Genomic DNA, 461,373 nt, shown 5'->3' with positions numbered 1-461,373 from the left:
CCGCACCCTGATCCTCGAGAACAAGGAGGGTCTGCACGCGCTGCCGGAGCTGCCGGCGACGGTGGCGGTGCACGGCGGGGGCTACGCGGTGCACGAACTGGCGGACGTGCCGTGGCTCGCCGCCTCCGACGTCGTGTACTGGGGCGACCTGGACACGCATGGCTTCGCGATCCTCGACCGGCTCCGCGGCCACCTCCCGCACGTGCGCAGCCTGCTCATGGACCGCGGCACTGTCGAGCGGTGGCGTGACCTCGCCGTGCCCGAGGCATCCCCCGCTCCGCACGTGCCCGCGCACCTGACCGGGCCGGAACGCGACGCCCTCGACGCGGTGCGCACGGAAGGGCTTCGGCTCGAGCAGGAGCGGATCCCGTGGCCGTACGTCGTCGCGCATCTCGCGGCACTGTAGCCGCGGACGTCGAGCCTGTCGCACGCCGGTGTTAGAGTCCCCGCGTCGATTCGTAGGGGGGACGAATGGTGGGGGAACTGCGCGCCGATGTGGCGCGTCTCGAGGAGTTGAGCGGACGACTGCACGGCCTGGCCGCGGAGGCGTCGCGGCTGCGCGTGGGTCCGGCGGCGGGACCGTATGCGCCGGCCCTGGACGCGCTCATGCCGTCGGTACTGGAGGCGGCTCGCCTCTCGCAGGAAATCGTCGACAGTGCCCTGATTCCCGCGCTCGCGGAGCGTCTCGGCGAGACCGGTGACGTCATGCGCGCCACCGCGCGCGAGTACCGCGACCAGGACGACACGTCGGCGACGCGACTGGTCTCGGCCTATCTCTCGGCCACCGGCGACTGGCGCGTCGACGAGGATCCGGCATGACCCTGACCAAGGGGCAGGTTCGGGAATGGAATCCGAGACAACTCGACGACATCGGTCGCGCGTGGCGCGACGCCGGGGGCCGGATCGAGGAGCTGTTCGATCGATACGTCGCCGCCGTCACCGACGTCGGCGGCACGTACTGGGAGGGACGTACCGCGGAGGCCGCGCAGGAACGCGCCGCGGCCGACAGACGGACCGTCGTCGCCCTGGTCGATCGGCTCGACACGCTCGCTCGTCGGCTCGAACAGGGATTTCACGAGGTCGACGCGCCACTCCAGCGCGCCCGGGCGACGATCCTCGACGCCGAGGCCCAAGGGTTCGTCGTCGGCGAGGACCTGACGGTGCGCGATCCGGCGCCGGACCCGGACCGGGAAGCGGCCCGAGCCGGCCTGCAGGCGTACCTGGCCGAGGCGGTGTCGACCGTCGAGAACGCCGACCGGGCGCTGCAGCAGGAACTGAGCGCCGCGCGGGCTCTGCTGCGAGCCGACTTCACCTCGGTGGCTGCGCTCGGCACGGACCAGGGGCACGCGGACGGCGCGCGGCTGGTCGACGGATCGGTGACGCCGGAGGCGCTGCGGCGCCTACTCGAAGCCGGTGCGCTGACACCGGAACAGGTCGACGCCCTGCGCGCGGGCGCGGCGGCGACCATTCCGTCGTCGCACATGGAGTACCTGGTGGCCCTCAGCCGGTCCCTGGACGGCAGGACGCCCCGGGAGATCGCCGACCTCATGGCCGGACTGCCGGCCGGGGCTCGCAGCGCGCTGGCCAACGCGCTGCAGATCGTCTCCACCGAGAACGTCGTTGTCGCCGTCGCCGACGGTGACATCGCCCCGCGTGGCGGGGCGGACCTGCTACCGGACGGGATCCGGGCGGCACTCGACCGCGACGATTTGGTTGTTCACGGCTTCCGGACGATCGGCGGCACGACCTACACGAGCACCGAACTGAACGGCGTCGCCGACAACCAGGCCGTCGCCGGGATCGTGGCCGAGGGCGATGCGGTGTACCGGTCCGGCAGCACGCTCGACCGGGATCTCCTGGATGTCGGTCGCCGATATCTCGACGCCCAGGTCGCGTTCGCGCAGGACCCCAACCGCAGTTTCGAGTTCTTCACCGTCGACGGACGCGGCACGGGCGACGGTGCGTTGACGGCCGGAATCCTCACCGCGGTGGCGGACGACCGCATCGCGGTCGAACAGGCCGTCACCGACCCTGAGCACGGCACCGATTTCGTGCAGAACGTACTGGTGCACGACTGGTCGGACGACGGTGCGGCGGTGTCGTCGCTGTTCCGCGCCGACGTGAAGGACGGAGTGGTCGACGATCCTCACAACGCCGCCGACGTCGCCGCAGCGACCCGTCACGGCGCGATCATGGCCGCCGTCGCGGGCGCGATGAGTTCCGGAGAGGCGTGGAAGACGTTGTCCGCCATCCCGGAAACCGACGGGCAGTCGGTGGGTCAGCTGAATCCTGATCTGCTGCGAACGGTTTCGCACGGCCTGAGCCCCTACATTCCCGACCTGGCGGGATCCCCACAGGCGGATCGGCCCGGATTCGACGTCGGCGACTGGGCGGATCCGAAGGACAACAGCAGCTATCGCGGCTCGGCGAACGTCTTCGCCGCGATGAACACCGATCCCGAGGCCGGCACGCATTTCACCGGCAGTGCATTCGCGTCCGTTGTGGCGGCCGAGACCCGGTACGCGCAGAACCCGTACACCTCGGGCACGACGGCGGAGCTCTCGACGGCCGGTCGCATCCTGGGGCTGACCGACCGGGGGCTGATGCTGTCGACCCAGGACGATTTCCACGACGAGACCGAGCGGCAGCAGGCGATCTACGACCGCAAGTCCGCCGCCTACGACGCAGTCCTTGCCCTCGGCGCGTTCGGCCTGGAGAAGTTCCCCGGCGGTGAGTACATCGCGACGCTCTACGAAGCAGGCGGTGATCCGTTGAAGGAGTTGCACATCGGCCCGGAGCCCGGCACGGAGGAATCAGCCGAGCTCACGGGCCCGAACCTGGTGCGGCAGTACTACAACGTGCTTGCGGCCGCGCCGGAGGTGCCGGTACCGATCCGTGCCCACCATCGGAACCTGTTCGACGAGGCGGGTCGGCTCGAGCCGTACGACGAAATCGTCGGTTCGGAATCGGACAAGGAGGTGCGACATGCCATGTTGCGTGAGGCGTTCAACGAGTACGGCAACCCGACCGACGGGCACGAGACGGCCATGCAGGAGGCCTACGACACGGTGGTGCGCACGAATGGCTGAGACACGGCTGTCGGCCCTGGGATGCGTCGCATTGCTCGCCTTCACCGCCGGGTGCGGGGACCGCGCGCCGGAGGATCCACGTCCGGTTCCCGTTCCCGAGCCGCCGGTCGCGTACACGCACGTGTGGTCCGCGGACCCCGACATCGACCTGTCCAGCCGCGGCGCCGAGCTGGTCCGCGCCGCAGTCGAAGCCGGACTTCGCACGTTCAACTACGGTACGAAGTTCACATTCCCCGGATACCTCGACGCCATCGGGGCACCGTACGATTTCGACCACGCCGAGGTCTGGGATCATCTGGTACGCCCCGGTCCCGTCGATCCACCACAGTGGCGAGCCACGTACTTCATGCATCTCACGGCACTGTCGGCGACGGCCACGGAAGTCACTGGAGCCGTGTGCGAGTACGGCGTCGGCACAGAACCGGGAGAAGAGTACTCGGTCTATCCCCTGAGAATGGTCCGGGCGGTGACCTTGCGCAACACTGCCGAGACACCCGGCGCGGCCAGTATCCCCGACACCGACCCGGAAGGACACGATCCCCGCGCCGCCATCGCCCCCGACTGGAACGTCTTCGGCACCTGGAAGATCGTCCAGCTCCGCACCGGGGGACCGAACTGGGTCATACCGGACACGTGTACGGCGTGGTGGCACGAACGCTTCCCCACCTTCGAACTCCACGACGGTCTGCTCTCGCCACCCCCAGGCTTCCAACCACCCACCATGCCCGTCGCCCAGCAATACCCCGAATGGATCGGACCGGCGAATGCCGGTTGAACCCATAACGCGGCACCGCCGCACCGCCAGCGAACAGCGAAGGGCCCCGATGAACGCACCGCGCCGGCGGCGCGTCATTGCCGTCGTCACCACTGCCCTACTCGCAGTCACCGGCTGCGGCACCGACAGCCCAACCGATCCACGTCCGGTTCCCGTTCCCGAGCCGCCGGTCGCGTACACGCACGTGTGGTCCGCGGACCCCGACATCGACCTTTTCGGTCGCGGCGCCGAACTGGTCCGCGCCGCAGTCGAATCCGGACTTCGCACGTTCAACTACGGTACGAAGTTCACATTCCCCGGATACTTCGACGCCATCGGCGCACCGTACGATTTCGACCACGGCGAGGTGTGGGCTCATCTGGTACGTCCCAGTCGCGTCGATCCACCACCGTGGCGAGCCACGTACTTTCACCATCTCACGATGCTGTCTGCCGGCAACTCGGAGATCACGGCAGCAGTATGCGAATACCGAGTCAAAACCGAACCCGGGCTCAACCTCTCCTTCGATCCCATGAAGTGGGTGTGGGCCGTGACCCTGCGCAACACTGTCGACACACCCGGCGCGGCCGGTATCCCCGACACCGACCCGGAAGGACACGATCCCCGCGCCGCCATCGCCCCCGACTGGAACGTCTTCGGCACCTGGAAGATCGTCCAGCTCCGCACCGGGGGACCGAACTGGGTCATACCGGACACGTGTACGGCGTGGTGGCACGAACGCTTCCCCACCTTCGAACTCCACGACGGCCTGCTCTCGCCACCCCCCGGCTTCGAACCACCCACCATGCCCGTCGCCCAGCAATACCCCGAATGGATCGGACCGGCGAGTGCCGGCTGAGTCGCCACGAACGCCGCAGTCCCGAAACTGGACCCCGCACAGGCCACCGATTCCGGAGACGCCTCACCACCCGCGCCTTCACGATGTGCCTGAAGTTGCAATAGTGAACTAGAATCGAACTTCTCGTTCCCGGGTTCTCGCCCGGGAAATTCCCTTCACAGGAAAGGAGCACTCCGACGCACACGCCAGCCCCCCACACCGTTCATCTCGTCTCCCTGCCCCACAGCGTCGGAGATGCTCCCCCGCTCGCCTCGGAGCGGCCCCGACTGCACGGCCACCCGCACATCGTGTGGTTCCGGGACCGCTACGCGATCCCCATCTCGACGACCACGCCGCGCCAGGCGATGCTCGAGGATCTGCAGTTCGTGCGCCGGGTCCTCGACGACGCCGGCATCGACTATCTACTGGTCCGCGGCGACGGCACCCGCCCGGTCCTGGCGGTGGACTGGGCCGACCGCAAGGAGCTGCGTGCCGCGCTGGTCGGCGCCTGCACCGACGAGCCGTTCTACTCCAAGACCGTGGGTGCGAAACGGCACCGTCCCGTGCTCGTCGCGGACGGCCGGCTTTCCCGCAGTTCCAAGGCCCGGATCTTCCGCCTGTTCCGGCCGCGGGTGGAACTCACCAGCGGCCTGCGGTACGGGGCGTCGAACGGGGTGCAGATCGAGTTGTGGTCGCACACCGACGACGAGATCCTCCTGCCGAGGGAGAACGCGCTGACCCGGCGCAGCGTGTTGCGCGACGAGGTCACGCGCGGCACCGTGGAGCGCTACGGACAGACGTGGCCGACCATCGAGGGGATGTTCGCGGCGCACCCGTCGGACGTCCCGTTCGAGATCGACCTGGTGTTCTCGTGGGTGGACGGCTCGTCGAAGGAGTGGCAGGCCGAGCGCGCCAAACGCCTGCAGAACTACGTGGTGGGCGAGGGCGACGACTCCCCCGCCCGCTACCGGCAGATCAACGAGCTCAAGTACGCGCTGCGCTCCGTGCACATGTATGCGCCGTGGATCCGGCGGATCTTCGTCGCGACCGACTCCGACCGGCCGGACTGGCTGGCCGACGACGGGCAGGTCACGTTCGTGCGCAGCGAGGAGTTCTTCGCCGACCGGTCGGTGCTGCCCACCCACAATTCGCAGGCCGTCGAGTGCCAGCTGCACCACATCCCGGGTCTGTCCGAGCACTTCCTGTACTCGAACGACGACATGTTCTTCGGTCGCCCGGTGGATCCGCAGATGTTCTTCTCCGCCGGTGGGGTCACGAAGTTCATCGAGGCGGACACCCGCATCGGATTGGGCCGGAACCACAAGAAGCGCAGCGGTTTCGAGAACGCGGCCCGCGTCAATCGCCGGCTGCTCGAGGAGCGGTTCGGGGTGACGATCACCCGGCACCTCGAACACACGCCGGTGCCGCTGCGCAAGAGCATCATGGCGGAGATGGAGCGGGAGTTCGCGGACGAGTTCGCGGCCACGGCGGCGAGCACGTTCCGGGCCGCGGAGAACATCTCGGTGACGAACTCCTTCTACCACTACTACGCGCTGATGACCGGCCGGGCGGTGCAGCAGACCGCGGCGCGGGTGAAGTACGTCGACACGACGGTGAGGTCGGGGCTACGGGAACTGGACACGCTGCTGGCGAAGCGGACGACCGACCTGTTCTGCCTCAACGACGGCAGCACACCGGAGGTCGACCTCGAGCTGCGCACCGCGAAGGTCACCCAATTCCTGGAGCGGTACTACCCGATCCCGGCGCCGTGGGAGACGGACTACCCGGGACGGTCGTGACCCGCACCGCGTAGCCCCTCGATCCGGCCGCCCCGCTTTCCGCGGGGCGGCCGGGTGGAACGCGAATCCGGTCACCGCCCGTTCGACAGGGTGGGAAATGTCCAGCTTCCGTCGAGGACTTCCGGGCGCGGGCGGTACAGGCGCACGAGATAGTTCCACCCCTCCGTGACGGGAAGGTAATTGGCACGGTCCGCATCGCCGCCGCCCCCGAATCGGACGGTGATCGAACCGTCCGCGTTCGGCACGCCCGTGATGTTGTTGACGCTGTAGGCATTCTGTGCGTTCGGTTCGAAGAAGCCCTGCGCGTTGTAGACCGAGACGGACCAGAACCCGTCGACGGGCACATCGCGGACGGTCAGCTCGTACTCGCCGACCGGCAGTCCCGGATCGACGCCGATGTAGGCGGCCTCCGTGGTCGGCAGGCCACCCCAGCCGGCGGCGGTGCCGATCAGGTGCCGGACCGGGTCGATCTCACCTCGGGCGCCGAACATCCGGTCGAAACCCGTCAGTCCTCGCGCCAGCGCCAGCAGCGCCTCCCGCGTCGCGTCGAAGCTCGGCCGGTCGTAGTCGGGCGCCGTGAACGGTGTCGACGACCCGGCGTCGAGACGGAACCGGTCCTGGAGCGAGGCCACGGCCTGCACGTCGTCCGGATCGGAAGGATCGACGAGAATCCGCACCGCGACGGCGACGTACGGTGTCGGGAACTCGTCGGCGGTGAGCCTGTGCTCTCCCGGGTCGTGCAGGATCCGATCGACGTGGTGGTCCTGGTCGACCACCATCACGGACAGGTACCGTCGACCGCCGTCGGGGATGGTGAGGGTCGCGCCCTCCGAGGTGTCGACGATCGCGAGGCTGTAGAGGGTGTCGCGGTTCATCCGGATCACCGTCTGCTGCTCGACCGAGGCGGGCTCCCGGTTGTGCCGGAGCACATTGATGCCCCCGGCGTCCCGCTGAAGATCGAGAAACATCCGATCCGTCTCCGCGCGAACGAAATTGTCCACATTCACCGATGTCATGCGCGGCAGCCTAGACGACGCACGCTCCGCGCGCTGTCCGATTCGTCCGCCTCCGCGACGGACCGGAATTCCCCAGCGGGGACTGCCGGGCCGGCCGCCGGGCACATGCGGCCCGTCTCATTCCGGCTCCGCCATCCGCGCGCGGCGCGCGAGGGTGGCGGCGACCCCGGCTGCGGCCGCGCGCACCGACGTGGTGTGCCGCTCGGGATGGAACCGGGCCACGGGACCGGTGACACTGAGGGCCGCGATCGGCCGGTCGTCCGTGTCGAGCACCGGCGCAGCGACGCAGGTGATGCCCATCGCGGATTCCTCGCGTTCGTACGAGACCCCCTCGTCGAGGATGCGTTCGAGCTGTGCGCGCAGCAGTCCGGGCCCGGACAGCGTCTTCGGGGTGCGCCGTTCGAGTGGCTCGGCGAGCACCCTGTCGATGATCTCCGGATCGGAGTGCGCGAGGAGCGCCTTTCCGATGGCCGTGCAGTGCAGCGGCATTCGGCCGCCGAGACGGGACGGGGAGCGGGCCTGCCGGTGTCCGCCGATCTTGGCGATGTAGACGACCTCGGTGCCCTCGAGGATGCCCAGGTGCACCGTCTCGTGCGTCCGCTCGTACAGGTCCTCCAGGAACGGGGTGGCGACCTCGATCAGGCTGCGCTCGGTGGACGCCCGCATGCCGAGTTCGAACAGTTGCCCGCTCAGCCGGTAGCCGGCCCGGGTGCGGTCGAGGAGGCGCACCTTGACGAGGTCCGAGAGCAGCCGGTGCAGGGTGCCCTTGGGGATGCCGGTGCGTCGGCCGAGTTCCGCGAGGCTGAGCCCGTGGTCGTCCACGGTGAACGCATACAGCACGGTGACGACCTTGCCGAGCACGGTGTTCGGGTCGATCTGCGCGTCGCCGGGAGCGCCCACCGCATTCCCCTTTCGTCCGGTGACCTGGCAGTTCGGGTCATCCGCCACTGTACGTTCCACTGAGTCGAACGCCACGCTGGCCGGGCGCCGGGCCGCCCGGTGACAGTGGACAGGTCCATTCCCTTCGACCTTCCGGGACCGCCATGACCCCCTCCCCAGGAACCGACCGCATGCCGGCTCCGCCCTCCGCCGCGACGGACGATCCGGCTGTCGATGCGGCGTTCGTCCGACTCGACCACGCGGTACAGACCCGCACGCCCTGCACGCCGGTGCGTGACCTCATCGGCAGCACCGATATCGAGCGTGCCTACGCGGTCCAGACGAAACTGAACGCCGCACGCACGGCCGCCGGGGCTCGTGTGGTCGGTCGCAAGATCGGGCTCACGTCACCGGCGGTCCAGCGGCAACTCGGCGTGGACCGCCCCGACTTCGGTGTCCTGTTCGACGACATGCAGTACACCGAGGACGAACCCGTGCCCTTCCAGCGCCTGCTGCAACCGAAGGTCGAGGCGGAGATCGCCTTCGTGCTCGGGCAGGACCTCACCGACGGCCCGCTCGACGACCGGCGTATCCGCGACAGCGTCGACTACGCCGTCGCCGCCCTCGAGATCGTCGACAGCCGGATCGCAGTGTGGGACATCACTTTCGGGGACACGGTCGCCGACAACGCCTCGTCCGGGCTGTTCGTCCTCGGCACCCGGCGCCGCCGGCTCGACGAGTTCGAACCGATCGACACCGAGATGCAGATGCGTGTCGACGGCGCGGCGGCGTCCACCGGGAACGGCGCGGCCTGCCTGGGCGACCCGCTGCGGGCCCTGGCGTGGCTCGCCGACACCGCCCGCCGGTTCGGCGAACCGCTCCGCGCCGGGCAGATCGTCCTGTCCGGGGCCCTCGGGCCGATGGCGCCCGTCCACCCCGGCTCCACCGTCACCGCGGACATCACCGGACTCGGCTCGGTGACCGCGACCTTCACCCAGGAGGACAACGCATGAGCACCCCTAGAACACAGGTGGCCGTCATCGGCTCCGGCAACATCGGCACCGACCTGATGATCAAGGTGATCCGGAACTCGACCAACCTCGAGATGGGCGCCATGGTCGGCATCGACCCCGACTCGGACGGCCTGGCCCGCGCCCGCCGGCTGGGTGTCCCCACCACCGCCGACGGCGTGGCGGGCCTGATCGGCCTGCCGAACTTCGACGAGGTCGGCTTCGTGTTCGACGCGACGTCGGCGCAGGCGCACCGGGCCAACGCCCGGGCGCTCGAACCCTACGGCAAGCGGCTGATCGACCTCACCCCCGCAGCGATCGGCCCCTTCGTCGTTCCGGCCGTGAACCTCGACGCCCACCGGAACGCCCCGAACGTCAACATGGTCACCTGCGGTGGGCAGGCAACCATTCCCGTCGTGGCGGCGGTCTCGCGCGTCACGCCCGTCGCCTACGCCGAGATCGTCGCGTCCATCGCGTCGAAGTCCGCCGGACCCGGCACCCGCGCGAACATCGACGAGTTCACCGAGACGACGGCGCACGCGATCGAGTCGGTCGGCGGGGCGGCCCGGGGCAAGGCGGTGATCGTCCTGAACCCGGCCGAGCCGCCGCTGATCATGCGGGACACCGTGTTCTGCCTGATCTCCGAGCCGAGCGCAGTCGTGCACGACGCCGTCCGGGAGTCGATCGAGCGGATGGTCGCCGACGTCGCCGCCTACGTGCCGGGCTACCGGCTCAAGCAGCAGGTGCAGATCACCCCGGTCCCGCAGGGGCAACCGGTGCATACCCTGCTCGCCGACGGCGCCCCGGCCACCCCCACCCACCAGGTGTCGGTGTTCCTCGAGGTCGAGGGTGCCGCCCATTACCTGCCCGCGTACGCGGGCAATCTCGACATCATGACCTCGGCGGCCCTGCGGTTCGCGGAGGCCGCCGCCGAGACGGACACCGCACGCGCGGCAGAACTGGAGGCCACCCGATGACGACCGAACTGTTCATCCAGGACGTCACGCTGCGGGACGGGATGCACGCCGTTCGGCACCGCATCACCCCGGAGGACGTGGGCCGTATCGTGGCCGCGCTGGACGCGGCCGGTGTCGACGCCATCGAGGTCGCCCACGGCGACGGCCTGGCCGGGGGGAGCCTCAACTACGGACCGGGCAGCCACACCGACTGGGAGTGGATCGAGGCCGCGGCCGCGAACGTGTCCCGGGCGCGCCTGACCACCCTGCTGCTGCCCGGGATCGGCACGATCCGCGAGCTCGAGCACGCCTACCGGCTCGGGGTCCGCTCGGTGCGCGTGGCCACGCACTGCACCGAGGCGGACGTCTCGGCCCAGCACATCGCGACGGCCCGCGAGCTGGGCATGGACGTCTCCGGGTTCCTCATGATGAGCCACATGGCACCGCCCGCGGAGCTGGCGCGGCAGGCGAAACTGATGGAGTCGTACGGCGCGCACTGCGTCTACGTCACCGACTCCGGCGGTCGGCTGACCATGGACGGGGTACGCGAGCGGGTGCGCGCCTACCGGGACGTGCTCGATCCGGGCACCGATCTCGGGATCCACGCCCACGAGAATCTGTCGTTGTCGGTGGCGAACTCCGTGGTCGCCGTCGAGGAAGGGGTCACCCGCGTCGACGCCTCCCTGGCCGGGCACGGCGCCGGCGCCGGCAACTGCCCGCTCGAGGCGTTCGTCGCCGTCGCCGACCTGCAGGGCTGGACCCACGGCAGCGACCTGTTCGCGCTGCAGGACGCGGCCGACGACCTGGTCCGGCCGCTTCAGGACCGGCCCGTGCGGGTGGACCGGGAGACCCTCACCCTCGGCTACGCCGGCGTGTACTCCTCGTTCCTCCGGCACGCGGAGGCCGCGTCCGAGCGCTACGGCATCGACGTGCGCACCCTCCTGCTCGAGGTCGGGCGGCGCGCGCTCGTCGGCGGGCAGGAGGACATGATCGTCGACATCGCGCTCGACCTGTCGGGGGAACGTGCGGCGCGCACCTAGACGCGGACGGTGACGTCCGGGTTCTCGGGGATGCGGATTCCGGCCTCGGCGAGACGCTGGGCCGCGTCCTCCGCGGTGGACGGCCGGCCGGTGGTGATGTAGCTGCCGGTCGGCACCACGGAGTGGACGATGGTGTCCGGGTAGACGTGCACGAGGTTGAAGCCCTGGGCACCGTCGTGGCCGCGCTGGCACCCGGCCGGAACGTTGAGGTCCTGGGTGTAGCACGTCGAGGAGGCCACGGAGACGGGGATGTCGGCGAAGGTCGCGGTCGTGGTGTAGTGCAGGTGCCCGGCGAGGATGGTGCGCACGTCGGTGCCGCGCAGCACCTCGGCGAGGCCGGCCTGGTCGCGCAGCTCGACGAGCACGGCCTGGTCGAACACGCTGGGCACCGGCGGGTGGTGCATGGCGAGGATGGTGCCGAAGCGCGCCGACGTCTCGAGTTCCTGCGCCAGCCAGTTCAGCTGTTCCTGCGAGATCTCGCCGTGGTGGAAGCCGGGCACCGAGGTGTCGAGGGTGATGATGCGCAGGCCGTTGACGTCGTATACGCGGTCGATCGGGCCGGTGGACGGCGCCTGATCCAGCAGCAGTTCGCGGAAGGTGGCGCGGTCGTCGTGGTTGCCCATGGCCCACACGATCTGCGCGCCGAGTGCCTGCGCGACAGGCTCGACGAGGCCGCGCAGCTTCGAGTAGGCGTCGGGCTGGCCGCGGTCGGCGAGGTCGCCGGTGAACACGAGCGCGTCCGGCTGTACCTGGGACGCGCGGATATCGGCGAGAATCTGCCGCACCCGGGCGTCGGCGTCGACTGTCCCGTAGAGCAGTTCGTCTCCGCCGACCAGGTGGGTGTCGGTGATGTGCAGCAGGGTGTGCGAGGGCCTCGGGTATTCGGCTATTCGCTCGGCCCCACGAGGGCTGCCCATGATCTCTCACTTCCGTTCGCCGACGTGCTCAGGGGCACACGTCGAGTATGACCATAGTCGAACGGGTTCGGGTTGCCCTTGGGCACCCCGGAGTCGACGCGACGGCGAACAGGGCGGAAACCTCGGGTGCCGTCAGGCGAGATGCGCCCCCAACGGCGTGGATTCCGGCTGGTCGAGGCGCCAGAACATGCCGCCGTCGCACGATTCGACGTCACCGCTGAGGTAGCTGGCGACGGCGACGGCGGCGGTGGTCGGATCGGGAAACCGTCGGCCCTCCATCGGACCGGCCGTGATCTCGAGGACGCCGGTGGCGGGGTCGAACCGCCCCTTCACCCGGTAGCCGTCCCAGTCGGCGAGCACCGGCAGCCGCGGGTCCTCGGCGACCTCGGGCTCGGCCGCCCCGCGCGCCTTGCCCGAGGCGCTCGCCTTGCGCGCGCGGTTGCGGGCGAGCCGCTCCTGCTCGGCCTCGGCCGCGTCGTCGTCGGTGTAGCGGGTGGTGTCCTTGGCCGGCGTCAGGCCGAGCAGGTCCCAGCGGTCCTTGCCGTGGGCGACGCTGCTGAGCGGGATGGCATGGCTTCCGGTGCGGGTCCGGCCGCGCGCATCGGCCATCCAGATGTCGACCTCGGCGGCGATCCCCGCCGCGACCTCGTCGGACGGCAGCACGAAGTACGTCACCGGGGTGCTCCCCAGGTCCACGAAGACCCAGAACTGCGAGCCCGTGTCGTCGGCGTCCGGCAGGGCGTCCTGCCGTCGCGCCTGCCAGTCCCCGTCGATCTTGGCGCGGACGCGCACGATGCAGCTGTTCCCGTCGACGCCCCACACCTGGACCGGGTTGCGCGGCAGGTGCTCGAGCCGCTCGGCGCGGCCCCCGCGCTGGATGACCTCGGAAATGAAGGCTTGGATGCCTCGACCGGCCGTATCTTGCACTCGACTGCGTCCATTTCTGTGCTGCGCCCCGTACGCATCGGTGAGCTGTGTTGCGACGGGTCCAACGCGGCACGACTCGAGTTTCTGTACTCCAGAGTACGGGCAGGGGTTCGGCGGTGGCCGGACGAGTCGGCCTTCGGTGGGTCGGCCCGGGTGCCGCGACGATGTCCGCCCCGCGCCGACGAGGGGTAATTTTGCTGCCATGAGCACGTCCTGGCAGGACCCGAAGGCTGTGAACCTGATGCTCGACGACTGCGACACCTGGGCGGTGGTCGGGCTGTCCGGCAATCCCGGCCGGACCGCGTACCGGATCGCGCGCCTGTTGCAGGAGCGCGGCAAGCGGATTGTCCCCATTCATCCGAACGCGCCGACGGTGCTCGGCGAGCAGGGCTACGCGTCCCTCGCCGACGTCCCGTTCCCGGTCGAGGTGGTCGACGTGTTCCGCCGGTCGGAGTCGGCGGGCGAGTTCGCCGACCAGGCCGTCGCGATCGGCGCGAAGGGCGTGTGGTTCCAGCTCGGCGTGATCGACGAGGACGCGTTCCGGCGCACCACCGAGCAGGGCGTGGCGATGGTGATGGACGCGTGCCCGGCGATCGAGTGGGGCAGGCGGCGCGGCTGAGCCCGCTGCTGCGCCGCGGCGTCGCCCTCGCAGACCGGCCGACCCGCCGGCGACGGCCCGCGGGCGTGCCGATCGAGCGGAGGGGTCAGGACGCCAGGATCCGGGCCTTCTCGGCCTCGAACTCGGCCTCGGTGAGCACGCCTTGTGTTTTCAGCTCGGCGAGGTCCTTCAATGCGGCGATCCGGTCCGTCCCTCCCGGGGCCGCCGGGGCGGTCGGCGCCGGGGCAGGTTCGGGCGGGTACTGCGCATCGCGGTCGTATGAAGCCTGCTCCTGCGCCGCCCACCGCTGGCCCTGCCGCCGGGACACCCGGTTGGACACGGCGGTGGCGGTTCCGGCCACCACGGCGGTACGGGCGACTCCGCGAAGCAGTCCGGGCATGGTGCACTCCTCGGGTACTCGAATGGTATGTCGATTCGAATTGCTCTGTTCTACTTCAGCTTTCAGATCCAAGAGCGTCCAGAGACGACAGGATGCTCTGCACCGGGATGCGGCCCGACGCGACGAGCTGGGCGCCGTTGCGACGCAGTGCCCGCGCGAAGGGCGCGGCCCAGGTGTTCTCGTAGACCAGGACGGCTGCCGAGCAGCCCGGCTCGAGCGCGGCTCCGGCTTCCTCGAAGTCGGTGTCGTCGAGCAGACCCGAGGCGGCCTCCGCGAACAGGGTCACGTCGATCTCGCCCTCGAGCCCGACCTCGGCGATGTCGATGCCGGCGACGGAGCCGTCGGGGTCCTTGCGGACGAACGCCAGGTCCAGCACGCGGATGATGCCGCGCTCGACGAGGTCGCGCAGGAGCGGTAGCGCCGACCCGTCGGGAGGGCGATCGGCAGGAAACTCGATGACGAGATAGTCGACCGGACCCATCTCGTCGATGTCGGAATCGGTCACCAGGAGCCTCGTTTCAGCGACGGAACCAGTGTTCGGCGGGCGCACCACCCCACCACCTGTTCGACGATAGTCCGCGCGCGGCAACCCGCATCAGTTTTTGCACATGTGGCATCGGGACACCGACCCGCCCCCGGCGCATGCCGATCCCCGGACGGAGATTCCTCCCGCGGACACGCCCTGGGACGGCAGTCGGGTCCTGTACCTGATGCATCCGTCCGACCCGATCGTCTGGTGGAGCCCGAATCTGATCCTCGGCGAACCGGACTGGATCGGTCAGCCACCCGGACAGGATGTGCTCGAGGAGATGTTCTGGATGCCGTTCGTGACGTTCTGGCAGGTCACCGCGGACCTGCCGTTCTCCACCGGTGTCCCGGGCGGCCACGGCCACAAATACACCTCCGGGTACGTCGACGGATGGAACGCGGTCATGCAACCGACGGGGATCACCCCCGAGCAACTCACCACCCTCCGGACGATCATCGAAGCCGGCGAGTAGGACAGGAGGGGCGTTCCGGTGGCGATGATTCGAGTGATGTTCCGGCACCGAATCTTCCGAGACCCGGGGAACCACCTGCTCGTCGACGTCGACGACAGTCCGACCAGGGCGTGGCGGTAGTGATGGACGCGCGCCCGGCCGTCGGGTGCGGCAGGCGGCGCGGCTGACGGCCCTACCGAGCGGCCGGCGAGCGGGCGACGCACCCGGGCACGGCCTCCCGGGGTGCCGCGAGCCGGTAACTGCCGGCGTGGAACAGCAGCGGCTCGTCCTCTCCCCGTTCGTACTCCCGCACCCGGCCGACGAAGATGGTGTGATCGCCCTCCACGTAAGCATTTTCGCGGGTGCACACGAACCGGGCGAGGCATCCGCCGAGCAGCGGCACCCCGCCGGGCCCCTCGTCGACCGGCAGCCCGGCGAACTTGTCCTCGGCGGGCCGGGAGAACCGCTGCGACAGCCCCTGCTGCTCGACCCCCAGCACGTGGACTGCGAAATACTCGGCGGTGCAGAACGTTTCATAGCTGGGCGCCCGGTTGGCGAGGCAGAACAGCAGCAGGGGCGGATCGAGCGACAGGGAGGTCAGCGAGTTCGCGGTGATGCCGGCCCGCCGGGCGCCGGCACCGCGCGCGGTGATGACGGTGACGCCGGTGGCGAACTGACCGAAGGCGTTGCGCAGGTCGCGGGGGTCGAGTCCGTGGGTGGTCATGGCGTCACTCCTGTCCGGCGAGTTCGGCCATGAGCTGATCGGCCCGTTCGGGGCCCATGGCGGTGTAACCGCCGTCGACGGCGTAGTCGGCTCCGGTGACGAACGACGCCTCGGGCGAGAGCAGGAACCGCACCACGGCAGCCACCTCCGCCGGGTCGCCGGTGCGGCCGAGCAGGTGCAGCGGCGCGGCCACCCGGTCGGCCTTGACGCGGTCCCCGCCGGAGAGCTGGTCGATGGCGTTGGACCAGGTCCAGCCGGGCGAGACGGAGTTGACGCGGATGCCGTCGGCGGCGAGGTCGAGGGCCATGTTGCGGGTCAGCTGGACCATGGCGGCCTTGCTGACGGGGTACGTCCAGCGCCCGGCCTGCGCGACGCGCGCGGAGGTGGAGGTGAAGTTGACGACGGCGGCCCGGTCGGAGCGGCGCAGCCACGGCAGCGCGAGCCCGGTGAGGACGGCGGCGCTGACGACGTTGACGTCGAGGGTGGCGAGCCAGTCGGAGCGGGTGGAGGCGGGCCCGTTGTCGCGGTAGACGCAGGCGAGGTTGACGAGGTGGTCGATGCCGCCGTGACGGTCGGCGATCGCGGCGACGGTGCCGGCGAGGGCTTCGTCGTCGGTGAGGTCGGTGCGGTGGAAGCTCGCCTGCTCGCCCAGCCGGTCGGCGACGGCTCCGCCGGCGGGATCGACGTCGACGATCGCGACGGACCAGCCGTCCTTGGCGAGGGCTTCGGCGACGGCCGCGCCGATCATGGTGGCGCCGCCGGTGACGACGGCAGTGGGGGCGGTGGTGGTCATGGCTGCTCCGGGGTCGTGGGGTGCGGTCCGTCGTCGGCGGGTTCGCCGGTGAGGGCGGCGCGGGTGAGCTCGAGCCGGGATCGGATCCCGAGCTTGCGGTAGGTGGTCTTGAGGTACTGCTTGACGGTGTAGCGGCTGAGGAAGAGCTTCTCGGCGATCTGCTGGTCCTGCAGGCCCGCGACGGCGAGGGCGGCGATCTCGCGTTCGCGGGCGGAGAGCTGCGAGGCGAGGTGGTCGGGTAGCGCGGCGACGCCCGGTGCGGCGGGCAACAGCTCGAGCAGTGCCACGACGCGGCGGGCGCCGCCCCGGTCGGTGACGCAGCTCTGCACCTGCAGGTGCCGGGACACCCCGTCGAGGCGCACGTCCAGGACGAACGTCTGCCGCATGCCGGCGTCGGCGTCGCGGCCGGGCCCGCCGGCTTCGATGAGCCCGGTCAGCCAGAGCGTGGGCTCGCTGATGCCGACCCGGCCGAGCAGGGTCCGCGCGGCGGCGTTGACCTGGCGTTGCCCGGTGGTGAGATCGAGGATGACCGTGGCCTCGCTCGACAGGTCGAGCGCGGCCCACAGGTCGTCCTGCACGGCGCGGGCCGCCTCCCGCCGAGCCACCTCGGTGACCGCGACACCCACGAGCCGGCCCAGGGCGCCGGCGACGGCGATCTCCGCGGGCGACGCCAGCGCGAGCCGGTCGTTGTCGGCGAAGTTGAGGGTGCCGACGACGTGGCCGCGTTCGATGATGGGCGCCTCGAGCACCATCCGCATGTCGTGCAGGCGGGCCACGTCGCGGAAGAACGGGGACTCGGTCCACGTGTTCTCGCTCATCAGCCGGCTGCTGTGGGTGGGGCGGCGGCGTTGCTCGAGCGTGCGCAGCACGGGGTCCTGGTGACGGCCGAGTTCCTCGTACAGCGTCAGGAAGCGTTCGCTGACGCCCTCCGCGGCGGCCAGCGGGGTGCGGCCGGGCGAGTCGCCGAACAGGTAGATGCCGAAGGCACGGGACGGCAGCACCCGCGGGACGAGGTCCATGCACAGGTCCTGGATCGCCTCGACCGTGTCGACGGCGAGGAGGGACTCGGCGACGTCGGCGAGATCGGTCGCGACGGTGCGATCGTCGTCGTCACCGTCGAACGGGAACTCGATGTCCATGGCCCCCTGCACCTCCTCGGCCGCCCGTGCGGCGGCCTCCACCCTCGTATCGGCAACCCGCCCGGCGTTCAGGACGCCGCCGGCCGGTAGCGGAGGACGAACGACCCGCGGTCGTCGACCTCGACGGCGAACTCGTCGGGCACCACGACGCTGCTGGTGCCCAGTTCGATGATCGCCGGCCCCTCCAAGTGTGCGCCCACGCCGAGGCCGTGCCCGTCGTACACCGCGGCCTCGACCATCGTCCGGTGCAGCACCGACCAGATCGGGCGGGTGCCGATCCGCCCGGTGCCGTCGCCGGTGGGCACGACGGCGCTGTCGAGGCGCGGCTTGGGGGTGGTGCCGACGACGCTGAGCCGGATGTTGAGCACGTCGATCGGCATGTCCGGGGAGCGGTAGCCGAACAGGGTGTCGTGCATGGCGTGGAACCGCTCGGCGACGTCGGCGAGGTCGACGCCGTCGAGGGACGACGGGTCGAGCGGCACGTTGATCTCGTACCACTGGCCGCGGTAGCGCATGTCCAGCGAGGGTTGCAGGGTCACCTCGGTGTCGGCGACGCCTTCCTCGGCGAGGATCTTGCGGCCGCGCATGGCCATGTCGTGCCAGATCCCGAGGAGTTCTCCGGTGTCGAGGGCGGCGAGTTCGGCCTTGTGGCTCTGCACGAAGTCGTGCTGGAAGTCGCACACGAGCATGCCGGCGGCGCAGAAGATCGACGACTCGCGCGGGGTGACGAGCACGGGGATCTCGAGTTCGCGGGCGATGGCGGCGGCGTGGACGGGCCCGGCTCCCCCGGCGACGACGATCGGGAAGTCGCGGGCGTCGAGACCGCGGCGGACGGTGATCTCCCGGACACCGGCGGCCATGCCGACGTTGACGACGTCGTAGATGCCGGCGGCGGCCTCCTCGACGGAGATGCCGAGGGGTTCGGCGACGTCGCGGCGGATCGCCTCGATCGAGGCCTCCCGGTCGAGGGGGATGTCGCCGCCGAGGAAGCTCGCGGGGTCGACGTAGCCGAGGACGACGTCGGCGTCGGTGACGGTGGCGCGGGTGCCGCCGCGGCCGTAGCAGGCGGGTCCGGGGACGGCGCCGGCGCTCTCGGGGCCGACGCGCAGCAGGCCGCCCTCGTCGACGTAGGCGATGCTGCCGCCGCCGGCGCCGATGGTGTGGATGTCGACCATGGGCAGGGCGATGCGGCCGCGGTCGATCTGCCCGTCGGTCATCACGAGCGGCCGGCCGTCGTTGACGACGGCGGCGTCGAAGCTGGTGCCGCCCATGTCGACGGTCAGGCAGCGGTCCCAGCCGTGCGGGGCGACCTCGAGCAGGCCGGCGGTGGGCCCGGACGCCGGGCCGGACAGCAGCGACAGGGCGGCACGGCGGGCCAGCTCGTCGGGGGTGGCGACGCCGCCGTTGGACTGCATGAGCAGCAGGATGCCGGTGAATCCCGCCGCGTCGAGCGCCTCGGTGAGCACCCGAAGGTAGCGCGTGATGATCGGTCCCGCATAGGAATTGAGCACGGCGGTGCTGGTGCGGTCGTAGTAGCGCACCTGCGGCAGCAGCTCGCTCGAGCGGGTCAGGTACACGCCGGGCAGCTCGGCGGCGAGGATGTCGGCGGCCTGTCGTTCGTGCTCGTCGCCGGCGTGCGAGTGCATGAACGACACCGCCACGGCCTCGACGCCCTCGCGCCGGAACAGTTCGGCGGCGGCACGCACGTCGTCGGTGGCGAGCGGGGTGACCTCGGTGCCCTCGTGGTCGAGGCGGCCGCCGACGGGCCGGCGCAGCGCCCGGGGCACGAGCGGCGCCGGCGGCGTGAGCCGGTTGTCGTAGGCGTCCTCGCGGGTGCCGTCGCGCATCTGCAGCACGTCGCGGAAGCCCTCGGTGGTGAGCAGGCCGGTCTTGGCGCCGGTGCGGGTGAGCAGGGCGTTGGTGGTGACGGTGGTGCCGTGCACGATGGTGTGGACCTGTGCGAGCAGGCCGGTGAGGGTCTCCCCGCGCCGCTCGGCGATCTCGGTCAGGCCCTTGACGACCGCGGTGGACGGGTCGGAGGGGATGGAGCTGGTCTTGTGCACGAGCCGGGTGCCGTCCTCGTGGACGACGAGGAAGTCGGTGAAGGTGCCACCGACGTCGACTCCGATGCGGATGCTGGGTGTTGCCGACATGGTCACTGTCCGCCTTTCCGGGTGTTGCGCAGCTGAGCGGTTGCCTCGGCGTCGAGGGTGCGGGTGGCGGCGTCGACGACGACGCCGTAGCGGATGCGGGCCTGTTCCGCGGAGAGCAGTTCGTTGCGGACCTCGTCGGCGACGAGGTCGGCGGGCCGCAGCAGCGGGTCGCCGTAGCCGGCGCCGCCGCCGCTGACGGAGCGGACCACCGAGCCGGACGGGAGCTCGACGAGTTCCTTCGACCCCCACTCGTGGGTGGTGCCGTCAGGGTATTCGACGGTCATGCGGTTCATGCCGGAGGGGCCGCCGCCGAACAGGCCGGCTCCGGGGGCGCCGCCCTCAGATTCGACGGATTCGCCGATGGTGACGCCGATTTCGGAGTCGCCGTAGCAGCGCCACGCCGAGCGGGTGCCGAGGCCGCCGCGCCACTGGCCGGCGCCGGCCGAATCCGGTAGGTACTCGTGATATTCGAGGAAGTGCGGGCTCGACAGCTCGAACATCTCCGGGTCCGGGGAGCGCATCTGCCCGGCGGTGCCGGTGAAGCCGAGCGCGTCCCACCCGTCGGTGCCCTTCATGGCGCCGGGGCCGTTGCGCTGGAACACGGTGAGGGTCACGAACGGCTGTTCGGTGCGTGGGTCGGTGCCGTTGAGGGCGGTGCAGATGAATTTGTTCCACCCTGCGGTGACGCGGTCCGGCAGGGCGTCGGCGAGGGCCGACATGATGGCGTCGACGACCTCGTCGCACATCTGGTTGCCGAAGATGGTCGCGGCCGGGAAGTGCGGGTTGAGCAGCGAGCCGGGCCGGAACACGGTGTGCACGGGCCGAAACAGGCCGTCGTTGGTGGGGATGTTGATGCCGCCGGCGGCGACGAGCATGAGGAACGCGATGCGCACGGCGCCCATCGCGGAGGCGGGCGGCATGTTGGTGATGCCGGGGGCCTGGTCGTCGGTGCGGGAGAAGTCGAAGGTGACCTCGTCGCCGGAGACGGTGATGTCGCAGGCGACCTTGTAGCGGCGAGTGGGGTCGAGGCCGTCGGAGATCATCCAGCTCTCGCCGTGGTACACCCCGTCGGGCCAGCGGCCGATCTCGGCACGGACCTGCTTCTCGGAGCTGTCGAGGATGTAGTCCATGTGGGCGTCGAAGGTGCCGCGGCCGTAGCGGCCGAGCAGTTCGACGAGGCGGCGCGAGCCCACGGTGCACGCGCCGACCATGGACTTGATGTCCTCCATGACGAAGTCGATGCGGATGTTGGCGCCGACGAAGTCCCACACGTCCTTGCGCAGCACTCCCCCGGCCATGATCTTCACGGGCGGGATGCGCAGGGCCTCCTGCCAGATCTCGGTGGCGCTGGGGTTGTAGCCGCCGATGGTCATGCCGCCGATGTCGGCCATGTGGCCCTTGGCGGCGGCCCAGCCGACGAGTTCGCCCTCGTGGAAGATGGGCAGGTAGACGCCGGTGTCGGCGTTCTGGTTGCCGCCGGTGTAGACGTCGTTGTGGAGGATGACGTCGCCCTCGGCGATGTCGTCGCCGAAGTAGTCGATGATGTATTCGAGTGGCGGCTGGGCGCCGAAGGCGATGATGGCGGCGAACTCGGCCTGGGCGAGGGTGCGGCCGTGCTTGTCGAACAGCACCGTCACCAGGTCGCCGATCTCGTTGAAGATCGGCGAGCGGGACGAGCGCATCAGCATCGTCGCCATCTCCTTGGCGATGGCGTCGACGCGCCGCTGCAGCACCGACGCGAGGATCGGGTCGATGGCGGTGCCGCCCGCCGTGCCGGCGGTGGGGCGTTCCAGGGTGGTCATGATTGCTCTACCTCTCTCAGACCCGGTACAGCTCGGTCGGAAACTTGGACAGGGTGCGGGTGCGCCCGGCCTCGACGACGCAGGTGTCGGCCATGTAGCCCATGGCGCCGGAGTCGGCGTCCCACAGCATGGGGTGCAGGGCGATCACCATGCCCTCGGCGGTGACGGTGACGGCCTCGTGGTTCTCGTTGTCCTGCACCATCTCCAGGCCCACCCACGGCTCCTCGAGCACGTCGAGGCCGAGGCCGTGGCCGGACCAGTAGGACGACCTGACCCCGTGCTGCTCGATCGCGGCGATGACGTCGCGCTGCACACCGGACATCGTGGTGCCGGGGCGCAGGGCGGCGCTTCCGGCGGCCAGGCCGGAGCACACCGCGTCGGCGAGGCGCTGCACCTCCGGCGTGGGCGGGGCGAAGGTGACCATGCGGGACAGTTCCATCCAGTAGCCGGCGGGCCCGACGAGTTCGTAGCTGAAGGTGAACACGTCGTGGGCGGTGAGTTCCCGGCCGCCGGGGGCCCCGAACGTCGGGCACGGGCCGGTCGGCTCGTCGTCGGCGTACATGGTGAGGAACAGCGGGTCCTCGGCGCCGAGCGAGTAGGCGACGCGGTACATCTCGGCGGCGACGGCGCGTTCGGTCGTGCCGGGGCGGGCGATCTCGAGCAGCCGTTCGAAGCAGCGGTCGGCGATGTACGCGGACTCCTCGGCGCCACGGATCTCGGCGGCCGTCTTGACGGCGCGGACCTGCTCGAACATCGCGCTCGCGTCCTCGAAGACGGTGCCGGGCAGCTCCTCGGTGAGGTGCAGGTAGTCCTCGACCTTCATGACCTGCCCCATGCCGACGATGCCGACGCGGGCCGGTGCCGCACCCCGGGTGAGGGTCTTGACGAGCGCCTCGGAGAGTTTCTCGGCGTAGACGTAGTCGTCGATCCAGCCGGTGCGGGGCCGGCGGCCGCCCTCGAGGTTCTTCGGCAGCACGAGGGTGGGCGCGGCGTCGGGATGCAGGACGGCGTAGCCGTAGCGGTGCGAGAGGTTGTAGTCGGCGAGGTAGCGCAGGGCGCCCTTGTGGCCGCGGTAGTCGGCGGCGGCGAACAGCAGCGCGTCGTAACCGTCGCGCTCCATCCGCTCGTGCAGCAGCCGCCAGCGCCGGTCGCGCTCGGCGAGGGTGGCGATCACGCGCTCACCGCCCGCGGGAAGTGGCTGCCGGACAACTTGTTCCGGACCTGCCCGGCGAGGATCTTCGCGGTGCCGGCGGCGACGACCGCGCCGGGGCGGCGACCGGTGTGCTCGCCGATCCACCGGTCGGCGGCCGCGCGCTCGGTGAGCCACGGGAAGGCGGTGGGAGGCGCGTCGAAGACCTGCGCGAAGCGGGTGGCGAGGCGCTGGTCGGCGAAGCACGCGGTGAGCACCCGCTGCGGTGTCTTGCCGAGCGGTTCGAGGAGCAGGTTGGTGAACCGGTAGGTGCCGGCGATGTGCTCCTCGTAGACGCCTTCGAAGGTGCGGGTGATCCATTCGGCGTCGAAGGGTCCGTCGGCGCGGGCGAGGAGGGCGTCGAAGTAGTGCCCGGCCTGCCGGATGCCGGAGCCGGCGCCCTGACCGGCGACGGGGTCGTAGGCGACGGACGTGTCGCCGAGGCTCATCATCGGCCGGCCGCCCGGGGTGGTGCCCAGCCCGGAACGCACGGACGGGGTGACCCGGCCCTTGAGCCACGAGTGCGGGTCGTCGAGCATCGGCTCCATGTTCCGCATCGACGGCCAGTCCCACGGGGTGTAGTCGCGGGCCAGGCGCGAGGCGGTCGCGAAGGCCTGCTCGACGGTGGTGACGTCGGCCCAGCAGTCGAACGGGCCGCCAGGCTTGGCCTCGAACACCAGGCACCAGACGTTCTCGCCGGACTTGTGCAGGAACGGCACCCAGAAGATCTCCCCGGCGTCGCCGAAGAGGTTGAAGCACACGCCCGTCGAGCCCTCGACACGGTTGGGGAAGGCGGTGCCGTCGGTGGGGATGCCGCGCACGAGCACCATGGCGAGGTTGCGCTGCGGGGTGTCGTAGACGCTGCGCCGCGCGTCGCGGGCGAACAGCGACGACAATCCGTACTTGCCGGTGGAGACGACGGTCAGGTCGCTGCCGGCGGCGATGTCGTCGAGGTCGTCGGGCTGCACCGATGTCACGACGATGTTGCCGCCGAGTTCGGCCAGGCGCACCATCCGGTCGTACGACTTGCGGCGCACGTCCACGGCACCGCCGGCGGCGTCGCCGAGCGCGGAGCCGAAGTGCACCAGCTCCTGCCCGATCTTCGGACTGAAGCACACGTGCAGGGCGTCCATCGGCACGCCCTTGTCGTCGTAGCCGGGGCAGCCGAGCCGCAGCTCGGTGGCGACCGAGCGGTGGAACAGGGCCGCGGTGCCGGTCGGGGAGGTCTCGTGCAGGATCTCCTCGGCGGTCTTGTCTGTGTAGAGGTCTACTTGGAAGCCGTTGGCCTGCAGGGCCATCGACAGGAGGGTTCCGGCCTGGCCGGCCCCGATCACGGAGATTCTTCTCATGGCGGTCATCCCTTGTGCCGGTGGGTGGAGCGGTGGTCAGAAGAGTTCGAAGTACTCGCGGTGTTCCCACTCGGTGACGGTCTCGGCGTAGCCCTGCGGGTCGGGCTGCTCGGCCAGGTGCGCTTCGTAGCGCGAGACCTCGCTGGACTTCATGGTGACGAGGTAGTCGACGAAACGGTCGCCGAACGCCTCCCGGTAGAACCGGCTCGCCCCCAGGGCCGCGAGCCCTTCCTTCAGGCTCGTGGGCAGGTGCGGAACGTCGGCGGCGTACGGATCCACCGACGGGGCACCCGGCTCGGTCTTGTTCTTGATGCCGTCGAGCCCCGCGGCGGCCTGCGCCGCGATGTACAGGTACGGGTTGGCGGCGGGCTCGCCGACGCGGTTCTCGACATGTGAGGCCTTGTCACCGGGGGCGCTGATGACGCGCATCATCGCGGCCCGGTTGTCCAGGCCCCACGTCAGCCGGTCCGGGGCCAGGGAGTACGGGCGACGACGGCGGTACCCGTTGATCGTGGGCGTCATGAACGGCGACGCGGCGGCGGCGTGGGCCAGGGTGCCGCCGACGTAGTGCCGGCCGATGTCGGACAGCAGCTCCCCCTCCCCCGGCACCATGACGTTCTCGCCGGTGACGGTGTCGACCAGGGAGGTGTGCAGGTGCCAGCCGCTGGCGTAGAAGCCGGGGATGCCCGGGGTGGACATGAAGGAGGCGAGGTAGCCACCGCGGCGGCAGATCTGCTTGACGGCGGAGCGGAACAGCAGCATCGAATCCGCGGCGGCCATACCCTCGAGCACGTCGAAGGTGGTCTCGACCTGGCTCGGCGCCCACTCGTCGTCGATCGAGCGCAGCGGCAGCCCGAGCGCGGTGACGGCCTGTCGCACCGGGCGCAGCACGTCGTCGATCTCGTCGAGATGCGATTCGAGGAGGTAGTTGTAGCCGCGGGCGACGGCCGCGACCTCCGGCGGGTCGGCGGGCATCCCGGGGGCACCGAGGGAGCCGGTGACGAGCTTGTCGTCGAGGACGCGGGTGAGATACCACTCGACCTCGAGGCCGGTGATCAGGTGGTAGCCGGCGCTTTCGAGCTGGGCGAGGGTGTTGCGCAGGATGCTGCGGGGGGAGAACGGGAAGGGGCTGCCGTCGCGGAAGTACAGGTCGCACAGCACCCAGCCGGTGTCCGGCGCCCACGGCAGCACCCGGAAGGTGGTGGGGTCCGGAACCATGGTGAGGTTCGGGCTGCCGGACAGCTCGGGCATGTCGAACCCGCCGCCGGGGCTGAACGGGTTGAAGACGATGGCGTTGGCGGTGTCGAAGAAGAACGGCGCCATGGTGATCTCGGTGCCGGACCCGAGCGCCGCCAGGTAGCTGTCGACGGTCATCGTCTTGCCGCGGATCAGGCCGTGCTGATCCGGCCAGGCCAGGCGGACCATCTCGATGCCCTTCTCCGCGAGAAGGTTCCGGGCGCGGTCGGCGGCCTCCTGCTGCGCGGCGTCGTACAGGGCGTGGCGGGCGACGAACTTGGCTGAAGTGGACATGCGGTCCTCCGTGAGGGGTGGGTTCGTGGGGTCAGTCGCGTGCCGCGACGAGCGGGGTGTCGACCCCGATCGGGCCGGTGTGCACCGCCCCGCCCGGGGAGCCGAGCGGGACGTCGCGCCCGGGCAGCACCGAACTGAAGAAGACGGCGTTGTCCTCGAGATGGATGCGGGTGGTCTCGTCCACCCGGCGGTCGTTCGAGATGGCCTCCATCGGGCAGACCGATTGGCAGGCACCGCAGTCGACGCATTCGAACGGGTGGATGTAGAGCTTGCGGGCGCCCTCGTAGATGGCGTCGACGGGGCATTCCTCCATGCACGACTTGTCCATGACGTCGGTGCAGGGTTCTCCGATGAAGTACGGCACGGTTCCTCCTGGGGGGTGCGTCAGCTCGGGACGGGGCCGGCGTCGGTGGAGTGGCCGGGGAACAGCGGCGCATCGTCGTCGATGCGGTGCGCGATGTGGTTGACGGCGGTCGCGGCCTCACCGAAGCCGACGGACATCAGCCGCACCTTGCCGGGGTACTCGGCGATGTCGCCGGCGGCGTAGACGCCGGGGACGTTGGTGGCCATGTCGCGGCCGACCACGATGTGCTGACCGTGGAGTTCGAGGCCCCAGGTGCGCAACGGCCCGAGCTGGGCGGTGAAGCCGAGCGCGGCGATCAGCTTCTGCGCCGGCAGCCGCACGGTGTCGCCGTGCTCGTGGCGCAGGACCTCGACGAGTTCGAGACTGTCGGTGCCGTGTGCGGCGGTGACCTCGGCGTTGGTGTGGATGGTCGCGCCGCGGCGGCGCAGTTCGTCCACCGACGCGGCGTGCGCGCGGAAGCGGTCGCGGCGGTGCACGAGGGTGACGGACCCGGCGATCGGATGGAGGGCGAGCGCCCAGTCGAGGGCCGAGTCCCCGCCGCCGACGACCACGACGTCGCGGTCGCGGTAGTCGCCGAGGTCGGTGACGAAGTACGCGGCGCCGCGCCCGGCGTACCTGTCGGCGGCGTCGAGGGGCCGGGGCCGGAAGGACCCGATGCCGCCGGCGACGAGGACGGCGCGGGTGCGGATGCGCTCGTCGTCGTCGGTGCGGACGGTGAGCACGTCGCCGTCGCGATCGAGGTCCACGGCCTGCCGGCCGAGGAAGTACTCGACGTCGTCGCCGGCCTGCTCGACGAGCTGCCGGACGAGGTCCTTGCCCTTCACCGCGGGCAGGCCGGCGACGTCGTAGATCTCCTTCTCCGGGTAGAGCGCGGCGACCTGGCCGCCGAGCTCGGGCAGCGCGTCGACGACGACGGTGCGCAGGCCGCGGATGCGGGCGTAGTAGGCGGCGTACAGGCCGGTGGGGCCGGCACCGAGGATGAGCAGGTCGGTGTCAGTGTCCATGACCGTCTCCGGGGCTCGGGCACAGCGCCGGGGCGAGCAGGTGCTCGACGAGGGCGGCGAGGTGATCGCGGGAGGGATCGGCGAACTCCGGTGCCTTGTCCCGGATTTCGTCGGGGTCGGCGCCGGCGGCGCGGACCTTGTCCGGCTCGCCGGCCATGAGCCCGGCGATGCCGTCGACGGAGCTCTCGGGGTGGTACTGCACCCCGATGGCGGAGCGGAACGCGAAGGCCTGCACGAAGTCCCGGGACCGGGCCAGGACGGTCACGTCGGGCGGCAGCTGGAAGGTGTCCCAGTGGAAGGAGAACCGGGTGCCGGTGAAATCGACGGGGTGATCCACCCCCGCCCCGCAGGCGGTGACGTCGACGAAGCCGACCTCGGCACGGTCGCTGCCGCGCACCGCCGTGCCGCCGAGCGCGAGGGCGAGCAGTTGGGAGCCGAGGCAGATCCCGAGCGTGGGCACGTCGCCGGCCGCGGCGGTGCGCAGGAAGTCCCGTTCGCGCAGCAGGTAGTCGTGCGGGTCGTCGGCGGACTCCTTACCACCCAGGCAGATCACCGCGGCGGCCTCGTCCGGCGCGGGCAGCACGTCGCCGCGGAAGGGGCGGACGATCCGGATCGGGACGCCGTGATCGCGCACGACGTCGCTGAGGACGGTCAGGTCGGGGTCGTCGACGTGGGCGACGACGAGCAGGGGTTTCATACGGCACCTCGGGGTTCCAGAGTGTGTGTCCACGGTCGCCAGTGGTCGGTGGCGGCGAGGGCGCGCAGCAGGGCGACGGCGTCGGCGCGGTCGACGGCGATCCAGCTGCCGTCCGGGACGAGTTCGTAGGGGGTGAAGTCCCAGAACTGCGCGCGCCGGATCGCGTCGGCGACCTGCCGGTGGGCGGCGAGCTCGCGGTCGAGGCGGTCGACGCGCCGCGTGAGCCGGTCCACCTCGGCGCGCAGGCGGTCGAGTTCGGTGTTGTCGGTCATGGCGGGCCCGTCAGAGGACGAGGGTCAGGTTCTCGTGGCCGTGTTCGCAGTCGACGAGGTTGACCTGCCTGACCGCGATCCGCCACTGCTCGTCCCGGCGGACGAGTTCGTGCCCGCACCAGCCGGCGTACGTCTTGGTCGTGCCCGCCCGGAACTCGGTGATCAGGAAGTTCGATCGCACGAGCCGGCGGTCGGGTGCGTCGAGGACCTCGACGTTGGTGACGAGCCGCCGGGTGCGCGACGACGGGATCTGGCAGAACGCGAGTCCGGTGCGCAGCCAGTAGATCCGGTCCATCAGCCGGCGACGGTCGTCGAAGGCGTGGGACACCTCGCGCCGGGGGTCGCCGCCGCCGGGGGTGGTGGGCACCCAGTAGAGGCATTCGTCGGTGAACAGCTCCACCCAGTCGTTGAAGCGGCCGTCGTCGATCAGGCGCGCCTCCCGGTAGAGCAGGTTCTCGACCTCGGAGCGCACCCGCGGATCGGGTTCGCTCCAGTCCTCCTGCCAGGCCCCCATCAGCTCGGCCAGGTGGTCGTAGTAGGCGGAGTCCAGGTAGTACGAGTACCGGGAAGTGTCGTGGCGTTCGTTGCTCTGCACGGTCATCTGTCGTGTCCCTTCACCGGCTCATCAGCCGGAGCCATTCCTGGTAGTAGCCGCGCATGTGCAGCTCGTCGGTCACCGGCCCGGTCACGACGCCGTCGGCGTCGACCTTCTGCCGGCCCTCCACACCGAATCCGCGGTTCATCTGCACCCATGCGACCTCCGGGATGCTCAGGCCGCGCTGGGCCTCCTCGAAGTTGGCCTGGTCGTCGGGTTCGCCGAAGGCCGGGAAGTCCTCCTGGGTGCGCATGCGCAGGACGTTGACCTCGTCCGGGACACCGCCGACGGTGGTGGCGTACCAGGTGAGCTGGGTACGGTCCACGGCGAGCGGCTCGATCACCTGCACCTGGTTCCCGATGATGAGCAGGTTCGGGAAGATGTTGAGGTTGATCTGGGCGCCGACGGTCAGGTCGAGGTAGCGCAGCGCGTCGTCGGGGTACTCGCTGCGGATCAGCTCCTCGAACACCTCCCGCCCGGGTTGCGGGCGCTGGTTGGCCCAGAACGCGCCGGGGCCGTCGTAGCTGGGGCGCTGGTCGATGAAGGTATGTCCGTTGCCGAGGTACTGCGCGTACATGGGGCCGCGGTCGGGGGTGCGGCCGAAGTACGTCATGTCCTTGGACTCGCCGAGCCGTTCGGCCATCTGCAGCAGGGAGCGGTGCGAGAACGCCGGATGGTATCCGTCGCCGGCGTTGTCGTACGCCAGCTTCCAGTTGCCGCGGTAGACCATGCGGTGCGCGGAGTTGCGGAGGAACACCTCACCACCCGGGGCGCGGTCGATCCAGTAGTCGAGGGGTTCGCGGACCGGGCCGAGATGCTCGGCGAGCGGCGGCGCATCGGCGTTGAGGGTGCCGAAGACGAAGCCGCGGTAGCTCTCCACCCTCGGCACCACGCCGAGGTTCAGGTCGGTGCGCTCGAAGTCCGGTCCGTACGCGTCGGGCCACGGCACCCCCACGAGCTGCCCGGTGTTCTTGAAAGTCCATCCGTGATACGGGCATTGGAAGTTCTTGGCGGTGCCGCTCTCGTCACGGCAGACGGTGGCGGCCCGGTGGGTGCAGCGGTTGAACAGGGCGTGCAGCTCGCCGGCCCGGTCTCGGGTGACGATGATGGGGCGCAGACCCAGGTAGCCGGTGCGGTAGCTGTTGGGAGTGGGGACCTGGCTCTCGTGCGCGAGGTACACCCAGGTGCGGCCGAAGACGCGGCGCATCTCGTCGTCGAAGATCGACGGGTCGGTGTACAGCGTGCGGTGCACCCGGTCGTGCTGCACCAGCTCGTCGTACGAGTGGGTGGAACTCACGGTCATGGCTTTTGCCCTTTCGCCGAGGCGTCACGTGGCGGGATCGTTCGTCGTCGCCCGAGGTTCGGGCGGTTTCCGATCGCGTCGGATTGCATTCGCGTCGGGTTAATCCTGGCCGGGCCGCACGGGGCTCGGTATCCCTCCCAGGAGGGGTATTCACCGGCCCGCAAGGGTCGAACGACACCAGAAATCCCGTGTGTAACAAGAGATTTACAGAACGGACCCATGACGGGTCGCGGCACGACGGCCGATTACGGCGGGGTTACGACACCCGCCGGACGTGGGCATGATTGTGCCCCAGGTCACAGTCGCTGTCAACGCGCGGTGGCGCACCGGGCACGGCCGCCCTCGAGGCGGCGGGCGGGAACCCCCGGCCGGCGGCTATCGCGGTTCGGCGGCGAGCGCCGTGGCGACGGCACCGCCGAGCGCGACATTGCCCCGATAGACCTCGACATTGACGTCGAGGCTGCGGCCGCCGGTCGCGCGGTGGAAGTGGTCGAGCAGGAACGGCGTGGTGTCCTTCCCGACCACTCCGGCCGCCGCGGCCCGCTCCTCGGCCTCGTGCAGCACCCGCGCATGCAGCGCGGGGTCGAGCTGGGCGTCTTCCGATACCGGATTCGCAAGCAGGACACCGGCTTTCAGGCCGAGTGCGTCCCGGGCACGGACAAGGGCGGCGACCTCGGCCGGCGACCCGACGGAATGTTCGAGCGGGCAGCCGCTGTCGCGGATGTAGAAGCCGGGGAAGCTGGTCGTGCGGTAGCCGACGACCGGAATGCTCAGGGTCTCGAGCCGCTCCAGCGTGGCCGGGATGTCGAGGATCGACTTGACGCCGGCGCTGACGACGAGGATCGGCACGGTGGACAGGGCGACCAGGTCGGCGGACTCGTCGAAGGTGCTCTGCGCGCCGCGGTGCACGCCGCCCAGCCTGCCCGTCGCGAAGACCTCGACCCCGCCGCGGTGTGCGAGCAGCGCCGTGGCGGCAACGGTGGTGCCGCCGGACAGTCGTCGCGCCACGGCGATCGGCAGGTCGCGCACACTCAGCTTCGTCACCGTCTCCGCCGTCGCGAGGTCGGTGATCTCGTCGGTGGACAGCCCGACGGTCGGGACGCCGCGAAGCACGCCGACGGTGGCGGGGACGACGTCCGCCTCCCGCAACCGCGCCTCCGCCTCGAGCGCCACCTCGAGGTTGCGGGGGCGCGGCAGGCCGTGGGTGAAGATCGTCGATTCCAGGGCCACCACCGGCCGGCGGGCTGCGACGGCGTCGCGCACCTCGTCCGATATCCGAATCACCGGGTCCATGCGGCTCCTCTCGTTGCGTGCAGGGTAGCGGCGGAGGGCGAGCGTCGCCGATCATCTCGGAAATTCAGAGCAGCTCACGGATTCCGCACAGCGGCAGATGGATCCACCCCTCCCGGACCGCGACGGCGCGCTGCGCCGCATCGGGCCGGACGGTTCTTCCGAGCGCTGCCGCTCGGGCGACGAGGCCGGCGACCACCGCATCGAACGCGTCGTCGGAGGCCACACAGAGGTCCCGGAAGCCGCCGAGCCTCAGTCCCGGAAGGGCGCGTTCCAGTGCGGCCACCGATGCGGCCCGCGCCTCGCGGTTCTTCGCGCTCTTGTATCCCTTGAACGGCAGGCCCCAGCCCTGCAGCGCAGCAGCGGGATACACCTCGACCACCGTTCCGTCGACGCGGTCGACATCCACCCCGACGGCATCGAGTTCCGCGAGCAGACCCGCACACCGCAGCGCCACATGGGCGATGAGATCCGCAGACACGCTCAACGGGACTATTCCCGTCCCGGCATGCACCACGCGGTCGGTCAACCGCCGCACCAGCGGGAGCCGTCCGGCTCGGCTGCTCAGGGCGCGCTCGCGCGAGTACTTGAGGCGATGGTGCGCGCCGACGAAGTCCACGAACGCGTCGGGCCACCCGAACGGCGCGTCGATGCCGGTCCGGTCCGCGGCGGCCACCGCGTTGACGACGTCCGGGTCGGTCGCGCCGAGCCGTAGCTCCTGCACCGTCGCGGTGCCGTGCTCCCAGGCGACGGTGGCGACCGCCGTCTTCGCCGGCTCCGCCGCGAGGTCGACCCCTACCGTCTTCACGGACGTCACGGTATCCGCTGCCCGGCCCCGGAGCCTGCACTCGTACTGTGCACCGTGCACCCCGGTCCCGCCACAACGGGGGCAGGCACGCCCTGGAGGGAGCAAGCCGCCGGCACGCACACGATCGGCGGGCACGCAATCGTGGACTACGTTCCGCATCCGTGCCACGGTGGAGGCGGATATTTCTTCCAGGAGGTGCAACACCATGGAGCACACCCAGCAGAACAGCGCCGCACAGGAATGCCCGGACTGCCATGCCCTCGCCGCGGACCTCGCGGCTCATAAGCAATGGCACTCCAGGGTCGTCCACGACCTCGCCGTCGCCGTCGAGAAGGAAGTGGATCGACGGACACGGACACCCTGACCGGCGCCGCTCCGCGATCCGGTTGCGCCGTCAGCGGAAGGCGTCGCCCTTCGTCGTGAGTGCCTTGACCCGCTCGACGATCCTGTCCTGCAACTTCTTCGGCGTGCGCCAGCGCATGGCGAGGCGGTCGTAGTCCATCGCGTGCTCGGCGACGATGTCCTTGAGCTGCTCGACGTCCAGCGGCGCCAGCTTCGCGCGCAGGCCGGCCTCGCCGCCGTCGCGGAACGCGGCGAACGGGTCGAACGGCCCCGGGGCGCGTGTGCCGCGCCGAGCGGCGGGGGCCTTCCGCGGTGCCGGGGCGGGCGACGGCGCCTCTCCCGGCGCGGTGAGTGCCGAGGCGAGGGCGTGCGCGAACCGCGGGGTGCGGGCGGCCTTGTCGGCGATCACCTGCACCAGCCGCACCAGGGCGGTCGCGGCGGCGGGGCTCGATCCCTGCAGCCGCATCAGCGCGGCGCTCGCCTCCCCGATCTGCACTCGGAGGCGGGCCTCGTCGCGGTCGACGGCGCCGGTCACAGCAGCACCTGCGCGTTCATCAGGACGTCCTCGGTCAGCATGCGCAGGGCGTCGAACTGCCCGGAGTTGCCGTACTTGCGCTTGAGGGTGCCGTACGGGACGAACTCCGCGGACTGCGCGATCTGGTTGGCCTCGGGGATCCACGCCGGCACGACGTTCGCGATCCGCTCGTCGCGCTGCAGCTGTTCGATGATGCTGCGGTGCAGGTTCGACGCACTCCGGTACTTGGTGATGACGAGGCCGACCTCGCGGATGGGATGTCCCGTCCGCTCGGCGAACGCCCGCACCCGGGTCTGCAGCTGGGGAATGCCGTAGGTCGAGAGGATGTCGGGGATGGTCGGAATGAGGTAGCCGTTCGCCAGCCGCAGGCCGTTCTGGGTGAGCATGCCGAGGTTGGGCGGGCAGTCGACGAGGATGTAGTCGTACCGGTCGGCGATCGGGGTGATCGCGTGCAGCAGCACCTCGAGGGGGCGGGTGGACTTCGGGTCGGCGTACTGCTGGTGGCTCAGTCCCTCCTGGATGTCCATCAGATCCAGCGACGAGGCGAGCAGGTCGACGTTCTCGACGACGCGCACGGGTGAGACGTCGCGCTGGAGGGCCTTCTCGATGTCGAAGGCGGGGGCGTCGGGATCGACGGCGCCGCGGAACAGCGTGGCGAGGGTGCGGTCGAGCTGGTTGAGCTCCTGCCAGCGCTCCTCCCCGATCATCATCGTGGTGAGGTTGGTCTGCGGGTCCAGGTCGATCAGCAGCACCCGCTGCCCGAATTCGGCGGCCATGAACTCCGCGAGGGCGGCCGTCGTCGTGGTCTTGCCGACGCCGCCCTTCAGATTGATCGTCGCGATCACCCGCGCCACACCACACCCCCAGCACACTCGCTACTCGTTCGCTCAGCAAAGTACACCGGGACCCGGACGAATCCGGCGCCGGGCACCGGCGCACCCCCTAGATTCGAGGCAGTCGGCGACGGGAGCCCGCGAGTGCGAGAGGGACGGTGGAGGCGCTGGTGGCCGCTCGCGGCCACCGCGGCGCTCGTCGTGCTGCTCGCCGCGACGAACGCGGTCCCGACCTGGCCGGGGCTCATCCACCTGGTGGCGCTGCCGCCGCTGGATCAGTTCACCGACCTGCGGATCCTGCTGTCGCGGGCGTCGTCGTGGCCGGCGTTCCTGGTGTTGCTCGCCGGGGTGGCCGCAGCCCGGGTGGCGCTCATGGCGTGGCTCCTGGGCGGCCTCGACGCCCGCCGCCTGCGCTTCGCGGCCCTGTTCTACACGGTCGCGTTCGGGCCGGTGCTGCTGGCGGCGTTCGCCGACGCCACCGCCTACGCGGTCCTGTACTCCCGGCTGTTCTGGCCCGCCGTCGCCCTGATCGGGGTGCTGGTGCTCACGCTCGGCCCGGTGCCGTGGCAGGGCGGATCCCGGTTGCGCGCGGCCGTCGCGCTGACCTGGCGGCGGGGGCTGCGGGTCGAGGTGATGCTGCCGTACTGCGCGGTGATCCTGGCGCTGGGTGCCGTGGCCGAACGGGTCCCGGTCCTGACCGTGCCGCTCGTCCCGGTCTCGGCCGTCGCGACCGGCCTGGCGATCCGGGCGATGGGCCGCCCGGCGCTGCGCCGGCCGGGGGCGGTCCTGACCGCGCTCGTCGCGGTGCTCGCCGCCGCGTCGCTCGTGTTCGTCGCGACCCGCGGGTACGAGGAGCCGGAACCCGGACCGCCGCAGCCGGGTTCGCTGTTGATCCTGTCGGGGATCAACTCGGCGTCGGGGCGGGGCGCGATCCACGCGACGGACGTGCACCGCCTCGGTTACCGCTGCGAGCAGGTGTACTACTTCTCGTATGCCGGACCGGGCGACGGGCAGCCGCAGCGGGACGCGACCTGCCCGATCCGCACGGGTGCCCCCTACGGGCCGAGCGACACCCAGCGTCCGTTCCACGAGCAGGTCGATCTGTTCGTCGAGCAGGCGTCCGCGCTGCCTCGTCCGCTGGTGGTGGCCGCGCATTCGCACGCCGTGTGGGTGGTGTGGGAGGCCGTCGCCACCGGACGGGTCGACGTCGATGCGCTACTGCTGGTCGGCCCGTTCCCGAGCACCCCGACCGGCTATCCCCCACCGCACGTGAACGCGCCCGGCCGCGTCTTCGGCGACCTGCTGCGTGCCGCCGCTCCGGCCACCGACCTGGTCCGGTTCCACTTCGACCCGGACACCCCCGCCGCGCGGGAACTGCTCGGCACGGCGGGAGCCGCGGAATCCATCCTCGCTCAGCCACTTCCCGCAACGGTACGAGCAACGAGCCTCCCCGCGGCCACCGATCTGCCCCTGATGCCGGACGACTGGCGGCTCGACGTCGAGCGAAACGGGTGCCCGGCCCGCGTAGCCCACCCGTACCTGCCCAAATCGGCGGCATTCGAGGACGCGGCGATCCGCTTCCTGAACGGGCGTCCGCCCCCACCGTGCCCGCCGTGGCGGGACTGGGGGGCCGTACTCGTGCGGCCGTTCGGGGTGCCGGCCGGGCAGGCTCTGCGATGATCCCGAATTCCCCGGCGACGATCGCCGCCGAGGGGGATATTCGGAGGAGGCCACCACTGGTAACGAACGCGGCATCGCCGGAAGCAGCGCGGTGCTCACGACCCACGACTGCCACGACTGCCACGACCCAACGACTGCGGAGTACCCATGACACTGCTTCCCCGCCCCGGTCTGTCGACGATCGTGACGGTTGCCGCCGCTGCACTCCTGTCCGTGTCGATGCCGCCGAACGCGCTGGCCTTCGCGCCCGACATCCACGGCGCGATCCTGCGTGCAGCGCTGCCCCCGGCCACCCTCGACGGGGGTGTCGACGACCCGGCGCTCGCCGAGATCACCGGAAGCCTCCTCACCGGCACCGGCAACGAAGGCAGCGACCTGTTCCAGGGCGACGCCTTCCGGCACTTCGACAACGCCGCGCGACCGGCGGACGTCTGCGACCGTGCCCGGGACGCGTGGAACTTCTTCGTGCCCGCCGTGATCGCCGGTGCGCAACCCACCGGCCCGCCGGAGTTCCGCACCTCCGCGAACGGCTTCGCGGCCCGCAGCGCCGTCGGCGGCCTGACCCACGCACTCGCCGACTTCTACTCCCATTCGAACTGGGTCGAGCTGGCCGTCGGCACGGATCGGGCACCGGGGCTCGCCCCGCTCTTCCCGACGTGCGATCCCGCCGCTCTTCCGGCCGGACTCCACACCGGGTTCTTCGAGCTGACCCCGGCGAACGGTCTCGACGGCTGCCCGAGCGGTCCACCCGCCCCCCCGGCCGGGTCGTCCGTCCCACCGGCCGAGGGCCCGCCCGCCCCGCCCGCCCCGTTCGAGGAGTGTCACCTGACTCTGAACAAGGACGATCCGGGCACGCTCCGCGGTCGTGAGCCGGTCCCCGGATATCCCGGCACGACGTATCACCAGCTCGCGGTGCAGCTCGCCGTCGAACACACCACCGCGCTGTATCGGGAGGTCCGCGGTCTCGTCGCCGGTTCCGTCCCCGCCGGTGTCGACGGAGAGTGCGTCGCCGACAACCTGTTCCGGGCCGCGCAATTCGCACCCTGCGCGGTCCCGGCTCCCACTCCCGTTCTTCCCAAACGTGTTTCGGGTCAGCCGGTCGGCGTTGCGCCGAGTCCCCCGGCATAGGGGCGAGACCGGCTGCACCGGGGCAGGGCCCCGGCATCCACCTCTCTCACCTCATCGCTGCCACCGCGGCCGGGGTGAGACTGTCCAGGCCGGGCAGCACGAGTCCTGCGAGGGCGAGCGCATCCGGGTCGGGTGGGTACCGGGGATGGGGAATCGCGATCACCCGCATGCCGGCCGATGCCGCCGACCGCAGCCCGTTGCTGGAATCCTCCACCGCCGCACACCGAGCCGGGTCCATCCCGAGTCGCTCGGCCACCGTCAGGTAGATGTCGGGTGCCGGCTTCCCACGCGCCACACCTTCGGTGGACAGCGCCACGGTGAACACGTCTCCCAGCGCTGCGGCGTCGAGCACGCCGTCGATCAGAGCCTGCGGGGACGAGCTGGCCAGCCCGAGCGGCCACCGCGCCGCCATCGCGCGCACCGCCTCGACCGCACCCGGAATCAGCGGCAGCCGGTCGGCGTAGCGGGCGCCCATGCGATCGATGACCAGCGCTGCCACGTTGTCGGGTGGCAGGTCGACACCGAGACCGTCGCTGAGATACCTCGACCACTCCGGGGTACTCATGCCCATCAATCGGCTCTGCGCGTCGGCAGTCCACCGACCCCCGTGCTCGGCCACGACCTGCCGGCGCACCTGCTCCCACAGCGGTTCGGAGTCGACCAGCACACCGTCCAGGTCGAACACCACCGCTTCCACACCGCCGATATCGGACACAGGCCCAGTCTCGGCCACACTCGTCCGCAGGCACGACACCGACACGCAACCGATCGGCGGACGGATCCGGCGCCTCGGCCGGATGCCCGTGAGCGCTGCCGACGGGGCGAGGATGTGCTCGTCGCGCCCCTCGTCCGCCTCCTGCGGATCACGCATTCGGCGCCGCACCGGCGCGTATCGTTCTCCGATGTACGCACGTGCTCGTCGTGAGGGGGACGACCGTGAGCGAAACCGTAGGTCTGGTGGTATCCGGCGCGGGCGCCCGGGGCGCGTACGAGGCCGGAGCTATCGCATCGCTGCTGCCGCACCTGCCGAGGTCGGAGCACCCCCCGATTCTGGTGGGAACCAGCGCCGGCGCACTGAACGTCGTCGCGTTGGCCGCCTTCGCCGGGGACGGGTACAAGGCCGCAACCCACAGGATCGTGAGCCTGTGGTCGACGGTGGGACTGGACGACGTCTTCGGCCCCGTGGGGACGCTGGTCGGCACGGGCCTGCGCTACCTCGGTCAGGCCGCCGGTCTGGACGTCACGCTGCCGAGCCTTCTCGACACCGAGCGCATGCGCGACCTGCTGACATCTCTCATCTGCTGGGAGGACCTGCACGCCAACATCCGCAGCGGGGCCATCGGGGCGGTCGCGGTGACGGCGACCTCCGTCGCCACCCGCGGCACCGTGGTCTTCGTCGAGAAACACCCGTCGGTGCCGCTGCCCGACTACGACGAACAACGCAACATCACCTACGTCGAGACGGAACTGTCCGTCGAGCACGTACTGGCCTCGGCGGCGGTGCCGGTGCTGTTCCGGCCCGTCCGGGTCACCGAACCGGCGGCGTGGGCGGGCTGGTACGTCGACGGTGGTCTGCAGCTCAACACCCCGCTGAAGCCGGCCCTCGCCCTCGGCGCGGACACCCTCGGAGTCGTCGCGACCCAGCCGCGGCACTGGATCGAACAGCCTGCCGCCGATCTCGCGCCCGGCGACGACGAGCCACCCGACGTGTTCGGTGCCGCCGCACTCGTCCTGCGCGCCGTCCTCTCGGACCGCATGATCGAAGACCTGCACCAGCTCGAGGTCCGCAACGACCGGCTGATGCGCATCCGCGCAGCCGGAGTGGACAGCGCGGACGTGACCTCGGATCGGGAGATCGAGGTGCGGTTCGCGGGCCCGTCGCTCGAGCAGGCATACGACCTCGGCCGGCTCGCCTACGACATCTACAGCGAGAAGGGCGCGGGGGTGGGCGGCCTGCGCCACCCCTGGCTGTCGGTGCTGGGCCGCCTCGTGGGAGGGACCCGCGAGGACCACGGCGACCTGCTGAGCTTCCTGCTCTTCGACCCGGACTTCACCTCCGCCGCAGCCGAACTCGGACTCGCGGCGTTGCACCGGTTGGCATCCCGCGAACAAGCACCTCGGACGTCGTCGTAGGTGGGACCCTACGTCTTCAAGCGCCGAATCGGCGGTCGAGCACATACGCCTCTCCCGCCCGCACGAACACCAGTTGCAGTGCGCCCACCCGTTCCCCAGCGGCTCGGGTAAGCAGCTCCGCGTACAGGGTGAGCTGGGTCCAGTACGCTTCGAGCGTCTCATGCGTCACGGCAACGTCGGTCTTGTAGTCGACGATCACCAGAGTTCCGTCGTCCTCGCGATAGACGAGGTCCGCGATGCCTTCGACGACGGTGTCCGAATCGGCTGGCACGCCCGCGAGCGGCAGTTCGCGCCAGTGTTCGCGGGTGGCGGCTCGTCGCACAGGCGCACAGGTCAGGGCCGCCCGAACGAGGGCAACGAACCGGTCCAGGTCCCGCACGCCGGTTGCCACCGCAACCGCGGCGGCACTCGCATCCGATTCGTCCGTCGGGGCACGCAGGTCGACGGATTCGAGCGCGGCATGCAGAGCGATGCCGAGATCCGTGCCGCTCTCGAGCACTCCGGTGGCCGGTGGGACGACCTCCGGGCCGACGGGCGGTGGGACCAGGGCACGACAGGCGGCGGCGAGCGTGGCGACCGGCTCGGGTGGGTCGTGCGCGAGGCGAGTGGCGGAGACGGATGCCGGTAGCCCCGACGTCGCCTCCACCTGGTCGCTCTCGTCCTCCCACTGCTGCCAGCTGACACCGTGGTCGGCTGCGGTGGCGCCGTCGTGCTGTTCGGCGACGGGCTCGATCAGCTCGGGTGTCCGATCGGGGTGTCCCTCGATCCCAGCGGCGAGCAGAGCGCCCCAGCCGTCCCGGGCAGACCGGTATCCGGAGACGGCGAGCAGGCTCTCGGCGCGAGTGCATGCGACGTACAGCAACCGGATGCGCTCGGCGCGGATGTGCCGGCGTTCGACGTCGGCCAGCTCCTGGTAGCCGGGCGCGCAAACTGCCTTGGAAAGCCGCAGGCGCACACGACCGTGCTCGTCCCACAGGGCGGCCTCGTCGACCGCGCGGAATCCGCTGCTCATCCCTGCCACGACGACCATCGGGAACTGCAGCCCCTTGGCGGCGTGCATGGTCATGATGCGTACGGCGTTGACCCCGACCTCCGGCAGGACCGCTTCGGTGACGCGAGCGTCCTCCTCCTGTTGCGTTGCAGCCCACGCCAAGTAGCCGCGCAGGTCACCGCGCTCGGCGTCGTACCAGGCGTAGGCCTGGTCGATGACGAAGCGCAGCCGCCGCCACACATCCCGGTGCCGCGGCGAACCCATGGAGACCTCGAACACACGCCGCTCGTCGGCGAGGCGGGCGAGCAGGCTTCCCGGATCGGTGTGGGACAGATCCCGGCGCACCGTCCGCAGATACCTCAGCGCCTCGGCGACCGGCGAGTCCTCCTGCCCCAGCGGTGGTTCCGCGCCGAGGTACCACTGACCGCCGGCCTTCTTCCAGCGCAACAGGTCGTCGTCGCCGCAACCGAACAGCGGAGTACGCAGTGTGGCCACGAGTACGGCCTCGTCCGCGGTATGGGTAAGCGCGCGGGCGGTGAGCAGCAGGTCGTGGACATCCTGGGTCGAGTACACCAGTGAGGACGCCTCGGCGCGGAACTCGATCCCTGCGCGGTCGAGCGCGTCTTCCAGGAACGGCAGACAGGTTCGGGCCGGGATGAGGACGCAGATGTCGCTCTCCCGGACCGGCTCGTGACAATAGTCGCCGTGGCGGCCGGTCTCCTTGCACCAGCCGCGCCTGAGAGCGGTGGCGACGACGCGGGCGACATCGCGGGCCTCGGCCCCGCGTACTGTATCGGCGGTCGGTTTCTCGTCGAGGTCTTCGGTCGCAAACACGAACGGCAAGGGGCCCTGTGAGGTGTCCCACTCCGCTCGACCCGGCGCCGGGTCGAGCGGGGTGTACCCGGGCTGGAGGTGTCCGTCCGACACGATCAGGCGTCCGAAGACGTCGTTGACCCAGTCGAGGACCGGGCGGGTGGAGCGGAAGTTGGTGGTCAGTGACACCACCTGGTCGGCCTCGTCGCGGGCGGCCATATAGGTGGCGATATCGGCGCGCCGGAAGCGATAGATGGACTGCTTGGGATCCCCGACGGTGAACAGCCGGCCCGTTCGGTCGGGGCCGGCGACGATGCGCCGGGCGATGTCGAGTTGCAGTGGATCGGTGTCCTGGAACTCGTCGAGCAGGATCCGCTGGTAGTTCTCGTGCAGCGCCGCCTGCACGCCTGGATCCTCGAGAATGTCCCGCGCATGGATCAGCAGATCGTGGAACTCGAGCTCACCGCTGCGGCGACGAGCACGGGCCTCGTCGAGGACGATGCGGATGATCTCGCCGCCGACGATCTCGAGGGCGGCCGCGTGGAAGCGCTCGCACTCCTCACGTGCGACCGTACCCAGCTGCTTCAGTTCCTCCCTGAGTTCCCGGACCCGGTTCGTGCCCCCCAGCCAGTTCTTTCCCGCCCCGCCGGTCCCGACCCCGGGGCATCCGGCCGCTACGGCCGCCCACTCGTCGTCGCGAGCCGCGGCGAGACACGACCGCCACTCGCGGACCTTGTCGAGTTGTGCGGCGAACCTGTCGGTGCGGTCGGTGCAGTCGGCGAGAGCGTCGAGGAGCACGTCGGCGCGTCGCAGGATCAAGTCGATATCGGGGACCGGCAACGCGACGGGCGGGTCGACGGGCGTGAGCCGGTCCCAGTGCCGGTCGAGGCGGTCTGCGAGGTCGCGGAACCGGTCGAACGTGACGTCGGCGGCGACGAGGACTCGGGTGGCCTGCCCCACCTGATTCTCCTGTACCGGGAACAGCGCGGCGCGGATGCGTTGCCACCGTCGCTCGAACGCCAGGTGGGAGCCCATCGCGTCGACGACCCGGACGCGCAGGGGCACGCCCGCGTCGAGCGGATGCTCCGCGACGAGGCGTGCCGCGAACGAATGCAGGGTGCCGATCGCAGCGGTGTCGACCTGAGCGAGCGCCGCCTTCTGCCGCTCCGATTCGGGACTCTCCGCCAGGCGCGCCCGCACGCGCTCCCGCAGCTCGGCAGCGGCCTTTTCCGTGAAAGTGATCGCGGCGATGCGGTCGAGTTCGGCCCCGTCGTGCAGGACGAGGTGACAGATGCGTCCGACGAGGGCGTACGTCTTGCCGCTCCCGGCACCCGCCTCGACAAAGAGATTCGCTTCGGTGTCGTTCTCGATGCGTTCGCGCTCGCATCGGTCACGAAGGTCCTCGCCTACTGCCGTCACATTGCCTCGCTCTCGTCGGCGTGGACGGCGGCGAACTCCGCGAGCTGCGGGTCGTCACGCAGAACTTGCCACCAACGCTGCATACCGAGCCGTCCGATCACATTCGTTGTGTAGCAGTACCGCTTGCCGGGACGGGGTGGGAACTGACCGGCCGAAATCGCACGGTGCACGAATGCGAGGTCGTCTCGCACCGTAGCGAACACGTCGCCGGTCATCGTGTAGCCGATAGCCGCGAAACGGTAGCGCTCGGTGATGAACCAGTAGCGGACCTCGACCGGGTCGTCGACGTCGGCCGTCGCCCGCGCAAACACGCCGTAGACCGGAAGCTGGTAGCGGGTGCGCCCGGCGGTGGGGGCGTCAGCCGTCAGGGACTCGTAGTCGCCCGTGCCGCCGGTCTTGTAGTCGGTGACCCGAAGGCGCCCCTGCCGGTGCCGGTCGATGCGGTCCACCGTCCCTCTGAACATCAGCGTTGCGGCACCGATGTCGAACTCGACAGGTCGGTCCGCTCCGCCGAACTCGATCTCCGTGCCGATGGGCGCCCAACCGTCGGCTCGGTCCTCGGCGTCGTGGTCGTGCCACGATTCCAAATCGTGCCGGATGGCCGCGCTGTCGCGTTCCCACAACTGCGGCAGCCAGCCGGGTGCGGCGGCACGGGCCTTGCACAGCTCATGCTCCGCGATCTCGCGCAACCGCGTGCGTCCGCCGTCGGATCCCGAGATACGCTCGGCCACATATCTGTTCAGGATCTCGTGGATGAGGCTGCCGCGGGTGAGCGGGTCGATTCCGATCACCTCGTCCGGATCTTCGAGATGTTCGGCGTGCAGGATCTTCCGGATGAAGAACACGTACGGGCTCGTCACCCACGCCTCCAGGCTGGTCGGCGCGATCGGCTCGTCGAACACGCCGAGAAGGTCGGCAGCGGACGCCAGGTTGCCGTTGAACCGAGTGAACCTGCCCCACAGCCGGTCGCTGCGCATCTGCATTCCACGCTCGACGACGGCGTCGTCGAGCAGACCGGAGCGACGGGATGCCGGGACCGCGGCGAGGGCGCGCAGCCGCCATTCGGTTGCCGACGCTGCGCCGGTGCCGATCCGGGGGTCGGAGTTCTGTGTCGCGGCGTCGAACGACGGCACGATCACGACGTGGTCACACCTGTCCGTGTCCTTCGCCCAGCTCGTGGTGCCGACCCGGATACCCGTGAGGGCGTCCAGGGTAGGCAGCACCCAGCGCGAGGGCACCCGCTCTCCCCCGCCGCGCAGGCTGCCGCGAGGAAAGGTGAGCACGCGGTGGTGGCGTCCCGCTGCGACGGTCCGGAGGAACTGTCGATACTGCACCTCGAGCCGGTCGGACTGCCCGAACCCGGTGACCGCATCGGGCAACAGCGGGTCGTCGCGGCGGACGAACGGCAGTAGTCCTTCGGCTCCGCCGACGACGATGCTCACATCGAGGCTGCGTCCGCTGCCGATGGGAATCGGACCCACCGTGACTCCCGCCCCGCCCGTGCCCACAGTTCGGCGGTGTGCCTGCACCCGCACGGCGACCGCGCCGACGATGCGTTCCGGGGAGGGCGGCGGGGCGATGCTGTCGAGATCGCCCAGGCCGGTTGCGATGTGGTGGAGGACTGCCAGGTCGTCAGGGTCTCCGGCGGTCGGTCGGAAGTAGCGTCCGAGCAGGCCGGTGAGCCCCGTCGCCACATCTGACCACGTGTCCGCGCCAACTACGGCAGCGAGGTCTCCGCGCAACGCATCGATCAGCCCCCGCAACTGCTCCGCGGTCCGAAACAGGGGGCTCGCCGATTCGACGGTGGTCAGCTTGTGCCAGTCGTCGCCGGCGACGATCGGCATCTCATGGCACGTGAGCAGTTCGGCGAGACGGACGCCGAGGACGCCACCCCTGTCGTCGCGCCAGTACACGGCCTGCTCGGCGAGGATGGCGAGCAGTGCTCGACGCGGCATGGCGTCGAGGTCGAGTTGCAGCAACCGCAGCAGACTGCGCGCGGCCGCCCGATCACCGACGGACCGGTGCTCGGGGCCGTGGAACCCGATGCCGGCCCGTCCGAAATGCTCGTGCAGTAGGACCAGGTACGGATCCTCGGCCGCATAGAACACGCCGATGCGGTGCCCCGGAACACCGTTCGAAAGATGCCGCCGGACGAGCCGGGTGACCGCTCGGATTTCGTCGTCGGAGTCGGACGCATGAACGACCAGGGTGCCGGGCGGGGCAGCTTCATCCTCGACGTCGACGGTGACGGTGCGGTCCCGCAGGTGTTCGAGGAACAGCCGCGCCGCCGGGTCCTCCTCACACGGCAGGAAGACAACGATCGCGCCGGCCTCGCCGAGACGCTCGCGCGCAGCCGTGTATGCCTCGTGCTGCACGTGGAACCGGTGAGCGTGGGCGGCGATGCAGCGCCGGTGGATGCGGAACACCCCGTCTACCAGCGGGTTCGCGTCCTCCGGGCACGGAACGTCGAGGGCGCACAACTGCCACGACGCGTGCGCGAGCGATTCCGCGGTCGCGGACTGGTCGGCGACATCGGCGAACACTCCGGGATCGTCCAGAAGCGCTTTCTGCACGGCGGCCTCGAGCAGCGGATAGCGCAACGGCGCGCGTGGGGCGAGTGCCGGCCGGGCCAGGTGCTCGACGAACTGCTCCAGCGTGCGCACGTGGGTGTTGGCGAGCCCGCCGGTGCGCGCGAGATGGGCGGTGACGTCGCGGCCGACGCCGTGCCCGGGGACGACAACCGTCACCGGCGCGAGTGGCCGCCCCGCCTTGGCGTCGGCGACGGCGGCCGAGAGCCGGTCGTACGCGTCGATGATCACGATCCCATCATGACCGCCCCGTGGGACACGGGGCGTCCGAATCGGTCGACGCACTCTGGGGAAGATGGAACCCGGCAGGATATCCACTACCCCTCGGCTGTCCCGTCGGGGAAACCGCCCCATGCCGAGAGGGCGGTATCTCCCTCCTTCCGGCGGACGGCCGTCGGTTTTCAGACGTTCGACCCATCGACCGGGATGCGACCGTTGCTCGGTCGAGACGAGTACGGATCCGGTTGCTGGACGGCCATTTCGATGTCGCATGCACCGAGACCGACGTCGTATGTCGTCGCCGTGCCGTCCACCGGTCCGGGTTGCCACGGCCACCATGCGCGCAGGCGGCCGTTGGACCCGGCGAGTGGCACACGTAGTCGGGTGCTTCCGTCCTCCCACTCGGACAGAGTCTCCACGTCGCCGCGCGCCAGAGCCTCGAAATCCGGCACGATCTCGATATCGTCGACGACGATCAAAGCGGTGGAAGGTGTTCGGTCGGAGATCCGCAGTTCGACCGTAGCCGGCTCCGCGTCGCCCGTGCCGACGACATGGACGGCCCACCGTTCACTCCCTTTGACCGCCTCGAGTTGGTGCCCCGCGAACCCGCTGACATCTGTGACCCGGTATCCATCAGCCTCGAGGAATCGGCTCGCGGCTTCGAGTGCATGACCCTGTATCGCGGCGCGATACTGCGGGATCAAGTCCCGGACGACGGAGCGCTTCCGGAGTACCTTCGATGCACCCGAAGTCAGAGTCGCGAGCTCAGGCAACCGGGGAAGAACTCCCAGCAGTGGAGTCGGGAACCACGCTATCGCATAAGGACGTGGCTTCCTGATCTCGCGTTTCTTGTTCTTCATGAATGGGACAGCGAGCGGGCCTTGTGAATCGTCCGAGCTCTCCGACTCTTGGACGGCGAGGACGGTCTTGCTCGCGCGGCGTACGTCGGCAAGGGTCACCGGCTCGGGAAGTTCCCTTTGCCAGGACAACGGAACGAACAATCGGCTGCGACTGATGTCGAGTGATTCGGCCTCGGAGTCACCGGGCTCCGGCCTCGGGGTGATGGACTCGGCGTCATCATTCGTCGCGGTGTAATACAGGGCAGGGTGGTCGACCACCACAGACCACCCCCAGATGCCGGACGGGGCGTCGTCGCCGCACCACCAGTGCAACACCACGTCGCCGGGCAGCATGCGCTGGGCAAGCGCTGCGGAGGCGCACACCTTCCCCTCCTCCTCGAAGTAGGGAACGTCGATGGTCTCACCGAGGGTGTCCCATTCGTGGTCGGTTGTCTCCATCCACACCACCGGACCCGAGGACAGCGGAGTAGAGGGCCGACCGGGTTCCAGCGGTCCAGGTGTCTGGGGTTCTCGTCGCACGGTATGGCCCTGCACGTCGGACCGCGCTCCGTCTGCAGTAATGACCGAGTGCCGGACGTACGGACCCCACGCGGAGTCGACGAGTTCGGCGCGGTACTCGCCGATCACGAGTTCGTCGTCCCCCGCCGGCTCTCGTGGAAGGGTGCGGGCGCGGACCCGCTCCCGGGGACGGGGTCGGCGACGGGCCGAGAGCAGACCACCGTCCCCGGCAACTGGGCCGCCGTCCTCGGACCAGAGGAACCCGCACTGGGCGCACGAGTATTCGGGCATCCCGGTGCCCACAGAGATCACGCAGCCCATGGCCGCCACACCGGGAGGCGGCGGTCCCGGTGGCATTCCCCAAAGACACAGATCTGTGCGCCGGGCTCGACAAGCCGGGCAGCGCGGGCGGCGGGAGTACATCAGATCCTCGACGGACGGACCGAACGGCTGATGCAAAGTACTGTGGCAGCTTTCGCACACCCATGCTGCCTGCGCAGCTCGACCGAGTGGCTCGGCTCTTGTAGAAGTCCAGGCATCGACGCCATCCCGACCGGGGTCGTACCAGTGGAGTTCGAAACCATCGGGTCCGCTCCCGCCACTGGTGTCGCCAGCCATTTCACCGCAGCACAGGCATTCGCCGGGGTGGCCGTAGGCGCTGTCGGATTGCTGTGGCGCCTGCGCGCAGCCGGTCGTGTCGGTGACCTGCCAGGGTGTCGGCTCGTGCCGCTCTCGATCGATAGCTTCGAGCAGGCGCTGGGCATATCCGTCGCCCAGGGTCACCGGAGGCGCGGGGAACGGTTCCCGCATCCGGAGTTCGAGGGCCCGGACCGAGATCCCATCTGTAAAGGGAAAGTCGTAGGTCTCCGTGCCGATGAAGTCGTCCTCCGATCCGGTCGTGAGGACCTCGACGTTGAGTATTGCGAGTTCCCGCGCGGATACCACGACCACGAGTGTGTCGTCAGCGGAATACTTGTCAGGCATGCCCCAGTGCAGATCCCTGATGTCCGCGTCGTCGTCGGGCCCATAGCAAGCCAGAGCCTGCCTCCATGGGGTCAACAGACACAGGTGCGTTCTGGGTCCTGGTTCGCTGTGCGGCATGCAGCACAGAGTTCCCGAAGTGCGTGAACCGAAACCTGCGTCCTCACTCCACGTGGGATGCGATCGTATGCAGCATCTTCCGCCCCATGACGAACGTGATCGGTTCCATCAGCGTCGGGCCGAACGCGAGCCGGCTCCCGAGCGACGAACCGTAGCGTCCCCGGCCGTGTTCGAGGAGGCGGGTGCCCCCGCCCGGGGCCGGACGCAGGTGGAACGACCACAGGAATGCGTCGCCGGTCTGCTCCGTCGCGCCGTGCAGGACGAGATCGCGGTTCGGCTCGAGCACCGCGACGGTGAGCGGTGGGGCCTTGGGGTGCTGGCGGATCGGGTCGCCGACGGCGAGGTGCTGCAGGTCGGGGCGGATCGCGGTGGCATTGGTGATGCGGCAGCCGATGAGGTTCTCGAGGCCCTCGTAGCTGTAGAAGCCGCCGCGGCCCTGACCGATCTGCACGATCCACGGCCACACCCGCTCCGGCGGCGCGTCGACCGTGACGGCGCGGGTGAAGCCCCAGTCCGGGGCGGGGACCACGTCGTCGCCCGGATACTGCGCGGCCAGTTCCCCGGCGGTAGCGCCCCAGGTGGTGCGCCACCGCCGCAGGATCCGGGTGGTGAGCAGGTGGAACGCGATGAGCAGGGCACCGCCCACCGACTCGGACAGCGAGCGCAGCCGCCCCATCAGTCTCCCGGCTTCGCCGTCAGCAGCACCTTGAGCGCACCGGTCTCGGCGGCCCGGCCGAACACGTCGTAGGCCTCCTCGAACTCGTCGAGGGAGAACCGGTGGGTGATCATCGGCGAGGTGTCGAGCTTGCCGCTGCGGACCAGGCCGATCAGCGTCGGGGTCGAGTGCGTGTCGACGAGCCCGGTGGTGATGGTGAGGTCCTTGATCCAGATGCTCTCGAGGTGCAGCGTGGCCGGCGCACCGTGGACGCCGATGTTGGCGACGTGGCCGCCCGGTCGCACCAGCTCGACGGCCTGTTCGAACGTCGCGGGCACGCCGACGGCCTCCATGGTGACGTCCGCGCCGAGACCGTCGGTCAGGTCGCGGACGACGGCGGCGACGTCGTCGCGGCCGGGGTTGAGTACCAGGTCCGCGCCGAGTTCCCGGGCCGCCTCGAGCCGACTGTCGGCGAGGTCGACCGCGACGACGTGGCTCGGGCTCAGCAGCCGGGTGGCGAGAATCGCGGCGAGACCGATGGGGCCGGCACCGACGATCACGACGACGTCGGCGGGGCGCACGCATCCGTTGAGCACGCCGACCTCGTAGGAGGTGGGCAGGATGTCCGCGAGCATGAGCATCTGCTCGTCACTCACCCCCTCGGGCACGCGGTGGGTGGAGTTGTCCGCGAACGGAACTCGCACGAGTTCGGCCTGGGTGCCGTCGATGAGGTGGCCGAGGATCCAGCCACCGCCGCCGAGGCACTGGCCGTAGCGACCCTCGCGGCAGAAGCGGCAGCGGCCGCACGAGGTGATGCACGAGACGAGGACTCGGTCGCCGGGTGCGAGGTTCTGCACGCTCGGCCCGACCTCGACGACGGTGCCGACGGCCTCGTGCCCGAGGATGCGCCCGTCGGTGACCTCAGGGACGTCGCCGCCGAGGATGTGCAGGTCGGTGCCGCAGATGGTGACCGCGTCGACGCGGACGATCGCGTCGGTGGGGTCCGTGATTCGGGGGTCGGGGACGTCCTCCCAGGAGCGTTTGCCCGGACCGTGGAACACCAGTGCCTTCATTGGTTCGGCCCTTTCGCCGATCGGTGGGTGCCGGGTCCAGCGTCTCACCCGCAGCGCCGTCGGAAAATGGCCATTGGGCCTCGAATCGGGCGGGTGGAGGTCCCACCGGGGCGGATCAGTGGCCGGCGACGATCGCGAGCCGGTCGGTGCCCGGGTTCGCCTCGACCAGGGCCTCGGGGGTGCCGTACCCGTCGACCTCGACGACGGGCGCGCGGTCGACGGTGGCGCGCACGACGGCGCCGTCGGACATGAAGACGATCAGACCCTGACCCGTGGTCTGCGGGAGGTTTTCCCACACGGTGCCGGTCAGGCCGAGGTCCCGGTTGATCGAGCTCATCAGCAGGGGCATCGAGAAGCGGTACATGCGGTCCCACGACCCCGGCGGCAGCCCGGCCCCCTCGGCGACGGAGGACAGGGAGCGGGGCTCACCGCTGAGCAACACCGTGTCGAACTCCGCTTCGAGGATCGGGTCGTCCTGCACCCGGACCGTGTCACCCGATCCGCCGCATCCGGCGAGCACGAGCACGGCAGCCGGCAGCACCGCCGTCACCAGGCCCTTCGCCATCGGCATCGTGTGCAGCACCCGGTCACCCCCCAGTCGCTTCGCTCGAGAACGCGTGAAAGCTACAGCACCGGGCGCTCGCGGAGCAGGGGCGTCGGGCCACGTCGGAACCGTCGACGAGAAGGTCTGTGACCGCTGACAATCCGGCGGTTCTACTCCCGCGCGGTGAGCTCCGCGATGTCGCCGTGCAGCTCCGACCGGAGCGAGCCCATCAGCTCCGCGGCGATCCCGAACTGATCGCCGACGAAGTGGGTGTTGTCGGCCGAGAGCTCCCGCGCTCCCGAGCGGCCGATGAGGGAGTCGATCCGCTCGTCGAGGCTGGCGGTGCGGGCCTCGACCTCGGCGGTGCGCAACTGCATCTCGGCGACGGTGAGCAGCTCGCCGATGCGTGCCAGGGCCGCCACCCGGTCCAGGAGCTGATCCCACACCGGTTCGAGGGCGGCGATGCGCGCATCGACGGCCGCACGAGCGGACGGGGCCGCGCGGCGGGCGTCGGCGAGTTCGGCGAGCAGGCCGCGCAGCGTGACGGTGTCGACGGCGATCTGGGTCAGCTCGTCGGCGAGATCGAGCTGGGACCGCTGCACCGCGAGGTGCTCGGACCGCCACGCGGTGGAACCTTCGATGCGGTCGTAGAGGGTGCCGGCGAGGAACAGCAGGGTGTCGTACCGGTCGACGAAGTGGTCGTCGTCGGGCACCTGCCGGCCGAGGGCGTCGGCGGCGCGACGTCCCGCGGCGGCCGCCGCGGTGCCGTCCGACCAGCGCGTCACGCGGTCGACGGCCACGCCGAGCACCGCACCGCGCACCTGATCGGCCATCTTCTCGGGGACGGGCGCGGGCGTGTGCTGCAACGCCGCGAACAGGGCGTCGCGCTGGTGCGGGTCGAGGTGCACGCCGTCGCGTCGTTCCCGCCGCACGGCCCGCACGCCCTGCGCGTAGTGCCGGCCGGAGACGGTGAGCGTGTAGTGGGCGTTGCGCAGCCGCTTGGCCAGTTCCCCCGCCCGGTACTCGAACACCAGCCGGGCGGCGCCGGGGCGCAGGTCGGCAGCCCGCACCGTGAGACGGGCGTGCTCGTCCGTGAGGTGCCGCAACGCACCGAAACCGCCGAGGGTCGGCAGCCCGCGCCCGATCCGGCGGCGCCGGGCCAGGATGTCGCGGGTCTCGTCGTCGAGACGGCCGGCGGCCAGGCACAGGGCGGCGGCGTCCGACAGCGGGGCGTGCCGGCCGTCGAGCCGGTGCTGCTCGCACCAGCGGCGCACCTGCGCGGCCATCCGCTCGCGGCGCTGCTCGGCCGGTTCGAACCCGACCGGGAACTGTGGGGCGTCGGACATCGGGACCTCCTCGTGGCGTCCGGACCTCTCCACTGTTCCAGAAATCCCGGTGCCGCGGCGGGGGCGCCGGTCAGGCGAGGAATTCGGCGACGGCGTCGACGGCGGCGCGCTGGGCCCGGCCCTGCCCGGCCGGGGTGCCGCCGAAGGCGATGCCGCCGGTCCACTGGGCGTCGCCGGGGAACATGCCGAGACGGATGAGGTGGCCGGCGTCGTCGACGGACAGGTGCCGGTCGCGGCCGTCGCCGCGGCGGGCGAGCAGTGCGCCCGCCATGTCGGTGGACGGCCACAGCTGGTCGTCGGTGCCGGTGATGCACAGGATCGGGGCGTCGACCTTCTCGGCCCGCAGGTGGGCGGGGCCGGGTGCGTCGCGCAGTCCCGCGCGGTAGGCGTCGGCCAGGCGCAGCAGCGACGGCCGGTGCCGGGCGACGTCGCGGCCGGCCCGCCAGGCGTTGCGGATCATCTGCGGCATCAGCGCGGAGCTCGGCAGCGGCGCCCAGGGCTGGGCCTCGCCACCGAGGGTCCACGAGGGGGTGTCCGGGATCTCACCGTCCGGGCCGAGCCCCTGCCACGCGACGGAGCTGGGACTGATCAGCACCAGCGCCCGCAGCGGCGTGCCGTCGGCGGCGACGGCGGCGAGGAGCCCCTCGGCTCCCCGGGAGATGCCCACGGCGGCGATGCTGCCGATCTCGGGGCGGCCGGCGAGGTGGCGCAGCGCGCCGGTGAAACGCTCGAGCGGCACGTCGGCGACCTCGGAGTTCTCGTCGAGCCACGAGTAGGCGAGGGCGACGTGGCCGTGCGAGGCGAGGACGGCGATGGTGGCGCGCTGGGAGTCGACGCCGCCCTCGGAGCCGCCGACGCACAGCACCGCCGGCCACCCGCGGGGCGGCGTCGGGCCGTCCGGGCGGGCGAGCAGGCCGGGGCGGCCGTCGATGTCGAGGTCCTCGACGGTCACCCCCGGTGCGGCGTCGGCGCGGATCACCGTGCGTCGCGCGGTGTGGGGGCCGTCGGTGACGGTGAGCGTGACCGGCCACCGGCCGGGCGGGGGGACGAACAGGTCGGGCACGCGGTCGGGTTCGTCGAACCGCATGTCCCACAACGGTTCGTCGACGACGTCGACACTGCCGTCGTAGGTGCGGCAGGACCGCCAGCGGGCGCCGAACATGTCGGTGCCCTCCGCGGTGACGGTGATCGTCGCGTCGGGCCGCGATCCGGCGACGGTGAGCCGGAACGGTTCGTCGTGCCGGGACTGCCGCGGTGCGACGAGGTGGACGCGGGCGGAGTCGAGGTCCGGCGGTGGTGCGGCCGGGGATTCGGGTTCGGGGTGCGGGTTCGCGGTGGCGGCGAGCGCGGAGTTCGTGTCGAACCATTTGGGGAACAGGGCCGAGGCCAGCCCGGCCGCGCCCAGGACGACGAACGGGACGACCCAGTAGCCGACGACGGACAGCGCGTCGGTCTCGTCGCGGACGGTGGCGTCTCCGTCGACGATCGGTGGGATCAGCGAGGACACGGTCATCACGGCGAAGGCGGCGGCCCACATCCACGTCATCGCGGTGGTGACGTACCGGAATCCGCCGGCGGCCGCGGTCGCGGGATCGACTGTCTCGACGGCGTATTCGCGTACGAAGGGCCGTCCGGCGAGGATGCCGCCGAGGACGACGAGCAGCAGTCCGAGGTTGCCGATCGGTTGCAGCCAGCGTTCGAGGACGGCGTCGTCGAGGGTGAGTGCGGCGACGAGCAGCAGCGCGAAGACCACGACGGTGCCGACGTCGAGGGAGCGCCACGGCTTTCCGCGCATGCGCTGCACGAGCGGGCCGGCGGCGGCGAGGACGAGGGCTGCAGCCACGGCGGTGACGAACCCGGTGTTGCCGACGAGGATCCAGTACAGGATCCACGGCGCGAATCCGACGACGAGGGACATTCGCGGATTGTCTCCCGCCGCCGGGACGCGTGGGAGCTCTTCCGCGATACGCCTCAGGTCTTCACGGGTACGTAGATCACCGTGCGGATCTCCTCCGCGGGAGTGCCCGGCGGGCTCCAGTACTCCTCCCACGCGGTGCTCAGGTCGAGATCGTGGCCCTCCCGGGCGGCCCAGGCGGCGAGGGCCTCGTAGGTGTGCTCGAGCGTGTCGTAGGGACCGAGGTGGGTCTCGGTCGCGACGTCACCGGCGGGCAGGTCGACCGGGACCACGTGGCCGTCGCCGTCGACGGGGTCGGCGACCTCGAAGCCGGCGGCGCCGTCGAAGCCGTCCTCGGTGAAGTTGCGGTAGTAGGCGAAGGCCGGGCCGGACGGCGGCGTGCCCGCGCCCGCCAGGTATCGCTCGACGGCGCCGTACGCCTCGCCGATGTGTTCACCGATGTGGGCCAAGTCGGTGTGGAATTCCACGGCGGCCAGGTGCCTGGCCGGTGCGTGCACGATCTCGGGCATGCGTCCTCCCCTGTCGAAGCCTGTGGCCACGATAGGCGACCCACGGCACCGGTTCGTGAACTTTCGGTGGGCCGAATGTGACATCCGGTCGATGTGATCGAACCGGTGTGACATTCGGCCGAACCCGCGAGCGGTGACCGTGACAATCGTCACAGCGGAACACGGCCCGTTCACATCTCCCCCGCGACGGTGCGACGGGACCACCGGCCGCCGGCGGATGCCCGTTTCCTCCCGTTCGCGGCGTGGATGCCGGTCCGATACTGGGCAATTCGCATAGGCGGGAGCGCTCGCAGACCCGGCGGCCCGCCGCCCGAAAGATCAACTGCCCTAATGTTACTGCCCGGTGTTACCGGGCGGTATTCGCGAGTGCGACGGGACCGGAGCGGCGTCACGTCCGAATACCGACCCGTAATTCGCTGTCCGCCAACATCTTCCGATGAACAACGCCGCAGGAACCACCGAACTCGGCCTGCGAGGCCACAAAACGTGACAAACCCTCATGTTTCCTTCATGCTGTTAGCGGAAGGATCGTCCCCACCGGGGGGCACTCGGCCGTCGACGACGACGGTCCGCGGGACGAGGCCGACCGCCTGTCCGCCGACTCCCAGGCACCCGCCGGGACAGTCGGCGCACACGTCCGCACGCATACGCCGACACGAGGAGCCGACCGATACATGTTCTTGCTCGCGTTATCAACCCGTGACGCGGGCCTCGGCATCGGTTAACTTTCTTCACTCACTGGCGAGAAGCTTCGACGAGCGTCGCACGAGCGCGCACAAACCTGGAGAACGGTGGCAACGAGTATGTTCAAACGGATCGCGGTGGTCAACCGAGGTGAGGCGGCGGTACGCCTCATCAGAGCAGTCCGGGAGCTCAACTCCGAGCACGACTACGACATCAAGACGATCGCCCTGCACACGGAGGCCGAGCGGCGGGCGATGTTCGTCCGCCAGGCCGACGAGGACGTCACCCTGCGGCCGTCCACCACGGCCGCCACCCCCTACCTCGACCACGCCGAGCTCGAGCGCGCCCTCGTCGAGGCCAAGGCCGACGCCGTGTGGGTCGGCTGGGGCTTCGTCGCCGAGGATCCCGCCTTCGCCGAGGTCTGCGCCCGCCTGAACATCACCTTCATCGGCCCGTCGGCCGAGGCCATGCGCCTGCTCGGCGACAAGGTCGAGGCCAAGCTGCTCGCCGAGAAGGTCGGCGTGCCGGTCGCCCCGTGGTCGGGTGGACCGGTCGAGACCCGCGCCGACGCCCGCCGGCACGCGCAGGCCATCGGCTACCCGCTGATCATCAAGGCCCGCTCCGGCGGCGGCGGCCGCGGCATCCGCAAGGTGTACTCCGAGGACGAGCTCGAGCTCGCCCTCGAGCGCACCCAGGGTGAAGCCGAGCGCTCGTTCGGCGACCCCGTGGTGTTCATCGAGCGTCTCGTCACCGACGCCCGCCACGTCGAGGTCCAGGTCATCGCCGACGCGCACGGCAACGTGTGGGCGCCGGGTGTGCGCGACTGCTCCATCCAGCGCAAGAACCAGAAGGTCATCGAGGAGTCGGCCTCGCCGCTGCTGACCAAGGAGCAGGCCGACCACCTGCGCTCGGTCTCCGCCGACCTCGTGCGCGCCGCCGGGTACTGCGGCGCCGGCACCGTCGAGTACCTCTACCAGCCCGACCTGAAGATCTTCACCTTCCTCGAGGTCAACACCCGCCTGCAGGTCGAGCACCCCATCACCGAGGCCACCACCGGCATCGACCTGGTCAAGCTGCAGATCCTCGTGGCGTCCGGCGAGAAGCTGCCCGGCGACTGCCCGCCCGAGTTCGGCCACGCCGTCGAGGCGCGGCTCAACGCCGAGGACGCCGACAACGGCTTCGCCCCCGCCCCCGGCTCCGTGCAGCTGCTCAAGTTCCCGCTCGGCTCCGGCCTGCGCGTCGACACCGGCATCGCCCAGGGCGACGTCATCCCGCCGGACTACGACTCGATGGTCGCCAAGATCATCGCGTGGGGCCGCGACCGCGACGAGGCCCTGGCCCGTCTGCGCACCGCCCTGCGCGAGACCACCGTCGTCCTCGAGGGCGGCACCACCACCAAGTCGTTCCTGCTCGACCTGCTCGAGCGCGACGAGGTGATCTCCGCCTCCGCCGACACCGGCTGGCTCGACCGCACCGGCGCCGGCACCGCCACCGGTCCGTCGCGGGTCGCCGACATCGCGCTGATCGCCACGGCCGTCGACGTCTACGACGCCGAGGAGACCCACGAGCGCGCCGCGTTCCTCACCTCCGCCCGCGGCGGCCGCCCCCGCGCCGGGCACTCCGTCGGCCGCCAGGTCGAGCTGAGCTACCAGGGCCAGGCGTACGAGCTGCTCGTCGGGCAGGTCGGCCCGCACCGCTACCGCGTCGACGCCGGCAACGGCGAACTCGAGGTGGACGTCGACCGGCTCGGGCAGTTCGAGTCCCGGCTCGTCCTGGCCGGCCGCCGCCACCACGTCGTCTCGATCGCCGGCGCCACCGGCTACCTCGTCGAGGTCGACGGCATCAGCCACCAGATCAGCCAGGACGAGGCCGGCGTCGTGCGCACCCCCGCGCCCGCCGTCGTCGTCGCCGTGCCGGTCGCGCCCGGCGACGAGGTCGAGGCCGGCCAGACGCTGGTGGTGCTCGAGTCCATGAAGATGGAGACCGCGGTGCGTGCGCCGTTCGCCGGCCGTGTCCGCGAGGTCCTCGCTGTGGTCAACTCGCAGGTCGACGCGGGCACGCCGCTGCTGCGGGTGGATCAGATCGCCGAGGAGACCGTCACCGAGACCGTCGAGCGCGTGCAGTTCCCCGCGCCCGCCGCTGTCGTCACCGGCGACGCCGCGGCCGACGCGCTGGCCCGGCTCGACGCCCTCGAAGCGCTCGTCACCGGCTACGACGTCTCCGGCAAGCGCACCGCGACGCTGCTCGCCGAGTACGACCGGCTGCGCGGCGAGACCACCGAGAACTGCGACCTGGTGCGCGCCGAGCTGGCCCTGCTCACCACGTTCGCCGACGTGTGCGAGCTCTCGCGCAACCGCCCGACGCAGGACGAGGAGACCGGTGACGAGCGGGTGCACAGCCCCCGCGAGCACTTCCACGGCTACCTACAGTCCCTCGACGTCGAGGTCGGCGGCCTGCCCGAGAGCTTCCGGGCCCGGCTGGCGCAGGCGCTGCGGCACTACGACGTCACCGAACTGGACCGCACCCCCGAGCTCGAGGAGGCCGTCTACCGGCTGTTCCTCGCGCAGCAGCGCATCGAGACGCAGGTGCCGGTGGTCTCGGCGCTGCTCGAGCGCTGGCTCGAGGAGACCGAGGGACCGGCCGGCATCTCGCAGGAACTCAACGAGGTCCTCGACCGGCTCATCGTCGCCACCCAGGTGCGGTTCCCGGTGATCGGCGACGCCGCCCGCAACCTGCGTTACCGCCTGTTCGAGGAGCCGGTGATCCGCAAGGTCCGCGAGCAGGTGTACGACGGGGTCCGCGGCAGCCTCGCCCACCTCGCCGACAACCCCGGCGCCGCCGACCACGCGCAGCGGGTCGAGGCCCTCGTGGCCACGCCCGAGCCGCTGATCGACCTGCTCGCGCAGCAGATCGCCCGGCCGGAGACCGTGCCGGGGCCGCTGCTCGAGGTCATCACCCGTCGCGCCTACAAGATCCGCACGCTCGAGCAGGTGCAGTCCGACGTGCGCGGGGGCCGGCAGTTCGTCACCGGCAACTTCGACCTGCGCGGCACCCGCCTGTACCTGATCTCCACCGAGGCCCGGCACGCCGAGCTCGGGGCGGCACTGGACATCGTCGAGGAGTCGGCGGGCACCCTGCCCGGCACCGAGAACCTGGTGATCGACCTGTACCTCGCCTGGGACGACGCGCCCGCCGACGCCGACGCGCAGGCCGAGTCGCTCCGCGCGGTGCTGTCCGAGCGCGCGGTGACCGCCTCCGCCCGCCGCGTCACGGTGACGGTGTGCCACACCGACCGGGCCGAGGAGCACGTCTTCACGTTCCGGCCGTTCGAGACCGGGTACGCGGAGGAAGCCAACATCCGCGACATGCACCCGCTCACCGGTCAGCGTCTGGACCTGTGGCGGCTGAAGAACTTCGTCGGTACCCGCCTGCCGGCGAACCCGGACTCGTACCTGTATCACATTGCGGCGAACGAGAATCCGTCCGACGAGCGGCTCATCGCCCTCGCCGAGGTGCGGGACCTGACCCCGCAGCGCGACGAGACCGGCACGATCGTGGGGCTGCCCGCGTTCGAGCGCGCCCTGTCGAGCTGCCTCGACGCCATCCGCCGGTCGCAGGCCGGCCGCGGCAAGCGCCGCCTCGACGCGAACCGCGTGGTGCTGTTCGTGTGGCCCGAGGTGGACCTGAGCATCGACGACCTCAAGCGCGTCAGCCGTGGGGCGGCCCCGCTCACGGTCGGCGCCGGGCTCGAGGAGATCACCGTCATCGGCTGGTGGCGGGAGACCGCCGACGCCGAGGCCCGTGAGGTGGCCCTGCGGTTCTCGTACCGCTCCGGCGCCGGCGTGGTGGTGCGCGTGACCGATCCGCCGAAGGAGCCGCTGCAGCCGCTCGACGAGTACACCCAGAAGGTGCAGCGCTCGCGGGCCCGCGGCACCGTGTACCCGTACGAGCTGATCCCGCTGCTCACCGGCAGGAACGGCAGCTTCGTCGAGTACGACCTCGACGAGTCCGGTGCCGTGGTGCCGGTGCAGCGCCCGTACGGGCGGAACACGGCCGGACTCGTCGTCGGGCTGGTCACCACCCCGACGCCGCGGTACCCGGAGGGCATGACCCGCGTGGCGCTGTTCGGTGATCCGACGAAGGCGCTCGGCACCGTCGCGGAGGCCGAGTGCGCACGGGTCGTCGCCGCGATCGACCTCGCCGAGCAGCTCGGCGTCCCCGTCGAGTGGTTCGCGCTGTCCTCCGGCGCCACGATCTCCATGGAGTCCGGCACCGAGAACATGGACTGGGTCTCGCGGGCCCTGCGCCGCATCATCACCTTCACCCAGGGCGGCGGCGAGATCAACGTCGTGGTCACCGGCATCAACGTCGGCGCCCAGCCGTACTGGAACGCCGAGGCGACGATGCTCATGCACACCAAGGGCATCCTGGTGATGACCCCGGACAGCGCGATGGTGCTGACCGGCAAGCAGTCCCTCGACTACTCCGGTGGCGTCTCGGCCGAGGACAACTTCGGCATCGGCGGCTACGACCGCGTCATGGGCCCCAACGGTCAGGCGCAGTACTGGGCCCCGAACCTGTCGGCGGCGGTGGAGGTGCTCTTCGGGCACTACGAGCACGCCTACCTCGCCCCGGGCGAGCGGTTCCCCCGCAAGGCCGAGACCGTCGACCCGGTCGACCGCGACGTGCGGGTGTACCCGCACGTGCATCCGTCGAGCGACTTCACGACGGTGGGCGACATCTTCTCCGCGGAGACCAACCCGGACCGCAAGAAGCCGTTCGACATCCGCACGGTGATGCGTGCGGTGGTCGACCAGGACCACCCGGTGCTCGAGCGGTGGGCGGACATGGCCGACGCCGACACGTCGGTGGTGTTCGACGCGCACCTCGGTGGCAACGCGGTGACGGTGATCGGCATCGAGTCCCGCGCGATCTCCCGCAAGGGCTGGTTCCCCACCGACGGACCGGACCAGTGGACCTCGGGCACGCTGTTCCCGAAGTCGTCGAAGAAGACCGCGCGGGCGATCAACGCGGCGAGCGGCAACCGGCCCGTGGTGGTGCTGGCGAACCTGTCCGGGTTCGACGGCTCCCCCGAGTCGCTGCGCAACCTGCAGCTCGAGAACGGCGCCGAGATCGGCCGGGCGATCGTCAATTTCGACGGTCCGATCGTCTTCGTCGTGGTCTCCCGCTACCACGGTGGTGCCTTCGTGGTGTTCTCCGGTGCGTTGAACGAGAACATGGAGGTGCTCGCGGTGGAGGGCTCGTTCGCCTCCGTCCTCGGCGGCGCCCCCGCCGCGGCGGTGGTGTTCACCCGCGACGTCAATGCGCGCACCGCGGCGGATCCCCGGATCACCGAACTCGAGGCGCAGCTCGCTGCGGCCGAGGACGGGGAGAAGGCCCGCCTGCGGGTCGAGCTGGCGACGCAGCGCACCGCGGTGCGGTCGGAGAAGCTCGGTGAGGTGGCTGCGGAGTTCGAGGCCATCCACAACATCCAGCGCGCCCAGCAGGTCGGCTCCGTGCATTCGATCATCCCTGCGGCGGGTCTGCGGCCGGAGATCGTCGCCGCCGTCGAGCGCGGCATGGCGAAGGTGCTCGCGCAGTAGCAGCACGACCCTGAAAGGGCCCCGCACCGATTCTTCGGTGCGGGGCCCTTTCTCGTGCCCCGAGGAGCCCGTCAGCGCCTCGTGCCGGCCGTCCCGGTACCTTCTCCGCCCGGGGCGGCTGTGCGACGCCCTGGGGGTATCCGGTCCAGTCGATCCGCTCGCCCATGCCCCCCCCCCGGATGAGGGTGGTCCAGCCCGGGAAAATTCGAGACAGTGAGCAAGCTCACAGGTTTGGGAACACGGGTGCGCGGGTACCGGTTTTCACCGCACACGAGCCCGGGCCGGGCCGCTACATGCACCTTGTTGGCACTCGGTGCTACCGAGCGGATGCCGCCACCACCGACGCGGTCTCCACGCACGTCGTGTCGAATATCGTTGTCATGCAGTACATTTGGAATCTACCTGATCGAATCGTCGACAAACCGGCTGCATGTACGCCTCTGTCCTGACCACCGGGTAGTATCGCGCGCCATTTCGAACCACCCTCCGGCCGTGGCATTTTGTGGCAAAGGTCCCGGAACGGACATGCAGTCGGCCGGTACGCGGGCAAACGTCACGATGTGCGTGTAATAGATTGTAAGACAACACTATTCAATGTAATTAGCATAAGTCATTGCACGGCACAACATCTTTGTCGTAGGACATGACATGCGCGGCGCAATGCTGCATCATTGATGTCGACAGGGGAGAACGAGCGGAGCATCTACGTGAATTCGGTTGGCAGGGGCGAATATCGCGGAGCGTGCAGGGACGCTCACATCAGCAACTCGCGGTAGCAGCCACGCCGACCGGAATCCGGGCACCGCCGCTCGGGACACCGGTATCACCGGCTCGACACATCTGTACTCGACGGCATCCGTCGAGCTCGCCGCATTCGAGGGAGAACCGACATGACCAGCACCATCGAACCGTCGTCCCGTACCACCGCCGCCGGCACCAAGCTGCGCGGCCGCGTCGCATTCGTGACCGGTGGAACGCGCGGCATCGGCGCGGCCATCAGCCGCAGCCTCGCCGCCCAGGGCGCCACGGTGGCTGCCGGATACGGCCGCAACACCGCCCAGGCCGACCAGTTCCTCGCGGGCATGCAGGCCCACGGCCAGGACGGCGTCGAGTACAGCGTGCACAAGGGCGACGTCGCGAACGCCGACGACTGCCGTCGCACCATCGACGAGGTCATCGAGCGCCACGGCCGTCTGGACATCCTGATCAACAACGCCGGCATCACCATCGACCGCACGGTGCTGAAGATGGAGGACGACGACTGGAACAACGTCATCGCCACCAACCTCTCCGGCACCTTCTTCCTGGCCCAGGCGGCGCTGCGGCACATGCTCGAGCGCGGCACGGGACGCATCGTCAACATCTCCTCGGTCATCGGCGAGACCGGCAACATCGGCCAGGCCAACTACGCGGCGTCCAAGGCCGGCATGTTCGGCCTGACCAAGACCCTCGCCAAGGAGGCCGCGTTCGCGCTGGCCCGCTCCGGCAAGCTCACCCCGGACAGCATCGGCGTCACCGTCAACGCCGTCACCCCCGGCTTCGTCGCGACCGAGATGGTCGAGACCATCCCGGACAAGGTCCTCGACCGCATCAAGAGCACCATCCCGGTCAACCGCCTCGCCGACCCCGAGGAGATCGCCCGCGTCGTGCACTTCCTCGCCGCCGACGCCTCGTCCTACATCACGGGTCAGGTGTGGGGCGTCAACGGCGGACTGGACATGTGATCCTGCCTTCCCGGCTCCACGAACTCACCCTCGACTGAACGGCCCGGCACATGCAGCCCTTCGAAACGAACCGCCACGGGCGGATCGTCTTCCCTTCCAACTTCTTTCCCGACATCGACTTCTCGACCGTCACCGACGTCGAGCAGCTCGACTCCGTGATCCGCCGCGACTTCGACACCAAGGCGCCGACGGCCTCGGAGATCCTCGCCCGCCACACGCGGGGCGACTACCGCAACAAGGTCGAACTCCTGCGCGATGTCGCACTGAATGCGTACTGGGCCAACCGTTTCGCGCTCACCATGTTCGACAAGCGGCCGACCCGCTGGGCCGACGTGCCGCGCACCCGCGACGACCTGTACATGCCGGTCCTCACGCCGTGGCCCGATCAGGAGAGCAAGGTCGCCGAGGTGGAAGCCGCCTTCCGGCAGCTGCCCGCCGGCTGGGACGACGCCGCCGAGGACTGCATCTTCGAGACCGTCTTCGACGTCTTCGCCGCCCGCAAGCACGTCGCCGGCGCCCTGCCGACGGTCAAGCCGACCGTCGCGCAGCTCACCGCCGATCCGAAGAACATGACGCTGCGGCTCGGCAGCTACGACCCGAACTTCCGGGTCTACAGCTACGACGAGATCCTCGACTGCCATGAGGACGTCCCCGCGCTCGAGGCGCTGCGGCGCTGGTCCATGGTGCTGCACAACCAGCAGCCCTGGGACCGCAAGCAGGTCGAACTCGTCGAGGTCGGCCAGCTCCGCGACGACGACTACGTCGTGGTGTTCCACCCCCGGGACCGGCACGTGCAGCGGTTCATCTCGCGGGTCACCTCGGGCCGGACCGCGCCGGCGCCCCAGCGCGCCGCGGTCGAGCCCGTCCCGCCGGCCACGCCGTACCCGACGATCGACGTGCGCCGCGACTTCGCGGTGCAGCCGCGCATCGAGGCGCTCGCCGTCGCGCACGGTGACGTGGTGTGCACCAACGAGGACCTGATCCGCAACTCGGCGTACAACTGGTCGGCCATGACCGCCGACGAGGTGACCGCCAAGACCGGGATCGAGCAGCGCCGCTACACGTCGGGCTCGTTCTCCGAGCTCGCCCTGCAGGCGGCCCGCGCGGCCGTCGAGAAGGCCCAGGTCGGCCCGGCCGACATCGGGGCGGTGCTGGTGTGCACCTGCACCAGCGACCGGCTCATCCCCTCGCTCGCGACGTACCTGTCGGGCGAACTGGGCATCGCCCAGACGCATGCGTCGTTCGACCTGGTCGCGGCGTGCGCGGGACTGCCGTACGGGCTGGCCGAGGCGACCCGGATCCTGCAGCAGATCCGCCGTCCCGTCCTCGTGGTCTGCGTGGAGAAGTTCTCCGACAAGATCGGCAGTGTCCGTCCGTCCCGGATGATCTTCGGTGACGGTGCGGCCGCGCTCGTCGTCGGCGTCGCCCCCGAGGGTGCCGAACCCGACATCGAGTACCTGCAGACCTACGCGAGCGGACCCACCAGCGAGGTCAATTCGATCATCTGGCCCAACCCGGACTTCGACAACGCGATCACGGTGTACGGGCCGGAGGTCAAGAGCCTCGCGGGCCGCTACCTGGCGCAGATGCTCGACGAGGTCCGCGCCCTGCCCGGCCTCGACAAGGGCGAGTCGCTGCTCGACGACATCGACCTGGTCGTCCCGCATCAGGCGAACAAGACGATGATCATCGACCTGGCGGCCAAGGCCGGACTCGCGGCGGACCGGCTGTACTTCAACATCGAGAAGGTCGGCAACGCGTCGTCGGCGAGCATCCCGCTCGCGATCCACGACGCGGTGCGCGACGGCGTCATCACGGAGCCCGTGCGGATCTTCGCACCCGGCTTCGGCGCCGGGGCCGTCGCCGGCTACTCGGTGATGCGGATCGACCCGTCGGTCGTGGCGATCGCACAGTAGCCGACCCGGCTACCCGCTCGGCCCCCAGTCGTCCGCTGCTGCAATTGCAGTGGCGGACGACTGGGGGCCGAGCGGCTGTGCTCTGTCACGGCAACGTGCCGGCCCAGCCGACGAGCGCGTCCGCGACCTCGTGCGGAACCTCGGGGATCAGGGCATGTCCCGCGCCGGGAATCAGCACGACGGCGACCCGGTCGGCGCCGAACTCCTCCGTGAGCTCGGCCCGCGTCGATGCCGGGCGGAACACGTCGTCGCCGGCCTGCAGGTCCAGCAGCGGCGACGGGGCGAACGGCCACCAGGATTCCTTGTCGGTGATGGCCATCGCGCGGCGCTGCGCGACGATCGCCTCGGGCCACCAGCCGTCGAGCCACACCGACGGGTCGTGCCCGTCGGCGAAGAACACCGCCCGCAGGTGCTCGAGCCGCTCGGAGTCCGGCAGGGTCAGGTCGGAGCACTTGGCGACGCGCTCGGTGAGCGACTCCGGGAACCGGCGGGCACCCGCGGCGAGGATCGCGACCCCGCGCACCAGGTCCGGCCGATCCGTCGCGAGGACCCGCGCGACGTAGTGGCCGAAGGCGTGCCCCGCGAGGACGGCCGGGCCCGCCCCGAGCCGCTCGATCACCTCGGCGACGTCGCGGGCGAGGTCGTGCAGATCGAGGTCGTCGAGCGGACCGCGGCTCGTGCCCACGCCGCGGGGCTGGGGGCGGATCGCGCGGAAGCCCGCGGCGGCGAGATCGGTTGCGATCGGATCGAACTCGTAGGAGTCGCGGCCGAGCGACGGCAGCAACACCACGGCCGGACCGGTTCCGTCGACGAGCACCTCGATCTCCACGTCGCCGAATGCGACGGTGTGTGTTTCGCTCATGCCGACATCCTTCCAGCGCCGACGTGTTGCACCCGGTTCCGGTGCGTGCAGGGTGGTAGCCGATCGTCAGGCCCACGTCCCGCATCCGCGGCCGAGCAGATCATGCCCCGCGCCGAGGTCCGGCGGACCCCGATCGCCGTGATCTTCTCGATCAGGTACCGGCCGGCCCTACAGGTCTTCGCCGGCTCTCCCGGAATGTCGGATGCGGATCCCCGATCGATCCCCGCCGCGTCTCTTCCTCCGCACCACATACCGCGCGATCAGGGCTGCAACAAGACCTGCCAGAGTCACCAGGTGGACCTCGTCGACGGACAGCCCGTCGATGTTCGGCTGCAGCTCCTCCTCTGTCGCCCAGCCGAACCAGACTTCACTGACCGCAATTCCCGCAACGAAATACGCGATCGCCGAGACGAGCCACAGCCGTCTCGTCACACCTCTCCCCACGATCAGGTGCGCGATCAGTCCGAACCCCAGCGACATGGCAGCGAGCAGTCCCACACCCTCGATCCCCAGATCCCAGCGCACGACCAGCGCCTCCTCGCACACCGCGCCTTCTTGCGGGTCAGTCTCCTCGGCGGGGCGCAGGGAAGGTAGAGGCCGAGGCCCCGGGTCCACTGCCTTCGCGTCGCAACAGGATCACCGTGGACGGAATCCGGACGACGGGCCTACGGTGAACCCATGGGGGCGGCAGTCGAGGTGCGGGGACTACGCAAGCAGTACGGGCGCACGGTCGCCGTGGCCGACGTGTCCTTCCGAGTCGAGCAGGGGGAGATCTTCGGACTGCTCGGCCCCAACGGCTCGGGCAAGACCACCACCGTGGAATGTGTGCAGGGGCTGCGGCGTCCGACCGCCGGCAGTGTCGAGGTCTTCGGGTACGACGCCGTCACCGAACCGATGCGCGTGCGGCGCATCGTCGGCAGCCAGCTCCAGGATTCGGCGTTACCGGACCGCTTGCGCGTAGGCGAGGCGCTGCAGTTGTTCTCCACGATCAATCCGGGCGGGCCACCGTGGCAGCACCTGCTCGAGGAGTGGGGCCTGGCGGAGCGGCGTAAGGCCGCATTCGGTGAGCTGTCCGGCGGCCAGAAACAGCGTCTGTTCGTCGCCCTGGCACTGATCGCCGATCCGAAGCTGGTGATCCTCGACGAGATGACCACCGGTCTGGACCCGGCCGCGCGTCGGATCGCGTGGGATCTCGTCGCTGCCGTCCGGGACCGCGGCTCGACCGTGATCCTGGTGACTCACTTCATGGACGAGGCAGAGCGGCTCTGTGACCGTCTGGCCGTGCTCGTCGACGGCCGCGTGATCGCCGGCGGCACGCCGGCCGACCTCGTCGCCGCGTACCAGCCCGTCAAGCAGGTGCACTTCACCGCTCCCCCGGACACCGATCTCGACTTCGTCGGCACCGTGTCCGGCGTCGCGGCCGTGGACCGTGGACCCGACGGCACGGTCCGGGTCAGCGGCACGGGGCCGCTGCTCGCCCGCGTCGCCCATGCGCTCGTCGCGCGGGGCATCGAACCCGACGACCTGCGGCCCGAGCTGTCCACACTCGAGGATGCCTACCTCGCGTTGACGGCCGACCACGGTGCGGGTTCCGGGAGCGGCGGATGAAGACGTTCGCCGCGATGGCCTGGGTGGAGATCAAGCTCTTCGCTCGGGAACCGCTGACGGTGCTGTTCGTCCTCGTGCTGCCGGTGGTGATCCTGTACGTGCTCAACGGTGCCTTCAGCAGCCAGCGGGCCGATCCGACGGTCTGGGAGGGGCTGCGCGCCATCGACTTCTACACGCCCTCCTACGTGGCGCTGGTGGCGGCGACGGCGGGGGTGCTGTCGTTGTCGGTACACCTTGCGGGTTACCGGGAGCAGGGGGTACTACGACGCTTCCGGGCCTCGGCGATCGCGCCCGCGACACTGGTCGCCGCGCACATGGCGGTGACCGCCGCCATCGCCACGGCCGGGGTGATCCTGCTGACGGCCGCATCCATACTCGGCTACGACGCCCCGTTCCCGCGAAACCCACTCGGATTCGCCGCCGCCTACACACTCGTCACCGCGGCTTTCGCCGCACTCGGCGCGCTGCTCGGAATCCTCATGCCCACCGCACGCGCCGCCCAGGGCCTCGGGGTGCTGCTGTTCTTCACCTTCATGATGCTCGGCGGCGCCGGCCCGCCGCGCGAGATCCTGCCCACCACGATGGGCCGGCTCGGCGACGGCATCCCCCTCACCTACGCCGCGCGACTGCTGCGCGGACCCTGGCTGGATCGAGGCTGGGATCTCGGTGCGGCTGCCGTCATGGCCGGGTTCCTGGTCGTCAGCGTCGCTGCGATCGCGTGGCGGTTGCACGCCGAGGACACGCGCTGAGCGTCGGGGGCCTGCGACCGTCTCCGGTCGCAGGCCCCCGTTGCCGTATGCGGTGGTCAGAGCCAGCGCGGTGGTTTCTCCTCTGCGCCGGCGGTGAGGCCGACGGCGCCACGCCCGGCGGCCCAGCGCACCACGGCGGCGAGCGGGCCGCTCACCTTCGCGGTCGTGCCGGGCTCGTCGCGGACCGCGATCGGGGCGCGGCCCTGCACCTCGAGCACGAGACCGGCGCCGAGGTCCTTCTTGCGCCACATGCCCACGATGTCGTCGAGCAGCGAGTCGAGGACGACGGGCGGGAAGTCGCCGAAGCGCGCGCCGTTGCCCAGGTCCACCGCGTGGATCCACACCTCGCGGGTGCGCATCCACGCGGTCTCCTCGGCCGGCACCATCCGGCCCTGTGCGGTGCGGACCTGTGCCTGCCACGCCGATTCCGGCAGGTGCCGCCACTTCTCGTCGAGCCGGGCCACGGTGTGGGCGAACAGGTTCCGCAGCGCCGCGGCGTTCAGGGTGGCGCCTTCGGCGATCTCCTGGGCGCGCTGCTCGGTGGAGGCGTACATGGGTGTCTCGACGCCCGTGGCCGCCCAGTCCATGAGCCGGCACAACGCCGCGGCGTTGTAGCCGACGTGCGCGACGAGGTGCTTGCGGGTCCATCCCTCGAGCGCGGTCGGGGTGTCCAGCTCGTCGTCGGTGAGTTCGGCGAGCCGCTGGGAGAAGTACGCGGTGCCGCGCCGGGCGATCAGCAGCCGCTCGGACAGGTCGAGATCGTTGAACCCCACAGGCATGCTCCTACTTGACGACGGTCTTGTTGCGCACCGTACCGAGGCCCTCGATGCTGACCTCGACCGTCTCCCCGTCGCCGATGTAGCGGGCGGGCTTGCGGGCGTGCCCCACCCCGCCGGTGGTGCCGGTGATGATGACGTCGCCGGGCTGCAGGGTGACGATGTGGGAGATGTAGTCCACCAGCTTGGCCGGGGTGAACACCAGGTCGTCGGTGGTGGCCGACTGCATGACCTCACCCTCGAGCCGGGTCTCGATGCGGCTGCCGAGGGTGTAGTCGGTGCTCAGGAACGGACCGAAGCCGCTGGTCTTCTCGAAGGTCTTGCCCTGGTCCCACTGCAGCGTGCGGTACTGGTAGTCGCGCATCGTGTAGTCGTTGATCACCGAGTAGCCGGCGATGTACTGCTCGGCGTCGGCCTCGGACACCTGGTACGCCTGCTTGCCGATCACGACGGCCAGCTCGGCCTCCCAGTCGAGCTGACCGGCGGCGTACTCGGGGACGATCACGTCGTCGTAGGGGCCGGTGAGGGCCTCCTTGAACTTCGAGAACAGCGTCGGATACTCGGGCAGGTCGCGGCCCATCTCCTTGATGTGGGTGGCGTAGTTCAGGCCGACGCAGACGATCTTGCCGGGGTTGGGCACGACCGGCGCGTAGTCGGCGTCCGTCAGGTCGACGGTGCGGCCGGCGGCCTGCTCGGCGACGGTCTTCCAGGTCGGGTCGGCCAGCAGTGCGGACAGGTCGGCGTAGCCGTCGACGACGGTGGCGGTGGTGTCGGAATCGACGCGCACGGCGGCGGTGGTGCCGTCGAGGCGGAGGGTGGCGAGTCGCATGTCGGGTCAGGCTCCTTCGGAGATGTAGGTGCGGTTGAAGTGCAGGCGTTCGACGATGGGGGCGTCGGAGAAGGCGAACAGGTCGACGCCGCCGTCGGTCTCGAGCGACCATTCCACCCAGGACGGCACGACGATCATGTCGCCCTTGGTGACGTCGTGGTCGGTGCCGCCGAGGTGGAACCGGCCTTCGCCCTCGAAGACCTGGAACACGGTCGAGCCGACGTCGCGCCGGGTGCGGGTGTGGGCGCCGGCCCGCAGCCGGTGGAACTCGGCGCGGATGGTGGGCATGACGTCGCCGCCGGTGGTCGGGTTGGTGTACCGGATCGCGGCATGGCCCGGTTCGGGGGTGGCGGCGTAGCCCTCGTCCTCGAGGGCGAGCTGCTCGTTCAGCGCGGCGTCGGTGTACTTCCAGCGGTAGCACGCGATCGGCGAGCTGGCCTTGGCGTCGAGACCGACCAGCGGGCGCAGGCCCGGGTGCACCCACAGCCGCTCGGACCGGGAGACGTCGGGGGTGGACTCGTCGGTCACGCCGTCGGATCCGAACTCGAAGAACCCGGTGTCGGTGTAGTTGACGAACGGGATGTCGAGGCCGTCGATCCACGCCATCGGGTGGTCGGTCTCGTTGTGGTGCCCGTGGAAGTTCCAGCCGGGGGTGAGCAGGAAGTCGCCGCGGCACATGGCCACCGGATCGCCGTTGACCACGGTCCACACGCCTTCACCCTCGACGACGAACCGGAAGGCGTTCTGCGAGTGCCGGTGCTCGGGCGCGGTCTCCTTGGGTCCGAGGTACTGGATCGCCGCCCACAGCGTGGGGGTGACGTAGGGGACGCCGCCGAGTCCGGGGTTGGCCAGGGCGATGGCACGCCGCTCACCGCCGCGGCCCACAGGGACGAGGTCACCGGCCCGCTGAGCGAGCGGGTACAGGGTCGACCACTTCCACACGAACGGCACGGCCTTCGACGTCGGCACCATCGGCATCAGGTCGCCGAGCTGGGTCCACAGCGGGTTGAGGTGCTCGGCCTCGAAGTCCGTGTAGAGCTGCTGCAGCTCGGGATCGGTGTTCTCGGTTGCGGTCATGACCTCTCCTCGTGAAGCGGGACACCTGCGGCGTTGCTCTCAACGTAGGTCGCCCGGTCCCGCGCCGCCCATGCAATTCTGCTATACGGAATTCGAGGCCCGATCCGTGCCGCATCGCCCCGCGTCACTCGATGTGCGCTACCTCGACCTCGATCCCCCGGATCGCGGTCCGCATCCGGGAGACGAGAGAGCCGTCGAGGTGCTGGCGGTAGCGCGTGATCGGCACCGCCGCCGTGAGCGCCGCGATCGCCCGCCCGTGCCCGTTGCGGACGGCGACGCCGAACGCGGCGACCCCCTCCTCCGTCTGCTCGACGTTGACGGCGAACCCCACCTTGCGGGCCGCCTCGAGCTCGGTGAGGAACACCTCGAACTCGCCGGGGGCGAGCCGGCGGTCCACCCCGTAGCCCACCGTCGGGCGCGGATCGACGTGCGGCTCCTCGGGCGGTCGCAGGTAGAGCTGCTCCAGCGTCTGTCTCGGCAACTCCGCCAACAGGATTCGACCACCGGCGGTGAGCTCCGCGGGAAGCACCTGGCCCTGCCGGTCGCCGACCCGCAGCATCGACTCGGATTCCGCGGAGTAGAGGAACCGGGCCTGCGACCCCACCCGGACGACGAGGTTGATCGTCTCGCCGGTCAGGATCGCCAGCGCCTCCATGTGCGGCCTGCTGAGGTCGGCGAGCTCGCGCGTCCAGCCCTGCTGTGCGGGCCCCACCCCCATCGCCGGCCCGGGATGGTAGCGGCGCTTCTCGTCCTGCACGGCGAACCCGCGGTAGACCAGCATCGAGAGCAGACGGTGGGCCGTCGACGGCGCCGTCCCGAGTTCCTCCGCGGCGTCCTTGAGCCGCAGCGCGCCGACGTCGCGGAGCATCTGCAGCAGCCGCAGCGCGTTGTCCACCGACTCGAGCGCGTACGACGGCCGGGTGATGGTCTTGGACGCCCTCTTCGGCGCCGACGGTTTTTTCTGCACAACAGAACTTTATTGCAGCGGCGGAGTGGGGCGCATCACGGTAGAAGCATGCACAGTTCCCCCGACGCCGTCGCCACCGGCGACCGCACGATCGTCCTGCATCGCGGGACAGCGCTCGCCGTGATCGTCTGCTGGCTGTTCGTCGTCTTCGACGGCTACGACCTCATCGTCTACGGCAACGTCATCTCGAGCCTCCAGGACGAGTGGGGCATCAGCGCCGCGACCGCCGGCACCCTCGGCAGCCTCGCCTTCCTCGGCATGATGATCGGCGCGGTGCTCGCCGGGCGCCTGTCCGACGCGATCGGCCGCAAGCAGGCCGTCATCGGCTGCGTCGTGGTGCTGTCGGTGTTCACCACGCTCTGCGCCGTCGCCACCGGCCCCATCATGTTCGGGGCGATGCGGCTGATCGCCGGCCTGGGCCTCGGCGGCCTGGTCCCCACGTCGAACGCGCTGGCCGCCGAACTGGTCCCGCCGCGATGGCGTGCGGCCGTCGCGACGATGATGATGTCGGGCGTGCCGATCGGCGGGTCCGTCGCGGCCCTGCTCGGCATCCCCGTCATTCCCCACTGGGGCTGGCGCCCGATGTTCCTGTTCGCCCTAGTGCCCCTGTTCGTCCTGGTGCCGTTGGCGCTGAAGTACCTGCCCGACACGCATTCCAAGACGGACGCCCCCACCGGCGGCGGCTTCCGCGAGCTGCTCGGGTCGCGGTTCCGGACCATCAGCGTCATGTTCGCTCTCGTCACCGTGGTGACGCTGCTCGCCTGGTACGGCCTGGGCACCTGGCTGCCGAAGCTCATGCAGAACACCGGCACCGACCTCGGCAGCGCCCTGACCTTCGCGCTCGCGCTGAACCTCGGCGCGGTGGCCGGCTCGTTCATCACCGCGTGGGGCGGCGTGCGGTTCGGCACCGTGCCCACGAGCATCGTCGCCGCGTTCGTCGCCGGTGTCGCGCTGCTCGCCCTGCTGCTCTCCCCGCCCACCGCGATCGTGTACGCGATCTTCGTGCTCGCCGGCGTCGGCACCCACGGAACGCAGTGCCTGATCATCGCGGCGGTGGCCTCCTACTACCCCGACCACCTGCGCGGCACCGCGCTCGGCTGGGCTCTGGGTGTCGGCCGGATCGGCGCCGTCGCGGCCCCGCAGATCGGCGGCTGGCTGCTCGCCGCCGGGCTGGGCGCGAACTCCAACTTCATCCTCTTCGCCGTGAGCGCACTGATCGCCTCGCTGCTGCTGACCGTCGTGTGGAAGCGATTCCCCGTCAGCGACGACGCGCCGCGCGGCCCGATCCTCGCCCACTGATCCACCCCTCATCCCGATACCGATCACAAGGAGTGTCATGTCCGATCTGAAGGACGCCCGGGTTCTCGTCGCCGGCGGCGGCATCGGCGGCGTCGCCAACGCCCTCGCCCTCGCCCTCCGGGGTGCCGAGGTCACGCTGTTCGAGCGCGCGTCGGAATTCGGCGAGGTGGGCGCCGGACTGCAGATCGGCCCGCACGGCTCCCGCATCCTCCAGGCGCTCGGCGTCTACGACGAGGTCATCTCCAAGGGGGTCCTGCCGAAGAACCTCGTCTTCCGCGACGCCGTCACCGCCGAGATCCTCACCAAGGTCGACCTCGGCCACGACTACCAGCAGCACTACGGCGGGGTGTACTTCGTCGTGCACCGTTCCGATCTGCACTCGGTGCTCGTCGAGGCCGCCCGCCGGGCCGGCGCCGACCTGCGCACCGACGCCGCCGTGCACGACGTCGTCACCGAGGGCGACAAGGTCCGCGTCATCCTCGAGAGCGGCGAGGAGCACGTCGGCGACATCGCCCTCGGCATGGACGGCCTGCACTCGCGGCTGCGCCCGAAGCTGTCCGACGACAAGCCGGTCGGCTCCGGGTACGTCGCCTTCCGCGGCACGTTCCCGATGGACGAGGTCCCCCTCGAGGAGGAGATCGAGGACGTCGTCGGCTACATCGGCCCGCGCTGCCACTTCATCCAGTACCCGCTGCGCCAGGGCGAGATGCTCAACCAGGTGGCCGTCTTCCAGTCGCCCGCCTTCCTGCGCGGCGAGGAGAAGTGGGGCAGCCCCGAGGAACTCGCGCACGCCTACGACCACTGCCACGAGAGCGTGCAGACCGCGCTGAAGTACCTGTGGACCGACCGGTGGTGGCCGATGTTCGACCGCGACCCGATCGACAACTGGGTCGACGGCCGCATGATCCTGCTCGGCGATGCCGCCCATCCCCCGCTGCAGTACCTCGCCTCCGGCGCCGTGATGGCCCTCGAGGACGCCAAGTGCCTGGCCGACTACGCCGCCGAGGACTACCGGGGCGACAACGCCAACTGGCCGCAGATCCTGCGTGACGTCAACGCCGAACGCGCCCCGCGCTGCAACCGCATCCTCACCACCGGCCGCATGTGGGGCGACCTGTGGCACCTCGACGGCGCCGGCCGCGAGGCCCGCAACGAACTGTTCCGCACCCGCGACACGTCGAGCTACAAGTACACCGACTGGCTCTGGGGCTACAGCTCCGACCGCCACCGCTGACTCCCACCGTCGCCGGTCCGATCGCCCGAATGCGCGGGCCGAATGTCACACCGGTTCGATTGAATCGAACCGGTGTGACATTCGGCCACGGGCTCGTAGGCTGGCGCGCATGGGGTCACTGCGGGCTGCCGTCGTGGGTGGGGGGATCATCGGGGCCGCCACCGCGCGCGAGCTGGCGACGCACGGCGCCGACGTCACGCTGTTCGAGAAGGAGCCCCGGCTCGCCGCGCACCAGACCGGTCACAACAGCGGCGTCGTGCACGCCGGGCTGTACTACCCGCCCGGCAGCCTCAAGGCGCGCCTGTGCCGGCGCGGGGTGCACCTGCTCGCCGAGTTCACCGCCGCCCGCGCCCTGCCGTACGACGAGTGCGGCAAGATCGTCGTCGCACTCGACGCGAGCGAGCTCGACCGGCTCGACGCCATCCACGAACGCGCCGTCGCCAACGGCGTGCCCGGGATCCGCCGCATCGGGCCGGAGGAGATCACCGACATCGAGCCGCACGCGCGCGGCATCGCCGCGCTGCACTCCCCGCACACCGCGATCGTCGACTACGTCGCGGTGACCACCGCCCTCGCCGACGACGTCACGGCGTCGGGCGGCACCGTCCGCCTGGCCACACCCGTCACGGCGATCCGCCCCCGCGGCGACGAGGTGCTCGTCGGCACCGGCACCGGCACGGACGGCTTCGACCTGGTGATCACGTGCGCGGGCCTGCAGTCGGACCGGCTCGCCCACGACGCCGGGGACCCCGCGACGCCCGCGATCGTGCCGTTCCTCGGCGACTACCACCTGCTGCGGCCCGACGTGGCCGGGCGGGTGCGCGGACTGATCTATCCGGTGCCCGATCCGCGGTACCCGTTCCTCGGGGTCCACCTGACCAAACGGATCGACGGGGCGATCATGCTGGGGCCCAACGCATTCCTGGCGCCGGGACGCGAAGCGTACGACGGCCGGTCGAGGTCGCTGCGGGACCTGCGCGACGCCGTGCTCTTCCCCGGCTTCCGCAGGTTCGCCGCACGCAACGTCCCGGCCGCGATGCGCGAGCTGCGCACGGCGGTCAGCATCCGGCGGTTCGTCGCCGAGGCCGCGAAGTACGTGCCCGGACTGACCGTCGCCGACGTGCTGCCGGGCCCGCGGGGGATCCGCGCGCAGGCAATGGACGCCGACGGCTCGCTCGTCGACGACTTCGTCATCACCGGGCACGGGCGGGTGGTGCACCTGCGCAATGCGCCCTCCCCCGGCGCGACGTCGTCGATGGCGATCGCCGAGTACCTCGTGGACGCGGCCCTCGAACGGGCGGGCCTGCGGACCTGACGCCCCGGTGTCACCGTCGCCAGAACAGGTGGTGGATCACGCCGCTCGGGCTGGGCACGACCTCGAGGTGGAACCGATCGAGCAGCTCGTCGGGCGACTCCCACAGGCGCACCCCGGCTCCGAGCTGCACCGCCGGTACGACCGCCACGTGCATGGTGTCGACGAGGTCCGCGTCGAGGAATTCCCGGATGGTGGTGGCCCCGCCCCCGAGCCGGACGTCCTTGCCCTGCGCCGCCTCCCGCGCCTGCGTGAGGACCGTGGCCGGGTCGCCGTCGACGAAGTGGAACGTCGTGTCGGACAGCGTGAACGACGGTCGCGGATGGTGGGTCAGCACGAACACCGGGGTGTGGAAGGGCGGTTCGCCGCCCCACCAGCCGCGCCAGTCGTGGTCCTGCCACGGCCCCCGTTGCGGACCGAACTTGTTCCGGCCCATGATCTCGGCACCGATGTTGCGGGCGAAGTCCCGCGTGAAGTAGTCGTCGAGGCCCCGGCTCCCGCCCGGATCGGTACGGTTGGGCCAGCTCGCGGTCGCGCCGGCCCACGCGAACATCGAACCGGGGTCCGCGTGCCCGAACGGCCGCTCGAGGCTCTGGCCTTCCCCGGCTCCGAAACCGTCCCCCGAGACGGCGAAGTTCTGAACCCTCACCAGCTGATCCACCGGGCACCTCCTGCACTGTCGACAGCATTGCACAGGTTCGGACTCCGCGAGGCGGGCAAACTCATCGGCGCACGAGGGATCCGTCCGTTCACACGACGTACGTCTCGAGCCACCGCTTCATCACGGCGGTGGCGTGCGCGAGCGTCTCGGGCTGCACCGACCGCAGGTCGGCGGCGACGGCGTCGGCCGCCCCGGCCCCGAGGGTCGCCTCCAGCGACGCCCGGTACTCGTCGATCGCGAGCCAGTCGGCCAGCTGGTCGGCATCGGCCTCGAGATGGAACTGCACCCCGTAGCTGCTCCTGTGCCGGAACACCTGGTTCGGGTAGGCCCGCGACGAGGCGAGCAGGGTGGCGCCCGGCGGCAGGTCGAAGGTGTCGGCGTGCCACTGCAGCACCGGGAAGGTGGACGGCAGCTCGCCCCACACCGGGTCGGCGGCCGAGGCGTGCGCGAGTTCCACCTCGCCCACGCCGACCTCCGGGACGGGGCCGGTGTGGACGTCGGCGCCGAGGGCCGCGGCGAGCAGCTGGGCGCCGAGGCACACCCCCCACACCGGAATGCCGGCGGCCACGGCCGCCCGCAGGTAGGCGATCTCCTCGCCGAGCCACGGCACCGTCGCGGCGTCGGCGACGCCCATCGGGCCACCCATGACCACGACGGCGGCGTAGTCGAGCGCGGCGGGCACCGGGTCGCGCCAGAGCCGCACGGTGTGGACCTGCACGTACTGCTCGAGCACCGGCAGATACGCGGCCGGTCCCTCGCAGTCGAGGTGGCGCAGTTCCAGGACGACAGGGTTCATCGCCTCAGCATGCCCGCTGCACGTTGCCCCGCGGGTGCCCGGAGCGTGAACGTTCGGTGAGCGAACGTCGCCGTCGGTGCTCCCCCACCGACGACCGTCGCCGTGGTGCGATGGGGGAAGGCGGCCCGACGGGCGGGCCCGCGACGGAAGGATTCGACATGGCACGGATCGTGATCATCGGCGGCCACGGGAAGGTGGCCCTGCACCTCGAGCGGCTGCTCGCCGACGCCGGCGACGAGGTGACCGCGGTGATCCGCAACCCCGACCACGCCGACGACGTGCGCGCCGCAGGTGCGACGCCGGTCGTGGCCGACGTCGAGCACCTCGGCGTCGACGACCTCGTGCCGCTGCTCGAGGGGCACGACGCGGTGGTGTGGTCGGCGGGCGCGGGCGGCGGCAACCCGCAGCGCACGTACGCCGTGGACCGCGACGCGGCGATCGGGTCCATGACCGCGGCCGAGCGTGCGGGGGTCCGCCGCTACGTGATGGTGTCGTACTTCGGGGCCGGCCCGGACCACGGCGTTCCCGAGGACAACGGCTTCTACGCGTATGCCGAGGCGAAGGCGGCCGCGGACGCGCACCTGCGCGGCACGGACCTGGACTGGACGATTCTGGGCCCGAGCGCGCTGACCCTCGATCCGCCGACCGGCCGGATCGAGACCGGCCCGGACGCCGGCAAGGGACAGGTCTCGCGGGCGGATGTGGCGGCGGTCGCGGCCGCGGTACTGCACCGGCCCGCGACGGTGCGACGCACGATCGAGTTCAACAACGGGGACACCCCGATCGGGGACGTCCTCGACGCGCTCGGCTGAGCCGCCCTTGACGGACGCCGCGGGCGAGGCCGATCGTGGACACCGTCGGCAGTATCGCGGCTCGACGACAGGGGCACCACCATGAAGGTTCTCGTTGCGTACGCCAGCCGGCACGGCGCCACCGCCGGGATCGCGGAGCGGATCGCCGAGGTGATCCGGGCGGAGGGGCACACGGCGGACACGGTGCAGCTCCCGGCTGCGACCTCGGTGGACGACTACGACGCGTGCGTCGTCGGCAGTTCCGCGTACCTGGGGCACTGGGAGAAGGCGGCGAGCGCATTCGTCCGCGAGCACCGCGACGGGCTCGTCGCCCGCCCGGTCTGGCTGTTCACCAGCGGACCGCTCGGCACCGAGGAGGTCGACGAGCAGGGACAGAACGTGCGGGAGAGCGCGGCCCCGCGGGAACTGCCGGAGCTGACCGATGCGATCGCACCCCGGGAGCATCACGTCTTCTTCGGCGCGCTGGACCCGAAGACGCTCGGGGTCGGGGCGCGGGTGATGCGCAAGCTTCCTGCCGGCCGGAAGCTGCTGCCCGAAGGAGATTTCCGGGACTGGCAGGAGATCGAGGACTGGGCGCGGAGCATCGTCCGGGCGCTGGCGTGATCGCAACACAGGAGGGCGCCTGGGACTCGGGCATGCCCTACCTGTGCGCCGGGACGGGCCCGCCCCTGCTGTTCATGCCCGGATTGTCGACTCACCACCGGCTGCCCCGCGGCTTCGACCGGCGCACCCAGCTCGCGCAGATCGCGCCCTGGACGACGATGCGGCGGGTGTGGTGGGTGAACCGCCGGCCGGGCCTGCCGCCGGGGACCACCATGGCCGATCTCGCCCGCGACTACGCGGTGGCGATGCCCGGCCGCTTCCCCGGTCCGGTCGATGCGCTCGGCATCTCGACCGGCGGCAGCGTCGCGCTCCAGTTGGCTCTCGACCATCCGGAGCTGGTGCGCCGGCTGGTGCTCGTGGCCTCGGCGGCCCACCTCGGCCCGGGCCGCGACGTGCAGCGTCGGGCCGCGGCGGCCGTGCGGGCGGGGCACCCGCGGCGGGCGATGGCGGAACTCGCGGCGACGACGGGGGCGCGGCGATGGTCGCGCGCGCTGCTGTGGGTGCTGGGATGGCTGCTCGAGCCGTCGGGGGCCCGGCACGGGTACGACGATTTCCTCGTCGTGGTCGACGCCGAGGACCGGTTCGACGTGACCGCCCGGCTCGCCGAGGTGACGTGTCCGGTGCTGGTGCTCGGCGGTGACCGGGACGGGTTCTACGGCGCCGACCTGTTCCGGGAGGTGGCGGCCGCCGTGCCGCGGGGACGAGCCGTCGTCCGGCCCGGGGTGGGCCATCTGGGCGTGATGACCGGCGACCGGTGGGTGCGGGACGCGTCGAGCTTCCTCGACACGCCCGACGCGCCGGGCTTCCCCGAGACGTGGCAGCCACCCTCCGTCGCGGCCGGATAATCGGCACGTCCGGCGTGGCCGGATGATCATCGGGACAGGCCGGCGGAGGGAGCGCACGTGAAGGTACTGGTCGCGTACACGACGGCGTACGGGGCGACGCGCGGCGTGGCGGAACGGATCGCGCAGCGGCTCACCGAGGCCGGGCACGAGGCGGACCTGCACGATCTCGCCGAGCCGGTCGATCCGTCGGCCCATGCCGCCGTCGTGCTCGGCAGCTCGGTGCACAACGGGCAGTGGCTCGCTCCCGCCGCCCGATTCGCGGATCTGCATCGCGCGCACCTCGCGGGCAAGCCCGCGTGGTTGTTCTCGGTGCAGACCATCGGTGCGACGAGCGCGATGATCTCCGGGCGGCTCGCCGGCTGGGTGCGGCCGAAGATGAAGGAACCGAAGGTGGCGGCGGCGCTGCGGGCGACGGCGACGGTGCGCGAATACCGGGCCTTCGCGGGCGCGATCGAGCCGGAGCAGTGGCCGGGGATCGTGGGCCGGGTGGTGTTCCGCCTCGCCGGCGGCCGATACGGCGATCACCGGGACTGGGCCGACATCGATGCCTTCGCCGCCCGGATCATCCGGAATATCGACCGGCCGTAGCCGAAAATCACGTTTCCGGTCGACCTCGTATTTCACGCGAAAGGCACATTTCGGCTATTTTCCGGCGCATCTTCGCGCGGGTCCGGCAGAAATTGTATTTCACCGGCGGAACGCCCTGAACAGCGACGATATACGACGATCGCCAAAACAGGTTGATCGGTATCTTCGTACGCCTGCGACACGCCCGCGCCCCGTGTTACACATGGAGCGGACACCCGCACATCGAACGGAAGGACTCGCATGTCAGCGCAAATTCTGGAATTGCTCGGCTCCCTCGACCTCGGGGAAATCCTGAAGCGCCTGCTCGACAGTCTCGGTAGTTGATCATCGGAGAAGCGAGGGTCCGCACACGCCCCGTGCGGACCCTCTCCCGTCGCAGCATCGAAGATCCGGGACCCGCCGACCCTCGAAGGTGACTCACATGCGCCGTGCGCGATCGTCCCGCTCGCGAACGACCGCGGCGCTGGCGGCCGTCCTGACCGGGGCCGCCCTCGTCGTCGGTGCACCCGCGGCCGCCCAACCCGATCCCGGCGGCTCGTACATCCAGCGGGTCGAGGAGCACGACGCCCGGCAGCGCACCCTGTTCGTGTATTCGGCGTCGATGCAGCGCGTGATCCCGGTGGCCGTGCTGACGCCGCGGAACACCGGCGCCCCACGCCCGGTGCTCTACCTGCTCGCCGGCGCGGGCGGCGGCGACGGCGGCACCCTCACCTGGCTCGACCGCACCGACGTGGCCGACTTCTTCGCCGACAAGGACGTCAACGTCGTGCTGCCGCTCGACGGCGCGTTCAGCTACTACACCGACTGGAAGCAGGACGACCCCGTCCTCGGCCGGAACAAGTGGACGACCTTCCTGACCCGCGAGCTGCCGCCGATCGTCGACACGGCTCTCGGCACCACGGGGGCCAATGCCATTGCGGGACTGTCGATGTCGGGAACGTCGGTCCTGAGCCTCGTGCAGTCCGCACCGGGGCTGTACCGCGGGGTCGGCGCGTTCAGCGGCTGCGCCCAGACCAGCACCCGTCCCGGCCGGACCTACGTCGAGCTCGTCGTCGAGGTGCGCGGCGGAGGCGACACCGACAACATGTGGGGACCCGAGGGCGATCCCGCGTGGGTGGCGAACGACCCGTACGTCAACGCCGAGAAGCTACGCGGAACACAGATCTACCTGTCCAACGGCACCGGGCTGCCCGGTCCGTACGACCGGCTCGATCACCCGAACGTCGGCGGCGACCCGGCGAACCTCGCCGAACAGGTCGTCGTGGGAGGCATCATCGAGGCCGCCACCAACGAGTGCACACACCAGCTGGCCCGCCGCCTCGCCGAGCTCGGCATCCCGGCCACCGTCGACTTCCGGCCCGTGGGTACCCATTCGTGGGGCTACTGGCAGGAGGACCTGCACCGCGCGTGGCCCATGCTCGGTGCCTCGGTGGGTGCCTGAGAGACACGACGGCGCCGACGCCCGGGATCGCCGGGCGCCGGCGCCGTCGCCGGCCGGAATCAGGCCTGTGGCGCCAGTTCCCGGGTGGACACCGGCGACGTGTCGGTCGCCGCTGCGATGGCTTCTTCGAACTCGCGGTGACCGGCCTGCGACCCGAGCTGCAGCGCGAGCCGCACCAAAAATCCTTCCCGGTCGGACGGATCGACCTGGTCGAGCGCGTCGGACAGGCCGAGCCAGACGTTCTCACGACGCTGCTCGTCCTCGGTGAGGATCTGTGCCGGGCGCGCGGGGACCGCCGGCCCCTCGGGGGCCGTGCCGGCGCGGAGTGCGGCGGCGACACCGGACAGGGCGCCGACCGGCACCCGGCACAGCAGCAGCCCGTCGGGCCGGATCACGAAGGCCTCGCCCGGGGTGGCGCCCAGCGCCTCGGCCAGGTCGGGCGCGTCGAGCACCGTGACATCATCGGAACCGTCGGCACCGGAACTATCGGCACCGACGACGACGGCACGCACGCTCTCCGGCGCCAGCGCGGCGGCGAGGTCGGCCGTGGCCGCCGCGAGCGCGGCGCTGCCGGCGGCGTCGAGACCGAAGCCCACGACGGCGAAGCCGTTGCCGCGCACCGCGTTGAGCGACGACTCGGTGCCGCCGGCGGTGGCGACCCGCACGCGGCGGTCCTCGACGGGGTCGCCGGGCAGGACCCCGGTCAGGCCTTCCGCGACCGGCCAGGTCAGCGGCGACAGGCGGGCGTGGGTGGCGCTGGACTGGCGCGGGTTGATCAGTTCCCCGAATTCGGGGCGGTTCACGGCGAGCGCGAGCACGGCATCGCGGGTGGTGCGGTAGCCGTGGGTGCCCGGGGACATGATGAGCGTGGACTTACCGGCGTTGGCGACGTTCTGCTCCCACGCGTCGTGTCGTTCGATCGAGTACGCCTGCAGCAGCGCGCGGTCGGCGTTGCCGTGGACGACGGCGGCGAGCTGCCAGGCCAGGGTCTCGGCGTCCTCCATGCCGGAGTTCAGGCCGCGCACGCCGAAGATCGGCACGAGGTGCGCGGCGTCGCCGGCGAAGAGGAGGCGGTCGTGGGTGAACTCGCGCAGCGCGAGGGCGCGGGCGCTGTAGAACCCGTGCCACTCGAGCGTCCAGGGCAGGTCGTTCTGCAGCCAGTCCAGGTGCTCGGTGATGCGGGCCCGGATGGCGTCCTCGCGGGTCTCGATCTCCGCGTCCTCGGACGGATCGAGCTGGTAGTCGATGCGCCAGATGTTCTTCGGCTGCTTGTGCATGATGATCGTCGAGCCGGGGTTGCTGGGCGGATCGAACCAGACCATCCGCTCGGCGGGCAGCTCCGACTCCCAGTGGATGTCGGCGATGACGTAGCGGCCCTCGTAGTTGGTGCCCTCGAGTCGCAGACCGGCGAGCTCACGCATGCGGCTGCGGCCGCCGTCGGCGGCGACGACCCATGCGGCCCGCAGGTGGCGCTTGCCGAAGGCGGTGTCGACCTCCAGGGTCACCTGGTCGTCGTCGCGCAGGATGCCGGCGATGCTCGCCTGCCAGTGCAGGGTGATCAGCGGGTTCTGCTCGATGGTGTCGACGACGATCTGCTCGTACTCGGACTGCGAGACATTGATCATCGGCGGTCGCACGTCGAAGTCGCGCTGCGGCATCCGGAAGTGCAGCACCTGCTGGTCACGGTAGAAGCTGCGGCCGCCGACCCAGGGCAGGACGATCTTCTCCAGCTCGGCGCCGAAGCCGAGACGTGCGGCGGCCTCGAGGCTGTGCCGGGAGATGCAGATGGCACGGCTGCCGAAGGAGACCTGGTCTGCCGCCTCGAGGATCGTCACGGGGATGCCGCGCTGGGCGAGGCCGAGGGCGACGGCCATGCCGACGGGTCCGGCTCCGACGACGACCACGGGCAGCGCCTCGGCGTCGGGTTGCATCGACGCGAAGTCGGAGGCGGGGTACTTGCGGGGCTGGTAGTAGGTCGACATGTCTCAGGCCACTTCCTGCTCGGACCGACGGGACTGCGCCACCGCGACCGCCGGGTCGTGCGGGTGACGGAGAAGGAGGATGCTGACCAGGCTGACGAGCGCGATCAGCACGAAGTACGCGGTGACGGCGAGCGAGGTGCCGAAGGCCGCGAAGAGGGAGGTCGCCACGATGGGGGCGAGGCCGCCGCCGAGGATCGCCCCGATCTGGTAGCCGAGCGACGCGCCGCTGTACCGGATGTGGGCGGGGAACAACTCGGCGAACAGGGCGGACTGGGGTCCGGCGCAGGCACCGAGGACGAAGCCGAGGGCGACCATCGCGACGAGCATCACGGGCAGCATCGCGGTGTCCATCAGCGGGAAGAACAGGGCCGCGACGATCACGAGGGCGCTCGAGCTGATGATGTAGACCCGGCGCCGGCCGATGATGTCGGACTTGTAGGCGCTGATCGCCATGCCGGCCATCCAGAACGGGCACGAGGCGATGAGCAGGAACAGCATCGTCGACTTGCCGAAGCCCAGCTCCGCTTCGCCGTACTTGAGGACGTAGACCATGTAGGCGTAGGCGATGCCGTTGGTGGCGACGAAGGTGCCGCCGGCGAGCAGCACGGTCTTCCAGTGCTTGACGAGGACCTCGGCGAGCGGGAGCTTGACCTCACCGGCCGCGTCGCGGCTGGCCTCGAAGTCGGCGCTCTCCTCGAGCCCGAGCCGGATCCACAGGGCGACGACGACGAGGACGGCGCTGAGCAGGAACGGCACGCGCCAGCCCCAGGCCGCGAAGGCGGCGTCGTCGAGGACGGCCGTCAGCGGCAGGAAGACGAGATTGGCGAGGAGGACGCCCGCGGGGACGCCGATCTGGGGGGCGGCGCCGTAGAGGCCGCGCTTGCCGCGCGGGGCGTTCTCGGTGGCGACGAGGACCGCGCCGCCCCATTCGCCGCCGACGCCGAGGCCCTGAACGAAGCGCAGGGCCACCAGCAGGATCGGGGCGGCGACGCCGATGGCGGCGTAGTTGGGCAGCAGGCCGATCGCGACGGTCGCGAAGCCCATCAGCAGCAGCGAGGTGACGAGCATCGACTTGCGGCCGACGCGATCGCCGAAGTGACCCATGACGATGCCGCCGATGGGCCGGGCCACGAAGCCGACGGCGAGGGTCGCGAAGGCGGCGAGGGTGCCGGCCAGTTCGGAGGTTCCGGGGAAGAACTGCGGCCCGAGCACGAGGGCCGCGGCGGTGCCGTAGATGAAGAAGTCGTACCACTCGATCGCGGTGCCGACGAAGCTGCCGAGCGCGGCCTTGCGGGCCTTGCGCTGCAGTACCTCCGGCGAGGGTGCCGGTGCGGTGATCGTCATGGATGCTTGCCTTTCACGATGCGGCCCGCGTCACGGCGGACCCGGCAAGCATGACCCCCATCACAAGCCGTTGAAAAGCTCAACTATTCGCGCTGGTTCCCCGGAAAATCCGTGGTACTCCGGGTCGGCGCAGGTCAGGACCTCGCGGACGGTGCCCCGCCGGTGGACGCGAAGTGAATGAAGGCTCGTGTCACCCGGCTGAGCATCGAGTCCTGATGCCACGCGACGACCACGTCGACCGAATCCGGAACCGGGTCGACGAGCGGCCGGACGACGAGCGGAAGATTCTCGTACGTCACGTCGAGCGGGGGCCGCTGCAGCAGCAGGGTCCACCCGAGACCACGGCCGACGAAGGCTCGCGCCGTCTCGTAGTTGGAGGTGCGGTAGGCGACGCGCGGCGCGAACCCCGCGCCCCGGCACACTTCCATCGCGTGGTTGCTGCTGGGCGGCGCGTCGAGCAGCACCATCGGGTCGTCGCGCAGATCGGCCAGCCGCACCGGACCGTCCCCGCCGGCGAGACGGTGGTCGGAGCCGAGCAGCACCGTCGGCTCGCGCGTCATCAGGGTCGCCTTGCGCCATTCCGCGGACAGTTCGAGGTCGTAGACGATCGCGAGGTCGAGTTCGCCGTTGTCGAGCTGGGTGCGCAACCGGTTCTGGGTGTCCTCCCGGAACTCGACCCGCGCCCGCGGGAAGCGCTGGGTGAATCCGGCGAGCAGCGCGGGCAGCACCGTCGGTCCGAGGGCGGGATAACACCCGATGGCGACGGGTCCGGCCACACCGCCGCCCGCGCCCACCGCGTCCGCCTGCAGTTCGCCCGCCTGGTGCAGCAGCACGCGGGCGCGGGCGAGCACCGCCTCCCCCATCGCCGTCAGCTGCACGCCCCGCGCCCGCCGTCGCACGGCCAGCTGCGTCTGGAGCGACTTCTCGAGGTCGGTGAGCGCCGCGGACAGCGCGGACTGCGACAGGTGCAGCCGCTCGGCGGCGCCGCTGATCGTTCCCGTCTCGGCGACGGCGACGAACGCCGCCAGCTGACGCATGGTGAAGGTGGGAACCGCGTCGGGCCGGGTCATGCAGGCAACGGTATCGAGCGGGAGCCTTCCGTCCCCAGCGGGAGGTTGTCGCCGGTGCCACTCGACGGATGGCGCAGCGACCGCCCGGTGGTCGCGGCAACCTCCCGCTCCCCGGGTCCGCGCCGGTCCGGCGGGTGCGCAGCAGCAGCGCGACATCCCGATCTCGACTACGCGCGGCGGGACCGGGCACCGGTGCGGTGCCCGGCCCCGGGTGACGCGGATCAGGCGCTCAGGTCGACGTCCTTGCTCTCCTTGACGAACAGGGCCAGGACCACGGCGCTGAGGGCGCACCCGGCGACCAGATAGACGATCACGCTGCCGATGGAGCCGGAACCGGCGTACAGCGCGGCGACGATGACCGGGGTGAAGCCGGCGCCGAGCAGGCTGCCGATCTGGTAGCCGAGCGACGCGCCGGTGTAGCGGGCGCGGGTGCCGAACTGCTCGGCGAGGAACGCCGGCATGGGACCGAACGTCAGCGACTGCAGGACCGAGCAGGCGATCACGAAGGCCAGCACGACCAGCAGGAAGTTGCCGGACGAGGCGAGCTGGAACAGCGGCCACGCCAGGACGACCATGCCGACGAAGCCGGTCATCATGACGGGCTTGCGCCCGTGGGTGTCCGACAGCCGGGCGGCGCCGAGGATGCCGAAGATCGCGACGAACTGGCAGATCGCGAAGGCGTTGAGGCCGGCCGAGCGCGACACGCCGTTCTCGGCGGCGTAGCTGATCACGAACGTCGAGAACAATGCCTGGATCACGAACGGCGCGGTGCACACCAGTCCCGCGAGGATCAGGGTGCGGGGGGCCCGCACGATCGTCAGCAGCGGGATGGGTTCCTTGGTGTGGGACTTCTTCTCCTCGGCGGCGCGCAGGGCCTCCTCGAAGACCGGGCTTTCGGCGATCCGGGCCCGGACGAACAAGCCGACAGCGAGCAGGACCGCGGAGAACAGGAACGGGATGCGCCAGCCCCACGAGAGGAAGTCGTCCTCCGGCAGCTGGGCGGCGAGCGAGAGGGCGACCGTGCCGAGCACGGCGCCGGTGGGTCCGCCGGCGTTGGTGAACGCCGCCGCGAAACCGCGGTTGCGGCCCTTGACGTGTTCGAGCGACATCAGCGCCGCCCCGCCCCACTCGCCGCCGATCGCGATGCCCTGCACGGCGCGCAGCAGGATCAGCATCACCGCGCCCCAGGTGGGGATCGCCGGGACGAGGCCGATGAGGAACGAGGCGACGCCCATGATCGTCATCGACAGCATGAGCATCTTCTTGCGGCCGACGCGGTCGCCGAAGTGGCCGAAGACGATGCCGCCGAGCGGACGGGACAGGTAGCCGATGGCGAACGTCGCATACGAGGCGATCAGCGCGAGGCCGGGGCTCAGGTTCGCGAAGAACACCGGACCGAACACGAGCGCGGAGGCGGTCGCGTAGAGGATGAAGTCGTAGAACTCGACGGTGCTCCCGAGGTAGCTCGAGAAGACGACGCGACGGATGTCCTTGTTCCGCTCCGCCGGTGCGGCGACGGCCGTGCGTTCTGGGTCAGCGAGGGTCATGGTGGGTCCTTACTTTGCGAGGACGATGCTAGATCCGGTCGGCGGTGCCGCTCAGAAGGGGTAAGCGGGCACGTCGCGGCTGACGGTGATCCAGCGCGACTCGGTGAACGCTTCGATGCTGTTGGCGGCACCGCCGAAGCGGGCGCCGTTGCCGGAGGCGCCGAGACCGCCGAACGGGATGTTGGCCTCGTCGCCGACGGTCTGGTCGTTGATGTGGGCGATGCCGGTGGGGATCCGGTCCGCGAGCGCGAGACCCTTGCCGACGTCGCGGGTGAAGATGCCGAGCGAGAGCCCGTAGTCGGTGTCGGTGGCCAGCGCCACCGCCTCGTCGAGGGTCGAGAACTTCACGACCGGAGCGACGGGCCCGAACACCTCTTGGGCGTAGGCGGGCGCACCGGCCGGGACGTCGGCGAGGACGGTGGGCCGGTAGAACAGGCCCTCGTAGGTGCCGCCGGCGACGAGCCGGGCGCCGGCATCGACCGACGCGGTGACCAGGGCATGAATCTTCTCGAGCTGACCCTGGTCGATGATCGGCCCGAGCGCGACCTGCTCGGTGACGGGGTCGCCGACGGGCAGTGCCTCGGCCTTGGCGGCGAGCTGGGCGACGTACTCGTCGTAGACGGACTCGTGCACGATGTGCCGGCCGGTGGTCATGCACACCTGGCCCTGGTGCAGGAAGGATCCGGCGGCACCGGCCGAGACGGTGGCGGCGAGGTCGGCGTCGTCGAGCACGACGATCGCGGAGTTGCCGCCGAGTTCGGGGTGGACCTTCTTGAGGTTGCGGGAGGCGGCGGCACCGACGGCCCGGCCGGCCGGGGTGGAACCGGTGAAGGAGATCACCGGCACCCGCGGGTCGTCGACGAGCGCGGCGCCGACGTCGGCGCCGGCGGGCAGCACGGACAGCACCCCGGCCGGCAGGCCCGCCTGCTCGAAGATGCGGGCGAGCGCCACGCCGCCGCAGACCGCGGTACGCGGGTCGGGCTTGAGGATCACGGCGTTGCCGAGGGCCAGCGCCGGCGCGACGGAACGGATCGCGAGGATCAACGGGAAGTTGAACGGCGCGATGACACCGACGACCCCGACGGGGACCCGCTTCGACATGCTCAGACGCGGTGCCTCGCTGGGCAGGATCTCGCCGAGCGCATGGGAGGGCAGGGCCGCACCCTCGTAGCACTCCTGCGCCGCGACGTGCGTCTCGAGCTGCGCCTTGGGACGCAGGGAGCCGGACTCGCGCATGATCCAGCGCTCGATCTCGTCGGCGTGCTGCTGCCACAGGACGCCGGCCCGGCGCATGACCGCGGCACGCTCGGTGTGCGGGCGGGCCGCCCAGTCGCCCTGGGCCGCGACGGCACGGTCGACCGCGCGCTCGAGGTCCCCCTCGTCGGCGAGGCCGGCGCTGCCGAGCGTCGCGCCGGTCGCCGGTTCGACGACCTTGATCTCACCGCCCCCGCCGGGGGTCCAGTCCCCGGTGAAGATTTTTCCCTGCCAGATGGATTCGTCGAGAAGGGCCATCACGAACTCCTTGTGTACGGGTGCCGGACCGGCCGGCGGGCGACGCGGGACGCGGCGGGCGCGATTGCGGGTGAAGGGACGGCCGAGACGGCCGGACAGTGCGGGCCGCACGGTGCGGGCTGGGCGCTCGCTCGGTGGAGCGAGCTCTCCGTTCGGCCCCTGAAGTATGGGTCACGTCACATTGACGTGAAAAGCAGAATTAGCCGGTGATATTCCCCAGGTCTGCTCAACAACGGCGACATGCGGGACCGCGGGCGGCACCGGAGCCGGTCGCCGCCCGCGGATCGGCCGAGTAGGCAGGTCAGGAACTCGGCACGGCCGGGTCGAGAACGCCCCAGGTGCGCAGGATCTCATCCGGATCGTCCTGCCCGGGCACGGGCGGGGCCGTGGGCCGGCCCGCCGGTGTACGCGAGAAGCGGGGCGCGGGCGCAGGTTCGGGGTGACCGTCCCGGTACAGGAAGGTGCCCCGGGCGGTGAGGTGTGCGTCCGCGGGCGCCTCGGTCATCGAGAGGATCGGCGCGACACACGCATCGGTGTCCCGGAAGATCGCCGCCCACTCGTCGCGGGGGCGGGTGGCGAACACGCCGGCGATCCGCGCGCGCAGCTCCGGCCAGCGCCGGCGGTCCCACTGCCCCGGCAGCGCACCGTCCGCGTCGAGGCCGAGGCCCGCGAGAAGCCGCGCGTAGAACGGCGGTTCGAGGGCCGCGACCGCGACGTGCCGCCCGTCGGAGGTCTCGTACACGTCGACGAACGGTGCCCCGGAGTCGATGAGATTGGTGCCGCGCTCGTCGTTCCATGCGCCGCCGGCGAGCATCGAGTACGGGTTGGCCATCAGGTGTGCGACGCCGTCGACGATCGCGGCATCGACGACCTGACCGCGCCCGGAGCGCTGCACCTCCCACAGGGCGGCGAGAATGCCGGACACGAGATACATTGCGCCGCCGCCGAAATCGCCGACCAGACTGAGGGGCAGCTGTGGCGGTCCCCCGGCCCGGCCGATCGCGTGCAGCGATCCGACCAGGGCCTGATAGGTGGGGTCGTGCCCGGCACGCTGCGCGAGGGGCCCGTCCTGCCCCCAGCCGGTCATCCGGCCGTAGACCAGTTTCGGGTTGCGCGCCCAGCAGTCCTCGGGGCCCAGACCCAGGCGCTCGGTGACGCCGGGCCGGTAGCCCTCGATCAGCACGTCGGCCTTCTCGGCCAGCGCGAGCACGGTGGCGAGCCCGTCGGGGTCCTTCAGGTCGGCGGCGATCATCCGTTTGCCGCGTTGGAGAGTGTCCAGCCGCGGGTCGATGGGCATGGTGAACCCGGCGCCGGTGCGTTCGACGCGCACGACGTCGGCGCCCTGGTCGGCGAGGAACATCGCGGCGAACGGCGCGGGACCGAGTCCCGCCAGTTCCACGACCTTCAGTCCGGCCAGCGGGCCCTGCCGAGATTCGGTCATCGTGATCTACTCCTGCAGGTGAGGGTGCGGCCGGCGGCACACGACACGGCCGCCGGCCAGGGGTTCGTTACCGTCTAGACTCCGACGAGTTCGCCGACGGTGACGGTCTGCTTGCCCTCGGTGATGTGGGTGGCGATGAACTCCTCGTTGAGTTCGATCCCGAAGCCCGGCCCCTCGTTCGGGTAGAGCTTGCCGTCGGAGAAGACCGGGACGTTCAGGGCGATGTCCTGCGTGATCGTCTGCTCGGCGTTCTCCCACTGGTTGTTGATGATCAGCGGACCGAGATTCTCGTGGGTGAACTGCGAGGCCCAGTTGTTGGCGATCATCAGGTGCGCCGAGGGACTGGCCTCGAGGCCCGAGCCGATCATGCACCCGCTCATGACGGCCATGTCGGCGAGGCGGGCCATCGTCAGCCAGCGCTGCGCCTTGAGCAGGCCGCCGGCCTTCTGCATCTTGATGAACAACCCGTCGGCCGCGCGACGTTCGATGATCTCCCGGATGTTGTGCAGCTCCTGCGCGGACTCGTCGGCGAAGATCGGCGTGTCGATGCGGGTGCGCAGGCGCGCCATGCCCTCGATGTCCCAGTGCGGGACGGGCTGCTCGATGCACTCCATGCCGTACCGGTCGAGCCGGCGCATCGTCTTCAGGGCCTGATCGTAGTTCCAGAAGCCGTTGGCGTCGACCACGATCCGCGCCGAGTCACCGAGTGCGGCCCGGACCTCGCGGACGTTGTCCACGTCGTGGTCGGAGTTGCCGTCGGACTTGAGCTTGATCAGGCAGAAGCCGTTCTCGTGGGCCTGGACGGCCTCGGCGACCACCTGGTCGACCGGTCCGGCGGACGCGACCCAGCCCTGCACGGAAGCCTCGGCGTTCTTGCCGCCGAGCAGCTGGTACACCGGTACGCCCAGCGCCTTGCCCTTGAGGTCGTGCAGCGCGAAGTCGACGAGCGCCTTGGCCTGGTTGTTGTCGCGGACGAACGTGTCCATCTGCCCGACGATCTTCTCGATGTTGAGCGGATCCTGGCCGATCAGGAATGCCGGGGCGATGTGGTTGGCGATCATCGCCGTCATCGACTCCTGGGTCTCCCCCCGGTACCAGGTGGAGGTGTCGCCGCTGTCGCCGTAGCCGACGATTCCCTCGTCGGTGTGCAGCTTCAGCACGACGGAATGGATGTGGGTGATCCGGGTTCCCGGCATGATGAACGGCTTGACGAGCGGGGTGGAGACCGGGATCAGTTCGACCTTGGTGATGATCATGCGACGTGCTCCTGAGCAGACGAAGGAATGACGGTGGCGCCGGCGTCGGCCAGAGCCGTGAGTTCTGCGGTGTCGAGGCCGGCCTCGCGGAGGATCTCGACGGTGTGCTCGCCGACGAGCGGAGCGCGGCGCTCGATCGTGCCCGGGGTGTGGGAGAGCTTGGCAGGGATGCCGGGGACGGTGACCGCGCGGCCGTCGTGCGGGTGCGTGACGGTCGGCAGCATGTCGCGGGCCCGGAAGTGGGGGTCCGCGAAGATGTCCGCGGCGTCGAGGATCGGGCCGAGCGGCACCTTGCCGCCGAGCAACTCGACGAGTTCGGCGACGGTGTGGGTGCGGGTCCAGGCGTTGACCACCTCGTAGACGGCGTCGCGGTTGAGCCACCGGTCGTGGTCCGTGGCGAACCGGGGGTCGTCGACGAGTTCCGGCTGACCCATGACGGCGGCGAGCTTGGCCCACTGCGGATTGTGCGGGGCGCCGAGCGCGACGACGCCGTCCTTCGCCTGCACCGTGTCGAACGGCGCGAATCCCTGCAGCTGGTTGCCGAGCGGCCCGGGGACCTGACCGGTGTGGCCGTAGGTGTTGACCACGACCTCGGAGATCGCGAGCACGGCGTCGGCCATGGCGACGTCGACGTACTGGCCCTGCCCGGTGCGCTCGGCGTCCCGCAGCGCGGCGAGGATGCCGAACGCGGCGAACAATCCCGGAACGGTATCTCCCACACCGGATCCCACCCGGACGGGGTGCGCGGCGTCGGTCCCGGTGATGGACATCAGACCGCCCATGGCCTGCGCGACGATGTCGAAGGCCGGCCAGTCCCGGTAGGGGCTGTGCCCGCCCGTCTTGTCGCCGAAGCCGCGGATCGAGGCGTAGACCAGGCGGGGATTGCGGGCCGCGAGGGTGTCGTAGTCGAGACCGAAGCGGTCCATGACGCCGGCGGTGAAGTTCTCGACGACGATGTCGGCGTCGTCGATCAGGCGCAGCAGCACGTCGCGGGCCTCGGGCTTCTTCAGGTCCAGCACGAGCGACCGCTTGTTGCGATTGGCCGACTGGAACACCCCGCCGTAGTCGCGGGGTTCGTCGTCGGAGGCGAACGGGCCGGCGTAGCGGAGGAAGTCGCCGCGCGGCGGTTCCACCTTGATCACGTCGGCGCCCTGGTCGGCGAGCAGCGACGTGCAGAACGGCCCGGCGAGGGCCTGGGTGAGGTCGACGACCCGCACCCCGTCGAGGGCGCGGCGGGCAGTGGTGTTCATGCGGTGGCCTCCCGCCCGAGCAGCGCGCGGCCGATGACGACCTTCTGGATCTGCGGGGTGCCCTCGCCGATCTCGAGGCCGGAGACGTCGCGCAGCATGGCCTGCAGCGGCAGTTCCTCGGCGAAGCCGCTGTGGCCGTGGGCGACGATGCAGTCCCGGATGGTCTGCAGCGAGACCTCGGTGGCGTAGAGCTTGGTCATCGCGGCCTCCTTGGTGAAGGGCTTGCCGGCGTCGGCGAGGGAGAGGGCGCGGTAGGTGAGCCAGCGGGCCGCCTCGAGCTTGGTGGCGTTCTCGGCGATCGGGAAGGACACCCCCTGGAACGAGGAGACCGGCCTACCGAATGCCTTGCGGGACTTGACGTAGTCGATGGTGATGTCGAGGGCCTTGCGGGCGACGCCGGTCGACATCAGGCCGATGACCGAGCGGGTGTAGTCGAATTCGCTCATGACGAGCCGGAATCCGTTGCCGACACCACCGATGACGTACTCGTCCGGGACGAACACGTCGTCGAGGAACACCCCGGCCCGGCCGAGCGGCTTCCAGCCGGCGTCCGGGAACTTCTGCATGCTCACACCCTCGGCGTCGAGGGGCACGAGGAAGGCGGTGACGCCGGATTCCTCCGGGGTGGCGCCGCGGGCCTTGACGAACGTGATCATCGCCTTGGCGTGCGGAGCGAAGGTGATGGACGTCTTCTCGCCGTTGAGCTTCCAGCCGCCGTCGACCTTCTCTGCCTTGGCGCGCATGGCCATCGCGTCCGAGCCGCTGCCCGGCTCGGTCAGGCCGAGGGCGACGACGTGGCGGCCCTCGACGATGCCGCGCACCCAGTCCTTCGCGACCTCGGGGGCGAGGAAGCGCTCGAGCAGCGGGCCGGTGAGGTTGTTCGTGTAGGCGAGCTGGGTGAGATAGAAGTTCGAGTAGGCCAGTTCCTCGTGGGCGATGCCGAGGTGGGTCTTGGTGAGCACCTCGCCGATGCGGCCCTGGCCGCCGTTCTCCTCGGAGACGCCGAGCCCGAGAAGGCCCTGCGCGGCCATCTTCTCGGCGAGATCCCACGGGAACTCCTCGCGGTGGGCGCGTTCGAGGTAGCTCTCGGCGTGCGGTGCCGCGAACTCTCGGACCCACTGGGCGAACTCCTCGTATTCCGGCGCGAAGAGAACCGGCGGGTGCAGGGCGTCCGTGGCAGACATGATCGATCTCCTCGAAGTGGTTGTGAATCAGCGCTTGTCGTCGGCGCCGGGAAGAACACCCGGGCCGCGCGCTGCCGATCAGCGCGTCGGAACCCAGTATGTCCGCAGTCACAACCCCAGAAAAGAACAAGAATGTGTTGATGATTATGAGTAAATGTGTGGTGTGTCTTTCGGGCGGCCCTGGCAGCCCAAAGGAGACACCGCCTACAACTGTGGCACCCGGACCGTGGCGAAGGAGATGAACTCGCGCACCACACGGCTCAGGATCACGTCGGGGCGCCACGCGATGACCAGCCGCACCGGATCGAGCGCCGGTACGTCGATCGGCAGCAACACGATCTTCAGGCCCCCGTAGGTGCGGTTGACCTGCGGCTGGTGCAGCATGATCGTCCAGCCCAGGCCCCGGCCGACGTACGCCCGCACGGTCTCGTAGTTCGCCGACCGGTACTCGATCCGGGGCGTGAACCCGGCCCGTGCGCACACCTGCAGCGCGTGGGTCGATGCCGGGGCCGCGTCGAGCAGCACCATCGGTTCGTCCCGCACCGCCGCCAGCTCCACCGGGCCGGGCGTCGCCGCCAGCCGGTGGCCCGCCGCGACGACCAGGGCCGGGCGTCTCGTCATCAGCGTGGCGGTACGCCAGGTCGGCGGCAGCTCGAGGTCGTAGGTGATCACCGCGTCCAGCGCCCCGCCTTCGAGGCGCTCGGCCAGCTCGTCGGCCATCGCCTCCCGGAACTCGAGCGACACCCGCGGATGCAGGTCGGTGAACTCGGACAGCATCGGCGGCAGGATCGTCGGCCCGACCGTCGTGTAGCACCCGATGGCGAGACGGCCGGCGAGCTCGCCGCCCGAACCGAGCATCTCGTCCTCGATCTCGCTCGCCTGCTGCAGGAGCGTCCGCGCCCGGGCCAGGAGCGACTCCCCGGCCGGCGTGAGCTGCACGCCGTGGGCGCGGCGGCGCACGCACAGCTGCGTCGAGAGGGCCTTCTCGAGTTCGGTGACCGCCAGCGACACGGCCGACTGCGAGACCAGCAACCGTTCGGCCGCCGCGCTGATCGTGCCGGTCTCGGCGACGGCGACGAAGGCGACCAGTTGCCGCATCGTGAAGGCCGGCGCCCGATCGCTGCTCATGAATCGATCATATGGGCGGTCCGCCCCGGGGCCGTCAGGCGTCGGGAGCGGTCGTCAGCGGCACGTCGCCGTCCGGCCGCCGGCGGGGCTCGGCGACCCGGTGCAGCCCCCGGCCCAGCTTGCCGACCCCGGTGGTGCCCGCCCCGACCGCCCGGCCGCCCAGGGTGCGGGCGCTGTCGCCCAGCGTGCGGGCACTGTCGCCCAGCGTGCGGGCACTCTCGCCGAGGGCACCGCCCGCGGCCCGGACCGGCTTGCCCAGCTCCACCAGGTTCTCGGCCACCGCCGGGTCCTCGGCCTCGAGAGCACGCTGCGCGGCGCTGCCGAACGCCGCGGCGACGTCGTCCAGGTCCGTGCGGAACCGGGCGATGTCCCGCTTCACCCGGGCGGACGACAGCCACCGCACCAGTTCGAACGGCGTGAGGCCCGCGTAGCTCGCGAGCCGCGCGCGGGCGCGCAGCAGCAGCGCGACGTCCCGCTCGACGCGCCCGGCCAGCGACGTGCCGATCGTCGCGCGTTCGTGCTCGAGCCGGTCCGGTTCGGTGGTACGCACCTGCTCGAGCCGCAGCCGCTGCCACAGGTTCAGCGAGTCCTCGACGAGCACGAGCAGCTGCAGCGTCTCCCCGAGCCGGTCGGTCGCCACGGCCTGCTGCAGGCAGGCCACCCGGTCCTGCGCGGGTGCGTCGACGGCGAGCCCGTCGAGCAGCCGTCCGGCGTGGGCGTGGAGCCGCTCGGCTCGATCGGCGAGGACGTCGCCGAGCCCGCGCACCGATTCCCAGTCGGCGGCGCGCAGCCGGCCGGTGCCGTCCAGGATCCCCGCCACCCGGGTCAGCGCGTTGTGATGGTCGACGGCGTCCCCACCGTCGGGGGCACCGACCAGCTCGAGGATCTCCGCGGAGAGCTCGTGCACCCGCGCGACGGCCGCCTCCACCGAGACGATCGCGGCCCGCAGGGCGCGGGCGACGGCGTCGTCGGCGGGACCCGGTTCCTCGAGGTGCACGTCGTCGGTCATGGCTCCATGGTGCTACGTGCGCGCGACGGACGCAGCAGGATCCTTCGCGGCGAGCAGGTGGCGGATGCCGTAGCCGGTGACGAGGGCGGTCACGAACGCCATCAGCAGGCCGCCGAGCACCCCGATCGCCGCGACGAGCCACCACGGCTGACCGGGTTGCCACAGCGGGGTGCACACCAGGAGGAACACGGTGAGGCCGGCCAGCCACGCGGCTGCGGTCCACACGATCCAGCGCCCGGCACGGGCGACGTGCCGGCGCAGCTCGAGCCACTGCGCGAATCCGATGGACGCCAGCAACGCCACGCCGAAGACGACTCCGAGCGCGATCGGGAGCGCCATCGGCCATGCGGACCACGTCTCGTGGAACGTCGAGGGCGACATCCCGAGCAGGTAGGCGCACGCCGCGGCGACGCCCGTGCCCAGCACCCAGCGCCGCACCGACATCGCCGGCAGCCGGCGTCGCAGCACCCGCGCCTGCGACCAGCCCAGCACCGACCCCTCGACGACACCGGCGGCCATCAGCGCCGGTAATGCCGCGGCACTGTCGAACAGCACGGCACCGACGACGGCGGGAACGAGGAATCCGGCGAACTCCCCCGCCGTCGCCGACACGGTCCAGTCCCGCAGCAGACTCATCGGCCGAGCCCCAGCCGGGCCGCCAGTTCCGGCCCGCCGACCTGCCGGACGAAGTCCGGGTCCCCGCACACCACCAGCTGGTCGCGGGCCCGGGACAGCCCGACGTACAGCCGCTCGCGGGAACGCTCCTGCGGCTGTGTCTCGTTCACCGCGAGCACCACCGCCCGGCGCTCGAGTCCCTTGAAGCCGAGGACGTGCCCGTAGAAGACCTGTTCGGTGTCCCAGAAGCTGTCCCAGTACGCCGCGTTGCCCTCGGCCTGCCGCGCCACCTGCTCCGGGTGCCGGCTGCCCGTCGCGAGCAGCGCGACGTCGCCGGGCCGCCAGCCCTCGTCGAGCAGGGCGTCGATCCGGTCGTCGGCCACGGCGAGCGCCTCGTCGCCGCGGCACGCGACGAACTGCACGTCGGGTCCCTCACCGCCGAGCAGCCGCATGCGCTGCCCGACGAGCGGACCGAAGGTCCCGGCGATCTGCCGGGTGTTGCGCAGGTTGTGGTCGAGCACCAGCGGGACCAGTGGCACCGGGGGCCGGCCCTCCCGGTCGAACACCCGCTGCGCTTCGTCGGTGAACACGTAGATCCCGCTGGTCTCCTCGTCGCGCAGGGCGGCCATGATCGGATCCCACCAGGCGTCGGCGAAGTCCTGCGCCTCGTCGACGACGACCGCGTCGAAGCGCTGTCCCTCCGGCAGGGACCGGGCCAGTTCCGTCATCTGGGCGGGCAGGTCGTGTTCCCAGAAGCGCACGGTGTCGGCGGTCCGCAGCGCCTCGTCGGGGCCTTCGGCCGCCCCCCACAGCCGGCCGAGGGCGTGGAACTCGCCGACGTAGGCGGGCCGCTTCTTCCGGTTCCACGTCGCGGTGATCCGCTGCAGGTAGGACGCGAGACCGTGCGAATAGCAGATCAACGCGACGCGCTGGTGCTGCTCGGCGAGGCGCCGGGCCTGCTCGAGCGCGAGGAACGTCTTCCCCGTGCCGGCGCCGCCGCGCACCTCGACACGGGTCAGCAGGCGGGTCGCGTCGAGGATGACGGCCTGCTGCTCGGTGAGCCGGTCCGCGGCGTCCTCGTTGGCGACGGCGCGCGAGACCACGTCGCGCTGCGGCAGGCCCCGGCCCGCGAGGACCTCGGCGAACCGGTCGACGCCGTCGGCGGTGAGGGCCGGCCGGTCGAGCTCCTGCTTGTCGAGCACCGCCCGCAGTCGTTCGGCGATGCTGCCGAGGTCGTTGCGATCGATCACCTTCCACCGCGGACACTCGGGCAGGGCGAAGTCGGCGCGGATCTCGGTGTGGGGCAGGACGACGAAGTGGTCCCAGCGCAGCCGGCCCTGCGTCCAGCGAGGATCGGCCTCGACGTAGCGCCGCAACGCGTAGCAGGACTGGAGCACCTGCCGGACCGGATCGATCGACCGGTCCTTGCCCTGCCGGGCCTGCACCCACTGGAAGCCGTCGTGCCACACCTGACCACCCTTGACCTCGAGGCACACGATGCCGTGGCCCTCGAGCGCGACGACGAAGTCGATCTCGTGGTCCTTGAGGTGGTCGGTGACCCGCAGGCCCGCCGCGACGAGATCCCCGTCGCCGAGCTGCCGGACGAGTGCCTCCCAGACGAGGCGTTCGGCGTCGTTCGCCAGCAGTGGGCGCTCGGGTCTGCGGATCGGCATGCGCTCAGCTTGGCACGCGCACCCACGCCTGCTCGAGCAATGCGGTCACTTCGGCCTCGTGCCGGGCCCGGTAGGCACTGAGCACCCGGCGCGGGCGGGTCTCGTCGCCCAGACCGACGGCGGCCGCGAAGGCCGGCGCGACGCCCTCCTCCGGCACGATCTCCGGGGCCGAGTGGCCGATGAGGGCGAGTGCCTTGCGCAGCGGTTCGGCGTTGTCGGCGACGGTGCGCAGCGGGAGCACGTCGAACCGTCCGCCGGGGTGGAACTCGAGGAACATCTCGTTGCCCTCGTCCACTCCGAGATCCTCGAGGAACCGTCGCACGCTGCCGAGATGCGGGGACGCACCCGTCCAGCGCACGACCTGGGTGCCCAGCCGGGACGACAGGGCGACCTCGCGTCCCGGGGCGCAGCCGATGACGCCCGCGACCGCGGACGGCACCGGGAAATCGGCGCCGCGCAGGTGGTCCCGCGTGGCGGTGACCCGCAGCCGCCACACGTCGCCGAGGCGGTAGAGCCGGCGGGTGCGGTGCGGGGGCTTGACGCTCACGTGGGTGCGACGGCGCCGGCGCACCCGGCCGTCGACGATCTCGAAGTCGCCGCTGCCGGCGAAGATCCGGGCGCTGGTCGGCGACACCCCGAAGCGTTCGACCAGACGGTCGACGACACGGTCGAGGTCGGCGGAGCCGCCGTCGGCGTCGACGATCCGGGCGATGCGGCCGCGCACCGCGCCCGCCTCGTCGGTCTCCCATTCGGTGAGCGACCACCGGCCGTTCTCGGCGAGCGAGAACCGCTCGTCGGCGCCCATCGCGTCGATCACGGCGGCGGGACCGGCGGGGGTGCCCATGCGGTCGACGAGCTCCGCGGCCGTGAGCGGATCCCCGATCACCTCGAGCACCGCGGCGGCGTGATCGGCGAACGCGGACTGCCGGGTCAGAGCACGGCCCTCGAACATCGGGACGCCGCACCGGTGCAGCCACGCGGCGAATTCCGCGGCGGGCAGGTTCCACACGACGGCGACGGCTGCGGGTTCGACGACCCCGTTCGGGGATTCGAACTCGGCGAGCAGCGCGTGGGTGTGGCGCTCGGCTTCGGGGAGGCCCGGGACCGCGACCCACCCGTCGGCCACCTCGAAGCGATCGTCGAGGCGCGCGAGCGCCCGCCACAGCGGCACGTCGAGTCCCGGGACGGGCTGGGCCAGCTCCGGTCGCAACCCCAGGATCCGCTCGAGGGCGGCGACGGGGCGGACATCGACGCGCAGCGCCGCGAGCAGATCGCCGACGGCGGTGCCGAACGCGAAGGTCGACGGAGCGTCCGGGTCCGGTGGCTCGTCGCCGAGCACCCGGCGGCGGATCGCGTCACGCTCGGGTGCGGACAGCCCGGCGACGTACGCGGCGAGCTCGTCGAGGGCCCGCTGCGGCGCGGGCACCGGCAGGTCGCGGGCGGTCAGGGCGGCGATGCGCGCGGCGACCTGCTGGATCTCCTCGGGGGTGCCGTCCTCGAGTTCGACCCGCACCAGCGGCCGGTCCGGGTCGGCGCGCAGCGCGCGCCACCGTGCGAGCGCGACGAGGTCGTCGAGCAGCAGCGACAACGCGGGCGGGAGCGTGGGGGCGTCGGTCGCCACTCGCAGCGACGCCGGATCCCGCAGGATGGCGAGGACGAGGACGGCCTGCACGATCTGGTGCACGGTCTCCGGGCCCGCGCCGCGCACGGAGAACAACGCGGCGGGCGTGTAGCCGAGCAGACCGGCGGTGGTCGCGGCGCGGGGCAGCCGCGCGACGGTGGCGGCGGCCCGGGTGCCGAGACCGAGCGCGGCGACGGGGACGTCGACGGTGTCGGCGATGCCCGCGGAGAACACCAGATCGGGATGCTCGGTGACGTAGATGCGGGCCAGTTCCCCACAGATCGCCACGACGTCGGCGGAGGCGGCGGTCTCCGCCGGGGACCGGCGTTCCCACCAGCGCTCGTCGGGTGCGAGGGCGGCCAGTTGCGCGTTGCGGGCCGAGCCGTACCGGTCGAGCCACGGCATCAGGTCGATCCAGACGTACTCGCTGAGCATCCCGGGGGACAGTGCAGTCGACCACAGCGACACGACCCGGTGCTCCTCTTCGATGCGCGACTGGCGACCGCGGTCTCGTGCGGGACGCCCGCCGGGGACTCTACCGGCCGGCGGTCCGGCCGATGCACGACGACCGGATCAGCCGAGTTCGTCGGCGCGCCGGACCAGCATGTCCCGCAGCCGGGCCGTGTCCCGCTCACCGAACCCGATCTCGGGGAGACGGTCGAGGCCCCCGGCGATCCCGCGCCGGATCCCGTCGAGCATCCGGGTGACGGCGCGTTCGGGCACCCCGAGCCGGCCGCCGGACTCGACGAAGTGGCGGCGGGTGAGCTTGTTGCCCTTGCCGTACAGGTCGAGGGCCATCGGGTCGCGCCAACCGAGGTAGGGCTGGGTGCACAGGAGGTCGTAGGCCGGGGTGACGGCCCACAGCCCGGCCTCGGTGAGGCGGATCGAGAAGTTCTTCCCGTGCAGGTCGCCGTTGCCGACGGCGTACGAGTACGCCACCAGCCGCAGCAGTTCGAGGGTCGCGACGCGGGCCGATCCGCCGCCGCGCTCGCACGCGGCGGCCAGCGCCTCGACGACGCGTTCGGTCTTCAGCCGGTACTTGGCCGCCGGGTAGACACCGAGGACCTGGCAGGCGTCCTCCTGCGCGGTGCGGTGGACGGTGTGGCCGGGACCGATCCATCGGTCGAAGCGGGCGACGAGCAGTCCCGCGTTGCCCCTGCGGTCGTAGACCAGCTGGTGTCCGGCGACGGCGAGGCCGCAGGCGGTCGCGAGACCCATGAAGAAGTGCTCGTTCTCGACCAGGCGGGGGTAGCCGCGGGGCGGTGCGAGTTTGAGGATGGCGGGGCCCTGCACCGTCGCGACGGGGGCGGAGTACATCTGGGCCGACACCTTCGCCTGCACTCCCGGCAGGGAGGTCGGGTCGAGGACGACGGACTCGTGGCCGGAGATCCGGTCGAACAGCTCGTGCAGGTCCTCACGCCGGACGGCCTCCGGGTCCAGCAGGAGCGTCGACGTCGGGGGCCGGGCGCCGGCGGGGAGCACCCGCACATCGCCGATGGTGTCCGCGCCGACCGCCATGAGAATGGTGAGGTGGTCGTCTTCGGAGGTCTTGGTGGCGGCGACGGCGCCGCGGAGCCGGATGCCTTCGGGCAGCAGGCCGGCGAAGAACGGGGGCACGCTGCCGCCGCCGGCGCGGACCTCCTCCGCGGTCTTCGGCACCGTCCACGCGAGGGCGGGGGCGGCCGGATCGTCGAGGTAGTCCTGCGCGTACCGGAACACGACATCGTGGCCGTCCCGGGCGAGGTGCCCGGCCAGCCGGTCGCCCTTGTACACGTCGGCGCTGTCGACGGCGACGAGGCGTTCGACCACCCGGCTCACCCGGCCCGGTCGCCGCGCGTGGTGAGGGTCAGGTCGCAGCCCAGCGCGTCGGCGATGGCCACGACGAGATCGAGTTGCACGGTGGCGCGGCCGGACTCGAGCGACTGCACGCTCGAACGCGACACACCGGCGAGGTCGGCCAGTTCGGACTGGGTGAGGCCGAGCCGGTGCCGACGGTCGACGAAGTAGTCACCGAGACCGCCGCGTCCCGTGCGGGCGCGACGACGGGGCGTGGCCACGGCCTCTCCTCTCTGTGCTTGCGACGGCAGGCATTGATGCGAGTGTGCCCCCACTGCGCGCGATTGTCCAGGGTTGTGCCTGCCATGACAGGCTCAAGGAGGAGAGGGTGCGTCTGCCGACGCGCGTCCGCTGCTTCGGCCTGCCCTCGCAAGCCCAGCGTGCGGGCGGTCAGGGTGTGACGCGCTCCGGTTCGACCTCGAGCTGGGCCGCGGGCCGGAGCCGCAGCAGCACCAGACCCGCGACGGACGCCACGATCAGTGACCCGACGGCGCCGTGCACATGCAGCGCGTTGACGGCGACCCCGGCGCCGACCAGCCCCACCAGCAGCGCACACCACAGAACGACTTTCGCGACCACCATGACCCAAGCACCTTCCCGAGGCCCCCTGCCCGAGAGGAAGAATAGTGCGCCAGGTCACACGAGCGCGGGAGGGTCGCGGCGTGTCCACCACGGGGAACGCATCGCACCCGCTGCGGCGCAGCACAGGGCACACCGCTGCGGCGCAGCACAGGGCACACTGTTGCCCATGAACTCGGAGGAGATCCTGCGCCCTCTCGAAGGCATCCGCGTCCTCGAACTCGGCAACTACATCGCCGCGCCCACCGCGGGCCGGCTGCTCGCCGACTTCGGCGCGGAGGTCATCAAGGTCGAACGGCCCCGCACCGGCGACGAACTGCGCAACTGGCGCCTGTACGCCGGGGACACGTCGATGCTGTACCGCACGGTGAACCGCAACAAGAAGTCCATCGTGGTGGACCTGCGCACCGAGGCGGGCCGGGCCGTGATCCTCGATCTGGTGCGTCACTGCGACGTGCTGCTCGAGAACTTCCGGCCCGGCACCCTGGAGAGGTGGGGAATGGGCCCCGAGGTGCTCGCGCAGATCAAACCGGACCTGGTGATCACCCGGATCTCCGCGTTCGGCCAGACCGGCCCGCTCGCGGAGCGTCCCGGATTCGCGGCCGTGGCCGAGGCCGTGGGCGGGTTCCGGGAACTCGTCGGGGACCCGGACCGGCCGCCGGTGCGGGTGGGGGTGTCGATCGGCGACTCCATCGCCGGGCTGTACGCGGCCTTCGGCTCGGTCACGGCGCTGCTGCAGCGGCAGCTGATCGGGTCGCTGCCGCCGGCGAACCGGGTCGTCGACGTCGCCCTGAACGAGTCGATGCTGTCGATGATGGAGTCGCTGATTCCCGACTACCTCGCCTACGGGGTCCGGCGGGAACGGGTGGGCGGCCGCATGGAGGGCATCGCCCCGTCCAACGCCTATCCCTGCTCGGACGGCACCTCCGTGATCATCGCCGGGAACGCGGACGCAATCTTCCAGCGCTACATGCGCACCATCGAGCGACCCGACCTCGCCGACGATCCCGACCTCGCCACCAACGCCGGTCGCTGGGCCCGCCGGGAGGAACTCGACGCCGCGATCGCCGACTGGACCCGTCGTCGGCCGCGCGACGAGGTGCTCGGGATCCTCGACGCCGCGGGGGTGCCGAGCGGGCCGATCTACACGGCGGCCGACATCGTCGACGACGAGCAGTACCGGGCGCGGAACATGATCCAGCACTTCGCCGTCGACGTCGGCGAGGACGAGCCGAAGCAGGTCGGGTTCCCGGGCATCGTCCCCGTGCTCGGCGGCCGGTCGCTGCCCATCCGCCACGTCGGACCGGATCTGGGCGAACACACCCGCGAGGTGCTCGGGGGTCTGCTCGGCCGGACCGAGGCCGAGATCGACGAGCTCCTGGAGGTGGTGTCGTGAGTGGCGGTGTGGTGCGCGGTGGTGTGATGAGCGGTGGTGTCGTGAGTGCCGGGGCACCGCAGCTGCGCGACGTGACCCTGCGCGACGGGCTGCAACTGACCGGCAAGGTGCTGCCCACCGAGCGGAAGGCGCAGATCGTCCGCGCCCTGCTGGCCGCCGGCGTGCCGCAGCTAGAGATCGGCTCGATGGCCCGGCCCGACCTGGTCCCGCCGATGGCCGGCACGGTCGAGCTGATCGGGATGCTCACCCCCGAGGAACTCGACCGCTGCTACATCTGGGTGGCCACGCCGCGGCACGTGGAGAAGGCGGCCGCCGCCGGCGCCCGGCACTTCCAGTACTGCCTGTCGGTGTCGGACGCCCACAACCGCGCCAACATCGGACGGGACACCGACGCGAGCCTCGCCGCGATGCCCGCCGCGGTGGAACACACCCGCGCCGCCGGCGGCACCATCCAGCTCTGCCTCGCCACTGCATTCACGTGCCCGTTCGACGGGCCCGTCGACCCCGACCGGGTGCTCGAGATCGCGTGCGACCCGCGCGCCGACGGCGCCGCCGACATCGTCCTCGCCGATACCCTCGGTCAGGCCGTGCCCGCGCAGGTCGCGGCGCTGGTGTCCCGGGTACGTGCGGACTCTCCCGCCCGCCGCATCGTCTTCCACGGCCACGACACCTGGGGCCTGGGCGTCGCCAACAGCCTCGCCGCGATCGAGGCGGGCGCTGCGGTGGTGGACGGCTCGCTCGGCGGACTCGGTGGTTGCCCCTTCGCACCCGGCGCGAGCGGCAACACCGCGAGCGAGGACCTGCTGTTCGCCACCCGGCCCGCGTGGCTGACCCCGCCGGTGTTCGCCGACCTGGTCCGGCTGGGCGAGTCCGTCGTCACCGAGCTGGGCGAGCCGAACCGCTCGCGCGCCGCGCAGGGTGCCCGATCCGAGGCCGCGGCGTTCGAATGGGTGGTGCAGCGGTGAAGGTGCTGATCGCCCCGGACAGTTTCAAGGGCACGTACCGCGCCGCCGAGGTGGCCGCCGCCGTGGCGGCGGGCGCGGAATCGGCCGGGCTCGAGACGATCCGGATGCCGGTCGCCGACGGCGGTGACGGCACCCTCGAGGTGCTCACCGGCCCGCTCGGTCTCGAGCTGATCGAGATCGACTCCGTCAATCCGTGGCGCGCCCCGTGTTCGGGTTCGTTCGGGCTCGGCGAGGACGGCACCGCGGTCGTCGAGCTCGCCACCTTCAGCGGAATCACCACACCGCACAAGGGCTTCCGCGATCCGATGACGGCGGACACCTACGGCACCGGGCTGGCGATGGCCGAGGCCGTGCGGCGCGGCGCCACGCACGTCGTCGTCGCGGCGGGAGGATCGGCCACGACCGACGGCGGGCTCGGTGCGATCGCCGCCGTCATGGACGCCGGCGGCCTGGGTACCGCCACCGTCACGGTGCTGACGGACGTGACGACCCGCTACGCCGATGCCGCCCGGGTGTTCGGCCCGCAGAAGGGCGCGGACGCGACGACCGTGGAGCGGCTCACCCGCCGCCTCGAGGACGCAGCCGTGACGTTGCCGCGTGATCCGCGGGAGGTCGACGGCACCGGCGCGGCCGGGGGTTTCGCCGGCGGCATGTGGGCGCAGTTCGGCGCGGACCTGCGCTCGGGAGCCGACTTCGTGCTCGACGCTGTCGGTTTCGACACCGCACTCGCCGGCGCCGACCTCGTTGTCGTCGGCGAAGGACGCCTCGACGGGCAGTCCCGCTCGGGAAAGATCGTCTCGGCGATCCTCGCCCGGGTGCACGCGGCGCCGGTTGTGGCGGTGGTGGGATCCGTGGGCGACGATCTCGGCGACTACCGGGACCGGTTCGCGGAGATCATGGTCGCCACCGATCTCGACGCCCTGCGCGCGGCCGGTACCCGGCTCGCATCCCGCGCCTGAATCGAACGGCATTCCGGGGGAACGTCATTCGCACGGCGGGGCGGCGACGGTCGACGGCGGCGCGGGGGCGGGACGGGGGCCGAGATCGGGGTCGGACGCCCGCACCGACCAGCCCGCGGGACGGACCTGCGGAGTGTCGTCCCCTTGACACGGAACCGCGGTCGGCACCCCGGTGTCCGGGCCAGGACCGGCCGAGGGGGCGGGCACGGACCGGGCGGCGTCGGCCGGGCGCGGCGGCTCGGACGGTCCGGTCCCACCGATGGCGACGGCCAGCCCGCCGCCGAGCAGGACGGCCAGCGCGACGACGACCGCCACCAGCAGCGCGACTCGCCGTGACGACGGCGACGAGGGCGCCGGTAGCGGTTCGGTGCGTGCGGCCACGAGTGCGGCGCCGGTGGCCCGGTGCCACGGCCCGCCGTGCGGGGTCACGAACGGCACACCGACCGCCGCCGCCAGTGCACGGGCGGCGGCGACGTCGCCGGGGCGCAGGTCCGGGAACACCAGCGCCTCCGGTGCGACACCGGCGAGCGCCACAGCCTCGTCGGCGGCCTCCGGTAGTGCGGGCACGATCCGGCCGAAGTCGTCCTCCGCCGCGGCAACCGACGCGAGCACCGCTCCCGAGCGGAGGTCGGCGACCGACACGCGCACGGTGGCATCGTCGCGGCCGATCAGCACCACCGTCCGCACCCCGTCGAGTTCCGGGACCGCGGCGAGGAAGGCCAGCCGGGCCTCGTCGATCCCCACGGTCCGCACCTCGGTCGTCCCGGAGTCCGGGACGACCGTCGCGGGTGCCACCAGTCCGGCTCGGGTGAAGTGCACCTCCGCCCGCGCGGCACGCTCGGTCATCGCCGTGAACGCCCGGCTCACCGCCTCAGCTTCGGCACGGTCCCCCACGGGCCAGCGTTGCGTGTCGAACGGGCCGAGGACCGGAACGTCGGCGTCCACGAGCACCGCACAGACCTCACCGGCATCGATCGCGACGCCGAGCACCGCACGCATCACTGCCCTTTCGCCGACGGGACGAGGCTCGAGCCTAACGCACGGCGAGGTGGGGACACCGCGAGCGAGAAGGGACACGCCGCGGTCGAGCAACCGCGCGGGCGGTGCCGGACGAGCCCGGACTACGGCGGCTCGGGGTAACACCCCACCGTCAGCCCCACCGTCGCGGCGAGATAGCTGCCGAACGCGATGACGGAACCATCCGCGGCGAACATCCGGATCTCGAGCCCCGTCCCGACCGGTATGGACCGGGAGCCGTGGAATCCGCTGCCCGCCAACGATTCCTCGAACACCCGTGCCGCCCGCTCCAGCTGCCCGGCCGGCACGGGCCGATCGGAGAGCAGCGCGGGGAGGAACACCGTGGTGCCCGCCGAGCCGTCGGGCAGTTCGCAGTAACCCGTCGTCCCCCGGGTCGACTGCCGGAACTGCATCTCCGGGAATGCGCGTGACAGGGCGGCGGTCGCGTCGTGCCGGACCCGGGTGTAGTACTCGACGGCACCGGCGCGGTCCGCGGCCACCGGCTCGGGCACGGCGACGGGGAACGGTCCACCCGCGCACCCGGCGACCACCAGCGCCAGCATCGGCACACCGAGCCGCACCCCCCTCATCGCACCACTCGATCCGTGAGCCCGCCGGCGACCGCGGCGACGTTGTACAGGCTCATCGTGCCGTCGTTCAGGTACTCGCTGTGCCCGGTCGAGCCGAGACGCGGCCGGCCGGACGCGTCCGGCCCGGCGTCGCTCGACAGCTGGGTCACCCCGTCGAGGAAACTCGGATCGCCGTCGAACGTGCCGAGGTCCCCGACCGGGTCGCGGTCGGCCTCGACGAGGTACGCCGCGCCCGGTGGCACCCCCAGTTCGGCGACGTCGTCGGTGCCGATGCCCGGGGCGCCGAGGAACACGGCGGCATCCACACCGACGCCCTGCTGCAGCGCCAGCCCGGTGGCGAGAGCGCCGTAGGAGTGACCGACTGCGGTCACGTGCGGATCCCGCTCGGCGCGCAGGCCGTCGAGGAATCCGGCGAGCCGCGGGGCGGCGCGGACCGCGGCGAGGTCGGAGACCGGGCTCGACTCGGTGCGGGCGAGGCCCCAGCCCCATTGCGGCACCTGATAGTTCAGCCAGGTCACGGCGGCGACCGACTCGGCGCCGCGGCCCGCCGCCTGCAGTTGGCGCTCGGTCTCGTCCTTCAGCGCCGCCATCCGGCTGTCGTATCCGGCGAGATGGCCCTGCACGGTGGACCCGGCGCCCGGGGTGAAGACGGTGACGTGGTCGGCGGTGTCGACATCTCCGACCGCCACGGCGGCCATCGCTTCGCGGCCCGAGAGGTCGAGAGTCAGCAACTGCCGTGCCGGCCGGGACAGCGCCACCTCGACGGCGTCGAGCGCGGCGATCTTGTTGCGGGTCTGGGCGAGCCCGGCGTCGGCGTTGCTCGTCAGTCCGCCGAACGGAGCGGCGTCGAGCTGGGCCTGCAAGCGGGCGGCGACCGCCTCGAGCCGGTGCCGTTCGGCCGCCAGCTGCGCGCGGTTGGCCAGGTCCCGCACCGCGGCGGGCACCCCGTCGAGGTTGCCGATCCGCTCGGGCGCCGAGGCGGCGAGCCACGTGCGCTCGCCGTCGTCGAGTCCGGCCCACCATGCCGCCACCTCGGCCGCGGCCGTCCCGGCTGGCGGCACCACGGCGGTGGGTGCGGGTGCAGCGCGCACGGCACCGAAACCGAGCGGACGGGACGCCGGTTCGTGCACCGTCCCGGCGAGATCGGCCGCGGCCCACCGATCGAGCGCCTCGGCCCGGTCGAGGACCGCCCGGATGCGGGCCTCGGCCTCGTGCCGGTGCGAGTCCGCGTCCGGTCCCGGGCCGGCCGTGACGGTTCCGTCGTCCCGCACCGTCAAGGCCCGGTCCCGGGCCCAGCGGGTGGCGTCGTCGAGTTCCGCGCGCAGCGCCCGCAGCCGCGGTGCGCACGATGTCGCGCAGCGGCTCACCTCGCGATACGCGTCGGACCGCCGCGCGATCTGCTCGGCGACGTCACCGATCCGCCGCTCGGCGGCGGCGTGGGCGATGCCCGACCACTGTCCGCCGAACCGTCCGGTGATCTGCGTCCCGATCCGCTCGAGTTCCCCCGCGTGCCGGTCCAGCACCGTGCCGAGACCGTCCAGTGCATCCGGGTCCCACTGCTGCAACTGCCGAAGATCCATCGATCCACCCCCTGGCGCGGCAGCCTAACCGGCCGCGCGCCCGCCGCGGCGCGATGCGACCCTGCGGCGGGCGAACTGTGGAGAAACGAGCCGGGTGTGGACAACTCGCGACCGGCACGGGCGGCCGGACGCGGTCCGCCCCCGGTGCGTGGCACCGGGGGCGGACGACGAGGACTGCGGCGTCAGATGTCGGAGATCGCCTCGAGCGGCGGGGTGCGCGCGGCGCGCACACCCGGCCACAGGGCGGCGAGCACCCCGACGACGGCCGAGCCGACGAGCATGCCGAGCACCTGTCCCCACGGGACGGCGATTTGGTCGAGGCCCTGATCGGCCAGGGTCCGGACGAAGCCCCAGCCGAACGCCAGACCCAGCACCAGACCGACGACCGCCCCGAACACCGCGATGAGCATCGACTCGAGGTAGATGGTGCGGCGGACCTGGACCCGCTGCATGCCTACCGCGCGGAGCATGCCGATCTCCCGGCGGCGTTCCACGACGGACAGCGCGAGGGTGTTGACGATGCCCAGGATCGCGATGACCACCGCCAGCGCGAGAAGCCCGTAGAGCACGGCGAGCAGGGTGTCGATCTGGGCGGCCTGCTGGCCCTTGAACTGCTCCCGGTCGAGCACCTGCACCACGACGAACTGTTTGGTGGCGTCCTCGAGGGCCACGCGGATCGCATCCGGGTCGCTGCCGGCCGCGGTGTCGACGAACACCACGAAGTCCGCGCGGGAGGCGGGGGCGGTGAACTCCTGGTAGACCTCCTCGGAGACGACCCACGAGCCGAGCAGCTGGTTGTCGGCGAAGATGCCGCTCACCGTCGTGGCGACGTCCTCGCCGTCGCGGCTGGTGAGGGTGACCACATCGCCGACCCGCCAGCCCTTCTCCGCGGCCGTGGTCTGCGACACCAGCAGGTCGGTGCCGGCGACGTCCTCCCGTCCCTCGACGACGTCGACCTCGAGCACGTCGCCGAGCGGCCCGGACAGCGCGACGCCGAACGTGTCCTCGTCGCCGATGCGCGCCGGGACGCCGTGCATCGCGACGGTCTCCTCCACGCCGTCGGCGCGGGCGGCCGCCGCGGCCGCCCCCACGGGCACCCCGATCATCTGCGGTCCGGTGAGCATGAAGTCGGACTTGACGCCGGTGTCGACGAGCGAGTTGACGCTCGCCTTGGCGGACGCGCCGAACACCCCGATCACGGACACCAGCATCAGGCCCAGGGTCAGGGCGAACGCGGTGGCGGCGGTGCGGCGGGGATTGCGCACCGCGTTGGTGCGCGCGAGCCGGCCCACCGCTCCGAACGGGCGGGCGACGACCGCGCCGAGCCCCGCCACGAACGGCCGCGACAGCGCAGGCGCCGCGAGCAGGACCGCGATGATCAGGGCGAACGCCCCGATGCCGACGGTGGAGGCCGCGCCCCCGCCGGTGCCCTGGGCGCCGACGACGACGACGGCGGCACCGACCACGGCGGCGACGGCCCCGACGACGGTGCGCATCCGCAGCGACTCGACGGTCGCGGTGGACTCCTCCCGCATGGCCGCGACCGGCGCAACCTTGCTCGCGCGACGGGCCGGGGCGTAGGCGCTGACGACGGTGACGACGATGCCGATGAGCAGGGCCACGAGCACGGTCCGCGGTGCGAGCTGCAGGGGACCCGAGGGCAGGCCGACGTCGAACGCGTTGAGCGCGGCGCGCAGCCCGTACGCCAGGGCCACGCCGCCGACGATGCCGAGGGCGCTGCCCACGACCCCGACGACCAGCGCCTCGAGGGTCACCGACCGGCCCACCTGGCTGCGGCTCGCCCCGATCGCCCGGAGCAGGGCGAGCTCCCGCAGGCGTTGCGCGACGATCATCGAGAAGGTGTTGTAGATGATGAAGGTGCCCACCAGCAGCGCGATCGCGCCGAACGCGAGCAGGAAGTAGTTCAGGAAGCTCAGGGCCTCCTCGATCTCGGTCTTGATCTCCTCGCTCACCTCGGCGCCGGTCTGGACCTTCTGGTCGGGCACGGCGGCGGCGATCCGGTCCCGCAGCTCGTCGGCGGGCACTCCGTCCCCGGCGACGTCGATGTACTGCACGTGGGTGCCGTCGGTGAACAGGGCACGGGCCTGGTTCTCGGTGAACATCGCCCCGACGTAACCGCCGGTGTCGGTCTCGACGTCGTAGATGCCGCTGACCGTGACCGGAACGATCCCGGCCGACGCGGCGAGGATCTTCGTCGGGTCACCGACGGACAGACCGGCGCGTTCGGCGGCGCTCGAGTTGAGCGCGATCTGGCTGTCCGCGGCGGGCGGCCGGCCGGCGACGAACTCGGTGGGATCACCGAGCTGCTGGTCGGGCGGCAGATAGGCGGTCCCCTCGCTGGGGGCACCGCCGGTCTGGATGGCCGCCCCCTCGGAGTCGAGGACGATGACCGGCCCCTCGAACGCCGGCACCACGGTTCGCACACCGGGGACCGCGGAGACGACCGCGACGTCGGAGTCGGGGACGCCGCTCGAGCCCTGCTGTTCGCTGCTGACGCGGACGTCGACGCCCTTGGCGGCGTCGGCGAAGAGGTCGTCGAACGTGCGCTGCAGCGTGTCGGTGAAGACGAAGGAGCCGGTGACGAACGCCGTGCCGAGCACCACGGACAGAACGGTCAGCAGCAGCCGCACCTTGTGGGCGGCGAGGTTGCGCAGGGCAACCCTGCGGATGGGATTCGCGCTCATGGTCGGCTCGCCCCTACTTCGCCGTGGGCACGACGACGGCGTCGAACTGCTTCATCCGGTCGAGGACCGACTCGGCGGTCGGGTCGCGCATCTCGTCGACGATGCGCCCGTCCGCGAGGAACACCACGCGGTCCGCGTAGCTGGCCGCCCGGGGGTCGTGCGTGACGATCACGACGGTCTGCCCGAACTCGTCGACCGCGGCCCGCAGGATCGACATCACCTCACCCGAGGAGCGGGAGTCGAGGTTACCGGTGGGCTCGTCACCGAAGATGATGTCGGGCCGGCCGGCGAGCGCGCGAGCGCACGCCACCCGCTGCTGCTGACCGCCGGACAGCTCCCCCGGCCGGTGATCGAGCCGGTCGCCGAGCCCGAGACGGGTCACGACGGTGTCCAGCCATTCCCGGTCGACCTTGCGACCGGCGATGTCGACGGGCAGCGTGATGTTCTCGAGGGCAGTGAGCGTGGGCACCAGGTTGAACGCCTGGAAGACGAAGCCGATGCGGTCGCGGCGCAACTGGGTCATCTGCTTGTCGGACAGGTCGGTCAGATCGGTGTCCCCGAGGACCACCGCACCGGACGTGGCGGTGTCGAGGCCGGCGAGGCAGTGCATCAGCGTCGACTTCCCCGAACCCGAGGGGCCCATGATGGCGGTGAACTCCCCCGCCGCGAACTCCGCGTTCACCCCGTCGAGGGCGTGGACAGCGGTCTCACCGGTTCCGTAGATCTTGATCAGGTCGATAGCGCGCGCGGCGGTGGCGGTGTGGGCTGGCATGTCCACCATCTTCCTGACTTTTCCGACGAGGCACCATCGGGGACGTCCCGGATTCCTCGGGGCCGGATCTCGGGGTGACGCGCGGCGGGGTGCTGTGGCGGCGCCGCCGGGCGCTACCGTCGAGATCATGCGGATAGGAGCACACGTCCGGCAGGACGACGATCCGATCGGCTGCGGCGAACGATACGGCGCAGACCTGGTGCAACTGTTCCTCGGCGAGCCCCAGGGGTGGACGAAGCCGGGCACGCATCCCCGGCAGGAGCAGATCCGTGCGTCGGATGTCGCGGTGGTGGTGCACGCCCCCTACGTGATCAACGTCGCCAGCACGAACAACCGGTTGCGGATGCCGTCGCGCAAGGCCGTGGCCGAGCACGCGGAGGCGGCCGCCCGGATCGGCGCCTTCGGCCTGGTGGTGCACGGCGGCCACGTCCGGTCCGGGGAGGAGATCGCGGCGGGGGTGGAGAACTGGCGCAAGTTGTTCGAGCGGCAGGAGGACAAGGGCGGGTTCGCGGTACCCGTCCTGATCGAGAACACCGCGGGCGGCGACTTCGCGATGGCGCGGCACGTGGATGCCATCGCCCGGTTGTGGGACGCCGTCGGCGACTACGACGTCGGCTTCTGCCTCGACACCTGCCACGCCTGGGCGGGCGGCGAGGACCTCGTCGACGTCGTGGAACGGGTCCGGGCCGCGACCGGCCGGATCGACCTGGTCCACCTGAACAATTCCCGCGACGGCTTCGGTTCCGGCCGGGACCGCCACGCCGGCATCACCTCCGGCACGATCGATCCCGACCTGTTGGTGGCCGTGTGCCGGGCGGCGGACGCCCCGGTCGTCCTCGAAACCCCGGCGGAGGGAATTGCCGAGGACATCGCCTACCTGCGCGAACTCCTGGAGTGAGGCCCGCTTCCCGGAAACCGCTCCGTCACAGCCGTAACATCTTCCCCATGAAGCACGCCCGGATCGCCGTCGTCGCCCTCGCCCTGGTCCTCGCGGGCTGCTCGGACGCCGACAGCCCTGCGCCGTCCGCGTCGGCGAGCACCGCCACCTCGTCCGTCCCGTCCGGGTCCTCGTCGGGGTCGACGGACTCGTCGCGTGAGGAGCCCGCCCCCACCGACGCGGCGGACAAGACGTCACCCGCCTCGGCGGACGCGAAGCTGACCGTCACCGAGATCCGCACCGGCCGGCACGAGAACTTCGACCGGGTCGTGTACGAGATGGGCGGGACCGGCACCCCGGGATGGCGCGTCGGCTACGTCGACCGGGCGGTGCAGGACGGCAGCGGCAACGACGTGACCGTCGCGGGCGGCGCGATCCTGCAGGTGCTCATCGACGGGTCCGCGTACCCGTTCGACAGCGGTGTCGAGCCCTACTCCGGCCCGAACCCGGTGCTCGCGCAGCCGGGCGGCTCGGTCGTCGAGGTCAACGGCTCCGGGGTGTTCGAGGGCGTGACCCAGTCGTTCATCGGCGTCGCCGAGCCGAACACCCCGTTCGACGTGTACACGCTGACGAACCCGACCCGGCTGGTCGTCGACGTCGCGCGCTGATCCCGCGGTTCAGACCCGGCCGGGCGGGAAGCCGCCCGTCGCCACGGGACCCCAGTCGTCGACGGTGATGCGGATCAGGGACTTGCCCTGCGTGCGCATGGCCTCCCGGTACTCGTCCCAGTCGGGGTGCTCCCCGGCGACGGCGCGGAAGTACTCGACCAGCGGCTCGACCGAATCCGGCAGGTCGATCACCTCGGCGGTGCCGTCGATCTGGACGTACGGGCCGTTCCAGTCGTCGGAGTGGATCATGATCGACACGGCCGGGCGGCGGCGGATGTTCACGACCTTGGCGCGTTCCGGGTAGGTCGCGATCACGATGCGGCCGGCGTCGTCGAGCCCGCACGTGACCGGGGACATCTGCAGCCGGCCGTCGGACCGGGTGGTGACCAGCGTGCCGCGGTGACGCGGGCGGACGAACTCGAGCAACCGGTCACGGTCCACGCGGTCTGCGGTTGCGATCTTCGGTGCCATGTTCCCGACCCTACGTCCGCGGCCGCGACGACGACGAGCCTTCCTATCGGAGTGGCCGGGCAGAATTCCCCCGGCGGGACGCGACCGCGCCGACGGATCCGGTGGTGACGACACGGTCGCGTGGCGCCGCGCGACCTACCCTTGACCTCGAGTCCACTCGAGGTTCTACGGTCGGGCGACCGACTTCAGGAGGCTCCCCACATGAGCATGGAAGTGACCGCGTGGAACGCGATGTACAACGCGATGCACGCGCAGAGCGACCGGCGCCCGTTCTCGCGCGCCAGCCTGCGCCGGATCGCCGAGTTCGCCCGCCCCCACCGCCGCAACATCGGCATGTACCTGCTGCTGAGCGTCGTGATCGCCGCGCTCGGAGTGGCCACCCCCGTGTTGGCCGGCCGAGTGATCGATGCGATCGTCGACCGCGCCGACCTCTCGGTGATCACGTGGCTGGCGGTGCTGATCGCCGCGATCGCGCTCGTCGAGGCCGGCCTGGGGATCCTGAACCGCTGGCTGTCCGCGAGCATCGGCGAGGACCTGATCCTCGACCTGCGCACCACCGTGTTCGACCATGTGCAGCGCATGCCCGTCGCGTTCTTCACCCGCACCCGCACCGGCGCCCTCGTCAGCCGGCTCAACAGCGACGTGATCGGTGCCCAGCGGGCCTTCAGCGACACCCTCTCCGGGGTGGTCGGCAACCTCGTCACCCTCGCGATCACGCTGGTGGTGATGATCGGCATCTCGTGGCAGATCACGCTGCTCGCGCTGCTGCTGCTGCCGATCTTCGTGGTGCCCGCCCGGCACATGGGCGTACGACTCGCCCGACTGAATCGTGAAGCAGCCAACCACAATTCGATGATGAGCACCCAGATGACGGAGCGGTTCTCCGCGCCCGGGGCGACGCTGGTGAAGCTGTTCGGACGCCCGTCGCAGGAATCGTCGGAGTTCGCCGTCCGGGCCCGCCGGGTGCGTGACATCGGGGTGAAGACGGCGATGCTGCAGTCGGTGTTCGTCACCGCTCTGACGCTCGTGTCCGCCCTCGCGCTGGCCCTGGTCTACGGCCTCGGCGGCTTCTACGCGCTGCGCGGACAACTCGAGCCGGGCGCCGTCGTGGCGATGGCGATGCTGCTCACGCGGCTGTACTCGCCGCTGACCGCGCTCGCGAGCGCCCGCGTCGACGTGATGAGCGCGATGGTGAGCTTCGAGCGGGTCTTCGAGGTGCTCGACCTGCGGCCGCTGATCGAGGAGGCGCCCGACGCCCGCCCCGTCCCCGACGGTCCGGTCGCCGTCGAGTTCCGGCACGTGGACTTCGCGTACCCCTCCGCCGACAAGGTCTCGCTGGCCTCGCTGGAGGAGGTGGCCACCCTCGACACCCGCGGCGGCGCACCGGTCCTGCACGACGTGAGCTTCCGGGCCGCGCCCGGGCAGATGGTGGCCCTGGTGGGTTCCTCCGGCGCCGGCAAGTCCACCATCGCGCAGCTGGTGCCGCGGCTCTACGACACCGACGCCGGATCCGTGCTGCTCGGCGACGTCGACGTGCGCCGGCTGACGACCGCCTCGATCCGCGGCGCCGTCGGCATGGTGACCCAGGACGGGCACCTGTTCCACGACACCGTGCGGGCGAACCTGCTCCTGGCTCGCCCGGAGGCGACCGAGGACGAGTTGTGGGACGTACTGCGCCGGGCCCGGCTCACCGAGCTGATCCGCTCCCTTCCCGACGGCCTGGACACCGTCGTCGGCGAACGCGGGTACCGGCTCTCCGGGGGTGAACGCCAGCGGCTGACCATCGCGCGCCTGCTGCTCGCCCATCCGCGGGTGGTGATCCTCGACGAGGCCACCGCGCACCTGGACTCGACCTCGGAGGCCGCCGTGCAGGAGGCGCTCACGGAGGCGCTGGCCGGCCGGACGGCGGTGGTGATCGCGCACCGGTTGTCCACGGTCCGCGCGGCGGACCTCATCCTCGTGGTCGAGGACGGCCGCATCGTCGAGCGCGGCACCCACGCCGAACTGCTTGCCGCCGACGGCCGCTACGGCGAGCTGTACCGCACCCAGTTCGCCGATTCAGGACCGAAGATGTCCGCAATGGCCCCGACACTGGGCACATGACGACGAACGAGACCGACCTGCTGCTCCTCCTGCTCGACACTCAGCGCACCGCGTTCCGCAATGCGCTGTCCGGCCTGACCGAGGACCAGGCCCGCAGTGCACCCAGCGCCTCGGCGATGAGCCTGGCCTCACTGCTGAACCATGTGATCGACGGCGAGGTCGCGGCCGCCGACCGCATCTCCGGAACCGAGTCCCGCGACCCCGACCCCGTCGCGGCCTGGACGGCCGGGTGGGAGGTGCGCGACGACGAGACCGTCGCGGGTCAGCTCGCCCGGCTCGACACCGTCGCAGCTCGCTTCGCCGACGTGCTGCGGGCGGAGCCGGACCTCGGCCGGGTGGTGGACCTGCCGGAGAGCATCGCCCGCTGGCTGGACCAGGGCGTGCCGCTGAGTGTCCGCTTCCTGGTCCTGCACCAGATCGAGGAATGGGCCCGGCACGCCGGCCACGCCGACATCATCCGCGAATCCGTCGACGGGGCCACCGCCGACGTCCTGGCGGGCCGGGTCCGGTAGCCGGCACCGGCGAACCCGGACGGCGCCCCGCAGCCGCGATAGGCTGCCCGTAGGCACCACTGCCCGGGCGCCCCGGCGCCGTCGCCGCGAGATCCTGGAGGCCTGTCGCGTGACCGGACAACAGACCAGCACGGGCGCTGCGGGCGCCGCTCAGCACCCGATGTTCGAGAAGGTGGCGCGGGCCGGACAGGCCGCGAGCGGGGTGGTGCACCTGCTGATCGCGTACGTCGTGATCCAGGTTGCATTCGGCGATCCGGCCAGCGCCGATCAGTCCGGCGCGCTCCGCCAGCTCGCCGCCCAGCCCGGCGGCAGGATCGTCCTGTGGGTCCTGGCCGTGACGCTCACCGCCCTGGCGGTGTGGCGCCTGGTCGAAGCCGCGGTGGGCAAACGCTCGGACCTCGAGAAGCCCTCGGCCCTGGACCGGGTCAAGACCCTCGGGGTCGCGGTGGCCTACCTGGCGCTGGCGCTGACCGCGTTCCAGTTCGCGCGGGGCAGCGGCAAGTCGAGCAGTGAGCAGAACGCCGGATTGAGCGCCCGGTTGATGCAGTCCGGCGGCGGCAAGGTCCTGCTCGTCGCGGCCGGTCTGGTGATCATCGGCATCGGCGCCTACCACGTCTACAAGGGCGCGGCGAAGAAGTTCCTCGACGACCTGCACCGCGGGCGGCTGCCCCGGTACGCCGAGCCGCTCGGTGTCGTCGGGTACGTCGCGAAGGGCCTGGCGATCGCCGGTGCCGGCGTCCTGGTCCTCGTCGCGACGTTCACCGCCGACCCGTCCAAGGCGACGGGACTGGACGGTGCCCTCAAGACGCTGGGCACCGCCCCGTTCGGTCAGATCCTGCTCGTCGCGGCCGGTCTCGGCATCGCCGCGTACGGCGTGTACTGCTTCGTCCTGGCGCGGTACGGGAAGATGTGAGTCTCGCGGGCGCGCTCAGGTGCGCCCGCGATCACCACCGGTGCCCTCAGTCGCGCCCGCGATAGCCGCCGGTGCCGTGTCCACCGGACTGCCCGCGCTCGCCCGAGCGTTCCCGGAAGCCACGGTGCGGCTTGTCGCCGCGCCCGCCGAAGTCCTTGCCGCGGCCGCCGCGATCGCCCCAGTCCTTCTTGCCGCCGTACTCCCTGCGCTCACCCTGGCGGCGCTCCCCGCGGTCGTCGCGCGGACGGTAGGACGACGGGCGGCCCGACGGGGCCCCGCTGTCGGGCTGCAGCTGGATCAGCACACCCGAGATGCGGGTGCCCCGCAACGCCTCGAGCGTCTCCGGCGACAGGTCCTTCGGCAGCTCGACGAGGCTGTGATCCGGGCGGATGCTGATGTGCCCGAAGTCGCTGCGGCGCAGGCCGCCCTCGTTGGCGATGGCGCCGACGATCGCGCCGGGCACCACCCGGTGGCGCTTGCCCACGGCGATGCGGTAGGTGACCAGTTCCTGCCCGTCCCGCCCGACACGGGACGCACCGTCGTCGTCGAACCGGCGCGGCGGCCGCTCCCGCGGCTCGCGTTCGCGCCGCGGCGGTGCCACGGGCTCGGGTTCGGCCTCCATGAGGAACGACTCCCCGTCGCGGGAGAGCACCGCGAGCGCCGCCGCGATGTCGGCGAGAGGCACGTCGTGCTCGCGCTCGTAGTCCTCGACGAATCGCCGGAACAACGCCAGATGGTCGGAGGTGAGCGCCTCGGTGATGGAGTCGTTGAACTTCTCGACGCGCTGGGCGTTGACATCCTCCACCGACGGCAGCTGGATCTCGGTGAGCGGCTGCCGGGTGGCCCGCTCGATCGCCTTGAGCAGGTGCCGCTCGCGGGGGGCGACGAACAGGAGCGCGTCACCGCTGCGGCCGGCCCGGCCGGTGCGGCCGATGCGGTGCACGTAGGACTCGGTGTCGTGCGGGATGTCGTAGTTCACGACGTGGCTGATGCGGTCGACGTCCAGGCCGCGGGCCGCGACGTCCGTCGCGACGAGGATGTCCAGCGCGCCGCTCTTGAGCTGCCCGATGGTGCGTTCGCGCTGGGCCTGGACGATGTCGCCGTTGATCGCGGCGGCCGAGAAGCCCCGGGCCCGCAGCCGCTCCGCGAGGTCCTCGGTGGCCTGCTTCGTCCGGACGAAGATGATCATCGCCTCGAACTGCTCGACCTCGAGAATCCGGGTCAGGGCGTCGAGCTTGCGCTGGTGCGACACGAGCACCCAGCGCTGGGAGATGTTCGCCGACGTCGTCGTCTTCGACTTGACCGTGATCTCGACCGGGTCGTGCAGATACTGCTTGGACAACCGGCGGATGGCGCCCGGCATGGTCGCCGAGAACAGCGCGACCTGCTTGCTCTCGGGGGTGTCGGCGAGGATCCGCTCGACGTCCTCCTGGAAGCCCATGGTGAGCATCTCGTCGGCCTCGTCGAGCACGAGGAACTCGAGCTCGGAGATGTCGAGGGTGCCCTTGGCGAGGTGATCGATCACACGTCCGGGCGTGCCCACGATGACCTGCGCGCCCCGGCGCAGCCCGGACAGCTGCACGCCGTAGCTCTGGCCGCCGTAGATGGGCAGCACGTGCAGACCCGGGATGTGCGCCGAATACTTGCCGAAAGCCTCGGCGACCTGCAGGGCGAGCTCGCGGGTGGGCGCCAGGATCAGCGCCTGGGGCCGTTTCACCGCGGTGTCGATCCGCGACAGGATCGGCACCGCGAACGCGGCGGTCTTGCCGGTACCGGTCTGCGCGAGACCGACGACGTCGCGCCCCTCCAGCAGCGGCGGGATGGTGGCCGCCTGGATCGGCGACGGGTTCTCGTAGCCCACATCCGAAAGCGCCTGCAGCACACGGGCGTCGATGTCGAGATCGGCGAACGTGGGGGTGGCGGTGTCGGCTTCGGGGTCTTGCACAGTATCACTCATTTGACCTGCAGTTTATCGGATGGACGGCCATGACCCCTCCACAGCGCCCGGACGGGGGTCCCCGACCACCCTATCCGCCCGCCGAACCCGGCGCCGTCGCCGCCAGATGGCGGGCCCACAGCCGCAGCGCCGGCCGCACCGGCGGGTACTCGAGTCCGTGCCGGCGGGCGAGGGCGGCGGCGGACGCCGTCGGGTAGGTGTCGGCGCTGAGAAAGCTCAGGGTCTCCTTCTCCGCACCGGTCACGCGGGACGGCAGCGCCCGCAGCACCGCCACGGGTATCCGCCGGCGTGGTGCGGGGACGCCGAGTTCGTCGGCGAGCAGGGCGACGAGTTCGGGCAGCGGAGGGGTGGCCTCGTCGAGGACCCAGTAGGCCTGCCCCACCGTCTCCGGATCGCGCGGCACCAGCGCCAGGAACCGGGCCAGATGGTCGACGGTGACGACGGGCAGCACGGTGCGCCGGGAGCCGGGCACGGCGCGCAGCTGCCCGCGGGCGAGTTGCACGACCAGCTCCGCGAGACCGAGGTACTGATCGGCCGCCCCGGTGCGGGAGTCGCCGATCACCGTCCCGGGATTGACGACCGTGAGGGGAACCCCGAGTTCGGCGGCGAGTGCACGCACCACAGCGTCGGCTTCGATCTTCGACGCCTCGTACGCGCCGAACCTGCGGTAGGTGCGCCGCCGGTGCCGCCGGGGCCACGGCGCCGGCACGGCCGGGTACGCCGCGACCCGGTAGCCGCTGACGTGCACGAGCCGGCGCGCGCCCGCCACCGCCGCGAATCGGGTGATCTTCGCCGCCAGAACGACGTTCACCTCCCGCGCCGCGTGCGCGGTCATCCCGAAGGCGAACGCGGCGGCCAGGTTGTAGACGTCACGCACGTCCGCCGGCGCGGGATCGAGGGCGAGCTCGGCGGCGTCCGGGTCGAACACGTGGACCGAGAGCCGGTCGAGCGGCACCCCGTCGGCGGCGAGCCGGTCGCGCAGGCGTGCCCCGGACTCCGCCGAACGCACCGCGGCGACGACGAGGACGTCCCCGTCGGGGCCGGTGAGCAGGTCCCGCAGCAGTCCGCGGCCGAGGAACCCCGTCGCCCCGAAGACCACCGCGGCGCTCATCGTCCGGCTCCGACGAGGTCGAGTGCGACCGCGCGGGCGTCCGCGAGGGGGGCCACGTCGTGCCGGGCACGGGCGACGGTGGTGGCGCCCTCGACGAGGCTGACGATCACCCCGGCGAGCCGGGCGGCATCGGGTACCCCGTCGCGGGCGAGCACGCGCTCGAGGATCACGCGCCACGATTCGTAGACGCGGGCGCAGCTCTGCTGCAGCACAGGGTTGTCGGCGGCGGCGTCGACGGCGACGGCGACCACGGCGCAGCCGGCCGCGAACCCGGCCCCCTCGAGCCGGGCCGCGAGGTCGTCGAACACCGCGGCGACGATCTCGGCGGCGGTCCGCCCCTCGGCCAGCAGCTCCTCGAGTAGGCCGGTGAACTCGGCGCCCACCCGGTCCAGGGCCGCCACGACGAGTTCGTCCTTGCCGCCGGGGAAGTGGAAGTACACCGAGCCGCGCGGCGCCCCGGAGGCGTCGGTGATGCGGCCCAGCCCGGTGCCGTGGTAGCCGCGGGACTGGATCAGATCCAGCGTGGTGTCGATCATGCGCGCCTTCGTGCGCGCTCCCTTGGTGGTCACCCCTAAACAATAGACCGGTCTACATATTTCTGTCGATGCCGACGGACCTGGCGCGGCAGCCCGCATGCGACGGAAGGCACACTGAACCCGTTCCACTCTCGTAAGACGAAAGGACCGTCCGGTGTCGGAGCCCGTCAGCATTCCCACCCACTGGTACAACATCGCGGGAGATCTGCCCGACGCCCCGCCGCCGCACCTGCATCCCGGCACGAGGGAGCCGGTCACGGCCGCCGATCTCGAACCGCTGTTCGCCGCGGGGCTGATCGAGCAGGAGCTCTCCACCGAGACCGACATCGCGATCCCCGAGCCCGTCCGGGAGGCGTACGCGACCTACCGCACCACGCCGCTGCTGCGGGCCCGGTCCTTCGAGCGGGCGCTCGGCACCGCCGCCCGCATCTACGTCAAGTACGAGGGCGTGAGCCCGGTGGGCAGCCACAAGACGAATTCGGCTCTCGCGCAGGCGTACTACAACTCCGTCGACGGCGTGAAGAAGCTCACCACCGAGACCGGCGCCGGCCAGTGGGGCAGCGCCCTGTCGTTCGCATGCGCCAAGTTCGGCATCGACCTCGAGGTGTGGCAGGTGCGCGCCTCGTACGAGTCCAAGCCGTACCGCAGGCACCTCATCGAGGTGTACGGCGGCACCGTGCACTCGAGCCCGTCGGACCTCACCGCGTCCGGCCGCAAGGTCCTCGACGAGCAGCCGGACACCCCCGGCTCGCTGGGCATCGCCGTGTCCGAGGCTGTCGAGGTCGCCGCCGGCGATCCCGCCGCCCGGTATGCGCTCGGCAGCGTGCTCAACCACGTCGTGCTGCACCAGACCGTGATCGGCCTCGAGGCCGTCGAGCAACTGCGTGCCGCCGGCGAGGAGCAGGCCGACGTCGTGTTCGGGTGCGCCGGCGGCGGCTCCAACCTCGCGGGTCTGTCGTTCCCGTTCCTGCGCGAGGTGCTGCACGGCCGTGCCACCACCCGGGTGGTGGCGGCCGAGCCCGCCGCGTGCCCGTCCATCACGCGCGGCGAGTACCGCTACGACCACGGCGACATCGTGGGCCTGACCCCGCTGCTCAAGATGCACACCCTCGGTCAGGATTTCATTCCCGATCCCATCCACGCCGGTGGGCTGCGCTATCACGGCATGGCGCCACTGCTGAGTCACACCGTCGAACTGGGATACGTGCAGGGCACAGCCGTGGCGCAGACCGACGCCTTCGGTGCGGCGGTCGAGTTCGCCCGCACCGAGGGCATCGTGCCGGCCCCCGAGTCGGCCCACGCGATCGCGGCGGCCGCCGAGTACGCGCGGACCGTGACCGAACCCGAGGTGATCGTGATCGGGCTGTCGGGGCACGGGCAGCTCGACCTGCCGGCCTACGCCGCCTACCTGCACGGCGAGCTCGGATAGCAGCTCGGATAGCGCTGCCGGCGTGTCTTCCCCCTGTGATCGGGGGGAAGACACGCCGAAGAACGCTGTGATGCAACACACTGCCGGTCATCGGCGATACACCTGTGGAACCGCTTCATCGCGCGATGTCACCACCGGGAGGCCCTGATGCCCGACGCAGCCGACAACCTGGCCCTGCGCCTGCTCGACGCAGTGCACCGCACCCGAGGGATAGACCCTGGGATCGTCACCGATCGCTACCGGGCCTACCGGGCGGCGCAGGGCGCGGACGCCGGCCACGACGGGATCCGCGCGCTTCTGCGTACCTTCGAGGAGACCGGCGGCAGCGCCCAGTGGGCCGGCAAGGTCGGGCACTACCGTCGTCGCTACAGCCCCGAGGACGCGCCCATCGCCGCCGACACCGTCGAACTGGCCGCCGATGTCCTGCACCGGCACGGCGTCGACTCGGTGGACGACCTCGCCGGCACGGACGACACGACCCTCGCCGACGAGTGGCAGCGGGCCGGGGGCGACCCCGCCGTCTGGCAGCCGCTCCTCGACGCCCTGCGCCCGGCCCGGGCCCTGTCCGGCGTCGCCTGACCGACCCCCGCGGGCCGCGGCAAACCCGCCCGGCCACCCGTCGGCCGGGCGCATACTCGACGCATGCGTTATTCCGGCCGTCCGGAGGCCGGGCGGCGGCTGGCCCGCTCGGTTGCCCACCTGCGCGACGCGAACCCTGTGATCCTGGCGCTCCCCCGCGGCGGGATCCCCGTCGCACGGGAGGTGGCACACGCGCTCGACGCCCCGCTCGACGTACTCGTCGTCCGCAAACTGGGGGTGCCGTGGCAACCGGAACTGGCGATGGGCGCCATCGCCGAGGGCGGCTTCCGCGTGCTCAACGAGGACGTCATCCGTATCGGCCGGGTGGCCGAGGACTCGATCGAACGGATCGAGGCCCGCGAACGCACCGAACTCGACCGTCGCGCCCGGCTGCTGCGCGGCGGCAAGGAGCGCACGTCGCTGTCGGGACGCACGGTCGTCCTCGTCGACGACGGCATGGCCACCGGCGCGACCGCCGCCGTCGCCTGCCTGGCCGCGCGGGAGTCCGGGGCCGAGCGGGTGGTGCTGGCGGTTCCCGTGGCCTCCCCGGAGGCGGCGCGACGCGTCCGAGCGGTGGCCGACGAGGTGGTGTGCCCGTTCACGCCTGCCGACCTGGGCAGCGTCGGGGCCGCGTACGACGACTTCCATCAGCTCTCCGACGACGAGGCCGCCCGCCTGCTCGAATCCGCCTGAGCACCTGCCGCGCCGACCGGTATCCGTGTCCAGAATTCACAGGTATATCTACAGGTCAGCGCGAAAAGGCTACAAATCGGGCACCCCCGCTGCTGCATTTTCCAGCCTCGTGTGATGCAATGCACATCCACAAGTGGAAAATTGATGGAGGGGTCACCGTGAAAGAGTTTGCCGTGCCACAGTCGTTCTCGATCCCCGAGGACGCATCGATGGCGGAGGCCGTCTTCCGGCACGAAAAGGAGTCGCCGACCTGGGTGCCGTTCGAGCGCCGGATCGACGGCCGGTGGGTCAGCGTCACCGCCGCCGAGTTCGCCGCCCAGGTCCGCGGGGTGGCCAAGGGCCTGATGGCGTCCGGGATCGAGCTCGGTGACCGGGTCGCGATCCTGTCGAGCACGCGCTACGAGTGGGTCCTGATCGACTACGCGATCTGGGCTGCCGGTGGCTGCACCGTCGCCATCTACGAGACCTCCTCGGCCGACCAGGCCCAGTGGATCCTCGAGGATTCGGGGACCTCGCTGCTCGTCGTCGAGAACGACGGCCACGCCCGAACGGTTGCGACGGTGGCCGAGGCCGCGCCGGCCCTGCGCGAGGTCCTGCAGATCGAGGGCGCACCGGGCGCCAAGAGCGCCGTCGACGAGCTGATCGCCCGGGGTGCGGCGATCACCGACGCACAGCTCGAGGAGCGGCGCCACCAGGTGCGGGCCGAGTCCCCCGCCACACTGATCTACACCTCGGGCACCACCGGCCGCCCCAAGGGCGTGCAGCTGACCCACAGCAACCTGTGGGCCGAGGCCGCCGCCGTCAAGCTCGCCCTCCCAAACTCCATGGTGAGCGGCAAGCGGACCCTGCTGTTCCTGCCCCTCGCCCACGTGTTCGCCCGCGAGATCTCGTTCGGCGCCTTCGAGCACGGCGTGACCGTCGCGCACACCTCCGACCTGACCACGCTGCTCGACCAGCTCGGCGAGTTCAAGCCGAACTTCATCCTGTCGGTCCCGCGCGTGTTCGAGAAGGTCTACAACTCGGCCAAGCAGAAGGCGTACGACGGCGGCAAGGGCAAGATCTTCGAGAAGGCCTCCGACACCGCCATCGCGTACAGCGAGGCGCTGGACAAGGGCGGGGCCGGCCTCGGCCTGAAGATCAAGCACTTCGTCTTCGACAAGCTGGTGTACAGCAAGCTGCGCGCGGCCCTCGGCGGCGAGTGCGAGCAGGCGGTCTCCGGCGGCGCCGCCCTCGGCGCGCGCCTGGGCCACTTCTTCCGCGGCGTCGGCATTCCCATCTACGAGGGCTACGGCCTGACCGAGACCACGGGTGGCGTCACCCTCAACACCCCCGAGCACCAGCGGGTGGGCAGCGTCGGCCGGCCGGTCAACGGGCACGCCGCACGCATCGCCGAGGACGGCGAGCTGCTGCTCAAGGGCCCCGCGGTGTTCGGCGGCTACTGGAAGAACGAGAAGGCCACCGCCGAAGCGATCGTCGACGGCTGGTTCCACACCGGTGACATCGGCAGGATCGACGAGGACGGGTTCGTCCACATCACCGGCCGCAAGAAGGAGCTCATCGTCACCGCCGGCGGCAAGAACGTCGCCCCGGCCGTGCTCGAGGACGCGCTCCGGGCACACCCGCTGATCAGCCAGGTCATCGTCGTCGGCGACGCGAAGCCGTTCATCGGCGCGCTGATCACCCTCGATCCCGAGGCCCTGCCCGGCTGGAAGGAACGCCACGGCATCGCCGCCGACGCTCCGGTCTCCGAGCTGCTCGGGCATCCCGACCTGATCGCGGAGATCGACGCCGCGGTCGCCGAGGGCAACAAGAAGGTCTCCAACCCCGAGCAGATCAAGAAGTACCGGATCCTCGAGGTGGACTTCACCATCGAGACCGGCGAGCTGACCCCGACGCTCAAGCTCAAGCGCAACGTCATCCACGAGGCGCACGGCACGGCGATCGAGGCCATCTACTCGTAGGGCCATCTACTCGTAGGGCCATCTACTCGTAGGGCCATGCCCCGGCTGAGCGAATGCATCCTCCACCTCCGCGGCGAGGGATGCATTCGCTCACTCGCGTCGGTGGGCCGGCACGTCGGTCACGGCCAGGACGAACTCGGCGACGTCGCGGGTCACCGTGCGGTGCACCGGCTCGTGCAGCAGGTCGTGGCCTGCGTCCGGGTACTCGCGCAGCTCCAACGCCGGGATCGTCCGGGACCAGGCCCGGACGGGCTCGATCGGGGCCAGCCGGTCGTCGACGCCGTGCACCGCGAGCAGCGGTATGCGCGCCTGCGCGAGGATCTCGGCCGTCGCGGGCACGGCCGCCGATCGAGGCGTCCCGCACAGCACGGCGCCGCGGAATCGGCCGGCGTCGGTGCGCAGCACCGTGAGGGCGGTTCCCGCGCCGAGCGAGTGCCCCATCACCACCAACGGCATCCCCGGCTCCGCGCGCTCGGCCAGCTCGGCGACGCACAGCAGGTCGGCCGCCAGGTCGTCGACGGCGCCCGGTTCACCGGGGTTGCCCTCGGACAGGCCGTGCCCGGCGAGATCGAGGCCCCACACCGCGATGCCGTGCGGCGCCAGACCCGCGGCGAAGCGATGGTAGTGACCGGTGTGCTGACGCATCCCGTGGGCGAAGACGACGGCGGCCGTCGCGCCGTCGACGGACCAGTGCCGGTAGTGGACGCGGCCGGTGCTGCCGTCGAAAAAGGGCATGCGGCCATTGTGCGCCGGTGCACAATCGCGGGATTACACCGACCACCGCCGTCGAGCGCAGCCGAGCCGAGGGGCGCGCCGCCCGCACCCGCATGCCCCGCAGTGCGCACGGCGAAATTCGTTGTCCCGAACGGGATCCGGTCGCGATCTTCGAACAGCAGAACCGCACCCGACTGCCGGAACTGGTGCCGATCCGGTACGAACGGATGACGGAGTCGCCGTTCGCCTACTACCGCGGCAGCGCCGCCGCGATGGCGGGGGACCTGTCCACCGAGCCGGTGACGGGGCCCCACGTGGTGGCGTCGGGCGATGCACATCTGGCGAATTTCGGCCTGTACGCCTCGCCGGAGCGCCGAGTCCTGTTCGACCTCAACGACTTCGACGAAGCGTATCCGGCGCCGTGGGAATGGGACGTCAAACGGCTGGCCGCGTCGGTGTGGTTGGCCGGCCGTCAGGCCGGGCGCACCGAGCAGCAGTGCCGGGACGCGACCCTCACGACGGTGCGCTCGTACCGCGAGACGATCCGCTTCCTGTCCGACCTGACGGCCACCGAGCGGTTCTACTTCCAGGTCGACGCGGACGAGATCGAGCAGGCGTCGCGGAATCCGGAGGCGATACGCGCCGTCGTGCAGAAGGCACGGGGCCGCACCTCCGAACAGGTCCTGAGGAAGCTGACGGTTACCACGGCCGACGGCGCACCGCGCATCGTCGACCAACCCCCGATCGTCCGGCACCTCGACATCGGGTCGCTCGAAGCCATCGAGGGGATCGTCGCGTCCTACCGGGCGACGGTGCGGGCGGACGTCCTGCTGCTGCTCTCCCAGTACCGCGTCGTGGATTTCGCGATGCGGATCGTGGGAGTGGGCAGTGTGGGCACCCGGTGCTTCGTCGTCCTGCTGCTCGGGCCGGCCGACGAGCCGCTGTTCCTCCAGGTCAAGGAGGCCGGACAGTCGGTGCTGGAGACGCACGGCGGGATCCGCGAGACTCCCCACCGCGTCGCGTCCGAACTCATCACGCACGGCCAGGGCGCCCGGGTCGTGGGTGCGCAGCGAATCCTGCAGGCCCACTCGGATCCGCTCCTCGGCTGGATCACCGGCGTGCCCGGTCCGGACGGCGTGCGACGGGACTTCTACGTCCGGCAGTTCCGTGACATGAAGGGATCGGTGCAGTGGGATCGGTTGAGTGCCGCACAGTCGGAGCGGTACGGCCGGTTGTGCGGGGCGCTGCTCGCCCGTGCCCACAGCCAGAGCCCGGTCGGCGCGTTCGTCGCCGGGTACCTCGGCCGCGGGACGGTCTTCGACGAGGCGGTCGCGCGGTGGTCGGCCGCCTACGCCGATCGCACGGAGCAGGACTGGCGGGCGCTGTGCGACAAGGGGCCGTAGGTCACCAGCAGCGCCCCTCGCCGCGGTAGGTGGGGACGGTGGTGCGGGTGCCGTCGGCGTCGACGAGGTGCAGTTCCGCGAACCGCTCGCACAGCTCCCCCGCCTTGGCGTGCCGCAACCATACGCGCCCGCCGACGGGCAGATCCGCCGCGGCACGGCCGGTGACGGGGGTCTGCACCTCACCGGCCCCCTCGGCGCGCAGCAGCCGCAGGCCGGCGGGACGGACCGGACGCGGCACCCGCGAGGGACCCGCCGGGCCGGAGGCGATGTAGCCGCCCCCGAAGAGGGTGGCGACGGTGGGGCCGGGCCTGCGCACCGTGGGCAGTGCGAAATACAGCGCAGGGCGCGGGGTGAAGGCCCGGTAGCGATCGAACAGCGTGGGCACGTACAGACCGGAGCCGGCGGTGACCTCGGTGACGACCGGGTCGGCGGAGCTGACCTCGAGCGAGCCGGTGCCGCCGCTGTTGACGATCTCGAGGTCGCCGACGACAGCACGGACGGCCCCGGCGACGGCGCCGCGCCGAGTGGACAGCTCGGCGGCCGAGCGGCGTTTGACCCACCGGACCGCCGGCGAGGTGTCGGGCAGACCGGCGATCTGCGCCTCGTAGAACATCACGCCGACGACGGCGAAACCGGCGGTCGTCGCGCAGCGCGCAAGCTGCGCCACCTCGTCGGGGGTGCGCAGCGGCGAGCGCCGCACACCGAGATGCACCGGCCCGAGCCGCAGTGACGCGTCCACGTCGAGGCACACGCGGGGACGCACGCGGGCGGTGCCGAGGGCGTCGCGGACGATGCCGAGCTGGGCGGCGGAGTCGACCATGAGGGTGACGGCGTCGAGCGCCTGCGGCCGGCCGGCCAGTTCGGCGAGCGCGGCTCGGTCGACGGTCGGATAGCCGAGAAGCACGTCGCGGGCGCCGCGCTCGACCAGCCAGAGCGCTTCGCGCAGCGAGTACGCCATGATCCCACGGAATCCGGCCCTGGCGGTGAGGCCGGTGCCGAGCACCTCCTCGAGGACGGCGCGGCACCGGACGGACTTGCTCGCCACTCGCACGGGGGTACCCCCGGCGCGGCGGACGAGGTCGGCGGCGTTGCTCCGGAGCGTGGGGAGATCGACGGCCGCGAGCGGGGGGTCCAGGTCGGCCGTCGCGTCGTGGAGCCGGTCGAGGGGGTGGGTCACGGCGGGGTCCAATCCACGGCAGGTCGGGGGTCGCGGCCAGTCAAGCACCGAGTTGGACCTGTGTCCAGGTTCAGGTCGTTTCCACGGCCCGTCCGGCGACGATCGCGGCGATGTCGTCGAGTTCGGTGACGATGGCGTCGCCGTCCCGATCGACCAGCCATCGCAGGACCAGTCCGTCGAGCATGGCCAGCGCGAGCCGGGCGACGGTCGAGACGGGCTCGATCCACTCGGTGCCGGTGCGGGCGGCGCACTCCTCGAGGAACGTCCGTGCCTCGACGTCCATGATGCGGTACTGATCGGTGGCGATGTTGCCGCCGAGGGGCTCGCCGGCATCGCGGTGACGCAGCGAGTACGCCGTGATCTCGTAGGTGAGCAGCTGCCGGTCGGGCGTCTTCTCGATCGTCGGCCACATCGCGTTGATCCCCACGTAGAGCAGCTGCCGCAAGCCGCGCAGGCCCTGCGGGTCGGGTCCGTCCTGCGGGAGGGTGAAGGCGGTGCGCAGCGCCTGGCTGAGCTGGAGCACCAGCGCCTCCCCCATCGCGGCGACGAGGGCCTCCTTGCTCTCGAAGCAGTAGTGCACCACCCCGAGGGAGACGCCGGCGTGCTCGGCGACCGCCCGCACGGTGACGGCCCCGAGACCCCCGCCCTCTGCCAGCGCGAGAGCGGATTCGACGAGTTGGGCTCGACGTTGGTCCGCCGGCAACCGGTTCAGCATGCCTCCGATCGTAGATCCCGGCCCGGATCCGTCGGCATCTATTGACCTGGACGGTCGTCCAAGTCGATGATGGGCGCATGGCCACCGACCGCCCCGTCGCCACCTGGCACAACTGGGCCCACACCGAATCCGCGACGCCGCACGCGTACGAGACCCCGGAAACCCTGGAGGAGATCGTCGCCGTCGTCGCACACGCATCCGGACGCGGGCTGCGCGTCAAGGCGGTCGGGGCCGGCCACTCCTTCACCGGCGTCGCCGTCACCGACGGCGTGCTCGTCTCCCTCGACCGGTTCACCGGCATCGAGGAGGTCCGTCCCACCCCTGCGGGTGCGTTCGTCACGGTGCGGGCCGGCACCCGGCTGCGGGATCTCAACCGGCTCCTGTGGGAGCACGGTCTGGCGGTGCCGAACCTCGGGGACATCGACGTGCAGTCGCTCGCCGGCGCGATGTCCACCGGCACCCACGGCACCGGCGCCCGGTTCGGGGGCCTGGCCACCGTCGCGCGCGCGGCCACCCTCGTCCTTGCGGACGGCTCGGTCGTGCGCTGCTCCCCCGAGGCCGAGCCGGAACTCTTCGAGGCCGCCCGGCTCGGCCTCGGCGCCGTCGGCATCCTCGCCACGATCACCCTGGAGTGTGTGCCCGCGTTCGCACTGCATGCGGCGGAAGCACCCGGGACGCTCGACGACACCCTGGCCGTGCTCGAGCGCGACCGGCTCGGCGTCGACCACTTCGAGTTCTACTGGTTTCCGCACACCGACCGGGTACTCACCAAGCGCAACACCCGGCTGCCCGACGACGCACCGGGCGCCCCGGTGGGACGGCTGCGCGGCTTCCTCGACGACGAGGTGCTCGCCAACGGCATGTTCGAGGTCGTCCAGCGCCTCGCAACCCGCGCGCCGGCCCTCGTCCCCAAGCTCAACGGGTTCGCCGCGCGGACCCTGTCCCCCCGGGAGTTCGTCGATCGCAGCTACCGCGTCTTCGCCTCCCCGCGCCGGGTCCGGTTCCGGGAGATGGAGTACGCCGTCCCCGTCGAATCCGCGACCGAGGTGCTCACCGAGATCGATACGTGGCTCTCCCGCAGCGACTTCCACGTCGCATTTCCGGTGGAGGTACGCTTCGCCGCCGCCGACGACGTGTGGCTGTCGACGGCCCACGGCCGCGACAGTGCCTATCTCGCGGTGCACCAGTACCACCGTCGCGAACACCGGCCGTACTTCGATGCGGTCGAGGCGATCGCCCGCGCCGTGGACGGCCGGCCGCACTGGGGCAAGATGCACGGCCGCACCGCGGCCGACCTGCGCGCGACGTATCCGCGATTCGACGACTTCCTCGCCGTCCGCGACCGCGTCGACCCGCAGCGCACGTTCGCCAACCCGTACCTGGACCGCGTGCTCGGCCCGTAGCTCGCGCCCGGACCGCACGTCCTATCCGAACGATGCCGTGATCGAATTGCGCGCCAACGTCTCCCGCTGCTCGTCGGTGAGCCCGAGCCGGTCGCGCAGCGCCGCGAACGTGTCGTCGACGTACCCGCCGAAGTACGCCGGATCGTCGGAGTTCACGGTCACCAGCAAACCCGCCTCGAGCATGCGCGGCAGCGGATGCTGCTCGATCGAATCCACCACGCGCAGGCGGACATTCGACAAAGGACAGACGGTGAGCGGAATCTGCTCGTCGACGAGGCGCGCGACGAGAAGCGGGTCCTCGAGGGAGCGGATTCCGTGGTCGATGCGTTCGGCCCCGAGCAGATCCAGTGCCTGCCAGACGTATTCGGGCGGCCCCTCCTCCCCCGCATGGGCGACCGCGTGCAGGCCCTCGGCGCGGGCGCGGGCGAAGACGTCCTCGAACAGCGACGGCGGATAACCCACCTCCGCGGAGTCCAGGCCCAGCCCGCTGATCGGAGCCGACAGGCGCAGCAGTTCCCCGAACACCTCCTCGGCCTCGTGCACGGGCCGGTCCCGCACGACGGACGCGATCATCGCCGCGTCGACGCCGAACTCCCGCCGGCCCGCCGCGACGGCGGCGGCGAGGCCCTCGACCACCTCGGCCAGCGGCACGCCGCGGCTCGTGTGCGCCTGCGGGTCGAAGAAGAACTCGGCCCGCGTCACCCCGGCCTGCGCCGCCCGGCGCAGGTACGCCGTCGCGAGATCGGTGAAGTCCTCGGCGGTCCTCAGCACCTGCATGTTCGCGTAGTACAGGTCGAGGAACGACTGCAGGTCGGTGAACTCGTACCGGCCGCGCAGCTCGTCGAGGTCGGCATACGGGAGCGAGACGCGGTTGCGCTCGGCGAGAGCGAAGATCAGCTCCGGTTCGAGGGTGCCCTCGATGTGGACGTGCAGTTCGGCGAGCACGATCGATCTCCTTCGTCGGCGCGGGTCGTCAGCGGCCCTTCCAGACCGGCGGACGCTTCTGCGCGAACGCCGTCGCACCCTCGCGGGCGTCCTCGGACACGAACACCGGGCCGACGATCTCGCGCTGGCGGTCGAAGGCCTCGTCCGCCGGCCAGTCGGCGGCCTTGGCGATGACCTCCTTGGTGGCCGCCACGGCGAGCGGGCCGTTGGCCGTGATCCGTTCGGCGAGAGCCAGGGCGCCCGCCAGCGCACCGCCCGGCTCGGTGAGAACGTTGACGAAACCGTAGCCGTGGGCCTCCTCGGCGGTGAACGCGTCGCCGGTGAGCGCCAGTTCCATCGCCTTCTGATACGGAATCCGGGTGGGCAGGCGCAGCAGGCCACCACCCGCGGCGACGAGTCCGCGCTTGACCTCCGGGATGCCGAACTTCGCGTCCGTGGCGGCGACCACGAGGTCGGTGGCGAGGACGAGTTCGGTGCCGCCGGCGAGCGCGAAGCCCTCGACGGCGGCGATGATCGGCTTGCGCGGCGGCGCCTCGGTGAAGCCGAGACCCTTGCCCGGCACCGCGATGTTCTCCCCGGCGACGAACGCCTTGAGATCCATACCGGCGCAGAAGGTGCCGCCGGCACCGGTGAGCACGCCCACGGACAGGTCGGGGTCGGCGTCGAGTTCGTCGACGGCGGCCGCGAGGCCGTGGCTGACGGCCGCGTCGACGGCGTTGCGGGCCTCGGGACGGTTGATGGTGATCACCAGAATTCGACCGCGACGCTCGAGCAGGACCTCGTCGGACATGCGCACACCTTTCACGGGGTTCGGTTGCCGATCGCGCGTGCCGCGGTCCGTTCGCTTGTACCGCACTCGAACCCGACGGCAGCGGACCGCCGTGTCACGACACGCGGACGGCGACGGGCGTGACGAAACCGTCCGCGTCGATGTGCACCTGGTCGCCGGTGCGGAACCAGCCGTCGTCGAAGGTCTCGGCGGTCGCCTCCGGGTCGTTCCAGTAGCGGCGAGCGACACTGGGGCCGCGGCACAGCAGTTCGCCTTCACCTCGATCGGCCGCCGGACCGAGGAGGGCGACCTCCATCCCGCCGAACGGAACCCCCACGCTGCGCGGGTGTGCGGCCCGCTGATCGGTGGGCAGCAGCAATCCGATGCCGCCGGTCTCGGCCACCCCCCAGCCGCGCACGCATCTCGCCGCGGGGAACGACGCACGCAGGTGCCGCCACGGCACGCGCACCCCCCGCGCCCCGGCGGCGACGACGGTGCCGCCGGCCGCCAGGGTCGGCAGCAGTTGCACGGCGCTGCCCGCCGCCGTGGACAGCGGTGCGGTGAGCACCGTGCGCGCGCCCTCCGCGGTCAGGTCCATGGCGTGCACCACGGCCTCGATCGTGGAGAGGATGTTCTCGTTGGTGAGCTCGACCCCGTGCAGTCCCCCGCCGCGTTTGCGCACGTAGTACAACACCGCGAGCTCGTCCGGCGCGGCGCCCTCGTCCAGGAACGCCACCCCGTCGGGCAGCTCTCCGTCGAGGGTCAGGACGGCGCCGCTGTCCTCGGCGATCCACTCGAGTTCCGGTTCGCTGCACGTCGGATCCGGCAGCACCGGCACGCCACCGGCGAGGACCACCCCGAGGAACGCGTACAGCCAGCGGAATCCGTTCGGGCAGTGGACGACGACGCGGTCGGCCGGGCCCACGCCCTGATCGAGCAGGCCGCCGGCCACCCGGGCCGCCGACGACCACATCTGCCCGTATGTGAGGGCGTTGCCGGCCCGGTCCACGGCGGCGACGCGGGCGGAATGCCGCAGCGCGCTGCGGTCGAGCAGCTCGGCCAGGCACGGCTCGAGGTCCTCGTACCGCAGGACACCGTCCAAGCGGCGACTGACGCGTTCGTCACGGAACCACCCGGCTGCACACGAAACCCGGACCAGCGCCACCGACATCGTCACCTCCGCCTCGTCGTGTGCCTGCACTATATGGCGCGGGTCACAGCTGGGGGCTGGATCGGCTCACCTTCCCGTGTACGACGCCTTCCCCGGCCCGACGGAGAGGAAGCTCCGCACCGCACCTTTCAGGTCGTCGGTGCCGAACAGCGCACCGGAGACCTCCGGGGTCTCCGAGTCGGCGTGGGCGACGCCACCGGACCGCCACGCGCCGATGATGCGCTTGGTGGCGTCGTGGGCGCGGGTGGGACCGTCGGCGAGCCGGTCCGTGAGGGCGCGCGCCGCGGCGTCGACGTCGTCGTGCACCGCGTTGACCACTCCCCACGACCGCAGCGTCTCGGCGTCGTAGAGATCGCCGGTCATCACCAGCTCGCGCGCACGGCCGGAGCCGGCGCGCTCCGCCAGCCGCTGCGGCCCGCCCATCGACGGAGTCAGACCGACGACGGTCTCCACCAGCCCGAACTTCGCGCCCGGCGCCGCGAGGACGATGTCGCAGGCGAGCGAGATCTCGAATGCCGCGGTGAGGGTGAGCCCGTGCGCGGCGAACACGACGGGGCACGGCAGGGCCTCGAGCGGATGGATGATCCGAGCGAACAGGTCCTGCCACAGCTGGGCGCCCTGGCCGGCGTCGAGGCCCTCGAACAGGTGGACGTCCACACCGCCGGAGACGACCTTGCCCTCCGCGCGGATCAGGACCGCGCGCGGCGGTGCCGCCCCGAGCGCGGCGACGTCGGCGATCACGGCGTCGAACAGGGCTCGGTCGAACAGGTTCAGCGTGCCGTGCGCGACGGTCAGCACGGCGACCTCGGCACCGGCCGCGGTGGTGTGGCGCTCGAGGCGGGTGGGGTGGGTGGTCTGCGTCATGCGCGCCACACTAGGCGAGTGTGCTGCGCTCCTCGAGGGACAGGCTCGGCACCGGCTCGGCCCGGCCGGGCCGACCGAAGAACAGCGCCGCGGCGAAGCCGACGAGCAGGACCGCGGCGGGCAGCAGCGTCGACTCGGCCATGGCGGCGGCGAAGGGCGCGCGCACCGGCTCCGGCAGGGCCGTCGTCCCGCCCTCGGCCGCGTCGGCCGTCCCGCCGCCGGTGAGCCCGTGCACGGCGAGGCGCGAGGTGATGAGCGCCCCCACGGCGGCGCTGCCCAGGACGGCACCGACCTGACGGGTGGTGTTGTAGACACCCGACCCGGCCCCCGCCTGATGGGGCGGCAGGCCGTGCGTCGCGGTGGCGGCGAGCGGCGACCAGATGCCGGCCATCGCGGCACCCATGAGGGCGATCGGCAGCAGCAGCTGCCACACCGGCGAGTCGGGTGTCATCAGTGCCGCCAGCCACGCCAGCGCCACCGCGAGCAGCGCGAAGCCGGTGCCGGCGATGTAGCGCGGATGGGTCCGGTCCACGAGCCGGCCGACCATCGGGGCGAGCACGCCGGTCAGGACCGCCATCGGGGCCATCAGCAGCGCCGACTCCGTGGGTGTCCAGCCGCGCACGCCCTGGGCGTAGAACATCAACGGCAGGACCATCGCGGTGACCGAGAAGCCCATCGCGGCGATGCCGATGTTGGCCAGCGAGAAGTTGCGGTCGCGGAACAAGCCGAGCGGGACGAGCGGCTCTCCGCGCCCGCGGGACTGGTACCACACGAACACCGCCAGCAGCGCCACTCCGGCGGCGATCAGCACCCACACGGGCGTGGACCAGTCGTAGGAGTTGCCCTCCTGGATACCGAACACGAGGCAGAACATGCCCGCGCCGCTGAGCAGCACGCCGAGGAGGTCGAACCGGTGCGGATGGGTGGGCAGCGCCGGGACCAGGCGCGCCGCCAGGACGAACCCGACGATCCCGACCGGCACGTTGACGAAGAAGATCCACTCCCAGCCGAGGTGGTCGACGAGGACACCGCCGGCCAGCGGACCCACGAGGGTGGCCACACCGGCCACCGCGCCCCACAGTCCCATGGCGGTGCCCCGCCGGTCCGGCGGGAAGGTGCGGGTGATGATCGCCATGGTCTGGGGGGTCATCAGCGCCGCGCCGAGGCCCTGGAAGACCCGGGCGACGACGAGGGCGGCGACGGTGCCGGACAACCCGCACCACAGCGACGCCGCGGTGAACACCACCAGCCCCGCCAGGTAGACCCGCTTCGGGCCGAACCGGTCCCCGAGGCGGCCGGTGACCAACAGCGGCACCGCGTACGCCAGCAGGTAGGCGCTGGTGACCCACACGACGTTGTTGATGTCGGTGTCGAGCGCCCGCATGATCGCCGGGTTGGCGACCGCCACGATGGTGCTGTCCACCAGGATCATGAAGAACCCGAGGCACAGCGCCCACAGCGCCGGCCACGGACTTGTCTCGGTCTCCACCCGCACGCCCTCCGCTCGTAGGCGTCTACGGTAGCGCCGTGGACGGACATCTCCTGGACATCGTGCGGCTGGCCTGGTGCCGCGAACTCGGGCTCGACGACGCAGCGCTCGCCACCCCGGGCCGGGTGACGCGGGTGGACGACGCATCCGCCCTGGTCCGGGTGCTACGACTCGGCGACGTCAGCGCGGTGGTGGGCCCGGGCTGGGTGGTCGACGCCGTCGCGACGGTGCCCGACGCGGAGCTGGACGCGTCGGCGCTGCTCGACCTGACGCGCGGGCACGCGGTGCGCAGCCACGCGCTGAGCTACTGCGCCGACTGGGTCGACGCGACACGGGTCCGCGATCCGCTGATCTCCCACGAGGTCGACGACCTGGCGGAGCTGTTGCGGCGCTGCCCACCCGACGACGCGACCGAGGCGGGCCTCGAGAACGTGACCGAGGCGGGCCTCGAGATAGTGACCGAGGCGGGCCTCGAGATAGTGACCGAGGCGGGCCTCGAGAACGTGACCGAGGCGGGGCTCGAGAACGTGACCGAGGAGGCGTCGTCGTTCGTGCTGCTCGACGACGACCACCGGCCGCTGTCGGGTGCGGTGTACACCGAAGTGCAGTCGATCCTGGCGGACGTGACGGCGCTGACCGTGCCGGAGCACCGGCGGATCGGCCTGGCGGCGACCGTCGCGACCCTGGCGACGCACGATGCGCTCGACGCCGGACTCGTCCCCCAGTGGCGGGCCCGGCGCGACAACACCGCGGGCCGTGGCCTGGCCGCGGTGTTGGGGTACACCGAACTGGGAACCCACATCTCGGTGGCAGTACCGGCCGCCGCAGGAACGTAACGAGCCGCAGGAACGTAACGAGTGAGGGGAGCCCAGTGAACGAGCACTCGGGAGGCGACGGGGACGGGTACGTCACGCCCGGCGCCGAGTACAGCCGTGACACGCACTACATCACCACGCGCATCACAGCCGACGGGCGCGACGGGTACCCGGTGGAGGCCGGCCGGTACCGGCTGATCGCGGCCCGCGCCTGCCCGTGGGCGAACCGCGCGCTCATCGTGCGGCGGCTGCTGGGGCTCGAGGACGCGCTGTCGCTGGGGTTGTGCGGCCCCACGCACGACGAGCGCAGCTGGACGTTCGATCTGGACCCGGGCGGGGTCGATCCGGTGCTGCAGATCCCGCGGTTGCAGGACGCGTACTTCGCGCGGGACCCCGAGTACTCCCGGGGGATCACGGTGCCCGCCGTCGTCGACGTGCCTACCGGCCGCGTGGTCACCAACGACTACCCGCAGATCACCCTGGACTTCGCCACGGAGTGGACGGCACTGCACCGCGACGGCGCCCCCGACCTCTACCCGGAACCGCTGCGCGACGAGATCGACGAGGTCGCCGAGCTCGTCTACCAGGACGTCAACAACGGCGTGTACCGGTGCGGGTTCGCCGGGTCCCAGCGCGCGTACGACCGTGCCTTCGACCGGCTGTTCGCGCGGCTGGACTGGCTCGAGGAACGGCTCGGCTCCCGTCGGTACCTGGTGGGCGAGACGATCACCGAGGCGGACGTGCGGCTGTTCACCACGCTGGCCCGCTTCGACGCCGTCTACCACGGGCATTTCAAGTGCAACCGGAATCTGCTGGCGTCCATGCCGGCGTTGTGGGGGTACGCCCGGGACCTGTTCCAGACGCCCGGTTTCGGCGACACCATCGACTTCGGGCAGATCAAGCAGCACTACTACATCGTGCACACCGACATCAATCCGACGCAGATCGTGCCGAAGGGCCCCGACCCGAGCGGATGGCTGACCCCGCACGGCCGGGAAGAGCTGGGCGGCACGCCGTTCGGGGACGGCACGCCGCCGCCCCCGCCGCGGGCGCAGGAGGCGGTGCCGGCCTGAGTCCGACTCACGCGCCCGCGTACGTTCCGAAACTCCAGTACACCCCCTGCGGGTCCCGGCACGTGAAGTCGTGCGATCCGTAGTCGGTGTCGTGCAGGCCGAGGACGACCGTGGCACCGGCGGCCACAGCGCGGGCGTGCAGCGCGTCGACCGCGGGGGCGTCGGGGAGGACGAGGTAGATGCAGCCGGTGCCGGCGGGTATCTCGATCGGGCCGCCCCGGCCGGCCGAGCCGAGCATGACGCCGCCGCCGTGCGGCCAGCGCAGCTCGGCGTGGTCGACGCGCCCGCCGTCGCCGTAGACGGCGTTCTCGGTGAAGCCGAACGCGTCGACGAGGAAGCGGATCGCCGCCCGGGCATCGGTGTAGGAGAGGCAGGGCCACACGGGTGTGGTGAGTGCTGTCGTAGTCATGGTTGCCAGTGTTCGTCTGCAGCCGGGTCGCCGTCTTGGACGATTGGGAACTGCTCGTCGCGCAGCCAGTGCGACGGCGGAACCCCGGCGATCGCGCGCCATTCCCGTGCGAGGTGGGCCTGATCGTAGAACCCGGACCGGGCGGCCACGTCGGCGAGCACGTGCGGTCCGGGCCGGCGCAGCAGCCGACGGGACCGGTCGAACCGGACCACCCGCGCCGCCTCCTTGGGCCCCACCCCGAACTCGGCGGTGAATCGTGCGTTCAGATACCTTCGACTCCAACCGATCTCGTCGGCCAGGTCGGCGATCCGCACACCGGGGGTGCGGGGATCCTGCAGCCTGCGCCACACGTGACGCAGGTGTGGATCGATCTCGCCGTGCTCGGCGGCGAGCCGCCGGGCGAGCACCTCGTCGAGGACCCGGAATCGGCTTTCCCACCCCGCAGCGGCGGCGATCCGCTCGCCGAGTTCCCGGGCGGCGGCGCCGAGCACGTCCTCGAGATCGACGACCCACGCGCCGAGTGCACCGGCGGGCACCCCCAGCAACACCCGGGCTCCCGCCGGGGTGAGCGCGAGCTGGATTCCGTGCTGGTTGCCGTCGTGGGCGATGGTGACGGCGGTGGTGGCCAGGCCGCTCGCGAGCGCACCGAACCGGCCGGGGCCCTGACCCGGTGCCGCGGCCCGCGCGAGTTCGACAGGGGCACCGATCGTGAGCACGACGGTCAGGTCCGGGGACGGCAGACCGAGGTGGGTACCGGGGGCGAATCCCGTCAGCCGGTACCCGTCGTAACTGCGCACGTAGGGGCACAGCGGCGGGGCGGGCCGCCGCCGGGCACCGTCCGAGATGCCGGTCACGGTCCCAGGGTAAACACGGATAGACGCCACGCCCACGGGGTACACAGGGTGAGCAGCCGTGGAACTCACGGCGGTGTATGCAGGCCCGGGAGGGCCGGGAGGATCGAGGACGGAACGATGAGCGACAGGGTAGGACGCGTGGAGAAGTATCTCGTCACGCTCCTGGACAACGGCAGCAGGCTGCAAGCGCCCGCGGTGGCACGCTACGTCGACCTGACGCGGCGTGCCCATCCCGACGAGACTCCCGAGCAGATCATCAGGCGGTTGGAGAAGACCTTCCTCAACGGAGTCACCGGGAGCGGCACGGCGGCCGGCGCCGCGGCGACCGTGCCCGGGATCGGCACACTCGCGTCGATCGCCGCGGTCGGCGCCGAGACCGCGTTCTTCCTCGAGGCCGCCGCGTTGCTGACCCTGGCGGTGGCATCGGTGCACGGGATCGAACCGCACCAGCACGAGCAGCGCCGCGCCCTCGTGCTCGCCGTGGCACTGGGCGAAGCCGGCATGGAGATCGTCGAGCGCGCCACCGGCACGACCGCGAAGACGTGGACGTCGGCGCTCACCGGCAAGATCCCCGGTGCCCAGCTGAAGTCCGTGAACAAATCGCTCGTGCGGACCTTCGTCCGCAAGTACCTCGCCAAGCGCAGCGCCCTGGTGTTCGGCAAGCTCGTGCCCGCCGGCATCGGTGCCGCGATCGGTGGCGCGGGCAACCGCGCGCTGGGCAAGCGGGTCATCGCGAACGCCCGGGACGCGTTCGGGCCGCCGCCGGCGCAGTGGCCGTCGCAGCGTCCACCGCTCACCGGCGCAGCGTCCGGACCGGACGGGGATCCGAACTGGCAGGCGCTGTCCTCCCCCCTGACCGGCTGGTGACATGTCCGCGGGCAAGGTGTTCGTGCGCGAGAGCGGATCCGGCACCCGCACCGTGGTTCTCCTGCACGGATACTCCGATCACGGGGGCACCTGGTGCAAGGTGGTCCCGGCGCTGGCCGAGCGCCACCGGGTCCTGACCGTCGACCTGCCCGGATTCGGCCGCAGCGCCGGACACTGGCGGGCGCCGGTGCTGGATCACTATGTCGACACCGTCGCCGAGGTGATCGCCGACTGCGCGGATCCGGTGGCGCTGATCGGCAATTCGCTGGGAGCGGTGACCTCGCTGGCGTTCGCATCGACGTATCCGGGCCGGGTGGACGGCGTCGTGCTCGCCGACATGCCGGGGATGGCCGGGATCCCGCGCAGCTGGTCGAGCGGCGCGCGGTTGCCGCTGGACATGGTGTCGCGCGCGCTGTCCCGGCCCGTGCCGCCCGCCCTGGTGCAGTTCGCCGTCGCCACTCTCTACGCCCGTGCGGCGCTGCACCGTCCGGACCGGCTGGGCGTCGACACCCGCACCGCGTTCGCGGCGAACTACGCGAGCCGGCGCAGCATCGAGACCCTGCTGGCCGTCGGCCGGGCCGTGATCCCCGAACTGGCCCGGCTGCCCATCCCCGAAATGGTGAACTCCCTGTCCGTGCCGGCACTGCTGGTGTGGGGTGAGCGGGATCTGATCACCCCGGCGCGCGCCGCGGGCCGGGTGCATACCGGCGCCCGACGGCGGGTCGCGATCATTCCGGACGCCGGGCATTGCCCGCAGCTCGACTCCCCCAGCGAATTCCTCGAACTGGTGCTGCCGTTCCTCGAGCGGTCCTTCTCCCGGCCTGCCGCGCCGGGCACGTAGGCTCTCGGGGTCCGAGCAGGACCCACCAGAGAGGGAGTCGATGACAGCGCCGTTCCCGACGGAGCCGGCCGCCGGCGCCGGGTACGCGCCCGCGGCGGGTATCGCCGTGCAGGGCCTGTGGAAGAACTTCCGCGACGTACCCGCGGTGTCGGACCTGTCGTTCTCCGTGCCGCCGGGTTCGATCACGGGATTTCTCGGGCCGAACGGTTCCGGGAAGACGACGACCCTGCGGATGCTGCTCGGCCTGGTGCGCCCGACGGCCGGTGTCGCGCTCGTCGACGGGGTGCCCTTCACCTCGCTGCCGCACCCGGCACGGGTGGTCGGTGCGGTGCTGGACGCGCAGAGCTTCCATCCCAAGCACACCGCCGGCACCCATCTCGAGGTGTACGCCGCGGCGATCGGCGTGCCGTCGGCACAGGTGCGGCGCGTCCTCGACCTGACCGGGCTCGCCGCGGCGACCCGCCGGCGGATCGGCGAGTTCTCCCTCGGCATGCGGCAGCGGCTGGCGCTGGCCACCGCGCTGCTCGGCGAACCGCGCTACCTCGTGCTCGACGAACCGGCGAACGGCCTCGACCCCGAAGGCATGGCCTGGTTGCGCGACTTCCTGCTCGGCTACGCCCGCTCCGGGGGCACCGTGCTGATCTCGAGTCACATCCTGCGGGAGGTCGAGCAGACGGCCGACCGTCTGGTGATCATCAGCCGCGGCAGGCTCGTGCACCAGGGCACGACGGCGGATCTGCGGCATGCGCATCGAGCCCGGGTCCTCGTCGCCGTCTCCGATCCTGCCCGCCTGGCGACGGCTCTCGCCGCGTCGGGCCACACCGACGCGCAGGTCCAGCCCGACGGGCGGCTCGCGATCGTCGGGGTGGAACCCGAGCGCGTCGCCGAGTTCGCCACCGCGTACGGCGTGACCGTCTTCGGAACGAGCGTCGAGCACATCGACCTCGAGCAGGTGTTCCTGGCGATGACGGCGGGTCAGTACGTGGGTGCCGCGCCCGGGTGGGGGATGCAGGGACCGCCGGCTCCACAGCCCCCGTACCCGGGGCAGTTCCCACAGCCCCCGCAACAGCCGCCGTACCCGGGGCAGTTCCCGCACTCCCCACAGCCTCATCCGCCGACCGGTTGGGAAGGACCCCGTTGACTGCGTTGCTGACGGCCGAGTTCCGTAAGGTCCTGGGCCTGCGTTACTGGTGGATCCTCGGGATCGCCCCGGCGGTGGTGGGCCTGTTCTCGGGGGCTCTGACCCTGCCGATCCTCACCACCCTCGAGGGACTCGTCGGCGAGAACTTCGCCGAAGCCGCCGCCGCCGCGATCGGTGTCGCGGTCGCACTGGCGCTGGTGTTCCTGTTCGCGGCCCTGTTCGGGGTGGTCAACACGGGCAGCGAGTTCCAGCACCGCACCATCGTCACCAGTTTCCTGACCGCCCGCGGCCGCGACGGGGTCGTCGCCGCCAAGCTGACGACGGCGGTCGCGTTCGGCCTGTTGTACTGCGTGGTGGTGGAAACCGTGTCGGTGCTGACCGTCCTGATGTTCGGCGGCGGACCGTCCGGCGACGGCTCGGGGGCGGGCAATGTCGCCGCGGTCCTCGGCGCCGGCCTGTTCGCCGCGATGCTGTGGGCCCTCATGGGCGCGGGGCTCGGCCTGCTCACCGGTTCGACGGCCGGCAGCGTCCTGGCGATCACCGCCTGGGTTCCGTTCGGGGAGCTGATCGTCTCGCTGATCCTCGACGGTCTCGGGGCGGGTGCGCTCGCCCGGCTGCTGCCCGGACAGCTCACCTGGTACACGGTGTTCACGGCCATCGACCTGCCCGAGGAGGTCGACCCGGCTGTGACGTGGCCGGCGGCGCCGCTGGGGTTGGTCGGCTGGACGGTACTGCTGTGCGGCCTCGGCTGGTGGCGTACCCGTACCCGCGACATCGTCTGATTCCCTCTGCGCGGATTCGTCCGCTCGTTGCGAATTCGCGCCGGTCGCGCACGGAGCGGATTCCGAAGGGCCGAGCGGATCCGCTTCGACGGAAGCGGATCGTGGAGAGCCGTGACCGTGGCCCGCGTCCTGTCGGCCGCCGGGGCTAATGTCGAAAAGCGATGGCACACGACGCGCGTTCCCCCGGTTGGATCCGTCGGCTGGGCGCGGAGGCCTGGCAGCACCGCCGCGTCGCGCTCGGCGCACTGACCGTCACCGTCGTCGCCGCACTGATCGACATCACCTTCCCGCTGCTGACCAAGCTGGCACTCGACAGCGCCACCCACCCGGAGGGGCACGACCTGCAGCTGATCGGTCTGGCGGCGGCGGCGATCGCGGGGGGCGCGGTGGTGCGGTTCGGGTGCCAGTACGGCCGGCGGATGCTCGCCGGCCGGCTCTCCCTCGACGTGCAGCACGACCTGCGGCTCGGTCTGCTCGCCTCTCTGCAGCGGCTCGACGGACGCGGCCAGGACCAGATCCGCACCGGGCAGGTGGTGTCGCGCTCCATCACCGACCTGCAACTCGTCCAGGGTCTGCTCGCGATGGTCCCCATGTCGGCGGGGGCGCTGCTGCAGTTCGTCCTGGCACTCGTGATCATGGCGGTGCTCTCCCCGCTGCTGACCCTGGTCGCCCTCGTCACCGTGCCGGTGATCGCCGGGGTGGTGGCCCTCGTCCGGCCCAAGCTGTTCGCGGCGACGTGGTCGGCGCAGCAACGCGCCGCCGACCTGGCCCAGCACGTGGAGGAGACCGTCACCGGGGTGCGGGTGGTCAAGGGGTTCGGGCAGGAGGGCCGCGCCGTCGACCAGCTCGAACAGCACGGTCGCGCCCTCTACGCCGAGCGCATGCGCGCCGCCCGGATCAACGCCGCGTTCGCCGCCCCGATGGGGGCCATCCCGCAGCTCGGGCTCGTCGCCGTGATCGCGCTCGGCGGCTGGCTGGCCCTGCAGGGCACCGTCACCGTCGGCACGTTCCTCGCGTTCGCCGCCTACCTGGCGACGATGACGGCGACCACCCGCACGCTGTCGTCGGTGGTGATCATGGCGCAGCTCTCCCGGGCGGCGGTCGAGCGGGTGTACGAGGTGATCGACACCGAACCCGACGTCGCCGACCCGCCGCACCCGGTGCCGTTGCCGGAGGGACCGCTCGGGCTGGTCCTCGATTCGGTGATTTTCGGCTTCGAGCCCGGCCGGCCCGTCCTCGACGGTCTCGATCTCGAACTGGCGCCGGGCGAGACCGTCGCCGTGGTCGGCGCCGCCGGCTCCGGCAAGACCGCGCTGTCGCTGCTGCTGCCCCGGTTCTATGCCCCCGAGTCCGGGACGGTGTACGTCACCGCCGCCGACGGCGAACGAATCGACGTCGGGGCCCTGCGTGCCGAGCAGTTGCGCGAGGCGGTGAGCCTGGTGTTCGACGAGCCGTTCCTGTTCTCGGACACGATCGCCGCGAACATCGCGCTCGGCCGGCCCGAGGCGAGCGCCGAGGAGATCCGCGCCGCCGCGCGGGCGGCGTGCGCGGACGAGTTCGTCGAGGCGCTCCCCGAGGGGTACGACACCGTGGTCGGCGAGCGGGGGCTGACGCTCTCCGGTGGGCAGCGGCAGCGGGTCGCGCTGGCCCGTGCGTTGCTGCTCGATCCTCGGGTGCTGATTCTCGACGACGCGACCTCGGCCGTGGACGCGGAGACGGAGGCCGCGATCTTCGCGGCGCTGCGGGCACGCCCGAAGCGCACCACGCTGATCCTCGCGCACCGGCGGTCCACGCTCTCCCTCGCCGACCGGGTCGCGGTGCTCGACGGCGGCCGCGTGGCCGACTCCGGAACGGTCCACGAACTCGAGACGCGCAATGCCCTGTTCCGGGCCCTGCTCACTGGCGACGAGGACGAGGCGCCCGAGCCGGAGCGCACCGACGGGCACGCCCTCGGCGCGTTGTGGCCGGAGGCGGCGCCCGGCTCCGATCCGGTCGTGGTGCGGGCGGCCGCACCGCAGGGGGGCCCGGGCGGTGGCGGCCGCGGCGGCGGTCCGATGAGCGGCGCCCTCGGGTCGGTCGCCCCGACGCCGGCGCTGCGCCGGGCGGTCGAGGCGTTGCCCCCGGCCACCGAGCGACCGGGGCTGGACACGGCACAGCTGCGGCGCCCCGACCCCGAGTTCCGCCTCTCCCGGACGCTGCGGCCGGTGCGGTGGCTGCTGGCGGCGGTGGTGTTGTGCCTGGCGGTCGAGTCGCTGACGTCGATCGCGTTCCCGTCGATCGTGCGCTACGCCGTCGACCGGGGCGTCACGCCGGGCGAACCCGGCCCGTTGTGGGCGGCCACCGCCGTGGGTGCCGCGCTGGCGCTGCTGGCGTGGCTGGTAGTGGCGCTGCTCACCGTGCTCACCGCGCGTGCCGGTGAGCGGGTGCTGTTCGGGTTGCGGGTGCGCAGCTATGCGCACCTGCAGCGGCTGGGGCTGGACTACTACGAGCGGGAACTGTCCGGCCGCATCATGACCCGGATGACCACCGACGTCGACGCACTCTCGTCGTTCATCCAGACCGGGTTGTCCACGGCGGTCGTGAGCGTGCTGACGCTGGCCGGGATCTCCGTCGCCCTGCTGGCCACCGACCTCACCCTGGGGCTGGTGGCGCTGGCGGTGGTGCCGCCGCTGCTCGCGGCGACACTGTGGTTCCGGCGGGTCTCGTCCACGGCCTACTCGGTCTCCCGTGAACGCATCTCGCTGGTCAATGCGGACTTCCAGGAAAACATCACCGGGTTGCGGGCGGCCCAGGCATACCGCCGCGAGGAATTCGCGGCCCGCCGGTTCGCCGAACGAGCCGACGCGTACCGGCGCAGCCGGATGCGCTCCCAGCGGGCCATCTCCCTGTACTTCCCGTTCATCGCGCTGCTGTCCGACCTCGCGCTGGCGGCGGTGGTGTTCGTCGGGGCCCGGGAGGTGGCGTCGGGCGCGACGACCGCGGGCGTGCTCGTCGCATTCGTGCTCTACCTCGGTCTGCTGTTCGGCCCCATCCAGCAGTTGTCGCAGGTGTTCGACGGCTATCAGCAGGCCCGGGTGGGACTGCGCCGGATCGGTGACCTGCTGCGGACCGAGAGTTCCCTCGAGACAGGCGGCACCGGCACGGTGCCGATCCCGGGACATCTGCGCGGCGACGTACGGCTCGAACAGGTCGGGTTCCGCTACGCGGGTGCCGACGCGGACGCGCTCACCGGCGTGGACCTGCACTTCCCGGCTGGTTCGACGGTGGCACTGGTCGGACGCACGGGGGCCGGCAAGTCCACGATCGTCAAACTGCTGGCCCGGTTCTACGATCCGACGTCCGGTTCGGTGCGCGTGGACGACGTCGACCTGCGCGGCTACCGACTGCCCGAATACCGGGCCCGGCTCGGCGTCGTCCCGCAGGAAGCGCATCTGTTCACCGGCACCGTCGCGAGCAACATCGCCTACGGGCGGCCCGGCGCGGACCGCACGGACATCGAGGCGGCAGCCCGCGCAGTGGGGGCGCTCGACATGATCGCCGGTCTGCCCGGCGGCATGCTGCACCCCGTCGGCGAGCGGGGGCAAGGCCTGTCCGCCGGGCAGCGTCAGCTCGTCGCGCTGGCCCGGGCCGAACTCGTCGATCCGGACCTGCTGCTGCTCGACGAGGCCACGGCGACTCTCGACCCGGGCACCGAACGCGCGGTACTCGCGGCGGGCGAGTCGGTGACCCGCAGCCGCACCGCCGTGGTGGTGGCCCACCGATTGGCGACCGCGGCCCGCTCCGACCTGATCGTGGTGGTCGACGGTGGGCGCATCGTGGAGACCGGATCGCACGACGCGCTGCGTCATGCCGGGGGCGTGTACACGACCCTCTGTGATGCGGCCCAAATGCGGGCAGGGAATAATCGGCTGGCGAGAACCGTCGTCGATGGGGACCCCGTCGACTCAGAGATTGTGAGGTAGGTCTCGACCGTGGCAGAGCTTTTTCGTTCGTCACAGTCGCGGGCTAGCCTCATATACACAGGCACTCCGATCGGGTACCGAAGAAAGAAACGAGGCGAACAACTGCCGTGAGCAGCAGCTCTACTTCCCAGTTCGGACAGAACCAGTGGTTGGTTGACGAGATGTACCAGCGGTTCCAGGACGATCCGTCGTCCGTGGACGCCAGCTGGCACGAATTCTTGACGGACTACTCCCCGGAGGCGGCGGTCGCAGGTGGCGCGAACGGTGCCACGCAGACCCAGCGTCCGGCGCAGAGTTCCGCTCCGACCTCCACCGAATCCGCTCCCGCCTCGAAGGCCGCCCCGGCCGCGGCTCCGCCGAAGGCCACCCCCACCCCGCCGAAGGCCGACACCGCCCCGGCCAAGCCCGGCACCGCCCCGGCCAAGCCCGCTCCGAAGCCGGCCGAGCCCGCCGCCAAGCCGGCAGCCGCCAAGGCGGCCCCCGCGAAGCCCGCCGCCAAGCCGGCCCCCGCGAAGCCCGCCGCTTCGGCCCCCCAGGAAGAGTCCAAGGTTCTCCGTGGCGCTGCCGCTGCCGTCGCGAAGAACATGAACGCCTCGCTTTCGATCCCGACCGCCACCAGTGTGCGCGCCATCCCTGCGAAGCTGATGGTCGACAACCGGATCGTCATCAACAACCACCTCGCCCGTACCCGCGGCGGCAAGGTCTCGTTCACCCACCTGCTCGGCTACGCCATCGTGCAGGCGGTCAAGGCGTTCCCGAACATGAACCGCCACTTCGCCGAGATCGACGGCAAGCCGAACGCGGTCACCCCCGCGCACACCAACCTCGGGCTGGCCATCGACCTGGCCGGCAAGGACGGCAACCGTTCGCTCGTCGTCGCCGCGATCAAGAACTGCGAGTCGATGAACTTCGCGCAGTTCTACTCCGCGTACGAGGACATCGTCCGTCGCGCGCGCGACGGCAAGCTCACCGCCGAGGACTTCTCCGGGGTCACCATCTCGCTGACCAACCCGGGCGGCATCGGCACCGTGCACTCGGTGCCGCGGCTGATGCCGGGCCAGGGCGCCATCATCGGCGCCGGCGCGATGGAGTACCCGGCCGAGTTCCAGGGCGCCTCCGACGAGCGCATCGCCGAGCTCGGCGTCGGCAAGCTCATGACGCTGACCTCCACCTACGATCACCGCATCATCCAGGGCGCGGAGTCCGGCGACTTCCTGCGGACCGTCCACAACCTGCTCATCAGCGACGATTTCTACGACGAGATCTTCCACACGCTGCACATCCCCTACGAGCCGGTCCGCTGGCGCAAGGACGTGCCGGAAGGCGCCGTCGACAAGAGCACCCGCGTCCTCGAGCTGATCGCCGCCTACCGCAGCCGCGGCCACCTGATGGCCGACACGGATCCGCTGCAGTTCGTCAAGGACAAGTTCCGGTCGCACCCGGACCTCGACGTCACCACCCACGACCTGACCCTCTGGGACCTCGACCGGGAGTTCAACGTCGGCGGCTTCCACGGGCAGCAGCGCATGAAGCTGCGCGACGTGCTGTCGGTGCTGCGGGACGCCTACTGCCGCCACGTCGGCGTGGAGTACACCCACATCCTCGACCCCGAGCAGCAGCAGTGGCTGCAGGAGCGCGTCGAGGCGCACCACGTCAAGCCGACCGTGGCACAGCAGAAGTACATCCTCAGCCGCCTCAACGCCGCCGAGGCGTTCGAGACGTTCCTGCAGACCAAGTACGTCGGCCAGAAGCGGTTCTCGCTCGAGGGCGCCGAGTCGGTCATCCCGATGATGGACGCGATCATCGACCAGGCCGCCGAGCACGAGCTCGACGAGGTCGCCATCGCGATGCCGCACCGCGGCCGCCTGAACGTGCTGGCCAACATCGTCGGCAAGCCGTACTCGAAGATCTTCACCGAGTTCGAGGGCAACCTGAACCCGGCCGCTGCCCACGGATCCGGCGACGTGAAGTACCACCTCGGCGCCGAGGGCAACTACATCCAGATGTTCGGCGACAACGACATCAACGTCTCGCTCACGGCGAACCCGTCGCATCTCGAGGCCGTCAACCCGGTCCTCGAGGGCCTCGTGCGCGCCAAGCAGGACATCCTGGACAAGGGCGAGGGTGGCTTCACCGTCATGCCGCTGCTGCTGCACGGTGACGCGGCGTTCGCCGGCCAGGGTGTCGTGGCCGAGACCCTCAACCTCGCGCTGCTACGGGGCTACCGCACCGGCGGCACCGTGCACATCGTCGTCAACAACCAGGTCGGCTTCACCACGGCCCCCGAGCACTCGCGGTCGTCGGAGTACTGCACCGACGTCGCGAAGATGATCGGCGCGCCGATCTTCCACGTCAACGGCGACGACCCGGAGGCGTGCGTGTGGGTGGCCCGCCTCGCCGTGGACTTCCGCGAGAAGTTCAACAAGGACGTCGTCATCGACATGATCTGCTACCGCCGTCGCGGCCACAACGAGGGCGACGACCCGTCGATGACGCAGCCGGCGATGTACGACGTGATCGACACCAAGCGCAGCGTCCGCAAGAGCTACACCGAGTCCCTCATCGGTCGTGGCGACATCTCGCTCAAAGAGGCCGAGGACGCGCTGCGCGACTACCAGGGCCAGCTCGAACGGGTCTTCAACGAGGTCCGCGAGCTCGAAAAGTTCAAGCCGGAGCCGTCCGAGTCGGTCGAGCTCGACCAGACGCCGCCGGCGAAGCTGACCACCGCGGTCGACAAGTCGGTGCTCGAGCGGATCGGCGACGCGTTCGTCAACGTCCCCGAGGGCTTCTCCGTGCATCCGCGCGTCAAGCCAGTCATCGAGAAGCGTCGCGAGATGTCCCGTGAGGGCCACATCGACTGGGCGTACGCCGAGCTGCTCGCGTTCGGTTCGCTGGTCGAGCAGGGCGCGCTGGTGCGTCTGGCCGGCCAGGACTCGCGCCGCGGCACGTTCACCCAGCGTCACGCGGTGCTCATCGACCGCAAGACCGGCGCCGAGTACACCCCCCTGCAGCAGGTCGCGGCCGAGGGCGGCAAGGGCGGCAAGTTCATGGTGTACGACTCGGCGCTCACCGAGTTCGCGGGCCTGGGCTTCGAGTACGGCTACTCCGTGGGCAACCCCGAGGCGCTGGTGCTGTGGGAGGCGCAGTTCGGCGACTTCGTCAACGGCGCGCAGTCCATCATCGACGAGTTCATCTCCTCCGGCGAAGCCAAGTGGGGCCAGCTCTCCGACGTGGTGCTGCTGCTGCCGCACGGCCACGAGGGCCAGGGCCCGGACCACACCTCGGGCCGCATCGAGCGGTTCCTGCAGCTGTGTGCGGAGGGTTCGATGACGGTGGCCATGCCGTCCACCCCGGCAAGCTACTTCCACCTGCTGCGCCGGCATCACCTCGACGGGATCCGCCGTCCGCTGGTGGTGTTCACGCCGAAGTCGATGCTGCGCAACAAGGCCGCGGTCAGCAACCTCGAGGACTTCACCAACGGTAAGTTCCGCTCGGTGTTCGAGGAGCCGATGTACGAGAGCGACGGCGGCGACCGCGAGAAGGTCACCCGCGTTCTGCTGACCTCCGGCAAGCTCTACTGGGAGCTGAAGGCCAAGAAGGACAAGGAGAAGCGGGACGACGTCGCGATCCTGCGGATCGAGCAGCTGTACCCGGTGCCGCGCCGCCGTATCGCCGAGGCACTCGACCGGTACCCGAACGCGCACGAGTTCTTCTGGGTGCAGGAGGAGCCGGCCAACCAGGGCGCGTGGCCGTTCCTGGGCCTGGCGCTGCCGGAGATGCTGCCCGAGAAGCTGTCGGGCATCAAGCGGGCGTCGCGCCGCGCGATGTCGGCGCCGTCGTCCGGGTCGAGCAAGGTGCACGCTGTCGAGCAGCAGGAGATCCTGGAGAAGGCGTTCGGTCAGTAGGTCACCGGCGGTACCCCGCGGTTCTCACACGAGCCGGGTCGCGCCTGCCCTTCGGGGCAGCCGGCCCGGCTCGCGCCGTTTCCTACGATCCAGCGACGTGACCGAATGTCACATCCGGTCGATCGAATCGACTGGATGTCACATTCGGCCCGCCGGCAGCCAGGGCGAGCGCCGGCAGAGCCGCGACGGCGAGGTCCACGAACTCCTCGCGGGTGAGCTGCGGGTCCCGCAGCCAGGCGATCGTGGTGTCCTCGACGAACGCGATCCAGCCGCGCACCGCCAGGGTTACGGCGGGGCCGGCGTCGATGCCGATGCGGTGCAGGTGCGCGACGGTACGTTCGACCATCGCGGTGCGGGTGTCCTCGAAGACCTGTCGCATGTCCGGATCCCCGCTCGCGGTGCCGCGCAGCATCGACAGGTAGGTGTCGCGGTGGTCGGTGACGTAGTCGACGTACGCGACGATCGTGCCGCGCAGCATGTCCATCGGTTCGAGGCTGTCGTCGGGTGCGGTGCGCTCGAGCATGTCGCGGCTGGTGTGCCGGACGAGTTCGACGTGGAAGTCGTGCTTGGACGCGAAGTAGTGGAACAGCAGCCCGCGCGACACCCCGGCCTGGTCGGCGATCTCCTCCACGGAGATCTGCTCGAGCGGCCGTTCGGCGAGCAGCTGGACGCCGAGGTCGACGAGCTGGGCTCGGCGCTCGGCAGGACTGAGCCTGGTGCGCTTGACGATGTTGCCCTTCACAGGTGCCATGCAAACATTCTTGTTGAATCGTAGTCAACAGCTATTGACCCCCACTCAGTATGGCCCTACGCTCATTTACATGAGTCTTCCGGTAACAGACACCATCGCCACCGATGCGCACCCGCGTCAGGTCGACACGCTGATCATCGGCAGCGGGTTCGCCGGACTCGGCGCCGCCGTCCGACTGACGCAGGCCGGCAAGGACTTCGTGGTCCTCGAACGCGGCTCGGAGGTCGGCGGCACCTGGCGCGACAACACGTACCCGGGCGCCGCGTGCGACGTTCCCTCCAATCTGTACTCCTACTCGTTCGCCCTGAACCCGGGCTGGACGCGGTCCTTCTCGCCTCAGCCCGAGATCCAGGCCTACATCGCCTCGATCGCCGACAAGTACGACGTGCGCCGCCGCACCGTCTTCGGCTGCGACGTGCAGACCGTCCGCTGGAACGACGCCACCCACCGGTGGGACGTGCAGACCACCAAGGGCGCGTTCGAGGCCCGGATCGTCGTCTCCGCCGTCGGCGCGCTGTGCGAACCGGCGCTGCCCGACATCGAGGGCATCGACCGGTTCCGGGGCGAGATCTTCCACTCCGCCCGGTGGAACCACGACGCGGACCTCACCGGCAAGCGCGTCGCCGTGATCGGCACCGGCGCCTCCTCGATCCAGATCGTGCCCGCCATCGCCGGCAAGGTCGCCCACCTCGACGTCTACCAGCGCACCGCGCCGTGGGTGCTGCCGCGCGCCGACCGCGAGTACACCCCCGTCGAGCGGCTCGCGTTCCGCCACCTGCCCGGATTCCAGCGCCTGTCCCGCGCCCTGCAGTACCTCACCCGCGAGACACAGGTCGTCGGCCTCGCCAAGGCACCGGCGTTCATGAAGCCGCTCGAGCTCGCCGCCCGCACGCACATCCGCCGCCAGATCGCCGACCCCGAGCTGCGCCGCAAGGTCACCCCGGACTTCCAGATCGGCTGCAAGCGGATGCTCATTTCCAACAACTACTACCCCGCGCTGGCCCGCCCGAACGTCGACCTGGTCACCGACGGCATCGCGGAGGTCACCGCGGACGGCATCGTCACCCGCGACGGCACCACCCGGCAGGTCGACGCCATCGTCGTCGCGACCGGTTTCCACGTCACCGACTCGCCCACCTTCGCCGGCATCTTCGGCAAGGACGGCCGCAGTCTCGCCGACGTCTTCGACGCCACCGGCATGCAGGGCTACAAGGGTGCCGCGGTCGCCGGGTTCCCCAACATGTTCTTCCTCGTGGGACCGAACACCGGCCTGGGCCACACCTCGATGGTGTACATGATCGAATCCCAGCTGAACTACGTCGTGGACGCGATCGAGACCATCGACCGCCATCGGATCGGCACCGTCGAGGTGCGCGCCGAGGTGCAGGACGACTACAACCGCAACCTGCAGGACGCCCTGAAGCGCAGCGTGTGGAACAACGGCGGCTGCGCGAGCTGGTACCTCGACAAGCACGGCAACAACACCACCCTGTGGCCGAGCTTCACGTTCGAGTTCCGCCGTATCACCCGGCATTTCGATCTGGATGCCTACCGCAGCGTCGCTGCGGCAGATCTCCCCCCGGTCCCGGCGCAGACGCCGGCGGCCGTTCGTGACACCGATGAGACCGACGCCCGGAAGGTGGCAGCACAGTGAGCGAGTTCGCAGGAAAGGTAGCTGTCATCACCGGCGCCGGATCGGGCATCGGCCGCGCTCTGGCGCTCGAGCTCGCCCGGCGCGGCGCCCGGCTGGCCCTGTCCGACGTCGACACCGTCGGGCTGGAGGAAACCGCGCGCCGGGCCCGCGATCTCGGCGCCGAGGTCAAGGCCGACCACCTCGACGTCACGCAGCGCGAGGCGGTGCTCGACTACGCCGACGCCGTCGCCGCCCACTTCGGCCAGGTCAACCAGATCTACAACAACGCCGGCATCGCCTACCACGGAGAGTTCGAGCGCTCGGAGTTCAAGGACATCGAGCGGATCATGGACGTCGACTTCTGGGGCGTGGTCAACGGCACCAAGGCGTTCCTGCCCCACGTCGTCGCGTCCGGCGACGGACACATCGTCAACGTCTCGAGCCTGTTCGGGCTGCTGTCCATCCCCGGTCAGAGCGCCTACAACTCCGCGAAGTTCGCCGTCCGCGGCTTCACCGAGTCCCTGCGCCAGGAAATGCTGATCGCCGGGCACCCCGTCAAGGTCAGCTGTGTCCATCCCGGCGGCATCAAGACCGCGATCGCCCGCAATGCGGCCGTCCCGGCGGGCGACGACCAGGAGTCCTTCGCCCAGTTCTTCGACCGCAAGCTGGCGCGCACCAGCCCGGAGGACGCGGCCCGCACCATCGTCGAGGGGGTGCGCAAGGGCCGGCCCCGGATACTCGTGGGCGCCGACGCGAAGGTCCTCGACGCCTGGGTACGCGCGGTGGGCCCGTCCTACCAGCGTGTCGTCGCATTCGTCAGTGGCCGCTTCGTGCCCAGGGGCTAGGGTCGCGGTCATGCCACAGCTCCCCCTGCCCGTCGTGCGGGCCGCGTTGCGTCCGGCGTACCGGCTGGCCCTCAACGCCCGGTTGCCGTACTCCGCCCAGCGACGGCTGCTCGAGCTGGTCGCCCCGATCCAGACCCTGCCCGAGGGCACGGTGGTCCGGCAGGTCACGCTCGCGGGCCGGCCGGCCGAACGCGTCACCGTCGGCGCCACCGAACGTCCCACCGCGGTGCTGTACCTGCACGGCGGCGCGTACACGGTGGGCTCCCCCGCCACGCACCGGTCCCTGGCCGCGCACCTGGCCGCGGCCTCGGGTTCGGCGGTCTACGTGCTCGACTACCGGCTGGCTCCCGAGCACCCCTACCCCGCCGCCCTGGACGACGCGGTCGGTGCGTACCTCGAGCTGGTGACCGAGCACGGCGTGACCCCGGGGACCGCCCCGATCGCCGGGGATTCGGCCGGGGGCGGGCTGGCGGTCGCGACGGCGCGACGGCTGATCGACCGGCACGGGGTCCGTCCCGCCGCCCTGGGTCTGATCGCACCGTTGGCCGACCCCGGCTCGCGCGACTTCCCGTTCGACCGGGACACGGTCCTCAACGCCGCCTGGATCTCGGCCTCGGCCCGCGCGTATCTCGGCGGGCACGACGCCGCCGACCCCGGCTACGCGCCCCTGCGGGGAGACCTGAACGGGCTGCCGCCGACGCTGATCCATGTCGGCACCGGCGAGATGCTGTACCCGCAGGTCACCGAGTTCGCCCGCAAGCTCCGCGACGCGGGTGTGGAGGTGACGGTCACCGAGCAGCGCGATCTGTGGCACGTGGCCCATCTGCAGGCCGCGCTGGTGGGTCAGGCCGCCGACGCGGTGGCACAGCTGGGCGGGTTCCTGCGTTCACACGTGCTCGGTGAGCCAGGCCTGCGCGACGACCGCTGAGTCCTCGCCGCCGTCGATCCGGCCGAGCATCTCGGCCAGGTCGGCGGTGGTGAGCTCGCCCGCGACGAGGCTCAGAGCCTCGAGCTGACGTTCCCCCAGGACGTGTTCGCGGAACACGGGGACGACGTTCTGGGCAGCGAACACCGGTGGCTCCGTGGCAGTTGCGTCCTCCGGATCCGTCCCGGGCGCGCGGTCCGGTGCGTCCTCGAGCGCGACCCCCGAGGTGTCGCGCGCGACGACCGAGGTGGTGGTCAGCGCGGCCGCGCTCGCACCCTGCGTGGCCGCGTGCAGCGCCACGTCGTCGTCGCCGGACTCGACACGGCCCGGGACGCAACCTCTTTCGGCCAGGTCCCGCAGGCCGTCGTTCACCTCGAACCCGCCGGACACCGTCACGGTCAGTTCGCCGCACCGGCCGAGAATTCCGGCCACTTCGGTGGTGCCGAGCCGCTCCGCGGTGGCATCGGACACGAGGAGCATCGAACGATCCTGGGCGGCAGCATAATCCGTGATCGCCAGGTCGTCGGGCAGGGAACGGGCGAGGGCCTCGAACACGTCCTCGGCGTCCGTGTCCGGGGCAGCCGGAGCGAAGTACCGCAGCAACCGGCCGGTGTAGTCCGGCACGAGGGTCACCTCGGCCGCGTCCAGCGCCGCCAGGTATCCGGCCCGGTCACCGAGCCCGGTTCGCAGTTCGGTACGGGTTCCGCTTCCGGCCAGGGCGCCGGCGTAGATGCGGGCCAGCAGTTCGCTCGCGACGTCGTCCCCGGATCCGACGACCACCGTGGCGGCATCCGCCGACTCGTCGAGAACCGACGGGCCGCACCCGGTCAGCACCGCGACGGCGACCGTCAGCCCGGCCGCCGTCCGTCCGAATCCCCCGCCGCGCCGTCTCCTCACGTTCCACACGTTGCCCATCCTCGCGCATCCCCGGAAAGCCGAACGCCCCGGCCGGAACCTGGGTGCGGGCTCCGGCCGGGGCGTGCGGTCGATCGCGTCAGTCGGTGACGCCCTCGGCCCGTGCCGCGGCCGCGACGGCCTCGGCGACGGCGGGCGCCACCCGCGGATCGAGAGGGCTCGGGACGATCTTGTCCACGGCCAACTCGTCACCGACGACCGAGAGGATGGCCTCGGCGGCGGCGAGCTTCATGCCTTCGGTGATGCGCCGGGCACCGGCGTCGAGCGCGCCCTTGAACACACCGGGGAAGGCCAGCACGTTGTTGATCTGGTTCGGGAAGTCGCTGCGCCCGGTCGCCACGATCGCGGCGTGCTTGGCGGCGATCGTCGGGTGGATCTCCGGGTCCGGGTTCGACAGCGCGAACACGATCGCACCGTCGGCCATCTCGGCGACGATCTCCTCGGGCACCGTGCCGGCCGAGACGCCGATGAACACGTCCGCACCGCTCAGGGCCTCGATCAGGCCGCCGTGCCGGCCGGCCGGGTTGGTCCGCGCGGCCAGGTCGACCTTGACCTCGTTCAGGTCGGTGCGCTCGCGCGAGACGATGCCCTTCGAGTCCAGCACGGTCACATCCGCGGCGCCGGCGGCGAGCAGGATGTTGGCCACCGCCACGCCGGCCGCGCCGGCACCGGAGATGACGATGCGCAGGCCGGACAGCTCCCGGTTCTGCACCTTGGCCGCACCCTTGAGCGCGGCGAGCGCGACGATCGCGGTGCCGTGCTGGTCGTCGTGCATGACCGGGCAGTCCAGCGCCTCGATCACGCGCTTCTCGATCTCGAAGCAACGCGGGGCCGAGATGTCCTCGAGATTGACCGCGCCGAAGCTCGGGCGCAGCCGGATCAGGGTCTCGACGATCGCGTCGGGGTCCTTGGTGTCGAGGACCAGCGGGATCGAGTTCAGGCCGGCGAACTTCTTGAACAGGGCGGACTTGCCCTCCATCACCGGCAGCGACGCGCGCGGGCCGATGTCACCGAGGCCGAGGACGGCCGAGCCGTCGGAGACGACCACCACCAGGCGGTTGGTCCAGGTGTAGCGGTCGGCGAGGGTCTCGTCGGCCGCGATCGCGCGGGAGACCTGCGCGACGCCGGGCGTGTAGGCGATCGACAGGTCCCGCTGCGTCTCCAGCGGTGCGGTGAGCTCGACGGACAGCTTGCCGTCGACGTGGCTGCCGAAGATTTCCTCGTCGGTCAACTCGACCTTCTGGGGGGTAGGTGCATCAGACACGATTGACACGATGACACTCCTGCTCGAGCCGGAACCACTCGGGTTCCGGTTACTGCGAAGTAGCTGCGCGACGGACATCGGGTGCAGCGCTTCGCCAAGGACATTTCGGTGAAGCTTCCGGGCGCGATCACGGTTACCGCTGTACAACGCTGTACGACTTCCGGAGCGTGATGGCGCCGAGGCGGGTGAGCCCTGGCGACGAGCCCTCTACAGGGTCTGCCATCTTCGTCCGGCTTCGAGGCGGTGGCACCGAGGCCGGATTGAGGAAAAGTTTGCCACCTTCACAAGCCAACAATCAAATCGGTATTTCTTGCGAATGTCTCACGATTTTCGGCGCTCACCTGTGAGTTTGGACAGCCGAGCCGCAATGTCGACCCCACGATCGGGGTCGTTCCGAGGCAAAAGCCCGAGATGCCGACCGGTTACCTGCCGGTAACGCACGGGGGTCCGAACGTCAGCCCCACCACTGGGTGAACATCAGAACCGCGCCCGTGAGATAGACCACAGCCACGCCCGCGACCGCGGCGAGACCACGCCGGCGGTCCGCGAACAGCTGCGCGGCCGTGGCGACGAGCGCCGCGACGACGTGGGCGGACAGCGACGCCGAACCCGGCCCCGGGAAATCCCGCTTGTCCCCCAGGTACTGCGCCACCCAGACCACCGCTGTCAGGACGATCACCGCGCCGCACACCACACCCGACAGGGCTCGCAGTCCCCGCACGACGAACCCGTCCCGACTCGGCGTCCCACCGCGGGGCGATGCCGCCGCGGGCGCCTCGTAGGCGTCGCGCCCGGAGCGGTGAGCGGAGTCGTCGTAGAAGTCGTCGTGCCCGACGGCGCGGTCGTCGCGGCGCGCCGGGCGGCCCCAGGTGCTCATCCCTCGAGCACCTCGACCCCGGTGGCCCGTGCCGTCAGCGCCTCGAACGCCTCGGGGTCCGTCGTGTACCGGCCGAGCGGGACGGCCTTGTTGCCGCCGTGGTAGTCGGACGACCCCGTGACGAACAGATCGAGCTTCGCCGCCATGTCCCGCATGAGCTGCGCGTCGGCCGGAGCGTGGTCCGGATGGTCCGCCTCGAGGCCGCCGAGGCCCAGTTCCGCGAGTTCCTCGATGTGGTCGAGTGCGAGCAGCCGGCCCCGGGACCGGGCACGGGCATGCGCCACGACGGTGACACCGCCGGCGTCGGCGACCATGCGCACGGCCTCCGACAGCGGAGTGTCCGCCTTGGTGACGTAGTAGCGACCCCGCGACGACAGCAGGTCCGCGAACGCGGCCTCGATGCTCGGAACGACCCCCGCCTCCACCAGCGCGCGCGCCAGGTGCGGCCGCCCGGCCACCGGACCGGCGGCGGTGACGATCCGTTCGGGATCGACGGGCAGCCCGTCGGCGGCCATCCGCTCGGCCATCGTCCGGATACGGCCCACCCGCTCCCCGCGCAGGCGCTCCCGCTCGACCGCGAACGCCTCGTTCCGCGGGTCGAACAGGTAGGCGAGCAGATGCACCGCCACGGGCCGGCCGTCCTCACCGCGTCCGGTGCACGACATCTCCATGCCGCGGATCAGCCGCAGTCCCGCAGGCAGGGCGTCGGCCGCCGCGTCCCAGCCGGCGGTGGTGTCGTGGTCGGTCAGGGCGACCACGTCGAGCCCGGCCTCGACCGCGGCACGGACGAGTCCCGCCGGGGTGTCGGTCCCGTCGGAGGCCAGCGAGTGGGTATGCAGATCGATACGCACCCCACCAGTGTGTCAGGTGCCGTCGTGCGGCCCCGGCGGGCGGTCCGGGGCGGGTTAGCATGACGCTGCGACCGCCCGGACGGGCCGGAGCGTGCTGCGCGGAAGGGAACCGATGCCGAACCTGCCCTCGCACCCGTCGCGCCGGACCGGCGCCCCGGCGTCCACCCTGCGCGTCCCCGCCGAGCGGGCGGTGGTGGACTGCGCCGTCTACGTCGACGGCGTGCGGCTGCCGGGCCGTTACGCCCACGGCGCGGCGCTCGAGGAGGTGCGCCGGCGCGGCGCCGGATTCGTGTGGCTCGGCCTGCACGAGCCCGACGAACAGCAGATGACGAGCGTGGGCCGCACGTTCGGGCTGCACGAACTGACGGTCGAGGACGCCGTGCACGCGCATCAGCGGCCCAAGCTCGAACGCTACGACGACGTGACGTTCCTCGTGCTGCGGACCGTGAACTACGTCGAACACGAGTCGGTGACCACGACCAAGGAGATCGTCGAGACCGGCGAGATCATGCTCTTCTGCGGCCGGGACTTCGTCGTCAGCGTCCGCCACGGCGACCACTCCGCGCTGGCGGACGTGCGGCATCGGCTCGAGGCCGCCCCGGAGCGGCTGGCGCTGGGTCCGTCGTCGGTGCTGCACGCCGTCGCCGACCACGTCGTGGACACGTACCTCGCCGTGGTCGACGCCGTGCAGCCGGACATCGACGACCTCGAGGAACTGGTGTTCACGCCCGACACCCGCATCGCGGTGGAGCAGATCTATCTGCTCAAGCGGGAGATCGTGGAACTGCGACGGGCGGTGCTCCCCCTCGCGACGCCGCTGCGCCAGCTGACCCGCGGCGCGGGCAATCCGGTGCCCAAGGAGGTGCGGCGCTACTTCCGGGACGTCGCCGATCATCACACCAAGGTGGCCGAGCGCATCGCGGACTACGACGAGACGCTGAGCACCCTCGTCGATGCCGCGATCGCGAAGGTGACGGTGCAGCAGAACACCGACATGCGCCGGATCTCGGCGTGGGTGGCGATCGCGGCCGTGCCCACGATGATCGCCGGGATCTACGGGATGAACTTCGACAACATGCCCGAACTGCACTGGGAGCACGGGTACTTCGTGGTCATCGGGGCGATCGTCGCGATCACCGTCGGCCTGTTCGTCACCTTCCGCCGCAACAAATGGCTCTGATCACCGCGGCGCGGGACCGCCTGACGCCGGTCGCTTCCGCAGGGCACACCCGTGGGACGTGGGTGCTCGCGGCGGCCCTCGTCCTGATCGTCCTGCAGCTGGCGGTGCGCTCCCTGCTCGCGTTCGGCGGGCAGTTCTACTGGGACGACCTGATTCTGGTCGGACGGGCGGGCCTGCACCCGCTGCTGTCGTTCGAGTTGCTCGGCTACGACCACGACGGCCATCTCATGCCGGGTGCGTTCGTGGTGGCCGACGTGATCACGAGCCTCGCACCGCTGCAGTGGTGGCCGGCGGCTGCGACGCTCGTGGCCGGCCAGGCGTTGGCGTCGCTGGCCGTGCTGCGCGTGCTGTGGTTGCTGCTCGGACCGCGGCCGGCGCTGCTCGGCCCGCTGCTGTTCTACCTGTTCACGCCCCTGACGCTGCCGGCGTTCGCGTGGTGGGCGGCGGGCCTGAATTCGCTGCCGCTGCAGGCGGGCCTGGCGTGGGTGGCCGGCGACGCGATCCGTGCGGCGCGCACGGGCCGACTCCGCTACGCGCTGAGCGGGACGGCGGTCACCGGCGTCGCACTGCTGTTCTTCGAGAAGTCGGTGCTGGTACCGGCGGTGGCCTTCGCGACCGTCGCGCTGATGTACGGGTTGGACGGCCACCCCCGGCCGGTGCGCACCGCGGCGCGACGCGCGGCGCCGCTGTGGCTCGGCTCGGCGCTGGTCCTCGCGGCCTGGGCGGCGGCGTACCTGTCCCTCGTCGAGTCCCGGTTCGGGGCGCCGACGGGCGACATGGTCCGGGGGCTGACGCACCACGGTGTCTCGTTCGGGGTGCTGCCGGCGCTGCTGGGCGGGCCGTGGCGATGGGACCGCTGGAATCCGGGACCGCCGTGGGCGGATCCGCCGACCGGGCTCGTCGTGGCGGCCTGGGCCGCGGTGCTCGCCGTCCTGGTGTGGTCGCTGCGGCGCAGCCGGCGCACGGGCTGGGTGTGGGCCGCGACGGCCGCCTACGTGGCGGCCTCGACGGCCGCGATGATCACCACCCGCTTCGGCCCGGACACGACGTACGAACTGGCCCAGACCCTGCGCTACCACACCGACACGGCCGTGGTCGTCGCGATCGGAACGGCCCTGATCCTGCGCGCCGGCCCACGCGACGACCCGCGGCGCGCACCCGCGCGGCGGATCGTCGCCGCCGGGTGCGCGGTGGTCTTCACGGCGAGCTGTCTGTGGTCCACGACGACCTTCGCGCGCACCTGGGCCGACAACCCCACCGGCGCCTACCTGGCCGCCGCGAGGTCCGCGCTCACCGCACGCCCCGACGTGCCGATCCTCGACCATCCCGTGTCGGTGTGGGTGCTCCTGCCGGTCACCCACCCCCACAACCTCCTGAGCCGGGTGTTCTCGCCGTTGCCGGGACGCGCCGAGATCGGCGCCGTCACCACCGAACTGCAGGTGCTCGACGACCGGGGACGACTCGTGCCGGCGGAACTCGTTCCGGTGCGGCACGTGCTGCCCGGTCCGGTGCCCGACTGCGGGCATCTGCTCACCGAGTCGAGGACGACCGTGCTGCCCGCCGACACGGCGCTCGTGGGCGGGGAGTGGACGGTGCAGCTGAACTACCGCGCCTCCGCGGACGGCGAGATCGAGGTGGGGTTTCCCGCCGCCCCGCGGGTGCGGGTACCGGTCACCGAGGGACTGGGCACGGCCTACGCACGGGTCCCGGGCGCAGGCACCGGGCTGCAGGCCCGCTCGGCATCGGCGGGACTCGACGTGTGCCTGGCGGGCGGCCCGATCGGCGTCGTCGTCCCGCGCTGACCGCGCCCGTCACATTCGGGCTCCCGTCACATTCGGGCCGGGGCGCGGTTCGGGTCCCGCACGTCGATGCCGGCCTCCGACCACGCCTCGCGCAGCGCGTCGCCGCCGCGCAACCGCTTCCACGCGGCCTCGGTGCCCGTCAGCGGGATCACCTCGAAGAACCGCACCGGGTCGGCGGGCTCGGGCAGTACCAGTTCGGGGACGTCGCTCGGCTCGAGCATCACCGCGGTGAAGGGTGCCCCCTGCCACAACGGCTCCCCCAGGTCGAGCAGGGCGTCGTCGGTGAGGACGACGCCCTCCACCGCGGGCAGTGCCGCGAGCGTCGCGAGCGTGCGGACCAGCCCCGGCAGAGTGCCGGTGAGGCCGCGCATGCTCAGAATCAGTTCGGCGCGCGGCCCCCGCGTCGGGTCGGCGACCGTCGCGGTGGGGTCGCCCATCGGATGCCGCGAACACCCCAGGGTCGCGAACCGCACGAGGTCCGGCTGTTCCACGCGGAACCGCAGCACCTCGACGGGTTCGAGTCCGAGGAACGTCACGGACGCCGTCTCCGGCTCGGCGCCCCCGAAGCGGGCGCTGAGATGGGCACGGACGGCGGGCAGCACGGCGTCGATCACCCCTGCAATGTAGACCCGGCGCGGGGCTCGTGCCGCCGGTGCGTCCCGCACCGATCCGGGTCACCGGGAGCCCGTCCGCCGGTACCGTCGTGTCATGGTGCGAGACACCGGCTTCCCCGGCGCCGATGCCGGCGACGACTTCTCCCGGCAGCGCCGGCGCGCCGAGTACGCGCGACTGATCGCCTGGCTTCGCCGCGAACCCGGGGACGTCAACGCCGTGCTGCCGTTCGACGCCGTCGTGCGGGCGCTGGGCCGGGTCGGGGAACGGCGTCTGGGGCTGCAGAGCATCGACGTGGCCTCGATCGTCGGCAGCGTGGACCGGACCGAGGATTTCGACCGGCGGTTCCGGCCCACGTCGGCCCGGCTGCGCCAGCGATGGGAGAAGCTGGCCACGGCCCGCCGCCGGGGCGAGGCCGTGCCGCCGATCACGGTGTACCGGGTCGGGTCGATGCACTTCGTGGTGGACGGGCACCATCGCGTCTCCATCGCCTACGCCCGCGGGGACGCGACCATCGACGCCTACGTGACCGAGATCGTCACCCGGATCTCGCCCGAGGGGGTGAGCCAGCACTCGGACCTGATGCGGAAGGACCATTACCGGATGTTCCTGAGCCGGGTGCCACTCACCGGCGAGCGGCGCGACGCGGTGACCGTCCGGGACCCGTGGGACTACGCCGAGCTGGCCGAGTGCATCGAGGCGTGGGGTTTCCGGCTCATGCAGGAGCGCGGCGAGTTCCTCACCCGCGACGTGGTGGCGCAGCGCTGGTTCGACGAGGAGTTCGTGCCCGTGGTCGACATGGTGCGGGCGGCGGGGATGCTGCGCACCCGAACCGACGCCGAGGCGTACCTGTGGCTGGCCGGCGAACGGTACCGGCTCGTGCGGCGGCACGTGTGGAACGAGGAGATCATCGAGCGGCTGAAGCGGCGGGCCCCCCGGTGAGCGCACGCCGGCCGGTTTGATCCCGCGGCGCCGGAGGTATGCCCCCGGCAGCCACCGAGGACGTCCGCCGGGCGCGCGGACGCCCGGGCCGGTCGAGCAACGTGCCGGCGCCGGTCCGCGCGGGGGGACCCCGCGCTCCGTACCCTGGTCGGCAGGACCGGGCCCACGACAGGAGAACGCGCTTGACGGCGACCGTGCAGGACGCAGCGGACACCACCCGGGACGTCCGGACCGAGCTGAGCGCGGCCGCGCGCCGCGTGTTCGGCTGGAAGGCGCTGCGTCCCGGCCAGCTCGACGCGATGGAACCACTGGTGCAGGGCCGGGACGTGCTCGCGGTGATGGCCACCGGATCGGGCAAGTCGGCGATCTACCAGGTGCCGGCGCTGCTGATCGAGGGCACCACCCTGGTGATCTCCCCGCTCATCGCGCTGCAGAACGATCAGATCGCGGGGCTCGACGCCACCTCGGCGCCGGACGCGGTCGCGATCAACTCCCGGCAGCGGGCTTCGGAGACCGCAGCCGCGTGGGAGACGATCCGTGAGCGCACCGTGGAGTACGTCTTCCTGGCGCCGGAACAGCTCGCCAACGACGAGGTGGTGGCCCGGCTCGCCGCCGCCCGCGTCTCCCTCGTGGTAGTCGACGAGGCGCACTGCGTGTCCGCGTGGGGTCACGACTTCCGGCCCGACTACCTGCGTCTGGCCGATGCGCTCGACCGCCTCGGCCGGCCCCCGGTGGTGGCGCTCACGGCCACCGCGTCGCCGCCGGTGCGGCAGGAGATCGTCGAGGAGCTGCGCCTGCGCGACCCGGTGGTCATCGCCAGCGGGTTCGACCGGCCCAACATCGACCTGGCCGTCGAGCGGTACACCGCCGACGCCGACAAGCGCCGGGCGGTGGTCGAGACCGTCGCCGGACTCGAGACCCCCGGGCTGGTGTACACCGCGACCCGCAAGGACGCCGAATTCTACGCGGCCGAGCTGACCGAACGGGGACTGCGGGCGGCCGCGTACCACGCCGGTCTGCCGGCGGCCACGCGCGAGCGGGTGCACCACGGATTCCTCGACGACGAACTCGAGGTGGTGGTGGCGACCTCCGCGTTCGGCATGGGCATCGACAAGCCCGACGTGCGGTTCGTCGCACACGCCTCCGCGCCGGATTCCGTGGACAGCTACTACCAGCAGATCGGCCGCGCCGGCCGCGACGGGCTCGAGGCGAAGGCGCTGCTGTTCTACCGGCCCGAGGACCTGTCGCTCGCGAAGTTCTTCACCACCCACCGTCCGGACGAGGACCTGCTCGGCCGGGCCTTCACCGCGCTGACGCGCGCGAAGTCACCGAAGCGACTGAAAGACCTTCGCGCCGAACTGGATATCCGGGGACGAACCCTCACCAACGCGGTCAACCTGCTCGAACGCGCGGGTGTGGTCTCCTCGGGACGCAAGGGGCTCACCGCACGCACCGTCGAGGTGGAGATCGCCGTCCGCCGCGCGGCCGAGGTGGCCGCGGTCGGTGAACGGATGGACCGCTCGCGCGTGGAGATGATGCGGGGCTACGCCGAAACCCGTGGCTGCCGCAGGCAGTTCCTGCTCGGGTATTTCGGCGAGTCGCTGCCCGATCCGTGCGGGCACTGTGACTGCTGCCGCGAGGGAATCCACGAGCACCGACCGGAATCGCCGAAACACGGTCCTTACGAGCCGATTCCGCTGCACACCCGAGTGGTGCACGCGCAGTGGGGTCCCGGCGAGGTGATGAGCGCGGAGCCGGACCGGATCACCGTGCTGTTCGACGAGTACGGCTACCGCACGCTGTCGCTCGAGGCGGTGGAGGAGCACGATCTGCTGCGCCCCGAGAACTCGGAGCCCGAACCGGAGCCGGACATCGCCTGACGGATCCCAGGGGGCGCCCCGTAAATCCGCCCGCGACTTCGGAATCCGCCCCCGCCGTGGCGTGGGCGGATTCCGAACCGGCGCGGTAATCCTGCCCCACCCTCGGACGGCGGCCCTCACTCGACGCTCTGCTGCGCCTTCGCGTAGGCGAACTGGAGGAAGTCTGCCCCGGCGAGGGCGGCGAACAGCCCGGCGACGAGCCGGGTCGGACGCGGTGCGAAGACCATTCCGATGGTGAAGAACGTCGCGACCCACATGTCGAAGCAGAAGGGGCAGCTCAGCAACTCGCCCAGGCTGTGCCGGAGACTGTTGCTCGGTCCGCGGACCTCCTCCATCACCTCGGCCGGGCCGCCCTGCTCCTTGTAGCGCGTGAAGGGCGCGCGAATGGGGCTGGTCACCGCGTCCTTCGTCACCGTGCGCGACAGCTTGTGCGTGCCGAGGGCGAGCACGACGAGGTCCTGCCCGCTCAGACGCTCCGGCAGTCGACGCCCGGTGACCACCGCGGCGATCACCGCGACGGTGACCAGCGTGCTGTACCCGGCGAGGACCTTCGTGTAGCCCCGGAGGGGTATGTCCTCCCCGCCGGTGTACTCGCGGGTCTGTTCGCGGACGGCGTCGACGAGGTCGACGGACGTCTCGGTCTGATTGCTCATCTGCTTCTCCTGCACGTAGCTCGGTCCGCGCAGTAGTACCCACGCACGGCTGTACCCACGCACGGCTGCCGCCACGCCTCTCCGCTACCCCGCGGGGAATCGCACCTCGTGCGTGGGGGCGGTCGCCCCGCCGAACCGCGCCAGCCGCAGCCCCTCCGCCTCGACCGCCGAGCGTTGCCGGGCCGTCAGGCGCCGCCACGGGGTCACCTCGAGTACGGCCGAGTCCTTCGCGACGGCCAGTTTCGCGGTTCCGGCGACCGTCCCGTCGACGAGGACGGCGGAGCGCACGATGCCGTTCTGCGTCACGATCCGGCGACGGTGCTCGTCGGAGACGATCCGGGTCCGGTCGGCGTGCGAGAGCAGGACGTTGTCGTACGGCGCGAGGATCCGCACCGGCGCCGGTGTCGCCGGATCCGGGCGCGGGGCGTCGGGCAGGTCGAACAGCTCGACGCCGTTCTCGTCCCGGAACACCTCGAGCGACGGGCGCAGCCGTTCGAACACCTCCCCGAGCCGCGTCAGCCCCGACCAGGCCTGGGCGTCGCGCACGCTCGCGGGCCCGAAGGCGGCGAGGTATCGCCGGAGGACGACGGCCGGGTCCGGCCGTGCCGGTCCGCGACCGGTCCACTCGTCGAGCGGGGTGAGTCGCGGCTGCCCGGAGCGCCCCCACAGCCCCCGCGGCGGCACCTGCACCAGCGGGAGCAGGTTCCGCAGCCCGTAGGCGAGCGCGGCCGGATCGCGGCCGGGGAATCGCTCCGCGAGCAACGGGCGCAGCTCCTGCAGGCTGCGGGGGGCGTCGCCGAGCAGGTCGCGGCCTGCCGCGGCGAGCTCACGCAGGTCCACCCCGGCCAGACCGGCCGCGTACTGGGTGTTGGTGGCCAGGTCCCGGTCCAGCAGTGGCTGGACCCAGTCCCGCAGCGCCGCAGCGTCGGCGGCCGAGACTGCGAAGACCGTGCCGCGCATGAGTACGGTGCGCACCACGTGCCGTCCCTCGATGAGGTCGGCGAGGGCCGCGGGCCGGAACCGCCGCAACCGCGCCCACAGCGCGAAGTAGGGCGGTGTCGGGGCCTGCGCCTGCAGGCCCAGCAGGTGCTCGACCGCGTCGAGCACCGGGAGGTCGGCACGATGCAACAGATGCTGACGGGCGAGGGTGGCGCGGCCGAGAGCACGGACGGTGAGGGTGCGCGGCGTCACGGGAACACCCTGCCACGGCGGACCGACACGGCCTCGTCGGCGCCTGCACCTGGACGGGGCAACCGAGCGTCCGGTAGATGTTTAGTTGAGTTTAGTTTCATGTTGCAGCGTCGAGGAGAGCCGATGTCCGATCCGAGAGGTGCGCGGCTGCTGGTTCCGGTGCTGTGCTTCATCGTCACCACCATCGCCGTGATGCAGACGTCCGTCGTACCGATCGTCGGCACCATTCAGGAACAGCTGGGGGTGAGCACGACCGCCGCGGGCTGGGTCCTGACCGCGAACCTGCTCGCGGCCGCCGTCACCACTCCCCTGCTGGGCCGGCTGGCCGATCTGCGCGGCAAACGCCCGGTCCTGCTCACCGTCCTCGTCGTGGTGTTCGTCGGTTCGCTGCTGTGCGCCGCCGCGGACTCGTTCACGCTCCTGCTGATCGGCCGGGTCCTGCAGGGCGTGTCGTTCGCGCTGTTCCCCGTCGGCATTGCCGTGCTGCGGGCCGAACTGCCGCCGCAGCGGTTGATCGGGGCGATGGGCCTGTTCTCCGGAACGCTCGGCGTCGGTGGCGCGATCGGCATGGTGCTCACCGGCCTGATGGTCTCGGGCGGCGACTACCGTCGCGTGTTCTGGCTGGTGGCGGCGTTCAACGCCGTCGCGTTGCTGAGCGCGTTCCTCGTCGTGCCGCGACGACCGCGGTCCGCGGACGGACGGATCGACTGGCTCGGCGCGATCCTGCTGGCCGTCGGACTGGCGCTGGTGCTGCTGGCCCTGTCCGAGGGCGGAACGTGGGGTTGGGCGTCGGCGCTCACCCTCGGGAGCGCCGCACTCGGGCTGGCCGTGCTCGCGGCGTGGCTGCTCTTCGAACGGCACGTCGACGAGCCGCTCGTGCCGCCGCGGATGCTCACCGATCGGCCGGTGTTCGTGGTGCACGGCGCCGCGTTCCTCGTCGGCATGGCCATGTTCGTCAGCTTCCTCGCGACGGCGTACTTCGTGCAGACGCCGCCCGCCGTCGCCGGATACGGATTCGGCGCCACCGTGCTCGAGGCGACCGCGGTGTACATGCTGCCCGGCGCGCTCGTCGGGGTGGTCGCCGCGGCACTCGCGGGCCGGCTCATCCACCGGTTCGACGCCCGATGGGTGCTGATCGGAGCGTGCATTCTCGGGATCGCCGGCTTCGCCCTGGTGGCGGTCGTGCACGACCGGAGCTGGCAGCTGATCGTCTCCGGCATCCTCGTGACCACCTTCGTCAGCCTCGCCTATGCCGCACTGCCCGCCCTGCTCGTCGCCGAGATCCGTCCCGATCAGACCGGGGTTGCGAACAGCATCAACTCCATCGCCCGCACGGTGGGCAGTTCGCTCAGCAGTGCGGTGGTCACGACCCTGCTGGCCACGCTGACCGTTCGCGGCACGGGCGTCGTCCGCGAGAGCGCATTCGTCGCGGCATTCGGGTTGGGTGTCGCGGCCGCGGCCGTGGCCGCACTGCTCGTTCTCATCGGCGGGCGACCGGCCACGCGCGCACTGAGCGACCGCGAGGAGGACGAGGTCGAGGCGACGGCCCTGGCCGCCGAATGGAGCACGGTGTCCGGTCTCGCGGCGGAGCACACCGCGACCGGGCAGACCGACGCGGTCCGCCGGGGCTGACCTCGCGGTCGGGAACGGGACGGAACCGGGCGTCCTCAGCCCTTTCCCGTTCTGCGTCCGCTCAACCCTGCAGTGCGCGCACCGCCTCCTCCGCCTGCTGCGCCGCCTCCTCGGCCTTCGCGGCGTCCTCGTCGGCCGTCCGGGCGGTGCGTCGCGCGAACTCGCGCTGGTGTTCCACCCGGCCCAGCTCCTCGCGCAGCCGCGCGACGTGCTCGTCGAGTTGTTCGACCGCGGCACGTGCGCGCTCCGCCACCGACCGGGCCTCGTCGGCGGTGTTCCGCGCCGTTTCCGCCTCGGCGACGGCGGCCTCCAGCGCTCGCCGCGTGCGCTCGGCCTCCTCGATGTCGTCCGCCCCGGTGCCCTTCCGTTCCGGCGCGGGCGGAACGACCGACAGTCCGACCGGTCCGAACCCGCTGTAGTCCAGCGGCGTCTCGAGTCGGCCACCGCGCACCTGCTCGGCCAGCTCGGCCTCGGCGAGTGCGGCGTGCAGGGTCTGGCCCACCTCGCGCAGCGCGGCTTCGGATGCCCGCCGACCGTGCTCGGCGGCGAGCCGGGAGGCCGTCTTCTCGAGCGCACCGATCACCCGCCGTCGCTGGGTGGACAGCCGCCGCAGCTCGGCTCCGGAGAGCTGACGCTGCGCGGTACGCAGGGCCTCGCCGAGTCCGAGCAGGGCCGTGATCTCCTCGGGTCTCTCGCGGACGAGGAGGTTCACCAGCCACGCCGACACGGTCGGCTTGCGCAGCCGGCCGACCGCCGCCGCGAGTTCCCGGTCGCCGGCGTCGCGGGCACGGGCGACGTACTCCTTACGGGCCGCGGTGAACTCACCCGGATCGAGCCCGTACAGCTCGTCGGCGATGTCGTCGAGGTCCACCGGCCTACTATGCACTCCTCGGTCAGAGGGTGACGTTCTCCCCCGTCGCCTGGTCGAACAGGGCAACCTTCGCCGGATCGAACCACAGCTGCACCGGCCGGCCCTTCGCGACGTCGGACTCGGCGGGCAGCCGCGCGACCATCGAGCCGCCGGCGAGATCGGCGACGCCCACATCGGCTGCCAGATCGTCGAGGTCGCTCGAATGCAGCTCCGGGGACTCGACGGTGAAGTACGCGTACTTGTCCGACCCCATGGATTCGAGCACGTCGATGTCGACCGTGAAGATGGTGCCCTGCTCGCGCTGCGCCGGGTCCAGGAGCGCGGCGTCCTCGAAGTGCTCGGGCCGGATGCCGACGACGACGTCACGTCCCGGATCGTGCTTCTGCACGGCCGCCCACCGCTCGGCCGGCAGCGTGAAGTCCCCGATCGCGGTGCGCACTCTGTCACCGTCGAGCCGGCCGGCGAAGAAGTTCATCGACGGCGAGCCGATGAACCCCGCCACGAACAGGTTCTTCGGCCGGTCGTAGAGCTCCTGCGGGGCACCGATCTGCTGCACCAGCCCGCCGCGGAGGACGACCACGCGGTCCCCGAGCGTCATGGCCTCGGTCTGATCGTGGGTGACGTACACCGTGGTGGTGCCCAGGCGCTTCTGCAGCCGGGCGATCTCGGTGCGCATCTGCACCCGCAGCTTGGCGTCGAGGTTGGACAGCGGCTCGTCCATGAGGAACGCCTTGGGATTGCGCACGATCGCCCGTCCCATCGCCACCCGCTGTCGCTGCCCGCCCGACAGGTTCGACGGCTTGCGGTCGAGGTGGCCGGTCAGGTCGAGGATCTTCGCCGCCTCCTCCACCTTTCGCGCGACCTCGTCCTTGGGGACCTTGGCCAGGGTGAGCGGGAAGGCGATGTTCTCCCGGACGGTCATGTGCGGGTACAGCGCATACGACTGGAACACCATCGCGATGTCGCGGTCCTTCGGCGCCTTCTCGTTGACCCGCTCGCCCCCGATCCGCAACTCGCCGGAGGAGATGTCCTCGAGGCCGGCGATCATGTTCAGCGTCGTCGACTTTCCGCAGCCCGAGGGGCCGACCAGGATGATGAACTCGCCGTCGGCGATCGTCATGTCCACGTCGCTGACCGCTCGCGCCCCGTCGGGGTAGAGCTTGGTCACCTTGTCCAGCACGATTTCAGCCATGTGGGTCATCCCTTCACTGCGCCGGACGTCAGGCCGGCCACGATGCGACGTTGGAAGATCAGCACGAACACGATGATCGGAATGGTGATGACCACCGCGGCCGCCGCGATCGAGCCGGTGGGCTCCTCGAACTGGGAGGCTCCGGTGAAGTTCGCGATTGCCGCGGGCGCGGTGATGGACCGCTCGGTGGACGTCAGCGAGATCGCGAACAACAGGTCGTTCCAGCAGAAGATGAACACCAGGATCGCGGCGGTGACGATGCCCGGCGCCGCGAGCGGCGCCACCACCTTCCGGAAGGCCTGCCCGGGTGTGGCGCCGTCCATCTTGGCGGCCTTCTCGAGTTCCCACGGGATCTCCTTGAAGAACGCCGAGAGCGTGTAGATCGCCAGGGGCAGGGAGAAGGTGATGTACGGGATGATCAGGCCCGCCCAGGTGTCGAACAGCCCGAGTCTGCGGATGATGTCGAACAGCGGGCTGACGAGCGAGATCTGCGGGAACATCGCGATCAACAGCGCGACACCGACGAGGATCTTCTTGCCCGGGAAGTCGAGACGGGCGATCGCGTACGCCGACATGGTGCCGATGACCACCGCGATCACCGTGGCGATCAGTCCGATGCCGATCGAGTTGATCAGTGCGCTGGTGAATGCGTCGGTGCGGAAGATGCCGCGGTAGTTGTCCAGGGTCCATTCCTGGGGGATGAAGCGCCCGTCCTTGATCGTGCCGGCCGGCTTGAACGACAGGCTGGCGATCCACAGCACCGGCACGAGTGCGTACAGCAGTACGAGCAGGTTCACTGCCGACCAGCTCAGTTTGCGCCGCGGGGTTTCGGTCGTCGTCATCACCGCTTCCCTTCCGCATCGGAGCCGGGCGCCGAGGCCCCGAACAGTTTGATGAACATGAACGCGATGATCGCCACGCACAGGAAGATCAGGACGCTGATCGCCGAGCCGATGCCCAGGTTGAATGCTTTGAACAGGTTGTCGTAGCCGAGGATCGACACCGAGCCCGTGCCGTTCGACCCGCGCGTGAGGACGTAGATGTTGTCGAAGATGCGGAACGCGTCGAGCGTGCGGAACAGCAGCGCCACCAGGATCGCCGGCTTCATCAGCGGGACGATGATCTTGGTCAGCCGGGTCCACGCACCCGCGCCGTCGACCTGGGACGCGCGCAGCAGGTCGTCCGGGACGAGCGCCAGCCCGGCGAGGAGCAGCAGCGCCATGAACGGGGTGGTCTTCCACACCTCGGCGAGCACGATGATCGCCAGTGACGGAAGTTGTTCGGTCAGTGGGGCGCTGCCCTCGGGGAGCAGATTCGCCAGGTAGCCGGTGCCCGGCGTCCAGGCGTAGTACCAGCTGTAGGCGGCGGCGACGGTGACGATCCCGTACGGGATCAGCACCACGGTGCGGACGGTGCCCTTGCCGACGATGGTGCGGTGCATGATCAGCGCCAGCGCCAGCCCCAGGACGAATTCGATCGCCACCGACACGACGGTGATGCCGGCGGTGACGAAGAAGGCCTGCCACCAGAACGCATCGGTGAGGACCGAGACGTAGTTGGCGAATCCGACGAATTCACGCTCGTCGGGGAAGCGCAGGTCGTACCGCTGCAGGCTCAGCCACACCGCGTACCCCACGGGGTAGGCGGTGACGGCGAGCATCATCAGCGCCGCGGGCGCGACCAGCCACAGCCCGAGTCGGCGTTCGGCCTTCTTCCCTTCGGACAGAACAACTTTCCCGCGCTCGGACGATACGGGCCGGTCGCCCTCGGCCGGTGGGACGGGTCGGGTTGCGGGCGTGGTGGTCACGGGATCAGCCCTTCCGAATTGACCGCCTTGCGGACCTGCTCGGCGAGTTCGTCGACCGTGCGCGGCGGGTCGATCTGGTCGACCGGATTGAGAGTCGCGGTGATGAGCGTCGAAATGCTCTGATACGCAGGCGAAACCGGGCGCACCGCCGCGTTCTCGAGACTCTCGCGCACCTCCCGCCACATCGGGTATGCCTGCTGGAACTCCGGATCGTCGTACAGCGATGCCAGCGTGGGCGGGACACCGCCGTCGACGGCGTTGTTGCGCTGGTTCTCCTCGTTGCGCAGGCACTGCACGGCTTCGAACGCGAGGTCGGGATACCTGGTGGTGCGGGCGACCCCGATATTGAACCCGCCGATCGTGACCTCGGCCGGCTTGCCGGGGACCACCGACGGGTACGGGGCGGGGAGGAAGTTCTGCTCGCCGTTCACCGTCAGGACCGTGTTGCCGGTGTTCTCGGCGGTCACGTTGCCGTTCTCGTCGACGAAGGGCAGAAAGCCCTTCTCGGAGTTCTCGACGATGCCGGGGTAGACGAACGGCCAGTTCACCTGGAACGCGGCCTTGCCGCTCTCCATACCGAGACGCGCAGCGGCCTCGTCGGACTGGTTCAGCGACGGGTCCGCACCGGGCGCGGTCGCCACCCGCTTCATGATGTCCAGAGCCGTCACCGCGGCGTCACCGTCGGCCACGGTGACGGTGGTGCCGTCCTCTGCCACGACCGATCCGCCGGCGCTGGCGAGCAGGGTGTTGAACCACACCATCAGGCCCTCGTACTGGCGGGCCTGCACCCCGATCCAGCTGGGGCGGCCCTCGGCCGCGAGCCCGCTCGCGATGTCGATCATCTCGTCCCACGTCTGCGGTGGCCGCCCGTCGGGCATCAGGTCCTTGCGATACCAGAGCAACTGGGTGTTGGTGTTCAGCGGTGCCGCATAGAGGGTGCCCTGCCACGTGGCGGACTCCAGCGGTCCGGCGAGGGTGCCTTCGGACACCGCGGCCGCGACGTCCGGCGGCAGCGGCAGCGCCCAGCCCGCCTCGGCGAACTCGGCCGTCCACACGACGTCGAGTGTCATCAGGTCGAGGGTGTCGTCCCCGCCGGTGAGCCGCCGCGCGAGCTGCAGCCGCTGGTCGTCGGCGCCCTTGGGCAGGGTGCGCTGCTCGATGGTGTACCGGCCACCGGCGGCGGCGGTGCAGTTCGCCGCCGCGGCCGCGTACTGCTCCGCGCCGTCGGCGGCGGTGTAGAAGCTCAGTACCGTCCCGTCGGACTCGCTGCCGCACGCCGCGACCGACGACAGGGCGAACACCGCCGCGGCGCCCACCAGTACGACCCGCACCGCCCGTCTCCGCACCACAGCCTCCAGCCGTCGTCCTGCGCGACGGTGACTTCCGTCACACTTGGTGCGAACGTAACGCACCGGACGCCGCCGCGCGACTCAACTGCCGCCCGGAACGGAACTGTGATCGAACGGTCTACAACGCGAGCTTGGCGAGCAGGTCCCGTGCCCGTTCCGCGTTGCGCGGCGCGCACAGCACGTCGTAGCGGCCGGCCACCAGCTGCATCGTCGACGAGAAGTCGCGCTGGCCGCGCGTCGCGGCGTACGGGATGGTCGTGGAGATCAGGCCGAAGACGATGCCACCGACCATGCCGACGAGCAGGGGGCCGAGGAAATCGGTCGAGAAGATCCCGAGCAGCAGACCGAAGAACAGACCGAGCCAGGCGCCGGAGGCGATGCCGCCGCCGATCACCTTCGCCCACGTCAACCGGCCGGTGACCCGCTCGACCTGCATGAGATCGACACCCACGATGGTGACGTCCTCGACCGGGAAGGACTGGTCCGAGAGATGGTCGACAGCGCGCTGCGCCTCGGCGTAGGTCGTGTACGAACCGACCGGCCAGCCGCTCGGCGGAGTCGGCAGGCCCGGCGTGGCGCGTCCCGGCTGTCCGAGGGGGTTGGTCATCTTCGGCTCCTTCTCGTGACTGCGCGCCCCGATCCGGCGCACCCTGTCCATTCTGCCCGTCTGCGCCTTCGGCGCCGGTGCGTCCTTTGGGCTGCTCCCACCGCCCAAAGGACACACCGGCGGCGCAGCCGCCTACTGCGGCGGCTCGAACGTCGTGGTGCGGGCCATTCCGGCTGCCCGGCCCTTCGCCGAGATCACCAGCGCCATCTTGCGGCTGGCCTCGTCGATCATCTCGTCCCCGAGCATCGCGGCGCCGCGCGCGCCGCCAGCCGCGGAGGTGTGCCACTCGTAGGCGTCGAGGATCATCTCGGCCTTGTCGTAGTCCTCCTGCCGCGGACTGAAGACCTCGTTCGCGGCGTCGATCTGGCTGGGGTGCAGCACCCACTTGCCGTCGAAGCCGAGGGCCGCGGTCCGCTGCGCGGAGCGCCGGAACGCCTCGACGTCGCGGATCTGGAGATACGGCCCGTCGATCGCCTGCAGCCCGTGGGCCCGGGCCGCCATGAGGATGGTCATGAGGATGTGGTGGTAGGCGTCGCCGCGGTCGTAGCCGTCGGGCTGCTCCCCGACGACGAGGGTGCGCATGTTGATGCTCGCCATGAAGTCGGCCGGGCCGAACACCAGCGTCTGCACGCGCGGGCTGGCGGTGGCGATCGCGTTGATGTTGGTCAGCCCGAGAGCGTCCTCGATCTGCGGCTCGATACCGATGCGTCCGACCTCGAGCCCGTGGGCCTTCTCCACCTGAGTCAGCAGGAGATCGAGCGCCTGCACATGGCTCGCGTCGGGAACCTTCGGCAGCAGGATCGCATCGAGGTGCGCGCCGGCGCCACCCACCACGGTGGCGACGTCGAGATAGGTGGCATCGGTGGTCCAGTCGTTGACCCGCACCACCTTCAGTTGCTCGCCCCACCCGCCCTCGTTCAGCGCCTCGACGATCGTCGTGCGGGCCTGCTCCTTCGCCAGCGGGGAGACGGCGTCCTCGAGATCGAGGAACACCTCGTCGGCAGGCAGGCCCTTGGCCTTGTCGATCATCTTGCGGCTGCTGCCGGGAACGGCGAGCACGGACCTGCGGGGCCTGAAGTCGAACGACATGGGCTGGGCAGACCTCCGTGTTCCGAAATCGACGACCGCACGTTCTAGCCTGACCATCATGGCAGCAGTGAGCAATCTGAACGTACCAAAGCGGTACCCTACCATCAACATGTGCGAGCGTTGATCTATGCCAGAGTTTCGTCCGATCCGACCGGAAAAGGTCGAAGCGTAGACGATCAGATCGCCGCCTGTCGGATGGACTGCGCCCGAAACGGGTGGACGATCATCGCCGAACTTCGAGAAGACGGTATCGGCGCGTCGCGCTGGTCCGGAAAAGACCGCCCCGAGTACAGACGGCTTCAAAACCTGTTGGTCGACGCGGATGTTCTGGTCACATGGGAGGCGTCTCGCGCTCACCGCGACCTTGAGGCGTACGTGGAGCTGCGCAGGCTCTGCGAGGAGCACGGGGTGCTGTTGCGCTACTCCGGTCGCACGTTCGATCTCTCCCAAGGCGACGACAGGTTTGCGACCGGACTCGACGCGTTGCTTGCCGAAAAGGAGGCTGAGCAGATCCGCGTACGCGTTCTGCGAGGCTTGGAGTCCCGCGCTGCCGCCGGGGAGCCCCACGGCAAGATTCCGTACGGCTATCGAGCCGCAATAGACGATGCCGGCAACCGTGTTCGGGTACCGCGTCCTGAGGAAGCTGAAGTTCTGCGTGACGCCGCAAGAATGGTGCGCGATGGCCGCAGCCTCCGTGCAATCGTGAAACAGCTCAACGCTGAGCGGCGAACGAACCGTGGCCGGGACTGGACGAGCGTAGAACTGCGCCGGAAGCTACTCTCCCCCACGTATGCGGGAATCCGAGTGCATCACGGTAAGCAGGTACCTGCTACTTGGCAGCCCATCCTCAGCGACGAGGAGCACAGTGCTGTCACCGCGATTCTGACCGACCCCGACCGGCTCACGCAGCGTGGCTCCGAGCCTGTGCATCTACTAACCGGCATTGCATCGTGCGGAAAGTGTGGCGCTCCGATGGGCCGCCGAAAGAACAAATCCGGCAGCAGTTCGTACGCTTGCACCGGAAAATTCTGCGTCGCACGCTCGATGGGCGTGGTAGATGAGTTCGTGGAGGCTGTCGTGGTAAAGCGGCTTTCTCGACCCGATATCGCGCAAGCCCTCCAATCGGGCGATGATTCACAGCGCCGGGAAGCGTTCGCCGAGATCAGATCAATCAGGGCGAACCTCGCGGCATATGAGCAGCAGGCTATCGACGGGCACCTTGAACCAGAGGAATTCCTTCGACTGCGGAACGGGTTACGCGAAAAGCTCGCCGACGCGGAAGCGCGAGCCAACCAGAGCCTTGGCGGCTCGCTGCTCCCCGCTCAAATTGCCGGACCCGACGCCGCGGAACTGTGGGCAAACCTACCCATGGAATCGAAGCGTGGAATCGTTCGAGCAATGTGTCATGTGCTGATCGACCCAGCACAGCGGTCCAACGTGCCGAACGTGGACCTCATCCGTATCGAGTGGAAGACTCCATCCGCGTAGGAAAAGAGCTCACCGGCCGGCCGCATGACATCTCGGGTCTGACCTCCTTCGGCCTACCGGCCTCGCAACGCCTCGGCCCAGGTGACGCCCGAGCCCCCACCGCCCCGGTAGCCCTGGGCGCTCTGCCCGAAATTCGGGTAACGCTGCTGCACCGGCCGCCGAGCATCCTTGTGCAATCCGGGCCTCTTCTCAAGCAGCGCGTCTACAGCCTCGGCGACCTTGCCGGTGTCGATATCGCCGGCCTCGTCGAGGAGATCTGCCGTGGTCACCCCGCCAATCGTGAACAAGTCGCCAGGCTCGGGACTGTAAGAACAACGGTGTAACTCTGAAAGGAGATGCACCACCATGACTGATGTGATTGATCGTGAGGACGAATCGAACTCGGCACCTGTGGGTGTCAGCGATGCCCGGCTGCAGGAACTGGTGGATCACCTGAGTTGCACCAGGTTGGCCGATTCTCGGGACGGATCCGGCGTTTGTGCTGGTGACAGCGGTGCGGGTTCGGGAAATGGCACACTAACGGCTCGGTAGACTCCCGCTCTGTGGCTGCCTACATCCGCAAAGTCCGCACCGCGTCGGGCGCGACCGCGGTGCAGATCGCAGCTAAGCAAGGCCGCCGAGACAAGGTGCTCGAGCACCTCGGCTCGGCGCATACCGACAGTGAACTCGCCGCTCTGCTCGAGACCGCCCGCGAGAAACTTCTTGCCGGCCAGCAGCAACTCGATCTCGACCTGGGGGCGGGTACCGGCGGGGCATCGGTGATCACCGGCAAGCGCTCCCGCTGGCTGATCGAGGTCATCGACACCGCGTGGCAGCACCTCGGGTTCGATGTGATCGACAACGAGGCGTTCTTCCAGCTGGTGGCAGCCCGCATCGTCGAAGCGACCTCGGTCAGCGACACGGGTCGCGTGCTCGGCGAGATCGGCATCGTCCCCGCACACCGCAACACGTTCGTGCGGACCCTGCAGCGCTGCACCGAGCATGGCTACCGTGACCGGATCGCGCAGCGCTGCTTCGAACACGCCGCCGCCGCGGGCGACCTGAACCTATTGCTCTACGACGTTACGACCTTGTACTTCGAGGCAGAGAAGGAAGACGAACTGCGCAAGGTCGGGTACTCGAAGGAACGTCGGGTGGACCCGCAGATCGTCGTCGGGCTGCTGGTCGACCGCACCGGATTCCCTTTGGAAATCGGTTGTTTCGAAGGAAACCACGCCGAGACCCGCACGATCGTGCCGATCGTGCGCCAGTTCCAGGCTCGTCACAATATCGAGGGCGTGGAGATGGTCATCGCTGCCGACGCCGGCATGCTGTCCGCCTCGAATCTGAAAGACCTCGATGCTGCCGGACTGAAGTTCATCGTCGGTTCCCGGGTGATGAAAGCACCCTCGGATCTGGCCAGTCATTTCCACTGGAACGGCGACGTGTTCACCGACGGCCAGGTCATCGACACGGTCACCCCGCGACACGCAAAGAGCGTGGTCAACGATGTCAACCGTCGTGCCGAGCCGGTGTGGGACCCCGCCGACACGTCAGCGTGGCGAGCGATCTGGGCGTACTCGGCCAAACGCGCCGTGCGGGACAACCAGACGTTGAACGCTCAGGAAGCTCGGGCGAAGGCCGTCATCGACGGCACCCGAGCTGCACGATCGCCGCGGTTCGTCAAGACCACCGCGAAGGGCAAGACCCTCGATACGGCGGGCATCGCCCGGGCCCGTTCCCTTGTCGGGCTCAAAGGCTACGCCACGAACCTTCCTGCGCACGTGATGAACCCGCATGAGGTGATGGCGAAGTATCACGACCTGTGGCAGGTCGAGCAGTCGTTTCGGATGTCGAAGACCGACCTGCGGGCCCGGCCGATCTTCAGTCACACCCGGGATGCGATCGAGGCGCACCTGACCATCGTGTTCGCTGCGTTGGCGATCTCACGCTATCTGCAGGACGAGACCGGGATGTCCATCCGGAAGATCGTGCGGACCCTGCGTCCACTGCAGGAAATCACAATCTCGATCGCCGGCCACGAGCACACCGCCCTCGATCCACTCACCGCCGACGCCGCGAGCATCCTCGATTCCCTCGAAATCTCGAATCGTCGATCAGGGTTGGCACACTAAACTGGTGCAACTCAGGATTGATCGTGAGGACGAATCGAACTCGGCACCTGTGGGTGTCAGCGATGCCCGGCTGCAGGAACTGGTGGATCAGGCGCGGGCCGAAGGCCTCCAGCTCACCGGCGAGGGCGGGTTGCTGGCGAAGTTGACCAAGCTGGTGGTGGAGTCCGCCCTCGAGGGCGAGATGGACGACCACCTCGGCTACGGCAAGAATGACCCGGCCGGCAGGGGCAGCGGCAACTCCCGCAACGGCAGACGCGCCAAGACCGTGCTGACCGAGGCCGGCCCGGTCGAGCTCGACGTACCCCGGGACCGGGACTCCTCGTTCGAGCCGAAGATCGTGGCCAAGCGGCAGCGGCGGCTGACCGGGGTGGAGGACATGGTGATCTCGCTGTCGGCCAAGGGACTGACCACCGGTGAGATCTCTGCGCACCTGGCCGAGGTCTACGGCGCCGAGGTGTCCAAGCAGACGATCTCGACGATCACCGAACGGGTGATGGACGGCATGGCCGAGTGGCAGAACCGGCCGCTGGACCCGGTGTATCCGGTGCTGTTCATCGACTGCATCCACGTCAAGATCCGCGACGGCAACGTGGCCAACCGGCCGATCTACGTCGTGATGGGGGTGACTGTGGACGGCACCCGCGACATCCTCGGATTATGGGCCGGCGAGCACGGCGACGGGGAGGGGCGAAGTATTGGCTTCGGGTGTTGTCGGAGCTGAAGAATCGTGGTGTGCAGGATGTGCTGATCGTCGTGTGCGACGGTCTGAAGCATCTGCCCGACTCGATCGGGCAGGTGTGGCCGCAGACCATCGTGCAAACCTGCGTGGTCCACCTCCTCCGCAATACCTACGCCTACGCCTCCCGCAAGGACTGGGCCGAGATCGCCAAGGACCTCAAACCGGTGTACACCGCGCCGTCGGAGCAGGCCGCGCTGGACCGGTTCGCCGAGTTCAGCGACAAATGGGAGAAACGCTATCCCGCGATCATCCGGCTCTGGACCAACACCTGGGCCGAGTTCGTGCCGTTCCTGCAGTTCGACAACGCCATCAGACAGGTCATCTACACGACCAACGCCATCGAGAGTGTCAACGCCCGAATCCGCAGGGCCGTCAAGGCCCGCGGTCATTTCCCGACCGAGGCCGCGGCCCTGAAATGCGTGTACCTGGCCATCATGAGCCTCGATCCCAAAGGCACCGCCCGCCAACGCTGGTCCAACCGCTGGAAGGCAGCACTGAACGCCTTCGAGATCACCTTCGACGGACGCCTGTCCGCTGGACGAAAGTAGCTACAGTTCAACCAGTTACACCGTTAACTTGACAGACCCCCAGGCTCGGCAAGGTCGGCGGCGAGCCGCAGGGCCTCTGCGTACTGCATTGCTTCGAGGCGGGAGGTGAGGGCATCGCGCTCCGCCTCGGTCTCCCGGAGACGGCGGCGGTACTTCGCAGCCTCGGCGTTGCCACTCGTGTCCTCCGGAGCTTCGGTCTGCTCGGAGATGGACGATGTGTCGACTCGGTGGTGCTCGCTCGTCTGCGTGGCGTCCAGGCCGGTGTTTTCGACGCCGGAATCGGTGTTCGTGGTGATGGTCATGTCTACCCTTCGGTGTTCGGAGTGGGGATCTTGATGTCCAGCCATGTGCGACGACGAACCGTGGCCGACAGAAACTGCACGTGCGTGATGAGATCGGCGGGCAACTCGTAGCCGAGGTGCTCAAGCAGGGCACGTTCGGTCGATGTCGCAGGCCGGAGCCGGGCGCGAATGCGGAAATCGTTTTCGAGGGTGGAGTCTTCGGCGGACTGCCAAGGCTCGGGGAGCAGGCCGTCGAAGGTCAGCCATCCTCGAGGGTCCTCGGGCCGCTGTGCCGGCATGTGGGGGATCGTGGTCATTCGCTCTTCTCGATCTCCGTGAGTGCAGCACGGCGTCGATCGTCCCGTTCGAGGATCTTGGCCATCGTGCGGCCGCAATACGCGGCGCGGTTCCCCGGCTTGCACCAGATCGATGCAAGGTTGCAGCCGCAGCCGGTCAGATTGCTGATGGGTTCACTCATCGTTGCCCCTTTCAGAGGCGTCGGGGATGGTGGGCGAGGTTGGTGGGTTCGTGGAGCGGCGCCAAGACGCGGCGCACAGTGACCAGCATCGAGGGCACGGGCAACCCCCTCGGTGGTACGTGGGTCGCCCTTCGGGTCCGATAGGTAGTGGCTTGTTCACCTGGGCGAGGGCGGCTTCCCTCAGCCACGCGAGGCGCCCGTTTTCGCGCAGTTCTGCGATGTAGCGGCAGGCGCACGGATCGAGGCCGCACCTGTCGCAGGCGGCGCTATCCGGCATCACGCCATCCGAAGAGGGCGGCGTCGTCGGGATGTGCTTCGTTCATCGAACACACTTCTCCCTTCTTGTCCTGGCCTGTCCTGTCCTGTCCTTTGATGTCACGCCGGATGTCACGCGTGACATCGAATTCCGGGCCGTTTTCCCAGGTGGCAGGGGCGATACGCAGATTCCGTGGTGGCAGGTTCCCCGGTGACATCGCCACGGTGTTGTCACGCTGGACGTCACGCGTGACAGTGCGATCGGGGAGCCCGCATACGTTCTCGCGTTCTGCCCTCGTCTTTTCTCGCTCGCGCTCTCGTCGCTTGCGTTCCCTGTCCATGACTCGCTTACGATCGACCGCCTCGAGCTGGATCTTGGTGGTCTGATCGAGATCGAAACGGTCGATCCACCACCCCTCACCCTGATCGATCCACAGGCCGGACTGCACGAGGATGTTTTCGTCGCCCGGTCGGAACATCGGAATCATCGGCAGATGAGCCCGGGTGAGGTGACCGTCCGTGCGGTTGGAAACGGCGAACATCAGTGAATGGGTGTACGAACGCCACACCTCCGCGGCAAGGCTGTTGACGCGGTAATCGTTGAGCAGCCGTTCCGGCAATCGAGCGTCAGTCATCTCGCTGCACCGTCATCGTCCTGGCGCGACAAAACGCGCTATCTTGTTTCACAAGAATTACTTTCGTAGTTCGAGAGCCCTCGAAGTGGTCCTGGAGGGGCTTCTGCTGGAGGGAAATCTGATCCACCGGCTCGGTCTACGCTTCTGGGACGAGCCGGTGGAACTGGTGCCGTGCGGTAACAGTCCCGATGTTGCATACCGGGAATCAGATCGGTGACCGCGCCGGCAAGCATCGCGTGTGAAGGGTAGGCAGATGCATGGCCTACTGGTGCAGATTACGGTGGTTGCGTCCATGAAGATGGTGTACGAACCGGACCTGAACGAACTGGCCGGCGTGTCGTAACCGAACGAAAGACGGTCACCGCGTGATTCTTCGAGAGAGCTACCAACTCGACTCGACGAAAGAGCACGCGATGACCACTGCCCACGATATCGACCTCCGCCAGCTTGTCGAAGACCGACTCACCGGCGCCAGCCCCGACCTGCTGCGCGAGCTGCTGACGATGTTCGTCCACGCCCTGATGGGCGCCGAGGCCGACGCCCTGTGCGGCGCCGGCTACGGCCAACGCTCCGACGAACGCACCAACAGCCGCAACGGCTACCGGCACCGCGACTTCGACACCCGCGTCGGCACCCTCGACGTGGCCATCCCCAAGCTGCGGTCCGGATCGTACTTCCCGGACTGGCTGCTCGAGCGGCGCAAGCGGGCCGAACGTGCCCTGACCTCGGTCGTTGCGACCTGCTACCTGCTCGGCGTCTCGACCCGCCGAATGGAAAAACTCGTCGACACCCTCGGGATCACCTCGCTGTCGAAGTCCCAGGTCAGCGTGATGGCGAAAGATCTCGACGCCCAGGTCGAGGCCTTCCGCAACCGACCCCTCGATCAGGGGCCGTACACGTTCGTCGCCGCCGACGCCCTGGTCCTCAAGGTGCGGGAGAACGGGCGGGTGGTGAACGTGCACGCCCTGGTCGCGGTGGGGGTCAACGCCGACGGCTACCGCGAGATCCTGGGGCTGGACGTCACCTCCAGCGAGGACGGCGCCGGCTGGCTGACCTTCTTCCGCGGGTTGGTCGCCCGCGGCCTGACCGGGGTGAAGTTGGTGACCTCCGACGCGCACGCCGGCCTCGTGGCGGCGATCGGCGCGACCCTGCCGGGCGCGTCCTGGCAGCGGTGCCGCACCCACTACGCGACCAACCTCATGGCCGTCACACCGAAGTCGTCGTGGCCCTGGGTGAAGACGCTGCTGCACTCCGTGTACGACCAGCCCGACGCGGATTCCGTTCATGCCCAATATGATCGAGTGATCGATGCCCTCGAAACCAAGCTGCCGAAGGTCGCCGAGCACCTCGACGCCGCCCGGGTCGACCTGTTGGCGTTCACCGCGTTCCCCAAGCAGATCTGGCGGCAGATCTGGTCCAACAATCCGCAGGAGCGGCTCAACAAGGAGATCCGCCGTCGGACCGACGTGGTGGGGATCTTCCCGGACCGCACCGCTCTGATCCGACTTGTCGGAGCGGTGCTGGCCGAACAGCACGACGAGTGGATCGAAGGCCGCCGCTACCTCGGCCTCGATGTACTCGCCCGCTCCCGTACCGATAAGCCCGCCGACAGCGTCACCGAGGACACCGAGGAGGTGACACCGGCCTTGACCGCCTGATCCACCGACGAGGAATCACGCGACGACGTCGTACACCACCTCACGGGACTTGACCATTACGGTCGGCGCTCACCGGCGTCGCAGGAGGTAAGGTGCGGATTTTCGGTGCCCGTGCGCAACAGGGCCGTGATTTCGGCGAGCTGTTGATCCGTGAGCCGTGGGGCCTTGGCGACTTCCCGCTCGACAGCAGCAGCGATGCGGGGATCGAGGTTGCGCATGTGTGTACTCGGTTGGCGATACCAGCTCGGTGGATCCCAGTTGGTATCGGAAAGCGAATGCCCTGCCAGTCATTCAATGAATGCAGGGCGATGAATCATGTCTGATCAGGGTGTGCGGTCCGTTGACCGTTAGGGTCGGTCGCCGCGATCAATGAACTCCCGGAACGACGAGAAGTCGACCATCCAGTCGAGGCCGCCCCGGTAACCGTCGACGTGGCGGCTGCATACGAGCCGCCGGAGCTGGGTTGTGGTCACCGTGTGGCCGAACTCGTGCAGGTTGGCGACGAGGGCGCGAGCCGGAACATGGGTCACTCGGCGGCCCCGCCGACGGGGCGGACGGTTGCCAGCGCGCTGGTGAGATCCACCCGCAGGCTGCGGGCTCCGATTCGCTAGGCCCGGACCTTGCCGGTGGCGATGAGGTGGTACATGGTGCGGCGAGGAATGCCCACGAGGTCCGCGGCTTCCTGCACGCTCCCAACGAGCGAGTTCATATGTTCTCCGGTTCTGAGAATGATGCAAGGTGCGAGCATCTGCAGATCAGCATGACGCATCGAGCATCGGATTGCAAGGTGTTCATGTTCGAAAACTGTTGCGGGACTTTGCTTCCTAGGTAGGAACGCTTCGTTGCTTGCAAGCAACGGGGCCGCTGGTGAATCCCTTGCACACCGAAAACGACATGGGATAATTAAAGGCAGCAGGCAAGGAGAGCCCCGGTGGCCCGGCCCGCACTGACACCGCCCCAGGACGGGCACCGCGACAAGCCCGGCTGCTCACGCGGACACCGAAGACTTCAACTCCGCAAAAGGGAACAGCCATGCTGACAACCACCAACGCAGGTGCCATCCTCACCCCGGCTCAGGTCGACGAACTTCTCGTCAAGCCCGTGCTCGCCAACTCCGTTGCGATGAACGTCGCCAAGGTCATCCGCACCTCGGAATCGTCACTCCGCCTGCCCGTGCTCAACGCGGATGCGTCGGCTGCCTGGACGCCCGAGGGCACAGAAATCGCCGTGTCCGACGCGGACATCACCGAGATCGACGTGACGTTCTCGGCCCTCAAGGGGCTTAGCGTCGTCTCCAACGAACTCGTCGCTGACAGCAACCCAGAAGCGTCCGGCATCGTCGGGGCGTCCCTCGCCCGCGACATCGCGAAGAAGCTCGACGCCGCGTTCTTCGGCACCACCGTCAACAACGGTCCTGCCGGGATCGGGTCGGTGAGTGGCGCTCAGGCCGTCGCTACCGGTACCGCGTTCGCGAACCTCGATCCGTTCCACGAGGCCATCGCCAAGGCCGAGGAAGTCGGTGCAAGCGTGCGTGCATTCGTCACCTCCCCCGCCGTGGCCCTGAGCCTCGCCAAGCTCAAGACCGGCACCGGGTCGAACACCCACCTCCTCGGTCCGGATCCGACCTCGCCGACAAATCGCACACTCGCCGGCGTCCCGCTGTACGTCTCCCAGTTCGTCGAGGCCAACACCGTGTGGGCCGTTCCGGCCGAGCGTACGGTGATCGGCCTGCGCCAGGACGTGAGCGTCGAGACCGATCGCAGCGCGTTCTTCTCGAGCGACCGCACCGCTATCCGCGCCGTGCTCCGTGCCGGCTTCGGGTTCCCCCATGCCGAGGCGATTATCAAGATCACGGTAACGCCGTGAACATGGGTCGGTACCGTGCGGTGCCTGACGAGGCCATGCCCTGCACGGTCGCACCGGGGCGGCTGACCTGAGTTAGGACATTACTGGCGGGTAGAACACCTGTCGAGGCTTCCACCTGCGCATTCACGACGTCGACGAAGCGGATCGGGACACTAAGCAGGTAGGTTCGGGCCGTGGCATTCGTGCGGAAAGTGCGCACCGCATCCGGAGCGGTCGCGGTGCAGGTCGTGCGCAAACACCGCGGCCGGCACGAGATCCTCGCTCACGTCGGGTCCGCGCATACCGACGTCGAGCTGGGCATTCTGCTCGAACGAGCCCGACACCTGCTGCACGGCGATCAAGGCGTGCTGGAGCTGGATGTGCCGACGCCCGTCGAGCAGATCGCCGATGTTGCCGACTGGCGGACCGGCCAACTGCCCGGCCCGACGACGAGCAAGGGTGGCGAGCTCGCCGGGGCGGGACGAACCGTGCGCACCAGCGCCCGGTTCCTCTACGACGTGCTCACCTTCGTCTACGACGGGCTCGGCTTCGACATCATCGACGACGCGGTGTTCAAAGACCTGGTCATCGCCCGGATCGTCGAACCGACCTCGAAGATCGATGCCCTGCGCGTCCTCGGCGATCTCGGCGCTGATCCGGTGTCGTACAAAACGATTCAACGCCACCTCGCGCAGATCATCACCGGCGACTACCGCGACCGGATCGCCCGCCGCTGCTTCGAGTACGCGGCCAGCACCGGCGGGTTGGGATTGCTGCTGTTCGATGTGACCACCTTGTACTTCGAGGCCGAGAAGGAAGACGACCTGCGCAAGGTCGGCTACTCCAAAGAGCGCCGGGTCGATCCACAAATCGTGGTCGGGTTGCTCGTCGACCGCACCGGGTTCCCACTGGAGATCGCCTGTTTCGAAGGCAACAAGGCCGAAACCCACACCCTGGTCCCCATGGTGCGTCAGTTCCAGGCCCGGCACGACCTCGAGGGCGTGGAGATGGTCATCGCCGCCGACGCCGGCATGCTGTCGGCGGCGAATCTCACCGCTCTCGACGAGGCCGGCCTGAAGTTCATCGTCGGCTCCCGGGTGACGAAGGCGCCCGCTGATCTGACGTCCCATTTCCATTGGCACGGTGATGTGTTCACCGATGGGCAGATCATCGACACCGTCACCCCCCGGCACGCCCGCAGCGTGGTCAACACCGTGAAAAGGCGGGCCGAACCGGTCTGGGATCCGGTTCGGCATCCCACCTCGTGGCGGGCGATCTGGCAGTACACCCGCAAACGTGCCGTGCGCGACAACCAGACTCTCAATGCCCAGGAGGCGAGGGCGCGGGCGGTGGTCGAGGGCACCCAGAAGTCGAAGGCGACGCGCTTCGTCAAGACCACCAGCGCAGGTCAGCGACTCGATGATGCCGCGCTGGCACGAGCTCGATCGCTGGTCGGCTTGAAGGGATACGTCACCAACATCCCGGTCACGCTCATGGAACCGGGCGAGGTGATCGGCAAGTACCACGACCTGTGGCATGTCGAGCAGTCGTTTCGCATGTCGAAGACCGATCTGCGGGCACGGCCGATGTTCCACCGCACCCGCGACGCCATCGAGGCGCACCTGACCATCGTGTTCGCCGCTCTGGCCGTCGCCCGCTGCGCCCAGGACCACACCGGTGTCGCGGTCGCGAGGCTGGTCAAGCAACTGCGGCCGCTGCGGACCTCGACCATCGCCATCAACGGTGCCGTCCAGGACTTTCCGCCGCAGATCCCTGCTGCCGAGCTGGAGATTCTCACCCGTCTCGGGTTCGAATCGGGACACTAAGCCAAATGTCCTAACTCAGGGTCGAGGCCAACACCGTGTGGGCCGTTCCGGCCGAGCGTACGGTGATCGGCCTGCGCCAGGACGTGAGCGTCGAGACCGATCGCAGCGCGTTCTTCTCGAGCGACCGCACCGCTATCCGCGCCGTGCTCCGTGCCGGCTTCGGGTTCCCCCATGCCGAGGCGATTATCAAGATCACGGTAACGCCGTGAACATGGGTCGGTACCGTGCGGTGCCTGACGAGGCCATGCCCTGCACGGTCGCACCGGGGCGGCTGATCTTCGACCAGATTGCCGGTCGCCAGGTCGGTGAAGGCTCACAGGTGCTCGTCCATCCCGCCCTGGTGGACGCCTGGCTGCGCAATGGCTGGGTCATCGTTGCCGAGCAGCAGGCCAAGGCACCGGATACTTCAGCGTCGACCAAGCCTCGCCGCTCCCGGCGCTCCACGGAGGGCGACAACTAGAACGTCGCGGAACAGCGGTCCCCCTTCCCGCTGTTCCGTACGGCCACGAGGATCGGCGGCATGACCCAAGAGACACGCGCCTGTCGATCCTCGTTGCAGATGCCCCGCCCGTTCCGTGTGTTGACCCACCGGGAAAGGCGGGGCATTGCTCTGCACACGTGCGCACAGCAAGATGGACGGCACGCCCATTCGTTGGGATTGTGAAGTGGTCCGGATGGACATAACGTGCTGGACATGGATCCGGAACAGCAGCGCTTCCGCGACGCAGTAAGCGACGAACTCCGCGCCGCCCGAGCTCGTCAGCGCCTGTCCCAAGGAGAGGTCTCCGATCGTTCAGGGGAGTCACCCTCGACCATCTACAGAATCGAGTCCGGCAAGCGCGCGGCCGACGTCGACCAACTCTTCGCGATCTGCAAGGTGCTGGGCGTCCGCCCCGGCGACGTCCTTAACGCGGCGCAGGATCGCAACCAAGAGGAGTAGGCCGGCGCCTTCGTCCCGGCCGTTCCCGCCTAGACCGCACCGCTCGCAACATCCCGCGTGATTTCGATGCGCCTCGCAGAGGGCCAGGCGAGCGGAACCCCGCGGCGCCGGAATTGCCAAAATCTCAGGTATTCGACGCATTACGACGTCGGTTGCATCGCTGGGCCGGGGAGGCCCCTCCCCGGCCACTCCTTCATCGCGCAGCACTCACCGGGTCGCTGCCTATACGGGATCCGAGGGGAAATCTATCGCCTAAGGAAACGTCTTTCACAACGGCGGCCGAACGGCATAGATGAAATTTACCGCGTGGTCGATATCGCTGTATCGGTGAAATTTTCCATTCACCGACTTCATTCGGATTTCCACGTTCGCTAATTCTCCGACATGGGATTCAATTACATTCCACGTAAGGGTGGCCACCTCTCCCGCTTTTGTAATGACGGAATCGAGAGTCTCCAATTGAAAATTTTGACTCCAATGGAGGAGCCGGTCTTGTGGGTCAACTCCGGTCATCCGGAAAGTGATTATGTCTCCGGGGCGGACACCGATTTCCGTATAGGCGCGCCCACTTATTAAGTCAACCTTGGAGCAGTCTATCTCGTGCCCGAAACTGTCGATAGCGGAGTCGATGCGCGGATAATAGTCGCCGGCCTGGTCCTTGTTGCTCATGTAAATCGTTACCTGATTTCTAATTTGACCAGCGATCCCGGAGATTAAATCCTGCTCAAAGGCTAATAGCGGTCTGCCATGTGCGACTGTATTGCGGAGATCGCCGAATCTTTTGAGTAGGTTGTGGGTGCTTTGCCTCTTTCCCAGGGCTCGACTCAGGGGTTCCCAGTGCTGCTCGGCAATATCGATAAGATCGTAGAAGTTGGTGTACGCAAGGCCCTCATTGGGAATTGCCGCTGCACCCTTCCTGCGCAAGGTTTCCTCGGATTTTCGGTTCGGCCAGCCAGCGCGTTGCTTCTCCGTCGTCACCTTCTGCAGCCATTCCGTCCCATAGGCCTCGGAATAGGCATGGGCCATCAACTCGCGTAGTGCGTTTTCGCACGTCGTTAGAGCGACCTCAGGTTCGAGTGTTGCCATCGAAAGAGGATCTCATGTCGCCGTACTCGACGCGATACGACGGCTGATTCCAGTCCCCCAGACTGGATTCGAGGAAGGCTGTGGCAGCACCTCCGTACGCCTGTCGATCGAAGTGTGTTAGTCCCAGTTGTTGCGCCGTTGGGATTGCTTTGGCCGCGGGGACAGGGGAAGCGGCGTCCGCCGCGCTTTCCAGGCTTCGACCGGCTCTGATGGGTGCCGGAAGTACCATTCCATGAGGTCGTCGTGATGGATTGTCACACGCCGACCGACTCTGCGGCACAGCAGTTCCCCGGATGAGACCGCCTTGCGGATGTAGTCGATCGACAGGGAGGTGAACTTCGCAGCGGTTTCGTACGAGTGGATCTGCGGTCCGGTGTAGACGCTCGGGACGACGGTCCCGCAGTTGGGACACTGGCTCATTCTTCGCGTTCCTCGGTAGCCGCCGACACGGTCTGTGCGATCGCTTGAAGCCGCAACCACATGGACTCTGGCAGCAACCAGGCACGTCCACCGCTGGCGGACCGCAGTTCCAACGGAACTTGGGTCTCGTTGACCTTGTCGATTGGAGCGTTGCTGATCTTCAAGCTCTCGAGGGAGCTGAGCAGCCGATCACGCATGGCCGGCGAACCCAACAGGTACGTTGTTGCGTCCGGCTCATCCTGGTCAGTCCCGACTGATTCAGGGCCGGACCTCTCATGCTGTCTCATAGGCCTGACGGTAACAGCAGGTCGGTTTCAATACCACCTCTGAGCTGGTCTTATGCCGTTCAATGCTTGCATCATTCAGGTGCCGGCCGTTCGGTCTCCATCGGTTCGACACGGACGGCTTCCGCGCGCGCAGCCTGGCCATCGCCTAGGCCGTCCTCTGAGAGCGCCGGTGCTGCCACTTCGGTAATCCACTCGGACGGCTCGCCGTTCTTGTCCGTTGGAAGCCGGAGAATGTCGCCGAGCAATATGTACGTCCCGATGATGAAGCGGTCGGCGTCGTATTGTTCAACGGTTGCATGGGCGCCCTTGTTTCCGGCGTCGGTAAACGCAGCGAGGCGTCTTCCGAAGTACTCCAGATCCGAAACCATGACGTCACGGGCCGTTGAGCTGGTTTCATTTTTCTCGATCCAGTATGCGAGGCGATTGATGTAGTTATTTTCACCATTCGCCCGCCCGCCAATGGGTTGCCCGGCAGGTTGCAGAGCATCTGCTACAGCCTTAATCAGCCGACGACAGTATCCGGCAGCGTCGGCCCAGTGTTCAGGATTCTCCGACGCTGCCAACTCAATGGCGGCGGTCAGCTTTCTCAAGGCATCGGGTACGAGAGCCGCAATATGTGCGTCAACCGTAGAGCGAATGCGCTCGAACGTTGATTCGACTGCCGATCCGAAACGGAGTTCGTAGGACCGCTCCATCACGTACTGGTGGACGGCGCCGATGACTGTCTCAAGTGTGTTTTGGCTATCGCGTATGGTTCGGACGGCATTGATCCGCTCGACTGTGTTCCCTTGGGGAAGGCTTACATATTGCGATGGGTTTGCGGAACTGACGCTTACAGGTGCATCCGCCGCCGCGGATAGCTGAAGTTGGGAACCTTCAACTATGGCCTGTAATTCAGCAATTGAAGCTGTTCTTGCGCGTCGCGTGCCGTCATCGTCTGTGTAAACTCGGCCGGAACGTTCAGCGGCCGACCACGCTGGCTTGGGTAGCCCATCCTTATTCCCGTAGGAGGCGTAGCCGCGGATCTCTACTAGCAGCCATTCCAATGCCTCAGTGTCATCGAGCAGTCGTGCAAGCCTGCTCGCTTTACGAACGATGTCCGTCGGGCGCAGCTTTCCTAACTCGATGTCTGTCAGAACCTCTTCGGCGAGTGCGCTCGCTTCGGCGCGGCGTCCTAGAGTCATCATCGTTCCCTTCAGGGCAATCGTCGAGTAGCAGGAAGCGACTATAAAGCGCGGCCCCGACACATTCTTCCGTCTGACCGAGATGCGAATCTGCATACTCGTTGGGAGGGAGTGGAGCGGTGGGAGGGCAGGGCGTACCCCGTACCGCGATGGGTACGGATGCACCTTCTCGCCGGTCGGTCGGTCGCTTCGGTCGGTTGGTGTGCACGAGGCCACGGGGATTACTCGCTGGGCCTCCGGGACTGGGATGTTCCACGCGCTCGTACACCTGCCACGGTGTTCCCGCTCGAGTCCGCCTTTACCGGGTGAGTCGCGTGTGATCGAGAAATGTCGCTGTGGCCCCTCTGACGGGCGACGACACCGCTGGCAAGGCGGCTCACCCGTTGAAATCTCCACGGGCGCAGGAAGGCGAACGATGCTTCGAGCGCTGCCCGCCGTCCCGGACCGGGCGGTCGGCGCAATCGCCTCGAAGTTGGATCAGGAGGAGCAACTGCGTCGCAGTGCTGCGCAGGTGGGCCGTTCAGCGGGCCAGGAGCCTCGGGCGCTAGTGCGACGTCCGCTCGTGCGTGTGCAGGACCCACGTGGCGTACAACTCGCTCAGGTGCCCGATGAGCGCAGGGATCATCGATGGTGGGATCGCAGGATCGATGAGGTCTGGAGCGCTGGGCTTGCCGAAAACTAGGGTCCAGAACGGTTTCGCGACCGTGCCATCTTGACGGGAGATGTCAACGCGCTTGAGTTGAAGTCGCAAGAAGGGAGTTGGTTCGGCCCAGGCAACCTCATGGACGGGCCACCTGGTGAACGCAGGTGGCTCGGCCGGCGCATCGGCGTCCGCGATGCCCAGAACCGTCTCGGTGCCATCGGCACCCGTCGTCGATGCCTCAGCCTCTACCTCGGCATCGATCGGCTCGAGCTGGTACAGGAGGACGGTGCCGTCGTCGTATGTTGCGGACACGCCCTCCGGCGAGGAACCGTACCGAACGTCGCCGTGCTTTGCGGTGCGCTCCATTGAGTCCTGATAGATCCGGTCAGAGGCTGCGGCGTACGAGTCAGCGGTCCCAAGGTCAACACGCTTCCGGCGGGGTCCCAGATACGACACCGACATGGCAATCGCGTAGAAGGTGCCAGCGGAAAGTTCGGGCGCTTTCATGAGTAGCGAGACGAACATCCCAGCACCGACGATGAGTACGATGTGGCGAGGGTTCATGACGGAGTCCTGTCCGTTGTGACCTAGGCCCTGGAAGGTGTTCGCGCACCCTCTAGGGCCGTTTTTATGCTTGGCATCACGACCGACGAGGCAGGAGCACCCCTTGGCAGCAGTGAGCAAGGTATTCGCGGCGAGGCTCGCAGGTCTGGTGGTCCTGGGACCCGACGGCGAGTCGATCGGCCGGGTGCGCGACGTCGTGCTCACCATCCGGATCGGGCGGCAGCAGCCCCGGGTGCTCGGTCTGGTCGTCGAACTGCCGACGCGCAAGCGAATATTCGTGCCGATGCTGCGCGTGACGGCGATCGAGCCGGGGGCCGTCACCCTGAACACCGGCAACGTCAGCCTGCGCCGGTTCACGCAGCGACCGACCGAGGTGCTGGCGCTCGCGCAGGTGCTCGATTCGAAGGTCCGGGTCGACGACCCCGAGCTGGGTGAGCTCGCGGGCGTGGACGTGGTCGTCGTCGATCTCGGCATCGAACTGACCCGCACCCGGGACTGGGTGGTCTCGCGCGTGGCCGTGCGGGCCCAGCGCGGCCGGTTGGGCCGGCGGTCCGCGATCCATGTCGTGGACTGGCAGCACGTGCACGGGCTGACCTACAGCAACCTCGGAATGCCCGGCCAGGGTGTCTCGCAGCTGCTGCTGCAGTTCGAGGACATGCGCGCCGCCGACGTCGCGAACGCGCTGCGCGAGCTGCCGGAGAAGCGCCGGCACGAGGTGGCGGTCGCCCTGGACGACGAGCGGCTCGCCGACGTCGTGCAGGAGCTGCCGACCGACGACCAGACCGATCTGCTGATGCACCTCGAGGTGGAACGCGCCGCGGACCTGCTCGAGGCGATGGACCCCGACGACGCCGCCGATCTGCTCGGCGAGCTGCCCGACTCGGACGCCGAGTCGCTGCTGCGCCTGATGGATCCGGAGGATTCCGAGCCGGTGCGGCGGTTGCTCGAGCACTCCCCCGACACCGCCGGCGGCCTCATGACCCCCGAGCCGGTGGTGCTCACCCCGGCGACGACGGTGGCCGAGGCACTGGCCCGGGTGCGCAACCCGGACCTCACCCCGGCGCTGGCGTCCATGGTGTTCGTCGTCCGGCCGCCCACCGCGACCCCGACGGGCAAGTATCTCGGCTGCGTGCACCTGCAGCAGCTGCTCCGGGAGCCGCCGGCCGGCCTGGTGGGCGGGATCGTGGACAACGACCTGCCACGACTGGACCCCGACGATTCGCTCACCGCGGTCACCCGGTACTTCGCGACGTACAACCTGGTGTGCGGGCCCGTGCTGGACGACGAGGGGCACCTGCTCGGTGCCGTGACGGTGGACGACGTGCTCGATCACCTGCTGCCCGAGGACTGGCGCGAAGAGGAGGCCGACGATGAGTGACCGTTCCGCCGTGGCCCGGCAGCGCCTCGACACTCCCCGAACCGGCCGGTTCCGGGTCAACTTCGACGTCGAGGCGGTCGGCCGCGTCAGCGAATCGATCGCCCGGTTCCTCGGCACCGGGCGCTACCTGGCCATCCAGACGGTCGTGGTGATCGTGTGGATCCTGCTCAACGTCTTCGCCGTGACGTTGCAGTGGGATCCGTACCCCTTCATCCTGCTGAACCTCGCGTTCTCCACGCAGGCCGCCTACGCCGCGCCGCTGATCCTGCTCGCCCAGAACCGGCAGGAGAACCGGGACCGGGTGTCACTCGAGGTGGACCGGGCACGCGCCGCCCAGACCAAGGCCGACACCGAGTTCCTCGCGCGGGAGCTGGCGGCGCTGCGGCTGGCGGTCGGCGAGGTGGCCACCCGCGACTACCTCCGGCGCGAGCTCGACGATCTGCGCGCGCTGCTGATCGAACCGGAGGAGGAGGACACGACGTCGACGGCATCCGGCAAAACGCGCCCGGCCCGCCGCTGAGACGTGACGCGCTGTAACGTCCATCACAGCCCGTCGATGGTGTCGGTGGGGTGACTGTCCGCGACGAGTAGGTCTGTGGGGTGATGGCGTGCGCTGGCAGGGTCTGATCGCGGTGCCGGTGGTGCTCGGTGCCGGGTTCGCGGCGGTCGCGTCGTCCCCGGCACCGGTGGCTGCGACGGAGCACAGGGAGCCGGTCGCCGTGACGGCGGCGGACGGCAGCACCGGGGTCGGGGTCCTGCCGGCGGACCCGGCGGCGCCGCGACCCGTACGCGGGGCCGAGGCTCCGGCCGGCGCTCCCGCGGCGGATCTTCCGCCCGAGGTCACGGTCGCACCCGGACAGCCGTCGCCCGTGCTGGCCGGTGAGGGCCCCCTGGCGATCCCGGAGCTGGTGCTCTACGCGTACCGGGCGGCCGAGATGCAGCTTGCGATTGATGAGCCCGAGTGCGCACTGCCGTGGCATCTGCTCGCCGCGATCGGACGGATCACGTCGCAGCACGCCGACTCGGGACGCACCGACGTGCTGGGCACGCTCACGACCGCGCGCGTGGCTCCCGGCACGGGCAGACTCGGGCCGATGCAGCTGCCCCCGGCGGTCTGGTCGCAGTTCTCCGCCGACGGCAACGCGGACGGCACCGCGGATCCCCAGAACGTCTTCGACGCCGGTCTGGCGGCCGGCGCCTGGCTGTGCTCGGACGACGCGCGCCTGGCCGAGGCCGACGCCCGCGCCCGCGCGGCTGCCCGGTTCGATCCGTCGCCGGAGTTCGTCGCCAACGTGCAGGCCTGGTCGGCCGCGTACGAGAAGGGCGCCGCGGTCTCGCCGGGGATTGTCGTCCCGCCCTTGGCGCCGCCGGCCGTTCCGGCCCGGCCGAACACCGTCGACGTCGCGGAGACCGTTCCCGCACCCGTGTCCGGGACCACGACGGCACCCACGCCGGCGCCGGTCCCGGCTCCCGCGGTCGAGCCGGTCCCCGTCCCCGCGCCGGCAGTCGAGGCACCGCCGGCCGCGCCGGCTGTCGAGGCACCGCCGGCTGCGCCGGCTGTCGAGGCACCGCCGGCTGCGCCGGTGCTGCCGCCGCTGCCGTGTCTCGTCCCGGCGCTGTGCCCGGCGCCGCCCGCACCCTGATCGGTCACGCCTCGATCTCGTCGTAACCCCCAGCTCCAGCCGTTTGCCCAGCTCAGCGCGTTACATCACGGTAGGGTAACGGAAACGCATCGCTTCCTGTATGGTCGGTACCGCCATGTAACGAAAGCGTCTCGGGGAAGGCGCCCAGGAGGTATCGAGTGGGTCGGCACAGGAAGCCTTCGGAGTCCAAGCTCCGCCGCAATTCGGTCATCGCCCTCACCGGACTGGTTCCGGTCGGCGTGGTCGCCGCGGCCACCAGCGCCGGGGCGAGCCCCAAGACCCTGTTCGGCGTGCAGGACACCGAAGCGGTGGCCGAGCCCGTGACTGCGGCGACCGAGACCACCTACATCGCCGACGGGATCTCCCGCGACGTCGCCGCCGCGGCCGCCCTCATGACCGCACCGGAGCCTACCGCGGAGCCCGCGGCGGCCCCCGCGCCCGCCCCGGAGCCTGCCCCCGCCGCCCCGGCACCGCTCCAGCCCGGCCCCCTCGGGATTCCCGGCATCAACTTCGCCGCCTACCAGAACGCCGAGCGGATCCTCGCCGCCGAGACCCCCGGCTGCAACATGTACTGGACACTGCTCGCCGGCATCGGCCAGGTCGAGTCCGGCCATGCCAAGGGCGGTAAGGCCGACGACAAGGGCAACCTCCTCGAACCCGTGATCGGTCTGCCCCTCGACGGCAGCCTGCGCGGCCAGGCCGTCATCCGGGACACCGACGGCGGCACCCTGGACGGCGACACCGTCTACGACCGAGCGGTCGGCCCCATGCAGTTCATCCCCTCCACGTGGAAGCTCTACGCCGGCGACGGCAACGGCGACGGCGTCGCCGACCCGCAGAACCTGTACGACTCCACCCTCACCACCGCCAAGTACCTGTGCGACGGCGGCAACAACATGCACGACCTCGCGCAGGCCACCAAGGCCATCCATCGCTACAACAACTCCATGGCGTACGTCGCGAACGTGCTCGCCTGGTCGGCCGCCTATTCGACCGGCGTCACCCCCAGCGCGGCGGACCTGCCGCGCATCCACTGAGCGGGTGCCACCTACGATTGATGCCATGGCAGTCAGCGAGTCCGACGTCCGCAGCGCCCTGGCGCGGGTTCAGGATCCCGAGATCCGTAAGCCGATCACCGAACTCGGCATGGTCAAGAGCATCGAGATCGGCGGCGACGGCAGCGTCGACGTCGGCATCTACCTGACCACCGCCGGCTGTCCGCTGCGCACCGAGATCACCGACCGGGTCACCAAGGCTGTGGCCGACGTCGCCGGTGTCTCCGCGGTCCGCGTCGAACTCGACGTCATGAACGACGAGCAGCGCACCGAGCTGCGCAAGTCGTTGCGCGGCGACTCCACCGAGCCGGTCATCCCGTTCGCCCAGCCCGGCTCGCTCACCCGCGTCTACGCGGTGGCCTCCGGCAAGGGCGGGGTCGGCAAGTCCTCCGTCACGGTCAACCTCGCCACCGCCATGGCCGCACGGGGCCTGTCCGTGGGTGTGCTGGACGCCGACATCTACGGCCACTCCATTCCGCGCATGCTCGGCACCGACGCCAAGCCCACCCAGGTGGAGCGGATGATCATGCCGCCGATCGCGCACGACGTGAAGATGATCTCCATCGCCCAGTTCACCCAGGGCAACACGCCCGTGGTCTGGCGGGGACCGATGCTGCACCGCGCGCTGCAGCAGTTCCTCGCCGACGTGTTCTGGGGCGATCTGGACGTGCTGCTGCTCGACCTGCCGCCCGGCACGGGCGACGTCGCGATTTCCGTCGCGCAGTTGATCCCCGGCGCCGAGATCCTCGTGGTCACCACTCCGCAGCAGGCGGCCGCCGAAGTCGCCGAGCGGGCCGGCTCCATCGCCCTGCAGACCCGCCAGCGCATCGTCGGCGTCGTGGAGAACATGTCGTGGCTCGAGCTGCCCGACGGCACCCGGATGGACGTGTTCGGCACGGGTGGCGGTCAGGCCGTCTCCGAGCGGCTCACCCGCGCCGTCGGCGCGACCGTCCCGCTGCTGGGTCAGATCCCGCTCGATCCGGCGATCCGCGAGGCCGGCGACGCCGGAACCCCGATCGTTCTCAGTGCCCCCGACTCGCCCGCAGGCACGGCGCTGCGCGAGATCGCCGAGAAGCTCGCCGTGCGTCGCCGCGGCCTGGCCGGCATGTCGCTGGGGATCGACACCACCCGTCACCTCTAGGCGCCTGCGGCGCCGGTGTGTCCTTTGGGCTGTCCTGACCGCCCAAAGGACACACCGGCCGCGCAGCGGCCTAGGTCTAGGTCGCGTCGGAGTCGATGGGGGGCTTTTCTCCCGCTGTCAACGGCGGCGGGACGGGCTTGCTCACCGGCTTGGTGCCGGGCTTGTCGAAGTCGCCGGTGAGTAGGGAGTCGTCGCCGTCCAGCAAGTGCTTGGTGATGACCGCCTTCGGCGTCATGCCACGGAGCTGGTTCAGTTCGGACAGGGGTTGCCGCAGGTCGTCGAACTCGGGGCCGAGCTCCTCCTTCAGCTGCTCCTTCGCGCCGGATGCGTAGTCGCGGACCTGCCGCAGCGACCTGGTCACCCAGGACACCGCACCGGGCAGCCGCTCGGGGCCGAGGACCACGAGCGCCGCGACGAGCAGGACCATGAATTCGCCCCAACCGATATTGCCGAACACCGTTCCAGGGTACGTGGTGACGCGGGGTTCGCAGCCCGGAGGACCCAGGTCACAGCGGATTCCCAGCGAAGCGGCAGCGGACGGTCAGTCGGACATCGGGGTCACCTGCACGTCGACCAGGCGTCCCGCACGTACCAGCTGCACCGTGACCGGCTTGCCGATCTCCTGGGCATGCACGGCGACGACCAGTTCGTCCGCGCTGGTCACCTCGCGGTCCCCGACCTTGACGATGACGTCGCCCTCGACGATGCCCGCCTGCTGCGCAGGGCTGCCCTGCTGCACGTTGGCGACCTCGGCGCCGCTGGCGACGTCGTTGGCCACGCTACGGGTGTTGACGCCGATCTCCGGGTGGCGCATCTCGCCGGTGCGGATCAGTTCCTGGGCGACGGCGGTGACGTCGTCGATCGGGATGGCAAACCCGAGACCGACGGAACCACCCGTCTCGGTCTTGATGGCCGAGTTGATGCCGATGACGCGGCCCTCGGCATCGACGAGCGGGCCGCCGGAGTTGCCGGGGTTGATGGAGGCGTCCGTCTGCACGGCGTCGATCACGGCATCGGTGTCGGTGCCCTGCCCGCCCAGGCGCATCGGGCGGTTGAGTGCGCTGACGATGCCGCGGGTGACGGTCTTGCTCAGTCCGAGCGGGGAACCGACGGCGATCACGTCCTCCCCCACCTGCACGTCCTCCGAACGGCCGAGTTCGGCGACCGTGAGGTTGTCCGCGTCGACCGAGAGCACCGCCAGATCGGTCTTGATGTCCCGGCCGACGATCTCGGCAGGCACCTTCGTGCCGTCGTTGAACGTGACCTGGATCTTGGCGTCCGGTGCCGTGGCGGCCATCGAGACGACGTGGTTGTTGGTGACGATGTATCCGGCGCCGTCGATGACGACACCGGACCCGGTACCGGCCTCCTCGCCGAGGGTCACCTGGATCGAGACCACCGCGGGCAGCACCGCATCGGCGACGCGGGCCACCTGCCCGGACGGCAGGTCGCCGTCCTGGTCCACCTGGGCCAGCGTCACGCTACGGCTGGTGAGGGATCCGGTGTCGGACGTGACGAGCGCGACGACGAGGCCGCCGACCATGCCGATGGTCAGCGCGACCGCGGCGAGCGTGGCGAGGGCGCGGGTCTCGATCCGGCCGCCGAAGAGGACCTCCCGCAGCGTGAGCTTCGGGGCGGGCGGCAGCGGCTGCTCGTCGTGGGACTGTGCGGGCGCGCCCAGGCGCACGTTCGTGGCGGGGTCGCGCCACGGGTCCGGCTCGGGACCGTCCGCATCGGCCTCGGCGTCCGGGTCGACGGGGGGCCGTTGCAGGATCTCGGAGGTGTCCGCGGGTCGGCCGAACGCCTCGGCCAGCACCGGATCGGTGGGCGCACCGTGACGGACCGGCGGCTCGGCGGCGCGTTCTTCGGCGGACCGCCCGAACGGGCCGGTCGTGCCGGCCGGACGGCCGAAGACGCGGTTGGCGGCATCGTCGACGGCCGGGCGGTAGACCGGGCGGGGCTGCAGACGGGATGCATCGGCACGGCGGGACACCTCAGGCGCGGCGGCACCGTCCGTCTCCGGAGAGCCGGCCCGACGCTCGGACTCCCCGGCCCGACGCTCGGACTCTACTGATTCCGCTGTCACGCGTGCCCGTCTCCCCCGTGTCCGTCAGTCACGGTGCCCAGTATCACCGATGGACCCAGTATCACCGATGGACCCAGTATCACCGATGGGCCCGCCGTCACCGAAGCCACCCGTATCACCAGCGACTCGTATCACCGACGGCACTGCCACCGGACGTCCCGGACTGATCACCGCACACGGGTTCGGGCACCGTCAACGGCGCCAGCGGATCGGCCAGCGTCGCGCGGCCGACCCGAACCGGTCGGTCGCCGGCATGCCCTGGAAACCGGACGCGGGCAGGTTCCGATGATGCTGCGGGATGTCGGCGAGAGCGCCCAGGAGAGTACTCGACATCGGGGGCGGAGCCATCCGGGCGGCGTCGCGCAACGCGCGACGGGCCTGCTGCTGTGCCTCGACCTCCGCGGCGCACTCCGGGCACACGGCCAGATGCTCGGCCGCGCGGAGATACGCATTCATCCGCAGTTCGCCGTCCACGTACGCTGCCACAGCCTCACTCGCCAGGTGCTCCGTGGAACCGAACCGGCGGGTCGGGTGTGCCCTCGTCATGAAACCCTCCTGGCGGCTACCCCGCATCGACTCGACCGACTTCGACCTTCCCATGCTCGCGCAGGTGCTCACGCAGCGCCTGCCGTCCGCGATGGATGCGGCTGCGCACCGTGCCGAGCTTGACTCCCAGTGTGGCACCGATTTCCTCGTAGGACAGACCTTCGATGTCACACAGGACCACAGCAGCACGATAGTCCGGCGCCAGCGAGTCCAGCGCGGACTGCAGGTCGGCGCCGAGCCGGGCGTCGTGGTAGATCTGCTCGGGATCGGGGCCCGCGGAGGGCACGCGGTCGTAGTCCTCGGGCAGCGCCTCCATGCGGATGCGGTTGCGGCGCCGGACCATGTCGAGGAAAAGGTTCGTGGTGATGCGGTGCAGCCAGCCCTCGAAGGTGCCCGGCTGGTAGTTCTGCAACGAGCGGAAGACCCGGATGAAGGTGTCCTGGGTGAGATCCTCGGCGTCCTGCGCGTTCCCGGACAAGCGGTAGGCGAGCCGGTACACCCGGTCGCCGTGCTCGCGCACCAGCTCGTCCCACGACGGCATCACCGCACGGTCACCGGTGGCGTCGAACACTGCCGTGCCGGTGAGCTCGACGTCGGCCGTGGGCTCGACGTCGGGGCTGGGGAGCTGGGGGGAATCGGCCATGTGGATCGCTGGATCCTCCTCTTCGGGACCGCGTGATCGCGAGTGTCGGATGTCGGGTGTCGTGGTCCAACACCGTGTACGCCGGGTTTGTTCCCGGGCCCGCGAGCGCCTGTCGGTGCGGTCTGTTGTGGTACCTACACCTTCACGCACGGTGATGTGGTGCCGATATGAGCAACCTGAGCATCGCCTGAGAATCCTGTCGCCGTGCGCGCCTGCCTGCGACCGGACCCCGGCGACGATAACCTCACTGGGGTGCACACGAATGCCGAACGGATACTGGCTCACGTCGAGAACGTCACAGAGGACGACAACCTCGCCACGGCGCGCGAGCGTGCCCTCGATCTCGGGGCCGAGCCGATCCCGGCAGCGGTGGGTGCGGCTCTCGCGATGTTCACCCGCATGCTCGACGCCCGGACGGTCGTCGAGGTGGGCACCGGTGCCGGCGTCAGCGGGCTGTGGTTGCTGCGGGGCCTGCGCGAGGACGGTGTCCTGACCACCATCGACAGCGAGCCCGAACATCAGCGCGCCGCCAAGACCGCGTTCCGGGAGGCCGGGGTCACGGCCTCGCGCACCCGCCTGATCAACGGGCGCGCGCTGGACGTGCTGCCCCGGCTGGCCGACTCCGCGTACGACCTGGTGTTCGTCGACGCCACCCCCGCCGATCACCCGCACTACGTCCGGGAAGGGGTCCGGCTGCTGCGTCCGGGCGGGGCCATCGTGCTGCACCATGCGCTGCTCTGCGGCCGGGTGGCCGATCCGGCCGAACGCGACTCCGTCGTCCTGGCCGTCCGGGAGGCCACCCGGGCGGTGGTGACCGACGAGCGTCTCGCTCCGGTGTTGCTGCCGGTGGGCGACGGGCTGCTCTGCGCCGCCAAACTCTGAGCCCCGGCGCGGGCCCCGGTCGGATCCCCGTGGTCGGATTCACACGGTCGGATTCACACGGTCAGATCCACACGCCCTTACCGATGGCGACGACGCCGCCGCTGCTGACGGCGAAGCGCTGCCGGTCGCGTTCGAGGTCGACGCCGATGATCTCGCCGTCGCCGACGACGACGTTCTTGTCGAGGATCGCACGCCGCACGACCGCGCCCTTGCCGATGCGCACCCCCGGCATCAGGACGCTGCCCTCCACGGTGGCGCCGTCCTCGACCATGACATTGGAACTGAGCACCGAGTTGCGGACGGTGGCGGCGGACAGGATGCTGCCCGATCCGACGATCGACTCCTGCGCGAGACCACCCTGGACGAACTTCGCCGGCGGCCACATCTCGGAGGCACCGCGGATGGGCCAGCGCCGGTTGTAGAGGTTGAAGATCGGATGCACTGACACCAGGTCCATGTGCGCGTCGTAGAACGCGTCGAGGGTACCCACGTCGCGCCAGTATCCACGGTCGCGTTCGGTGGCGCCGGGCACGACGTTGTCGTTGAAGTCGTAGACGTGGGCGGCGCCCTGGGCGACGAGGGCGGGGATGATGTCGCCGCCCATGTCGTGGTCGGAGTCCGGGTTCTCCGAGTCCGCCCGCAACGCCTCGACCAGCACCTTGGTGGTGAAGACGTAGTTGCCCATCGAGGCGAAGGTGACGTTGGGATCGTCCGGGGTGCCGGGCGGGTGGGCGGGCTTCTCCAGGAACTGGGTGATGCGCCCCTGCTCGTCGCTGTCGATGCAGCCGAACGCGAACGCCTCGCTGCGCGGCACCCGGATACCGGCGACGGTCACCCCTGCGCCGGACTCGATGTGCTGGCGCACCATCTGCTCCGGGTCCATCCGGTAGACGTGGTCGGCGCCGAACACCACGATGTACTCCGGATCCTCGTCGTAGACGAGGTTGAGCGACTGGAGGATGGCGTCGGCGCTGCCGGTATACCAGCGCGGGCCGAGCCGCTGCTGCGCCGGTACCGGGGTGATGTACTCGCCGGTGAAACCCGACAGCCGCCAGGTCTGGGAGATGTGCCGGTCCAGCGAGTGCGACTTGTACTGCGTCAGCACGCAGATCCGCAGGAACCCGGCGTTGACCAGGTTGCTGAGCACGAAGTCGATCAGTCGATAGGCACCGCCGAACGGTACCGCCGGTTTCGCGCGGTCCGCCGTCAGCGGATACAGGCGTTTGCCCTCGCCGCCGGCGAGCACGATTCCAAGCACATGGGGCTGGCTCCTCACACAGTCAACCTATCCGCCACCCCCCGCCACCGCCAGCGAAGAGCCCATCGGTGGCCGGAACGTCACGCGCCGGATAGTTTGATCCGGTGCGGGTGGCAATGATGACGCGGGAGTACCCGCCGGAGGTCTACGGTGGTGCCGGCGTGCACGTCACCGAACTGGTTGCGCAGTTGCGCCGGCTGTGCGAAGTCGACGTGCACTGCATGGGAGCGCCCCGGGAGGGCGTCTTCGTCCACGGCCCCGATCCCGCCCTGGCAGGCGCCAACCCGGCGCTGACGACGCTGTCGGCCGAGCTGCGGATGGCGCACGCCGCCGGCAGCGCCGACGTCGTCCACTCGCACACCTGGTACACCGGCCTGGCGGGGCACCTCGCCGCCGAGCTGTACGACGTGCCGCACGTGCTGACGGCCCATTCGCTCGAACCGCGCAGACCGTGGAAGGCCGAGCAGCTGGGCGGGGGCTACCGCATCTCGTCGTGGTCCGAACGCAACGCGGTCGAGCACGCGGACGCGGTCGTCGCGGTCAGTGCCGGGATGCGACTCGACGTGCTGGACGCGTATCCGTTCGTCGACCCGGCGCGCGTGCATGTCGTGCGCAACGGCATCGACACCGGCGTGTGGCATCCGGGCCCGGCCGAACCGGGAGAGCCGTCCGCGCTGGAGAAGATCGGAGTCGACCCCGATCGGCCGATCGTCGCGTTCGTCGGGCGCATCACGCGCCAGAAGGGTGTCGGGCACCTGATCGCCGCCGCCCACGACGTCGATCCCGGGATCCAGCTGGTGCTGTGCGCCGGGGCCCCGGACACCCCGGAGATCGCCGCCGAAACCGAGCAGGCCGTGGCCGAACTCGAACGCCGGCGCGGCAACGTCTTCTGGGTCCGGGAAATGCTGCCCACCGAGTCCGTCCGCGAAATCCTCTCGGCAGCAAGAGTTTTCGTATGCCCTTCGGTGTACGAACCGCTGGGAATCGTCAATCTCGAGGCGATGGCCTGCGAGACCGCGGTCGTCGCATCGGACGTCGGGGGCATCCCCGAGGTCGTCGAGGACGGGGTCACCGGCCGGCTGGTGCACTACAACTCCTACGAGCCGCGAGCGTACGAGCAGGCGCTGGCGGCGGCGATCGACGAGGTTGCCGGGGACGCAGTGCTCGCTGCCGAGATGGGCCGGGCCGGGCGGGCGCGGGCCATCGCGGAGTTCTCCTGGGCACAGATTGCGCGGCAGACACTCGCGGTCTACCAGGAGGTCGCCGCCACGCGGCACTGAGCAGGAGGTCGCCGCCACGCGGCACTGAGCGCGGGACGGAGGGCCGGATCAGTCCGAGCGCCGTGCCCACACGGTGACGGTCACCGAGGCCGTCACCGGGAACGGCTCCGGCAGTCCCCCGACCAGTTCGGCCAGCCGTTCGCCGGTCAGGTGGTGCCCCGACGGTCCCATCCCGGCCAGCCGGCCCAGTGCCGGACGGTCGAGTTGCAGGGTGAACTGCACGTCGGCGCGGTCGACCCGCTCGAACCCGCCGGACAACGCCGCCCCGAGCCGCTCGGTCTTGCGTTCGTCCACCTGGACCATCCCCGGCAGCGTCACCAGCTCGCGCAGGTGCGCCGGGGTGGGAGCCGCGACGACGAGCACACCGCCGGGGGCGAGAACGCGATGCGTCTCGGCGGCGTTGCGGGGCGCGAAGACGGACAGCACGTGGGTGAGGACGCCGCTGCGGATCGGTAGTTGCCGCCACACGTCGGCGAGCACGGCCCCGACGCGGGGGTGGCTGCGGGCGATGCGCCGGACCGCGGGTTTGGACACGTCGAGCCCGACGCCGCGGCTGTCCGGCAGCGCGTCGAGCACCGCTGCAAGGTACCTTCCGGTGCCCGCACCCACTTCGAGAACGCGGGCACCGTCGTCGCCGGCGGGGTGCTCGGCACAGGCCCGGGCGACGGCGCCGAGCAGCGGATCGAAGTGTCCGGCGTCGAGGAAGTCCGCGCGCGCGGCGATCATCTCGGCGGTGTCGCCGGTGAATCGCGTCGCGGCCCCGGTCAGGAGGCTGACATAGCCCTGTCGCGCGACGTCGAAGCTGTGCCCGGCCTCGCACAGCAGGACGCCCTCGTCGAGGTCGAGCCCACGCTCGCACTGGGGGCAGGCGAGCAGGTCGGTCACCGCATCGAGCACGGGCAGTCCTTCCGAGAAACACAGAGCACCGGAGTACGAACAGCAACGGGCCCCGCGCACCGTGGCGCGCGGGGCCCGGGGGAACCGGCGAATCGTCGCCGGCTGCCGACACCTAGCTGGTGACGCCCTTGAGCTCTTCGCCGAGCGCTGCAGCTTCCTCCGGCGTGAGTTCGACGACCAGACGTCCGCCACCCTCGAGTGGAACCCTCATGACGATTCCTCGTCCCTCTTTGGTTGCTTCGAGGGGACCGTCCCCGGTCCGGGGCTTCATGGCCGCCATCCTCTGCTCCCTCCAAATCTGCGCTCGACTCTTGCGCGCGTGGGTTACCGTGGGGGCCTCGCCGGAAATCGACGAGGCTCGCGACATCATTCTTCCCTATCCGGCCGACCGCCGGGTAGCTGACTCCGCCCTAATGTCGCCGGAACCTGATCGAACGTCCGTATCGACCCAGCACTCGGCGAGATGGTCGTCGACCATCCCGGTGGCCTGCATGAGCGCATACGCCGTGGTAGGACCGACGAACGCGAAGCCGCGCCGCTTCAGTTCCCGGGCCATCGCCGTGGACTCCGGGGTCACCGCCGGTACCTCCGCCACCGAGCGGAGACGCCGGGCGCGCCGCGCCGGCGCGAACGACCACAGCAACGTGTCGAGGTCCGTCTCCCGCAGGTCGAGCACCGCCCGGGCGTTGCCGATCACCGCCTCGATCTTGCGCCGGTTCCGGACGATGCCGGCGTCGCCGAGCAGGCGGTCGACGTCCGCGGCGGTGTAGCCGGCGACCACGTCGACGTCGAAACCCGCGAACGCCGATCGGAATGCCTCCCGCTTCCGCAGGATCGTCAGCCACGACAACCCCGACTGGAACGCCTCGAGGGCCAGGCGCTCGAACAACTCGTCGCGCCCGTGCAACTCGCGGCCCCACTCCTCGTCGTGGTAGTCCCGGTACAGCGTGGACCCCGGCGGATCCACCGCCCACGGGCACCGCACCCGATCCTCACCCATCGTCACTCCCCCCTGTCCGACGGTCCGGCGCGGCCTCCGCCGCGACGGATGCCCCGGTCCGGCCGCTGTCCGCCTCGTCGCCGCCCGGAGTGACCCCACCGGTGTTGTCGTATTCGGTGTTCTCGTACTCGGTGTTCTCGAACTCGGTGTTGTCGTATCCGGTGTTCTCGTACTCGGCGAGCCGGGCCCGCAGATCGTCGATCTCGTGCGCGAGCCGGTCGAGCGCCCAGTCCACCTCGGCGGTCTTGTAGCCCCGCAGCACCTGCTGGAAACGCAGCTCGCGGACGTCCGCGCCGGTCACGTCGGTGACCGGAAGCGCCGTCGCCGTGGCGCCCGGCGGGATCGGCGCCAGGGTCTCCCCCCGACCGAACACCGCGCTCGCCACGAGGAACAGCACCGCGCCGACGACCACCACGACGAGCAGGTAGAGCAGAACCGTCAGCATGTACCGATCTTGGCACGGCCCCCCGACACGACGGGGTGTCAGGTGACGGTGACGACCGGGGGCCGGTCCACCAGGCTGACCTCCGTGGTGACGGGGACGAACCCGTCGCCGTCCACCAGGAACTGGGTCAGGCCCGCTCCCGAGTCGGGGATCCCGCAACGGGCCAGCATGGTGCCGACGATCTGCCGGCTCATCACCCCCAGCTCCCCCAGCGGCCGGTTCCGATGCTTGCGCACACCGAGGTTGACCTGGGCGATCGCGTCGATACCGAGCCGGTCGTAGGTGTCGAGCAGCAGCCCGATCTCGACGCCGTACCCGGGCGCGAACGGCACCGCCGACAGCAGTTCCCGGGTCCCGGCGTACTCACCGCCCAGGGGCTGCAGCACGCATGTCAGCTCCGGTCGCAGCGCCGCGAGCAGGGGCCGCGCCACCAGTTCGGTGACCCGTCCGCCGCCGTTGGCCTCCTCGGCGCCGCTGACCCGGAGCGGGCGACGGTAATAGCCCTTGACCAGGTGGATGCCGTCGCCGGTGAGCAGTGGCCCGAGCAGCTTCGGGACGAACGCCGGGTCGGGCTCGAGCAGATCCGAATCGACGAACGCGATGAGGTCACCGGTGGTGGCCGCGACGGACCGCCACAGCACCTCGCCCTTGCCGGGCACCGGGGCGAGGCCCGGGACCGCCTCCTCCCGCGAGAGCACCCGCGCACCGGCACTGCGGGCTCGCTCCGCCGTGCGGTCGGTGGACCCCGAGTCCAGAACGATCAGCTCGTCCACCAACCCGCCGAGGAGCGGATGGATGGTGTCCACCACCCCCGCGACGGTCGCCTCCTCGTCGAGCGCCGGCAGCACCACCGATACGGTCCGGCCGCGTTTGGCGCGTTCCAGTTCGGAAATGCTCCAGCCGGGCTCGTCCCAGCTGTTCGCCTCGGCCCAGGGCCGGGTGAACGCCCCGGCCGACGGCCCTGTCACCGCCGTGCTCATGCCAGCCCCCTGACGGTGCGCGCCGGGGGCCGGGTTCCGGCGACGGCCGCCACCATGTCCACCACGCGCCGGGTCGCCGCCACCTCGTGCACCCGGAACATCCGCGCGCCTGCTGCGGCCGCAAGTGCTGTCGCTGCCAATGTGCCCTCCAACCGGTCGGCGAGTTCCACCCCCAGAGTCTCCCCGATGAAGTCCTTGTTGCTCAGCGCCATGAGCACCGGCCACCCGGTATTTACGAGAACGTCCACGTGCCGCAACAACTCGAGGCCGTGGAAGGTGTTCTTGCCGAAATCGTGCGTCGGATCGATGAGGATGGAGTCGCCGGGCACTCCGGCCTTCGCGGCCCGCTCGGCCGCGGCGACGATCTCCCGGGTCACCTCGGCGACGACGTCGGTGTAGCGCACGCGGTGCGGCCGGGTGCGCGGGACCGCACCCCCGGTGTGCGAGCAGACGATGCCCGCGCCGAGTTCGGCGGCGACGGACACCAGTTCCGGGTCGGCACCCGCCCACGTGTCGTTGATCAGATCCGCGCCCTCGGCGAGCGCGCGTCGCGCGACGTCGCTGCGCCAGGTGTCGACGCTGACGAGCAGCCGGGGGTGCCGGGCCCGGATCGCCGCGACGAACGGCACCACCCGTCGCGTCTCCTCTGCTGCGTCGACCACCTCACCGGGGCCGGCCTTCACGCCGCCGATGTCGACGAGGTCCGCACCCTCGGCCACGGCCCGGTCCACGGCGGCCATCGCGGCCTCGTCGGTGAAGGTCGCACCCCGGTCGTAGAAGGAGTCCGGGGTGCGGTTGACGATTGCCATCACCAGGGCCCGGTCGGTGGCGACCGGGCGGCCGCAGAGGGTCGGCGAGACGGTGACGGAAGCGGTCATGGATCCATCCTGGCATGCACGCCGGGCGGCCGAATCCGAGCGGTGAACCGGAATCCGCCCTCCGCACGGCGTGGGCGGATTCCGGACGCCCGCGCGAATCGCAGGTGCGGCGACGGAACTCAGCCCGCCGGCAGCTCGCCACCGGCGACGGACTCGACGTAGCCGTCGTATGCGGGCCGGTAGCCCTCGTCCGGTCCGGTGAGCACGTACACCGGATCCTCACCGGTGTCGGTGTAGCCCTGCTTGCGCAGGTCCACCTTGCGGCTCTTGAACGTCGAGGTGTGCTCGAGTTCGTCGACGATCCGGACGAACAGCGGCACCGCGTACGACGGCAGCGCCCGGTACAGCTGCGCCGCGACTGCGGCCCCGTCGAACTCGGCGCCCTCGTGGAGCGTGACCGCGGCCATCCCGGCCCGGCCGTCGGTGCCGGGGATCTCGACCCCGTAGACCACCGCCTGCGAGATCGACTCGCTCGCCGACACGGCCGCCTCGACCTCCGTGGTGGCGACGTTCTCGCCCTTCCACCGGAAGGTGTCACCGAGACGGTCGACGAACGCGACGTGCATGAAGCCCTGACTGCGGACGAGATCGCCGGTGTCGAACCAGGTGTCGCCGTCCTCGAAGCCGTCGCGGACCAGCTTGGACTCGCTCGCGTCCGGATCGGTGTAACCGTCGAACGGGGCGCGGTCGGTGACCTTCGCCAGCAGCAGGCCCACCTCGCCGCGCCCGACCCGGCGCAGCCGGCCGTCCGGTCCCCGCAGCGCCTTGCCGGTCTCGTGGTCGTAGTCGACCACGGCATACGGCAGTGGGCAGATTCCCGCGGTGCGCGGCTGGTTCAGGGCGTTGACGAACGCGATGTTGCACTCGCTCGCACCGTAGAACTCGGCGACGCGGGCGATGCCGAACCGCTCGGTGAACTCGGTCCAGATCTCGGCGCGCAGTCCGTTGCCGACCATCAACCGGATGCCGTGATCGCGGTCGTCGGGCGACGGCGGCTGGTTCAGCAGGTAGCGACAGATCTCGCCGATGTAGACGAACGCCGTCGCGTCGTTGCGTTTCGCGTCGGCCCAGAAGCCGGTGGCGGAGAACTTGCGGCCGAGCGCGAACGTGGCCCCGGCTGCGAGCACCGACGACAGCGACACGGTGAGCGCGTTGTTGTGGTACAGCGGCAGGCAGCAGTACAGGGTGTCGTCGCGGCGCAGCCGGACACCGAGGCTGCCCAGGCCGGACATGGACTTCAGCCAGCGGTAGTGGGTCATCCGGCTGGCCTTGGGCATGCCCGTGGTGCCCGAGGTGAAGATGAAGAAGGCGGTCTCCTTCGCCTGCAGGCGCTCGGTGACGGCGGGGTTCGCGGAGTCGGCGGCGACGGCGAGGTCGTCGAGTTCGCCGACGCGCAGCACCTTTCCGGCCGGTGGCGGCCCGTCGAGGGATTCCAGGGCCTCCTCGCACTCCTCGCCGACCACGAGGACCCGGCTGTCGAGCAGGTCGAGGCTGTGCGCGAGGACCTCCCCGCGCTGATGGTGATTGAGCATGCCGGCCGCGGCACCGAGCTTGACCGTGGCGAGCGCGACGAGCAACGCCTCCGGGCGGTTCTTCATCAACACGGCGACGACGTCGCCAGTGCGCACACCCTGCGCGGTGAGGACGGCCGCGTAGCGGTTGACCTGCGCATTGGCGTCGCCGTAGCTGAGGGCGTCGCCCTCGAAGCGCAGGAACGGCCGGTCCGGGTTCCGCTCGGCCAGGCGTTGGAACACCGACCCGATCGACTCGCGCGCCTCCGGACGCCGGGTCAGGCCCGCCGCGCCGCGCAGCAGGCTCGGTACGTCGGGCAGCATTCGCGGAAGCTGGGTGGCGAGACCCACCAGGGAGATGGTCGAACCGGACTCGGGCATGGCATCCTTCGTGGCGGTGGACAACAACTTACTGCAGAGTAAGCAACCGCGGCGCGTTGCGGAAGCCCCTCACCCGGCGCACCGGTCGAGCGCGTCCTCGACGTCCTCGGTGAGCTGCAGGTCGTCGAGGGCGCGACGATTGACGAAGCCGGTCGGCACCATCGACTCGAGCCAGTCCAGCAGTCCCCGGTAGTGCCCCACCGGATCGAGCAGCACCACCGGCTTGGTGTGCATGCCCAGGTAGCCGGCCGTCCACGTCTCGAACAGTTCCTCGAGGGTGCCGATCCCGCCGGGCAGCGCGACGAACGCGTCGGCCCGCTCCTCCATCACCTGCTTCCGCTGGCGCATCGTGTCGGTGACGATCAGCTCGTCGGCGTCGACGTCGGCGACCTCACGGTGCACCAGCGCCTTGGGGATCACGCCGACGGTGTGCCCGCCCGCGGCCCGGGTGGCCTCCGCCAGCGCGCCCATCATCGACACGTTGCCGCCGCCGGAGACCAGCTGCCAGCCGCGTCGTCCGATGGCGGTCCCCACCGCCGCCGCCAGCTCGAGGTAGGAGTCCCCGACGGGACCGGAGGCACAATAGACGCACACCGCCCGCGCCTCGACCGCGCGCTCGCCGCCGACGCCCTCGACCGGATCGAACCCGCTCACCACGACCCGCCCTCCCCGTACAGCGCCGACTCGTCCTGACCGCGATGGGCATCGACCACGATCTGCACCGCCTCCTCGACACTGTCGGTCAGATACAGCAGGTCGAGGTCGCCCGGCGAGATCCGCCCCTCGCCGATCATCGACTGCCGGATCCACTCGACCAGCCCCGCCCAGTAGTGGGTGCCGAGCAGCACGATGGGAAACCTGGTGATCTTGCGGGTCTGGACCAGCGTGAGCGCCTCGAACAGCTCGTCGAGGGTTCCGAATCCGCCGGGCAGACAGACGAATGCCTGGGAGTACTTCACGAACATCGTCTTGCGGGCGAAGAAGTAGCGGAAGTTCAGTCCGAGGTCGACCCACTCGTTGAGGGCCTGCTCGAACGGCAGTTCGATGCCGAGGCCGATCGAGAATCCCCCCGACTCGCTCGCACCGCGGTTGGCGGCCTCCATCGCCCCCGGCCCCCCACCGGTGACCACCGCATAGCCGGCCGCCGCCAAGGCGGCCCCGAGGGCGCGTCCGGTGACGTACTCGGGGTGGTCGACGGGGGTGCGGGCCGACCCGAACACCGCCACCGCGCGCGGCACCTCGGCCAGCGCCCCGAAGCCCTCGACGAACTCGCTCTGGATGCGCAGCACCCGCCACGGATCGGTGTGCACCCAGTCCGACGGACCCCGGCGATCGAGGAGCCGCTGGTCCATCGTCGTGGTCTCGGCCGCCCGGTCACGGCGCAGCTGGACGGGACCGCGGTGCACCACGTCGGCACTCGCACGGTCGCGGGATCCGGGGTCGGTGTCGCGCGCCATGCGCTCAGATTAGGGGATGCGGCACACCGCGCCTGCCGCATCCGACGCTGTGCGCGTCAGCCGGCGAGGTACCTGCGCAGCGTGTCGGCGACCTCGGTGATCTGTCCCACGGGCACGTGCTCGTCCCGGGTGTGCGCGAGGTTCGGATCGCCGGGACCGTAGTTGACCGCCGGGATCCCCAGCGCGGCGAACCGCGCGACGTCCGTCCACCCGTACTTGGCCCGGAACCGGCCGCCGGCCGCGGCGACGAGGTCCGCCGCGGTGGGGTGGGCCAGGCCGGGCAGCGCGCCGGGCGAACTGTCGGTGAGCTCGAGGGTGACGTCGAGACCGTCGAACACCTCTCGCACGTGCGCGAGCGCCTGCTCGACCGTGCGGTCGGGCGCGAACCGGAAGTTGACGTCGAGGTCCGCGGCGTCGGGCACCACGTTGCCGGCGACACCGCCGGCGATCCGCACCGCGGACAGACCCTCGCGGTAGACGCAGCCGTCGATGTCCACCGAGCGCGGTTCGTAGGCCGCGAGCCGCCCGAGCACCGGGGCCAGCCGGTGGATCGCGTTGTCTCCCAGCCAGGACCGCGCCGAATGCGCCCGCACCCCGCTCGCCGCGATCCGCACCCGCAGGGTGCCCTGGCAGCCCGCCTCGATCTGGCCGGCCGTCGGTTCGCCGAGGATCGCCACGTCCGCGTCCAGCCAGTCGCGCAGGTCCCGTTCGATGCGGCCGAGACCGTTGTGCACCGCGGCGATCTCCTCGCAGTCGTAGAACACCAGGGTCAGATCGTGCGCCGGCTCGGCGATCGTGGCGGCCAGGTGCAGGAACACCGCGTCGCCCGACTTCATGTCGGCCGTGCCGCACCCGTACAGCAACTCCCCCGCGCGCCGCGACGGCACGTTGTCCGCGATGGGCACGGTGTCGAGGTGACCGGCCAGCAACACCCGGCTCGGCCGCCCGAGGCGGGTGCGGGCGAGAACCGCGTTACCACTGCGGACGATCTCGAAACCGGTGGTCTGGGTGCGCAGCGCCTGTTCGACGGACTCGGCGATCACCGCCTCGTCCCGGGAGACACTGGGGATGTCCACCAGGGCAGCGGTCAGCTCGATCGGATCGGCATGCAGGTCCAGGTGCGGTGCAGACATGCAAGAACAATACGTGGGGCGATTTACCAGGCCGTCCGCGAGAACGACGACGCCTCGCGTACGCTTCTCGACCGTGAGTGCACAGGGAGCATCAGCAGTAGGCATCGCCAACATCGCGGCGGACGGCACCGTTCTCGACACCTGGTACCCGGCCCCCGAGCTCGGCGAATTCACCGAAACGGGCACGTCCCGGCTCGAGGGCACGGACATTCCCTCCGACTTCGCGCTGCTCGTCGGCCCCGACGAGGCGCGGGAGGTCGAGCAGGTCGCGGTCCGCACCACGATCGCCGACCTGTCCCGGCCGCCGGCCGACACCCACGATGCCTACCTGCGGCTGCACCTGCTGTCGCACCGCCTCGTCCGGCCGCACGGCACCAACCTCGACGGTGTGTTCGGCCTGCTCGCCAATGTCGTGTGGACCAACTACGGCCCGTGCGCCGTGGACAACTTCGAACTGGTGCGTTCGCGCCTGCGTATCCGGGGGCCCGTGGCCGTGTACGGCGTCGACAAGTTCCCCCGCATGGTCGACTACGTCGTGCCGTCCGGGGTGCGCATCGCCGACGCCGACCGTGTCCGTCTCGGCGCGCACCTCGCTTCCGGCACCACCGTCATGCACGAGGGCTTCGTCAACTTCAACGCGGGCACCCTCGGCAACTCGATGGTCGAGGGCCGCATCTCCGCCGGGGTCGTCGTCGACGACGGCTCCGACATCGGTGGGGGTGCGTCGATCATGGGCACCCTGTCCGGCGGCGGCAAGGAGGTCATCTCCATCGGCAAGCGATGCCTGCTCGGCGCCAATGCCGGTGTGGGCATCTCCCTCGGCGACGACTGCATCGTCGAGGCCGGCCTGTACGTCACCGCCGGCACCAAGGTCACCGGTCCCGACGGCACCGTCGTCAAGGCCAAGGACCTCAACGGCCGTTCCAACCTGATGCTGCGCCGCAACTCGGTCAGCGGCGCCGTCGAGGTGGTCCCCACCAAGGGCACCGGCGTCGAACTGAATGCGGCGCTGCACGCCAACGACTGAGTCAGAGAAACCGATCGTGTCGAAAACCGAGCACACCCTCACCGAAGCCGACCACCTCGAGCACGGACTCAAGGTCCGGCACCTGACGATGATGGGACTCGGTTCCGCGATCGGCGCAGGCCTGTTCCTCGGGTCCGGCGTCGGCATCGCCGCCGCCGGGCCCGCGGTGATCGTCTCCTACGTCCTCGCCGGCATCATGATCGTCTTCGTGATGCGCATGCTCGGCGAGATGGGGGCGGCTCTTCCGGCCAGCGGATCCTTCTCCCACTACGCCCGCATCGGCATCGGCGAATGGGCCGGGTTCACGATGGGCTGGCTCTACTGGTTCATGCTGATCATGGTCCTGGGCGTGGAGATCACCGGCGCCTCGGCGATCGTGAGCAGCTGGCTGCCGGGTGTGCCGCAATGGGTCGTGGCCCTGGTGTTCGTCACGTTCTTCGCGGTGGTGAACCTCGCGAAGGTTGCCAACTTCGGCGAGTTCGAGTTCTGGTTCGCGGCGCTGAAGGTCGCGGTCATCATCGCCTTCCTCGTCATCGGAGTGCTGCTGGTGTTCGGCCTGCTGCCGGACACCGAGCCGGTGGGGCTGACCCACCTGCTCGGCGACGGCGACGGATTCGCACCCAACGGCCTCGCCGGCATCGCCGCCGGCCTGCTGGCCGTCGCCTTCGCCTTCGGCGGCATCGAGATCGTCACCATCGCCGCGGCCGAGTCGCGCGACCCCGAGCGGTCCATCGCGACCGCGGTGCGCACCGTCGTATGGCGTATCAGCCTGTTCTACCTCGGCTCGATCTCGATCATGGTGCTGGTGCTGCCGTGGACGTCCGCGAGCGGTGAGACCTCGCCGTTCGTCAGTGTCCTCGACATCGCCGGCCTCCCCTACGTGTCGGGTTTCATGGAGCTCGTCGTGGTGATCGCCCTGCTGTCGGCCTTCAACGCCAACGTCTACGGCACCTCACGCATGGCCTACTCCCTCGCCCGGGGCGGCGACGGTCCGACCGTGCTCGCGAAGCTCTCCCGCACGGGCGTCCCCCGCAACGCCGTGCTGCTGTCCGTGTTCTTCGGATTCGTCTCGGTCCTGCTGAACTGGTGGCTGCCCGAGGACATCCTCGGCATCCTGCTCAACGCGGTCGGCTCCGCCCTGCTGGCGATCTGGATCTTCGTCGTCGTCTCCCACCTGCGGCTGCGGCCGACCCTGGAACAGGAGGGCCGCCTCACCGTCCGGATGTGGGCGTTCCCCTACCTGAGCTGGCTCACCCTCGGCATGCTCGGCGCGTTCATCGTGCTCATGTTGTTCGATCCCGCCGCCCGGATCCAGCTCGCCTCGACGGCTGTGCTGTTCCTGTTCATCGCCGCGGTGTCGCAACTGTGGCAGCGCCGCGCCCGCGCGAGAGTGCAGTAGTCCGGGTTCCCGCCGGCGACCTTCAGCGCTCGCCCCGGTCGGCGAGCGCGTTGACGAAGACGTTCGCGATGTCCGCGGGGTCGCGCGCGACGTAGCTCGAGCCGCTGGTCACCCGGGAGATCTCGGCGAGGGTCCGCGCGTCCGCGTCCTCCGTGATGCCGATCGTCACGACGATCACCGGCCGCGCCGGATCCTGCTCACGCGCGAGGATGTCGAGGAGCTGCGCCTCGGTGATGCTGTCGGGGTCCTCGTTCGCGCCGTCGGTGAGGACGATGACGCTGTTGACCGCGCGCGGGTCGTAGCTCCGCTGGACGGCACGGAACGCCGCGAGGGTCGTGTCGTACAGGCCGGTGCCGCCGCCGACCAGACCGGGCACCTTCTCCGCCTGGGCCGCCATCACCTCCCGCTGGGTGCGCCCGTCGACATCGGTGTCGTACCGCCGGATCGGCACCAGCTCGACGTAGTCCTGGCCCTCGCCGCCGAGGTTCTGCGAGAAGGCCCACAGTCCCGCCGAGACGCTGTCGGGGAACATCGCATTGCCCGCGAGGGCGGCCCGCACCGTCAGGTCCATGCGGGTGCCGTCACCGGCCGGGAACTGCATCGAACCGGACACGTCGATCGCGACGAGCGTGCGGATCGGCAGTGCCATCAACGACCAGGCGCCGAGCGCCTCCTCCGCCATCGCCTCGTCCCGCAGCGACAGCAGCGGCACACCCCCGATGCCGCGCCCTTCGGGCAGCGGCTCGCCGTCGGGGCCGCGGAATCCCTCGTCGTGGAGCACCTCGAGGGCGTCCTCCGTGCCCAGCACGTCGACCAGCACCCGCGCGGCGTCCGTCGCGCGATGGTGCCGGTCGGGGACGGGCGACGTCACCACCACCGGGTATTCCAGCAGGATGCTGCCGTTCGCCGGTACCCGGCTCTCGAGAGCGGACTCGTTCGCCTCCGAGAACGCCAGCACCTGCTGCTCGGTGGAGATTCCGACAGCGTCGTCGGCACCGGCCGCGGCCAGTAGGTCCGCACCGCTGGGTGCCTCCTCGGTGCGAATGCTCTCCTGCTGAGCCAGCGGCACCATCGCGGTCCGCACCGTGCCGACCGCGACGGGGTCGTCCTGGGTCTCCGCCAGGGCCGCCCGGATCGGGGCGGCGGCCACCCCGGTGCGGAGCGGATTGCCCAGCACCAGATCGGGAATCGCCAGGGCGGCCCGCCAGGTGGGCACCTCCGGAACCTGCCCGGGCGGTCCCACCAGGACCGCGGGGGTGCTCGCGACCGCGCCCGCGATCATCTGTACCGGCCCGGCGGCAGTCGGTGCCGCACGGCTCGCCCACCAGCGGGCGTCCGGAATCCACAGGTCGGGCGCGTCGATTCCCTTGCCGAGCAACCCGGCGACGTCACCCGGTTCGGCGGCGTCGACCGTGAACTCGTAGCACCGCGTGTCCGCGCCCCCCGACAGAACGGAACTCACAGCCGGTTCGATGCTCGGGGCGACGGCGAGGCTGTACTGCTCGACGGTGTCGCATCCGCCGGCCAGGGCACGGACCACGCCGACACCGGCCGCCGCGAACGCCACGACCGCCACCCCGACGAGTACGACTACCCGGGTCGATCGGCCGTCACGTGTCGTCCGCGCACTGTGGCGGCCTCCTGCCATCTGGTCCTCCCCTGCCGGTGCCGGGCCGCGCGGCACACACCGTCGTCATGATCTGCGCCACATCGTAACGGTCCGGTCTCACGTGCCGTCCCGAGGTGGGCCGCCGGTTTCCGCGCCGGCCTGGAGCCGTCGCGCGACCAGGGCGGCGTGCAGATGCCGCAGCCCGGAGGGGACGGTCGGGTCGAAGCCGGTGAGCTGCGCGACGCGCTTGAGCCGGTAGTCCACGGTGTTGGCGTGCACGTGCAGGCTCCGGGCGGTGCGCTGGCGGCTCAGTTCGTGGGCGATGTGGGTTTCGAGGGTCTCCACCAGCTCGGGCGCGTGGGTCAGCGGATCGAGCACCCGCACGAGATGCTCGCGGGCCGGCCCGGGGCGGGTCAGCTGGTATTCGAATGCCAGGTCCTGCATCCGGTACACGCCTGCGGGCCGGCGCAGGTGACCGACCAGTTCGAGCAGTTCGTGTGCCTGGTGGGCCGCGGCGGGAATACCCGGGACGTCCGACTCGACGAGCGACATCGTCACCGGCACCCCGGCGGCACGGGCGACCCGCTCGTAGAGCACGGTGCGGATGTGCTCGTCCGGGGTGTCGCCGAGCAGCACGGTGCCGCCCTCGGGTCCGAGCATGGTCAGCTGCCGGCCGTCGCACACCCGGTCCAGTTCGGTCTCGAGCCGCCGCAGGGTGCGCCGGGCGACGACCTCCGGCCGCACGTGCGGGTTGCGCTCGTCCGGATGCCGGTCGAGCCGCACCCCGAGCACCGTGTACCGCTCGGCCAGCTCGAGCCCGCACCGGCGCGCGACGGCGGCGGCGTCCTGCCCGCCGAGCAGGGCGGTCACGAGTTCCTGGGCCGCGACGTCGCGGTTGCGGCGCATCGCCTCGAGCTCGGCGACGAACCCGGTCGTCGCGGCGACGGTGACGTGTTCGAGCAGCGCCATCCACAGCCGCGACGCGGTCGCGACCGATTCGACGTCGCCCTCCCGGGCCCGGGCGGTGACGAGTTCCCAGCCGAGCCGGATGCCCTCGTGGTAGATCCGCAGCATGTATTCCAGCCGGAATCCCGCGCGCGCCCACTGGGCGGCGCTGCTGCGCAGCTCCGACAGATCGGAGTCGGTCGGCAGCTCGCCCGTGTCGAGCACCTGGATCGCCAGGCGCAGGCACCGGACGGTGATCTCCGTGACGTCGCCGCGCAGGGTGTCGCCCGGCTCCAGGGAACACGGCGCGACGTTGTCCGCGAAGTGCGCGACCAGTTTGCGGGCGACCGCGCGCAGGTCGCGCAGCGGGACCGAGGCGGGCCTTCCGTCGACGACGAACGCCACCCCGGGCCTGGAACCGAATTCGGACACCGACATTCCGCGGAACCCCCCATGACTCCGGAAAGAGAACGATCTTACTCTGCCGTAGGAAGGTACGTGCCCTGCGCGAATCGGACAAGGCCCGCGGCGACGTGGCTCACACTCGGAGCCGTCGCCGGGGGTGCGGTCAGGTCAGCAGCTGCTTCTTCTGGACCTTGCCCATCGCGTTGCGCGGGAGGGTGTCCACCACGCGCACCTCGCGCGGGCGCTTGTGCACGGAGAGCTGACGGGCCACGAGCTCGATCAGCGCGGCCGGGTCGACGGCCGGGCCGCCCGGTGCGGGCACCACGAACGCGACGATGCGCTGGCCCAGATCGTCGTCGGGGACTCCCACCACCGCGACCTCCCGTACGGACGGATCGCCGAGCAGCACGGTTTCGATCTCGCCGGCCCCGACCCGGAACCCGCCGGACTTGATCAGGTCCGTCGACTCGCGGCCGACGATGCGGTGGAACCCACCTGCGTCGATCGCCGCGACATCACCGGTGACGAACCACCCGTCCGGGGTCCAGGCCGCGGCTGTGGCGTCGGGACGGTTCAGATAGCCGTCGAACAACATCGGTCCGCGCACCTGCAGTCCGCCGATGCTCTCCCCGTCGTGGGGGACGTCGTGGCCGTGCTCGTCGCGCAGCCGGGTCTCGACACCGCGCACCGGGGTACCCACCCATCCGGGACGGCGCTCCCCGTCGGTCCGGGTGCTCAGCGTCAGCATCGTCTCGCTCATCCCGTACCGCTCGATCGGGGTGAGTCCCGTCAGCTCGCGCAGGCGCTCGAACACGGGGACGGGCAGCGGCGCACTGCCGGACACGAGCAGCCGCGCGCCGCTCAGGGCCTTCGCGGACTCCTCGTCCTCGACCACGCGCGACCACACCGTCGGCACCCCGAAGTACAGGGTGCCGTGGGCCTGGGCGTACGCCTCCGGGGTGGGCCTGCCGGTGTGGACGAGCCGGCTGCCGACGCGCAGCGGACCGAGCACTCCGAGGATCAGGCCGTGCACGTGGAACAGGGGCAGCCCGTGCACCAGGGTGTCGCGTTCGGTCCAGTCCCATGCCTCGGCCAGGGCGTCGATTCCGGCCGCGATCGCACGGCGGCTCAGCAGCACGCCCTTCGGTGCCCCGGTGGTGCCGGAGGTGTACAGCACGAACGCCGTGCGGGACGGATCGGGTTCCGGGTGGCTGTGCCAGTCGCGGGCGTGCAGCCGCACCGGCACCACGGGCAGGCCGGGCTCGTCCGGCGCGTCCCCGAGCCACGCCTGCGCGCCCGAGTCGCGCAGGATGTGCTCGCGTTCTGCGGGACCGGAGTCCGGTGGCACCGGGACGACGGTGACCCCGGCCAGCAGGCAGCCCACGACCGCGACCACCGTGGTCGCCGTCGGCGCGGCGAGCACCGCGAGACGTTCGGCTCCGCCGATGCGGCGGGCGAGGGCGCCGGCCGCGCCGAGGATGTCGCTGCGCGAGAGCGTGTGGCCGTCGATGCGGACGGCGTCGGGCAGGTCGTCGCCGCGCGCGACGGCCAGAGGGTTGAGGGAACGAAGCAGCGAAGACACGTCGGTCAGGATCGCACAGCCGCCGAGAGGACGGCGCGGCGCGGCGGCGCCACCGTCCCGAGCACCGCACCGAGCAGCGCACCGACGAGGACGGCCACGCCGTGCCCGTCCCCGGCCGCCACCAGCACCGCGCCGGCGAGGCAGCTGCCGACGGCGGCCGCGAGCACGGCGCCGCGGGCACCGACCGCCAGCCACAGACCCGCGATCGACCCGGCGACCGCGAACGACACACCGGAGCTGCCCGCCCCGGTCGACGGGGAGACGAACGCGGTGAACAGTCCGAACAGCAGCTGGCTCACCGCGAACAACCCGATCGCCCGGCCCGGCCCCCACACCCGCACCGCGACGGTCGCGACGACGGCGAGGAGGACCAGGTTGACGAGGGTGAGGAGCACGCCGCCGTCCTGCACGAGCACCGAGGTCAGGACCCGCCACCATTCCTCCTCGGCACGGATCCGCAGCGGGTCGCGGCCGAACGTTCCGAGCAGTGACGGCACGGCCAGGCGCAGCAGCGACGGGACCGCGACGACGAGCCACAGCACCAGCGCCGTCACCGGCGGTGGCCACAGCAGCCGCCCCGGCGGCACCGCGAGTCGACGCTGGGCGAGCAGCACCGCGAGCGCCGCGACGAGGGCGAGCAGGAGCACCGAACCGGGGGCGGCGTCGGAGGTGCTCACGGGCGTCAATGTACCTGCGGACGTACCCGGCGTCCGGTTCCGGCGACGGCGGGTCCGCTCTCCCGGCGCCGGGTCGTCAACCCCGTGACACCACCGAGCGCAGGAAGAACTTCAGGTTCGAGGGCCGCTCCGCGAGCCGCCGCATCAGGTAGCCGTACCACTGCGCCCCGTAGGGGACGTACACCCGCATGCGGTGCCCGGCATCGGCGAGCCGACGCTGTTCGAGGTCGCGGATCCCGTACAGCATCTGATGCTCGAATCCGTCCGGGCCGCGGGCGTACTCGGCGGCGAGCGGTCCCGCGGCCGCCACGATCGCCGGGTCGTGCGAGGCCACCATCGGATAACCCTGCCCGGCCATGAGTACCCGCAGGCAGCGCAGGTACGAGGCGTCCACCTCGGCGGCGTCCTGGTACGCCACCGACGCCGGTTCGCGGTAGGCGCCCTTGCACAGCCGCACCCGCGAGCCCGGGCCGGACAGCTCCCGGCAGTCCGACTCGGTGCGGTGCAGGTAGGCCTGCAGCACGGCACCCACCCACGGGTAGTCCGCACGCAGCCGCCGCACGATCGACAGGGTGGCGTCGGTGGTGGTGTGGTCCTCGGCGTCGACGGTGACCCACACCCCCGCCTCGGCGGCGGCCGCACAGATCTGCCGGGCGTGCCCGAGCGCGACGGCGGGACCTTCGGCGCCGAGCGCCAGACCCAACGCGGTGAGCTTGACCGACACCTCCACCGCCGGCACCGGGCCGCCGGCCCCGGACGACGAAGCCAGGTCGGCGATCAGCGCCTCGTACTCCGCGACGATCGCCCGGGCCTGCGCACGGTCGGTGGTGTCCTCGCCGAGATGGTCGATGCTCACCGAACGCCCCGTGTCGAGCAGGGCCTTCGTCGCTGCCAAGGCGTCGGCGCGGGTGTCGCCGGCGACGAACCGGTCCACGAGCCGCCGGGTGGGCGGCGCCGCGGTGACCAGCGCCCGGACGCGCGACGACTTGGCTGCCGCGAGGATCACCGGTCGCAGCGGGTTCGACGCCAGCCGCGGCAACGCCCGCGACGGCGCGGGCGGCGCCGGCACCGGTTTCGCCGAGACCACGGACCTCACCCGCCCTTCATGTGCGGATACCGGTAGTCGGTGGGCGGCACGAACGTCTCCTTGATCGTCCGCGCCGACACCCAGCGCAGCAGGTTCAGCGGCGAGCCCGCCTTGTCGTCCGTGCCGGACGCCCGTCCCCCGCCGAAGGGCTGCTGCCCCACCACCGCGCCGGTGGGCTTGTCGTTGACGTAGAAGTTGCCGGCCGCGAACCGCAGCGCGGCGGTGGCCTCCTCGACCGCCGCACGGTCCTCGGCGATCACCGAACCGGTGAGCGCGTAGGGGGCGCCCCGGTCGACGAGGTCGAGCACGCGTCCCCATGCGTCCGGCTCCGCGTTGTCGTAGACGTACACGCTCAGCACCGGGCCGAAGTACTCCGTGCACATCGCCTCGTCACCCGGATCGTCGGTGAGCAGGACGGTGGGCCGCACGAACCAGCCGACCCACTGGTCGTACCCACCGCCCACGGCGATCTCGATCGACTCGCGGTCGCGGGCCCGCTCGAGCGCGCCGACGACCTTCTCGTAGGCGGTCCGGTCGATCAGGGCGCCCCCGAAGTTCGACAGATCGGTCACGTCGCCGTAGGTCAGGCTCTCGACCTCGTCGAGGAACTCGGTGCGCATGCGCCGCCACAGGGAGCGGGGCACGAACGCCCGCGAGGCCGCCGAGCACTTCTGACCCTGGTATTCGAAGGCTCCCCGGATCAGGGCCGTGGACAGCACGCCCGGATCGGCCGACGGATGCGCGAGGACGAAGTCCTTGCCGCCGGTCTCCCCCACCAGCCGCGGATACGTGCGGTAGCCGTCGATGTGGGCCCCGACCTCCCGCCACAGGTGCTGGAACGTCCGGGTCGAGCCGGTGAAGTGGATACCGGCCAGCCGCGGGTCGCGCAGGAGCACCTCCGACGCGACCCGGCCGTCCCCGGTGATCAGGTTGATCACGCCGGGCGGCATCCCCGCCGCCTCGAGCAGGCGCATCGTCCAGTACGCCGCCAGGGACTGCGTCGGTGCGGGCTTCCACACCACGGTGTTGCCCAGCAGCGCCGGAGCGGTGGGCAGGTTCCCGGCGATCGCGGTGAAGTTGAACGGGGTGATCGCGTACACGAATCCCTCGAGCGGCCGGTAGTCCATCCGGTTCCACACGCCGGGCGACGAGTACGGCTGGTCGGCGAGCAGGGCGCGGGCGAAGTGCACGTTGAAGCGCCAGAAGTCGACGAGTTCGCACGGCGCGTCGATCTCCGCCTGCTGCACCGACTTGGACTGCCCGAGCATGGTCGCGGCCGCGACGGTCTCCCGCCACGGCCCGGCGAGCAGGTCGGCGGCCCGCAGCAGCACGGCCGCGCGGGCGTCGAACGACATCTCCCGCCACGCGGGAGCCGCGGCCGTCGCCGCCTCGACGGCCGCCGTCGCGTCCGCGGGGGTGGCGTTGCGCAGCGTGCCGAGCACCGCACGATGGTTGTGGGGCTGCACGATGTCGAAGCGATCGCCCTCACCGTGCACGTGCTCGCCTCCGAGGACGTGCGAGACGTCCACCGGTTCGGCCGCGAGCTCCTTCAGCTTGGCGGTGAGACGCTCCCGCTCCGGGCTGCCGGGAGCGTAGGTGTGGACCGGCTCGTTGGCCGGCGCAGGAACTGCAGTGACGGCGTCCATGGGGCCTCCCTGGGCCCAGGGTAGCGCCGAACACCGCCCTGCATACGGCAATCCTGCTCGGGCAACGGCGCTTCCGCTGCTCGGCGGTGGTGGATCCACCGCCGAGCACGGCTCACGCCAGTCGTTGCGCGGCGGCGGCGATCCGCTCGTCCGAGGCGGTCAGCGCGATCCGCACGTGCTGGACGCCCCCGGGACCGTAGAACTCACCGGGTGCCACGAGGATCCCGCGTTCGGCGAACCAGTCGACCGTCGCGCGGCACTCCTCGCCCCGGCCGGCCCACAGGTACAGGCCGGCCTCGGAATGGTCGACGGTGAACCCGGCGCCCCGGACGGCCGCGAGCAGGATCTCGCGGCGCGCGCGGTACAGCTCGCGTTGCGCGTTCTCGTGTCCGTCGTCGTTCAGGGCGGCGGTCATCGCCGACTGGATCGGCAGCGGCACCATCATCCCGGCGTGCTTGCGCACCTCGAGCAGGTCGGCGACGAGTCCGGCGTCGCCGGTGACGAAGCCGGCCCGGTAGCTGGCCAGGTTGGACGTCTTCGACAGCGAGTGCACGGCGAGCAGGTTGGTGTGGTCGCCGTCGCACACGCTCGGGTGCAGGACGGACAGCGCCTCACCCTCCCAGGTCAGGCCCAGGTAGCACTCGTCGGAGACGACGATCGCGTCGCGGCTGCGGGCCCAGTCCACCACCTTGCGCAGGTGTTCGAGGCCGAGCACCTTGCCCGTGGGGTTCGACGGCGAGTTCACGAACACCAGCGCCGCGCCCTCGGGTCCCAGCCGGTTGAGCCCGTCGGCACGGATGATCCGGGTGCCCGCGAGCAGGGCGCCCACCTCGTACGTCGGGTACGCCAGTTCGGGGATCACCACGAGGTCACCGCCGCCGAGGCCGAGGAGGCTCGGCAGCCAGGCGATCATCTCCTTGGTGCCGACGGCGGGCAGGATCGCGGACTCGTCGATGCCGGTGACGCCGTAGCGGCGGGCCAGCGCCCCGACGGCGGCGGCCCGCAGCTCGTCGGTGCCGTGCGTGGTCGGGTAGCCGGGCACGTCGGCGACGGCGAGCAGCGCGTCACGGATGATCGGTGCGACCGGATCGACGGGCGTGCCCACCGAGAGGTTGACGATGCCGTCCGGGTGCGCGGCCGCCTTCTCCTTCGCGGCGGTCAGCGAGTCCCACGGAAAGTCCGGCAGGCTCGCGGCCACCGAACGACGAGTGCGCGTCACGGTACCGCCGATCACTATTCCTCGCCCATGGGGGGCAGCGCCTTGACGAACGGCGGGTCGTAGTCGACCTTGCCGAGCTTGGCGGCGCCGCCCGGGGACCCGAGGTCGTCGAAGAAGTCGACGTTGGCCTTGACGTACGCGTTCCACTCGTCCGGCACGTCGTCCTCGTAGAAGATCGCCTCGACGGGGCACACCGGCTCGCAGGCACCGCAGTCCACGCACTCGTCCGGATGGATGTACAGCATGCGACCGCCCTCGTAGATGCAGTCCACCGGGCATTCTTCGATGCACGCCTTGTCCAACACGTCCACGCACGGTTCCGCAATCGTGTACGTCACTGGTGTTCTCCCTGCCTCTCTGGTAGCCCGCCGACCTGCACGGTCACGCCGAATCGGGGCGCGCTCCGCGTCCGTCGCCGTCCAGTATCCCCCGCCGCGGGCACCGCCCTCGGAGTTAGGGTGCCCTGACTAGCCCGGTTCCGGGTGGGCGGCCAGCCACTGCTGCCCGTCCGCCGCGGCCCGGGACAGGGCCGCCCGTTCACCGACGTATCCGGCCAGCGCCCCGACCAGCGGCAGCACCCCGAGCGCGCGCCACGCACCGGCCGGCTGCGGACGCCGTGCGAGTTCCGCGTTCACCGCCCGGAGCAGGTCGATCGTCGACCGCATCGGACGCCGCACCCACGACAGCGCCGTCCCGGCGTCGCCGCCCCCGGGGAGGTCGCGGCGGCACAGCACGGCCGCGAGCATCCGCACCTGCCGGTCGCGGTCGTCGATTCCCCGTTCCCGGGCGACGGCGAGCAGCACGACCGCCTGGTTGAGGAAGCCGAGGGCGTCCTGCAACGGCAGCATCCGGCCCAGCACGCCCAGCATCCCCGGGAACGCGACGGGCAGCGTCGAGACCGACCCGAGCCCGCCGATCCACCAGTTCACGCGCTCCCGTTCCGAGGCGTCCGCCCACGCCGCCGTGCCCGGCACGCGACCCGCGTCGAGCAGGGCCGCGGCCGCATCGAGCACCTGCCCGATCGCCGTCCGCTCCCGCACCGTCGGCGCGAAGGTGCGGGCCTTGAGCCCGAACGGGTCGAGGTACGCCAGGCCGAACAGCGGCCCGACACCGGCTGCGGTCGCGTCCAGAGCCGCCGCGACGACCCCGTCGCCCAGCCTGGGGGTCACGGGCGCGCCCCGCTCAGGGCGCCCCCGTCGACCGGCGCGTAGGCGGTGGTCCGTCGGCGGGCCGGCCGGCCGATCCCCTCGGCGATCGCCACGAGTTCGGCCACGGTCTTCTCCGAACCGTGCTGGGAACCGGCCATCCGGGAGATGGTCTCCTCCATCAGGGTGCCGCCGAGGTCGTTGGCTCCACCCTGCAGCATCGCCTGGGTACCGGCGACACCGAGCTTGACCCAGCTGGTCTGGATGTTGTCGATCCGGCCGTGCAGCATGATCCGGGCCAGCGCGTGCGCGGCGCGGTTGTCGCGCATCGTCGGTCCCGGCCGCGACGCGCCCGCCAGGTACAGCGGCGACGACTGGTGCACGAACGGCAGCAGCACGAACTCCGTGAACCCGCCGGTGCGGTCCTGGATCCCGCGCAGCACGTTCAGGTGCCCCACCCAGTGGTGCGGCTGGTCGACGTGGCCGTACATCATCGTCGAGCTGGACCGCAGCCCCACCTCGTGCGCGGTGGTGACCACCTCGACCCACTCCGCCGTCGGCAGCTTGCCCTTGGTCAGTACCCAGCGGACCTCGTCGTCGAGGATCTCCGCGGCGGTGCCGGGGATCGTGTCGAGGCCGGCCTCGCGCAACTCGGTCAGCCAGTCGCGCACCGACATGCCGCTGCGGGCGACGCCGTTGGCGATCTCCATCGGGGAGAACGCGTGCACGTGCATCGACGGCACCCGTTCCTTGACCGCGCGGACCAGGTCGGCGTAGCCGGTGACGGGCAGTTCCGGGTCGATCCCGCCCTGCATGCACACCTCGGTGGCGCCGGCGACGTGCGCCTCCCACGCGCGGTCCGCGACCTCGGACGTGGACAGGGTGAAGGCGTCGGCGTCACCCTTGCGCTGCGCGAACGCGCAGAACCGGCAGCCGGTGTAGCAGATGTTGGTGAAGTTGATGTTCCGGTTCACCACGTAGGTGACGTCGTCGCAGACCGTGTCGCGGCGCAGCTGATCGGCCAGCGCGACGACCGCCTCGAGACCCGGCCCGTCCGCGTGTGCGAGGGCGACGTACTGGGCGTCGGTGCATCCGGCCGGGTCCTTCTCGGCGGCGCGCAGCGCGGAGAGCACGTCCCCGTCCAACCGCACCGGGGCGTGCGCGCCGAGCGCAAGGACCTGCTCGCGCACGGTGTCCCAGTCGCCGAATGCGCTGCCGAGGTCGGAGCGGTACTCGGTGTTGCGACCGGTGACGTCGATCCCGGAGTTCAGATCCACGCGGCCGCTGGACTCCCAGTCGAGGTCGGGCTCCTGCCACGGGTGTCCCTGCGGGGTCACGTCCCGGGCCAGACCGGTCTCCGGGTCCGCCAGCGCTCGGACGTGAGCACCGATCCGCGGGTCGATCCACGGCTGCCCCGCCAGGACGTACTGCGGCTGGGCCGCGATCCGCTCGGTGAGGGTGAACCCGGCGTCGGCACTGAGCTGCGCGAGCAGATCCAGGTTCGGCCATGGCCGTTCCGGGTTGACGTGGTCCGGGGTCAGGGGTGAGACCCCGCCCCAGTCGTCGACGCCCGCGGCGAGCAGCGCACGGCACTCGTCGGCGGCGACGAGGTTCGGCGGCGCCTGGATGCGCACGGACGGTCCGAGCACGAGCCGGGCCACGGCGATCGCGGCCCGGAACTCGTCGAGCCCGGCGTCGTCGTGCTCGCGCATCGCGGTGTCGTCCTTGGCCCGGAAGTTCTGCACGATCACTTCCTGGATGTGCCCGAACGCCTTGTGGGACTTACGAATCGCCGCGATCGACTCGGCGCGCTCGGTGAGCGTCTCGCCGATACCGACGAGGATGCCGGTGGTGAACGGCACCGACAGCCGGCCCGCATCGGTGAGCACCTGCAGGCGCACCGCCGGATCCTTGTCGGGGCTGCCGTAGTGGCACTCGCCCTGCTCGGTGAACAACCGGGCCGACGTGGTCTCGAGCATCATGCCCATCGACGGGGCCACCGGCTTGAGCCGGGACATCTCGGCCCAGCTCATCACGCCGGGGTTCAGATGCGGCAGCAGCCCGGTCTCCTCGAGCACCCGGATCGCCATCGCGCGCACATAGTCGAGGGTCGAGTCGTAGCCCCGCTCGTCGAGCCACTGCCGCGCCTCGGGCCAGCGGTCCTCCGGCCGGTCACCGAGCGTGAAAAGTGCTTCCTTGCAACCCAATTCGGATCCACGCCGGGCGATGTCGAGGATCTCGTCGGGTTCGAGGTACATCCCGTGCCCGGCGGCGCGCAGCTTGCCCGGCACGGTCACGAACGTGCAGTAGTGGCAGCGGTCCCGGCACAGCCGGGTGATCGGCACGAACACCTTCCGGGAATACGTGACCGTGCCCGGCCGGCCCGCCGCGAGCAGACCGGCGTCGCGCACCCGGGCGGCCGAAGCGCACAGGTCCTCGAGGTCCGAACCACGCGCCGAGAGCAGGATCGCGGACTCGTCGACGTTGAGCGTCGCCCCGTCCCGCGCCCGGCGCAACGCCCGTCGCATGCCCGACGGCGACACTCGCGCCGGATCCGTCGCGGACGAGGCGGGCTCGCCCGCGCCGGCGCGGACCGTGGGCAGGGGCAACGTCGCGGGGGTGGCACCGTCGTGGGTCGAATCGGTCATTGGCCGATCATGCGCCACCCGCCGGACCCATGCCACCTCGGGGCCACGTCCCCGGCGCGCTCACTCGCGCGGATAGTCCTCGTCGCCCGGGACGACCCGGCTCTGTTCCAGAGCATCCGCAGGCTCCACCTCGAGCGGGACCGAGGTCACCTCGTCGTCGGCCGGTTCGTCCTCCGCCGGCATCTCCTGCTCGATCCGATCCGCTTCGGGCAGTTCCGTGAATTCGGTGGTCTCCGATGATTCGGTCACGGCGGTCCTCCTCCTCGTGTCGACTCCGAACCCGGGCGCAGCGTTGCCGGGTCTGCTCGCCGATCAGCTTAGCCTGGAACCGACAGGACACCACCGACGAGGAGAACCACGTGACCCGGGACGCTCCCCCGCCCACCGCCGTCGGCGATGCCGCCCCGCCGGCACCGGTGACCATGGCCGACCCGGCGTGGCGTCCCAGCCCGAAAGCGCGGCTGCTGTGGGCGGTGGGCGCGGCACTGCTGTGGGTACCGGTCGTCGCCGCCCAGGTGGTGTGGGCGATCGTCGACTCCGGCCGGTATCCGGGCTGGCACGTCGCCGCCGCCGTGGTCACCGCGGTTCTCGCCGTCGCGCACGTCGGCGTGATGCCGCTGTGGCGGTACCGGGTGCACCGCTGGGAGATCACCGACACCGCGGTGTACACGCGCTCGGGGTGGTTCACCCAGGAGCGCCGGATCGCGCCGATCTCCCGGATCCAGACCGTCGACACGGAGCGTGGGCCGCTCGACCGGTGGCTCGGTCTCGCCACCGTGACCGTCACCACCGCCTCGTCCGCCGGGGCCGTGGCGATCACCGCCCTCGACGTCGGGGTCGCCGACGCCACCGCCGCGCGGCTCACCGCGATCGCCGGCAGCAACCAGGCGGACGCCACGTGAGCGACGTCCCCGTCCCGCCGGCGCGGTCCGACGCCGCCGCCCTCGCCGCCGAGGCCGAGCAGCCGTGGTTGCGGCTCGATCCGCGGATGCTGCTGATCCATCCCGTCGAGGAGGTGCTGCGGTTGCTGCCCGTGCTCGTGGCGTCCGTGGTGCTCGGCAGCAGCAGCGGCAATCACGGCTGGGGCCTGGCGGTGGCGGTGCTGCTGGTGGGGATCGGCGTGCTGCGCTGGTTCACCACGACCTACCGGATCGGGCCGGTGCACGTGGAACTGCGCCGCGGCCTGCTGCAGCGCCAGCTGTTGTCGGTGCCGCGCAGCCGCATCCGGTCGGTGGACGTCGAGCAGCGTCTGCTGCACCGGCTGCTCGGGCTGGCGGTGGTCCGGCTCGGGACCGGGCAGCGCACCGGCGCCGGCCGGGACCGCAACCGGTTCGAGCTGAACGGCCTGGCGATCGGCGCCGTGCCGGCGCTGCGCGACGCCCTGCTCGGCACGCACCCGGGGACGCCGGCCGAGGAGCCCGGGGTGGTCGCACCCGCCGAAACCGAGGTCGCCCGGTTCCGGCCGGGCTGGGTGCGCTACGCCCCGTTCTCGACCACGGGGCTGGTCACCGTCGCGGCGGTGGTGGGACTGGCCTTCCAGTACGGACTCGCCGAGCGGCTCGGCGAGTCGGCCGCCGTCGAGCGTGGGCTGTCGTCGGTCGAGGCCACCGGGCCGTTCGTCGCCGCCGGGTTCGGCCTGCTCGTCCTCGTCGTAGTGGCGAGCCTGGTGGCGTGCGTGCGCTACGTGCTGCTCTATGCGGACCTGTCGGTCACCGACGACGGACGGATGCTGCGCGTGGGGCACGGCCTGCTGCGGCACCGGCACACCACCCTGGATCGGCGCCGTCTGCGCGGGGTGAGCCTGCGCGAGCCGCTGGCGCTGCGCCTGGTCGGCGGGGCCCGGCTCGATGCGGTGATGACCGGTGTCGCCGCCGAGCACGGCGAGTCGTCGTTGCTGCTGCCGCCCGCGCCGTCCGCCGAGGCGCGACGGGTCGCGGCGGCGGTGCTGCGCGACACCCGTCAGCTCGACGCACCGCTGCGTGCGCACGGGCCGGCGGCCCGGCGACGACGGTTCACCCGGGCGCTGCTGCCCGTGGCACTGGCCGTCGCGGCCGCCGCGGCGACGGTCGCGGTCACCGGCCGCACGGTGCCGGTGGCGGCGTGGATACCGGTGGTCGCGGTCGTCGCGACGGGGGCGGTGGGGCTGGCGTGGGATCGCTACCGCAGCCTGGGTCATGCCGTGCTCGGCGCCGGAACGGCGGACGCGCCGGCGTGGTTGATCACCCGCGGGGGCTCACTGGATCGGCGCCGCGTCTCGCTCGAGGCGGACGGCATCATCGGCTGGACGGTGCGGCAGTCGTTCTTCCAGCGCCGCGCGGGAGTGGCGACCGTCGTCGCCGCGACGCCGGCCGGCACGGGCCGCTACGAGGTCGTGGACCTTCCCGCGGAGCAGGCGTGGGCGCTGGTCGAGGCGGTCACACCCGGCGCCGGCGACGCCTGGGTGCGACGATGAACCCGGACATCGGGCGGCCACGCGACCTGGCCACGCTCGACGCCTGCCTGATCGAGTGCCGGGCCTGCCCCCGCCTGGTCGCGTGGCGCGAGCAGGTGGGCCGGGAGAAGCGTGCCGCATTCCGCGACGAGGAGTACTGGGCGCGTCCCGTGCCCGGGTTCGGTCCGGCGGACGCGTCCCTGCTGATCGTCGGCCTCGCGCCGGCCGCGCACGGCGGCAACCGGACCGGGCGGATGTTCACCGGCGACCGCTCGGGCGACTTCCTCTACGCCGCGCTGCACGCGGCGGGCCTGGCGTCGCAGCCCACCGCGACGCACCGCGGCGACGGCCTCGAGCTGTTCGGCACCCGCGTCACGTCGCCGGTGCACTGCGCGCCCCCGGCCAACCGGCCGACGCCGCAGGAACGGGACACGTGCCGCACCTGGCTCGACGCGGAGCTGCAGCTGCTGACGCCGACGCTGCGCTCGATCGTGGTGCTCGGCGGCTTCGGATGGCAGGCGCTGTTCCCGGTGCTCGACGACGCCGGCTGGGTCGTGCCGCGTCCGCGCCCCCGATTCGGGCACGGGGCGGGGGTGGAACTGCTGCCGCGCGGTGACGCCGCGGACCGCGGGCCGTTACACGTGTTCGGGTGCTATCACGTGAGCCAGCAGAACACGTTCACCGGCCGGCTCACCCCGGCCATGCTCACCGCCGTGCTCACGGACGCGGCGCGGGCTGCCGGACTGCACTCGTGAGGGCGGCCATGCGCACGACGAACAGGTACAACCCGGCGGGGGCCACGGCACCGACCGGCAGCAGCAGGGTCCGCCAGTCGGCGACGAGGAGCTGATCGCCGCCGGGACCGCCGGCCAGGCACAGGACGAATCCGACGATCCACGCCAGCAGCGGCCACGCCGCGCGCGAGGTGGATCCGGTTTCGGCGCGCATCGCCATCACCAGCAGCACGTTCGCCGCGCCGGCCAGCACGATCGTGATCGGGAACGGCACCGTGCCGATGTACAGGCCGAGGAAGAACACGGACAGCAGCGCGCAGAGGAAGCCGTCGAAGGTCAGCAGCGCGACGATGCCCGTACGCGGCGTCGCCGCCGGGGGCGCGGAGGCCTGCGTGGCGGTGGTGGCGGGATCGACCGTCATGGTTCGATAGTGCGCCACGGGCGCGGGTCCGTGGGCACCGGGTCCCGGCCGATCACGGCACGGGCGGGTAGCCCATGAGCGTGAGCACGTGGCTGGCCTGGTCCGCGAAGCCGTAGAGCGCCTGGTAGTAGGCGGCATTGATCTGGTCCGCGTAGGGACGCAACGAATCGACGAATGCGACGATCTGGTTCTGGACGGACCAGTTGTACATCGAAACCCTCTCGTGTGATCGCGATCACCTTTCCGGTGCTCGTGGTCACACTAACCCAGCCCGGCGAAGAGGTCACGCTCCCGTCCGGGGCCGTCGCCGCGGTCGCCGCGGACCAGTACGTAGTGCTCCTGGTCCAGCACGGGCTGCGCGACGAGGTTGGACAGGGTGAACTGTGCCCCGCCGGGTGCCACGACCACCTGGGTCGCGTGCGCCGCGAGCGCCGCCCGCTTGGCGTCGAGCACGTCGGCGACGTCGACCACGGTGGTGACCTGGTCGTCGGGCACGCTCGGCAGCTCGTCGGGGCCGGGTCGCCGCCACCCGTCGGGCAGGGCGGTCATGTCCTCGATGCCGCGGCGCAGGGCGCTCGCCTCGGTGACGGTCCAGTAGAGCTTCGCCGGGTCCCACGGCGGGCCGGCGTGCGGGTAGGCGTCGGTCCCCGCGGCCTCGACGGCCGCGGTCACGACGTGATGCACCCGGATGTGGTCGGGGTGGCCGTAGCCGCCCACCGGGTCGTAGGTGACCACCACGTGCGGGCGCAGTTCGCGGATCACCGCGACCAGGGCGGCCACCGCCTCGTCCCGGTCGGCGTTCACCCAGGCCCGGGGGTTCGCAGCCGACGGGGTCCCGGCCATCCCGGAATCGCGCCAGTGCCCGGCACCGCCGAGGAAGCGCGGCGCGGGCACGCCGAGGGCGGCCAGCGCCCGGCCGAGCTCGTGGATGCGGTAACCCCCGAGCTGGTCGGCGCGGTCGGCGGTGAGCTGCGCCCATTCGTCCCCGATGACCTCGCCCTCCTCCCCGAGGGTGCACGTCACGACGGTGACCTCGGCGGCCCGAGCGGCGTAGTGCGCGATGGTCCCGCCCGTGGTGATCGATTCGTCGTCAGGGTGGGCGTGCACCAGCAGCAGGCGCCGCGACGCGGGGTCGGTTCGGTCGGTCACGGGGTGGTCCTCCACCAGTTCTGCGCATCGGACAGGGGCCCGGCGGGGATCGCGCCGGTCAGGGTCACGCCCTCGACGCCGGGTCCCGCGGCGATCACGGTGCGGTCCTGCAGGATCGGCAGGGTGACCGCGAGGTCCCACAGCTTCGGCTGCGCGCCGGCCAGGACGGCGGGCACGTCGCCGGCGCCGCGCAGGGCGCCGGCGAGTTCCGGTTCGAGGGCGGGGTCGCACATCCCGGACACGTTGCTCGGTGCGGCGAGCTGCGCCTCGGCGGCTTCGATCTCGTCGTCGGGAACGGTGTCACCCCCGGGAGCGGTGTCGGCGCCGGGCACGGTGCCGCTGTCCGGGGCGGGCGCAGGATCCGGCTCGACCGGGGGGCTCCCCTGCCCGGGAATCGCCGGTGGACAACCGAATCGGGACATCGCGGCCGTGGCGGGGTCGCCGCCGGCGCGGGTCCAGCCGACCACGGCGTGCACGGTTCCCCGGACGAGTGCCTCGCCGTAGAGCTCGTCGGGCGGCAGCGTGGTCACGGTGGCCGCGACGCCGGCTCCGCGCAGCTGGTCCGCCGCGGTGTGGGCGACGGCGTCGGCCACCGGGGAGTTCTCCGGCACGCCCAGCACGAGCGCCAGGGGCGCGTCTCCGTGGGCGAGCAGCCCGGTCGTCGCCGCTTCCGGTACCGGCGTGCCGGTCGCTTCGACCGTCGCCGGGTCGGCCGGTACGTAACCGGCCGCGGCGAGGAGCGCGAGGGACTCCTCGCGGCCCGGCCGCGGCGGCATGCTCGGCGCATATCCGGGGTCGGACGGGGCGAGCACCTGTGCACGGGCCGCGACCACGGCCGATTCCGTGCCGGCCGCGACCGTGGCCAGCAGGTCCGGGTCGAGAAGTCCGAGGACGGCGCGGCGCACGCGCGGATCCGCGAACTCGGTCGTGCGGCCGTTGAGGGTCAGTTCCAGGACGCGGGGCTGGAGTTGAGTGCCGGTGCGCACGTGCGGGATCGCGCCGAGCTGGGCGAGCAGCGCGGAGCCGCCGCCGTGCATCTGCGCGACCTGGGCGTCGCCGGTGCGCATCGACTCGGCGAGCTGTGCGTCGGTTCCGCCGCGCCGCAACAGGATCCGGTCGGGCCGGGCCGGGGTCCCCCAGAACCGGTCGTTGCGTTCGAGCAGGATCTCGCCCCGCCCGCGGTCGACGGACCTGACATGGAACTGCCCACCGGACACCGGGATCGATTCGGCGAGGCTCGTGGCGAATCCACCCGGCGTGTCCTTGACCAGGTGGGCCGGCAGGAGGTGGGTGAACAGTTCCCGCCACGCCGGGTAGGGCTCGCGCAGGGTGACGGTGACGGTCTTGCCGCCGCCGGAGGATCCGACGTCCTCGATGAGGCGGTAGCCCGCGGGATCGACCACGCCGGGCTCGGTGATCATCTGCTGCCACAGGTACCGGAAGTCCTCGGCGGCGATGGGTGCGCTGTCGGACCACTGCGCTTCGTCGCGGACCTGATAGGTGATGGTGAACGGCGCCTGCGAGGTGACGTCGGCCGAGACGAGGACGGACTCGTCGAGCATCCACACGGTGGCACCGGGCCGCGCGGGATCGGGCACGGGCCGGAACGCGCTCGGCAGCACCATCCCGGCAACCGTGTTGCCGACGGGCGACTGGTCGGCGAGCAGGTGCGGATTGAACCCGGCGCCCACGTCGTCGACCGCCACCACGACGGTGTTCAGCTGGGGAACCGGGGCGGGGGTCCGGGCGGGTTCGGTCTGCTCGATCGGCGGCGGCGGATCGGCGGTGCACGCCGACAACCCCAGCACCGCGGCGACGGCGGTGATCCCGGCGAACCTGCGCATCCGGCCTCCCTTCCCTCCGGGATGCGGCGGTGGTCCCGGCCGCACCGGGACCACCCCTGCCGCACTACTCGTCCAGTGCCGCGACTACTTGTTGCGAGCCTTCTCCCGCGAGCGGGCGCGGGCCCGGTCGGTGGCCGAGAGGTGCACCTTGCGGACCCGGAGGATCTCCGGGGTGACCTCGACGCACTCGTCGGAGGCGCAGAACTCCATGGCCTCCTCGAGGCTCAGGGTGATCGGCTTGGCGAGGGTTTCCATCACGTCGGCCGTGGAGGAGCGCATGTTGGTGAGCTTCTTCTCGCGGGTGACGTTGATGTCGAGGTCTTCGGCGCGCGGGTTGATGCCCACGACGTGGCCCTCGTAGGTGTCGCTGCCCGGCTCCACGAAGAAGGTGCCGCGGTCGCCGAGCTGGATCATCGCGAACGGCGTGACCGAGCCCGAGCGGTCGGAGACCAGCGAGCCGGTATGCCGTGCGCGGATCTCGCCGGCCCACGGGGCGTAGCCGTGGAAGACGGCGTTGGCGATGCCCGTGCCGCGGGTCTCGGTGAGGAAGTCGGTGCGGAACCCGATGAGGCCGCGCGACGGGACGATGAACTCCATGCGCACCCACCCGGCGGCGTGGTTGGACATCTGCACCATCTTGCCCTTGCGGGCCGCGAGCAGCTGGGTGATCGCGCCGAGGTGTTCCTCGGGGCTGTCGATGGTGAGCTCCTCGTACGGCTCGTGCACCTTGCCGTCGACCTGCCGGGTGACCACCTGCGGCTTGCCGACGGTGAGCTCGAAGCCCTCGCGGCGCATCTGCTCGACGAGGATGGCCAGCGCCAGCTCGCCGCGGCCCTGCACCTCCCACGCGTCGGGGCGGCCGATGTCGAGCACGCGCAACGACACGTTGCCGACCAGCTCCGAGTCCAGCCGGGACTTGACCATGCGCGCGGTCAGCTTGTGACCCTGCACGCGGCCGACGAGCGGCGACGTGTTGGTGCCGATGACCACCGAGATGGCCGGCTCGTCGACCGTGATGCGCGGCAGCGCGACCGGGTTGTCCACATCGGCGAGGGTGTCGCCGATCATGATGTCCGGGATGCCGGCGACGGCGACGATGTCGCCGGCGACGGCGACGTCACCGGGCCGGCGCTCGACACCGATGGTTTGGAGCAGCTCGGTGATCTTCACGTTCTTCACGCCGTCGGCGTGCATCCACGCGACGGTCTGGCCCTTGCGCAGTTCGCCGTTGTGGATGCGCAGCAGCGCCAGGCGGCCGAGGAACTCGGAGGCGTCGAGGTTGGTGACGTGCGCCTGCAACGATGCGGCCGGATCGCCCTTGGGGGCGGGGATGTATTTCATGAGCACGTCGAACAGCGCGTCGAGATTCTCGGCGGACGGCGCCTGTCCGTTCTCGGGCTGTTCGGTCGACGCCTTGCCCTCGCGGCCGGAGGCGTACAGGACCGGCAGGTCGAGCAGCTGCTCGGCGGCCTCGGAAGCCTCGTCGTCGAGGTCGGAGGCGAGGTCGAGCAGCAGGTCGTGGGTCTCCTCGACGACCTCGGCGATGCGGGCGTCGGGACGGTCGGTCTTGTTGACCACGAGCAGCACCGGCAACGACGCGGAGAGCGCCTTGCGCAGCACGAAACGGGTCTGCGGCAGCGGGCCCTCGGACGCATCGACGAGCAGGACCACGCCGTCGACCATGGACAGCCCGCGCTCGACCTCGCCACCGAAGTCGGCGTGACCGGGGGTGTCGATCACGTTGATGACGGTGACGGTGCCGTCGGGGTTGTGCCGGTGCACAGCGGTGTTCTTCGCGAGGATCGTGATGCCCTTCTCGCGCTCGAGGTCACCGGAGTCCATGACCCGGTCGACGAGTTCCGCGCGCTCGGCGAAGGCGCCCGATTGGCGCAGCATGGCGTCGACGAGGGTGGTCTTTCCGTGGTCGACGTGCGCGACGATGGCGACGTTGCGGAAACTGGCGGTGCTCACGCGATGGCTCTCCTGGCTGTTGTCCGGCCACACGGCACTGGACCCAGACGGCACCTCGCCCGTACGGCGTTCTTGCGGTGGCCGCGTCGCGAATGCGAGTCACCTGTTCGCGGCCGTGAACGGCCCGCACAGGCACTGCGGCCTCCAATACAGTACAGGCCGGTCCCGGTGCTCCGCGCGCGCCGACGCCGGATTCACCAGCTCGCGACGCAGAGCGTGACGTTCGCCACGTCGCCCCGCGCCGGCCGGCGCACCCTGCATTCGTCGGCGCACCCTGTATTCGGCGGCCCGGCCATCCAGGTAAGGGCATGCTAACCTTTGGTCCGGAACCCCACCGACGAAAGGCCGGCGACCCGGATGGGCAAGGTGAAGGCGAGCAAGGTCGCGCAGCTCGAGCCCAAGAAGAAGTGCTGCCGCAAGAAGACCCGCTGTGTGCGCTGCCCGGTGGTGGTCATGCGGATGAAGAGACTCGAGCACGAGGGACTGGGCAAGAAGGAGCTCGCGAAGCGCCTGAAGAAGGCCCGCGCCGCCTGACCGGCCGCACCGCCGTCAGTCCCGGAGTCGGGCGCGCAGCTCCGGTAGCCACACCCGGTCGTTGGGCACCAGATCGATCCGTTCCAGCTCGTCGGCGTCCACCCAACGCAGAGCCGCGTGCTCGAGCGGCCGCGGTTCCCCCGAGACCAGCTCCACGCGGTAGGCGCGCAGCACCCGGCCCCCGCCCAGCGGCACTCCGGCCCCGACCCGCTGCGCCCCGGCGACCTCCACCCCCAGCTCCTCCCGCAGCTCACGGCGCAGTGCCGCCTCGGCGGACTCCCCCGGCTCCGCCTTGCCGCCGGGCAGCTCCCACAACCCCGCCAGCTCCGGCGGCCCGACCCGCTGCGCCAGCAACAGCCGGCCGTCGCGGAAGATCGCCCCGGCTACCACCTCGTCCGCCCGGCCCGTCGTTGCACTCATGTGCGGCATCGTCCCAGAATGAGACATGGCCGAGTTGCTCTCCGACGCCGACATCGAGGCCGCCCTCGCCGATCTCCCCGCGTGGCGACGGGACGGGAACGCGATCGTGCGCACCGTCGAGTCCCCCTCGTTCCCCGAGGCCGTCGCGCTGGTGGACCGGGTGGCCGAGGCCGCCGAGGCGGCGAACCACCATCCCGACATCGACATCCGCTGGCGGAAGGTGACGTACTCGCTGTCCACCCATTCCGCCGGCGGGATCACCGCGTCGGACGTGGAACTGGCCCGGACGATCGACGCGCTGGTCCACGGCTGACGGACGCGACCGGAGCGGGGTGCCGCACCGCGCTGCGCCGGGCGAGGATCGTCCACACGTACACCGCGAGCACCCCGAGCACGTTGCACGCACCGGCCCAGGCGAGCACCGCGGGCCGCGAGATGTCCCACATCGAGTCCTGCGCCAGTCCCAGCAGCCACGGCACCCCGACGACGGTGAGCACCGCCCAGACTCCGGCCAGGACGCGCGCCCCCCGCCGGTCCGCGAGCGGGCCGTAGACCAGCCACACCAGCATCGGCAGTACCCATACCCAGTGGTGCATCCAGGAGATCGGCGACACCAGCAGCCCGAAGAGTTCGACGACGACGACGGTGCCGAGGCGATCGTCCGGGCCGAGGGCACGCCAGGCCGCGAAGGCCAGCGCCGCCGAGACCGCGACGGCCGCCAGCCACAGCGGCCCGGTGCCGACGTCGTGCCCCACGATGCGGCTCAGCGCGCCGCGCAGCGACTGGTTCCAGACCGACCCCACCGGTCCGATCCGCTCGGCGTCGCCGAACAACGTCGTGAAGTAGGTCCGTGCCTGCTCGCCGAGCGCCAGCCAGCTGACGGCGACGGTGACGACGAAGACCGCCGCGGAGAAGAACGCCGCCGACCACCGCCGTCGCGCCACGAGGTACAGACCGGCGACCGCCGGGGTCAGCTTGATGCCGGCGAGCACCCCGACCAGTCCGCCCGAGAGCCACCAGCGGTTGCTGCGGACCGCGACCATCACCCCGAAGGCCAGGAACACGTTGACCTGCCCGTAGTCGAGGGTCGTGCGGATGGGCTCGGTCCAGATACCGACCGCCGTCCATCCGAGCGCGACCGCCGTCCAGTGGGCGCTGTGGGCCGCGGGACCGAACAGCAGCTCGAGGCAGATGCGCAGGATGCCGAACAGGGCGGCGACGGTCAGCAGCTGCCACAGCACTCCGACCACGGGAAAGGGCAGGTAGTGCAGGGGGAAGAAGACCAGGGCCGCGAACGGCGGGTAGGTGAAGGGCAGGGAGAACTCGGGCGTGTCCCGGGTGTAGGTGAAGTCGTACAGCTCCCCGCGCAACAGCGCCGCGGACCCGTCGACGTACACGTGCAGATCCACGAGATTCATGCCGTTGGGGGTGAGGAAGTTCCACGCCAGGCGCACCCCGACGGACACGGCCAGCAGGGCCGCGCACCACCACAGTCGATGCGGGCGAACCGGATCGGACACTGCGGCGCGGCCTCCCGTCGTCACGTCACCCCGGGGAAGGACCGGGGACTGATGCAGACTATCCGGTCCACGACGGCGGGCCGAACACGATACTCACATCAGTAACAGTTTCATCTACTCTCACAAAAACCACATGCGTCACACGTAGTCTCGAGCGGACACCACTGATCGGAACACGTTATGGCTAGACTCCCGCGAATACAGGCGGCGGCTGTGAGACCGGCCACGGCTTGTACTGATCGGGGGGCCTACATAAAGTGTCTCCCCGAGCCGTCAGCGGCATCGGAGCCCCTCGCTCCGGCGCCGCTTCAACGACAAGGATGGGGAAAAGTGCTTCGAACCCGAGCAACGCGCAGGATGATCACCGCCTGCGCTCTCGCCGCCGCCGCGGCGCTCACCGTGCCCTCGCAGGCGGTCGCGCAACCCGTCGTTCCGGGCCTCCCCGACACGCTTCAGCTGCCGGTCGAGCTCGCGGGCTACCCGCTGCCGGCGGACCTGACGATCGAGTCCCTCATGGGGATGCTGAGCACCCAGGCCGCCGCACCCGAAGAGGTCGAGGCCCTCGCTTCCCTCGCCCCCGCCATCGTCGGCGCGGCAGCCGGGCCGACGGACGTCGCCGACGGCCGGAACCAGCTGCTCGACCAGGCGAAGGAGCTGCTCGCGAACTCGCAGCTGCCCGACTCCGTCAAGGCCCTGCTCCAGCGCGTGATCACCTTCCTCGACGGCAGCGGCGGTGGCGGTCCCGACCTCCCCGACCCGAACGCCGTGCCGATCTCGCAGTTCCTGTACCCGAGCATCGGCAAGGACTGCATCCGCGACGGCGGCGACTCCATCGGCACCGCACTCGCCGTCGCCGGTCCCGCACCGCTCCCGCCGCCGGGCCCGAAGGCCGGCCAGGCCGGGTTCGTGTTCACCGCGCTGGGAACCGCCAAGTTCGCCGCGCAGCAGGCCCAGCCGCTGACGGTGAGCTGGATCAACGTCTCCAACGGCCGCAGCGGCACCGCGACGCTCACCGACGCGGCCCGGATCAACCCCGACGGCCCGACGACGCTCAGCGCGATCGCGGACACCGGCTCCGGCAACGTGGCCGCGGTGATCTCCGGTGGCATCACCACGCAGGCCGAGGGCGCGGCCCCGCGCTCGTGCACCTTCCTGCCGACGATCGGGCTCGTCACGGTCGCCTGATCGATCGTCCGCACCTTGGCCGAGGCCGCCGGGATCGTCCCGGCGGCCTCCGTCGTCCGCACGCTCGTCGTCCGCACGCTTCCCGCGCCGCCCGCTGCGTGGTAGACCGGGACATGGCCGAAACACCCCTCGGGCACACCGTTTCCCGATCCCTGCGCTCCCGCCGCTCCCACCGGTCGATCCTCTCCCTCCGTTCCGAGGGCTCGATCCTGTCCATCGGCTCGGCGTACTCGATCCTGTCCGTCGGCAGCGTCGGGTCGGTGCTGTCGGTCGGTTCGGTGGGGTCGTTCGGTTCGGCCCTGTCGTCGCTGTCGTTCGCCAGCCTCGGCTCGGCGCTGTCGGGACTGTCCCGCTGGTCGCTGCTGTCGTGGCGCGGCGTCCACGACGCCCCCGAGGACCCGCACCCCACGCTCGTCGTCACCGCCGCCGAACCCGACCCCGCCGCGCACTGCCAGAGTTGACCGGGCAGGCGCTGTCCCGTTGAACGGGCCCGTTCTCCCGCGCCGCCGCCACACCTGGTAGATGTCGTACGTCCGGTCGTCGTCGCGGCCCGGCTTCGAGGAGGCGCATGGCGGTCGAGACCCGGATCCCGTCGGTCGGCGAACGTCCGGCACCCCGTGGCCTCGTCGCTGTGCTCTCCCTCTGCGGCATCGTCGTCGCCCTGATGCACACCCTCGTCGTCCCGCTGCTGCCCCAACTGCCGCATCTGCTGGGAACCTCGGTGGAGAGCGCCTCGTGGGCCGTCACCGCCACCCTGCTCGCCTCCGCCGTGATCACCCCGGTCAGCGGCCGGCTCGGCGACATGTTCGGCAAACGCCGGATGCTGCTCGTGTGCCTCGGCACGCTCGTCGTCGGCTCCGCGGTCTGCGCGCTGTCCACCACGCTGTGGCCGATGATCACCGGCCGCGCCCTGCAGGGCGCCGCGAGCGGAGCGATCCCGCTCGGCATCGCGATCCTGCGCGACGAACTGCGCCCGCGCAGACTGCCGGGAGCGATGGCGACCATCAGCGCGACGATGGGAGTCGGCGGAGCCGTCGGCTTCCCCGTCGCCGCGGCCGTCGCGCAGATCGCCCACTGGCACACCCTGTTCTGGTTCTGCGGACTGGTCGGGGTGCTCGCCGCCGCCCTCGTGCTGTGGGTGGTTCCCGAATCCCCCCGGGCGGATCCCGGACGTTTCGACCTGCTCGGTGCGGTCGGGCTCGCGGTGGCACTGACGCTGTTCCTCCTCCCCGTGACCAAGGGCGGCACCTGGGGCTGGACGGCGCCCGCGACGCTCGCGATGTTCGCCGGCGCCGCCGCCACCGCCGTCGCCTGGGGCCGGTACGAACTCCGACGGCCGCGACCGCTGGTCGATCTGCGCGTGTCGGGGCGACGTCCGGTGTTGTTCACCAATCTGGCGTCGGTCGCGGTCGGTTTCGCGCTCTACAGCAACAGCCTCGCCTTCCCGCAGTTGTTGATGGCACCGGTCGTCACGGGCTACGGGTTCGGGTTGTCCATGGTCGCGACGGGCCTGGTGCTCGCACCGAGCGGTCTGGTCATGATGGCGCTGTCGCCGGTGTCGGCGCGGATCACGACGCGGTACGGACCCCGGACGACCCTCGCCGCGGGCGCGGTCGTCGTCTGCCTCGGTTACCTCCTGGCCTACGTCGCCTGCTCGGAGATCTGGCACATCGTGATCGCCGCCATGATCATCGGTGCCGGTATCGGCCTGGCCTACGCCGCGATGCCGGCGCTGATCATGACCGCGGTGCCGCTGTCGGAGACCGCGGCAGCCAACAGTCTCAACGCGCTCATGCGCTCGGTGGGGACCTCCTCGTCCGCGGCGGTCGTGAGCGTCCTGCTCGCAGCGGACACCCTGAACGTCGGCACCGCCACCGTCCCCGCCCTGGACGCCTTCCGCGCCACGTTCCTGGTGGCGGCCCTGGCCGCCGTCGTGGGCCTGGCCCTGACGGTGGCCGTGCCGCGGTCACGACCCGGCGGCCTCACCCGGCGGTGAGGGACCACTGCCCGTAGTCGGTGCTGAACACGTTGTTGACGTCGATGCCGATACCGTCGATCGTGCCGCCGCCCACCTGGTGCAGGTCGGCCGCGGGATGCACGTAGCCCTCGGCCGTGCCCCAGTCGTGCTGCCAGTAGAACGATCCCAGCCCGGCGTCGCGCGCCCAGGAGATGGTCGGCGCGTTGGCGTACACGCCGGTGTTCCCGGCGCCGAGCACGTCGTGCCAGCCCTGCAGGTACGGCGCGATGAGGTCGGCGAACTGCTGCTCGGACGGGTTGTCGTCGATCGAGGCGTAGATCGGCCGGTCCGCCGGGCCCCCGGCCGCCCGGTGCAGCTCGAGGCCGCGCGTCGCGTGCCGGACCCCGGCGTCGTATCCACCGAGCCAGTCCGCGGTGTCGGCCTTGCCGAACTGGTAGCACGAGACGACCTCGAGATCGCCGGCGACGAGCGCGGCGGCCTCCGACTCGGTCAGCGGCTTGGCCAGCATCCATTCGGCACCCGGCCGCCGGTCCGAGACGTACCGGATGGCCCCGATGTGCCCGGCGGCACGGATCGACGACGGCGACGGCACGGCCGCCGAGTAGTCGACGATCGTGCCGAGCACCTCCCGGCCGTGCGCCACCCCGGGGGCGGCGACGGCCGAGATCCAGGCCGCGCACGAGCCGACGGCCGCATATCGCAACAGTTCCCGACGTGAAACGGCCATCGAACCTCGCTTGGACGAGCGTGCACGGAGGACAGGGTGTCGAGCCTCCGGTATTGCATCACACTCCCGGGTCCCGCGGGGGCACATCGGGATTCGCGGCCCGACGACGGGCGGGGCTAGCGGCCGCCGAGCTCGGCGAAGAAGGCCGGAACCAGAGCCACGTCCTCGACGGTGCGCACCGTGGTGTGGACCCCGAGACCGTGCTCCTTGAGCAGATCGCACAGCCCGTCGCCGTCGACGAGTTCGATGGGGGGCGCGCCGAGCCGGTGCGCCTCGGAGCGGGCGTCGTCGCCGAACGTGCCGGTGGTGACGAGCAGGCCCTTCTCACCGCGACCGGCCATCGCGGCGCGGAACTCGCGCACCACGTCCGCGCCCGCCCGCTCGGGGCCGCGCAGGAACCGGAAGAACACCGAGAAGCCGAGCAGCGACACCCGCAGCACGCCGGTGCCCTCCACGTCGACGTCGTTGTCGGAGCCGGTGTCGAGATGGCCACCGTGCGGCGGGACGGAGACGGTGGTGAATCCGGCGGCGCGGAGCACCGCGACGGCGAGCCGCTCGAACCCCTCGTCGGGGAGCTCGGCGACGGCGGCGAGCACGGGTTCGCGCCACAGCTCGGGATCCTCGGGGGCCGCCGTGAGAGGCACCACCTGCGCCCGCGACGACGCGTTGCGCACGAGTCGTTTGCGTCGCTTCTCCGCGGTGTAGGCCACCTGGAGCGGCTTGATCTCCGATTCCTGCACCGCGCGACCGCGGTCCGTGACGCTCCACACCCCGCGCCGGGTGTTGGCCAGCAGACCCATGCCCTTGAGATAGGTACGCGCCCAGCCGATCCGGTACTCGATCTCGGTGACCGGGCCGTCACCGTGCGGTACGGACCGCGCGGCCTCGGACAGACGCTCGCGCGCGACGACGGCCTTCTCGAGTTCCTCGATCGACGCCGAGCCGCCGAGCCCGATCAGCGCCTGCAGGGTGGGCCACAGCAGATCCGTGTACGGCGGTAGCGCCACCTCGCGGCCGGACGGGTCTTCGACGGGGTTACCGATCACGTTCCGGCGCTGCACACCTTCCCCTATCGTTTCGGCCCTGCTCGCCGCGGCTGTCCGGTCCCGCCACGACGCGCATTTCACCCTAGCCGATGACCGCGGAAGCGAGGGCGGCCGCACTCCTCGTGTCCGGGCGAGGCCGGACCGGGACGGCGCCGCTCGCTACCGTGGGACGGATGGGATTCACGCGCGCCGAACTCGAACGCTGCCGTGACGCGGTGGTGCCCGACCTGATCGGGCCGGGCTGCCGGCTGCTGTTCGTGGGCATCAATCCGGGACTGTGGACGGCCGCGACGGGTGCGCACTTCGCCCGGCCCGGGAACCGCTTCTACCCGGCCCTGCTGCGGGCCGGCATCCTGCTCCGGCCCGTCGACCCCACCTCCGGTATGAGCGAGGACGACAAGGCACACCTGCTCGAGCGCGGCGTCGGGATCACCAATCTCGCCCCCCGCGCCACCGCCCGCGCGGACGAACTCACGGCAGACGAGCTGCGGACCGGGGCCGCGCGACTGGCCGGGGTGGTGGCGCAGCACCGGCCGCGGGTGGTGGCCGTCGCCGGCATCACGGCGTACCGGTCGGCGTTCGGGCAGCGCAAGGCGGCCGCGGGGTTGCAGGAGGCGACGATCGGCGGGGTGCCGGTATGGGTGGTGCCGAATCCGAGTGGCCTCAACGCCCACGAGACGGTCGACACCCTCGCCGAGGCGTATGCGGCGCCGGCCCGCGCGGCCGGGATCCTGCCCTGAGCCGGTAGGTCCGGGCCGCTCAGCGGTGCCCCACCTTGGTGAGATAGTCGCGCGCCCGGTAGCCCGGCGGGACACCCTCGACGAGGATGGCCGAACTGTCGGAGTGCTCGGTGCGCAGCGGCAGGATCTCCTGGTAGGCCGGCGACCGGTACCAGGCGCGGGCCTGCTCGATGTCGGGGAACTCGATGATCACGACGTGGCCGGGCCAGGGTCCCTCGTGGACCTCGGGTTCGACGCCGTGGACGAGGAACCTGCCCCCGTACGGCGTGAAGGTGTCGTCGATCTCCTCGATGTAGCGGACGATCTCGGGGCCGAAGTCGACGGAGCGCAGATGGGCGATCGCGTAGGCAGTCATGGGGTCCTCCGGGTCGGTCGGTGGCGGCGGCGTGCCGCACACCGACGAGAGTGCCGGGCCGCGGTGCCCGAATCGATTACCCGGCAGGTAATGGCCGTCGTTCCCTTCCGCGCCTACCGTGACTTCCATGACCACCGTGCACGAGGAACCCGTCGGAGCACTGCTGCGGCACTGGCGTGAGCGTCGCGGCCTGAGCCAGCTCGCCCTCGCCAACCGGGCGCAGGTCTCGGCGCGGCACGTGAGTTTCCTCGAGACGGGCCGGTCCCGGCCGACGCGCGTCATGCTGCTGCGCCTGGCCGATCAGCTCGACATCCCGCTTCGGGAGCGCAACTCGCTGCTGCTCGCGGCGGGTCTGGCGCCCGCGTACCCGGAGCACCGTCTCGGGGACGTGCCGATGGCCGCGGTGGCCGATGCGATCGAGCGGATCCTGCGGTCGCACCGCCCGTATCCCGCGCTGGTGGTGGACCGGCACTGGACGATGGTCGACGCCAACGACGCCGTCATGGGCTTGCTGGGCGGATGCGACCCGCGGCTGCTCGAGCCCCCGGTGAACGTGCTGCGGGTGACGCTGCACCCGGACGGGATGGCGCCGCGCATCGTCAATCACGGCCAGTGGCGGGCGCACCTGCTGACCCGACTGCGACATCAGCTCGCCGCGACGGGCGACCCGGTGCTGCGCCGGCTGCACGCCGAACTGGCCGACTACCCCTGCGACGACGGGCACGACGCCGAGCTCGATCCGACCGGCGCCCACGCCCTGGTGGTGCCGCTGCGGCTGCGCACCGACGACGGCGAGCTGTCCCTGCTGAGCACGACGACGCTGTTCGGCACGCCGTTGGATGTCACCGTCGCGGAACTGGCGATCGAGGCGTTCTACCCGGCCGACGAGGCCACCCGACGGGTGCTGGGAGGCCGATGATCCGGATCGGCGAACCGGTGCCGCACGGGCACTGTCGGGAGTAACGTCCGCCCCGAGACCTGTCCCGTCCCACACCGGAGGCATCGATCATGAGCAGGACGAAGTGGTGGGTACTCGAGGGCCCGGACAGCGGGTTCTCCCTCGAGGAGCGAGCGACGGGAGACCTCGTCCTCGTCAATACGCAGACCTCGGAGGAACACACCCTGCACGGCTACGTGTGGAAGCACGCCCCGCACTTCGGGGTGCAGATCATGGGCGAGGGCCCGCCGCCGTACGGCAAGTGGGTGGAGAACCCCGAGGAGTGAGCACCGCCGGTCACGGGACGCGGCGCAGCGGCCGCCGCTCCCCCGTCGTGGTGTCGATCAGCGCCGCGCCGGACACGACCGTCTCGAGGGGCAGCACGTCGTAGACGACCGCGGCCACCCGCGGCAGGTCCTCCAGCCGGGCTCGGGGGCTGAGGGTCAGATGCGGGGTCCATACGCCCGGCCGGTAGTGCTTGTGCAGGTCCGCGCCGACGGCGGTGACGGTGTCCACCACGCGCTGCTGACGGCGCAGGAGGTCGGCGGTGGGTGCCGGCGAGAGCCAGACCCGTCCGCGCCGGAAGGCCCCCAGCGCGTCGGAGTAGAGGGTCAGCGGTCCACCGTCGGGGAGCGTCGCGAGCGCGGCCGTCACGTCCTCGACGTCGTAGCTGCGCAACACCGCGTACGACAGGTGCGGCACGTGCCGGCCGTGGGTATGGGTGAGCAGCGTCGGCACCCCGAGGTCTTCGAGCCGGGCCCACAGTTGCTGCAGGGCGCGCCGGGCGGCGGCGTCGAAGACCAGGCAGACCGCGAGTGCCATCAGCGCACGGTACCGCGGGCGCCGGCGGGCCGGCGGCCGGTTCGGGCGGTCAGTTCAGGGTGGCGTGCCAGACCAGCGCCGCGGCCAGCGCCCCGGCACCGTTGAGGGACCAGTGCAGGGCGATCGGGGCGATCAGGCTTCCGCTGCGGCGGCGCAGCCAGGTGAAGACGAACCCGGCAGCGGCGGTGGCCAGGACCGCTCCGGCGATGCCCAGCACCTGCCCCCACAGGCCGCCGCCGAGGATGCCGCTCAGGCCGCGATTGCCGTTCGTGAGCCCGAGGGACGAGGCGATGTGCCACAGGCCGAACAGCAGCGACCCGGCGGCGAACACTCCGCGCGCACCGGAGACGCGTTCGAGCGTGCCGTGCAGCACGCCGCGGAACGCGAGTTCCTCGGGGATGACCGTCTGCAGTGGAATCACGATCATCGAGGCGAGGAGCGCGCCGGAGATCGTGGCGTAGCGGTCCGACAGGAAGAACTGCCGCGTGAGCGGCAACGCCACCCCCACGGCGATCACGGCCAGCACGACCCCGACGGCGGCCAGGGCGTAGAGGGAACCCGAGCGCCAGTGGCGCGGCGAGAGCCCGAGTTCGGACCAGCGCATGCCACGACGGCGCATCAGCGCGACGAGCACCAGCGCCGCAGCGGGCACCGTCGCGATGCTGGCCCACACGGTGGTGAAGTGCGCGATCAGGTTGGTGGCGACGAGGACGATCACCACGACGGCGACGTCGAACCAGGCATGGAAGCCGCGGAGCGATCCGCGGTGGGCAGGTGCCGTCGTCGGCAGGGTCTCCGCAGTCATGTGTTCTCGAACCCCCGCTGTCGGGTCTGTCGGAACCGATCGAGTACCCGTTCCTGCACTGTACGAACCATCCGTACCAGTGTACGGATTCCGTGCCGGAGCGACCGTGACCGGCGGCACACCGGCGACCGATTTTGGCAGTGATGCAGGTCACGATGGGTGCGGAGGCGGTCTGCGTCACACGCCCCGGCGTCGGAGCGTCCCGTTGCCGGGACTAACCTTGTCCCGAACATCAGCCCCGCTGTCCAGGACAGTTCAGGAGAAGAAATGGCCGACTTCCTCTACGAGGACCTGCTGCCGATCGGGGAAGACCCCACCGAGTACCGGCTGCTGACCACCGAGGGGGTGTCGACCGTCGAAGGCCCGGGCGGCCGCACCTTCCTGCAGGTCGAGCCCGAGGCGCTGCGCCTGCTCACCGAGACCGCGCTGCACGACATCCAGCACTATCTGCGGGCGGATCACCTGAAGCAGCTCGCGAGCATCCTCGACGACCCGGAGGCGTCGGACAACGACAAGTTCGTCGCCCTGGACCTCCTGAAGAACGCCCACATCGCCGCCGCCGGAGTGCTGCCGATGTGCCAGGACACCGGAACCGCGATCGTCATGGGCAAGCGCGGCCAGCACGTCCTCACCCCCGGCGACGACGAGGAAGCGATCGCCCGCGGCGTGTACGACGCCTACACCCGGCTCAACCTGCGGTACTCGCAGAACGCTCCCCTCACCATGTGGGAGGAGAAGAACACCGGCTCGAACCTGCCGGCGCAGATCGAGCTCTATGCCGACACCGCGGCCGGCCACGAGAACGCCTACAAGTTCCTGTTCATGGCCAAGGGTGGTGGTTCGGCCAACAAGTCGTACCTGTACCAGGAGACGAAGGCGATCCTGAACCCGGACTCGATGATGCAGTTCCTCGAGGCCAAGATCCGCTCGCTCGGCACGGCCGCGTGCCCCCCGTACCACCTCGCCATCGTGGTGGGCGGGACCTCCGCCGAGTTCGCCCTCAAGACCGCGAAGTACGCCTCGGCCCACTACCTCGACGAGCTGCCCACCGAGGGTGCGATCACCGGCCGCGGCTTCCGCGACCTCGAACTCGAGAAGAAGGTCTTCGAGCTGACGCAGAAGATCGGCATCGGTGCGCAGTTCGGCGGCAAGTACTTCTGCCACGACGTGCGCGTGATCCGGCTGCCGCGGCACGGCGCGTCGCTGCCGGTGGCGCTGGCGGTGTCCTGCTCGGCCGACCGGCAGGCGAAGGCCAAGATCACCCCGGAGGGGGTGTTCCTCGAGCAGCTCGAGTTCGATCCGGGCCGCTTCCTGCCCGAGATCACCGACGCGCAGCTCGACGCCGAGACCGAGGGCGTGTCGGGCACCGGCAAGGGCGCCGCGGTGAAGATCGACCTGACGCGGCCGATGCCGGAGATCCTCGCCGAACTGTCCAAGCATCCCGTCAAGACCCGGCTGTCCCTCACGGGCCCGCTCGTCGTCGCCCGCGACATCGCGCACGCGAAGATCAAGGAACGTCTGGACGCGGGCGAGGGCATGCCGCAGTACCTGAAGGACCACCCCGTGTACTACGCCGGCCCGGCCAAGACGCCGGACGGCATGGCCTCCGGTTCGTTCGGTCCCACCACCGCGGGCCGGATGGACTCCTATGTCGAGCAGTTCCAGGCCGCGGGCGGTTCGATGGTCATGCTCGCCAAGGGCAACCGCTCGCAGCAGGTCACCGACGCCTGCAAGAACCACGGCGGTTTCTATCTCGGCTCCATCGGGGGACCCGCCGCGCGCCTCGCCCTGGACTGCATCAAGAAGGTCGAGGTTCTCGAGTACCCGGAACTGGGTATGGAAGCAGTGTGGAAGATCGAGGTCGAGGACTTCCCGGCGTTCATCGTCGTCGACGACAAGGGCAACGACTTCTTCGCCGGCACCGGCGAGGTCACCCTGACGATCGGCAAGCGCCCCGGGCTGTGACAGGCGGCTGCGCCGCCGGTGCGTCCTTTGGGCGGTCCCAGCAGCCCAAAGGACGCACCGGGGCGCGGCGACAGGGGCGGCACCGACCAGGGGCCGAGCCGGTGCCCTACCCGGCGCCGTACGTGCCGGATCCGACGCTGCCCCCGGCGTGGATCGTCGACATCGACGGCACGCTCGCCCACATGAGCGACCGCAGCCCCTACCACTGGCACCGCGTGGGCGAGGACTCGCTCTCCCCCGCCGTGATGGCCGCGGTGACGGCGTTCGCCGCCTCGCCGGAGAAGCCGGCGATCGTGCTCGTCTCCGGGCGCGACGGGGTGTGCCGGCCCGAGACCGAGCAGTGGCTGGCCGAGCATCGGGTGCCCTACACCGAACTGCACATGCGCACGCCCGGCGACAGTCGCAAGGACTCCATCGTCAAGGCCGAGCTGTTCGACCGGTTCGTCCGGCACCGGTACCGGGTCGTCGCCGTCCTCGACGATCGTGACCAGGTGGTGCGGATGTGGCGGCGGATGGGACTGGTGTGTTTCCAGGTGGCCGAGGGCGACTTCTGACGCGGTCCGTCAGGACTTCGGCGGGCCGGCTTCCGGTTCGTCGGTGGGGGGATACCGAAGCAGCGTCTGCTGCAACCGTGCCCACTGGTGGGCCAGCCCCTGCAGGGGCGCCAGCGACTTCTCGACCACCTCCAACTGACGGTCGAACGCCGACAGTTGCGCCTGCAGCGCCTGCACCGACTTCCGCTGCGCGTGCAGCTGCTCGACGAGGGCGTCGAACTCGGTGAAGACGGGCGGGGCCAGCTCCATCACCTCCCGGAGCGACGCGAGCATCCGGTCGGCAGGCCTGGACAGGGGGTCGGGAATCGACCCGAGGGCGTCGCTCCCGATCGACGCGACCTCGTCGGCCACCGCGCGGGTTCTCTCGAGCAACTCCTCCATCGCGGACCCGAGCAGTCCGAATCGACGCGTCTCGCCGTCCTCCGCCATCGTTACCCCTCTCCGCCATCACTACGGTTCGGTCCCGAACCGATCATGCACCCCGGGACGCGACCCGGCAGCCGAACATCGTAGGGGCGCCCTCAGGCAGCGCGGGCGTCGGTGCGCGAGAGGACGGCGGGCGCCTGAGCGACGAGACCCTGCAGGAACCGGACGATGGTGTCGGGCGAGGGATCGGCGGCCGGGGTCAGCATCGCGCACAGCCGCCGGTAGCTGTCGGTGTCGAGTTCGGGCTGCGCCCGGAACTGGGCCGTGAGTGGGACAGTGAACACGACTGTCCGGTCCTGCGAGCGGATTTCGAGCGTCGGCCCACCCACGGACGCGATCAGCCGGACCTCGAACCGGTTCGCGCCCGTGGTGTGCACGAAGCCCACGGCGCGCACGTTGGCGCGGGCCATCTGCCGGTACAGCGGCCGCAACCCGCCGAGGACCATCGACGGCAGCGCGACGGCACGGGAATCGACGGCATACATGAGCGCACTTCCTTTCGTTCCGGGCGCCGCAGCACGACACTCCGGGATGTTATCTGGAATCATTCCAAAATATCTGCCGGAGGGCAACGCCCGTCGTCACCACTGCGCGCCGGCCACCTGCTCGACCGTCGCGTCGAGCCGGTTCCACACGTTGATCAGCGAGATCTGCAGGATCAGCGCCGCCAGTTGCGGCTCGTCGTAGTGGCGGGCGGCCTCGTCCCAGACGTCGTCGGGCACCGGGTCGGGCCGGTCCGCGAGCCGGGTCACCGCCTCCGTCAGCGCCAGGGCCGCCCGCTCGCCATCGGTGAAGTACGGCGCCTCGCGCCACGCCGCCACCGCGAACAGCCGTTTGTCGGTCTCCCCGTCCTTCTTGGCCAGCCGCGGGTGCATGTCCACACAGACGCTGCATCCGTTGATCTGGCTTGCCCGCAGATGCACGAGGTGGGTGGTGCGCGCCGGCAGTCCGCCACCGTCGGCGGCGTTCCCCAGTGCCTGCAACGCCGTCACCGCGTCGGGCAGAACAAGCGCGGGATTCGTCATTCGAGCCTTCATGATCGTCTCCTTGTCACATCCGGGGTCGTGCGTTCGTCACAGCCATGACGGATCCCGACGACAGAATGTGACGACATGAGCGACGGAAACTTCTCGGCCCACCCCGGCGGCGCCTTCCCCGCCGAACAGTTCGAGGCACATCGGGACCGTCTGCGGGCAGTGGCCTTCCGCATGCTCGGCTCGGCGAGCGAGGCCGACGACGCCGTGCAGGAGGCCTGGCTGCGTCTGCACCGCTCCGGCACCGACGAGGTCGCCAACCTGGGAGGCTGGCTGACGACGGTGGTGAGCCGGGTGTGCCTGGACATGCTGCGCTCGCGGGGCTCGCGCCGGGAGGTCCCCCTCGATGCCCGATCGTCCCGAACCTCGGTCGACGGACCCGCGCGACGTTCCGGAAAGCGCTGCACTGCTGGCCGATTCGGTCGGGGTGGCATTGCTCGTCGTGCTCGACACCCTCGCCCCGGCCGAACGCCTTGCGTTCGTGCTGCACGACCTGTTCGCCGTCCCCTTCGACGAGATCGCCCCGATCGTGGAACGCTCCCCCGCCGCCACCCGCCAGCTCGCGAGCCGAGCGCGGCGGCGCATCCAGGGCGCGACCGCTCCACGGGCCGACCTGATGCGCCGCCGTCGCCTCGTCGATGCGTTCCTCGCCGCGTCGCGGGAGGGGCGGTTCGACGACCTGCTGGCCCTGCTCGATCCGGGTGTGATCCTCCGCGCGGACGACATCGCCGTGGCGACGGCCCGTGCCGGCGCGGCTCACGGCGCACCGGCGCTCGCGCGCGAGCTTCACGGCCCCCACAGCGTCGCAGAGGTTTTCGACGGCCGCGCCCAGGCCGCCCGGGCAGTGCTCGTCGACGGAATGCCCGGCGCCGCATGGGCGCCGGGCGGCCGTCCGCGCACGGTGTTCGCCTTCACGATCGAGGACGACGCGATCGTCGAGATCGAGGTGGTGTCGGATCCCGAGCAGCTCGCGGCGCTCGAGGTGACGTTCCCGGACGCCGGCTGACACGCGGGTGCGCACCTCTCGTCGTGGCACGCCGGAAGACGGTGCAGGAGGTGCGCACCCGCCAGGACTCAGACCGGGGAGCCGGACACCGCGCGGGAGTGATCGATGTCGTCCGGGATCGTCTGCTCCGCGGCGAGCACCTCGGGGTCCTCGACAGGAGCGCCCGGGCCGAAGTGCGAGAACTTCTCGATGTGCTGATCGAGTGCGAGCGGGTTCGGGGTGCCGTAGGTGAAGTAGGTTTCCCACGGCAGCTTGGCCCCACCGACCGCGAGGCCGGTGTCGATGTCGGCCATCTGCCACGTCTTCGTCTCGGCGTCCGGATCGAGATGCAGGTAACCGGCCTCGCCGAACAGCTCGACGCGGTTGCCGCCGGGCTCGAACACGTAGAGGAACTGCCCCTGCGTGATGCCGTGCTTGTCGGGACCTGCCTCGATCTGAATGTCGTAGTCCCGGAACATCTCGACCGCGTCTGCGAGGTGCTGGCCGGTGCCGTAGTAGAACGCGAGGTGGTGGAGCTTGCCGTGTCCGCCGGTCATGTCACGCATGCAGGCGACCTCGTGACCGAGCAGGTTCGAACTCATCCAGGCGCCGATCTCCACGCCGCCGTCCACCACGCGTTCGGTCGTGCGGAATCCGAGGTGCCGCTCGAACGAGTCCTTCACCGCGGTCACGTCGGAGGACATGAGGTTCAGGTGATCGATCCGCTTGACCGGAATACCCTGGAGCGGCTTCTTCGACGGACGCGACAGGATCTTGCTCTGCAGCTCCTGCGGGGCGACGTACTTCTCGACCTCCCACAGCAACTGCAGGTTGTGGCCGTCCGGGGACTGGAATTCGAAGGTCTTTCCGTAGCCGAACTGATCCTCGCTCCATTTGCCCTCCACGTTGCCCTGCTTCAGGGACGCGACGCGGCGTTCGAGAGCTTCCGACGAGCTGGCGCGCAGCGCAGCATGGCCCATGCCGGGCTCCTGAGCCTCGGTGACCTTCAGGCTCCACTGGTAGGGATCCTCGTACCCGCGCAGGTAGACGGACTGTCCTTCCCGGTGCGTGACGTACATGCCGAGGAACTTCGTGAAGAAGTCGAGGGTTTCCTGAGGCCTCGGGGTGAACAGCTCCGCGCGGGCGAGGTGCGCGATGTCGAAACGGGCGGTCGTGTCCGTCATGATCTCTCCTGATCTGCGCTGGCCGGCGAGGATACCGGCTGTGCTCTTCGTCACGAGCGTGCGCGCACCTCGAGTCCGCTGTGCACGTCGTTCGGAATAGCCGAATCGCCACTCGGGGCATCGGTCCCGCGTTCGAGACCTCCGGACGAGGGGCCGACAAGGGGACCTTCCGCCCTAGCGTGGTCCGCATCACCCCCGAGTTGAGGGAAGGCCCCACAGATGAGTCGTTTGAAAGCCGCGATCGTCGGTTCCGGGAACATCGGCACGGATCTGATGTACAAGCTGCTGCGGTCCGAGCATGTCGAGCCGGTGTACATGGTGGGCATCGACCCGTCCAGCGAGGGACTCGAACGGGCCCGGCAGGCGGGCCTGGAGGCGTCCGCCGAGGGCGTGGACTGGCTGCTGAGCCGCCCCGAACTCCCTGACGTCGTGTTCGAGGCCACCTCGGCAAAGGTGCACGCCGCAACGGCGCCCCGCTACGCGGAGGCGGGAATCAAGGCGATCGACCTGACGCCCGCGTCGGTGGGCCCGTACGTCGTGCCGGCCGTCAACCTCACCGAGCACCTGGACGCGCCGAACGTGAACATGGTCAGCTGCGCCGGGCAGGCCACCATCCCGATCCTGTATGCGATCAACGAGGTCGCCGACGCCTCGTACGGCGAGATCGTGGCGGCCATCGCGTCGAAGAGCGCGGGCCCCGGCACCCGTCAGAACCTCAGCGAATTCAGCGAGAAGACCGGCCGGGCACTCGCGCAGGTCGCCGGCGCGGACCGCGCCAAGGCCATCTCGGTGATCAACCCGGCCGAACCGCCGATGAACATGCGCGACACCGTCTACGCCAAGGTCCGCAACCCCGACCCGGACGCGATCGAACGCGCCGTGATCGACATGGTTGCCAGGGTGCAGCAGTACGTCCCCGGTTACACCCTGCGGCTCGTCGACGTCGACGGCGACCTCGTCACCGTCATGCTCGAGGTCGTCGGCGCCGGCGACTTCCTGCCCACCTACGCCGGAAACCTCGACATCATCACCGCCGCCGCCGTACAGGTCGCCGACGTCCTGGCGCAGCGCAACCTCGTCCAGGGAGCAGCCCAGTGAGCACCACCGACGCCGCCACCCACACCGGGCGCCGCAAGGTCACCCTCGTCGACACCACCCTGCGCGACGGCATGTCGTCGGTCTCGCACCGATTCACCCCCGAGAACGTCGCCGACATCGCCCGCGGCCTCGACCGGGCCGGCATCCCCACCATCGAGGTGGCCCACGGCATCGGCCTCGGCGCCTCCTCGATCCAGTACGGCTTCGCCGCCGCCACCGACCCCGAGTACGTACGCGCCGCCGTCGACGCCGTCGACAATGCGGACATCGCAGTGCTGTACGTCCCGGGCATCGCCACCCTCGCCGAACTGAAGTCCGCGATCGACGCCGGCATCAAGACCGTGCGCGTCGCGGTGCACTGCACCGAGGCCGACTGCGCCCAGCAGCCCGTCGAGTGGGCCAAGGAGCAGGGCCTGAACGTGATGACGTTCCTGATGATGAGCCACAAACTCGACCCGGAGCCGCTCGCCGAGCAGGCCGCCAAGCTCGACTCCTACGGCGCCGATGTCGTCTACGTGGTCGACTCCGCCGGCGCGATGGTGCCCCGGCACGCCGGTGAGCGCGTCGCGGCCCTGCGACAGGAGATCTCCGCCGACATCGGTTTCCACGCCCACAACAATCTCGGAGTGGGCATCGCCAACGCGCTCACCGCCGCCGAGAACGGCGCGACGTTCATCGACGGGTCTCTGCGCGGGCTCGGCGCCAGCGCCGGCAACGCCCAGACCGAGGTGCTCGCCGCCGCGTTCGAGCGGGCCGGCTGGGATACCGCCGTCGACCTGTTCCCGCTGATCGACACCGCCGAGCACGTCGTCGCGCCGCTGATGACCGACCCGCAGATCATCGACGAGACCGCGCTGATCCTGGGCTACGCCGGGGTGTACTCGACCTTCTTCCACCCCACCAAGCGGGCCGCGAAGAAGTTCGGCATCTCCACCCGCGAGATCCTGCTCGAACTCGGGCGCCGCGGCGTCATCGGCGGCCAGGAGGACATGATCGTCGACGTCGCCTCCGAACTGGCCGGCCGCACCTACGAGCTCCCGGCCCGCGCCGGAGTCTGACACAGGGAGACTGCCATGACACAGACCCAGAACCCGCCATCGGTCACGCAGGTCCGTCACCTGATCGGCGGCGAATGGAAGCAGGCGTCGGACGGGGCCACCTTCGAATCCCGCGACCCGCACGACGGTGCGCTACTCGGGATCGTACCCGCGGGCACGGCCGAGGACGGTGCCGCGGCGATCACCGCCGCCCGCAGTGCGTTCGACGACGGCCCGTGGCCGCTGCTGTCCCCGAAGGAGCGCGCGAAGATCCTGCACGCGGTCGCCGACACGGTCGACGCCCACCGAGAGGAACTCGCCCTGCTCGAGACCCGCGACGGCGGCAAGAGCATCAATCAGTCCCTGCACGCCGAGATCCCGCGGGTGGCACACAATCTGCGCTTCTTCGCCGACTATGTCGCGATGGCCGCGAACGAGGCATACCCGGACGGGGACCTGCTGTCGTACGTGCTCTACCCACCGGCCGGTGTCGTCTCGGCGATCAGCCCGTGGAACGCGCCGCTGATGCTCGCCACGTGGAAGATCGCTCCCGCCTTGGCATTCGGAAATACCGCTGTTCTCAAGCCCGCGCCGCAGACCCCGCTGACCGCGCACCGCTTCGCCGAGCTCGCCCTCGAGGCCGGGCTGCCCGAGGGGGTGCTCAACGTCGTGCACGGGTTCGGCGGTGAGGCCGTCGCCGGGCCGCTGACCTCGGATCCGCGGGTGGATCGGATCACCTTCACCGGCTCGAGCGCCACGGGCGTGAAGATCCTGCAGGCCGCCGCGGCCCATCACACCCCGGTCTCCGCGGAGATGGGCGGCAAGTCCGCGAACATCGTCTTCGCCGACGCCGACCTCGACGTCGCCGTGCCGATGGCGATCCGGGCGATCTTCGGCGGCAACGGGCAGGTGTGCCTGGCCGGTTCCCGCCTTCTGGTGCACAACAGCATCATGGACGAGTTCCTCGCCCGGTTCACCGAGGAGGCGGACAAGCTCACCGTCGGCGACCCGAAGGACCCGGCCAACTTCCTGGGCCCGCTCATCGAGCAGCGCCACCTCGACAAGGTGCACGGCTACGTCGAACTCGCCCAGGAGGAAGGCGGCAAGGTCGTCACCGGTGGTGCCCGCCTGACCGACGACGCCCGCGCCGCCGGGTTCTACTACCCGCCCACCGTCGTCACCGGGCTGACAAACGACTCCCGCACCGCACGGGAGGAGATCTTCGGCCCGGTCGAGACCGTCCTCGGATTCGATACCGAGGAGGAAGCGCTGCGCATCGCCAACGACTCCCCCTACGGTCTCGCCGGAATGCTGTTCACCCAGAACCTCGACCGCGCCCACCGGATGGCCGCCCGCTGGAAGGCCGGCACCGTGTGGATCAACTGCTTCTTCGAGCGCGACCTGCGCCTGCCGTTCGGTGGCGAGGGCGCCAGCGGCCTGGGACGCGAGGGCGGGCAGTACTCCCGCGACTTCTTCACCGAGCCGCGGGCAGTCACCCTCCGGCTGCGCGGCTGAAACGGAGCAACGGATACGCACGCCGAATCGGAATCCGCCCACGACCATGTCTGGGCGAGTTCCGATTTCGCGTCTCGATTGCGGCCACACCCACGAATCAAGGAGCACAGACATGGCCTCACCCGCACTGTGCGTCGTCGTCGGCGCAACCGGCGCGATGGGCACCGAGTTCACCCGGCGCCTGGTCCGGCGCGGGATGCGCGTCGTCGCGGTCGCCCGAAATGCCGAGGACCTCGACAAGCTCGCGACCGAGGGCGATCTGATCGTTCCGTGTGTCGCCGACATCGCCGACGACAGTGCCATCGGCGCGATCGCCGCCCGTCTCGACGCGCCCGTGCGCCTGGCCGTGTTCGCGGCCGGGCTGCCGGTGCGCGGCTCGGCCGACACCATCGCACCGGGGGACCTCGCGGTAGGCGCGAATATCAAGGTGGGCGGACTGGTGCGGCTGCTGCACGCCGTCCGGGACCACCTCGTACCGGGCTCGCGTTTCGTGACGATCGCCGGTTCGCTCGGACTCGAACCCGGCCCGCTCGACGCCGGGCCGGGGACGGTGAACGCCGCAGTCTTCAATCTCATGCGCCAGCTCAGCGCACTCTACGGCCCGAGCGGCGTCACCACCCACACCATCGCACCGGGACCCGTCGACACTCCACGGCTGCGGAAGTTCGTCGAGACCGAGGCCGCCGAGACCGGGCGCGACCCCGGCGAGATCTGGGATCGCTATCGCGCCGCGACCACGCTCGGCCGCCTACCGACGCTCGACGAGATCGGCTGGACTCTGGAGATGCTCCTCGCTCCCGAGGCCGCCGTGCTGCACGGAAGCGTCCTCAACGTCGACGGCGGGACCCGGCACGGAGTCCAGTAATCCTGTACCCCGAAGCGTCACGAAGGAGCATCCATGCCCGTTGCACACTTCCACCTCGTCGACGGCGCCTACACCGCCGGGCAACGACGTCGTCTGCTCGCCGACGCGAGTCGCTGTTATGCGGAGGTCCTCGACTCCCCGATCGAGCGGGTGCGGGCGTTCGTCGTCCGGTACGACCCCGACGACGTCGCGACGTCCGGCACGGTGATCGCCGACGGCGGCACCCCGGCCCCCTACTTCACCGCGATCGTCCTGGCCGGACGCCCCATCGCGCAGCGGCAGGAGCTGGCAGCGCGTTTCACCGATCTGATCGTCGAGATTCTCGGGGCGCCGAGGGAGTCGGTGCGTGGCCGGATCGTGGAGGCGGACCCAGTGAACTGGTTCATCGCAGGCGACCCCGCCGCCGCCGCCCGCGCCGACGAGGTCGCGGCACGGGCGGCAACCACACAGCGGGCGCGCTGATCGCCGGCACCTGAGCGAATGTGCCGTCACGTCGGTCTACCCGACACCACGGCACATTCGCTCGGGCGTCCGCCGCGGAGCACTCGCGGCGCCTCCTCCATCCCGCGAGCCACCACGTCCACTTCGGGACACACGACACTGTCGCCGACGACGGTGATCGTGAACCGCCCCGCGTACGAGAACGCGCCCGCACCGAGGCTGGTGTTGCCCACCGGAAGCCGAACGATCATCTGACCGAGCAGGCTTCCGCGGGCCGGCCCCGACTGCTGCCCGTGCAGTGAGACGGGGACGACCGCCCGCAGCACGACGTCGTCGGCCGGTTCGCCCCGGCGACACAGCAGTTCGCGCAAGCCCCCCGGCGAAGACCGAGAGCAGCACATCGTCGATCTTCTCCTCGTGCCGAGGCGGCGCGGGCGTCAGCGGCACGTCCGGGGCGGCGTCGAGGAGCACGCCGAGCATCGCCACCCCCGCCGGGCCGTCGGCGATCACATGGTGGACCCGCAGGTAGACCGCATGTGAATGCTCTCCGAGCCCCGGGATCACCCACAGCTCCCACAGCGGCCGTGACCGGTCGAGCGGGCGCCGCCGGATCGATTCGACCACCGGGAACAACTCCCCGCCCCGTCCCGCTGCGACCGCCCGGATGCGCCCACCTGGCGTCGCGTCCCTCCTGCGAACCAGGTGTCCGCAGACAGGGCACGGAGGGATTCCGTCGGATACGCGGGAGGGTGGCCGCGACACCCGCCGCGGCCACCCCCGCTCTACCTCGATCAGAAGCCCCAGGGGTCGTCCCTGCCCTGCAACTCGAGCGACCGGAAACTGCCGGTGTAGAACACCAGGGGGTGCCCGTCGTCGTACCAGAGCTGCTCCACCCGGCCCACGTGCAGCGTGTGGTCACCCGCGGGATGGGAGTCGACCACCGTGCACGCGAGGTGCACCAGCGCGCCCTCGAGGAGGGGCACTTCCTTCCGCCACACGAACCGGACCAGATCCGGCTGGTGTGCCGCACCGGCGAAGTGCAGGGACAACGGTTCCTGGTCCCCGGCGAGGATCGAGATCCCGTACCTACCGGTCTCCCGGATCCGCTCGTTCATCCTGGCGCGGTTGGCGATCGACACGAGCACGAGCGGCGGGTCGAGCGACACCGAGGTGAAGGCGTTGGCGGTCATCCCGTGCACCGAAGCCTCGTCCTCGCACTCGGCGGTGGTGACGATGGTGACGCCGCTCGCGAACCGCCCAAGCGCTTTTCGCATATGTTGTGGAGTGACCTCGAGATCGGCCACAGCAGTGCTCCTCATCGTCTCGCTCCGTTCAGCCCCGGACGATCTTCAGATCGTCGTTGCCGATCAGATCGGGGCGCGTCCAGCCGTCGACGTCGTACTCGGACATGCACTGCTCGGCGAAGCCCTTGAGCTGGTTGTCCAGGCCCTGGGCCTGGTAGGCGAACAGCGTCTGGAAGCGCACGGCCTCGTGGTCACCGCCGTAGTTGCGCTCGTACAACTCGTGCCGGCCGCCGAACTCGGTGCCGACGGCATCCCAGAGCAGCTTGAGCAGCTTGACACGGTCGATGGCCGCGATCCCGTTCGACCCGCGCACGTACCGGTCGAGGTACGGCCGGATGTCGGGGTTGTCCCAGTCGCTCGCATGGGAATTCAGGTAGATCAGACCGCTGCCGAGAGTCTGCTGGATGATCTCCTTGATCCGCGGATAGCCCACACCCATGAAGGTCCGATACGCCAGGCCGTAGTTCAGGTTCGGTTGCACGGCCCCGCCCACCCACGGATCGGGCGTCTTCGCCATCGCGTCGGACAGTCCCCAGAACATGTCGCGCCAGTTGAGGATCTCGCCGACCTGCATCTGCACCCCGCGGAATCCGGCCGAGCCGGTCATCTCCACCGCCTTCATCACACAGCCGGCGATGAAGTCGAGCTTCACGGCGAGACGGGCGCAACCGTGAAACATGAAGCGCGACATGAACCCGGATTTCATGACGAACCCGTTGGTCGTCTCGGCGTCGTAGGCGAAGACGTTCTCCCACGGCACCAGCACCCGGTCGAACACCATGATCGCGTCGTTCTCGTCGAATCGGCTCGACAGCGGGTAGTCGAACGGCGTACCCATGACGGCGGCGTTCATCTCGTAGGACGTACGACAGAACAACTTCAGCCCCGGTGAATCCATCGGGACGGTGAAGATCAGGCCGAACTCCTTCTTGCGGAGCGGCAGGCCGTAGTGCGCGATGAAGTTGGCATTCGTGATCGCCGAACCGGTCGCCACCACCTTCGCGCCCGACACGATCAGACCCGCGTCGGTTTCCTCGACCACGTGCACGCAGATGTCGGCAGTCTCGTCGGCGGGCTTGTCGCGGTCGATCGGCGGGTTGACGATCGCGTGGTTGAGGTAGAGCACCCGCTCCTGGGACTTCTTGTACCAGTCGAGGGCGTTCTGCTTGTACTCGCCGTAGAAGTCGGCGTTGGCTCCGAGGGTGCCGAGGAACGACGCCTTGTAGTCGGGCGAGCGGCCCAGCCAGCCGTACACCTCGCGCTGCCACGTGGCGATCGCGTCGCGGGCGAGGAGCAGGTCGTCGGCGCTGCGTGCCGTCTTGAAGAACGGATGGGTGAAGCCACCGTTGCCGGTGTCGGTCGGCACCGTGAGGATGCCCTTCGCCTCCGGCTTGTGCATCGCGTCGTACATCCGTGCCACCGACCGAACCGAATTTCGGAAGGCCGGGTGCGTGGTGACGTCGTCGACCCGCTCACCACGGAAGTACACCTCGCGACCGTCGCGCAGCGACTCGATGTACTCCTCGCCCGTCATGGGACGGACGGTGTTGGGTGCTCCCACGGCGTCGCCGATGATCGCTGATGTCGTCATGATGTTCACTCCTGGTCTCGGGCGGTGGAGAGTCGTTTCGGGGACCGGCGGGATCGACCGGCGTCGCGCTGCGACGCGGTCGGCACCGATTGCGTTGCCCTGATTGGGGATCCGCTCTCGGATGTCGCCTTCGGCGCGATGTCGGTATATCGTTCCGGACGCCAAGTCCCTGTGATCTGGAACACTAGAAGGCGGAGGTCTGCTGGAACATGGCTGAGCGCGAACAATCGGGTGACTCCGCGCGCAACGGAGCGGCGCCCGCCCTCGTGTCCCTACGCACGCGGGAGCTCGACACCCGCGAAGGCCGCACACAGTGGGCGAGCACCCTCGAGCTGCTGTACGGCGAGATGGACGTGGCGTGGCCCGATCCGCGGCAGCACTTCGACGCCGAGTGGGGTGGACGGCCCTTCGGGGACCTGCACATCAGCACGATCCGCGCCGACGCCCACACCGTGGTGCGGTCCCCCGAGATGATCGCCTCGGACAACTGGGCGGGCTACCTCGTGTGCATCGTGACCGAGGGCCGCGTCGAGGTGCAGCAGTCCGGTCGAGCCACCGTTCTCGAGCGCGGGGGATTCGCGCTGCTGGACTGCTCCGCACCGTTCGTCTTCCACTCCCCCGCGCCGTTCCGGCAGATCGTGGTGCGGTCCCCCGCCGAGCTGCTCACCTCACGTCTACCCGGCCGGATCGTCGAACACGGCACCGCCCGGTCGATCGGCGGCGACACCGGGGCCGGCGAACTGGTCGGCCGATTCTTCGTCGACCTCTCGACCACGACGGCGCCGATCTCGCCGGGGGCCGCCGTGTCGTTCGCCTCCTCGGCCGTCGACATGCTGGCCACCGCGCTCGCGGAGGGACCGCTCGCGACCAGCGCCTCGCAACTGCATCGCACCGAGGACCTCACCCGCGTCCAGCGGGTCATCGAACAGAAACTGCACGATCCCGAGCTCACGCTGTCGGACGTCGCGGCCGACGCCGGGATGTCGTTGCGCAACGTGCAGAAACTGTTCAGCGCGGCCGGGATCACCCCCCGGGCATGGCTGTACCAGGCCCGCCTCGAACGCGCGCGGAAGTACCTGCTGACGACCGAGATGTCCGTCGCGGAGGTCAGCGAATGCGCGGGTTTCCGGGACGTCTCCCACTTCAGCAGGACGTTCCGCGCCTCCTTCGGCTCCAGCCCCGGTCAGTACCGCAAGGGAAGAACCGACCGCCCACCGGGCCACCGGCACTGACGGCGAACGGCCGGGTGCCCGGGACGAACCCGAACACCCGGCCGCAGAACCGGTCACGTCGGCGACAGCACCGGCGGCGCGGCGCCGACGGTGAACTCCTCCTTGAATATCGACCGGGGCGCCATGCGACGCCGTTTGAGCGCCTTGACCGCCGCGGCGACCATGGCGGGTGGTCCGCACAGGTACGCGCTGCGCCCCCGGCAACTGGCGAAGTCGTCGAGCACGACGTCGGTGACCATGCCGGTCGCGCCGTCCCACTGCTCCTCGCTGAGCACGGGGTGGTAGCGGAATCGGGAATCGGCAGCCTCGAGTGCCCGGAAGAAGTCCACGTCGTACAGATCCGCCTGCCCGCGCCCTCCGTGGTACAGGTCGATGCTCGGGACGAGATCGCTGGAGAGAGCATGGCGCACAATCGACTTCAAGGGGGCTAGTCCCGTCCCGCCGCCGATCAGGATGGCCGGTTCCTCCTGGGGGTGAACCAGGGCGAACTGCCCCAGCGGCCCGCGCAACTCGATCCGGTCTCCCGGGCGAAGCGAGCCGAAGATCCACCCCTCCGTCGCGAGCCCACCGTCGACCTTCTTGATGTGGAACTCGAGCCGGCGCGACTCGGACGGCGGATTGGCCATCGAATATTGGCGTGCCACCACGGAACCCGGCACAACCAGCTCGGCGTACTGGCCGGCGGAGAATTCCATCGGCTCGTCCAGCTCCACGACGAGCCGGCGGGTGCACCGGGCGATGTCGGTCAGCTCGAGCACGGTGCCGGCGTGATCGCGCAACGGATGCCTCGGGCCGACCGGCGCAGTCTCGCTCAACGGCGCGACGGTCAGATCGGTGCGCGGGCTCGCCTGGCAGGCCAGCGCGAGCCCGCTCGCACGCTCCGTCTCGGAAAGGACCGTATCGTCCACCCGCCCGTGGTCCACCTCCCCGCACAGCACGCGGATCTTGCAGGTGCCACACGTGCCCTGCGAGCAGGCATGCGGGAGCCACCGGTTCTCCCGTAGCGCGGATTCGAGGATGGAGCGGTCCGCTGCGGCACGAAAGGGCTGCTCGCCGTCCGAGACGGTCACCGAATGTTCCACTGTCACACCTCCCACCGCACACGCAATCCCTGCGGGCCGCGGAAGGTCCAGCCCCAGAAGTCCGGCGTGTGGTCGAGATCGGGCTCGATGTTCGGGATCGTCTCGAACAGCTCCTCGAGCGCGATGCGGACGATCGCGGTGCCGAGGTAGGTTCCGGCACAGGCATGGTTGCCGGAGCCGAACGCGAGATGCGGCATGACCGGCCGATCCACGTCGTAGGCGTCCGGGTTCTCCCAGGCGGTCTCGTCCCGGTTCGCCGAGCCGTAGGCGAGTATCACGGGTGTACCCGCAGGCAGGTCGACACCGCCGATCGTGACATCGTGGTTCGCGACCTTCACCGCAGCGCTCCAGATCGGCGCCACCCACCGAGCGCCCTCGTTGATCGCGCGCGGCACGAGGGTCGGATCGTCGACGACCCGTTCGAGCTGGTCGGGGTGCTGCAGCAGGCCCGCCAGGGTGGTCGTCATGACGTGGCCCGGCTCCTGCAGAGCACCGAGCAGGAACACGTAGATGTTCGGGTAGATCTCGGCGCGATCGCGCACCTGTCCCTCGGGCATCCCGTCGTGCAGCCAGTGCGAGATGAGGGTGTGGTCGGGGTGGGCGGTCCAGTGGTCGAGCATGGGGTCGACCGTCGCGACGATCTCCTCCTTGACCCTGTCACCGGCCTCGAAGGGTGCCGGATCTGCGAAGTTGCCGTGCTCGTCGACCGCGGCGTTGCCGTAGGACAGGGCGAGCGTCTGGAACCAGCGCACGAGCGTCTCGGACGGGACGTCCGTCAGGCCCATGAGGTCGCCGACGGCGCGGACGCTGACCGGCGCGAAGTATGCCTCCTGGATGTCGGCGGCTCCGAGGTCTTCGATGCGCTCGAGGATCCGCTGCGCCTGCGGCCGGACCAGGGCCTCGACATAGGTGTCGACGGCGGCGGGACGCAGTTGCGGATCGATCCACTCCCGGATCCTGCGGTGCTGCTCGCCGTTGGAGTCGAGAACCGTTCCCTTGCCGAACGTCCGGCCTCCCGAGGGGGCGATCACGGTGGACCACGCCTGCGGGTCCTGCGTGATCTGCAGGCACAACTCGCGGGTCGCCACGACGTGCATCCCCACTGCGGGCACATACGCGACCGGGGCTTCACGGCGGAGGCGCTCATAGATCGGATTCGGGTCGCGATCCAGTTCCTCCATGGTGATCTCGTCGATCCAGGTGTGGGTGGTGGTCATGATGTCGTTCTCCTGTCGTCGGCTCGTCCGGAGGCGACGGTCGAGGGTCGCGCAGACGGTGCGTCTCGCGGTATCGTCCGCCCGCCGAGTTCCTGTGATATGGAACACTAGGAGGAGGAGGTGAGCAGGAACATGACCGACAGTGCACCGAAGGATGACTCCCCGTGCACCGCGGAGGCCGGTCGACCGGTGGCGCTGAGCGTTCGTGAACTCGAATCCGCCGAAGGCCGTGCGCGGTGGGCGGATACGCTCGACCGGACCTACTGCGAGATGGACGTCGACTGGTCCCGATCGAACGACCGGTTTGCTGCCGATCTGGTCGCTCGCCCGATCGGCGACGTGATCGTGAGCGTGGTGCGCGCCGATCCGCACACGGTGGTGCGGACCCCCGCGATGATCGATTCGGATCCCAACGACGATTTCCTGCTGTGCCTCATCACTCAGGGTTCCGCCACCCTGACGCAGGGGCCGCGGACGGCGATCCTCGAGAACGGCGCCTTCGGCGTCGTGGACTCGTCGACGCCGTTCGTCGTCGACGGCACAACCGAATTCGAGCAGATCGTACTGCGGGCGCCGCGCCGGCAGCTCACGTCCCGACTGCCGCTCGACGCGGTGGAGAGCGTGACGGGCCACGGCATTTCGGGGCAGACCGGCATCGGGCGACTGGTGTCGCGTTTTCTGGTCGACGTGGCCGCCACCGAAACCCCCCTGTCCGGTGGAACCTCGGATTCTGTGGCCGCCGCGGCGCTGGACCTGCTCGTCACCGCGATCAGCGACCGGGTGACTCCGCTGAACGCCACGAAGCGGGCGCACGCGGACGACCTGCGCAAGGTCCAGGCCACCATGGCCCGGTACCTGCACGATCCCGATCACACGCTCGCCGAGATCGGCATGGAACTGGGAATGTCGCTGCGCTACATCCACAAACTGTTCAGCACGGCGGGAACCACTCCCCGCACGTGGCTGTACGAGGTGCGACTCGGCCGCGCCCGAACGATGCTGCTGGAAACCGATCTCACCGTCACTGCGATCAGTGTCCACGTCGGGTTCCGGGACGTATCGCATTTCAGCCGCGCGTTCCGTCGCCGGTTCGGCTCCAGCCCTGCACATTTCCGCCTGAACCCCGCCGTGCGCGGGTAGTCGTCACCGGCGAGGGCCGGCCGTCCACGCTCGCACGAGCGACGACCAGCCCCCACAGAACTGCCGAAACCTATCCGGTGTGGTCCCGCCCGAAAATCTGCCGGGCGAGCACCCATTTCTGAATCTCGTTGGCTCCCTCGTAGATCTCGCCGATCTTGCTGTCCCGGTAGATCGCCTCGACCGGGCCTTCGGTGTCGTCGGCACCGAGGGACTGCACGAATCCGAGTCCGCCGAACGCCTGCACGGCATCCCGGGCGATGCGCGCCGCCAGGTCGGTTCCGCGCAGCTTTGCCATCGCCGCTTCGGGCTCGGGAAAGTGTTCCCCCGCGTCGAGCCGGAGCGCCGCTTTCAGGTACAGGCTACGGGCGGACTCGAGATCTGCCGCGTAGTCGGCCATCACGAACTGCCAATGCTGTTTGGAGGCCAGCGAACCACCGAACGCGTGCCGCGACTTCAGATGCGCGACGGTCCGGTCGAAGGCGGCCTGCGCCATGCCGACGCCGGCGGCGCCGATTCCGATGCGGCCGTAGGTGAGTGTCCGGAGCGCGACGCGCAGGCCACCGCCGACCCGCCCGAGCACCGATTCCGGCCCGAGCGGAACACGGTCGAGGATCACGTCGGCCGTGATCTGCCCGCGGTTGCCGAGTTTGCGGTCGGGTGTGCCGACGGTGACGCCCGGTGCGGTGGTGGGAACGATGAAGGTGGTGAGGCTGTCGCCGGTCCGGGCGAGCACGACGACGACACCGGCGACGACCGAATTGGTGATCCACCGCTTGCGGCCGGTGAGCACCCACCCGTCGCCGTCCGGGCTCGCGACGGTCTGCACCGCCTCGGGAGACAGATCGCTCGAGGCACCGGGCTCGCTCGTCGCGAACGATCCGACGATCTCCCCGTCGACGACGGCACGCAGCCATCGGCGCCGTTGCTCCTCGGTGCCCTGGTCCAGTGCCGTGCCGGCGAGGATGCAATGGACGTCGTAGATCGCGGCGACGCTGTTGGAGTAGTACGCCAGTTCCTCGACGGCCACCGCGGTGGCCGTGGCGCGGTGCGTGAGTCCGTCGCCACCGACGTCCGCGGTGAAGGGAAGGCGGAACAGACCGTTCGAGGCCATGGCCTCGAACGCGTCCCGGGGGAACCCGTCGAGGCGCTCGTCCCCGCCGGCGATCCGGCCGGCGATCGGCGAGACAGCCCGAGCGGCGAAGTCCCGGACGCGGTCGCGCACCTGTTGCACCTCCGGTGGCGAAAGCAGGTCGTGGTACATCCGGTCCGCCACCCGTTCGCAGCCGGGCTCGGGCTCGGCAACCAGGGTGAGGGCGCGCTGTGGGTTCGACGTCATCGGGTTCTCCAGGGGACGCAGGGGATGGTGTCTCCCTTGTGTATCCCGCTTCCCCGCCCCGATGCGGCTCGATCACGATGCTCGACGTCGTCGCCGGCCGGCGCTGTCGCAGTCCGGGATATCCGGACCGTTCAGGCCCGTGTCTCACGCTCGGCGATCGTCACATCGCCTGCGGCGAAGTGTGTCTTCGGCGTCTCCCGCAGCACCACCCGGATGTTGGGCAGCGGCGCGTCCAGGGCCCGGTGCGCCGCCTGGGTCAGTTCGTGGATCAGCCTCCGGAGCTCGTCCGGGCTGCGCCCCTCCGCGATCGTCACGTCGATGAGCGGCATCGTCAGCCTCCCGCCACGGTGACGGTGCCGAGGGTGGTGAAGTGCGCGGCGATGCGCGCCCCCGGCTGCACCGGCACGGCGTCGGTCATGCCGCCGGTGAGCACCACCCACCCTGCCTCGATGGCGAGTCCCCGCTCGGCCAGGGTGTTCACGGCGAAGGCCAGCGCCTCCGCGGGATGTCCGTGTACCGCAGCGCCCGTTGCCGAATCCACCACCTCGCCGTCGATCTCGAGCAGACACGCCTCGAGGGCGAGATCGAGATCCTCCGGCGCGCGGCCGACCGGACCGGTCACGTACCGTCCGGACGAGTTGTTGTCCGCGACGGCGTCCATCATCGAGAACTGGTAGCCGGAGAAGCGGCTGTCGATGATCTCGATCGCGCCGACCACGTGCTCCACCGCGGCCAGCGCGGTCGCGGCCGAGACGCCCGGCCCCTCGAGCCTGCGGCCCATGACGAACGCGATCTCCGGCTCCGCGCGAGCGTGGATCATCTTCTCGCGCGGGACAGGCTCGCCGATCGGCAGGATCATCCTGTCCGTGAGCCACGCGGTGGACGGCGAGTCCACGCCCACCTGCCGTTGCTTTGCCTTAGACGTGACCCCGAGCTTCACGCCGGTGAGCCGCTCGCCGCGGGCGAGCCGCATGCGCAACGCGATGTCCTGCGCGGCGTACGCGGTCCCCAGGTCCAGTCCGTCCCATTCCGCGAGGATCGACGTCTGCGGGGTCGCCGTGTCCTCCGCCCGCAGCAGCACGTCGGCGACGCGGGCCGCGCTCCACGACTGGTCGCTCATTTCTCGTCCTTTCCGCCGAGCACGGCGGTGACGCTGCCGAGCCCGCTGATGTTCGCCACGATGGAGTTGCCCGCCGCCACGGGAAACGCCCTGGTCATGGAGCCGGGAAGCACCACATGCCCCGGTTCGAGGGTGACCCCGAGCGGGCCGACCGTGTTGGCCAGCCACACCAGCGCGTTGAGCGGGGACCCGAGGACGGCTCCGCCGGCTCCCGTCGCCATGAGTTCACCGCCTATGTGGAGTGTGCATCCGATCAGCCTCAGGTCGACGTCACCGAGGGAGACCGGCCGGCTCCCCAGGATCACGCCGCCGGACGAGGCGTTGTCCGCGATGGTGTCGAAGATGCCGATCTTCCAGTCCCGGATCCGCGAGTCGACGATCTCGAGTGCGGGCAGCACGAAGTCCACGGCCCGCGCAGCTTCGGCGGCGGTGACGCCCGGACCGGCCAGCGGCCGGCCGAGTACGAACGCCACCTCGGGCTCGATCCGCGGCTGCAGGAAGCGGCCGGCGGGGATCGGCTGATGCTCGAGGTGGAACATGCTCGCGGTCAGATGCCCGAAATCGGGTTGATCGACACCCATCTGCCGCTGGATCGCGCGGGAGGCCAAGCCCACCTTGTGGCCCTTGACGACATCGCCGGCCAGCGTCCACTGCTCGACCTGCAGCTGTTGGATCCGGTAGGCGAGTTCGATCGACGCGTCGGGATGATCGGGGGTGAGCGGATCGATCGGCTCCCCCGTGCGATACACCTCGAGCAGTCGGTCTGCGGCCTTGTGGGCGGCGGTGTCCATGGCTCCTCTTTTTCGCTTGTCGTGTTCGTGCAGTCGGATCGTGATCAGGAGGCGCGCGGACTCGCCTCCACGAGAGCGGCGGCACTCGGGTCGTCCCGCAGCGGTACGGGACTGCAGTCGTGGGCTTCGGCGATCGCCCGGGTGATCTCGTGCGCGGCGCCGACCACGGCCCGCTCGAGCTGCGGTCGCCGCTGGGCGAAGCGCGTCGCGGGCACGCTCACGCTCACGGCCGCCACGACGGAGCCCAGGTCGTCGCGCACCGGGGCGGCGACGCAGTGCACCTCGGAGACGGTCTCCCCGAGGTCCGCAGCGAAGCCGGCCGAGCGCACACCGGCCAGAGCGTCCAGAAGTGCCTGGGGGTTCGTGGTGGTCGACGGTGTCAGCCGCCGCAACGGACGCATGGCCAGGTACCGGCGCACCTCGATCTCCTCGAGTTGCGCGAGCAGCACCTTGCCCACCGCCGTGGAATGCGCGTCCAGGCGCGTCCCGACCCGGGCGCCCTGCACGGTGATGTTGTGATTGCCGAGGATCTTGTCCACGTAGAGGACGTTCCATCGATCCATGACCGCGAGATGAGTTGTCTCTCCGTACTTCTCCACCAGACGCTCGAGGACGGGGGCGGCACAGGACCGGACGTCGACGGTGCCGCGCAGCGTCTCCCCCAGCTCCACGACGCGCCACCCGAGCCGGTAGCGTCCGCGTGCGCGGCACTGGAGCAGCCCCGTGTCGACCAGGCTCGACAGCAGAGCGTGCGCGCTCGATCGGGGAACGTCGATCGCCGCCGCGACCTCGGAGACCCCCCACTCGGGTTGCTGCACCGTGAACAGGTCCAGCACCGGTCCGATCCTCTGCACCGTCTGCAGTGACGCCACGTCCAGGTCCGTCCTTTCGGTCGCGGCGGAGGCCTCGGATGCGCACGGCCCGCCGCCGGATGCTTGTGATCTGGAACACTAGGTCCCCGGAGTGCGGGCGAACATGGCTGCGAATGCACAGAAGGATGACTCCACGCGCACCGAGGGCGCACATCCCGTGGCGCTGCCTTCGGAATCGGCGCGAGACGTGCGCACGCGCGGGGGCCGGCGGGCTACGCGCCCGACGACATCCGCAGGTGCGACACGACGTCCGCGAGGGTCGGGTCGTCGAACTGACCGGCGCGCCGCATGGCGACGCCCCCGCGGGCCGTGCGGACCCAGCGCCTCGTCACGGGCACGGCCCTCGGGACCTTCGCGGTGGCGGCGGCCTGCGGCCCGGCGCCGGCCGCCCGGGCGTAGGGCTCAGGCCTCGAGCACGTGCCCCTTGCGCTCCGGCAGCGTGAAGGCGGCGACGGCGGCGAGCGCGAACGCCGCCGCGAACACCCCGAACACGAGGGCGTTGCCGCCGCCGGTGAGCAGCCAGGGCACGAGCAGCGGCGCCACGATCGACGCAATGCGCCCGAACGCGGCCGCCGCGCCGGTCCCGGCGGCGCGCACCGACGTCGGATACAGCTCCGGTCCGATCGCGTAGAGCGCCCCCCAGGCGCCGAGGTTGAAGAACGACAATGCCATTCCGGCGGCGACGATCTCGGTGGGCGTGTCGGCCAGCCCGAACAGGCCCGCGGCCGCGGCCGAGCCGACGAGGAAGCTCGCCAGGGTTGCGCGGCGCCCCCACACCTCGATCAGCCACGCCGCGACGGCGTATCCCGGCAGCTGCGCGAGCGTGATGATCAGCGTGTACTGGAAGGACTTCACCAGGTCGAAGCCCTGGTTCACCAGCAGGCTCGGCAGCCAGATGAAGGCCCCGTAGTACGAGAGGTTGATGCAGAACCACACCGTCCACAGGGCGGCGGTGCGCCGCCGCAACCGCGGCGACCAGATCGACTCGGCGCTCGTCTCCGTGAGCACCGGACGCGACGTCTCCTCCGCGTCCGTCGGCGCCGCGATGCCGGCGGACATCTCGAAGGACCGCACGGCCTTCTCCGCCTCGGCGTAGCGGCCCCGGCGCTCGAGGTATCGCACGGATTCGGGTAGTCCGAACCGCACGACCACCGCGTACAGGGTGGGGACGATTCCCACGGCCAGCGCCCAGCGCCAGCCGTCGTCGCCGAGGGGGATCACGAAGTAGCCGATGAGGGCCGCGAGGATCCATCCGGCCGCCCAGAACGCCTCGAGCGCGACGACCATGCGACCCCGCTGCCGGCGCGGCGCGTACTCACTGACGAGGGTCGACGCGACGGGAAGCTCGGCGCCGAGACCCAGGCCGACGACGAACCGCAACACGATCAGCACCGCGACGGAGCCGGCGAGCGCCGCCGCGCCGGTGGCCAGGCCGTACACCAGCAGTGTCACCGCGAACACCTGGCGCCGGCCGATCCGGTCGGCGAGCAGCCCACCGACCGCGGCTCCGACTGCCATTCCGACGAAGCCGATCGACCCGATCCACGACAGCTGGGTCGCGCTCAGATTCCACTGCACGGCCAGGGCGGCCATCACGAAGGAGATGAGCCCGACATCCATGGCGTCGAGTGCCCAGCCCACACCGGAGCCGAGCAGCAGCCTGCCGTGTCTGCGGGTCAGCGGCAGCTCGTCGAGCCGCTCGGTGCGCGTGGTCATCGACCGAAAGCTATCACCGCCGCCGCGGTGCCCGCTGGGCTCGCCGGTTCAGCCGCGGGCGGCCTCCTCGAGCGGTGCGATCTCGATCCTGCGCATCTGCAGCATCGCCTCGGTGACCCGCCGCCCCACCTCGGGGCCGGTGTCGGAGAGCAGCTCGAAGAGCCGTCGCGGCACCACCTGCCAGGACAGCCCGAACCGATCCTTCAGCCAGCCGCACTGGCTCTCTTCCCCGCCCTCGGTGAGAGCGTTCCAGTAGTGGTCGACCTCGTCCTGGTCGGCGCAGTCGATCTGGAACGACACCGCCTCGGTGAACGAGAACTCCGGGCCGCCGTTGAGCGCGACGTAGCGCTGGCCGTCGAGTTCGAAGTCGACGGTCATGACGGTGCCGGCCGGCTTGGGCCCGGTGTCCTGGTAGTACGTGGTGCTCAGGATGCGCGAGCGGGGAAACACGCTGGTGTAGAACTTGGCGGCCTCTTCGGCCTCGGTGTCGAACCACAGGAACGGGGTGATCTTCGGCATCGCCTTCTCCTTGCTCGGTGGATGACGGCGCCCTGTCGGCGTCACAGATATCGACCCGGGCCGACGCCGGAACTCATCGCGGCCGCGGTCCGGAGCGTGCATCCGTTTCGGGATGCCGACAGCCTTTCCGGCCGGCCGGAACCGGTGTCAGGTTCCGGAAAGAGGTGTCAGGTTCCGGAAAGAGGTGTCAGGTCGCTGCCGTCCGTGAGATCACGGACCTCCGCGTACCGGGCGCGCACGGCCGGGACCGGGTCCGCCTCGTAGCGCCGCACGCCGCCACCCTCCCACCGGGGTGGTTCGGTGCCGCCGGCCAGCACCCAGGCGGCCTGCCGGGCCGCGCCGGCTGCGACGTACTCGCCCGGCTCCGGCACCTCCACCGGGACCCCGAGGATGCCGGGCGCGAGTTCGCGCAGCGCCCGGGAACGGGCGCCGCCGCCGACGAGCAGCACCCGCCGCACCGGCACGCCCTGCGCGGTGATGTGGTCGAGACCGTCCGCGAGCGAGCACAGCAGTCCCTCCACGGCCGCGCGCGCCAGGTGTTCCCGTGTCGAATTCGTCAGGTGCAGGCCGTGGATCGCGCCCGTGGCGCCGGGCCGGTTGGGGGTGCGCTCGCCCTCGAGGTACGGCACCAGCACGAGACCGCCGGCGCCGGGCGGGGCCGACAGCGCGAGCCGCGACAGTTCGTCGTGGTCGACCCCGAGCAGCGCGGCCGTGGCGTCGAGGACCCGCGCCGCGTTGAGGGTGCACACGAGCGGCAGGTGCCGGCCGGTGGCGTCGGCGAATCCGGCGACGAGCCCGGACGGATCGCGGCTCGGGGTGGCCGAGACGGCCGAGACCACGCCCGAGGTGCCGACGGAGACGATCACGTCGCCCTCGTGCGCGCCGAGGGCGAGGGCCGCGGCGGCGTTGTCCCCGGCACCGGGTCCGAGGGCGGCGCCCGCGACCGTCTCCCCGACCCGTTCGGCCGGTCCGGCCACCCGGGGCAGCACGGGCCGGCGGCCACGCAGCGCGAGGTCGAGGAGGTCGGTGCGGTAGGAGCCGTCGGCGGCGCTGTAGTAGCCGGTGCCGCTGGCGTCGCTGCGGTCGGTGACGAGCGCGCCGACGCCGGAGGCTCCCGCGAGCTGCCACGTGAGCCAGTCGTGCGGCAGGCACAGTGCCGCAGCGCGGTCGGCGTGGCCCGGTTCGTGGTCGGCGAGCCAGCGCACCTTGGCGACGGTGATCGCGGCGAGCGGCACCACCCCCACGGCGTCGGCCCACGCCTGCCCGCCGCCGAGGTCGGCGACGAGGTCGGCGGCGGCCGCGGCCGAGCGGGTGTCGTTCCACAGCAGCGCCGGGCGCACCACCGTCCCGGTCTCGTCGAGGGTCACCAGCCCGTGCTGCTGGCCGCCGACCGACACCGCGGCGACGTCGTCGAGCCCGCCCGCGGCGGCAACGGCGCGGTCGAGGGCGTCCGCCCAGGCGCGCGGGTCGACCTCGGTGCCGTCGGGATGCGGGGCACGGCCCTCCCGCACGACGTGACCGGTGCGCGCGTCGCAGACGAGCACCTTGCAGGACTGGGTGGACGAGTCGATCCCGGCGACGAGCGTCACCTCTGCTCCTTCGGGTCGGCGTCCCGCTCCCCGCGGGTCGGCAGGTCCGCACCCGGGCGCGCGACGGTGAGCGCCGCGGTGCGCGCGGCGACGTCGAGGGCCGCGCGCAGCGCGTCCGGTTCGATTCCGCGCAGGCCCTCGCGGTCGCCGAGCAGTTCCTGCGTCCACAGGGCGTCGAGCAGACCGGCCATGAATGCGTCGCCGGCGCCGACGGTGTCGACGACCTCGACGGGGTGCGCGGCGACGTCGACGGCGCCGGACCGCGCGACGGCGACGGCACCGCCCGCGCCGAGGGTCACCGCGACGAGCGCCGGGCCGAGGGCGAGCCACTCCTGCGCGACGTCGCGGGGGTCGCGGTCGGGGGCGAACCAGCGCAGGTCCTCGTCGCTGGCCTTGACGACGTCGGCGCCCGCGACGAAGCGGGTGATGCGGTCGCGGGTGCGCGGGTCGTCGCCGACGAGGGCGGGCCGGACGTTGGGGTCGTAGCTGATGGTCGCGGTGGGCACGTGCCGGTCGAGCAGCGCGGCGACGGCCTCGCAGCCGGGTTCGAGCAGGGCCGCGATCGACCCGGTGTGCACGTGCCCTGCGCCGGGCTCCGGGCGTGGATCCGGCAGTTGCCACTCGAGGTCGAACTCGTAGGTGGCGGCGCCGTTCTCGTCCAGGGTGGCGGTCGCCGTGGGGGTGCGCGGCGCGGTACTGCTGCCGGCGGCGAGCCGCACCGAGGAGTCGGCGAGGTGGCGAACGATGCGGCGGCCCCGGTCGTCGTCGCCGATGTGGGTGACGAATTCGACGTCGCGGCCCAGGCGGCCGAGGCCGACGGCGACGTTGAGCGGGCTGCCGCCGACGTGTTCGACGGGCCGGGCCGGGCCGCGCCGGACGATGTCGACGAGGGCCTCGCCGAGGACGAGGACGTGCCCGTTCACGATCCGACCCTGCTGCGGAGGGCCTCGAGCGTGGCGCGGGCGCCGTTGCGGTGCAGGGAGTCGAGCGCCCACCGGTAGGCGTCCACGAACCGCGGCTCGTCGGCGAGATCACCGAAGACGGAGCGGTTCTCGAGGAAGGCGGTCGGATTCCCGCGCTGGCTGCGGGCGAGGGGTCCGAGGGTGCCGGCGAGCCGGTCGACGACCTCGATGCGTTCGCCGGCCTCGTCGGTGCCCTCGGCGTAGCGGGCCCAGCTGGCCACGACGGCGGCGGCCAGGCGCACCGATCCGCCCGTGGCGAGGTTCTCCCGTGCCACGGGCAGCAGCCATTTCGGGATGCGGTCGGAGGATTCGGCGCACAGCCGGGCGACGGTGTCGCGGATCTCGGGGTTGGCGAAGCGCTCGATCAAGGTGCGCTTGTACTGCGCGAGATCGATGCCGGGCACCGGCCGCAAGGTGGGGGTGGCCTCGGTGTCCATGTACTCGAGCAGGAACTCCGCGAACAACGGGTCCTGCGCGGCCTCGTGCACGTAGCGGTAGCCGCACAGGTGCGCGAAGTAGGCCAGTGCCTGGTGACTCGCGTTGAGCAGGCGCAGTTTCATCAGTTCGTACGGGGCGACGTCGTCGACGAGTTGCACCCCCGCCTCGTCGAATGCCGGCCGGCCGCAGGAGAAGTCGTCCTCGAGTACCCAGGAGGTGAACGGCTCGGCGACGACGGGCCAGCGATCGCGGACGCCGAAGCGGGCGTCGAGTTCGGGGGCGATGTCGTCGGTCGTGACCGGGGTGATGCGGTCGACCATCGAGTTGGGGAACCGGGTGTGCTCGCGCATCCAGTCGGCGAGACCGGGGTCGACGAGCGCGGCGAAGGACGTGAAGGCCCGCCGCGCGACGGTGCCGTTGCCCTCGATGTTGTCGCAGGACATGATCGTCGGCGACGGCAGCCCGCGTTCGCGCCGGCGCCCGAGGGCGGCGGTGACGAGCCCGAAGACGGTGGTGGGCGCATCGGGGTGCTCGACGTCGCGGCGGACGGCGGGGTCGTCGACGTCGAACTCGCCGGTGTCGTGGCGGATGTTGTAGCCGCCCTCGGTGACGGTGAGCGAGACGATGCGGGTGGTGGGCGCTGCGATCAGCTCGATCACCGCCTCGGGATCCTCGGGTGCGTAACGGTAGTCGACGATCGAGCCGATCACCCGCGGTTCCCACTTGCCGTCGGGGTGGCGCAGGATCAGGGTGTAGAGGCCGTCCTGGGCCGCGAGGGCGTGGCGCATGCGGCGGTCGCCGGGCATGACGCCGACACCGCAGATGCCCCAGTTGCGGGCGTCCCCGCCTTCGAGCAGCCGGTCGACGTACATCGCCTGATGGGCACGATGGAAGCCACCGACCCCGAAATGCACGATGCCGACGCCGATGTCGCGCCGCGAGTACGTCGGGCCGGGGACGGGCAGGGCGGTCAGGGTGTTCTCCCCCAGGTCCACTTCGGGGCTCCTTACGTGTCGTCGCCGGGGTGTACCCGCACGACGGTCTTGATGTTGCCGGGTGTCCGGTCGGATTCGAGTGCTTCGGCCGCCCGCTCGAGCGGAAAGCGGGCGGTGACCATCGCGTCGAGGTCGACGCGGCCGGCGGCGGCGAGGGCGACGGCCGTCGGCCAGGTGTGGGCGTACCGGAAGACGCCGGTGAGAACCAGCTCACGGTTCTGGATCAGCTGGACCGGCAGGTCCATCGTGTCGGCGCCGGAGCCGACGAGGACGACGGTGCCGGCGGGCCGCACTGCCCGCATCGCGCCGGCGACCGCGGCGGGGGCGCCGGAGGCGTCGATGTAGGCGTCGACGTGCAGGTCGGTGACGTCGTCGGTGCGAGGGTCGAGGGCGTCGGTCGCCCCGAACTTCCGGGCCAGCGCGCGGCGGTCCGCGTCGAGGTCGGTGACGACGATGTCGGTGGCGCCGAAGGCGCGGGCGACCTGCGCGGTGACGATGCCGATGGGGCCGGCGCCGGTGATCAGTACCCGGGATCCGGCGGTGACGCCCGCCTTGCGGACGGCGGCGATGCCCACGGACAGCGGTTCGCAGAGGGCGGCCGCGTCGTCGGAGACGGCGTCGGGGACGGGATGGGCGAATTCCGCCCCGATGGTGACGTAGTCGCAGAAGGCGCCGTCGACGGGCGGGGTGGCGTAGAACCGCATGTGCGGGCAGAGGTTGTAGCGACCGTGCCGGGTTTCGTCGGTGTTCGGGTCGGGTCGCTGCGGCTCGATCGACACGCGCTGCCCGATCCGGTCCGCGGGGACGCCGGCGCCGACCGCGGCGATCGTGCCGGAGGCCTCGTGGCCGAGGACGAGCGGCGCCTCGACGACGAATTCACCGATGCGGCCCTCGCGGTAGTAGTGCGTGTCCGATCCGCACACGCCGACCGCGGTGACCCGGACGAGCACGTCGCCGGGTGCGGGTTCGGGGACCGGCCGCTCGCGCATCTCGATCCGTCCGGGTTCGACCAGGACGGCGGCGCGCATGCGATCCGGGATCGACGGGGGTGTTGTGTGGGTCACAGTGCCGATGCTAGCGTACTGAGCAGATGAACGCACCCATGAGCATTTGCTCACGCTCTACCGAACCACCGGCTCCCCACCCGAGTCCTCCCACCCAGGAGATGACGTGACCGTCCCGAACCCGCCCGCGGCCACCGCGGCACCGGAGGATCTGCGCCTGGCGCTGCGCGCGGCGACGCTGTACTACCTCGACGGCCTCACCCAGGCCGAGGTCGCGACGCGCCTGGGCGTCTCCCGGCCGACCGCGGGACGGCTCGTCGCCCGGGCCCGGGCCCAGGGCCTGGTGCGCATCGAGGTGAACGTGCCGGCCAACCTGCGCGACGACCTGCACGCCGACGAGGAACGCGCCCTCGAGGAGCGTTTCGGCCTGCTCGAGGCCGTCGTCGTCGGCGACGGGGTGGACACGGCCGGCCCGCTCGACGAGGCCGCCAGCTTCGCGGGGGTCGGACGGGCCGCCGCAGCCCTGATCAGCCGGCGGATCCGCGCGACCGACACCCTCGGGTTCACCTGGGGACCGGAGACCGTGGCCGTCGCGCAGGCGCTGCCGCCGGGCGGGGCCACGTGCGCGACGATCGTCCAGCTCGACGGCTCCGTCACCACGTCCGACTACCAGACCGGCGCCGAGTACGTGCTCGGGCGTTGCGCGGAGCAGTTGCAGGCCAGGATGGTCCGGCTCCCGGTCCCCCTGTACGCCGACCCCGCGACGGTCGCGTCCCTGCGTGCCGACTCCATGATCTCCCGCGCCCTCGACGTCGGCCGCCACGCCGACATGATGATGTTCGGCGTGGGCGCGGTGTCCACGTCGACCACCCTGTTCGAGGGCAGTTATCTCGACACCGCCATGCTCGACACCCTCACCGACCTCGGCGCGGTCGGAGAGATCGCGGGACGGTTCTTCCACGCCGACGGCACGGCCGTGGGCGGGGATCTCGACCGTCGCGCCGTGTCGGTCTCGCTCGACGACATCCGCGCCTGCCCGGGTGCGGTCCTCGTCACCGGCGGGGCCGCCAAACACCAGGCCGCACTGGGGGCGCTGCGCGGCGGCCTGGCCACCATGCTCGCATGCGACATCGAGTGCGCACGTTGGCTACTCGACCGATGACACCACCGGAGAGACCGGAGAAGAGGCGACGATCGGTGAACAGATCCAGAAGAACCACCCGCATGCTGGCGGCCGGGGCCGGGGCGCTCAGCCTCACGCTCAGCGGCTGCGCCGGCGCCGGCTCGCTCGGCGCCTCCGACCAGACCGTCACCATCGCGATGGTGTCGAACTCCCAGATGCAGGACGCCCAGCAACTCGCCGCCCAGTTCGAGGCCGAGAACCCGGACATCGACCTGCGGTTCGTCACCCTCTCGGAGAACCAGGCCCGCGCGAAGATCACGGCCTCCACCGCGATGGGCGGCGGCGAGTTCGACGTGGTGATGATCAGCAACTACGAGACACCGCAGTGGGCGGCGAACGGGTGGCTGACCAACCTCTCCGAGTACGCCCGGCAGACGGAGGGCTACGACGAGGACGACTTCATTCCCACCCTGCGCGACTCGCTGTCCTACGAGGGCGACATGTACTCGGTGCCGTTCTACGGCGAGTCGTCGTTCCTCATGTACCGCAAGGACCTGTTCGAGCAGGCCGGGATCGTCCTGTCCCCCACCCCCACCTGGGACGAGGTTGCCGCCGCCGCCGCCCGGCTCGACACCCCCGACACCGCCGGGATCTGCCTGCGCGGCAAGCCCGGCTGGGGTGAGGTGCTCGCCCCGCTGAACACCGTGATCAACACCTTCGGCGGCCGCTGGTACGACGAGGACTGGAACGCGCAGCTCACCAGCCCCGAGGTCGTCGAGGCGGTGCAGTTCTACGTCGACCTGGTCCGCGAGCACGGCCAGCCCGGCGCCGCCACGAGCGGTTTCAGCGAATGCGCCACGCAGCTTGCGCAGGGCCGGGTCGCGATGTGGTACGACTCCACCTCGGCGGTCTCCACCCTCGAGGACCCGGCGTCGAGCAACGTCGTCGGAAAGATCGGGTACGCCCCGGCACCGATCCGGGTCAAGGACGACGCGGGCTGGCTCTACAGCTGGTCGCTCGGCATCCCCGTCGACAGCGACAACGCGGACTCCGCGTGGCGGTTCGTCTCGTGGATGACGAGCAAGGAGTACCTGCGCACCGTCGGGGAGACCCTCGGCTGGGAGCGGGTGCCCCCCGGCAGCCGGCTGTCGACCTACGAGATCCCCGAATACCGCGAGGCCGCAGCAGCATACGGGCCGCTCACCCTCGAGTCCATCGAGAGCGCGACGCCGGACGCCCCGACGGTCGAGCCGGTGCCCTACACCGGTGTCCAGTTCCTGGCCATCCCCGAGTTCCAGGACCTCGGAACCCGGGTGAGCCAGCAGATCAGCGCCGCGATCGCGGGCCAGAAGACCGTCACCGAGGCACTGGAACAGGCGCAGGAGTACGCCGACGTGGTCGGCGCCACCTACCGAGAGGATCAGCGATGACAACCCTGGCGGTCGGCGCCTCCACCGCCGACGACTCGGAGCGCATCCGCCGGGTGCGCGACGCCAAGAGCGACGCGGTCTCCCGCGCGGAGGGCTGGCGCCGACGCGGGCCCCTGCTGCCTGCCCTGATCTTCATGATCGTGGTGACCCAGATCCCGTTCGCGTTCACCCTCTACTACTCGACGCAGTCGTGGAACCTGGTGCGCCCGGGCTCACGCAGCTTCGTCGGCCTGCAGAACTACGCGGACGTCTTCCGCGACAGTCAGTTCCGCGAGGTGGCGGTCAACACCGTGATCCTCATCGTCGGCACGGTGCTGATCTCCGTCGTGCTGGGCCTGCTGCTCGCGCTGCTGCTCGACCGGGTCTTCCTCGGCCGCGGCATCGTTCGCACCCTGCTCATCACCCCGTTTCTCGTCACCCCCGTCGCCGGCGCACTGATCTGGAAGACCGCGATGTTCGACCCGGTGTTCGGCATCGTCAACTTCGTGCTCTCCCCGTTCGGCGTGGGGCAGATCGACTGGGTCAGCCGCTACCCGCTCGCCGCGGTGATGGCGAACCTGGTGTGGCAGTGGACCCCGTTCATGATGCTGCTCATCCTGGCCGGTCTGCAGTCGATGCCGCGGGACATCCTCGAGGCCGGGCGGGTCGACGGGGCGGGCGCCTTCGCCCTGTTCCGCGAGCTGACGCTGCCGCACCTGCGGCGGTTCATCGAACTCGGCGCCGTGCTCGGCGCGATCCACCTGGTCAACACGTTCGACGCCATCTACATGATGACCCAGGGCGGACCGGGCACCGCGAGTTCCAACCTGCCCTTCTACATCTATCAGCGCGCGTTCCTCGGCTTCGACATCGGCCAGGCCGCCGCCATGGGCGTGGTGGTCGTCGTCGCCACCATCGTCGTGGCCACCGTCGCGCTGCGGCTGATCTTCACATCGTTCACCGGCAAGGAGGAGGCCGCCTGATGAGCACCACCGCCCCCACCGCACAACAGGTTCCCACACCGGAGACCGTCCCGGTTCGAACCCGGAAACGCAAGCACCGCAGGGCCAATCCGTGGGGCGTCGTCGCCTGGATCGCCGCCCTGGGGTTCTTCTTCCCGGTGTTCTGGATGGTGCTCACCGCCTTCAAGCAGGAGGCCGACGCCTATTCCGATCCGCCGAAGTTCTTCTTCACGCCCACCCTCGACCAGTTCCGCGCCGTGTTCGACACCGGAGTCGGTGTCAGCCTGCTCAACTCGGCGTTCGCCACGGGCGTGTCGACGATCCTCGTCCTGCTGCTCGGCGTGCCCGCCGCGTTCGCCCTGTCGCTGCGGCCGGTGCGCAAGACCAAGGACGCCCTGTTCTTCTTCATCAGCACGAAGATGCTGCCGATCGTCGCCGCGATCATCCCGCTGTACGTGATCGTCGCGAACATCGGTCTGCTCGACAACATCTGGGCACTGATCATCCTCTACACCGCGATGAATCTGCCGATCGCGGTGTGGATGATGCGCTCGTTCTTCCTCGAGGTGCCGGGCGAGCTGCTCGAGGCCGCGAGCATGGACGGCGCGAACCTGTGGACGTCGGTGCGGGAGGTGATCCTGCCGCTCGTCTCGCCCGGCATCGCCGCCACCGCCCTGATCTGCGTCATCTTCTCCTGGAACGAGTTCTTCTTCGCCGTGAACCTCACGGCGGTGCAGGCGCAGACCATTCCCGTGTTCCTCGTCGGCTTCATCACCGGCGAGGGCCTGTACTGGGCCCGCCTGTCCGCGGCCGCCACGATGGCGGCGCTGCCCGTCGTCCTGGCCGGCTGGCTCGCCCAGAACAAGCTCGTGCGCGGCCTGTCGTTCGGCGCGATCAAGTAACTCCCCCACTCACTTTCCGAAGGAACCGTCATGGCCGAGATCACCTACCGCAACGCGTCGTGCCTCTACGAGAACTCCGACACCCTCGCCGTCGACTCCCTGAACCTGGACATCCAGGACGGAGAATTCGTCGTCCTGGTCGGGCCGTCCGGCTCCGGCAAGAGCACCGCCCTGCGGATGCTCGCCGGGCTCGAGGACATCGACGAGGGCTCGATCAGCATCGGCGGCCGCGACATGGTCGGCGTGCCGTCGAAGGATCGTGACATCGCGATGGTCTTCCAGAACTACGCCCTCTACCCGAACAAGACCGTCGCCGAGAACATGGGCTTCGCGCTGAAGATGCGCGGCGTCGGCGCCGACGAGCGGCGCCGCAAGGTCGAACAGGCGGCGAAGCTGCTCGACCTCACCGACTACCTGGACCGCAAACCCGCCAAGCTCTCCGGCGGGCAGCGGCAGCGCGTCGCGATGGGCCGCGCGATCGTCCGCGAACCGCAGGTGTTCTGCATGGACGAACCGCTGTCCAACCTCGACGCCAAGCTGCGCGTGCAGACCCGCACCCAGATCGCCGCGCTGCAGCGGCGTCTCGGCACCACCACCGTGTACGTCACGCACGATCAGGTCGAGGCGATGACCATGGGCGACCGGGTGGCGGTGCTGCGCGGCGGCAAGCTCCAGCAGTTCTCCTCCCCCACCGAGCTGTACGACCGGCCCGCCAACGCATTCGTCGCCGGGTTCATCGGCTCGCCCGCAATGAACCTGCTCGACGCCCGGATCGTCGACGGCGGCGTGCAGATCGGCAGCACCGTCGTCGATGTCGAACGCGACCGCATCGCCTCGCTGCACCGCGCCGGACTCGAGACCGTCACCGTCGGGATCCGGCCCGAACAGCTCGAGATCACGGACGGCGACGGCGTCGAGACCATCGTCGAACTCGTCGAGGAACTCGGCAGCGAGTCGTACGTGTACACCCGCGTCGCGCGCAGCGACACCCCCCTCGTCGCACGCTCGCTCACCCGCACCCCGGCCCGGCTGGCGGACACGATCCGGCTGCGCAAGCGGGAGGGCACGGTGCACCTGTTCCATCCGGCGACCGGTGAACGCGTCGGCGACTGACCCTCCGGCTGTACACCCGCGCCGAAACTGGCGGGGCACCCGCGCCGGAACCGGCGATGAACCCGCGCCGAAACCGGCGGTGGTCGGTACGGTCGGGGCGTGCTCTTCTCGACGATCGTTGCCACCTCGCAGGCCGTCGGTGCCACCCGGTCGCGGCGGGCCAAGGTGGAGGAACTGCGCGCCCTCCTCGCCGTCCTCGACCCCGGGGAGGTCGAGCCCGTGGTGTCGTGGCTGGCGGGTGAGCCACGTCAGGGCCGGATCGGCGTGGGATGGCGCACCCTCGCCGGATCCCGCATCGACCCGTCCGCGGAGCCGTCGCTGACCGTCGTCGACGTCGACCGGGCCTTCACCGAGCTCGCCGGTCTGTCCGGGACCGGCTCGACGGGGCGGCGGCGCGAACTGCTCGCCGGTCTGCTCGGCGCGGCCACCGCCGAGGAGCAGGATTTCCTGGTGCGGCTGCTGACCGGCGACCTGCGGCAGGGCGCGCTCGACGGGGTGATGACCGACGCGGTGGCCGCCGCGGCCGGGCTGCCGGCCGAGACGGTGCGCCGGGCGTTCATGCTCTCCGGCCGGCTGCCCGCAACCGCGGCGGCCGGGCTCGGCGGCGGCGCGGACGCGCTCGCCGCCTTCCGGCTGGAGGTGGGCCGGCCGATCCGGCCCATGCTCGCCGCCCCGGCCCAGTCCCTCGCCGGTGCCCACAGCGAGTTCGGCGGCGAGGTCAGCGTCGAGTACAAGCTCGACGGCGCCCGCATCCAGGTGCACCGCCGGGGCGGGACGGTGCGGGTGTTCACCCGCACGTTGCGGGAGATCACCCGCAGCGTCCCCGAACTCGTGGAGCTGGTCGCGACGCTGCCCTGCACGTCGGTCGTGCTCGACGGCGAGACCCTGGCACTCGACCCTGCGGGCCGGCCCCGGCCGTTCCAGGAGACGATGAGCCGGTTCGGTGCCGAGTCCGCGCACGAGCTGATGCTGCACCCGTACTTCTTCGACTGCCTGCACCTCGACGGCACCGACCTGCTCGACGCGCCGCTCACCGAGCGTCTCGACGCTCTGCGGCGGGTCGCGCCGAACCATCGGATCCCGGGCGTGCTGCGGCCGGACGCGGCCACCGCCGACGCCCAGTTCGACGCCGCCCTCGCCGCCGGGCACGAGGGCGTCGTCGTCAAGGACCTCACCGCGCCCTACGCGGCGGGCCGGCGCGGCCGCGCCTGGCAGAAGGTCAAACCGGAGCACACCCTGGACCTGGTGGTACTCGGCGCCGAGTGGGGTTACGGCCGTCGCACCGGCTACCTGTCCAATCTCCATCTGGGCGCGCGGGATCCGGACGGCGGCGAGCCGATCATGGTCGGCAAGACGTTCAAGGGACTGACCGACGCCCTGCTGCAATGGCAGACCGAAGAGTTCCCGCGGCACGAACGCAGCCGCGACGCGCACACGGTGTACCTGCACCCGGAGCTGGTTGTGGAGATCGAACTCGACGGCGTTCAGGTCAGCCCCCGCTACCCCGGCGGGGTGGCGCTGCGCTTCGCCCGCGTGCTGCGCTACCGCCCCGACAAGACCGCCGCCGAGGCGGACACCGTCGACGCGGTGCGCGCACTGCTACCGGGACCGGATTTCGCTCCGCGTCAACCGATTCCGTCCGATAACGGACGTTCGTGACCGGTCACGCCCGGCCCTGGGCGAGCACGTCGACCACGGCCGCGTACATGGTGGACTTGATGGCGCCGAGGGTGCCGGGGTCCTTGCCCGCGAGCGGGGTGACGAGTTCGACGGCGGCGTCCAGGACGCCGCCCGCGCCGGCCGTGCGGTCGACCAGGCCGGCGGCCTCGGCCTCGAGGCCGCCGTAGCGGTGACCGGTGGTCATCGCCGTGACCGCGGTCTGCGGGGTCAGCTTGGCCTGGATCAGCGCGGCCATGCCCGGCGTGAACGGGATGTGGATGTCGACCTCGGGGAAGCAGTAGTAGCCCCGGTCGGCGCGCATCACCCGGTAGTCGTGCGCGACGGCGAGCATGGCGCCCGCCCCGAACGCGTGCCCGACCACGGCGGCGACCGTCGGCAGCGGGAAGGTGAGGATGCGGCCGAAGAGCGCCTGCACCCGGCCGACGTACCACTGCGCCCGATCACCGTGCGCTGTCAGCCATTCGAGGTCCAGGCCGTTCGAGTAGAACCTCCCCGTCGCCGTGGTGACGAGTGCGTGCGCGTTCTGCTGCACTTCGTCGAGGAGCCGATCGACGGTGTCGAGCCAGTCGGGAGAGAACCGATTCTCGTCGTCGCCGAGGTCGAGGACGGCGATCTTGTCCCGGTAGGTCAGAGTGGCGGTCATCGCGGGCCTTTCGTGTGGCCGCCGCGCCCGGGTGGCGCGGGCGGAGGATCGAGGGCGAGAACCGCGCGGACCGCGGCCTCGAGACGGCGGCGCATGGCCGCGTCGGGCACACGCCGGCGCCGGAGCAGCAGACCGGTGGGCAGACCGACGACACAGTCCTCGACGACCGCGACCGCACGCGCGTCGCCGCGGCCCCACAACGCCCGGGACAGTCGGACGAGCAGCGCGACCAGGATCGAATCGAGCCGGCTCAGCTCCGCGGCGACGTCCGCCGGCGGGTCGGACCCGAGCAACTCCTCGCGCCGGACGGTGAGCAGGAGACGTGAGGACTCGGGGAACCGGGCGGCGAACGCCGCAGGGGCATCGGCGGCGGCGACGACGGCGTCGATCCCCCGGTCCGGCGTCGACGCGGAGCCGAGAACCTCGTCGACCGCCGCGCGCTGCAGGTCGAGGAAGCGGTGGGCCGCGCGCAACCAGGCCCGGCCGACCAGCCCACCACGTGAGCCGAAGGCGTGGTACAGAGCCCCGTTCGACATCCCGGTGGCCGCGGCGACCGCGCGCAGCGTCACGGCGCTCGCACCCCCGGCCACCACCAGGTTCTCGGTGACGTCGAGAACCTCGTCGAGGTCGTGGATGCGGGGCCGGGGCACAGCGGGACCATAACAGAACGCATGCTCTATTACCAGCGGGTAACCGAACGGGGGCGCCCAGCCGGACACGGGACACCGTGCGCCTTCCGGACCGCGGTCCCGGTGAGCGGAACCCGCGCTGCCGTCCCCGCTTCGGACCGGGAGAATCCGCGTCCGACACCACCGAGGAGGCAAGCATGGAGACCGCCGGCCGTTTCGAGAACAAGGTCGCCTTCGTCACCGGCGCGGCGCGCGGTCAGGGCCGCGCCGAGGCCGTGCAGTTCGCCCGCGAGGGCGCCGACATCATCGCGGTCGACGCGTGCACCGACTTCGCCTCGACCGCCTACCCGGGCGCCACGGAGGAGGATCTCGCGGAGACGGTGCGGTTGGTCGAGAAGACGGGCCGTCGCATCGTCGCCACGACCGCGGACGTGCGGGACTTCGACGCGCTGTCGCGGGCGCTGGCCGACGGCGTCGAGCAGCTCGGCCGCCTCGACGTGGTGGTCGCGAACGCCGGCATCTGCTCGGGCGCGCTGTCGTGGGAGATCACCCTCGAGCAGTGGCGGGAGACCGTCGACGTCAACCTCACCGGCGTGTTCCACACCGCGAAGGCCGCCGTGCCCTACCTGATCGAGCAGGGCGAGGGCGGGGCGGTCGTCTTCACCAGCTCCGTCTCGGGGCTCAAGGGCACCCCCTTCACCGGCCACTACGTCGCGACCAAGCACGGCATCACCGGCCTGGCGAAGACGATGGCGAACGAACTGGGCGAGCACCGGATCCGGGTCAACACCGTCCACCCGGCCGGCGTGGAGACCGGCATGAAGGTCAGCGACCTGCACCCGCTCATCGCGAAGTACGCGACCACCCTGGGCCCGATCTACATGAACTCGCTGCCCTACGAGATCCTGCAGCCCGAGGACGTCGCGGCCGTCGTCGCGTGGGTGTGCTCCGACGAGGCGAAGTACATCACCGGCGCGCAGATCCCCGTCGACCTGGGGAACTTGATCCGCTGAGCGCCCCCACCCTGTGTGGCCGAATGTCACACCGCTTCGATCTGATCGAACGCATGTCACATTCGGCCACCCCCGTCCCCCGGCGGATACCCTCCGGAGGGTGACCTGGTCCCTGGAGTTGGTTCCCACCGCCGTCGGGGTGACCCTGCTCGTCGGGACGACGACCGCGGTGCTGTGGGGCTACCGCGCCCCGCATCACTTCGCGCCGGCGGTCGCGGTGCTGCGGGGCGCCGTGCAACTCGCCCTGATCAGTGTGGTGCTGTCCGGGGTGATCACGAGTCCCGTCTGGGTGGGGGCCGCGCTGCTGGTCATGTTCACCGTCGCCGCTGCCACCGCATCCCGCCGGATCGGCTGGAGCCCGGGGCACGTGGCCCTCGTATCCGGTGCGATGGCGCTCGGGATCGCCGTGACGCTCACGATCGTCTTCGTCACCGGCGCCATCGAGTTCTCCCCGCGGTACGTCCTGGCCATCGGCGGCATCGTCGTCGGCAACGCGATGACCATCGCGACCCTCGCGGGGCGGCGCTTCACGGAACTGACCGGGGACAACTGGGACACGGTCGAGGGCTGGCTCGCGCTCGGTGCGACGCCGCGGCAGTCCACCCGCGAGCTCACGCGACTGGCCGTCCACTCGGCGCTGATCCCGTCGACCGACCAGACCAAGACCACCGGGCTGGTGACGCTGCCGGGTGCCTTCGTCGGCGCGATCTTCGGAGGTGTGTCCCCGCTCGAGGCCGGACGCTTCCAGATCGTGGTGCTCGCCGCGATCATGGCCGCCGGAACGATCACCGCCGTCGTCCTCGTCTCCGGTCTGGCACCGGTCCGTACCCGGCCCGGCCTGCCGGACTGACCTCCCACTGCGCACCCCGGAACCGGAGGCCGGTGGGCGTAGGATCGCAGGCAACCACTCGGTGCACGTTCGGTCGCCGCAGGGAGCGAGGATGGGCACGTCGACGGTGCTCGACCACGCGCGGGCAGCGTTCCACGCGCGGGACTGGACGCGGGCGTTCGACGCGTTCCGCACCGCCGACGCGCACGAGCCCCTCACCGCCGACGACCTCGACCTGTTCGCACGGTCGGCGTATCTGGTCGGCCGGGACGACGACTGCGCGACGCTGTGCGAGCGTGCGTTCTCGGCGCATCTCGACGCCGACGACCCCGAGCGGGCCGGACTCAGTGCGTTCTGGCTCTGCTTCCTGCTGATGAACCGTGGGGAGGTGGCGCGCGCCGGCGGCTGGCTCGCCCGGGCCCAGCACCTGACCGAGCCCGGGCGCCCGGACTGCGCGACACGCGGCCTCCTGATGCTGCCGGCGGCGGTGCAGGACATGCATGCGAACCGGCCGGCCGACGCCCTGCCCTCGTTCACCGCCGCCCAGGCGATCGGCCGAGCCTGCGGCGACGCCGACCTCGTCGCGCTGAGCACCCTCGGCATCGGGCAGTGCCGCATCCTGCTCGGCGACGTCGCCGGCGGTCTCGGCACCCTGGACGAGGTGATGGTCGGCGTGAGCCTCGACGAGGTCTCGCCGGTCGTGGCCGGACTGGTGTACTGCGCGGTCATCGAGGCCTGCCAGGGCACGTTCGAGCTGCAGCGGGCCAGGGAATGGACGCGGGCACTCGGCCGCTGGTGCGACGCCCAGCCCGGCCTCGTTCCCTTCCGGGGACAGTGCCTCGTACACCGCGCGGAGATCCTGCAACTCGAGGGCGCCTGGACGGAGGCCATGGACCTGGCCCGGCTCGCGTTCCGGCGGCTGTCGGACCCACCGGGTCAACCGGCCGTCGGCATGGCCCTGTACGAACAGGGCGAACTGCACCGGTTGCGCGGCGAGTTCGACGAGGCCGAGGACGCCTACCGCCGCGCCGGGCGGCTCGGCCGCGAGATCCAGCCGGGCATGGCGCTGCTGCGTCTGCGCCAGGGCGACACCGACGCGGCGCTCGCCGGGATCCGGCGGGCGCTCGGCGAATCGCTTCCGCTCTATCGTCCGCGGCTGCTGGCGGGCCACGCGGAGATCGCGCTCGCCGTCGGCGACGTCGCGGCCGCGCGCCGCAGCGCCGACGAACTCGCGGCACTGGCCCGCGACCAGGCCGCTCCGGCGTTGAGCGCGATGGCCGAGCAGGCCACCGGCGCCGTCCTGCTCGCCGAGGGGGCACCGCGTGCCGCACTCGAGCGGCTGCGCCGCTCGTGCGGGCTCTGGCGCGGCTTCGAGGCGCCCTACGAGTGCGCGCGGGTGCGGGTGCTGCAGGGCCGGTGCTGTGACGCGCTCGGCGACGCCGAGACGGCGCGGCTCGAGTACGAGGCCGCGGCGGCGACGTTCCGGGACCTGCACGCCGAGCCGGACCTGCGGGACCTCGCGCGGAGGCCGGGGCGCCCGGCCGCGCGGGGCCGGCTGACCACCCGCGAGATCGAGGTGCTGCGGGCCGTCGCCACGGGGAAGACCAACCGCGCCGTGGCCCGTGAACTCGTGTTGAGCGAGAAGACCGTGGCGCGGCACCTGAGCAACATCTTCACCAAGCTCGACGTGTCGTCCCGGGCGGCCGCGACGGCATACGCGTACGAGCACCACCTGCTCTGAGCTGCACAGAACTACCCATCCGGGTCCGCGGACGGCTGCGTACTTCGCCCGACGCGGCCGATGCCGGCGGCGCCTAACGTCATCCGTCCAGCCCCCTCGAGCCCGGGAGTTCCGATGACCACCGACAGTGCACCCCGACGGATCGACACCGTCGTGATCGGCGCAGGCCAGGCGGGGCTGTCCGCCGGCTACCACCTCGCCCGGCACGGGCGCCCCTTCCTGATCGTCGACGCGAACCGGCGGATCGGCGACAACTGGCGCAGCCACTGGGATTCGCTGCGCCTGTACAGCCCCGCCGGATACGACGGCCTGCCCGGCATGCCGTTCCCCGGCGATCCGCACCGGTTCCCGACGAAGGACGACGTCGCCGACTACCTCGAGGCGTACGCCGCGCGGTTCGAGCTGCCCGTTCGCGGCGGCACCCGCGTGCGACGGCTGTCGCGCGACGGCGATCGCTTCGTCCTCGACTGCGGCGAGATGCGGATCGAGGCCGGCAACGTCGTCGTCGCCACCGGCACGTTCGGCCGCACCCCCAGCATCCCGGACTTCGCGGCCGAGCTGGACCCGCGGATCGTGCAGCTGCACTCGAGCGAGTACCGCAATCCGGCGCAGCTGACCGACGGCCCGGTGCTCGTGGTGGGCGCGTCCCACTCCGGCGGCGACCTCGCCTACGAGGTGGCGACGTCCCATCCGACGATCCTGTGCGGCCGCGACACCGGACAGCTCCCGGTGCGGCTCGAGAGCCGCCGGATGCGGGTGCTCTTCCCGATCGTGTGGTTCGCGTGGGGCCACGTGCTCTCCGTACGCACCCCGCTCGGCCGGAAGGTACGTGAACTCGAACGCCGCCACGGCGCACCGCTGTTGCGGGTCAAGCGGGAGGACCTCGCCGCGCTCGGCGTCGAACGGATCACCGAACGGGTCACCGGGGTCGTCGACGGCCGCCCGGTCCTCGCCGGCGGTCGCGTCCTCGACGTGACGAACGTGTTGTGGTGCACCGGCTTCCGTCAGGCCTACGACTGGATCGAGCTGCCGGTGCTCGGCCCGGACGGCTGGCCGCTCGAGGAGCACGGGGTGGTGACCACCATTCCCGGCCTGTACTTCACCGGCCTGTGCTTCCAGTCGTCGTTCCGCTCGATGCTCGTCGGCGGGGCCGGCGCGGACGCCGGGCACGTCGTCCGGCACCTCGTCGAGCACCGCGCGCCGGTCGGCCCGATGTCACATCGCTTCGATCCGATCGAACCGATGTGACATTCGGCCACCCGCGCGGGAGTCAGGCGCGCGGCTGCCGGCGCAGTCCGCTGGCTCGCAACACCCGCCGCCCGACCCCGGCGCGGACCGCCTCCTCGGTGCCGATCAGGCGCACGTGACCGCGCGCCCGGGTGATCGCGGTGTACAGCAATTCGCGCGTCAGCAACGAGGATTCGGGAGGGGGCAGGATCACCGAGACCGTGCCGTACTGGCTGCCCTGGCTGCGGTGGATCGTCATGGCGTACACCGTCTGCACGGCCGAGAGCCGACTGGGGTGGAGCCGGAACGGCTCCTTGCCGCGCGCGAACGCCGCGACGGGTTCGCCGTCCGCATCGACGACCACGACGCCGGTGTCACCGTTGTAGATGCGGGTCTCGTGGTCGTTGGCGGTGACCAGCAGCGGCTGCCCCGGGTACCAGCGCTCGGTGTCGAGCCGCCGGCCGGTGTCGGCGGCGATCCACTCCATCGCCCGCCGCGCCCACCACTGCACCCCGTAGGGCCCCTCCCGGTGCGCGCACAGCAGGCGGTGCGTCTCGAACTTCTCGAGCGCGGTCACGTCGTCGCCCGCGACGGCGGCGGCGGTGACGGTCGCGGCGGTGGAGACGACGTCGCGCCGCAGGGCCTCGAGGTCGTCCGGCGCGTGGAAGGACACCTCGGGGCCACCACCGTCGAGGATCCGCATCACCGCGTCGGCGTCGCCCTCCCGCACGGCGACGGCGAGGTGCGCGATGTCGCCGCCGAACCGCCGGCCGCGGCTGAGCCGGATCACGCCGCCGCGCAACCGGTTCCGCTCACCCGCGGAGAGCGACGCCTCGGCGGGGTCGTCGCCGGCATCGAGGTCGGCTGCGACGACGCGCCCGAGGACGGGGTTTCCCGCCGCGGTCACGGGACGGGCGACGAGGTCGGCCAGGACGGCGCCGGCGTCGACCGACGTCAGCTGGTCCGGGTCGCCCACCAGGATCAGCCGGGTGCCGGAGCGGACGGCCTCGAGCAGCCGGCACATCATGGTCAGCGACACCATCGACGTCTCGTCGACGACCACGACGTCGTAGGGCAGGTGGTTGCCGGCGTGGTAGCGGTACCGGGTGCGGCCGCGCTGCCAGCCGAGCATGCGGTGCAGGGTCATCGCGGTCAGGTCGGCGCGCAGGCCCAGCGGCCCGGCCTGCTCGCGGACGGATTCCTGCAGCCGGGCCGCGGCCTTGCCGGTGGGCGCGGCCAGTCCGATCCGCAGGGCGGGACCGTGCAGCGCGGTCAGCAGCGCGAGTATCCGGGCGACGGTGTGGGTCTTGCCGGTGCCCGGCCCGCCCGCGATCACCGTGGTCCACCCCGTGGCGGCCAGCGCCGCGGCGATGCGCTGCCGGTCCGGTGCGGCGGACGGACGACCGGGGTCGTGCTGGTCGCGGAACAACTCGCGCAGTCCCCGCTCGAGCGCCGGCTCGTCGACGACGGGATGACCGAGCCCGCGGGCGTCGAGGATCCGCCGGACCGCCTCCTCCTGACGGAAGTAGCGGTCGAGGTACAGCAGCGGACCGTCGGCGGTCTCGACCAGGCGCAGCGGACGCAGCGGGCCGCGGTCGCCGCCGACGACGAGCGGGCTGCGCCGCAAGCCGGCGACGACGGCGTCGTCGTCCGGCCACGGCAGCGCCGCGAGGTCCACCTCGGCGGACTCGTCGACGGTGATCTCGCGCAGCCGGGTCAGGTCCAGGCACACCGAACCGGCGCGCACGGCGCGCACGGCCAGCGCGGTGGCGAGGTGCACCTCCTCGGCGGTCTCCCCCGCCAGCTGGGCGAGCCGAAGCGCGACGTGCACGTCGGCGGCCGCGAGCACCCCGGCCTCGTTGAAGACCCGCAGGGCACCCTTGCCGCGCTGGGCCACCTGGGCGTTGGTCACGGAATCTCCTTGCTTGCCAACAGGTCGGACAGTGCGGCGACGAGGGCGGGCGGCGGCGTCCAGTCGAACACACCGCAGCCCGCCGGGGTCTCCGGACCGACCATGCCGCGCACGAACAGGTACTGCACGCCGCCGAGATGCACCGCCGGGTCGTAGCCGGGCAGCCGCCACCGCAGGTACCGGTGCAGGGCGGCGGCGTACAGCAGCGCCTGCATCGGATAGTGGGCGCGCAGCATCTCCTGCGCCATCCGGTCCCGGGTGTAGTGGGCGGTGGTGAGCTCCTCCGGCCCGAGGCGGTTCGTCTTGTAGTCGACGATCACGAACCGCGGCTCGGTGCCGCGGATCCGCAGCACCGAATCGATGCTGCCGGTGAGATAGCCGCGCAGCGGGGCGGGCTCGAGGGTGCCGACGAGATCGGCGTACGAGACGAACGGGTCGTCGGCGGGCAGGTGCGCACGCAGCAACCGGGCGACACCGTCGAGGGTGACGGTGGTGGCGACTGGATCGTCCCCGCCGGCGAGGGGCAGCTCGAAGTCGAGTTCGGCGAGGCGGTCGGCCGGGGCGATGTCGGCGAGTGTGCCCGCGTCCCCACCGAGCGGGGTGCGCAGGACCGGCAGCAGTGCCGTCGCCAGCTCCTCGGGGTCGACGTCGAAGAACTGTTCGGCGACGGTGTCGCGGCAACAGCGCAGCAGTTCCGCGCCGAGGTCGGCGGCGGCGGTGTCGACGACCTCGAGCACCGCGTGCACGAGGGTGCCGAACACCGCCCCACCGGGCAGGGCGTTCATCGGGGACTCGATGCCCTCGCCCGCGTCGGCCGGCAGCAGCGGCGGCTCCTCCGGTTCGTCGATGCTCACCGGCTGCTCGGTCTCCGTCCGCACCTGGGGTTCGTCGTGGGCGGCGGCGGTGAGGGCGGTGTACGAGGTGCGCCGCCAGGCGTCGTCGAGCTCGCGGTCGAAGCGCGCCGCCTCGAGGTCCACGACGGCCTCACGCGGGCGCACCCACGTCACGGTGGGGATCGGCGCCGAGCCGACGGCCTCGACGGACACCGAGCCGGCGGCTCGGTCGGCCCACGCGGCGAGCTGCTGCGCCACGATCGGATCCTCGGGCACGCGGGCCTTGGGGGCGACGTCGGACGTGCCGGGTGCCCGGCCGAACAACAGACGGTGCAGCGGGGCGCCGGGGGTGCTGTATCCGGGAGCCCACCACAGCACCAGGTGACAGCGGGCGCGGGTCAGCGCGACGTACAGCAGCCGCAGTTCCTCACCGGCAACCTCGTCGTCGTGGCGCCGGCGACGTTCCCCGTATCCGGGGCTGCCCTCGCCGCCGACGTCGAGGATCCGGCGTCCGGAGTCGTCGTGGAGCAGGAGCCGGTCCGGTTTCGACCGCACGCCCGACTCCCACGCGAACGGCACGTAGACCACGGGGAATTCGAGGCCCTTGCTGGCGTGGACGGTCAGCACCTGCACCGCGGCGGCGTCGCTGTCGAGCCGGCGGCTGCGGTCGGCGCGGGCCGTGCCCGCCTCGGCGATCCGTTCGGTCAGCCAGCGGGTCAGCGCCGTGACACCGAGCGCGCCGGCCGCCGCGGTCTCGTCGAGCAGTTGCGCGAGGTGGCGCAGATCGGTCAGTTCCCGTTCGCCGCCCGGCCAGCCCAGCAGTCGCGGCTCGAGGGCGCAGGACGCGGCGAGGCGCTCGAAGAGCGCGGCGAAGCCGGACCGCTCGAACACGAGGTCCAGCTCGCGCAGCAGGGTGCCGACCGCGGCCACGAGCTCGTCGCCGCGGGTGTCGACGTCCCCGGCGGTGTGCCCCATCAGGGAGGTCAGGGCGGCCAGACGCACCCGGTCGGGGCGGTGCGGCTGCTCGAGCGCCTGCAGCACCCGCAGCCATTCCCGCGCGGCGGGGGTCGCGAAGACGCTGGTTCCACCCGCGAGCACGGCCGGGATCCCGGCGCCGGTGAGGGCGCCGTGCACGAGGGCGACCTGCGCGTTGGTCCGCACCAGGACAGCGACGTCGCCGGGTTCGACGGGTCGCCGGCCGGCGCCGAGGTCGACGGTGACCTCGCCGCCGAGCAGTGCCGCGATGTCGGCCGCGACGTCGCGTGCCACCCGGGCCTGCAACGCCGGGGCCTTCGGGAAACCGGAGGCGCCGCACGGACCGGCCCCGGCACGCGGCAGGTGCCGCAGCCGCAGCGGCACCGCCCCGGTGATCCGGGACGGCGGCTGCGCGGCCTCGACCCGATGCGCCACGATTCGCGGATCCCCCAGGGCCGCACCGCCGTACAGGTGGTCGAGGGCCGCGAGCAGGTTCCCGTCGCTGCGCCAGTTGCGGACGAGTTCCTGGTGCTCGTCGGCGAACTCCATCGCGCCGAGATAGCTGAGCACCTCGGCGCCGCGGAACGCGTAGATGGCCTGTTTCGGGTCGCCGACGAGGACGAGGGTCGTGCGCCGGTGGAACGCGCTGCGCAGGATCTCCCACTGCAGCGGGTCGGTGTCCTGGAACTCGTCGACGAGCACGACCCGGAATCGGGAGCCGATGCGGCGGCACGCGGCCTCGCCGTGCCCGGGATCGGTCAGCACCGCGTGCAGCAGCGAGAGCTGGTCGTCGTAGTCCCGCAGACCCGCGAGGCGTTTGCGGCGGTCGACCTCGGCCCGCACGGCCCGGGCGAACTCGACGCGTTCACCCGCGGGCGTGCCGTCGGCGCCCTCGGGGGCGAGCGTGGCCTGCGGGTCGAAGATCGCGGCACGCGCGGCCTCCGCCGCCTCCGCGTGTGAGATCGGTGCCGCATCCGCGCGGCCGTACCGCCGCAGGTACAGGTCCGCGACGACCTCGGCGGTCAGGTCGTCGACGTCCTCGACGAGTACCGCGGCGGAGTCGCGTTCCCCGGCGGTGCCGAGCTCGTCGAGCATGCGCTGGCAGAACCCGTGCGTGGTGGCGATGGTGGCGGCATCGAAGTCGGACAGCGCCCGCAGCAGCCGGCGCCGGTGCGTGGCCACGTCGCCGGCGGCGAGGTGCCGGATCAGCTCGTCGGGATGGCGGCGGGCGGCGTCCGGATCGGCCAGCGCCCGCGCGGCGGCGGCGAACCGGTCCCGGGTGCGTTCGCGCAGCTCCTGCGTCGCGGCGCGGCTGAACGTCACCAGCAGCAACTCCGACAACTCCGCCGTGCCCTCGGCGACGAACCGGGTGGCCAGGCCGACGAGGGCGTAGGTCTTGCCGGTTCCCGCGCTGGCCTCGAGCACGGTGGTGCCCGTGGGGAGCGTCCCCAGCAGGTCGAACTCGGACACGGTTCGGGTCACGGCCTCCCCTGGATCTCGTTGGACAGCAACGGCTCCCACAGGCGTCGCGCGAGGGCGCCGAATCGGGTGGGCTCGCCGTGCCACGTCTGTTCGTCGTCGCGGGCGGCCACGGAGGTCAGGTCCCGCAACGTCACGTCGGGGCCGTACAGGTAGGTGAGGTGGCGGTCGGTGCGTTCGCCGTAGGTGGATCCGAACTCCTGGGCGGCGGCGTCGAGTCCCATCTCGACGGAGTCGCCGCGGTGGCGGCGCTCGGCGTACTCCGCGGCGGCGGCGGTGGCGGTCGGCAGCGGCTCGTGCAACCCGCGGTCGCGCAGGTCCACGAGGCGGGCGAGTTGCTCCACGGGGTCGGCCGGGGCGTTGATCGTGGACCGCCAGGCCGGGGTGCTGCGGAACCGCCCACGGCCGGTGGTGACGGCCTGCCACGGCCCCGGCCGGTCCGACGCGGCGACGGCGAGCAGGTGCACCCAGGCGGTGAGGCGGTGTTTCGGCGCCAGGCGGGAGAAGGTGCTGCGGGCGACGACGGCGCCGTGGACCCCGCCGACCGTCCCGGTCAGGCGCCGGCCGTCCCCGAGGTCGACGTTCACGTCGACGGTGTCGGCCGGTCCCGTGTAGATCGGCCGGCACACCGCCACCAAGGTGTCCACGGTGGCGGCGACGTCGTCGAGCGCGAGTTCACCGAGCCGGTACGGCGGCAGGGTGCCGCGCCGCCATTCGGCGGCCCGGAAGTCCGCGGGGTCCGTGCCGGCGAGCAGCGCCTCGAGCATGCGGTCGCCGAGGTCCCACCGGGCGAGCGGGTCGAGGCCGACATCGAGGGCGTCGGCGATGTCCTCGTCGCGATCGGGCACCCGCACCCCGAGGCGCTGCCGCAGGAACGCCTGGGTGGGGTGGGTGACGAACGCGACGAGGTCGGCCAGGTCGACGTCGCTGCGCGCGGCCGGCGTGAGCGGCCGCTGCAGCAGTCCGGGACGCTGTTTCGCCGGGTGCTGCGCGGCGCGCGCCCCCGCGAGTGCGGCCCGGTCGAAGCTCAGCGGGCGGTCGGGCCGGAAGTTGCGCGGATCGAACGGTTGCAACGGATGCCGGGTGAGGAGCTCGGCCATGCCGTCGGGACCGACCATCGTCTCGACCACGTCGCGCAGTTCGCTCAGCGGGATCGCCGGGGGGCGGCGGGCACCGGTGACCGGGTCCGCACCGGTGTAGAACAGCAGCAGCGTCTCCCCCGCCGACATGACGGCGTCGAGCAGCAACTGCCGGTCCTCGCTGCGCGGATCACGTTCCCCCAGGCAGGGATTCACTGCCAGCACGTCGTCGCCGTCGATGTGGGCGGAGCGGGGGAAGCTCTCGTCGTCGAGGCCGAGCAGGACCACGACGCGGTGCGGCACCGACCGCATCGGCACCATCGTGCACACGGTCAGCTCGCCGGTCCGGAAGTTCGCGCGCGTCGGGCGTGCCGCGAGCCGGGCCGTCAGCATGGCCCGCACGTCGGCCAGCCGCAGCGGCGCCGGCCCGGCGTGCTCGACGGCGGCGGCGAGTTCCCGGTGAGCCTGGGTGAGCTGCCAGGCGTCGGCGGGATCGACATCGGTCAGCAGATCCAGTGCGCGGGTGAGGGCGTCGGCCCACTGCGCGGCCGGCTGGGGACCGCGCAGGCCGTGCAGTGCCACCGTGAGCCGGTCGATGTACTCGGCGAACCGTCCCGTCAGGTCGATGTCGTTGCTCTCGACGTCGTCGAGCGGGAGCGTGAGTCCGAGCCACTCGCTCTGCGACTCGTCGGCGGCCGTGCCGAGGAGGATCCGGTCCAGGGCCGTGCCGAACGTGTTCTGCGGGAAGTCCCCGAGGCCGAAGGCGTTCCGCTGCCCTTTGCCGATGCCCCAGCGGGCCCCGGCAGCGGCGGTCCATTCCTGCAGCCGTTCGAGGTCGTCGTCGACGAAGCCGAACCGCCGGCGCACCGGCGCGGCCCCGGCGAGGTCGAGGACCTCGCTGGCGGTCACCCGTGCGTCGGCGAGCCCCACGAGCGTCGCGACGACCGCCAGCACCGGGTTGGTGCGGCGCAGGCCGCGGTCGGCGAGACGCACCCGTAGCCGGTGTCCCGGGTGCCCGGAGGTGTCGTGCCGGGCGGCACCCTGGCCGAATGCGGCCTGCACGAGCGGCGCGTAGGTCTCCACATCCGGGCACATGACGACCACGTCGCGGGGTTCGAGACTCGGATCGTCCGCGAACAGGTGCAGCAGGCACTCGCGCAGCACCTCCACCTGCCGCGCCGGACCGTGACAGGCGTGGATGCGGATCGTGCCGTCGGCGGCGGCGGAGCGGGCCGGGGGCCGGTCGGCCCGGAGGTCGTCCTGCAGGCGCCCCAGGAGCGTGTCGGGGCCGGTCCCGCCGGGGTGGTGCACGTCGGCGACTCCGGGACCGGCGAGGTGCGCGCGTAGTTCGCGCACGTCCCGGGCCAGGCTCGCCAGGAGGGGGTGCTGCACCGCGAGGGCACTGCGGTCGTCGGCGCGACGACGAACCGGCGCCGCGGCCGCCTGCCCTTCCCACATCGCCGGACTCGGATGCGGAATCCACAGGTGCACATCACGGTTCGCGGCAACCGCGGACAGCACCGCGCACTGGGCGACGGTGAGCCGGGTGGGGCCGAACAGCGACAGCCGAGCCGGCCAGTCCACGAGCTCCGGGTCGGTGCGCAACCGCGTGCAGGCGGCGGTGAGCCGCTCGGCGGGACTGTCGTCGCCGAGGCGCTCGCGCAGCCGCCGCCACAGCCGGGCCTGCCACACGAGGTGTTCGGCGAGGTCGTGGCCGGTGCCGTCGGTGTCGCGCCCGGCGGCCCAGTCGACGAGCATCTCCGGGCGCTGCGACGCGTAGCTGCGGAACAGGTCGGCCAGGTGGGCGGCGGTGGCGTAGCGTCGACCGGCGCGGTGATCGACGCCGTCGCGGCCGAGGTGCCGGGCGAGGACGGTGCACCACGGTTCGTCGAGGCAGTCGTCGACGACGTCGAGCAGCGTCCACCGCATCCGGTCGGGGTGCCAGGGGTCGTCCGCCGCCGTCCGGCCGGTGGCAGCGGCCAGCGCCTCGTCCACCAGCCGTGCCGGCGACGGGTGGTCGATGTTGGCGGCGACACCGTCACCGCAGGTGCCGCCGAGCACCGTCGACAGCCGCTGCGTCAGCCACCGCTCGACCCCCTTGGCGGGGACGGCGACGATCTCGCGGGCGAACGGGTCGGCGAGGGGCACGACGAGCAACTCGGCGAGAGCGGCGGCCAGGGTGTCGGCGCGCTCGGCGCGGTGCAGCGTCAGCACGCGGGTCCCCTCGTCGCTCGGTGTGTTCCGGTCCTGCACCGGCTTATCACATCCCGGCGACAGCGCTCGCCGCGGCGGCCGCGCGACGCGCGCTGCCGGACCGGTCGGGGCAGGTCAGCGCGACAGCCACGCCGCGATCGCGATCCGATCGTGCTCGACGATCTGCTGGACCATCCCGTGCACCATCGACTCGATCCGGCCGCCGAGGAGCGGGACCCGGACGACGACCTGCCCCTGCACGTCGACGTACGTCCCACCGGTGCGGCTCGTCCGCAGCCGGGATCGTCCTTCGAGGGCGACCGGCAGGCCGGTGGCGCCTCCGGACAGCAGCCCGTCGGCGACGTCGTCGACCAGCGGACCCCATTCGTCGGTGCGCTCGACGATCAGCGGCCCGCGCAGCACGCCGCGCACGATCGACGGCAGATCCGAGGGTTCGGACCGGTCCGTGACGGTCACCCGCACACTGCCCGGACCGTGCGGTTCCTCGACGATCGCGGTGGCACTCGCCCGGTCCGCCACCCGGTCGAGCCAGTACCGCTCGTCGAGCAGCACCGCGTGCACGTCGCGGACGTGGTGGTCCAGCTCGGTGGTGAAGGCGAAGGACTTCGGCATGAACTGCACAGTATCGGCCGGTCGGGACCGTTGACAGGGCTCCGCAGCCCTGCAACACTGAACCTGATGGTTCAGTATTCGAGTCTCGATGCCACGTTCGCGGCGCTGTCGGACCCGACCCGGCGCGGGATCCTCCAGGATCTGCGCGCCGGACCGGCCTCGATCAGCGACCTGGCCGCCCGGTACCGGATGACACCGACCGGGATCACGAAACACGTCCGGCTCCTCGAGGAGGCAGGTCTCGTCGTCACCGAGAAGAAGGGCCGCGTGCGCCACTGCCGGCTCGGCATCAACCGACTCGAGCACGAAGCGGACTGGATCCGCGACCACCAGCAGATGATCGAGGGCCGCATGGACCGCCTTGCGGAGTTCCTCGACCGAACGAAAGGAACGCCATGACAACCACGAATCCCTCTGCCCCGCTTACGGTCACGACTCCCCACGAGCGGGAGATCCGGGTCGAGCGCGTCTTCGACGCCGACCGCGACCGCGTCTGGGCCGCCTACACCGACCCCGAGCTGCTCGCCCGGTGGTGGGGCCGGGGCAACCGCCTCGACGTCGAACGCTTCGAGTTCGAACGGGGTGGACACTGGCGGTTCGTCGAGCACAGCGACGGTGAAGCCCACGGATTCGAAGGGCGATTCCGGGAGATCACCCCCAAGGACCGCATCGTCCAGTCCTTCGAATGGGACGGCATGCCGGCGTACGTCGCCATCGACACCGCGACGTTCGAAGACCTCGGCGACGGCCGCACCCGCGTGGTCACCGTCTCGCAGTTCCACACCTCCGAGGAACGCGACGGCATGCTGAACTCCGGCATGGCCGAGGGTCTCGGCCAGAGCTACGCGGCACTGGACGCACTGCTCGCCCGGACGTGACCGCGCCCGGCACCCGCAGTGCGGGTGCCACGGCCTGCGGGCATCACCGGCCGGGGGCGGTGTCGCCCTCCTCGTCGACCTCGTCGCTCCCCGTCTCGACGATGTCGGCGAACGCCGTGCCCGACACCGTCCCCCCGGTTCCGGGCAGCGTCACCGTGGGGCGCGCCCCCGGCTCGTACCGGCGCTGCATCTCCTCCGCCTGCTCCGATGCCCGGCGCTTCGTGTCCTCGTCGATGTTCTCCAGTGGGTCCTCGGACCTGGGCTGAGTACTCAACTGCTCCGCTCCGTTCCCCTCGCAGTGCGCATCTGTCCGCCGGTCACCCGGCACCCCTCACCATCCTCCGCATCGGCACCCGGCACCACCCCCGACGACGAATCGGCCGAGCCGGACCGCGCAGACCCCGCGCGCCAGTAGGCTCGTGCGCATGGCTGTAACGCCGAGCCGAACTCCGATGTAGGTGGCGCCATGGCAGAACTCGTCCTGGGTCCGGTCCTGCGGCACGTCGGTCGCCGCGACGCCACCGTGTGGGTGGAGACGTCGGACCCGTGCACCGTCGAGATCCTCGGCCACCGGGAACACACCTGGACCGTTGCCGGTCACCACTACGCACTGGTGGTGATCGACGACCTCGAGTCCGGCTCGACCACTCCGTACGAGGTCCGCCTCGACGGACATCCGGTCTGGCCGCCCCCCGACTTCCCGGCGTCCGTCGTCCGCACCCTCGGCACCGGCCGCCCCCTCGAACTGATCTTCGGTTCGTGCCGGTTCGCCACCACGGCCGCCACCGAGAACGACGACAAGCTCGGCGCCGACGCGCTCGACGCGTACGCGCAGCGCATGACGACCCGGGCACCGGACCGCTGGCCCGACGCGCTGCTGCTCCTCGGCGACCAGGTCTACGCCGACGAACTGTCCGCCCAGACCCTCGAGCGGGTCCGCGAGCGCCACGACCTCGACGAGCCTCCCGGCCCGCAGGTCCGCAACTACGAGGAGTACACCTGGCTCTACGCCGAGTCGTGGTCCGACCCCCACGTGCGCTGGCTGCTGTCCACCGTCCCCACCTCGATGATCTTCGACGACCACGACGTGCACGACGACTGGAACACCTCGCAGTCCTGGCGCGACGAGGTCGAAGCCACCTCGTGGTGGGAGGAACGCATCGTCGGCGCCCTCGCGTCGTACTGGGTGTACCAGCACCTCGGCAACCTCGATCCCGCCGAGCTCGCGGGCAACGAGCTGTACCAGCGCGTCCGCAAGTGCGACGGGGATGCTGAGCCGCTGCTGCGGGAATTCGCGTCGGCCGCGGACGAGGAGGCCGACGGCGCGAAGGGCACCCTGTGGTCCTTCCGGCGCGACCTCGGGAACGTCCGGTTGCTGGTGATCGACTCGCGCTGCGGCCGGATCCTGGCCGGCGGGCGTCGCGAGATGGTCTCGGACCCGGAGTTCTCCTGGATCGAGCGGCAGACGGAGGGCGACTACGACCACCTGCTCGTCGGGACGTCGCTGCCCTGGCTGCTGCCGCGGGCGCTGCACGACCTCGAGTCCTGGGACGAGCGGCTCGCCGCCGGGGTGCGCGGAAAACGGGTCGCCGGCTGGGCGGAGATCGTCCGCCGCGGCGCGGACCTCGAGCACTGGGCGGCGTTCCGCGACTCGTTCGACCGGCTCGCCCGGCTCTTCGCGGAGATCGGCCGGGGCCGCTGCACCGGACCGTCCGGCCGTCCGCCGGCCACGATCTGCGTGCTCTCGGGCGACGTGCACCACGCCTACGTCGCGCAGGCACGGTTCCCGGATCCGATGTCGACCCGGGTGTTCCAGCTGACCTGCTCGCCGTTGCACAACTATGTGCCCGCCGCGGTCCGGGCGGTGTTCCGCGTCTCCTGGAGCCGGGCGATGGAACGGGCCGTGCGTTTCGTGCTCGGACGGGTGTCGGAGGTGCCCCCGGTACCGATCGAGTGGACCCGCGCGACCGGGCCGTTCTTCGGCAACCAGATCGCGACGCTGCGCCTGGCCGGCCGCGCCGCCCATCTGCTGCTGGAACGTTCCGAACGGGTCCCGCGCGGGCCCGTCGGCTTCACCACCACCGCCGACCTGGTGCTGTCGGCACCGGAGGGCGCCCCGTGAGACCGCGCACGCCGGTGCGGGCGTCGTGACCCGAACGCGTTCGTGGTGGGGCTGGGGCACCGTCGAGGACGCCGTACGCGGCGGGGAACTGCGGGAGCTGATCGCACGCGCCTCGGCTCTGCTGCCCGGCGCCGACCTGACCGACCACCCGCCACCGGACATCGCGTCGCTCGGACTACCGCCCGCACGCATCGCGGCGCCCGATTCCCTTGCGCCGCTGTGTTCCTCCGACCCGGTGGATCGGGCAGCCCACACCCACGGCCGCGCGTTCCGGGATGTGGTGCGGAACCTGCTCGGCGACCTGCGCCATCCGCCCGATCTCGTCGTGCGGCCGACCACCGAAACCGAGATCGTGGACGTGCTGGACTGGTGCGCCGGGGCGCGCGTCGCCGTGATCCCGTTCGGCGGCGGCAGTTCCGTCGTCGGTGGTGTCGAGCCGCGAGTGGACGGCGACTTCGCCGGTGTGGTGAGCCTGGATCTCACCGGCCTCGAGGGGGTTCGGGAGATCGACCCCACGAGCCGGGCGGCCCGCATCGGGGCGGGCACCCTGGGCCCGGCGCTCGAGGACGGCCTGCGCCCGTCCGGTCTGACGCTGCGGCACTTCCCGCAGTCCTTCGAGTTCTCCACCCTGGGCGGCTGGCTGGCGACGCGTTCGGGAGGTCACTTCGCGACCGGGTACACCCACATCGACGATCTGGTCGAGTCGATGCGGGTCGTCACCCCCGCGGGCACGTGCGAGTCGCGGCGCCTGCCCGGCTCGGGAGCGGGTCCGTCACCGGATCGCCTGTTCCTCGGCTCCGAGGGGACGCGCGGAATCGTGACCGAGGCCTGGATGCGGCTGCAGCCTCGCCCCCGGTGGCGAGCCGACGCCTCGGTGCACTTCGCCGACTACGGCGCGGCGGTGGCCGCGACGCGCGCCGTCGCCCAGTCGGGGCTGCGTCCCGCCAACTGCCGGCTGCTGGACCCCGTCGAGGCGTTCGTCAACGCGGGCACGGCGTCCCCCGGCGGTGTCCTCCTGCTCGCCTTCGAGTCCGCCGATCACCCGGTGGACGCGTGGTTGGACCGGGCTGTCGACCTGTGCCGCGGGCACGGCGGCACCCTGCCGGAGCCGCCGCGGCACTCGTCCGGGGACGGGACCGACACGGGCGCCGCGGGACGGTGGCGGTCGTCGTTCCTGCGCATGCCGTACCTGCGCGATGCCCTGGCCGCCCGATCGATGATCGTCGAGACCTTCGAAACCGCGTGCACCTGGGACGTTTTCGACACCCTGCGGGAGGCGGTGCACGACGCCGCGAACGAGGCGCTGCGCCGGGCGGGCGCGACGGGGGTGGTCGCATGCCGGTTCAGTCACGTGTACCCGGACGGCCCCGCCCCCTACTTCGGCATCTACGCCGCGGGCCGGTGGGGCAGCACGGTGGCGCAGTGGGACGACATCAAGGCCGCCGTGTCGGAGGCACTCCTGAGCGCCGGCGGCACGATCACCCACCACCACGCGATCGGCCGCGATCACCGGCCCTGGTACGACCGTCAACGGCCCGGCCCGTTCGCCGCGGTCCTGCAGGCGGCCAAGGCGGCGCTCGATCCGGCGGGCATCCTGAATCCGGGGGTGCTGATCGGTCCCGTGCCGGACCGTCCTACGCCGTCGTGAACCGGTCCAGGATCGAACGGGCACACCGCACCACGGTGCCGCGGTCGTACGAGACGACGTAGTCGAACTCGCGATCGAGGTCGTCGGTGCCCCGATGCCGGTCCACGGCCGACAGGACACACGCGAAGTACGGGCCGAGGACGACGACGTTCCACTCCTCGACGAGCGGGTCGTCCGGGTCCAGCGACGCGTGGTGAATGCGTGCCTCCGCGCAGGGTCCGAGGCCCACGCCGTACACCCCGGCGTACGCGACCCGATCCGCCAGGTACTGCCAGCGCGCTCGGGTGCGCTCCCCGAAGTTGCGGGCGTACTGGAAGGTGCCGAGCACGATGGTCTCCGGGCCCGCGGCGCCGGCCTGATTCTCGAGACTCGTGCTCATCGCGACGAGCAGACGCTTGACGCTGTGCACGGGCCGGCGCCCGTCCGAGGCGATCGCGAACGGTGTGCTCGTCTCCGCGGAGGGTGCGCCGCGGACGGGGATGGGCGGGAAGGGGTCGACCCTGTCCCCCGCGAGCTGTTCCGGGGTGTCGACTGCGGGATAGAGCGCCCCGAGCCCGTAGGTGGCCCCGAGGGCCAGGGCCCGTCGCCGGCACAGTTCCGTATCGACGCCGTCCGCGATCACCAGCGCACCGGTCCGTTCGACCTGTGCGGCCACGGCGTGCGCGGTACGGGCCGTGGCATCGTCCGCGCGGTGGGCCGACAGCCGCGGCGCCAGGACGATCACGTCCGGCTCGACGAGCGGCAGCAGGGCCAGGGACTGCGGCCGCGACCCGACGTCGTCGACGGCGACGACCTTGCCGCGGCGACGGGCGTCGGCCACCGCGCGCAACGTCCGCGACGGGTCGGCGATCAGGGACTCCTCGGTGATCACCACGACATCGTGCCGCAACCCTTCCGCGTCGGGGACGTCCAGGGTCTCGACCGATTCGATGTCCATCGCCACCAGCGCGGGAACGGTCCGGACCGGCCGCGACTGCGCGACCGACCATTTGAGGCGGTCGAGGTGCCGCTTCTCGCTCATCGTCCGTGCCGCGGCCCGCAGCGCCTCCGCGGTGGCGAGCGGCCCGTCTGCGGGTCCGCGCAGCTGGACCTCCACCGCGGCGAGCGCACCCGAGTCGAGGCGGCGCACCGGCGCGTAGAACGGCGTCACCTGCAGACCCGCGGCCCCGGGAACCGCGGGCCGGGAGGGATCGGCGAGGACGAACACCATGTGCCCAGCGTCGCACGGGCGACCTGCCCGGCAAAGGCCGGACGAGGGACCGGTCCCGACCTTCCCCAGCCGGGACCGGGGTCAGACGGCGGCGACGAGCACCGCGGCGAGGCCGCCGACGAGCACCACCACCGACACCCCGATCAGGAGCGACCCGGCGATCGACGCCGCCACCAGGCCACCGCCGAGACCGAAGAGCGCGAGCAGGATCCACCCGACTCTCGGACTCTCGACGAGCGTTGCAGCCCGTTCGCCGGAGATCTCGGGGATTGCCGGTGTGGTCGCCATGGTCACGTCCCAACCTCGTGCGCACCGCACGGCCGCGCTCGACCGTTGCTGCTGATACTCGTGAGCCTGCCGTGCACGAGCATTCCTCCCTCCGGTGACGTTCCCACCCTCACTCACATCACCGAACGGCAACATTCGATCACGAACGAATAACAGGGCCGGTAGTGGCGCTTCGGCGACCGCATCTCCGCGCGGGCGCAGTCCCTCTTCGAGAACTGCGGGCACCTCCCCGTCGGGAATCGGGGCCGACGCAGCCGAGCGCGTCCGTCGTCCGTCGTCGTTCAGTTCTCGGGCCGGCGGTCCGGGGTGAGTTCGAATACCGGGTGGCGGTCGGCCTCCGCCTCGAATTCCTCCGTCGAGGCGTCGCGGCCGGCCCGGAAGTAGTCCCGGGTGGCGGACGCGACGCCGACGTACGTCCGCAGGACCGGGCCGGCCTCGTGCGCCGGCACCTCTCGGATCGCGTAGTGGCGGGTGCGGAAGCGGCGGGTCAGGCCCACGCGGCCGGAGGCGCGCGCGTTGAGCACCCACGGCACCGCACCGTAGGGCGCCACCAGCCAGCGCCGGCCCGCATGCTCGACGACGGTGACGGGGTTGGCGCGGGTGCGGCCGGTGCGACGCCCTCGAGTGGTCAGCAGGTACGAATGCGGGACGACGCCGGCCCGCACCAACGCGCTCATCACGACGTTCTCCAGGCGGTGGGTGCGGCCCCTGCGATACCGGCGGGGCTCGCCGGGCCGGGAGTCGGACTTCACATCGCACTCCTCTGTACGGAGGACAGGTGAGCCGGACTCGCGCACCCGCGCAGCGTCTGCCGGACTCGTCCACTGCACGTTCGCGGTCGGGCACACGGATGTCAACCGGTCCCGGCAGGTGACCGGTCATCGAACGGGTCTGCGCAGCCGGAGCGCCGGCGGGTGCGCTCGACAGAGCTCCACCCCGGGTGCCTAAGGTGACCGCATACGGTGACTGCGGCCCGCCGTGCCGGCTCTACGGCCGCCCCGCGGGGTCCACGGCCGCCGCACGGGGGACCGCAGCCCCGCCGAATCGAGGAGGAACGACGATGAGCGATCGCACCCCGAGCCAGTGGGAAGAGATCACCGCGGCCGACCCCGCACATTCCACCTGGTACGTCGAGCGGTTCCGGACGATGGCGTCGGAAGGCAAGGACATCGTCGGCGAAGCCCGGCTGGTCGACGCCATGCTCGACCGCGGCGGACGAGTCCTCGACGCGGGCTGCGGCCCGGGACGGATCGGTGGCTATCTGCACGATGCCGGTCACGTGGTGGTCGGCGTCGACGTGGATCCGGTCCTGATCGCTGCTGCGGAACAGGACCATCCCGGCCCGACCTGGCTCGTCGGCGATCTCGCCGAACTGGATCTGCCGGCCCGCGGTGTCGCGGCCGATTTCGATGTCATCGTCTGCGCGGGCAACGTGATGACCTTCCTGGCGCCCTCCACTCGCGGTGCGGTCCTGGCGGGCTTCGCCCGTCATCTCGCCCCGACGGGTCGGGCGGTCGTGGGGTTCGGCGCGGACCGGGGCTACGAGTTCCCGCAGTTCCTCGCCGACGCCGCGGCCGGCGGTCTCGCGGTGGACCTGAAGCTCTCGACCTGGGATCTGCGCCCGTTCACCGACGGGTCCGGGTTCCTGGTCGCGGTGCTGTCGCGCGCGGACTGATCCCCGTCCCTTCCGCCGGTGCCGGACCCGGACGCAGGTCACGCCCCCTCGGATGTGTTCTCCCTCACACAGTGTTACCCGTCGGTAGGTGCCGGGTAGCCGAACGATGTCACGTCGGTGAGCCCCATCGATGACATCGACCGAAGGAGCGAACGCACGATGACCAAGACCGACACCGCCACGCTGCTCACCCAGCTGCGAGCACTGCTCGACCTGACCAACACCGAGATCCAGGTCGCCGAGACCCGGATCGCCCAGGCCCGCACCGAGGCGGTCCGCCGCGAACTGACCGAGAACGCAGCCAACGGCCGCGACCGCGCCGAGGCCATCGAACGCACCATCCGCGAACTGGGCGGCCTGCCCGACGTCATCGGCCCGTTCGTCGGCCGCGCCGCCGCCGCGGTGAAGGCCATGGCCGAACAGGCCCAGCCGTTCGACGAGGCGCTCCTGGGCGACCTCGCGCTCGAGCACCAGCTTCTCGACCGCGCCCGCTACCTCAAGGCCCTCGCCACGGCCGCCCAGACCCCCGCGGTCGTCGGCCTGGCCGATCGTCTGATCACCGCCCACAGCGCGACCGTGGAGTGGTTGACCACCGTCCTGGCCGAGGACGCCCTCGGCGGGCCCGCCGCGCTGCGACGGACCCCGCTGCAGGCCGCCGCCGGCGCGGCCGTGCGCATCGTCAACGTCCCGCTGATGTGGTCCACGCGCGGCATCGACCGCGCGATCGACGCCGCCCGCTCGACCCGGCCCGCCCTGGGGTCGCTGCTGGCCCGTGGCGCACATGCCGGCGACGTCGCCAGCAAGACCCTCACGGCCAGCCGGGACGCGGCGCTCGAGACCGCCGAACGGATCACCCGCCGCGAAGGTGCGGACGGGACCGCCCGGGCCATCCACACGGCGCGCAGCGCCACCGGCATCCTCTCCGCCGAGGAACTTCCGATCGCCGACTACGACAGCCTCAACGTCTCCCAGGCGGTCGCCGAGGTCAAGGAACTGACCGAACCGGCCGACGTGCGCGCGATCGTCGCATACGAGGAGGCCCACAAGAACCGGCACGGGGTCGTGTCGGCCGCCCAGACCCGCCTGGCCGCCATCGCCCAGGAGGTCGTCGGGCTCCACTGATCGACCGTCGCAGCAGATCGCCGGGTTCCGCGCCGCGGGGCCCGGCGATCGCTTGTGGGCCGGACCGTCCCACCCACGTCTCGGCCCGACCCGCGGCGCGGACGAGCCGGCAGGCGGTGGGATGATGACGGGCGTGCCGATGCCCTCACCGCTTCCCGTCAAGGACGGGATCGGACCGACGCGCCTGCGCGTCCCGGCGTCGGGCCCGTGGGCAACGATCGCCGCGTACGTCGTCGCGAGGTTCGACCACCTGGACGCCGACGACCTGTACCGGCGGTTCGACGCCGGCGAGATCGTGGGTTCCGACGGCAGTCCGATCGGTCGTGGCACCGCGCTGGGCGCGCACCGGTTCATCTGGTACTACCGCGATCTGCCGGTGGAGGAACCGATGCCGTTCCAGGAGGAGATCCTGCATGTCGACGACGATCTCGTCGTGATCGACAAACCGCACTTCCTCCCGACCACCCCGGGCGGACGATACCTGCGCGAGTCCGCGCTCGTCCGGTTGCGGACCCGCCTCGACAACCCGGACCTGACACCGATCCATCGACTCGACCGAGCGACCGCCGGCCTGGTGATGTTCTCGGCCCGCCCCGCGACGCGCGGCGCCTACCAGTCGCTGTTCGAAAAGCGGCGGGTCGTCAAGGTTTACGAGGCGGTGTCGGCGCGACCGCCCGGGTGGGACCCGGACGCACCGGCGCTTGCCGGTCGCGCCCTGCCCACCGTCTACCGCAACCACATCGAGGCGCGGCGCGGCGAACTACGGGTGGTCGTCGACAACCTCCGTGAGCCCAATGCCGAGACGGTGGTGGAGGTGTGCGGGACCGGCGTGAGCGCCTCCGGACGTGCTGTGCTGCACACGGTTCTGCGTCCACACACCGGACGGATGCACCAGTTGCGGGTGCATCTGGCGGCGCTCGGCGCCGGGATCCTGGGCGACCGTTGGTATCCCGACCTGCTGCCCGAGGCCCCGGACGATCATTCCCTCCCACTCCAATTGCTCGCGCGGGAACTGGAATTCAGAGATCCGCTGTCGGGGACGCCGCGGAGGTTCGTCACCCGCCGGACGCTGGGCGAGGCACCCGTGCCGGGGTGCTGAGCGCAGCGTGCGCGGTGGCGTCGCGCTCGGCAACCTGGGGGAGGCGACGGCAGACACCGAGCCGGTGTCCCCGACGTCGGGGCCCCACTACACGTTGAAGCGGAACTCCACGACGTCGCCGTCCGCCATGACGTAGTCCTTGCCCTCCATGCGGACCTTGCCGCGGGCCTTCGCCTCGGCCATCGATCCGGCCGAGTCGAGGTCCTCGAAGGAGACGACCTCGGCTTTGATGAAGCCCCGCTCGAAGTCGGAGTGGATGACACCGGCGGCCTGCGGGGCGGTCGCGCCCTGCGGGATGGTCCAGGCCCGGGCCTCTTTCGGACCGGCGGTGAGGTAGGTCTGCAGGCCGAGAGTGTGGAAGCCGACGCGGGCGAGCGAGTGCAGGCCCGGCTCGGTCTGTCCGATGGACTCGAGCAGTTCCTGGGCCTCGTCGGCCTCGAGCTCGATCAGCTCGGATTCGACCTTCGCGTCGAGGAACACACAGTCGGCCGGCGCGACGGCCGCGCGGAGCTCCTGCTGCTTCGCCTCGTCGGTGAGCACCGCCTCGTCCGCGTTGAACACGTACAGGAACGGCTTGGTCGTCATGAGGTTCAGCTCGCGCAGCAGGCCGAAGTCGAGCGAGTCCTTCGCCGCGAACAGGGTCTTCCCCTCGTTGAGCACGCCCTGGGCCTTGACGGCCTCGTCGAACAGCGGCTTGAGTTCCTTGTTCTTCTTCGCCTCCTTCTCGAGGCGCGGCAGGGCCTTCTCCAGGGTCTGCAGGTCGGCGAGGATCAGCTCCGTCTCGATGATCTCGATGTCCGCGAGCGGGTCGACGCGGCCGTCGACGTGGACGACGTCGTCGTCGGCGAACACCCGCACGACCTGGCAGATGGCGTCGGCCTCGCGGATGTTGGCGAGGAACTTGTTGCCGAGCCCGGCGCCCTCGGAGGCGCCCTTGACGATGCCGGCGATGTCGACGAACGACACGGTCGCAGGCAGGATGCGCTGCGACCCGAAGATCTCGGCGAGCCGCTCCAGCCGCGGATCGGGCAGCTCGACGACGCCGACGTTCGGCTCGATGGTGGCGAACGGGTAGTTCGCGGCAAGCACTTCGTTCTTGGTCAGCGCGTTGAACAGCGTCGACTTTCCGACGTTGGGAAGACCGACGATTCCGAGGGTTAGGCTCACAGAATCGATATTCTACGGGGTCGCGGTCACGCCCCCGTCATCCGCACGGCGCGCGACGGCCACCAGCCAGTCGGCGTCGTCGTGCCACGGCCGCAGGTCCCAGGTGGCGAAACGCTGCTCGAGTACCAGGCCGGCGGCCGCGAGGTCGGCGGCGAACTGCGACGGACGGTATGCCGCGCCGGTGGTGAACCCGGCGACGAACACCCCGCCCGGGCGCAGGTGCGCGGCGATCCGCCCGAGCACGGACCGCTCGGAGCCGGGCGCGAGGAACACCATCACGTTGCCGGCCGAAACCACCGCATCGAACCTCGGGCCCGGCAGATCCAGCTGCGCCAGGTCGGCGAGATGCACGGTCAGCTCCGGGTGCGACCGGGCCGCCTCCACGAGCACCGGGTCGAGATCGACCGCGGTCACCCGATGGCCCCGCCGGGCCAGCTCGAGCCCGACGCGGCCGGTGCCGCAGCCGGCGTCGAGGATCCGCGCGCCACGCGGGACGAGCACGTCGACGAACCGGGCCTCGCCGTGCAGATCCGTCCCCGCGTGCGCGAGTTCGGCGAACCGCTCGATGTAGGCGCGGGAGTCGTCGGCGCTACGCTCGGACTGCCATCGCGTCGCGGAGCTCGACCCGATGCCCCGGTCGTCAGCAGGCGACACGGACGAGTTGCGAGATCCGGCCGGCCTGCTCCTCGGTGGGCGCGGTGTCCCCGTTCTGCGCCAGCTCGCCGACCTTGGCGATCACCTCCTGATCGCTCGCGCCGGAGTCGATCAGCGGGCACGTCTCGATGACGATCGCCTCGATGGAGGCGTCGTCGCGGTCGGCGGCGAGGTTGGGGTAGCCGGTGCGGAACGCGGCCACGAACGTCGCGAGCTTCGCCTCGTCGAAGGCGCCGCGCGCCCGCTCGGCGACGCTCGACGCGGCCGAGGCGAGGCTCGAGGCGGCCCCGCCGATCGTTGTGCGCGCCGCATCGGACTCGTTCGACGCGTCGTCACCGGAACTGCAGGACACGAGCACGACAGCCGCGGCACTCGCGGCCAGCACGGCGGTGAACTTCTTCATGGCCGAAAGCCTGCCACGATCCGTGGGTTTCGCGCCGGTGAACCGCCCCCCGAGCCGCCGTTCCCGTAGATTGCAGACGGAGCCCGATCCGCGGCGTCGAGAGCATCGGAAGGACCGTCCGTTGAGCGATGTGCAGAGCACCGAGCGCAAGCCACCGGCACCGAAACCGGACCGCACCACGCTGATCGCCTCCGGCGGGCTGGCGCTGGCGAAGTGGTCGGCGGCGCTGGTCGTGATCGCGGCGGGCGCGCTGGTCATCGGCTGGATCATCGAGAAGATGTGGGTGATCGTCCTGCCCGTGGCACTGGCGATCGTCGTCGCCACCATGCTGTGGCCGCCCACCCGCGGCATGATGAAGCGCGGCGTGCCGCCCGCGGCCTCCGCCGGCCTGACGCTGTTCCTGTTCTTCGCGATCGTCGGCGGCATCATCGCGGGCATCGTCCCGTCGGTGGTGGCGCAGGCACCGGAACTCGCGAACAAGACCACCGACGGCATCAACAAGGTGCTGGACTGGGTGCAGGGCCCCCCGTTCAACCTGAAGGACGAGCAGCTCGAGAACGCGACCCAGGTCGTGATCGACAAGGTCCAGGAGAGCGGCGCCACCATCGCCAGCGGCGTGTTCACCGGCGTCAGCACGGCCGGTTCCCTGCTGGTGACGATCGGCCTGGTCCTCGTCCTGGTGTTCTTCTTCATCAAGGACGGGCCGCGATTCATCCCGTGGGTGCACGCCGTCGGTGGCGGTCGTGCCGGGCGGCACCTGGAAGAGGTGCTGATCCGGATGTGGAACACCCTCGGCGGGTTCATCCGCACGCAGGCGCTCGTCAGCTTCATCGACGCGTTCTTCATCGGTCTGGGCCTGGTCATCCTCGGGGTGCCGCTGGCGCCGGTGCTGGCGATCCTCACCTTCATCGGTGGGTTCATCCCGATCGTCGGTGCCTTCGTCGCCGGAGCGCTCGCCGTCCTCGTGGCGCTCGTCGCGAACGGGCTGACCACCGCGATCATCGTTCTCGTCATCATCATCGCGGTGCAGCAGCTCGAGGGGAACGTGCTCCAGCCCGTGCTGCAGTCGCGCAGCATGCATCTGCATGCGGTGGTCGTGCTGCTCGCCGTCACCGCAGGATCGTCGCTGTTCGGCATCATCGGCGCGTTCCTCGCCGTCCCCGTCGCGGCCGTCGCCGCGGTGGTGCTGCGTTACGTCGGCGAGCAGATCGACGAGCGCAGCGCTGCGACGGACGAACTCGAGACGACCGAGGAGACCCCGGCACTGCCACCGGCACCGGCCGAGCCCGGCCCGGCCTGATCGGCCGGGCTCAGCCGGCGATCTCCACCGTGGACCCGGCGCGGCCGCGCACGACGTGCAGGCGGCTGGGGATACGCTGACGCATTTCGTCGACGTGGCTGACCACGCCGACCACCCGGCCGCCGGCGCGCAGTTCGTCGAGCACGCCCATCACCGCGTCGAGCGCGTCGGCGTCGAGCGTGCCGAACCCCTCGTCGATGAACATCGTGTCGAGCACCAGTCCCCCGGATTCGGCGGCGACGACATCTGCGAGCCCGAGCGCCAGCGCCAGCGACGCCTGGAACGACTCGCCGCCCGAGAGGGTCTTCGTGGACCGCACCACACCGGTGTATTCGTCGTGGATGTCGAGCCCGAGGCCACCGCGCTTGCCGTGCGTGCCTGCCGCATCGGAGTGCACGAACTCGTAGCGGCCACCGGACATGCGCCGCAGCCGCACCGAGGCCGATTCGGCGACCTCCTCGAGGCGGGCCGCGAGGACGTACGAGCGCAGCGACATCTTGCGCGCATTCTGCCCGGTGCCCGCGACGACTTCGGCGAGGGCCGCGAGTTCGGCCTGCTCGTCCCGCAGCGGCACCAGCTTCGCGTACTCGTCTTCGAGGCGCGTCGCGAACTTCTCGATGTCGGCGTGGCGTCGCTCGGCCTCGGAGGCTGCGGAGACGGCCGCGGCCAGTGCGGCCGCACTGCGCGCGACCGCGCCCTCCGGTTCGGCCAGGTCCACCGGGTCGTCGCCGACCCGTGCCGTATCCGGGTCGTCGAGCACGCCCTGCGCCGCCGCGCGCCGGTCGGCCGCCGCGCGCAGCACCTGGTCGATCTCGCGCAGACGCGCCTCGGGACGGACGGCCGCCAGGGCCTGCTCGACGCTCGCGAATCCCGCCCGTTCCGCGGCTGCGGCCGCCTCCCGGGCACGTTCGCGCGCGCTCGTCGCCGCGTTCGCGGCCCGAACCCGGGCGTCGAGCAGGTTCGCCGCGGCGGCGGCGAGCGTCGCGATCCGACGTCGGCGGGTGGCGAGGGAGTCTTCGTCCCCGGCTGCCGCGGTGATGCGGGCACGGATCTCGTCGGCCTCCGCGGCGGCGCTCTCCTCGCGGTGCGCAGCCTGGGCGGCCTCGACATCCACCGCGTGCGCCTGCTCGCGCAGGTCGGCGTCGAGCTGGCGCAGCCGCGCGATCTCACCGCGGTGGCGCTCGCATTCGGCCGCGGTGGCCGCCGCCGCGGCGTGCGCGGCGGCGGCCCCGGCCCGCGCCTCGGTGAGTTCTTCGAGACCGGCGTCGCCGCAGCGCTGCCGCAGCACCGCGACGGTGTTGGCGAGGTCCGCGACGGCCGCCTGCGCCCGCGTCAGTTCCGCGCCGGCTCGCTGCTCGGCGTCCCGGGCCGCGTCCTCGTCCGCCTTGGTGGCGGTGTCCGGCGCCGGCCGGGCCGGGGACGGATGAGCGGTGGCTCCGCACACCACGCACGGATGCCCGTCGACCAGCTCGGTGGCCAGTTCCGCGGCCATCCCGGCGATGCGGCGCTCACGCACGTCGAGCAGGGCGGTGCGCGCGTCGAGGTGTGCGTCGCGACGGGCGACGACCTCGTCCTCGAGCCGGTGCAGCTGCGGGGCCAGGTTCTGCAGTTCGGTGGCGGCGGCGAGGGCGTCGCTGGTTCGCGTGAGGTCGGCCTCGAGCCGGGGAAGGGTGGCGGCGGCCTGCTCGGACTCGCGCGCGGCCTTCTCCGCAGCGTCGCGGCGACCGGGGAGTTCGTCCAGTTCCTCGGCGATCCGTTCGGCGCGCACCGCCAGATCGCGGCGCTGCTGCTGCAGGGCGGCGCGGTCGGTCTCGAGCAGGATCAGCCGCTGCTCCTGCTCGAGCAGGCCGTCGAGGCGGACCACCTCCGCCGACCAACGCTGTTCGTGGGGCCGGATCAGTCCGCGGTCGGCGTCGGCGGGGGAACCGTCGAGCTGCGCGACGAGGGCCCGACCCTCCCGGTCGGCGGCGAGGGGCGCGGCCGCGTCCACCGCGGCGGCATGGGCGGTGGCGGCGGCTTCGGCGGCGCGGTGCGCGTCCCGGGCGATCTCGACGACCGGCGCCGCCCGCCGGGCCGTGTCGAGTTCGGCGGTCAAAGTCTGCAGCTCGGCGGCCGCGGCATCCAGCTCGGCGAGCTCGGCGACCGCGCGGGCGCGGCGTTCCTGGCACCGTCGCAGCTCGGTCGCCTCCGCGAGGGCCGCCCGATCGCGGATGTCGTCGGCGCGCGCACGGTCGAGTGCCGCCAGCGCGAGGTCCCGGTTCTCGGCGGCGTCGTCGCGCAGTCGATGCGCCCACACGACCGGTTCGGAGTCGGCGCCCGCCTCGAGGCCGGCGGCCGCGCTGACCTTGGCGAGGAGCAGGTCGACGGCACGCTGCTGTTCCTCGAGGCGGGTGGCTGCGGCACTGCGCCGGTCCTTGAACCAGCGTTCGACGGAGCCGAATCGGGTGGTGTCGAACAGCCGCTCGAGCAGCTTGCCGCGGTCCTCGCTGTCGGCGCGCAGGAACTTCGCGAACTCGCCCTGCGGCAGCAGCACGACCTGGAAGAACTGCTCGGCGCTCATCCCGAGCAGCCGCCGGACGGCCTCCCCGATGTCGGGCAGCCGGGAGAGGTGCTCACCCGAGCCGTCGAGCCAGGTCAGGCTCGCTTTGGCGTTCTGCTTGACGGTCCCGGTCCCGCGCAGCTTCGGACGCTCGTAGTCGGGGCTGCGCACGATCCGCAGCCGCCGGCCGGCGACGGTCGCCTCGAGGCTCACCTGGGGTGCGGTGCCGGCGGGGGCGTGATCGGACAGCAGCCGGCGCCCGTCGGCGCGGGCCCCGGGCACCGTGCCGTACAGGGCGAACGCCACCGCATCGAGGATGGAGGTCTTGCCGGCGCCGGTGCGGCCGTGCAGCAGGAACAGTCCGTCGGCGCCGAGTTCGTCGAAGTCCACCCGCACGGTGTCGGCGAACGGGCCGAACGCGGTGACCTCCAGCTGGTGCAGCCTCACGCGGACGCCTCCCCCGGTGCGACGGTCTGCTCGGTTCCGACACCCGCGGCGCGGTCGACGTCGCGCAGCGCCTGCTGTACCCAGCGCAGCTCCCGCGCGGACGGCTCGGAGCGCACGTCGGTGAGGAACTCCCGGGCGATGTCGAGGTCGGTCCGGCCGCGCACCTTCTGCCGATAGGTGCCGGTCGAGGTCGCGACGGGCGGGTCCCACTCGACGTGGACGGCCCGGGGGAAACGGGCCTGCAGCCGACGCATCGCGTCGAGGGGGCGCACGGCGTCGGTGAGAACGGCCGAGACGTAGTGCTCCTCCGCCGCGGCGTGCGCGTCGTCGGTGAGCAGCTCGTCGAGGACGCCGGTGAGACGGCTCAGGCCCCGCACGACTGGCAGGTCGACACGCTCGACGCCCGCCCGCCCGGCCGCATCCAGCTCGACGAGCCACACGGCTTTGCGATGGGTGCGCTCCCCGAACGAGTACGGCAGCGGCGAACCCGAGTAACGGACGTGCTCGGCGACGGTCTGCGGGGAGTGCAGATGACCGAGCGCGACGTAGTCGACGCCGTCGAACGCCGACGCCGGGACGGTTTCGACGCCGCCGACCGAGATGGACCGCTCGGAACCGGAGGCTTCGGCGCCGACGACGAAGGCGTGCGCGAGAACCACGGCGCGGACGCCGCGGGCGCGGGCGTCGGCGCGGACCCGGTTCATCGCCGCGCCGAGGATCTCCGCGTGTGAGCGCGCCTCGGGCACGCCCAGGTCGGCGCGGGTGATCTCCGGCTCCAGGTAGGGGATGCCGTAGAAGGCGACGGTGCCGTGGGCATCGTCGAGCAGGACGGGCCGGTCGATCTGGGAGACCCGGGTGATCAGATGCAGCCCGCCCTCGGCGGCGAACGCCGCGCCCGCGCCCAGGCGGACGGGCGAGTCGTGGTTGCCGGACGTCGCGACGATGACGGCACCGGCCGCGCGGATCGCTTCGAGCCCCGCGTTGCACACCGCGACGGCATCGGCACTCGGGATGGAGCGGTCGTAGACGTCCCCGGCCACCACGACCACGTCGACGTGCCGCTCGGCGACGAGGTCGGCGAGGGCGGCGAGGGCCTGGGCCTGGTCGGACAGCAGATCCACACCGTGGAAGGTGCGGCCGATGTGCCAGTCCGAGGTGTGCAGGATCCGCATGCCGTCAGACCGTAGAGCAGCGCACCGACACGCCGTCGCCCGGTCCGGGTGAGCCTGTCGGTCCACTCGGGCATCATGCGCACCATGACGGCACTCACGGCACTGGCGTTGCTCGCGGCCCTCGCGCTCGGCGTGGTTGTCGGCTGGTTGCTGCACGCCGCCCGCAGCGGCGACCGCGCCGCGCGGGCGGAGGCCCAGCTCGCGGCCCTGCGCGAGAACGAGGGGCAGCTGCGGCAAGCGCTCGGCGCCGTGAGCGAGGACTCCGCCCGCCGCCATTCGGGCGCGATCGGTGAACAGGTCTCACGTCTCGTCGGACCCTTGCAGGAGGCAGTGGGGGCGCTCGCCCGGCAGGTGGAGCACGTCGAGCGCAACCGGGTGCACGCGTACGCCGGTCTCACCGAGCAGGTCGAAGGCATGCACCGCGCCTCGCAGCTGCTCTCGACGCAGACGCAGCAGCTGGTGACGGCCCTGCGCGCCCCGCAGGTGCGCGGACGGTGGGGCGAGATCCAGCTCGAACGCGTCGTCGAGCTCGCCGGCATGGTGCGGCACTGCGACTTCGACACCCAGGTCACCCGGGACGGGGTCCGCCCGGATCTGCTGGTGTATCTCGCCGGTGGCAAGCAGATCGTCGTGGATGCGAAGGTGCCGTTCGCCGCCTATCTCGACGCCGCCCAGGAGGAGGACGTCGCTCGGCGTGACCAGCACCTGGTGCGGCACGCCCGTCAGGTACGCACGCATGTCGACCAGCTCTCGGCGAAGGCCTATTGGGAATCGTTCGATCCGACGCCCGAGTTCGTGGTGCTGTTCGTTCCCGGCGACCCGTTCCTCGATGCGGCGCTGGCCGCGGATTCGGACCTGCTCGAGTACGCGTTCGCGCGGAACGTGATCCTGGCCACCCCCACCACCCTCGTGGCGCTGCTGCGCACCATCGCGCACACCTGGCGCCAGGAGGCCCTGTCGAAGGAGGCCGCGACGATCCACCAGCTCGGCCGGGAGCTGTATCAGCGGATCGGGGTCGTCGGCGGACACCTCGATCGGCTCGGGTCCCAGCTGGGCAAGGCCGTCGACTCGTTCAACCTGACCGTCGCGTCGATGGAGTCCCGGGTCGGGGTGACGGCCCGGAAGCTGAGCGAACTGGAGATCTTCGACGGCGAACACCCGGAGGTGCGACCGGTCGATGCGTGGCCGCGCCGCGTGACGCCGACGGATACTTCCGAGTCCGACGGTCCTGTCGACGAAGCAAGTTGACCCGAGGGGTCTAGTGTCGACATGTGTCTGCAACGCAACGTGCTCGCTCGGCGGTGCCGCTCGACATGCGGTCGGTGGCGCCCACTGTGCCTGGCGTCCCGTGGTGGGGCGCGGTCCTCGTCGCGGCGAGCTCGACCCTGCTCGGCTTCCTCATCGATGCGGCACGCGGTAACGAACTGGGTTCGGCGTTCTCCGCGTTCTACGTGCTCGGTTGCGTCGCGGCGGTAGCGGCCGTGCAGCATCGGGCGCTGTTCACCGCGATGGCCCAGCCGCCGCTGCTGCTGCTCGTCGCCGTTCCGATCGCGCAGGAGTTCCTCGTCGAATCCGGTGGTGGGGGCCTGAAGGACCTGGCGCTCAACGTGGCGTATCCGCTGGTGAACCGGTTCCCGGTGATGCTCACCGCCACGGTGGCGGTCCTGGTCGTCGGCGGGCTGCGGATCTTCCTGAGCCGGTCGCAGGTACCGGCCCCGGCCCGTCCGCGCCGGCGGGGCGCACGCGCCGCCGGGGCCCCGTCACGCGACTCGCAGCTGGACCGCGACGGTGGTGGGGCTGCGAAGCCGGCGCGGGGACGTCGCGCCCGTGCGGCCGCCCGACCCCCGGCCTCCACCAAGGCCAGCGTGCGACAGGTTGCAGACACGCGCGACAACCCGGTGGTGCGGCGCCGCACCACCGCCCCGGCTCCGGACGCGGCGCGCCGCGGCGCCGGCGAGCCGCCCGCGGCACCCGATGTCGCCTACCGGACCCGGCGGGCCGAACCGGCCCCACGACGGGCCGAACCCGCCCCACGACGGGCCGAACCGGCCCCACGGCGAGCCGAACCGGCCCCACGGCGGGCCGCCGAGACCCGCCGGGACTACGACCGGCGCGGCGATCACCGCTCCCGCCCCGACCGTCCCTACGAGCGGGGAGAGGTGCCCCCGCCGTCCCGTCGGCGGGCGCCGGGACCGGAGACCCCGGACTACCGGCAGCCCCGGGTGCGCTATCGGGACCGGTACGAGGACTGACCGAGTCCGCGCCGGATCACACGCGCCGGATCACGCGCGCCGGATTACGCGCGACGCGCGGAGCGCAGTTCGCGCGGCAGCGCGAACACCAAGGTCTCGTTGGCTGTGGTGACCGACTGCACGTCGGCGAAACCGTGCTCGGCGAGCAGGTCGATCACGCCGCGTACGAGGACCTCCGGCACCGAGGCGCCGGAGGTGATGCCCACGGTCCGGACGCCGTCGAGCCATGCCGGGTCGACCTCGCGGGCGTAGTCGACGAGATGCGCGGCCCGGGCACCGGCCCCCAGAGCCACCTCCACGAGCCGGACCGAGTTCGACGAATTGCGGGACCCCACGACGATGACCAGGTCGCATTCGGGCGCCATCGCCTTGACCGCCACCTGCCGATTCTGGGTGGCGTAGCAGATGTCGTCGCTCGGGGGATCCTGCAGCAGCGGGAACTTCGCGCGCAGCCGCTGGACCGTCTCCATGGTCTCGTCGACGCTGAGGGTGGTCTGCGAGAGCCAGATGACCTTCGCCTCGTCGCGCACGGTGACCTGGTCGACCGCGTCCGGACCGTCGACGAGCTGGACGTGGTCGGGGGCCTCGCCGGCAGTGCCCTCCACCTCCTCGTGGCCTTCGTGACCGATGAGCAGGATGTCGTAGTCGTCGCGGGCGAAGCGCTTCGCCTCCTGATGCACCTTCGTCACCAGGGGGCACGTGGCATCGATGGTGCGCAGGCTGCGTTCGGCGGCGGAGGCGTGCACCGCAGGGGAGACACCGTGCGCCGAGAACACGAGCACCGCGCCCTCGGGTACCTCGTCGGTCTCCTCGACGAAGACGACACCTCGCTCGGCGAGGGTCTCGACCACGTGCCGGTTGTGGACGATCTCCTTGCGGACGTAGATCGGGGCACCATGCTTCTCGAGTGCCTTCTCCACCGTTTCGACGGCCCGGTCGACACCGGCGCAGTACCCGCGCGGCTCGGCGAGCAGGACGCGCTTGCCGGCAGCCGGTGAACCGGCCGACCGAGTGATTCCGACTTCGAGGGGAACAGGCGCAGACATGCCTCCAGGGTACGGGCCGTCCGCGGGGCCGGCCGTCCTCGGCTACCAATCGGGCGGCACGTGAGGCAGTCTGTTTCCCATGATCCGTCCACCGTTCATGGCGCGGGTGGCGGCCGGGCTGGCCGTCACCGCGTACGAAGAGACCCTCAAGCTGCCGTCCACCGCGGTCGCCCTGCCGATGACCACGGTCAGCCAGATCCTTCAGACGACGATGCGGATCCAGCAGACGATGACGTCGCTCGCGATCAAGGGCGACCAGTTGTTCGAGCTGCTCGGCGCTGCCCCCGCCGAGGCGCCGTCGTGGGCCACCTTCGACGACGACGCCGAACCGGTGGGCATTGCCGAGCCGTCGACCGCGGGGGCACCGGGACGCTTCGCCCTCTACTCGATGCCGCCCGCGACGGAGGCGGCGGTGCCGGTCCCCACCGATTCGAGGGCCGGGAAGTCCGCCGGCGCCGGGACGGAGGGGTCCGGGCCCCGCGCCGGAGCCGAGTCGACCGCCGAGTCCACCGCCGCCAAGATCAGTGCCGGCACGACCGCAGCCGGCGACGACGCCGACACGACCGCGACGAAGCCGGCGAAGAAGGCAGCGAAGGCACCGGCGAAGAAGACCGCGAAGAAGGCTGCCGCCGGGAGCGCGGCCGGGGCCGAGCTTCCCGAGATCGTCGAACTGCTCGACTACCCGTCGCTGACCCTGGCGCAACTGCGGGCGCGGATGCGCACCCTGTCGGTCGAGGACCTGCGGGCGCTGCTCGAGTACGAAAGCGCCACCCGCGCGCGGGACCCGTTCGAGACCATGCTGTCCAACCGGATCGCGAACGCAAGCACCAAGTGACCTCCGCGCCCACGGCCACCCCGTCCAACTCCGCGGAACATCCGTGGCCCGTCCGGACCGTCTCGCAGAAGGTCGCGAGCTGGATCGACCGGCTCGGCTCGGTCTGGGTGGAGGGACAGATCACCCAGCTCAACGTGCGTCCCGGCACCCGCACCGCCTTCCTCACGCTGCGGGACCCGTCGGCGGACATGTCGCTGTCGGTGACGTGCTCGCCGCAGCTGGTGCAGAACTCCCCTGTGCCGCTCACCGAGGGCAGCCGGGTGGTGATGTTCGGGAAGCTGTCGTTCTGGACCGGCCGCGGCACCCTGGCCCTGCGGGTCACCGAGATCCGGGCCGTCGGAATCGGCGAACTCCTCGCTCGGATCGAGCGGCTACGGGCGCTGCTCGCGGCCGAGGGGCTGTTCGACCCGCGGCTCAAACGGCCCCTGCCGTTCCTGCCGCACCGGATCGGTCTGATCACCGGCCGGGCGAGCGCCGCCGAACGGGACGTGCTCAGCGTCGCGCAGCGCCGGTGGCCGGCGGTCCGTTTCGAGATCCGCAACACCGCCGTCCAGGGGCCCACCGCGGTCCCGCAGATCCTCGAGGCGCTCGAGGAACTCGACGCGGACCCGTCCGTCGACGTGATCGTGCTCGCGCGCGGCGGCGGCAGCGTGGAGGACCTGCTGCCGTTCTCCGACGAGGCGCTGTGCCGCGCGATCGTCCGGTGCACGACGCCGGTGGTCAGCGCGATCGGGCACGAACCGGACAGCCCGCTGTCCGACTACGTCGCCGATCTGCGGGCGGCCACCCCCACGGACGCGGCGAAACGGATCGTGCCGGACGCGGTGGCCGAGCAGGACCTGGTGGACGAGCTGCGAGAGCGGGCGGCGGCGGCGCTGCGCAACTGGGTGCGCAGGGAGGAGCACGTGATCGAACAGCTGCGCAGCCGGCCGGTGCTCGCAGACCCGCTGCGCACCGTCGACCAGCGGCGCGAGGAGATCGAGCGGCTGCGGCAGTGCGCCCGACGCGACGTGGCCCGGGCGATCGCCGCCGAGGCCACCCGGATCGAACATCTCGGGGCGCGACTCGGGACGCTCGGTCCCGCCGCCACCCTGGCCCGCGGCTACGCGGTGGTGCAGCGGATGGTCCCGGACGGGGACGCGGAGGTGCTGCGGTCCGTCGACGACGCACCGCCCGGCACCCAGCTGCGGGTGCGGGTCGCCGACGGTGCGGTGCGCGCGGCCGTCATCGGACGAGAGAAGTGACGAGGAACGGATGAGCGAGACGAAGGACACGCCCGTGAGCGGCCCGAACGACGACGTTGCGGAGTTCGGCTACGAGCGGGCGCGCGACGAGCTGGTCAACGTGGTCAAGATGCTCGAACAGGGTGGCCTGGACCTGGACGAGTCGCTGACGCTGTGGGAGCGGGGCGAGGCGCTCGCGCGCCGCTGCGAGGAGCATCTCGCCGGCGCCCGGCAGCGCGTGGAGGCCGCGCTGGCGCACAGCGACGACGAGGTGGACGAAGACGACGAGTGAGCGGCGCGCCCGTCAGGGCTGTAGCGGCGCGCCCGTCAGGGCTGTAGCGGCGCGCCCGTCAGGGCTGTAGCGGCGCGCCCGTCAGGGCTGTAGCGGCGCGCCCGTCAGGGCTGTAGCGGCTCAGCCGCCCCCGCTGCGGCCGCGAGCTCGCGGAACTCGGCCTCGTCGCCGGAACCACCGACGAGGATCCGGACGTCGCCGAAGTCGGACACCCACAGCGGTTCGACACCCTGCCCGCCGTAGACCACCCAGTCGCGGCCGGCGATGTCCTGCGCCCCCGTCGCGGTGCGCGGCTCCCCGGCGACGAACCGCACCAGCTCGTCCTCCCCCGCGTTCGACTGGGTGAACCGCACGTACCGGCCGGCGGGGGTGATGTACCCGACGGTGCTCGAGTCGCCGCCCTGTTCGCCGGTGATGATGCTGCGGCTGCCGGAGTTCGCCTGCCAGTCCTCGGGCACCTTCGGCTGCCGGATCGGGAAGTCCAGCTCACGCGCGTCGTACTTCAGGCCCGCGTCGACGTCGAAGCTGGGCACGGGTCCCGCGGTGGGGCCGCCGGGGCTGAAGGAGCACTGGCTGGCGATGGCGGCCACTACGACCATGATCAGCAGCAGCGGAATCAGCGACCACGCCATGTCGCGCGTGTCGTGGAGAATGCGGGGTTTCTGGGGGGCCACGCCTCCAGTCTGACAGCCGTCGGCACCGATACCCGCACGTGGCCGGGTCCGAGCCCCGCTCACGGGACGGTGATGAGAGAATTACCACTCGAAACCATCGGAACCCGACGGTCGTCCCTTCGACGTCCGTCCCGCGTCGGCAACCACGTCGACCGACCGCACCAGGAGGCAGTAGCCCATGACGGCCAGCACCCCGACCCGCCGCCAGGCCCCGGACCGCAATCTCGCCCTCGAGCTGGTGCGTGTCACCGAGGCCGCGGCGATGGCTGCGGGCCGCTGGGTCGGCCGTGGCGACAAGGAAGGTGGCGACGGCGCCGCCGTCGACGCCATGCGTCACATGGTCAGTTCGGTGTCCATGCGCGGCGTCGTCGTGATCGGCGAGGGCGAGAAGGACGAGGCGCCCATGCTCTACAACGGCGAGGAGGTCGGCAACGGCGACGGACCGCTGTGCGACGTGGCGGTCGACCCGATCGACGGCACCACTTTGATGGCGAAGGGCGCACCCGGCTCCATCGCGGTGCTCGCCGTCGCCGAGCGCGGCGCCATGTTCGACCCGTCCGCCGTGTTCTACATGGACAAGATCGCTGTCGGCCCGGAGGCCGCGGACGTCATCGATATCACCGCGCCGGTCGCCGAGAACATCAGCCGCGTGGCGAAGGCGAAGCACTCGGAGATCTCCGACATCACCGTCACGATCCTGGACCGCCCCCGGCACGCGCAGCTCATCAGCGATGTGCGCGCGACCGGCGCCCGTATCCGGCTGATCTCCGACGGTGACGTCGCCGGTGCGATCGCCGCGGCGCGCCCGGGTTCGGGTGTCGACATGCTGCTGGGCATCGGCGGCACCCCGGAGGGCATCATCGCCGCGGCCGCGATGCGGTGCATGGGCGGCGCGCTGCAGGGTCGCCTGGCGCCGAAGGACGACGAGGAGCGGCAGAAGGCGATCGACGCGGGTCACGAGCCGGGCCGCGTGCTGACCACCACCGACCTGGTCAAGGGTGAGAACATCTTCTTCTGCGCGACCGGCGTCACCGACGGTGAGCTGGTGAAGGGTGTCCGCTACTACGGCGGCGGCGCGACGACGCAGTCGATCGTGATGCGCAGCAAGTCCGGCACCGTCCGGATGGTCGAGGCGTACCACCGGCTGAAGAAGCTCAGCGAGTTCACCTCGATCGATTTCCACGGCGTCGCGGGGGCCGTTCCTCCCATGCCGTGACCCGGTTCGCGGTCGTGGCGCCCTTTCGGATCTCCGCCGGTCCGAAGGGGCGCCGCTGCGGCTCGAGCGGCCTACTGTGAAGCCATGGCCGACAATTCCGAGCAGCAGTTCCGAATCGAACACGACACCATGGGCGAGGTCCGGGTCCCGGCCGACGCCCTGTGGCGCGCTCAGACCCAGCGGGCCGTGGAGAACTTCCCGATCTCCGGCCGCGGTCTCGAGCGCACCCAGATCCGCGCGATGGGCCTGCTCAAGGCGGCGTGCGCCCAGGTGAACAAGGATCTGGGTCTGCTCGACGCGGAGAAGGCCGACGCGATCGTCGCCGCCGCTACCGAGATCGCCGAGGGTCTGCACGACGACCAGTTCCCCATCGACGTGTTCCAGACCGGTTCGGGCACGAGCTCGAACATGAATGCCAACGAGGTCATCGCGAGCATCGCCGCGCAGCGCGGGGTGACCGTACATCCCAACGATCACGTCAACATGTCGCAGTCGTCGAACGACACCTTCCCGACCGCGACGCATGTCGCCGCCACCGAGGCGGCGGTGAAGGATCTCGTCCCTGCCCTCGACCAGCTGCGGGCCTCGCTCGCGGCGAAGGCGGAGGAGTGGAGACGCGTCGTCAAGTCCGGGCGGACGCACTTGATGGATGCCGTGCCGGTCACCCTCGGCCAGGAGTTCGGGGGCTACGCCCGGCAGATCGAGGCCGGCATCGAGCGGGTGCAGGCGACCCTGCCACGGCTGGGTGAGCTGGCCATCGGGGGCACGGCGGTCGGCACGGGCCTGAACGCCCCCGAGGGATTCGGTCCCCGCGTCGTCGCCGAACTGGTGCGGGTGACCGGGGTGGAGGCGCTGACGCCGGCGAAGAACAGCTTCGAGGCGCAAGCCGCGCGGGACGGTCTCGTCGAGGCGTCCGGGGCGCTGCGGACCGTCGCGGTGTCGTTGACGAAGATCGCCAACGACATCCGGTGGATGGGGTCCGGCCCGCTGACGGGTCTCGCCGAGATCCAGCTGCCGGATCTGCAGCCCGGCAGCTCGATCATGCCGGGGAAGGTGAATCCCGTGCTGCCGGAGGCGGTGACCCAGGTGGCGGCGCAGGTCGTGGGCAACGACGCGGCCGTGGCGTGGGGTGGTGCCGCGGGCGCGTTCGAGCTCAACGTCTACATCCCGATGATGGCCCGCAACCTGCTCGAGTCGCTGCGCCTGCTGGCCAACGTCTCGCGTCTGTTCGCCGAGCGGTGCGTCGACGGGCTCGTGGCGAACACCGAGCATCTGCGTACCCTCGCCGAATCGTCTCCCTCGATCGTGACGCCGCTGAACTCGGCGATCGGGTACGAGGAGGCCGCTGCGGTCGCGAAAGAGGCGCTGCGGGAGAAGAAGACCATCCGGCAGACGGTCGTCGACCGGGGGCTGATCGGTGACGGCCTGAGCGAGGAGGAGCTGGATCGGCGGCTCGACGTGCTCGCGATGACACGGGTGGAGCCGCGAGACTGACGACACCCGGGGTCTTGTGATGAGCGTCTCATCGTGATCTGATACGAAGCTGAATTCTAATTCAGGTCGTAGGAAGCGAGACGTCATGACCACCGTCCCCACCGTCACCGGCACCGTCGACAGCGGCAGCCTCGGCCGGACACTGATGCACGAGCACCTGTTCGTCCTCTCCCCCGAACTGCACGGCAACTGGGACATCGGCGTCGACCTGGACGCGGCGGTCGCCGAGGCGATCACGCGCGTCCGGGAGGTGCACGCGGCCGGCTTCGACACGTTCGTCGACCTCACCGTGGTCGGCACCGGCCGCAACATCGACCTCATCCGACGGGTCGCCGAGGCCACCGACATGAACATCGTCGTGGCGACCGGTCTCTACACCTACATGGACCTGCCGCACTACTTCCACTACCGCGGCCCCGACACCCTGTTCGGCGGCCCGGAACCGATGGTGGACTTCTTCGTCCGCGACATCGAGGAAGGCATCCTCGACTCCGGAGTGCGGGCGGGAATGCTCAAGTGCGCCATCGACGCCCCGGGCCTGACCGCGGGAGTCGAGCGGACGGCACGGGCCGTGGCGGTCGCCCACCGCCGCACCGGCGTACCGATCACGGTGCACACCCACGCCCACTCCGAGTCCGGACGGGTGATGCAGCGCCTGTTCACCGAGGAGGGCGTCGACCTCTCGCGTGTGATCGTCGGCCACAGCGGCGATTCCGACGACATCGGCTATCTCACGGCGCTGATGGACGCCGGCTCGTACATCGGCATGGATCGCTGCGGCGTGGACGTGTATCTCGGCTTCGAGCAGCGGGTGAAGACCATCGCCGCCCTCGTCGAGCGCGGCTATGCCGGCCGGATGCTGCTCTCGCAGGACTACGCCACCCTCAACGACTGGCTCGACCCGCAGATGCTCGCCGTCGCGACGCCGCGATGGAGCTACATGCACCTGCACAACGACGTGCTGCCCGCGTTGCGGGAGGCCGGGGTCGGCGACACGGACATCGACCGGATGCTGATCGACAACCCGCGCGAGATCTTCGAACGTCGCGACACGTACTGAGCCCGGCGGGCCGTCCGCGGCCGGGCACGCCACCCGGCCGCGGACGGCACCGGTCACACCGCCGACTCGGAACGGCGAACGACGAACCGGGACAACTCGTCCCGGTCGATTGCCCGCTTGAGGATCTTCCCGGACGCCCCCTTCGGCAGGGCGTCCACGAAGCGGACGATGCGGGGCGCCTTGTAGGCGGACAACCGTTCCCGGCACCAGCGCACGAGGTCCTCGGCACCGGCGCCGGCGTCGTCGCGCAGCACGACCACCGCGGCGATCTCCTCGCCGTAGTGGCGGTCCGGCACGCCCACCACGGCGGCCTCGACCACGTCGGGATGCTCGTAGAGCACCTCCTCCACCTCGCTGGGATACACGTTGTAGCCGCCCCGGATGACGAGGTCCTTGACCCGGTCGACGATGCGCAACCGGCCCTGCTCGTCGAATTCCCCGAGATCGCCGGTGCGGAACCAGCCCTCGTCGTCGAGCACGGCCGCGGTGTCGGCCGGTCGCTGCCAGTAGCCGGCCATGACGACGGGTCCGCGGACGAACACCTCGCCCACCTCCCCCGGGCCGCACGCGACGCCGTCCGGCCCGTAGACCTCGACCTCGATGTCCGGGGCCGCGGTGCCGCTGTACCCGATGCGCGCCGGGACGTCCCCCCACGAGAAGGTCGCCATGGCCGTGGTCTCGGTCAGGCCGTATCCCTCCCGGATGGTGCAGCCGAAGCGGTGCTCGAAGTCACGGGCCACCTCCCCCGGCAGCGACGCTCCCCCCGATACCGCCAGCCGGAGTCCCGCGAAGTCCGCTGGTCCGTAGGGAGATTCGGCATGCAGCATCGCGTTCCACATGGTCGGCACCCCGCACACCACCGTCAGCCGGTCCCGGACGACGAGGTCGAGCATCGCCGCCGGATCGAACGGGGACAGCAGGGACAGGGAGGCCCCCGCGGTGAAGGCCGACATCATCACCGACGCCTGGCCGAAGATGTGGAACAGCGGCAGCCCGGTCCCGACTCGATCCTCGGGTCCCGATTCGGACAATCGGCACGAAATGCGTCCTGCAGACAGCAGATTCGAGACGGTGAGCTGAGCCCCCTTCGGGCGGCCGGTGGTGCCCGAGGTGTACAGCACCGCCGCGGTGTCACCGTCGGCACGGTCGACGGGATCGACGGGCTCCTGTTCGACCGCGGCGCCGGGCTCCAGCGACAGCCACGGCACACCGAGCCCCTCCGCGGCCTCGGCCACCGAGCCGGAGGCGGCATGCCAGGCGATCGCGAGCACGGCCCGCGAATCCCCGAGGGTGTAGCGCAGTTCGGCCGCGGTGGACATGGTGTTCACCGGCACCACCACGGCACCGAGCGCCTGGATGCCGAGGTAGGCCACCACGAACTCGGGCACGGAGGGAGCGAGCAGGAGCACCCGGTCGCCGGCGGCGACGCCGCGGCTGCGGAGCAGCGCGCCGTAGCGCAGCGCGTCGTCGCGCAGCTCGCGGTAGCTCCGCTGCCCGTCCCGCGTGCGCAGGGCGATGCGTTCCGGCGCCGCGTCCGCGTGGGCGAGGACGGGGTCGAGAACACTGGCCATGAGTGGTTTCCCTTCGTCGAGAGACATAGTGGGGGAGAGCGGCTCGTGATTGACATCACATGACCGATGCCCCAGACTAGCACCACAGCCTGAACCCGAATTCATGTTTGAGTGCTGTTTCTCGGCCCGTCCGACCGGAGGAATTGATCTGTGACATCGCCATCCGTGAGTCCGACCGGCATCACGACCGCCGGCACGTCGCACCACACGCGCGCTCATCGTAAACTGCTCGCCGCCGGGCTCATCGGCAGCTCGATCGAGTGGTACGACTTCTTTCTGTACGGCACCGCCGCGGCGCTGGTGTTCCCGCACGTGTTCTTCCCCGACAGCTCCCCCCTGATGGGAACGCTGTTGTCCTTCAGCACCTTCTGGGCCGGGTTCGTCGCCCGGCCCCTCGGCGGGCTCGTGGCCGGCCACTTCGGTGACCGCTACGGCCGCAAACCCGTCGTCGTGGTCTGCCTGCTGCTCATGGGTCTGGCGACGTTCCTGATCGGCTGCCTGCCCTCCGCCGCCGCCATCGGGGTCCTCGCCCCCATCCTGCTGGTGACGCTCCGCTTCCTGCAGGGCCTCGCCTGCGGCGGGCAGTGGGGTGGAATCGTCCTGCTGCTCACCGAGTCCGCCGATCCCAAACGTCGAGGCTTCGCCGGCACGTTCGGGCAGATGGGCGTGCCGTGCGGCGTCATCCTGGGCAACGTCGCGTTCCTCACGGCGACGGCCGCGATGTCGAACGAGGTGTTCCTCGACTGGGGCTGGCGGATTCCGTTCCTCGCCAGTGCCGCGCTGTTCCCCGTCGTCCTCTACATCCAGACCAAGGTGGAGGACACCCCCGAATTCCGGGAACTGCAGGCCGAAGTCGCGGCCAAGCGGCCCGAGCAGCAGGTCGTCCAGGCCCCGCTCGCCGAGGCGATCCGCACCCACTGGCGCAAGATCCTGCTGGGCTGCGGTCTGCTCGCCGCAACCAACTCGCTGTTCTACATCAGCATCGCCGGCGTCCTGAGCTACGGCACAACCGAACTCGGCATGGACCGCAATTCGATCCTGGCCATCTCGCTGGCGAGCTCGCTGGTGGGCCTCGGGTTCATCCTGTGGTCGGGGTGGATCTCCGACCGCATCGGCCGCCGGCCGATGATCATGATCGGGGCCGCGGCACTCGTGCTGTGGGCATTCCCCTACTTCTGGCTCGTCAATACCGCGAACCTCGCGTTGTTCGCGGTGGCCGTCACGGTCGGGTCGATCTTCCAGTCCATGACCTACGGCCCGCTGGCGGCGTACCTGGGCGAGCTCTTCGAGCCCAACGTCCGGCTCTCCGGCGCGTCGCTCGCCTACCAGCTCGCCGCCGTCACCGTCAGCGGCGGCACGCCGTTCATCATGACCGCCCTGATCGCCAACACCGGCACGACCACCCTGGTCTCGGTGTTCGTGGCCCTCATGGGCGCCCTCACGCTGTTCTCGGCGTGGGTGCTCAAGGAGACCAACCCCGCGGAGGTGCGCCGCGACCCGAAGGCCGTCCCGGGCATCGCCCACGCACGGTAACCGAACGGGTGCTGCCGGCCTCCACGATCGCTCGTGGAGGCCGGCAGCATCTGTGCCGTACGCAGCTCAGGCGACGACGCGGGCGAGCGACTCGGCCACCGCGACCGGCTTCTCCTGCCCCTCGCGCTCGAACGTCTGCAGCGTCCGGATCTGGATGCCGCCACCGGCGGCCTCGGCCCCGAGCACCTGCATGCGCATCCGGATGCGGGAACCGACCGGCAGCGGCGAGACGAAGCGCACCTTGTCGTAGCCGTAGTTGAGGCCGTGGGCGAACCCGTCGAAGCTCATGAGCTTGTAGGACAGGCCCGGCCCCAGCGAGAGCACGAGCAGACCGTGCGCGATCGTCGTCCCCAGCGGACTCGTCGCGGCGCGCTCGGGGTCGACATGGATCCACTGGTGGTCGTCGGTGACCTCGGCGAAGGCGTTCACGAGTTCCTGGGTCACGGTCACCCAGTCCGTCGGTCCGATGTCCCGTCCCACCAGGTCCCGGAGGTCGTCGAGGCCCGTGGGTCGCACGGGCAGGGTGCTGATGTCGTCGGTCATGGATGCTTCCTCTCCGCGCGGCCGGAGCGACTCGCGCCGAATCAAAACTTGAAGTTGAAACCGCGTTCAACTATACAGGGAGGGAGACGTCCGTCACCATCCTGTTCGCGACGTACCTCGACGACGGGCGATCCCCAGCCCTGCCCCTCCCCTTCCGCCAGGAGTGACCATGTCGGTCTACGAAATGTCCGAACGCACCGTGCAGTACCGCGACGCCCTCCTCGCCTTCATGGACGAGCACGTCTACCCCGCCGAGTCGGTGTACGAGGAACAGATGCGCGCCTCCGGGGACCCGCACTTCCAGCCCCCGATCCTCGAGGAGCTCAAGGCCGAGGCCCGCCGGCGCGGCCTGTGGAACCTCTTCCACCCCCACCCCGACTGGGGCCCGGGCCTGACCAACCTCGAGTACGCGCCCCTCGCCGAGATCATGGGCCGCAGCCACATCGCCTCCGAGGCGTGCAACTGCAACGCACCCGACACCGGCAACATGGAGGTGCTCACCCTCTTCGGGACCGACGAGCACAAGGAGAAGTACCTGCGCCCGCTGCTCGACGGCACGATGGCCTCGGCGTTCGCGATGACCGAACCCGCCGTCGCCAGCTCCGACGCCACCAACATCGAGCTGTCCATGGTCCGGGACGGCGACGAGTACGTCCTCAACGGGCGCAAGTGGTTCGCCTCCAACGCGATGCACAAGAACTGCAAGGTCCTCATCGTCATGGGCAAGACCGACCCCACGGCGGCCCCGCACCGCCAGCAGTCGATGATGGTGGTGCCCATCGACGCTCCCGGCGTGACCGTCGTGCGCAACCTCCCGGTCTTCGGTTACGCCGACCGCGAGGGCCACGCCGAGATCACCTTCGAGAACGTGCGGGTGCCGAGCAAGGACGTGCTCGCCGGCGAGGGCGAGGGCTTCGCGATCAGCCAGGCCCGCCTCGGCCCCGGCCGCATCCACCACTGCATGCGCGCCATCGGCATGGCCGAGCGAGCCCTCGAACTGCTGTGCCGGCGCGCGTCGAGCCGGGTCACGTTCGGTCAGCCCGTGAGCGAGCGCGCCAACATCCAGGACTGGATCGCCGAGGCCCGGATCGAGATCGAGATGACACGGCTGCTCACGCTCAAGGCTGCCCACCTGATGGACACCGTCGGCAACAAGCAGGCCCGGATGGAGATCGCCGCGATCAAGGTCGCCGCCCCGGCGATGGCGCTGAAGATCATCGACCGCGCCATCCAGGTGCACGGCGGCGGAGGCGTCACCGACGACTTCCCGCTCGCCATGATGTACGCGCACATGCGCACCCTGCGCCTGGCCGACGGCCCCGACGAGGTGCACAAGCGGTCCATCGCCGTCGCCGAACTGCGCAAGTACCGCACCGCTCCCGCCGCCTCGGTCAACGGCCACAAGGTGACGGTGGGCTGACGATGACCGGACTCGATCTGACCGGCCGCACCGCGCTCGTCACCGGCGCCTCCCGCGGTATCGGGCTGGCCGTCGCCCGGGACCTCGCAGCGGCCGGCGCGAACGTGGTGCTCACCTCCCGCAAGCAGGACGCGGCCGACGCCGCGGCCGCCCAGGTCACCGCGGCCGGGGTGCGCGGCACGGCACTCGGCGTCGGCGCGCATGCGGTCGACGAGGACGCGGCCCGGAGGTGCGTCGACCTCACCGTCGAGCGGTTCGGGCGCCTGGACATCCTGGTCAACAATGCCGGCACCAACCCCGCGTTCGGTCCGGTGCTCGCCCAGGACCACGCACGCTTCGCCAAGACCTTCGACGTCAACCTCTGGGGTCCGGTGCTGTGGACCTCACTGGCCGTGCAGGCGTGGATGGGCGAGCACGGCGGAGCAGTGGTCAACACCGCCTCCATCGGAGGGATGGCACCCGAGGCGAACATCGGCCTGTACAACGCCTCGAAGGCGGCACTGATCCACCTCACCCGCCAGCTCGCCCTGGAACTGGCGCCGCGGGTGCGGGTCAACGCCGTCGCCCCGGGTGTCGTGCGCACCCGTCTCGCCGAAGCCCTCTGGAAGGACCACGAGGACCGGCTCGAGGCGGCCCTGCCGCTCGGCAGGATCGGCGAGCCGGCCGACATCGCCTCGGCGGTGGCCTTTCTCGCCTCCGACGCCGCGAGCTGGATCACCGGCGAGACCCTCGTCGTCGACGGCGGCGCGATGCTCGGCACCGCCGCCGCAGCGGAGGCCGGCGTCGCCGTCGCCCCGTGAGCGCACCCCGCACACCGAACTCGATGGAAAGGTAATCCCATGAAGGCCTGGCGAATTCACGAAGTGGGCGAGCCCAAGGAAGCGCTGCAACTCGTCGACGTCCCCGATCCGGAGGCAGGCCCCGGACGGCTCGTGGTGCGCGTCGCCGCGACGCCGGCCAACTTCCCCGACGTGCTGCTGTGCCGCGGGCAGTACCAGATGAAGCCGGAACTGCCCTTCACCCCCGGCGTCGAACTGGCCGGGACGGTCGTCGCGGTCGGCGAGGGCGTCACCCGCTTCGCCGTCGGCGACCGGATCATCGGCAATCCCGAGTTCCCCTTCGGCGGTTTCGCCGAGCTCGCCGTGGTTCCGGAGGAGGACGCCTACCGCGCCCCGGCGTCCCTCGACGACGCCGAAGCGTCGGCGTTGTCGATCGGATACCAGACGTCGTGGTTCGCCCTGCACCGGCGCACCCAGCTGCGGGCCGGGGAGACCCTGCTCGTGCACGCCGCGGCCGGCGGCGTCGGCAGTGCCGCAGTGCAACTCGGCAAGGCCGCCGGCGCCACCGTCATCGGTGTCGTCGGCGGCGCCGAGAAGGCCGACTACTGCCGGGCCCTCGGCGCCGACGTCGTCGTCGACCGGCACCGCGAAGACTTCGTCGACGTCGTCAAGGACGTCACCGCGGGTCGCGGTGCGGACGTGGTCTACGACCCGGTCGGCGGCGACTCGTACAGCCGCTCCACCAAGTGCATCGCGTTCGAGGGCCGCATCCTGGTGATCGGGTTCGCCGGTGGCACCATCCCGCAACCGGCGCTGAACCACGCGCTCATCAAGAACTACTCGATCATCGGCCTGCACTGGGGCCTGTACCGGCAGTACAACCGTGCCGCGATCGAGGCCTGCCACGAGGAACTGTGCCGCCTCGCCGACGACGGCGCCATCCGGCCCCTGATCAGCGAGCGACTCTCCCTCGACGACGTCGCCGACGGCGTGGCCCGCCTCGGCGACGGGCACACCGTGGGCCGGCTCGTCTTCCAGCCGTGACCGGCCGCATCCGGACGGGCTACTTCGGGATCACCTGCGTCGCACCGTCGACATAGGTGATGGTGCCCATCTCGAACTCGCTCTCGAGCCCGTTCGGGATGGGCCGCTCGTCGCTGATGGGGAATCCGAGTTCGCCACCCGCACCGCCCTGGGCCTCCCAGGCGGTGCGGATCTCGCCCCACACCACGTGCGCGTCGGTGTCGGGGCTCCAGGCGACGATGCCGCCCTCGAACTCCGCGACGTAGCCGTCGCCGACATCCTGCTGATCCGCGGTCGGTGCGCCCAGCGGGCTGTCGGCACCGCCGATCTCGTTGTACTTCGCCAGAATCGGCCCGCTGATGGTGTACTCGCCGCCGCCCGCACCCGGCAGGGTCGTCGTCTCCTCGACGGAGGCGCCCGGCTCCGTGTTCTCGGCCCCGGTGGCGCCCTCGACCGCGGACTCCGCGGCGGACGTCGCGCGCTCGACTGCCGATTCCGCCGCGCTGGTCACGCCGGCCACGGCGTCCTCGGCGCTGGTGCCGTCGTCGCTGCTGCAGCCGGCCAGGACCAGTCCCGCGGCAGCAGCGGCCGCGGCCACGGTGGCGGTGCGACGGGCTCGTCTGTTCATGGCATCCTCCTCGGAGATCGGGCACCGGTGTCTCGACGCTAGCGAGTGGCCCCGGGCCCCGGGCGGTTTCCGTCCGGACCTGCCCGCGGCCCTGCGCCGCACGCCGGCGTCGGCGCTGGTCGTCGCGGTGACCCCGGCCCCGCGCCCGGACGTCACGGTTGCACAACGATCGTCGTTGCGGGGCCCGAGGCTTCGAGAGTCTTCCGCGCACCGAGCCGGGGGCATACCATGCGACGGACGAGAAAGGCCGTGACATGCGCGCACCCCGTCGTCGCCGGATCGGCGCCGCCCTCGCCCTCGTGGCGATCCTGTCGGCTGCCTGCGTCTCGGTCGACACCGCCGACTCTCCGGCGTCCTCGGCGCCGGCCTCGCCGGAAGCCCAGTCCCTCTCTCCCCCGCAGGTCGCAGGCATCGACATCCCGGACGGACAGGTCGACGACGCTGTCGCTCGCCTCGACGACCTCGCCCGGGAGCTGATGGATCGGACCGGCATTCCCGGAATGGCGGTGGCGGTCGTGCACCGCGGTGAGATCGTGTACGCGGAGGGGTTCGGGGTGCGCGAGGCCGGCCGCGACGGTGCGGTGGACGCCGACACCGTCTTCCAACTGGCCTCGATGTCCAAGCCGCTCGGCGCCACCGTCGTCGCCCGCCAGGTCGGCGAGGGCGTGATCGGCTGGGACACTCCGGTGGTCGAACGCCTGCCGGGGTTCGCGCTCGCGGACCCGTACGTGACCAGCCGGGTGACCGTCGGCGATCTCTACGCCCATCGTTCCGGACTTCCCGACCACGCCGGCGACGAACTCGAGGACCTCGGTTTCGACCGCGAGCAGGTGTTCGACCGGTTCCGCCTGCTGCCGCTCGGGCCGTTCCGTGATTCGTACGAGTACACCAACTTCGGGCTCACCGCCGCGGCACAGGCGGTCGCCGACGCGTCCGGCGCCGAGTGGGCGGACCTGTCGCAGCGGGCGTTGTACGAGCCTCTCGGAATGACTTCCACCAGTTCCCGATTCGAGGACTACGAGGCCCGGCCCAATCGGGCCGTCGGCCATCAGCTCGTCGACGGCGACTACGTCGCGCGCGCCGTCCGCGATCCCGACGCGCAGTCCCCGGCCGGCGGGGTGAGCGCCTCGGTCACCGATGTCGCGCAGTGGCTGACGATGCTGCTCGGCGACGGCGAGTACCAGGGCCGCCGCATCGTCGACGCGGACGCCCTGCTCCCGGCGGTGTCCCCGCAGGCCGTGGCGAGCCCGCCGGGCACCGTCGACAGCCGGGCGGGGTTCTACGGGTACGGATTCAACGTGGGCACGAGCCCAGCCGGGCGCGTGACGCTGAGCCACTCCGGGGCGTTCGCGCTGGGCGCCGCGACCGCGTTCACCGCGATCCCGTCGGCGGACGTCGCGATCGTCGCGCTCACCAACGCCGCCCCGATCGGGGTGCCGGAAACCCTCGCCGCCGAGTTCACCGATCTCGTGCAGTTCGGGGAGATCCGGGAGGACTGGACCGACCTGTACGAGCAGCGCTTCGCCACGTTCGACGACCCGAAGGGCTCGCTCGTCGGGCGCACCGCCCCGACGAACCCCACCCCCGCCCGCCCGCTCGGGCAGTACACCGGCGCCTACACCAGCGAGTACTACGGTCCCGCGCGGATCGACGAACGCGAGGGCGCCCTGGTGCTCACCATCGGTCCCGCCGAACAGACATACCGGCTCGACCACTGGGACGGCGACGTGTTCACCTTCCCGATCGAGGGCGGTGAGAACGCCCCGGACGGGACGGTCTCCACCGCCACCTTCACCCCGGACGGCGTCACGTTCGAATACTGGAACGAGAACGGCCTGGGAACCTTCACCCGAACAGGAGCGTCATGACCGCACCCGAAACCGTCGCGGACGAGAAGTCCGTCGCCGTCGTCCGCGAATTCCTCGACGCGATGGTCGCCGAGGACATGGAACGAGCCACCGCCCTCCTCGACCCGGACATCGCCTGGCACAACACGTCGCTGCCGACCGTGCGGGGCCTGCCCCGGGTGCGGCGCATCCTCGAGGGCCTGCGCCGGCCGTCGCTGGGCTTCGACGTCGTCGTCCACCACATCGCCGCGACCGGAAACGTGGTGCTCACCGAGCGCACCGACGTCATGCGCGTCGGCCCGGTGTCCGTCCGGTTCTGGGTGTGCGGCACCTTCGAGCTGCGCGACGGGAAGATCACGGTGTGGGACGACCACTACAACGTCGGCACACTCGTCGGCGCCACGGGTGCCGGCGTCCTCCGGGCGGTGCTGCGCCGGTCGTAGAATCTCCTCGGCCGTCGAACCGTTCGACGGCGACGACGCAGGGAGCACGACGATGACCGACGCCGACCGGACGCCCGCGTTCGAGGCCGGAGTCCGGGTCCGCAGCGAGGTGATGGGCGCCGACTTCGTCGAGCGAGCCTTCGACCGCGCCCGCGGCACCGACGCCGAGGAGATGCAGGAGTTCGTCACCGAGCACGTATGGGGCTCGGTGTGGACCCGGCCGGGACTCGACCGTCGCAGCCGCAGCCTGCTCAACCTCGGCATGCTGATCGCGCTGCGCGCGGAGAACGAGCTGCGCGGGCACGTGCGCGGCGCCCTGCGGAACGGATTGACCCGCACCGAGATCGTCGAGGCGGTCATCCACGCGGGCGCCTACTGCGGCGCCCCGGCCGGCCTGGCCGCGATGCGCGTCGTCCAGGAAGTCCTCGAGGCCGAACTCGGTCCGCGCCCCGAGCAGGACTGACCCGCCGCCGCGGTGTGAACGGCGTTGGTGGTGGGCCGAATGTCACATTGCGTCGATGACATCGACGCAATGTGACATTCGGTCACCACCGGGCAGCCGGCCTCAGGCGCCGGGTGCGAACTCCTCGAGCATCTCCGTCACGAGCGCCGCGATCGGCGAACGCTCACTGCGGGTCAAGGTGACATGCGCGAAAAGCGGGTGCCCCTTGAGCTTCTCGATCACCGCAGCGACGCCGTCGTAGCGGCCCACCCTGAGGTTGTCGCGCTGGGCGACGTCGTGGGTGAGCACCACCCGTGACCCGGCGCCGAGGCGGGAGAGCACGGTGAGCAGCACGTTGCGCTCGAGGGACTGCGCCTCGTCGACGATCACGAACGAGTCGTGCAGCGACCGGCCCCGGATATGGGTCAGCGGAAGCACTTCGAGCATGCCCCGGCTGATGACCTCGTCCATCACCTCCGGGCTCGCAAGGCCGTCGAGGGTGTCGAACACGGCCTGCGCCCACGGCCCCATCTTCTCGCTCTCGCTGCCGGGGAGATAGCCGAGTTCCTGTCCTCCGACGGCGTACAGCGGCCGGAACACCACGACCTTGCGCTGGGTGCGCCGCTCCAGCACGGCCTCGAGACCCGCGGTCAGGGCCAGTGCCGACTTACCCGTGCCCGCCTTACCGCCGAGCGAGACGATGCCGACGGACTCGTCGAGCAGCAGGTCCAGCGCCACCCGTTGCTCCGCGGAACGCCCGTGCAACCCGAACGCCTCCCGGTCTCCGCGCACCAGCTGCACCCGCTTGTCCGGCGTGACCCGGCCCAGCGCGCTGGACGAGCCGCCCAGCAGACGGATCCCGGTGTGGCACGGCAGATCCCTCGCGGTGTCGAGGTCGACGATGCCCTCGGCGAACAGGTCGTCGATCAGCGTCCGGTCCACCTCGAGTTCGGTCATGCCGGTCCAGCCCGACGTCACCACGTCCTGGGCGTGGTACTCGTCGGCGCTGAGCCCGACGGCGCCGGCCTTGACCCGGAGCGGGATGTCCTTGCTGACCAGCACCACGTCGTGCCCGTCGCCGGCGAGGTTCAGCGCGCACGCCAGGATCCGGGAATCGTTGGTCTCGGTGCGGAATCCGGCCGGCAGCACCTGCGGGTCGGTGTGGTTGAGCTCGACGTGCAGGGTGCCTCCCGCGTCCCCGATGGGAATGGGCTGATCGAGCCGCCCGTGCTGCAGGCGCAGGTCGTCGAGCAGCCGCAACGATTCCCTCGCGAACCAACCCAGTTCGTGATGGTGCCGCTTGCCTTCGAGTTCGCCGATCACGACGAGGGGTAGCACCACTTCGTGCTCGGCGAAGCGGGTCACCGCCCACGGATCGGAGAGCAACACGGAGGTGTCCAGCACGTAGGTGCGCACATCGGGTTTCTTCGCCGGGGTCCGGCCGGAGCGGCGGGCGGGGACGGAGCGTGTTGCAGTCACGTGAGGCTCCTAGGCCTGTGTAGCACCACACAGACTTCGTTCGATGGGCCGGTCGAACCTGGTGTCCACGAGGGACACGAGGGCCGGGTGCCGGCCCCTCGCTCTGTCTGTCACAGTCACGATCAGGACCTCCCGCGTAGCCGGCAACTGCGCCGTCTACACCCCCGACGCTAACGCCGACACGCCCCGTTCGCTCGACGAGCGAAGAGGCGTGTCGGTGAAGATTGGGTAAACGTGGCAATCCCGGCACGTGCCGGGAGCCGCGCCTAGATCAGTTTCCAGTCCTCGAGACCCTGGTACAGCGGCGCGGCGGCGGCGAGCGCGCTCACCCGGCCGCGCAGCGCCGCGGCGTCGGATGCACCCGTCAGTGCGGCCGCGATGATGTCGGCGACCTCGGTGAACTGCTCGTCCCCGAAGCCGCGGGTGGCCAGCGCCGGGGTGCCGATGCGCAGGCCGGAGGTGACCATCGGGGGACGCGGGTCGAACGGCACCGCGTTGCGGTTGACCGTGATGCCGATCTCGTGCAGCAGGTCCTCGCCCTGCTGGCCGTCGAGCTGCGAATTACGCAGGTCGACGAGGACGAGGTGCACATCGGTGCCGCCGGTCAGCACGGTGATGCCCTTGTCGGTGACGTCGGACTGCATCAGCCGCTCGGCGAGGATCTGCGCGCCGGAGACGGTCCGGCGCTGCCGGTCCTTGAACTCCTCGCTCGCGGCGATCTTCAGCGCGGCGGCCTTCGCGGCGATGACGTGCATGAGCGGGCCGCCCTGCTGGCCCGGGAACACCGCGGAGTTGATCTTCTTGGCCCACTCCTGCTTTGCGAGGATCAGACCCGAGCGCGGACCGCCGAGGGTCTTGTGGACGGTGGTGGACACGACGTCCGCGTACGGCACCGGCGACGGGTGCAGCCCGGCGGCGACGAGACCGGCGAAGTGCGCCATGTCGACCCACAGGTAGGCACCGACCTCGTCGGCGATGGAGCGGAACGCCGCGAAGTCCTCGTGCCGCGGGTACGCGGACCATCCGGCGACGATGACCTTCGGCTTCTCGGCCAGCGCGATCGAGCGGACCTCGTCCATGTCGACGCGGTGGTCCTCCTTGCTGACCCCGTAGGACGCGACGTCGTACAGCTTGCCGGAGAAGTTCAGCTTCATGCCGTGGGTCAGGTGCCCGCCGTGGGCGAGGTCGAGCCCCAGCAGCTTCTCGCCCGGGTTCATCAGCGCCATCAGCACGGCCGCATTGGCCTGCGCCCCCGAGTGGGGCTGGACGTTCGCGAACTCGGCGCCGAACAGTTCCTTGGCGCGGGTGCGGGCGAGGTCCTCGACGATGTCGACGTTCTCGCAGCCGCCGTAGTAGCGGCGTCCCGGGTATCCCTCGGCGTACTTGTTGGTGAGCACGCTGCCCTGCGCCTGGAGCACCGCGCGCGGCACGAAGTTCTCCGACGCGATCATCTCGAGCGTGTCACGCTGGCGCGACAGCTCGCCGGCCATGGCCTGCGCCAGCTCGGGGTCGAGATCTGCGAGCGAGGCGGTGTTGACGTCGGTGCCGGGCACAACGGTCATCGAGGTTTCTCCAAGCTGGGGACGGCGGGAATTCACCTACCAGTCTACGAACCCGACCCCCGGTCCAGGAACCCGGTCCCCTCGGGCGACGGCGCAGGTCACGACTGCTCGCACCGCAGGACGCCGGGCACCAGGGGTTCGTCGAGCAGGCGACGGAACCGTTCGACGCGTTCCGGGCCCGCCGGGGCCTGCGCCAGCCAGCCGCCGAGCAGGCGGTACCCCTCGACGTAGGTGCTGATGTAGGCGCGCCACAACGGCGACGACAGGAAGCGGAGCGACTGCCGGGCCCGTTCCGGACTCGACAACGACCACCGCTGCAGGAAGGCGACGACCTCGTCGCCGGTGCGTCCCCGGTCGTGCAGGAGCAGAGCGGCGTCCTGGCGGACGCTCAGCAACCCGGCCGACGCCTCGTGCAGCTTCTCGGCGAGCTCACCGTCGAACCGCAGGCCCAGGTCGGCGTAGATGTCCTGCGCCCACCGCCCCCAGCCCGGTCCGACGATCGTCTCCAGCGCGAGGTCTGCCAGTCCCTCGGCCATGAGGCACTGCGGGGTGTTCACGACGAAGAGGGTCTGCTCGTCGTGCCCCCCGGCGACCAGTCCGGCCTCCTTGCGGCAATGTTCGGTGTGGTGGCCGGGATAGGACTCGTGCGCGATCAGCCGCGGCAGGTGCGACATGTGCTGGTCGAGATCGGAGTTGATCGCGACGCGAGAGCGGTAGCGGCCCAGGTAGTAGTTGAACCCGGACCACGGCTTGTCGCCGACCACCTCGTACTCGACGGTTTCGGTCTCGGGTAGCGGGAACACCGCGCGGACCTTGTCGCGCAGGGCGCTCGAGAATGCGTCCACGCACTCGGCGAGGCGGTCGGCAGGGACGACCTCGGACTTGCGGTGGGCCTGCAGCCGCTCGGCCAGCGGGCCAGTGCCGGGCAGCAGCGCGTCGATCCGCCGGTGGGCGTCGCGGTACGCGTCCTCGTCGCCCAGGCCGATACGCACGTCGAAGTAGGCCTCGACCTCCTCGACGAAGGCGATGTCCTCGCCGGCGAACTTGCGGGCCGAGCAGTCGAGGGCGCGCAGGTGCACGTCGAGGAAGCGGGTGCGCTCACCCGAGAGCCCCGTCGCGGGCAGCTCGGCACGCAGCCGCCGTGCGGTGTGGGACAAGTCACGAGGGTCCGGGGCCGGCGCGTTCTCCACCCGGCGACGCAGCTCCGGGTCGCCGGTGAAGGCGTCGACGAAACCCTCCTCGAGCCGGTCGAACGCCAAGCCGAGCAGGAGGTATTCACGCACCAGCGAGTCCGGGTCCATGCCCTCGCACCCTAGTCCCCCGAACCGGCCCCCGGCCCGTCGGCGACCCCGGAAACCGGACCCCGCGCAGCGAGCGGATGTGTCAGCGAGCACAATCGGCCGATATGGACATCCTTCGCTGCGAGCCATACCCGGGGTGTGCCGCCGGGCCCGTCGAGTCGGGAGTGTGCCGGTGGCGCGTTTGAGCGAGCCGAGTCCGTACGTCGAGTTCGACCGCAAGCAGTGGCGGACGCTGCGCAAGTCGACGCCGCTGGTGCTGACCGAGGAGGAGCTGCGCGGCCTGCGGGGCCTCGGCGAGCAGATCGATCTGGCGGAGGTGGCGGAGGTGTACCTCCCGCTGGCCCGTCTGATCCATCTGCAGGTCGCCGCACGACAGCGACTGTTCGCCGCGACCGCCACGTTCCTCGGCGAGAAGCATCCGGACCAGCAGGTGCCGTTCGTGATCGGAGTGGCCGGCTCGGTCGCGGTCGGCAAGTCGACCACGGCGCGCGTGCTGCAGGCACTGCTGGCGCGCTGGGAACACCACCCTCGGGTGGACCTGGTGACCACCGACGGCTTCCTGTACTCGTCCCGGGAGCTGATGCGACGGAACATCATGCATCGCAAGGGGTTTCCGGAGAGTTACGATCGGCGCAAACTGCTCCGGTTCGTCACCGAGGTCAAGTCCGGCGCCGCGGAGGTGGCGGCCCCGGTGTACTCGCACATCTCCTACGACATCATCCCGGGCCAGTATCACGTGGTGCGGCAACCGGACATCCTCATCATCGAGGGCCTGAACGTCCTGCAGACCGGTCCGCGGCTGATGGTGTCGGACCTGTTCGACTTCTCGATCTACGTCGACGCCCGCCTCGAGGACATCGAGAAATGGTATGTGGAGCGGTTTCTCGCGCTCCGCAAGACGGCGTTCTCCGATCCCGAGGCGCATTTCCACCACTACGCGAACCTGTCGGACCGCGACGCCGTGGGCGCCGCGAAGGAGATCTGGCACTCGATCAACCGGCCGAACCTGGTGGAGAACATCCTGCCGACGCGGCCGCGCGCAACGCTGGTCCTGCGCAAGGACTCCGACCATTCGATCAACCGTCTGCGCCTGCGCAAGCTGTAGGCGGCTTCGCCGCCGGTGCGTCCTTTGGGCTGCGGGGACAGCCCAAAGGACGCACCGGCGGTTAGGCGCCGAAGCGGCGGTGCCGCGCCGCGAAGTCGCGCAGCGCGCGCAGGAAGTCGACGCGCCGGAACTCCGGCCAGTAGGCCTCGGTGAACCAGATCTCGGAGTACGCGCTCTGCCACAGCAGGAAGCCCGAGAGCCGTTGCTCGCCGGAGGTCCGGATGACCAGGTCGGGGTCGGGCTGCCCCGAGGTGTAGAGATGATCGCTGATGGCCTCGACCGTGACGGCCTCGACCAGGCCCTCGCCGTCGAGCCCCTCGCGCTGCTTGGCCCGCAGCAGAGCCTGCACGGCGTCGGCGATCTCCTGCCGGCCGCCGTAGCCGACCGCGACGTTGACGTGGGTGCCGGTCCGGCCCTGCGTGCGCTCGGCGGCCTCGCTCAGGCGCCGGCTCAGTTCGTCCGGCAGCAGGTCGAGCGTGCCGACGATCTTCACGCTCCAGTTCTGTTCCGGGCCCGAGATCTCCTCGACGACGTCGGTGATGATCTCGAGCAGCGCCTCGAGCTCCTCGGGTTCACGCTGCAGATTCTCCGTGGAGAGCAGGTAGATGGTGGCCCGCTCGATGCCGGCGGCATCGCACCAGCTCAGCAGTTCGGCGATCTTGAGTGCGCCCATGCGGTGCCCGTGACTGACGTCGGTGAACCCGTTCTCGCGGGCCCAGCGACGGTTGCCGTCGCACATCACGGCGACGTGCCGGGGGTGCTGGGCGCCGTCCAGCTTGCTCAGCAGCCGTCGTTCGTAGAGCTGGTACAGCAGGCCGCGCGCGTTCACCCCGAGATCACCACGCGGGTCACATTACGCTCACGATGCCCTCCGGGCGCGACGGCGGTCGGGTGCGTCCCTCGAACGCGGCTCCCCGCCCCCGCCCCGACACGCCGAGAAAGTTACGGAAGCGTAGGTTACTCTTCGGTACCGAAGGGAGGCCCGGCCATGACGGTATTCGGGATCGACGAACTGCCCGTGAAGCCGCGGATGCGCGGCTGGATCCATCTGTGGGCGTTCGGCGTGGCCGTGGTGGCCGGCGCCGTGCTGGTGGTCCTGTCGCAGACCGTGGCCGATCCGCCCGCGGGCTGGTCGACGGTGATCTACAGCCTCACCGTGTGCGGGGTGTTCGGCGTGAGCGCCCTCTACCACCGGGTCCACTGGCACGACCCGCGGGCGCGCACGTGGATGAAACGCGCGGACCATTCGATGATCTTCCTGTTCATCGCCGGCAGCTACACCCCCTTCGCGACGCTGGCGCTGCCCCCGGACACCGGCCGCACGCTGCTGACGGTGGTGTGGACCGGGGCCCTCGCCGGCGTGGCCCTGAAGATGCTCTGGCCCACCGCGCCCCGCTGGGTGGGTGTCCCGCTGTACCTGTTGCTCGGCTGGGCGATCGTCCCCGTCGCCGGCCAGCTGACCGACGAGGCGGGCATCGTCCCCATGGTGCTGCTGCTGGTCGGGGGAATCCTCTACAGCATCGGCGCGATCCTCTACGCCACGAAGTGGCCCGACCCGTGGCCGCACGTCTTCGGCTACCACGAGTTCTTCCATGCGGCGACGGTGCTCGCCGCCCTCTGCCATGCCGTCGCCGTGTGGCTGGTGGTGTTCGGGTAAACCCGATCGGACGAAGATCACATCGGTGGCAGCCACGTCACGGATCCGTAGACTCGGCCGGGATGATTGTTCAGCGACTGGCATTCGAATTGACCGACACCAACCGTGAGTGGCTCGTCGAGCGGCCGCTGGCGATCGCGGGATACGTCCTGGTGGCGCTCATCCTGAGGTTCGTGCTGCACCGGTTCATCGACCGGATGACGAAGCCGCGGCACCAGAGCAGCAAGCCCGGCCTGCTCCGCCCCTTCCAGGAACGCGCCCCGAAGGGCCTGCCGGGTGTGCTGGTCAACGAGCGGCGCACGCAGCGCGCCGAGACGATCGGCTCGGTGCTCAAGTCCGGTGTCTCCGTCGTGCTGCTCGTCTGGTGCGTCCTGCAGATACTGGGCACCCTCGGACTGAACGTCGCACCGTTCATCGCGTCCGCCGGCATCGTCGGCGTGGCCCTCGGTTTCGGTGCGCAGAACCTGGTGCGTGACTTCATCTCCGGAATGTTCATGCTGCTCGAGGACCAGTACGGCGTCGGCGACGTCGTCGACCTGGGCGACGCGGTCGGCACCGTGGAATCGGTCGGCCTGCGGGTCACCACCGTCCGCGACATCAGCGGCACCCTCTGGTACTGCCGCAACGGCGAGATCCTGCGCGTGGGCAACATGAGCCAGGGTTACGCCGTCGCCGTCGTCGACGCCCCCATCGCCCACGCCGCCAACGTCCACCGGGCGTGCGAGGTGGCGCTGCGCGCCGCGCTCGAGACGGTCGAACGCGACGACCTGGCCCGCGACGTCCTCGAGCCGCCCGAGATGCTCGGCGTCAACTCCGTCACCCCCGAATCGGTGACGCTGCGGATCACGGTGCGCACCCGTGCCGGCAAGCAGTGGGCCGTGCAGCGCGCGATCGCCCGCGCCGTGCTCGAGGCGTTCGACGACAACAGCATCGATGCTCCCCTGCCGGCTCTGCTGGCCTCGTCCCGCGCCGACTGAGATCCGGATCGCTCACGCCGAGAGCGCCGCGCGCAGTTCGGCCGCCGTCGTGACGGGCCGGTCGCACACGTATCCGCGGCACACGTACGCCGCCGGACGTCCGTCGACCAGCGGTCGGTCGGCCAGCAACGGTGACGAGTCCGGATCCCCGCCGACCACGACGGCGCCGCCGGGAGCTGCCTGCCGCGCGACGGCGAGCAGTTCGCCGCCGCCGACCGCCGCCACCTGGACGGGTCCGCGCACCGCCGCCTCGGCGACGGCCAGCCAGTGCCCGGCCGAACGCGGCGCCCGTTCGAGCAGCACCACCGCGGACCGCAGCGACGCGTCCGCCGCATCCGTGTACCGCGGGTCCTCGGGCACGACCGCGGCGAGGGTGAGCAGGGCTTCGCAGATCAGCGCCGCCCCCGACGGGGTGGCGCTGTCGATCGGATCCCGCGGCCGCGCCACCAGGGTTTCGGCATCGTCGGCGGTGTCGAACCAACTACCGGGCCGTGCCGGATCCTGGAAATGGGTCAGCGCCACGTCGGCGAGCTCCCGGGCCGGGCTCAGCCACGCGGCGTCACCCGTCGCCTGGTACACCGCGAGCAGGGCGGTGACGAGGGCGCCGTAGTCCTCGAGCACACCCGCCGGGGCACCGACCGTGCCGCCGAGGGAGGCCCGTCGCAGCCGTCCGTCCACCACGTGCAGGTCGAGCAGTGCCCGCGCGCAGTCGACGGCCGCCTCGACCCAGTCGGCCCGACCGGACGCGGCGCCGGCCTCGGCCAGCGCGGTGATCGCGAAACCGTTCCACGCCGTGACGACCTTGTCGTCGCGGCCGGGTTGCGGACGCTGCAGCCGGGCGGCGAACAGCTCGGCCCGCACCCGCTCGTAGCGTTCGGCATCGTCCGGCTCGGCGAGCAGCTGCAGCACCGACGAGCCGTGTTCGAAGGTGCCGGCGCCGGTCACGGTGAACAGCTCGGCCGCCCACTGCGCGTCGTCGTCACCGAGGACCTCGGCCAGCTGCGCGGGTGTCCACACGTAGGTCAGGCCCTCGACCCCGTCGGTGTCGGCGTCGAGCGCCGAGGCGAAGCATCGTCCGGCGGTGCGCAGGTCCCGCAGCAGGAACTCGACGGTCTCCTCGGTGACCCGTCGCACCCAGGGCGCCGACGTCCGTCGCGCGAGGTGCGCGTACATCCGCAACAGCAGCGCGTTGTCGTAGAGCATCTTCTCGAAGTGCGGAACCACCCACCCGGCGTCGACGCTGTAGCGGGCGAAACCGCCGGCCAGCTGGTCGTAGATGCCGCCGCGCGCCATCGCCTCGGCCGTCCGTTCGACGAGGGAGAGCACGGCCGGGTTCCCGCTGCGCTCGTATCCGCGCAGCAGGCCCTCGAGCAGCGCGGACGGCGGAAACTTCGGGGCGCCCCCGAACCCGCCGTGCACCGCGTCCTCGTCGGCGGCGACGGAGGCGTCGGCGGCATCGAGCAGGGCGGCGTCCACCGGCCGCTCGCCGGGCGCGAGCCCGCCGCTGCCGCGGCGCAGTTCCGAGACGATCGCCACGGCGGAGCGGTGCACGTCTGCGCGACGGTTGCGCCAGGTGTCGGAGATCGCCTCGAGCAGCTGGGCGAACGACGGCATGCCGCCGCGCGGCATCTTCGGGTAGTAGGTGCCGCAGTAGAACGGAGCGCCGTCCGGGGTGAGGAAGCACGTCATCGGCCAGCCGCCCTGCCCGGTCATCGCGACGGTGGCGTTCATGTAGATCGCGTCGATGTCCGGGCGTTCCTCCCGGTCGACCTTGATGCACACGAAGTGCTCGTTCATCGACGCGGCGGTGGCCTCGTCCTCGAACGACTCGTGCGCCATCACGTGGCACCAGTGGCACGCCGCGTACCCCACGGAGAGCAGAACCGGCACGTCCCGCTCGCGGGCCCAGCTCAGCGCCTCCTCGCCCCACTGGTGCCAGTGCACCGGATTGTCGGCGTGCTGCCGCAGGTAGGGGCTGGTCGCCTCGCCGAGGGTGTTCCGGTGGCGGGTGTCGGGCGCCGAGGCCTCCGGGGGTGTCACGACGCGTCCGTCAGTTCGTGGCCATCGGGGGCTGGGGGTGGTCGGGTTTGCGGCTCTCCGCGGCCCCGCGATCGGTCCCCTCGTCCGCGGCCTGGTCCGGCTCGGGGTGCTCGGGCTCGAACGTCTCCGGCAGCTTGCCGAGCCGCTTGTTCATCGAGCGGATCAGCAGGGCGGTGGCCACGAGCAGGATCACGATGAGCGCGAGACCGAGCGGCGACGCCTTGCCGAATTCGGGGCCGGTGGGGTCCTGGGCCAGGACCTCGGCCGCCAGCATGCCTACCGTCATCTCACCTGTCCGTCCTCGATGCCCGCGAACAGATCCGTTTCGGGGATCGCCGTGTGCACGCGGGTCTTGGCCAATTCGAATTCTTCCGTCGGCCACACCTTCTGCTGGATGTCCAGCGGCACGGCGAAGAAGGAGCCGTTGGGATCGATCTGCGTCGCGTGGGCGCGGAGCGCGTCGTCCCGCTTCGGGAAGTAGTCGCTGCAGGTGATCTGCGTGGTCACCCGCGCCATGATGTCGCCCTGCTCGGTGCGCCACCGCTTGAGCCATTCCTCCATCGGGAACGGCTCGCCCCGCCGCTCGTACTCCTCGCGGAACAGCTCCAGGCGCTTGCGGATGAACCCGTGCGAGTAGTACAGCTTCTGCACCTTCCACGCCGGTCCGGCCTCGGGGAAGCGGTCCGGGTCACCGGCCGCCTCGTACGCCGCGACGGACACCTCGTGGCACCGGATGTGGTCGGGGTGCGGGTAGCCGCCGTTCTCGTCGTACGTGGTCATCACGTGCGGCCGGAACTCCCGGATCACCTCGACGAGCTTGCGGGTCGGTTCCTCGAGCGGCACCAGCGCGAAGCAACCCTCGGGCAGCGGCGGCTTCGGGTCGCCCTCCGGCAGCCCCGAGTCGACGAACCCGAGCCACCGCTGCTGCACCCCCAGGATGCGGGCGGCCGCGGCCATCTCCTCGCGCCGGACCTCGGGCATGCGGTCCCGGATCCCGGGGATGTCCATCGCGGGGTTGAGAATGTCGCCGCGTTCACCCCCGGTCAGGGTGACCACCAGCACCTCGTGCCCTTCCGCGGCATAGCGGGCCGTCGTGGCGGCACCCTTGCTCGACTCGTCATCGGGATGGGCATGCACGGCCATGAGCCGTAGTCCGCTCACGTCTTTCCTCCACCTCGCCGTCGGCTGCATCGTCGCTACCCGGACCACCGGCACTGCGGGCCGGTGTCCTGGGTTCCTCCCCTATAGTTCCACCTGACACGTCCCTCGTCAGCCACGCCCCCGCTGCGCCCGCGGGTGCACGAAAGTAAGTGTGATGACCGACACCACCCCGACCGACCGCTACCCGACCGACCGCTACCCGGCGACGGGCGGATCCCGCCGCACCTGGCTGTGGGCACTGGTCGCCGTCGGGCTCGTCGCCGGGGTGCTCGCGGCGTTCCTGCTCTACCAGAAGTTCGGCACCCCGGACATCGAGAGCGAGGTCGTCACCTACACCGTCGTCGACGACTCGACCGTGCAGGTGCAGTTCACCGTGACGCGGAAGGACCCGTCGCAGGAGGCGGTGTGCATCATCCGCTCGCGGTCGAAGGACGGATCCGAGACGGGCCGGCGCGAGGTGCTGATCCCGTCGTCCGAGTCCGGCACCCTGCTGATGGACGCGCCGGTGGTCACGTCGCAGCGGCCGGGCATGGCGGACATGTACGGCTGCAGCTTCGACGTGCCCGAATACCTGCGCGCGCACTGACCGCACGCTGCGGATTCCGTGGTCGCGACCACGTTGGTGCTAGAATTGCCTGATACACGGTTCCACCCTTTGGGGCCGTGTATTGCTGCATAGGAAGCAGTGCGGTCCTGTTCGCCACTGGCTTGGGGGGAACGTTCGAGGGATCCGCGTTGCCGTCGTCGCTGCGAGTTGCGGCGACCAGTCGACGGAGCCGGGAGCTCCAACCCGAAGGAAGTGATCGAGGATGACCGAGACCCAGGTGACCTGGCTGACACAGGAGTCGTACGACCGACTCAAGGCAGAACTCGACCAGCTCATCGCGAATCGTCCCGTCATCGCGGCCGAGATCAACGAGCGCCGCGAGGAGGGCGACCTCAAGGAGAACGGTGGATACCACGCCGCTCGCGAGGAGCAGGGTCAGCAAGAGGCCCGGATTCGTCAGCTGCAGGAACTGCTGAACAACGCGAAGGTCGGTGTCGCGCCCACGCAGTCCGGCGTCGCGCTGCCCGGCTCGGTCGTCACGGTCTACTACGACGGCGACGAAAGCGACAAGGAGACGTTCCTCATCGCCACCCGCGAGGAGGGCGCCCGGGGCAACGAGATCGAGATCTACTCCCCCAGCTCCCCGCTGGGCGGTGCCCTGATCGACGCGAAGGTCGGCGAGACCCGCGAGTACACGCTCCCCAACGGCAGCACCATGAAGGTGACGCTCGTCAGCGCGGAGCCGTACCACAGCTGACCGACGGCGAGCCGTCGTGCGGCTCGACCGACATGCGAGAAGGGTCCGACCGGCGCCTCCGGTCGGACCCTTCTCGCGTACGGCACCTCAGATCAGGCGACGGGCCTTCATGCCGGGGAAGACCGCGCCGACGCGCACCACGTCTCCGAACGTCGGGGCATGCACCATCTGGCCGCCGCCGATGTAGATGCCCACGTGCCCGGGTCCGTCGGACTGCCAGTTTCCGAACACCAGATCTCCCGGCCGGGCCAGTTCGATCGGAATCTCGGTGCCGACCCGCCACTGCGTCTGCGACGTACGCGGCAACGTCACCCCCGTCGCCGCGTACACCGCGTACGACGTCAGGCCCGAACAGTCGAACCCGCCGCCGGACGGACCGTTGATGTTGCCGCCGCCCCACACATACGGCAGCCCCAGATACCGGAACGCCAGATCCACCACCCGGTTGCCGGTCTCGGTCATCCCCGGCAACCCGAGCCCGAAGAACGGCGAGAGCAGCCGCGCGAACACCATCTCGGTCGCCCGGATCTTCGCCACGTACGGCTTGGTCTGGTTCTCGTAGTCCGGTAGGCCGGACGGCATGCCCCCGGATCGGCGCACGGCCCCGAGACCGGCGTTGTACGCCGCGAGCGTGAGGTCGAGAGTGTCGCCGCGCACCACCCCCTGTGCCTTCCACTGCTCGATCTGCCGGTAGTTGTCGCACAGCAGATTCCCGGACGCCATCACCGGGTCGGCGATGCCGAGCACGTCGGCCCGCCCGTCCCCGTCGGCGTCCTTGCCGTAGGCATCCCACGTACCGGGCATGAACTGCCCCGGCCCCTTCGCACCCACCGGCGAGACGGGGGCGCTCGGTCCGTACCGGAAACCGTTCTCCGCCGAATACAACGCCGCCAGCACCGGCGCCCCGACCCCCTCGCACAACTTCCCGGCCTTGCGCAGCCACGGCGCGAACACCGCGATCGCCCCGATCGGCGCCAGGTTCGTGCCGGGCAGGATCGCCGGGATCGACGGCAACGTCACCGCCGCGCCGCCGGTCCCCACCCCGCCCGGTGCCGACCCCCACGCACCGCTGCCCGTCGCAGCGCCGGGGGCGGGGGCGCCGAACACGGACGGCCGCCCCGCCGGCGCGGCCGGGGCCAGCACCGACGGCGCCTGCGGGGGCGCGGCCTGTACCGGATTCTCGGCCGGTGGTTCGAGCACCGCGACCGCCTCCGGCGGCAGATGCGGCATCAGCGCGTCCTTCGCGGCCGACGTCGCATCCGCCACGGCCTGCTCGGCGGCCGGGCGCATCGGCTCGGGTAGCGCCGCGACGAGGTCGGTGACCTGCTGATCGGTGGCCGCGGCCGACGATTCGGCGGACGCCTGGAACGACTCGATCACCTGCGTGACCTGTTCCTCCAGATGCTCCGGGATGTCCACTCCCTGTACCAGGGCGCTCGCCGCCGTGGCTACCGCCACAATCACCGCCGACGGGTCAACTGACATTCGCGAACTCCCCATCCCTCTGACGAACGACTTCACCGTACTGTGTGATCTCGATCACCGATGCGGTTCGTTACATCCATATCATATATATGCGAGAACGCGTTCTAGTTCCGGACTTGTGACGCGCCACACACACGGGACTTGAAGTTACAGCAACATGGTCGTCGCCGCTCGCACACCCGGCCGGCCGACGCCCCGTCAGGCCGTGAGCGCCTGCTCGACGTCCGCGAGGAGGTCGGCGGCATCCTCGATACCCACCGACAGGCGCACCAGATCGTCCGGAACCTCGAGCAGCGACCCGGCCGTCGAGGCGTGCGTCATCGCGCCCGGGTGCTCGATCAGCGACTCCACACCCCCGAGGGACTCCGCGAGCGTGAAGATCTCGGTGCGTGCGCAGAAGTCGAGGGCGGCCTGCTTGCCCCCGGCCAGACGCAGCGAGATCATGCCGCCGAACCGGCGCATCTGCTTCGAGGCGACGGCGTGATCCGGATGCGACTCGTGGCCGGGGTAGATCACCCGGGTGACGGCGGGATGCCCGTCGAGCAACTCGACGATCTTCTCGGCGTTGTCGCTGTGCCGTTCCATGCGCAGGGCCAGCGTCTTGATACCGCGCATCGTCAGGTACGCGTCGAACGGGCCCGGGACGGCGCCCGCGCCGTTCTGCAGGAACGCGAACTTCGCGTCCAGCTCCTCGTCGTTCGTCACCAGCGCACCACCGACGACGTCGGAGTGGCCGCCGAGGTACTTGGTGGTCGAGTGCAGCGCGACGTCGGCACCCAGGGTCAGCGGCTGCTGCAGGTACGGCGACGCGAACGTGTTGTCGACGACGATCTTCGCCCCACCGGTGTGCGCGACGTCGGCGAGTGCCGCGATGTCGCCGATGTTGAGCAGGGGGTTCGTCGGGGTCTCGACCCACACCAGTTTGGTGGTGGGCCGCATCGCCTCTCGCACGGCGTCGACGTCGGAGATCGGCGCCGGCGTGTACTCGATGCCCCACTGCGTGAACACCTTGTCGATCAGCCGGAAGGTGCCGCCGTAGGCGTCGTTGGGGATGACGAGATGATCGCCGGGGCGCAGCACCGAACGCAGCAGGCAGTCGGTGGCGGCCATGCCGGAACTGAAGGCCCGGCCGAACGTTCCCGCCTCGATGGCCGCGAGATTCGCCTCGAGCGGCTTGCGGGTGGGGTTGCCGGTGCGGGCGTACTCGAATCCGCCGCGCATCCCGCCGACGCCGTCCTGCGCGAACGTCGAACTCGCATAGATGGGAACGTTGACGGCACCGGTGGCCGGGTCGGGATCGTATCCGGCGTGGACCGCTCGGGTGGAGAATCCGTGGCTGCGCTGCTCACTCATGCCGCTCAGCGTAGTCGGGGGGCGGAAGAACCACGGGCCGGGGAACATTCCCCGGCCCGTGGGTCACCGCGGGAAAGGCGTCAGGAGCCGGCGCTGATGAACCCGAGCAGGTCGTGGCGGGTGATCACCCCGACGGGCTTGCCGTCGTCGATGACCAGCAGCGCGTCGGTGTCGCCGAACGCCTTCGTGGCGGCGGCGATCGACTCGCCGACGCCGATCAGCGGCAGGGTCGGGCTCATGTGCTTCGCGACGGGGTCGGCCAGCCGGGCGCGGCCCTCGAAGACCGCGCTGAGCAGTTCCCGCTCGCTGACGCTGCCCGCGACCTCACCGGCGGTGACGGGCGGCTCGGCGCCCACGACCGGCATCTGCGAGACCCCGTATTCGCGGAGGATCTCGATGGCGTCGCGGACCGTCTCGGACGGATGCGTGTGCACCAGCGCGGGCAGCTCGCCGGACTTGCTGCGCAGGACGTCGCCGACGGTCGAATCGTCGGGCTTGCCGTCGAGCGGGGCCCGCAGGAAACCGTACGAGGCCATCCAGTTGTCGTTGAAGATCTTCGACATGTAACCGCGCCCACCGTCGGGCAGCAGCACCACGACGAGGGCGTCCGGACCCTCGCGCTCGGCGACCCGCAGGGCGGCGACGACGGCCATGCCGCACGACCCGCCGACGAGCAGGCCCTCCTCGCGGGCGAGCCGGCGGGTCATGTCGAACGAGTCGGCGTCGGAGACGGCGATGATCTCGTCGGGAATCGACGGATCGTAGGCGCTCGGCCAGAAGTCCTCGCCGACGCCCTCCACGAGATACGGGCGACCGGTGCCGCCGGAGTACACGGAGCCCTCCGGGTCGGCGCCGATCACCTTGACCGTGCCGCCCGACACCTCCTTGAGGTAGCGGCCGGTGCCGGTGATGGTGCCGCCGGTGCCGACGCCGGCGACGAAGTGGGTCACCTTGCCGTCGGTGTCGCGCCAGATCTCGGGACCGGTGGTCTCGTAGTGGCTCTCCGGACCGGCCGGGTTGGAGTACTGGTCCGGCTTCCATCCACCCGGCAGTTCACGGGCGAGACGATCGGAGACGGTGTAGTAGCTGTCGGGGTGCTCCGGGGGGACCGCGGTCGGGCACACCACGACCTCGGCCCCGTACGCGCGCAGCACGTTGCGCTTGTCCTCGCTGACCTTGTCGGGGCACACGAACACGCACTTGTAGCCGCGCTGCTGGGCGACGAGCGCGAGACCGATCCCCGTGTTGCCGGAGGTCGGTTCGACGATGGTGCCGCCCGGCTTCAGTGCACCGGACTTCTCGGCGGCGTCGACCATCTTGACCGCGATGCGGTCCTTCGAGCTGCCGCCCGGGTTGAGGTATTCGATCTTCGCCGCGACCACGCCCGAACCCGGTGTCGTCACCGAGTTGAGCTTGACCAGCGGGGTGTTTCCGATGAGGTCGACGACGGAATCCGCGATGCGCATTCCTCCATGGTCTCAGATGCCGGTACCCGACGGCGTTCCGGCTGCTCGAGCGGCGGATTCGACGCACACTGGACACGGCAACCTCAGGGCCGTCTGCAACTCCAGGGCCGTCTGCTCGGAAAGGTGATCTCCCGTGCCCCGAACCTCGTGGCGCACCGCGGCGTTGGCCGGCGCGACGGCCGTCGCCGCCGGCTCCGGCGCCGGCGGCGCCTCCTGGCTCACGTACACGTACCTGATGCGCCAGGCGACGGTAGCGAGAGGTGTCATCGGCCGTACCTGGGCGAAGCCGCCCGAGGCGGACGGGGTGTACCTGCCCGGAGCGCGGTCCCCGGTGCCGTGGCGCCGCGGCGTGCCGTTCGACCTGCACCTGATGATCTTCGGGGATTCGACGGCGGCCGGCCTGGGCTGCGCGAGCGCGGCGGAGGTGCCGGGAGTGCTGCTGGCCAGGGCGCTGGCCGACGAGTCGGGCCGCAGCGTCCGGCTCGGTACGAAGGCCATCGCCGGCGCCACGTCGCGGGGACTGGCCGGGCAGGTCGACGCGATGTACGTGGCGGGTCCGCCGCCCGACGCGGCCGTGATCCTGGTCGGGGCCAACGACGTGACCGCGAAACTGTCGCTGCACCGCTCGGCACAGCGACTGGGCTCGGCGGTGCGGCGTCTGCGCACGAGCGGCGCCGTCGTCGTCGTCGGTACGTGTCCCGATCTGGGGGTGGTCGGTGCGATTCCCCAGCCGCTGCGCACCGTGGTACGGACGTGGGGGCGGCAACTGGCCCGCGCGCAGGCCGCGGCGACGCGCGCGGCCGGCGGGCAGCCGGTGCCGCTGGCCGACCTGCTGACGCCCGAGTTCCTGTCCGCGCCCGACCACCTGTTCTCTGCGGACGGATTTCATCCCTCGGCCGCGGGATACGAGCTTGCAGCCGGTCACCTGCTGCCGGTGCTGGCCGCCGGGCTCGGTCTCTGGTCCGGCGGCCCGGTGCCGGTGCCGCCGCAGACGTCGGCGGCCGCGCGGCTGTGGCTGCCCCGGACACGCCGCGGGCCCCGGGAACGGGTGTTCCCGGGGCCCGCGGTCGGCACGGTGGCCGGAGAGCTGGGCTAGTCGTTCTGGAAGTACGACAGCAGGCGCAGGATCTCGACGTACAGCCAGACCAGGGTGACGGTCAGACCGAAGGCGACGCCCCATGCGGCCTTCTCCGGCGCCTGGGCGCGGATGAGCTGATCGGCGGCGTCGAAGTCCAGCAGGAAGCTGAACGCGGCGATGCCGATGCAGACGAGGCTGAAGACGATCGCCAGGGTGCCGCCGTCGCGCAGGCCGAGGCCGCCGTCGATGAAGAAGCTCGCAACGAGGTTGCCCAGCGCCAGGACGAGGACGCCGATCAGGGCGCCGACGATCATGCGGGTCAGGCGCGGGGTCACGCGGATCGCCCCGGTGCGGTAGACGACGAGCATGCCGAAGAACACGCCGAACGTGCCGAGCACCGCCTGGACGATCAGGGTTCCGCCACCGGCGCCACCGAAGGTGATGTCGGTGAACATGAACGAGAGCGCGCCGAGGAAGAAGCCCTCGGCCACGGCATAGGCCAAGACGATGGCCGGGTTGTCCATCTTGCGGCCGAAGGTGGCCACGAGGACCAGGACCAGGCCGATGAGACCGCCGCCGATGACGAACGGCGCGGCGAGGTTCACGTTGCCGTTGACGAGGACGTAGGAGATCAGCGCGGAGACCGCCAGCACACCGAGTGTGATGCCGGTCTTGGTGACGACGTCGTCGATCGTCATCGACCGCTCGGTGGTGGGCCGGGCCCACGGATCCGTCGGCGCGTACTGCGGCTGGCCGAATTGCTGGGTGACCTGCGCGGCGCCCGCCGTCGCAGAGCCGAACGTGGCGTATCCGCCGCCCTCTTGCTTGGGCAGGTTGCGGAACACCGGGTTACTGGTGGTGCGCACCGTGCACATCCCTTCTGGTGGTCGGTTCTGTCCGTTCAACGATCCGCGGACGCCGGGAGTTCCCGGACCCGAGCCGAGCACGGACAAACCGGACTCTACCGGGTGCGCACGGACCTGGTCACGGTGAACTTACGGTTGCGTCCGGCAACTTCCGTGCGGCCGATCGTCCGCTGCAGGATCCCACGATAGTTCAGGTGGGTGTTGTAGACGGTCCACAGTTCCCCGCCCGGACGCAGCAGCCGGGCCGCCGCGTCGAACATCTTCACGGCGGCACCGGTGTGCACGGCGGCGCCGACGTGGAACGGCGGATTGCACAACACCACGTCCACGGAGGCGTCCGGCAGCGTCCCGGCGACGTCGTCGCGCAGTACGTCGACCCGGTCGGCGACGTGGTTCGCGGCGGCGGTGGCGGCGGCCGAGGCGACCGCCGCGGCCGACTGGTCGGTGGCGGTCACCCGCAGGCCGGGGAGCTGCCGGGCCGCGGCGACGGCCAGGATGCCGGTGCCGCAGCCGAGGTCGACGGCGGTCCTCGCGTCGCGCGGCAACCGGGGCACGAAGCCCAGCAGGAACCGGGTGCCGATGTCCAGGCGGGGGCCGGCGAACGCCGCCCCGTGCGCGACGACGGTCAGCCCCGCCTCGGGCACCGTGCCGGTCACCGGGTAGGTCGGCTCGGTCGCGATCGGGCCGCGGGCGGTGAGCACCCGCGACTTCTGCCGGCCGCGGGAGGCGCGTACCTCCGTGAAGCACCGGGCCAGTACCTCGTTCATCGCGGGCGTGATGTGCTTGTCGCGACCCCCGGCGAACACCGTCACACCGGGATCGGCATACCGGGCGACGGCCTCGGCGATCTCGGTGAGCGCGGCGAGCGACCGCGGCAACTGCAGCAGCACCACCCGGACCCCGGCGAGCAGGTCGCTGCCGAGGTCGTGCGTGGTGTAACGATCGGTCAGTCCTTCGCGGGCGGCGTTCGCGGCCAGGGCCCGCTCCCCCACCACCGAGTCCTGGTGAACCCGGATCCCCGACGCGGAGTGCCGCACGGCGACGCCGAGCGTGAGAGCCCCGTAGTGGTCGTCGATCACCGCGACGGTCCCGGCCGGCGCCGCGGCGAGCGCGGCACCGGCCTCGTCGAGAATCAACCGGTCGGCGGCGTCGACGGCGACCAGGTTGGGCGCCTCCACGTCGGGGAGGCGCCGCAACCGGGCGAACAGCTCGTCGCCGGTCAGCACTGCCCCTTGCCGGCGTTCTCGATGGCACGCAGGGTGTCGGCCTGCTGCTCCTCGCTCAGCTCCGCCCACGCCGGCAGCGACTTCTGCGCGTCGGCGACGGAGGCAGCAGCCTGGGTGCGGTCCTGTCCCCAGGATTCGAGCTGGTCGAAGTACGGCACGAGGGCGCCGCAGATCTCGTCGTAGCTCTGGCCCAGCTCGATGCCCGTGCTTCCGGTGACCTGGCTCGTGCTCGGCGCGGCGGTGGTGGACTCGGTGGTCCCCTCGGCTGCGGAGCCGGAGTCACCGGACGAGCCGCAGGCCGCCGCGAGCAGCACCGCACCCGTACCGAACAGCGCCGCGAGAGTCTTCTTCATCGTTTCCCAATTCCGATCGCAGTGTCGTTTCCCGGAAGATCCGGCCGTCGTTGCCGGGAGCCCCGGCCGGACAACGGTAATGGAGAACCGGCGATCCATCCGTGTCGTGCCCGCCACACCCGGGACTATCCTGGAGGAATCCACATGAGGTGAGTGCCCCGATGGCAGAGAACGATCCCCTCGCCACCCAGCGAGCCACGGTCTCCCACGTCGCCGCGGCGGAGGACGAGACCGTCGAGGATCTGCGCCTCGCGGGGTTCGCCGAGGCAACCGAGATCGGCCGTGGTGGCTTCGGGGTGGTGTACCGGTGCCGGGAGACGGCGCTCGAGCGCACCGTCGCGGTGAAGGTGCTCACCGCCCCGCTCGACGCCGACAACCTCGACCGGTTCCTCCGCGAGCAACGCGCGATGGGCCGGCTCTCCGGGCATCCGCACATCGTCACCGTCCTGCAGGTCGGCACCACCGGCAGCGGCCGGCCCTACCTGGTCATGCACTACCACCCCCACGACTCGCTCGAGGCGCGCATCCGCCGCTACGGGCCGCTGCCGTGGCCGGACGTGCTGCGCATCGGCGTCAAACTCGCCGGCGCGCTCGAGACGGCGCACCGGACCGACGTGCTGCACCGCGACGTCAAACCCGCGAACATCCTGCTCACCCAGTACGGCGAACCGCAGCTCACCGACTTCGGCATCGCCCGAATCGCGGACGGCTTCCGCACCTCGTCGGGCGCGATCACGGGCTCCCCCGCCTTCACCGCGCCCGAGATCCTGGCCGGCGCGCCGCCGACCCCGGCCGCCGACGTCTACGGTCTGGCCGCCACCCTGTTCTGCGCACTGACCGGGCATGCGGCCTTCGAGCGGCGACGCGGGGAACAGGTGGTCACGCAGTTCCTGCGGATCACCACCGAACCGGTCCCGGACCTGCGGGGCACCGGTGTCCCCGAGGAGGTGTGCTCTGCCCTGGAACGCGGCATGGCCACCGATCCGGATGCCCGTCCGCAGTCCGCCGCGGAGTTCGGGGAGTTGCTGCAGCGGGCCCAGGAGCGGGGCGGCTGCGACGTGGACGAGATGGCGCTGCCCGCGGATCCGGACGGACCCGGGCCGCTGCCCGTCCCGGGAACCCCGCACACCACCGGACCCCACCTCACGCCCACCTCGATCACCACGCCGCCGGTGCCGGTGACCCGGTTCCGGCCGCACGCCGCCAGCCGACCGCTGGTCCCGCGCACCCACCTCATCGACCGGCTGCGCCTCGCCCGCCGCCGCCGCCTCGTCGCGATCCATGCCCCGACCGGATTCGGGAAGTCGACGCTGGCCGCACAGTGGCGGGAGGTCCTCACCGCCGAGGGCGTCGCGGTGGCCTGGCTCGCGGTCGACCGGGACGACAACGACGTCGTGTGGTTCCTCACCCATCTGATCGAGGCGTTCCGGCAGGTGCGTCCGCAGTTCGCCCGCCAGCTGCGGCAGGTGCTCGAGGCCCACGGCGACGACGCCGAACGGTACGTCCTGTCCACCCTCATCGACGAGATCCATCACGAGGAGACCCCGATGGCCTTGGTGATCGAGGACTGGCACCTCGTCACCGCACCGGGAACCGTCGCGGCACTGGACTTCCTCCTCGACCGAGGATGTCATCACCTGCAGCTCGTGGTGACCAGCCGAAGCCGGGCCGGGCTGCCGCTCAGCCGGATGCGGGTCCTCGACGAGCTCGTCGAGATCGACTCCGAGGCTTTGCGGTTCGACGCCGAGGAAGCCGAGGGCTTCCTACGCGACGTGAGCGGCCTCGACCTCGGACTCGAGGACATCCGGGGCCTGACCGAAGTCACCGACGGCTGGGTCGCCGCGCTGCAACTGGTGTCCCTGTCCCTGCGCGACAGCGAGGACCCGACCGATCTGATCGAGAACCTCTCGGGCCGCCACCACGCCATCGGCGAGTTCCTCGCAGACAACGTGCTCGACACCCTCGAGCCGGAGGTGTACGAGTTCCTGCTCGCGACGTCCGTCACCGACGAGATCACCGGCAGCCTCGCCACCGCGCTCACCGGCGACCTGCACGGACAGGCGATGCTCGAGCAGATCGAGGCCCGGGATCTGTTCCTGCGCCGGGTCGACGACGAGGGCAGCTGGTTCCGCTACCACCGGCTGTTCGCGGATTTCCTGCGCCGTCGGCTCGAGCGTGATCATCCCGAACGCGTGGAGCCGCTCCATCGTGCCGCTGCGCAATGGTTCGCACACCAGCACATGCTGCGCGAGGCCGTGGACCACGCGCTCAGCGCCGACGACCAGGAACTCGCCGTCGACATCATCGCCGCCGACGGGATGTTCCTGATCGAGCACTCCCACATGACGACTCTGCTGGCGCTGGTCGCGAAGCTACCGCCCCGCGTGGTGGCCACGCACCCGCGGCTGCAGATGACGGTGGCGTGGGCGAACGCGTTGCTGCAGCGGGCCAACCAGACCCGCACCGCACTCGCGGCGGCGCGGGGATGTTTCAGCTGCTGCAATGCGGCGGCGGAGGACATCGCGGTCCTGCAGGTCGAGGCCGACGTCGTCGAGGGTGTCGTCGCAGTCTCCACCGACCGCATCGCCGACGTGGCGGACAAGGTCGCGCCGTGCCTGGACGATCCGGACGCCTTCCGGCCGTGGGTGGTGTCCGTCGCGGCGAACGTGGCGACCTTCGTGGACATCTACCGGTTCGACTTCGAAGCCGCCCGGCGGCGGCAGCGGTGGGCCGAGCCCTACCACCGCGCCTCCAACGGCCCCTTCAGCCGCGTGTACGGGCAGTGCCTGCTCGGCATCGCGGCCAACGAGCAGCTCGACGTCGCCGCGGCCGAGGGACATTTCCGTGCGGGACTGCGGGCCGCGCGCAAAGTGGGCGGCATCCACACCCACGCCGCGCGGCTGGCCGCCGCCATGCTCGGGGAGCTGCTCTACGAACAGGGCCGGATCACCGAGGCCGAGGCCTTGCTCGACGAAAGTCACGAGCTCGGAACCGAGGGCGGCGTACCGGACTTCATGATCGCCCGGTTCGTCACGGCCGCGCGGCTCAAGTCCCTGCGCGGTGACCGCGTCGCCGCGGCGGCCCTGCTCGACGAGGGAGCGCGGGCCGCCGACGACTATCGGCTGCCGCGACTGCGTGCCCGGGTGGTCAACGAACGCGTGCGGCTCGGCCTGCCGGGGCCGCAGCCCGCCCCGCGACAGATGCCCGATTCCGATGCCCCCGACCCCGACGGCGTCGCCGAGATCACCGCGCAGGTGGAGGACGCCACCGCCATCCGGCTGCTCTACGGCAGCGGCAGGCCCGAGGACGCCGCCGTGGCATGCGAGTGGGCCCGGCTGTGGCACCGCCGCGTCTCCGGACGCGGCCGCCGTCGCGCCGAACTGCAGGCGCTGCGGCTGCTGGTGGCGTGCCTGCACGCCGCCGGACGGATCGAGGAGGCCCAGCACGTGCTGGCCCCCGCCGTGGCGACGTGCGGGCGCCTGGGCATGCTCCGCTACCTCGTCGACGGGGGAGCCCACGTGGTGCCGCTCCTGCCCCTGCTGCGCGATCGGCTGCGCACCCTGTTGTGGCCCCCGGACTGGCCGGCGGTGGACGAGGCCTTCCTCGACGAGATGGTGCGGCTGGCGGAGGCCGGCGGCGCGAGCATCGCGCTGTGAGCCCGGGCCGCCCCGAACACCCCGGGGTAGGGCAGACTGCGAGCGTGACCGCTGCCGTCCCCGACCACATCCGCACCAGGCTCTGGCGCGACGGACGGCTCGTCGCCGAGAACTACCCGCTAGCGGACGTCTCCGAGTACCTCCAGGACGAGACCGCCCTGGTGTGGGTGGACCTGCACGATCCGACGCACCGCGAACTGACCGACATCGCGGAGGAGCTGGCGTTCGATCCGCACGCCGTCGAGGACGTGGTGGCGCACGGGGAACGCACGAAGGTCACCCGTTACTCCACTCACACCTTCCTCACCGTCTACGCCACGTCGCTGGCGGACGGGAGTGAGCCGGCCGACACGCTCGGGTCCCGGCTCAGGACCACGCGGGTCTCGGTGTTCGTGGTCCCCCGCGGCCTGGTCACGGTGCACCGGGGCACCGGCCTGGACGTCGACGAGGTGGTGCGGCGGTGGGACGACAACGCCGATCTGCTCCGGCACGGCACCGCCGCGCTGCTGCACGGGCTGCTCGACGTCGTCGTCGACGGCCAGTTCGAGACCATTCAGGGGCTCGACGACGCGATCGAGGAACTGGAGGACCGGTTGTTCGACGAGCGCGCGCACATTCGCGCGCTCCAGCGTCACACCTACCGGGTACGCAAGGAACTCGTCCAGTTGCGCCGTGTCGTCCTGCCGATGCGTGAGGTGGTCGCCGCGGTGATGCGGCACCGGGCCGAGCGGGGCAACTCCGTCGAACTCGACGGCTGGTACAGCGACCTGTACGACCACGTCATCCGCGCGACGGAATGGACCGAATCCCTGCGCGACATGATCACCACCGTCTTCGAAACCAACCTGTCGCTGCAGGACGCGCGTCTGAACACCGTGATGAAGAAGCTCACGGGGTGGGCCGCGATCATCGCCGTGCCCACCGCGGTGACGGGATGGTACGGGCAGAACGTGCCGTACCCCGGCTTCGGGCAGTGGAGCGGGGTGCTGTCGAGCACCGCCGTCATCGCCGCGTCCGCGGGAACCCTCTACATCGTGTTCAAGCAACGCAACTGGTTGTGACGCACGCCCGGGTACGGCACGTGCCCGCTCGGGCTACGTGGTGCCTTCGGAGTCGTCGAAGAACCGCCAGTCGTCGTCGCCCTCGACCCTGACCTCCATCCGCCAGCCCAGCTCGCTGTTGTCGGCCTTGGAGTCCACGAACCAGGCGTGCGCGTCGTCCGCGCTCTCGATGTCCTTGGTCGCCACCACTTCGCCCTTGGGGTCGATCACTCGGTATGTAGCCATGCCGGGGGCTTTCCCCGGCGATCCGGCACTCAAACCCGAGCCCCCAGGATTGGCATGGCCGGGGCCGGGGTATCCGGGGATGGAAGTGACCACGGACGAAGGAGGATGAAGTGGCTGATTTCATCGACAAGGCCAAGCACAAGGCCGAGGACGTCACCGGTCAGGCCAAGGAAGGCGCCGGCCGCGCGACCGGCGACCGCGACCTCGAGGCCGAGGGCCGGGGCGACCAGGCGTCGAGCGGTCTGAAGCAGGCGGGCGACAAGATCTCCGATGCCGCCGGCAAGGTCAAGGACTCGTTCAAGAAGTAGTGCCGCGGCGCGCAAGCACGCGCGTGGCCCCGTCGACCCCGTCGACGGGGCCACGGCTCGTTTCCGGGGCCGTCAGCGTCCCTCCCCCGGCCGTGCCTGCTCCCCGGAGGTCGCGTTGCCGTACTGCTCCTTCGACAGCGGAATCTGCGTTCGACCGGGTTCCGGTGAGAGGTCGTCGCGCGGCCCGGCCAGCGGCGCGTACTCGTGCAGTTCCCGGGGGCCCTGGTCGAGCCGGAACGGCGGGTACTCGTCGCGCAGCAGCGCCGCGTAGGCCCACACCCGGAAACGCCAGCGGTTGATGCCCACGACGAGATCGAACACCCCGCTCGGGTAGCGGGCGGTGAACAGCAGGGCGATCGCCGCGACGAGCACGAGAATGCCGAGCAGGGACCACGAGTAGGTCCACGCCGCGTCGTCCCAGTCGCCTGAGGTCGCGGTGGCCCCGCCTCCGACGAGCACGGCGAGGATCAGGTAGTGCGGGACGGCGAGCAGCCACCACTTGACCAGCACCAGTCCCCGGGAGAGACGTTCCGGATAGGGGACGTCGAAGTCGGCGGGGTAGTCCGTGCGATGCAGGCTGAAGGGCGGATACCGGTCGGTGCCCAGCGCCGAGTAGGTGTAGAACCCCACCCGCCACCACCACCGCATCACGCCGACGTTGAAGTCGAACAGCGCCCGCGGGTAGCGGCCGGTGAACAGGATCGCGAAGCCCGCGACGACGGTCGTGACGAAGTGCGCGATCGCGAGGAAGAAGAGCACGATGTAGTGCGGGATCGCCAAGAGCCACTTCACGAGCCACAGCCAGCGCGACGGCGAGTCCGGGTCGCCGCGCAACATCACCGGGTAGGTGCCCGGGGCGACGGCGGCCGGCGGCGGAGCGTGCGCCGAGGGCGGACCGTGCCGGCCGAGCCCCACCGCGCCGAGGACGAGCAGCGGAACCCCGATCACGAGCAGGACGAGAGCACTGACGAGCAGCCACAGCGCGAGGGGTCCCAGGAACGGGAACTGGGCGCCCGCCTGCAGGTCCACGACGACGCCCGGGGTGGCGTCGGCGTTCATCACGACGATCGACCACACCCCTTCCTGGAAGTCCCAGCGCAATTCCTGTGTCCCGGGTCCGGCAGCCGACGCGGCCCAGAAGTCCTCGTCACCGGGAACCTGGGCGGGGTCGTCGCCGGGGATCTCGCGGTACTCGGCGCGGAACGGCTCGAACCGGACGTCGGTGAGTTCGGCGTGTGCGACTCCGGACAGGAAGGCGTCGACCTCCCGCTGCGGGCCGATACCGACGAACACCGGGCGTCCGGGATCCTCCGATGCCGCACGCAACCTGAGCCGGCCGAAGTCCTCGGCGCCGAAACCGGTGGGCGTGTCGTCGAAGACCAGGTCGATGCGTTCGGAGACGAGCGCGCTCGAGTCGGTGCGGTAGCGCTCGGTGGGAGCGGTGAACCAGCCGTCGTCACGCTGGACGAAGTACCCCCAGCCGAGCACCCCCGCGGCGGCGAGCAACGCCAGTCCGAGCATCGACAGCAGGACACCAACCACGAACATGACGATCTTGCCGGCCTTCATAGCGGCCTCCGATTCGGAGTGTCGTACACGCGGTCTGCACTCACCGTAGACGCGACCGAACCGGACGAACAAGGCTTTGCCCCACCTCGCCCGCACCGCACCCCCGCGACACGTCACGCACAGGTTCCGTGCGCGTAACGCATCGGCCATCCGACGGCGTGTAGGGTGAGGGCATCGACGACACGTCTCGGTCGATCGCTTCCGATCGGGCGAGTACAGCGTGATTTCGGTCGAGCACCACCCACCGAGCCCTGCCCCGGAACTGCCGTACCCGCATACCGGGTGCGGGTGTAGCGGCGGCAGCGTCGGGGTACCACAGCTACGCTGCCCGACACGGTTCGCCGGCCCGAAAGGACATCATGCACAACGAAACCGAGTTCCAGACGCCGCTCTTCGTCGAGCCCACCACTCCCGGCGACGAGGGCAGCACCGAGCCCGTCGCGACCTCGCAGCCGCCGAGCGGTCCGTACGACTACACCACCATCTTCTCCGCGCGCGCCTGAACGCCAGCCGTATCGTTCCGGACCGCGGGATGGCATGCCCGCCAGACGATCCCGGCACCGCGCCCGCACCGGACGACCCGTGCGGCCGGACCGCCACCCGGTGGCGTAGGGTGGACCTCGGCCGGAGGGGAAGACCCGGCCACGCGAACGCCCCGGCTCCGTGCCGGGGCGTTCGTCATTCCGGGCGCCGCCCGCGGTGACGATCGGGACGGGCGCCGCCCGCAGTGACGAACAGGACGGGCGCCGCCCGCAGTGATTGGAACCGGCCGGGAACGGGAACGCACCCTGCGGGTCGCCCCACGGCCCGCTCCCGACCGGAAGGATTGATCACATGACCGAGGTGCTGTTCGTCGTGACCGGAGCCGATCACTGGACGCTCGCCGACGGGACGCGCCACCCGACGGGATTCTGGGCCGAGGAACTGATCGAGCCGTACCGGGTGTTCACCGATGCCGGCTTCCGTCTCACGTTCGCCACGCCGGGCGGCCGCAGCCCGGCCGTGGACGAGGCCAGCCTCGCGCCCGACGCCACCGGCGGCGAGGACCGCAGTGACGAGCTGCGGCGGGCTCTCACGGAGCTGAAGCCGGTCCTCGATTCGCCCGCCGTGCTCGAGGACGTGCGCGCCGAGGACTACGACCTCGTCTTCGTCCCGGGCGGACACGGTCCGATGGAGGACCTCGCCGCGTCCGAACCGTTCGGCAGGCTGCTCGCGGAGTTCGTGGCCGCCGGCAAGCTCGTCTCCGTCGTATGCCACGCTCCCGCAGCGCTGTTGCCCGCACGGGGTGCCGACGGCGGCTGGCTCTTCGACGGGTACCGGATGACCGGCTTCACCAACGAGGAGGAAACGCAGGCCGGGCTCGCCGAGAAGGCACCGTGGCTGCTCGAGGACCGCCTCCGCGAGAGCGGTGCCCGATTCGACGCGGGACCGGCGTGGGAATCGCACGTGGTAGTCGACCGCCGCCTCTACACCGGGCAGAACCCGGCGTCGTCGCGTGCGGTGGCCGAGCGAGTGGTCGAGGCGACGAGGGGATAGCCCGCCCGGCACTCGAGGACTCCCGGAGGGCGGATTCGACACCCTCGGCCCACGGTGCCCGTATCGACGCTGCGCCACCGGGTATCTGTCGTAGGCAACCCGAGGAGGCGCGGATGCGAGCGATGGTGTACCGCGGACCGTACAAGGTACGCGTGGAGGTGCCGGACGTGTGATCGTGATCGATCACCTCGACTACCGGCGCGAGAAGGCGCGCACGTTCGCGCACGCCGAGACGTACAACTTCGCCGAGTACGACGACATCGTCGTGCACATGAAGAAGGTCACCGACCACCTCGGCGCCGACGTGGCCATCGACGCGGTCGGCGCCGAGGCCGACGGCAATCTCCTGCAGCACGTCACCGCAGCCGAGTTCAAACTGCAGGGCGGCTCTCCGGTCGCCCTGAACTGGGCGATCGACTCGGTTCGCAAGGGCGGGACGATCTCGGTGATGGGCGCGTACGGCCCGATGTTCAGCGCCGTGAAGTTCGGTGACGCCATGAACAAGGGACTGACCCTGCGGATGAACCAGTGCCCGGTCAAGCGGCAGTGGCCACGCCTGTTCGAGCACATCCGAAACGGCTACCTCGACCCCAAAGAGATTGTCACGCACAGGATCCCACTCGAACACATCGCGGAGGCCTATCACATCTTCTCGGCCAAGTTGGACGACTGCATCAAGCCGGTCGTCGTGCCGAGCGGCAACTGAGGAGGAACCGGCGACCATGCCCTACACAGCGGACAAGCCCGGACGCAGGAAGTCGAGCGACGAACTGCGCGCGACCATCCCGGGGTGGGGCGTGGACCTCGACCCGAAGGATCGGCCGGCCGTGCCGAAGGAACGGTTCGATCCGGGTGCGAGCGGTGCCCACTGGGATTTCCCGGAACGCCAGGAAGAGCGATGGCCCCGCGAACGCTCGATCGAGCATGCGTTCCTCCCCCCGGTCTTCGGCACCTCCTGCCCGCCCCGGGGATTGTCGGGGGTCCTGCGCAAGTATGCCTACCGCCGGTTCAGCGAGGGCCGCGCCGCGCACCGGCTCATCCTCCTCGGTGCGGATCGGGTCGACGCCGCCGAGTCCCACCTTCGCTCCTTCGCCACGGGACGTCCGGACAATCCGATCACCGAGACGGGGATCCGGAGCGAGTTCACACACCACGGGATGAGATCCCGAGCCGGGCGCAAGCGAGTCGACGTCGCACACGAGTGGATGGATCCGATCATCGTCGGCGCACCGTGGGTCGTGGCCGGCGCCGCCACGGCCACCGCGGTGCAGACACTGCGGAGACGTCGCTTCCGGTGACCAGCGGCGCGACTACATCTTGCAGACATACCGGGCATCCGGTTTCCTGTAGGTGTGCGCCGCCGGTGGAAGTGGGACAGGGAAGAACCGCTCTTCGGTGACCCCGAGTCCCCGCGCGGCATGGTGGCGATCGTCGCAGTCGTCGCCGCGGTGGTCGTCTCGGCGACAGTGCTGTTGCTCCTGACCTCGGGCGGGACGCTGCGCTGACGTTGCCAGGGAAGACTCACCGGCGGCAACGACGGCTGCCGGCGTGTTGCTCCTCCCCCGGCCTTCCGGGCGCCGTATTCGGCCGAATGCGACCCGGAGGGTGTGCTCGCCTGGAACGATCCGGAGTGTGAAGCACTTTCGGATAGTCGACCGAGACGGTGCCGTCATCGACCAGCAGTCGTTCGAGACCGAGGACGAAGCCCTCGCATGGGCGCACACCCACCCGCGGTCGGGAACCCCGGAATGGACGCTGGAGGAACAGGTCGGGCACGACTGGGAGAAACGGGAGAAGCGGGAGCGGCCCTGACCACGGCCGGTCGGGACCGCCCCGGCCGTGGATCACCCCTCCTGACGCTGCGCCCAGGTCAGCACGAGCTTCGGCTCTCCGGGATCGGAGGAATCGAGTTCCAGCGTGGCGTCTTCCGGAGCGCCCGCGAGGAAGGCCCGGACGATGCTCATCGTGACCGGGGTACCCAGGGACAGAACGGCACTTTCGGTTTCGTTCGACATTCTCCGAACGTATCGTCATCGCGGATCCTGCGCTGGGCGAGACGAGTGGACCGGACGTCCGGTGAGCGGTCGGCGCGATGTCGTGAACCGATCACCGTCCGGGCAGGGTCATCGCTCGACGGGGGCGCGATGTCAGGGAGTCAGCGCCCGGCAATCGTCGAGCTGAGCAGGTGGCTGTCCACCACCCCGCTCCCGGCTGTCGTCCTGGATGACCGTGCCGACGTACCGATTCGTGAACGGGATCTCGTCGGCCTCCACGGTGCCCTGCAGCACGATCCTGCCGTTGACCCGGGCCGTGTACCGATTCCCGTCGGCACGCAGCTCGACGACCGCGCCTTCGGGAAACTTCGACGTGGACGCGTACTGCGGCGTCCCCGCGGCGGGGGCGAATCCGTTCGGGCTGGAAGAATCTTCGTAGTACAACGCCATCATGCTCTCGGTGAAGGCGAACTGCACACCGGTGTCGACACCGGGATTGGCGCGCACCACCGGACCGATCGACGAGTGCTCCGGGTCGTGACCGTTCCAGCGGACCACACACCGCATCACCTGCGTCTCGCTCGGCATCGGCTCACTCCAGAACGCGAGACTCAGCGGAGTCGACGGAGTTCCCCGGCCGTCGAGATGACCGTTCGTGATCCTCAGGGTGCCGCCCCCTCGGGTGATCCAGTTCGGGCCGAGCGGGCCGTCCGGACGATCGAAGTCGTCGGCCGCACGCACCACCAGCGGAGCCGGCGCGCGGCGGATGCCCCCTTCGTCGTCGGCGGTGGCCACGAGCGGGGAGCCGGCCGTCCCCGGAATCGGAGCGAATTCGGGCGCGGAGGCGCGGACCTGTTCGTCTGCGGTACCCGGATCCGCGGAGGCAAAAGGGGAGAGTCCGGTTGCGAGGGCCAGCGACCCACACACGATGCCGAGCCGCACTGCACCCCTGCGGACGGACGCTCCCAGGCGATCGTTTGGTTCGGTAAGCACACAGGGCATTGTAGGGACGGAAGTCGCGGCTGCCAGTGATGCCCGTCACGGCCCCCGCCCTCGGCCCCGCGGGTGGCAGGCCGGAAGCCGCGGCGGACGCGCTGGTCGAGTCGCTCCCGGACAGCCGTTCTGTGGTGCCCCCAGTCGGACTCGAACCGACACTCGGCGGATTTTAAGTCCGCTGCCTCTGCCAATTGGGCTATGGGGGCGCAGAAAGAGAGTAGAGCGTGGCGCATCGGCGTCCGCAGCCGCGTCGCGCCCAGTCATCCGCGGCGACGATCGTCGCCGCGTACGGCTGGGCGCGGAGCGGCTGTCGGCTGAGGTGCCGCGGCTGCCTACGCGATCGACAGGGCGATTCCGTCGAGGATGTCGTGCTCGCTCACGACCAGCTCGCCGATGCCCGCGCGACGAGCGAGTTCGTCGGCCAGCACCGTCGTGACGACGGCTCCGCCGCCGATGACGTCGACCCGTCCGGGGTGCATCGGGCCGAGCGCAGCGCGTTCGTCGTGCGTGGCGGCGAGCAGGCCGTCGCACACCTGGCGCAACCGGTCGAAGCCGACGGTGGACAGGTGCACCCGCTCGGGGTCGTACTCCTCGAGCTCGTTCGCGAGCGCCGCGATCGTGGTCATGGTGCCGGCGACGCCGACCCAGGTGCGGGCCTGCTCCACCGGCACGTGGGCGAGCGCCTCGGTGATCTTCTCCCCCGCGAACGTGCGGGCCGCCGCGACCTGCTCGGCCGTGGGCGGATCGTCGTGCAGGCACCGCTCGGTCAGGCGCACGCATCCGATGTCCGTGGAGTAGGCGGCATGCACGCCGTCCGCGTCGCCGAGCACCACCTCGGTGGATCCGCCGCCGAGGTCGACGACGACGAACGGCCCTCGTGACGGATCGAGTTCGCCGACGGCACCGGTGAAGGACAGCCGCGCTTCCTCGTCGCCGGAGATGACTTCGGCCTCGGCGCCGGCGATCACCGCGCCGAGGACCTCGCGGGTCATGGCGAAGAAGTCGTCCCGGTTGGCGGCGTCGCGGGTGGCGGACGTGGCCACCATCCGCACCGCCTGCGCCCCGGTCTCGCGGACGAGCCCGGCGTATTCGACGAGGGCGACGCGGGTGCGTTCGATCGCCTCGGGAGCGAGGCGGCCGGTCGCATCGACGCCCTGCCCGAGCCGCACGACCCGCATCAACCGGGTGACGTCGGTGAGCCGGCCGTCGTCGTCGAGATCGGCGATGAGCAGGCGGATGGAGTTGGTGCCGCAGTCGATCGCCGCGACGCGGCGGGTACCCGCGGTCACTCGCTCTGCCCTCGCAGTTCGGCGTAGGTGGGCCAGTCGACGGGGATCGCGGTGCCGCGTAGGCCGGCGTCGGCGGCAAGGGCGACGGCCTCGTCACCGAACGGGTTCACGCCCGGTCCCTTGGCGAGGGAGTGCGCGATGAGTACGTGCAGGCATTTGACGCGGTCGGGCATGCCGCCGCCGCTGAAGTCGGTGCCGAGCGATTCGATCGCGTCGCGTTCGGCGAGGTAGGACTCGTGGGCACGGCGGTACGCGGCCGCGATCGCCGGGTCCGCGGCGATCCGCTCGGTCATCTCCTTCATGACCCCACCGGATTCCTGCCGGCTGGCCTCGGCGGTGAGCCGCGGATCGGTGAGGTAGAACAGCGTCGGGAACGGCGTGCCGTCCGGCAGCTTGGGCGCGGTCTTCACCACGCCGGGGGCGCCGTCCGGGCAGCGGTAGGCGATCGCGAGAACGCCACGCGGAGCCCGCCCGAGCTGGGCGGCGACGGCGTCGAGGTCTTCCTGTGCGACGGGATCGGTCACCCGGTCGGTTCTCCTGGTTCTGGGGGCGCCACCGGCATCTGCCGCGGCACCGGGGCGGGTTCGGGTTCTGGCGCGGGTACGGACACCGACTGCCACAGGTCGCTGTACCAGGCGCCGGTGGAGGGCAGCTCCTCGGCCTGTTCGGCGACCGGTTCCTGGTAGTCGCCGGGCAGTTGCACCTGGTAGGGAGTCTCGCCGGGCATGACGAACCGCAGCCGTTCGCGGGCCTGGGCGCGGATCCACGCCGGGTCCTCGATCTGCGCCTTCTGTTCGCGCAGCGCCGCGATCTCCTGCTCGAGCTGCGCCCGTTCCGCGGCGACCCGCTCGGCCTCGGAGCGCTGGCTGACGTACGTGCGCAGCGGAACCGCGAGGGTCAGGGCGAGCCCGCACACCACGAGGGCGAGGACGACGGCACGGCCGGTGGACAGGCCGAAGAAGGTGCGCTCGGGGCGGGCGGCCCGGGATTCGCGCGGCGTCCCGACCCGGGTGGGCCGGGCCCGGCCCCCGGTGCCTCCGGCGCGGGCGCCTGCGGCGTCGGCGGGTGGTTCCGTCGAGGCGGTCGGTCCGGCCGGGCGGGCCCGGCCGGGCCGCCGAGCGCCCGGCGCACCCTCGGTGCGGGTGCGCCGGGCGCCGGGCCGGGACCTACCGCGCTGGCTCATGCGGGTGCGCTCAGCCCTCGATGCTGAAACGCGGGAACGCCAGTTCGCCGGCGTACCGGGCGGCGTCGCCGAGCGACTCCTCGATGCGCAGCAGCTGGTTGTACTTGGCGACGCGCTCGGAACGGGCCGGGGCACCGGTCTTGATCTGGCCGCTGCCCACGGCGACGGCGAGGTCCGCGATGGTGGTGTCCTCGGTTTCGCCGGAGCGGTGGCTCATCATCGACTTGTACCCGTTGCGGTGCGCGAGATCGACCGCGTCGAGGGTCTCGGTGAGGGTGCCGATCTGGTTCACCTTCACGAGCAGCGCGTTGGCGGCGCCCTTGACGATGCCTTCCTCGAGACGCTCGGGGTTGGTGACGAACAGGTCGTCGCCGACCAGCTGCACCTTGTTGCCGATCTTGTCGGTCAGCGCTACCCAGCCGTCCCAGTCGTCCTCGCTCAGCGGGTCCTCGATGGACACGAGCGGGTAGGCGGAGAGCAGCTCGTCGTAGAAGTCGGCGAGCTCGTCCGCGGTGCGGTCCTTGCCCTCGAACTTGTAGCCGGTGCCCGCGGTGTAGAACTCGGTGGCGGCGACGTCGAGCGCCAGCGCGACATCCGTTCCGAGCTTCAGGCCGGTCTTGGCGACGGCCTCGCTGATGAGGTCGAGGGCCTCCTTGGTGCCGGCGACGTCGGGCGCGAATCCACCCTCGTCACCGAGGCCGGTGGCCAGGCCGCGGCTCTTGAGCACGGACTTGAGGGCGTGGTACACCTCGGCGCCCCAGCGCAGGGACTCCTTGAAGGTGGGGGCGCCGATCGGGGCGACCATGAACTCCTGCACGTCGACACCGGTGTCGGCGTGGGCGCCGCCGTTGAGGATGTTCATCATCGGCACGGGCAGGATGTGGGCGTTCGGGCCGCCGAGGTAGCGGAACAGCTCGAGGCCGGAGGACTCGGCCGCGGCCTTGGCGACGGCGAGGGAGGCACCGAGGAGCGCGTTGGCTCCGAGCCGGCCCTTGTCGGGGGTGCCGTCGGTGTCGAGGAGGGCCTGGTCGACGGTGCGCTGTTCGGTCGCATCGAGGCCGATGATCGCCGGGGCGATCTCGCCGAGGACGCCCTCGACGGCCTGCTCGACGCCCTTGCCCAGGTAGCGCTCGCCGCCGTCGCGCAGCTCGACGGCCTCGTGCTCACCGGTGGAAGCACCGGAGGGCACCGCAGCGCGGGCGAAACTTCCGTCGTCGAGCAGCACCTCGACCTCGACCGTGGGGTTACCACGCGAATCGAGGATCTCGCGGGCTCCTACCTGCTCAATGATGGCCACTGGCTGATTCTCCTTCGATGGACTTCACGCTGCGGGGTCTGCACGCTGGGGACAGCCTAACCGCCCCGACCTGCGCCCGAAGCACGGCGCGCCCCGCGGTGGCGGCCACCGGCGGGTTGCCGGGGGCGAGGCGGACGGATCGGACAGTCGCGTCAGGGCTGACGGCCCACCCCGTACGCGGCGGCGCGGTCGCGCACCAGGGCGAGGTACTCACCGGAAAGGTTGTAGGCCATGAGGGCGCGCGTCCACCCCTCGGCGGTGGTGAGGTCGCCTCCGCGGTCGCACAGATAGCGGCCGGCGGACAGGGTCGCGTCGTCGATGTTGTCGGGATCGGCGACGCCGTCGCCGTTCGCGTCCACGCCCCAACGGGACCAGGTCTCGGGAATGAACTGCATGGGCCCGACGGCCCGGTCGAGAACCGGATCACCGTCGAGGCGGCCCCCGTCGGTGTCGCGGATCTCGGCCAGTCCGGGCCCGCCGTCGAGGGGCACGCCGCGGATCGGCGGGTCGACTTGGCCGTCGGGGGCGATGGCGGCGCCGTTGTACCGGCCGTGCCGGCTCTCGACGCTTCCGATGCCGGCGAGGGTCGTCCAGGCGAGACCGCAGTCGGGGCGCGCGGCGGCGAGGACGGCGGCGGCATGACCGTAGGCCTCGAGCGCGGTGCGGGGTATACCGAGTGCCTCGGCCTGCGGCGCGGCCCAGTCCCGCAACTGATCGGCGGTGCGGCCGGGGGCGTCGACGTCGATCGCCGGGACGGCGGTGCCGGGTGCGGGTGGGACGCCGTCGGGAATCGGGATGCGCGGCTCGCGTGGGCTCCAGACCGCAACACCGACGACCACGAGGATCACCGCGGCGACGGCGCCGAACAGGACGCGCGGCCACGGGGAGCGTCGCGGCGAGGCGGCAGGGGGCATGGTTCCCATCATCCATATCTCCGGCAAAGCGCAGGTAAAGAGACCGAAGTCCCTGTTGCCGGTGTCCCCGCCGGGTGTATGTTTTCAGCTTGCATCACCTAATAGAGGTTCGCCTCACCTAACCGTTGGAGTCGTGTTCATGTCAGTGCTTGCCGCGAGTTCCGGGGCCCCGTCGATCGCAACCCAGCTGACGGGTTCCGGTCTCATCGGTCTCCGCGAGGGCCTCGAAGCGGGCATCGTCGTGATGGTCCTCGTCGCCTTCCTCGTCAAGTCCGAGCGCCGCGACGCGCTGCGGTGGGTATGGTTCGGCGTCGGCACCGCAGTCGCCATGGTGGCCGCGACGTTCGCGATCATCCACCTCGGCACCACCACCCTCACCGGGCTCACCGCCGAAGTCGCCGCAGGCGTCGCATCGCTCGTCGCGGTGGTGATCGTGACCGCCATGGTGCTGTGGATGCGCACTGCATCGCGGTCGATCTCAGGGGAACTGCGCGCCGGAATGGAGAAGGCACTCCTCGCGGGACCGGCCGCGGTACTGACCCTGTCGTTCTTCGCGGTCGGGCGTGAGGGCCTGGAAACCGCGCTGCTGATGGTCGGGTACGCCGAGAACACCGCCGACAGCGCGTGGCCGCTCGTCGGCCTGCTCCTCGGGCTCGGCGTGGCCGCCGTCCTCACGGTCCTGATGTACCTCGGGGCAATCCGGATCGACATGGCCCGCTTCTTCCGATACACGGGCGTCTTCCTGGTCGTGGTCGCCGCCGGCATCCTGGCCTACGGCCTGCGCGCCCTCCAGATCGGCGGCGTCCTGCCCGGTGGCTCGACGCTCGCCTTCGACGTTTCGGCCAACTACGACGCCGGCAGCTGGTACGGAACCGTGCTGGCCGGCATCTTCAACCTCCGTCCGGACCCCACCGCCCTGCAGGTCGTCGCGTGGGTGAGCTACCTCGCCGTCGTCCTGTACCTGTTCCTGCGTCCCGTCGCATCGGCGCACACGGCCGAACCCGCCGTCGCCGCCTGACTCCCCCTCCTGTTCGAAAGGCACCGATCACATGCGCCGATCCACGTACGCCCTCGCGGCGGCAGCGGCCCTGCCGCTCGCCCTGGCGGGCTGCACCGAGAAGTCGACCGCAAGCGACGACACGATCGCCGTCACCGCCACCGACGACGCGTGCGAGGTGGCGGCGTCGGAGGCCGCGACCGGGCTCGCCACCTTCAGCATCACCAACGACGGAACCAAGGTCACCGAGTTCTACGTGTTCGCCGCCGGCGACCGGGTGATGGGCGAGATCGAGAACATCGGCCCCGGCCTCACCCGGCAGCTGATGGTGAACCTGCCCGAGGCCGGTACCTACGACCTGTCCTGCCGCCCCGGGATGGTCGGCGACGGCATCCGACAGGAATTCGTGGTCACGGGGGACTCCCGAGCCGCCGCCGACGCCGACGGCAAACTCGCCGAGGCCGGGGACGGTTACCGCCGGTACATCCGCAGCCAGACCGAGGCACTCGTCTCCGCGACCGGCGAGTTCGTCGCCGCCGTGAAGGCGGGCAACGTCGACGAGGCCAAGCGGCTGTTCCCGATCAGCCGCACCTACTTCGAGCGAATCGAACCCGAGGCGGAGAGCTTCGGCGACCTCGACCCCCGGATCGACCTGCGCGAGGCCGACCTCGAGCCCGGTCAGGCGTGGACCGGCTTCCACCGGCTCGAGAAGGACCTGTGGGTGCAGGGCGCCCAGCCCGACACGGCTGCGATCGCCGATCAACTCGCCGCCGACGTCCGGGAGCTGGCCGAGCTGGTGAACGCCGACGACTACACGGTCGACCCGACCAAGATCGCCGGCAACGCGCAGGGTCTGCTCGACGAGGTCTCGACCTCGAAGATCACCGGCGAGGAGGACATCTTCTCGCACACCGACCTGTGGGACTTCCAGGGCAACGTGGACGGCTCCCAGGCCGCGGTCGCGGCCCTGCGCCCGATTCTCGACGCGAACGACCCGCAGCTGGCGCAGGCCATCGACGCCCGCTTCGCCGATCTGGACGCCGCGCTCGCGCAGTACCGGCAGGGCGACGCCTTCGTCTCCTACGACACCGTGACCGAGCCGCAGCGCCAGGAGCTGTCCCGCCTGCTCGACGCACTGTCGGCCGAGGTGAGCAAGGTGCAGGGCGTCGTCGCGGGGGCAGCGGGCGCATGAGCGAGACGCCGACCTCCGCGCCCGCGTCCCGCGCGGGCATCTCCCGCCGGCGCCTGTTCGGTGCCGTCGGTGCCGGAGCCGCGCTCGCCGGGGCGGGCGCGGTGGTCGGCCGGGTCACCGCCCCCGGTACGGACGCCGGCACCGCCGACACCGTCCCGTTCCGGGGTGCGCATCAGGCCGGGATCGTCACGCCGGCCCAGGACCGCATGCACTTCGTCGCCTTCGACGTCACCACCGACGACCGGGACGAGGTGATCGCGCTGCTGAGGACGTGGACCGAGATGGCCGAGCGGATGACTGCCGGTCGCGAGGCCACCGAGGACGGCGCCACCGGAGACGGCCCCTACCATCCGCCCACCGACACCGGCGAGGCCCTGGACCTCGACGCCTCGCAGCTGACCCTGACCATCGGGTTCGGGCCGTCGTTCTTCGACCGGTTCGGACTGTCCGAGCGCAGACCTGCTGCGCTGCAAGATCTTCCGCACTTCCCGGCGGACAACCTCGATCCCGCGCGCAGCGGCGGTGACATCGCGATCCAGGCATGCGCCAACGATCCACAGGTGGCGGTGCACGCCGTCCGCAATCTGGCCCGGGTCGCGTTCGGCACCGCGTCGGTGCGCTGGTCGCAACTCGGCTTCGGCCGCACCTCGTCGACTTCCACGTCGCAGCAGACACCGCGGAACCTGTTCGGGTTCAAGGACGGAACGAACAATCTCAAGGCCGAGGATCCCGCGGCGCTCGCCGAATCGGTCTGGGTCGACGCCGACGACGACCAGGCCTGGCTCGCCGGCGGCACCTACCTGGTGGCGCGACGGATCCGCATGCTCATCGAGCAGTGGGACCGGGCGGTGCTGCAGGAGCAGGAACAGGTGATCGGCCGCACCAAGCGCGAGGGCGCTCCGCTCGGGAAGACCGGCGAATTCGACGAACTCGATCTCGAGTCCAAGGGGCCCGATGGGCCGTTCGTCCCCGTCGACGCGCACGTGCGGCTCGCGTCGGCCCAGCACCTCGGCGGGCTGAAGATCCTGCGCCGGGGATACAACTTCACCGACGGCTCCGACGGACTCGGCCACCTGGACGCGGGCCTGTTCTTCATCGCGTTCTGCCGCAACCCGCTCGAGCAGTTCGTGCCGATGCAGCGCGAACTGGCGCGACGGGACGCACTCAACGAGTACATCCAGCATGTCGGGTCGGCGGTGTTCGCGTGCCCGGCCGGGCCGGCGCCGGGCGAGTACTGGGGGCAGGCGCTCTTCGACGCGTGAACGAGACGGAGTGAAAGGGGCGCGTCGCGGGGGCTCAGTAAGCGCCGTCGCTGTGCAGCACGGCACGCAGGGTCCTGCGCAGGATCGACAGATCGAGCGCGAAGGTCCAGTTCTCGACGTACCGCAGGTCGGCCCGCACCGACTCCTCCCAGCTCAGGTTGCTCCGGCCGCTGACCTGCCACAACCCGGTCAGCCCCGGCTTCACGAACAACCGTCGGCGCGCGCCGTCCTCGCCGTAGCACGCCACTTCGCACTCGAGCGGAGGTCGTGGGCCGACCAGCGACATGTCGCCGGTGACCACGTTGAACAACTGCGGCAGCTCGTCGAGCGAGTACCGGCGGATGACGCGGCCCACCCGCGTGATCCGGGGATCCTCCCGCATCTTGAACAGGATCCCGTTGCCGTCGCTGCGGTCGGCCAGCTCTGCGAGGCGGTCCTCCGCATCGACCACCATGCTGCGGAACTTGAACATCGTGAACGTGCGCCCGTCCCTGCCGACGCGGGTCTGCCGGAAGAGCACGGGACCTGGGCTCGTGACCCGAATGGCCAGGGCAATGGCCAACAGGAGCGGCGCCAGCAGCACCACGATCGCGAGGGCGGCGACCCGGTCGAAGATGTTCTTCACCACCCAGGCCGGGCCGGCGTAGCGAGGAGCGCTGAGCTGGAGCAGCGGCAGCCCGGCGAGCGGTGCCATGTGCAGACGCGGCCCCACCAGGTCCATGAGGACCGGAGCCATCAGCAGATCGGCACCCGTACGCTCCAGATCCCAGCTGAGTCTGCGGGTCTTCGAATGAGTCCAGCCGCTCGACGGCAACAGGGCGACCGCCTGGAACTCATGCAACTGGGCGATTCCGACGATGTCGTCCTCGGTTCCCAGCACCGGCACGTCGTCGACGGCGAGCGGGAGCGCCTCGTCCGACTTCGTGACCGGCAGGCAGATTCCGTCCATCTGCCACCCCGCATCGCGGAACTCCTCCGCTCGGGCAAGCAGCTCGTGCACCTCCAGCGTGTCACCCGCGACCAGGACCGATCGCACGAAGCGTCCCCGCCGCCGGCGGCTGCGCACGAAGCGACGCAGCAGCAGGCGGGCACCGAGCGTCGCGACGGCGGCCAGCGGTAGTGCGCCGAAGACCCAGGACTGACCGCTCGCGGTCCCCCACGCGTAGCCGGCCACGGCCAACGTCGCCGTGGCGAGCACGTACGCCCGGCCGACTCGGCGCAGCTCCTCGACGCCGGCTCCCAGAACCCTGACGTCCCAAGCCCTCTGGATCGCGAGGCTCGACATCGCAGCGACCGGGACCACGGCGACGACGGCGAGCGTCTGCCCCGTGGGAATCTCCGGTGTGTGATAGCCGAAGGTGATTGCCAGGTCGGCCACCAGGATGCAGAACAGGTCGCAGCAGAACACCAGAACGGCATACCGGCGCTCCCACCGGGGCCTCGGAACAGGATTCGGGGCGCAGAGTCCAGGCAGGCTCCGCCCCGCATCCGACCGCGTGGCGCCCGCGTGGTCCACCGTGGTCCGGACTGTGGCGCCACCCGCACCGGCAACGGGGGTGTTCATCTCGCGGTTCCGCATCGGAGTCATCCCCATTTCGGAGTCGAGGAGCCTCGGACCCCTTAAAACCTACCTGGAGATTGTTTTAGACACAATAACGGACCGGTGGTTCATTCATGCAGGGGGATCGGCACCTTCCACGGAAGGTCGATTCTTCCGCGGCGCAATACTTCCTCGATCTGCTCGGGCGGCTTCGGCCGACTCAGGAGAAAGCCCTGCGCGCGCCGGCATCCCATGTCCAGAAGCTTGGTCGCTGCCGAAACCGACTCGAGACCCTCGGCCACCACCTCTAAGCCGAATGCCGAAGCGAGTCCCATGATCGACTCGACGATGACGCGATCGCTCTCGCTGCGCTGAAGGTTCAGCACGAACGCCTTGTCGATCTTGAGCGTGTGGACCGGCAGCGACTTCAGGTGGGCAAGTGAGCTGTACCCGGTTCCGAAGTCGTCGATCGCGCAGCACACGCCCAGACGCTCGAGCCGCCGGAGCGTCTTGCGCGAACGTTCGAGATCGCTGACGACCACATACTCGGTGATCTCCAGGCACAGGCACGAGCTGCCGAGGCCGAACTCCTCGAGTGCGCTCTCCACCGTCTCCACGAAATCGAGGCTCACCAGCTGCACGGGCGAGACGTTCACACTCATCCGAATGTTCAGTCCCGGAATACGCCGTCGCCACTCCGCCAACTGCCCGCACGCCGTTCGCAGCACCCAGCCTCCGAGCTCGCCCGCCAGGTTCGTCGACTCGGCCACCTCGATGAACTCGGCCGGCTGCAGCTTGCCCAGCACCGGATGATTCCATCGCACCAGGGCCTCGACACCGAGAATGCTGCCGTCACGCAGGTCGAACTCGGGTTGATAGTCCAGGGTGAGATGCTCGTCGTCGATCGACGTCCGCAGGCTCAGCTCGATGAGGTTGCGGCGCTCGCTCGCGCCTCGCATGTCCTCGGTGTATGCGACGACGCTGTTGCCACCCTTGCTCTTGGCCATCAGCATCGCCTCGTCGACCCGGCCGAGCAGCGCCACCGGCGTGATCCGTCCGGGCTCGCCGACGGCAACGCCGAGGCTGCCCCCGCGGCCTACGACCTGACTGCCCAGCTGCACCGACATCCCGACCGCCCACCGCAGCGCCTCGGCGCGTTCCCGGGCCGCCTCCAGCGACACCGGCCCGTCGAGCACGACGACGAACTCGTCACCGCCGAGGCGTGCCACCATGTCCTTCGGATCACACACGCGCGACAATCGCTGTGCGGTACGGCACAGGAACACGTCGACGGCGGCGTGACCGAGGAAGTCGTTGAGCGGCTTGAGCCGGTCCAGGTCGAGAAACAGAACGGCGACCGGCCCCGGCTGCCCCCGCTTCAGCCGCTCCTCGAGGTGTTCGAGGAGGGCGCGCCGGCTCGCGAGGCCGGTGAGATCGTCGTGATAGGCCGCGTCGCGCAGGTCCTGTTCGGCGCGGACACGGGCCTGCACCTGCGCCAGCAGAGCCGCGATCATCATCAAGGTGTTGATCTCGTCCTCGCTCCAGTCGCGATCACCGGCCTTGATGAAGCCCAGGGTGCCGGTGGTGACGCTCCCGGAGATCAGCGGCACCGCCGCGACCGAGACCTCGGGCACTCCCGAACCCGCGCGCACCCGGTCGGCGTATTCGTCCCCCGACTGTCCCGGGCGGGTGACGGCCGGTTCCTTCATGGTCTCCGTCATGGCGAAGATCGGGTCGGCGTCCCGAAAGTGCACCACTCCCAGAGGGTCCGGGTCCGGCACGAATTCCCGCGGCGGCCACTCGGCGACGAGGACCGTCGCGTGGATCTCGTGATCGTTGTAGCGAAGAAAGCAGGTGTCGACCTCGAAGTGCTCGACGAGCTCCTGGAGCACCCGTTCGATCACCGAGTGATGAGACACGGCGTCCGCCGGCATGAGGTGGGAAGCCACCCGGGTGACGATGTTCTCGAAGCTCTTCTCCGCCATCTCAAACCCCTTGGGAACAGCACATTCGACGCGAGCGGACCGGATCAGGGATGTTTTCGAACTCTATCCGAGCGACGCGCACTGCGAATCCGTTCCGGTCGCGCCCGCGCCACCCGGAGCAGGAGGGCGAAGCGCAGGTCGGCCGGCCGGTCGAACGCGTCGTCGAGCGTCGACTGCAGCTTTCCGAGCGCGCCGAACCGGACCTCCGAAAGCCGGACGAGGTCGGTGTCGTCCTCGGCGTAGAGAAACACCGGTGAAGCAGGCTGGACCGCAAGCCCCAGACTGTGGGCGCAAATCCACACGCTCTCGGCTGCCATCCCCGCACGGACGTAGTCGGCGGGCCGTGGACCCGCCGCGAAGACCGCCACGAGTGCCGAACTGCTCCGCACCCGCATTCCGGTCAGCCGCCCCAGCCCGTGCCCCAGGTCCCACTCCCCGAGTTGATCGAGCACATCGTTTCGAAGCGCCAGGTCGAGCATCGTGCGCTCCGCGTCGTCCATCCCGAGTGTCCGGACGTCGATGCCGCTGTCGATATCCTCCGAATCCGGCCACCGTAGTTCCGAGAGCATCTCGCGTCGCAGAACGGGAGTCAGGTAGCGGATCCTGTCCGATTCTGCGAGCAGCTCCGCGGCCTCGGCGAGGCGATCGGCGCCCGTGACGATCCTGATCCGGCCCCCCTCCTGTTCGGCTGCCTGGTGGAGGGCAGCCGTCTCGGCGTCGGAAAGTGGCGATCCGTCGCCGGGTTGCCGATTGGTTCCGCGGGCGAGCATCGGCTCGTACTGGGCGGCCAGGACCGAGTCCGTTCCGTCGGAGAACTGCATCGTCGCGATCACCTTGCGCGCAGGCCCGCCGACGTCCCGCTCGAGCACCCGGACCGGACCGAGTATCCGGTGTGCCGCGGCAGCGATGCGCGCGTTCTGCAGGGCCGCGCCGAGCGCGACGTAGCTGCCTCGGGCGTGGATGTCGATCGCGGTCGGCACGAAGTCGTCCGCGATGCCGATCTCGAGGGTTCCGCCGCCGGCCGTGACGGACCACGGCTGGCTGTTGCCGCCCGAGGGGGCTCTGCTCGCGGCGTGCAGTACCCGGTCGATCGGATCGTCCGATTCCGGGGGCGGGGGTGCATCCGCATCCGGCCGGTTTCCGGGATCCGCCGGGAGGGTCAGGGCGTCGAGGCAGGCTTCGACGTCCACACGGCCGCGTCCCGAGTTCAGCGGTTGCCCGAGCCCCAGCCGTCGCACGACCGCGGCGACCGTCGCGCCGCCGAGCATCACCTCGCTGCCCAGTTGAGGCCAGGTGGCCAGCGTCTGCTCCACCTCCAGGAGGGAAGCGGCCATCCGGGCCGAGATCCGCTCCGGTCCGAGCAGGCGCAGCGCGTACGGAATCTTCTCCCGGCCCGACAGCGCGGCGAGCCGCTCCGGGTCGATCTCTCCCAGCAGACCGTGGAACGGCCGCCCCTGCTGCAGATCGAAGCGTTCGACGTCGATCAGTCCCCGGTCACTCGTCTCCATCACCAGCGGTACCGCCCGCCGGGCCGCTTCCGCACGCAACGCGACCTTCACGTCCAGCGAGTCGCACTCGTCCACCACGATGTCGAGTCCGTCCACGAACTCGCTGATCGTTTCCGGCCCCACTCCCTCGGGCCACACCGACAGGGGCAGGTACGGATCCAGTTCCGCGAGTCGTCGCGCGGCCACGACCGCTTTGTTCGTGCCCAGATCGACGAGGGAAGCCGGCAGCCGATTGAGATTCGACAACTCGATCGGATCGAAGTCTGCGAGTCGCAGTTCTCCGCACACTCCGTCGAGCACCAGCGCCTGCGCAACCGAGAAGCCGACACTCAAACCGACGATTCCGACCGTCACTTCCTGCAGCCGATCCTGTTCGGCCGACGTCACCTTGTTCCGGTTACGATCCAGCCGTAACCGCCGGAACGAGTTCGGGCCGAGTACGCGGACGACGGTCCGATGCCAGGGGTAATGGACCCACCGCGCCGGCTCGTCGAGCAGGTCGCTCTCCGGCCGCGGGAGCACCTCGCGCAGTCCTCTCACCTGATCGGCGAGACGGTCGACGACGACGAGCCCGGGTTCGGAGCGGAGACGTCGAAGCTCCTCCATGTCCTGCGGCCGGTCCTCCGCAAACACAGAGGGCGTCCATCCGGTCTCGCCGTCGGCGTTCACATCGGCTCCCCGTCGAAGCGGATCCCACCCACTTCTCGTCGGAGTTCGTCGCCGAACGGATCGGTGCGCAGACGGTCCCACCACATGAGCCGGGTCCGATAGCGGGCGTCCGGGTACGGGGTGGCCGGCATGCTCGGGTCGACCACACCCCCGCAGGTCTTCCACAGATCCAGCAGGTTGTCGGCGGCGGTGGCCATCATGTATCGCGAGTCGAGCAGGCCCATGAACTTCGCGCCCATGCGCGCCACGGCAAGCGTGAGTTCTCGGCGCTTGGGCGCATCCTCGGACACCCACGCCGCCTTGGCTTCGATCAGACCGAATGGGATTCGGCTCTCGATCATGCGGCGGAGATGGTCGACGTGCTCCGGCGCGCTCCATTCGGTCAAGGCGTGGGACTCGTCCGCGTTCTGGTAAGGCCCCTGGGCCCGCACCCCGCCCACGACGACCCCCCTTCGATCGAGTCCCGCGCAGAATATTGCCGTGCTCTCCCCGCTTCGCACAGTTTCGTACTCCAGTGCGGATTCGACGCCGAATCGACGATAAGCGCCCAACGCCCGGGCAATGTATTCGTTCCACAGATCCGGCGCCGCACTCGGTGCGGCTGCGACGAACGAATATCCGGAGGCCTGATCCCGGTAGGTCGAGACTCGCTCCCGCACCGAGTGCGATGCGGCGCGCACTGCTCGATCCACGGTCGGCCTCCCGACTTTGCGGGAGACCCCGGTCGGAGTCACCCGGCGGACCACATCGGATCCTCGCGCTCCTCGCGGTCGAAATCCCCGACCCGGGACGGTGCGGATCGTATATGTGGCTGTATGGATCGAGTATGCAGTATCCGGGTGCTCCCCACAGTGTTCACGCCGAAGAACGGTGTTCGAAGCACACAACAGCGTTCAAGCCAGAGATATGTAGAGTTCCGTCAGTCCCGACGGTCCGATGACTGCCACCTCCTCCCGGTGTGCCCGCTCGATCAGCCCCTCCTTCTCGGCGATCTCCACCTGGTGCCACACGTCGTCGACGGGATCGGAGTGCTCTCCGTCCGGCACGAAGCGGGCGAAGTACCCGGCGGGGACCCGTACCAGCGAGTCCCCGATCGTCAGCTCGCTCAGGCCCTCGCAACGACTGCCGATTACCGCATTCCATCCGACCTCGGGATGGCAGATGTAGACCACGAGCACCTCGCCGACGCCGCGCGCGCGGATGCGATCCTCCGTGAAGGCCAGCAGTTCGGACTGCTGGCCGGTCGATCCCGGTTCGAGTCCCGGCAGAACGAGGCCGCCCACATAGTGGTCGTGCAGTTTGGTGAGTTCGAAACTCATTGCACACCAGCCTTTTCCGAGGTCACGATCGACACGTACATGTCGATGCGGTACGCGTGCGGATAGAACTCGAAATCACCGGTGAAGGATCGGACGATCTCGCCGGCCTCCTCGGCCGCACGGATCTGGTCCCACAGATCGATGAAGACGCCGGGGAAAGTACCGGTCGAGGAGAACTTCGCGTACGTCCCGGCCGGCAGGCAGGCAACTATGTGCCCCTCCGTCACCTGGTCCAGCGACTCGCACTGATACCCGACCGTCTGGGTGTAGTAGGAGTCGATGTCGACCGCGTGATCGGTATAGGCGGAGGCCAGCGGACCGCCGAGCTCCTGCTTCAGCACCGCCGACCAAGCCCGGTCGAGCGCGCGGTCGCGAACCTTGCCGAGAGCCCGGCGCGGGCTGCGCACGGGCAGACCGGCGACGAGAGTCCGTTCGCGCTGAACGATCTGAAACGACATCGGGAGACCTCCCCAGGACCTCACAGTACGCCTCGCCCCCGGCGTGCCCGACCCACGAGCGGGGGAGTGAATAGTCCCGAGTCTAGGTGTGTCTACCGATCGGCGCCAAACAGCCGCCAAAACAATATTGAGGTTTGTTTAAGGCTATCGTTCGATCTCTCAGTATGGTTATCTAGTTGAGTCGGACCCGATGTTGCAAAATCTCGCAAGCGCGGTCCCCGGCCGACTGCCCGAGGGGTGTGATCAATGAAGTGCCGACTGTGCGAATCGGAGCGGCTCCTCAGCGTGCTCGATCTCGGTGCCACGCCACCGTGCGAACGCTTCCTGGCCGCGGACGAACTCGACCTGCCCGAAACCACCTATCCCCTGCATCTGCGGTTGTGTGAGGACTGCCTGCTGCTGCAGATCCCGGCGCTGATCACCCCCGAGGACACCTTCACCGAATACGCCTACTACTCGTCGTTCTCCGACTCGTGGGTCGACCACGCCCGGCAGTTCGTCGAAACCGCCGTCCGCAACCTGCAACTCGGACCGGACTCCTCGATCGTGGAGGTCGCCAGCAACGACGGCTACCTGTTGCGGCACGCAGTCGCCGCCGGCATCCCGTGTCTGGGCATCGAACCGTCGGTGAACGTCGGCGCCGCGGCGCGCGCGATCGGTGTCCCCACCGTCACCGCGTTCCTCGACGAAGGACTCGCCGAGGACATTCGCGAGGAGTACGGGCCCGCCGATCTGGTCGTGGCCAACAACGTCTACGCCCACATCCCGGACCTGCTCGGGTTCACCCGTTCGTTGCGCACCCTCGTCGCCGACGACGGCTGGATCTCCATCGAGGTGCACCACGCGCTGAACCTGGTGCGCGAAGCACAGTTCGACACCGTCTACCACGAGCACTTCCAGTACTACACCGTGCTGTCGGCGATGCGGGCGCTGGCCACCGGCGGTCTGTCGGTCGTCGACGTCGAACTGCTCGGCACTCACGGCGGATCGATCCGGCTCTGGGCCCGACCGGACGAGGCCTCGAGCTCTCCTGGAGCACGGGTCGAAGCCGTGCTCGAGGAGGAGCGACGGGCCGGTCTGCACACGACGGCGGGTTACCGCGAACTCGAAGCCCGCGCCCGTTCCGTCCGCCGAACCCTGCTGCGATTCCTCCTCGACTGCCACGACCAGGGCCTGTCCGTCGTCGGCTACGGCGCCCCGGGCAAGGGAAACACCTTGCTCAACTACTGCGGAATCCGGCCGGACCTGATGGCCTACACCGTCGACCGCAATCCGTACAAGCACGGGCGTTACACACCCGGCGCCCGGATCCCGATCCTCCCGCCGGAACAGATCGAGAAGGACCGGCCCGACGTGGTCGTCGCCCTGCCGTGGAACCTGGCGGCGGAACTGACGACCCAATTGCAGTACATCTCCGCCTGGGGCGGCCGGCTCGTATTCCCGCTGCCCGAACTGCACACCACCATCGGCCCTGCCGATTTCGTCAGGAGGATCACGGTATGAAAGTCGTCCTGTTCTGCGGCGGCTACGGCATGCGCATGCGCAACGACCGTACCGACGAGATTCCCAAGCCCATGCAGATGGTGGGCCCACGGCCCTTGCTCTGGCACATCATGAAGTACTACGCCCACTACGGCCACACCGAGTTCATCCTGTGCCTCGGCTACGGAGCGGCCAAGATCAAGGACTTCTTCCTCGACTACCACGAAGAACAGTCCAACGACTTCGTCCTCCACGACAACCGGGTCGAGTTGCTCAACACCGACATCAGCGACTGGTCGATCACGTTCGTCGACACCGGCCTCGAATCCGCGATCGGCGAGCGCCTGCGCCGCGTGCGTGACCACCTGGACGGGGACCGGTACTTCCTCGCCAACTATGCGGACGTCCTGACCGACGCTCCCCTCGACGTGATGATCGAGCGCTACCACCGGTCCGGCGCGACGGCGTCGATGCTCGTCGTCCCCCCACAGTCGTCGTTCCACTGCGTCGATGTCGCCGAGAACGGTGAGATCAAGGAGATCGTCCCGGTCAGCCGCTTCCCGATCTGGGAGAACGGCGGGTACTTCGTGCTCAGTCAGGAGATCTTCGATCTGCTCCCACCCGGCGGCGACCTCGTCGCCGACGTCTGCGGCACCCTCGCCGGGCAGGGCCGGCTGTACGGCTACCGGCACGACGGGTTCTGGAAACCGGCCGACACGTTCAAGGAACGCGCCGAGCTGGACGACAACTACGCCCGCGGCATCCATCCGTGGACCGTGTGGGAGACCGCCCGTGCGACGGTGACGTCGTGATCGAACTGCACGCCCGCGACATCGGGGAGGTCGCGGTGCTCGGAGCCCACTGCGACGACATCGCGATCGGCATCGGCGGCACACTGCTCACCCTGACCGGCCGGGCGACACAACCCCTGCGGGTACGCGCCTTCGTCCTGTCGGGTGAAGACTCGCGACGCGAGATCGAGGAACGCCACGCGCTTGCGGCACTGTGCCCCGGGGCGGACGTCGAACTCACGGTCCTCGACGTTCCGGACGGCCGCGCCCCCGCGTACTGGGACGCGATCAAGACCGCCCTCGAATCCTTCCGGCACACCTGCGAACCCGACGTGGTGTTCGCACCGCAGCGCGGTGACGCACATCAGGACCACCGGTTGCTCGCCGAACTCGTCCCCACCGTCTTCCGCGACCACCTCGTGCTCGGATACGAGATTCTCAAGTGGGAGGCCGACACCCCCCACCCGGTGCTCTACCACCCCCTGACCCGCAAGGTGGCCGAGGAGAAGGTCCGGATCCTGCTCAAGCACTACCCCTCTCAGCTCGACCACGACTGGTTCGACGAACAGGCCTTCCTCGGTCTGTCGCGGCTGCGCGGCGTGCAGTGCCGTCGCCCGCACGCTGAGGCGTTCGTAGTCGAGAAGGCCACAGTCCACTTCTGAAAGGCATGCCATGCGCGTCCTCGTCACCGGGCATCAGGGATACCTGGGCTCCGTCATGGTCCCGGTTCTTCGGGCCCACGGTCACATCGTGACCGGACTCGATTCCGGCCTCTTCGCGGACTGCGTCCTCGGGCCCGCACCGGAGGAACCGTCCGCGATCCGGATCGATCTCCGTGACGTCACCGCCTCGCACCTCACCGGATTCGACGCGGTGGTCCACCTTGCCGCCTTGTCCAACGATCCCCTCGGAGCGCTCGAGCCGGACATCACGTATGCGATCAATCATCAGGCGTCCGTACGGCTCGCACGCTGCGCCAAGGCAGCCGGGGTGCGGCGGTTCCTCTATGCCTCCACCTGCTCCGTCTACGGCGCGGCCGGCGAGGACGCAGTCGACGAGAACGCGCCCCTGCGTCCGCTGACGCCGTATGCGGAGAGCAAGGTGCGGGTCGAGGACGACGTGACCGCCCTCGCCGACTCCGGTTTCTCGCCGGTCTTCCTCCGCAACGCCACCGCGTTCGGATTCTCCCCGCGCCTGCGCGCCGACATCGTCCTGAACAACCTCGTCGGCACCGCGGTGCTGACCGGCCAGGTGCGTGTGCTCTCCGACGGCACGCCGTGGCGGCCGCTGGTACACGCGCAGGACATCGCCGAGGCGTTCGCGCACGCGCTGGTCGCGCCGATCGACCGGATCCACTGCGCCGCGTTCAACGTGGGCATGGAGGCCAACAATGTGACCGTCGCCCAGATCGCTCAGACCGTCGCCGACATCGTCCAGGGCGCGGAGGTCGTGATCACCGGCGAGACCGGTGCCGACCCGCGCTCGTACCGGGTCGATTTCAGCGCGATCCGCAAGGCGTTCGACGACTATCTGCCGCAGTGGACCGTGGCCGACGGGGCAGCCGAACTGTATGCCCGCTACCTCCAGTACGGGTTGACGCGCGAGGGCTTCTCGAACCGGTTCGTCCGGCTCGCCCACCTGAAGCGTCTCCAGGAGGCCGGGGTGCTCGACAGCACGATGCGCTTCGAGCACTCCGGCGCCGGGCGGCGGTGAGGATGCCGGCGTCCGGGCAGTCAGAGGCCGGCCGCCAGGGCGGACCACGGCCCCGCTGCCGCATCCCGGGCGCTGAGCACCGTCACCGGGAGGGGCCATCCGATCGCGAGGTCGGCGTCGTCGTACCGGACCGCCAGATCCTCCGCCGGGTCGTGCGGCCGGTCGATGCGGTAGCACACGTCCGCCACCTCGGTGAGGGCCTGAAACCCGTGCAGAAAGCCTGGCGGCACATAGAGATGGGCGAACTCCACGTCGTCCAGGAGGAAGGCGCTGTGGCGGCCGAACGTGTGCGAACTTCGCCGGATATCGACCAGCACATCGTGGATCGCGCCGTGCGCGCACCGCACGAGCTTGGCCTCGCCCCGTCCGGACCGTCCGTGCATACCGCGTACAACGCCGCGTTTCGAACGCGACTGCGAGTCCTGGACGAAATCGGCGGCGCGCACTCCGCTCGCGCCGAGGTGGTCGTCGAACACCTGGGCGTCGAATGTGCGGGTGAACAGTCCCCGATCGTCCCGGAACGGCTCCGGGCGCAGGACGACCACATCCGCCAGTTCCGTCGTTTCCACCCGCATCGGCCCATCGTCGCGCATCGACGCCGACCGCGTGGCCGAACCGTGCACCGTTGCGGCGGAAGGAGAGCGCTGTGAGCACCTGCCGAGGATGCGGGAGCCCGGACGTCGAGCGCGTCGTCGACCTCGGCCCGATGCCCGCAGCGGACTGCTTCCCTGCCGTCGACACTCCCGTCACGGCCGACGAGACAGCGCACCCGCTCGCGATGAACCTGTGCCGCGACTGTGGGCTCGCACAGCTCGCCGAGGACGACTCGGTGCCCGACGAGCCTCGTGGAGTCGAACCGCAGGCGCTGCGCGACCAGGCCGCCGCCGCCGTACGTGCTGCGGCCTCGGAAGGTCTCCTCGTCGGCCGGACGGTAGCCGAGTTCGGCAGCCCGCACGGCGGTACCTGGCTTCCGTTGCTCACCGAACACGGCTTCCGGGTAGCTGCGGCGGGCGCCGCGGCCTCGGTGGTGCTCGACTCGTTCGGCATCATGCACGCTCCCGACCAGCGCGCGGCGTTTCGCGAGCGCGCATCGGCTGTCGCCCCCGGCGGCGTGCTGCTGCTGCAGTTCCATTCGTTGGCCACGATCGTCTCGGGGGGCCAGTGGACGGCACTCCGGCACGGGCACTATGCGTACTACTCACTGACCGCACTGCGCGCGCTGCTAGCCGAGGTGGGTCTGTACGTTGTGTATGCCCGCGAGTTCGAACTGTACGGCGGCACCGTGCTGGTCGCGGCACGGCGGACGCCGCGTGCCGTGCCGGCGGCGGAGACCCGGAACATCCTCGAGAAGGAGACGGCGATCGGTGTCACGGACGTGTCGTCGGTACGCCGGTTGCAGAGGGCAGCGGACACGCAGTCCCGCGCGCTGCGCGCCTGGCTCGAATCGTCGGCACGCCGACGGCGACGGATCTTCGCCTACGGGGCTGCGTCCCGGGCGGTAGCGCTCTTCGCACGCGCCGGGCTTGATCGGCGCCTCGTCACCGCTGTGGCAGATGCCTCACCGGCCAAGCAGGGCCGGCGCATGCCGGGAACCGACGTGCCGATCGTCGCGCCGGAGGAAATGATGATGGCGGAGCCCGACCGGGTTCTGCTCACCTTGCCGGATCTACTTCCCGAGGTGCGCGAGCGTTATCGGGAACTGGAGGGCCGCTGGGTACCGCTCGACGGGTACGCACAGGCGTTTCAGCAAGGAGGATTTATCAACGCACGCGCGTAACCGGCGGTCTGATACAGATACTGCCATGCCCATTCCCCAGGGGAGAGCCCGTCCGGACTGGCGATCATCAGTACATCGCCGGCGAAACAGCGCCGGATGATGAATCCCGCACGTGAAAGATGCGGCAGGAACGTGATCACGATGATCTTCCGCCAATGCTCCCGAGCGGCCAGGTCACGAATCGCTCGCGCTTCCCCGGATGTCGTCGGAGGACGGGGTGCGAAGCAGGTCACCGTCGGAATCGACGGCTCCGCACACAGACCCGTGAGCCGATCGTCCTCACCGCCGCTGGGATCCGACAGCGCGACGTGTGCCGCGAGACCCCTGTTCGCGAGCTCGATCCCGTAGGCGTAGCGCTCCTCTCCCGGGCCACCCAGCACAACGATTGCGTCTGCCGGGAGGAGGTGATCCTGAGCGGGTGCTACGTACAGGGGGATGCCTCCGGCGACCACCACCAGGAGCACGAAGACGACGAACGACAACCGCCGTCCGATCCGGATCCGTCTCGCCCGAGCGCTCGTCACGCTCTCGTGCATGTCCGTCCCCGGAGACGAGCGATCAGCGACACCCCCGCCGCCCGGATCTCGGCGAAATCTGCCGGGGCGACCAACCTCGTGACGAGGAGATACCCGAGACCGAAGACCAGAACCTCGAGGACGAGCCGGCCGATACCTGCGACGAGCGACAGTTCGTCGGGACTCCCTCCCGATCGTTCGAAGTACATGACGGCGAAGAACATCGGGACGGACGCCGCGACAGGCGACCACATTACCCGCAGCATGTCGCGTCCGGTCACCCCTACTACCGAGCGCGTCACGGCGAGTCCCGTGACCCCGACGACAACTGCCGTTCCGGAGACAGCCAGCCCTACTCCGGACAGCCCGAGCGGAAGAAGCAGGAGGAGCAACGGGATGCCGGAGAGTATCCCCGCCCCCGTCATCCAGTTCATCCGCACGGATCGCCCGGCACCCTTGAGGGACTCCGCACTGACCGAGGTCATCGCCACTCCGATGCCTATACCGGCCATCGACGCCAATGCGACGCCGGCGCCGCGCCAAGGTTCACCGAGCAACAACACGACAGCTGACTCGCCCAGCGCAGCTGTCAATGCCGCCACCGGCACTGTCACCCGCCATATCCATCGGAGAGACCGCAGGAATGCCGCCCGGAACCGTTCGACGTCCGAGGCGATCCTGGAGAAGGCCGGAAACAGGACATACGAGCACACCTGGACGATCGCCATGGACGGGATCAAGGCGATTCGACGTCCGTAGCGGTAGTTGCCCAGAGCCGCTTCGTCGAGACCTCGACCGATGATGGTCAGCTCGACGGCTTCCTGCGCACGTGCAGCCATACCGTCCAGCAGGAGGGGGAAGGAGAACACGGCGAGCTCGCGCCACAGCCGTACCGAGAAGTGTCCGCGGAACGGATTACAGTGCGAGAGCGACCAGCTCGCTGCAATCCATACGGCCAACGATGCGTACGAACCTATCGCAAGCGCCCACACCCCCAGCCCCTGGGCTGCGCATGCAATCGAGACCACCGCGTAGGTCAGGCCGACTGCCGGATCGACGACGACCCGGCGACTGAACTGGAACCGTCGCTGCATGACGGCATCGGGCACACTCGTCGCAGCCGTCAACAGCACCGACCCGGACATCACCGCTGCCACTGTCGCCACTTCGTCGCTGTGGAACAACCACCCGATCATCGGTGCAGCTGTCAGGACCCCGACTGCCATGAGGGATCCCGTCGCGAGGGTCACCCAGAACACGGTGGTGACGGCGTCGTCGACCTCGTTCTCGCGTTGGATCAGCGCCTGGGCCAAGGTCCCATGGGTGAATACCACGAGGAATGTCGTCAGTACCGTTGCCGCCGCGAACACACCCACGATTTCCGGGGTGAGCAGACGTGCAAGGACCAGAGTCTGCACGAAGGTGATTCCCTGGACGAGGACGAGCCCCGCCGCAGCCATTGCCGCTCCACGCCGCAAGCGTCCCGCGAGCGGTCCGACAGGAGGGGCCTCGGCGGACTCCGGGCGTTCCGTAGGCTTCGACATGGTCACCCGGATCCCCGGACGGGGCGGACGATCCGGGCACCCGCGACGCCGTATCGCCGCACAGTGCCCGAGAGGTGCTGCTTGAGGGGATGGACGCGCCGAAGCACGCCCGGCGCGACAGCCAGTGCCGAGACCACAGTGGCAGCTCGGAGACTCGGCTTCTGGCCGAACGCGGTGCGCGCGGCGCGGCGAGCCGAGCGCACGTCTCCCTCGAGCAATGCCCACCGAGCCCGGCGGAGGGACTGGTGGTACCGCAAGCGCCGCAACGTCGGGTCCACGGCACGACGTTGGACCGGCCCCCCGGCTAGAGACAGGAACGTCGCCTGCAGTCGCTCGTCGAAGGCTTCCACCCGGGACGGATCGCGCGAGGACGAGTCCGCTCGCACCCGGCACCGCGCCAATCGGTCGTCGAGCAACCGCACGTCCCAGCCTGCGGCCGTGATGCGCAACCACAGCAGGACGTCCTCCTCGACACCGGCGGGGGCCGTGTAGCCGCCGACAGCATTCCACACGTCGCGCCGGACAGCGCCGCTGTAGTAGGGCACGATCCCTCCGAGCACATCCGAAAACGTCAGTGGCACATCCACGTGACGTTTCCGGTTGCGGTAACTGATACTTCTCAGGTACCCGCGTTCGGTGCCGTCGCCGAAACCGAACAGCGTCGCGTCGCAGCCGACCGCGGCGACGTGTGGTTCCGCCTCGAAGACGGCCCCCACGCGTTCGCAGAAGTCGGGCCGCAGCAGGTCGTCGCTGTCGAGCACTGTGAGCACACGGCCGCGGGCCGTCCCTGCAGCCGCCGTGACTCCGCCGCCGTAACCCCGATTGGCCTGTCGGATCAATCCGATCCGGTGGTCGTCGGCGTATGTGCCGACAATCCGCGCGATGTCGTCCGAGTACCCGTTGTCGACCACGATCAACTCCCAGTCGCCACGGGTCTGGGACAGGACGGACTCGATCGCCTCGGGAAGATACTGCTCGGTACGGTACGCGGTCGTGAGGATACTGAAGAACGGCTCTGGGGACTCGGCGCCCACGGCTACCAGCCCGTTCCCACGTAGCCTCCACGTCGCCGCCGGTCCTCGGCGTGAGGCAGGCGGACCAGGTCCACGATCACATGGTCGGCGCCGGCTCGGTCGAGAGCAGCGACCGCCCGTTCGTCACGAGAACCCGCGATGAGTACCTCACCGTGCGACAGGACCTCGTCGGGATCGTCGGTCAGTGCAGACCCGATGTGCGGCAGGCGATGGTCGAGGAATGCCTGATTGGATCCCGTCAACCGCGACAGTGCCACGTCGGCGTCGTAGATCTTGAGATCGAATCCCTTGCCGATCAACCGTTCGGCGAGCTCCACCATCGGGCTCTCCCTTAGGTCGTCCGTGCCCTGCTTGAACGACAGCCCGAACAGCCCGATCCGGTGTCGATCGAGCGACAGCACCAGGTCGACGACGCGGCGGAGGTGGACTTCGTTCGAGGTCAACACATTCGAGAGCACAGGCACCTCGACGTCGTGTCGGCGCGCAGTATGGACGAGAGCTCGTACGTCCTTGGGCAGGCAGGAACCACCGAACGCGAAACCGGGCATGAGATACGCGGGGCTGATGTTGAGCTTCGTGTCCGACACGAAGATCTCCATCACGGCGTGCGAGTCGAGTCCCAGCGCTCCGCAGATCGCACCGATCTCGTTACCGAAGTCCACCTTCAGCGCGTGGAAGCTGTTGTCCACGTACTTGACCATCTCGGCCACGGCCGGCCGAACTCTGAATCGGGATCCCCCGAAATCTTCGTAGAGTGCCATGACCTGCATCCCACTCCGGGGATCGCTCTCGCCCACGACAGTCTTGGGCGGATCGAAGAAGTCCTCGACGCTACTCCCCTCACGGAGGAACTCCGGATTCACGCACACGCCGAAATCGATGCCGGCACGCTTTCCTCCCGACGCCGCCTCGAGACGAGGCACGAGCAGGCTTTCACAAGTGCCGGGAACCATCGTGCTGCGATAGACCACCACATGCCAGGAGTCCTTCGCCGCCAACCCCGACCCGATGATGTCGGTGACCCGTTCGAGGTACTCGGTGGACAGGCCACCACCGGCCCCGGAGGGGGTACCGACGCAGACTATGGACATATCGGTCTCGCACACGGCGCGGACGGGGTCGTCGCTCACGGTCAGCCGCCCGCTCGCTACAGCTTCGGCGGTGATGTCGGCGATCCGTCGTTCGACCACCGGCGCCTCACCGCGAGAAAGACATCGGAGCTTCCTGGGATCGACGTCCAGACCGACGACCGAGTGACCCCGGCTCGCGAGGCATGCTGCGGAGACACATCCGACGTACCCGAGACCGAAGACGCTGAGCTTCGAGCGCGTCGCGTCTATCCGATGATCCAACTTGACTGATTCCACGTTTTCACCGCCCAGATCAGACCGTTAACCTCGCAATCGAGCATATAACAGACTTGAGGTTGGTTTAAGTCCTTACGCGATCCATCTCGAAGGCAACCCGATGTGGACCGTCCAGGTCGATCCACTCCACTTGCACCCGGCCTTCCTCGACGTCGACGCGAAGATCGGCTATCGACCGAGCAGGCACCACCGCATGCGGTCCGGGTGCACGGGACTCAGGAAACGGAAGGAGCACCGTGGCGCACACAAAGGGCAGATCGGCATGGCAGCGGACGCTCGGCGCCCACGCGGGCACGCGGTGCTCGAGCTCACGCGACCACCAACCGAGCGCGCTGTCGTCGTCCCCGCGAACGGCCTCCGTCGTCACGACCCCGCCGCTGACCGCATATGCGAGTTCCAGCACCGGTACGCCGCGCCGCCGAGCCCGGTGGCCGGCACCGGCGGGCTCGACCTCGAGATCGGGGGCCATCGGCCAGGACACATGCACGTCGTGTCGGCCGCGGCCGGTGAACAGGTCCAACACGAGCACCGACTTCAGCGTCGGTGGTGCCATCACACGGCGACGGTGGACAACAGGCGCCGGAAGTCTTCGGTAGCCGTCGTGTTCGGCGTCGACGATGCCACCGAGAAGATCGATCTCACGAACCCGGACCTGCGCATGCCGCATCCACAGGAAGGGACCGCCGCGTACGGACTGGTCGAGCCCGTCCACACACGCCGTCGCATGAGCGCGCGTACTCCTGTGGGCCTCGCGCCATTCCGGATTCCGGTAGTAGCTCCCCGTCCCCGGGTCCCCGATCAGCGACTCCCCGGCGAAGTTCAGACTCATCGCCAACGCATCCGAGTGGCCGTGCGCGGCAATCGAGAGGTATCCGAGTGCCCCCACATCCATGAGAATCGTCCGTGGGCCGGACCGCAGCACTGCCATACCCCCGTCCGGCGCGAAGGCGGAACCCGCTGCCGTCGTTCGCAGGGTGATCTGCTCCCGGACCTTCACAGGACGCGCTGACGACAACCACGCCGCCGTCAGCGACTCCGGAGATTCCACCGCGCCGGCCGGCCTGTCAGCCAAGAAAGCATCCACGATTCCGAGATGTTCTCTGACCGTTCGGCGTGGTTCCGGACCGAGCCGTACCGCGAATCCCTGGTCGTCGTCGCCGTAGTGCGGCTCCGGGTCACACTCACCGATCACTGCCTCGAGATACTCCCTGCTGCGGAAGATTGCGGCAGTCAGGCGGTCCGGCGCGTGACCGTATCTGCGAAACAGCACAGCAGCGACGACGGTCAGCAACTCCACGACGAAGACCTGATAACCCAGTGCCTGCTCGGCACCCGCGCCGTCCGGCAGAATCTGCCGGTCAGCTTCCACGGCCAGTGCCGCGACCGCGTCCGCCTCCCACCGCGCGGCATGGCGCAGCTCCGGTAGGAGCAGAGCTACGATCGCCGGCCCTGCCAGTTCTCCCACAAGATGGTTGTTGGCCGAACTGAACCGCGAACGATCCTGCAGACAGCGTTCCGCACCGGCCGCAAGCATCCGTACGGCCCGGGCGAATCGCGCCTCCGTCAATGCCTGGGCGTCACGCAGTCCGTCTAGAGTCAGTGCGACCGAGATCGAGCGGATACCCGCCTCGAACGCACCGCGCCATGCGATACCCCACCCCGGTGGATTCCGGGCTATCCAGGAATCGAGCTGGGACAACGCAACAGTAGCGAAACGCTCTTCGCCGGTGAACATCCGAGCCGATGCCAGCCACGGAAGGTGCTGCAGCCGGTTCAGTTCCCAGATCCACTTCGGGTCACCCGGTCCCCTTCGGTGATCGATCCGGTGAGCTGGTTTCGACGGCCACTGCACACCTCGAAGCGGATCGGACCACCAGTCGATCGGGGTGTCCAGCCGGACCTCCGGATCGGCGAAGAACTCGAATCGATTTTCACATGTCCGCTCTGCAGCCCGGATCAGCGCCTCGACTTGGAGAGGGAGCCGATCCGCGATCTCCTCGGCTCGGGTCTTCCCGAACAGCAACGCCCCCCCTGCCCCTTCGCGGAATGCCGACAGGGCATCACTCCAGGTTCGGTTACCGGATCCGAGCAGTTCGGAATCCGTGGGGACTCCGTACCTGCCGCCGGACCGATAAGTACGTCCGACGCCACGCAGGCGCCAGACCACCTCCGGGGCACTCATCGAACCCAATCTGTGTGCATACCAACCGAGGTTCATCATGTCTCCGCTCGAAATCAGTCTGCGCCGGACGGATGACAACCGCCATCCCCCGTGGAAGTCTGAACATGTGATCGGTTCGACCATGTGGCAACGCCGCGTACAGCGTTCGTGTGTGACCCTCGCCGTCGCCCTTCTGGCATCGGTCGCGGGATGCAGTACATCCGACGGCGTCCCGCCGCCCGTGCCGTCCGACGCAGGCCTCCTCACGTTCCCCAGAACAGCCACGTACTTCCTGTTCCAGCACGATCTGCCGACCGCGCAAGAACTCGCCCAGTACGACGTCGTCGTCATCGACAACGAGTGGGGCCACCGAATGCCGCGGGACTTCTTCGACGACGTCCGGGCAGCAAACCCGCGAACGCGCCTCCTCGCCTATGTCAACTTGATCGACCATCCCGACCGGCTCGGTTCCGAGGAGTACTGGCGCAATCGATATCGTCTCTGGCAGTTCGATTCTCACGGAGAGAGCCAGTTCCCCGACGAGTGGCTGGCGAAGCGCGCGGACGGCACGGTGGTCAGCGAATGGCCCGACACGTCGATGTCGAACCTCACCGACCAGGGACCGAGAGTGGACGGATTGTCCTTCGGCAGATACGCGGCCGACTGGGTGGTCGACACGGTGTGGTCGCAGGGGGTCTGGGACGGCATCTTCCTGGACGTGTGGGGCGACCGAATCTACAGCGCCGATTCCGACCGATGGGATATCGACCGGAACGGCACGGATGAGGCCGACGCGCAGATCTACGGCGAGGACATGCCGTGGGGCAGGGGAATCGAAGAGGCCGAACGCATCATGCGCGACCGCATGCCCACTGCCCTGCTCGTCGCCAACGGAGACAGAACCCTGCGCGATCGACAACTCGACGGGCGGGCATGGGAGAACTTCGCCGACCCTCGTGCCGAGCGTGATCCCCGCTTCGACATCGAGCAGTACATTCGTCTCACCGCGCGGGGCGATCATCGGGAACCGGGACTGGCCATGACCATCAACAAACTCGGTCCTCAACCCAGCTCCGAACGCGAACTCACCCGTGCACGGTTCTTCCTGACAGCCACACTTCTGCAGGACGGCTACTGGGCGCCCATGGGATCCGACTACGGCGAACCCGCATACATCGACGAGATGGACGGCGGTGGGCTCGGCAGCGGATACCTCGGCGACCCGATAGCCCCGAATCCGACGCTCGCACATGTCGAGGCGCAGTATTCCGGAACTGCAGGAATCGGGATGGTTGCACCGAATGTCTTCCGCCGCGACTTCGACCACGGCATCGTGCTCGTCAACAGCAGCGACGAGCCGGCGACCGTAGCGCTGGGCGGGACGTTCCGGCACCTGACCGGCACCGCCGACCCGGAAACCAACGACGGAAGCACTACGGATCGTGTGACGATACGTTCGTACAGCGGTGTGGTCCTGTTGCGCAACAGCCAATGACTCACCCCGCGACCTGCGGAAGTGCAACGTCGTCGCGGAACAACGCCCCGTAACATCGAAGAAGGTTTTCTCGCGACGTCCGCCACGACAGTTCCTGCTCCACCCGCGATCGGCCGAGTGCCCCCATCCGGGCACGCAACTCGTCGTCCCTCAACAGGATGTCGACCGCTCGTGCGAAGGCCTTCTCGTCGTTCGCCGGCGCGTAGAGCGCAGCGTCGCCGGCCGAGACACGGGCCTCGACGAGGTCGAACGACACCACCGGCCGGCCGATCGCCATGTACTCGACGATCTTGTTCATCGTCGAGAGGTCGTTGAGCGGATTGCGCGGATCCGGCGCGAGGCACACGTCCGCGGTGGACAGACAGCGTTGCACGAACTCGTCCGGCACCCGGCCTGTGAACTCGACGACGTCGTCGAGGCCGAGGTCACGAGCGAGCGCCTGCATGGCCTCGAATTCGTCCCCGGCACCCATGCAGATGCAGTGCACATCGTCCCGGCCGAGGTCCCGGTGCAGATATGCCACGGCACGCAGGAGATAGTCGATTCCGTCCTGCGGTCCCATGACGCCGAGATACGCGAGGAGATAACGCTTTCCCCTGCGCAACTCCGGATCGGGAGCGCGCCGCACGAATCGTTCGAGATCGGGCGCACTGCGCACCACGGTGACCCGGTCCGGCGCCACATGTCCACGCCCGATCGCGATCCGGCGGTAACTGTCGTTGGTTGCAATGACTGCATCCGATACCGCGAACGTCAGCCGTTCGAGCAGCCTCGTCGCAAGGTACAACATGCGTCCGCCCCCGGGAAAGCGCGACTGGAACAACTCCGGCACGAGATCGTGGTGATCGAATACAAATCGCGCTCCGCCCGGACGCAGAACGAGTGCCACGACGAACAGCAGGTCCGGGGGGTTGCACGCGTGCACCGCGTCGACGCGGCCTTCGCGCCGCACTTTCAGCGCCAGCCGGGTGGTGTGCCACAGGGCCGCGGTGTACTCCCTGAGATAACCGGCCGGCCCTCCGGTGGCGGCGCGGAGAGGATAGCGGAGGATCCGAACACCCTCGATCGTGACCTCCGGCTCCCGATCCTGCCCACCGCCCATCGGGCAGATCACCGTCACCTGGTATCCCGCCTCGGCCAGCGACCGGCTCTCTTGCCATACCCGACGGTCGAACGGCACCGAGAGGTTCTCCACCAGCACCAGAATGTGTCTCTTCATCGCTGCCCTCCCAGGGTCTCGACGAGAAGCTGCTCATATGCGCGCGCCGTGTCCTCGATCCGGAAGTTCTGCTCCACACGCATTCTGGCGCGCTTACCCATCTGCACTCGCAGTTCGGGGTCCCGAGACAATGCGAGTAGACCATCTGCCAGTCCCTCCACGTCACCGACCGGCACCAGATATCCTTCCGCGCCGTCGGTGATCAGATCACTCAGGCATCCACAGTCGGTCGCGACCACAGGAACTGCGGCAGCCATCGACTCCAGTACCGCGAGCGGCATCGCCTCGTGCACCGAGGAAAGGCAGGTCACGTCGAATCCCGGAAGCAGAACGGCGACGTCCCGACGAGTCCCTACGAAGAGCACACGATCTGCGATACCGAGTTTGTCTGCCAGGCAGATCAATTCTTCCATTCGCTCGCCGTCCCCGACCACCACCAGACGTGCCGGACGCAGCAGCGGAAGTGCCTTAGAAAATGCCTCGAACAGCACGTGGTGCGCCTTCTGCGCGCTGAGCCGGGCCACGACGGCGACGACGAAGTCCTCAGGACCGAGGTCGAGCGCCTGCCGCGCGCGCACCCTGTCTTCTCCGGTCGGGGGGTCCCCCACCGCGATGCCGTTGGGTATGACGACCTCCGAGGTTCGGCTCCACCGGGATCTGCCGACGCCCTCGTGCGCGTGCAGATAGTCCCGCTGGCTGTGCCCGAGGAGAATCATGGCGTCGGCAAGCCACAGCGAGGCGACGGTCCATCGCGGAAGGCATCTGCCGCCTTGCGATACGAGATCCATGTCGTGAACGGCAACGAGATCCGCCCGCACCCCGGCCGCATGTGCGGCGATCCGGCCGAGAGCCAGGGCGGCGCGGTGATGATGCGTGACGAGCACCGCATCGGTCCGGTCCCGGCGCAGCGTGTCGATCAACTTGGGCAGCGTCGTCAGGTCCCAACGGTTTCGCCGGTCCAGCACTTCGACCTGGATGCCGGCGTCCCGGTAGTCGTCGGCAAGCGGCCCGGCCTCGTGCAGGCAGACCAGGCGCGGTAGGACCAGACGTCTGTCGAGACGCCGGAACACGTCGAGCATCACGGTCTCGATTCCACCGACGAAGGTGCGGTCGAGCACGAGGGTGAGCCGGACCGGACTCCGGGGTGGACCGGCGGCCTCCTCCAACGCACGTTCACTCTCGGCGACACTCTGCGTCAGGGTGAAGGAAGACTCCACCCGCGCACGGGCTGCCTGCCCGAATCGCCACCTCAGATCCGGCGAACGCAAGAGGGTGAGCAGCGCCTCGGCCAGCGCTTCCGGATTTGCCGGCGGCACCAGGATCCCGGTGGTGCCCTCATCGAGCAATTCGGAGACGCCGCCGACGTCGGTGCACACCGCAGGACGTGCGGTGGCCATCGCCTCGAGCAGCGCTATCGGGAAGCACTCGACGGTGGAGGACGTGAGGGCGAAGATGTCCAGGGCCCGCAGGACGTCCCTGACGTCCGATCGAGCTCCGGTGAACACGACGCGGTCCGCGATCCCGAGTTCACGCGCGAACCGTTCGAGACGAGCACGCTCGGGGCCGTCACCGACCACGAGAAACCACGTCTCGGGTACCTCTGCGAGAACGCGGCGGGCCGCGCGCAGGAGTGTGCGGTGATCCTTCTCCGGACGCAGGGCGGCGACGATTCCCACGATCGGTTCGTGCGATGGGATTCCTAGTGCAACTGCGACATCCCGATTCGGTGACGGGGTGAATTCGTGCGGCTCGACTCCATTGTGAACGACCCGGATCTTGCGCTGCGGGATTCCGAGATCCTCGGTGAGGTACCTCGTCTGCGCGCGTGCCACGCCCAGGAACATGTCGGTGAACGGTTGCAGCACCTTGTCGCAGATTCGACGCCATCGACTGCGTGGGTCGATGTCGCCGCAGTTGTGCACCCACACCGACAAGTGCGGCACCCGCGCCCACACGGCCGCGATCCTGCCGAGACTCTCGGCGCTGTATCCACGAGTCACCACTACGTCCGGCGCGAATAGACGCATCTCCCGGCGGAGCTCGACGAGCGCCCGTAAAGCCTGCCTCTTGCTCCTGTGCAGCGCATGGGCGGAAATTCCTTGTGCCTGGAGCTCGCCGAAGAGTTCCCCTTCGCTCCCGATGCAGATCAACCGAGCCGTGAACCGGTCGGGGTCGAGCCGCGGCAGAAGCGTCACCGCGTGCCGTTCTGCGCCGCCGATCCGCAGGTCGGGGACCACGAACATCACTCTCACCGGCTGTTGCGTGCTCATCGTCGGAGCTCCTCGTACAGGTCGTCGAATCGACGCCACACCACGTCCACATCGAAGTCGGAACGGATTCTCTCCCAGGCCGCGAGGCCCAGCCTGGTGCGCAGCAACTCGTCGCACAGCACCCGTTCGAGGGCTGCGGCCAGAGCAGTCGTGTCGTCGGCGGGGATCAGAACCCCACACGAGTCGTCGACGAGGTCCGGAATTCCGCCTGCCGTGCTGGCTACGACACACAATCCTCGCGCCATGCCCTCGAGAATTGCCATCGGCTGGCCCTCGTCACGCGAGGGCAGTACCAGTACGTGCGCACTGTCGAGCAACTGGGGCACCGCCTCCGGCGGAACCCAGCCGGGCAGCGCGACCGTGTCCGTCAACGCCAGTGCACGGACCCGTTCACGTGCGCGCCCTACTTCTCCGTCACCGGCGACGGTCAACCGTGCGTACGCGGAGTTCGTCCCTTCCGCAATCCGAGCCCAGGCCTCCAGCAGCGTGAATGTGCCCTTGCGGTCGCCGATCTCGCCGAGGAACAGCACGTGCAGGGGTCCGTTCCGGCTGGACTGGTCGACTCTGGTTGCAGGTCGGACCGCATTCGGGACAACTACGACCCGGGCATCGGGTGCAATCTTCTGCAATCGTTGTCGCCAGCGCTCCCCCAAGGCGACCACGACCGCAGCGCGGGCGAGTGTCGAACGGATGAGCAGTCGGATCGGGAAGGGCGCGCGATCGTGAAATCTGTCGAACGAGGAACCGTGCACATGCAGCACGACCGGCACTCGGAAGACGGACGCGACCCAGGCCAACGTCGCCTTCCGGATGAAGCTGCCCGCTATCGACGTGTGCAGGTGCACCACGTCGGGACGATCGTTGACCAGCGCACGAAGGAAGACGACGAGGCCATTCGCGAATGCACCGATCCGGGCGGGCTTGGATCCGTTTCGGTGCGTACTCACGTGTTCGATGTCCCACCGGTCCCACAGCGGCGTGTCGTGCATGGTGCGCACGAAACTCCCCACTCCACCGCGGGTGGTCATGCTCGTCGACGCCCACACGACATGGCGCCGCGTCATCGCTTCACGCTCCCGGCCTCGGCTGTGTACCGGTCGGCGCATCCGATCGCGACCCCTACCAGCACCATCACGGCAGCGTTCGGAAAGTCGAAGAATCGCAGATCGACCGTCAATCCGGTGATCGCCATTACCATCAGTCCCAGCAGGCCCAGAAGGGCCGTCCGGCGGCCGTCGAGTCCGTATTCGGGCAGAATCCGATACGCCCGGAACAGCCGCACCGCGAGCAGGACGACGACGGCAATCCACAGCCCCAGGCCGATCAGCCCGAGTTCGGCCGCGATGCCGAGCTCGTTGAAGTGGGAGGAGATTGCGAAGCCGCGAATCCACGGCACCTCCGGCGACCACTGCTTGTGGTGGTAGGTGTTGACGGCGGTGAATCTGCCTATCCCCCAACCCGTCAGCGGCTTCTGCCCTATCGCCCACAGGGCGGTGCCGGCGGTGTTGAGCCGGTCCTGCACTTCGGCCGGTGAGCCGACGCCCCCGGCCGAACGATCGGTTCCGGTGAACCGTTGCCAGTTCGTGGCGATGGCGATCACCGCCGTGGTTGCCGCAAGTACGAATCCGGTTCGGAATCCTCGTGCCCACAGCATTCCGGCGACGATCACGAGCGCAAGACCGAGCCACACCGCACGGGTATGCGTGAAGTACACACCGTAGGCGCACGCGACCGCGATGACGGCAGCACAGAGCCGGCGAAAGCGCGGCTCTGTGCGTTCCGACGACAGCACGAGCGCGACAGCGAAACCGAGAATGAGCACCATGCCGTTGACGACCGGTTGATTGAAGATCCCGACAGCGCGTCCCTCCCAGATCGGAGCCGTCACTATGTACCGCGGCCATACGAGAGCCTTGGGGCCGAGGAACTGCATGATGCTCACTGCTGCCGAGTACGCTGCCAGCACTGCGATGATCCACAGCAGTGCTCGAATCGCCGACACCCGCACGAAGACGTATCTGCCCACGAGATACGCAGTGAAGGGGATCAGGACACCGGTCAGAACGAAGCGCACGACGGACAGCGACGCCCCGGTCACGGGAACGGTCGCAAGGTATCGGTGCGTCGCGAGCATCGAACCGATGTTCCATACCACGTACAGCGCCATCGCTGCCTCGACTGCGCCGACGCGCGCGTCGGCTGCTGATGTGGTGTACATCCAGATCCCAAGTGCGGCAATCACCCCCGCATAGGCAAGTACGAACGGATCCACCGGCAGGATCGGCGGCAGCGCCACCCGGAGAAACGTCGTCAACAGGAGCAGGAACAGCGCGACGACGGGCGAGCGGAGACCGGCGGCAACCATCGCGCCTGCAATTGCCGCGAGGAGCAGCAGCACTGGGAACTTCGCTGGAAACCCGGTCGCGACAGCAGCGATCGCGAGGACTGTCGCCGTCGCAGCCGCGATCAGGACGAGGTGGACGGCTGTGAAGGATCGGGGCAGCAGACGCTCGGTCGACGCCGGTCCGCGGGTGGCCGGGTGCGCTGCCGTCGTCATGGGCGCATTCCTGGAGTCGGCGCAGGGGTACGGCCGAGGTCGTGGTGATTGTGCACAGCAGCGGACCAGGAGATCTCTTCCGCAGGCGGGTACGGCGCAGAAGTATCGCCGCGCGGATCCACGACGACCGCTCCGAGGAGGTGGGCGTCCACCTGAGTGAGCAATCGGACGGCCTCTGCCGCGTCTGGCTGGCGTGCGCGGCGCCGGTCGAGTACCAGGACAGTTTTCTGTGCCGCCGCGCAGAAGATCTGAGCGTCGGCGTCCTCGGTGACCGGCGCGAGGTCGAACAGTACGACGTCGGCTTCACCGCGGAGCTGCTGCAGCAGTGCCTCGAGCCGTTTGCCGGACAGCGGCACGGACTCACCGGTCGTATCCCGCACGCTCAGTACCCGGAGTCCATCGCCGGGTGCCTCTGCACCGGCGCCGGCAACGGTCGACGACGTCACGTTCTGAGGAATCACGACGACACGGACGCCGGATCGACTCCAGCGTCGGGCCACCTGGCGAGCGACTTGTCCTGTCACCTCGCCTCCGGTCGGCGACGTCAGGGCGACGGTGCGGAGCCCGCGAACCTCGCCGGCGGCGAGGGTGTTCACGAGGTTGTGGAACGCGAGCTGACGTGCTCGATCCGCCGAGGTCGAACCGCCGGCCGGGACGACCCCGAGCGACTCGATACCGAGGCGCTCCCGAACATCCTGGGTGGTGCTGATCCGCCGCATGACGGAATCGAGTGCGAGCGCCACGAGTACTCCGAGCACCATTCCCCCCAGTAGACCGAGTGCCACGTTCCGGAAGAGGGATGGCGAGTCCTCCGAGACGCCGGCATTCAGCTGCAGATCCTGGATCTGGTTGGTCGCGTCGAGTTCGAGCTCGCTGATCTGCGCCTGCAGCTGAGCGAGCGCCACGTTGTCGGCGATTCCCGGCCGTGATCGCTCTTCGTCGAGTCGCTGGCGCAACTCCTCGAGGGATCCTTCCCGCCCCCGGTCGCGCACGGAGTTGACATCGTCACGAAACGTTCCGGCCATGATGCGGGCCGCCTCTGCAGCGGTCTCCGCGTCTCCCGCCGTAGCCTCGACGAACAGGATCGGTCCGGCCGCCGCAGTGCGAGCGGAGAAGGACGTGTCTGCGGGAAGGCTCCCGACGACTCGCAATTGCTCCTGATACGAGGAGTCGTTGAACAGATCCACGTAGCCCTGCACGAGAACCGCGTCCTGTTCCGGCGCGCGATTCTGGGACGACACGATCAAGGCCGAACGGCCCGTGTACTCCGTAGCACTCTGCCCTGTCGTCCACACTGCTCCCCCCACGGCCAGCAGCGTCGCCAGCACCACGATGGGCCAGTAGCGGGCGAGGTGGCGAATCCGATCATTGAGTGTGCTGTCCACAGCCCCTCCGCAGCACCGGGGAGCGCTTCGACGCTCCGAGTTCATGAAGGTCATTCCCGACTCGAGTAAGAATCTACCCGATAAAACCAACTTGGAGTATCTTTATAAGTCAAATACGGGTCGTAAGTTTGCAGGGGCGGTACGTCGGGGCGAGAGGAGCAGATGTGGACCCTCCACGGACAGCGATCACGATCGTGATCGCCGCCTGCCGATTCCACCTGAGGTCGATGCGGCACCTTGCCCACCCTCGTCGGATCCGGCAGAAGCGACTGTTCCTCGGGCCGGTCCGGGTAGCCGGGCACACTGTGACGTTGCGTAGTCCACGCTTGGGCGACGCAACGGCTTGGAGAGAGATCCGCCTTCGGGACCAGCGGCTCATCGAGCCCTACTGGCTGACCGCCACGGACGACTGGGACCGCCGCCATACCGTCACCGTGTGGGTGGGCGAGTGTCTCGCACGCCGCCGGGCCGAACGGTCCGGCACTGCTCTACCCCTGGTGGTCGAGATCGACGGAAGATTCGCGGGGCAGTGCAATTTCGAATGTATCGATCCCGCGGCCCTGACCGCTCAGACGAGCGTCTGGATCGACTCTCGATTCGCCCGCGCGGGTATCGGCCTCGCAGTCGGCGGCTTGGCGATGAGTTACCTCTTCGGCACTCTCGGGCTGCGCCGGATCTCGGCTGCCATCTGCACGGAGAATGTGGCGGCAGCACGTACGGTGCAGCTTCTCGGGTGCCGACGCGAGGGCACCATGTCCAGCTATCTCGACGTCGGCGGACTGCGCCGAGATCACGACCTCTGGGCGATCACGTCGGAGATGTGGCAGCAACAGCAACTGCTCCGCGCGCAACTCGAGCAGGTCGCAGCGTCGGACACACCCGTGGTGGCGGACACACACGAGGCCGGCACACATGAGGCCGAAACCGCACGTATGCGCCGTCCCGGATGAGAAGACACCGAACGGCTCGCGCCGGACCAGGCCCGTTTACCGACCGGGTCCCTAGGTCAGGCTGTAGGTCAGGTACTGCTGCAGGTCGGGTACTGCTCTAGGCCAGGCTCCTGTAGGGCGGGAATCGCCTGTAGTGCAGGGAAACTGCACCCATGCCGATGGGCCGGGAGCGGCCTCGCGCATTCAGGTTCGGAGCCTTCAGGTTCGGATGGGCCCTTGCGGGATTACCTGCGCTCGCGATATTCCCTGCGCTCTCGGTACACCTGTACTCGTGCACTCGGCCGCGAATCAAACGCTCGACTGCCGATCGAGCATGGACTGTGCGGATGCACCGGAAGTCCGTTCGACCAGACCGAACATCCGCTCGTAGGCTTCACGACTTGCCGCGACCTGAGCCCGCGCCCGCTCCCGTAGTACCGGACGTAGTTGCGGAGCCGCGTCCCACAGTTCCCGGATCGACTTGGAAAGCCGGTCGTCGAGGTCGTGGGCATCGAGGTGAATCAACTCGAGACCGCCGCCGAACATCGCCCTCAACCCACCTAGCTTACCGTCGTAGTACTTCGACGACGACAGGCCGACGACCGGAATACCTTGAGACAGAGCAAAAACAGCCACATGGTACGCGCCGGTGACCAGAACCCGGCACCGTCCGACTGCAGCAGCGAGATCTCGGGCACGTGCGTAGCGATCCAGGGGCGCGGCCACCGACGGATAACCCTCGAGCAGCGGCAGCGTCGATCGGCGGTCCTCCGACTCGCACTCCGAAACGATCAGTGGCACGAGTGTGGCACCGACCCCGAGAGCGAACTCCTGCACGGACCGGCGCACACTCGTCCGAGCCTGAGCCCCCACGGGCGAATAGTCTGCAATACGCAGACAAACGCCGAGATCGGAGCCCATCTCAGGCCGGCCGGCGTCATATCCGAGCTCCACGGCGTCGTCTCCGGTAATGTATATCCGCTCGTCCGGTACTCCCATCCTCGCCAGCAGGTCCGGACCGCACACATCCTCCCGCAACGCGATGACATCGACCCGCGGCAGCACCTTCGCGGCCCGAGCGAAGAGAACCGGATCGTCGATCGGGCCGATCCCCTGACCTAGCGCGGCGGTGGGAATCCCCTTTTCACAGGCATATTCGAGCAGATCCAGGGTGCGCGTCGCCTGGTATGTGTCGACGTCAGCGAGGTAGCCTCCGCCCATCGCAACGATCAGCGACGCTGTCTTCGCCGCCTCCGGAATACGAGCACCGCGATTCACCGTGTTCCTGTCACGGTCGTGGCTGCGCCACTCTTTCATCCGTGTCAGCGGATGACGCACCGAGTCGGGCAGTTTGCGCAATTGCCGCCTCGGGGGATTGGTCAGGGACCACCACACTTCCGAGACTCGTCCGACAACCGCAGGTCCCAACCGTGCCGGCAGCTGAGAAGACCGTCCCAGCCTCGACCAGTGGGCTCCACGCCGGTACCCGACCGGCTCGGCAGCGGGCTCGAATGCTCGTAGCAGACCGGGTGCGTAGGTCAGGACGCCGATGCGGGCGTCGGGCCAGCGCGCCCGGATCCGGCGCACGGTGACATCGAGTAACGCCAGGTCACCTTTGTTGTTGAGCCAGTATTCGCCGTTGTCGATCAGGACCCGGATGGGAGGCTCCCCACCGGCAGACAGACCGAGCGGAATCTTCACCATCCGCAAACTCCCATCGGATCGAGCACAGTTCGATCGCGGCGTCGTCCTACTCGACGGCTGTTCGTTCCATCGGGTAGAAATGTTCAGGGCGGAGGGTCGTTACCGTTTACGATACCGCACAAGGCCTACCGATTGAACCCCGAAGTTGTTGGGGAACACCGGAGAAGGTTGCGATCGCGCGTACTCCTACCGAGAATGATGACGCTGTCTCATACCTGTGTACCCTCGGAGCCTCCCACTTCCTCTCGTGTCCGCCCCTCGCTCCAGGCGTCGTCGTCGAAGGGAGCCGACAGTGCCGCACTCTTCTCCACCCTCGTTCGTCCGATCCACGAAACTCCAGGCCCGGCTCCACGAGATCGTGCCCGGCGGTGCGCACACGTATGCCCGGGGCTCCGACCAGTATCCGGAATTCATGGCACCCGTCCTCGAGCGCGGAGCGGGTGCCCGCGTGTGGGACGCCGACGGGAACAGCTACGTCGAGTACGGGATGGGCCTGCGCTCGGTGACGCTCGGGCACGGCTACCGTCCCGTCGTCGACGCCGTCGCCGCCGCGATCGCCGACGGCACCAACTTCAGCCGGCCAACGACCCTCGAACTCGCCGCAGCCGAGGACTTCCTCGCTCTGGTGCCCGGCGCCGACATGGTGAAGTTCGCCAAGAACGGCTCCGACGCCACAACCGCGGCCGTGCGCCTGGCGCGGGCTGTCACCGGCCGCCGGCACGTCGTGGCATGCGACCAGCCGTTCTTTTCCGTCGACGACTGGTTCATCGGCACCACCCCGATGAAGGCGGGAATCCCCGAGGAGGTCACCGAGCACACCCACCGGTTCCGGTACAACGACCTCGACTCGCTCGAACATGCTTTGTCGGCCAGGCCGACCGCATGCGTGATCCTCGAGGCCGCCACCGCCCTCGCCGAGCCCGATCCCGGCTTCCTGCCCGGCGTGCGCCGCCTGTGCGACCGGCACGGTGCCCTGTTGATCTTCGACGAGATGATCACCGGATTCCGCTGGTCCGAGCACGGGGCGCAGGGCGTGTACGGCGTCCGGCCGGACCTGTCGTGCTGGGGCAAGGCGATGGGAAACGGCTTCCCCGTCGCCGCGCTCGCAGGTCGGCGCGAGTTCATGGAACTCGGCGGCCTGCGCACCGACGGTGACCGGGTGTTCCTCCTGTCGACCACGCACGGACCGGAGTCCGGCGGACTGGCTGCCTTCCGTGCGGTGGTGCGTGCCTACGCGACCGAAGACCCCATCGGCCGGATGGAAGCATCCGGTCGCAGGCTTGCCGACGCCGTCAACGCCGCGGCCGCGGATCTCGGCGTGGAGCGCTACGTCCAGGTGGTCGGACGCCCGTCCTGCCTGATCTTCGTCACCCGTGACCCGAATCTGCTGCCCTCGCAGGAATTCCGCACGCTGTTCCTGCAGGAGATGCTCGTCCGGGGTGTGCTCGGACAGTCGTTCGTGATCTCGGCGGCCCATACCGACGCCGACCTCGAGGAGACCGTGGAGGCAGCGCGCGGCGCTCTCGCGGTGTACCGGCGGGCCCTCGACGCGGGCGGGGTCACCGGCTTCCTGCACGGCCGCCCCGTCGCCCCGGCACTGCGTGCCCGTGCGGAGCCGCGTCGGCTCGGAGAAGCGCCGGTCGGGACTCACTTCTCCCAGTAACGCACCCATGCGTCCGCGTCGAGACCGCCGTACGGCACGCCGTCGGCGTGGGCGGCCTTCTCCGTCGCGCGCACCGTCGCGACGAACTGCAGCGTCGCGCTGCGCAGCGCGTCCTCCGCGCCACCGTCGCCGGTGACGTGCACCGTCCGGAGTTCGGGCGGGACGAGATGCGCGGGGAGTCCGGCCCGGGTGGCCCGGGCGATCACCTTGTCGGTCAGGGCCAGCGCCGGCTGTGCCGTCGCGATGCCGTCCAGGCAGGAGGGCCGCGCCTTCTCCGCCGCTTTGGCCACCTCCCACGCTGCCTCCTGCTCGGCCACGTCGATCGGGCCGGTGTGACCGTTGGTCAGGTGCGGGCTGCGCGACGCGAGCTTGGCGACGAGCGTGTCGGCGACGTCGTCGACGGTGAACGGATCGGTGTCGGACTCCTCGGCGATCCGCGAGTGGAACAGCACCTGGAGCAGCAGGTCTCCGAGTTCCTCGCGCAGACCGTGCGGGTCGCCCTCCTCGATCGCGTCCAGCAGCTCGTACGTCTCCTCGAGCAGGTAGCGGCGCAAAGAGTCGTGCGTCTGGGTGACCTCCCAGCCGCCGAATCCCCACAGCCGGTCCATCACGTCCACGGCACGCAGCAGGCGCTCCCCCGGAGCGGGCGGGGCGGCGATCACCCGCTCTCCCCGCCGTACGCGTTCACGCACCGCCTCGTGCTCCGGGTCGACGGCGATCAGTGTCTCGGCCCCGGATCCCACGGTGGCACCGAGGATTTCGCACATCTCTGCCGGAACGTCGTCGGTGCAGTCGAGCGGCCCGGTCAGCAGCGGCACCGCCTCGAGCGGCACCGATCCGGGCCGGTACAGGTCGAGCAGAATCACCGTCACCGCCGTCGCCTCACTTTCCCCGTCGCTGCGCTCGCCCCGGTCGCAATCCCCGTCGCTGCGCTCGCCCCGGTCGCAATCCCCGTCGCTGCGCTCGCCCCGGTCGCAATCCCCGTCGCTGCGCTCGCCCGGTCACACGCTCGCGGCGGTCGGCACACGCACGTCAACCGATCCCTGCGCCTTGCCGTCCAGGGCGAGCAGGAAGTCCGCGATGTACTGCAGCAGCTCGACGTCGCGCACCCGCTCGGAACCCACGCCACCGGTTCGCGGCAACGGCAGCTGCACGATGCCGCTCGTGGCGCGGTACTGCGCCGCCGGATAGAGGCGCTTGAGCCGCATCTGCTTCGAATCCGGCAGGTGCATCGGCGAGATCTTCAGCTGGGTGCCGGAGACCGCGACCTCCTCGAGGTCGTACTCGCGGCACAGCAGGCGCAGCTTGGCCACCGACACGAGCCGGCCGACCTCCTCGGGCAGCGGACCGTAGCGGTCGACGAGTTCCTCGACCACCGCGGCGATCGCGTCGTCGTCGTGCGCCGCGGCGAGCTTGCGGTAGGCCTCGAGCCGCAGCCGGTCGGATGTCACGTAGTCCGGCGGGATGTGGGCGTCGACCGGAAGATCCACCCGCACCTCCTTGGCGGCCTCGTCCGTGGCGACGGGACGGCCGTCCGCGGCGGCCCGGAACGCCTCCACCGCCTCGCCGACGAGCCGCACGTACAGATCGAATCCGACGCCGGCGACGTGACCGGACTGCTCCGCGCCCAGAACGTTTCCCGCGCCGCGGATCTCGAGGTCCTTCATGGCCACGGCCATGCCCGCGCCGAGATCGGAGTTCTGGGAGATCGTGGCGAGCCGGTCGTATGCCGTCTCGGTCAGCGGCTTCTCCGGCGGGTACAGGAAGTACGCGTAACCCCGCTCGCGGGAACGACCGACGCGTCCGCGCAGCTGGTGCAACTGCGACAACCCCAGCGAGTCGGCGCGCTCGACGATGAGGGTGTTGGCGTTGGAGATGTCGAGGCCCGTCTCGACGATGGTGGTGCACACCAGGACGTCGTACTGACGCTCCCAGAAGCCCTGCACGGTCTTCTCGAGGGTGTCCTCGTTCATCTGCCCGTGCGCCACCGCGACCCGCGCCTCGGGGACGAGGTCGCGAATCCGCTTGGCGGCCTTGTCGATCGAGCTCACCCGGTTGTGCACGTAGAACACCTGTCCGTCGCGCAGCAGCTCGCGGCGGATGGCGGCGGCGACCTGCTTGTCCGCGTAGCCGCCCACGTAGGTGAGCACCGGGTGCCGCTCCTCGGGTGGGGTGAGGATCGTCGACATCTCCCGGATGCCGGCCATGCTCATCTCCAGGGTGCGCGGAATCGGCGTCGCGGACATGGTCAGCACGTCGACGTGCGTGCGCAGGGCCTTGATGTGCTCCTTGTGCTCGACGCCGAATCGCTGCTCCTCGTCGACGATCACGAGACCGAGGTCCTTCCAGCGCACGCCGGTCTGCAGCAGCCGGTGGGTGCCGACGACGATGTCGACCTCACCGTCGGCGAGGGCGGCGATCGTCTCCTTCGCCTCGGCGGAATCGGTGAAGCGGCTCAAGCCCTTGACGGTGACCGGGAACGACGCCATCCGCTCCGTGAAGGTCTGCAGATGCTGCTGCGCCAGCAGCGTGGTGGGCACCAGCACCGCGACCTGCTTGCCGTCCTGCACGGCCTTGAATGCGGCACGCACCGCGATCTCGGTCTTGCCGTAGCCGACGTCGCCGATGACGACGCGATCCATCGGGACCGCCTTCTCCATGTCGGCCTTGACCTCGGAGATGACGGTGAGCTGATCCTGGGTCTCGGTGAACGCGAACGCGTCCTCCATCTCCTTCTGCCACGGGGTGTCCGGCGCGAACGCGTGCCCCGGGGCGGCCTGGCGGGCCGCGTACAGCTGCACCAGCTCCCCCGCGATCTCGCGGACGGCCTTGCGCGCCTTGCGTTTCGTGTTGGCCCAGTCGGAGCCGCCGAGCTTGCTCAAGGCGGGCATCTCGCCGCCGACGTAGCGGGAGAGCTGGTCGAGGGACTCCATCGGCACGAACAGCCGGTCACCCGGCTGCCCGCGTTTGCCCGGCGCGTACTCGATGACCAGGTACTCGCGGCGGGCGCCGCCGACGGTCCGCTCCACCATCTCCACGAACCGGCCGATGCCGTGCTGATCGTGGACCACCATGTCTCCGGCGGTGAGTGCCAGCGGATCCACCTGGTTGCGGCGCTTGACCGGCGTGCGCCGGCCCTCGGCGGCGGTCACCCGGTTGCCCGTGAGATCGGACTCGGTGACGAGCACCAGTCCGGGCACGTCCGCGCCGTCGCCCGGCAGCACCAGGCCGTCGTGCAGCGCGCCGCACAGCACCCCGACCGTGCCGCGAACCGGTTCGGCCCCCGGATCGAGCCGCGCTGCGGGTACGTCGTTCTCCTGAAGCCGCTCGAGCACCCGCTGCCCGGTGCCGGCACCTGCAACGACGATCGCCGCCCGCCCGCCGGTGGTTACGTGCGCGCGCAGGTTCGCGAAGAGCATCGTCAGCAGTTCCTCGGACCCGCGCACCTCCGGCGCCGACTGCACGTCGAGCACGACCTCGGTGTCGGCGCCCGACGCCAGCGGGCTCAGCGTCCACCACGGCCGGCCCGCCGCTTCCGCCGTCTCCCGCACCCCGGTCAGCGGGCGGTATGCGGAGGCGGCCAGGTCCACGCCCTTCATGTTCGCGGTGTCCAGCGGCGCGGCCCCGCCGAGCGAGGCCGCGGTCCACGACGCCTCGAGGAACTCCTGGCCGGTGCGCATCAGGTCCGCCGCGCGGGTGCGGACCTTCTCCGGATCGCACAGCAGCACGTGCGTACCGTCCGGCACGACGTCGGTCAGCAACTGCAGTTCGCCGGTCTGCAGCACCGGCAGCAGCGCCTCCATGCCCTCGACCGGAATGCCGGAGGCCATCTTGTCGAGCATCTCCACCAGGGCCGCGTCGGCCGGGTTGTCCTGGGCGAGGCGCGCCGCGCGTTCCTTGACCTGCTCGGTCAGCAGCAGTTCCCGGCAGGGCGGGGCGATGAGGGTGCTCACCTCGAGTTCGGGGATGGACCGCTGGTCGGCGACGGAGAACGGGCGCAGCTCGGTGACCTCGTCACCCCAGAACTCGACTCGCACCGGGTGGTCCGCGGTCGGCGGGAAGACGTCGAGGATGCCGCCGCGCACCGCGAACTCGCCGCGCTTGCCGACCATGTCGGCACGGGTGTAGGCCAGCTCGACGAGCCGCTCGATCAGCTCGTCGAAGTCGTGCTCCGCGCCGACACGCAGGGTGACGGGCTCGATGTCGCCCAGACCGGGGGCCATCGGCTGCACCAGCGAGCGCACGGTCGCGACGATCACCCGCAACTCGGGTCCGTAGTCGCGGTCCTCGGGGTGCGCGAGCCGGCGCAGCACCTGTAACCGGCGGCCGACGGTGTCGGCGCTGGGCGAGAGCCGCTCGTGCGGCAGCGTCTCCCACGAGGGGAACTGCGCGACGACGTCGCCGAGCATTTCGCGCAGCTCCGCCGTGAGATCGTCCGCCTCACGGCCGGTCGCGGTCACCACGAGCAGCGGCGTCTTCGCGGCGAGCGCGGCAGCGACGAACGGCCGGGCCGCGGGCGGGGCCACCAGGGCCTGTGCGGCGGTCCCGGCGAGGGCGGCCACACGCTCGAGCTGCGCGTCGGCCAGCGCGATCCGCGCCAATCCGGACAGGGGGGTGACGGACACGTCGGACACGGGAAGGGCGCTCCTGGGGTTCGAGAAGAGGACCGTCCGAGTCTATGCGGTGTCCGGTTCGAGCGGCCAGGACCACTGCCGCGGGCGGCACGGCAACACAGCCGCGGGCGGCCCGGCAACACAGCCGCGGGCGGCCCGGCAACACAGCCGCGGGCGGGACGGTTCAGGGCGGGTCCGCTGCCAGTAGGTCGGCGCTGTTGTCGCCGAGCGCTGCGCGCGCCCACGCGGCCAGCCGCGACCGCAGAGCGGCGTCGGCGAGCTCCTCGCCGGGCCCGAGCCATCGCCGTCGCGCCATCTGGTGCAGCACACGCACGGCCCGCCGGGGATCGGCGTCGAGGACGTACGCGACGAAGGCGTCGGGTGTCTGTGGCTCGACCCCGGACCGCTCGAGCGAGCGCGCGAGACCGGCGTCCGTGGTGACGACGACGTCGGCCTGTGCGAACAGCGCCACCGCCGTCAGGTGCGCGTCGCGGGGATCGCTGACGTACGGCACCTCGCGCAGCACCGTGGCGGGCCAGCTCACCCGTGCCTCGGGGAAGGCCGTGTCGAGTTCGGCGAACAGGAAGTCCCGCGCCGGGCGCGACATGTGCGCCGGCAGCCTCCGCTCCACCTCGGCGACGATGCCGTCGCTCCAGTAGGGCCGGTACAGCGCGTCCTCGGCGAGGGCGAGCAGCACGTCGCGCACGCGCGGCGGCGTCAGTGCCGGCGCGTCGAGTACCGCCCGGATCGGCACGATCGTTCCCCCTAGAAGTCGTCGTCGTACAGGCCGTCGCGTCGGCTCAGGTCGGCGACGGCGTCCAGGGCCCGGCTCCGGGCTTCGGCCCTCCGGGCGGCACAGGCGAGGACGTCGGCGCGGCGGATGCGACGGTGCAGGCCGTGGAACCGGGAGGGCAGGGTGCCGTCGTCGACGAGACGGGCCACGTACGCCCGGCCGACACCGAGCACGTCCGCCGCCTGTGCCGTGGTCAGCAGCGCGGGCACCGGGACGATGGTCACCGCGGCGTCGGCTCCGGACTCGTCGAGGATGCGGGCGAGTGCCGCGCCGGCCGCAGCCGCGTCGAAGGGTCCCAGGGTCACGGCGGCGATCGTGTCAGGCGAGGGCGGCCGGCGCAACGATTGCCTCCGGGATCAGACCCGGAGCCGGCGCGAGGCGAACTGCTTGAAGTACTCGGCCTTGGCGGGCGGGACCAGGGCCGGCAGCATCAGTCCCCACGCGTTCTCGAGGTATTCGACGAGGGCCTCACGACAGTCGAGCGCCGCCGCGACCATGCGTACCCCGGTGAGCACCTGCAGGAGGAACAGACCGACCATGTCGGGGTCCACGTCCTCGTTCAGGTCACCTTCGGCCAGGGCGCGCTTCGCGAGGTCGCGCATCGTCGCCAGCCAGGTGTCGAACAGGCGGTCGCCGGTCCCCCGGTAGTCCCCGATCTCCACGGCCAGGCGGAACATCGCCCGGACGACCGGATCGTTCCGGGACAGGTCGACGGTGAGGACGGACAGCTCGATCAGTGTCTCGAGGGCCGGGGTGCGGTCGTTGATGGTCGTCACCGCGGCCTCGGCGAGACGCGCGAAGCCCGCGTCGACGACGCCGCGGGCGAGCTCTTCCTTGGACGCGAAGTGGAAGTACAACGCACCTTTGGTGACGCCGGACTCCTGGATGATCTCGTTGAGGCTGGCGTTCGCGTAGCCGAGGTTCATGAAGATCTCCGCGGCACCGCGGACCACGGATTCGCGGGTGACTTCCGCGCGGACCTGCCGAGCCATTCACGGCCTCCCGGACGGACTCGTACGCAGGAGACGATCCGGGCGATCGGCGCCGATCGCCGCTCGGTTGATCACCGCGATCACCTGGCATCCCTTCTCGAGTCGGCTGGGCAACGATACCACCTGGTAGAGGGACGATCGGGGGACTGCGCCACCGGCTCAGGAGGTCCCGAGCTGCGGGTCCGCCTCGAGGTGCGTGAGTCCGTTCCAGCACAGGTTCACCAGGTGGGCGGCCACGACCTCCTTCGACGGGCTGCGCTCGTCCAGCCACCACGTCGCGGCCGTCGCGACCATGCCCACCAGTGCCTGCGCGTAGAGCGGAGCCAGGTCCGGGTCGAAGCCGCGGCGGGAGAAGTCGCCGGCGAGGATGTGCGCCACCTGCCGCACCGCCTCGTTCAGCAGGGACGAGTACGTGCCCTCCTCCGCGGTGACCGGGGAGTCCCGCACGAGGATGCGGAAGCCGTCGGTGCGTTCCTCGACGTAGGTGAGCAGGGCCAGCGCCACCCGCTCGACCCGGACGCGCGAGCGGTTCTGCGTCAGGCTCGCGCTGATCATCGACATCAGGGTCGACATCTCCCGGTCCACGACGACGGCGTACAGCCCCTCCTTGCCACCGAAGTGCTCGTAGACCACCGGCTTGGAGACCTGGGCCCGATGGGCGATCTCCTCGATCGACGCCGCCTCGTAGCCGCGCTCGGCGAAGATCGCCCGGCCGATCTCGATGAGCTGTTCCCGGCGCTGGGTGCCCGTCATCCGGACCCGCGGGCTGCGGTCGGCGTGGTTCTGCGACGGTTTCGACACGTAGTACATCCTTTCCGGCACCCGGCCGGACCCCGGGGCCACCGGAAAACCCCGGGGACGACGCGCGGCGGGTTGCGCTCAGCCTATCCGGGACGACGACGCGCCCGGCCCCGCGTTCGACTCCGGGCGTGGCGGCATGCGAGGATCACAGACGCATGACCGGGGCGTCGGCGCCGGGAATGCGGCAGTCCGCCGTGGTGTAATCGGCAGCACCTCTGATTTTGGTTCAGATAGTTCAGGTTCGAGTCCTGGCGGCGGAGCAGGGCAGTCGGGGCCCGTGAGCTCCCCTGCCGGTGCCGAACCTGCGCATGTCGAACGTCGAGGGAGCTTCATGCAAGTGCAGACCGCAGTTGTCGTCCTGGCGGCCGGAGCGGGTACGCGAATGCGGTCCAAGACCCCGAAGGTGCTGCACACCCTCGGGGGCCGCACGATGCTCGCCCATTCGCTGCACGCGGCCGCGGAGCTGGACCCGGACCACCTCGTGGTGGTCGTCGGGCACGAGCGCGAGCGGGTGTCCGCCGCGACCGCCGACATCGCCGAGACGCTCGACCGCAAGGTGTCGATCGCGGTCCAGGACCGGCAGCTCGGCACCGGCCATGCGGTGCAGTGCGGGCTCGACGCCCTGCCCGGCGACTTCTCCGGCGTGGTCGTCGTCACCAACGCCGACGTCCCGCTGCTCGACGGCCACACGCTCGAGGCGCTCGAAGCCGAGCACCTCGCCGAGCCGATGCAGTCCGCGGTGACCGTCCTGACGTTCCTCGCCGACGATCCCACCGGGTACGGCCGCATCGTCCGGAACGGCCACGGCGAGATCCGCGAGATCGTCGAGGAGGCCGACGCCGACGCCGAACAGGCCGCCATCGACGAGGTCAACGCCGGCATCTACGCCTTCGACGCCGAGTTCCTCCGCGGCGCACTGACCCGGCTGCGGGCCCACAACGCCCAGGGCGAGCTGTACCTGACGGACGTGGTCACGATCGCGCGGCAGGACGGCCGGGCGGTGTTCGCCGCCCAGCTCGCCGACGCGACGAAGGTCGCGGGCGCGAACGACCGGGTGCAGCTCGCCGCGCTCGCGGCGCAGCTGAACCGGCGCACCCTCGAGCACTGGATGCGCTCGGGCGTGACCGTCGTCGACCCGGCCAGCACCTGGGTGGACGTGGACGTCGTCCTCGCCCGGGACGTGACCCTGCTCCCCGGGGTGCAGCTGCACGGCCGGACCGTGGTCGGCGAGGACGCGGTGATCGGCCCGGACACCACGCTGACGAACGTGCGGGTCGGTGCCGGAGCGTCGGTGGTGCGCACCCACGGTTCGGACTCCGTGATCGGCGAGGGGGCGACCGTCGGTCCGTTCGCCTACCTGCGTCCGGGCACCGACCTCGGCGAATCCGGCAAGATCGGCACCTTCGTGGAGACGAAGAACGCCGAGATCGGACCGCACTCGAAGGTGCCGCACCTGACCTACGTCGGCGACGCCACCATCGGCGAGCACTCGAACATCGGGGCTTCGAGCGTGTTCGTCAACTACGACGGCGTGCACAAGTCGCACACGGTCGTCGGATCCCACGTCCGGACCGGATCGGACACCATGTTCGTGGCGCCCGTGACGGTCGGCGACGGCGCCTACACCGGCGCCGGCACGGTCCTGCGCCGCAACGTTCCACCGGGGGCGCTTGCGGTGTCGGGTGCGCCACAGCGCAATATTGAAGGCTGGGTCCAGCGGAACCGCCCCGGGACCCCCGCGGCCGAGGCAGCGACTGCAGCACGGCAGCAGCAAGAGATCGAACGGCAAAAGGACGGCCAGGACCAGTGACCTCCAATTGGATCGACAACCAGAAGAACTTGATGCTCTTCTCCGGCCGGGCCCACCCCGAGCTGGCGGAGCAGGTGGCGAAGGAGCTCGACGTCCAGGTCACCCCGCAGACCGCGCGGGACTTCGCCAACGGCGAGATCTTCGTGCGGTTCGAGGAGTCCGTCCGCGGCTCCGACGCGTTCGTGCTGCAGAGTCACCCGTTCCCGCTCAACCAGTGGGTGATGGAACAGCTCATCATGATCGACGCGCTCAAGCGAGGATCGGCCAAGCGCATCACCGCCGTTCTGCCGTTCTACCCCTACGCCCGCCAGGACAAGAAGCACCGCGGCCGTGAGCCCATCTCCGCCCGCCTGATCGCCGATCTGCTCAAGACCGCCGGCGCGGACCGCATCATCACCGTCGACCTGCACACCGACCAGATCCAGGGCTTCTTCGACGGCCCCGTCGACCACATGCACGCCCAGGGCCAGCTCGCCGAGTACATCCGCGACAAGTACGGCGTCGAGAACATCGCCGTGGTCTCCCCCGACTCCGGTCGCGTCCGCGTCGCCGAGAAGTGGGCCGACACCCTCGGCGGTGCCCCGCTGGCGTTCATCCACAAGACCCGCGACCCGCTCGTGCCGAACCAGGTCAAGTCCAACCGTGTCGTCGGCGAGGTCGAGGGCCGCACCTGCATCCTCATCGACGACATGATCGACACCGGCGGCACGATCGCCGGCGCCGTGAAGATCCTGAAGGAGGCCGGCGCGGGCGACGTCGTCATCGCCGCCACCCACGGTGTGCTCTCGCATCCGGCCTCCGAGCGCCTGGCGTCGTGCGGCGCCAAGGAGGTCATCGTCACCAACACGCTGCCGATCGACGACGAGAAGCGTTTCCCGACGCTCACCGTCCTGTCGATCGCACCGCTGCTCGCGCGCACCATCCAGGAGGTGTTCGAGAACGGCTCGGTGACGTCGCTGTTCAACGGTTCCGCGTAGCCGCGGGAGGCGGTGTACTTTCGGACCGTCACCGGACCGAAAGGACACCCGGCATGTTCACCGGCTTCCCCGTTGCCGCCCTCGACTTCTACGAGGATCTCGAGGCGGACAACAGCAAGCCGTTCTGGGCCGCGCACAAGGCCGTCTACGACGACTGCGTGCGCGGCCCGATGCTTGCGCTGCTCGCGGAGCTCGAACCGGAGTTCGGAGCGGGCAAGGCGTTCCGCCCGCACCGCGACGTGCGCTTCAGCACGGACAAGTCGCCGTACAAGACCCATCAGGGCGGCTTCGTGCAGACCGGGCCCGGCGTCGGCTTCTACGTGCAGATCGACGCGGCCGGGCTGCGGGTCGCCGGCGGCTTCTACCGGGGCTCGTCCGACCAGGTCGCCGCATACCGTGCCGCCGTGGACGATTCGCGCCGCGGACCGCGACTCGAACCGCTCGTCCGGCGGCTGCACCGGGCCGGGTACGAGATCGGTGGCGAACGGCTGAAGACCCGTCCGCGCGGTGTCGCCGAGGACCACCCCCGACTCGACCTGCTGCGGCACAAGTCCCTCACCGCCGCGCGGGCACACCCCTCGCCCGAGTGGATCGACACCCCGCGCACCCTCGACGAGGTGCGCTCCGCCTGGCGCGACGTCCGGCCCCTCGTGGAGTGGCTGACCGCCGCCACCGCCACCTGAAAAGCGTTCGCATCGCGGACGATCCGAGGGTTTGCGTGCCGTACCGATCGGTACGGAAAGTGCTGTGGCACAAGAGTTTGCCGCCCGTACACCTGCCGTCGGCATGATCTTCGTCACGCCGACACCTTCAGTCGCAGGTCGCGCCGGACCCGCCCGAGCGGACCCCACCGGTCTTCACTTAAGGTGGCTCCTCGTGATCGACGCGCGAACCCTCGAGGCCCCCACCGAAAACGCGAAACTCGAGACCGTCCGACGGTGGAAACCCGGAGCCTGCGTCTGGTGCGGCGACACCGAGTCCGTCGAGCCGTTCCGTAACGAACCCCGTTGCGGCACTTGCCGCACGCACGAATCCATCATCGACGAGGCCCGCAAGTTCGTCGGTATGTACGGTCTGCGCCCCATCGGCGGCACACTGCAGTCGGACGACGAGGAGGAGTACGAGCACCGCAAGGCCGCCCGCGACTCGCGCCGCGTCCTCAACGACATCCGGCTCGCCGAACAACCCGATCCCGCCCTCGTGCGCAAGGCTCTGCGTCCCCGCGCCGCCGCCGTCGTCGCCGAGACCGTGCGCCGGCCCGCCACCCCGCGCACGCCCTCGGTGCGCCCGTCGCAGCGCGCCGCCGAACCGGCGCCGGTACGCACCGGCGGCGTCGACGTCGACGAGATCCAGAACCGCGCCCTCGCGCTGCTCGATCAGCTCTCCGCGATCGATGCGCAGCTCGCGCTCGTCGCCGAGCAGTCCGGCCTCGCCGCCCGCGCCCGCCGCGGCGACCTCGAGAAGCAGAAGGCCACCATCCTGCGCACCCTGGCCGCCCTGGAGAAGGCGCGGCTCAGCGCGACGAGGTAGGAGCTCTCGCCCCCAGGGGAGGTTGTCGCGGCACCGTCCGGTGCCGCAGTCGACAACCTCCCCTCGTCGTCTGTAACGCCTGGTCGGACTACGCAAACCGGACATCCCTCTCCTCGGTCCGGAAGAGACCGGGTAGTCTGCCCGTGCCGAGGGGTCTGTCGGGGACACCGGGGACAACGGTGGAGACCGCACATGCCGGCGTGCGTCGACAGACCGAGCGAGAGGAGTTGCCGTGAGTGTCCCCGGCGCCGTCCGTACCGGGGTACCGACGTGGCGGACGCTGGCCACCGCCGTGCCCCGCGCCCGCCTGTTCGACATGCTCGACCGCGGGTCCGCGCTCACGGTGGTCCACGCACCGGGCGGATTCGGCAAGAGCACGCTCCTGGCCACGTGGCTGCACCGGGGCGGCGCACCCGAACGCGACATCGCGTGGGTGCCGGTGGCGGACGACGCGGCACCGGACCGCATCTGGTCCGACGTCTGCACGGTGCTGGGTGAACACGTCGCGCCCGGTGACCCGACCGAACGGCTCGCCGAGGTCCTCCGATCCCGTCCGGCGCCGTCCCTGCTCGTCCTCGACGGGCTCCCCGCCACCGCGCTCGACGACCTGCTGCCGGCGATCCGGCACCTGCTCGACCGCTGCCCGTCCGTCGACGTCGCCGTCTGCGTACGGGGCAGCGCCGCATCGGCGGCCGTAGCCACGGCCGGCGTGGACTGCACGTTCGTCTCCGCCCACGATCTGCGGTTCACGCCGCGCGAGACCGCGGAGTTCTTCCGCGCCGCCGGGGTGGAGCTCGCGGCCGACGAGTACGGCGACCTCTGCCGCGCGCTGGGCGGGTTGCCGCAGTTGATCTCGGGTGCGCTGAACGTCGCGCGGCTGCACCGGGGCGCACCGGTCGACCAGGAGGGCCGGCCGTCGCCCGAACTGGCCGTCGCCATCGCCGGGTCCGCATCGGTTCTGCTCGACACGCTGACCGCCGAGGAGCGCGCGTTCGCGCTGCGCGTGGTCGCCGCCCGTGCTCTCGACGCGGAACTCGCCGCCGAGCTCACCGGTCGGTCGGACGCGGCCGGACTTCTCGACCGGCTCGAAGCGCGGGGCCTGCTCGTCGTCGACGAGGCAGCCGAGACCCGGACGTGGGCGTGGCCGTCGGCCCTGCGGCTCGCGGTGCTCGACCAGGCCCGGCAGGAGGAACCCGGGCGGGTCGACGAGCTGATGACCGCGCTCGCGCGCCGCCATCGGGACGCGGGCCGGCCGGCGCCGGCCGCGACCTATGCGGCCGAGGCCCGCAACTGGGCGATGGCCGCGGGCATCGTCGAACGCAGCTGGGGTCAGATGGTCGCCGAGCATCTCGAGGAACTCATTCTCGTGCTGCGGACGATTCCCGAGGACTTTCTGCAGGACTACCCGGCCGTGCTCGCCGGGCGGGCACTGTTCGTGCAGATGCTCGCCGACCATCCCATCCTGCGGGCGTCGCTGCCCGGCGAGCCCGACGAACTGCACGCACTCGGCGCCGGGCCGGACGCCGCGAACGTCCTGCACCTGGCGACGGTGCAGTCGCTCGCGCTGCGGGTCGCCGGCGATTTCGTCCAGGGTGCCGCGTGCACGCGGCGGCTCGAACCGCTGGTGCAGAGCATGCTCGCGCACCAGCCGGACAACATCACCCCGCAGTTGCCGCTGCTGCGCGTCCAGTGGGCGATCACCTTCCAGCTCGCCGCGGATCTCGCCGAATCCAACCGGCAGTTCGAATCGGCCTACCGGGGCGGCGTCGCCGCGGGCACCCCGTACATCGTCCAGAACGCCGCCGGCAGTTCGGCGCTGAACTGGGCACTGGTCGGCGACGTGCCGCGTGCCCGCCGGTGGCTCGCCCGGGAGGCGACGGCGGAACCGTCCGACGGGCTCTTCGGCGAACTCGTCAAGGTCGGCGGCCGGGTCGCCACTGCCCTGACCCATCTCGACGCCCTCGACGTCGGCGCGGCCGAGGCGATGATCGACCTGCTCGGCGCGCCCAGCGACCGGGAGGAGCTGTGGGGATTCGTCGCCTACGCCCACGCCCAGCACGCGCTGCTCACCGTCGAGGCGTACGCGGGTCTGACGTGGTTGCACCACACCGTCGCCGGCCACGCCCATCGGCACGGCGACGGCGCGTTCTCCCGGACGCTGCTCACCGCGACGGAGATCGACCTGCACCTGGCTCTCGGCAACGGCAACCTGGCGCGCGCCGTGGCAGACCTCGAGCCCCGGCACCACCCGATCCTCGTCGTGCCGGACGCTCGGGTGGATCTGCTCGGCGGGAATCCCGGCCGGGCCGTCAAGAAGCTCGCGCGGGTGTCCTGGCCGGACTGCGGCTTCCCGCGGGCCCACCTCGAGGCGCTGCTGCTCGAGGCCGCCGCCCAGCTCGACCTGGGTAATCCGAGGGCCGCGGCCGTGTGCTGGGAACGCGCCTGCGCCCTCGGGCAGACGCTGGGCAATCGGCGCGCGTTCACCACCGTGCCGGACCGGCACCGGCGCGAACTCGAAGAGCGCAGCGGAATTGCGGTGCCCGGCGGTCCCGTCGGGGCGGTGTTCCCGGACGAGGTCGCACGGGTCGAGCTGTCCCCGCGGGAGAGGGAGGTGCTCGCGCTACTGGCCGAGGGATGCCCGCAGAGCGAGATCGCCCGCCTCCTGTTCGTCTCTCCGAACACGGTCAAGACGCAGCTGCGCAGCATCTATCGCAAGCTCGGGGTTCACACACGGGTCGAGGCGATCACCCGCGCGCGCGAGCTGCGGCTGCTGCCCGTCACCAGCGATCTCTAGACCCGCCCCACGGGCGGTAGGTCTCGCCGCCGCCCGCCCGACCCGAGCGGAGGTATCGCTCACCCGCTCGGACCGACGCAACGGCACAGGCGCTCGGCTCCGGGGAAGGTCAGGCCGGCTTGTGGGCGAGCACCCGGAACACGATGCCCATCCGCCCGGTGCGGTGCACGTCGTCGACGACGAACCCGGCCTCGGTGAGATAGGGCGCCGGGTCGCGGAGCAGGTGGTCGGCGCCGAAGCGGATGCTGAGCGGCTCGATGCCCCGCTGCAGGGCACGCAGCACCCGGTTCGTCGACGGCCCGTGCTCGGCGAGCACGATCCTGCCCCCGGGGACGAGCACGCGGTACGCCTGGGCCGCGGCGCGGGCCGGGTCGGGCACGGTGCAGAACGTGAAGGTCGAGAGCACGGTGTCCGCGCTCGCGTCGGGCAGGTCGAGGGCCTGCACGTCGCCCTCGCGCAGTTCGACGCGCGGGTCGGCGGCGGCCTTCGTCCGGGCGAGGTCGAGCATCCTCGGCGAGATGTCGACGCCGACGACGTGTTCGACCTCGGGTCCGTAGAGCGGCAGGTTGAGGCCCGTGCCGACGGCGAGTTCGACGACGCGGCCGCGAGCCTGCGCGGCCGCCCAGTGCCGGGCGGGGCCGAGTATCAACCGCTCGACCAGGCTCATGCCGCGGTCGTAGTTCTTCGACATCTCGTCGAAGATCCGCGAGACGCGGGCGTTCTCGTTCTCGACCTGCTCCGAATCGGTCACTGTGTCTCCTCACCGAAGTGTCACCGCCGACGGTACCGGCGTACCGTCCCGGCTGTGACCGAACCGATCCCGGAACAGCGCCGCGTCCTGACCGTACTGGTGGCCGCGCAGATTCTCAGCGGCGCGGGCCTGGCGGCCGGCGTGACCGTCGGCGCGCTCCTCGCGCAGGACATGCTGGGCAGCACGAGTCTCGCCGGGGTGCCCAGCGCCCTGTTCACGATCGGGTCGGCGGCGGCGGCCGTCGCCGTGGGGCGGATCTCGCAGCGCGCCGGGCGCCGTGGCGGGCTGACGTTCGGGTACGCCACCGGCGCGCTCGGCAGCGCGGGTGTGGTGGCCGCCGCGGCGCTCGACACCGCGGTGCTGCTGTTCGCGGCCCTGTTCGTCTACGGAGCGGGCACCGCGACGAGCCTGCAGGCGCGCTACGCCGGCGCCGACCTGGCCGCTCCGGAGCGCCGGGGGCGCGCGGTGAGCACGGTGCTGGTGGCGACGACGCTCGGGGCGGTGGTCGGCCCGAACCTGACCGCCGTCATGGGCGACGCCGCCGAATCCTGGGGCATTCCCCGGCTGTCCGGGCCGTTCGTGCTCTCCGGCGTCGCCTACGGGCTCGCCGCGGTCGTCCTGTGGGTCCTGCTGCGTCCGGATCCGCTCCTGCTCGCCCGCAGCCGCGCGGCGGCCGCGGAGCCGGCGCCGGACGGCGAGCGGCCGGCCGTGGCCCGGCAGTGGTCGCCCGCGGTGACCGCCGGGGTGGTGGTGATGATCGTGACACAGCTCGTGATGGTGGCGGTGATGACGATGACGCCGATCCACATGCGCGACCACGGGCACGACGTCGGGGCGACGGGCGTGGTCATCGCGATCCACGTCGCGGCGATGTTCCTGCCGTCCCCGATCGCGGGGATGCTCGTGGACCGGGTCGGGCCCTACCGGGTCGCGGCCGCCGCGGGACTCGTCCTGCTGGCCTCCGGGGTGTCGGCGGCGCTGGCCCCGCCGCATTCGGTGCCCGCCCTCGCGTTCGCGCTGGGCCTGCTCGGTTTCGGGTGGAGCCTGGGCCTGGTGAGCGGCACCGCGCTCGTCACCGATGCGGTGCCGCTCGAGTCCCGCGCGGCCACGCAAGGCACCGCGGACCTGTTCGTCGCGCTGGCGGGGGCGGGCGGCGGTCTGGGTTCGGGTCTGGTCGTCGCGGCGGCGGGGTTCCCGGCGCTGGCGCTGACCGGTGCGGCGGTGTCGCTGGTGATCCTTCCGGTCCTCGCGCGACGGTCCGCCGCGCAGCCCGCCCTCCGCTAGCGGGTCAGGCCGGCACCGCGACCGCTCGTCGCGCCACCCGCAGATCCACCAGCCACACCAGGGCGGTCGCGGCGGCCGCCGCGACACCGAACAGGCACACCCCGGTCCAGCCGGCGCTCGTCCACGCGAGCGCGCCGAGCGCCGAACCGGCCGCGGCACCGATGAAGTACGTCGTCATGTACACCGCGTTGATGCGGGAGCGGGCCGCGGGCGCCAGCGCGTAGACGATGCTCTGGTTGCTGATGTGGACGGCCTGCAGTGCCAGGTCGACCGCGACCATCCCGATCAGGAACCACGCCAGCGAGTGCGCTCCGGCCGCCAGCGCGGCCCAGGACACGACGAGCACCGCCGCGCCGGCGCCGGAGGCGAGCTGCGCGAGGCCACGGTCGGCGAGGCGGCCGGTGAGGTTGGCCATCACCGCGCCGGCGACCCCGGCCAGGCCCACCAGCCCGATCTGCACCTCGTCGAATCCGTAGGGTTCGCCGGACAGCAGGAACGCCATCGTGGAGAACAGGGCGCTCACGGATGCGAAGGACAGGGCGCCGAGCACCGACCGGGTCCGCAGCCGCGGCTGGGTGCGCACGAGGGTGCCGAGCGAACGCAGGGTGGTCCCGTAGCCGATGCGCTCGGCAGGGCGCGACGTCGGCAGCGCTCGCCACAGGGCGAGCGCGACGAGGACCATCACGGCGGCGCTCACCCGGTAGACGGTGGCCCACCCGCCGAGGCCGGCGAGCAGCCCGGCGACGCTGCGGGCGAGCAGGATGCCGAGCACCAGGCCGCTCATCACCGTCCCGACGGCCTGCCCACTGCGCTCCGGTTCGGCCAGGGTGGCGGCGAACGGCACCAGCACCTGCGCGGCCACCGAGAACAATCCCGCGATCGCCGTGCCGACGGCCAGCACCGCGATGGTCGGAGCGAAACCGCTCAGCGCCTGGCCGGCCGCGGCGGCGAGCATGAGCCCCACCGTGAGGCGGCGCTTGTCGAACATGTCGCCGAGCGGCACCAGGAACAGCAGCCCGAGGCCGTAGGAGACCTGGGCGACGGTGACGGTGGCCGCGGCGGCGGAGTGGGAGGTGCCCAGGGCGACGGCGATCGAGTCGAGCAGCGGCTGGTTGAAGTAGTTGCCGCCCACGCACAGGCCGGTGGCCGCCGCCATCAACAGCAGGACGGGGGTGGTCAGCACGGGTCGCGGGGACGTCACGTCTGCCAGCCTCGCGCGGCCGGGACCGCGCTGTCCAACCGGCGTCGCGTCGGCGGCCGGGACCGCGCGGGTCAGCTGCGGCTCGCGCCGATCAGCGCGAACCGGCCGTCGGGATCGATCCACTCGCGCCGTACGACGAACCCGGCCTCGGTCAGTTCGCGGCCCATGCCGTCGAGCCGGAACTTGGCGGAGATCTCGGTGCGCAGATGCTCGCCCTCCTCGAACGCGATCTCGAGGTCGAGGCCGGGAATCCGGACCGTCATGGGCTCGGTGGCCTCGAGTCGCATCTCGATCCACTCGTTGATCGGGTCCCACACCGCGACGTGCCGGAACTTCCCGGGTTCGAAGTCCGCGCCGAGCCGGGCATTGAGCACGTTCAGCACGTTGCGGTCGAACTCCGCGGTGACCCCGGCGGCGTCGTCGTAGGCCGGCACGAGCACGTCGGGATCGGTGACGAGGCCGATTCCGAGCAGTAGCCACTCCCCCGGCTCGAGCACCGCGGCGAGGTCGGTGAGGAACGCGGCGCGCTCGGTGGGCGCCAGGTTGCCGATGGTGCCGCCGAGGAATGCGATCAAGCGGCGTCCGCCGCCGGGCAGATGCGTGAGCGATCCGGTGAAGTCGCCGACGACGCCCCGCACGGTCAGGTCCGGGTATTCGACGGAGAGCCGGGTCACCGCGGACTGCAGGGCGACCTCGGAGACGTCCTGCGGTACGTACGTATGGATGTACGGTCGCAGCGCGTCGAGCAGGATCTCCGTCTTCTCCGAGGATCCCGATCCGAGCTCGACGAGCATCTCGGGCCGCGCCTCGTCGGCGAGCTCCGACGAATGTTGTTGCAGCAGAGACCGTTCGGTGCGGGTGGGATAGTACTCCGGCAGCCGGGTGATCTGATCGAACAGCTCGCCGCCGCGCTCGTCGTAGAGCCACGTCGGCGAGAGCCACTTCGGCGACGACGTCAGCCCGCGGCGCGCGTCGGCCCGCAGCGACTCGTCGAGTTGCTCCGGCGTCAGGTACACGTCCACCGTCATGAGACGGCCACCTCCATGGGGGACACGATGAGGTGCCCCGGTCGGGCGCTGACCAGGTGCCGGTCCGGCACCTGGCGCCAGCGCGGATCGTCGTCGTACGGTTCCGAGGACACCACGGCGACGTCCTCGTCGACGAGGGTCCACAGCGAGTGGTACCAGGCCGTCGCCCACAGCCCGGAACCGTTGCCCAGCAACAGGTTCAGCCGCGAAGCCGGGGCGACGTCGAGCACGTCGTGCACGAGCCGCATCAACGCCTGCTCGGGCCGCGAGGAACGCAGCCGCGAATACAACAGCAGCCACAGCGCGGCGGCGTCGGTGGGCGACTCGAGCCGCAGCAGTTCGGCCACCGGCAGGCGCTCGGCCAGCGAGACGAGCGACCCGGGCCAGCCGCGGACGACGCCGTTGAGGCTGAACGCCCAGCCGTCGCGGGTGAACGGGGCGCACGCCGAGCGCTCCACCGGCATGCCTTCCGTCGCCGAACGCAGCGACGCCATGACGGCTCCGGCGCTGATATGCGAAAGACCTTCGGCGACAAAGGGATCGGACCAGATGGGGGTGGGGTTCCGATAGCGGCCGAAGCCGTCCGCACCCCACCATGCCACCCCGAACCCGTCGGCGTTGATCGTGCCGCCGCCACGCATGTCCTTCGGCGCCCACGACTGGCGCACCAGCGACCGGGGTCCCTCGGTCACCAGGGAACTCACCGAGCGGACCGGCCCGAGGTATCCCAGGTGTCTACACATCCGGCACGTCCCGCGCGCAGCGGAAGCCGGCGAAGATCTGCCGCCGGATCGGCAGGTCCCAGTTGCGGAAGGTGCCGCGGCAGGCTGCAGGGTCGGTGCCGAAGGAGCCGCCGCGCAGCACCCGGAAGTCGCCCCCGAAGAACACCTCCGAGTACTCCCGGTACGGGAAGGCCGCGAATCCGGGGTACGGCTCGAATCCGGACGCCGTCCATTCCCACACGTCCCCGATCAGCTGGTGCACCCCGAGACGCGACGCACCCGCGGGGTACGCCCCGACGACGGCCGGCTCGAGGTGCCGCTGGCCGAGGTTGGCGTGGGCCTCGGTCGGTTCCTCGTCGCCCCACGGGTAGCGCCGGCTCTGCCCGGTCAGCGGGTCCCAGCGGGCGGCCTTCTCCCACTCGGCCTCGCTGGGCAACCGGCGTCCGGCCCAGCGGGCGAACGCCTCGGCCTCGTGGAAGCACACGTGCACGACGGGCTCGTCGGGGTCGAGCGGCACCGTCACCCCGAACCGGCGGCGCCACCACGTGCCCGCGTCGTCGCGGGTCCAGAACTGGGGAGCCTCGAGTCCCGCCTGCTCGCGGTGCAGCCACCCCTGCGGGCTCCACAGTTCCCGGCGGGCGTAGCCGCCGTCGGCGAGGAACTCGAGATAGCGCCCGTTGGTGACCGGCACGGTGTCGATCGCGAAGGCCGGCACGTACACCCGGTGCGCGGACCGCTCGTTGTCCAACGCCCACGGATCCGTCGACGTCCCCATCTCGAACTCCCCGCCCGGGATCAGCACCTCCGCCGCGGCCGGTGCTTCGGCGCGCCGCGGCGCCGGCGGCGCGTCGAGGACCGGGGGCCCCGCCCGCAGCTGGTGTGTCGCGAGCATCGTCTCCGCGTGCTGCACCTCGTGCTGGACACTCATCGCGAACACGAAACCCTCGCGGGTGAGGTCGGTGTCGAAGCGGCACCGCGCCAGCACGTCCGCCGTGTGCGCGCGGACCTCCGCCGCGTAGTCGCGGGCCGCCCGCGGCCCGAGCAGCGGCAGCGCGGGCCGGTCCGCCCGCGGATGGCGGAAGGCGTCGTAGAGGTCGTCGACGTCCGGGCGCACACCGGCGTGACCGCCGGCCGCCCGGAGCAGCCAGCGTTCCTCCTGGTTGGCGATGTGCGCGAGGTCCCACACGAGGGGACTCATCAGCGGTGAATGCTGGGCCGTGAGTTCCGCGTCGTCGATGTCGGTCAGCGCGAGCACCCGCGCCCGCGCCCGCGCGAGATCCCGGTCGAGCCGGGCATGCAGACCGCTCACCGATCCTGGACCTCCGGGGTGCGACCGCGGCAGCACCGCTCCGCCGCCGCGTCCAGCGCCGCGGTGAACCGCATGTCCGGCGACGCCTCCGCGGCGAGGGCGAGCAGTCCGACCGCCGCGGCCCGGATCTCGAGATCCGCGAGTCCGAACTCGGCCGCCTCCTGCCAGCGATCCACGACGGGGGCGGCGACGGCCAGGGCCTCGTCCATGACGGCCGGCGAGGTGAGCAGTGCCTCGACCGCGGCGACCGGGACCTGCCACAGGGCCCCCGGCTGCGCGTCGATGTACCGGACCTCGAGGTGCCCGGCCGGACGCACCGGCGGGAACAGGGTGGTCAGGTGGTAGTCCAGGTCGGCGACGGTGGGCCGGCGCCCGATCTCGTCGTCCAGGTCGCCACCCAGCCAGTCCGCGAACGACGCGCCGGGCGGCGCATGCCAGTCCCCGCCGGTCGCGCGCACACACAGCAGCGGCGCGTCCAGCGCCCACGCCGGGTAGCGCGCCGGATCGGGCACGGGGGTGGTGCGGTCGGCGTCCAGCGCCAGCCAGGTGCGCATCCGCTGCGACGCCCAGTTCCCGTCCGGTGCCCCACGCAGCGAAGGCGAACACGCGAACGCGGCCACCAGCGCCGGTCCGACGGCGTGCAGTACCCGCCACCGCCGGGCCAGCTCGTCGTCGTCGGCGCCGGCGTCGACGCTCACCTGGGTGGCGGCGGTGCTGTTCATCATCAGCCGGCCCAGCGGCCCGATCCGATCGAACCGCAGTTCCATCGCGCTGTAGCGGGGAGTGCGCAGCAGCCGCTGCGGTGGGCGCAGCCCGTCGGCCGCCGCGTCGACCAGGTCCACCGACCGGCGCGCCAGCAACGCACCCAGCATGCGGGCGTCGGCGGTGAGACGATCGCAGACCTGCCGCGCCGAGACACACGGCACGCTCGACAGTTCCACCTGCCCACCCGGCTCGAGGGTCACGGCGCTGCCCGACGGCAACGGCCGCGCCGAGGAGCCGGGAGCCAGCTGCCGGGGGGCGTGCGGACCGAGGGCCTCGAGGATGGCCTGCAACTCCGGCCGGGCGCGAGTGCCGTCGGCCCGGGCGGTGAGCCATTCCAGTTCCACGCCGATCAGCCGGGGCGGCCCGAAGCGGAAGCTCACCCGGCGCACGTGCAGCTCGGCGGCGGTTCGTGAGGCGATGCCGGCGTCCGCGCGCGGCACCGCCGGGTCGACTGTGATCACCACTCGGTCCGCCCCTCCCTCGCCTGTGGGCCAGCTCACGGACGAGCCTAACGTCAACCGGCGACAGGAGGCGGCTGAACGCTCACGCCGCGGCCCGGCGCGTCGCCCGGACGACGACACCGGCCGCGAGCACCACGATGCCGGCCACGACCGCACTCGGCGGCAGCGTCAGCACCAGGACGACGCATCCGACGGCGCCGACGACCTGCAGGAACCGGGGGTAGCGCCGGTTCTCGTCCCGCTGGGTGAAGGCGGCCAGATTCGCGACGAGGTAGTACACGAGAACACCGAAGGATGAGAATCCGATCACTCCGCGCAGATCGACGGTCGCGACGAGCACGCACACCACCGCGGCGACGGCGAGTTCGGCCCGGTACGGCACCGCGAATCGCGGATGCACCGCGGCGAGCGGCCGCGGCAGATCACCCTGCCGCGCCATCGCGAGCGCGGTGCGGCCGACGCCCGTGACGAGGGCGAGCAGAGCCCCCAGCGACGCCGCCGCGGCCCCGGCGACCACGACGGGCGCCGCCCACGCCCAGCCACCCACGCGGACCGCGTCGAGCAGCGGCGCGCTGCTCGACGCGAGCCGGTCCGGGCCGAGGCATGCGAGCAGGGTCACGCCGACGACGGCGTAGAGCAGCACCACGAAGCCGAGGGCACCGACGATCGCCCGCGGGATGGTCCGGCGCGGCTCGCGCACCTCCTCACCGAGGGTCGCGATCCGCGCGTAGCCGGCGAAGGCGAAGAACAGCAGGCCGGCCGCCTGCAGCACCCCGTAGGCACCGCCGACGGGACCGAACGGATCGGCGGGTTGCGCCCCGGGACCGGCCCAGCTCGCCGTGATCGCGACGGCCAGCGCCACGAGCACGAGGGTCACGATGATGCGGGCGAGCCGGGCCGTGCGCGTGATGCCGCGGTAGTTCACGGCGGTCAGGGCGAGGACCGCGGCGACGGCGACGGGCCGCCGCCACGGTTCCGGCACGATGTAGGAGGCGAACGTCGCGGCCATCGCCGCACAACTGGCGGTCTTGCCGATCACGAAGCCCCAGCCCGCCACGAAACCCCACCACGGCCCGAGCCGTTCCCGCCCGTACACGTAGGTGCCACCGGACGTCGGGTACTGCGCGGCGAGCTGCGCCGACGAGGTGGCGTTGCAGTACGCCACGACCGCGGCGAGGGCCAGGCCGACGAGCAGGCCCGCGCCGGCGGCTGCCGCGGCCGGCGCGAACGCCGAGAACACCCCCGCCCCGATCATCGCGCCGAGCCCGATGGCGACGGCGTCGCCGGTGCCGAGCCGGCGTTGCAGGGATTTCGATTCGCTCACGTATACATTCCAAGCACGAAGACATGAACGGGAGGTGCGTCCTCGATGCTCGACCTGCAGCGCGCCCGTCGCGACACGCCCGGCTGCTTCGACCGGGTCTTCCTCGACAGCGCGGGCTCGTCGCTGCCCCCGACCCCGGTGCTGGAGACGACCGTCGCGCACCTGCGACGCGAGGCCGAGGTCGGCGGGTACGTCGCCGCCGCGGAACGCGCCGACGACCTCGCCGCGGTGAAGACCTCGATCGCACGGCTGGTCGGCGCGGAGGCACCGTCGATCGCCCTCGTCGAGAGCGCCACCCGGGCGTGGGCGAGCTTCTTCTACTCGGTGCCGCTCCGCGCGGGCGACCGGATCCTGCTCACCCGTTCCGAATACGCCAGCAATGCGGTCTCCGCGCTGCAACGGGCCCGGGCGACCGGCGCGACGGTGGAGACGATGCCGACGGACGCGCTCGGCCGCATCGACGTCGACGCCCTCACCCGCACGCTCGACGAGCGGGTCAAACTGGTGTCCGTCGTGCACGCCCCCACCAACGGCGGGCTCGTCAACCCCGTGCGGGAGGTCGCCGACGCGGCGCACGCCGTCGGCGCGCTGGTGCTGCTCGACGCGTGCCAGTCCGTCGGGCAGCTGCCGGTGAGCGTGCCCGAGTTCGACGTCGACGCCCTTTCCGCGACCGGACGCAAGTGGCTGCGCGGACCCCGCGGCACGGGCTTCCTGTACGTCCGCCCCCGGCTGGTCACCGAGCTCGAACCGGCCGTCCTCGATCTGCACAGCGCGCAGTGGACGGCCCCGGGCGAGTACCGCCTCGCCGACGACGCGACGCGGTTCGAGCTGTGGGAGACGAACGTCGCCGCCCGCCTCGGGCTCGGTGCCGCCGTCGACTACCTGCTCGACCTCGGGGTCGACGCGGTGACCGAGGCGGTCGCCTACCGCGCCGAACACCTGCGCGAGGGCCTGGGCCGGATCCCCGGCGTGGCCGTGCGCGACCTCGGGAAGGAGCACAGCGGCATCGTCTCGTTCACCGTCGACGGCTGGGAGCCGCCGCGGCTGCGGGAGGCGCTGGCCGCCGAGGCGATCACGGTCACGGTCAGCGGGCGCGGGTCGACGCTGCTCGAGATGTCGGCGCGACGGCTCGAGTCGGTGGTGCGCGCCTCCCCGCACTACTTCGTCTCCCCCGCCGACGTGGACCGGTTCCTGGCGGCCGTGCGGTCGCTGACCCGGTCCTGACCGTCCCGGCGACCGGGACGACCGGTTCCGTCCGGCGGCTCACGCGGTCAAGGTGTGCGAATCCCCGCACCACTTCGAGAGGATCGCGATGACCGAGACCAGTCCCGTCCGTCCTGTTCCCGTCGACCGGATCTCCGCCTGGGATCTCGAGGCCGACGTCGTGATCGCCGGGTACGGCATCGCCGGGGTCTGCGCGGCCGTCGGCGCTGCCGACGCCGGAGCCGACGTGTTGGTGCTCGAACGCACCGGCGGGTGGGGCGGCGCCGCCGCCCTCGCGGGCGGATTCGTCTACCTCGGCGGCGGCACGGCCGTGCAGAAAGCCTGCGGATTCGAGGACTCGGTGGACGACATGCGCGCGTTCCTCACCGCGGCACTCGGACCGGGCGTGGACGAGGAGAAGATCGCCGCCTACTGTGCGGGCTCCGTCGAGCACTTCGACTGGCTCGTCGGCTGCGGTGTGCCGTTCAAGCACGAATTCTGGGGCGAGCCCGGCTGGGAGCCTCCCACCGACGCGGGCCTGCAGTACACCGGCGGGGAGAACTCGGCGCCGTACGCCGCCGTCGCCCGGCCCGCGCCGCGCGGCCACGTGCCGCAGATGAGCAACAAGCGGACCGGTGAGCAGGGCGGCGGCTACATGCTCGTGAAGCCGCTCGCCGAGAAGGCCGAAGCCCTCGGGGTCCGCGCCGAGTACGACGTCCGGGTGCAGACCCTCGTCACCGACGCGTCCGGCCGGGTCGTCGGGGTGCTGGCCAAACGGTACGGCACCGACCTGGCGATCCGGGCCCGCCGCGGGGTCGTTCTCGCCACGGGCAGCTTCGCCTACAACGACGACATGGTGCGGGCCCACGCCCCGCACCTGGTGGGTCGTCCCGCCGCGTCGATCGAGGAACACGACGGTCGCGCGATCCGGATGGCGCAGGCGCTCGGCGCCGACCTGGCCCACATGAACGCCACCGAGGTGGCGTTCTTCTGCGATCCCCAGCTGATCGCGCGGGGCATTCTCGTCAACGGTCGCGGCCAGCGGTACGTGCCCGAGGACACCTACCCGGGCCGCATCGGGCAGCTGACCCTGCTGAAGAACGACAACGAGGCGTTCCTCGTCATCGACGAGGAGTCGTACGAGGCCGGGGTCGCCGCCCCGACGTCGTCGGCGCAGCTGCGCCACCAGCCGAAGTGGGTGTGCGAGACCGTCGCGGAACTCGAGGCCGAGATGGGTCTGCCCGAGCGGGCGCTGCAGTCCACGGTGGAGGTGTACAACCTGCACGCCGAACGGGGCGCCGACCCGCTGCTGGGCAAGAAGCGCGAATGGGTGAAGCCGATCGGGTCGCCCGTCGCGGCGATCGACCTGCGCGGCATGACCGGCGGGTTCACGCTCGGCGGCCTGCGTACGAGCCTGCACGCGGAGGTCCTGCACGTCGACGGTGCCCCGATTCCGGGGCTGTATGCGGCGGGACGCGCGGCGGCCGGACTGTCGGCGTGGGGGTACTGCAGCGGCGTCTCCCTCGGCGACGGCAGTTTCTTCGGACGGCGGGCGGGCATCGCCGCCGCGGGCGGCTGAGCGCAGGGGTGGCATTCGACCCGCTCGGGCGGATCCGGTAGAGTCGATCGAGTTGTCTCGGCGAGGGTGAACCGCGAAATCGCTGGCTCACCGTGATCGACGCGGCTGCGGCTCCGCTCGAGCGTGCCCACGCTCCTGGCCGCGCGCGTCGCCCCTCGCCGGGAAGACCGCCCCAGTTCGAGCCATATGCGTAGGAGCCTTTCAGCATGTCCGAGGAAAACCGTATCGCCGCCGTCGTCCGCACCGAGTTCGGCAAGGGTGCCGCCCGCCGCGCCCGCCGCGACGGGCAGGTGCCCGCCGTCCTGTACGGCCACGGCACCGATCCCCAGCACCTGTCGCTGCCGGCCCGCGAGTTCGCGGCCGTGCTGCGCGCCCACGGCACCAACGCCGTGCTGACCCTCGACGTCGACGGCTCGGAGGAGCTGGCGCTGACCAAGTCGGTCGTGGTCCACCCGATCCGCAACTACATCGAGCACGCCGACCTGCTCGTCGTGAAGAAGGGCGAGAAGGTCACCGTCGAGGTCCCGCTCGTGGTCACCGGTGAGGCCGCCTCCGGCACCCTGGTCGTCAACGAGGTCAGCACCGTCCAGCTCGAGGCCGACGCCCTGAACCTGCCCGAGCAGGTCGAGGTGTCCATCGACGGTGTCGAGGCCGGTACCCAGATCCTCGCGAACGACGTGCAGCTGCCCGCCGGTGCGACCCTGCAGGGCGACCCGGAGCTGCTGCTGGTGAACGTGGTTGCCGCACCGACCGCCGCCGCGATGGAGGGCGAATCCGCGGAGGGTGAGGCCGCCGAGGCCGAAGAGGCCTGAGCCCCAACCGGCTCCGCGTGACACGGGCGAGCGGCGCGTCATCCCCTCGGGGTGACGCGCCGTCGTCGTAGCACTACCCGCCGCAACGGAAGGACACCGCCAGGTGAGCGACGCCACCGCACTCGTCGTCGGGCTGGGCAATCCCGGCCCGCAGTACGAGAAGACCCGCCACAACATCGGCTTCATGGTGGCCGACACGCTCGCCGCCCGCGTCGGCGGGAAGTTCAGCGCGCACAAGCGCAGCAACGCCGAGATCGTCCAGGCCCGCCTCGACGGCCGGCAGGTGATCATCGCCAAGCCGCGCACCTTCATGAATCTCTCGGGCGGACCCGTCGCGGGTCTCGCCCGCTTCTTCTCGGTCGAGCCCGCCGACATCGTCGTCGTGCACGACGAACTGGATCTGGACTTCGGCACGGTCCGGCTCAAGCTCGGCGGCGGGGAGAACGGCCACAACGGGCTGCGGTCGATCTCGAGTGCCCTCGGCACCAAGCTCTACCTGCGTACCCGGGTCGGGATCGGCCGCCCGCCGGGCCGCATGGACCCGGCCGACTACGTGCTCAAACCGTTCTCGTCGACCGAACGCAAGGAACTCGACCTGATCCGCGAGCAGGCCGCGGACGCGGTGGAGCTGCTGCTGCGGGTCGGCCTGGAGGACGCCCAGAACCGGGTCCATTGACGTGTGCCCTTCCGGACCGGCCGCGGTCCGGAAGGACACCCCGCGCTACCCGCCGAGCAGGTGGACGGAACTGCCGCGCCGCAGCTTGCCCGACGACGTCTTCGGGATGCTGCCCGGGCCGAGCACCGCGACGGTGCGCGGCCGCACCCCCACCTCCGCGACGACCGCGTGCACGACGTCGCGTTCGATGCGGCGCACCTCCTCCGGGTCGTCGATCCGGTTGGTCTCGACGGCGACCGCGAACGACTCCCGCTTCTCGCCGGAATCGAGCCGGATCGCGACGGCGTTGCCGGGGCGCACGCCGTCGACGCTGCACGCGGCTCGTTCGATGTCGGTGGGATAGACGTTGCGGCCACCCATGATGATGACGTCCTTGACGCGCCCGCACACCACGACCAGGCCGTCCTCGGTGAAGTAGCCGACGTCGCCGGTGTCGAACCAGCCCTGCGGGTCCTGCGCGGGCACCGGACCGTCGACGGTGAGGTAACCGTGGGTGACGGCCTTGCCGCGCAGCTGGATGATGCCGACGCCGCGGGGCGGCAGTACCTGCCCGTCCTCCCCGACGACGCGGCCCTCGAGGCCGGGCACGAGATGCCCGAGGGTGGGCAGGCGCCGGGCGTTGGACCGGGTCGACGGGACCGCCATCCCGCCGGCCTCGAGCAGGTCGGGGTCGACGAGATCGAGGATCTGCCCGCGTCCCGGATCCGGCACCGAGACCGCCAGGGTGGTCTCGGCCATGCCGTAGACCGGCGCGAGCGCCGCCGGATCGAGCCCGAACCGGGCGCCGGCGGCGGCGAGGGCCTCCATGGTGTCCGGGTCGACCGGTTCGGCACCGTTCCACATCCACCGCACCGACGACAGGTCGACGGCGCCGTCGGGCGCCTGTGCGAGCTTGCGAGCCAGGAGTGAGTACGCGAAGTTCGGTGCGGCCGTCACGGTTCCGCGGTACTTGCTCATCAGCTCGGCCCACAGCAGCGGGGAGCGCAGGAAGTCGAGCGGGGTCACGGAGACGACCTCGGCGCCGACCTGCATGGGCACGCTCAGGAAGCCGACCATCCCCATGTCGTGGAACAGCGGCAGCCAGCTGACCATCACGTCGTCGTCGAGGGAGAACTTGATCCGCTCGATCATCGCGTACGCGTTGACGTAGAAGTTCTCGTGCGTGATCTGCACGGCCTTCGGGGAGCCCGTGGACCCGGAGGTCAGCTGCTGCAGCGCGATGTCCTGCTCGTCGGTGGGCAGCGGGTCGACCGGCGTGCCGGCATCCATCTCGGCGATCGTGACGACGGGGATTCCCCGCTCGGCCAGGAGCGGCGCGGCGATCTCGAACGGCGCGCCGAGCACCACCGCGCGGGCGCCGATCATGCCGATGACGACCTCGGTGTCCCGTGCCCACAGCGCCAGGTCGGTGCGCGGGGTGGGCTGGTGCAGCATCGTCACCGAGGCGCCGCGCATCCACACCGCCTGACAGGCGGGTGCGATGTCCACCGGATTCCCCGCGAGGATGCCCACGGCGTCGCCGTGACCGATGTCGGCCGCGGCGAGGGCACCGGCCATGCGCCGGGCCTGCTCGTGAATCTGCCCCCAGCTCTGGCGCCGGGGAGCGTCGGGCTCGCCGGTGACCAGACCGTGCGGGGAACGATCCGCGGTCTCGTACATCTCGTCGGTGAATCTGCTCACGAACCACTCCTCACGTCGATACGACCCCGGGCACCGGGTACGACGTTGCCCAGGGTGCCCCCGATCCGTCCCGGGAGTAAGTCTCTTCGGAGAATGTGACCGAATCTCACGGAAATCGACATTCGATTGCCGAGTAACATGGACGAGTTGTCTGCGATGCGCGAGCCGCCCGCGTGCATCGACGAGCCGCACATCCGCTTCGAGAGGTACTTCCGCGTTGACTACCCCGCCCGTTTCCACCGGCAACGACGCCGGCACCACCGCCGTGTCGTCGAAGGAAGTGCTCGCGGAGGCGGGTCGCCGCCGCACCTTCGCGGTGATCTCCCATCCGGACGCCGGCAAGTCCACGCTGACCGAGGCGCTGGCCCTGCATGCGAAGGTCATCGCCGAGGCCGGTGCGGTGCACGGCAAGGCCGGACGCAAGTCCACGGTGTCCGACTGGATGGAGATGGAGAAGGCCCGCGGCATCTCCGTCAGCTCCACGGCGTTGCAGTTCAACTACCGCTCCGAGGAGTCCGACGACGACGTCGTCAACGTGATCAACCTCGTCGACACACCCGGTCACTCCGACTTCTCCGAGGACACCTACCGGGTGCTCACCGCCGTGGACGCGGCGGTGATGCTGATCGACGCCGCCAAGGGCCTCGAGCCGCAGACACTCAAGCTGTTCCAGGTGTGCCGTCACCGGGGCATCCCGGTCATCACCGTGATCAACAAGTGGGACCGGCCCGGCCGGACCCCGCTGGAACTGCTCGACGAGATCGACGAGCGGATCGGCCTGACTCCCACCCCCCTGTTCTGGCCCGTCGGCATCGCCGGGGACTTCCGTGGCCTGCTGCGGCGCGGGGAGGACGGGGCACCCGTCGAGTACGTCAAGTTCACCCGCACCGCCGGCGGCGCGCGGATCGCTCCCGAGGACCGGCTCTCCCCCGCGGAGGCCGAGGACCGGGAGGGCGGGACGTGGACCGAGGCGGTGGAGGAGTCGGAACTGCTGTCGGCCAGCGGTCAGGACCACGACCAGGAGCTGTTCCTGGCCGGACAGACGTCGCCGGTGATCTTCGCGTCGGCCATGCTCAACTTCGGCGTCCGGCAGATCCTCGACACCCTCGTCGCGCTGGCGCCGCCGCCGCGCGCCCGGCTCGACGTGAACGACGCTCCCCGCAACGTCGACGACCCGTTCAGCGCCGTGGTGTTCAAGGTGCAGGCGGGGATGGACACCGCGCACCGCGACCGCCTGGCGTTCATGCGGGTGGTGTCCGGGGTGTTCGAGCGCGGCATGGTCGTCACCCACGCGCAGACGGGCAAGCCGTTCGCCACCAAGTACGCGCTGACGGTGTTCGGCCGGGAACGGTCCACGGTGGAGAACGCGTACCCCGGCGACGTGGTCGGGCTGGTCAACGCCACGGCCCTCGCCCCCGGGCACACCCTGTACGTGGACCGGAAGGTGGAGTTCCCGCCGATCCCGTCGTTCGCGCCCGAGCACTTCTCGATCCTGCGCGCCGAGAGCGCCTCGAAATACAAGCAGTTCCGCAAGGCCGTCGATCAGCTCGACTCCGAGGGCGTGGTGCAGATCCTGCGCAACGACATCCGCGGCGACGCGTCCCCGGTGATGGCCGCCGTCGGTCCCATGCAGTTCGAGGTGGTGGCGGCCCGGATGAAGGCCGAGTACAACGTCGAGCCGCGGATGGAACCGCTGGGCTACGCGCTGGCCCGCCGCACCGACGCGGCCTCGGTGGACGAACTGAACCGGCAGCGCGGCGTCGAGGTGTTCACCCGGTCCGACGGTGTGCTGCTGGCGCTGGTCAGCGACAAGTGGCGATTGCAGTACCTCCTCAAGGAACTGCCCGACCTCACCCTCGAGCCGCTGGTGGCCGCCGCCGACCAGTGACACCTGTGGTGGGTGGGACCGGTGTGGCTGTGCGTGGGACCGGTGTTGCTGGTAGTTTGCTGTGCCGTCGAGCCGACCCGGGCTCGCGGATGTCAGGAGCGTTCATGGACGACGACTCGACCGCACCGACCGACGGCACGCCGCTGCGCGGCCGTTCCGAGCCGGCGGACGAGTCGCCCGGACCCAAGCGGGCGGGCACCTTCGTCTATCCCCTGCCGGGAACCCTGACCGGCAACGGCGCGTCCGCCCCGCACGCGGTGGGAAGCCACGCGGCGGACCACGACGTCGCCGACGAGGCCGGAGGCAACGGCAGCGATCCGCTCTCGCTGCCGAGCTTCGACGAGATCGTCGCCGGCACGAACGGCGTCGCCGCGGACAGCACTCCGACCGCCGCGTCGCGCCGCAACTCGATGGGAGTGGCATCCGTGCGGATCGCGGCGCGACTGGCGCACACCGAGCTCGCCGCCCGCGCGCAGCGTCCCCACGCCTCCGATCCGACGGTCGAGACCGACGAACTGCTCACCCTGCTCGGTGAGTACCTCGTCGCGGGCGGATTCGAGAAGCCGGAGATCCGCGCCGTGCTGGGCGGGCAGGAGATCGTCGTCGACCTGCTCGCCCCGCGGCGCACCGCGCTCTGACGTCCGCATCCGCGCACCCCCTGGTCGAACGCGCACGAAATTACCTGTGCAGCTGACTATTTCGTGCGCGGATGGTCGCCCGGCCGGCCGGGTGCCTACTCCCGGAACAGTCCCGCCACGACGGCCGGGTCCACGTCGCCGATCCCCCGCGGCGACCACGACGGGTTGCGGTCCTTGTCGACGAGCACCGCGCGCACCCCTTCGGCGAAGTCCGGCTCGGCGGTGATGCGGACCGCGACCTCGAGTTCCCGCGCGAAGCACTCGCGCAGCGGGCTCTCGGCGCCGCGGCGCAGCAGCTCCGCGGTGACCCAGAGGCTCGTCGGGGATGCCGCACCGAGCGCCGCCCGGGTGGTGACGGCCCACGTCTCGTCGATGTCGTGGTTGCCGGACAGGCGCTCGACGACGTCGGCGACGGTGCCGTCACCGAACACCGCATCGATGTCCGGGTACCGGTCCGCGATCGCCGACGCGGGGGCCGCCTCGGCGAACTCGTCGAGCGCCGGCTGCCAGTGGCCCTCGCGGATCCGGTCGGCGAGGGCGTCGATCCGGTGACTGGGAACGAAGTGCGTCGCGAGGCCGACGGCGATGGCATCGCCGGCGTCGACGCGGGCGCCGGTCAGCGCCAGGTACAGGCCGACCGCGTCGCAACGGGCCGTGGTGCCGCGCAGCCGCGGCAGGAAATGACTGGCGCCGACGTCGGGGATGAAGCCGATCGCCGTCTCCGGCATCGCCAGCACGGCCCTCTCCGTCACGACACGGACCGCGCCGTGCACCGAGATGCCCAGCCCGCCGCCCATCGTGACTCCGTCGAGGAGCGCGAGATACGGCTTGGGGTAGGTGGCGACCAGTTCGTCGAGCCGGTACTCGTTCGCGAAGTAGTCCCGGACCGTGGCGGTGTCCCCGGCCACGGCGGCGTCCCGCACCGACTTGATGTCGCCACCGGCGCAGAACGCGCGGTCGGATGCGCTGGTGACCAGGACCGCGGTGATCTCCGGGTCGTCGCGCCATGCCAGCAGGGCCTCGTACATGTCGCGGATCATCGACGAGTCGAGGGCGTTGAGGGCCACCGGCCGGTCGAGCACCACCTCGCCGATGCCGTTGGCGACGCGGGTGCGGATGAAGGTGTCGGTCACGCGCCGGAGCCTACCGGCCCCTGCCCCGGCAGCCGATCATGTGGGAGCCCCGATCGCGCACGTGTCTGCGCGGGGCGCCGGACCTACCTGCCGGTACCGGCGGCGGCGCCCTGCCGGCGGCCGGTCAGGGGCCCGACGAGCAGCCATCGGTGTCCGAACGGATCGAGCAGCGTGGCGTTGCGGTGACCGTGACTCTCGGCGATCCAGCGTTCGACGGTGCCGCCGGCGTCGCGGGCCTTGGTGAGCACGGCGTCGGTGTCGTCGACCGGGAGCATCAGGCTCACCGACGTCGCGCCGGCCTCGGGCGCGGACAGGCCCATCTCGGGGAACTCCTCCGCCAGATACACCATCCCGGTGGGAAAGACCAACTCGGCGTGGCCGATCCGGCCGTCCTCGAGCACCACGGGGTCCCCCGCCAGCGTCGCGTCGAACACCTGCCGGTACCAGTCGATGGCACTGCGGGCGCGACCCACGATGAGGTACGGGAGCGCACCGGCCCGGGGGAAGACTTCGGTGTCGGTCGCGGTCATCGGACGGGTCCCCTCCTCTCGGCCGGTACGGGTTCGCGGCCGGTTCAGGACGCGCGGGGCGGCTGCTGCAGCAGCGACCACCGGTTCGAGGTGAGCCGGAAGCTGGGCATGTCGGCAACGGACGTGACTGTCTCCCAGTTCCTTTCGTAGCCGGTGTGGGAGATGCGCCAGAGCCCGTCCGTGCCGCGCACGTAGCGGTCGTGGTAGTAGGCGGACCCGCGCATCACGAGCCCGTCCTCGGGCACCACCACCGTGTCGGCGAGGAACCAGATACCCGTGGCCGTGTCCCCCTCGACGTCGATCTCGGGGTGGCCGCAGTGGTGTTCGGTGATGACGTGGGATCCGAGGGTGTTCTCGAGGAAGTTCAGGAACGCGTCGCGCGATTCGAAACTCAGGTGTTCGCCGTAGACGGCGGTGGCCTCGGGAACCATGGTGTCGGCCAGTTCGATCCACGACTTCGTGTCGAGCGCCCGCGCGTAGCGGTACTTCAGCCGCTCGATCTCACGTATCGCCTGCAGGTCCATTCTCGCGCCTCCCACCACAGGGCCTGTCTGCCAGGCTAGCCGGGATCCCCCTTGGGGGGTATCGATTCCGGCGGCTCGCCGGGCAATTGGATTGCAGTTAGGTCACGGGACCTGGATCGTGTTCCCGTTTCGCGATCAGGGCGCGGATCGCGGCGTCGACGAGCGTGCGGGCGTAGGCGTCGTCGTCGTCCGCCGCCGGTCCGGCGAGGGAGAACAGCACGTGGCTGAGCGCCGCACCGGTGACCATCTCGAGCAGGAGGGTCACCGAGACCTTCGGCGGCAGCTCGCCGCGTTCGACCGCCCGCAACACGATGGTGCGGGCCGCGACGAGGCGGCTCCGGTTGAGCGTGGTGGTCAGGTGGGCCAGCAGGTCCGGGTGCACACGCGCGTCGAGCGCGACGCGCAGGCTCACCAGCCCGGGTGTGGTGCGGTAGCCGCGCAGCAGCTGGGTGACCAGTTCGACCAGGTCCGAGCGCAACGCCCCGGTGTCGATCGGCACCGGCAGCGGGCTGCGCGCCTCGAGCGCCTGCACGAGCAGTTCGTCCTTGGTGGCCCAGCGGCGGTACAGCGCCGCCCGTCCCACCCGGGCGCGCCGGCCGACCGCGTCGAGCGTGAAGCCGCGCCAGCTCGTCTCGGAGTAGACCTCGATCACGGCGTCGTAGACGCGATCCTCGAGGTCGGCATCGCGGGGTCGGCCACGGCGACGCACGATCGGCTCGGTCACGGTGAGCAGTGTGCCAGACCATTTACAGACTGAATCAGTCCGTATTACTGTGCGGGTGACCGTTGCCCCGACCACTCCCCCGAGGCCGCACATGACCGACCCTGCCCGGACACCCGTCGTCGTCGGCGTCGGCGACCTGCGCTCCGGACGCGCCGGCGCCCCCGCCGACCCCCGCGAACCGCTCGACCTGATCCACGACGCCGCCGGGGCGGCCCTCGCCGACACCGGCGTCGACGGCATCGCGCGGCGCATCGACGCCGTGTACGCCGTCAAGACCGCGAGCTGGGCGTACGACGACCTCCCCGCGCTCCTCGCCGCACGCCTCGGCGCCGCGGCGGCCCGCACCCACACCAGTCCCCTCGGGGGGCACTGGCCGGCAGCGCTGCTCGACCGCATCGGCCACGAGATCGCCACCGGCACGACCGGCGTCGCGCTCCTCGTCGGCGGCGAATCCCAGGCCTCGGTCACCGCCGCGACGAAGGCCGGCACCGACCCCGCCGCACTCGGCTGGACCACCGACCCCGGCGGCCCACCCGCCTTCGACCCGGACGACCTCGGCAGCCCCGCGATGCAACGCGCCGGCATGCTCGCCCCCACCCGCGTCTACCCGCTGTTCGAGACCCGGCTCAGCCACCAACTCGGGCACTCCCACGACGAATCGCTGGCCTGGTCCGCGCAGCTGTACGCCGCGTTCTCCGAGATCGCCGGACGCAACCCCACCGCCTGGAACCCCGATCTGCGCACCGCCGAGGACATCACCACCGTGGGCCCGCGCAACCGGATGGTCACCGCTCCGTACCCGCTGCTGCTCAACGCGATGCCGTTCGTCGACCAGGCGGCCGCCGTCGTCGTCACCTCCCTCGCCACCGCCCGCGAACTCGGCGTCGCCGAGGACCGGATCGTGTACGTGTGGGGCGGGGCGGGCGCGACCGAACCGGCCGACATCCTCGCCCGCGCCGGCCTCGGCCGGTCCGCGGCACTCGCCGACGCCCTCGCCCGGACGCTCGAACGCACCGACCTGCGGCCGGCCGACCTGGACATCGTCGACGCCTACAGCTGCTTCCCCGTGGTGCCGAAGCTGCTCGTCGAACACCTCGGCCTGCCCCGCGAGACCGTCCCGAGCGTCACCGGCGGCCACTCCTTCTTCGGCGGACCGCTCAACAGCTACACGCTGCACTCCCTCGTCGCCGTCACCCGCCGGCTGCGCACCGACGGCGAGATCGCCCTCGTCCACGGCAACGGCGGCTACCTGACCTACCAGCACACCGTCGTGCTCGCCGCCGCCCCGCACACGCGCGGGTACGTCGGCGATCCCGAGCCACACGTACTGCCCGCCACCGGACCCGATCCCGCCGTCGGCTACAGCGGTGACGTCGAGATCCATACGGCAACCGCGGAATACGGACGCGACGGCCATCCGGCGATCGGGTTCCTGGTGGGCACCACCCCCGACGGCCGTCGAGTCTCCGGCTACACCGACGCCGCCGGCGCGCAGGTGCTCGCCGCGGGTGCGGACATCGTCGGGCGCACCGTCCACGTCGTCGACCGCGGCGGCGCCCTGACCGTCACCCTGACCGATCCCGTCACCGAGGAGTCCCCCGCATGACCGAGCCCGTCGTCCTGGTCGAACAGCGCGGCCACACGCTACTCGTCACCATCAACCGGCCCGGGGCCGCCAACAGCATCGACGCCGAGGTGCACACCGGCCTCGGCGAGGCGTGGGAACGCGCCGACAGGGACCCGGACGTGCGCGTCGTCGTCCTCACCGGTGCCGGAGAGCGGGTGTTCTGCGGCGGCGCCGACCTCGAGGCCCTCGGGACCGCCGGACCGGGTGGGGTCACCCCGCCCGAGACCGCGCACTGGGGGTTCGCCGGCGTCGTCAGGCACCCGATCGCCAAGCCGATCGTCGCGGCGGTCAACGGCACCGCCCTCGGCGGCGGTACCGAACTCGCCCTCGCGAGCGACCTCGTCGTCGCCGCCGACACCGCCGAGTTCGGGTTGCCCGAGGTCCACCGCGGCCTCATCGCCGGCGCCGGCGGGGTGTTCCGCATCGTGCAGGCCATCCCGCGGTCCGTCGCGATGGAACTCGTGCTCACCGGCAGGCCGATGTCCGCGGCCGACGCTCTGCGCTGGGGCCTGGTCAACCGCGTCGTCCCCCGGACCGACGTCCTCACCACCGCGCTCGAGCTCGCCGACCTCGTCGCGACCGGCGCGCCCCTGGCCGTGCAGGCGAGCAAGACGATCGCCCGCGGCATCGTCGACGGCATCGTCCCGTCCGAGGAACCGGCCTGGGACGCGACCGAGGCCGCCCTGGCCCGGCTGACCACCAGCGCCGACACCGTCGAGGGCGTCATGGCTTTCATGCAGAAGCGCGCACCCGTCTGGAGCGGACGATGACCACCGCACTGGATCGGGAGACCTGGGACACCCCCGAGCGGGCGGCTCCGCCGCCGGTGCGTCCTTTGGGCTGCTACTGCCGCCCAAAGGACACACCGGTCTACAAGTTCTCGGCCAGCTCCATCCACTGCTCCTCGGCGGCTTCCTTCTCCGCGACCACGCTGCGCAGCTCGGCGTCGAGCTTCTGCAGGCGGTCGGGATCGGTGGCCGCGTCGGCGAGGTCGTGGTGCAGCTTCTCCTCCCGCTCGGTCAGCTTCGCCACGCTCCGCTCGAGCCGCGCCAGCTCCTTGCGGGCGGCCCGCTCGGCGGCGCCGTCGCGCTTCGGTTGTTCCGCGCCCTGTTCGGGCATCGACGTCTTCGCGACCGTGGAGGCCGACGACGGGATGTCCCCGTCACCGAGCGCCGCACGACGGCGCAGGTACTCGTCGATCCCGCCCGGCAGGTTGGTGAGCGCGCCGTCGCCGAACAGCGCCCACGTCGAGTCACAGATCCGCTCGATCAGATAGCGGTCGTGCGAGATGACCACGAGGGTGCCCGCCCACCCGTCCAGCAGGTCCTCGAGCTGCTGCAGGGTGTCGATATCCAGGTCGTTGGTGGGTTCGTCGAGCAGCAGCACGTTCGGCTCGGCCATGAGCACCCGGGTCAGCTGCAGCCGTCGACGCTCGCCACCGGAGAGATCGCCGACGGGTGTGCGCTGCCGCGCCGGGGTGAACCCGAGCCGCTCGGCGAGCTGGCCGGCCGAGATCTCCTTGTCCCCCAGTGTGATCCGTTCGGCCACGTCCTTCACCGCGTCGAGCACCCTCAGGTCGGTGGGCAGGTCGTCGAGTTCCTGCCGCAGCCAGCCGATCTCGACGGTCTTGCCCTGGATGCGACGACCGGACGCCGGTTCGATCTCCCCGGCGAGGGTGCGCAGCAGCGTCGTCTTGCCGGAGCCGTTGACCCCGACCAGGCCGATCCGCTCCCCCGGGCCGAGCCGCCACGTCAGGTCGCGCACCAGCTCGCGGCCGTCGGGGGTGGTCAGTGTCGCGTCCTCGAGCTCGATGACCACCCGGCCCAGACGGCGTTTGGCGAACGACGCCAGCGCCACCGTGTCCCGCGGCGGCGGCACGTTCGCGATCAGCGATTCCGCCGCCTCGATGCGGTAGCGCGGCTTCGAGGTGCGGGCCGGGGCCCCGCGCCGCAGCCAGGCGAGTTCCTTGCGCGCGAGGTTGCGGCGCCGTTCCTCCATCGCGTCGGCCTGCCGGGCCCGCTCGGCACGAGCGAAGATCCAGTCGTTGTAGCCGCCCTCGTAGCTTTCCACCTGCCCGTTGACGACCTCCCACGTGCGGGTCGCGACGGTGTCGAGGAACCACCGGTCGTGGGTGACGACGACGAGGGCGCTGCGCCGGGCGAGCAGGTGCTCGGCCAGCCACTGCACACCCTCGACGTCGAGATGGTTGGTGGGCTCGTCGAGGACGAGCAGGTCGAGGTCCTGCACGAGGGCGGCGGCCAGCGCGACGCGTCGGCGTTCGCCGCCGGAGAGCCCGTCGACGAGGGCGTCGAGGCCGAGCCGGTCGACACCGATACCCGCGAGGACGGAGCGGATCCGGGCGTCGCCGGCCCATTCGTGCTCGGCCACCCCCAGCGGTCCCAGCACGACCTGTCCGACCGTGGATCCGGCCGGCAGGACGCCGCGCTGGGTGACGACCGCCATGCGCAGCCCGCCGACCCGGCTGACCCGGCCCGAGTCGGGCTCCTCGAGGCCGGTGAGGACCTCGAGGAGGGTGGTCTTGCCGCCGCCGTTGAGGCCGACGACGCCGATGCGCTCGCCCTCCTGCACACCGAGCGACACCGAGTCCAGCAGCGGTTTGATGCCGAAGGACTTCGAGACCTGTTCGAGGTTGATCAGATTCGCCACGCGGAGCAATGCCTTCCGAGATCAGGGGTGGGAGTTGTCGACGACGCGCGCGCCGGGGACCGGGCCGGAGGCCACGCGCACCGTCCGGCACACGCCGGCCCCGGCCAGTTCGGCGCTCACCGTCACCGCCGCGGCGGCGTCGGCGCACAGGAATGCACACGTGGGGCCGGACCCGGAGACGATGCCGGCCAGCGCGCCGGCCTCCACGCCCGCCCGCAGGGTGCGGCGCAGTGCGGGCGCGAGCGAGAGGGCCGCGGACTGCAGGTCGTTGCCCAGCAGCGGTGCCAGCACGTGCGCGTCACCGGCGGCGAGGGCCTGCAGCAGGTCGTCGAGGCCGCGGACCCGGGGCGGGGAACCTTCCGCCCGGAGACGGTCGAGTTCGCGGAACACCACCGGAGTCGACAGGCCACCCTTCGCGAGGGCCAGCACCCAGTGGAAGGTGCCACGGGAGAGGACCGGCACCAGCTGCTCGCCGCGGCCGGTGCCGATGGCGGTGCCGCCGTGCAGGCAGAACGGCACGTCGCTGCCCAGTTCCGCCGCGAGGTCGTCCAGGTCGTCGCGGGCGAGACCGAGTCCCCACAGGGCGTCGAGTGCGACGAGGGTGGCGGCGGCGTCGGCGCTGCCACCGGCCATCCCGCCGGCCACGGGGATGCCCTTGTCGATCGTGATGGCGACCTCGGGTGCGCGCCCGGCGCGTTCGGCCAGCAGCGTCGCGGCCCGCCAGGCGAGATTGGTGGCGTCCGCGGGGACGGCCGCGGCGTCCGCTCCGCGCACCCGCAGGCTCAACACGTCGGCTCGCACGACCGACACCTCGTCGCTCAGGGACAGCGCGTGGAAGACCGTGCGCAGCTCGTGGTACCCGTCCTCGCGCAGGTCACCGACGGCGAGATGCAGGTTCACCTTGGACGGTGCTCGCACGGTGACGGGGCTCGGGACGACGGACAGCACGGATATACAGCTTACGCACCCCTGCGGTCCCGAATGCGGACGGCGGCTGTCCTCGTTCGCTGGCATGCTCGGACCATGCGCGAAACGTCCGCTCGCCTGTTGCGGCTGCTGTCGCTCCTGCAGACCCGGCGGGACTGGTCGGGTGCCGAGCTGGCCGACCGCCTGCAGATCACGACCCGCACGGTGCGCCGGGACGTGGACAAACTCCGCGACCTCGGTTACCCCGTGGACGCCACCGTCGGGGTCGGCGGCGGATACCGCCTCGGCGCCGGCGCGGAGATGCCGCCGCTGCTGCTCGACGACGAGGAGGTCGTCGCGGTGGCCGTCGCCCTGCAGTCCGGGGCGACCGGCTCGGTGACGGGGATCGGCGAGGCGTCGGGGCGTGCCTTCGCCAAGTTGCGGCACGTGATGCCCTCGCGGCTGCGGCACCGGCTCGAGGCGCTGCGTGTGGAGGTCGTCGAGCGGGCGCCCGCCGCGTCCGCAGTCGACGCGGCGCTGCTGTCCGCCGTCGCCGCGGTGTGCCACGCACACGAGCGGCTGCGGTTCGACTATCGCGCGCACGACGGCGGCTGCTCTCGGCGGGAGGTGGAGCCGTACCGGCTGGTGCGGTCGGGTGCACGCTGGTATCTGATGGCGTGGGATCTGCATCGGCAGGACTGGCGGTCGTTCCGGGTCGACCGGATGGAGCCGAAGATCCCCACCGGTCCCCGGTTCGTCCCGCGCGAGCTGCCGCCGGGCGGGGCGGCGGAGTTCGTGAGCCGGGGCATCGCCCGCGGCATCGTCCGGACGCGGGCCCGGGTGCTGCTGCACGCGCCGTTCGACTCGATCGTGCCGATGGTCGACGAGCAGTGGGGAACTCTCGAGCCGGTCGACGAGAATCACTGTGCGGTCGCGCTCGGCGGCTCGTCGCTCGGGTCGATCGCGAGCTGGCTCGCGGAGTTCGACGTCGACTTCACGGTGCTGGATCCGCCGGAACTGCGGGAGGCGTGCCTGCAGGCAGGCCGCCGGCACGAGCTGCTCGCCCGGCGATACGAACGCGCCGGCTCCGTCGCGGGAAGCGACTGAGCCGGCGCGTGCGGTGACCGAATGTCACATCGGTTCGGTTCGATCGAGTGCGTGTGACATTCGGTCGGTGAGGCAGGTGGGTCAGCCGATGACGGTGACGCCGGTGGCCTGCGGGCCCTTCTGGCCCTGGCCGACCTCGAAGCTCACGCGCTGGTTCTCCTCGAGGGTGCGGAAGCCGCCGCCCTGGATCTCGGAGAAGTGCACGAAGACGTCCGCGGAGCCGTCGGCGGGGGCAATGAAGCCGAAGCCCTTCTCGCCGTTGAACCACTTCACGGTACCTTCAACCATGTTCATTCCTAAGAAGATTCGGGAAGCGCCGGGCTTCCCCACTCGTCGAGCGACACTTCGCCGCTCGGGTCTGTCACTCGACGGTAGAGAACGATTCCGTGTGGGCTATCGCATCCGCTCGCAACCAGAAATGTGCGAGGGGTGAACCACGAACACAACCTAACGACCGAGAGCCAGTAGATCACATCGACGCCCGCACCGCCAGCGAAACGCCCGGAAAGAACTCGAAAGCGCATTGTGCGAGCCCTTTTTCGCGGAGCACACGCGGGGTCCGGAGACGGAAGAAGGACCGGTCCGTGCGGACCGGTCCCTCTTCACTGCTTGTCACACCTCTGCCGGCGGCACTTCCGCGGCGACCTCACGAGGCCGTCGGGGAATGCGCGCGTCCGGAAGAACGCGCAGCGAGCTACGTCAGCCGATGACGGTGACGCCGGTGGCCTGCGGGCCCTTCTGGCCCTGGCCGACCTCGAAGCTCACGCGCTGGTTCTCCTCGAGGGTGCGGAAGCCGCGGCCCTGGATCTCGGAGAAGTGCACGAAGACGTCCGCGGAGCCGTCGGCGGGGGCAATGAAGCCGAAGCCCTTCTCGCCGTTGAACCACTTCACGGTACCTTCAACCATTTTCAACCTCATACATCTCGGAAAGCCTCGAGGCCTTCACGTTTCGTCGAACGACACGACGTCGCCCGGGCCTGTCACTCGACGGCTGAGAAGGATTCCGTGGGAATTTCGCATCCGCTCGCAACTAGAGAAATGTGCGAGGGGTAAACCACGAACACACTACCTAACGACCGTGTACCAGTAGAGCACAGATCCGCCCGTCTGCCAAGCGTTGCGCGGGCACCGGTCTGCGCGCCGCCGTCACGACGTGCCGGCGATCCGCACGAAGGCGGCGGCATCGAGTTTCTCGCCCCGCGTCGACGGATCGATTCCGGCGGCGAGCAGGCGGCGCTCGGCTTCGGCGGCCGAGCCGGCCCAGCCGCTCAGCGCTGCGCGCAGCGTCTTGCGGCGCTGCGCGAAGGCGGCATCGACGACGGCGAACACCGTGCGGCGGTGCGCCTCGTCCGTGGGCCAGGGCGGTTCGGTGTAGCGGTCGATGCGCACCAGGCCCGATTCCACCTGGGGCACCGGCCAGAACACGGCCCGGCCGACCGAGCCGGCGCGACGGACATGGCCGAAGAAGCCGGCCTTGACGCTGGGCACGCCGTAGACGCGGCTGCCGGGCGCGGCGGCGAGCCGATCGGCCACTTCGGCCTGCACCATCACCAGAGCCGTACGCAGCGAGTCGAATTCGGCGAAAAGGTGAAGCAGCACGGGGACCGCGACGTTGTAGGGCAGGTTCGCAACGAGGGCCGTCGGGGCAACCGGCAGGTCGGCGGGGTGCACCCGCATGGCGTCTTTCAGGACGACGTCGAGCCGGTCGGCGAGGTCGGGGGCGCGGTCGGCGACCGTCGCGGGCAGTCGCTCGGCGAGCCTGGGGTCGATCTCGACGGCGACGACGCGGTCGACCACGTCGAGCAGGGCGAGCGTCAGCGAGCCGAGACCCGGGCCCACCTCGAGGACCACGTCGTCGCGGCCGACACCGGCGACGGAGACGATGCGGCGCACCGTGTTGGCGTCGTGCACGAAGTTCTGGCCGAGCTGTTTCGTCGGCCGGACACCGAACTCCTCCGCGAGGGCGCGCACCTCGGCGGGGCCGAGGAGGGCGGCACGACCGCGAGCGGTCCCGTCGGAACCGTCGCGAGCGGTCACGTCGGAACCGTCGCGGGCGGTCCCGTCGGAACCGTCGCGGGCGGTCCCGTCGGAACCGTCGCGGGCGGTCCCGTCGGAACCGTCGCGGGGGGCCGAGCCGGGATCGCCGGAGGAGTGGTCTGGCACGTGCCGAACCTAGCGCACGCCGCTGCGGGACGAGTAGGACGGCCACGCTCCCCGGCGCTTCGGTCGACCCTTCCGGCCCACCTGTGGGCGGCCGTAGGCGCCGGTGACGGTGACCGCGACGAGGGCGTCGACCGGTTCGCGACGGGTCTCGACTCCGTCGATACTCGACGGCACCTCACGCGCCCTCCGCGGCACTCCGTGTACCCGGCCGTCACGTCGGTGCGCACGGTGGCCGGCGAGCGCTGTCCCCGGCCGACGTCGACCGGCGGGGTCGTGCCGGAGGAAGGTCTCGTGCCGGAAGAGCGTCGTCGCGGCGCCCCGGCGACGGATGTCGCCAGGAGCGCCGCGACGACGGTGTGCTGCAGCACGAAACGCGTGTCGGCGATCCTCGTCCGCGAGGACGTGAGGCGGAGTTCCTACCGCAGGCCCATCTTGCTGGTGCACGACGGCCAGGCTCCCCAGCCCTGTGCGGCCTGGACCTTCTCGGCGACGGCGATCTGCTGCTCGCGGCTGGCCAGGTCGGCGCGCGGCGCGTACTGGGTGCCGCCGAACGCGGCCCAGGTCTGCTGGGTGAACTGCAGGCCGCCGTAGAAGCCGTTGCCGGTGTTGATGGCCCAGTTGCCGGTGGCCTCGCACTGCGCGAGGGCGTCCCAGGTGGAGGCACGGCCGGAAGCGGGCACGGCCGGCTTGGGCTTGGTGCCGACGCGGACGACGGCCGGGGCCGGCTCGCGGAGGGTCGTCGAGGCCTTCTCGGTGCGGCCGACCTCGACGCCGTCGATCGTGTGCACCTCGAAGGTCACGGTGCGCTCACCGGGAGCACCCGGGGTGTCGACGGCGGTCTCGCCCTCGGTCATGTTCGGGTCGTCGACGCGCTGTTCGGGGGCCGGCACCGGCTGGTTCTCGATGCGGGTCTCGATGCGGTCGCGGGTGACGCGGATCTCGAGGCCCTCGGTCAGCGCCGCATCGACCGGGGGCATCACCGAATCGGCCTGCTCGAGCGCCACACCGTGCGCGGTCAGGAACTCCCCGACCGTCGGCGCCGCCATCCGCACCTCGACCGGCGGGGCACCACCGTCGAGCAACCGCACCGTCTTCGGGCTCACCACGTCGAGCTCGGCACCCTCGAGCGGCAACCGGTGCGACCGGGACGCCGAGGTGTACACGTCCGCGGCCAGCTCGAACTGCGCCAGCGCCTCGTCCACCGTCGACGCCGTCGTCCACACGGTGCGCTCGACACCGTCGACGCTCAGCTGCACCTCACGTGCCCGCCGCAGCACCACCGTGTCCCCGTCCGAGACCGCGGCGTCGACGGCCGGGGCCACCACGTCGTGCTCGCCGACCGGGTAGCCGGCGCCGGCGAGCACGTCACCGACCTCGGAGCTCATGGTGCTGAGCGCGACCCGCTCGCCGTCCACGTCGAGGGTGAGTTCCTTGTGCTGGATCAGCGCGGCGACTCCGCCGGCCGCGAGGGTGAGGAAGAGCGCGGCGACGACCACGTACAGCGTCGGCGATTTCGCTCTGTTGATCTTGGTGAAAGGTGACACGGTAATTCCTGGACTGTCGACAACTTCGATCACAGCACGGTAACGAATCGGCATTGATACGGCAACTGCAGTGGGTCTACCTGCGAATTTCCCGTAAGGAAGTAGGTGACGATTCGTAATTTTCGATCAATGACCGAGTCGTGTCCGAGCCGGAACCGCGTCGATTCGACGCCCGGAAAATCACCCCACGCGAAGCGTGAATTACCGCTGTGGAATTTGCGCGGGTGACCCACCGTCCGGGGCCGTGGCGGGGGGCGGTTCCACGCGCCCCGGACATCGTCGCGCTCTCGACGCGTGGACCCACGGTGCCGCGATCCGGGCCAGGGGGCGACGCGGAACTGCGCACAGCCGCGGCTGTCGGCTCGCGCAAGGCGGGAGGCACGGCACCGTCACAACGGACGGCCGTTCTGCGAAGGGCCGCAGACGAGGAGCGGCCGAAAAGTCCGACGCGCGGCGGGGACTCTGCCCGGCGGGCGAACGGCGACGCGCCGGGGCGAACGACGACCGCCCGGCGGCGACAGGCGACGGAGGAGGCGCTCGGGATCCGCGCGGCGAAAAACGCGACGGGTTGCGCGGGAGCGCCGCCGGGAGCTGCTCCCGGCCGACGGTTACGCCTCGAGGGAGCCGTTCGGCGGGAACGGATGCGCGATCTTCGCGCGAAAGTGCTCCGAAGGCCGGCGCCCGGTCTCCCGGACGCCGGCCCTCGGCCTACGCGGTCTGCAGGAACCGCACCCGGCGGCCGAGCAGGGCGTCGACGCTGTACGCGCCGGCGCCGACGACCGCGAGAACCAGCGCTCCGGCGCCGAGTGCTCCGACGAGCTCCCATCCACCGTCGGTGACGTAGATGCCGTTGCCGATGTGGACGAAGAAGAACGCGCCGAGCATGTTCACCAGCAGCAGGACACCGAAGACCGGCACGAGCAGGCCGATGATCAGGGCGATGCCGCCGAGTGTCTCCACCCAGGTGGCGTAGAAGGCGGACAGCGCGGGCACGGGCACGTCCATGCCCTCGAATCCGGCCTTGGTGGCGGAGTATCCCTGGTTCACCTTCTGCAGCCCGTGGGCCAGGAAGACGATCCCGATGACCACTCGGGCGACGAGCAGCCCGACGTTGCGCAGGACGGGGTTGTTCATGGGGGTGACCTTTCGGTGCGGGCGATGGGGGGCTCGTCCTTCGATCGAAGCCGCCCCTACGGTAGCGGCGCAAGGTTGAAGGTTCAACTTAATCGGCCACCCGCCGCCGGACGGCATCCGAAAAGTAGTTGATCGATCAATCACATGGGGTATGCTTTCGTCGAAGGCGCAACCACCGGCCGAAGGAGCCCACCGTGAGCACCAGCGTGGAAGAGGAACGCAGCCGCCGCTCCGCGACGTTGCGGGAGGAACTCCGCACCCGCTACCTCCGGCCCGTCGGCGAACGACCCGCGTCGTCGGCGCGCGGGTTGCACCACACCGCACTCGTCAGCAGCGACGTCGAGCGCACGGTGCGCTTCTACCAGGACGTGCTCGAGTTCCCGCTCACCGAACTGATCGAGAACCGCGACTACCCCGGTTCGTCGCACTTCTTCTTCGACATCGGAAACGGAAACCTGCTGGCCTTCTTCGACTTTCCCGGCCTCGACGTCGGCCCCTACCAGGAGGTCCTCGGCGGGCTGCACCACATCGCGATCAGCGTCGAGCAGAGCCGCTGGGAACGCCTGCGCACCAAACTGACCGAAGCGGGCATCGACCTCGTCGAGCACAGCGAGGTCTCCCTGTACTTCCGCGACCCCGACGGCGCCCGCATCGAACTCATCGCCGATCCCCTCGGCGAGATGTACGGAAGCAAGGTCTTGTAGATGAGCAACGTCGACGCCGAGCCCACCGAGATCGTCTGCGAATCCGAGCCCGCGCCCACCCGGGTACAGATCATCACTTCCCGTGAGGTGCCGCTCGGCGGCCCGCGCGCGATGCCGGTCCGCCGCACGCTGCCGCAGCGCGCCCGGTCCCTCGTCGGAGCCTGGTGCTTCGCCGACCACTACGGGCCCGACGACGTCGCCGCGACCGGCGGAATGGACGTCGCGCCGCACCCGCACACCGGCCTGCAGACGGTGAGCTGGCTGTTCGCCGGCGAGATCGAGCACCGCGACAGCCTCGGCAAGCACGCGTTCGTCCGCCCCGGCGAACTCAACCTCATGACGGGCGGCCACGGCATCGCGCACTCGGAGGTCTCCACACCGGCCACGACGGTCCTGCACGGCGTCCAGCTGTGGGTTGCTCTGCCCGACGCGCACCGGGACGCACCCCGTGACTTCCGGCACCACGTGCCCGAACCGGTCCGGCTCGCGGGCGCGACCGTTGCCGTCTTCCTCGGCTCCCTCGCCGGCTCCACGTCGCCCGTGCCCACCTTCACCCCGCTGCTCGGGGCCGAGATCACCCTCGACCCGGGCGCGAGCGTCGAACTGACCGTCGATCCCGCGTTCGAGCACGGCCTGCTGGTCGACACCGGCAGCATCCGGCTCGCCGGCACAGTCCTGTCCCGCTCCGCACTCGGCTACGTCGGCACCGGCGTCTCCACGCTCCCCCTGACGAATCTCACCGACGAACCCGCACGTGCCGTGCTGCTCGGCGGGACGCCGTTCGGGGAGGAGATCGTCATGTGGTGGAACTTCGTCGGTCGCAGCCACGACGAGATCGTCGCGTTCCGCGACGAGTGGCAGCGCGAGGGAGAACGCTTCGGCCGGGTCGACGGCTACACCGGGAAGGTCGCGCGGCTACCCGCACCGGCGCTGCCCAACGCGCAGATCCGGCCGCGCCGCAATCCCCCCACCGCCCACTGAGGGGGCACCCTCACCAGGAACACCGAGGGGCACCCTCACCAGGAACACCGAGGGGGCACCCTCACCAGGAACACCGAGGGGGCACCCTCACTCGGGACGGATCCCGGCATAGGCATCGCCCAGCAGGCGCCGCACCCCCACCCGGGTCACCTCGCGGGGGTTGGGGTACTGCCGTTCGGTGGCCAGGTGTGCCGCCTCGTCCAGGTCGCCCTCGGACATGCCCAGTTCGGCGAGCGTCGTCGGACCACCCGCGGCCGCCACCAGGTCGAAGACCCCGGCCGGGGCGGTGGGCGTGCCGAGCGCATCGGCGATACGGCTCATCACGGCCGGTACCGACGGCGCGTTGAACGCCATCACGTGCGGCAGCACCACGGTGTGCGTCGCCGCGTGCGGCAGGTCGAAACTGCCACCCAGGACGTGGCACAGCTTGTGGTGCAAGCCCATTCCTCCCGCGCTCAGGCACGTGCCGGCCAGCCATGCCGCGAGCAGCAGGTCCGAGCGGCCCTCGCGGTCCGCGGCGTCGGCACCGAGGACCGGCACACCCCGGGCGATCGCGCGGATCGCCTCGAGCGCCAGCGTGTCGATGATCGGGTTGGCGTGCTCGGCGTACAACGCCTCCACGGCATGCGCCATCGCGTTGATCGCGCTGGTCAGTGCCATCGGGATCGGCATCGACAGGGTGAACTCGACGTCGTAGATGACGGTTTCGGGCAGGATGGCCGGCGACGAGTGCGTGGTCTTCACCCCGTCCGAGGTCTCCCCGAGGACGGGCGTGACCTCGGATCCGGCGTAGGTGGTCGGCAGGATCACCTGGTCCACGCCGGTGCGCACCGCGATCGCCTTCGACAGCCCCGTCGTCGACCCTCCGCCCACGGCGACGACGGCGTCGATGTCGTGCTCGGAGACCAGGCCCAGCACCTTCTCGGTGACCGCGACGGGGGTGTGCATGACGGCTCCGTCGAACCGGGCGGCCTGGAGGCTCCCGAGGGCCTTCTCGACGAGTTCGGCCTGCGGACGGACGTGTTCGCCGCCGAGCAGCAGGACCCGGGAGCGATCCAGGCGGCGCACCTCGTCGGCGACCCGCGCCGCGGTTCCCGGACCGAAGACCACCCGTGACGGCTGAGCGTTGTAGACGAAACTGTGCATGTCACCCATTGTCCCCGGCCACCCGCTCCGGCCGCCTCGGAACGGGGACACCGTTACGAAAGTCCGTATACCCGTTCGGCATTCGCGGTGGTCGTGGCGGCCAGCTCGGCCGGGTCCGCGCCACGCACCTCCGCGAGCGCCCGCACCGTGTAGGGCAGGCAGTACGGCTCGTTGGGGGCCCCGCGGAACGGATGGGGCGTCAGGAAGGGGGCATCGGTCTCCACGAGCACCAGCTCGGGCGGCACCAACGGGGCTGCGGCACGCAGCGCCTTCGCGTTCTTGAAGCTCACCGTCCCGGAGAAGCTGAGCAGGTAGCCGGCGTCGACGCAGGCCCGCGCCATATCCGCGTCCGACGAGAAGCAGTGGAAGATCACCGTCTCCGGCGCACCCTCGTCGTGCAGGACGCGGAGCAACTCGGCATCGGCGTCACGATTGTGGATCATCAGGGTCTTGCCGAGCCGTTTGGCCAGATCGATGTGCCAGCGGAACGCGTCCTCCTGCTCGAGCGGGTCGGCGCAGCCGTCGAGCTTGCCGGGCCAGTACAGGTCGAGGCCGGTCTCCCCCACGGCGACGACGCGCGGGTCGGCGGCGAGCTTCTCGATCTCGGCGCGCGTGGCGTCGTCGAGCGCGTTCGCACGGGTGGGGTGGAGCGCCACGGCGGCGTAGACCCGTGCGTCCCAGTGCGCGGCGTCGACGGCGAAGCGGGCTGCGGCGATGTCGTCGGCCACGGTGACGACCCGTCCGACGCCCACCGCGGCCGCCCGGTCGAGGACGGCCGCCACCGATTCGGCATCGTGGGCTCCGCACGCGTCGAGGTGCGTGTGGGCGTCGACGAGAGGCGAGAGCGGCTGCGGAGGCTCGGGCGCGGGACGGGTTCGGCTCACGGCCCATACACTATCTACCTATAAAGTGGACGCACCATGACTGCTCCTGCCGCCTCCCGCCCGCCGTTCTACCTGACGACCGCGATCGCTTATCCGAACGGCGCCCCGCACATCGGCCACGCCTACGAGTACATCTCCTCGGACGCGATCGCCCGGTTCAAGCGCCTCGACGGCTTCGACGTGTACTTCCTGACCGGTACCGACGAGCACGGCCTGAAGATGCAGCAGACGGCAGCGAAGGAGGGCCTGGACGTGCGGGACCTCGCGGCCCGCAACTCCGGCGTGTTCGAGGCCATGGACAAGTCGCTGAACATCTCCTTCGACCGGTTCATCCGCACCACGGACGCCGACCATCTCGAGGCGAGCAAGGCGATCTGGCAGCGGATGGCCGACAACGGGGACATCTACCTCGACACCTACTCGGGGTGGTACTCCGTGCGCGACGAGGCGTTCTACGCCGAGGCCGAGACGACCGCGCTCGACGACGGCTCGCGCATCGCCACCGAGTCCGGCACCCCCGTGGAGTGGACGGAGGAGTCGACGTACTTCTTCCGGCTCTCGGCGTATCAGGACAAGCTGCTGAAGCTGTACGAGGAGCGCCCGGACTTCATCGCGCCGGCCACCCGCCGCAACGAGATCGTCAGCTTCGTCTCGGGCGGGCTGAAGGATCTGTCGATCTCCCGCACCACCTTCGACTGGGGCGTGCCGGTGCCGGATCATCCCGAGCACGTGATGTACGTGTGGGTCGACGCGCTCACCAACTACCTGACCGGTGCGGGTTTTCCCGACACCGGGTCGGAGTCGTTCCGCCGCTACTGGCCCGCGAACCTGCACATCATCGGCAAGGACATCACCCGCTTCCACACCGTGTACTGGCCGGCGTTCCTGATGTCGGCGGGAATCGAGCTGCCCGAGCGGGTGTTCGTACACGGCTTCCTGTTCAACAAGGGCGAGAAGATGTCCAAGTCGGTCGGCAACGTCGTCGACCCGCTCGAGATGGTCGAGCAGTACGGCCTCGATCCGCTGCGCTTCTTCCTGCTGCGGGAGATCTCCTACGGTCAGGACGGCAGCTACAGCCACGAGGCGATCGTGACCCGCATCAACGCGGACCTGGCGAACGAACTCGGCAACCTCGCGCAGCGCTCGCTGACGATGGTCGCCAAGAACCTCGACGG

422 protein-coding genes, 2 tRNA genes and 4 pseudogenes (2 of these 428 running past the window's edge) are annotated in these 461,373 nt (G+C 70.6%); 175 read left to right on the top strand and 253 right to left on the bottom strand.

Translation table 11 applies throughout. The annotated features are described in order from the left end of the window. The 6 genes from F1734_RS09955 to F1734_RS09930 all read left to right on the top strand — a co-directional run. Window positions 1–406: the 3' portion of a DUF3322 domain-containing protein gene (locus tag F1734_RS09955; RefSeq protein WP_203011575.1), read on the top strand. Its footprint begins 731 nt before the window's first position; 406 of the gene's 1,137 nt are visible here — the last part of the coding sequence; the start codon falls outside the window, past its left edge; it ends in the stop codon at window positions 404–406. A gap of 65 nt (window positions 407–471) precedes the next feature. Next, window positions 472–819, top strand: a complete 348-nt coding sequence (locus F1734_RS09950) for a hypothetical protein (protein ID WP_010592290.1) — start codon at window positions 472–474, stop codon at window positions 817–819. Continuing rightward, window positions 816–3,089 (top strand): TPR repeat domain-containing protein, encoded by a 2,274-nt coding sequence (locus tag F1734_RS09945; protein ID WP_203011574.1) that lies wholly within the window; start codon window positions 816–818, stop codon window positions 3,087–3,089. Before F1734_RS09950 ends, F1734_RS09945 begins: the two co-directional genes overlap by 4 nt. Beyond that, a complete protein-coding gene (locus tag F1734_RS09940) occupies window positions 3,082–3,864 on the top strand; it encodes a hypothetical protein (RefSeq protein ID WP_040275759.1) in 783 nt (260 codons plus the stop codon). The genes F1734_RS09945 and F1734_RS09940 overlap by 8 nt, the downstream gene beginning before the upstream one ends. Window positions 3,865–3,913: 49 nt before the next feature. Further along, window positions 3,914–4,702, top strand: a complete 789-nt coding sequence (locus F1734_RS09935) for a hypothetical protein (protein WP_203011573.1) — start codon at window positions 3,914–3,916, stop codon at window positions 4,700–4,702. 287 nt (window positions 4,703–4,989) lie between these two features. Continuing rightward, window positions 4,990–6,480 carry a stealth family protein gene (locus F1734_RS09930; RefSeq protein WP_010592294.1) on the top strand — a complete coding sequence of 497 codons (1,491 nt, stop codon included), beginning with the start codon at window positions 4,990–4,992 and terminating at the stop codon, window positions 6,478–6,480. 71 nt (window positions 6,481–6,551) lie between these two features. On the opposite strand, the gene F1734_RS09925 is transcribed toward F1734_RS09930, so the two are convergent. Beyond that, complete coding sequence (locus tag F1734_RS09925; RefSeq protein WP_017680458.1) at window positions 6,552–7,496, bottom strand: DUF1214 domain-containing protein; 945 nt, start codon at window positions 7,494–7,496, stop codon at window positions 6,552–6,554. Between the two features lie 117 nt (window positions 7,497–7,613). Beyond that, the gene (locus tag F1734_RS09920; protein WP_048773041.1) at window positions 7,614–8,396 is read right to left on the bottom strand and encodes an IclR family transcriptional regulator; all 783 of its coding nucleotides are present in this window, start codon (window positions 8,394–8,396) and stop codon (window positions 7,614–7,616) included. 170 nt (window positions 8,397–8,566) lie between these two features. Here F1734_RS09920 and F1734_RS09915 point away from each other — a divergent pair, with 170 nt between their 5' ends. From F1734_RS09915 to dmpG (F1734_RS09905), 3 genes are read left to right on the top strand one after another with little or no spacing between them, the layout of a single operon-like run. Further along, entirely contained in the window at window positions 8,567–9,388 is an 822-nt protein-coding gene (locus F1734_RS09915) for a 2-keto-4-pentenoate hydratase (RefSeq protein ID WP_119699593.1), read from the top strand. After that, complete coding sequence (locus F1734_RS09910; RefSeq protein ID WP_203011572.1) at window positions 9,385–10,362, top strand: acetaldehyde dehydrogenase (acetylating); 978 nt, start codon at window positions 9,385–9,387, stop codon at window positions 10,360–10,362. The genes F1734_RS09915 and F1734_RS09910 overlap by 4 nt, the downstream gene beginning before the upstream one ends. After that, window positions 10,359–11,381: a 4-hydroxy-2-oxovalerate aldolase gene (gene dmpG, locus F1734_RS09905; protein ID WP_203011571.1), complete on the top strand. Its 1,023-nt coding sequence runs from the start codon at window positions 10,359–10,361 to the stop codon at window positions 11,379–11,381. The genes F1734_RS09910 and dmpG (F1734_RS09905) overlap by 4 nt, the downstream gene beginning before the upstream one ends. On the opposite strand, the gene F1734_RS09900 is transcribed toward dmpG (F1734_RS09905), so the two are convergent. Next, window positions 11,378–12,298, bottom strand: a complete 921-nt coding sequence (locus F1734_RS09900; RefSeq protein ID WP_006933091.1) for a phosphodiesterase — start codon at window positions 12,296–12,298, stop codon at window positions 11,378–11,380. The two genes, dmpG (F1734_RS09905) and F1734_RS09900, sit on opposite strands and share 4 nt — an antisense overlap. A 132-nt stretch (window positions 12,299–12,430) precedes the next feature. Beyond that, a complete protein-coding gene (locus tag F1734_RS09895; RefSeq protein ID WP_006933093.1) occupies window positions 12,431–13,225 on the bottom strand; it encodes a hypothetical protein in 795 nt (264 codons plus the stop codon). A 202-nt stretch (window positions 13,226–13,427) separates the two neighbouring features. On the opposite strand from F1734_RS09895, the gene F1734_RS09890 reads away from it, so the two are divergent. Further along, window positions 13,428–13,844: a CoA-binding protein gene (locus tag F1734_RS09890; RefSeq protein ID WP_029542672.1), complete on the top strand. Its 417-nt coding sequence runs from the start codon at window positions 13,428–13,430 to the stop codon at window positions 13,842–13,844. A gap of 85 nt (window positions 13,845–13,929) precedes the next feature. Here the strand turns inward: F1734_RS09890 and F1734_RS09885 are convergent, their stop codons facing one another. Both F1734_RS09885 and F1734_RS09880 read right to left on the bottom strand, forming a co-directional pair. Continuing rightward, on the bottom strand, window positions 13,930–14,223 hold the full coding sequence (locus F1734_RS09885; protein ID WP_140188453.1) for an SHOCT domain-containing protein: 294 nt from the start codon (window positions 14,221–14,223) through the stop codon (window positions 13,930–13,932). 55 nt (window positions 14,224–14,278) lie between these two features. Further along, entirely contained in the window at window positions 14,279–14,728 is a 450-nt protein-coding gene (locus F1734_RS09880) for a DUF6325 family protein (protein WP_140188452.1), read from the bottom strand. A gap of 103 nt (window positions 14,729–14,831) precedes the next feature. On the opposite strand from F1734_RS09880, the gene F1734_RS09875 reads away from it, so the two are divergent. After that, entirely contained in the window at window positions 14,832–15,224 is a 393-nt protein-coding gene (locus tag F1734_RS09875) for an alpha/beta-hydrolase family protein (RefSeq protein ID WP_237658187.1), read from the top strand. 172 nt (window positions 15,225–15,396) lie between these two features. Here the strand turns inward: F1734_RS09875 and F1734_RS09870 are convergent, their stop codons facing one another. From F1734_RS09870 to F1734_RS09795, 16 genes are all read right to left on the bottom strand, one after another. Further along, window positions 15,397–15,927, bottom strand: a complete 531-nt coding sequence (locus F1734_RS09870; RefSeq protein WP_140188451.1) for a flavin reductase family protein — start codon at window positions 15,925–15,927, stop codon at window positions 15,397–15,399. A 4-nt stretch (window positions 15,928–15,931) separates the two neighbouring features. After that, complete coding sequence (locus F1734_RS09865) at window positions 15,932–16,720, bottom strand: SDR family oxidoreductase (RefSeq protein WP_006933109.1); 789 nt, start codon at window positions 16,718–16,720, stop codon at window positions 15,932–15,934. Further along, window positions 16,717–17,859: a LuxR C-terminal-related transcriptional regulator gene (locus F1734_RS09860; protein WP_140188450.1), complete on the bottom strand. Its 1,143-nt coding sequence runs from the start codon at window positions 17,857–17,859 to the stop codon at window positions 16,717–16,719. Before F1734_RS09860 ends, F1734_RS09865 begins: the two co-directional genes overlap by 4 nt. Before the next feature lie 68 nt (window positions 17,860–17,927). Beyond that, a complete protein-coding gene (locus F1734_RS09855; protein WP_037200721.1) occupies window positions 17,928–20,012 on the bottom strand; it encodes a hydantoinase/oxoprolinase family protein in 2,085 nt (694 codons plus the stop codon). Between the two features lie 2 nt (window positions 20,013–20,014). After that, the gene (locus tag F1734_RS09850) at window positions 20,015–21,814 is read right to left on the bottom strand and encodes a hydantoinase B/oxoprolinase family protein (RefSeq protein ID WP_065922788.1); all 1,800 of its coding nucleotides are present in this window, start codon (window positions 21,812–21,814) and stop codon (window positions 20,015–20,017) included. Window positions 21,815–21,830: 16 nt separating this feature from the next. Next, window positions 21,831–22,988 (bottom strand): M24 family metallopeptidase, encoded by a 1,158-nt coding sequence (locus tag F1734_RS09845; protein ID WP_161572326.1) that lies wholly within the window; start codon window positions 22,986–22,988, stop codon window positions 21,831–21,833. Next, window positions 22,985–24,352, bottom strand: coding sequence for a styrene monooxygenase/indole monooxygenase family protein (locus F1734_RS09840; RefSeq protein ID WP_161572325.1), 1,368 nt, complete (start codon window positions 24,350–24,352; stop codon window positions 22,985–22,987). The genes F1734_RS09845 and F1734_RS09840 overlap by 4 nt, the downstream gene beginning before the upstream one ends. Window positions 24,353–24,388: 36 nt before the next feature. Continuing rightward, window positions 24,389–25,882: a glutamine synthetase family protein gene (locus tag F1734_RS09835; RefSeq protein WP_140188448.1), complete on the bottom strand. Its 1,494-nt coding sequence runs from the start codon at window positions 25,880–25,882 to the stop codon at window positions 24,389–24,391. 31 nt (window positions 25,883–25,913) lie between these two features. Beyond that, a complete protein-coding gene (fdxA, locus tag F1734_RS09830) occupies window positions 25,914–26,246 on the bottom strand; it encodes a ferredoxin (RefSeq protein WP_043800072.1) in 333 nt (110 codons plus the stop codon). A 20-nt stretch (window positions 26,247–26,266) separates the two neighbouring features. Then, entirely contained in the window at window positions 26,267–27,250 is a 984-nt protein-coding gene (locus F1734_RS09825; protein WP_140188447.1) for an NAD(P)/FAD-dependent oxidoreductase, read from the bottom strand. Next, window positions 27,240–27,947 carry a type 1 glutamine amidotransferase gene (locus F1734_RS09820; RefSeq protein ID WP_140188446.1) on the bottom strand — a complete coding sequence of 236 codons (708 nt, stop codon included), beginning with the start codon at window positions 27,945–27,947 and terminating at the stop codon, window positions 27,240–27,242. The genes F1734_RS09825 and F1734_RS09820 overlap by 11 nt, the downstream gene beginning before the upstream one ends. Beyond that, entirely contained in the window at window positions 27,944–28,219 is a 276-nt protein-coding gene (locus F1734_RS09815) for a hypothetical protein (protein ID WP_029542639.1), read from the bottom strand. The genes F1734_RS09820 and F1734_RS09815 overlap by 4 nt, the downstream gene beginning before the upstream one ends. A gap of 10 nt (window positions 28,220–28,229) precedes the next feature. Further along, the gene (locus F1734_RS09810; protein ID WP_140188445.1) at window positions 28,230–28,820 is read right to left on the bottom strand and encodes an aromatic-ring-hydroxylating dioxygenase subunit beta; all 591 of its coding nucleotides are present in this window, start codon (window positions 28,818–28,820) and stop codon (window positions 28,230–28,232) included. 13 nt (window positions 28,821–28,833) lie between these two features. Further along, on the bottom strand, window positions 28,834–30,117 hold the full coding sequence (locus F1734_RS09805; protein ID WP_140188444.1) for an aromatic ring-hydroxylating oxygenase subunit alpha: 1,284 nt from the start codon (window positions 30,115–30,117) through the stop codon (window positions 28,834–28,836). Between the two features lie 375 nt (window positions 30,118–30,492). Next, window positions 30,493–31,410, bottom strand: coding sequence for a pseudouridine-5'-phosphate glycosidase (locus F1734_RS09800; RefSeq protein ID WP_203011570.1), 918 nt, complete (start codon window positions 31,408–31,410; stop codon window positions 30,493–30,495). Between the two features lie 64 nt (window positions 31,411–31,474). After that, window positions 31,475–32,215: a DUF429 domain-containing protein gene (locus F1734_RS09795; protein ID WP_140188442.1), complete on the bottom strand. Its 741-nt coding sequence runs from the start codon at window positions 32,213–32,215 to the stop codon at window positions 31,475–31,477. 205 nt (window positions 32,216–32,420) lie between these two features. Here F1734_RS09795 and F1734_RS09790 point away from each other — a divergent pair, with 205 nt between their 5' ends. Continuing rightward, window positions 32,421–32,579 carry a hypothetical protein gene (locus F1734_RS09790; protein ID WP_006944786.1) on the top strand — a complete coding sequence of 53 codons (159 nt, stop codon included), beginning with the start codon at window positions 32,421–32,423 and terminating at the stop codon, window positions 32,577–32,579. Window positions 32,580–32,609: 30 nt separating this feature from the next. Here F1734_RS09790 and F1734_RS09785 read toward each other — a convergent pair whose 3' ends face one another. Together F1734_RS09785 and F1734_RS09780 are read right to left on the bottom strand one after the other, a co-directional pair. Beyond that, entirely contained in the window at window positions 32,610–33,092 is a 483-nt protein-coding gene (locus F1734_RS09785) for a hypothetical protein (RefSeq protein ID WP_140188441.1), read from the bottom strand. Further along, window positions 33,089–33,946, bottom strand: coding sequence for a ParA family protein (locus tag F1734_RS09780; protein WP_140188440.1), 858 nt, complete (start codon window positions 33,944–33,946; stop codon window positions 33,089–33,091). The genes F1734_RS09785 and F1734_RS09780 overlap by 4 nt, the downstream gene beginning before the upstream one ends. A 123-nt stretch (window positions 33,947–34,069) precedes the next feature. Here F1734_RS09780 and F1734_RS09775 point away from each other — a divergent pair, with 123 nt between their 5' ends. Next, window positions 34,070–35,605, top strand: coding sequence for a hypothetical protein (locus F1734_RS09775; RefSeq protein ID WP_140188439.1), 1,536 nt, complete (start codon window positions 34,070–34,072; stop codon window positions 35,603–35,605). Window positions 35,606–35,752: 147 nt separating this feature from the next. After that, complete coding sequence (locus F1734_RS09770) at window positions 35,753–36,733, top strand: hypothetical protein (RefSeq protein ID WP_202637515.1); 981 nt, start codon at window positions 35,753–35,755, stop codon at window positions 36,731–36,733. Between the two features lie 46 nt (window positions 36,734–36,779). Here the strand turns inward: F1734_RS09770 and F1734_RS09765 are convergent, their stop codons facing one another. After that, the gene (locus F1734_RS09765) at window positions 36,780–37,448 is read right to left on the bottom strand and encodes an HAD family hydrolase (RefSeq protein ID WP_140188438.1); all 669 of its coding nucleotides are present in this window, start codon (window positions 37,446–37,448) and stop codon (window positions 36,780–36,782) included. A 242-nt stretch (window positions 37,449–37,690) separates the two neighbouring features. Between F1734_RS09765 and F1734_RS09760 the strand changes: the two genes are divergently transcribed. After that, a complete protein-coding gene (locus F1734_RS09760; protein ID WP_140189112.1) occupies window positions 37,691–38,866 on the top strand; it encodes a patatin-like phospholipase family protein in 1,176 nt (391 codons plus the stop codon). A gap of 16 nt (window positions 38,867–38,882) precedes the next feature. Here F1734_RS09760 and F1734_RS09755 read toward each other — a convergent pair whose 3' ends face one another. From F1734_RS09755 to F1734_RS09715, 9 genes are all read right to left on the bottom strand, one after another. Then, entirely contained in the window at window positions 38,883–42,089 is a 3,207-nt protein-coding gene (locus tag F1734_RS09755) for a UvrD-helicase domain-containing protein (RefSeq protein ID WP_140188437.1), read from the bottom strand. Next, window positions 42,086–44,908 carry a PD-(D/E)XK nuclease family protein gene (locus F1734_RS09750; RefSeq protein ID WP_048773060.1) on the bottom strand — a complete coding sequence of 941 codons (2,823 nt, stop codon included), beginning with the start codon at window positions 44,906–44,908 and terminating at the stop codon, window positions 42,086–42,088. Before F1734_RS09750 ends, F1734_RS09755 begins: the two co-directional genes overlap by 4 nt. A gap of 170 nt (window positions 44,909–45,078) precedes the next feature. Continuing rightward, on the bottom strand, window positions 45,079–47,238 hold the full coding sequence (locus F1734_RS09745) for a hypothetical protein (RefSeq protein ID WP_203011569.1): 2,160 nt from the start codon (window positions 47,236–47,238) through the stop codon (window positions 45,079–45,081). A 160-nt stretch (window positions 47,239–47,398) separates the two neighbouring features. Beyond that, the gene (locus F1734_RS09740) at window positions 47,399–48,031 is read right to left on the bottom strand and encodes a hypothetical protein (RefSeq protein WP_017680485.1); all 633 of its coding nucleotides are present in this window, start codon (window positions 48,029–48,031) and stop codon (window positions 47,399–47,401) included. Beyond that, window positions 48,031–49,083, bottom strand: a complete 1,053-nt coding sequence (locus tag F1734_RS09735; RefSeq protein WP_017680486.1) for a zinc-dependent alcohol dehydrogenase family protein — start codon at window positions 49,081–49,083, stop codon at window positions 48,031–48,033. Before F1734_RS09735 ends, F1734_RS09740 begins: the two co-directional genes overlap by 1 nt. Before the next feature lie 115 nt (window positions 49,084–49,198). Continuing rightward, window positions 49,199–49,666: a hypothetical protein gene (locus F1734_RS09730; RefSeq protein WP_010592330.1), complete on the bottom strand. Its 468-nt coding sequence runs from the start codon at window positions 49,664–49,666 to the stop codon at window positions 49,199–49,201. 131 nt (window positions 49,667–49,797) lie between these two features. Further along, window positions 49,798–50,973 (bottom strand): hypothetical protein, encoded by a 1,176-nt coding sequence (locus tag F1734_RS09725; protein ID WP_010592331.1) that lies wholly within the window; start codon window positions 50,971–50,973, stop codon window positions 49,798–49,800. Window positions 50,974–51,043: 70 nt separating this feature from the next. Next, entirely contained in the window at window positions 51,044–52,891 is a 1,848-nt protein-coding gene (locus F1734_RS09720) for an acyl-CoA thioester hydrolase/BAAT C-terminal domain-containing protein (protein ID WP_017680488.1), read from the bottom strand. Window positions 52,892–52,944: 53 nt separating this feature from the next. Further along, window positions 52,945–53,397, bottom strand: a complete 453-nt coding sequence (locus tag F1734_RS09715) for a GyrI-like domain-containing protein (protein WP_010592333.1) — start codon at window positions 53,395–53,397, stop codon at window positions 52,945–52,947. Between the two features lie 803 nt (window positions 53,398–54,200). On the opposite strand from F1734_RS09715, the gene F1734_RS09710 reads away from it, so the two are divergent. From F1734_RS09710 to F1734_RS09700, 3 genes are all read left to right on the top strand, one after another. Further along, window positions 54,201–59,684 (top strand): ATP-binding protein, encoded by a 5,484-nt coding sequence (locus F1734_RS09710; protein ID WP_203011837.1) that lies wholly within the window; start codon window positions 54,201–54,203, stop codon window positions 59,682–59,684. Between the two features lie 890 nt (window positions 59,685–60,574). Next, complete coding sequence (locus tag F1734_RS09705; protein WP_054375000.1) at window positions 60,575–61,408, top strand: 3-oxoacyl-ACP reductase family protein; 834 nt, start codon at window positions 60,575–60,577, stop codon at window positions 61,406–61,408. Window positions 61,409–61,458: 50 nt separating this feature from the next. Then, the gene (locus F1734_RS09700) at window positions 61,459–63,324 is read left to right on the top strand and encodes a 3-oxoacyl-ACP synthase III family protein (RefSeq protein WP_119699576.1); all 1,866 of its coding nucleotides are present in this window, start codon (window positions 61,459–61,461) and stop codon (window positions 63,322–63,324) included. 85 nt (window positions 63,325–63,409) lie between these two features. Here the strand turns inward: F1734_RS09700 and F1734_RS09695 are convergent, their stop codons facing one another. Next, window positions 63,410–64,186: an alpha/beta fold hydrolase gene (locus tag F1734_RS09695; RefSeq protein WP_203011568.1), complete on the bottom strand. Its 777-nt coding sequence runs from the start codon at window positions 64,184–64,186 to the stop codon at window positions 63,410–63,412. Window positions 64,187–64,354: 168 nt separating this feature from the next. Continuing rightward, a complete protein-coding gene (locus tag F1734_RS09690) occupies window positions 64,355–64,732 on the bottom strand; it encodes a hypothetical protein (protein ID WP_203011567.1) in 378 nt (125 codons plus the stop codon). 132 nt (window positions 64,733–64,864) lie between these two features. Between F1734_RS09690 and F1734_RS09685 the strand changes: the two genes are divergently transcribed. Together F1734_RS09685 and F1734_RS09680 are read left to right on the top strand one after the other, a co-directional pair. Next, the gene (locus F1734_RS09685) at window positions 64,865–65,794 is read left to right on the top strand and encodes an ABC transporter ATP-binding protein (protein ID WP_203011566.1); all 930 of its coding nucleotides are present in this window, start codon (window positions 64,865–64,867) and stop codon (window positions 65,792–65,794) included. After that, entirely contained in the window at window positions 65,791–66,543 is a 753-nt protein-coding gene (locus F1734_RS09680) for an ABC transporter permease (protein ID WP_203011565.1), read from the top strand. The genes F1734_RS09685 and F1734_RS09680 overlap by 4 nt, the downstream gene beginning before the upstream one ends. 56 nt (window positions 66,544–66,599) lie before the next feature. Here F1734_RS09680 and F1734_RS09675 read toward each other — a convergent pair whose 3' ends face one another. The 4 genes from F1734_RS09675 to F1734_RS09660 form a co-directional block, all read right to left on the bottom strand. After that, window positions 66,600–67,316 carry a maleylpyruvate isomerase family mycothiol-dependent enzyme gene (locus tag F1734_RS09675; RefSeq protein ID WP_274382448.1) on the bottom strand — a complete coding sequence of 239 codons (717 nt, stop codon included), beginning with the start codon at window positions 67,314–67,316 and terminating at the stop codon, window positions 66,600–66,602. Window positions 67,317–67,326: 10 nt separating this feature from the next. Continuing rightward, window positions 67,327–68,148: a fumarylacetoacetate hydrolase family protein gene (locus F1734_RS09670; RefSeq protein WP_010592344.1), complete on the bottom strand. Its 822-nt coding sequence runs from the start codon at window positions 68,146–68,148 to the stop codon at window positions 67,327–67,329. 6 nt (window positions 68,149–68,154) lie between these two features. Beyond that, window positions 68,155–69,225 carry a cupin domain-containing protein gene (locus tag F1734_RS09665; RefSeq protein WP_010592345.1) on the bottom strand — a complete coding sequence of 357 codons (1,071 nt, stop codon included), beginning with the start codon at window positions 69,223–69,225 and terminating at the stop codon, window positions 68,155–68,157. A 124-nt stretch (window positions 69,226–69,349) separates the two neighbouring features. After that, window positions 69,350–70,192, bottom strand: coding sequence for an IclR family transcriptional regulator (locus F1734_RS09660; RefSeq protein WP_010592346.1), 843 nt, complete (start codon window positions 70,190–70,192; stop codon window positions 69,350–69,352). A gap of 48 nt (window positions 70,193–70,240) precedes the next feature. Here F1734_RS09660 and F1734_RS09655 point away from each other — a divergent pair, with 48 nt between their 5' ends. The 3 genes from F1734_RS09655 to lhgO all read left to right on the top strand — a co-directional run bounded on the left by F1734_RS09655 (window position 70,241) and on the right by lhgO (window position 74,040). After that, window positions 70,241–71,491 (top strand): MFS transporter, encoded by a 1,251-nt coding sequence (locus tag F1734_RS09655; RefSeq protein WP_010592347.1) that lies wholly within the window; start codon window positions 70,241–70,243, stop codon window positions 71,489–71,491. 37 nt (window positions 71,492–71,528) lie between these two features. After that, window positions 71,529–72,725: an FAD-dependent monooxygenase gene (locus tag F1734_RS09650; RefSeq protein WP_017681870.1), complete on the top strand. Its 1,197-nt coding sequence runs from the start codon at window positions 71,529–71,531 to the stop codon at window positions 72,723–72,725. A gap of 109 nt (window positions 72,726–72,834) precedes the next feature. Then, window positions 72,835–74,040, top strand: coding sequence for an L-2-hydroxyglutarate oxidase (gene lhgO / locus F1734_RS09645; RefSeq protein ID WP_010592349.1), 1,206 nt, complete (start codon window positions 72,835–72,837; stop codon window positions 74,038–74,040). Window positions 74,041–74,050: 10 nt separating this feature from the next. Here lhgO and F1734_RS09640 read toward each other — a convergent pair whose 3' ends face one another. After that, window positions 74,051–74,698: a dihydrofolate reductase family protein gene (locus tag F1734_RS09640; protein ID WP_010592350.1), complete on the bottom strand. Its 648-nt coding sequence runs from the start codon at window positions 74,696–74,698 to the stop codon at window positions 74,051–74,053. An 88-nt stretch (window positions 74,699–74,786) separates the two neighbouring features. Beyond that, a complete protein-coding gene (locus tag F1734_RS09635; protein ID WP_203011563.1) occupies window positions 74,787–75,494 on the bottom strand; it encodes a type 1 glutamine amidotransferase in 708 nt (235 codons plus the stop codon). Between the two features lie 158 nt (window positions 75,495–75,652). On the opposite strand from F1734_RS09635, the gene F1734_RS09630 reads away from it, so the two are divergent. From F1734_RS09630 to F1734_RS09610, 5 genes are all read left to right on the top strand, one after another. Continuing rightward, the gene (locus tag F1734_RS09630; RefSeq protein ID WP_010592352.1) at window positions 75,653–76,306 is read left to right on the top strand and encodes an SDR family oxidoreductase; all 654 of its coding nucleotides are present in this window, start codon (window positions 75,653–75,655) and stop codon (window positions 76,304–76,306) included. An 81-nt stretch (window positions 76,307–76,387) separates the two neighbouring features. Further along, a complete protein-coding gene (locus tag F1734_RS09625) occupies window positions 76,388–76,909 on the top strand; it encodes a flavodoxin domain-containing protein (RefSeq protein ID WP_010592353.1) in 522 nt (173 codons plus the stop codon). Beyond that, complete coding sequence (locus tag F1734_RS09620) at window positions 76,906–77,754, top strand: alpha/beta fold hydrolase (RefSeq protein ID WP_238424135.1); 849 nt, start codon at window positions 76,906–76,908, stop codon at window positions 77,752–77,754. Before F1734_RS09625 ends, F1734_RS09620 begins: the two co-directional genes overlap by 4 nt. Before the next feature lie 57 nt (window positions 77,755–77,811). Continuing rightward, window positions 77,812–78,342: a flavodoxin domain-containing protein gene (locus F1734_RS09615; protein WP_010592355.1), complete on the top strand. Its 531-nt coding sequence runs from the start codon at window positions 77,812–77,814 to the stop codon at window positions 78,340–78,342. Between the two features lie 421 nt (window positions 78,343–78,763). Then, window positions 78,764–79,783 carry an alpha/beta hydrolase gene (locus F1734_RS09610; RefSeq protein WP_203011562.1) on the top strand — a complete coding sequence of 340 codons (1,020 nt, stop codon included), beginning with the start codon at window positions 78,764–78,766 and terminating at the stop codon, window positions 79,781–79,783. 59 nt (window positions 79,784–79,842) lie between these two features. On the opposite strand, the gene F1734_RS09605 is transcribed toward F1734_RS09610, so the two are convergent. The 17 genes from F1734_RS09605 to F1734_RS09525 all read right to left on the bottom strand — a co-directional run bounded on the left by F1734_RS09605 (window position 79,843) and on the right by F1734_RS09525 (window position 100,833). Beyond that, window positions 79,843–81,765, bottom strand: coding sequence for an FAD-dependent monooxygenase (locus F1734_RS09605; RefSeq protein ID WP_203011561.1), 1,923 nt, complete (start codon window positions 81,763–81,765; stop codon window positions 79,843–79,845). A 3-nt stretch (window positions 81,766–81,768) separates the two neighbouring features. Then, window positions 81,769–83,109 carry an MFS transporter gene (locus F1734_RS09600; RefSeq protein ID WP_017681877.1) on the bottom strand — a complete coding sequence of 447 codons (1,341 nt, stop codon included), beginning with the start codon at window positions 83,107–83,109 and terminating at the stop codon, window positions 81,769–81,771. Between the two features lie 134 nt (window positions 83,110–83,243). Next, window positions 83,244–84,179: a LysR family transcriptional regulator gene (locus F1734_RS09595; RefSeq protein WP_040275651.1), complete on the bottom strand. Its 936-nt coding sequence runs from the start codon at window positions 84,177–84,179 to the stop codon at window positions 83,244–83,246. Between the two features lie 221 nt (window positions 84,180–84,400). Then, complete coding sequence (locus tag F1734_RS09590; protein WP_017681879.1) at window positions 84,401–85,726, bottom strand: MFS transporter; 1,326 nt, start codon at window positions 85,724–85,726, stop codon at window positions 84,401–84,403. Between the two features lie 51 nt (window positions 85,727–85,777). Then, a complete protein-coding gene (locus tag F1734_RS09585) occupies window positions 85,778–87,238 on the bottom strand; it encodes a benzaldehyde dehydrogenase (RefSeq protein WP_203011560.1) in 1,461 nt (486 codons plus the stop codon). Window positions 87,239–87,539: 301 nt separating this feature from the next. After that, window positions 87,540–88,679 carry a CaiB/BaiF CoA transferase family protein gene (locus F1734_RS09580; RefSeq protein WP_017681881.1) on the bottom strand — a complete coding sequence of 380 codons (1,140 nt, stop codon included), beginning with the start codon at window positions 88,677–88,679 and terminating at the stop codon, window positions 87,540–87,542. Between the two features lie 74 nt (window positions 88,680–88,753). Then, window positions 88,754–89,935, bottom strand: coding sequence for a mandelate racemase/muconate lactonizing enzyme family protein (locus F1734_RS09575; RefSeq protein WP_048773081.1), 1,182 nt, complete (start codon window positions 89,933–89,935; stop codon window positions 88,754–88,756). Next, on the bottom strand, window positions 89,932–91,185 hold the full coding sequence (locus tag F1734_RS09570; RefSeq protein WP_010592364.1) for a CaiB/BaiF CoA transferase family protein: 1,254 nt from the start codon (window positions 91,183–91,185) through the stop codon (window positions 89,932–89,934). Before F1734_RS09570 ends, F1734_RS09575 begins: the two co-directional genes overlap by 4 nt. Continuing rightward, entirely contained in the window at window positions 91,182–92,369 is a 1,188-nt protein-coding gene (locus tag F1734_RS09565; protein ID WP_017681883.1) for an acyl-CoA dehydrogenase family protein, read from the bottom strand. The genes F1734_RS09570 and F1734_RS09565 overlap by 4 nt, the downstream gene beginning before the upstream one ends. Before the next feature lie 204 nt (window positions 92,370–92,573). Beyond that, complete coding sequence (locus tag F1734_RS09560) at window positions 92,574–93,497, bottom strand: LysR substrate-binding domain-containing protein (RefSeq protein WP_010592366.1); 924 nt, start codon at window positions 93,495–93,497, stop codon at window positions 92,574–92,576. A 34-nt stretch (window positions 93,498–93,531) separates the two neighbouring features. Further along, the gene (locus F1734_RS09555) at window positions 93,532–94,506 is read right to left on the bottom strand and encodes a hypothetical protein (protein WP_010592367.1); all 975 of its coding nucleotides are present in this window, start codon (window positions 94,504–94,506) and stop codon (window positions 93,532–93,534) included. Between the two features lie 12 nt (window positions 94,507–94,518). Then, window positions 94,519–95,142, bottom strand: coding sequence for a hypothetical protein (locus F1734_RS09550; RefSeq protein WP_010592368.1), 624 nt, complete (start codon window positions 95,140–95,142; stop codon window positions 94,519–94,521). Next, the gene (locus tag F1734_RS09545; RefSeq protein ID WP_017681884.1) at window positions 95,139–96,794 is read right to left on the bottom strand and encodes an NERD domain-containing protein; all 1,656 of its coding nucleotides are present in this window, start codon (window positions 96,792–96,794) and stop codon (window positions 95,139–95,141) included. Before F1734_RS09545 ends, F1734_RS09550 begins: the two co-directional genes overlap by 4 nt. Window positions 96,795–96,798: 4 nt before the next feature. After that, window positions 96,799–98,883: a hypothetical protein gene (locus F1734_RS09540; protein WP_017681885.1), complete on the bottom strand. Its 2,085-nt coding sequence runs from the start codon at window positions 98,881–98,883 to the stop codon at window positions 96,799–96,801. Between the two features lie 105 nt (window positions 98,884–98,988). Next, window positions 98,989–100,224 carry a type II toxin-antitoxin system HipA family toxin gene (locus F1734_RS09535; RefSeq protein WP_010592371.1) on the bottom strand — a complete coding sequence of 412 codons (1,236 nt, stop codon included), beginning with the start codon at window positions 100,222–100,224 and terminating at the stop codon, window positions 98,989–98,991. A 5-nt stretch (window positions 100,225–100,229) separates the two neighbouring features. Further along, window positions 100,230–100,472 (bottom strand): helix-turn-helix transcriptional regulator, encoded by a 243-nt coding sequence (locus tag F1734_RS09530; protein WP_017681887.1) that lies wholly within the window; start codon window positions 100,470–100,472, stop codon window positions 100,230–100,232. Between the two features lie 169 nt (window positions 100,473–100,641). Beyond that, window positions 100,642–100,833, bottom strand: a complete 192-nt coding sequence (locus F1734_RS09525; RefSeq protein ID WP_010592373.1) for a hypothetical protein — start codon at window positions 100,831–100,833, stop codon at window positions 100,642–100,644. 166 nt (window positions 100,834–100,999) lie between these two features. Here F1734_RS09525 and F1734_RS09520 point away from each other — a divergent pair, with 166 nt between their 5' ends. Genes F1734_RS09520 through F1734_RS09510 form a run of 3 tightly spaced genes read left to right on the top strand, consistent with a single transcriptional unit; the run spans window position 101,000 to window position 104,150 of the window. Then, window positions 101,000–102,226, top strand: a complete 1,227-nt coding sequence (locus F1734_RS09520) for a CaiB/BaiF CoA transferase family protein (RefSeq protein ID WP_017682394.1) — start codon at window positions 101,000–101,002, stop codon at window positions 102,224–102,226. 26 nt (window positions 102,227–102,252) lie between these two features. Next, the gene (locus F1734_RS09515) at window positions 102,253–103,191 is read left to right on the top strand and encodes a beta/alpha barrel domain-containing protein (protein WP_203011833.1); all 939 of its coding nucleotides are present in this window, start codon (window positions 102,253–102,255) and stop codon (window positions 103,189–103,191) included. Continuing rightward, window positions 103,173–104,150 carry a glycerate kinase gene (locus F1734_RS09510; RefSeq protein WP_040275637.1) on the top strand — a complete coding sequence of 326 codons (978 nt, stop codon included), beginning with the start codon at window positions 103,173–103,175 and terminating at the stop codon, window positions 104,148–104,150. The genes F1734_RS09515 and F1734_RS09510 overlap by 19 nt, the downstream gene beginning before the upstream one ends. 24 nt (window positions 104,151–104,174) lie before the next feature. Here the strand turns inward: F1734_RS09510 and F1734_RS09505 are convergent, their stop codons facing one another. The 5 genes from F1734_RS09505 to F1734_RS09485 form a co-directional block, all read right to left on the bottom strand. After that, entirely contained in the window at window positions 104,175–105,149 is a 975-nt protein-coding gene (locus F1734_RS09505; protein ID WP_040275635.1) for a hypothetical protein, read from the bottom strand. A gap of 122 nt (window positions 105,150–105,271) precedes the next feature. Then, window positions 105,272–105,757: a hypothetical protein gene (locus tag F1734_RS09500; protein WP_203011559.1), complete on the bottom strand. Its 486-nt coding sequence runs from the start codon at window positions 105,755–105,757 to the stop codon at window positions 105,272–105,274. After that, window positions 105,754–107,337, bottom strand: coding sequence for an alpha/beta hydrolase (locus tag F1734_RS09495; RefSeq protein WP_017681747.1), 1,584 nt, complete (start codon window positions 107,335–107,337; stop codon window positions 105,754–105,756). Before F1734_RS09495 ends, F1734_RS09500 begins: the two co-directional genes overlap by 4 nt. 182 nt (window positions 107,338–107,519) lie before the next feature. Beyond that, window positions 107,520–110,042: an ABC transporter permease gene (locus F1734_RS09490; RefSeq protein WP_203011558.1), complete on the bottom strand. Its 2,523-nt coding sequence runs from the start codon at window positions 110,040–110,042 to the stop codon at window positions 107,520–107,522. 13 nt (window positions 110,043–110,055) lie between these two features. Beyond that, window positions 110,056–110,814, bottom strand: a complete 759-nt coding sequence (locus tag F1734_RS09485; protein WP_026138003.1) for an ABC transporter ATP-binding protein — start codon at window positions 110,812–110,814, stop codon at window positions 110,056–110,058. Window positions 110,815–110,941: 127 nt separating this feature from the next. On the opposite strand from F1734_RS09485, the gene F1734_RS09480 reads away from it, so the two are divergent. Then, complete coding sequence (locus F1734_RS09480; protein ID WP_102031922.1) at window positions 110,942–111,712, top strand: deoxyribonuclease IV; 771 nt, start codon at window positions 110,942–110,944, stop codon at window positions 111,710–111,712. A 47-nt stretch (window positions 111,713–111,759) separates the two neighbouring features. Further along, window positions 111,760–112,359: an AMIN-like domain-containing (lipo)protein gene (locus tag F1734_RS09475; RefSeq protein ID WP_010592384.1), complete on the top strand. Its 600-nt coding sequence runs from the start codon at window positions 111,760–111,762 to the stop codon at window positions 112,357–112,359. 9 nt (window positions 112,360–112,368) lie between these two features. On the opposite strand, the gene F1734_RS09470 is transcribed toward F1734_RS09475, so the two are convergent. After that, a complete protein-coding gene (locus tag F1734_RS09470; RefSeq protein WP_102030832.1) occupies window positions 112,369–112,830 on the bottom strand; it encodes a PPOX class F420-dependent oxidoreductase in 462 nt (153 codons plus the stop codon). Window positions 112,831–113,031: 201 nt separating this feature from the next. On the opposite strand from F1734_RS09470, the gene F1734_RS09465 reads away from it, so the two are divergent. The 3 genes from F1734_RS09465 to F1734_RS09455 all read left to right on the top strand — a co-directional run bounded on the left by F1734_RS09465 (window position 113,032) and on the right by F1734_RS09455 (window position 116,358). Further along, window positions 113,032–114,933 carry an ABC transporter ATP-binding protein gene (locus tag F1734_RS09465; protein WP_102030833.1) on the top strand — a complete coding sequence of 634 codons (1,902 nt, stop codon included), beginning with the start codon at window positions 113,032–113,034 and terminating at the stop codon, window positions 114,931–114,933. Next, window positions 114,930–115,445, top strand: a complete 516-nt coding sequence (locus tag F1734_RS09460) for a mycothiol transferase (RefSeq protein WP_203011557.1) — start codon at window positions 114,930–114,932, stop codon at window positions 115,443–115,445. Before F1734_RS09465 ends, F1734_RS09460 begins: the two co-directional genes overlap by 4 nt. A 109-nt stretch (window positions 115,446–115,554) precedes the next feature. Further along, window positions 115,555–116,358, top strand: a complete 804-nt coding sequence (locus tag F1734_RS09455; RefSeq protein WP_010592389.1) for a DUF1206 domain-containing protein — start codon at window positions 115,555–115,557, stop codon at window positions 116,356–116,358. A 46-nt stretch (window positions 116,359–116,404) separates the two neighbouring features. Here the strand turns inward: F1734_RS09455 and F1734_RS09450 are convergent, their stop codons facing one another. The 3 genes from F1734_RS09450 to F1734_RS09440 all read right to left on the bottom strand — a co-directional run bounded on the left by F1734_RS09450 (window position 116,405) and on the right by F1734_RS09440 (window position 119,995). After that, entirely contained in the window at window positions 116,405–118,315 is a 1,911-nt protein-coding gene (locus F1734_RS09450; RefSeq protein WP_082752451.1) for a DEAD/DEAH box helicase, read from the bottom strand. Window positions 118,316–118,385: 70 nt separating this feature from the next. Then, window positions 118,386–119,426, bottom strand: a complete 1,041-nt coding sequence (locus F1734_RS09445) for an SDR family oxidoreductase (RefSeq protein WP_017681742.1) — start codon at window positions 119,424–119,426, stop codon at window positions 118,386–118,388. Further along, window positions 119,423–119,995, bottom strand: coding sequence for a TetR/AcrR family transcriptional regulator (locus F1734_RS09440; RefSeq protein ID WP_238424133.1), 573 nt, complete (start codon window positions 119,993–119,995; stop codon window positions 119,423–119,425). The genes F1734_RS09445 and F1734_RS09440 overlap by 4 nt, the downstream gene beginning before the upstream one ends. A gap of 121 nt (window positions 119,996–120,116) precedes the next feature. Here F1734_RS09440 and F1734_RS09435 point away from each other — a divergent pair, with 121 nt between their 5' ends. From F1734_RS09435 to F1734_RS09420, 4 genes are all read left to right on the top strand, one after another. Beyond that, window positions 120,117–121,391: a TrpB-like pyridoxal phosphate-dependent enzyme gene (locus F1734_RS09435; RefSeq protein ID WP_040275616.1), complete on the top strand. Its 1,275-nt coding sequence runs from the start codon at window positions 120,117–120,119 to the stop codon at window positions 121,389–121,391. A 147-nt stretch (window positions 121,392–121,538) separates the two neighbouring features. Further along, entirely contained in the window at window positions 121,539–121,970 is a 432-nt protein-coding gene (locus F1734_RS09430; protein ID WP_040275613.1) for a hypothetical protein, read from the top strand. Window positions 121,971–122,033: 63 nt separating this feature from the next. Beyond that, a complete protein-coding gene (locus F1734_RS09425) occupies window positions 122,034–122,663 on the top strand; it encodes a phosphoribosyltransferase (RefSeq protein WP_040275610.1) in 630 nt (209 codons plus the stop codon). Window positions 122,664–122,821: 158 nt separating this feature from the next. Next, entirely contained in the window at window positions 122,822–124,624 is a 1,803-nt protein-coding gene (locus tag F1734_RS09420; RefSeq protein ID WP_010592396.1) for an AMP-dependent synthetase/ligase, read from the top strand. Window positions 124,625–124,714: 90 nt separating this feature from the next. Here the strand turns inward: F1734_RS09420 and F1734_RS09415 are convergent, their stop codons facing one another. Further along, window positions 124,715–125,359 (bottom strand): alpha/beta hydrolase, encoded by a 645-nt coding sequence (locus F1734_RS09415; RefSeq protein WP_010592397.1) that lies wholly within the window; start codon window positions 125,357–125,359, stop codon window positions 124,715–124,717. Between the two features lie 32 nt (window positions 125,360–125,391). Between F1734_RS09415 and F1734_RS09410 the strand changes: the two genes are divergently transcribed. Next, window positions 125,392–126,741 carry a DUF2252 domain-containing protein gene (locus F1734_RS09410; RefSeq protein ID WP_203011831.1) on the top strand — a complete coding sequence of 450 codons (1,350 nt, stop codon included), beginning with the start codon at window positions 125,392–125,394 and terminating at the stop codon, window positions 126,739–126,741. 1 nt (window position 126,742) lies between these two features. Here the strand turns inward: F1734_RS09410 and F1734_RS09405 are convergent, their stop codons facing one another. Together F1734_RS09405 and F1734_RS09400 are read right to left on the bottom strand one after the other, a co-directional pair. Continuing rightward, entirely contained in the window at window positions 126,743–127,918 is a 1,176-nt protein-coding gene (locus F1734_RS09405) for an amino acid deaminase/aldolase (protein ID WP_010592399.1), read from the bottom strand. Window positions 127,919–127,988: 70 nt separating this feature from the next. After that, window positions 127,989–128,633, bottom strand: a complete 645-nt coding sequence (locus F1734_RS09400) for a TetR/AcrR family transcriptional regulator (RefSeq protein WP_010592400.1) — start codon at window positions 128,631–128,633, stop codon at window positions 127,989–127,991. A gap of 77 nt (window positions 128,634–128,710) precedes the next feature. Between F1734_RS09400 and F1734_RS09395 the strand changes: the two genes are divergently transcribed. Beyond that, window positions 128,711–130,036, top strand: a complete 1,326-nt coding sequence (locus F1734_RS09395; RefSeq protein WP_010592401.1) for a D-arabinono-1,4-lactone oxidase — start codon at window positions 128,711–128,713, stop codon at window positions 130,034–130,036. Between the two features lie 21 nt (window positions 130,037–130,057). On the opposite strand, the gene F1734_RS09390 is transcribed toward F1734_RS09395, so the two are convergent. From F1734_RS09390 to F1734_RS09370, 5 genes are all read right to left on the bottom strand, one after another. Then, the gene (locus F1734_RS09390; protein WP_010592402.1) at window positions 130,058–130,981 is read right to left on the bottom strand and encodes an adenosine deaminase; all 924 of its coding nucleotides are present in this window, start codon (window positions 130,979–130,981) and stop codon (window positions 130,058–130,060) included. A gap of 28 nt (window positions 130,982–131,009) precedes the next feature. Continuing rightward, window positions 131,010–131,771, bottom strand: coding sequence for a crotonase/enoyl-CoA hydratase family protein (locus tag F1734_RS09385; protein WP_010592403.1), 762 nt, complete (start codon window positions 131,769–131,771; stop codon window positions 131,010–131,012). Between the two features lie 94 nt (window positions 131,772–131,865). After that, window positions 131,866–132,921 (bottom strand): class I adenylate-forming enzyme family protein, encoded by a 1,056-nt coding sequence (locus tag F1734_RS09380; protein ID WP_029539872.1) that lies wholly within the window; start codon window positions 132,919–132,921, stop codon window positions 131,866–131,868. 66 nt (window positions 132,922–132,987) lie between these two features. Continuing rightward, window positions 132,988–133,785 carry an enoyl-CoA hydratase/isomerase family protein gene (locus tag F1734_RS09375; RefSeq protein ID WP_017681736.1) on the bottom strand — a complete coding sequence of 266 codons (798 nt, stop codon included), beginning with the start codon at window positions 133,783–133,785 and terminating at the stop codon, window positions 132,988–132,990. 10 nt (window positions 133,786–133,795) lie between these two features. Then, on the bottom strand, window positions 133,796–135,274 hold the full coding sequence (locus F1734_RS09370; protein WP_099528166.1) for a DHA2 family efflux MFS transporter permease subunit: 1,479 nt from the start codon (window positions 135,272–135,274) through the stop codon (window positions 133,796–133,798). 38 nt (window positions 135,275–135,312) lie between these two features. On the opposite strand from F1734_RS09370, the gene F1734_RS09365 reads away from it, so the two are divergent. Continuing rightward, a complete protein-coding gene (locus F1734_RS09365; protein ID WP_203011556.1) occupies window positions 135,313–136,110 on the top strand; it encodes a GNAT family N-acetyltransferase in 798 nt (265 codons plus the stop codon). Between the two features lie 35 nt (window positions 136,111–136,145). Beyond that, window positions 136,146–137,162: a glutathione S-transferase family protein gene (locus F1734_RS09360; protein WP_017681733.1), complete on the top strand. Its 1,017-nt coding sequence runs from the start codon at window positions 136,146–136,148 to the stop codon at window positions 137,160–137,162. 7 nt (window positions 137,163–137,169) lie between these two features. Here F1734_RS09360 and F1734_RS09355 read toward each other — a convergent pair whose 3' ends face one another. Further along, window positions 137,170–137,571 (bottom strand): VOC family protein, encoded by a 402-nt coding sequence (locus F1734_RS09355; protein ID WP_029539873.1) that lies wholly within the window; start codon window positions 137,569–137,571, stop codon window positions 137,170–137,172. Further along, complete coding sequence (locus F1734_RS09350; protein ID WP_010592411.1) at window positions 137,568–138,425, bottom strand: AraC family transcriptional regulator; 858 nt, start codon at window positions 138,423–138,425, stop codon at window positions 137,568–137,570. Before F1734_RS09350 ends, F1734_RS09355 begins: the two co-directional genes overlap by 4 nt. 117 nt (window positions 138,426–138,542) lie before the next feature. On the opposite strand from F1734_RS09350, the gene F1734_RS09345 reads away from it, so the two are divergent. The 6 genes from F1734_RS09345 to F1734_RS09320 all read left to right on the top strand — a co-directional run bounded on the left by F1734_RS09345 (window position 138,543) and on the right by F1734_RS09320 (window position 149,923). Next, a complete protein-coding gene (locus F1734_RS09345; RefSeq protein WP_026137999.1) occupies window positions 138,543–139,292 on the top strand; it encodes a hypothetical protein in 750 nt (249 codons plus the stop codon). A 1-nt stretch (window position 139,293) separates the two neighbouring features. Beyond that, window positions 139,294–140,133 carry an alpha/beta fold hydrolase gene (locus tag F1734_RS09340; RefSeq protein WP_010592413.1) on the top strand — a complete coding sequence of 280 codons (840 nt, stop codon included), beginning with the start codon at window positions 139,294–139,296 and terminating at the stop codon, window positions 140,131–140,133. Between the two features lie 40 nt (window positions 140,134–140,173). Continuing rightward, complete coding sequence (locus tag F1734_RS09335; protein WP_017681731.1) at window positions 140,174–141,274, top strand: ABC transporter ATP-binding protein; 1,101 nt, start codon at window positions 140,174–140,176, stop codon at window positions 141,272–141,274. Continuing rightward, window positions 141,271–142,056 (top strand): ABC transporter permease, encoded by a 786-nt coding sequence (locus tag F1734_RS09330; RefSeq protein WP_203011555.1) that lies wholly within the window; start codon window positions 141,271–141,273, stop codon window positions 142,054–142,056. The genes F1734_RS09335 and F1734_RS09330 overlap by 4 nt, the downstream gene beginning before the upstream one ends. A 161-nt stretch (window positions 142,057–142,217) precedes the next feature. Continuing rightward, entirely contained in the window at window positions 142,218–146,018 is a 3,801-nt protein-coding gene (locus F1734_RS09325) for an ABC transporter ATP-binding protein (protein WP_203011554.1), read from the top strand. A 107-nt stretch (window positions 146,019–146,125) separates the two neighbouring features. Further along, complete coding sequence (locus F1734_RS09320) at window positions 146,126–149,923, top strand: multifunctional oxoglutarate decarboxylase/oxoglutarate dehydrogenase thiamine pyrophosphate-binding subunit/dihydrolipoyllysine-residue succinyltransferase subunit (protein ID WP_203011553.1); 3,798 nt, start codon at window positions 146,126–146,128, stop codon at window positions 149,921–149,923. 82 nt (window positions 149,924–150,005) lie between these two features. Here F1734_RS09320 and F1734_RS09315 read toward each other — a convergent pair whose 3' ends face one another. Continuing rightward, window positions 150,006–150,674 (bottom strand): TetR/AcrR family transcriptional regulator, encoded by a 669-nt coding sequence (locus tag F1734_RS09315; RefSeq protein ID WP_010592418.1) that lies wholly within the window; start codon window positions 150,672–150,674, stop codon window positions 150,006–150,008. Between the two features lie 70 nt (window positions 150,675–150,744). Here F1734_RS09315 and F1734_RS09310 point away from each other — a divergent pair, with 70 nt between their 5' ends. Genes F1734_RS09310 through F1734_RS09300 form a run of 3 tightly spaced genes read left to right on the top strand, consistent with a single transcriptional unit; the run spans window position 150,745 to window position 154,080 of the window. Continuing rightward, on the top strand, window positions 150,745–152,328 hold the full coding sequence (locus tag F1734_RS09310) for a flavin-containing monooxygenase (protein ID WP_017681985.1): 1,584 nt from the start codon (window positions 150,745–150,747) through the stop codon (window positions 152,326–152,328). Beyond that, window positions 152,325–153,152 (top strand): SDR family NAD(P)-dependent oxidoreductase, encoded by an 828-nt coding sequence (locus F1734_RS09305; protein ID WP_010592420.1) that lies wholly within the window; start codon window positions 152,325–152,327, stop codon window positions 153,150–153,152. Before F1734_RS09310 ends, F1734_RS09305 begins: the two co-directional genes overlap by 4 nt. Window positions 153,153–153,162: 10 nt before the next feature. Next, window positions 153,163–154,080, top strand: a complete 918-nt coding sequence (locus F1734_RS09300) for an alpha/beta hydrolase (RefSeq protein ID WP_010592421.1) — start codon at window positions 153,163–153,165, stop codon at window positions 154,078–154,080. Here the strand turns inward: F1734_RS09300 and F1734_RS09295 are convergent. From F1734_RS09295 to F1734_RS09280, 4 genes are all read right to left on the bottom strand, one after another. Next, the gene (locus tag F1734_RS09295; RefSeq protein ID WP_228287171.1) at window positions 154,039–154,974 is read right to left on the bottom strand and encodes a glycine betaine ABC transporter substrate-binding protein; all 936 of its coding nucleotides are present in this window, start codon (window positions 154,972–154,974) and stop codon (window positions 154,039–154,041) included. The genes F1734_RS09300 and F1734_RS09295 overlap by 42 nt on opposite strands. 97 nt (window positions 154,975–155,071) lie before the next feature. Further along, entirely contained in the window at window positions 155,072–156,265 is a 1,194-nt protein-coding gene (locus F1734_RS09290; protein WP_026138053.1) for an NAD(P)-dependent malic enzyme, read from the bottom strand. A gap of 445 nt (window positions 156,266–156,710) precedes the next feature. Next, window positions 156,711–157,133, bottom strand: coding sequence for a hypothetical protein (locus tag F1734_RS09285; protein WP_010592424.1), 423 nt, complete (start codon window positions 157,131–157,133; stop codon window positions 156,711–156,713). Beyond that, window positions 157,130–157,984 carry a PHP domain-containing protein gene (locus tag F1734_RS09280; protein WP_017681983.1) on the bottom strand — a complete coding sequence of 285 codons (855 nt, stop codon included), beginning with the start codon at window positions 157,982–157,984 and terminating at the stop codon, window positions 157,130–157,132. Before F1734_RS09280 ends, F1734_RS09285 begins: the two co-directional genes overlap by 4 nt. Window positions 157,985–158,096: 112 nt before the next feature. Between F1734_RS09280 and corA the strand changes: the two genes are divergently transcribed. Further along, the gene (corA, locus tag F1734_RS09275) at window positions 158,097–159,164 is read left to right on the top strand and encodes a magnesium/cobalt transporter CorA (protein ID WP_010592426.1); all 1,068 of its coding nucleotides are present in this window, start codon (window positions 158,097–158,099) and stop codon (window positions 159,162–159,164) included. Continuing rightward, window positions 159,155–160,966, top strand: coding sequence for a hypothetical protein (locus F1734_RS09270; protein ID WP_017681982.1), 1,812 nt, complete (start codon window positions 159,155–159,157; stop codon window positions 160,964–160,966). The genes corA and F1734_RS09270 overlap by 10 nt, the downstream gene beginning before the upstream one ends. Before the next feature lie 26 nt (window positions 160,967–160,992). Here F1734_RS09270 and F1734_RS09265 read toward each other — a convergent pair whose 3' ends face one another. Then, window positions 160,993–161,580: a suppressor of fused domain protein gene (locus F1734_RS09265; RefSeq protein ID WP_010592428.1), complete on the bottom strand. Its 588-nt coding sequence runs from the start codon at window positions 161,578–161,580 to the stop codon at window positions 160,993–160,995. Between the two features lie 94 nt (window positions 161,581–161,674). On the opposite strand from F1734_RS09265, the gene F1734_RS09260 reads away from it, so the two are divergent. Both F1734_RS09260 and F1734_RS09255 read left to right on the top strand, forming a co-directional pair. After that, window positions 161,675–162,520, top strand: a complete 846-nt coding sequence (locus tag F1734_RS09260; RefSeq protein WP_010592429.1) for a ParB N-terminal domain-containing protein — start codon at window positions 161,675–161,677, stop codon at window positions 162,518–162,520. A gap of 182 nt (window positions 162,521–162,702) precedes the next feature. After that, entirely contained in the window at window positions 162,703–164,400 is a 1,698-nt protein-coding gene (locus F1734_RS09255; RefSeq protein ID WP_203011552.1) for a RecQ family ATP-dependent DNA helicase, read from the top strand. Between the two features lie 116 nt (window positions 164,401–164,516). On the opposite strand, the gene F1734_RS09250 is transcribed toward F1734_RS09255, so the two are convergent. Together F1734_RS09250 and F1734_RS09245 are read right to left on the bottom strand one after the other, a co-directional pair. Further along, window positions 164,517–165,053, bottom strand: coding sequence for a DUF1360 domain-containing protein (locus F1734_RS09250; protein ID WP_026138052.1), 537 nt, complete (start codon window positions 165,051–165,053; stop codon window positions 164,517–164,519). 84 nt (window positions 165,054–165,137) lie between these two features. Continuing rightward, the gene (locus F1734_RS09245; protein ID WP_017681979.1) at window positions 165,138–166,244 is read right to left on the bottom strand and encodes a winged helix DNA-binding domain-containing protein; all 1,107 of its coding nucleotides are present in this window, start codon (window positions 166,242–166,244) and stop codon (window positions 165,138–165,140) included. Between the two features lie 123 nt (window positions 166,245–166,367). Between F1734_RS09245 and F1734_RS09240 the strand changes: the two genes are divergently transcribed. After that, window positions 166,368–167,876: an MFS transporter gene (locus tag F1734_RS09240; protein WP_017681978.1), complete on the top strand. Its 1,509-nt coding sequence runs from the start codon at window positions 166,368–166,370 to the stop codon at window positions 167,874–167,876. A 61-nt stretch (window positions 167,877–167,937) separates the two neighbouring features. On the opposite strand, the gene F1734_RS09235 is transcribed toward F1734_RS09240, so the two are convergent. From F1734_RS09235 to F1734_RS09205, 7 genes are all read right to left on the bottom strand, one after another. Next, window positions 167,938–168,747 carry a hypothetical protein gene (locus F1734_RS09235; RefSeq protein ID WP_017681977.1) on the bottom strand — a complete coding sequence of 270 codons (810 nt, stop codon included), beginning with the start codon at window positions 168,745–168,747 and terminating at the stop codon, window positions 167,938–167,940. A 22-nt stretch (window positions 168,748–168,769) separates the two neighbouring features. Further along, window positions 168,770–169,939, bottom strand: coding sequence for an ABC transporter ATP-binding protein (locus F1734_RS09230; RefSeq protein ID WP_010592436.1), 1,170 nt, complete (start codon window positions 169,937–169,939; stop codon window positions 168,770–168,772). Window positions 169,940–169,944: 5 nt separating this feature from the next. After that, on the bottom strand, window positions 169,945–170,781 hold the full coding sequence (locus tag F1734_RS09225) for a carbohydrate ABC transporter permease (protein WP_003936102.1): 837 nt from the start codon (window positions 170,779–170,781) through the stop codon (window positions 169,945–169,947). Further along, window positions 170,781–171,665: a carbohydrate ABC transporter permease gene (locus F1734_RS09220; protein ID WP_174557540.1), complete on the bottom strand. Its 885-nt coding sequence runs from the start codon at window positions 171,663–171,665 to the stop codon at window positions 170,781–170,783. Before F1734_RS09220 ends, F1734_RS09225 begins: the two co-directional genes overlap by 1 nt. 77 nt (window positions 171,666–171,742) lie before the next feature. Further along, on the bottom strand, window positions 171,743–173,077 hold the full coding sequence (locus tag F1734_RS09215) for an ABC transporter substrate-binding protein (RefSeq protein WP_203011551.1): 1,335 nt from the start codon (window positions 173,075–173,077) through the stop codon (window positions 171,743–171,745). 136 nt (window positions 173,078–173,213) lie between these two features. Continuing rightward, entirely contained in the window at window positions 173,214–173,702 is a 489-nt protein-coding gene (locus tag F1734_RS09210) for a YflT domain-containing protein (RefSeq protein WP_003936099.1), read from the bottom strand. 132 nt (window positions 173,703–173,834) lie between these two features. Beyond that, window positions 173,835–174,791 (bottom strand): HpcH/HpaI aldolase/citrate lyase family protein, encoded by a 957-nt coding sequence (locus tag F1734_RS09205; RefSeq protein WP_010592440.1) that lies wholly within the window; start codon window positions 174,789–174,791, stop codon window positions 173,835–173,837. A gap of 111 nt (window positions 174,792–174,902) precedes the next feature. Between F1734_RS09205 and F1734_RS09200 the strand changes: the two genes are divergently transcribed. Next, the gene (locus F1734_RS09200; protein ID WP_040275575.1) at window positions 174,903–176,279 is read left to right on the top strand and encodes a recombinase family protein; all 1,377 of its coding nucleotides are present in this window, start codon (window positions 174,903–174,905) and stop codon (window positions 176,277–176,279) included. 53 nt (window positions 176,280–176,332) lie between these two features. On the opposite strand, the gene F1734_RS09195 is transcribed toward F1734_RS09200, so the two are convergent. Further along, complete coding sequence (locus F1734_RS09195) at window positions 176,333–176,548, bottom strand: hypothetical protein (protein ID WP_203011550.1); 216 nt, start codon at window positions 176,546–176,548, stop codon at window positions 176,333–176,335. 273 nt (window positions 176,549–176,821) lie between these two features. Here F1734_RS09195 and F1734_RS09190 point away from each other — a divergent pair, with 273 nt between their 5' ends. After that, a complete protein-coding gene (locus F1734_RS09190) occupies window positions 176,822–178,393 on the top strand; it encodes an IS1634 family transposase (protein ID WP_029547282.1) in 1,572 nt (523 codons plus the stop codon). Between the two features lie 49 nt (window positions 178,394–178,442). Continuing rightward, a pseudogene (locus F1734_RS09185) lies at window positions 178,443–179,680 on the top strand (IS256 family transposase). Between the two features lie 23 nt (window positions 179,681–179,703). Here the strand turns inward: F1734_RS09185 and F1734_RS09180 are convergent. The 4 genes from F1734_RS09180 to F1734_RS09165 all read right to left on the bottom strand — a co-directional run bounded on the left by F1734_RS09180 (window position 179,704) and on the right by F1734_RS09165 (window position 181,329). Further along, the gene (locus F1734_RS09180; RefSeq protein WP_203011549.1) at window positions 179,704–179,982 is read right to left on the bottom strand and encodes a hypothetical protein; all 279 of its coding nucleotides are present in this window, start codon (window positions 179,980–179,982) and stop codon (window positions 179,704–179,706) included. A gap of 2 nt (window positions 179,983–179,984) precedes the next feature. After that, window positions 179,985–180,278 (bottom strand): hypothetical protein, encoded by a 294-nt coding sequence (locus F1734_RS09175; RefSeq protein ID WP_203011548.1) that lies wholly within the window; start codon window positions 180,276–180,278, stop codon window positions 179,985–179,987. Next, complete coding sequence (locus F1734_RS09170; RefSeq protein ID WP_203011547.1) at window positions 180,275–180,439, bottom strand: hypothetical protein; 165 nt, start codon at window positions 180,437–180,439, stop codon at window positions 180,275–180,277. Before F1734_RS09170 ends, F1734_RS09175 begins: the two co-directional genes overlap by 4 nt. A 266-nt stretch (window positions 180,440–180,705) precedes the next feature. Further along, complete coding sequence (locus F1734_RS09165) at window positions 180,706–181,329, bottom strand: hypothetical protein (RefSeq protein WP_203011546.1); 624 nt, start codon at window positions 181,327–181,329, stop codon at window positions 180,706–180,708. A 413-nt stretch (window positions 181,330–181,742) separates the two neighbouring features. Between F1734_RS09165 and F1734_RS09160 the strand changes: the two genes are divergently transcribed. Beyond that, window positions 181,743–182,987 carry an IS256 family transposase gene (locus F1734_RS09160; RefSeq protein WP_203011545.1) on the top strand — a complete coding sequence of 415 codons (1,245 nt, stop codon included), beginning with the start codon at window positions 181,743–181,745 and terminating at the stop codon, window positions 182,985–182,987. Between the two features lie 347 nt (window positions 182,988–183,334). Here the strand turns inward: F1734_RS09160 and F1734_RS09155 are convergent, their stop codons facing one another. Continuing rightward, window positions 183,335–183,517, bottom strand: a complete 183-nt coding sequence (locus tag F1734_RS09155) for a hypothetical protein (RefSeq protein WP_040275569.1) — start codon at window positions 183,515–183,517, stop codon at window positions 183,335–183,337. Between the two features lie 454 nt (window positions 183,518–183,971). Here F1734_RS09155 and F1734_RS09150 point away from each other — a divergent pair, with 454 nt between their 5' ends. The 5 genes from F1734_RS09150 (at window position 183,972) to F1734_RS09130 (ending at window position 187,598) form a co-directional block, all read left to right on the top strand. Beyond that, window positions 183,972–184,853 (top strand): phage major capsid protein, encoded by an 882-nt coding sequence (locus F1734_RS09150; RefSeq protein ID WP_082061372.1) that lies wholly within the window; start codon window positions 183,972–183,974, stop codon window positions 184,851–184,853. A gap of 173 nt (window positions 184,854–185,026) precedes the next feature. Next, window positions 185,027–186,658 carry an IS1634 family transposase gene (locus tag F1734_RS09145; RefSeq protein ID WP_203011544.1) on the top strand — a complete coding sequence of 544 codons (1,632 nt, stop codon included), beginning with the start codon at window positions 185,027–185,029 and terminating at the stop codon, window positions 186,656–186,658. 62 nt (window positions 186,659–186,720) lie between these two features. Next, window positions 186,721–186,867, top strand: a complete 147-nt coding sequence (locus F1734_RS09140; RefSeq protein WP_238424126.1) for a phage major capsid protein — start codon at window positions 186,721–186,723, stop codon at window positions 186,865–186,867. Window positions 186,868–186,887: 20 nt separating this feature from the next. Next, a complete protein-coding gene (locus tag F1734_RS09135) occupies window positions 186,888–187,118 on the top strand; it encodes a hypothetical protein (protein ID WP_203011542.1) in 231 nt (76 codons plus the stop codon). A gap of 234 nt (window positions 187,119–187,352) precedes the next feature. Next, a complete protein-coding gene (locus tag F1734_RS09130; RefSeq protein WP_203011541.1) occupies window positions 187,353–187,598 on the top strand; it encodes a helix-turn-helix domain-containing protein in 246 nt (81 codons plus the stop codon). Between the two features lie 267 nt (window positions 187,599–187,865). On the opposite strand, the gene F1734_RS09125 is transcribed toward F1734_RS09130, so the two are convergent. The 5 genes from F1734_RS09125 to F1734_RS09105 form a co-directional block, all read right to left on the bottom strand. Beyond that, the gene (locus F1734_RS09125; RefSeq protein ID WP_203011540.1) at window positions 187,866–188,684 is read right to left on the bottom strand and encodes a Swt1 family HEPN domain-containing protein; all 819 of its coding nucleotides are present in this window, start codon (window positions 188,682–188,684) and stop codon (window positions 187,866–187,868) included. 117 nt (window positions 188,685–188,801) lie between these two features. Continuing rightward, window positions 188,802–189,104: an excisionase family DNA-binding protein gene (locus F1734_RS26525; protein WP_040275507.1), complete on the bottom strand. Its 303-nt coding sequence runs from the start codon at window positions 189,102–189,104 to the stop codon at window positions 188,802–188,804. Next, on the bottom strand, window positions 189,101–189,391 hold the full coding sequence (locus F1734_RS09115; RefSeq protein WP_203011539.1) for a hypothetical protein: 291 nt from the start codon (window positions 189,389–189,391) through the stop codon (window positions 189,101–189,103). The genes F1734_RS26525 and F1734_RS09115 overlap by 4 nt, the downstream gene beginning before the upstream one ends. Before the next feature lie 71 nt (window positions 189,392–189,462). After that, window positions 189,463–190,671, bottom strand: a complete 1,209-nt coding sequence (locus tag F1734_RS09110) for an AbiTii domain-containing protein (RefSeq protein ID WP_203011538.1) — start codon at window positions 190,669–190,671, stop codon at window positions 189,463–189,465. A gap of 448 nt (window positions 190,672–191,119) precedes the next feature. After that, window positions 191,120–191,782, bottom strand: a complete 663-nt coding sequence (locus F1734_RS09105) for a hypothetical protein (protein ID WP_040275502.1) — start codon at window positions 191,780–191,782, stop codon at window positions 191,120–191,122. A 103-nt stretch (window positions 191,783–191,885) separates the two neighbouring features. On the opposite strand from F1734_RS09105, the gene F1734_RS09100 reads away from it, so the two are divergent. The 5 genes from F1734_RS09100 (at window position 191,886) to F1734_RS09080 (ending at window position 196,999) form a co-directional block, all read left to right on the top strand. Then, window positions 191,886–193,160, top strand: a complete 1,275-nt coding sequence (locus F1734_RS09100) for a magnesium transporter MgtE N-terminal domain-containing protein (protein ID WP_026138051.1) — start codon at window positions 191,886–191,888, stop codon at window positions 193,158–193,160. Further along, window positions 193,153–193,680 (top strand): DUF1003 domain-containing protein, encoded by a 528-nt coding sequence (locus F1734_RS09095; protein ID WP_010592442.1) that lies wholly within the window; start codon window positions 193,153–193,155, stop codon window positions 193,678–193,680. The genes F1734_RS09100 and F1734_RS09095 overlap by 8 nt, the downstream gene beginning before the upstream one ends. Before the next feature lie 88 nt (window positions 193,681–193,768). Next, window positions 193,769–194,803 (top strand): lysozyme family protein, encoded by a 1,035-nt coding sequence (locus tag F1734_RS09090; RefSeq protein ID WP_040275501.1) that lies wholly within the window; start codon window positions 193,769–193,771, stop codon window positions 194,801–194,803. Window positions 194,804–194,961: 158 nt separating this feature from the next. After that, window positions 194,962–195,840 carry a lytic transglycosylase domain-containing protein gene (locus F1734_RS09085; RefSeq protein WP_010592444.1) on the top strand — a complete coding sequence of 293 codons (879 nt, stop codon included), beginning with the start codon at window positions 194,962–194,964 and terminating at the stop codon, window positions 195,838–195,840. Window positions 195,841–195,865: 25 nt separating this feature from the next. After that, the gene (locus tag F1734_RS09080; protein WP_203011537.1) at window positions 195,866–196,999 is read left to right on the top strand and encodes an Mrp/NBP35 family ATP-binding protein; all 1,134 of its coding nucleotides are present in this window, start codon (window positions 195,866–195,868) and stop codon (window positions 196,997–196,999) included. A gap of 76 nt (window positions 197,000–197,075) precedes the next feature. Here the strand turns inward: F1734_RS09080 and tatB are convergent, their stop codons facing one another. The 4 genes from tatB to sigE form a co-directional block, all read right to left on the bottom strand. Beyond that, window positions 197,076–197,456 (bottom strand): Sec-independent protein translocase protein TatB, encoded by a 381-nt coding sequence (gene tatB / locus F1734_RS09075; protein WP_010592445.1) that lies wholly within the window; start codon window positions 197,454–197,456, stop codon window positions 197,076–197,078. Between the two features lie 84 nt (window positions 197,457–197,540). Beyond that, complete coding sequence (locus F1734_RS09070) at window positions 197,541–198,992, bottom strand: S1C family serine protease (protein WP_017680198.1); 1,452 nt, start codon at window positions 198,990–198,992, stop codon at window positions 197,541–197,543. Window positions 198,993–199,277: 285 nt separating this feature from the next. Next, window positions 199,278–199,631, bottom strand: coding sequence for a zf-HC2 domain-containing protein (locus F1734_RS09065; protein ID WP_010592447.1), 354 nt, complete (start codon window positions 199,629–199,631; stop codon window positions 199,278–199,280). A 16-nt stretch (window positions 199,632–199,647) separates the two neighbouring features. Further along, the gene (gene sigE, locus F1734_RS09060; RefSeq protein WP_010592448.1) at window positions 199,648–200,274 is read right to left on the bottom strand and encodes an RNA polymerase sigma factor SigE; all 627 of its coding nucleotides are present in this window, start codon (window positions 200,272–200,274) and stop codon (window positions 199,648–199,650) included. Window positions 200,275–200,526: 252 nt separating this feature from the next. On the opposite strand from sigE, the gene F1734_RS09055 reads away from it, so the two are divergent. Then, the gene (locus F1734_RS09055) at window positions 200,527–201,156 is read left to right on the top strand and encodes an O-methyltransferase (RefSeq protein ID WP_010592449.1); all 630 of its coding nucleotides are present in this window, start codon (window positions 200,527–200,529) and stop codon (window positions 201,154–201,156) included. A gap of 61 nt (window positions 201,157–201,217) precedes the next feature. On the opposite strand, the gene glgC is transcribed toward F1734_RS09055, so the two are convergent. Next, window positions 201,218–202,432 (bottom strand): glucose-1-phosphate adenylyltransferase, encoded by a 1,215-nt coding sequence (gene glgC / locus F1734_RS09050; RefSeq protein WP_010592450.1) that lies wholly within the window; start codon window positions 202,430–202,432, stop codon window positions 201,218–201,220. 86 nt (window positions 202,433–202,518) lie between these two features. Between glgC and glgA the strand changes: the two genes are divergently transcribed. Continuing rightward, complete coding sequence (gene glgA, locus F1734_RS09045; RefSeq protein WP_072786282.1) at window positions 202,519–203,694, top strand: glycogen synthase; 1,176 nt, start codon at window positions 202,519–202,521, stop codon at window positions 203,692–203,694. Window positions 203,695–203,742: 48 nt separating this feature from the next. On the opposite strand, the gene F1734_RS09040 is transcribed toward glgA, so the two are convergent. The 10 genes from F1734_RS09040 to dapE all read right to left on the bottom strand — a co-directional run bounded on the left by F1734_RS09040 (window position 203,743) and on the right by dapE (window position 212,376). After that, window positions 203,743–204,591 (bottom strand): putative RNA methyltransferase, encoded by an 849-nt coding sequence (locus tag F1734_RS09040; protein ID WP_203011536.1) that lies wholly within the window; start codon window positions 204,589–204,591, stop codon window positions 203,743–203,745. A gap of 112 nt (window positions 204,592–204,703) precedes the next feature. Beyond that, window positions 204,704–204,871: a DUF3117 domain-containing protein gene (locus tag F1734_RS09035; RefSeq protein WP_003936084.1), complete on the bottom strand. Its 168-nt coding sequence runs from the start codon at window positions 204,869–204,871 to the stop codon at window positions 204,704–204,706. 96 nt (window positions 204,872–204,967) lie between these two features. Continuing rightward, the gene (locus tag F1734_RS09030) at window positions 204,968–205,591 is read right to left on the bottom strand and encodes a DNA-3-methyladenine glycosylase I (RefSeq protein ID WP_010592453.1); all 624 of its coding nucleotides are present in this window, start codon (window positions 205,589–205,591) and stop codon (window positions 204,968–204,970) included. Then, a complete protein-coding gene (locus tag F1734_RS09025) occupies window positions 205,584–206,036 on the bottom strand; it encodes a DivIVA domain-containing protein (protein ID WP_010592454.1) in 453 nt (150 codons plus the stop codon). Before F1734_RS09025 ends, F1734_RS09030 begins: the two co-directional genes overlap by 8 nt. A 38-nt stretch (window positions 206,037–206,074) precedes the next feature. Continuing rightward, the gene (locus tag F1734_RS09020; RefSeq protein ID WP_010592455.1) at window positions 206,075–207,016 is read right to left on the bottom strand and encodes a glucosyl-3-phosphoglycerate synthase; all 942 of its coding nucleotides are present in this window, start codon (window positions 207,014–207,016) and stop codon (window positions 206,075–206,077) included. Further along, window positions 207,013–207,894 (bottom strand): dihydropteroate synthase, encoded by an 882-nt coding sequence (gene folP / locus F1734_RS09015; protein WP_010592456.1) that lies wholly within the window; start codon window positions 207,892–207,894, stop codon window positions 207,013–207,015. The genes F1734_RS09020 and folP overlap by 4 nt, the downstream gene beginning before the upstream one ends. Before the next feature lie 119 nt (window positions 207,895–208,013). Next, window positions 208,014–209,786, bottom strand: a complete 1,773-nt coding sequence (locus tag F1734_RS09010; RefSeq protein WP_010592457.1) for a long-chain-acyl-CoA synthetase — start codon at window positions 209,784–209,786, stop codon at window positions 208,014–208,016. Between the two features lie 69 nt (window positions 209,787–209,855). Then, window positions 209,856–210,443, bottom strand: a complete 588-nt coding sequence (locus tag F1734_RS09005; RefSeq protein ID WP_010592458.1) for an LOG family protein — start codon at window positions 210,441–210,443, stop codon at window positions 209,856–209,858. Next, window positions 210,437–211,243 carry an LOG family protein gene (locus tag F1734_RS09000; RefSeq protein WP_010592459.1) on the bottom strand — a complete coding sequence of 269 codons (807 nt, stop codon included), beginning with the start codon at window positions 211,241–211,243 and terminating at the stop codon, window positions 210,437–210,439. Before F1734_RS09000 ends, F1734_RS09005 begins: the two co-directional genes overlap by 7 nt. 56 nt (window positions 211,244–211,299) lie before the next feature. Continuing rightward, window positions 211,300–212,376, bottom strand: a complete 1,077-nt coding sequence (gene dapE / locus F1734_RS08995) for a succinyl-diaminopimelate desuccinylase (RefSeq protein ID WP_017680204.1) — start codon at window positions 212,374–212,376, stop codon at window positions 211,300–211,302. Between the two features lie 73 nt (window positions 212,377–212,449). Between dapE and dapD the strand changes: the two genes are divergently transcribed. Further along, on the top strand, window positions 212,450–213,403 hold the full coding sequence (gene dapD / locus F1734_RS08990; protein ID WP_010592461.1) for a 2,3,4,5-tetrahydropyridine-2,6-dicarboxylate N-succinyltransferase: 954 nt from the start codon (window positions 212,450–212,452) through the stop codon (window positions 213,401–213,403). A 16-nt stretch (window positions 213,404–213,419) separates the two neighbouring features. Next, complete coding sequence (locus F1734_RS08985; RefSeq protein ID WP_010592462.1) at window positions 213,420–214,802, top strand: amino acid permease; 1,383 nt, start codon at window positions 213,420–213,422, stop codon at window positions 214,800–214,802. A gap of 22 nt (window positions 214,803–214,824) precedes the next feature. Here the strand turns inward: F1734_RS08985 and F1734_RS08980 are convergent, their stop codons facing one another. The 11 genes from F1734_RS08980 to F1734_RS08930 all read right to left on the bottom strand — a co-directional run bounded on the left by F1734_RS08980 (window position 214,825) and on the right by F1734_RS08930 (window position 228,014). After that, window positions 214,825–216,378: a substrate-binding domain-containing protein gene (locus F1734_RS08980; protein WP_010592463.1), complete on the bottom strand. Its 1,554-nt coding sequence runs from the start codon at window positions 216,376–216,378 to the stop codon at window positions 214,825–214,827. Between the two features lie 150 nt (window positions 216,379–216,528). Further along, entirely contained in the window at window positions 216,529–217,794 is a 1,266-nt protein-coding gene (locus F1734_RS08975; RefSeq protein WP_010592464.1) for a PucR family transcriptional regulator, read from the bottom strand. Between the two features lie 130 nt (window positions 217,795–217,924). Beyond that, a complete protein-coding gene (locus F1734_RS08970) occupies window positions 217,925–219,343 on the bottom strand; it encodes an acyl-CoA synthetase (protein ID WP_102030846.1) in 1,419 nt (472 codons plus the stop codon). 5 nt (window positions 219,344–219,348) lie between these two features. Further along, entirely contained in the window at window positions 219,349–220,020 is a 672-nt protein-coding gene (locus tag F1734_RS08965; RefSeq protein WP_017680207.1) for a rhomboid family intramembrane serine protease, read from the bottom strand. 76 nt (window positions 220,021–220,096) lie between these two features. Then, window positions 220,097–221,116 carry a proline dehydrogenase family protein gene (locus tag F1734_RS08960; protein ID WP_048771766.1) on the bottom strand — a complete coding sequence of 340 codons (1,020 nt, stop codon included), beginning with the start codon at window positions 221,114–221,116 and terminating at the stop codon, window positions 220,097–220,099. Continuing rightward, complete coding sequence (pruA, locus tag F1734_RS08955; RefSeq protein ID WP_203011535.1) at window positions 221,113–222,753, bottom strand: L-glutamate gamma-semialdehyde dehydrogenase; 1,641 nt, start codon at window positions 222,751–222,753, stop codon at window positions 221,113–221,115. Before pruA ends, F1734_RS08960 begins: the two co-directional genes overlap by 4 nt. A 112-nt stretch (window positions 222,754–222,865) precedes the next feature. Further along, window positions 222,866–223,987, bottom strand: a complete 1,122-nt coding sequence (gene dapC, locus F1734_RS08950) for a succinyldiaminopimelate transaminase (RefSeq protein WP_017680209.1) — start codon at window positions 223,985–223,987, stop codon at window positions 222,866–222,868. Further along, window positions 223,987–224,310: a ferredoxin gene (fdxA, locus tag F1734_RS08945; RefSeq protein ID WP_003936066.1), complete on the bottom strand. Its 324-nt coding sequence runs from the start codon at window positions 224,308–224,310 to the stop codon at window positions 223,987–223,989. Before fdxA (F1734_RS08945) ends, dapC begins: the two co-directional genes overlap by 1 nt. 129 nt (window positions 224,311–224,439) lie before the next feature. Next, window positions 224,440–225,141 (bottom strand): hypothetical protein, encoded by a 702-nt coding sequence (locus F1734_RS08940; RefSeq protein ID WP_017680211.1) that lies wholly within the window; start codon window positions 225,139–225,141, stop codon window positions 224,440–224,442. After that, a complete protein-coding gene (locus F1734_RS08935) occupies window positions 225,138–227,765 on the bottom strand; it encodes a bifunctional FO biosynthesis protein CofGH (protein ID WP_203011534.1) in 2,628 nt (875 codons plus the stop codon). The genes F1734_RS08940 and F1734_RS08935 overlap by 4 nt, the downstream gene beginning before the upstream one ends. A 60-nt stretch (window positions 227,766–227,825) precedes the next feature. Further along, window positions 227,826–228,014 (bottom strand): hypothetical protein, encoded by a 189-nt coding sequence (locus F1734_RS08930; RefSeq protein ID WP_010592472.1) that lies wholly within the window; start codon window positions 228,012–228,014, stop codon window positions 227,826–227,828. A gap of 110 nt (window positions 228,015–228,124) precedes the next feature. Here F1734_RS08930 and F1734_RS08925 point away from each other — a divergent pair, with 110 nt between their 5' ends. Genes F1734_RS08925 through F1734_RS08915 form a run of 3 tightly spaced genes read left to right on the top strand, consistent with a single transcriptional unit; the run spans window position 228,125 to window position 230,951 of the window. Further along, window positions 228,125–228,667 (top strand): PH domain-containing protein, encoded by a 543-nt coding sequence (locus tag F1734_RS08925; RefSeq protein ID WP_010592473.1) that lies wholly within the window; start codon window positions 228,125–228,127, stop codon window positions 228,665–228,667. Beyond that, entirely contained in the window at window positions 228,664–230,217 is a 1,554-nt protein-coding gene (locus F1734_RS08920) for a PH domain-containing protein (protein WP_017680212.1), read from the top strand. The genes F1734_RS08925 and F1734_RS08920 overlap by 4 nt, the downstream gene beginning before the upstream one ends. Beyond that, the gene (locus tag F1734_RS08915; RefSeq protein ID WP_010592476.1) at window positions 230,214–230,951 is read left to right on the top strand and encodes a uracil-DNA glycosylase; all 738 of its coding nucleotides are present in this window, start codon (window positions 230,214–230,216) and stop codon (window positions 230,949–230,951) included. Before F1734_RS08920 ends, F1734_RS08915 begins: the two co-directional genes overlap by 4 nt. On the opposite strand, the gene F1734_RS08910 is transcribed toward F1734_RS08915, so the two are convergent. From F1734_RS08910 to typA, 5 genes are all read right to left on the bottom strand, one after another. Continuing rightward, window positions 230,914–231,351: a hypothetical protein gene (locus F1734_RS08910; RefSeq protein WP_203011533.1), complete on the bottom strand. Its 438-nt coding sequence runs from the start codon at window positions 231,349–231,351 to the stop codon at window positions 230,914–230,916. The two genes, F1734_RS08915 and F1734_RS08910, sit on opposite strands and share 38 nt — an antisense overlap. Before the next feature lie 52 nt (window positions 231,352–231,403). Further along, window positions 231,404–231,562 (bottom strand): hypothetical protein, encoded by a 159-nt coding sequence (locus F1734_RS08905; protein WP_006933951.1) that lies wholly within the window; start codon window positions 231,560–231,562, stop codon window positions 231,404–231,406. Window positions 231,563–231,612: 50 nt separating this feature from the next. Continuing rightward, window positions 231,613–232,500: an N-acetyl-1-D-myo-inositol-2-amino-2-deoxy-alpha-D-glucopyranoside deacetylase gene (gene mshB, locus F1734_RS08900; protein WP_010592478.1), complete on the bottom strand. Its 888-nt coding sequence runs from the start codon at window positions 232,498–232,500 to the stop codon at window positions 231,613–231,615. Next, the gene (locus F1734_RS08895) at window positions 232,497–234,344 is read right to left on the bottom strand and encodes an ABC transporter family substrate-binding protein (RefSeq protein ID WP_203011532.1); all 1,848 of its coding nucleotides are present in this window, start codon (window positions 234,342–234,344) and stop codon (window positions 232,497–232,499) included. Before F1734_RS08895 ends, mshB begins: the two co-directional genes overlap by 4 nt. An 84-nt stretch (window positions 234,345–234,428) precedes the next feature. Beyond that, a complete protein-coding gene (gene typA, locus F1734_RS08890; protein WP_010592480.1) occupies window positions 234,429–236,315 on the bottom strand; it encodes a translational GTPase TypA in 1,887 nt (628 codons plus the stop codon). 357 nt (window positions 236,316–236,672) lie between these two features. On the opposite strand from typA, the gene F1734_RS08885 reads away from it, so the two are divergent. After that, complete coding sequence (locus F1734_RS08885) at window positions 236,673–236,849, top strand: hypothetical protein (RefSeq protein WP_003936054.1); 177 nt, start codon at window positions 236,673–236,675, stop codon at window positions 236,847–236,849. Window positions 236,850–236,864: 15 nt separating this feature from the next. Here the strand turns inward: F1734_RS08885 and F1734_RS08880 are convergent, their stop codons facing one another. Continuing rightward, window positions 236,865–237,269, bottom strand: a complete 405-nt coding sequence (locus F1734_RS08880; RefSeq protein ID WP_017680216.1) for a (deoxy)nucleoside triphosphate pyrophosphohydrolase — start codon at window positions 237,267–237,269, stop codon at window positions 236,865–236,867. A gap of 25 nt (window positions 237,270–237,294) precedes the next feature. Between F1734_RS08880 and F1734_RS08875 the strand changes: the two genes are divergently transcribed. Then, window positions 237,295–237,582 (top strand): 4a-hydroxytetrahydrobiopterin dehydratase, encoded by a 288-nt coding sequence (locus F1734_RS08875; protein WP_203011531.1) that lies wholly within the window; start codon window positions 237,295–237,297, stop codon window positions 237,580–237,582. Here the strand turns inward: F1734_RS08875 and F1734_RS08870 are convergent. After that, complete coding sequence (locus F1734_RS08870; RefSeq protein WP_203011530.1) at window positions 237,527–238,789, bottom strand: mannosyltransferase; 1,263 nt, start codon at window positions 238,787–238,789, stop codon at window positions 237,527–237,529. The genes F1734_RS08875 and F1734_RS08870 overlap by 56 nt on opposite strands. A 330-nt stretch (window positions 238,790–239,119) precedes the next feature. Here F1734_RS08870 and F1734_RS08865 point away from each other — a divergent pair, with 330 nt between their 5' ends. The 3 genes from F1734_RS08865 to F1734_RS08855 all read left to right on the top strand — a co-directional run bounded on the left by F1734_RS08865 (window position 239,120) and on the right by F1734_RS08855 (window position 241,970). After that, entirely contained in the window at window positions 239,120–239,974 is an 855-nt protein-coding gene (locus F1734_RS08865; protein WP_026137630.1) for an Rv1157c family protein, read from the top strand. A 113-nt stretch (window positions 239,975–240,087) separates the two neighbouring features. Beyond that, on the top strand, window positions 240,088–240,435 hold the full coding sequence (locus F1734_RS08860; RefSeq protein ID WP_010592485.1) for a hypothetical protein: 348 nt from the start codon (window positions 240,088–240,090) through the stop codon (window positions 240,433–240,435). Window positions 240,436–240,542: 107 nt separating this feature from the next. Continuing rightward, a complete protein-coding gene (locus tag F1734_RS08855; RefSeq protein WP_102030848.1) occupies window positions 240,543–241,970 on the top strand; it encodes an MFS transporter in 1,428 nt (475 codons plus the stop codon). Here the strand turns inward: F1734_RS08855 and F1734_RS08850 are convergent. Together F1734_RS08850 and F1734_RS08845 are read right to left on the bottom strand one after the other, a co-directional pair. Continuing rightward, window positions 241,957–242,679: a DUF1906 domain-containing protein gene (locus F1734_RS08850; RefSeq protein ID WP_017680220.1), complete on the bottom strand. Its 723-nt coding sequence runs from the start codon at window positions 242,677–242,679 to the stop codon at window positions 241,957–241,959. The genes F1734_RS08855 and F1734_RS08850 overlap by 14 nt on opposite strands. Window positions 242,680–242,795: 116 nt before the next feature. Continuing rightward, on the bottom strand, window positions 242,796–243,740 hold the full coding sequence (locus F1734_RS08845) for a restriction endonuclease (RefSeq protein WP_010592490.1): 945 nt from the start codon (window positions 243,738–243,740) through the stop codon (window positions 242,796–242,798). Between the two features lie 158 nt (window positions 243,741–243,898). Between F1734_RS08845 and F1734_RS08840 the strand changes: the two genes are divergently transcribed. Next, window positions 243,899–244,465, top strand: a complete 567-nt coding sequence (locus tag F1734_RS08840; RefSeq protein ID WP_102030849.1) for a mismatch-specific DNA-glycosylase — start codon at window positions 243,899–243,901, stop codon at window positions 244,463–244,465. Between the two features lie 19 nt (window positions 244,466–244,484). Here the strand turns inward: F1734_RS08840 and F1734_RS08835 are convergent, their stop codons facing one another. Then, a complete protein-coding gene (locus F1734_RS08835; protein ID WP_119699557.1) occupies window positions 244,485–244,820 on the bottom strand; it encodes a DUF1330 domain-containing protein in 336 nt (111 codons plus the stop codon). A gap of 127 nt (window positions 244,821–244,947) precedes the next feature. Between F1734_RS08835 and F1734_RS08830 the strand changes: the two genes are divergently transcribed. Then, window positions 244,948–245,739, top strand: coding sequence for a helix-turn-helix domain-containing protein (locus F1734_RS08830; RefSeq protein ID WP_010592493.1), 792 nt, complete (start codon window positions 244,948–244,950; stop codon window positions 245,737–245,739). Between the two features lie 89 nt (window positions 245,740–245,828). Beyond that, window positions 245,829–246,044 carry a hypothetical protein gene (locus F1734_RS08825; RefSeq protein WP_010592494.1) on the top strand — a complete coding sequence of 72 codons (216 nt, stop codon included), beginning with the start codon at window positions 245,829–245,831 and terminating at the stop codon, window positions 246,042–246,044. A 10-nt stretch (window positions 246,045–246,054) separates the two neighbouring features. Here the strand turns inward: F1734_RS08825 and F1734_RS08820 are convergent, their stop codons facing one another. After that, window positions 246,055–246,579 carry a 2'-5' RNA ligase family protein gene (locus tag F1734_RS08820; protein ID WP_010592495.1) on the bottom strand — a complete coding sequence of 175 codons (525 nt, stop codon included), beginning with the start codon at window positions 246,577–246,579 and terminating at the stop codon, window positions 246,055–246,057. 49 nt (window positions 246,580–246,628) lie between these two features. Beyond that, window positions 246,629–247,384 carry a CPBP family intramembrane glutamic endopeptidase gene (locus F1734_RS08815; protein WP_010592496.1) on the bottom strand — a complete coding sequence of 252 codons (756 nt, stop codon included), beginning with the start codon at window positions 247,382–247,384 and terminating at the stop codon, window positions 246,629–246,631. 267 nt (window positions 247,385–247,651) lie between these two features. Between F1734_RS08815 and F1734_RS08810 the strand changes: the two genes are divergently transcribed. Together F1734_RS08810 and F1734_RS08805 are read left to right on the top strand one after the other, a co-directional pair. Further along, window positions 247,652–249,349 carry a fumarate hydratase gene (locus tag F1734_RS08810; RefSeq protein ID WP_010592497.1) on the top strand — a complete coding sequence of 566 codons (1,698 nt, stop codon included), beginning with the start codon at window positions 247,652–247,654 and terminating at the stop codon, window positions 249,347–249,349. A gap of 101 nt (window positions 249,350–249,450) precedes the next feature. Beyond that, on the top strand, window positions 249,451–249,903 hold the full coding sequence (locus tag F1734_RS08805) for a phosphatase domain-containing protein (RefSeq protein WP_010592498.1): 453 nt from the start codon (window positions 249,451–249,453) through the stop codon (window positions 249,901–249,903). A 9-nt stretch (window positions 249,904–249,912) separates the two neighbouring features. On the opposite strand, the gene F1734_RS08800 is transcribed toward F1734_RS08805, so the two are convergent. The 3 genes from F1734_RS08800 to F1734_RS08790 form a co-directional block, all read right to left on the bottom strand. Beyond that, a complete protein-coding gene (locus tag F1734_RS08800; RefSeq protein WP_102030850.1) occupies window positions 249,913–250,332 on the bottom strand; it encodes a hypothetical protein in 420 nt (139 codons plus the stop codon). Between the two features lie 92 nt (window positions 250,333–250,424). After that, window positions 250,425–250,814 (bottom strand): hypothetical protein, encoded by a 390-nt coding sequence (locus F1734_RS08795; RefSeq protein ID WP_010592500.1) that lies wholly within the window; start codon window positions 250,812–250,814, stop codon window positions 250,425–250,427. A 96-nt stretch (window positions 250,815–250,910) separates the two neighbouring features. Then, window positions 250,911–251,366, bottom strand: a complete 456-nt coding sequence (locus tag F1734_RS08790) for a carboxymuconolactone decarboxylase family protein (protein WP_026137632.1) — start codon at window positions 251,364–251,366, stop codon at window positions 250,911–250,913. A 75-nt stretch (window positions 251,367–251,441) separates the two neighbouring features. Here F1734_RS08790 and F1734_RS08785 point away from each other — a divergent pair. Beyond that, window positions 251,442–252,369: pseudogene (locus tag F1734_RS08785) on the top strand (sigma-70 family RNA polymerase sigma factor). A 68-nt stretch (window positions 252,370–252,437) separates the two neighbouring features. Here the strand turns inward: F1734_RS08785 and F1734_RS08780 are convergent. Further along, window positions 252,438–253,532 carry a VOC family protein gene (locus F1734_RS08780; RefSeq protein WP_010592503.1) on the bottom strand — a complete coding sequence of 365 codons (1,095 nt, stop codon included), beginning with the start codon at window positions 253,530–253,532 and terminating at the stop codon, window positions 252,438–252,440. A gap of 219 nt (window positions 253,533–253,751) precedes the next feature. Between F1734_RS08780 and F1734_RS08775 the strand changes: the two genes are divergently transcribed. From F1734_RS08775 to F1734_RS08755, 5 genes are all read left to right on the top strand, one after another. Continuing rightward, complete coding sequence (locus F1734_RS08775; protein ID WP_010592504.1) at window positions 253,752–254,630, top strand: acetaldehyde dehydrogenase (acetylating); 879 nt, start codon at window positions 253,752–253,754, stop codon at window positions 254,628–254,630. Continuing rightward, on the top strand, window positions 254,627–255,688 hold the full coding sequence (dmpG, locus tag F1734_RS08770; protein ID WP_010592505.1) for a 4-hydroxy-2-oxovalerate aldolase: 1,062 nt from the start codon (window positions 254,627–254,629) through the stop codon (window positions 255,686–255,688). The genes F1734_RS08775 and dmpG (F1734_RS08770) overlap by 4 nt, the downstream gene beginning before the upstream one ends. Window positions 255,689–255,703: 15 nt before the next feature. Further along, the gene (locus tag F1734_RS08765; RefSeq protein WP_010592506.1) at window positions 255,704–257,182 is read left to right on the top strand and encodes an aldehyde dehydrogenase; all 1,479 of its coding nucleotides are present in this window, start codon (window positions 255,704–255,706) and stop codon (window positions 257,180–257,182) included. Between the two features lie 112 nt (window positions 257,183–257,294). Continuing rightward, window positions 257,295–258,047 (top strand): SDR family NAD(P)-dependent oxidoreductase, encoded by a 753-nt coding sequence (locus F1734_RS08760; protein ID WP_010592507.1) that lies wholly within the window; start codon window positions 257,295–257,297, stop codon window positions 258,045–258,047. Window positions 258,048–258,080: 33 nt separating this feature from the next. Continuing rightward, window positions 258,081–258,509 (top strand): tautomerase family protein, encoded by a 429-nt coding sequence (locus F1734_RS08755; RefSeq protein WP_010592508.1) that lies wholly within the window; start codon window positions 258,081–258,083, stop codon window positions 258,507–258,509. Window positions 258,510–258,535: 26 nt separating this feature from the next. On the opposite strand, the gene F1734_RS08750 is transcribed toward F1734_RS08755, so the two are convergent. From F1734_RS08750 to F1734_RS08735, 4 genes and pseudogenes are all read right to left on the bottom strand, one after another. Beyond that, entirely contained in the window at window positions 258,536–258,859 is a 324-nt protein-coding gene (locus F1734_RS08750; protein ID WP_040275359.1) for a hypothetical protein, read from the bottom strand. Window positions 258,860–258,950: 91 nt separating this feature from the next. After that, a pseudogene (locus F1734_RS26245) lies at window positions 258,951–259,112 on the bottom strand (wax ester/triacylglycerol synthase domain-containing protein); the annotation flags it as partial. Between the two features lie 167 nt (window positions 259,113–259,279). After that, entirely contained in the window at window positions 259,280–259,807 is a 528-nt protein-coding gene (gene nphA / locus F1734_RS08740; protein ID WP_192811057.1) for an NADH-dependent flavin reductase, read from the bottom strand. Window positions 259,808–259,820: 13 nt separating this feature from the next. Beyond that, complete coding sequence (locus F1734_RS08735) at window positions 259,821–261,383, bottom strand: 4-hydroxyphenylacetate 3-hydroxylase family protein (RefSeq protein ID WP_203011529.1); 1,563 nt, start codon at window positions 261,381–261,383, stop codon at window positions 259,821–259,823. A gap of 209 nt (window positions 261,384–261,592) precedes the next feature. Here F1734_RS08735 and F1734_RS08730 point away from each other — a divergent pair, with 209 nt between their 5' ends. Further along, the gene (locus tag F1734_RS08730) at window positions 261,593–262,615 is read left to right on the top strand and encodes an AraC family transcriptional regulator (protein ID WP_010592512.1); all 1,023 of its coding nucleotides are present in this window, start codon (window positions 261,593–261,595) and stop codon (window positions 262,613–262,615) included. A gap of 53 nt (window positions 262,616–262,668) precedes the next feature. Here F1734_RS08730 and F1734_RS08725 read toward each other — a convergent pair whose 3' ends face one another. Continuing rightward, a complete protein-coding gene (locus tag F1734_RS08725; RefSeq protein ID WP_010592513.1) occupies window positions 262,669–263,697 on the bottom strand; it encodes an NADH:ubiquinone reductase (Na(+)-transporting) subunit F in 1,029 nt (342 codons plus the stop codon). A 2-nt stretch (window positions 263,698–263,699) separates the two neighbouring features. Then, window positions 263,700–264,914, bottom strand: coding sequence for a cytochrome P450 (locus tag F1734_RS08720; protein ID WP_010592514.1), 1,215 nt, complete (start codon window positions 264,912–264,914; stop codon window positions 263,700–263,702). Between the two features lie 132 nt (window positions 264,915–265,046). Between F1734_RS08720 and F1734_RS08715 the strand changes: the two genes are divergently transcribed. Next, on the top strand, window positions 265,047–266,054 hold the full coding sequence (locus F1734_RS08715) for an AraC family transcriptional regulator (protein ID WP_010592515.1): 1,008 nt from the start codon (window positions 265,047–265,049) through the stop codon (window positions 266,052–266,054). Between the two features lie 70 nt (window positions 266,055–266,124). Here the strand turns inward: F1734_RS08715 and F1734_RS08710 are convergent, their stop codons facing one another. The 12 genes from F1734_RS08710 to F1734_RS08660 form a co-directional block, all read right to left on the bottom strand. Continuing rightward, entirely contained in the window at window positions 266,125–267,390 is a 1,266-nt protein-coding gene (locus F1734_RS08710) for an acyl-CoA dehydrogenase family protein (RefSeq protein ID WP_010592516.1), read from the bottom strand. Window positions 267,391–267,521: 131 nt separating this feature from the next. After that, window positions 267,522–267,719, bottom strand: coding sequence for a tautomerase family protein (locus F1734_RS08705; RefSeq protein ID WP_010592517.1), 198 nt, complete (start codon window positions 267,717–267,719; stop codon window positions 267,522–267,524). A 2-nt stretch (window positions 267,720–267,721) separates the two neighbouring features. Continuing rightward, window positions 267,722–268,510, bottom strand: coding sequence for a 2-keto-4-pentenoate hydratase (locus F1734_RS08700; protein WP_010592518.1), 789 nt, complete (start codon window positions 268,508–268,510; stop codon window positions 267,722–267,724). Next, on the bottom strand, window positions 268,507–269,301 hold the full coding sequence (locus F1734_RS08695; RefSeq protein ID WP_010592519.1) for a 2-keto-4-pentenoate hydratase: 795 nt from the start codon (window positions 269,299–269,301) through the stop codon (window positions 268,507–268,509). Before F1734_RS08695 ends, F1734_RS08700 begins: the two co-directional genes overlap by 4 nt. A gap of 44 nt (window positions 269,302–269,345) precedes the next feature. Further along, a complete protein-coding gene (locus F1734_RS08690) occupies window positions 269,346–270,173 on the bottom strand; it encodes an IclR family transcriptional regulator (protein WP_010592520.1) in 828 nt (275 codons plus the stop codon). A gap of 212 nt (window positions 270,174–270,385) precedes the next feature. Further along, complete coding sequence (locus F1734_RS26420) at window positions 270,386–270,511, bottom strand: hypothetical protein (protein ID WP_268965544.1); 126 nt, start codon at window positions 270,509–270,511, stop codon at window positions 270,386–270,388. 64 nt (window positions 270,512–270,575) lie between these two features. After that, complete coding sequence (locus F1734_RS08685) at window positions 270,576–271,889, bottom strand: MFS transporter (protein WP_203011528.1); 1,314 nt, start codon at window positions 271,887–271,889, stop codon at window positions 270,576–270,578. Between the two features lie 48 nt (window positions 271,890–271,937). After that, complete coding sequence (locus tag F1734_RS08680) at window positions 271,938–272,408, bottom strand: VOC family protein (protein ID WP_010592522.1); 471 nt, start codon at window positions 272,406–272,408, stop codon at window positions 271,938–271,940. 167 nt (window positions 272,409–272,575) lie between these two features. Continuing rightward, window positions 272,576–273,997, bottom strand: a complete 1,422-nt coding sequence (gene xylB, locus F1734_RS08675; protein ID WP_203011527.1) for a xylulokinase — start codon at window positions 273,995–273,997, stop codon at window positions 272,576–272,578. Next, window positions 273,994–274,920 (bottom strand): carbohydrate kinase family protein, encoded by a 927-nt coding sequence (locus tag F1734_RS08670; protein ID WP_203011526.1) that lies wholly within the window; start codon window positions 274,918–274,920, stop codon window positions 273,994–273,996. Before F1734_RS08670 ends, xylB begins: the two co-directional genes overlap by 4 nt. Continuing rightward, window positions 274,917–276,392, bottom strand: a complete 1,476-nt coding sequence (locus F1734_RS08665; RefSeq protein ID WP_203011525.1) for a mannitol dehydrogenase family protein — start codon at window positions 276,390–276,392, stop codon at window positions 274,917–274,919. The genes F1734_RS08670 and F1734_RS08665 overlap by 4 nt, the downstream gene beginning before the upstream one ends. A gap of 11 nt (window positions 276,393–276,403) precedes the next feature. After that, window positions 276,404–277,420, bottom strand: a complete 1,017-nt coding sequence (locus tag F1734_RS08660; RefSeq protein WP_203011830.1) for an NAD(P)-dependent alcohol dehydrogenase — start codon at window positions 277,418–277,420, stop codon at window positions 276,404–276,406. A gap of 142 nt (window positions 277,421–277,562) precedes the next feature. Between F1734_RS08660 and F1734_RS08655 the strand changes: the two genes are divergently transcribed. The 6 genes from F1734_RS08655 (at window position 277,563) to F1734_RS08630 (ending at window position 284,564) form a co-directional block, all read left to right on the top strand. After that, complete coding sequence (locus tag F1734_RS08655) at window positions 277,563–278,558, top strand: sugar-binding transcriptional regulator (RefSeq protein WP_203011524.1); 996 nt, start codon at window positions 277,563–277,565, stop codon at window positions 278,556–278,558. A gap of 62 nt (window positions 278,559–278,620) precedes the next feature. After that, entirely contained in the window at window positions 278,621–279,949 is a 1,329-nt protein-coding gene (locus tag F1734_RS08650) for an ABC transporter substrate-binding protein (RefSeq protein ID WP_010592528.1), read from the top strand. Beyond that, window positions 279,946–280,911, top strand: coding sequence for a carbohydrate ABC transporter permease (locus tag F1734_RS08645; protein ID WP_040275337.1), 966 nt, complete (start codon window positions 279,946–279,948; stop codon window positions 280,909–280,911). The genes F1734_RS08650 and F1734_RS08645 overlap by 4 nt, the downstream gene beginning before the upstream one ends. Continuing rightward, complete coding sequence (locus tag F1734_RS08640) at window positions 280,911–281,792, top strand: carbohydrate ABC transporter permease (protein WP_040275335.1); 882 nt, start codon at window positions 280,911–280,913, stop codon at window positions 281,790–281,792. The genes F1734_RS08645 and F1734_RS08640 overlap by 1 nt, the downstream gene beginning before the upstream one ends. Before the next feature lie 30 nt (window positions 281,793–281,822). Continuing rightward, a complete protein-coding gene (locus tag F1734_RS08635) occupies window positions 281,823–282,905 on the top strand; it encodes an ABC transporter ATP-binding protein (protein WP_010592531.1) in 1,083 nt (360 codons plus the stop codon). Window positions 282,906–283,004: 99 nt separating this feature from the next. Continuing rightward, the gene (locus tag F1734_RS08630; RefSeq protein ID WP_203011523.1) at window positions 283,005–284,564 is read left to right on the top strand and encodes an ATP-dependent DNA ligase; all 1,560 of its coding nucleotides are present in this window, start codon (window positions 283,005–283,007) and stop codon (window positions 284,562–284,564) included. A gap of 4 nt (window positions 284,565–284,568) precedes the next feature. On the opposite strand, the gene F1734_RS08625 is transcribed toward F1734_RS08630, so the two are convergent. Together F1734_RS08625 and F1734_RS08620 are read right to left on the bottom strand one after the other, a co-directional pair. Further along, window positions 284,569–285,228 carry an enoyl-CoA hydratase-related protein gene (locus F1734_RS08625; protein WP_203011522.1) on the bottom strand — a complete coding sequence of 220 codons (660 nt, stop codon included), beginning with the start codon at window positions 285,226–285,228 and terminating at the stop codon, window positions 284,569–284,571. Next, on the bottom strand, window positions 285,225–285,878 hold the full coding sequence (locus tag F1734_RS08620) for a TetR family transcriptional regulator (RefSeq protein ID WP_203011521.1): 654 nt from the start codon (window positions 285,876–285,878) through the stop codon (window positions 285,225–285,227). Before F1734_RS08620 ends, F1734_RS08625 begins: the two co-directional genes overlap by 4 nt. Window positions 285,879–286,054: 176 nt before the next feature. On the opposite strand from F1734_RS08620, the gene F1734_RS08615 reads away from it, so the two are divergent. The 4 genes from F1734_RS08615 to F1734_RS08600 all read left to right on the top strand — a co-directional run bounded on the left by F1734_RS08615 (window position 286,055) and on the right by F1734_RS08600 (window position 290,688). Then, window positions 286,055–286,870, top strand: a complete 816-nt coding sequence (locus F1734_RS08615) for a mycofactocin-coupled SDR family oxidoreductase (RefSeq protein ID WP_017680253.1) — start codon at window positions 286,055–286,057, stop codon at window positions 286,868–286,870. 100 nt (window positions 286,871–286,970) lie between these two features. Next, entirely contained in the window at window positions 286,971–287,720 is a 750-nt protein-coding gene (locus F1734_RS08610) for an ABC transporter permease (RefSeq protein ID WP_010592536.1), read from the top strand. A gap of 91 nt (window positions 287,721–287,811) precedes the next feature. Further along, complete coding sequence (locus F1734_RS08605; RefSeq protein WP_203011520.1) at window positions 287,812–289,440, top strand: LuxR C-terminal-related transcriptional regulator; 1,629 nt, start codon at window positions 287,812–287,814, stop codon at window positions 289,438–289,440. Between the two features lie 114 nt (window positions 289,441–289,554). Then, entirely contained in the window at window positions 289,555–290,688 is a 1,134-nt protein-coding gene (locus F1734_RS08600; protein ID WP_017680255.1) for a flavin-containing monooxygenase, read from the top strand. A gap of 22 nt (window positions 290,689–290,710) precedes the next feature. Here the strand turns inward: F1734_RS08600 and recD are convergent, their stop codons facing one another. The 4 genes from recD to F1734_RS08580 form a co-directional block, all read right to left on the bottom strand. After that, window positions 290,711–292,579 carry an exodeoxyribonuclease V subunit alpha gene (gene recD / locus F1734_RS08595; protein ID WP_017680256.1) on the bottom strand — a complete coding sequence of 623 codons (1,869 nt, stop codon included), beginning with the start codon at window positions 292,577–292,579 and terminating at the stop codon, window positions 290,711–290,713. After that, complete coding sequence (locus tag F1734_RS08590) at window positions 292,576–295,869, bottom strand: UvrD-helicase domain-containing protein (RefSeq protein ID WP_203011519.1); 3,294 nt, start codon at window positions 295,867–295,869, stop codon at window positions 292,576–292,578. Before F1734_RS08590 ends, recD begins: the two co-directional genes overlap by 4 nt. Next, a complete protein-coding gene (gene recC / locus F1734_RS08585; RefSeq protein WP_203011518.1) occupies window positions 295,866–299,159 on the bottom strand; it encodes an exodeoxyribonuclease V subunit gamma in 3,294 nt (1,097 codons plus the stop codon). Before recC ends, F1734_RS08590 begins: the two co-directional genes overlap by 4 nt. A 114-nt stretch (window positions 299,160–299,273) precedes the next feature. After that, window positions 299,274–299,771 (bottom strand): DUF2505 domain-containing protein, encoded by a 498-nt coding sequence (locus F1734_RS08580; RefSeq protein WP_026137636.1) that lies wholly within the window; start codon window positions 299,769–299,771, stop codon window positions 299,274–299,276. Window positions 299,772–299,837: 66 nt separating this feature from the next. Between F1734_RS08580 and F1734_RS08575 the strand changes: the two genes are divergently transcribed. Further along, window positions 299,838–300,170, top strand: coding sequence for an ArsR/SmtB family transcription factor (locus F1734_RS08575; RefSeq protein ID WP_010592545.1), 333 nt, complete (start codon window positions 299,838–299,840; stop codon window positions 300,168–300,170). Further along, window positions 300,167–300,649 carry an SRPBCC family protein gene (locus F1734_RS08570; RefSeq protein WP_010592546.1) on the top strand — a complete coding sequence of 161 codons (483 nt, stop codon included), beginning with the start codon at window positions 300,167–300,169 and terminating at the stop codon, window positions 300,647–300,649. The genes F1734_RS08575 and F1734_RS08570 overlap by 4 nt, the downstream gene beginning before the upstream one ends. Window positions 300,650–300,692: 43 nt before the next feature. Here F1734_RS08570 and F1734_RS08565 read toward each other — a convergent pair whose 3' ends face one another. Then, entirely contained in the window at window positions 300,693–300,923 is a 231-nt protein-coding gene (locus F1734_RS08565; RefSeq protein ID WP_026137637.1) for a hypothetical protein, read from the bottom strand. 192 nt (window positions 300,924–301,115) lie between these two features. On the opposite strand from F1734_RS08565, the gene F1734_RS08560 reads away from it, so the two are divergent. Then, the gene (locus F1734_RS08560; protein WP_010592548.1) at window positions 301,116–302,771 is read left to right on the top strand and encodes an alkaline phosphatase D family protein; all 1,656 of its coding nucleotides are present in this window, start codon (window positions 301,116–301,118) and stop codon (window positions 302,769–302,771) included. A gap of 25 nt (window positions 302,772–302,796) precedes the next feature. Then, on the top strand, window positions 302,797–304,419 hold the full coding sequence (locus F1734_RS08555) for an FAD-binding oxidoreductase (RefSeq protein ID WP_203011517.1): 1,623 nt from the start codon (window positions 302,797–302,799) through the stop codon (window positions 304,417–304,419). On the opposite strand, the gene F1734_RS08550 is transcribed toward F1734_RS08555, so the two are convergent. From F1734_RS08550 to F1734_RS08540, 3 genes are all read right to left on the bottom strand, one after another. Then, window positions 304,406–305,629 (bottom strand): EAL domain-containing protein, encoded by a 1,224-nt coding sequence (locus F1734_RS08550; RefSeq protein WP_140188396.1) that lies wholly within the window; start codon window positions 305,627–305,629, stop codon window positions 304,406–304,408. The genes F1734_RS08555 and F1734_RS08550 overlap by 14 nt on opposite strands. Window positions 305,630–305,710: 81 nt before the next feature. Beyond that, window positions 305,711–305,917 carry a hypothetical protein gene (locus F1734_RS08545; protein ID WP_040275512.1) on the bottom strand — a complete coding sequence of 69 codons (207 nt, stop codon included), beginning with the start codon at window positions 305,915–305,917 and terminating at the stop codon, window positions 305,711–305,713. 281 nt (window positions 305,918–306,198) lie between these two features. Continuing rightward, complete coding sequence (locus tag F1734_RS08540; protein WP_040275315.1) at window positions 306,199–306,669, bottom strand: nitroreductase family deazaflavin-dependent oxidoreductase; 471 nt, start codon at window positions 306,667–306,669, stop codon at window positions 306,199–306,201. 308 nt (window positions 306,670–306,977) lie between these two features. On the opposite strand from F1734_RS08540, the gene F1734_RS08535 reads away from it, so the two are divergent. The 3 genes from F1734_RS08535 to F1734_RS08525 all read left to right on the top strand — a co-directional run bounded on the left by F1734_RS08535 (window position 306,978) and on the right by F1734_RS08525 (window position 309,813). Then, complete coding sequence (locus F1734_RS08535) at window positions 306,978–307,592, top strand: class I SAM-dependent methyltransferase (protein WP_010592552.1); 615 nt, start codon at window positions 306,978–306,980, stop codon at window positions 307,590–307,592. Between the two features lie 159 nt (window positions 307,593–307,751). Continuing rightward, window positions 307,752–308,714, top strand: a complete 963-nt coding sequence (locus F1734_RS08530) for a hypothetical protein (RefSeq protein WP_102031923.1) — start codon at window positions 307,752–307,754, stop codon at window positions 308,712–308,714. A gap of 121 nt (window positions 308,715–308,835) precedes the next feature. Beyond that, complete coding sequence (locus F1734_RS08525; protein WP_010592554.1) at window positions 308,836–309,813, top strand: pseudouridine synthase; 978 nt, start codon at window positions 308,836–308,838, stop codon at window positions 309,811–309,813. Window positions 309,814–309,900: 87 nt separating this feature from the next. On the opposite strand, the gene ychF is transcribed toward F1734_RS08525, so the two are convergent. From ychF to F1734_RS08510, 3 genes are read right to left on the bottom strand one after another with little or no spacing between them, the layout of a single operon-like run. Further along, window positions 309,901–310,980 carry a redox-regulated ATPase YchF gene (gene ychF, locus F1734_RS08520; protein WP_017680264.1) on the bottom strand — a complete coding sequence of 360 codons (1,080 nt, stop codon included), beginning with the start codon at window positions 310,978–310,980 and terminating at the stop codon, window positions 309,901–309,903. Between the two features lie 12 nt (window positions 310,981–310,992). Next, window positions 310,993–311,634 carry a class I SAM-dependent methyltransferase gene (locus F1734_RS08515; RefSeq protein ID WP_017680265.1) on the bottom strand — a complete coding sequence of 214 codons (642 nt, stop codon included), beginning with the start codon at window positions 311,632–311,634 and terminating at the stop codon, window positions 310,993–310,995. Next, entirely contained in the window at window positions 311,621–312,037 is a 417-nt protein-coding gene (locus F1734_RS08510; protein WP_010592852.1) for a hypothetical protein, read from the bottom strand. Before F1734_RS08510 ends, F1734_RS08515 begins: the two co-directional genes overlap by 14 nt. 130 nt (window positions 312,038–312,167) lie before the next feature. Between F1734_RS08510 and F1734_RS08505 the strand changes: the two genes are divergently transcribed. Continuing rightward, window positions 312,168–313,337 carry an AI-2E family transporter gene (locus F1734_RS08505; RefSeq protein WP_010592853.1) on the top strand — a complete coding sequence of 390 codons (1,170 nt, stop codon included), beginning with the start codon at window positions 312,168–312,170 and terminating at the stop codon, window positions 313,335–313,337. Window positions 313,338–313,347: 10 nt separating this feature from the next. On the opposite strand, the gene F1734_RS08500 is transcribed toward F1734_RS08505, so the two are convergent. Next, window positions 313,348–316,323 carry an AAA family ATPase gene (locus F1734_RS08500; RefSeq protein WP_017680266.1) on the bottom strand — a complete coding sequence of 992 codons (2,976 nt, stop codon included), beginning with the start codon at window positions 316,321–316,323 and terminating at the stop codon, window positions 313,348–313,350. Beyond that, window positions 316,320–317,495: an exonuclease SbcCD subunit D gene (locus F1734_RS08495; protein WP_010592855.1), complete on the bottom strand. Its 1,176-nt coding sequence runs from the start codon at window positions 317,493–317,495 to the stop codon at window positions 316,320–316,322. The genes F1734_RS08500 and F1734_RS08495 overlap by 4 nt, the downstream gene beginning before the upstream one ends. A gap of 84 nt (window positions 317,496–317,579) precedes the next feature. Between F1734_RS08495 and F1734_RS08490 the strand changes: the two genes are divergently transcribed. Together F1734_RS08490 and F1734_RS08485 are read left to right on the top strand one after the other, a co-directional pair. Next, window positions 317,580–318,743, top strand: coding sequence for a DNA recombination protein RmuC (locus F1734_RS08490; protein ID WP_026137639.1), 1,164 nt, complete (start codon window positions 317,580–317,582; stop codon window positions 318,741–318,743). Between the two features lie 53 nt (window positions 318,744–318,796). Then, window positions 318,797–319,747 (top strand): DUF6542 domain-containing protein, encoded by a 951-nt coding sequence (locus F1734_RS08485; RefSeq protein WP_203011829.1) that lies wholly within the window; start codon window positions 318,797–318,799, stop codon window positions 319,745–319,747. 44 nt (window positions 319,748–319,791) lie between these two features. Here F1734_RS08485 and F1734_RS08480 read toward each other — a convergent pair whose 3' ends face one another. After that, window positions 319,792–320,793: a 4-hydroxy-3-methylbut-2-enyl diphosphate reductase gene (locus F1734_RS08480; RefSeq protein WP_010592858.1), complete on the bottom strand. Its 1,002-nt coding sequence runs from the start codon at window positions 320,791–320,793 to the stop codon at window positions 319,792–319,794. 79 nt (window positions 320,794–320,872) lie between these two features. Between F1734_RS08480 and F1734_RS08475 the strand changes: the two genes are divergently transcribed. Genes F1734_RS08475 through F1734_RS08465 form a run of 3 tightly spaced genes read left to right on the top strand, consistent with a single transcriptional unit; the run spans window position 320,873 to window position 323,143 of the window. Beyond that, the gene (locus tag F1734_RS08475; RefSeq protein ID WP_017680268.1) at window positions 320,873–321,628 is read left to right on the top strand and encodes a lipid droplet-associated protein; all 756 of its coding nucleotides are present in this window, start codon (window positions 320,873–320,875) and stop codon (window positions 321,626–321,628) included. Beyond that, window positions 321,625–322,872, top strand: a complete 1,248-nt coding sequence (gene xseA, locus F1734_RS08470) for an exodeoxyribonuclease VII large subunit (protein ID WP_017680269.1) — start codon at window positions 321,625–321,627, stop codon at window positions 322,870–322,872. The genes F1734_RS08475 and xseA overlap by 4 nt, the downstream gene beginning before the upstream one ends. Before the next feature lie 10 nt (window positions 322,873–322,882). After that, window positions 322,883–323,143, top strand: a complete 261-nt coding sequence (locus F1734_RS08465; RefSeq protein ID WP_010592861.1) for an exodeoxyribonuclease VII small subunit — start codon at window positions 322,883–322,885, stop codon at window positions 323,141–323,143. A 104-nt stretch (window positions 323,144–323,247) separates the two neighbouring features. Here the strand turns inward: F1734_RS08465 and F1734_RS08460 are convergent, their stop codons facing one another. Then, a complete protein-coding gene (locus tag F1734_RS08460) occupies window positions 323,248–323,817 on the bottom strand; it encodes a DUF4245 domain-containing protein (protein WP_082170354.1) in 570 nt (189 codons plus the stop codon). A 178-nt stretch (window positions 323,818–323,995) separates the two neighbouring features. On the opposite strand from F1734_RS08460, the gene glpX reads away from it, so the two are divergent. The 3 genes from glpX to F1734_RS08445 all read left to right on the top strand — a co-directional run bounded on the left by glpX (window position 323,996) and on the right by F1734_RS08445 (window position 327,587). After that, window positions 323,996–325,033: a class II fructose-bisphosphatase gene (gene glpX / locus F1734_RS08455; protein ID WP_010592864.1), complete on the top strand. Its 1,038-nt coding sequence runs from the start codon at window positions 323,996–323,998 to the stop codon at window positions 325,031–325,033. A gap of 84 nt (window positions 325,034–325,117) precedes the next feature. Beyond that, window positions 325,118–326,527, top strand: a complete 1,410-nt coding sequence (locus tag F1734_RS08450; RefSeq protein WP_048771860.1) for a class II fumarate hydratase — start codon at window positions 325,118–325,120, stop codon at window positions 326,525–326,527. 85 nt (window positions 326,528–326,612) lie between these two features. Beyond that, window positions 326,613–327,587, top strand: a complete 975-nt coding sequence (locus F1734_RS08445) for a phosphotriesterase family protein (RefSeq protein WP_010592866.1) — start codon at window positions 326,613–326,615, stop codon at window positions 327,585–327,587. Window positions 327,588–327,640: 53 nt separating this feature from the next. Here the strand turns inward: F1734_RS08445 and F1734_RS08440 are convergent, their stop codons facing one another. Beyond that, complete coding sequence (locus tag F1734_RS08440; RefSeq protein WP_203011516.1) at window positions 327,641–329,158, bottom strand: AMP-binding protein; 1,518 nt, start codon at window positions 329,156–329,158, stop codon at window positions 327,641–327,643. A 165-nt stretch (window positions 329,159–329,323) separates the two neighbouring features. On the opposite strand from F1734_RS08440, the gene F1734_RS08435 reads away from it, so the two are divergent. Further along, the gene (locus F1734_RS08435; protein ID WP_010592868.1) at window positions 329,324–330,691 is read left to right on the top strand and encodes an MFS transporter; all 1,368 of its coding nucleotides are present in this window, start codon (window positions 329,324–329,326) and stop codon (window positions 330,689–330,691) included. A 66-nt stretch (window positions 330,692–330,757) separates the two neighbouring features. On the opposite strand, the gene F1734_RS08430 is transcribed toward F1734_RS08435, so the two are convergent. Then, a complete protein-coding gene (locus F1734_RS08430; RefSeq protein ID WP_010592869.1) occupies window positions 330,758–331,234 on the bottom strand; it encodes a MaoC family dehydratase in 477 nt (158 codons plus the stop codon). A 169-nt stretch (window positions 331,235–331,403) separates the two neighbouring features. Between F1734_RS08430 and F1734_RS08425 the strand changes: the two genes are divergently transcribed. The 3 genes from F1734_RS08425 to F1734_RS08415 are packed head-to-tail and all read left to right on the top strand — an operon-like array spanning window position 331,404 to window position 334,477. Beyond that, the gene (locus tag F1734_RS08425) at window positions 331,404–332,654 is read left to right on the top strand and encodes an acyl-CoA dehydrogenase family protein (RefSeq protein ID WP_010592870.1); all 1,251 of its coding nucleotides are present in this window, start codon (window positions 331,404–331,406) and stop codon (window positions 332,652–332,654) included. A 2-nt stretch (window positions 332,655–332,656) separates the two neighbouring features. Then, the gene (locus tag F1734_RS08420; RefSeq protein ID WP_140188392.1) at window positions 332,657–333,454 is read left to right on the top strand and encodes an SDR family oxidoreductase; all 798 of its coding nucleotides are present in this window, start codon (window positions 332,657–332,659) and stop codon (window positions 333,452–333,454) included. Between the two features lie 39 nt (window positions 333,455–333,493). Beyond that, complete coding sequence (locus F1734_RS08415) at window positions 333,494–334,477, top strand: NADPH:quinone oxidoreductase family protein (RefSeq protein ID WP_010592873.1); 984 nt, start codon at window positions 333,494–333,496, stop codon at window positions 334,475–334,477. 19 nt (window positions 334,478–334,496) lie between these two features. On the opposite strand, the gene F1734_RS08410 is transcribed toward F1734_RS08415, so the two are convergent. Beyond that, entirely contained in the window at window positions 334,497–335,084 is a 588-nt protein-coding gene (locus F1734_RS08410) for an LGFP repeat-containing protein (protein WP_010592874.1), read from the bottom strand. Window positions 335,085–335,338: 254 nt separating this feature from the next. Here F1734_RS08410 and F1734_RS08405 point away from each other — a divergent pair, with 254 nt between their 5' ends. Genes F1734_RS08405 through F1734_RS08395 form a run of 3 tightly spaced genes read left to right on the top strand, consistent with a single transcriptional unit; the run spans window position 335,339 to window position 337,837 of the window. Next, window positions 335,339–336,952, top strand: a complete 1,614-nt coding sequence (locus tag F1734_RS08405) for a serine hydrolase (protein ID WP_203011515.1) — start codon at window positions 335,339–335,341, stop codon at window positions 336,950–336,952. Further along, window positions 336,949–337,374 (top strand): limonene-1,2-epoxide hydrolase family protein, encoded by a 426-nt coding sequence (locus F1734_RS08400; protein WP_010592876.1) that lies wholly within the window; start codon window positions 336,949–336,951, stop codon window positions 337,372–337,374. The genes F1734_RS08405 and F1734_RS08400 overlap by 4 nt, the downstream gene beginning before the upstream one ends. Before the next feature lie 52 nt (window positions 337,375–337,426). Next, window positions 337,427–337,837, top strand: coding sequence for a carboxymuconolactone decarboxylase family protein (locus F1734_RS08395; protein ID WP_010592877.1), 411 nt, complete (start codon window positions 337,427–337,429; stop codon window positions 337,835–337,837). A 102-nt stretch (window positions 337,838–337,939) separates the two neighbouring features. Here the strand turns inward: F1734_RS08395 and F1734_RS08390 are convergent, their stop codons facing one another. The 3 genes from F1734_RS08390 to F1734_RS08380 all read right to left on the bottom strand — a co-directional run bounded on the left by F1734_RS08390 (window position 337,940) and on the right by F1734_RS08380 (window position 342,158). Next, window positions 337,940–339,295: a PhoH family protein gene (locus F1734_RS08390; RefSeq protein ID WP_172603586.1), complete on the bottom strand. Its 1,356-nt coding sequence runs from the start codon at window positions 339,293–339,295 to the stop codon at window positions 337,940–337,942. A 266-nt stretch (window positions 339,296–339,561) separates the two neighbouring features. Then, on the bottom strand, window positions 339,562–340,857 hold the full coding sequence (glyA, locus tag F1734_RS08385; RefSeq protein WP_010592879.1) for a serine hydroxymethyltransferase: 1,296 nt from the start codon (window positions 340,855–340,857) through the stop codon (window positions 339,562–339,564). A gap of 98 nt (window positions 340,858–340,955) precedes the next feature. Beyond that, complete coding sequence (locus F1734_RS08380) at window positions 340,956–342,158, bottom strand: hypothetical protein (protein WP_010592880.1); 1,203 nt, start codon at window positions 342,156–342,158, stop codon at window positions 340,956–340,958. Between the two features lie 172 nt (window positions 342,159–342,330). Here F1734_RS08380 and coaA point away from each other — a divergent pair, with 172 nt between their 5' ends. After that, window positions 342,331–343,263 (top strand): type I pantothenate kinase, encoded by a 933-nt coding sequence (gene coaA / locus F1734_RS08375; protein ID WP_003935077.1) that lies wholly within the window; start codon window positions 342,331–342,333, stop codon window positions 343,261–343,263. 61 nt (window positions 343,264–343,324) lie between these two features. On the opposite strand, the gene F1734_RS08370 is transcribed toward coaA, so the two are convergent. Next, complete coding sequence (locus tag F1734_RS08370; protein ID WP_010592881.1) at window positions 343,325–344,092, bottom strand: isoprenyl transferase; 768 nt, start codon at window positions 344,090–344,092, stop codon at window positions 343,325–343,327. A 159-nt stretch (window positions 344,093–344,251) separates the two neighbouring features. Between F1734_RS08370 and trhA the strand changes: the two genes are divergently transcribed. Next, window positions 344,252–344,920: a PAQR family membrane homeostasis protein TrhA gene (gene trhA, locus F1734_RS08365; protein WP_203011514.1), complete on the top strand. Its 669-nt coding sequence runs from the start codon at window positions 344,252–344,254 to the stop codon at window positions 344,918–344,920. Window positions 344,921–344,982: 62 nt separating this feature from the next. Next, window positions 344,983–345,897, top strand: coding sequence for a mechanosensitive ion channel family protein (locus F1734_RS08360; RefSeq protein WP_203011513.1), 915 nt, complete (start codon window positions 344,983–344,985; stop codon window positions 345,895–345,897). 12 nt (window positions 345,898–345,909) lie between these two features. Here the strand turns inward: F1734_RS08360 and F1734_RS08355 are convergent, their stop codons facing one another. The 3 genes from F1734_RS08355 to mca are packed head-to-tail and all read right to left on the bottom strand — an operon-like array spanning window position 345,910 to window position 349,098. Next, window positions 345,910–347,937 carry a thioredoxin domain-containing protein gene (locus tag F1734_RS08355; protein ID WP_048771873.1) on the bottom strand — a complete coding sequence of 676 codons (2,028 nt, stop codon included), beginning with the start codon at window positions 347,935–347,937 and terminating at the stop codon, window positions 345,910–345,912. A 10-nt stretch (window positions 347,938–347,947) separates the two neighbouring features. After that, complete coding sequence (locus F1734_RS08350; RefSeq protein ID WP_006940388.1) at window positions 347,948–348,223, bottom strand: hypothetical protein; 276 nt, start codon at window positions 348,221–348,223, stop codon at window positions 347,948–347,950. Then, window positions 348,220–349,098 carry a mycothiol conjugate amidase Mca gene (gene mca / locus F1734_RS08345; protein WP_026137642.1) on the bottom strand — a complete coding sequence of 293 codons (879 nt, stop codon included), beginning with the start codon at window positions 349,096–349,098 and terminating at the stop codon, window positions 348,220–348,222. The genes F1734_RS08350 and mca overlap by 4 nt, the downstream gene beginning before the upstream one ends. A 154-nt stretch (window positions 349,099–349,252) precedes the next feature. Between mca and F1734_RS08340 the strand changes: the two genes are divergently transcribed. Both F1734_RS08340 and greA read left to right on the top strand, forming a co-directional pair. Continuing rightward, a complete protein-coding gene (locus F1734_RS08340) occupies window positions 349,253–349,684 on the top strand; it encodes a DUF4307 domain-containing protein (RefSeq protein WP_010592888.1) in 432 nt (143 codons plus the stop codon). 223 nt (window positions 349,685–349,907) lie between these two features. After that, entirely contained in the window at window positions 349,908–350,402 is a 495-nt protein-coding gene (gene greA, locus F1734_RS08335; protein ID WP_003935085.1) for a transcription elongation factor GreA, read from the top strand. An 87-nt stretch (window positions 350,403–350,489) separates the two neighbouring features. Here greA and F1734_RS08330 read toward each other — a convergent pair whose 3' ends face one another. From F1734_RS08330 to F1734_RS08320, 3 genes are all read right to left on the bottom strand, one after another. Then, window positions 350,490–351,887 (bottom strand): bifunctional lytic transglycosylase/C40 family peptidase, encoded by a 1,398-nt coding sequence (locus tag F1734_RS08330; protein WP_026137643.1) that lies wholly within the window; start codon window positions 351,885–351,887, stop codon window positions 350,490–350,492. A 198-nt stretch (window positions 351,888–352,085) separates the two neighbouring features. Next, entirely contained in the window at window positions 352,086–353,240 is a 1,155-nt protein-coding gene (locus tag F1734_RS08325; protein WP_010592890.1) for a cystathionine gamma-synthase, read from the bottom strand. Window positions 353,241–353,320: 80 nt separating this feature from the next. Next, entirely contained in the window at window positions 353,321–354,706 is a 1,386-nt protein-coding gene (locus F1734_RS08320; protein ID WP_010592891.1) for a cystathionine beta-synthase, read from the bottom strand. 133 nt (window positions 354,707–354,839) lie between these two features. Between F1734_RS08320 and F1734_RS08315 the strand changes: the two genes are divergently transcribed. Continuing rightward, the gene (locus tag F1734_RS08315) at window positions 354,840–355,802 is read left to right on the top strand and encodes an SGNH/GDSL hydrolase family protein (protein WP_203011512.1); all 963 of its coding nucleotides are present in this window, start codon (window positions 354,840–354,842) and stop codon (window positions 355,800–355,802) included. Here F1734_RS08315 and F1734_RS08310 read toward each other — a convergent pair. The 3 genes from F1734_RS08310 to F1734_RS08300 form a co-directional block, all read right to left on the bottom strand. Beyond that, window positions 355,799–356,650, bottom strand: a complete 852-nt coding sequence (locus tag F1734_RS08310; RefSeq protein ID WP_203011511.1) for a Bax inhibitor-1/YccA family protein — start codon at window positions 356,648–356,650, stop codon at window positions 355,799–355,801. The genes F1734_RS08315 and F1734_RS08310 overlap by 4 nt on opposite strands. Window positions 356,651–356,745: 95 nt before the next feature. Continuing rightward, entirely contained in the window at window positions 356,746–357,876 is a 1,131-nt protein-coding gene (locus tag F1734_RS08305) for a class I SAM-dependent methyltransferase (RefSeq protein WP_203011510.1), read from the bottom strand. Continuing rightward, a complete protein-coding gene (locus tag F1734_RS08300; RefSeq protein ID WP_010592896.1) occupies window positions 357,870–358,229 on the bottom strand; it encodes a hypothetical protein in 360 nt (119 codons plus the stop codon). The genes F1734_RS08305 and F1734_RS08300 overlap by 7 nt, the downstream gene beginning before the upstream one ends. A gap of 161 nt (window positions 358,230–358,390) precedes the next feature. Between F1734_RS08300 and F1734_RS08295 the strand changes: the two genes are divergently transcribed. Together F1734_RS08295 and F1734_RS08290 are read left to right on the top strand one after the other, a co-directional pair. Next, the gene (locus tag F1734_RS08295; RefSeq protein WP_203011509.1) at window positions 358,391–361,885 is read left to right on the top strand and encodes a serine/threonine-protein kinase; all 3,495 of its coding nucleotides are present in this window, start codon (window positions 358,391–358,393) and stop codon (window positions 361,883–361,885) included. A gap of 44 nt (window positions 361,886–361,929) precedes the next feature. Beyond that, window positions 361,930–362,946, top strand: a complete 1,017-nt coding sequence (locus F1734_RS08290; RefSeq protein WP_010592899.1) for a magnesium transporter CorA family protein — start codon at window positions 361,930–361,932, stop codon at window positions 362,944–362,946. Window positions 362,947–362,979: 33 nt separating this feature from the next. On the opposite strand, the gene F1734_RS08285 is transcribed toward F1734_RS08290, so the two are convergent. After that, window positions 362,980–363,171 carry a hypothetical protein gene (locus F1734_RS08285; RefSeq protein WP_010592900.1) on the bottom strand — a complete coding sequence of 64 codons (192 nt, stop codon included), beginning with the start codon at window positions 363,169–363,171 and terminating at the stop codon, window positions 362,980–362,982. A 110-nt stretch (window positions 363,172–363,281) separates the two neighbouring features. Here F1734_RS08285 and F1734_RS08280 point away from each other — a divergent pair, with 110 nt between their 5' ends. After that, entirely contained in the window at window positions 363,282–363,479 is a 198-nt protein-coding gene (locus F1734_RS08280) for a CsbD family protein (RefSeq protein WP_003935098.1), read from the top strand. Window positions 363,480–363,551: 72 nt separating this feature from the next. On the opposite strand, the gene F1734_RS08275 is transcribed toward F1734_RS08280, so the two are convergent. Further along, window positions 363,552–365,048, bottom strand: coding sequence for a DUF4389 domain-containing protein (locus F1734_RS08275; RefSeq protein WP_203011508.1), 1,497 nt, complete (start codon window positions 365,046–365,048; stop codon window positions 363,552–363,554). A 359-nt stretch (window positions 365,049–365,407) separates the two neighbouring features. Between F1734_RS08275 and F1734_RS08270 the strand changes: the two genes are divergently transcribed. From F1734_RS08270 to F1734_RS08245, 6 genes and pseudogenes are all read left to right on the top strand, one after another. Further along, a complete protein-coding gene (locus F1734_RS08270) occupies window positions 365,408–365,551 on the top strand; it encodes a hypothetical protein (RefSeq protein WP_017680289.1) in 144 nt (47 codons plus the stop codon). 331 nt (window positions 365,552–365,882) lie between these two features. Next, complete coding sequence (locus tag F1734_RS08265; protein ID WP_010592903.1) at window positions 365,883–366,584, top strand: type 1 glutamine amidotransferase domain-containing protein; 702 nt, start codon at window positions 365,883–365,885, stop codon at window positions 366,582–366,584. Between the two features lie 157 nt (window positions 366,585–366,741). Further along, window positions 366,742–367,290: pseudogene (locus tag F1734_RS08260) on the top strand (zinc-binding dehydrogenase); the annotation flags it as partial. A gap of 16 nt (window positions 367,291–367,306) precedes the next feature. Next, window positions 367,307–367,882, top strand: a complete 576-nt coding sequence (locus tag F1734_RS08255) for a hypothetical protein (RefSeq protein ID WP_017680291.1) — start codon at window positions 367,307–367,309, stop codon at window positions 367,880–367,882. A gap of 54 nt (window positions 367,883–367,936) precedes the next feature. Then, window positions 367,937–368,089: a hypothetical protein gene (locus F1734_RS08250; RefSeq protein ID WP_172603545.1), complete on the top strand. Its 153-nt coding sequence runs from the start codon at window positions 367,937–367,939 to the stop codon at window positions 368,087–368,089. 127 nt (window positions 368,090–368,216) lie between these two features. Further along, a complete protein-coding gene (locus F1734_RS08245) occupies window positions 368,217–368,396 on the top strand; it encodes a hypothetical protein (RefSeq protein ID WP_017680292.1) in 180 nt (59 codons plus the stop codon). A gap of 32 nt (window positions 368,397–368,428) precedes the next feature. On the opposite strand, the gene F1734_RS08240 is transcribed toward F1734_RS08245, so the two are convergent. From F1734_RS08240 to F1734_RS08205, 8 genes are all read right to left on the bottom strand, one after another. Beyond that, the gene (locus F1734_RS08240; protein ID WP_017680293.1) at window positions 368,429–368,599 is read right to left on the bottom strand and encodes a hypothetical protein; all 171 of its coding nucleotides are present in this window, start codon (window positions 368,597–368,599) and stop codon (window positions 368,429–368,431) included. 132 nt (window positions 368,600–368,731) lie between these two features. Further along, the gene (locus F1734_RS08235) at window positions 368,732–369,571 is read right to left on the bottom strand and encodes a hypothetical protein (protein WP_238424125.1); all 840 of its coding nucleotides are present in this window, start codon (window positions 369,569–369,571) and stop codon (window positions 368,732–368,734) included. 132 nt (window positions 369,572–369,703) lie between these two features. After that, window positions 369,704–369,780, bottom strand: a tRNA-Leu gene (locus tag F1734_RS08230). A gap of 126 nt (window positions 369,781–369,906) precedes the next feature. Next, complete coding sequence (locus tag F1734_RS08225) at window positions 369,907–370,863, bottom strand: Ppx/GppA phosphatase family protein (RefSeq protein ID WP_010592907.1); 957 nt, start codon at window positions 370,861–370,863, stop codon at window positions 369,907–369,909. Then, the gene (locus F1734_RS08220; RefSeq protein WP_010592908.1) at window positions 370,860–371,387 is read right to left on the bottom strand and encodes a DUF501 domain-containing protein; all 528 of its coding nucleotides are present in this window, start codon (window positions 371,385–371,387) and stop codon (window positions 370,860–370,862) included. Before F1734_RS08220 ends, F1734_RS08225 begins: the two co-directional genes overlap by 4 nt. After that, a complete protein-coding gene (locus F1734_RS08215) occupies window positions 371,384–372,046 on the bottom strand; it encodes an FtsB family cell division protein (protein ID WP_203011507.1) in 663 nt (220 codons plus the stop codon). The genes F1734_RS08220 and F1734_RS08215 overlap by 4 nt, the downstream gene beginning before the upstream one ends. A gap of 10 nt (window positions 372,047–372,056) precedes the next feature. Then, window positions 372,057–373,343, bottom strand: a complete 1,287-nt coding sequence (gene eno / locus F1734_RS08210; RefSeq protein WP_017679539.1) for a phosphopyruvate hydratase — start codon at window positions 373,341–373,343, stop codon at window positions 372,057–372,059. Window positions 373,344–373,495: 152 nt separating this feature from the next. Further along, window positions 373,496–374,257, bottom strand: coding sequence for a lytic transglycosylase domain-containing protein (locus tag F1734_RS08205; protein WP_124258708.1), 762 nt, complete (start codon window positions 374,255–374,257; stop codon window positions 373,496–373,498). A 139-nt stretch (window positions 374,258–374,396) separates the two neighbouring features. Between F1734_RS08205 and efeU the strand changes: the two genes are divergently transcribed. From efeU to efeB, 3 genes are read left to right on the top strand one after another with little or no spacing between them, the layout of a single operon-like run. Next, window positions 374,397–375,275, top strand: coding sequence for an iron uptake transporter permease EfeU (efeU, locus tag F1734_RS08200; RefSeq protein WP_059174864.1), 879 nt, complete (start codon window positions 374,397–374,399; stop codon window positions 375,273–375,275). 31 nt (window positions 375,276–375,306) lie between these two features. Further along, window positions 375,307–376,446 (top strand): iron uptake system protein EfeO, encoded by a 1,140-nt coding sequence (gene efeO, locus F1734_RS08195; protein WP_203011506.1) that lies wholly within the window; start codon window positions 375,307–375,309, stop codon window positions 376,444–376,446. Continuing rightward, entirely contained in the window at window positions 376,443–377,708 is a 1,266-nt protein-coding gene (gene efeB, locus F1734_RS08190; protein WP_203011505.1) for an iron uptake transporter deferrochelatase/peroxidase subunit, read from the top strand. Before efeO ends, efeB begins: the two co-directional genes overlap by 4 nt. 34 nt (window positions 377,709–377,742) lie before the next feature. On the opposite strand, the gene F1734_RS08185 is transcribed toward efeB, so the two are convergent. From F1734_RS08185 to F1734_RS08160, 6 genes are all read right to left on the bottom strand, one after another. Further along, window positions 377,743–379,116 (bottom strand): sugar transferase, encoded by a 1,374-nt coding sequence (locus tag F1734_RS08185; RefSeq protein ID WP_140188385.1) that lies wholly within the window; start codon window positions 379,114–379,116, stop codon window positions 377,743–377,745. Window positions 379,117–379,376: 260 nt separating this feature from the next. After that, window positions 379,377–381,233 carry a putative bifunctional diguanylate cyclase/phosphodiesterase gene (locus F1734_RS08180; RefSeq protein ID WP_003935112.1) on the bottom strand — a complete coding sequence of 619 codons (1,857 nt, stop codon included), beginning with the start codon at window positions 381,231–381,233 and terminating at the stop codon, window positions 379,377–379,379. Window positions 381,234–381,277: 44 nt separating this feature from the next. Next, complete coding sequence (locus F1734_RS08175) at window positions 381,278–383,410, bottom strand: Rv1355c family protein (protein ID WP_203011504.1); 2,133 nt, start codon at window positions 383,408–383,410, stop codon at window positions 381,278–381,280. Then, complete coding sequence (locus F1734_RS08170) at window positions 383,407–384,090, bottom strand: hypothetical protein (RefSeq protein ID WP_040274515.1); 684 nt, start codon at window positions 384,088–384,090, stop codon at window positions 383,407–383,409. Before F1734_RS08170 ends, F1734_RS08175 begins: the two co-directional genes overlap by 4 nt. A gap of 213 nt (window positions 384,091–384,303) precedes the next feature. Next, window positions 384,304–384,729, bottom strand: coding sequence for a hypothetical protein (locus tag F1734_RS08165; protein WP_003935115.1), 426 nt, complete (start codon window positions 384,727–384,729; stop codon window positions 384,304–384,306). Beyond that, entirely contained in the window at window positions 384,726–385,187 is a 462-nt protein-coding gene (locus F1734_RS08160; protein WP_040274513.1) for an effector binding domain-containing protein, read from the bottom strand. Before F1734_RS08160 ends, F1734_RS08165 begins: the two co-directional genes overlap by 4 nt. A 246-nt stretch (window positions 385,188–385,433) precedes the next feature. Between F1734_RS08160 and F1734_RS08155 the strand changes: the two genes are divergently transcribed. From F1734_RS08155 to F1734_RS08140, 4 genes are read left to right on the top strand one after another with little or no spacing between them, the layout of a single operon-like run. Then, window positions 385,434–386,690, top strand: coding sequence for a class I SAM-dependent methyltransferase (locus F1734_RS08155; RefSeq protein ID WP_059174846.1), 1,257 nt, complete (start codon window positions 385,434–385,436; stop codon window positions 386,688–386,690). After that, window positions 386,687–387,481: a glycosyltransferase family protein gene (locus F1734_RS08150; RefSeq protein WP_003935118.1), complete on the top strand. Its 795-nt coding sequence runs from the start codon at window positions 386,687–386,689 to the stop codon at window positions 387,479–387,481. The genes F1734_RS08155 and F1734_RS08150 overlap by 4 nt, the downstream gene beginning before the upstream one ends. Beyond that, window positions 387,478–388,122 (top strand): PIG-L deacetylase family protein, encoded by a 645-nt coding sequence (locus tag F1734_RS08145; RefSeq protein WP_003935119.1) that lies wholly within the window; start codon window positions 387,478–387,480, stop codon window positions 388,120–388,122. The genes F1734_RS08150 and F1734_RS08145 overlap by 4 nt, the downstream gene beginning before the upstream one ends. Window positions 388,123–388,132: 10 nt before the next feature. After that, window positions 388,133–389,173, top strand: coding sequence for an NAD-dependent epimerase/dehydratase family protein (locus F1734_RS08140; RefSeq protein ID WP_040274511.1), 1,041 nt, complete (start codon window positions 388,133–388,135; stop codon window positions 389,171–389,173). Window positions 389,174–389,193: 20 nt separating this feature from the next. Here the strand turns inward: F1734_RS08140 and rfbC are convergent, their stop codons facing one another. After that, the gene (gene rfbC, locus F1734_RS08135) at window positions 389,194–389,748 is read right to left on the bottom strand and encodes a dTDP-4-dehydrorhamnose 3,5-epimerase (RefSeq protein ID WP_003935121.1); all 555 of its coding nucleotides are present in this window, start codon (window positions 389,746–389,748) and stop codon (window positions 389,194–389,196) included. A gap of 71 nt (window positions 389,749–389,819) precedes the next feature. Between rfbC and F1734_RS08130 the strand changes: the two genes are divergently transcribed. Continuing rightward, complete coding sequence (locus F1734_RS08130) at window positions 389,820–390,950, top strand: class I SAM-dependent methyltransferase (RefSeq protein ID WP_040274509.1); 1,131 nt, start codon at window positions 389,820–389,822, stop codon at window positions 390,948–390,950. On the opposite strand, the gene F1734_RS08125 is transcribed toward F1734_RS08130, so the two are convergent. The 5 genes from F1734_RS08125 to F1734_RS08105 all read right to left on the bottom strand — a co-directional run bounded on the left by F1734_RS08125 (window position 390,917) and on the right by F1734_RS08105 (window position 397,592). Further along, window positions 390,917–391,486 carry a YdcF family protein gene (locus F1734_RS08125; RefSeq protein ID WP_082061347.1) on the bottom strand — a complete coding sequence of 190 codons (570 nt, stop codon included), beginning with the start codon at window positions 391,484–391,486 and terminating at the stop codon, window positions 390,917–390,919. The genes F1734_RS08130 and F1734_RS08125 overlap by 34 nt on opposite strands. Beyond that, on the bottom strand, window positions 391,471–393,009 hold the full coding sequence (locus tag F1734_RS08120) for an oligosaccharide flippase family protein (protein ID WP_267966309.1): 1,539 nt from the start codon (window positions 393,007–393,009) through the stop codon (window positions 391,471–391,473). The genes F1734_RS08125 and F1734_RS08120 overlap by 16 nt, the downstream gene beginning before the upstream one ends. Window positions 393,010–393,011: 2 nt before the next feature. Beyond that, complete coding sequence (locus F1734_RS08115; RefSeq protein WP_040274503.1) at window positions 393,012–394,043, bottom strand: glycosyltransferase family 2 protein; 1,032 nt, start codon at window positions 394,041–394,043, stop codon at window positions 393,012–393,014. A gap of 2 nt (window positions 394,044–394,045) precedes the next feature. Continuing rightward, on the bottom strand, window positions 394,046–395,410 hold the full coding sequence (locus F1734_RS08110) for a nucleotide sugar dehydrogenase (protein ID WP_230831641.1): 1,365 nt from the start codon (window positions 395,408–395,410) through the stop codon (window positions 394,046–394,048). A gap of 64 nt (window positions 395,411–395,474) precedes the next feature. Then, window positions 395,475–397,592, bottom strand: a complete 2,118-nt coding sequence (locus F1734_RS08105; RefSeq protein ID WP_230831639.1) for a heparinase II/III family protein — start codon at window positions 397,590–397,592, stop codon at window positions 395,475–395,477. A 37-nt stretch (window positions 397,593–397,629) separates the two neighbouring features. Here F1734_RS08105 and F1734_RS08100 point away from each other — a divergent pair, with 37 nt between their 5' ends. Continuing rightward, a complete protein-coding gene (locus F1734_RS08100; RefSeq protein ID WP_230831638.1) occupies window positions 397,630–399,066 on the top strand; it encodes a putative glycoside hydrolase in 1,437 nt (478 codons plus the stop codon). Between the two features lies 1 nt (window position 399,067). Here the strand turns inward: F1734_RS08100 and F1734_RS08095 are convergent, their stop codons facing one another. The 5 genes from F1734_RS08095 to F1734_RS08075 are packed head-to-tail and all read right to left on the bottom strand — an operon-like array spanning window position 399,068 to window position 406,587. Beyond that, on the bottom strand, window positions 399,068–400,285 hold the full coding sequence (locus tag F1734_RS08095) for a glycosyltransferase family 4 protein (RefSeq protein ID WP_040274496.1): 1,218 nt from the start codon (window positions 400,283–400,285) through the stop codon (window positions 399,068–399,070). Next, the gene (locus F1734_RS08090; protein WP_172603544.1) at window positions 400,282–402,555 is read right to left on the bottom strand and encodes a glycosyltransferase; all 2,274 of its coding nucleotides are present in this window, start codon (window positions 402,553–402,555) and stop codon (window positions 400,282–400,284) included. The genes F1734_RS08095 and F1734_RS08090 overlap by 4 nt, the downstream gene beginning before the upstream one ends. Continuing rightward, window positions 402,552–403,619, bottom strand: coding sequence for a glycosyltransferase family 4 protein (locus F1734_RS08085; RefSeq protein WP_230831637.1), 1,068 nt, complete (start codon window positions 403,617–403,619; stop codon window positions 402,552–402,554). The genes F1734_RS08090 and F1734_RS08085 overlap by 4 nt, the downstream gene beginning before the upstream one ends. Next, a complete protein-coding gene (locus F1734_RS08080; protein WP_040274490.1) occupies window positions 403,616–405,112 on the bottom strand; it encodes an O-antigen ligase family protein in 1,497 nt (498 codons plus the stop codon). The genes F1734_RS08085 and F1734_RS08080 overlap by 4 nt, the downstream gene beginning before the upstream one ends. Further along, on the bottom strand, window positions 405,109–406,587 hold the full coding sequence (locus F1734_RS08075) for a P-loop NTPase family protein (protein WP_203011503.1): 1,479 nt from the start codon (window positions 406,585–406,587) through the stop codon (window positions 405,109–405,111). The genes F1734_RS08080 and F1734_RS08075 overlap by 4 nt, the downstream gene beginning before the upstream one ends. Window positions 406,588–406,724: 137 nt before the next feature. On the opposite strand from F1734_RS08075, the gene F1734_RS08070 reads away from it, so the two are divergent. Next, on the top strand, window positions 406,725–407,447 hold the full coding sequence (locus tag F1734_RS08070) for a GNAT family N-acetyltransferase (protein WP_234575099.1): 723 nt from the start codon (window positions 406,725–406,727) through the stop codon (window positions 407,445–407,447). Between the two features lie 288 nt (window positions 407,448–407,735). Here F1734_RS08070 and F1734_RS08065 read toward each other — a convergent pair whose 3' ends face one another. Continuing rightward, window positions 407,736–409,130 (bottom strand): polysaccharide pyruvyl transferase family protein, encoded by a 1,395-nt coding sequence (locus F1734_RS08065; RefSeq protein ID WP_052455340.1) that lies wholly within the window; start codon window positions 409,128–409,130, stop codon window positions 407,736–407,738. A 292-nt stretch (window positions 409,131–409,422) separates the two neighbouring features. Between F1734_RS08065 and F1734_RS08060 the strand changes: the two genes are divergently transcribed. After that, a complete protein-coding gene (locus F1734_RS08060; protein ID WP_040274485.1) occupies window positions 409,423–410,793 on the top strand; it encodes a glutamate-1-semialdehyde 2,1-aminomutase in 1,371 nt (456 codons plus the stop codon). On the opposite strand, the gene F1734_RS08055 is transcribed toward F1734_RS08060, so the two are convergent. From F1734_RS08055 to F1734_RS08030, 6 genes are all read right to left on the bottom strand, one after another. After that, complete coding sequence (locus tag F1734_RS08055) at window positions 410,778–411,665, bottom strand: nucleoside triphosphate pyrophosphohydrolase (RefSeq protein ID WP_040274483.1); 888 nt, start codon at window positions 411,663–411,665, stop codon at window positions 410,778–410,780. The genes F1734_RS08060 and F1734_RS08055 overlap by 16 nt on opposite strands. Window positions 411,666–411,794: 129 nt before the next feature. Then, complete coding sequence (mfd, locus tag F1734_RS08050; protein ID WP_119699516.1) at window positions 411,795–415,427, bottom strand: transcription-repair coupling factor; 3,633 nt, start codon at window positions 415,425–415,427, stop codon at window positions 411,795–411,797. A gap of 163 nt (window positions 415,428–415,590) precedes the next feature. Next, on the bottom strand, window positions 415,591–416,160 hold the full coding sequence (locus tag F1734_RS08045) for a PIN domain-containing protein (protein WP_048771923.1): 570 nt from the start codon (window positions 416,158–416,160) through the stop codon (window positions 415,591–415,593). 11 nt (window positions 416,161–416,171) lie between these two features. After that, window positions 416,172–416,504 (bottom strand): helix-turn-helix domain-containing protein, encoded by a 333-nt coding sequence (locus F1734_RS08040; protein ID WP_040274480.1) that lies wholly within the window; start codon window positions 416,502–416,504, stop codon window positions 416,172–416,174. 51 nt (window positions 416,505–416,555) lie between these two features. Next, window positions 416,556–417,191, bottom strand: coding sequence for a ScbR family autoregulator-binding transcription factor (locus F1734_RS08035; protein ID WP_010592943.1), 636 nt, complete (start codon window positions 417,189–417,191; stop codon window positions 416,556–416,558). A 159-nt stretch (window positions 417,192–417,350) separates the two neighbouring features. Beyond that, window positions 417,351–417,944 carry a TetR/AcrR family transcriptional regulator gene (locus F1734_RS08030; protein WP_010592944.1) on the bottom strand — a complete coding sequence of 198 codons (594 nt, stop codon included), beginning with the start codon at window positions 417,942–417,944 and terminating at the stop codon, window positions 417,351–417,353. Between the two features lie 236 nt (window positions 417,945–418,180). Here F1734_RS08030 and F1734_RS08025 point away from each other — a divergent pair. From F1734_RS08025 to F1734_RS08000, 6 genes are all read left to right on the top strand, one after another. Beyond that, window positions 418,181–418,252 (top strand) — tRNA-Gln (locus tag F1734_RS08025). A 71-nt stretch (window positions 418,253–418,323) separates the two neighbouring features. Then, window positions 418,324–419,802 (top strand): bifunctional UDP-N-acetylglucosamine diphosphorylase/glucosamine-1-phosphate N-acetyltransferase GlmU, encoded by a 1,479-nt coding sequence (gene glmU / locus F1734_RS08020; RefSeq protein ID WP_026137480.1) that lies wholly within the window; start codon window positions 418,324–418,326, stop codon window positions 419,800–419,802. After that, entirely contained in the window at window positions 419,799–420,779 is a 981-nt protein-coding gene (locus F1734_RS08015; protein ID WP_003937863.1) for a ribose-phosphate diphosphokinase, read from the top strand. The genes glmU and F1734_RS08015 overlap by 4 nt, the downstream gene beginning before the upstream one ends. A 53-nt stretch (window positions 420,780–420,832) precedes the next feature. After that, window positions 420,833–421,462, top strand: a complete 630-nt coding sequence (locus F1734_RS08010) for a DUF2461 domain-containing protein (RefSeq protein WP_010592946.1) — start codon at window positions 420,833–420,835, stop codon at window positions 421,460–421,462. A 193-nt stretch (window positions 421,463–421,655) separates the two neighbouring features. Beyond that, window positions 421,656–422,309, top strand: a complete 654-nt coding sequence (locus F1734_RS08005) for a hypothetical protein (protein ID WP_010592947.1) — start codon at window positions 421,656–421,658, stop codon at window positions 422,307–422,309. A gap of 232 nt (window positions 422,310–422,541) precedes the next feature. Then, complete coding sequence (locus tag F1734_RS08000; RefSeq protein WP_203011502.1) at window positions 422,542–425,103, top strand: LuxR C-terminal-related transcriptional regulator; 2,562 nt, start codon at window positions 422,542–422,544, stop codon at window positions 425,101–425,103. Between the two features lie 109 nt (window positions 425,104–425,212). Here the strand turns inward: F1734_RS08000 and F1734_RS07995 are convergent, their stop codons facing one another. Continuing rightward, complete coding sequence (locus F1734_RS07995) at window positions 425,213–425,854, bottom strand: class I SAM-dependent methyltransferase (RefSeq protein WP_010592950.1); 642 nt, start codon at window positions 425,852–425,854, stop codon at window positions 425,213–425,215. 54 nt (window positions 425,855–425,908) lie between these two features. Between F1734_RS07995 and F1734_RS07990 the strand changes: the two genes are divergently transcribed. After that, on the top strand, window positions 425,909–427,138 hold the full coding sequence (locus tag F1734_RS07990) for an MFS transporter (RefSeq protein ID WP_010592951.1): 1,230 nt from the start codon (window positions 425,909–425,911) through the stop codon (window positions 427,136–427,138). A gap of 4 nt (window positions 427,139–427,142) precedes the next feature. Here F1734_RS07990 and F1734_RS07985 read toward each other — a convergent pair whose 3' ends face one another. The 6 genes from F1734_RS07985 to F1734_RS07960 form a co-directional block, all read right to left on the bottom strand. Beyond that, window positions 427,143–428,339 carry an MFS transporter gene (locus tag F1734_RS07985; protein WP_029539905.1) on the bottom strand — a complete coding sequence of 399 codons (1,197 nt, stop codon included), beginning with the start codon at window positions 428,337–428,339 and terminating at the stop codon, window positions 427,143–427,145. A 71-nt stretch (window positions 428,340–428,410) separates the two neighbouring features. After that, window positions 428,411–429,367, bottom strand: a complete 957-nt coding sequence (gene egtD, locus F1734_RS07980) for an L-histidine N(alpha)-methyltransferase (RefSeq protein ID WP_017679505.1) — start codon at window positions 429,365–429,367, stop codon at window positions 428,411–428,413. Continuing rightward, window positions 429,364–430,110: an ergothioneine biosynthesis protein EgtC gene (gene egtC / locus F1734_RS07975; protein WP_026137478.1), complete on the bottom strand. Its 747-nt coding sequence runs from the start codon at window positions 430,108–430,110 to the stop codon at window positions 429,364–429,366. The genes egtD and egtC overlap by 4 nt, the downstream gene beginning before the upstream one ends. Further along, window positions 430,103–431,398 (bottom strand): ergothioneine biosynthesis protein EgtB, encoded by a 1,296-nt coding sequence (egtB, locus tag F1734_RS07970; RefSeq protein WP_040274471.1) that lies wholly within the window; start codon window positions 431,396–431,398, stop codon window positions 430,103–430,105. The genes egtC and egtB overlap by 8 nt, the downstream gene beginning before the upstream one ends. Beyond that, window positions 431,395–432,627: an ergothioneine biosynthesis glutamate--cysteine ligase EgtA gene (egtA, locus tag F1734_RS07965; RefSeq protein ID WP_017679502.1), complete on the bottom strand. Its 1,233-nt coding sequence runs from the start codon at window positions 432,625–432,627 to the stop codon at window positions 431,395–431,397. The genes egtB and egtA overlap by 4 nt, the downstream gene beginning before the upstream one ends. 79 nt (window positions 432,628–432,706) lie before the next feature. Further along, window positions 432,707–433,948, bottom strand: coding sequence for an APC family permease (locus F1734_RS07960; protein WP_040274469.1), 1,242 nt, complete (start codon window positions 433,946–433,948; stop codon window positions 432,707–432,709). A gap of 45 nt (window positions 433,949–433,993) precedes the next feature. Between F1734_RS07960 and F1734_RS07955 the strand changes: the two genes are divergently transcribed. The 4 genes from F1734_RS07955 to pth all read left to right on the top strand — a co-directional run bounded on the left by F1734_RS07955 (window position 433,994) and on the right by pth (window position 438,218). Beyond that, a complete protein-coding gene (locus F1734_RS07955; protein WP_119699511.1) occupies window positions 433,994–435,172 on the top strand; it encodes an aminotransferase class V-fold PLP-dependent enzyme in 1,179 nt (392 codons plus the stop codon). A gap of 88 nt (window positions 435,173–435,260) precedes the next feature. Then, window positions 435,261–436,730: an FAD-dependent oxidoreductase gene (locus F1734_RS07950; RefSeq protein WP_010592960.1), complete on the top strand. Its 1,470-nt coding sequence runs from the start codon at window positions 435,261–435,263 to the stop codon at window positions 436,728–436,730. Between the two features lie 206 nt (window positions 436,731–436,936). Then, a complete protein-coding gene (locus F1734_RS07945; protein WP_010592961.1) occupies window positions 436,937–437,542 on the top strand; it encodes a 50S ribosomal protein L25/general stress protein Ctc in 606 nt (201 codons plus the stop codon). A 103-nt stretch (window positions 437,543–437,645) separates the two neighbouring features. Continuing rightward, on the top strand, window positions 437,646–438,218 hold the full coding sequence (gene pth, locus F1734_RS07940; protein WP_010592962.1) for an aminoacyl-tRNA hydrolase: 573 nt from the start codon (window positions 437,646–437,648) through the stop codon (window positions 438,216–438,218). A gap of 45 nt (window positions 438,219–438,263) precedes the next feature. Here the strand turns inward: pth and F1734_RS07935 are convergent, their stop codons facing one another. Next, window positions 438,264–439,898 (bottom strand): fatty acyl-AMP ligase, encoded by a 1,635-nt coding sequence (locus F1734_RS07935; RefSeq protein ID WP_010592963.1) that lies wholly within the window; start codon window positions 439,896–439,898, stop codon window positions 438,264–438,266. A gap of 217 nt (window positions 439,899–440,115) precedes the next feature. Here F1734_RS07935 and F1734_RS07930 point away from each other — a divergent pair, with 217 nt between their 5' ends. Together F1734_RS07930 and F1734_RS07925 are read left to right on the top strand one after the other, a co-directional pair. Continuing rightward, complete coding sequence (locus tag F1734_RS07930) at window positions 440,116–441,786, top strand: peptide chain release factor 3 (protein WP_010592964.1); 1,671 nt, start codon at window positions 440,116–440,118, stop codon at window positions 441,784–441,786. 104 nt (window positions 441,787–441,890) lie between these two features. After that, window positions 441,891–442,424, top strand: a complete 534-nt coding sequence (locus F1734_RS07925) for a hypothetical protein (protein ID WP_048771946.1) — start codon at window positions 441,891–441,893, stop codon at window positions 442,422–442,424. A 95-nt stretch (window positions 442,425–442,519) separates the two neighbouring features. Here F1734_RS07925 and F1734_RS07920 read toward each other — a convergent pair whose 3' ends face one another. From F1734_RS07920 to F1734_RS07905, 4 genes are all read right to left on the bottom strand, one after another. Beyond that, window positions 442,520–443,557 carry an enoyl-CoA hydratase/isomerase family protein gene (locus F1734_RS07920; protein WP_017679495.1) on the bottom strand — a complete coding sequence of 346 codons (1,038 nt, stop codon included), beginning with the start codon at window positions 443,555–443,557 and terminating at the stop codon, window positions 442,520–442,522. Window positions 443,558–443,640: 83 nt separating this feature from the next. Further along, window positions 443,641–444,087, bottom strand: coding sequence for a VOC family protein (locus F1734_RS07915; RefSeq protein WP_203011501.1), 447 nt, complete (start codon window positions 444,085–444,087; stop codon window positions 443,641–443,643). Between the two features lie 44 nt (window positions 444,088–444,131). Next, window positions 444,132–444,611, bottom strand: coding sequence for a nuclear transport factor 2 family protein (locus tag F1734_RS07910; RefSeq protein WP_017679493.1), 480 nt, complete (start codon window positions 444,609–444,611; stop codon window positions 444,132–444,134). A gap of 97 nt (window positions 444,612–444,708) precedes the next feature. After that, the gene (locus F1734_RS07905) at window positions 444,709–445,335 is read right to left on the bottom strand and encodes a TetR/AcrR family transcriptional regulator (protein ID WP_203011500.1); all 627 of its coding nucleotides are present in this window, start codon (window positions 445,333–445,335) and stop codon (window positions 444,709–444,711) included. A gap of 91 nt (window positions 445,336–445,426) precedes the next feature. Between F1734_RS07905 and F1734_RS07900 the strand changes: the two genes are divergently transcribed. After that, entirely contained in the window at window positions 445,427–446,941 is a 1,515-nt protein-coding gene (locus tag F1734_RS07900; RefSeq protein ID WP_064065649.1) for a hypothetical protein, read from the top strand. Next, window positions 446,938–447,732 (top strand): enoyl-CoA hydratase-related protein, encoded by a 795-nt coding sequence (locus F1734_RS07895; protein WP_017679490.1) that lies wholly within the window; start codon window positions 446,938–446,940, stop codon window positions 447,730–447,732. Before F1734_RS07900 ends, F1734_RS07895 begins: the two co-directional genes overlap by 4 nt. Before the next feature lie 100 nt (window positions 447,733–447,832). Here F1734_RS07895 and F1734_RS07890 read toward each other — a convergent pair whose 3' ends face one another. After that, window positions 447,833–449,629 carry an ABC-F family ATP-binding cassette domain-containing protein gene (locus F1734_RS07890; protein WP_017679489.1) on the bottom strand — a complete coding sequence of 599 codons (1,797 nt, stop codon included), beginning with the start codon at window positions 449,627–449,629 and terminating at the stop codon, window positions 447,833–447,835. Window positions 449,630–449,650: 21 nt separating this feature from the next. Continuing rightward, complete coding sequence (locus tag F1734_RS07885) at window positions 449,651–450,577, bottom strand: 4-(cytidine 5'-diphospho)-2-C-methyl-D-erythritol kinase (RefSeq protein WP_010592974.1); 927 nt, start codon at window positions 450,575–450,577, stop codon at window positions 449,651–449,653. 75 nt (window positions 450,578–450,652) lie between these two features. Here F1734_RS07885 and F1734_RS07880 point away from each other — a divergent pair, with 75 nt between their 5' ends. Further along, complete coding sequence (locus F1734_RS07880) at window positions 450,653–451,642, top strand: helix-turn-helix transcriptional regulator (RefSeq protein ID WP_010592975.1); 990 nt, start codon at window positions 450,653–450,655, stop codon at window positions 451,640–451,642. An 81-nt stretch (window positions 451,643–451,723) separates the two neighbouring features. On the opposite strand, the gene F1734_RS07875 is transcribed toward F1734_RS07880, so the two are convergent. The 6 genes from F1734_RS07875 to F1734_RS07850 form a co-directional block, all read right to left on the bottom strand. Beyond that, window positions 451,724–451,930, bottom strand: coding sequence for a cold-shock protein (locus F1734_RS07875; protein WP_003937833.1), 207 nt, complete (start codon window positions 451,928–451,930; stop codon window positions 451,724–451,726). 411 nt (window positions 451,931–452,341) lie between these two features. Next, window positions 452,342–452,548: a cold-shock protein gene (locus F1734_RS07870; protein ID WP_003937832.1), complete on the bottom strand. Its 207-nt coding sequence runs from the start codon at window positions 452,546–452,548 to the stop codon at window positions 452,342–452,344. A 240-nt stretch (window positions 452,549–452,788) separates the two neighbouring features. Next, a complete protein-coding gene (gene rsmA, locus F1734_RS07865) occupies window positions 452,789–453,679 on the bottom strand; it encodes a 16S rRNA (adenine(1518)-N(6)/adenine(1519)-N(6))-dimethyltransferase RsmA (RefSeq protein ID WP_119700279.1) in 891 nt (296 codons plus the stop codon). A 135-nt stretch (window positions 453,680–453,814) separates the two neighbouring features. Beyond that, window positions 453,815–453,979: a hypothetical protein gene (locus F1734_RS07860; RefSeq protein WP_161800535.1), complete on the bottom strand. Its 165-nt coding sequence runs from the start codon at window positions 453,977–453,979 to the stop codon at window positions 453,815–453,817. Window positions 453,980–454,221: 242 nt separating this feature from the next. After that, window positions 454,222–455,349: a resuscitation-promoting factor gene (locus F1734_RS07855; RefSeq protein ID WP_010592977.1), complete on the bottom strand. Its 1,128-nt coding sequence runs from the start codon at window positions 455,347–455,349 to the stop codon at window positions 454,222–454,224. Between the two features lie 708 nt (window positions 455,350–456,057). After that, the gene (locus tag F1734_RS07850; RefSeq protein ID WP_010592978.1) at window positions 456,058–456,483 is read right to left on the bottom strand and encodes a DoxX family protein; all 426 of its coding nucleotides are present in this window, start codon (window positions 456,481–456,483) and stop codon (window positions 456,058–456,060) included. Between the two features lie 194 nt (window positions 456,484–456,677). Between F1734_RS07850 and F1734_RS07845 the strand changes: the two genes are divergently transcribed. Together F1734_RS07845 and F1734_RS07840 are read left to right on the top strand one after the other, a co-directional pair. Continuing rightward, entirely contained in the window at window positions 456,678–457,187 is a 510-nt protein-coding gene (locus F1734_RS07845; RefSeq protein ID WP_048771956.1) for a VOC family protein, read from the top strand. Beyond that, window positions 457,188–458,168 (top strand): pirin family protein, encoded by a 981-nt coding sequence (locus tag F1734_RS07840; protein ID WP_048771958.1) that lies wholly within the window; start codon window positions 457,188–457,190, stop codon window positions 458,166–458,168. It begins immediately after the preceding gene. An 87-nt stretch (window positions 458,169–458,255) separates the two neighbouring features. On the opposite strand, the gene F1734_RS07835 is transcribed toward F1734_RS07840, so the two are convergent. Together F1734_RS07835 and F1734_RS07830 are read right to left on the bottom strand one after the other, a co-directional pair. Then, a complete protein-coding gene (locus tag F1734_RS07835) occupies window positions 458,256–459,314 on the bottom strand; it encodes a maleylacetate reductase (protein ID WP_026137475.1) in 1,059 nt (352 codons plus the stop codon). A 53-nt stretch (window positions 459,315–459,367) separates the two neighbouring features. After that, a complete protein-coding gene (locus tag F1734_RS07830) occupies window positions 459,368–460,198 on the bottom strand; it encodes a TatD family hydrolase (protein ID WP_017679481.1) in 831 nt (276 codons plus the stop codon). A gap of 36 nt (window positions 460,199–460,234) precedes the next feature. On the opposite strand from F1734_RS07830, the gene metG reads away from it, so the two are divergent. Continuing rightward, window positions 460,235–461,373 carry the 5' portion of a methionine--tRNA ligase gene (gene metG / locus F1734_RS07825; protein WP_010592983.1) on the top strand. Its footprint extends 409 nt past the window's final position, so only the first 1,139 of its 1,548 coding nucleotides appear in the window; its start codon is at window positions 460,235–460,237; the stop codon falls past the right edge of the window.

The sequence above is a fragment of the Rhodococcus ruber genome, assembly GCF_016804345.1.
GTDB lineage: Bacteria > Actinomycetota > Actinomycetes > Mycobacteriales > Mycobacteriaceae > Rhodococcus > Rhodococcus ruber.
The sequence above is the reverse complement of the archived record's forward strand: the minus strand, read 5'-3'. Positions and strand labels throughout refer to the sequence as shown.

Bases quoted from the DNA above. Each gene is read 5' to 3' on its own strand.
- F1734_RS08650 (WP_010592528.1), top strand. From the start codon at position 278,621: ATGCTGGCGGCCGGGGCCGGGGCGCTCAGCCTCACGCTCAGCGGCTGC.
- F1734_RS08340 (WP_010592888.1), top strand. From the start codon at position 349,253: ATGACCGACACCACCCCGACCGACCGCTACCCGACCGACCGCTACCCG.
- F1734_RS09590 (WP_017681879.1), bottom strand. From the start codon at position 85,726: ATGACCCTCGCTGACCCAGAACGCACGGCCGTCGCCGCACCGGCGGAG.
- F1734_RS09230 (WP_010592436.1), bottom strand. From the start codon at position 169,939: ATGGCTGAAATCGTGCTGGACAAGGTGACCAAGCTCTACCCCGACGGG.
- F1734_RS09720 (WP_017680488.1), bottom strand. From the start codon at position 52,891: ATGTCCCTCGTCGTCGGATTCGCGCCGTGGATCCTGTACTGGATCCTC.
- F1734_RS09385 (WP_010592403.1), bottom strand. From the start codon at position 131,771: ATGTCCGACGAGGTCCTGCTCGAGCGTCGCGGTCGAATTCTGGTGATC.
- F1734_RS08705 (WP_010592517.1), bottom strand. From the start codon at position 267,719: ATGCCGCTCATCGACGTGACGATCGCGGAGGGGCGCAGCCCGGACGAG.
- F1734_RS09705 (WP_054375000.1), top strand. From the start codon at position 60,575: ATGACCAGCACCATCGAACCGTCGTCCCGTACCACCGCCGCCGGCACC.
- F1734_RS08575 (WP_010592545.1), top strand. From the start codon at position 299,838: ATGGTTCAGTATTCGAGTCTCGATGCCACGTTCGCGGCGCTGTCGGAC.
- F1734_RS09210 (WP_003936099.1), bottom strand. From the start codon at position 173,702: ATGACCAACCCCCTCGGACAGCCGGGACGCGCCACGCCGGGCCTGCCG.
- F1734_RS08495 (WP_010592855.1), bottom strand. From the start codon at position 317,495: ATGCGGATCCTGCACACCTCGGACTGGCACATCGGCCGCACCTTCCAC.
- F1734_RS09595 (WP_040275651.1), bottom strand. From the start codon at position 84,179: ATGACCCGGCCCGACGCGGTTCCCACCTTCACCATGCGTCAGCTGGCG.
- F1734_RS08645 (WP_040275337.1), top strand. From the start codon at position 279,946: ATGACAACCCTGGCGGTCGGCGCCTCCACCGCCGACGACTCGGAGCGC.
- F1734_RS08660 (WP_203011830.1), bottom strand. From the start codon at position 277,420: ATGCGCGCCGCCGTCCTGGTCGAACCCGGACGGATCGAGATGCGCGAG.
- dmpG (WP_203011571.1), top strand. From the start codon at position 10,359: ATGACGACCGAACTGTTCATCCAGGACGTCACGCTGCGGGACGGGATG.
- F1734_RS08935 (WP_203011534.1), bottom strand. From the start codon at position 227,765: ATGACCGATTCGACCCACGACGGTGCCACCCCCGCGACGTTGCCCCTG.
- F1734_RS08730 (WP_010592512.1), top strand. From the start codon at position 261,593: ATGGCTGAGCGCGAACAATCGGGTGACTCCGCGCGCAACGGAGCGGCG.
- F1734_RS08065 (WP_052455340.1), bottom strand. From the start codon at position 409,130: ATGGTGAAGATTCCGCTCGGTCTGTCTGCCGGTGGGGAGCCTCCCATC.
- F1734_RS08400 (WP_010592876.1), top strand. From the start codon at position 336,949: ATGACCGCACCCGAAACCGTCGCGGACGAGAAGTCCGTCGCCGTCGTC.
- F1734_RS26525 (WP_040275507.1), bottom strand. From the start codon at position 189,104: ATGAGCCAGTGTCCCAACTGCGGGACCGTCGTCCCGAGCGTCTACACC.
- F1734_RS09500 (WP_203011559.1), bottom strand. From the start codon at position 105,757: ATGAGGGGGGTGCGGCTCGGTGTGCCGATGCTGGCGCTGGTGGTCGCC.
- F1734_RS09025 (WP_010592454.1), bottom strand. From the start codon at position 206,036: ATGCTGACGGTTCTGCTCTACCTGCTCGTCGTGGTGGTCGTCGGCGCG.
- F1734_RS09490 (WP_203011558.1), bottom strand. From the start codon at position 110,042: ATGAGCGCGAATCCCATCCGCAGGGTTGCCCTGCGCAACCTCGCCGCC.
- F1734_RS09395 (WP_010592401.1), top strand. From the start codon at position 128,711: ATGGCCACCGACCGCCCCGTCGCCACCTGGCACAACTGGGCCCACACC.
- F1734_RS09225 (WP_003936102.1), bottom strand. From the start codon at position 170,781: ATGACGACGACCGAAACCCCGCGGCGCAAACTGAGCTGGTCGGCAGTG.
- F1734_RS08875 (WP_203011531.1), top strand. From the start codon at position 237,295: ATGGCCGAGTTGCTCTCCGACGCCGACATCGAGGCCGCCCTCGCCGAT.
- F1734_RS09250 (WP_026138052.1), bottom strand. From the start codon at position 165,053: ATGAGCAATCAGACCGAGACGTCCGTCGACCTCGTCGACGCCGTCCGC.
- F1734_RS08150 (WP_003935118.1), top strand. From the start codon at position 386,687: ATGAAAGTCGTCCTGTTCTGCGGCGGCTACGGCATGCGCATGCGCAAC.
- F1734_RS08710 (WP_010592516.1), bottom strand. From the start codon at position 267,390: ATGACGTCGAACCCACAGCGCGCCCTCACCCTGGTTGCCGAGCCCGAG.
- F1734_RS09460 (WP_203011557.1), top strand. From the start codon at position 114,930: ATGACGACGAACGAGACCGACCTGCTGCTCCTCCTGCTCGACACTCAG.
- F1734_RS08720 (WP_010592514.1), bottom strand. From the start codon at position 264,914: ATGACCACCACCCACACCTGGATCGACGAGATCACCATGGAGGAACTG.
- F1734_RS08580 (WP_026137636.1), bottom strand. From the start codon at position 299,771: ATGCCGAAGTCCTTCGCCTTCACCACCGAGCTGGACCACCACGTCCGC.
- F1734_RS09240 (WP_017681978.1), top strand. From the start codon at position 166,368: ATGTCCGATCCGAGAGGTGCGCGGCTGCTGGTTCCGGTGCTGTGCTTC.
- F1734_RS09380 (WP_029539872.1), bottom strand. From the start codon at position 132,921: ATGTCGGTGGCGCTGGTCCGGGTTTCGTGTGCAGCCGGGTGGTTCCGT.
- F1734_RS07955 (WP_119699511.1), top strand. From the start codon at position 433,994: ATGCTCGACCTGCAGCGCGCCCGTCGCGACACGCCCGGCTGCTTCGAC.
- F1734_RS09725 (WP_010592331.1), bottom strand. From the start codon at position 50,973: ATGTCCGACGCCCCACAGTTCCCGGTCGGGTTCGAACCGGCCGAGCAG.
- F1734_RS09745 (WP_203011569.1), bottom strand. From the start codon at position 47,238: ATGCCTGACAAGTATTCCGCTGACGACACACTCGTGGTCGTGGTATCC.
- F1734_RS08975 (WP_010592464.1), bottom strand. From the start codon at position 217,794: ATGTCGGTGTCCGAATTCGGTTCCAGGCCCGGGGTGGCGTTCGTCGTC.
- F1734_RS08790 (WP_026137632.1), bottom strand. From the start codon at position 251,366: ATGAAGGCTCGAATGACGAATCCCGCGCTTGTTCTGCCCGACGCGGTG.
- lhgO (WP_010592349.1), top strand. From the start codon at position 72,835: ATGGGGTCACTGCGGGCTGCCGTCGTGGGTGGGGGGATCATCGGGGCC.
- F1734_RS09800 (WP_203011570.1), bottom strand. From the start codon at position 31,410: ATGGACCCGGTGATTCGGATATCGGACGAGGTGCGCGACGCCGTCGCA.
- F1734_RS08755 (WP_010592508.1), top strand. From the start codon at position 258,081: ATGCCCGTTGCACACTTCCACCTCGTCGACGGCGCCTACACCGCCGGG.
- F1734_RS08795 (WP_010592500.1), bottom strand. From the start codon at position 250,814: ATGTATGCCGTCGATTCCCGTGCCGTCGCGCTGCCGTCGATGGTCCTC.
- F1734_RS07925 (WP_048771946.1), top strand. From the start codon at position 441,891: ATGGACGACGACTCGACCGCACCGACCGACGGCACGCCGCTGCGCGGC.
- F1734_RS09835 (WP_140188448.1), bottom strand. From the start codon at position 25,882: ATGTCCACTTCAGCCAAGTTCGTCGCCCGCCACGCCCTGTACGACGCC.
- glpX (WP_010592864.1), top strand. From the start codon at position 323,996: ATGACGGCCAGCACCCCGACCCGCCGCCAGGCCCCGGACCGCAATCTC.
- F1734_RS09080 (WP_203011537.1), top strand. From the start codon at position 195,866: ATGGCAGTCAGCGAGTCCGACGTCCGCAGCGCCCTGGCGCGGGTTCAG.
- F1734_RS09545 (WP_017681884.1), bottom strand. From the start codon at position 96,794: ATGCCGATCCGCAGACCCGAGCGCCCACTGCTGGCGAACGACGCCGAA.
- F1734_RS09030 (WP_010592453.1), bottom strand. From the start codon at position 205,591: ATGGGTGAGGATCGGGTGCGGTGCCCGTGGGCGGTGGATCCGCCGGGG.
- F1734_RS08100 (WP_230831638.1), top strand. From the start codon at position 397,630: ATGTCTCCGCTCGAAATCAGTCTGCGCCGGACGGATGACAACCGCCAT.
- F1734_RS08780 (WP_010592503.1), bottom strand. From the start codon at position 253,532: ATGACGGACACGACCGCCCGTTTCGACATCGCGCACCTCGCCCGCGCG.
- glmU (WP_026137480.1), top strand. From the start codon at position 418,324: ATGCAAGTGCAGACCGCAGTTGTCGTCCTGGCGGCCGGAGCGGGTACG.
- F1734_RS09625 (WP_010592353.1), top strand. From the start codon at position 76,388: ATGAAGGTTCTCGTTGCGTACGCCAGCCGGCACGGCGCCACCGCCGGG.
- F1734_RS08715 (WP_010592515.1), top strand. From the start codon at position 265,047: ATGACCGACAGTGCACCGAAGGATGACTCCCCGTGCACCGCGGAGGCC.
- F1734_RS07850 (WP_010592978.1), bottom strand. From the start codon at position 456,483: ATGAACAACCCCGTCCTGCGCAACGTCGGGCTGCTCGTCGCCCGAGTG.
- F1734_RS09790 (WP_006944786.1), top strand. From the start codon at position 32,421: ATGGAGCACACCCAGCAGAACAGCGCCGCACAGGAATGCCCGGACTGC.
- F1734_RS08560 (WP_010592548.1), top strand. From the start codon at position 301,116: ATGGCAGAACTCGTCCTGGGTCCGGTCCTGCGGCACGTCGGTCGCCGC.
- F1734_RS08605 (WP_203011520.1), top strand. From the start codon at position 287,812: ATGGGCACGTCGACGGTGCTCGACCACGCGCGGGCAGCGTTCCACGCG.
- F1734_RS09000 (WP_010592459.1), bottom strand. From the start codon at position 211,243: ATGGCGCGCGACACCGACCCCGGATCCCGCGACCGTGCGAGTGCCGAC.
- F1734_RS09020 (WP_010592455.1), bottom strand. From the start codon at position 207,016: ATGAGCACGGCGGTGACAGGGCCGTCGGCCGGGGCGTTCACCCGGCCC.
- F1734_RS08285 (WP_010592900.1), bottom strand. From the start codon at position 363,171: ATGGCTACATACCGAGTGATCGACCCCAAGGGCGAAGTGGTGGCGACC.
- F1734_RS08910 (WP_203011533.1), bottom strand. From the start codon at position 231,351: ATGACGGTCGATCCCGCCACCACCGCCACGCAGGCCTCCGCGCCCCCG.
- F1734_RS08525 (WP_010592554.1), top strand. From the start codon at position 308,836: ATGATGACGGGCGTGCCGATGCCCTCACCGCTTCCCGTCAAGGACGGG.
- F1734_RS08255 (WP_017680291.1), top strand. From the start codon at position 367,307: ATGCCCTACACAGCGGACAAGCCCGGACGCAGGAAGTCGAGCGACGAA.
- F1734_RS09630 (WP_010592352.1), top strand. From the start codon at position 75,653: ATGGCACGGATCGTGATCATCGGCGGCCACGGGAAGGTGGCCCTGCAC.
- F1734_RS09715 (WP_010592333.1), bottom strand. From the start codon at position 53,397: ATGCCCGAGATCGTGCACGCACCGGCCAGGCACCTGGCCGCCGTGGAA.
- F1734_RS09695 (WP_203011568.1), bottom strand. From the start codon at position 64,186: ATGAGCGAAACACACACCGTCGCATTCGGCGACGTGGAGATCGAGGTG.
- F1734_RS08860 (WP_010592485.1), top strand. From the start codon at position 240,088: ATGGCCGAAACACCCCTCGGGCACACCGTTTCCCGATCCCTGCGCTCC.
- F1734_RS09465 (WP_102030833.1), top strand. From the start codon at position 113,032: ATGAGCATGGAAGTGACCGCGTGGAACGCGATGTACAACGCGATGCAC.
- F1734_RS08825 (WP_010592494.1), top strand. From the start codon at position 245,829: ATGAGCAGGACGAAGTGGTGGGTACTCGAGGGCCCGGACAGCGGGTTC.
- F1734_RS08080 (WP_040274490.1), bottom strand. From the start codon at position 405,112: ATGACGACGGCAGCGCACCCGGCCACCCGCGGACCGGCGTCGACCGAG.
- F1734_RS09445 (WP_017681742.1), bottom strand. From the start codon at position 119,426: ATGAGCGCCGCGGTGGTCTTCGGGGCGACGGGGTTCCTCGGCCGCGGA.
- F1734_RS08440 (WP_203011516.1), bottom strand. From the start codon at position 329,158: ATGGCCAGTGTTCTCGACCCCGTCCTCGCCCACGCGGACGCGGCGCCG.
- F1734_RS08165 (WP_003935115.1), bottom strand. From the start codon at position 384,729: ATGAGTTTCGAACTCACCAAACTGCACGACCACTATGTGGGCGGCCTC.
- trhA (WP_203011514.1), top strand. From the start codon at position 344,252: ATGACGGTATTCGGGATCGACGAACTGCCCGTGAAGCCGCGGATGCGC.
- F1734_RS09205 (WP_010592440.1), bottom strand. From the start codon at position 174,791: ATGTCGTTCGACTTCAGGCCCCGCAGGTCCGTGCTCGCCGTTCCCGGC.
- F1734_RS08640 (WP_040275335.1), top strand. From the start codon at position 280,911: ATGAGCACCACCGCCCCCACCGCACAACAGGTTCCCACACCGGAGACC.
- dapE (WP_017680204.1), bottom strand. From the start codon at position 212,376: ATGTCTGCACCGCACCTGGACCTGCATGCCGATCCGATCGAGCTGACC.
- F1734_RS08490 (WP_026137639.1), top strand. From the start codon at position 317,580: ATGACGGCACTCACGGCACTGGCGTTGCTCGCGGCCCTCGCGCTCGGC.
- F1734_RS09815 (WP_029542639.1), bottom strand. From the start codon at position 28,219: ATGACCGACAACACCGAACTCGACCGCCTGCGCGCCGAGGTGGACCGG.
- F1734_RS09670 (WP_010592344.1), bottom strand. From the start codon at position 68,148: ATGCGACTCGCCACCCTCCGCCTCGACGGCACCACCGCCGCCGTGCGC.
- F1734_RS09160 (WP_203011545.1), top strand. From the start codon at position 181,743: ATGACCACTGCCCACGATATCGACCTCCGCCAGCTTGTCGAAGACCGA.
- F1734_RS09260 (WP_010592429.1), top strand. From the start codon at position 161,675: ATGGTGCGAGACACCGGCTTCCCCGGCGCCGATGCCGGCGACGACTTC.
- F1734_RS08545 (WP_040275512.1), bottom strand. From the start codon at position 305,917: ATGGCGACCACACCGGCAATCCCCGAGATCTCCGGCGAACGGGCTGCA.
- F1734_RS09925 (WP_017680458.1), bottom strand. From the start codon at position 7,496: ATGACATCGGTGAATGTGGACAATTTCGTTCGCGCGGAGACGGATCGG.
- F1734_RS08140 (WP_040274511.1), top strand. From the start codon at position 388,133: ATGCGCGTCCTCGTCACCGGGCATCAGGGATACCTGGGCTCCGTCATG.
- F1734_RS09685 (WP_203011566.1), top strand. From the start codon at position 64,865: ATGGGGGCGGCAGTCGAGGTGCGGGGACTACGCAAGCAGTACGGGCGC.
- F1734_RS08840 (WP_102030849.1), top strand. From the start codon at position 243,899: ATGGGATTCACGCGCGCCGAACTCGAACGCTGCCGTGACGCGGTGGTG.
- F1734_RS08010 (WP_010592946.1), top strand. From the start codon at position 420,833: ATGTTCACCGGCTTCCCCGTTGCCGCCCTCGACTTCTACGAGGATCTC.
- F1734_RS09740 (WP_017680485.1), bottom strand. From the start codon at position 48,031: ATGGGGCGGCTGCGCTCGCTGTCCGAGTCGGTGGGCGGTGCCCTGCTC.
- F1734_RS08855 (WP_102030848.1), top strand. From the start codon at position 240,543: ATGGCGGTCGAGACCCGGATCCCGTCGGTCGGCGAACGTCCGGCACCC.
- F1734_RS08885 (WP_003936054.1), top strand. From the start codon at position 236,673: ATGGGCAAGGTGAAGGCGAGCAAGGTCGCGCAGCTCGAGCCCAAGAAG.
- F1734_RS08680 (WP_010592522.1), bottom strand. From the start codon at position 272,408: ATGCCGAAGATCACCCCGTTCCTGTGGTTCGACACCGAGGCCGAAGAG.
- F1734_RS09450 (WP_082752451.1), bottom strand. From the start codon at position 118,315: ATGAGTGATACTGTGCAAGACCCCGAAGCCGACACCGCCACCCCCACG.
- F1734_RS09555 (WP_010592367.1), bottom strand. From the start codon at position 94,506: ATGACCGACGACGTGCACCTCGAGGAACCGGGTCCCGCCGACGACGCC.
- F1734_RS09910 (WP_203011572.1), top strand. From the start codon at position 9,385: ATGAGCACCCCTAGAACACAGGTGGCCGTCATCGGCTCCGGCAACATC.
- egtC (WP_026137478.1), bottom strand. From the start codon at position 430,110: ATGTGTAGACACCTGGGATACCTCGGGCCGGTCCGCTCGGTGAGTTCC.
- F1734_RS09130 (WP_203011541.1), top strand. From the start codon at position 187,353: ATGGATCCGGAACAGCAGCGCTTCCGCGACGCAGTAAGCGACGAACTC.
- F1734_RS08095 (WP_040274496.1), bottom strand. From the start codon at position 400,285: ATGAAGAGACACATTCTGGTGCTGGTGGAGAACCTCTCGGTGCCGTTC.
- F1734_RS09770 (WP_202637515.1), top strand. From the start codon at position 35,753: ATGACACTGCTTCCCCGCCCCGGTCTGTCGACGATCGTGACGGTTGCC.
- F1734_RS09475 (WP_010592384.1), top strand. From the start codon at position 111,760: ATGAAGCACGCCCGGATCGCCGTCGTCGCCCTCGCCCTGGTCCTCGCG.
- F1734_RS08320 (WP_010592891.1), bottom strand. From the start codon at position 354,706: ATGCGCATCGCGGATTCCGTCGTCGACCTCATCGGAAACACCCCGCTG.
- F1734_RS08810 (WP_010592497.1), top strand. From the start codon at position 247,652: ATGGCCGACTTCCTCTACGAGGACCTGCTGCCGATCGGGGAAGACCCC.
- F1734_RS09700 (WP_119699576.1), top strand. From the start codon at position 61,459: ATGCAGCCCTTCGAAACGAACCGCCACGGGCGGATCGTCTTCCCTTCC.
- F1734_RS09940 (WP_040275759.1), top strand. From the start codon at position 3,082: ATGGCTGAGACACGGCTGTCGGCCCTGGGATGCGTCGCATTGCTCGCC.
- F1734_RS09850 (WP_065922788.1), bottom strand. From the start codon at position 21,814: ATGACCACCCTGGAACGCCCCACCGCCGGCACGGCGGGCGGCACCGCC.
- F1734_RS09840 (WP_161572325.1), bottom strand. From the start codon at position 24,352: ATGAGAAGAATCTCCGTGATCGGGGCCGGCCAGGCCGGAACCCTCCTG.
- F1734_RS09345 (WP_026137999.1), top strand. From the start codon at position 138,543: ATGAGCGACAGGGTAGGACGCGTGGAGAAGTATCTCGTCACGCTCCTG.
- F1734_RS09170 (WP_203011547.1), bottom strand. From the start codon at position 180,439: ATGAGTGAACCCATCAGCAATCTGACCGGCTGCGGCTGCAACCTTGCA.
- F1734_RS07915 (WP_203011501.1), bottom strand. From the start codon at position 444,087: ATGACCGCGACCGACACCGAAGTCTTCCCCCGGGCCGGTGCGCTCCCG.
- F1734_RS08160 (WP_040274513.1), bottom strand. From the start codon at position 385,187: ATGTCGTTTCAGATCGTTCAGCGCGAACGGACTCTCGTCGCCGGTCTG.
- F1734_RS09285 (WP_010592424.1), bottom strand. From the start codon at position 157,133: ATGAGCACCTGGGGCCGCCCGGCGCGCCGCGACGACCGCGCCGTCGGG.
- F1734_RS08570 (WP_010592546.1), top strand. From the start codon at position 300,167: ATGACAACCACGAATCCCTCTGCCCCGCTTACGGTCACGACTCCCCAC.
- F1734_RS09165 (WP_203011546.1), bottom strand. From the start codon at position 181,329: ATGACTGACGCTCGATTGCCGGAACGGCTGCTCAACGATTACCGCGTC.
- F1734_RS08815 (WP_010592496.1), bottom strand. From the start codon at position 247,384: ATGACTGCGGAGACCCTGCCGACGACGGCACCTGCCCACCGCGGATCG.
- F1734_RS08820 (WP_010592495.1), bottom strand. From the start codon at position 246,579: ATGGCACTCGCGGTCTGCCTGGTCTTCGACGCCGCCGCCCGGCGCGCC.
- F1734_RS09355 (WP_029539873.1), bottom strand. From the start codon at position 137,571: ATGACTACGACAGCACTCACCACACCCGTGTGGCCCTGCCTCTCCTAC.
- F1734_RS09665 (WP_010592345.1), bottom strand. From the start codon at position 69,225: ATGACCGCAACCGAGAACACCGATCCCGAGCTGCAGCAGCTCTACACG.
- F1734_RS09680 (WP_203011565.1), top strand. From the start codon at position 65,791: ATGAAGACGTTCGCCGCGATGGCCTGGGTGGAGATCAAGCTCTTCGCT.
- F1734_RS09900 (WP_006933091.1), bottom strand. From the start codon at position 12,298: ATGGGCAGCCCTCGTGGGGCCGAGCGAATAGCCGAATACCCGAGGCCC.
- F1734_RS09655 (WP_010592347.1), top strand. From the start codon at position 70,241: ATGCACAGTTCCCCCGACGCCGTCGCCACCGGCGACCGCACGATCGTC.
- F1734_RS09575 (WP_048773081.1), bottom strand. From the start codon at position 89,935: ATGATCATCACCAAGGTCGAACTGATCCCGGTCTCCACCCCGCTCGTC.
- F1734_RS08120 (WP_267966309.1), bottom strand. From the start codon at position 393,009: ATGTCGAAGCCTACGGAACGCCCGGAGTCCGCCGAGGCCCCTCCTGTC.
- F1734_RS08880 (WP_017680216.1), bottom strand. From the start codon at position 237,269: ATGAGTGCAACGACGGGCCGGGCGGACGAGGTGGTAGCCGGGGCGATC.
- F1734_RS09095 (WP_010592442.1), top strand. From the start codon at position 193,153: ATGAGTGACCGTTCCGCCGTGGCCCGGCAGCGCCTCGACACTCCCCGA.
- F1734_RS08215 (WP_203011507.1), bottom strand. From the start codon at position 372,046: ATGAGCCAGCGCGGTAGGTCCCGGCCCGGCGCCCGGCGCACCCGCACC.
- F1734_RS09315 (WP_010592418.1), bottom strand. From the start codon at position 150,674: ATGGCACCTGTGAAGGGCAACATCGTCAAGCGCACCAGGCTCAGTCCT.
- F1734_RS09520 (WP_017682394.1), top strand. From the start codon at position 101,000: ATGAACTCGGAGGAGATCCTGCGCCCTCTCGAAGGCATCCGCGTCCTC.
- F1734_RS09855 (WP_037200721.1), bottom strand. From the start codon at position 20,012: ATGTCGGCAACACCCAGCATCCGCATCGGAGTCGACGTCGGTGGCACC.
- F1734_RS08265 (WP_010592903.1), top strand. From the start codon at position 365,883: ATGACCGAGGTGCTGTTCGTCGTGACCGGAGCCGATCACTGGACGCTC.
- F1734_RS09735 (WP_017680486.1), bottom strand. From the start codon at position 49,083: ATGAAGGCACTGGTGTTCCACGGTCCGGGCAAACGCTCCTGGGAGGAC.
- egtD (WP_017679505.1), bottom strand. From the start codon at position 429,367: ATGACGGTGGACGTGTACCTGACGCCGGAGCAACTCGACGAGTCGCTG.
- F1734_RS09820 (WP_140188446.1), bottom strand. From the start codon at position 27,947: ATGAAACCCCTGCTCGTCGTCGCCCACGTCGACGACCCCGACCTGACC.
- F1734_RS09610 (WP_203011562.1), top strand. From the start codon at position 78,764: ATGCGCCGTGCGCGATCGTCCCGCTCGCGAACGACCGCGGCGCTGGCG.
- F1734_RS08380 (WP_010592880.1), bottom strand. From the start codon at position 342,158: ATGGACCCGGACTCGCTGGTGCGTGAATACCTCCTGCTCGGCTTGGCG.
- F1734_RS09310 (WP_017681985.1), top strand. From the start codon at position 150,745: ATGAGTCTTCCGGTAACAGACACCATCGCCACCGATGCGCACCCGCGT.
- F1734_RS09515 (WP_203011833.1), top strand. From the start codon at position 102,253: ATGAGCGGTGGTGTCGTGAGTGCCGGGGCACCGCAGCTGCGCGACGTG.
- F1734_RS08420 (WP_140188392.1), top strand. From the start codon at position 332,657: ATGACCGGACTCGATCTGACCGGCCGCACCGCGCTCGTCACCGGCGCC.
- F1734_RS08480 (WP_010592858.1), bottom strand. From the start codon at position 320,793: ATGTCTGCGCCTGTTCCCCTCGAAGTCGGAATCACTCGGTCGGCCGGT.
- F1734_RS09335 (WP_017681731.1), top strand. From the start codon at position 140,174: ATGACAGCGCCGTTCCCGACGGAGCCGGCCGCCGGCGCCGGGTACGCG.
- F1734_RS08915 (WP_010592476.1), top strand. From the start codon at position 230,214: ATGAACCCGGACATCGGGCGGCCACGCGACCTGGCCACGCTCGACGCC.
- F1734_RS08445 (WP_010592866.1), top strand. From the start codon at position 326,613: ATGACCACCGTCCCCACCGTCACCGGCACCGTCGACAGCGGCAGCCTC.
- F1734_RS08070 (WP_234575099.1), top strand. From the start codon at position 406,725: ATGCGGCACCTTGCCCACCCTCGTCGGATCCGGCAGAAGCGACTGTTC.
- F1734_RS08430 (WP_010592869.1), bottom strand. From the start codon at position 331,234: ATGACCGACGACATCAGCACCCTGCCCGTGCGACCCACGGGCCTCGAC.
- F1734_RS09325 (WP_203011554.1), top strand. From the start codon at position 142,218: ATGGCACACGACGCGCGTTCCCCCGGTTGGATCCGTCGGCTGGGCGCG.
- corA (WP_010592426.1), top strand. From the start codon at position 158,097: ATGCCGAACCTGCCCTCGCACCCGTCGCGCCGGACCGGCGCCCCGGCG.
- F1734_RS09550 (WP_010592368.1), bottom strand. From the start codon at position 95,142: ATGAGTCTGCTGCGGGACTGGACCGTGTCGGCGACGGCGGGGGAGTTC.
- F1734_RS08550 (WP_140188396.1), bottom strand. From the start codon at position 305,629: ATGGTGTTCGTCCTCGCCGATCCCTCCCGGCCCGCGGTTCCCGGGGCC.
- F1734_RS08155 (WP_059174846.1), top strand. From the start codon at position 385,434: ATGAAGTGCCGACTGTGCGAATCGGAGCGGCTCCTCAGCGTGCTCGAT.
- F1734_RS09580 (WP_017681881.1), bottom strand. From the start codon at position 88,679: ATGACCGAATCTCGGCAGGGCCCGCTGGCCGGACTGAAGGTCGTGGAA.
- F1734_RS09125 (WP_203011540.1), bottom strand. From the start codon at position 188,684: ATGGCAACACTCGAACCTGAGGTCGCTCTAACGACGTGCGAAAACGCA.
- F1734_RS09950 (WP_010592290.1), top strand. From the start codon at position 472: ATGGTGGGGGAACTGCGCGCCGATGTGGCGCGTCTCGAGGAGTTGAGC.
- F1734_RS09340 (WP_010592413.1), top strand. From the start codon at position 139,294: ATGTCCGCGGGCAAGGTGTTCGTGCGCGAGAGCGGATCCGGCACCCGC.
- F1734_RS09945 (WP_203011574.1), top strand. From the start codon at position 816: ATGACCCTGACCAAGGGGCAGGTTCGGGAATGGAATCCGAGACAACTC.
- folP (WP_010592456.1), bottom strand. From the start codon at position 207,894: ATGACCGCTTCCGTCACCGTCTCGCCGACCCTCTGCGGCCGCCCGGTC.
- F1734_RS09175 (WP_203011548.1), bottom strand. From the start codon at position 180,278: ATGACCACGATCCCCCACATGCCGGCACAGCGGCCCGAGGACCCTCGA.
- F1734_RS08615 (WP_017680253.1), top strand. From the start codon at position 286,055: ATGGAGACCGCCGGCCGTTTCGAGAACAAGGTCGCCTTCGTCACCGGC.
- F1734_RS08625 (WP_203011522.1), bottom strand. From the start codon at position 285,228: ATGACCGCCACTCTGACCTACCGGGACAAGATCGCCGTCCTCGACCTC.
- F1734_RS09270 (WP_017681982.1), top strand. From the start codon at position 159,155: ATGGCTCTGATCACCGCGGCGCGGGACCGCCTGACGCCGGTCGCTTCC.
- F1734_RS09485 (WP_026138003.1), bottom strand. From the start codon at position 110,814: ATGCCAGCCCACACCGCCACCGCCGCGCGCGCTATCGACCTGATCAAG.
- F1734_RS08735 (WP_203011529.1), bottom strand. From the start codon at position 261,383: ATGACGACATCAGCGATCATCGGCGACGCCGTGGGAGCACCCAACACC.
- F1734_RS07910 (WP_017679493.1), bottom strand. From the start codon at position 444,611: ATGGACCTGCAGGCGATACGTGAGATCGAGCGGCTGAAGTACCGCTAC.
- F1734_RS08535 (WP_010592552.1), top strand. From the start codon at position 306,978: ATGAGCGATCGCACCCCGAGCCAGTGGGAAGAGATCACCGCGGCCGAC.
- F1734_RS08330 (WP_026137643.1), bottom strand. From the start codon at position 351,887: ATGTCAGTTGACCCGTCGGCGGTGATTGTGGCGGTAGCCACGGCGGCG.
- F1734_RS09110 (WP_203011538.1), bottom strand. From the start codon at position 190,671: ATGCAGATTCGCATCTCGGTCAGACGGAAGAATGTGTCGGGGCCGCGC.
- greA (WP_003935085.1), top strand. From the start codon at position 349,908: ATGACCGAGACCCAGGTGACCTGGCTGACACAGGAGTCGTACGACCGA.
- F1734_RS09870 (WP_140188451.1), bottom strand. From the start codon at position 15,927: ATGACCACCCACGGACTCGACCCCCGCGACCTGCGCAACGCCTTCGGT.
- F1734_RS08300 (WP_010592896.1), bottom strand. From the start codon at position 358,229: ATGAAGAAGACTCTCGCGGCGCTGTTCGGTACGGGTGCGGTGCTGCTC.
- F1734_RS09375 (WP_017681736.1), bottom strand. From the start codon at position 133,785: ATGACGCAGACCACCCACCCCACCCGCCTCGAGCGCCACACCACCGCG.
- F1734_RS09480 (WP_102031922.1), top strand. From the start codon at position 110,942: ATGCGGATAGGAGCACACGTCCGGCAGGACGACGATCCGATCGGCTGC.
- F1734_RS08240 (WP_017680293.1), bottom strand. From the start codon at position 368,599: ATGTCGAACGAAACCGAAAGTGCCGTTCTGTCCCTGGGTACCCCGGTC.
- F1734_RS09865 (WP_006933109.1), bottom strand. From the start codon at position 16,720: ATGACCACCACCGCCCCCACTGCCGTCGTCACCGGCGGCGCCACCATG.
- F1734_RS07900 (WP_064065649.1), top strand. From the start codon at position 445,427: ATGACCGACCCTGCCCGGACACCCGTCGTCGTCGGCGTCGGCGACCTG.
- F1734_RS09425 (WP_040275610.1), top strand. From the start codon at position 122,034: ATGCGTTATTCCGGCCGTCCGGAGGCCGGGCGGCGGCTGGCCCGCTCG.
- F1734_RS08030 (WP_010592944.1), bottom strand. From the start codon at position 417,944: ATGACGGGCACCCAGCGCCGGGAACAGCTCATCGAGATCGGCCGGGCG.
- F1734_RS08475 (WP_017680268.1), top strand. From the start codon at position 320,873: ATGATCCGTCCACCGTTCATGGCGCGGGTGGCGGCCGGGCTGGCCGTC.
- pruA (WP_203011535.1), bottom strand. From the start codon at position 222,753: ATGGACGCCGTCACTGCAGTTCCTGCGCCGGCCAACGAGCCGGTCCAC.
- rfbC (WP_003935121.1), bottom strand. From the start codon at position 389,748: ATGCGGGTGGAAACGACGGAACTGGCGGATGTGGTCGTCCTGCGCCCG.
- F1734_RS09885 (WP_140188453.1), bottom strand. From the start codon at position 14,223: ATGCCCGGACTGCTTCGCGGAGTCGCCCGTACCGCCGTGGTGGCCGGA.
- F1734_RS09710 (WP_203011837.1), top strand. From the start codon at position 54,201: ATGTTCAAACGGATCGCGGTGGTCAACCGAGGTGAGGCGGCGGTACGC.
- F1734_RS08105 (WP_230831639.1), bottom strand. From the start codon at position 397,592: ATGAGTGCCCCGGAGGTGGTCTGGCGCCTGCGTGGCGTCGGACGTACT.
- F1734_RS08905 (WP_006933951.1), bottom strand. From the start codon at position 231,562: ATGTACAACTGGTCCGTCCAGAACCAGATCGTCGCATTCGTCGATTCG.
- F1734_RS08405 (WP_203011515.1), top strand. From the start codon at position 335,339: ATGCGCGCACCCCGTCGTCGCCGGATCGGCGCCGCCCTCGCCCTCGTG.
- F1734_RS09890 (WP_029542672.1), top strand. From the start codon at position 13,428: ATGAGCACGTCCTGGCAGGACCCGAAGGCTGTGAACCTGATGCTCGAC.
- F1734_RS09560 (WP_010592366.1), bottom strand. From the start codon at position 93,497: ATGAGCAGCGATCGGGCGCCGGCCTTCACGATGCGGCAACTGGTCGCC.
- F1734_RS07835 (WP_026137475.1), bottom strand. From the start codon at position 459,314: ATGCACAGTTTCGTCTACAACGCTCAGCCGTCACGGGTGGTCTTCGGT.
- F1734_RS08835 (WP_119699557.1), bottom strand. From the start codon at position 244,820: ATGACTGCCTACGCGATCGCCCATCTGCGCTCCGTCGACTTCGGCCCC.
- F1734_RS09470 (WP_102030832.1), bottom strand. From the start codon at position 112,830: ATGGCACCGAAGATCGCAACCGCAGACCGCGTGGACCGTGACCGGTTG.
- F1734_RS09400 (WP_010592400.1), bottom strand. From the start codon at position 128,633: ATGCTGAACCGGTTGCCGGCGGACCAACGTCGAGCCCAACTCGTCGAA.
- F1734_RS08270 (WP_017680289.1), top strand. From the start codon at position 365,408: ATGCACAACGAAACCGAGTTCCAGACGCCGCTCTTCGTCGAGCCCACC.
- F1734_RS08180 (WP_003935112.1), bottom strand. From the start codon at position 381,233: ATGGCGGAGAAGAGCTTCGAGAACATCGTCACCCGGGTGGCTTCCCAC.
- F1734_RS09805 (WP_140188444.1), bottom strand. From the start codon at position 30,117: ATGACCGTGAGTTCCACCCACTCGTACGACGAGCTGGTGCAGCACGAC.
- F1734_RS08800 (WP_102030850.1), bottom strand. From the start codon at position 250,332: ATGGCGGAGGACGGCGAGACGCGTCGATTCGGACTGCTCGGGTCCGCG.
- F1734_RS08600 (WP_017680255.1), top strand. From the start codon at position 289,555: ATGACCACCGACAGTGCACCCCGACGGATCGACACCGTCGTGATCGGC.
- efeB (WP_203011505.1), top strand. From the start codon at position 376,443: ATGAGCGAGACGCCGACCTCCGCGCCCGCGTCCCGCGCGGGCATCTCC.
- F1734_RS08415 (WP_010592873.1), top strand. From the start codon at position 333,494: ATGAAGGCCTGGCGAATTCACGAAGTGGGCGAGCCCAAGGAAGCGCTG.
- F1734_RS08850 (WP_017680220.1), bottom strand. From the start codon at position 242,679: ATGGCCGTTTCACGTCGGGAACTGTTGCGATATGCGGCCGTCGGCTCG.
- glyA (WP_010592879.1), bottom strand. From the start codon at position 340,857: ATGACCGTTGTGCCCGGCACCGACGTCAACACCGCCTCGCTCGCAGAT.
- F1734_RS09650 (WP_017681870.1), top strand. From the start codon at position 71,529: ATGTCCGATCTGAAGGACGCCCGGGTTCTCGTCGCCGGCGGCGGCATC.
- F1734_RS08685 (WP_203011528.1), bottom strand. From the start codon at position 271,889: ATGACCACGCGCACCGAGCGGCTCGACGAGCTGCCGCTGACCCGCAGA.
- F1734_RS09600 (WP_017681877.1), bottom strand. From the start codon at position 83,109: ATGACGATCACCGCACCGGCACCCTCGCCGGAGGTACTGCAGCGCAAG.
- F1734_RS08350 (WP_006940388.1), bottom strand. From the start codon at position 348,223: ATGACGGTAGGCATGCTGGCGGCCGAGGTCCTGGCCCAGGACCCCACC.
- F1734_RS09565 (WP_017681883.1), bottom strand. From the start codon at position 92,369: ATGTCTGCCACGGACGCCCTGCACCCGCCGGTTCTCTTCGCGCCGGAA.
- F1734_RS08700 (WP_010592518.1), bottom strand. From the start codon at position 268,510: ATGAGCGACCAGTCGTGGAGCGCGGCCCGCGTCGCCGACGTGCTGCTG.
- F1734_RS08295 (WP_203011509.1), top strand. From the start codon at position 358,391: ATGGCAGAGAACGATCCCCTCGCCACCCAGCGAGCCACGGTCTCCCAC.
- F1734_RS09105 (WP_040275502.1), bottom strand. From the start codon at position 191,782: ATGAACCCTCGCCACATCGTACTCATCGTCGGTGCTGGGATGTTCGTC.
- F1734_RS09825 (WP_140188447.1), bottom strand. From the start codon at position 27,250: ATGGACACTGACACCGACCTGCTCATCCTCGGTGCCGGCCCCACCGGC.
- F1734_RS08635 (WP_010592531.1), top strand. From the start codon at position 281,823: ATGGCCGAGATCACCTACCGCAACGCGTCGTGCCTCTACGAGAACTCC.
- F1734_RS07875 (WP_003937833.1), bottom strand. From the start codon at position 451,930: ATGGTTGAAGGTACCGTGAAGTGGTTCAACGGCGAGAAGGGCTTCGGC.
- F1734_RS08205 (WP_124258708.1), bottom strand. From the start codon at position 374,257: ATGCCCCCTGCCGCCTCGCCGCGACGCTCCCCGTGGCCGCGCGTCCTG.
- F1734_RS09505 (WP_040275635.1), bottom strand. From the start codon at position 105,149: ATGCGTGCGGTGCTCGGCGTCGCGATCGATGCCGGTGAGGTCTGTGCG.
- F1734_RS08830 (WP_010592493.1), top strand. From the start codon at position 244,948: ATGACCACCGTGCACGAGGAACCCGTCGGAGCACTGCTGCGGCACTGG.
- F1734_RS08530 (WP_102031923.1), top strand. From the start codon at position 307,752: ATGACCAAGACCGACACCGCCACGCTGCTCACCCAGCTGCGAGCACTG.
- efeO (WP_203011506.1), top strand. From the start codon at position 375,307: ATGCGCCGATCCACGTACGCCCTCGCGGCGGCAGCGGCCCTGCCGCTC.
- F1734_RS09585 (WP_203011560.1), bottom strand. From the start codon at position 87,238: ATGGCCCTTCTCGACGAATCCATCTGGCAGGGAAAAATCTTCACCGGG.
- F1734_RS09570 (WP_010592364.1), bottom strand. From the start codon at position 91,185: ATGAACACCACTGCCCGCCGCGCCCTCGACGGGGTGCGGGTCGTCGAC.
- F1734_RS07950 (WP_010592960.1), top strand. From the start codon at position 435,261: ATGACCGAGACCAGTCCCGTCCGTCCTGTTCCCGTCGACCGGATCTCC.
- F1734_RS09510 (WP_040275637.1), top strand. From the start codon at position 103,173: ATGGGTGGTGCAGCGGTGAAGGTGCTGATCGCCCCGGACAGTTTCAAG.
- F1734_RS09810 (WP_140188445.1), bottom strand. From the start codon at position 28,820: ATGACCGTGCAGAGCAACGAACGCCACGACACTTCCCGGTACTCGTAC.
- nphA (WP_192811057.1), bottom strand. From the start codon at position 259,807: ATGAGGAGCACTGCTGTGGCCGATCTCGAGGTCACTCCACAACATATG.
- F1734_RS08695 (WP_010592519.1), bottom strand. From the start codon at position 269,301: ATGGACACCGCCGCCCACAAGGCCGCAGACCGACTGCTCGAGGTGTAT.
- F1734_RS09415 (WP_010592397.1), bottom strand. From the start codon at position 125,359: ATGCCCTTTTTCGACGGCAGCACCGGCCGCGTCCACTACCGGCACTGG.
- F1734_RS09495 (WP_017681747.1), bottom strand. From the start codon at position 107,337: ATGGATCTTCGGCAGTTGCAGCAGTGGGACCCGGATGCACTGGACGGT.
- F1734_RS09935 (WP_203011573.1), top strand. From the start codon at position 3,914: ATGAACGCACCGCGCCGGCGGCGCGTCATTGCCGTCGTCACCACTGCC.
- F1734_RS09430 (WP_040275613.1), top strand. From the start codon at position 121,539: ATGCCCGACGCAGCCGACAACCTGGCCCTGCGCCTGCTCGACGCAGTG.
- F1734_RS08085 (WP_230831637.1), bottom strand. From the start codon at position 403,619: ATGACGCGGCGCCATGTCGTGTGGGCGTCGACGAGCATGACCACCCGC.
- F1734_RS08465 (WP_010592861.1), top strand. From the start codon at position 322,883: ATGAGCGAGACGAAGGACACGCCCGTGAGCGGCCCGAACGACGACGTT.
- F1734_RS07945 (WP_010592961.1), top strand. From the start codon at position 436,937: ATGTCCGAGGAAAACCGTATCGCCGCCGTCGTCCGCACCGAGTTCGGC.
- F1734_RS08425 (WP_010592870.1), top strand. From the start codon at position 331,404: ATGTCGGTCTACGAAATGTCCGAACGCACCGTGCAGTACCGCGACGCC.
- F1734_RS08775 (WP_010592504.1), top strand. From the start codon at position 253,752: ATGAGTCGTTTGAAAGCCGCGATCGTCGGTTCCGGGAACATCGGCACG.
- F1734_RS08325 (WP_010592890.1), bottom strand. From the start codon at position 353,240: ATGAGTGAGCAGCGCAGCCACGGATTCTCCACCCGAGCGGTCCACGCC.
- F1734_RS07880 (WP_010592975.1), top strand. From the start codon at position 450,653: ATGCGCGAAACGTCCGCTCGCCTGTTGCGGCTGCTGTCGCTCCTGCAG.
- F1734_RS07840 (WP_048771958.1), top strand. From the start codon at position 457,188: ATGAGCAACGTCGACGCCGAGCCCACCGAGATCGTCTGCGAATCCGAG.
- F1734_RS08760 (WP_010592507.1), top strand. From the start codon at position 257,295: ATGGCCTCACCCGCACTGTGCGTCGTCGTCGGCGCAACCGGCGCGATG.
- F1734_RS09915 (WP_119699593.1), top strand. From the start codon at position 8,567: ATGCCGGCTCCGCCCTCCGCCGCGACGGACGATCCGGCTGTCGATGCG.
- F1734_RS09035 (WP_003936084.1), bottom strand. From the start codon at position 204,871: ATGGCGGCCATGAAGCCCCGGACCGGGGACGGTCCCCTCGAAGCAACC.
- F1734_RS09180 (WP_203011549.1), bottom strand. From the start codon at position 179,982: ATGACCATCACCACGAACACCGATTCCGGCGTCGAAAACACCGGCCTG.
- F1734_RS08765 (WP_010592506.1), top strand. From the start codon at position 255,704: ATGACACAGACCCAGAACCCGCCATCGGTCACGCAGGTCCGTCACCTG.
- F1734_RS08510 (WP_010592852.1), bottom strand. From the start codon at position 312,037: ATGAAGAAGTTCACCGCCGTGCTGGCCGCGAGTGCCGCGGCTGTCGTG.
- F1734_RS09605 (WP_203011561.1), bottom strand. From the start codon at position 81,765: ATGTCGACCTACTACCAGCCCCGCAAGTACCCCGCCTCCGACTTCGCG.
- F1734_RS09065 (WP_010592447.1), bottom strand. From the start codon at position 199,631: ATGACGAGGGCACACCCGACCCGCCGGTTCGGTTCCACGGAGCACCTG.
- F1734_RS07870 (WP_003937832.1), bottom strand. From the start codon at position 452,548: ATGGTTGAAGGTACCGTGAAGTGGTTCAACGGCGAGAAGGGCTTCGGC.
- F1734_RS08450 (WP_048771860.1), top strand. From the start codon at position 325,118: ATGGCCGACAATTCCGAGCAGCAGTTCCGAATCGAACACGACACCATG.
- F1734_RS08125 (WP_082061347.1), bottom strand. From the start codon at position 391,486: ATGCACGAGAGCGTGACGAGCGCTCGGGCGAGACGGATCCGGATCGGA.
- F1734_RS08090 (WP_172603544.1), bottom strand. From the start codon at position 402,555: ATGAGCACGCAACAGCCGGTGAGAGTGATGTTCGTGGTCCCCGACCTG.
- F1734_RS08275 (WP_203011508.1), bottom strand. From the start codon at position 365,048: ATGAAGGCCGGCAAGATCGTCATGTTCGTGGTTGGTGTCCTGCTGTCG.
- F1734_RS08410 (WP_010592874.1), bottom strand. From the start codon at position 335,084: ATGAACAGACGAGCCCGTCGCACCGCCACCGTGGCCGCGGCCGCTGCT.
- efeU (WP_059174864.1), top strand. From the start codon at position 374,397: ATGTCAGTGCTTGCCGCGAGTTCCGGGGCCCCGTCGATCGCAACCCAG.
- F1734_RS09010 (WP_010592457.1), bottom strand. From the start codon at position 209,786: ATGCCCGAGTCCGGTTCGACCATCTCCCTGGTGGGTCTCGCCACCCAG.
- F1734_RS08035 (WP_010592943.1), bottom strand. From the start codon at position 417,191: ATGGCTCGGCAGGTCCGCGCGGAAGTCACCCGCGAATCCGTGGTCCGC.
- F1734_RS09860 (WP_140188450.1), bottom strand. From the start codon at position 17,859: ATGGACATCGAGTTCCCGTTCGACGGTGACGACGACGATCGCACCGTC.
- F1734_RS08360 (WP_203011513.1), top strand. From the start codon at position 344,983: ATGATTGTTCAGCGACTGGCATTCGAATTGACCGACACCAACCGTGAG.
- F1734_RS09300 (WP_010592421.1), top strand. From the start codon at position 153,163: ATGCCACAGCTCCCCCTGCCCGTCGTGCGGGCCGCGTTGCGTCCGGCG.
- F1734_RS09115 (WP_203011539.1), bottom strand. From the start codon at position 189,391: ATGAGACAGCATGAGAGGTCCGGCCCTGAATCAGTCGGGACTGACCAG.
- F1734_RS08895 (WP_203011532.1), bottom strand. From the start codon at position 234,344: ATGCGCAGGTTCGCCGGGATCACCGCCGTCGCCGCGGTGCTGGGGTTG.
- F1734_RS09635 (WP_203011563.1), bottom strand. From the start codon at position 75,494: ATGAACCCTGTCGTCCTGGAACTGCGCCACCTCGACTGCGAGGGACCG.
- F1734_RS08395 (WP_010592877.1), top strand. From the start codon at position 337,427: ATGACCGACGCCGACCGGACGCCCGCGTTCGAGGCCGGAGTCCGGGTC.
- F1734_RS09875 (WP_237658187.1), top strand. From the start codon at position 14,832: ATGTGGCATCGGGACACCGACCCGCCCCCGGCGCATGCCGATCCCCGG.
- F1734_RS09525 (WP_010592373.1), bottom strand. From the start codon at position 100,833: ATGGTGGTCGCGAAAGTCGTTCTGTGGTGTGCGCTGCTGGTGGGGCTG.
- sigE (WP_010592448.1), bottom strand. From the start codon at position 200,274: ATGGCCGATTCCCCCCAGCTCCCCAGCCCCGACGTCGAGCCCACGGCC.
- F1734_RS07895 (WP_017679490.1), top strand. From the start codon at position 446,938: ATGACCGAGCCCGTCGTCCTGGTCGAACAGCGCGGCCACACGCTACTC.